The sequence below is a fragment of the Pseudomonas sp. C11 genome, from assembly GCF_034683865.1.
Classification (GTDB): Bacteria; Pseudomonadota; Gammaproteobacteria; order Pseudomonadales; family Pseudomonadaceae; genus Aquipseudomonas.
Genome location: NZ_JAWIIP010000001.1, coordinates 346,029 through 707,115, shown reverse-complemented (window position 1 = coordinate 707,115; position 361,087 = coordinate 346,029). Strand labels below are relative to the sequence as shown.

The following is a 361,087-nucleotide window of genomic DNA, read 5'->3' as shown; positions in this document are numbered from 1 at the left end:
CCCTTCGTCTAGTGGCCTAGGACACCGCCCTTTCACGGCGGTAACAGGGGTTCGAGTCCCCTAGGGGACGCCATTTTTCTTGCCGCGTTTGCGGAACCAGGGCTGCTTCTTCGGAAGTGGCCCTTTTTGTTCGTGCTGAAGAAAACTGGACGGGTTGCGTATCAGTCGTGCGCAGTTTCGTAGCTGGCGACCCGGTTGCGACCAGCCGCTTTGGCGCGATAAAGCGCCCGGTCGGCCATGTCGAGCCATTGCTCGGCGCTGGTGGCGTTGGTCGGGATGCCGGCCTGTACGCCAATGCTCAGGCTGAGTTCGATCCTGTGCTCGTGATAAGCGCAGGGATGGCGGGCTAGGTCATCGCGCAATTGCTCAGCCAGATCCAGAGCGCCGTAAAGGTCGGTGTGGTCGAGCAGGGCGACGAATTCCTCGCCACCGAAGCGCGCCAGCATGTCGCTGTTGCGCAGGCGTTGCTGGGCGCGCTGGGCGACATGGCGCAGGCAGGCGTCGCCAGCCAGGTGGCCGTAGCGGTCATTCACGCGCTTGAAGTGATCCAGGTCGAGCATCAGGATCGCCAGCGAATGACTGTTGCGCTCGGCTCTGCTGTAGGCCCGTTCGAGTTCTTCGTTGAGTGCCTGGCGATTGAACAGATTGGTCAGCCTGTCGCGTCGATTGAGTTCGGCGAGTTGCAGGTTGGCAGTCGACAGTTGCTGGAGGGTTTGCTGCAGCTCGGCGGTTCGCTCGCTGACACGTTGCTCGAGCTCTTCGCTGATCTGTGTCTGCAGTTGCAGATGGCGGCTCTGCTCGTGACGCAATTGCCGCTCGCGGCTGATCAGGCGTTCCTGAAGCGTGCGCTGATCCTGCTGGATATGGCGAATACGTGCGGCCAGGGCGGTGGAAAAGACCGTCATCTCGATCAGGCCACCGATCTGCTGGGCATGCAGAGTCAGCAGTGAATAAGGCAGCAGGCCGGTGCCGGTGATAACGCTGGCGAGGCTGGCGCTGATCAGGACGAACCAGCCCAGGGCGAACATCCGTGCCGCGCGGTCGCCGGCTCGCCAGCGCAATACGGTGAACGCCAGGGCGACAACCGCGCAGGCAATCAGCAAGACAAAGCTGCCGATCAGGGCGTGCCGGTAGGGGCCGAACAGCGCCACGCCGATGATCAGCGCGCAGCCGGCGAGCAGCACCCGTGTCAGGTGTGTATACAGCGGCGCGCAATGCTTGAGGTCGAGCACGCCGTAGGTGAAGAGGATGCCGAACAGCGTGGCCACCGCCGAGCTGAGCGGGAAGCTCAACTGATGCCAGGCCAGCGCATTGGGCCACAGCCATTGCAGGGCGAAGCCCAGCTGGATGCATTCGTACAGGGTGAAGCTGGCCAGGAACAGGCTGTACCAGAGGTAGTTGCGATCACGGGTGATGGCATAGATCGACAGGTTGTAGAGCAACATGGCCAGCAATGCGCCGAAGAACAGGCCTTGCAGCAACAGGCTCTGTTGCTCCTGGTCGGCGAATGTCTCGCGTGTCATCAGGCTGGCGCTGAGGTTGGCCGAGCCGTCGGTCTTCATGCGCAGCCAGATACGGCGCTGTTCTCCCGCCTGCATGTCGAGCGGCAGGGCCAGTTGCCGGTGGTCGATCCAGCGTTGGCTGAACGGGCGCTGATCCCCGGCGCGGTACACGCGCTGGCCATCCAGTCCGTAGGCATCCAGTTGATCGAGGAGCGGGTTGCCAATCAATAGGATCCAGCTGCCAGCAGAAGGCTGCGGGTTGCTCAGGTCGAGGCGCAGCCAGAAGGCACTCTTGCTGTAGCCGAAGCTGGCGTCTCGTCTGGCTACTGGCGTCCAGGCCGAGTCGGGTAGCGTGGCGATCTGTGCAAAATCGGCATCGCCTTGGACATCTTCCCAGTACTGCATGGCGGGGCTGGGCAATACCACGTCGTGGCCCGTAGGCAGTGCCAGTACCTTCGCCCAGGCGGCGACAGGCATCAGAAGCAGCAACAACAGGCGCATAACGGTGATCAAGGGCGCATCTCTCGGGCAATTCGTCGGGCGGCATTATCGCGCGAGCCCGTGACGGATCGAAAGAGCGGCGCTGCGGCTGGCGTGCGGGCGGCGTATCATGCGCCGCATCGGTGCGCGGATGCGGAGCCTTCGCTTCGCGTTCGCTTGGCAGCGATCACAACCAGCCGTGAACGGGGAGGGCAAGATGAAGCTGACGATGGATGAAGTGCTGCGCCAGGCGCGCCCAGTGTTGCCGGTGTTGGTGATCGAAGACGTGGCGTTGGCGCTGGATCTCGCCTGCGCCCTGCAGGAGGGCGGTGTCCGTGTGCTGGAAGTGACCTTGCGCACGCCGCGCGCGCTCGATGCCGTTGCCGCCATCCGTCGTGAACTGCCCGACCTGCTGGTCGGTGCCGGCACGCTGATCCATACCGAGCAATTCCAGGAAGCGCGTGACGCCGGTGCGCAGTTCGCCGTGAGCCCTGGTTTTACCGAGCGTTTGGCGGCGGCTGCGGAAGATGCCTGCTTGCCTTATCTGCCGGGGGTGATGACGCCGTCCGAAGTGCTGCTTGCGCTGGAGTACGGCTATCGTTCGCTCAAGCTGTTCCCGGCCGATGGCGCGTCCAGCGTGAAGATGCTCAAGAGCTTCAAGGGGCCGTTCACCGGTATCCGTTTCTGCCCCACCGGCGGTGTGACGCCAGACAACCTGTTGAGCTTCCTGCGTCTGCCCAACGTGGCCTGTGTGGGCGGCACCTGGGTGGCGCCGAGCAATCTGGTGCGCGCCCGCGCCTGGGATCAGATCACCCAGCTCGCCGCCGAAGCGCGTGCCCTGGCCGCCAGCCTGGAGGCGCAACCATGATCTGGGATCGTCCCGACCCTTTCGTCATCGACCTGCAGGTTGGCGCCGAGGACATCGACGGCCTGGGCCATGCCAACAACGCGGTCTACGTCAGTTGGCTGGAGCGCTGCGCCTGGCGGCATTCGCAATTTCTCGGGCTGGATCTGGCCGAGTATCGCCGCCTGGATCGGGCCATGGCCGTGGTGCGGCACGAGATCGACTACCTGGCCAGTGCCTACGAGGGGCAGGAGCTGCAAATGGCCACCTGGATCGTCGAATCCGATCAGCGCCTGAAGATGGATCGCTGCTTCCAACTGCTGCGTCCGGAAGACGGTGTCACGCTGCTACGGGCCCGCACCACCTTCGTCTGTATCGAGCTGTCCAGCGGGCGGCCCAAGCGCATGCCGGCCGAATTCGTCGAGGGCTACGGGCGCGCCCTGCTGGCGTGAGTCAATCGTCCAGGCGTGGCGAGAGAAAGACCTGATCCGGCTCGACCACGATATCGAAATGGCGCGTTTCCCCTGGCGTCACGAGGATCGACTGAGCGGCAGTCGGGCCCGTGCCGCCACAGTAGCCCGAAGGTGATAGGGCGACGGCCAGGCTCAGTTGGCCGCTGGGGACGTCCAGGCTGGTGTGCTGATCCGGCCCCAGGGTCGCCACCACCTGCTCATTGAGATACAGCTCCACGTCGCAGGCGTTCGGCGCTTTGCTGTCGCGGCTGATGATCAGCCGCGCAGGGGCGTCCGCGACCGGATCCGATGGCTGCAGATCGATGGCCATGGCCTGGCTGGCGAGCAGGGGGAGTACGGTGATCGAAGGAAGACGCATGCGGATGACGCTCCGTTTAGCCGTTCGGGATCAATCATCTTGCACGGCTGGCGCCAGCTCTTAAACTGTGCGCCCCATTTTTCTGGACAACTCCATGCAAATCGCTCTGGCACCCATGGAGGGACTGGTCGACGACATCCTGCGCGACGTGCTGACGCGCGTCGGTGGTATCGACTGGTGCGTGACCGAATTCATCCGCGTCAGCGACCGCCTGCTGCCTGCTGCCACCTATCACAAGCTCGCTCCCGAATTGTTCAAGGGCGCGCGCACGCGCGCCGGTACGCCGATGCGCGTGCAGTTGCTTGGCTCCGATCCGCAGTGCCTGGGCGACAACGCGGCGTTTGCCTGCACCCTGGGGGCGCCGGTTATCGACCTCAACTTCGGTTGCCCGGCCAAGACGGTGAACAAGTCACGCGGTGGCGCCGTGCTGCTCAAGGAGCCGGAATTGCTGCATGCCATCGTCCGCGAGGTCAGGCGCAGCGTGCCGGCCGACATTCCGGTAACGGCGAAGATGCGCCTGGGGTTCGAGGGCAAGGAGGGCGCGCTGGACTGCGCGCGGGCGCTGGCCGAGGGCGGCGCGAGCCAGATCGTCGTGCATGCACGTACCAAGGTCGAGGGCTACAAACCGCCGGCACATTGGGAATGGGTGGCGCGGGTGCAGGAGGCGGTCGGTGTGCCGGTGTTCGCCAATGGTGAGGTATGGACATTGGACGATTGGCGGCGCTGCCGCGAGATCAGTGGCGTGGATGACATCATGCTGGGCCGCGGCCTGGTCTCTCGTCCTGGCCTGGCGCGGCAGATCGCGGCGGTCAGGGCCGGCGAGGCGCCCGAGGATATGAGTTGGGCCGAACTGCAGCCGCTGCTGCTCGACTTCTGGCAGCAAGCGCGGCGCAAGCTGGCGCCGCGCTACGCGCCCGGGCGCCTGAAACAGTGGTTGGCGATGCTGACGCGCACCTATCCGGAAGCGGTAGCGCTGTTTGCCGAGATTCGCCGCGAGCAGGATTGCGAACGTATCGATCACCTGCTCGCGCCATCTCCTACATGACCGCTGCCGTCTACGCCGGTAGCGTTGCGCAATGGATGTGCAATGCCGTGTTGTGTAAACGCGCTTTTCAGATGCTTGAAAATTCTCCACCTGACCTCAGATAAGGGACTGCGGGATGCCGAAGTCGGGTTCCGCGATATGAACCTTGCTGAAATTTTCAGGAGAATACTCATGAGCAACGTACTGTCCCTGGCCCCTCTGTTCCGCCAGTCCGTCGGTTTCGACCGTTTCAACGATCTTTTCGAATCTGCCCTGCGCAGCAATGACGCTGGCAGTTCCTACCCGCCCTACAACGTCGAGAAGCATGGCGAAGACAGTTACCGCATCGTGGTCGCTGCGGCCGGCTTTCAGGAAGACGATCTGGAGCTGCAGGTCGAGCGCGGCGTACTGACCGTGGTCGGCAGCAAGCGTGATCGCAGTGCCGAAGCCGTCAGCTATCTGCACCAGGGCATCGCCCAGCGCGCGTTCAAGCTGTCCTTCCGTCTGGCCGACCATATCGAGGTCAAGGGGGCCAACCTGGCCAATGGTCTGCTCAGCATCGAGCTGGAGCGCATCGTGCCGGAAGAGGCCAAGGCCAAGCGCATCCCCATCGGCACTCAGCGCCCGGCGCTGGAAAGCTGAGGCGGAGTCATCGCCACAAGAAGAAGGCGCCTGCGGGCGCCTTCTTTCGTTTCAGTGGCGTGATCGAACCAGCAGCGCACGAAATTCATCTTCCGGCAGCGGCCGACTGAACAGATAGCCCTGATAGCTGTGGCAGCCTTGCTGCAGGAGAAAGTCCAGTTGCTCCTGTTGCTCGACACCTTCGGCGATCATCTCCAGGTTGAGGCTGCGCGCCATGGCGACAATGGCGCGGATGATCTCGGCATCGTTGGGGTCGCTGGTGGCGTCGCGCACGAAGGACTGGTCGATCTTCAGCACATCCACCGGCAGGCGCTTGAGGTAGGTGAGCGAGCTGTAGCCGGTGCCGAAGTCGTCCATGGCGAAGCTGACGCCGCTCTTTTTCAGGCGCAACATCTTGCCGATGGTGTCGTCGACGTTCTGGATGACGATGCCTTCGGTGATCTCCAGCTTGAGGGTGGAGCGGGGCAGTTGGCTCTCACGCAGGTTGCCGGCGACCCGTTCGACGAAGTCGTGCTGGCGGAACTGGCGCGGGCTGATGTTGACGCACAGGCTGAAACGCAGTGGATCGACCAGGCCATCGGCCAGCAGTCGCGCGCACACGTGGCAGGCCTCGGCCAGTACCCAGCCACCGACCTCGACGATCAGGCCGCTTTCCTCCAGCACCTGAATGAACTGCGCGGGCGACTGGATGCCCTGTTGCGGATGTTGCCAGCGCAGCAGTGCCTCGGCGCCGACGATGCGGTTGTCGCGGGCATCGACCTGGGGCTGGAAGTACAGCTCGAATTCGCCATGCACCAATGCCCTGCGCAGCTCGTTCTCCAGGCGCAAGCGGGCGCTGGCCGCATCCTGCATGGTGCTGCGAAACAGCTGGATGGTATTGCGCCCCGAATCCTTGGCGCGGTAGAGGGCGATGTCGGCACGTTTGAGCAGATCGGCGGGGGTTTCGCCATGATCGGGGATCAGTGCCACGCCAATGCTGGGGGTGACCTGCAGGTGGTGACCGTCGAGCAGCATCGGTTCGGCCAGCAGGTGGCGCAGCTTGTCGGCGACCTGGCGAACCTGGCGGGTGACCTCCGAGCGCTTGCCTTCGAGACCGGACAGCAGCACGACGAATTCGTCGCCACCCAGGCGCGCGACGGTGTCCTCGAGGCGCACGCTGGCCTCCAAGCGTGCCGTGACCAGGCGCAGCACGGCATCGCCCACCGGATGGCCCAGTGAGTCGTTGATGTGCTTGAAGTGGTCGAGATCGAGGAACAGCAGCGCGCCGCGCAGGTCATGGCGCTTGAGCAGGGCGATCTGCTGAGTCAGGCGATCCATAAGCAGGGCACGATTGGGCAGGTTGGTCAGGGCGTCGTGATAGGCCAGGTGCTGCACCTGCGCCTGGGCCTGTTTCAGCTCGCTGACGTCACGCGCGGTAAGCAGCAGGCAAGGGGTGTCGTTGAGTTCGATCGGCTGTACCGAGACGTCCATCAGGCGCACCTCGCCGTCTCGATGGCGCCCGTGCATCTCCCTGTGCAGCACCTTGCCGTGCTGTATCAGGTGCTCGATCATCTGGGTGCGTTCCTCGGGGTAGGCCCAGATGTTCAGCTCGTACACGGTGCGGCCGATGACTTCGGCGCTCTGGTAGCCGGTGATGCGGGTGAAGCCTTCGTTGACTTCGATGTAACGGCCGCTGTCACGCTCGGTGATGGTGATGGCGTCTGGGCTGGAGTGGAAGGCCTTGGCGAATTTTTCCTCGCTGCTGCGCAGGGCCGCCTCGGCGCGTCTGCGCTCGCTGGTGTCGAGGAAGGTGCAGAGGAGCATTTTTTCGCCCTGCAGTTCGATGTACTGGCTGGAGAGCACGCCGTCGAGGATTTGTCCGCTGCGTGTGCGCAGCTGGATTTCCTGAACCAGTGGTTCGCGGCTTTGTGGCGCCAGCCTGAGCAGATCGTCACGCTGATGCGTGTGTACCCAGATATTCAGCTCGCGCGGGGAGCGACCGAGAATTTCGGCCGCCGACCAGCCAAATGCCTGGCTGAAGTGCTGGTTGACCTCGAGAATTTCGCCACCGCCGTAGCGCACCAGCATCATGATGTCCGGGCTGAGGCGGAACAGGCTGGCGAAGCGTTCTTCCGATGCCCGCAGGGCGTCGGCGCGCTCCTGCTGGGCGCTGATGTCGCGAATCACGCCGAACATGCGTGGGCTGCCGTCGGCTTCACGTTGCAGACTTCCGGTGATTTCCAGCCAGTGCAGGCTGCCATCGGGCCAGCGGATGCGGTGACGTAGCGGGCTGTTGATCGGTTGGCCCTGCAGAATCGAGTGGAACATCGCCAGCACTTCCGCGCGCTCCTCCTGCGGAATCAGTTCGATGTAGTCCAGGCCTCGGGTCAGCGGGCGGCTGGGGTCGAGGCCGAAGAGCTTCTGCGCGCCGCGCGACCAACTGACCTGGCCGCTCGTGATGTCCCAATACCAGGCGCCCAGTTGCGCGCCATTGAGCGCAGCCAGCAGGCGTGGCGCATCTTGCCAGGTCTGTTCGAATTCGGCGGGATCCAGTGCCGGGATGTGGGGCAGGGGAGGAGTCTGGTCAGTCGGTCTGGCCATGGCCGGGCCTACCTCTGGCGTGGAGAGTGTGGTGCAAGGAACCTGCTTCTTTCTCGTTATGTCCTCACGTTAGTCGCTGGCTTGCCAGGCGCGCAAGGTCGTCGGTGTCCTGCTGGGCATCGAGCAGGGCCATGAAGGCACGTGCGGCATTGGAAAGCGTGCGTTCGGTATGGGTGATGTAACCGAGTTGGCGCGACAGCTGGATGCCGGGTAGTGGCACGCGAGTGACCTGATCGTCGAGCATGGTGCGTGGCAGCACGCTCCAGGCCAGGCCGATGGACACCATCATCTTGATGGTTTCCAGGTAGTTGGTGCTCATGGCGATATTCGGCGTCAGGCCCTGGGCTTCGAACAGGCGTTGCACGATATGGTGGGTAAAGGTGTTGCCGCCGGGGAAAACCGCCGGATGGCGTGCGACGTCGGCGAGGGTGACGGCATTGCCTCTTGCCAGTGGGTGTTCCGGTGCGGCGACGAAATCCAGGGGGTCGTCCCACACAGCAACGGCGCGCACCGGTTCGCGCGTTTCCGGCGCTAGGGTGATCACCGCCAGCTCGGCACGGCCATGCAGTACTTCTTCATAAGCCACTTCCGAATCGAGGAACTGGATATCCAGCGCCACCTGCGGGTGGGCGCGGGTGAATGCGCGCAACAGGGCTGGCAGGCGGTGCAGGCCAATGTGGTGGCTGGTGGCGAGGGTCAGGCGGCCGCTGACTTCGCCGGACAGGTTGGTCAGCGCGCGGCGCGTGTCGTCCAGCACGTTGAGGATCTGATAAGCCCGGGGCAGCAGGGCGCGCCCGGCCTGGGTCAAGCCAATTTCGCGGCCGAGGCGGTCGAACAGGCGCACGCCCAGCTGTTGTTCCAGGCCGGCGATGCGCTTGCTCACGGCGGGCTGGGTCAGGTGCAGGCGCTCGCCCGCTTCGGAAAAACTGCCCGTCTCGGCGATGGCGATGAAGGCGTTGAGGTTGGCCAGATCCATGGAGCGCTCCGGGTGTGGAAGATGAAGGGAGCATACATTCCAATGCGGAATCCTTTGAATAAAAAATATGAATTTGAGTTATTTCGTGCTCGGCAATAGCATTCTCCCCATAAGCCAAAGGGCCATTTTTGCCCAGGCATAGAAAGGTGCACTTCTGACGCCGGGCGGTGATAACGCAGGCAGTTGATGGATGTGCTCAAAAAGCGCTGATGAGGTAAGGCTGATGACTGGCAAGACGCTCTACGACAAGCTCTGGGAAATGCACGAAGTGAAACGTCGTGACGACGGTTCCTCGTTGATCTACATTGATCGTCACATCCTCCACGAAGTGACATCGCCGCAGGCATTCGAAGGGCTGCGTCTGGCCGGGCGCAAGCCGTGGCGCATCGACGCCAACATCGCCACGCCGGATCACAACGTGCCGACCACCAAGGCCGAGCGTCAGGGTGGCCTCGAAGCCATCGCCGACGAAGTCTCGCGCATCCAGGTACAGACCCTGGACGAGAACTGCGATGACTTCGGCATCCTCGAATTCAAGATGAACGACGTGCGCCAGGGTATCGTCCACGTGGTCGGCCCGGAGCAGGGCGCTACCCTGCCGGGCATGACCGTGGTCTGCGGCGACTCGCACACCTCCACCCATGGCGCCTTCGGTGCGCTGGCCCACGGCATCGGCACCTCTGAGGTCGAGCACGTGCTCGCCACTCAGTGCCTGGTGGCCAAGAAGATGAAGAACATGCAGGTGCGCGTCGAAGGCAAATTGCCGTTCGGCGTCACCGCCAAGGACATCGTCCTGGCCGTGATCGGCAAGATCGGCACCGCCGGCGGTAACGGCCATGCGCTGGAATTTGCCGGCAGCGCGATCCGCGATCTGTCGCTGGAAGGGCGCATGACCATCTGCAACATGTCCATCGAAGCCGGTGCCCGTGTCGGCCTGGTCGCGGTGGACGAGAAGACCATCGCCTACGTCAAGGATCGTCCGTTCGCGCCCAAGGGCAGCGACTGGGACAAGGCCGTGGCGCAGTGGCAGAACCTGGTCTCCGACGCCAATGCGATGTTCGACACTGTGGTCGAGCTGAAAGCCGAAGACATCAAGCCGCAGGTCAGTTGGGGTACCTCGCCGGAAATGGTGCTGGCTGTCGACCAGAACGTGCCGGATCCGGCCGTCGAAGCCGACCCGGTGAAGAAGGATTCGATTACCCGTGCGCTGAAATACATGGGCCTCTCCGCGAATCAGCCGATCACCGATATCCAGCTGGATCGCGTGTTCATCGGTTCCTGCACCAACTCGCGTATCGAGGATCTGCGCGCCGCCGCAGAAGTGGCCAAGGGCCGCAAGGTCGCCGCGACCGTCAAGCAGGCGCTGGTGGTGCCGGGCTCCGGTCTGGTCAAGGCGCAAGCCGAGGCCGAAGGGCTGGACAAGATTTTCATCGAAGCTGGTTTCGAATGGCGTGAGCCGGGCTGCTCCATGTGCCTGGCGATGAACCCGGACAAGCTGGGCAGCGGCGAGCATTGCGCTTCCACCTCCAACCGCAACTTCGAAGGCCGTCAGGGCGCCGGTGGTCGTACTCACCTGGTCAGTCCGGCCATGGCTGCCGCCGCTGCGGTAACCGGCCGCTTCATCGACGTTCGTGAATTGATCCAGGCCTGAGGAGACCGTACATGAAAGCCTTCGCCCAACACACCGGCCTGGTCTGCCCGCTCGATCGTGCCAACGTCGACACCGACCAGATCATTCCCAAGCAGTTCCTGAAGTCGATCAAGCGTACCGGCTTTGGCCCGAACCTGTTCGACGAGTGGCGCTACCTGGATATCGGCCAGCCGAACCAGGACAACTCCAAGCGCCCGATCAACCAGGATTTCGTGCTGAACTTCCCGCGTTACCAGGGCGCCAGCGTGCTGCTGGCGCGCGAGAACTTCGGCTGCGGCTCTTCGCGTGAGCACGCGCCGTGGGCGCTGGACGAGTACGGTTTCCGCACTGTGATCGCGCCGAGCTTCGCCGACATCTTCTTCAACAACAGCTTCAAGAACGGCTTGCTGCCGATCATCCTCAAGGATGAAGAGGTCGATGCGCTGTTCGAGCAGGCCGAGGCTACCGAGGGTTATCAACTGACCGTCGACCTCGAAGCGCAGACCGTGACCCGCCCCGATGGCGTGCAGTACAGCTTCGAGGTCGATGCCTTCCGCAAGCACTGCCTGCTCAATGGCCTGGACGACATCGGCCTGACCCTGCAGGATCAGGATGCGATCAAGGCGTTCGAAGCCAAGTACCAGCAGAGCAGCCCCTGGCTGTTCGGCGCGATCAAGTAATACATGAAGGTAGGGTGGATGGCGCTTTATCCATCCACCGTGCTGGGTTTCGGTGGATGAAAACAGCGTCATCCACCCTACGGATAGATTGAGGAATGCAATGAGCAAGCAGATTCTGGTTCTCCCTGGCGATGGTATCGGCCCGGAAATCATGGCCGAGGCGGTCAAGGTGCTGAACCTGGCCAACGACAAGTACGCCCTGGGTTTCGAGCTGAGCTTCGATGATCTGGGTGGCGCCGCCATCGACCGTTACGGCGTGCCGCTGGCCGACGAAACCCTGGCACGCGCCAAGGCCGCCGATGCCGTGCTGCTCGGCGCCGTTGGCGGGCCGAAGTGGGACACCATTGACCCGGCTATCCGTCCCGAACGCGGTCTGCTGAAGATCCGTTCGCAACTGGGCCTGTTCGGCAACCTGCGTCCGGCGATCCTCTATCCGCAACTGGCCGAGGCTTCCAGTCTCAAGCCGGAAGTGGTTGCCGGCCTGGATATCCTCATCGTCCGCGAGCTGACCGGTGGCATCTATTTCGGTCAGCCGCGCGAGAGCAAGGTGCTGGAGAACGGCGAGCGCATGGCGTACGACACCCTGCCGTACAGCGAGAGCGAAATCCGCCGTATCGCCAAGGTCGGTTTCGACATGGCCCGCGTGCGCGGCAAGAAGCTGTGTTCGGTGGACAAGGCCAACGTCCTGGCCTCCAGTCAGCTGTGGCGTGCCGTGGTCGAGGAAGTGGCCAAGGACTACCCGGACGTCGAACTGAGCCACATGTACGTCGACAACGCCGCCATGCAACTGGTGCGTGCGCCCAAGCAATTCGACGTGATGGTCACCGACAACATGTTTGGTGACATTTTGTCCGACGAGGCTTCGATGCTGACCGGTTCCATTGGCATGCTGCCGTCGGCATCCTTGGACGCCAACAACAAGGGCATGTACGAGCCGTGCCATGGCTCCGCGCCGGACATCGCCGGCAAGGGCATCGCCAACCCGCTGGCCACCATTCTTTCGGTGTCCATGATGCTGCGTTACAGCTTCGGCCAGGTGGCTGCCGCCGATGCCATCGAGAAAGCGGTGAGCCTGGTGCTGGATCAGGGCCTGCGTACCGGTGACATCTGGTCCGAGGGCAAGACCAAGGTCGGTACCGCTGCGATGGGTGATGCAGTAGTCGAAGCGCTGCGTAGTCTGTAATCTTCCCAGCCCCGCCGGGGTGGTTCCGGCGGGCTGTTTATATAGGTGTAGTCGTTATGAAACGTGTAGGTCTGATCGGTTGGCGTGGCATGGTCGGTTCCGTGCTCATGCAGCGCATGCTGGAAGAGCGGGACTTCGACCTGATCGAGCCGGTGTTCTTCACCACCTCCAATGTCGGCGGCCAGGGCCCTGCCATTGGCAAGGACATTGCTCCGCTGAAGGACGCCTACAGCATCGACGACCTGAAAGGCCTGGACGTGATCCTGACCTGCCAGGGTGGCGACTACACCAATGAAGTCTTCCCCAAGCTGCGTGAAGCCGGCTGGCAAGGCTACTGGATCGACGCCGCCTCCAGCCTGCGCATGGCTGACGACTCGGTGATCGTGCTCGACCCGGTCAACCGCAAGGTCATCGATCAGGCGCTGGACGCTGGCGGCAAGAACTATATCGGCGGCAACTGCACCGTCAGCCTGATGCTGATGGCGCTGGGTGGTCTTTACGAAGCCGGTCTGGTTGAGTGGATGAGCGCCATGACCTACCAGGCTGCTTCCGGTGCTGGCGCGCAGAACATGCGCGAGCTGATCAAGCAGATGGGTGCGATCAATGCCAGTGTCGCCGATGACCTGGCCGATCCGGCCAGTGCCATTCTCGACATCGACCGCAAGGTCGCCGAAGCCATGCGTGGCGAAGGCTTCCCGGTCGACAACTTCGGCGTGCCGCTGGCCGGCAGTCTGATCCCCTACATCGACAAGGAACTGCCGAACGGGCAGAGCCGTGAAGAGTGGAAGGCCCAGGCCGAGACCAACAAGATTCTCGGTCGTTTCAAGAACCCGATCCCGGTCGACGGTATCTGCGTGCGCATCGGCGCCATGCGTTGCCACAGCCAGGCGCTGACCATCAAGCTGAACAAGGATGTGCCGATGGCCGACATCGAAGGCCTGATCAGTCAGCACAACCCTTGGGTCAAACTGGTGCCAAACCATCGCGAAGACGCCATTCGCGAGCTCGGCCCGACCGCTGTGACCGGTACTCTGAGTGTTCCGGTCGGCCGTCTGCGCAAGCTCAACATGGGCTCGCAGTACCTGGGCGCCTTCACCGTGGGTGATCAGCTGCTGTGGGGCGCCGCCGAGCCGCTGCGCCGCATGCTGCGCATTCTGCTGGAGCGCTAAGCGCTACCTCCGAGTTGAACGAAGCCCCTCCGCCTTGACCGAGGGGCTTCGTCTTTTCTGGGGGACGATTGCCTGCGTGTGGGGCTGCGGTTACAGTGCCGCTCCCTTCGCGTCACAGGTTGTCGTCATGAGTCAGTCACTTTCCATTGCCATTGTCGGCGCCACCGGAAGCATCGGTGAGGCCTTGGTCGGTTTGCTCGAGGAGCGTGATTTTCCGGTCGGCGACTTGCACCTGTTGGCCAGTGTCGAATCGGCCGGGCAGAGTCTGTCGTTCCGCGGTCGTCAGGTGCGTGTGCGCTCACTCGATGATTTCGATTTTGGCCGTGTGCAACTGGCGTTCTTCGCTGCCGGTGCGGAGGTGACGCGTGCGCATGTGGCGACGGCCACGGCCGCCGGCTGTTCGGTCATCGATCTGTCGTCCGGGCTGGCACTGGAGCAGGCGCCCTGCCTGCTACCCGAGGATGGCGAGCGGGTGTTGGCTGGGCAAAAGGCGCCTTTCCTGCTGAGCAGTCCAACGCCTTCGGCGGTGGCGGTGGCGCTTGTATTGCATGCGTTGCGCCCGTTGCTGGTGCCCCGGCAGGTCGGTGTAACCGCGATGCTGGCAGTCTCCGCGCTGGGGCGCAGTGGTGTGCAGGAGTTGGCACGGCAGACGGCTGAACTGCTCAATGGTCGGCCGTTGGAGCCGCAGGCAATGGATCGTCAGGTCGCCTTCAATGTGCTGGCGCAAGCAGGTGCTGTGAACGAGGAAGGGCATAGCCATCTCGAGCAGCGTTTGGCGCAGGAGTTAAAGATGCTCGCCAATGATCCGCAGCTCGAAGTGGCAGCAACCTGTGCAGTCGTGCCGGTATTCTTTGGTGACAGCCTGGCCGTCAGTCTTCATGCACAAGCGCTGGTGGATGTGGCGGCGGTGGCGCGTTATCTCGATCAGGCCGATGGCATCGAGTTGGTAGAGGCCGGCGACTACCCGACCGCAGTAGGTGATGCCGTGGGCCAGGACTGCATTTACGTTGGGCGTCTGCGCAGCGGGGTGGCGGATCCGACCCAGCTCAATTTGTGGATTGCGTCTGATAATGTAAGAAAAGGTGCCGCCCTGAATGCTGTGCAAATAGCGGAGTTATTGATAAAACACTATCTGTAAAAGATACTTACCTAGAAATTTGAAGAATCTTTCTAGCTTGGCAATACTGGCTAAGTTGATCGTTGAATGGGGAGCCGCTAAAGAGGCGGATCAGGCAGCGGTCAACCAGACCCTCTCGCATGCCGAGAAAAAAGCTAAAACAAGGGATAACGCTATGGTTCGGGTTCGCAAACTGGTGCTGGCAATCGCAGCGGCGTCCGCCCTGTCTTCCGGTATGGCACATGCGTTGGGGTTGGGCGAAGTTACCCTGAAGTCCTCGCTGAATCAGCCCTTGGTCGCTGAAATCGAATTGCTGGAGGTGCGCGATCTCGCTTCCAACGAAGTCGTTCCCAAGCTGGCATCCGCTGAAGAATTTGCCAAGGCCGGCGTCGATCGCCAATTCTTTCTTAACGATCTGAAGTTCACGCCGGTATTGAAGCCCAATGGCAAAAGTGTCATTCGGGTCACTTCCAGCAAGGCCGTCCGCGAGCCTTACCTGAATTTCCTGGTTGAAGTGCTGTGGCCCAATGGCCGCTCGCTGCGTGAATACACCCTGTTGCTCGATCCGCCCCTTTATTCCCCGCAGACCGCCGCCGCTGCCGCTCCGCAGGCGCCCGTGGCTGCTCCGGCTCCCGCTCCTCGTCCTGCCATACCGACTTCGGCTGCCCCGGCTCCGCGCCCAGTGGCACCCGCCGCCGCGCCGGCACCGAGTAGCGTCGCCGCCGGTGGTGAGTACCGCACCACCAAGAACGATACCCTGTGGGAAATCGCCCAGCGAGTAGGGGGCGGCTCCGTTCATCAAACCATGCTGGCCATCCAGGATCTGAATCCGGACGCCTTCATCGGCGGCAACATCAACCGGATGAAGAGTGGTCAGGTGCTGCGCTTGCCTGACGAGCAACAGATTCGCAGCCGCAGCAATGCCGAGGCGCTGGCGCAAGTCGCCGCGCAGAACACGGCCTGGCGTGAAGGTCGTGGTGTCGCCTCGCGTCAGCTCGACGCCACCCGTCGCGCCAGTGCTGGTGCTGCGCCGGCTACCGCCGAGAGCGGCGACAGCCTGAAACTGGTCTCCGCGGAGAGCGGCAAGACCACGCGCGGTAGCGATACCGGCTCCGCTGACAGCAAGGCACTGGCGGACAAGCTGGCCGTGACTCAGGAAAGCCTGGACTCCACTCGCCGCGAGAACGCGGAACTGCAGAGCCGTATGGGTGATCTGCAGAGCCAGTTGGACAAACTGCAGCGCCTGATCGAACTCAAGGACAACCAGCTTGCCAAGCTGCAGGCCGATGCTGGTCAAGCCGGGCAGGCGCCCGCTACGCCGGCACCTGCCGAGCCGGCCAGCGCTCCTGCAGTCGAGGCCGCTGCCCCAGTTCAGGCGCCTGCTGCCGAAACTCCTGCGGCCGCAGCTATGCCGCCGAAAGAAGAAGCGCCCGACTACAACTACAGCGAAGAGCCAGCTGCTCCCGAACAGGACGCAGATGCGCAAGCCAAGCAGCCGGCTGCCGAGCCTGCCAAACCCGCTGCGCCGGCCAAGCCAGCAGCGCCTGCGCCCGAACCGGTCGCTCAGCCCAGCTTCCTCGATGATCTGCTGGCCAACCCCATGATGCTGGGGCTGGCGGGTGGTGGTGCGCTGTTGCTTTTGCTCGTCGGTCTGATGGCGCTGTCGCGTCGCAATGCGATGAAGGAAGCCGAGCTGCACGAAGAGCTGCATGATGACCTGGAGCAGGACAACGCCTTTGCGGGCGACCTGGATATGCCGGAAGACAGCTTCGCCGGTCTCGATGACGAAGAGCCTGCCAAAGCTGCCTCTGCTGGCGGCGACGAGCGTGTCACGGCGCAGACGGGAGATGCGCTGGGGGAGGCCGACATCTACATTGCCTACGGTCGTTTCAACCAGGCTGCCGAGCTGCTGCAGAATGCCATCAATGACGAGCCGCACCGCGCGGATCTGCGTCTCAAGTTGATGGAAGTCTATGCCGAACTGGGCGATCGTGAAGGTTTTGCACGGCAGGACAACGAGCTGCGTGAGATCGGCGGCGCCAATGCCGAGGTCGAGCAGCTCAAGGGCAAGTACCCGGCCATGGCAGCTGTCGCGGGTGCCGGCGTCGCTGCGGCGGCTGCGTCTTCCGACGACCTCGGTGATTTCAGCCTGGATGACCTGGCGCTTGGTGAATCGAACGAGGCGGCTGCGGCTCCTGCCGATAGCCTCGACGATGCCTTCGATCTGAGTCTCGATGACCTGGATAGCGATCTGGGCGGGGATGATCTGGTAGCTGCGCCCACTTCGGAGCAGGGCCTGGCGCTGGACGAGGATCTGGACTTCGGCCTGGTCGATGATGAGCCAGCCGCATCCGCCGATGAGCTCGATTTTGATCTTTCTCTGGACGATGAGCCGATGCAGGGCAAGCCGCTCGCCGATGAGCTGGCTGATTTCAGTCTTGAGCTGGATCAGCCGTCCACGGCCGCTGCCGCCAGTGATGAGGCTGACGATTTCCTTCTGAGCCTGGACGACGAAGTGGCGGAGCCTGCTGCTGATACAGAGTTGGCTGATCTCGGTCTGGATCTGCCGGCAGAAACTGCTGCCGATGCCGATCTGGATCTGCCAGCGGACTTCGACCTGTCGCTGGGAGACGAGGAGCCGGCCAAGCCTGTTGCTGATGTCGGCAGTTTCGCCGCGCAGCTCGACGAGGTGAATGCGGAGCTCGAGCAACTGTCTGCCGATGCCGGTCAACCTGAGGATGAAGCAGCTCCGCTGCTGTCGTCGGCCGATGGTTTTGGCGACGATCTCGATGGCGACGATGACTTCGACTTCCTTTCCGGCACCGATGAGACCGCGACCAAGCTGGATCTGGCGCGGGCCTACATCGACATGGGTGACACCGAAGGCGCACGTGACATCCTCGATGAAGTGGTTGCCGAGGGCAGCGATGCTCAGCAGCAAGAAGCCCGTGAGATGATTGCCAAGTTGGTTTGATCGAATTCATGTCTGACGCAGTACCTTTAGCGGCCGCCGAAATGGCGGCCGTTGGCTTTTCCCGAATCGCCCTGGGTCTCGAATACAAGGGCGCCCGTTATCGTGGTTTTCAACGCCAGAGCGGCAAGGTCGCATCGATCCAGGGTTGCCTGGAGGATGCGCTGTCGAAAGTCGCGGGCGGGGCGCCGGTCAGCATCCACTGTGCCGGGCGTACCGATGCCTCGGTGCATGCCAGTGGCCAGGTGGTGCACTTCGATACCGCAGTCGAGCGCCCTCTGCATGCCTGGATCATGGGCGCGAACATGAACCTGCCCAAGGACATCAGCGTCACCTGGGCCAAGGTCATGCCGGCGCATTTTCATGCGCGTTTCAGTGCGATGGCGCGGCGCTACCGCTACGTGATCTACAACGATCCGATTCGCCCGGCGCACATGGCTGAAGAGGTCACCTGGAATCATCGTCCGCTGGAGATCGCGCGCATGCGCGAGGCGGCCAGGGTTCTGGTCGGCACCCATGACTTCAGTGCTTTCCGCGCCAGCCAGTGCCAGGCCAAGTCTCCGGTCAAGACGGTGCATCATCTGGAGATCATCGAGCACGGCCGCTTCATCGTCCTGGACATCCGCGCCAATGCCTTCCTTCATCACATGGTGCGCAACATCGCCGGTGTGCTGATGAGCGTTGCGGCGGGCGAGCGACCCGTCGAGTGGGTGCGCGAGGTGCTGGAGCGCGGTGAGCGGCGCAGTGGTGGCGTTACCGCCCATCCTTATGGCCTTTATCTGATCGAGGTCGAGTATCCGGCTGAGTTCGAGTTGCCACAGCGCTACCTGGGGCCGCACTTTCTTTCCGGCCTCGCGGATGTGCGCCAGTTGTGAGCCTTTGCTACCATCCGGCGCTCAATACGAGGGCAGTGAACGTGATCAGGGTGCGTAGCAAGATTTGCGGCATTACGCGTGTCGAGGATGCGCTGGCGGCGGTGGAGGTCGGTGCCGACGCCATTGGCCTGGTGTTCTATGCCAAGAGCCCCAGAGCCGTGGATATCGAGCAGGCCAAAGCCATCGTCGCGGCGTTGCCGCCTTTCGTGACCAGCGTTGGGCTTTTCGTCGACATGCCGCGCGAGACCCTGCAGGCGTTGCTGCGCGAGGTGCCGCTAGATCTGCTGCAGTTTCATGGCGACGAGTCGCCGGCTGACTGCGAAGGTTTCGCCCGACCCTACATCAAGGCGCTGCGCGTACGCGCCGATCAGGACGTTGCACGGATGATGGCGCCTTATAGCGGTGCGTGCGGAATATTGCTCGACACCTTCGTCGAAGGCGTGCCGGGTGGCACGGGCGCTGCCTTCGACTGGTCGCTGGTGCCGCGCGAAGCCGGCAAGCCGATCATTCTTGCGGGAGGGCTGACGCCTGACAACGTCGCCCAGGCCATTGCTCAGGTTCGCCCCTATGCCGTCGATGTCAGTGGTGGGGTCGAGGCGGCAAAAGGCATAAAGGATGCAGGCAAGGTCAAGGCCTTCTTGCAGGCCGTGCAGTGCGCTTGATGTGACGGCGGCGCGCCTGCTGCCGTCCACTAGGCTGTCATGCCGCTGAATGCGGTGGAAACGAATTGCTGGAGGCGGGTAGCCCTGTGGTTGCCCGCTCCGACCATCGGTTATGGAGAGATAACAGCATGAGCAACTGGTTGGTAGACAAACTCATTCCCTCGATCATGCGTTCCGAGGCGAAGAAGAGCTCGGTGCCCGAGGGGCTCTGGCACAAGTGTCCGTCCTGCGATGCCGTGCTCTATCGTCCCGAGCTGGAAAAGACCCTCGACGTCTGCCCCAAGTGCAACCACCACATGCGCATCGACGCGCGTCGTCGTCTCGATCTGTTCCTCGATGTCGAGGGGCGCGAGGAGCTGGGCGCCGATCTGGAGCCGGTGGATCGCCTCAAGTTCCGTGACACCAAGAAGTACAAGGATCGCATTGTCGCTGCGCAGAAGCAGACCGGTGAGAAAGATGCGCTGATCGCCATGAGCGGTACCCTCGAAGGCATGCCGATTGCGGTCTGCGCATTCGAGTTCTCCTTCATGGGCGGCTCCATGGGCGCCATCGTGGGTGAGCGCTTCGTGCGTGCCGCCAATGCCGCGCTGGAGCAGCGTTGCCCGCTGGTGTGTTTCTCCGCCTCGGGTGGCGCGCGCATGCAGGAAGCGCTGATCTCCCTGATGCAGATGGCCAAGACTTCGGCCGCTCTGGCGCGTCTGCGTGAAGAGGGCCTGCCGTTCATTTCCGTGCTGACCGACCCGGTCTACGGTGGTGTATCCGCCAGTCTGGCGATGCTGGGTGACGTGATCGTGGCCGAGCCCAAGGCGCTGATCGGCTTCGCTGGCCCGCGTGTGATCGAGCAGACCGTGCGCGAGAAGTTGCCGGAAGGCTTCCAGCGCAGCGAGTTCCTGCTGGAGCACGGCGCTATCGACATGATCATCTCGCGTGACGAGCTGCGCCCGCGTCTGGCGCGCCTGCTGGCACAACTGATGAACCGTCCGTCCCCGGTTGCGCTGCCGGCCACTGCATGACCACGCGCAGCCTGGGCGAGTGGCTCGCCTACCTCGAGCAGTTGCATCCCTCGGCCATCGACATGGGCCTGGATCGTTCGCGCGAGGTGGCGCGCCGGCTCGGCCTGGGCAAGCCGGCACCGCAGGTGATCACGGTTACCGGCACCAATGGCAAGGGTTCCACCTGTGCCTTCATCGCCAGCCTGCTGCGTGAGCAGGGGCTGAGCGTCGGCGTCTACAGCTCGCCGCATTTGCTGCGCTACAACGAGCGCGTCGTCGTGAATGGCCTCGAGGCCAGCGATGACGAGTTATGCCAGGCCTTCGCGGCCATCGAGGCGGCGCGTGGGGAAATCTCCCTCACCTATTTCGAGATGGGCACTCTGGCGGCTTTCTGGCTGTTCGAGCGTGCGGCACTGGATGCCGTGGTGCTGGAGGTCGGTCTGGGCGGGCGTCTGGATGCGGTGAATCTGGTGGACGCCGATCTGGCGCTGATCACCAGTATCGGTTTGGATCACGCCGACTGGTTGGGCGACACCCGTGAATCGGTAGCGTTCGAGAAGGCCGGGATCATGCGCGCCGGCAAGCCGGCCCTGTGTGGTGATGTCGATCCGCCGCAACCGCTGATCGATGCGGTGGTGTGCCTGGATACGCCGTTCTTCCTGCGTGGACGTGACTACGGTTTGCTCGTTGCTGAAAGCACCTGGCAATGGTTCGGGCTCGATGCGCAAGGGCGCGTGCTGCGTCTGCACGATCTGCCGCTGCTCGACCTGCCGATGGAAAATGCAGCGCTTGCGCTACAGGCGTACGCACAGCTCGATCTTCCCTGGGATGCGGCAAGTATTTCTCGCGCGCTGTTGTCTACCCGAGTGACTGGGCGTCTGGATCGGCGTACGGTGACCTGGCAGGGCAAGGCGCTGACGCTGCTGCTGGATGTCGGGCACAACCCGCATGCGGCGGATTATCTGGCTCAGCGCCTCGAGGCGCGGGCCGTCGCGGGTAAACGTCTGGCTGTTTTCGGTTTGTTGGCCGACAAGGATCTGGCTGGTGTGCTGGCGCCGCTGCAGGGCATCGTGGCCGCTTGGGCGGTGACGCCTCTGGGCAGCCCGCGTACGCGTCCGGCAGCCGAGCTGGCAACGCAATTGCGTGCGCTTGGCGCTCAGGTCAGTCAGTACAGCAGTGTGCGTGAGGCATTGATTGCGCAATGCCGGCAGGCGCTGGACGGTGACGAGATACTGGTGTTCGGCTCATTCTTCTGTGTGGCCGAAGCGCTCGAGTGGTTGGCTGAGCAGCATTGACCATCGCTGTTCCTGGTCTGGCGCCACGGGTCGTTCGGATGGCAGTATCGCAGCCTCAGAGTTTTTCAGCGGTGGAGTAGGGGATGGCTTTGTTGGAAAAGGGGCTCAAGCAACGCATGGTTGGCGCTCTGGTGCTGGTGGCGCTGGCAGTGATCTTCCTGCCGATGCTGCTGTCACGCCAGGACGAGATGCGTCGGGTCGTGGTCGACGCGCCGGAGATGCCGCAGGCACCCGCCGTTCCGGAAATGATCGTCGAGCCCGCCGATGTTGCAGAGCCGCAAGCTTTGCCTGAAGAGCCCGTCGCCCCCGAATCCGAAGCGCCGCAAGTGGTGGAGGTTCCGGTTCAGCCGACGACCACGCAGAAGCCGGCTGCGCCTGTAGAGCCTGCCAAGCCCACTGCGGTGCTGGCGCCCGCGAGCGCTCCGGTGGCTGCTGCCAGCAAGCCCGAGAGTCGTCTGGATGCCAATACCTTGCCGATCAGTTGGTCGGTGCAACTGGCCAGCCTGTCCAGTCGTCCAGGTGCGGAAAATCTGCAGAAAACGCTGCGCAGCCAAGGCTACAACGCCTACATCCGCTCCTTCGATGGCATGAATCGGGTGTTCGTCGGGCCGCTGATCGAGCGGGCCGAGGCCGAACGCCTGCGTGATCAGCTCAATCGTCAGCACAAGCTCAACGGCTTCGTCGTACGTTTTCAGCCTGAGGCGGGGTGACGCAGTTCTTAGTTTCGGTTTCCGCCTGTGGATGGAGAGAAGGCAGGCGTGTTCAGTGAGCTTGATCCGCTGGTTCAGATAGCTGCCAGGCGACTCTTAGGCAACTTACGGCGAAAAGAGGTAGCCACGGCGGGTTGCCGCCTACTAGTGCGCCTGGGGTTGTGCGGATGAGTTGTCGGACTTCACTGGGTTTTGGTAATTGCTCCAACCCTTCCTTGATGGCCTCTAGGTCGAAAATTCTTTGTTGCAGTTCGGAGGGGGCGCGCCGAATTTTCTCTAGCTGCTCCAGAAGTGTGTCCCGCTGCTCGGCATAGAGAATGAAACGTTCATCGAAGATTCCGACCTTGTGCTGGGCGAGGCGTACGCGTTCAGGCAGAACGCCACGCATGGCGCGTCGGAAAGGCTGTCTGCTTTGCCCGTCGGCGAGGAACATATGCAGGGGTAGAGAGAGAATAAAGTCGACGACTCGTCTGTCCAGCATTGGGAAGCTGATTGCGAGACCGTGGCGTGCTGCCATGATGCTGTAGTAAGTGCAGCGTGAAGGGATATGGTGATCTGCAAACGCTTTGACTCGCTCGTTTGGGGTGTTTTCTTGCAGGATGCTATCGAACGATCTTTGGGTAACGGACTCCACGATGTCCGTGTTCAGATAGCGCAAGGTGCCACGTATGTTGTTCAAAGCCCGAGGCTTGCCTCGTAAGCGATTCCGTAGAGAGTGGGGGAGCAGCGGCGCAAGGAGTCTGTGTCTCACTGCCCGGTGGATAGGTATGCCATCGCTCTTGGCGCGCGCCACTAGCTCTCGGGTCAGCTTGAGAATATGCCCCTTCTTGAATATCGCGGCGTAGAGGTTAGCGCCGTTATAGGTAGCTCCTTCGTCACCGCCTACGCCACTGAGCAGGCGGTCGGCGCCATAATTGGCGGCAGCGGCCAGCATTTTGTCGTCCGCACCACCTATTTCGCTGTCTGGCCAATCTGGATCGCTTAGAGCCCCTGGCATGGGCAATACATCGTGCACGTATAGATGATCGATGTTTGTTTCCTGTTGGAGGACGGCAGCGATCATCGGACGTTCGTCCAGTGCTTCAGGCCCTATGGCGTTCTCGGTCACTAGGCTGAGTGCCAATACTCGCTTATCGTTTTCTCGAGCATTTCGTGCCGCCAGCACGGTGATGGTCGAGCTGTCGAGGCCGCCGGTCAGATGGCATGCGACTGGTCGGGCAGAAGGTAGCCGCGTGGTGACGGCCTCTTCTATCAGTTGCCGCAAGGTGCTGGCGGCCTGCTCTTGTGTGCCTCGCCAGGTGCCGACCCGCCCTGGATCCGGGCGATAGGCGCGGTGGGGTACTGGGGGCGAGTCGCTCTGCTGGCGTACGCATAAGCTGTGTCCCGCTTGCAGGTAGGCAATTTGCGTGAAGCCGCTGTCCGATCCACTGAAGTAGGTTTGCGATGTTTTGCAACCGATGGCGATGGGATCGATCGTGGTTGTGGTCAGGCCTGCTCCATGAAGGCCCTTCGGCAGGCTGGCGAATGCGAACCAGTGGCCCGGCTGCCAGGTCCACGTCAAGGGGCGTGCGCCGATGAAGTCCCGGCCTAGCCAGAGTTCGGAGCGCTCATGGCGCCACAAGGCTACTGCAAAATCACCATCGATGTGGTCAGGGAAATCCATGCCGTGCTTATTGAAGGCGCTCAGTAGTACCTGTTCGGGATCCTCCTTGGAGTGGTTAAGTCGTATGTCGGAGGCAAGCGTCCAGCCTCCCTCGTTGGCAAGGCCGCCAGCTTTGCCGTTGAAGTCCACCACCCCCATTCCCAGTGAACCATGCAGTTGCCGCGTCACCATTGGTGTTAGCCCGGGGGCGACCATTGCTGCTGCCATCTGGTTCAGGGTTTCATCCGTAGCGACGTTCCCGTCCAGATGTAAAATGCCGCAGATGAGGCGCATGGTTTAGGCGTCGACCAGCAGCTTGCGTTCGCGAAGCTCGTTCAGGAATACGGTGACTTCGCGAAGGCAGTCTTCCGGTGTTATTTCGAATTCATTGCTCAACTGGCGAACCAACAGCTCTTCATCGGTGGGTTCGGCTAGCAGTTCCCATATGCGGGTGGCCACCGGGTTTAGCCCATGGTAGGTGCCCGTGTCGGTATTCAGCAGTAGGGTCGTATCTTCGAGTGGTGCTGCGAATACATCATAGTTGCGACGAAACAGTCGTCCCATGTTCATTCGTCCTCGGTGCTTCGACTTGTATAAGTGTGTGTGGCGGCTGTTGCTGTCTTGCTTCAGCTAGCGAGTTCGTAACCCCAGCGGAGCATGACATCAGCGCAGTGCTGTTCGATGAGTTGAACCTGCTGAGGGGTGAGAACTTCCTTCCATTCTCCAACACGGCCTGAGCGGAAAAAGCGTTCTTGGCCTGGCCGGCTTTCTCGGAAGCCTTTCTGCGCTTCTTGACGTTGCAGTTCATCCAATCTCGAGTGGGTGACGGCTCTCGAAATGTCTGACTCCGTTGCTGTTGCGCCGAGAAAGTCGACAACGTCCCTCAGTATCTGCTCTGTGTTTTCGCGCATGTCTTCATAGCGGATGATCAGGGTGTCGATTGCGTCTTGTTCGGTCCATGTCGATACATGGCTGGCCCAGTCGCCCAGCCGATAATAGATCTGTGCGCCGCCCCCTGTGTAGAAGTCCGAATCGCGCATGCGATCTATCGTGGTATCCAGTGACAGGCTGGCGTGGTGGCAAAGCGAGACTGCGACATCACGGGGATCTCGCACTAGGTAAAGTGCTGCGCGTGCATGCGTGCCCAGAGTGGGCGTGCCTGTAGGCGTCAGGAAGCGATCATGCGTTTTACAGAAGAAGGGGGCTTGTAGGTTGTTCGCTACAAAGTCGCATTGTGTTGGGCGCATGAGTTCCAACTCCTGCAGGCTCAATAGGTCTGGGTCTATTAGCGTATCGTCAGCAAAGCGCCAGCGGCTGGCCAGCATGTCCAGTTTTGACAGGTTGTTGATGTCTGCCGGCTCGTCACGGCCTGCCAGGAGATTGGAGAGCAGTACGCGCATCCAGGTGTTGCCTGACTTGGGGTAGGAGGCGAGCCAGACAAGTCCTGGTGGAAAGGTGATCGCCTGTTTAGTCATGGGCATATTTGCCCCAGTGTGTTTGGAGGCTCTCCACGGTTTCTGCTAGGCAGTCGAAGTCGCGAGGGCGGTGTAAGCGGAACACCGGGACGCTGGACAGTAGTGCTGCCGTCTGGGTCGCCAGCTGACCTTGACTCGAATAGGCAAGCGCCAAGCGGCGGCGATAGGTGTTACGTAACAGTGCTTGTGCGGCAGTAAGAGAGGGCAGGCGGCTTATCCCTGGAGGTGAGGCAGCGTTTGAGTCGCTCAGCATATAAATAGCGGCGAGTGGAATGCCGTCTTCTCGGTATAGGCTTGTCGACGGCTGTACGTGGAATTTTTCTATGTGCATACGAACTTTGGGGCCGACTGCGTCTTTTAGGCCGACTTGTCCGATGCTGTCGGCATACAGGCGTAATGCGCGTCCGTCGGCATGGACTCGAGGGGCGCCTGCTACCAGCTCGATTGAGCACACGTCATCGGCGAGAAAGCTGCAACCTGCTTGGTTGAGAGCTGCAGCCAAGGTCGACTTGCCTGCACCGCTGGGGCCGCAAAAGACAAAGGCGCGCCCTTCGTGGACGATCGACGAGCCATGCAGTAGCAGTGCTCCGCGCTGATAGAGAATGCCTGCCAGCGCTGTTCCGGTCGCGAATACCAGAATGTCATCGAGCGGAATACCATCGGCGGGCTGTAGTGTCAGGCGTTGCCCATTGCTTGCTATGAAGCGACCAATACCTGGTAAGTCCAGCAGAAAGCTCGTTTCATCAGCGCTCCAGTTGGGGCCGCTACGTGTGGGGTGGCTGAGTTGCGTTGGTACTTCATTGACATGCAGTGTGACATCGACATGTTGGGCGTCTTCAGTGTTCAGCCTGCTACGCATAGGTAATTCGATGTCCGAGGCAACATTCAAACCTGATATGCGGTAGTGAAAAGGTGGCGGAACAGTGTTTTTCTTCATGGTCAGCTACGGCTTGGGTTGGGGATGCTTCAGATGTGCGTGGACTGTAAAGGAGCTGAGCTTATGGCGCTATCACTATTCAACTCACATCCATAATGACACTTTGCTCGCTCGAGATTATGTCTCTAGACTTGGTCGCGCTTACTCCGAGGTTTTCAATGATTAAGTCTTTCGTCGATCTGTTGCATCCCCATGATCCTAACTTATTGCTGGCCGCTGCAGCAGCAGGGACGCGCTTGATGTTGAGAACGGATCGTGCGGAAGCTTTCTCTCAGTTGTTGAGTTGGGAGCGGTTAAATGAGCTCATCACTGCTGAGAAGGTTCTTTCGGGAGATATCGAGTTTGCTCGTAGAGACATGATTCTGCCTGCGGAGATGACGATTCTGAGGCCCAAGCGTCAAAAGCCGCCAACGCGCATGAATGGCCAGGCGCTGGCGCAATATGTTCGTCAAGGCATCAGCACGGTCATAAACGGTCTGGATCGTATGGATGCGGAAGTCGAGCGTGTGAGCGCGATCATACAGCGAGAGTTTCGTGCCGCGACTCATGTAAATCTTTATGCCAGTTTTGGTCGGGAGAGCGCTTTTTCGCCGCATTGGGATAGTCACAATGTGCTCATCTTGCATTTGCATGGGCGTAAACGATGGCGAAGCTGGGGGCAGCCATGGCAAGCGCCGCTTTGTCGGGACACGTGTAGGGTTCCTGGTGAATTGGGTGAACCGCAATGGGAGGCCGTTCTTGAGCCTGGTGATCTCCTGTATTTACCGCGTGGCGAAATTCACGCTGCAACCTTGTGCGAAGGAGAGGACTCCCTTCACTTGACGGTTGGTATTACGCCGCCAAGAATTGAGGCTCTGGCCAAGATGCTTGCGGAAAAATGCCAGGAAGACGCTGTCGGTCGACAAGACATTCCTATCCTTGCGAGCTCTGAAGAGCGGGCAAGCTGGATGAGTGCTGCCAGGATCCTTTTGCATAGAGCTGTGGAGGAGTTGGATCTTGATCGCGTGCTGATGTTGCTGGATCAGCGTGAGGAGGCGCTGCCTGCTGGGGGGCTGGGGGTGGGGCGGCACTTGCAGGGGAATACGTTGATACTATGCGCGCTAAGGCGCAGAGTGCCGCTGGTACCGATGGCGGATGGTTCGGTGGAGATCACTGCTGGCAGTCAGCGTTGGACGGTAGACGGAGTGCAGCGGCGGATATTTTCACAGGTTCAGCAGCATCATGCCTGCACAGTCACTGAGCTGAATGTCTTGCTGCCTGAGGAGCGCGAAGCTGATATCTATAGAGCGATACAGCTATTGGCTGGCAAGGGACTGGTCAGGATTAAAGAAAGTGCGCCAGAGGCCCAGTCAACCTTGCTCATCCGGTAATGGCTTAGGATCCCGGCTTGAGGAACGGGCTGCCTTCAACTCCGCTATCGCCACCGCCATTGGTCAGTGTGCTGATGTCGGCATCCTCGATAGCGGGCGTTTGCCACTGCTTGCGTGGTGTTTCATGGGTGAGTTCGGTGTTGTTGGGGAGGTTGGTGTCCATGTTCATTCGCTCCAGAAGAGTAGATTCGCGATCTTCTATCACTAAGACGCGACATATTCAAATGCTAACGCGTGGCGATGTGTGAAGTGTTTGAGGCGCTGTGGGGCTGCGCTGCAAGGTTAGCATGATGCTCAAGCGGTTCTGGCATAGGTCACCTTTGGATGGGCTTGGCTGGCGAGGGTGTGCCGATGTAGCCACGCAGCGGATGCGTACATCTGCGGCTGCGCGCTGGGGGGCTCGCTATCCTTTTGCAGGTGGCGTGCTGCTGCGGATTTTGGGGCGACTGTTGTGGTTGCTGGTTGCCTTGGAGCAAGTGCTGATTCTTGCGCGTGCCTTGAGTCTGAGAGGTACTGCAACGGCTCGACTCTATAGTGAGTGCCTGATGACGGGGGCGGCGCCGCTGGAGGCCTACGTTTGGAGGGCGTTGTATGGTTGTTCGCACCCACTGCCCGTGCGCTCTGCCAATCTGGTGTTTGCGTGCTTGGGGGGGCCTGAGGGGCATGCGCTACTGGCTGACAAATTGGCATCCACCGAGCATCTGCGTTCGCATGGCTGTGCTGTCGCGCCCGTGCATGGGACTCTGTCCAGTCCCATGGATGACCTGGCTTGGCTGGAGGATGCTGCGCTAGCCAGTGATCTTTTTCTCAAGCCTCGGCGAGGCAGTGGCGGGCGAGACGCATTCTCCCTGCGAAAGCGCGGTGCAGGGTGGCGCCTCAATGGGCGGGAGGTGAGTGCAACTGCGCTATTGGCTCGCTTGAGTCAGATCACGCAGCAGGGCGATATTCTGGTGCAGTCGGAGTTGTTGGCTGCGCGAGAGCTGGCTGACTTGGCAGCCAGTGGTCGTGCCCCCGTTCTACGCATTAGTACGGCCAGTTTGCCCAATTCGTCAGCCTTCGTGCACTCGGCCATGCTGACAATTGCAGTGCCTGGGGGCAACCCGCATAACTTTCTCAATGGCAGCCTTTACGCTGTCGTCAATTTGGCCACAGGGTGCTTGTCGCAGGCTGTCTCTCTGGCTGCACCGGGAGTGCGGCACGGCCAGTTAGGCTGCAATGGCGCGCAGATCGAGGGAAGGTCATTGCCGGGCTTCGCCGCAGCACTAGACATGACGCTCAAAGCTGCAGCTTTGGTGCCGCCTTTGCCGCTCATCCATTGGGATCTGATCCTCACTGACACCGGCCCGGTGATTCTTGAGGGCAACAGTATGGGTAACTGGATACTGGCGAGCCTTCCAGGGTATATGAGGCTGGAGGCGTGTGAGCTGGTGCCTTTGTTGGCATGCTGGGAGCCGACTGAGTGACGGTGCCCCAGAGTCTGCCGGGTTAGGTCGATAGCGGCCTTCATGACATGTCTTTCTCAGCGTTCATGGCCCGGTTACTCAGCGTGCTGCGCTCTGCTAGAATACGCGGCCTTTCCCGCTGGCAGAGCGCACCGTGGCATTTACCTGGGTCGATTGGGCGATCATCGCCGTCATCGCCATCTCGAGCTTGATCAGTCTGAAGCGTGGCTTCGTCAAGGAGGCTCTGTCGCTGCTGACCTGGATCATCGCAGGCGTGGTTGCCTGGATGTTCGGTGGCGCCCTGTCGCAGCACCTCGTCGAATTCATCGAAACCCCATCTGCCCGTGTGATAGCGGCGTGCGCGATCCTGTTCATCGCTACGCTGCTGGTCGGCGCGTTGGTGAATTTTCTGATTGGCGAGCTGATCCGGGTAACCGGCCTTTCCGGGACGGATCGCTTCCTCGGCATGGTTTTCGGCGCGGCGCGTGGCGGCTTGTTGGTCGTGTTGCTGGTGGGGCTGATCAGCCTGGCGCCGGTGCAGCAGGATAGCTGGTGGCAGCAGTCGAAGCTGGTGCCGCATTTTCTGATGGTTGCCGACTGGTCGAAGAATCTGATTCTGGGCTGGTCGAGCCAATGGTTGAACAGCGAAGTGGCTCACCCAGCCGCTTTGCTTTGAATAGAGTGGCCGGTGCGGACAACCGCTGCGCTGGTCGCTGAATTAGCCTGAACTACATAGCAGGGGTCGTGGCACATGTGTGGCATCGTCGGTATCGTCGGCAAGTCGAACGTCAATCAGGCGCTGTATGACGCGCTAACCGTCCTTCAGCATCGCGGCCAGGACGCTGCCGGCATCGTCACCAGCCATGAGGGCCGGTTGTTCCTGCGCAAGGACAATGGCCTGGTGCGTGACGTGTTCCAGCAGCGCCACATGCAGCGCCTGGTTGGCCACATGGGTATCGGTCACGTGCGTTACCCGACGGCTGGCAGCTCCAGCTCGGCCGAGGCGCAGCCGTTCTACGTCAACTCGCCCTACGGCATTACCCTGGCGCACAACGGCAACCTGACCAACGTCGAACAGTTGGCCAAGGAGATCTACGAGTCCGATCTGCGCCACGTCAACACCAGCTCCGATTCCGAAGTCCTGCTCAACGTCTTCGCCCATGAGCTGGCGGTGCGCGGCAAGTTGCAGCCGACCGAGGAAGATGTATTCGCCGCCGTGTCCCACGTGCACAGCCGCTGTGTGGGTGGCTATGCGGTGGTGGCGATGATCACCGGTTACGGCATCGTCGGTTTCCGCGATCCCAACGGCATTCGTCCGATCGTCTTCGGCCAGCGTCATACCGACGAGGGCGTCGAGTACATGATCGCCTCGGAAAGCGTGGCGCTGGACGTGCTCGGCTTCACCCTGATTCGCGATCTGGCGCCGGGCGAGGCGGTGTACATCACCGAAGACGGTCAGCTGTTCACCCGTCAGTGCGCACCGAATCCGCAATACGCGCCGTGCATCTTCGAGCACGTCTACCTGGCGCGCCCGGACTCGATCATGGATGGCATCTCGGTGTACAAGGCGCGTCTGCGCATGGGCGAGCGTCTGGCCGACAAGATTCTCCGCGAGCGCCCGGATCACGACATCGACGTGGTCATCCCGATTCCCGACACCAGCCGCACCGCCGCGCTGGAACTGGCCAATCACCTGGGCGTGAAATTCCGCGAGGGCTTCGTCAAGAACCGCTACATCGGCCGTACCTTCATCATGCCGGGCCAGGCTGCGCGCAAGAAATCCGTGCGGCAGAAGCTCAACGCCATCGAGCTGGAATTCCGCGGCAAGAACGTGATGCTGGTGGACGACTCCATCGTGCGTGGCACCACCTGCAAGCAGATCATCCAGATGGCTCGTGAGGCTGGGGCGAAGAACGTCTACTTCTGCTCGGCGGCGCCGGCGGTGCGCTACCCGAACGTCTACGGCATCGACATGCCCAGCGCTCATGAGCTGATCGCCCATGGCCGTACCACCGAGGAAGTCTGCGAGCTGATCGGTGCCGATTGGCTGGTGTATCAGGATCTGTCGGATCTGATCGAGGCGGTCAGCGGCAGCAAGAAGATCAAGATCGACAACTTCGACTGCGCGGTATTCGACGGCAAGTACGTCACTGGCGACGTCGACGCGGCGTATCTGGATCGTATCGAACAGGCGCGCAACGATCTCACCAAGGCCAAGTCGCAGGTCGTCAGCGCGATCATCGATCTGTACAACAACTGACGCAGGTGGGCAGGATCACTGCCTGTCGCGCGTAGCCCGGAGGCAATCCGGGGGAAGGTCATACTGAATTTCCCGGATTGCACCGGGCTATTGTTCGTGAGGTAGTGAAATGACACTGGAATGGGATGCGGGTCGACTCGATAGCGACCTCGATGGCGTAGGTTTCGACACCCTGGCGGTGCGCGCCGGCCAGCGCCGCTCGCCGGAAGGCGAGCACGGCGAGGCGCTGTTCCTCACCTCCAGCTACGTATTCTGCACTGCTGCCGATGCTGCCGCGCGTTTCGGTGGTGAGGTGCCGGGCAACGTCTACTCGCGTTACACCAACCCGACGGTGCGTACCTTCGAGGAGCGTATCGCTGCGCTGGAAGGTGCCGAGCAGGCGGTCGCGACCGCTTCCGGCATGTCGGCCATCCTCGCCATCGTCATGAGCCTGTGCAGCGGCGGCGACCATGTGCTGGTCTCTCGTAGCGTGTTTGGTTCGACCATCAGCCTGTTCGAGAAGTACCTCAAGCGTTTCGGTATCGAGGTGGACTACGTACCGCTGGCCGACCTGGACGCCTGGAAGGGCGCGTTCAAGGCCAATACCAGACTGCTGTTCGTCGAGTCGCCGTCCAACCCATTGGCCGAGTTGGTGGATATCGCCGCACTGGCCGATATCGCTCATGCTCGTGGTGCGCTGCTGGCGGTCGACAACTGCTTCTGCACGCCGGCGCTGCAGCAACCGTTGAAGCTTGGCGCCGATATCGTCATGCATTCGGCGACCAAGTACATCGATGGCCAGGGCCGTGGCCTGGGTGGTGTGGTTGCCGGTCGCAGCGAGCAGATGAAGGAAGTGGTCGGCTTCCTGCGTACGGCTGGTCCGACGCTCAGCCCGTTCAATGCCTGGCTGTTCCTCAAGGGCCTGGAAACTCTGCGCATCCGCATGCAGGCGCAGAGCGAGAGTGCCCTACAGCTGGCGCTGTGGCTGGAGCGGCAGCCGCAGGTCGAGCGGGTGTACTACGCCGGCCTGCCGAGCCATCCGCAGCACGAGTTGGCGAAGCGGCAGCAGGGCGCCTTTGGTGCGGTGGTCAGCTTCGAGGTCAAGGGCGGACGTGAGGCTGCCTGGAAGGTGATCGACGCCACACGCGTTATTTCCATCACCACCAACCTGGGCGATACCAAGACCACCATTGCCCATCCGGCGACCACTTCCCATGGCCGTCTGACTCCGCAGGAGCGCGCCAATGCCGGTATCCGTGACAGCCTGATTCGCGTCGCGGTCGGTCTGGAAGACCTGGCTGACCTCAAGGCGGATCTGGCACGCGGTCTGGCTGCACTCTGATGCTGGAGTGGGGCGATGGCGGGGCGTCCAATAATGGGCGTGTCGCCCTGGTGACCGGCGCCGCTCGCGGTATCGGCCTGGGCATCGCGGCCTGGCTGATCACTGAAGGCTGGCAGGTGGTGTTGGCTGATATCAACCGCGAGCGTGGTTCCAGAGTGGCGCGGGTACTGGGCGATAACGCCTGGTTCGTCGTCATGGATGTGTCCAGCGAGGAGCAGGTCAGCGTTGGTGTTGCCGAGGTGCTGGGCCAGTTCGGTCGTCTCGATGCGCTGGTGTGCAATGCGGCGGTTGCCGACCCGCATACGCCGCCGTTGGAATCGCTCGATCTGAAGCGCTGGAACCGCATGCTGGCGGTCAATCTGACCGGCGCCATGTTGTTGGCCAAGCATTGCGCGCCCTACCTGCGTGGGCATCATGGCGCCATCGTCAATATCGCGTCGACGCGCGCCAGTCAGTCTGAAATCAATTCCGAGGCATACGCCGCGAGCAAAGGTGGTCTGGTGGCGCTGACTCATGCCCTGGCGATCAGTCTGGGGCCGGAAGTGCGGGTCAACTGCGTCAGCCCCGGCTGGATTGATGCGCGTGACCCCTCACAGCAACGGCAAGAGCCGCTTTCGGTATTCGATCATGCGCAGCACCCGGTCGGCCGCGTAGGTACGGTGGAAGATGTCGCAGCGCAGGTCGCCTGGCTGTTGTCCGATGCAGCTGGCTTCGTTACCGGGCAGGAGTTCGTTGTCGACGGCGGCATGAGCCGCAAGATGATCTATCAGGATTGATGCGGCACGTCGGGCTGTAGGAGCGAGCTCTGCTCGCGAATCCGGCAAAACACAAAAGCTTCGCGAGCAGAGCTCGCTCCTACGCATAACGAACAAAGGCTCCCGAAGGAGCCTTTTTCATATCTGGACGAATCACATGTTGGGGTAATTCGGCCCGCCAGTGCCTTCCGGGGCGACCCAGGTGATGTTCTGCGCCGGATCCTTGATGTCGCAGGTCTTGCAGTGCACGCAGTTCTGCGCGTTGATCTGGAACTTCTTCTCGCCGTCTTCCTGCGTCACCACCTCGTATACGCCGGCCGGGCAGTAGCGCTGCGCCGGTTCGTCGTACAGCGGCAGGTTCTTCGCCAGCGGAATGCTCGGGTCGGTGAGCTTGAGGTGGCAGGGCTGTTCTTCTTCATGGTTGGTGTTGGAGAGGAACACCGAACTCAGTTTGTCGAAGCTCAGTTTGCCGTCCGGCTTGGGATAGTCGATCTTGGCGCACTCGGCCGCCGGCTTGAGGCAGGCGTAGTCCGGCTTGTTGTCGTGCAGGGTGAAGGGAGCCTTGCCGCCGAAGATGTTCTGATCCAGCCAGTTGATGCCGCCGCCGATGAGGGCGCCGTACTTGTGGATGGCCGCGCCGAAGTTGCGGCTGCGGAACAGTTCGTCATACAGCCAGCTGGCCTTGAAGCCATCGACGTAGTTGGTCAGCTCGTCACCGCCTTCGCGGCCGGCGGCCAGGGCTTCGGCGATGGCGTCAGCCGCCAGCATGCCGGACTTCATGGCGGTGTGGCTGCCCTTGATCTTGGCGAAGTTCAGGGTGCCGAGGTCGCAGCCGATCAGCGCGCCGCCCGGGAAGACCATTTTCGGCAGCGAGTTCAGGCCGCCCTTGCAGATGGCGCGGGCACCGTAGGCGACACGCTTGCCGCCTTCGAGGTACTGCTTGACCACCGGGTGGTGCTTGTAGCGCTGGAATTCGTCGAACGGCGACAGGTGCGGGTTGGCGTAGGACAGATCGATGATCAGGCCGACCACCACCTGGTTGTTCTCCAGGTGATAAAGGAAGGAGCCACCGGTGTTCTCGGTGCCCATGATGTCCATCGGCCAGCCAGCGGTGTGTACCACCAGGCCCTGCTGATGCTTGGCCGGGTCGATGTCCCAGATTTCCTTGATGCCAATGCCGTAGTGCTGGGCATCGGCTTCGCTGTCGAGGTCGTATTTCTTGATCAGTTGCTTGCCGATATGGCCACGGCAACCTTCGGCGAACAGGGTGTACTTGGCCCGCAGTTCCATGCCCGGGGTGTAATAGCCTTCCTTCGGGTTGCCTTCGCGATCGACACCCAGGTCGCCGGTAACGATGCCGCGTACCACGCCGTTGTCGTCGATCAGGGCTTCCTGCGCGGCGAAGCCTGGGTAGATTTCCACGCCAAGGTTTTCGGCCTGCTGCGCCAGCCAGCGGCACAGATTACCGAGGGAAATGATATAGTTGCCCTCGTTGTGCATGGTCTTGGGCACGAAGAAGCCCGGAACCTTGATGGCGTTCTCGGCGTCCTTGAGCAGGTAGATGTCGTCGCCCTTGACCGGCGTATTGAGCGGGGCGCCCAGTTCTTTCCAGTCGGGGAACAGTTCGTTCAGGGCGCGAGGCTCGAAGACAGCGCCAGAGAGGATGTGAGCACCGACTTCGGAGCCTTTTTCGACCACGCAGACGCTGATCTCCTGGCCCGCCTCAGCGGCTTTCTGTTTCAGTCGGCAGGCGGCGGACAGTCCGGACGGGCCGGCGCCGACGATGACGACGTCGAACTCCATAAATTCGCGTTCCACAGGCTATCTCCTACTCAAGGCTCTTCGATGTTTTATGTTGGAGGGCGCGGCTCGGCTCCCTGAGCGCTGCGGCGCATTATATCTACACCCTCCCGACGGGCCAATACAAACGTTTGTTTGAATTTTCTGTAGGCCTGCTAGAATCCTACTACATCGCGGATGACCGGCCAGTTCGCTGTATTGACCGAGTCAGGTCGCGGGGTCAAGATACGGGCGGTTTTGCGCTCGCCGTCTGAGCTGGCGATCGGTTCCGGCCGATCTGCATCACTGGCCAGGTTCACCTTGGCGACATTCTTATTCACCGGAGAGTAACGAGGAATCCATGAAGGTTCTTGTAGCTGTCAAACGAGTGGTTGACTACAACGTCAAGGTTCGCGTCAAGGCGGACAACAGCGGCGTCGACCTCGCCAACGTCAAGATGTCCATGAACCCCTTCTGCGAAATCGCCGTGGAAGAAGCCGTACGCCTGAAGGAGAAGGGCGTGGCGAGCGAGATCGTTGTCGTCACCGTCGGCCCGGCGACCGCTCAGGAGCAACTGCGCACCGCGCTGGCTCTCGGCGCTGACCGTGCCGTGCTGGTCGAGTCTGCTGACGAGCTGAACTCCCTGGCCGTGGCCAAGCTGCTCAAGGCCGTGGTCGACAAGGAGCAACCGCAACTGGTTATCCTCGGCAAGCAGGCCATCGACAGCGACAACAATCAGACCGGCCAGATGCTGGCCGCGCTGACCGGCTACGCCCAGGGTACTTTCGCCTCCAAGGTGGAAGTCGCTGGCGACAAGCTCAACGTGACCCGCGAGATCGATGGTGGCTTGCAGACCGTCGCTCTCAGCCTGCCGGCCATCGTCACCACCGACCTGCGTCTGAACGAGCCGCGCTACGCGTCGCTGCCGAACATCATGAAGGCCAAGAAAAAGCCGCTGGAGACCGTCACCCCTGACGCTCTGGGCGTTTCCACCGCGTCTACCGTGAAGACTATCAAGGTCGAGGCGCCGGCTGCCCGCAGCGCTGGCATCAAGGTCAAGTCCGTGGCTGAACTGGTCGAGAAACTGAAGAACGAGGCGAAGGTAATCTAAATGGCTATCCTGGTTATCGCTGAACACAGCAACGCCGCTCTGGCGCCCGCCACCCTCAACGTTGTGACCGCTGCGCAGAAAATCGGTGGTGATATCCACGTGCTGGTTGCCGGTAGCAATGCTGCCGCTGCAGCCGACGCCGCTGCCAAGGTCGCTGGCGTATCCAAGGTGCTGCTGGCCGACAACGCTGCCTACGCGCATCAGTTGCCGGAAAACGTTGCACCGCTGATCGCCGAACTGGGCAAGAACTACAGCCACGTGCTGGCTCCGGCCACCACCAACGGCAAGAACTTCCTGCCGCGCGTCGCCGCACTGCTGGATGTCGATCAGATCTCCGAGATCATCGCCGTCGAGAGCGCCGACACCTTCAAGCGTCCGATCTATGCCGGTAACGCCATCGCCACCGTACAGTCTTCGGCTGCGGTGAAGGTGATCACCGTGCGTACCACCGGTTTCGATGCCGCTGCTGCCGAAGGTGGCTCCGCTGCCGTTGAAGCAGTCTCCGGGCCGGCCGATGCTGGCAAGTCCGCCTTCGTGGGTGAAGAACTGGCCAAGTCCGACCGTCCGGAACTGACCGCTGCCAAGATCGTCGTTTCCGGCGGCCGTGGCATGGGCAATGGCGACAACTTCAAGCACCTGTACGCCCTGGCCGACAAGCTTGGCGCTGCCGTTGGTGCCTCCCGTGCCGCCGTCGACGCCGGTTTCGTACCGAACGACATGCAGGTCGGCCAGACCGGCAAGATCGTCGCGCCGCAGCTGTACATCGCCGTCGGTATCTCGGGTGCCATCCAGCACCTGGCCGGTATGAAGGACTCCAAGGTGATCGTCGCGATCAACAAGGACGAAGAAGCACCGATCTTCCAGGTGGCCGATTACGGCCTGGTGGCCGATCTGTTCGAAGCCGTTCCGGAGCTGGAAAAGCTGGTTTAACCCGCTTTTGCTGCCACAAGAAACCCGCTCTCGTGAGCGGGTTTCTTTTTATGTGCAGCATGCCTTGGAGTGCAGCTGAGCAGCGTCACTGTGCGGTCTGGAGAAATTGCCGGTAGAGCAGGGCGCTTTGCTCCGGGCGCTCCAGCATGGGCGCGTGACCCACTTCATCCATGATGGCCACGCTCGGTTTCTGCAGCAGCGGTTTCATCACCTCGATGCTGGAAACGTCCAGCACACGATCTTGCTTGCCCCATAGCAGCAGCGTGGGCGCCGTGATCTTCGGCAGCTCCGGCTCCAGCGGAATGTAGCGCTCGACCAGTTGGCGAAAGACTTCGTCGTAATACGCCGCATTGTCCATCGCGCGCTTGGCCAGGTACTGCTTGAGCGGTTGTGGCAGGTAGGGCGGTTCGACGAAGACGAAGTCGAGCAACTGCTGAAAATCCTCGGGTTGCCGCACCACCAGTGGGTTGGCCTTGCCTTCGCGCAAACGCCGATAGAGTTCGCTTTCATGCGCTGCCTTGATGCCGGCGTTATCGAACAGCGCCAGGGTTTTCACTCGCAGCGGGTAGCGTGCGGCATACAGCGCGGCGATATGGCCGCCCATGGAGTTGCCCAGCAGGTGGGTTGAGCCGAGCTTCAGCGCATCGAGAAAATCGGCCAGTCGCTCCGCCTGGGTGCCGACGTCATAGCTGCCGGTCGGGTGGTCGCTTTGGCCAAAGCCGGGAAGGTCGAGGGCGATGACGTGATACCGGTCGGTGAGGTGGCGGGCGAAACGCAGCCAGTTGTCCTTGTCGGCGGCGAAGCCGTGGATCAGGACGATCGCTTCGCCGTTTACCGGCCCGCCTTGGTAATAATGAATGTTAAGATCGTGGACTAGCACCTGCTCGTGAGTGAGCCCGGCACGATGCTGTTCGACCAGCCGCAGGCTGGCCAATTGTGTGGCGGGGACGAACCAGAGAATGGCTGCGGCAGCGATGAGCAGCAGAATCAGACCGAGCAGCAGTTTTTTCATGGTGCGTCCTTATCGCTAATTATTATTGCGGCTTCGTTAAGCTAGCATGAAGTTGAATGTTGTCGTTTGCAGGCTCGTTGGCCTGTTTCGATTTCTGCACTAACCGAGAGTAGCCAATGCCCAAGCGCTTTCCGTTGAAGTCCCTGCTGGTCTGGCTCGGCCTGTCCCTGATGCCGGCCAGTGCCTTCGCCGTTGGTAAATGTGAGCGCCTGGTCGCCACGGGCAACCCCGAGTATCCCCCTTACCTGTGGCGAGACCCGCAGAATCCGCAACAGCTGATTGGCGCCAATGCCGATCTGCTCAAGCAGGTCGGCAAGGATCTCGGTGTGGCCATCGATGTCATTTACAGCGGCCCCTGGTCACGCGCGCAGGATGAGGTGCGCACCGGGCGGGTCGATCTTCTGGCAGGGGCATTTCTGACCTTGCCTCGCCTGGAAAGCATGGATTACGTGCATCCGGCCTTCTTCATCACGCCCAGCGTAGCCTGGGTGCGCAAGGGCGAGGCCTTTGCTTACGGCAGTTGGGCCGATCTGCAGGGGCGCACCGGCGATACGCTGGTGGGCAATAGCTTCGGTCAGCAGTTCGATGCCTTCGCCAAGCAGAATCTTACCCTCGAGGGGGTGTCCAGCCTGACCCAGGCGTTCCAGAAGTTGCTGCTGGGACGCACCGATTACGTACTTTATGAGCGGTATCCGGGCCTGGCCGTGGCCGAGACGCTTGGCGTGGATGATGACCTGGAAGTGCTGGATCCGCCGATTTCCAGCGAGGGCCTTTACCTGACGCTGTCGCACAACTCGGCCTGCAACGAACCCTGGCTGCGCGGACAGCTGGCGCGGAAAATGACAGAATTGGTCGCTGCCGGTGTCCCCGAACAGATGCTGCAGCACAATCTGGCGCTGTGGAAGGCGCAACAGATGCAACCCGACCCCGTTGGCGATGCCAACCAGTAGGACGCTTTCGTGATCATTCGATTTTTATCCACTCTCATAATGATGCTGGCGCTGAGTGCTTGTGCCAGCGATCCCGCTCCCACCGAACAACTGCGCCTCACCGAGCAGGCCATGACCCAGGTGCGCGCGCTCGGCGTAGGCGAAGACCAGGCGCAATTGCTGAGCCAGGCCGAAGACAAGTACAGCCGGGCACAGGCCGCGGCTGCCGACGAAGACAACAAGGAGGCGCGGCTGCTGGCCGAGCAAGCCGAGTTGGATGCCCGTCTGGCCGAGGCCCAGCACCTGAACGTGAAAAGCCGCGATCAGCTCACCGAGCTGAACCGACGCATCGCGCGTCTGCGCCAACAACTGGGGGCCATGTGATGAGCAATGCCCCGAAGCTGATCGTTGCGCTGCTGGCCTCGGGCTTGCTGGCCGGTTGTGCGCTGTCGCCTGCCAGTGAGGACGCGCTGGATGCAGCGCGCGCCAGTTTCCAGTCGGTCAAGGAAGATCCAAACGTACTGCGTGCCGCGCCCAAGGATGTGATTCGTTCCGGTGAGTCGCTGGCGCGTGCCGAACGACTGTCCAGTTACTGGGGGAGCGCCGAGGATGTGCGTCACTTCGCCTATCTCAGCGAGCGTTATGCGGCCATCGCACGGCAACACAGCGAAACCAGCCTCAACCAGGAACGCGCAGCCCGTCTCGAACTGGAGCTGCAACGTCTGCAGTTGAGCCTGCGTGAGGCCAAGTTACTCAGCGTGCAGCAGCACAACGGCTGGCTCGAAGAGCAGATGGTCAGCTTGGCTGCCAGTGAAACGGATCGTGGGCTGGTGATGACGCTGGGTGACATGTTGTTCGACGCCGGACGCGCCGAGTTGCAACCCGCGGCCAATCGCACCTTGCTCAAACTCGTGCAGTTCCTGCAGATCAATCCGCAGCGGCGCGTGCGGATCGAGGGCTATACCGACAATACCGGCAGCGCCGACGAGAATCGGGAGCTTTCTCGGGCGCGTGCGCAGACCGTAGCCGACCTGCTGATCGATCTGGGCATCGATGCCAAGCGTATTCAGGTGATGGGCTATGGCGCTGATTTCCCGGTCGCCGAGAATGCATCGGCGCGCGGGCGTGCACAAAATCGCCGGGTGGAGATCGTCTTTTCCGACGAGCGTGGGCAACTCGGCAACGAACGCTGACGCGCCAGAAGTGACACGAGCGCCGCGCCCTGCAAGGGGTGCGGCGTTTTTCGTTGGTGCGGGAAAAAGCGTGCGCTGCCTTGGGTGTACGGACGAGACAGTGCATAACTGTGCCAGTACAATTGCGCAGTGATCGGCTACTGTTATGGTTCAGTGCCACGGAGGATTCCGCCATGACCAATCTGTTGCTCTATCAACGCATCGCCCAGCAGTTGGCCGAGGATATTCGCCGCGGTGTCTACCAGCCGGGTGAGCGTGTGCCGTCGGTGCGCAAGATGAGCGCCCAGCTCAACGTCAGCCATGCCACGGTATTGCAGGCCTACGCCAATCTTGAGGATCAGGGGCTGATCCGGGCGCGCCCGCAGTCCGGCTTCTACGTGCACCAGACCCCCGCACTGACCGCCTCGACCCCGGATATCGCGCGCGTCGAGCGGCCTGGCCTGGTCACCCGCGCCAGCATCATCAACCAGGTGCTGACCGAGTCGCGTCGCGAAGGCGTATTCCCCTTGGGCGCGGCGGTGCCGCATGTCGACTATCTGCCGGTGCGCGCACTGCATCAGCAACTGGCCAAGGTCACCCGTTTTCACAGTCCGCGCGCCTTCAGCTACATGTTCAGCCCGGGGTTCGAGCCGCTGCGGCGCCAGGTGGCGATCCGCATGCGCGATGCCGGCGTGGTGGTCGATCCGTCCGAAGTGGTGATCACCCATGGCTGCGTCGATGCGCTGCAGATGAGCCTGCGCGTGTTGACCCAGCCCGGCGACCTGATCGCGGTGGAGTCGCCGAGCTATTACGGTCTGCTGCAACTGGCCGACCTGCTTGGGCTCAAGGTCATCGAGATCCCCTGCGACCCAACCACCGGTATCAGCCTGGAGGCGTTGCAACTGGCCGCCAACCAGTGGCCGATCAAGGCCCTGGTGTTGACCGCCCGGCTGTCCAATCCGCTGGGCGGTACCATCCCCGAGGAGCGTCAGCGGCAACTGCTGCGCCTGGCTGACGACTACGACATCCAGATCGTCGAAGACGATATCTATGGCGAACTGATGTTCGAGCAGGGGCCGACCAAGGCGCTCAAGTCGCATGACCGTGACAGCCGGGTGATCTATTGCTCGAGCTTCTCCAAGACCCTGTCGCCGGGGGTGCGTATCGGCTGGATCGTCGCGGGCAAATATCAGGACGAAATCCAGCGCCTGCAGACGTTCACCACGCACTCAGCCTGCAGCGTCACGCAGATGGCGGTGGCGGCCTACCTGGAGAACGGTGGCTATGATCGTCATCTGCGCTATATCCGTCAGGAGTACCGCAAGAACCTCAGTGCCTTTCAACTGGCGGTGCAGCAGTATTTCCCCGTGGGTACGCAGATGACCCGGCCCAAGGGCGGCTTCATCCTCTGGGTCAGCCTGCCGGCACGGGTCAACACCAAGGATCTGCACGTGCGCGCGCTGCAGCAGGGCATTTCCATCGCGCCAGGGCTGATTTTCAGCAACACCGAGCAGTTCAATCATTGTGTGCGCCTCAACTGCGGCATCCCCTGGAATCGCGAGGCGGAGAGGGCGCTGATGACCCTCGGTATGCTGGCCACGCAGCTGTGCCAGGAAATGGCCACCTGAGGCCGAGCGAAAAAGCGTCAGGCATTAACCCGGATAACGGAGGTGCTGCGTCTACCTGAGCGAAGGTCTCGTGCCATTGTTCAGGAGATGCACCATGTCCGCTTGTTCCCTGTTGCTCGTTCGTCCACTGGTTGTCGGTTTTTCGGCGAGTAGCGTGCTGCTGCTCGCTGCCTGCAGTGCCTCTGGCCCAGAGCCGGAAACCCCAAGTGCATCGCCCTTGCTTGAACGCATGGCGGTGCCTGCGGCTGCCGAGGCCAGTCACAAGCGTATGGCGCAGATGGCCTACGCGCCGGCCCCCATCGCCGATGTTCTGCCGCCGGGTTACCGCGACGAGCCGCGTGAGCAGTACCAGGCCTATGTCGACAACCCGGTGTTCGCTGTCGCCGAGACGCCGGTGTCCACCTTCAGCATCGATGTCGATACCGGCAGCTATGCCAACGTGCGGCGTTTCCTCAACGATGGGCAACTGCCACCGAAGGAGGCCGTGCGCCTGGAGGAGCTGGTCAACTACTTTCCCTATGCCTACCCACTGCCGCAAGGCGATGTGCCTTTCGGCGTCAGCACCGAGCTGGCGGTGACGCCATGGAACCCGCAGACGCGCCTGCTGCGCATCGCTATCAAGGCGTCGGATCGCAGCGTGGAGGAGCTGCCGCCGGCCAACCTGGTGTTCCTGGTCGACGTGTCCGGGTCGATGCAGCGCCGAGAGGGGCTGCCGATGGTGCAGGGCACGCTGAAGTTGTTGGTCGATCAGTTGCGCCCGCAGGATCGTGTGTCGTTGGTCACTTACGCCGGTGACAGCCAGGTGGTGCTGGACTCCACACGCGGCAGTGACAAGGCGAAAATCCGTGCGGCCATCGATCAACTGACGGCAGGTGGCTCCACCGCTGGCGAGTCGGGCATCCAGCTGGCCTATCAGCAGGCGAGCAAGCACCTGATCGACGGCGGTATCAACCGCATCCTGCTAGCCACTGACGGCGACTTCAACGTCGGCATCAGCGACTTCGACAGCCTCAAGCAACTGGCCGCCGACAAGCGCAAGAGCGGCGTCTCGCTGACCACCCTGGGTTTCGGCGTGGACAACTACAACGAGCGCCTGATGGAGCAACTGGCCGACGCCGGTAACGGCAACTACGCCTATATCGACAACCTGCGCGAGGCGCGCAAAGTGCTGGTGGATCAGCTCGGCTCGACCCTGGCCGCGGTGGCCAGCGACGTGAAGCTGCAACTGGAATTCAACCCGAGTGAAGTCAGCGAATACCGCTTGCTGGGCTACGAGAACCGCGCGCTCAAGCGTGAAGATTTCAGCAACGACAAGGTCGATGCCGGTGATATCGGTGCTGGGCACACGGTCACCGCTCTGTACGAGATCGTCCCGGCCGGGGGCAAGGGCTGGCTGGAGCCGCTGCGTTATCAGGCCGCGACCTCGCCAGCGGGCAAGGCGGGCGAACTGGCCTGGCTGCGGATTCGCTACAAGGCGCCGGGGGAGGTGAGCAGTCGACTGCTGGAGCGCCCCATTGCAGGTGCCGAGGCCAAGCCGATAAACGCCGCCAGTGAAGATCTGCGTTTCGCCGCTGCAGTCGCGGCCTTTGCCCAGCAGCTCAAGGACGGTCGCTACACGGGTGACTTCGGTCTGGCGCAGAGTATCGAGTTGGCGCGCTCGGCCAGGGGCGAAGATCGCTTCGGCCTGCGCGGCGAGTTCATCCAACTGGCCGAAATCGCCCAGAGCCTGCACACTTCCGGCTCCACACCAGTAAGAGTTCAGCAGTGAACGCACCTCTCACGGATGACGACGCCGCGTTATTGCGGCGTTACCGCCGCGGCGATGCCGCAGCCTTCAACGCGCTGTACCAGCGCCATCGGCTGGGTCTGTTCCGCTTTCTGCTCGGCCTGTGTGGCGATCATGCCCTGGCCGAGGAAGTGTTTCAGGAAACCTGGATGAGCCTGATCCGCAGCCAGAGCGAGCAGCGCGAGGCGGTGCTGTTCAAGACCTGGTTGTACCAGATCGCCCGCAACCGCCTGATCGATCACTGGCGCAAGACGGGCCGTCATCAGGCCGGGCATGACGAATATGACGAAGGCCAGCACGCCCAGGCCGACCCGCGCCCTGGCCCCGAGCAGCAGTGGGGCTTGAGTCGCGATAGCGAGCGGCTGCAGGCGGCACTGGCCGACCTGCCGGAGGATCAGCGCGAGGTGTTCCTGCTGCGCGCCCATGGCGACCTGGAACTGAACGAGATTGCCGAGTTGACCCGCACACCGGCCGAGACGGTCAAGAGCCGTCTGCGCTATGCCCTGCAGAAATTGCGCCGGCTGCTGGCCACCGAGGAGTTGTCCGCATGACCCATGAACGAGAACCGCTGGATCACGAACAGGCGCTGTTGGCGCATTTCCGTGCCCATGGCAGCGGCGAACCTTCGGCCGAGCTGGATGCGCGTATTCTGGCAGCGGCCAGTGCGGCGGCTCGCGAAACGCAGCAGACCGCCAAGGCTGAATCGGGCTGGGCGCAGCGTCTGCACCACTGGCTGTTCGGCACTGGTCGCCAGCGCTGGTCGGTGGCCGTGGCGGGCCTGGCTTGTGTCGGGATTGGCGTCAGCCTGACCTGGCGTACGCTGGAGCAGACGCCGGAGGCCTTCGATGCCGTGCCGCCTAGCGTGGCGATGAGCCCGGTGGCACCAGCCCCCGCGCCGGCAGCGGCCAAGCGTGCGGCCGAGAACGAGTCGATGGCGCGTATGGCTGCACCGCAGGAGCGGATGAAAACCGAGGCCATGGCTCGCCCTGCACCACCGACCGCAACGGCGGATGAAGCCATGACCAGCGCTGCCGCAATTGCGCCGATGGCCGAATTGGTAATCCAGAGCGAACCGCGCGAGGCGCTGTTACGTCTGCTGGAGCTGCGCAAGACCAATCAGCAGGAGGAGGCGCAGCGGCTGCTGGAGCAGCTCAAGGCCGATTATCCACAACTGGACATTGAGGCCGAGCTCGCGCATCTGGCGGATAAACCGGTAGGTGAATGAGGGGCGGGTAAAAGTCCTGTAAGCCAACTTGTCAGGCGCGCTCAGGCGGAGGAGCATGGGCGCGTTACTGAACGAGTTACCCGAACTTCATGATGCGCAAATCGATATCTCTGTTGCTGTGCCTGGGCTGGCTGAGCGCTTGCGAGCGTGCCCCTCAGCCTGTGGCGCAGCAATCCGCACCTGCTCCAGCAGTCGTTTCTGCTCCGGAGTCAGTACCCGTTGCCGAGCCAAGCCAGCCCGTGCCCGTCAAACCCGTGACACCGGCCAAGGTGGTGGACCCGAAACCCGCAGTGGCGCCTGCCAAACCTGCCGTCGCTGTCCAAAGCAAACCTGCTGCTAAGCCACCCTCCAAACCGGTAGCGCCCGAACCCAAAGTGGTTCTGGATCTCAGCGTCCCGCAGGAGTTGTTCGAACAGGCCCTGGAAAGCGAAACCCAGGACGACCTCTCACCACTGCTACCGCCGTTATTCGGTGAGAAGCCCGAGGGTGTCAGCCCATTCCAGATCAGCGGCAAGCTGATCAATAACGCACGAGTGGACGACTACTGGGACTCCATCGAAGGCGCCGAGGTGCAGTTCGAGTTCAAGCAGTAGTTCAAAAGCGGTAATGCTGCTGCTCGATGGCCGCATGGGTTTCACGACTCAGCGGCTGGAAGCTGTCCGCTCCGGGCAGTCGCACGTAGAGCGGGCCATCGACCTGGTTTGGGTCATAGCCGGCCTGCTTCAGGTCGGTCTTTTTGTACTTGAAAGTGCCGGTGGTCTCGACCTCGCCGAGCAGGCGCACGAATAGCGGCGCGGCGTAGGCCGGTAGCTCTGCATCCAGGTGAGCGGCCAGTGCCGCGCCATCCAACTCGCAACCTGGAGCGATGCGTAGCGCGGCCATACCGCAACGGCCATTGGTGCCGGGAATCTCCACGCCGTAGACCACCGCATCCTCTACGCCGGGGAACGCGCCAAGCACGTTTTCCACTTCGGTGGTGGAGACGTTCTCGCCCTTCCAGCGGAAGGTATCGCCAAGGCGGTCGACGAACTGTGCGTGCTTGCAGCCGATGTCGCGCATCAGGTCGCCAGTGTTGAACCAGGCGTCGCCCTTCTTGAACACGTTACGCAGGATCGCCGCCTCGCTCTTGGCCGGGTCGGTGTAGCCGTCGAATGGCCACTTGGCGCTGATCTCGCTGATCAGCAGGCCGACTTCGCCCTTGTCGGCCTTCTGCAGGAAGCCGTTGCTGCCACGCACGGGGCGGTCGTTCTCCAGGTCGTAGCGGACGATGGCGTAGGTGGCCGGGGTATAACCGACGGTATTGTCGAAGTTGAAAACGTTGGTGAAGCCAATGTTGCCTTCGCTGGAGGCATAGAACTCGGTGATCTGCTCGACGCCGAAACGCTGCTTGAACTCGGCCCAGATCGAGGGGCGCAGACCGTTGCCGATCATGCAGCGCAGGCTGTTGCCTCGTTCTGCTGGATGCACGGGCTGGTTGAGCAGATAGCGGCACAGTTCGCCGATGTAGCCGAAGCAGGTGGCCTGGTAGCGCGCCACGTCGCTCCAGAAGGCGCTGGCGGAGAACTTGCGGCGCAGGGCGATGGCAGCGCCGCCTGCCAGCACCGCGCTCCAGCACACGGTGACGGCGTTGTTGTGGTAGCAGGGCAGAGTGAGGTAGAGCACGTCACGCTCGTTCAGGGTCAGGCCGGAGTGGCCGAAGCCGCCGTAGGCCTTGATCCACTTGCCATGGCTCATGATCGAGGCCTTGGGCAGGCCGGTGGTGCCCGAGGTGTAGATCAGGAAGCAGGCGTCCTTCATGCGCACGTGCTGGCTGTCCGGCGGGTTGTCCTCGGCCTGGCCGCTGGCGATCTGCATAAGGTTGAGCCAGCTGTCCGGCGCCTGGCCGGGATCACGCAGGCAATCCTGGTCGGCGATCCAGTAGCGGCGCGCCTGCTGGTTGTGCAGTTGCGCTGCGATCTCGTCGAAGGCGCCGCGCAGTTCGTCACCGATAACCAGAAAGCCGGGTTTGACCAGATTGAAGCTATGCGCCAGCACCTTGCCGCGCTGGGTGGTATTGATCAGGGCGCCGACCGCGCCGAGCTTGCTCAGCGCGGCGAGGATCGCCAGCAGTTCCAGGCGGTTCTCCAGCATCACCGCGACCACGTCGCCATGGTTGACGCCCTCGGCCTTGAACGCCCAGGCCAGGCGGTTGGCCCAGGCATTGAAGGCGTGATAGCTGAGCTGGCGGTTTTCATCCATCAGCGCCGGACGCTCGGGGTGGCGCTCGGCGGCGCGCTGCAGCGCCCAGGCCAGCGACAGGTTTTTCTCGCGGTTGCGGATGCCGGCGTAGTACAGGCCGCGCAGCATGCGCGGCACACGCGGCAGGTGTTGCGGCAGGTGGGCCAGGAAGCGGAAGGGCGAAATCAGATCGGCTTGGCTCATGGGGCTCGCACTTGGCTGTTATGAATTGGAGGCGAGCTCTGACTCTAGTCAGCCAGGCGCGCAGCAGCCATGGCTCTGGTGCGCCGAGCGGCGGGCAGATCGGCAAATGCGCGGGTCTGCCCAAGTGAAAGGTTACCGATTGAAAATTGGCGGGTTGCACCCGCCCTACGGGTCGACGAACAGATCCGGTACCAGGCTGCCGCCTGCAGGGTCGAAGCGGTACTGCTCGAAGTCGCTGGTGCCCTGTTCGCGCAGGATGTCCTCGTCGATCAGCAGGCGCCCGGTGATGCTGCGGCCTTCGCTGGCGAGAATGGCATAGGCGGCGTCGGCCATGATGGCCGGGGTGCGCGCACGCTTGAACGCATCGCGGCTACCCAGCTCGAACTCGATGGCGGCGGTGGCGATCATGGTTTTCGGCCACAGCGAATTGACGCTGATGCCGTACTTCTTGAACTCCTCGCTCATACCCAGGGTGAGCATGCTCATGCCGTACTTGGTGACGGTGTAGGGGCCGTGCTGGGCGAACCATTTGGCGTCGAGGTTGAGCGGCGGCGAGAGGTTGAGGATATGCCCGCCCGCGCTTTTCTTGAGATAAGGCAGCGCCGCCTGGCTGCAGACCATCACCGCGCGGGTGTTGATCTGGTACATCAGGTCGAAGCGCTTGGGTTCGAGCTTCTCCACGCCCACCAGCTTGATCGCACCGGCGTTGTTGACCAGCGCATCGATGCCGCCGAAATGCTCGGCGGCCTGGGCCATGGTCGCCGCCACGGCCTGTTCGTCACGCACGTCCAGTTGCAGGGCCAGCGCCTTGCCGCCAGCGGCCTCGACCTCGGCGGCGACGCTGAAGATGGTGCCTTCCAGTTTCGGGTGTGGCTCGGCGCTCTTGGCCGCGATGACGATGTTGGCGCCATCGGCGGCGGCCTTGAGGGCGATCTCGCGGCCGATGCCACGGCTGGCGCCGGTGATAAACAGGGTCTTGCCGGACAGTGACATGGGCGTGCTCCTTCTTGTTGTTATGGGGCTGTGGTCAAACTTCGGCGGCTTCGATTTCCACCAGCAACTGGCGATTCTTCACCTGGTCGCCCTGGCTTACGCCGACGCGGCGAACGATGCCGTCGACGCCAGCCTTGAGCGGGTGCTCCATCTTCATCGCTTCCAGCACCACCAGCAGTTGCCCCTTGCTCACGCTGGCGCCCTCGGCGATCAGTACGTCGACGATGGCGCCATCCATCGGTGCCTTGACCGCGCCGCTGCTGGCGGCGTTCTGCCCACCGGCCGGTTCGTGGGTGACATCAACTAGTTCCAGGTTGCCGTGCTCACCATACAACCACAGGTGCTCGCCTTCGATGTGGTAAGCCTGGCGGCGGCGCACGCCGTCTAGTTCCAGGGTCAGCCAACGACCGTCGCTGGCCAGCAGGCGCAGGGACAGCTGTTCTTCGCCGCGACGCACGCGCAGGTGCGCTTGCGTGCCGCTGGCGAGCACGTCCAGCTCCACGGCGTGCTTGTGTTCGCCCTGCTTGAGGACGAAACGCCAGGGCGCGCTGCCGGCGCTGCGCCAGCCGGACAGGCCGGGTTGGTGTGCACGGGCGTCGGCCGAAACCTGGTAGAGCAGGGCGGCGGCCATGGCCAACTCGGGCAGGCTGGCGGTGTGTGGGTGCAGGCTGGGGTCATCGGCGAAATGTTCGGAGATGAACGCCGTGGTGGCGTTGCCAGCGGCGAACTCGGGATGCTTGAGCAGGTTGGCGAGGAAGCGCTGGTTGCCGTTCACGCCGAGCAGCACGCACTGTTCGACCGCGCGTACCAGCTTGCGCCGGGCTTCGTCGCGGGTTTCGCCGTAGGCGATGACCTTGGCCAGCATCGGGTCGTAGAAGGGGGTGACCGCCTGGCCTTCGACCAGGCCGTGGTCGATGCGTACGCCGGCCAGCAGTTCGGGCTCCCAGCGCAGCACCTGGCCGGTTTGCGGCAGGAAGCCGGCGGCCGAGTCTTCGGCGTACAGGCGCACCTCCATGGCGTGGCCGGTGAGGCGAATGTCGTCCTGCTGCAGCGGCAGGGGCTGGCCCTCGGCTACGCGAATCTGCCAGGCCACAAGATCCTGACCGGTGATCAGCTCTGTGACCGGGTGCTCGACCTGCAGGCGGGTGTTCATTTCCAGGAAGAAGAACTCGCCGCTGGTGTCGAGCAGAAATTCCACGGTGCCTGCGCCGACGTAGTTGACCGAGGCTGCAGCCTTGATCGCCGCTTCACCCATGGCCTTGCGCAGCTCCGGCGTCATCACCGGGCAGGGCGCCTCCTCGACCACCTTCTGGTGGCGGCGCTGCACCGAGCAGTCGCGCTCGCCGAGATAGACGATAGTGCCGTGCTGGTCGCCGAAGACCTGAATCTCCACATGGCGTGGGCGGATCACCGCGCGTTCGAGGATCAGCTCGCCGGAGCCGAAAGCATTCTGCGCCTCCGAGCGGGCGGTGCGGATTTGCCCCAGCAGCTCGGCGGATTCGTGCACCAGACGCATGCCGCGACCACCACCACCGGCGCTGGCCTTGATCATCAGCGGGTAGCCGATGCGTTCTGCTTCGCTGGCCAGGGTGTCGTCATCCTGAGCGGCGCCCTCGTAGCCGGGGATGCAGGGCACGCCGGCTTCGAGCATGGCGATCTTGGACAGGCGCTTGCTACCCATCAGGTGGATGGCTTCCACGGTCGGGCCGATAAAGACGATGCCTGCTGCTTCGCAGGCGCGGGCGAAATCGGCGTTCTCGGAGAGGAAGCCATAGCCAGGGTGGATGGCGTCGGCGCCGGTCTTGCGCGCGGCCTCGATGATGGCGTCGATGCGCAGGTAGGACTGGTTGACCTGGGCCGGGCCGATGCACACGGCTTCGTCGGCGATCTGCACATGGCGGGCGTCGGCATCGGCCTCGGAGTACACCGCCACGGTGCGGTAACCGAGTTCGATGGCAGTGCGCATCACCCGGCAGGCGATCTCGCCACGGTTGGCGATCAGGATCTTGTTGAATGCGGGCATCTTTGTGCTCCTGCTGTGCGTAGCCCGGATGTAATCCGGGGAATCATTTTGGCGAGCGCTCCCGGATTGCATCCGGGCTACGGTCGATCATGTCAGTCCGTCCAATCCATCATTGCGCCCACTTCGGCTTGCGCTTCTGCACGAAGGCCATGGTGCCTTCGACACCCTCTGCGCCGGTCACGGCGGCGGCGAACTGTTCGGCCGCGCGGTCGAGCAGCGGGCCAAGGGCTTCGCGTTCGCTGGCCAGCAGCAGGGCCTTGGTCTGGGCATTGGCCTGTGGCGCACACTGACGAATTTGCTCCAGGGTCTCGTCCAGGCGCTGTTGCAGGGCAGCTTCATCCTGCTCGCAGTAGTGCACCAGGCCCAGGCGCAGGGCTTCGGCTCCGTCGAAGCGGGCTGCAGTCAGGGCCAGACGGCGCGCCTGGGTCAGGCCGATGCGCCGCACCACGAAGGGGGCGATCTGCGCCGGGAGGATGCCCAGCGTGGTTTCCGGCAGGCCGAACTTGGCGCCGCTGGCGGCGATGGCCACGTCGGATACGCATGCCAGGCCGAAGCCGCCGCCGAGCACGGCGCCTTCCAGCACGGCAACCAGTACCTGCGGTGCGGCCTGGGCCTCTTCCAGCAGCGCACCGAAGGCGCGGTTCAGCTCGCGGTAGGCGTCGCCACCTTTGGCGCGGGCGCCGGCCATGTCCTTGATATCGCCGCCGGCGCAGAAATGGCCGCCAGCGCCGCGCAGAACGAGGGCGCGCACGTTCGAATCATGACGCACGGCCTCCAGCGTGGCGCGCAGTTCGCCGACCATCGCCAGGCTCATGGCGTTGCGACTGTCCGGCCGGTTTAGGGTGACGTGCAGCACGCCACCGACGGAGTTCAGCAGCAGGGTTTCGCAGTGGGGCAGATCGTTCATCGCATAGCCTCGGTGTAGGGCGGGTGAAACCCGCCGCAACGGTTTGAGTGGCGGGTTTCACCCGCCCTACGGATTAGCCCTTCTTCTTGCCAGGAAGGATGCCCATCAGCTTGCAGATGATGCCGAGCATGATTTCGTCGGCGCCGCCGCCGATGCTGACCAGGCGCACGTCGCGGTAGGCGCGCGACACCGGGTTGTCCCACATGAAACCCATGCCGCCCCAGTACTGCAGGCAGGCATCTGACACTTCGCGGCCCAGGCGGCCGGCCTTGAGCTTGGCCATCGAGGCCAGCTTGGTTACATCACGACCTTTTACGTACTGCTCGGTGGCCTGGTAGACCAGCGCGCGCAGGCATTCGATGTCGGTTTGCAGTTCGGCCAGGCGGAAGTGGATGACCTGGTTGTCGATCAATGGCTGGCCAAAGGTCTGGCGCTGCTTGCAGTAGTCGATGGTGGTGTCGATGCAGTATTCCAGCCCCTTGATGATGTTAGCCGCGCCGAACAGGCGCTCTTCCTGGAACTGCAGCATCTGCATCATGAAACCGGCGCCTTCGTGGCCGATGCGATAGCGCTGCGGCACGCGCACGTTGTCGAAGAACACCTGGGCGGTCTCGGAGCTGCGCATGCCGAGTTTGTCCAGATGCGGGCTGACGGTGATGCCCGGCGTCTTCATCGGCACCACGATCAGCGACTTGTTGACGTGTGGCTTGTCGTCGCTGGTGTTGGCCAGCAGGCAGATGAAGTCGGCCGACGGCGAGTTGGTGATCCACATCTTGCTGCCGTTGATCACGTAGTCGTCGCCGTCCTTGCGCGCAGTGGTCTTCAGACCCGCTACGTCAGAGCCGGCGCCGACCTCGGAGACGCCGATGCAGCCGACCATCTCGCCGGTGATGGCCGGACGGAGGAACTCTTCGCGCAGCTCGTCGGAGCCGAAGCGCGCCAGGGCAGGGGTGCACATGTCGGTTTGCACGCCGATGGACATCGGGATGCCGCCGCAATGGATGGTGCCGAACTCTTCGGCGGCGACGATGGAGTAGCTGTAGTCCAGGCCCATGCCACCGAATTTCTCCGGCTTGGAGATGCCCAGCAGGCCCAGCTCGCCGGCCTTTTTGAAAATGTCGTGGATGGGGAAGCGGCCTTCCTTTTCCCACTCATCGACGTGCGGGTTGATTTCCTTGTCGATGAAGTTGCGGACGGTACGGCGGAGTTCTTCGTGCTCTTGAGTGAAGATCATTGTTGTTGTGCTCCGTATCGAATGGGTCTGTAGGGCGGGTGAAACCCGCCGCATGCTTGGCGGGTTTCACCCGCCCTACGTTTAAAATCTCGCGACGCCGAAACGGTTGGATTTCAACGGTCGCAGGTTGGCTTCGGCGCAGATATCCAGCAAAAAGCCCAGCAGTTTGCGGGTGTCGCGCGGGTCGATCAGGCCGTCGTCCCACAGGCTGGCGGTGCCGTACAGCGCGGTGGACTGGCTGTCGAGTTTCTGCGCAGTGACTTGCTCGAGCATGTCGAGCATTTTCGGATCGGCTTCCTTGCCTTCCTTGGCGTGCTTGTCCTCGGTGACGATGCGCAGCACCTTGCCGGCCTGGGCGCCGCCCATCACGGCGGTGCGGCTGTTGGGCCAGGCGAAGATGAAGCGTGGGTCGAGGCCACGGCCGCACATGGCGTAGTTGCCGGCGCCGTAGGAGCCGCCGACGACGAGGGTGAGCTTGGGTACGGTGGCGTTGGCCACGGCCTGGATCATCTTCGAGCCGTGCTTGATCACGCCGTTCTGCTCGGACTCGGTGCCGACCATGAAGCCGGTGGTGTTGTGGAAGAACAGGATCGGCGTGTTGCTCTGCTCGCACAGCTGGATGAACTGCGCAGCCTTGGCCGCACCCTGTGGGGTGATCGGGCCGTTGTTGCCGATGAAGCCGCAGGCCTGGCCTTCAATCTGCAGGTGGCCGCAGACGGTCTGGCTGTCGAACTCGTTCTTGAAGTCGAGAAACTCCGAGCCATCGGCGATGCGCGCGATTATCTCGCGCACGTCGTAGGGTTTCTTGGCGTCGGCCGGCACCAGGCCGAGCAGCTCCTCGGCTGGGTACAGCGGCTCGCGCCAGCTTTTTGCCGGGCGCGCCGGTAACTGCTGGTTCCACGGCAGCATGCCAAGGATCTCGCGCGCCAGGCGCACGCCGTCGGCGTCGTTCTCGGCCAGGTACTCGGCGGTGCCGGCGACCTGGGCGTGCATCTCGGCGCCGCCGAGTTGCTCGTCGGTGGCGATCTCGCCGGTAGCGGCCTTGAGCAGAGGAGGGCCGGCGAGGAACATCTTGGCCTTGCCGCGTACCACCACCACGTAATCCGACAGGCCCGGCTGATAAGCCCCGCCTGCGGTGCTGGAACCATGCACCACGGTGACCTGCGGTAGGCCCATGGCCGACATCCGAGCCTGGTTGGCGAAGCCGCGCGCGCCTTCGACGAAGATGTCGGCGGCGTAGTTGAGGTTGGCGCCGCCGCTCTCGGCGAGGGTGACCACCGGCAGCTTGTTCTCGAAGGCTATCTGCTGCAGGCGCAGCGACTTCTTCAGGCCAGTGGGGGAGATGGTGCCGCCCTTGATCGCGCTGTTGTTGGCGATCACCAGGCAGCGCACGCCGGCGATGTAGCCGATACCGGCGATCAGGCCGCCGCCGGCCTGACTGCCATCCTTGTCGTCGTGCAGCTTGTAGCCGGCCAGTGAGGACAGTTCGAGGAACGGCGCGCCGGCATCGAGCAGCAGGTTGATGCGTTCACGCGGCAGCAATTGGCCGCGCTTCTCGAACTTGGCCTTGGCTTCCTGCGCCTTGTCGAGCACCTTTTGTTCGACGTCGCGGAAGGTCGCGATGGCCGCCAGCATGGCTTCGCGGTTCTGCGCGAAGGCTTCGCCATGGACATCGATTTCCGATTGGATCACGGGCATCGTCTTACTCCTGATCTTTCAGTACATCGGGCATGTAGGCCCGGTGGAAACCGTTGTAGGATTCGCTGTTTCTCGCCTTGCCCAGCGTCCAGGCACGGGTGCCCTGGCTGGCGGCGCCATCGATGCGAATGGTGTTGCCGCTGATGAAGTTGGCGCCTGGGCTGAGCAGGAAGACGATGGCTGCGGCCACCTCGGATTCGCTGCCGATGCGCTGCAGCGGCACGTGATCCTTGAGGTTGCGGATCATGTTCTTCATCGACTCGGGGTAGGTGTCCATGCCGCTGGAAGCGATCCAGCCCGGCGCCACGGCGTTGACCCGCACGCCAGCGTGGCCCCACTCGTAGGCGGCGGTCTTGGTGAAGTTCTCCATGCCGGCGCGTGCGGCGCCAGAGTGGCCCATGCCGGGCATGCCGCCCCACATGTCGGCGAGCATGTTGACGATGCTGCCGCCGTGCTTGCTCATGCTCTGCAGGAAGACTTCCTTGGCCACCAGAAAACCGCCCACCAGGTTGGTGCGTACCACGGTCTCGAAGCCTTTCTGGTTGATGCCGATCAGCGGCGCGGGGAACTGGCCGCCGGCATTGTTCACAAGCTGGTGGATGCGCCCGCGTTCCTTGATCACCGCGCCGACCATGGTCTTCACGGCGTCTTCGTCACGGATGTCGCAGACCTGGAAGCTGGCGCTGCCGCCGTCTTCGATGATCTCGGCGCAGGTCTTCTCCAGCTTTTCCTGCTTGCGTCCGACCAGCACCACATGGGCGCCGAGATAGGCCAGCTCGTGGGCCACGCAGCGGCCGATGCCGCTGCCACCACCGGTGATTAGGATGGTCTGCTCATTGAACAGGCCAGGTTTGAATACGGAGTCGTAGCTCATTGTTCTTGTTGTCCTTCTCGGTTCCGTAGGAGCGGCTGGGCGGCGTACCGCTCCTTCATGTAGGGTGGAAAACCGCGAAGCGTTTTCCACCAGAAGCCAGTGGATAGATGAAGCGTCATCCACCCTACGATTAGCACCTACAGCGCTTCAGCCAGCGCTCTTGGCACCGGCACCGGGAACTCCAGCAGTTGTTGTGCGAAAGCCTTGCCCTGCGGGTCGATGCGCAGGCTGGCGACGCCGCCACCGCCCAGCGCGTTTTCCAATAGGAAGTTGAGGCTGTGGCTGCCCGGCAGATACCAGCGGCTGACGCGGCCCTGCTCGGCGTCCAGGGTATGCGCCATCCAGTTGGCCACGGCTTCGGGCGTGAGCGCAGCAGCGATCCACGCCAGGTATTCGGGCTTTCTGGCCATCACGCCGATGTTGCTGTGGTTGCCCTTGTCGCCGGAGCGGGCTACGGCTAAGCGGATCAGCGGCACGGCAGCGTCGGCTTCACCCATGGGTACGGGCAGCGCGGCTGGAGCACGGAGCTGGGCGGGGTCGAAGGCCTCTATCTGGGGCCGGGCGACCGGCTGGCGCTCGCCGTCGATCTCGACGCTCAGGGCGCAGGCACTTTTGTCCACCAGGAAGCTGAACAGGCGGATCACCGGGTAGACGGTGGGGCGGCCGCCGACGATGCCGGTCAGGCCCGGTGCCATGCCGGTGGCAGCCTGGGCGATCTCGCGGGAGAAGAGGATCAGCGCCTCTTTCTTGGCATGTCGTACGGCGATCTTCACCACCACTTCGCGGCTGTATTTGCGGTGAGCATGGGCGCCATAGGTGGCTTCGCTGCCGAGCAGCTCGACGCTGACTTCCTGATAAGGGCCCCAGCCGCGCTCGGTGAACATCTCCTCGGTCTTCTTGATGATCGCCTCGCTGACCCGTTCGGCCTTGGCCACCGCATCGATACCAGCGAGCAGGAAGCTGGCGGTGCAGCGGAAACCGTCCGGGTGGGTGGCGCTGACCTTGTACTGGTCGGTGGGCGGCAGGCCGCGTGCGCCCTGCAGCTGCACGCGGTTGTCGCCGACTTGGCTCAGCTCGACCTGGGTGAAGTCGCAGATCACGTCCGGCAGCAGATAGGCGCGCGGGTCGCCAATCTCGTAGAGCATCTGCTCGCCAACGGTAAAAGGCGTGACCAAGCCGCCGGAACCATCCGGCTTGGTCACGACGAAACTGCCATCGTCCTCGACTTCGACGATGGGGAAGCCGATGTGCTCGTAATCCGGCACGTCGCGCCAGTCGGTGAAGTTGCCACCGGTGCACTGCGCGCCGCACTCGATGATGTGCCCGGCCAGGGCTGCCTGGGCCAGCTTGTCGTAGTCGCTCCAGGCCCAACCGAACTCGTGTACCAGAGCGGCGCTGACCACGGCGCTGTCGACCACGCGGCCAGTGATGACGATGTCGGCGCCCTGTTCCAGCGCGGCGACGATGCCCGGCGCGCCCAGGTAAGCGTTAACCGAGACGCAGAAGGGCGGCAATGCGGCGCCAGTGAACATCTCGCGGGTGCCGGCCTTGACCAACTCACCGAGCTTGGGTTGCAGGTTGTCGCCGTGTAGTACGGCGATCTTCAGATGCACCCCGGCTTGCTCGCAGGCGGCGCTCAGGGCGGCGGCGCAGGCCATCGGGTTGACCCCGCCGGCGTTGCTGATGACGCGGGTTTTCTTCGCAGCCAGTTCGCCCAGAAGCGGCGTGAGCACTTCGACGAAATCGCGGGCGTAGCCGTCATCCGGCTTCTTCATACGGGCGCCGGCCATGATCGACATGGTGATCTCGGCCAGGTAGTCGAACACCAGGTAATCCAGGTCGGCGCCGCGAACCAGTTGAGCGGCAGCGGTGGAGGTGTCGCCCCAGAAAGCGGAGGCGCAGCCGATGCGTACGGTTTTGGTCATTGGAATTGGCCCGTCACACATTGAGAAGGTGAGTCGACATTACCAAGCAAGCGCTTGGTTGAAAAGTGGGAAAGAAGGGCAAACTGGCCAAAAGTACGGCCAAGCGCTTGCTTGGTTCACTGGGCGAGCATAAATTTCACCAACAACGACAAGCACTTGCTGGCAGATGCTCGAATCTCGGGTCAATGCGAGTGAGGCAAAAATATGGGGAGTAGCCGGCGTGGATGAACAAAATGCCCAGGCGGTGATGCAGGCGCTGGTGGAGAGTGGCCAGATAACCGATCCGGAGAGTGCCCGCGGCAAGCTGTTGCAGATGGCGGCCCATCTGTTTCGCAGCAAGGGCTACGAGCGCACCACGGTGCGTGACCTGGCCAGTGCCATCGGCATTCAGTCCGGCAGTATCTTTCATCACTTCAAGAGCAAGGAAGAAATCCTCCGCGCAGTGATGGAGGAGACCATCGTCTACAACACGGCACTGATGCGCTCTGCCCTGGCGCAAGCCAAGGACACCCGTGAGCGCTTGCTGGCGCTGATTCGTTGCGAACTGCAATCGATCATGGGCGGTACCGGAGAGGCCATGGCGGTGCTGGTGTACGAATGGCGCTCACTGTCGGAGCAAGGGCAGGCGCAGATCCTGGCCTTGCGCGATACCTATGAACAACTCTGGTTGCAGGTGCTGGGGGAAGCGCGCGAGGCGGGCTATTTCAAGGGCGACCCGTTCATCCAGCGGCGCTTCCTTACCGGCGCGTTGAGCTGGACCAATACCTGGTTCCGCCCACAAGGGCCGATGACTCTCGATCAATTGGCCGAAGAAGCCCTCTCGCTGGTCTGCAAGGCATGAAATACGGCCTCTGGAATTACTGATCTAGCTGCGATCCGGTACTCAGCGCGCAAGAAAATTCAAGATCTGCCATCTCGGCCGATAAAGCCTTGGCCTGGCCCGAACGGTCAGGTTTTGTGGACAGGGATGATCGCGGGCACGGCATGTGCTCCGAGTCGACGCTCCAGTTCATTAGGTGATGACGAGGTCGAGTGTGCGCGCGTTCTTCTTATCCATCATGGCCTGTATAGGGCTGGCGTTGCCTTCCTGGCTGCAGGCTGCGCAGGAAGTGCGTGTGGGCGGCTACGACTTTCCGCCCTATCTGTTTCGCCCGGAATCGGTGCAGCCGCGTGGGCTGGTGGTCGATCTGCTGCCATTACTCAACCGCCTGCAGAGCGACTACCACTTCGTTCTGGTGCCGACCTCGGCGAGCCGGCGCTATCGTGACCTCAGCACCGGGCGTTTCGACCTCATGCTGTTCGAGTCCAGCCAGTGGGGCTGGCAGGACACGCCGCACCTGAGTGTTCCCCTGCCCATCGAAGATGCCGAACTCTACGTGGCCCTGGCCGAGCCCGGGCGCGAGCAGACTTACTTCGATGATCTGACGAACAAGCGCATGGCGCTTTATCGCGGTTATCACTACGGCTTTGCCGGTTACAACGCCGATCCGGATTTTCTCGGCAAGCGTTTCGCCGCGCAGATGACCTATTCGCACGACAGCAACCTGCGCATGGTGCTGATGGGGCGTGCGGACGTGGCGGTCATCACGCGCTCCTATCTGCAGATGTACGCGGCGCGCAATCCGCTCAATGCCGAGCGCCTGTTGATCTCGCAACGCGCCGATCAGGTTTACCAGCATCAGGTGCTGTTGCAGCGTGATGGCGTGCTCGGTGTGGCGCAGGCGAACGCCTTGGTGAAGCAGTTGCTGAACGATTCAGACATCAGAAAATTGTTGAAGCACTACTATTTATCAATACAGAACAACGGCATTCATACACCATGATCTCAGCTACTCGGTCAGCTTTTTGCGAGCTAGGCTGTTGGCCAGCATGGAAAGGATTTTAAGGAGCGGGCATGCGGTATTCGTGGCAGTGGGTTCATAGGTGCTTGGCGTTACTGAGTCTATTGCTGGTTCGTGAGGTGCTGGCTGCCGAGGTCGTTCACGTAGGTGGGGCACATTTCCCGCCTTACGTGATCAAGGCTGACCTGCGGGAGTCCAGCGGCTTGCTGCCGGAATTGCTCGAGGCACTGAACCGGGAACAGGATGCCTACCGCTTCGTCATGTTGCCGACGGCAATCGTCCGGCGTTTCAGCGATCTGCAGCGTGGCCGTATCGACATGGCCATTTTCGAGAACCCGGCCTGGGGCTGGCAGGGCATCGAGCTGGATGTCGTCGACATGGGGCTCGAAGATGCCGAACTGTTCGTCGCCCATCGCGAGGCGCAGCGTGATCAGCACTATTTCGATCAGTTGCTGGGCAAGCGTCTGGCGCTGTACCGCGGTTATCACTACGGCTTCGCCGGGTTCAACAGCGATCCGGAATACCTGAGCCAGACCTTCAACGCCAACCTCGGCCATTCCCACGACAGCAACCTGCTGATGGTCTTGCGTGGCCGGGCCGATATTGCCCTGGTGACGCGTTCCAACCTCTACGATTTCATGGTGCGCAACCCCGCTTATGAAGATCAATTGCTGATCTCCGAGCGCGTCGATCAGGTCTATCGTCACCACGCACTCATTCGCAAAGGGGCGCCGATCAGTGCCGAGACCTTTGCCGAACTGCTCGAACGCCTGCGCCAGAAGGGCGAGTTGGCACGGATATTCGACCCTTACCAGATCGCCGTCATGCCAGTCGCAGCGGATAGCTCAGCAGCAGAAAGTGAAGCAGATTGACTCCCGCATGCAGCGCGATGGCCCAGCGTAGCTGGCCACTGCGCTGGAAGGCGAGGCCGTAACCGAGCCCGGCCAGTGTGGCCACCAACGCGAATGCCGGGCTGAACGGCAGATGCGCGGCGCCGAATAGCGCGGCGGTCAGCAGTAGACCTGGCCAGGTGCCCAGACGCGCGATCAAGGCGGGCTGCAACAGCCCACGAAACAGCAATTCCTCGGCGAGTATCGCCACGCCCAGATTGATCGCCAGCCACAGCAGCAGGCCATCCGGCCACTTCGGCTGCCAGGCCACGACGCCGATGAGCCACGCCAGCAGCGGCGTCAGCAGCAGGGTGGTGAGGCCGATCGGTACGGCGCCTCGCCAGTCGCCCCGGGCCGGGGAGGGACGGCTTACCCACCACGCCAGCAACGTCAGCCCGACCAGTGCCTTGTCCCAGGACAGACGCAGGGCATAGGCCGGTGCGTCCGGGCTGATCAATCGGGGCGGCCACAGCTCGCTCGCAGTGAAACCGGGCAGAAGATGGGCGGCCAGTGCAATGCTGGCAAGCAGCACCAGCGTTCGCCACAACCCGTCGGGTAGCCAGCGCTCGCCCAGCAGCACCAGCGCGATAAATGCAGCGCCGATTGCCAGGCCTGGGTATGCGATGCTGCCGATGGCCAGGCCGAAGCCGAGCCAGAGTACGGGGATCAGCGGGGCTAAATGTGAGGACAGACGCGCACGTGGCGCGCTGTAGAGATCAGGCGGGTTCAACGCTCGCGGGCATCCTTGGCGTCCTGCTCGGCGTTGCGCTCGTGGATGCGCTTGAGCTGCTCCTCGCTCAGCGGTAGCTCCTTCGCCGTGTCGCGCAGGAGCAGCAGGCCGCCGACGATGGAACCCAAGGCCAGGATCAGAATGAGCCAGGCATACCAGGGCATGTTCGATTCCTCCGTTGCTGTAAGGCCCCACCATACCTCGTCGCCTGCGGCTTGTCAGGCGCCTGCCGTGGCCTTTGCAGGCTCAGCCGTGGCGTTAAGACCGTTAGCCTGTCACATGATGGCAACCTGGCACTGTTTGAATGGCGACTTTCCGATCACAGGGAGAGACCGCCCCATGAGCCGTGCCAGCGCTCTGAAGTCCCTGCTCCGACCGGTGACGCCATTGGCGCCGCAGATGAGCATCAGTGAAGTGGCCGATCAATTGCTGACGCCCGAGCACAAGGCGTTCCTGTCGCTGCCGGTGGTGGCGGACGACGGCCAGCCGGTTGGTCTGGTCAGCCGCACGCGCCTGCAGGACATCTTCATGCAGCGTTTCGGCCGCGACCTGCGTGGGCGTCATCCGGTCAGCGAGGTGATGAACGATGCACCGCTGATCGTCAGCCTGGAGGCGGATCTGGAGGTAGCAGCCAAGCAGGTCACCGGGCAATTGCAGTACCCGATCACCGAGGACTTCATCCTCGTTGACGAGCAGGGCCGTTACTGCGGCCTGGGCACCGTGCTCGACCTGCTCAAGGCCATGGAGGCGCGCATCGCCCAGCGTAATCGGGTGCTACGCCAGGCGCTGGTGGATCTCAAGGAATCGCAGGCGCAACTGCTGCAGTCGGAAAAGATGGCCTCGCTGGGGCAGATGGTCGCCGGCGTCGCCCATGAACTGAACACGCCGCTGGGCTACGTGAAGAACAACGTGCAACTGCTGCGCGAGTTGAGCGAGCCGCTATTCGACCTGGCGGCTGCGCAAGCCCGCCTGGGCCAGTGCCTGAACGACCCCGCGTGCGATGAAACCCGCCTGGGCGAAGCCCTGCAAGCCGCCGAGCAAGCCCGCCAGCAGGCTGCGCCGGAGCTGCTCGCCGAGGATCTGCAGCAGCTTTACGGCGATACCCTGTACGGCCTGGAGCAGATCGCCGAGCTGGTGGTCGGGCTCAAGGACTTTGCCCGCGTCGATCGCGCCATGAGCGAAGAGGTCGACCTCAACGACTGCATCCGCAGCGCCTTGTTGATCGCCCGCAACCACATCAAGGACAAGGCCGAGGTGGTGCAGCAACTCGGCGACTTGCCGCGCATTGCCTGCGCGCCTTCGCAGATCAACCAGGTGCTGCTCAACCTGCTGACCAACGCCGCGCAGGCCATCGATGGCTTGGGGCGCGTCCAGATTCGCAGTTGGGCGGACGAGCAGGGCATCCACATCTCGTTGCAGGACAACGGACGCGGCATGCCGCCCGAGGTCATGGCGAAGATCTTCGATCCCTTCTTCACCACCAAGCCGGTCGGCCAGGGCACCGGCCTGGGTTTGTCGATCAGCTACAAGATCGTGCGCGACCACGGCGGGCAGATCCGCGTGGCGTCCGAACCCGGTCGTGGCACGCGCTTTCTCATCAGCCTGCCGCTACCCACCGCCGTCGCCATGAAAAGGAGCGCCTGAGATGACCGCACCCGTTCGAATCCTCTTCGTCGATGACGAGGAACGCATCCTGCGCAGCCTCGCCATGCAGTTCCGCCGGCACTACGAGGTGCTCACCGAGAGTGATCCGCAACGTGCCCTGCAGCGCCTGCGCGAGGAGTCCGTGCATGTGCTGGTGAGCGACCAGCGCATGCCGCAGATGACGGGCGCGCAACTGTTGGCCGAGGCCCGCGAGATCGCACCGAACACCCTGCGTATCCTGCTGACGGGCTACTCCGATCTGGATGCCGCCGTCGATGCGCTGAACAACGGTGGCATCTTCCGCTACCTGACCAAGCCTTGGGATCAGCAGGAAATGGCCTTCACCCTGCGCCAGGCCGCCGAGCTGGCGATGCGTCAGGCGCAGCCCGCGCAGATCCCGGACAGCCGCACCTTGTCCGCTCCGCTGACCGTGCTGTCGCTCGATGACGAGGCCGATACCCTGGCGGTGCTCGATGAGTTTTGTGTGGCCGGTGGGCATCGTCTGCTGCGCGCACGCAACCTGGCCGAGGCCATGCTGCAGCTCAATAGCGAGGCGGTGGACATCCTGGTCAGCGACCTGAAACTGGCCGGCGAGGACACCGCGCCATTGCTCAAGACCCTGGCCCAGGCGCATCCGCGCCTGCTCAGCCTGGTGGTCACGCCGTTCCAGGACACCCAGGCGTTGCTGCGCCTGGTAAACGAAGCGCAGATCTTTCGTTATCTGCCCAAGCCGGTGCGCCGAGGCCTGTTCGAGAAGGGGCTCAAGGCCGCTGCCGAGCAGACGCTGATCTGGCGCGCACAGCCGCAACAGGTGGTCACCCGCCTGGCCGAAGTGCCGCGCGATGAGCGTGAGCAGGAAAAGGTCGGCAGCCTGATGGGCATGCTCGGACGTTTGCGCGAACGTCTGATTGCCTGATAGGCCTGGGCCTAGGGTTCTGTTGTGACCAACCCGGTAGGAGCGAGCAGAGCTCGCTCCTACAGAATCCCCCAGCATATTTCCCCTACGGCCTTGCCTGTACAGGGGCTTCAGTCGCGACCAGTGCCGGCGAGCTTTGCGCTACAATGCGCGGCGTTTTTGTCCTGTCCGAGACCTGCCCATGCCTGCCTGCCAGACCCCGATCATCGTTGCCCTCGACTTTCCCAGCTCCGACGCTGCCCTGGCCCTGGCCGACCGGCTCGATCCGGCGCTGTGCCGGGTCAAGGTGGGCAAGGAGCTGTTCACCCGCAGCGGCCCGCAGGTGGTCGAAGCGCTGCAGGCCAAGGGCTTCGAGCTGTTTCTCGATCTGAAATTCCACGACATCCCCAACACCACCGCCATGGCCGTCAAGGCCGCGGCCGAGCTGGGTGTGTGGATGGTCAACGTGCATTGCTCCGGCGGCCTGCGCATGATGACGGCCTGCCGCAACGAGCTGGACAAGCTGAGCGGCGCCAAGCCGCTGCTGATCGGTGTGACGGTGCTGACCAGCATGGAACAGCAGGATCTGGCCGGTATCGGCCTGGACGTGCCGCCGCAGGAGCAGGTGCTGCGCCTGGCCGGTCTGGCGGCCGATGCCGGGCTCGATGGTCTGGTCTGCTCCGCACAGGAAGCTCCGGCGCTCAAGGTCGCGCAGCCGCGCCTGCAACTGGTCACGCCGGGGATTCGTCCGGCTGGTAGCAGCGCTGACGACCAGAAGCGCATCCTCACCCCGCGCCAGGCGCTGGACGCCGGCTCCGACTACCTGGTGATCGGCCGCCCGATCAGCCAGGCCGCCGATCCGGCGCAGGCGCTGGCGGCTGTGGTCGCTGAACTACAGGGCTGAGTGGCTACGCCATCAGCCTGCTGCATGATCGATCACTCCAACGCCTGATAGTGCTGCTCGCCGTCTGGCTTGCTGGCTAGACTCGTCGCGATCTCCAATCGCTGCGAGGAAGCAGACATGAGCATGACGTTCTCCGGCCAGGTCGCCCTGGTCACGGGTGGTGCCGCCGGCATCGGCCGCGCCACCGCCCAGGCCTTCGCGGCTGAAGGCCTCAAGGTGGTGGTCTCCGATGTCGACGCCACAGGCGGCGAGGGCACCGTCGAGCTGATTCGCGCCGCCGGTGGCGAGGCGTTGTTCGTACGCTGCGACGTGACCCGCGACGCCGAGGTGCAGGCGCTGATGGCCGCGACCGTCGAGGCTTATGGCCGCTTGGATTACGCCTTCAACAACGCCGGTATCGAGATCGAGCAGGGCAAGCTGGCTGACGGTAGCGAGGCCGAGTTCGACGCCATCATGGGTGTCAACGTCAAGGGCGTGTGGCTGTGCATGAAGCACCAGATTCCGCTGCTGCTGGCGCAGGGCGGTGGCGCCATCGTTAACACGTCTTCGGTTGCAGGTCTTGGCGCGGCGCCGAAGATGAGCATTTACGCAGCTTCCAAGCATGCGGTAATCGGCCTGACCAAGTCGGCGGCGGTCGAATACGCGAAGAAGAAAATTCGCGTCAACGCCGTGTGCCCGGCGGTGATTGATACCGATATGTTCCGCCGCGCCCATGAGGCCGACCCGCGCAAGGCCGAGTTCGCCGCCGCGATGCACCCGGTCGGGCGTATCGGCAAGGTGGAGGAAATCGCCGCTGCGGTGCTTTACCTGTGCAGCGACCACGCCGCCTTCACCACCGGCCATGCCCTGGCAGTGGATGGTGGAGCAACGGCGATCTGATCGGCTGACGGTAGAAACGACAAAGGCGCCCGAGGGCGCCTTTGTCGTCTGTGCAAGGCTTAGGCCGCGCGCTTGCCTGCCGTGAGCACCGTCAGGGTCAGCAGGCCGGCGACGATGCCCCAGAACGCCGAGCCGACGCCGAGCAGGGTCATGCCCGAGGCGGTGACGAGGAAGGTCACCAGCGCTGCTTCGCGCTCGTTCGGCTCGCTCATGGCCTGGGTCAGGCCGCCGATGATCGAGGCGAACAGCGCCAGCGCGGCGATGGACAGGATCAACGCCGCCGGCAATGCGGCGAACAGCGCCGCCAGGGTGGCGCCGAAGATGCCGGCGATGCCGTAGAACACCCCGCACCAAACCGCTGCGGTGTAGCGCTTGCGCGGGTCTTCATGCGCCTCGGGGCCTGCGCAGATCGCCGCGCTGATTGCCGCCATGTGAATGCCGTGGCTGCCGAACGGCGCCATCAGCACCGACACCAGGCCGGTGCTGGTCAGCAGCGGCGAGGCCGGTACGTCGTAACCATTGGCGCGCAGCACGGCCATGCCCGGCAGGTTCTGCGAGGCCATGGCGACGATGAACAGCGGGATGCCGATGCTGATGGCGGCCGCCAGCGAGAAGCTCGGCGTAGTCCACTGCGGCGTGGCCAGTTCCAGATGGAAGTCGCTGAAATTCAGCAGGCCAAACACGCCGGCGAGCACGCTGCCGACGATCAGCGCGGCGAGCACCGCATAGCGCGGCCACAGGCGCTTGCCGAACAGGTAGGCGAGCAGCATGGCCAGTACCAGCCAGGGCTGCTGCTCGGCGGCGTTGCAGATTTCCAGGCCGATCTTGAACAGCACGCCAGCCAGCAGGGCCGCGGCGATGGAGGCGGGGATGCGGCGCATCAGGCGGTCGAAGGTGCCGGTCAGGCCGATCAGCACGATCAACCCGGAGGCCAGGATATAGGCGCCAATGGCCTCGCCGTAGGACACCTGTGGCAGGCTGGTGATCAGCAGCGCCGCGCCGGGCGTCGACCAGGCGATCATTACCGGCGCGCGGTAGCGCAACGACAGCACGATGCAGCACAGCGCCATGCCGATCGACAGCGCCCAGATCCAGGAGGAAATCTGCCCGCTGCTCAGCCCTGCGGCCTGGCCGGCCTGGAACATCAGCACCAGCGAGCTGGTGTAGCCGGTGAGCATGGCGATGAAACCGGCCACGACCGACGAAGTAGAACTATCGCTCAGTGGGCGCAGGCGGGGGAGGGTTGCGTCTTGCATCAGAACAGTCCTGTATCGATGACGATGGGGTACAGCGAGGCGACCAAGAGCAGCGCCATACCGATGTTGAAGGCGCGCAGTGCGCGCGGGTTGTCCAGCCACTTGCGCAGCAGACTGCCGGCCACCGTCCACAGGCCAACGCTGGGGCAGTTGACCAGGGCGAACAGGGCGGCGATCAGCAGCACGTTGGTGAAGAAGCCTTCATGCGGCGTGTAGGTGGTGATGGCGCCGATGGCCATGATCCAGGCCTTGGGATTGACCCACTGGAATGCTGCGGCCTGCAGGAAGGTGAAGGGCCTGGCGCTTGGCGTGTCACGCCCCTGCGGTGCGCCGGACTGGGCGATCTTCCAGGCCAGGTACAGCAGATAGGCGGCGCCGACGTAGCGCAGCACCTCATGCAGCACGGGCAGGCGCTCGAACAACTGACCCAGGCCCATGCCCACAGCGATCACCAGCACCATGAAGCCCAGGCTGATGCCGAGCATGTGCGGCAGGCTGCGGCGAATGCCGAAGTTCACCCCGGAGGCTAGCAACATCATGTTGTTCGGGCCGGGGGTGATGGAGGTGACGAGGGCGAAGGCGACGAAAGCCAGCAACAGTTCGGCGGTCATGGGGGTTCTCCGTTGAGCGAGCATCAGCCTATTGCGCCGGCCGCCCGCCGTCGCGGTACAGCCATCGGCGTGATGAGCCGTACAGTCTGGCCAATTGCCCTCAGGCTGGTTAGCCTCGGGTTTTCTGCCGTGGAGCCGAGCATGCAGCCGGACAATCCCTTCAGCGCGCCGCAGGTCGAATTGCTCGATGCGCCCATGCAGCCTGTCTTGGCTGGTTGGAGTCGGCGCCAGTTGCAGGTGCTGGCCATGCTGGCGCTGGTGGCGACGCTGGGCAACGCGGTGCTGGTGCTGCTGATGTTCGCCAGTGCCTGGCTCAGCGATAGCGAAGTGGCCGCGCTGACCCGCTACAGCGACTGGATGAGCGCCGTGCTGGTATTGGTCGGCTGTTACCTGCTGATGCGGTTCAAGGCGCTGATCGAGCAGCGCTTCGCCGCCAGCGGCCTGGGTAAACCGGTTTGGCTGCTGGTGGGGCTGAGCCTGATCCTGGGCATGATGGATTTCTGGCTGGGCGCGCGGCTGTTCGAGGGGCTCAACCCCATCACCCTGGTGTACATCGCGCTGCTGGTGCTGATGGGCGGCAGCATGGTCTGGCTGGGGGTACGGCTGTTGCGCGTGAGCGTGCCGTATCCGTCATTGCGGGTGATGGCCTGGATGAACATCGTCGGCGGCGTTCTGCTGGCCAGCGTGGTGTTCATCGTGTTGTCGATGCTGCCCCTGCTGGCCAGCGGCGTGGCGATGGCACTGGTGTTTCTGCGCGCCGCCCGTGAGCTGGACTGATGCGCGCGATTACTGGCGGCCGCGTGCCAATGCCCGGTTGACCGCCAGCCAGCCGTTCACCGCGTCTTCACCCATCTCATCGAAGACCCGCTGCAGCAGGCGCGCCTGCTCGCGGCGCAGGGCCTGTTCCAGCTTGGCGCCTTCGGGCGTAAAACCCAGCAGGCGCTTGCGTTTGTCGTCCGCCGCCGCTTCGCTGCGCACCAGATTCATCTCGATCAGTTGTCGCAGCGGCGTGTTCAGCGCCTGCTTGCTCACGCCCAGGTAGCCGAGCAGCTCGGTCATGTTCAGCCCCGGATATTTGGCGATGAAGAACAGAATGCGATGGTGCACGCGCGACAGGCCGCGCTTGGCCAGCATCTCGTCAGGCTTGGCGGTGAAGGCCTGGTAGCCGAAGAAAAAGGCTTCCATGGCCGCTTGCTGAGCTGCCGCATGCTTGAGCGCTGGCGATCCCTGGCGGCTACCTTGCGGGCAGTCACTGGGCGCCGATAAAAATTTCTCGGGGAAATTTTTTAGGTCAGTCATATTGACGTATCTCTGGGCGGCGGCGTAATTTCGGTCAAGCAGTTTGACTTAATTTTCCGACTTTGGCACCCCAGGACACCCCATGGCCTTCTCCGAACGCATCGCCCGCCTGAAAAGCTCCCTGATCCGTGAAATCCTTGCCGCGGCGCAGCGCCCCGAGGTGATGTCCTTCGCCGGTGGCCTGCCGGCCGAGCCGATGCTGCCGAAGGTGGACTGGGCCGAGATGCCGGCGAGCATGGGCCAATACGGCATGAGCGAGGGTGAGCCGGCGCTGCGCGAGGCCATCGCCGCCGAGGCACGGGCGTTGGGCGTGCCCTGTGAAGCCAGTCAGGTGTTGATCGTTAGCGGTTCGCAGCAGACGCTGGATCTGGCCTCCAAGCTGTTCATCGACCCGGGCACCGAAGTCTTGCTCGAGGCGCCGACCTACCTGGCTGCATTGCAAGCCTTCCAACTGTTCGGCGCCGATTGCATCAGCGTGCCGCAGGAGGCCGACGGCCCCGAGCTGGCCGCGCTGCGTCAGCGTCTGGAAAACCACAAGCCGGCCTTCGCCTACCTGATTCCGACCTTCCAGAATCCGTCCGCCACCCGTTATAGCGAAGCCAAGCGCGATGCCGTGGCGGCGCTGCTCGACGAGTTCGGCGTGACCCTGATCGAAGACGAACCGTACCGCGAGCTGGTGTTCGATGCCGGCAGCGCCACGCCCATCGTCAACCGCCTGAAGAAGGCCAGCTGGATCTACACCGGCACCGTCTCCAAGACTCTGCTGCCGGGGCTGCGCGTGGGCTACCTGATCGCCACGCCGGATCTGTTCCCGCACCTGCTGCGCCTGAAACAGTCGGCGGATCTGCACACCAACCGTATCGGTCAGTGGCAGGCGCTGCAGTGGCTGGGCAGCGAGCAGTATCGCGGTCACCTGGCCGAGCTGCGCGACTTCTACCGCGTGCGCCGTGACGCCATGCAGAGCGCGCTGGTGGAGCACTTCGGCGAGCTGGCCACCTGGGAAATCCCGCAGGGCGGGCTGTTCTTCTGGCTGACTCTCAAGCAGCCGCTGGATACCCGCACGCTGCTCGATGCGGCGCTGGCGCAGAACGTCGCCTTCATGCCGGGCGAGCCGTTCTTCATCGATCCGGACGCCAACCCCGGCCATCTGCGCCTGAACTTCAGTCACGTGGCGCCGGAGCGCCTGGGCGAGGGGCTGCGCCGCCTGGCGGCGGTGATCCGCGAAGCGCAGGGTGTGTGATTGATTGGTTTATGTAGGAGCGGCTGGGCGGCATTGCCTTTCAGTCGCGATTTTCGCGGATAAATCCGCTCCTACCAGAACAGGGGATTGGCGGCCAATTGGCCGCGAGGATTGATAGGGAGGGCAACGCGATGTTCAAGGTCTACGGTGATTACCGTTCGGGCAACTGCTACAAGGTCAAGCTGATGCTGCATCTGCTGGGCAAGGAGTACCAGTGGATTGCCATCGATATTCTCAAGGGCGAGACGCAGAGCGAAGCCTTCCTGGCGAAGAATCCCAACGGCAAGATTCCGGTGTTGGAGCTGGAAGACGGCACCTGCCTGTGGGAGTCCAACGCCATCCTCAATTTCCTCGCCGATGGCAGCGAGTTCCTGCCCAGCGAGCCGCGCCTGCGCACCCAGGTGCTGCAGTGGCAATTCTTCGAGCAATACAGCCACGAGCCCTATGTGGCGGTGGCGCGCTTCATCCAGCTCTATCTGGGTATGCCGGAGGCACGCCGCGAAGAGCACGCGCGCTGCCTGGTGCTCGGCTACAAGGCGCTGAGGGTGATGGAAAAGCAACTGGAGCGCACGCCGTATCTGGTTGGTGAGCAGTACTCCATCGCCGATATCGCCCTGTACGCCTATACCCATGTGGCGGACGAGGGCGGTTTCAGCCTCGAGGCCTTCCCGGCCATTCGCGCCTGGCTCGAGCGGGTCGCCAGCCATCCACGGCATGTGACCATGCTCGGTTGATGACACGTCCGGCACGGTTCTCAATAAGTTGCTGAACGGGCTTGGAGAGAACCGTGGCTGGCGTGATAATCCTCGCCACCTTCGTAGGTTGTCGATATCGCCCATGCGCAACCGGCTGCATACCGCGCTGCTTCTCTTGCTGATCCTGGTTCTGCCGATGCAGGTCCAGGTGGCGCTTGGCATGCGGCAAGCTCCGGCAACTCACGCTGAGTGTTCCATGCGTATGGATCACGGGGGCATGGCCAAGCAAGTGCAGGGCGCCAGTCATCTCCATTTCAAGCCAGGTACCTGCAGCCTCTGTGTGCTCTGCGTGAGCGCTATGGCCCTGGCTCAGCCATTAGTCCCGCCGCGCGATGGCGTTGGCCTGGCACCGGCATCGATGGCCAGCCCGCGCTTGTCCGGGGTGATCCTCGATACGCCCGAGCGTCCTCCACGGCACTTGTCGTTCTGATCGATTCCTGACTTTCAGCGTGCCGCAGCTAACTTGCGGCTGCTGCGCACCGGCGTGCCGGCGGCACCCGGATCACACGATTGGAGACAACATCCTGATGCGACACATCATCGTTTTTCCTGCTTTGTTCATGAGCGGACTGCTTATCAGCGGCCAGGTTTTCGCCCAGGCCGGAGGCCACGAAGACCATGGCTCGATGCACATGCAGCACGAGCCGGCTGCGGAGCAAAAGCCCTGGGGCATCGCCGGGCGTGCCGACCAGGTGGATCGCACCATCGAGATTCGCATGGACGATCGCATGCGCTTCACCCCCGAGACAGTGCAGATCAAGCAGGGCGAAACCATTCGTTTCGTCCACCACAACGACGGCAAGCTGATGCATGAGTTCGTGCTCGGTACCCGGCAGACCCTGGATGAACATGCCGAGGCCATGCTCAAGCAATCCGGGATGATGCACGGTGAGGCCTACATGGCTCACGTCGAGCCGGCGCAGCAGGGCGAGATGATCTGGACGTTCAACCGGGCGGGGCGCTTCGAGTTCGCCTGCCTGATCGCAGGTCACTACCAGGCCGGGATGCGCGGTAGCGTCGAAGTCTTGGCTCAGTGAGGCGCTGAGCGCGGAGGGATGGCCGCGATCCTGAAATGATCGCGGCCAGACTGGGGTTTGTACGAGAAGTCGTCGAGCGAAGGTCAGGCGATACCGATGGCGGCCCCGCAAAAACGTGTGAGGAACGGACTGGGCTCGCATTCGAGTTTACGAGCTGTAAATGAGCATTCCGAACCCGTTTTTAACGAAGCATCACCGAGCGCAGGCACTTTTCGTACAAAGCCTAGCAATCAGTTCAGGCTGTCGCTCAGAGCCTTGGCCGGCACCAGCTTGATCACCTTCTTGGCGGCGATCTCGATGCTCTTGCCGGTCTGCGGGTTGCGGCCGGTACGGGCCGGGCGCTCGCTCACCTTCAGCTTGCCGATGCCCGGCAGGGTGATCTCACCGTCGTTTTCCAGTGCGTCGCCGACGATCTCGCCCAACTGATCGATCAGGCTGCGCACGCTGGCTTTGGGCAGGGAAACGGCTTCGGCCAGGTCGCTGATCAGTTGGTCTTTGGTGATTGCCATGATGTAACTCCGTATGCAGGTGAGGGGTTCGGCGCGCTCGAAGCGAAGGTGCGACCGAAAACGCCGGGAAAGCTAGCACAAAGGCCGTGGTTCGGGAGAGCGAGCAGCGCTCTTTCCGATAGGGCTTAGTGTCGCACCGAGGCGCGTGGTTCCAGCCGCGGGATAAAAATGCCCGACATCCAGGGGAAGGCTTAACAAAGGGCTAAGCATTCACGCCTAGGATCGCAGCCAGGCACAACGAAAGTTTGCCAACCTCGACTATGCTTTTTGTTACCTGATTGATATCGGAGTGCAATCATGCTGCGCACCTTCGCCGACCTAGGCTTCCGCTGGAAAATAGCTCTACCTATTCTGCTTCTGGCGGCCCTGCTGGTGGCCATGGGTGTGCTTGGCATACGGGGTATCACCCAGGTAGCCGAGTCCACCACGACCCTGACCAATCGCCATCTGCCAAGCATCAGCCTGCTGCTCAATGCCGACCGGGATCTGTACCAGGCATTCGTTGCCGAGCGCAGCCTGCTCGATGAAGGCGCTAGCGATCACATCAACGATCTGCTGGCGGCCCATACCGAGAACCTGCAGCAGGCCTATGACCGTGTACACAAGTTCGCTGCCATGCAGCCGGGCAGCGAAGCCATGGGGCTGGTGGCCGATTTCGACCGGGGCTTCGTCTTGTGGAAGGCCACCTCGCTGAAGGTTCTGCAGCTCAGCTCATCTGATCCTGAAGCGGCCAGTCGCCTCAGCTTCGGCGACAGCGAGACGCAGTTCGACTCCATGCGCGATGTCATCAATAAACTGGGCGAGCTGGAAGACAGTGCGGCCAACGCCGTCGGTACCGCAGCGATCGCCCATGGTGAGGATCTGACCTGGCAACAAAGCCTGGTCATCGCCTTTGGCCTGGCCGTGTGCCTGTTGCTGGTGGTTGGCTTCCCGCTGCTGGTGACCCGGCCGCTGCACAACCTGCTGCATCGCATCGAGCAGATCGCCGATGGTGACGGTGATCTGCGTGTGCGTCTCGATGTGCTGTCCAAGGACGAGTTGGGCCAGCTCAGCCAGGCCTTCAACCGCTTCCTCGACAAGCTGCAACCGCTGATCAAGGAAGTGGGACGTGTGACCGACGAAGTCGCCGATTCGGCGAAGAACCTCGCCGGTCTGGCAGCTGCCAATGATCGACTGATCAGCAGCGAGCACGCTGCGGTCGACCAGGTCAGCACGGCCGCGACGGAAATGAGTGCGGCGGTTCACGAGGTCGCGCGCAATGCCCAGAACGCGGCCGACGCTGCGCGCAATGCCGAGCAACAGTCCCGCGAAGGCGCCCAGGTGGTCGGTGCGACCATCAGTTCCATTCGGCAGTTGGCCCAGGAGGTGGAAAGCGCGTCTTCGACCATCCAGACCCTGGAGCAGGAAGCTGCGAGCATCGGCGCCGTACTGGCCGTGATCAAGGGCATTGCCGAGCAGACCAACCTGCTGGCGCTCAACGCGGCCATCGAAGCGGCGCGTGCTGGCGAGCAGGGGCGCGGTTTCGCCGTGGTGGCCGATGAGGTAAGGGCGCTGGCCGCTCGCACCCAGGAGTCCACCAAGGACATCCAGGGCATGATCGAGCGTCTGCAGATCGGCGTGCAGAACGCGGTCAAGGCGACCCACACCGGCAGCGAGCGGGCACGGCAGAGTGTCGAACAGGCCGCCGGGGTCGATCAGGCCCTGAGCATGACCGGGGACTCGGTGCAGCGCATCAATGACATGGCAGCGCAGATCGCCACCGCCTGTGAAGAACAGAGCAGCGTCACCGAAGAAATCGCGCGCAACATCAGCGATATCCGCGATCTCTCCAACGAGGCCGCGCAAACCTCCGAGCACAGCACCGTGGCCAGCCGTCACCTGTCGGAGCTGTCCCATGGGCTGGCTCAACTGGTGGGGCGTTTCCGCGTCTGAGTAAGCCACCTCTCGCATCTAAGTGCTTGAGGCGGTTGTAAGTTTGCATTTAGTCGTTACAATGGCGCGGCCCGTCGCAATGACGGGCTTCGTTATGGTGGGCCCTGCCGGTCCCCTCGCAACGATTACCCGTGAACCTGGTCAGGCCCGGAAGGGAGCAGCCACAGCGGGAACATCGTGTGCCGGGGTGTGGCTGGTAGGGTTCGCCTCCATCTCGCTACTCCCCCAGACTCTTGTATCGCCGCTGAATGCCATGGCGCGTCAGTCGCTGTCTGCCTGCAATATTCTGCCTCTGTCAAACGAAAACGCCCGCCAGGCGTGAGCCATGGCGGGCGTCGATATTGCGTGTGACGGTGATCAGCGGAACGCCGGCACCACGTGCTCGATGAACAGTTCCAGCGACTTCTTCTTCTCGGCGTAGGGCAGGCTGTTGTCGGCCCAGAAGCTGAATTCGTCGACGCCCAGTTCCTGGTAGTGGCGGATACGCGCGATGATTTCTTCAGGCGTGCCGATCATGGTGTTCTTGCGGATGCTCTCCAGCTCGAACTCCGGGCGCTCCTTGAATTTCTCTTCCGGGCTCGGCGCCAACAGGCCGTTGACGGGCGTCTGCTTGTTGCCGAACCAGGCGTCGAAGGTGCGGTAGAAGCGCGAGATCGCTTCGGCGCCGATTTTCCAGCCATCCGGGTCGTCCGCCGTGTGCACGTGGGTGTGGCGCAGCACCATCAGTTGCGGGCGCGGCACGTGCGGATTGTTGGCCAGGGCATTTTCGAACTTGTTTTTAAGATCCACGACTTCTTCGTCGCCTTTCATCAGCGGCGTGACCATGACGTTGCAACCATTGGCCACGGCGAAGTTGTGCGAGTCCGGGTCGCGTGCGGCGATCCACATCGGTGGAGTCGGTTGCTGCAGCGGGCGAGGTGAGGAGGTGGAGGTGGGGAACTTCCAGATCTCGCCTTCGTGGGCGACATCGCCCTGCCACAGGGCCTTGACCACCGGCACCATCTCGCGCAGGTACTTGCCGCCGTCGGTGGCGGGCATGCCGTTCATCATGCGGTCGAATTCGTACTGGTAGGCGCCGCGGGCCAGGCCGACTTCCATGCGCCCGTTGCTGATCACGTCGAGCAGGGCGCATTCACCGGCTACGCGGATGGGGTGCCAGAACGGCGCGATGATGGTGCCGGCGCCGAGGCGAATGGTGGTGGTGCGGGCGGCCAGGTAGGCCAGCAGCGGCATGGGGCTGGGGGAGATGGTGTACTCCATGGCGTGGTGTTCGCCGATCCACACGGTGGAGAAGCCGCCGGCCTCGGCCATGAGCGTCAGTTCGGTGAGCTCATCGAAGAGCTGGCGATGGCCAACCTGCTCGTCGTAGCGCTCCATGTGAACGAACAAAGAGAATTTCATGCTGCTGTCCTCAAGTCTGTTGGGTCGTGTTCGACCGGCTGGTGGGAAGCGTGCGCTGCGCTTCTCGATGGGTGACTCCGCTGTCGGGTTCAGGCGCTATGCAAGGCGGCGCGGATCGCTATATATTGGTATACCATAATACGGAATATCTGCAAGGGTTCCGATTGCTCCTAAACACAAAGGACAGCTCATGAGCATCAAGCACAAACTGGTGATGACGTTTGCGGCCATCGCCAGCCTTCCAGTGATTCTGGTCGCGATTCTGGTGGTGGTGAATCTGCGCCAGGCAGCCAGCGAGGATTTCATCGATAGCAGCGGACGCGAGATTCGGCAGGTGGAAAATGCCATGCGCCTGTTCTTCGAAAGCATCGAGCAGAACGTCGATTATCTGGCCAAGCACCCGCAACTGGCGGGTATCGACGCAGGCGTCAAACGCTACATCTCCGCCGATGCCGCCAGCCAGCCGGAAGGCGAGCAGGATCGTGCCCTGTTCGACTTGTTCGCCGGGTTCGCAGCAAGCCATCCGGCCTATGCCTATGTATCGCTGGGTACCAGTGAGGGCGGCTACGTGTTCTGGCCGGGTGATCCGAACCTGAGCAACTATGATCCGCGCACGCGTCCCTGGTACCAGCGGGCGATGGCTCAGCCGGACAAGACTTTGCGTACCGAGGCCTACTACTGGGCGGCCGACGACGTGGTGCTGGTCAGCACCGTGCGCAGCTTTGCCAATCGTCTGGGGCAGCAGGGCGGGGTGGTGAACATCGACGTCTCCTTGCGTCAGCTCACCGACATCGTCAAGCAGATCAAGCTCGGCGACAGTGGCTATCTGATGCTGATGGAGCGCAACGGCACCGTGCTGGTCGATCCAAGCCAGCCCGAGCACAACTTCAAGGCGCTGAAGGATCTCGGCCCCGGTTATGCCGAGCTGGCGGCTACGCGCAGCGGTTCGGTCGAGCTGAACCTCGATGGTGAGGCGTACATGGCCAACGTCTATTCCTCGGACAAACTGGGCTGGCAGTTCGTCGGCCTGATCAAGAAGAGCGAGGTGATGGCTGGCGCGACGCGCATGACCTGGATCATCGTCTCCCTGGCTGCCATCGTGGCACTGGCCTTCGCCGCTCTGGGCGCGCTGTTCGCCGGCATGATCGTGCGGCCGATCCAGGCGGTGACCAGTGGCCTGGAAGGTATCGCCCAGGGCGAGGGTGATCTGACCAAGGAGCTGGCCGTACGCGGCCGTGATGAAACTGCGCAGCTGGCGGGCTGGTTCAATCAGTTTCTCTCCGCCATTCGCGACATGATCCTCAGCATCGGCCATGCGGCAGGGAGCATCCACAGCAGTTCGAGCAGCTCTGCCGGCGTCGCCCAGGAACTGGAAGATGTGGCCGCCCGCCAGCGCGAGGCGGTAGACATGGTCTCGACCGCCTTCCACGAGATGGTCATGACTGCCAACGAGGTGGCGCGCGCCTGTTCCGAGGCCGCCGGCTCGGCTGATGCCGGCCAGCGCCAGGCGCATGCCGGCCAGCAGCAGATCCAGACCTCGGCCGACAGCGTCACCCGCCTGAGCGACGAGATCGCCCGTTCGGTGGAGTCTATGCAGCAACTGCAGCAGGACAGCGATTCGATCCAGTCGATCCTCGGCACCATTCGCTCGATTGCCGAGCAGACCAACCTGCTGGCGCTCAACGCTGCCATCGAGGCGGCGCGTGCCGGCGAGCAGGGGCGTGGCTTCGCCGTGGTGGCCGACGAGGTGCGGGCGCTGGCCAAGCGTTCTTCCGATGCCACCGAGGAGATCGATGGCCTGCTCGGCAACCTGGCCCGACGCACCCAGGACACTGCGCGGCAGATGCACGCCAGCCTCGACGTGTCGCGCCAGACCGTCAACGCCATCGGTGAGGCGCGCTCGAGCTTCGAGATGATCCGCGATGCGGTGGACAACATCCGTGACATGAGCACGCAGATCGCCACTGCCGCCGAGGAGCAGCACCAGGTGGCCGAGGACATCAACCGCCACATCAGCCAGATCCACAGCGATTCGCAGCAGGTGGCCGAACTGGCCAGCGCGACCAGCAGTGATGCGAAGACCCTGACGGCGCTGTCGGATGAGTTGAATGGCCTCGTGCGTCGCTTCAAGACCTGACCGGGGCCATCGGCAGCGCCGCTTGGAGATGCGGCGTTAGAGCTTGAGCAGTCGTGGTGCCGGCTGGCCGGTCTGCATTGCGGCGAAGAGCTCCGCACGTGCCGTGTCGAAGCGCTCCCACAGGGCGTTATCCGCCAGGGATGGCAGGGTGACCGATTCGCCCATGTCGAAACCGGCCATTGCCGCATCGACGAGGTGTTCGGTTGCCATTACCGCTTCTTTCGGCAGCGTGGCCAAGGGCACCCCTGCAGCGTCCCAAAGATCGGTGGCCGTGGCGGCAGGCAAGACCACCTGCACCCGAACCCCCGTGTTGGCCAGTTCCTGCTGCAGACCACGACTGAAATTGAGCACGAAACCCTTGGTGCCGCTGTATACGGCGCTTATCGGCAGCGCATGCAGCGACAAGGCCGAGGCAATGTTGATGATCACCCCCTCGTTACGCGCTTTGAACGCTGGCAGCACCGCATGCGTCAGGCGCGTCAGTGCGGTGATATTCAAGGCGATCTGCGCCAGTGAATCTTGCGGCGACACCTCGGCGACTGGGTTGAGCCTGGCGATCCCGGCGTTGTTCACCAGTACGGCGATCGCTGGGTCTTCGGCGAGCGTGGTGGCCAGTGCGGTCAGGTCGGCTTCGTTCTCGAGATCGGCGACTCGTGTCGCAGCCTTGATGGCGAAGTTCTGCTCCAGCTGGGTGGCAAGGCTGTGCAAGCGTTCACCACGCCGGGCAACGAGCAACAGGTCATAGCCGCGCTGGGCGAGACGAGCCGCATAAATGGCACCGATGCCGGATGAAGCACCGGTTACCACGGCGATTTTTCCAGAAATGCTCATGGGTCTTTCCTCTATGTACGGATGGGGGCTCAACGCATGCTGACGATTACCTTGCCTTTGGCATGCCCCTGGGCGAGGTAGTCGAGCGCCTCTTTTGCCTGTTCGAAGTTGAATACCTTGTCGATCACTGGCCGAATACGCTGTGCTTCGAGAAGTTGGCCAAGCTGAGCGAGCTGGTGGCCATCGGGGCGCACGAAGAGGAACGAGTAGGAGGCGCCCTGTCGGTTCGCAAGACGCCTGATCTTGCGGCTCATCAGCCCAAATACGCCTCTCAGGACAAGGTTCAGCCCTCTTGCGCGCGCGAATGCTGCGTCCAGCGGGCCAATCAGCGAAACGATCTTGGCGCCCGGTTTGAGGATGGCCATGGCTTTTTCCAGCGCATCGCCCCTGAGGGTGCCAAGTACGGCGTCATAGCCGTGTAGCACCTCTTCGAATGCCTGTTTCTTGTAGTCGACTACTTCGTCTGCCCCCAGGCTACGCACCAGCTCGATATTGCTCGTGCTGACGGTGGTGCCCACCCGGGCTCCCAGGTGCTTGGCCAACTGGATGGCAAATGTGCCGATTCCACCGGAGCCGGCGGGGATGAAGACTTTTTGCCCGGCCTGCAGGCGAGCGCGCTCATTCAGCGCCTGCCATGAGGTAAGCCCGACCATCGGGATAGATGCAGCTTGCACGAAGTCCAGGTTGGCTGGTTTCAGGGCGGCTGCATGCTCCGGGACGACGGCAAGTTCGGCCAGCGAGCCCCGGCCTAGATCGAACAGGCTGGCAAACACGGCATCGCCCGGCTTGAAGCGCGTAACCTGACTGCCGACCGCGACCACCACACCGGCGAGGTCACTACCCAGCGTGGCTGGAAATTGGAAGGACAGGATCGGCTTGAACATACCCGTCATGACCATATTGTCGATCGGGTTCAGGCCGGCGGCATGCACCTCGACCAAGAGTTCGTCGGCCTTGAGGGTAGGGCGAGGAAGATCACTGAAACCAATCTCGGGCGATTTGCCGTAGCGTTTGAAGGTAAGGGCTTTCATGGTGTGAGGCTTCGTCTCTGACTGGGCATGTTTACCGGCTCGGATCAGTCGGCCAGGAATTTCAGTACCGCAGGCACAAAGGCGCGGTGGTACTGAAAGATCCCGCCATGCCCCGAGTTGGGGAAAAGCGTGACGTAGGCATTCGGCAGCCGCCGAGCCATCTCGACCGAGAGCTGGCTGTCGACCATCAGGTCGTTGTCGCCGTTTGCCAGGAGCACCGGCTGCTCGATGGCAGAAAGATCGTCAGGGTCGCTCAAACCCCAATGGCGGATCGCCTTGAGCTGGGCGAGACGCGCCTGCAGCGAGATCGTCTTGTCTCGGTCCTTGCTACGTTCTGCGAGCCGGGCGAAGTAATCCTGTGCGGCGCGCTTGCCATCGCTCGTGCGTGGGAAGAACAGGAAGTTCCTCGCGTCGCTCCAGGTCAGGGCCGCCTTGAGATAGGCCAGCACCGCGACCTTGGTAACCTTGTCGATGCCGCCACCGCCGCGCGGCCCCGTTCCTGTCAGTACCAGGCGACGAATCAGGCCAGGCGCCTGCAGGGCCATGCTCTGTGCCACGCCACCGCCCATCGAGAAGCCGAGCAGATCGACCTGCTCGAGCTTCATGGCGCGGATGAAGGCGATGGCATCGCGCGCCATCTCGTCGATGTTGGCTGGCACCAAACCTTGCGATGCCCCCACTCCGCGATTGTCGAAGGCGATCACCTGGCGTTGCGCAGCGATACCGTCGATCAGCCTTGGATCCCAGTCATCGAGCGTAGCCATCAGGTGATGCAGAAAGACCACTGGCACAGTGGAGTCAGGCCCGAGTTGTCGATAAGCAAAAGCTGTCCCGTCGACATCGAGCATGCGGGTTGGGACATCCTTCCATTGCCAGGTAGCGCTCGGGCTGGGCGTCTTGGTTGTAGTGTGGAGTGAAGAGACAGCGGCTGAGGGTGCGATATCTGAGGTGTTGGGAGGCATCAATGAAATCTCCACGCGGATGGATTGCTCGTCGGCGAGCTGTTAGTATCAATTTGATACGGACAATACAGTCAACCTGAAAAGAAGTCACTATCAAAATAGTATGGACAGTGAAAAAGAATGCGATGACCCGTGCCCGATCGCACGAACCCTGGCTGTAGCGGGGGATGCCTGGAGCATATTGATCCTGCGGGACGCCCATGCTGGCCTCTCGCGCTTCGATCAATTGCGCAAGAGTCTGGGCATTGCCCCGACGATGCTGACGCGCCGGCTCGCGTCGCTGACTGAAGAGGGATTGCTGGAGAAGCGGCGCTACTCTGAGCATCCGCCGCGGGAGGAATATCTATTGACCGCGGCGGGGCGCGACTTCCTGCCGGTGTTGTTCATGATTGGCGCGTGGGGTCGGCAGCATCGCGGAGGCGGCAAGCTGACGCGTTTCCTCGATGCCGAAACCGGCACGGAAATTCAGGCGATCGCTGTGGACGAGGTCACGGGGGCCAAGATAGGCACTCGGCCCATGCGTATGGTCGCGCCTGGAGAAGGCTGATCAGTCAAGCCCGCAGATCGTCTGTGCCTTGGCGCTTGTTCAGGCCAGCGCCAGCGAGTTCTGCGGGTGTGATGGCGCGTGATCAGGCCAAGGCCGCCAGCGCACCCATCTTGCCGCGGCAATAGACCATTGGAGCCGGACTCTGCTCGGGGACGATCAGATTCTTCACCGCGCCGACCAGGATGGCGTGGTCACCGCCTTCATACTCGCGCCACAGCTCGCATTCGATGATCGCCGTGGCGCCTGGCAGCAACGGGTTGCCCAGTTCGCTCAAGCGCCACTCGATACCCTGCGCCTTGTCCTTGCCTTTCTTGGCGAAGGCGTAGGCCTCGTGCTGTTGTCCGGCAGAGAGCAGGTGAATGGCGAAACGCTTGTTGCGGATCAGCAGCGGGTAGGAATCGGAGCTGTAATTGGGGCAGAACAGCACCAGGGCCGGATCCAGCGACAGCGAACTGAAGGCGCTGGCAGTCAGGCCGGCAACCTGGCCGTCGTCGTCGAGGGTGGTGATGACGGTGACGCCAGAGGGAAAGGCGCCCATGACTTTCTTGTAGGTATCGGGGTGGATCATCGCAGTAGCCTCTGAATGAACTGCTGAGGTATTACGATAATATGGTATACCAAAGGTCTGGGCGCGCAAGCCCTTGCGACTATTGCCCTTGCCAGGCGTACCAGCGCTTGCTGATGGCCGCGCCGTTACGGCTCCAGTACTTGAAGTCGAGGGTGATCTGGCCCGCTGCATGAGCGCTCGGCAGCTCCGCCGCGAGCTGCGCCGGTATCAATGCCGCACTGCCCAGGTTAACCGGCGCATAGCCGCTGCGCATGGCGAAGTCGGCCTGGGCGGCCGCGCTGGTGGCATGACCCAGAAAGCGCTTGGCCGCTTCCTTGTTGCGCGTACCCCGGGGGATGACCAGGAAATCGCCCGTGACCAGGTTCTGCTGCCAATCGATGCCTACGCTCGCGCCCTCACGCTGCAGGGCGCTGATCCGGCCGTTCCAGAACATGCCCAGGCTGGCCTGCCCGGAGGTCAGCAACTGTTGCGATTGCTCGCCGCTGCCCCACCAGACGATCTGCGACTTGATGCTGTCGAGCTTCTTGAAGGCGCGGTCGAGATCCAGTGGGTAGAGTTTGTCGGCCGGCACGCCATCGGCCAGCAGGGCCATTTCCAGCACGCCCGGGCTTGGCCACTTGTACAGGGCACGCTTGCCAGGATGACGTTCGAGGTCGAACAGCGCCGCCCAGCCGGAGGGCGTTTCGCTGAGGGCCTGGGTGTTGTAGCCGAGGATGAAGGAGAAATAGAACGAGCCGACGCCATAGATGGTGACGAAGCGTGGATCGATCTGGCGCTGGGCGACCTGCTTCAGATCCAGGGGCTCGAGCAGCCCTTCACGGCCGGCGCGCAGGGCGAAGTCGGCCTCGACGTCGACCACGTCCCAGGTCACGTCACCGCTCTCGACCATCTTGCGAAAACTGTCGTAGTCGGTGGGGCCGGCCTGGATGACGCGAATGCCGGTCTCACGCTCGAAGGGGATGGCCCAGGCCTGTTCCTGCGCGGCCTGGGTGGAGCCGCCCCAACTGACGAAGGTCAGCGTCTGTTGCTCGGCCTGCGCCGACGTGAACTGGCAAGCGGCGATCAGCGCCCCCACTGCCAACAGCCTTTTGTGCATAGGACCCTCCTTGTTGGGTGCTGCGCTAGAACTACTGAGGCATGACTTATTGCATCGCTTGACCTGTTGCATTCATCGGATCGGTGCGGTGTTGCCGCGAGTCTCGGACAGGCTGAGCTAAGCCTTGCCAGATGCCCGTTTCAGCGGGGTGAAGTCAAGCGCGCATGTGCGCTTTGTGACGCCCCGCGTGTTTCCACAATATTGCCGTTGCAGTGGCCAACTCGGCGTCGACTCGAGGCTCGCCGCCGAGGGTCGTCGAGGTCTGGCTTCAGTGGCTGCCGGCGCCCTTGAGCAGATCGCTGTCGTTCCACTCGTGATAGACGCAGGTGTGTGCCGTCTGCCAGCGCACGCGCACGTCGCTGCCCGGTTGGTGAGTCGTGGCCGCAATGGACAAGGCTTTGAGGCTGAGGCGGCTGCCGCCAGCGGTGATCACGCTGCAGGTCAGGCTGTCGCCGAGAAAGACCATCTCTTCGACCTTTGCGGAGATCTCGTTGTAGCCGGCCGGTAGCGGCGTGGCGCTGGCCTGTTCGGCGGTCAGCAGTTGCGCCTGCTCGGGGCGGATCATCAGCAGCACTTCCTTGCCCGCGTGCTGCGCCGATTGCGCGGGCACCTGCAGCGGCCGCTGCTCGAACATCACCTGCTGGGCGTTGACGGCCGTGGCGCGGAGGAAGTTGGAGTTGCCCAGGAACGAGGCGACGAAAGCGTTCGGCGGTGCCTGGTAGAGGTCGGTGCCGGTGCCCAGGCCGACGATCTTGCCGTGGCTGAAGATGGCGATGCGCTGCGACAGGCGCATGGCTTCTTCCTGGTCATGAGTGACGTAGACGATGGTGATGCCCAGGCGCCGGTGCAGGTGGCGCAGTTCGTCCTGCAGATCCTCGCGCAGCTTCTTGTCGAGGGCGCCGAGTGGTTCGTCCATCAGCAGGATGCGCGGTTCGTAGACCAGTGCGCGGGCGATGGCCACGCGTTGCTGCTGACCACCGGAGAGTTGCGCAGGGCGACGGTGGGCGAAAGGTTCGAGCTGCACCAGCTTGAGCATGGCATCGACACGCTTTTCGATCTCGGCGGGTTTCTGCTTGCGGATGGTCAGCGGGAAGGCGATGTTGTCGCGCACGTTGAGGTGCGGGAACAACGAATAGCGCTGGAACACCATGCCGATATCGCGCTTGTGTGGCGGTACCTGCACCAGCGACTGGCCGTTGACCAGAATTTCCCCGGAGCTGGGCGTCTCGAAGCCGGCGAGCATGGCCAGGGTGGTGCTCTTGCCCGAGCCGCTGGAGCCGAGGAAGGTGAGGAACTCGCCGTCGCGGATGTCCAGGTTGATGTTGTCGACAGCGGCGAAGTTGCCGTAATGCTTGTTCAGGTTGCGCAGGCTGACCAGGGGCGCCTGTTCATCGGATGTTTTGAGTACCGCGCTCATCTCATGTACCTCGAATAATCAGGCGTTCGTTTCGCTGCGCCGACGCAGCAGCGCGGCGATCAGCATGATGGCGATGGACAGGCCGATGAGCAGGGTCGAGGCCACTGCAATGACCGGCGTCAGATCCTGGCGCAGGGTGGTCCACATCTTCACCGGCAGGGTCTGCAATTCCGGGCTGGCCATCATCACGCTCAGCACCACCTCGTCCCACGACACCAGGAAGGCGAACAGCGCGCCGGCGACGATGCCGGGGCGGATGGCCGGGAAGGTCACCTTGACGATGGCTTGCAGGCGCGAGGCGCCGCAGATCACCGCAGCATCCTCGATGGACTGGTCGAACAGCTTCAGCGAGTTGATGATCGAGATGATGGTGAACGGCAGCGCGACGATCACGTGGCTGACCACGAAAGCGAACAGCGTGCCGGTGTAGCCGAGCTTGAGAAACAGCGCGTACACGGCCACGGCGATGATCACCAGCGGCACGATCATCGGCAGGGTGAACAGCGCGTACAAGGCTTCGCGGCCGGGAAACTTGCCGCGTATCAGGGCGAAGGCGCAAGGCAGACCGAGGGCGACAGCGCAGACGGTGGTCAGCACGGCGACCTTGAGGCTGGTCAGGGCCGAGGCTATCCACTCCGGATTGGAGAAGAACTGGCCGTACCACTTCAGCGTCCAGCCCGGTGGCGGGAAGACCAGCCACTGCGAGGAGCCGAACGACAGCAGCACGATGAACACGATCGGCAGCAGCAGGAAGGCGGCGATCGCCCCGGTGGTCAGGTACAGGCCGGCACGCAGCCGACCGCCAATGGCATTGGGGGAGAGCAGCATGTTTACCTCGCGTTACTGGAGGCGACCGGCGATTCCGCCTGCAGCTTCATATAGACGTAGAACAGCAGCAGGGTAATGGCGATCAGCAGGGCTGCCGCCGCGCTGGCCAGGCCCCAGTTGAGGAAGGACTGCACCTGCTGGACGATGAACTCGGGCAGCATCATGTTCTGCGCGCCACCGAGCAGCGCCGGGGTGACGTAGTAGCCCAGGGACATGACGAACACCATCAGGCCGCCAGAGAACAGCCCCGGTCGGCACAGCGGCAGGAACACACGGAAGAAGGTGCTCCAGGGGCTGGCGCCGCAGATCGAGCCGGCCTGCAACACCATCGGGTCGATGGCGCTCATGGTCGCCTGCAGCGGCAGAACGATGAACGGGATCATGATGTAGCTCATGCCGATCACCACACCGGTCAGGTTATGCACCAGCTCCAGCGGTTCATCGATCAGGCCCAGCCACATCAGCGCCGAGTTGATTGCTCCCGAGCCCTGCAGCAGCACCAGCCAGGCGTAACTGCGGGCCAGCAGGCTGGTCCACATCGACAGCAGGACGATGCTCAGCAGCCAGCGGCCCCAGCCACGCGGGGCAAGGGTGATGGCCCAGGCCAGGGGAAAGCCCAGCAGCAGGCTGATCAACGTGACCAGACCCGCCACCGAGAAGGTGTTGAACAGCACCTTGGCGTAGGACGAATTGGCGAACAGGGTTTCGTAGTTGCCCAACCCGGGCGTCGGCTCCAGCACGCCACGCAGCAACAGCCCGATCAGTGGCGCCAGAAAGCACAGCGCCAGGAACAGCAAGGCAGGCAGCAGCGGGAGCGAACCCTTCCAGCGAGCCAGACGCGCCGGGCGGGGAGAGCCGCCGGCGGGTGACTGGGTCAACGGCACGGCGGCGATCTTCATTTCAGCAGCCACTCATTCCAGCGGGCGGCGATGTCATTGCCATGCTCGGCCCAGTAAGCGAAGTCCAGGGTGATCTGATCGGCTTCATGCGCGGTAGGCAGGCTGGGTGCCAACTCTTTGTCGAGCTGCGCGACCGAATCCAGGTTGACCGGTGCGTAGGCAGTGAGGTTGGCGAACTCGGCCTGACCTTCTGCACCACTGGCCATGGCCAGGAACTTCATGGCGGCATCCTTGTTCTTCGCGCCTTTGGGCACGACCAGGAAATCGGCCATGACCAGGTTCTGCTTCCAGCTCACGCCCACCGAGGCGCCTTCCTGTTCCAGGGCATGGATGCGCCCGTTCCAGAACTGGCCGAGGCTGACTTCGCCGGAGGCGAGCAGTTGTTGCGACTGCGCGCCGCCGCCCCACCAGACGATGTCTTTCTTGATGGTGTCGAGTTTCTTGAAGGCGCGATCGAGATCCAGCGGATAGAGCTTGTCGGCCGGTACGCCGTCAGCCAGCAGGGCCAGCTCCAGCACGCCGGGGCTCGGCCATTTGTACAGCGCACGCTTGCCCGGATAGGTCGCGGTGTCGAACAGCGCTGTCCAGTCCTGCGGTTTGCCCTTGCCGAGTTTTCGTTCGTTGTAGCCGAGTACGAAGGAGAAGAAGAAGGAGCCGACACCGTGGTCGGAGACGAAACGCGGGTCGATGCGATCGCGCTTGATGACGTTGAAGTCTAGGGGTTCGAGCAGGCCTTCGCGGGCGGCTCGCAGGGCGAAGTCCGCCTCCACGTCGACCACGTCCCACTGCACGTTGCCGCTTTCGACCATGGCTTTGAGTTTGCCGTAGTCGGTTGGGCCGTCCTGCAGCACCTTGATGCCGGTCTTTTCGCCGAATGGCACCGCCCAGGCGTCTTTCTGCGCATCCTGAGTGGTACCGCCCCAGCTGACGAAGCTCAGGCTATCGGCGGCGCTTGCGGTGGCGGCTGCCGCGCCCATGAGCGTGGCGATCAGCGTTGCCGCTATGGTTTTCTTGAACACCATCTTGCTTGCCCTCGTTGTTGTGTTTTTACGCAAGCGGGCGATTGTTCACGCCCGCCTTCAGGGAGCAGTGACCCCATTCGGGGTGTGTTAAGTCTGGCCGTGATCGAGGGCTTGTTGGGATTGTCCTGATGCGCTCGTTCGATTGCTCGGCCTACGGAATATCATATTATGGTATTCCAAGATTTATGCAAGCCGCCTTGGCCGTGTCCAGGCCTCATCTCTCACGGAATTTCCTCCGCATCCGCTTAAGTTATTAATCGATAAGCCGATTCAGACCATTGGTGAATATCGGTTTACCGTTCCTCTTCCTGCTTTCTCTGCCTAGGAGCTCATCATGAGCTGGCTCGACAACACTAAACTGGCGACCAAACTGCTTTCTGCCTTCATTCTTTCGGCCCTTATCACGCTGATCATCGGTGCCTTGGGTGGCAATGGCATCGGCCAGCTATCGAACGCGTTACAGTCGGTATTCGCCAATAACCTCGTGTCGGTGGCAAAGGTCAACAACGTCAACTCTGCGCTGCTGGCGCAGCAGCGCGATCTCTATCGCTTGCTCAGCTTGACGGTAGCGCAGGAGCCGCAAGCCGCTCGCCAGGAGGTCATCGACAGCCTGCAGGAAAACGCTCGGACAGCGGCGAAGAACTTCGCCGAATATCGGCAAACGCTGCTGGCGGATGACGAGCGTATCGCGGGTGACCAGATGGAGCGTGACTGGCCCGCCTACAACGCAACGGTAGCCCGCATGCTGCAACTGCTGTCGCAGGGGCAGACCAACGAGGCCAGCGCACTCATCAATGGTGAACAGCGCCAGCAATTCGCGGCACTGCGTGAGAAGTTGACCACCATCATCGACTCCAACAATCGCCAGGCGTCAGAAGGGGCTGAGAACGCCAAGGAACTGGAGAGCTCGGCCAAGCTGATGCTCTATGGCGGCGTCGCGCTTGCCTTCTTGCTGGCCATCGCGCTGGGGCTGCTGATCACGCGCAGCATCAGTGCGCCCATTGCTGCTGCGGTGGTCAGCGCCCAGCGCGTGGCGGAAGGCGATCTTACGGTGCAGATCGACAGCACTCGCCAGGATGAGGCCGGTCAACTGTTGCGTGCCCTGGGCAGCATGCAGGCTAGCCTGCGCCGCACTCTGCAGGAGATCGCCGGGGCATCCGACCAACTGGCCTCGGCGGCCGAAGAGTTGAGCGCGGTGACCGACGAAAGCACGCGTGGCCTGGTGCGTCAGAATGACGAGATTCAGCAGGCGGCCACCGCCGTCAACGAGATGACCGCTGCGGTGGAGGAGGTCGCGCGCAACGCCGTCTCCACCTCTGAAGCCTCGCGCAGTGCCAACCAGGAGGCTGAGGGTGGGCGTGAAGGCGCACGTGAAGCGGTGCAGGCCATCAACGGCATGGTGGTCGAGTTGGGTGCGTCCACTTCGACCGTGCAGACCCTGGCCGAGCAGGTGCGCAATATCGGCAACGTGGTCGACGTGATCCGAGGCATCGCCGAGCAGACCAACCTGCTGGCGCTCAATGCGGCCATCGAAGCGGCGCGTGCCGGCGAGCAGGGCCGTGGTTTCGCCGTGGTGGCCGATGAGGTTCGCGCGCTGGCTGCGCGCACGCAGACCTCCACCGGTGAAATCGAATCGATCATCGGTACCGTGCAGAACACCGCCGAGCAGGCCGTGCGTTCCATGGGCAAGAGCCAGGATGTGGCACAGAGCACCCAGAGCCTGGCGCAGCAGGCCGGTGAGGCGCTGGAGCGCATTGCTCAGGCCGTCGCCGGGATCAACGAGCGCAATCTGGTGATCGCCAGCGCCGCCGAAGAGCAGGCCCAGGTGGCCCGCGAAGTGGATCGCAATCTGGTGAACATCCAGGAGCTGTCGACCCAGACTGCAGCAGGTGCCAACCAGACCAGCGCGTCCAGCCAGGATCTGTCGCGCCTGGCTGTGTCGTTCAATCAGATGGTGGCACGCTTCAAGCTGTAACCGCTGGCTCGAAAGGTAAGCTTTCGACGACCTCCAGGTCATAGCCGGTTAGGCCCGCATACTTCAGCGGTGGGCCCATGTGACGCAACTTGCCGACGCCCAGATCCTGCAGGATCTGGGCGCCGGTACCCACTTCCGAATAGATGCGCGACTGTGTGCGGCTGAACGGGCGCTGCGGTTGAGTCAGTTGCGGTACGCGTTCGAGCAGGGCTTGCGACGATTCGTTGTTGGCCAGCACCACCACCACGCCATGCCCGGTTTCCGCCACTTTCTGCAGGGCCGCCCAGAGCGTCCAGTTCTGCGGGCCGGTGTATTCGGCGCCGACCAGATCACGCAGCGGATCGATCACGTGCACGCGTACCAGCGTCGCCTCATCGTGACGGATGTCGCCCATCACCATGGCCATGTGCACGCCGCCGGCGATGCGATCTTCATAGGTCACCAGGCGGAAGGTGCCGTGAACGGTGGGCAGCTCGCGTTCACCGATACGCACCACGGTGTGTTCATTGCTCAGGCGGTAATGGATGAGGTCGGCGATGGTGCCGATCTTGATGCCGTGTTGACGGGCGAACACTTCCAGATCCGGGCGGCGCGCCATGCTGCCGTCTTCGTTCATCACCTCGACGATCACCGAGGCCGGCGTCAGCCCAGCCAGGCGGGCCAGGTCGCAGCCGGCTTCGGTGTGTCCGGCGCGGGTCAACACGCCGCCGTCGCGGGCGCGCAACGGGAAGATGTGCCCAGGCTGCACCAGATCCTCGGCCACGGCGTTCGGCGCCACGGCGGTCAGCACCGTATGGCAGCGGTCGGCGGCGGAAATGCCGGTGGTCACGCCCTGGGCGGCCTCGATGGAAATGGTGAACGCGGTGCTGAAGGCGCTGCCATTGGCCGGCACCATCTGCTCCAGGCCCAGACGCTGGCAATGTTCTTCGGTCAGGGTCAGGCAGATCAGGCCGCGCGCCTCGCGGGCCATGAAGTTGATCGCGGCCGGGGTGCACTTCTCTGCAGCCAGCAGCAGGTCGCCCTCGTTCTCGCGATCCTCGTCATCGACCAGCAGCACCATCTTGCCCTGGCGGTAGTCTTCGATGATTTCTTCGATGGAGTTGAATGACATGAGGCGGCACCTGGGTTGTCTCGGGAGGATGGATTCATGGTATACCATAATACCTATAAAACCACCCTCTACCGGAGTCAGCATGAAGGCCTACTGGATCGCCCACGTCGATGTCACCGACCCGCAGCAATACAGCGAATACACCCGCCGCGCGCCCGCCGCGTTCAGCCTGCATGGTGGGCGTTTCCTGGCTCGCGGTGGCCGCTCGCAGGCCATGGAGGGGCGGTCGACACCGCAGCGCAGCGTGGTGATCGAGTTCGACTCCTACGAGCAGGCGCTGGCCTGCTACAACTCGGCCGAATACCAGGACGCTTGTGTGCATCGCCAGGGGGTGGCGAAGGCGGAAGTTATCATCGTCGAGGGCGTCGAGGCGTGATGCCGAGCGCTTGGGCGACGTAGCCCGGATGTAATCCGGGATGCTCCACAGAGGGCGCGTCCCCCGGATTGCATCCGGGGCGGGGGCGGCACTCAGCGCATAAAATGCACTTTGCCGGTGTCGTCGTTGCCCATATAGATGCCGTACACGCCGGCCTGGCGTTCCTCGATATAGCGCTCGAGGATCTGCCGGATGGCCGGGTAGTAGATCGCGTCCCAGGGGATTTCCTCGGGGGCGAAGAAGCGGTAGTCGAGGGTTTCCGGGCCATGCTGGCCGGTGATCTCCAGCGCGCAGGCGCGGAAGATGATGTACACCTCGCTGATGCGCGGCACGCTGAAGATGGAGTAGGGCGAGAGGATTTCGGCGCGTACCCCGGTTTCTTCCCAGACTTCGCGCAGCGCGGCCTGTTCGGTGGTCTCGCCGTTTTCCATGAAGCCGGCCGGCAGCGTCCAGGTGCCAACACGTGGCGGGATGCCGCGTTGGCACAGCAGGTAGCGGCCCTCGCGCTCGATGATGCAGCCGGCGATGACCTTGGGGTTCTCGTAGTGGATATAGCCGCAGGCGCCGCACATCAGGCGTTCATGGGTGTCGCCGTCGGGCAGTCGGCGGCTGAGATCGCCCGAGCCGCACTGCGGGCAGAAGCGCGGAGCGGGCATGGCATCAGCGTCCGATACGGGGCTCTTGCTGGGCGATAGGGATGACGAAGTCGCGCATCTCCCCGGTTTCGTCCTGCTTGGACTTAAGGTAGTCCAGCGCCACCTTGGCGGCTGCCCGGACGTGATCCACCGAGGCCTGGTGCGCGGCCAGCGGATCGCCGCTCTTGATCGCCTCGACGATGCGCTCCATTTCCTGGTTGCTGGTGCCACGGCGGTTGGTCTGCGACACCGAGGTGGCGCGCAGGTAGCTGATACGAGCCTGCAGTTGGCGCAGCTGGGTGGCGGCGATCTGGTTGCCGGAGCCTTCGAGCAGCACGTCGTAGAAGCCTTGAACCGACTCCAACACGGCCTGCAGGTCGCCGCTCTCCAGCGTCTTGCGGTTCTCCTCCAGAGCCTTTTCCAGGGCGCGAATGTCCTTGGGCTTGGCGTTGAGGGTGAACAGCTGGACGATCAGGCCTTCCAGTACGCAGCGCAGCTCGTAGATATCGCGGGCGTCTTCCAGGGTGATGATGGCCACGCGTGGGCCCTTGGCACCGGCGAACTCCACCAGGCCTTCGGATTCCAGATGGCGCAGCGCCTCGCGTACCGAGGTGCGGCTGACCCCGAGGCGATCGCAGAGGTCACGCTCGACCAGGCGATCGCCCGGCAGGAGCTGGAAATTCATGATGGCGCTGCGCAACTTGTCCAGCACGATTTCGCGCAGGGTGACCGGGTTGCGATTGACCTTGAAGCTGTCGTCGAGTGGCAGGCGTTTCATGGGGTCCGCTCTTGTGAGGCTATCCGTAGAAAAACAACGAAGGAGCACCCTTGGGGCATCTCTAAAAACTATCTGCGTTGCCATCGCTGCGTTAAAAACAGGCTCAAAATGCTCATTTACAACACGTAAAGTCGAACGCGACTCCGAGCGTTTTTCGCCTGTTTTTGCGGGGCCGCCATCGGTATTGCGCTGGCTGCCTCGATTACGTTTTTAGAGGTGCCCCGTGGGCGCTCCTTCATCAGTCTTGCTGGCCCTGCTCCGCGTCTGCTTCGGCGAAGGCTTCCCGAGCGAGGCGGAAGCTGTCTACCGCTGCCGGTACGCCGCAATAGATGCCGACCTGCAGCAGGATCTCGCGGATCTGCTCACGGCTCAGGCCGTTACGCAGGGCGCCGCGAACGTGCAGCTTCAGTTCATGCGGGCGGTTGAGGGCCGAAATCATGGCCAAGTTTATCATGCTGCGCTCTTTCAGCGACAAACCCTCGCGGCCCCAGACGTGGCCCCAGCAGTACTCGGTGACCAGTTCCTGCAGTGGGCGGTTGAAGTCGTCGGCGTTCTCGATGGATTTGTTGACGTAGGCCTCGCCCAGCACCTGAGTGCGAATGGCCAGGCCCTTTTCGTACTTTTCGTTGCTCATCTGCTCATCCTTCTGTGGTTACAGGCCGCCCATCAGGGTGTATTTGATCTCCAGATAATCGTCGATGCCGTACTTCGAGCCTTCGCGACCCAGGCCGGACGACTTGACGCCACCGAAGGGGGCGACCTCGGTGGAGATCAGCCCTTCGTTGATGCCGACCATGCCATATTCCAGCGCCTCGCTCATGCGCCAGGCACGGCCCAGGTCACGGGTGTAGCAGTAGGCGGCGAGGCCGTACTCGGTGTCATTGGCCATGCGCACCGCTTGCGCTTCATCGCCGAAGCGGAAGATTGCCGCCAGTGGGCCAAAGGTTTCGTCGCGGGCGACCTTCATCTGCTCGGTCACCTCGGCCAGCACCGTGGGCTGGAAGAAGCCGTGGCCCAGCGGGTGGCGTTCGCCGCCCAGCACCAGGCGTGCGCCTTTGCTCAGCGCGTCGTGCACGTGATCCTCGACCTTCTGCACGGCGCGTTCGTTGATCAGAGGGCCGAGCTTGACGCCCTCGCTGAAGCCATCACCAACGCCGAGTTCGGCGACCCGTTCGGCCAGACGCGCGACGAAGGCATCGTGGATGCCGGCCTGCACCAGGAAGCGATTGACGCACACGCAGGTCTGGCCGTTGTTGCGGTACTTGGCGACCAGCGCGCCGTCCACGGCCTTTTCCAGGTCGGCATCGTCGAAGACGATGAAAGGCGCATTGCCGCCCAGTTCCAGCGACACCTTCTTCAGCGTGTTGGCCGACTGCGCCATCAACAACTTGCCGATGGGCGTCGAGCCGGTGAAGGAGAGCTTGCGCACCTGTGGGCTGCTGGTCAGCTCGCCGCCGATGGCTACGGCATCGCCGGTGATCACGTTGAGTACGCCAGCGGGAATCCCCGCCTGTTCCGCCAGGGCGGCCAGGGCCAGGGCGCTGAAGGGGGTTTCCGGTGCCGGTTTGACGATGCAGGTGCAGCCGGCGGCCAAGGCCGGGCCGACCTTGCGGGTGATCATCGCTGCCGGGAAGTTCCACGGCGTGATGGCCGCGACCACGCCGATTGGCTCCTTGTTCACGACGATGCGCGCATCGCTCTTGTGGCTGGGGATGGTGTCGCCGTAGATGCGCTTGGCTTCCTCGGCGAACCATTCGATGAAGCTGGCGGCATAGAGAATCTCGCCCTTGGCTTCCGCCAGTGGCTTGCCCTGTTCCAAAGTGAGGATTTCTGCGAGCGCATCGCTGTGCTCGATGATCAGCGCGTACCAGCGCTTGAGCAGGTTGCTGCGCTCCTTTGCGGTCAGTGCGCGCCAGGCCGGCCAGGCGCGGTTGGCGGCAGCGATGGCCTGCTGCGTCTCGGCCGCGCCCATGTGCGGCACGCTGCCGATCTGGCGGCCGTTGGCCGGGTTGAAGATGGCGCTGGTCGAGCCGTCCTGGGCGTCGAGCCAGTGTCCGTCGATGAAAGCCTGCTGGCGAAACAGAGAGGTCATGGGGGGCTCCGTTGCAAACTGGCTCCCTGGGAGCCAGAGCGGATGGGAACAGGTGGCCTGCCACGTTCGCCTGCTGACGAGGCGAGCGGGCTGGCCACTGCCGCGACGCCTTGAGGGCACCGCGTGCGGAATAAAAAAGGCCGCTACCGAGGGGGTAATGGCGCGGCCAAAAGAGAATCAGGCGAGCTGGGGCAGGGCGCCGAGCTTGCCGCGGTGGTAGAGCATGGGCGTGACTTCCTGCTCGGGTAGGATCAGGTTCTTCACCGCGCCGACGATGATGGCGTGGTCGCCGCCGTCGTATTCACGCCACAGTTCGCATTCGATGATGGCGGTGGCCTTGCTCAGCAGCGGGTTACCCAGCTCGCTCAGGTGCCATTCGATGCCTTTGGCCTTGTCCTTGCCCTTACCGGCGAAAGCGTAGGCTTCGGCCTGCTGGTCGGCACCGAGCAGGTGAATGGCGAAGCGCTTGCTGTCACGCAGGATCGGGTAGGTGTCGGAGGCGTAGTTGGGGCAGAACAGCACCAGCGCCGGGTCGATGGACAGCGCGCTGAAGGCGCTGGCGGTGATGCCGACGATGCCGCCTTCGCTGTCCAGGGTGGTCACCACGGTGACGCCGGACGGGAAGGAGCCCATCACTTCTTTATAGATGCCGGGTTCGATCATCTTTGCAGTCTCCTAGCGCATCACGAAGGGATCAGGCATGGGCGCCTGCGAGAGGTTGATCCACACCGTTTTCAGTTCGGTGTAGGCCAGCACCGAGTCGATGCCGCTCTCGCGGCCGTAGCCGCTGTTGTTGAAACCGCCGATCGGCGCCATGGCCGATACCGCGCGGTAGGTGTTGACCCAGATGATGCCGGAGCGAATGCCTTTGGCCAGGCGATGGGCGCGGCCCAGGTCGCGTGTCCAGATGCCGGCGGCCAGGCCGAATTGCGAGTCGTTAGCCATGGCCAGCGCTTCGGCTTCGTCCTTGAAGCGGATCACCGAGGCCACCGGGCCAAAGACCTCTTCCTGCATGATCTTCATCGAGTGGCGGTCGCACTCGAACAGGGTCGGCTCGTAGTACCAGCCCTTGGCGTCGATGGCGGGGCGCTTGCCACCCAGGCGCAGGCGGGCGCCTTCGGCGATGGCATCGGCCACCAGGCCTTCGACCACGGCCAGTTGTTGCGCAGTGGCCATGGGGCCCATTTCGCTGGCGTCGTCCTGCGGGTTGCCGATGCGGATGCGCTGGGCGCGTTCGATCAGGCGCTCGACGAATTCGTCGTAGATATCGTCCTGCACCAGCAGGCGCGAACCGGCTACGCAGCTCTGTCCGGAGGCGGCATAAATGCCAGCCACGGCGCCGTTGATGGCGCTGTCCAGATCCGCGTCGGCGAAGATGATGTTGGGCGACTTGCCGCCCAGTTCCAGCGACAGCTTGGCGAAGTTCTCCGCACTGCTGCGCACCACATGACGTGCGGTGGCGGCGCCGCCGGTGAAGGCAATCTTGCGCACCAGCGGATGGCGGGTCAGCGCCGCGCCGGTGCTTGGGCCATAGCCGGTGACCACGTTGACCACGCCTGCCGGGAAGCCGGCTTCGAGAGCGAGACGGGCCAGTTCGAGAATGGTCGCCGAGGCGTGTTCGGACGGCTTGAGCACGATGGTGTTGCCGGCCGCCAGCGCCGGAGCCAGCTTGATGGCGGTCAGGTACAGCGGGCTGTTCCAGGGAATGATGCCGGCCACCACGCCGAGCGGCTCGTGGGTGGTGTAGGCGAACATGTCCGGCTTGTCGAGGGGCAGGGTGCCGCCCTCGAGTTTGTCGGCCAGGCCGGCGGTGTAGTGGAAGAACTCCGGCAGGTAGCCGACCTGGCCGCGGGTTTCGCGGATCAGCTTGCCGTTGTCGCGGCTTTCCAGTTGCGCCAGCTGTTCCTTGTTCTCGGCGATCAGGTCGCCCAGGCGGCGCAGCAGCTTGCCGCGCGCGGTGGCACTGAGCGCGCGCCAGGCCGGATTGTCGAAGGCCGTCTGGGCGGCCTGCACGGCGCGGTCGACGTCGCGTTCATCGGCGTCGGGCAGTTCGGCCCAGGGCTCGGCCAGAGCCGGGTTGAGGCTCTGGAAGGTCTTGCCGGAGAGCGCATCGAGCCATTGGCCGTCGATGCACATCTGGAAGCGTGCGAGTGTCATGCAACGATCCCCTTGTTCTGATTCTGGAAGCTCTGCACCTGCTGCAGGAAGCCCAGCAGCGTCTGGTTGACCAGGCGCGGCGACTCCACCGGCATCATGTGCCGTTGCTCATCGAGTATGGCGACCTGGGCGCCCGGAATGCGTGCGGCCAGTTGGCGAGCCATGTCCGGCGTGGAGCCGGGATCCAGCTCGCCGGTGGCGACCAGCGTCGGCGCCTGGATGCTGCTCAGGTCGTCGACACGATACATGTCCTGGGTGGCGAACAGCTCATAGGTGGTTAGGTAACCCTGCGGGTCATTGCTCGCCAGGGTCTGCCGGATCGCCGCCATCTGCGCCGGGTTGGCGGCCTGGTACTCACGGCTGAACCAGCGCGACAGCGCCGCTTCGGCATTGGCATCCGGGCCATGCTCGGCGGCCTGGCGCGTACGCTCGATCACGCCGGCGCGCTGTTCGGTGCTGCGGTTGAACACGCTGTTGAGGATCACCAGGCTGTCGAGCCGCTCCGGATGGTGCAGGGCGAAAGCCCGCGCCACCAGGCCGCCCATGGAGAAGCCGATGACGCTGGCGCGTGCCAGGCCGAGATGGTCGAGCAGGTCGCGTAGTTGCGCGGCATAGCCCTCCAGGGTGGTGCCGGGCGCCGGCCTTGGGCTGGCGCCATGGCCGAGCATGTCGTAGGCAATGACCTGGAAGTGCGGGGCCAGGCCGACGATCTGACCGCCCCACATTTCCTTGTTCAGGCCGACACCATGGATCAGCACCACGGGCTGACCCTGACCCGTAGCCAGGTAGCTGGTGCCGTTCGGTGTGTGTTCAGCGGTGAGCCGAATCATGGAGTGCTCCTGCACGTTCGCGAGTTACTGGGCGTTGGCTTTTTCAGCAGCCAGTTCTTCCAGGTCGATGTAGCGGTTGCCGATGCGCGGGTGCAGGCGACCGCCGTCGGCAGCGCCGAGGACGACGATGATTTCGTCGGCGCGCGGGGCGTCTTCGATCTGCATTTCCAGGGTGATGTAGTGCGAACGCAGACCTTCGTCGTCCTTGTGCATCATCGGGATCTGGATCGAGGTACCGGGGCCGCCACGCTTGTTGGTGAAGCTCAGGTAGCTCTTGGCGTTGACGGCCTGGCGGTAGTGGTTGCCGAAGCGCAGGGTGTGGATCACCGCCGAGGCGTGCTCGATTTCGCCCTCGGCACCGACCACGGCGGCCTTGCCATAGGCTTCGATCTTCTCGGCGCCGCCGATCGCGGCAGTCAGACGCTCGACCATCAGCGAGCCGAGGTCGGAGCAGTTGGCCTTGATTTCCGGCTTGAGGTCTTCGACGAAGCCGCGGCCCAGCCAGGGGTTCTTGATCACGACAGCCAGGCCCACCATGGTCACCGGCCTGTCGGTGGCCTTGCCGCCTTCGATGCGGGTTTCTTCGGTGTAGGTGACGATCTTGCGAATTTCGAAACTCATGGGGCAATCACTCCGGGCAGGGGGTAAAGGCGGTTTGTCGTCTCATGGTATACCATAATACGGAATGCGCAAGTCTCGCTTTGCAGGCGCCGGATCATGCGCACCAGAGCGGTGCAAAAGGGCATTGAAAATAGCTCTTGGTTGATGGTATACCATAATACGTGCAATGGCGGATCACCTGAGTTCGGCTCAGAACGTTGGATGCAAGGCGTTTCCCGTGCAGGATCGAAGGATGTCTCCGTGATGCTGCGGACGTCCTGATGCCGGGCGGCTCGTCATTGCCACGCTGCTTTGGTTCACAACAAAAATAAGGAGACGCCTGTGCGCGAACATCCCACCCTCAACCGCGAACGCTGGTTCGCGGGAGTCAATCCGACGATGGCGATTGCCTCGATCGCGATGGTTCTGCTCTTCCTGCTATTCACCCTGAGCAATGCCGAGCTGGCGAACGGCATCTACACCGGCATCAAGGCCTGGATCGAGCATTCGCTCGGCTGGTACTACGTGGCGGTGGTGAGCCTGGTGCTGTTCTTCACCTTCTGGGTGGGGCTCAGCCGCTTCGGTGATCTGCGCCTCGGCGCCGATCACGAACGTCCCGAGTTCAGCAATTTCTCCTGGTTCGCCATGCTGTTCAGTGCGGCGGTCGGTACCGGCCTACTGTTCTGGAGCATCGCCGAGCCGCTGATGCACATGCAGGGCAACCCCTTCATGGAAATGGCCGGGGTCAAGGCCGGTACGCCCGAGGCCGGGCAGATCGCCCTGCGCATCACCCTGTTCCACTGGGGGCTGCATGGCTGGTGCATCTATATCCTGGTGGGGCTGGTGCTGGCCTATTTCACCTACCGGCGCAACCTGCCGCTGACCATTCGCTCGGCGCTCTATCCGTTGCTGGGCGAGCGCATCCATGGCCCGATCGGCCATGCAGTCGACCTGCTGGCCATCTTCAGCACGCTGTTCGGTACCGCGACCACCATGGGCCTTGGCGTGTCACAGATGAATGCGGGGCTGAACTACATGTTCGGCTGGGAGATTTCCACCACCAACCAGTTGCTGCTGATCGCCGGTACTTCGGTGGTCGCCACGCTGTCGGCGGTTTCCGGCGTGCGTCGTGGCATTCTCTGGCTCAGCGAATGGAATATCCGCCTGAGCAGCATTCTCTTCCTGTTCCTGCTGCTGGCGGGCCCGACCGTGTTCCTGCTGGGGCTGTACGCCTCGAGTATCGGTGACTACCTGGCGCACTTCGTACCGATGGGGCTGTGGACCGATCCGGATCCCGAGCGTCAGTGGCAAGGCTGGTGGACCATCTTCTATTGGGGCTGGTGGCTGTCCTGGGGCCCGTTCGTCGGTATGTTCATCGCGCGCATCTCGCGCGGTCGCACGGTGCGTCAGGTGGTGCTGGGCGGCATGCTGTCCTCGACCCTCGGAGCCTTCCTGTGGATCGTGATCATGGGCGGTACTGGCGTGCACCTGCAGCTCAGCGGTGTGGATCTGTCCAGCGTCGCCAACAGCGACCTGACCATGGTGCTGTACAAGACCATCGAAGGCCTCGGCGTGGAGTGGGCGACCCTGCCCATGGCTGGCCTGGCGACGCTGATGATCGTCAGCTGGTTCGTCACTTCGGCCGACTCCGCCACGCTGGTGATCTGCACCATCCTGTCGATGGGCGATCAGAATCCGCCGCAGCGTTACCGCGTGATCTGGGGCCTGGGCCTGGGTGCGCTGGCTGGCACGTTGTTGCTGGCCGGTGGTCTGCAGGGGCTGCAGGCCGCCACCATCGCCGCGGCGCTGCCGTTCTCGGTGATCCTGCTGCTGATCTGCTATTGCCTGGTCAAGGCGCTGTATCAGGAAGAAGCCGAGAGGCTGGGTGGGCGGGCGCCTGCCATGCCGCTGCGCAATTCCTGATTGCCTGAGCCCTAAACGAAAACGCCCGATGCCAATGGCATCGGGCGTTTTTCATTGCATGGGCGTCAGGCTGTGCGGTAACTCAGCACGCTGTCCTGTTCCTTGAGTGTCTTGCGCAGGTCTGCGGGGATATTGCCAGCCCGCACGGCCAGTTCCAGGCGGATCTCTTCCAGGCTCTGGGCAAAGGCATCCTGATTGTCGAGCTGCGGTTTGGCCAATACGCGGCTGTAGACGGTGCTGTCGCTCTCGTCGAGCAGGGCGAGGATGATGCTGCCATCCGGCCGTGGCGAGCTGAAGTTGGCGCGCAGCGGGTTGAACAGATGGTCGACGAGTTGCTGGTTGCTGAGTTCCATATCTGACTCCATCCTGAGGTTGGCTTCCTTCGACCTCAAAATGACGGCTTGGTTCAAGCCGTGAGCGATTGACGCGTACGCTCGATCACCTGTTGCAGCGAATCGTCGTTGTACTGGCCTGGGTAAAGACGCTGGCTGTACTGAGCGATACCGGTCTTGTCGACCAGCGTGAAGCTGAAGCTGCCCTTGCGCGAAGCCAGGATACGGCAGTCGAACGGGGCGAAGGCGTGGGTCAGGGTGCTGATGGCTTTCTGGATCTGATGTTGAGTAGTCATTTTTCTAGGTATTTCCTTTAACGCAATTGCGCATCGGTGCGCGTGGTGTTGCTCCGTGAGGTCGGCCGAAAAGCGGCCTTAGCAAGTAGACCAGTAGGAGCTTTATTAGCACGATAAAGTTCCATTGTTACGGTTCTTCGACGTGGTCGGTACGGCGGAGGCAGGCAGAAAGACAGCGCCATGAATGAATTGAGGCGAGTCGGCCTGAACAGTCAGCAGATGGGATCGGGGAGGGCGGCAGCGCAGGGAGGCGCTAGACGTTGAACCGTGAAACCAGCGGGGAGGCGCGAAGGCCTTGATGACTTGCAGCTTTGTACGAACGGCGCAGATCATAGGCGCTTGTTCAAGAAATAACCAGCGTTATTTTCGCCTCTGCAACACATCCATGCCTGGCGTGCCGCTGGCGGATGCAATTTGCCGGTTGCTCCGCTAGCATTAGCCCACTTTTGCTTTCCCTATATGACGGTTTTCCATGAGTTATCAGGTTCTTGCACGTAAATGGCGTCCGCGCTCGTTCCGCGAAATGGTCGGCCAGACCCATGTGCTCAAAGCCCTGATCAATGCCCTGGACAGCCAGCGTCTGCACCACGCCTATCTGTTCACAGGCACGCGTGGGGTGGGCAAGACCACCATCGCGCGGATCATCGCCAAGTGCCTGAACTGCGAAACCGGCATCAGTTCTACGCCTTGCGGCACCTGCTCGGTATGCCGGGAGATCGATGAAGGGCGCTTCGTCGACCTGATCGAAGTCGATGCCGCCAGCCGCACCAAGGTCGAAGACACCCGCGAACTGCTCGACAACGTGCAGTACTCGCCGAGCCGTGGGCGCTTCAAGGTCTACTTGATCGACGAAGTGCACATGCTCTCCACCAGCTCCTTCAACGCGCTGTTGAAGACGCTGGAAGAGCCGCCACCCCACGTCAAATTCCTCCTGGCCACCACCGATCCGCAGAAGTTGCCGGTCACCGTGCTGTCGCGCTGCCTGCAGTTCTCCCTGAAGAACATGCCGCCGGAGCGCGTTGTCGAGCACCTGACCCATGTGCTGACTGCCGAGAATGTGCCGTTCGAGGACGATGCCCTGTGGCTGCTCGGCCGCGCTGCCGATGGTTCGATGCGCGACGCCATGAGCCTGACCGACCAGGCCATTGCCTTCGGTGAAGGCAAGGTGCTGGCGGCTGACGTGCGCGCCATGCTCGGCACCCTCGATCACGGCCAGGTTTACGGCGTACTGCATGCGTTGATCGAAGGCGATGCGCGCGCCCTGATCGAGGCGGTTCGGCACCTGGCCGAGCAGGGGCCGGACTGGAATGGCGTGCTGGCGGAAATGCTCAACGTCCTGCACCGCGTGGCCATCGCCCAGGCGCTGCCGGATGCCGTGGACAACGGCCAGGGTGACCGCGAGCGGGTTCTGCAACTGGCCCAGGCACTGCCGGCCGAAGACGTGCAGTTCTATTACCAGATGGGCCTGATCGGCCGCCGCGACCTGCCGTTGGCGCCGGATCCACGCAGTGGCTTCGAGATGGTGTTGCTGCGTATGCTGGCCTTCCGTCCGGCGGGAGCCGATGATGCGCCGAGGGTCACGCTAAAGCCCTTGGGGATCAGCCAGGCCACTGCTGATTCCCAGTCCAACCCAGTGGCCGGTGCCGCCGTAGTGGCACCGGCTGTCGTTGCGCCGGCTGCGCCTGTCGTCACCGCACCTGCGCCCGAACCGGTCGTGCCGGCAGAAGCGCCCGTTGCAGCGCCGCAAGCCGTTGCATCGGCCGAATCGGTTGCCCCGACAATCGCTGCTGAGCCTGAGCCTGAGCCTGAGCCTGAGCCTGAGCCTGAGCCTGAGCCTGAGCCTGAGCCTGAGCCTGAGCCTGAGCCGGTTGCCGTGGCGGAAGTGGCTGCACCTGTCGATCTGCCTTGGGAGCCAGTGCCTGCAGCCGTGCCCCAGGTCGAGGCGCCCGTCGTGGCTGAATCAGAACCGGCCCCGCGCGTGGCGCCGGCGCCTGTGGTGGAGGCTGCGCCCGTTGCCGAGGCAGTCGCTCCCCAGGAGGGCCTGGCCCTCGTCGACGACGAAGAGCCGCCACCCGGTGACTACGATTACGTCGAGGTGGACAACGGCGCACTGGACTACGACTTCGATCTGCCGAGCGAAGCCGAGGCTGAGATCGAGCCCGAGCCGCTGCCTGCCGTCGCGCCGGCGACCGGCCTGGCTGCAGAATGGCTGGCGCTGTTCCCGCTGCTCGGTCTGGGTGGCATGACCGGCAGCATCGCCGCCAACTGCACACTGATCGAAGCCAATGGCGACGACTGGCTGCTGCACCTGGATCCGGCGCATAGCGCGTTGTTCAACCCGACCCAGCAACGCCGTCTCAACGACGCCCTGAACCAGCAGCAGGGGCGCAGCATCAAACTGCGCATCGAGCTGCGCAAACCCGAACAGGAAACCCCGGCGCAAGCGGCCGCGCGCAAGCGTGCAGAGCGACAGCGCAGCGCCGAGGCCTCGATCCATGCCGATCCGCTGGTGCAGCAGATGATCCAGCAATTCGCCGCCAAGGTGCGCGACGGCAGCATCGAACCGATCGACACCCCCAGTTAAACCCCGAACACCGAGGATACCGACATGATGAAAGGTGGCATGGCAGGCCTGATGAAGCAGGCCCAGCAGATGCAGGAAAAGATGCAGAAGATGCAGGAAGAACTGGCCAATGCCGAAGTCACCGGCCAGTCCGGCGCCGGCCTGGTCAGTGTGGTGATGACCGGTCGTCACGACGTCAAGCGCATCACTCTTGATGACAGCCTGATGCAGGAGGACAAGGAAGTGCTCGAAGACCTGATTGCCGCCGCCGTCAACGACGCCGTGCGCAAGGTCGAGCAGAACAGCCAGGAGAAAATGTCCGGCATGACCGCGGGCATGCAACTGCCCCCCGGCTTCAAAATGCCTTTCTGACAGGCCACGTGGCGTCCAGTCGACGCACATGGCGGCGTTGCCGGCGAACTCGGAATCCTCATGTGCTCCAGCACACTGCGGTTCCTCGTCCGTCGGCGCCTTGCCCCGTACGCCGCCTGATCGCCACTCTTACTTGTGTTGCTCGCATGTTCAGTTCGTAGGGTGGGCTTTAGCCCACCCGATCATTGCCCGCCAACCTTTGCAGGACTTCCATGAGCTTCAGCCCCCTGATTCGCCAGTTGATCGATTCCCTGCGCATCCTGCCCGGCGTTGGTCAGAAGACCGCGCAGCGCATGGCGCTGCAGTTGCTCGAACGCGATCGCAGTGGCGGTCAGCGTCTGGCTCAGGCGCTGAATGCTGCGATGGAAGGCGTGGGCCACTGCAAGCGCTGCCGCAGCCTGAGCGAGGATGATCTTTGCCAGTTGTGCCTGGACGAGCGTCGCGATGACAGCCTGTTGTGCGTCGTCGAGGGGCCGATGGATGTGCATGCGGTGGAGCAGACCGGCTACCGCGGCCGATATTTCGTGCTCAAGGGGCATCTGTCCCCGCTCGATGGCCTCGGCCCGGAAGCCATCGGCATTCCCGAACTGCTGGCGCGCATCGAGGCGGGTGCCTTCAGCGAAGTGATTCTGGCCACCAATCCTACGGTGGAGGGTGAGGCCACGGCGCATTACATCGCGCAGATTCTTGCTGGCAAGGGCCTGATTGCCTCGCGCATCGCCCACGGCATGCCGCTGGGTGGCGAGCTGGAACTGGTCGACGGCGGTACCCTGGCACATGCCCTGGCCGGCCGACGTCCGATCAGCCTGTAATCGCGCCCCCAAATTCGGAGTGCCCGTGCCCGCCGACACTCTGCGCCGCATCAGTCTGTTGTTCCTGTTGAGTCTGCCTGTGGCTGTGCACGCCAGTGTATGCCCGACTGGGCAGGTTCAGGTGTGTCTGGGCGCCTCCTGCCTGTGCGTGCCGGATCCGGTGCGGGTGCGCGAGGATGGCTTGAACATGGCGGCGACGCGGCTGGAAGCCTGGTTGCTGCAGTCCCGCCAGGCTGCGCTGCGAGCCGGCACCGAACCCATTCCCCTGATGATTCGCGCGCAGCTCGCAGCGTTCTACGACGAGGCGCTGCTCGATTCGGTGCGTTTTCGTGTCGGTATCACCGATGAGATGGACGCCGCCACCTTCATGCTGCAGAACCCCGACGTGCAGGCCGTGACCCTGGTCGATGTGGTGGTGTTTCGTGATGCCGGTGCGGCTGCTGACGATGCCACGCTATGGGCGCACGAACTCTGGCATGTGCAGCAATATCGCGAATGGGGCACCGATGGCTTCGCCCAGCGTTACACCCGCGATTTCCAGTCAGTGGAAGGGCCTGCCTACGCGATGCAGGCGCGGGTGAGAAGAGCGCTACGCGAGCAGAAATGAAACGCTCGCTTGAAAACCAAGCAAGCGCTAGGTTAGGGTGGCCAAAACAATAACGGGAGTACCCGCATGGCCGCCGCTCAGCCCTATTTCGATGAGTCCCACCAACTGGTTCGTGATTCTGTTCGGCGTTTCGTCGAGCGCGAGATCCTGCCGCATATCGATGAGTGGGAGGAGGCCGAGGAATTCCCCCGCGAGCTGTACCTCAAGGCTGGCGCTGCAGGCATTCTCGGCATCGGTTACCCGGAGCAGTTCGGCGGCAGTCACGAGGGCGACGTATTCGCCAAGGTTGCCGCCAGCGAAGAGCTGATGCGCAGTGGCTCGGGCGGCCTGGTGGCCGGGCTCGGTTCGCTGGATATCGGCCTGCCGCCCATCGTCAAATGGGCCAAACCCGCCGTGCGCGAGCGCGTGGTGCCGCAGGTGCTGGCCGGCGAAAAGATCATGGCGCTGGCGGTGACCGAGCCCTCCGGTGGCTCCGATGTGGCCAGCCTCAAGACCCGCGCCGTGCGTGACGGCGATCATTACCGTATCAACGGCAGCAAGACCTTCATCACCAGTGGCGTGCGCGCCGATTACTACACGGTTGCGGTGCGTACCGGTGGCGAGGGTTTCGGTGGCGTCAGCCTGTTGCTGGTGGAGAAGGGCACGCCGGGTTTCACCGTCGGGCGCAAGCTGAAGAAGATGGGCTGGTGGGCGTCCGATACTGCCGAGCTGTTCTTCGACGACTGCAAGGTGCCGGTGGAGAACCTGATCGGTGTGGAGAACGCCGGCTTTGCCTGCATCATGGCCAACTTCCAGAGCGAGCGCCTGAGCCTGGCGATCATGGCCAACATGACCGCGCAACTGGCACTGGAGGAGTCCATGAAGTGGGCGCGCGAGCGCCAGGCGTTTGGCAAACCGGTGGGCAAGTTCCAGGTGCTCAAGCACCGCCTTGCCGAAATGGCCACGCAGCTCGAAGTCTCCCGTGAGTTCACCTACCGCCAGGCTGCGCAGATGGCGGTTGGCAGGAGTGTGATCAAGGAAATCTCCATGGCCAAGAACTTCGCCACCGATATCGCCGACCGCCTGACCTACGATGCAGTGCAGATCATGGGCGGCATGGGTTACATGCGCGAAAGCCTGGTCGAGCGGCTGTACCGCGACAACCGCATCCTCTCCATCGGCGGCGGCACGCGCGAGATCATGAACGAAATCATCGCCAAGCAGATGGGGCTTTAGCCGCTACCCGCCTGAACGAGGCGAAAAAGCCCGCCGCTGAGGCGCCTCCCAGGATCAGGACGCTTGCTGATTCTGCGCCGTCTGGCGCAGGCGGGCGATATCGCGCTGCGGCGGCTCGCCGAACAAACGACTGTACTCGCGGCTGAACTGCGAGGGGCTTTCGTAGCCGACGCGGTAGCTCGCCGCCGCTGCCTCGAGGTTGTCGCAGAGCATCAACCGGCGAGCCTCCTGCAGGCGCAGTTGTTTCTGGTACTGCAACGGGCTGAAGGCGGTGACGGCCTTGAAGCGATGATGCAGGGTCGATGGGCTCAGGTTGACCTCGCGAGCCAGTTCCTCGATACGCAGCGGTTTGTCGAAGTTCTTGCGTAGCCATTCGATGGCTCGGGAAATGCGTTGGCTCTGGCTATCGGCTATCACTACCTCATGCAGGCGATGGCCCTGCGGGCTGTGCAGCATGCGGTAGAAAATCTCGCGCAGTGCCAGTGGCGCCAGCATGGCGATATCGCGTGGGGTTTCCAGCAGGCGCAGCAGCCGGATCACTGCATCCAGCAGGCGCGGATCGAGGCGGTCGAGGAACAGGGCGCGCCTGGCTGCCGCGTCCGGCACGGTCAGCGGCGGCATCTCGGCCAGCAGGCTGGTGATCAGGGCCGGATCGATCTCCAGGGCCAGGCTCAGGTACGGGTGCTCAGGGCTTGCCTCGATCACCCGACCGGTGACCGGCAGCACCACGGAGGCGACCAGGTAATTCAACGGGTCGTAGACGTAGAGTTCGTCGCCGAGGCGTATCTCCTTGCTGCCCTGGGCAATGATGCACAGACAAGGGTCGTAGACCGTCTGCATCGGCAGGCTGGGCGTCGTCGCGCGCGCCAGCTTGAGGCCGGGAATGGCGGTCAGGTGCACGCCATCTTCGGGGATGAAACGTTCGACCAGGCGCGCCAGCTCATGGCTGAGTTCGGCCAGCGGGGTTTCGAGGGTCGCGGTGGGAGATTGGGGGGACTGCATGCTGAGCCTCCAGAAAGGTGGGCGAAGCCTAGCCAGGTTTTTCAGGCAAGTCATGCGTGGCGACAGGAATAGGCAAGCATTTGCCAGGAATGTGCAAAGCGCCGCTGATACAGGGTATTTCGGCCGATTTCGTCGGTCTGGCTCGGAGAGGTGGTGCGGACGTATGCAGGTAGTTTTAGGCAAGAACACGCCAGTAATCGACTAACGCCAGGCTGACGGCTCACTTAATCTCTGCAGTCATCGCGCCCTGCCTTTGTCGCTTGTTCGAAGCCCTGAGAACCAGGCGCGGATCGAGGTGCGGCGCGACTTACCGCATTCAATCGAACCCATGCCTGGAGGTTGCCATGTGCATCATTCACCGTATGACGCTACGTGCCCGCCATGATCGTACGATCCGCCTGGGCCAGTGTCTGGCGCGCCTGGAGAACATTCCGAAAAGTGACCAGGGCTGCCTGCAATTGAAGGTCATGCAGCACTCCGACGATGTCGCTGTGTGGCATGTGGAGGGGCATTGGCGCTCGGTTGCGGCGCGTAATGCGTTTCTGGCCGGCGATGTGCTGAGCGCTGTGCTGGCCGAAGCCATCGGCGCCGATCTGATCGCCCATCTGCAATGTACGCCCGAGGCGTTGCAGCAGGTCGCCTGAGGCGGGGGATTGCAGTCTCAGCTTGCCTTGGTGAATTTATCTCTATAGATTTTCATGAAATTAAATTTAGATAATTTCATGAGTCACTCATGTTCCGTCAGGCCGATCAGCACGTCGACAGCTACTACGCCGCCACCTGTGCCGCGCAGTTGAAAGCCTATCCGTCGTTGCGGGGCGAGCAGCGCTGCGATGTCGTGGTGATTGGCGGTGGTTTCAGCGGCCTGCACACGGCGCTGCGCCTGGCCGAAGCCGGCAAGCGGGTGATCCTGCTGGAAGCCAGCCGGGTGGCCTGGGCGGCGTCCGGTCGCAATGGCGGGCAGGCGATTCTCGGCTGGTCGTGCGATATGCCACCGCTGGAGAAGGCTCTCGGTCTCGAACGTGCCCGCCGTCTGTGGGATGGCATGAGCTGGGCGGCCCGCGAGTTGCGCGAACTGCCCCAGCGGCATGGTTTCGACTGCGATTATCGCCGTGGTCATCTGTGGACGGCCGTGCTGCCGCGTCGCGTGGCGCTGCTGCATGAGTGGCAGGAAGAGGCCGCCTACAAATGGGGGCATCGTGCGCTGCAGTTCGTCTCCCGTGAGCAGATGCCACAGTGGGTCGCCAGTGAGCGTTATCAGGCTGGTCTTTATGACCCCGAGGCCGGCCACCTCAACCCGCTCAAGCTGGCACTCGGCCTGGCCGAGGCCTTCGTTCGCGCCGGTGGGCAGATCTTCGAGCAGAGCCGCGCACTGAGTCAGAACAAGCAGGGCGAAGGCTACCGCGTGCGTACCGAGCAGGGCAGCGTGCAAGCCGATCAACTGGTGTTGGCCTGTAACAACTATATCGACGCTCTGGAGCCACGTTTGGCCCGGCGCATCCTGCCGGTTGGCACTTACCAGATCGCCACCGCGCCGCTGGGTGCCGAGCGCGCCGAGGCGTTGCTGCCGCGCAATGCCTGCGTCACCGACAATCAGTTCGTCCTCGATTACTTCCGCCGCACGCCGGATCACCGCCTGCTGTTCGGCGGTGGCTGCACCTACCTGGGCGGCCTGCCAAAGGACATGGCGGCTGCCACGCGACCGTTCCTCGAGCGCGTATTCCCACAGTTGTCAGGCGTAGCCATCGACTTCGCCTGGGGCGGGCATATCGACATTACCCGTGCGCGCACGCCGGATATCGGTGGCGAGAACGGCCGCTATTGGCTGCAGGGCTTTTCCGGCCATGGCGTGCTGCCCACGCTCGCGGCGGCGCGGGCTGTCAGCGACGCGATCCTCGGCAATGACGATGAGCTGGCCCTGTACCAGCAACTGCGCAACCCCGCATTTCCATTTGGCGAGCGCCTGGCGGCGCCGCTCGAGGCCATTGGCAAGGCCTGGTACCGATTAAGAGACAGCTTCTGAAATGGACAGCCCTGAGATGGACAAGAATCTGGAAATGGCGGCCCTGGCCGTGCTTATCCACGACCTGCGCAAGCACAAGAAGGTCACCCTCAACGATCTGGCCGAGCGCATTGGCCGCTCGGTGGGCTTCCTCTCGCAGGTCGAGCGTGGCCTATCGCGCCCAACGGTGGAGGATCTGACTGCCATCGCCGAGGCGCTCGATGTGCCCACTACCTATTTCTACAGCCTGCCCAAGCCCAAGGCGCTGGACTGGGTCACCCGGCCGGACGAACGCCGCACCCTGTACCTGGCCGGGGGCATCACCGACATCATGGCCTCGCCGACGCTGCAGGGCGCCTTCATGGTGGTCGACAGCCTGCTCGAGCCGGGCGCCAGTAGTGGTGAGCGGCAGATGAGCGACCGTTCCGAGCAGGCCGGCTACGTGCTCGAAGGCCAACTGACGCTGTGGCTGGGCGAGGACGAACAGAGCGCCACACTTTACCCCGGCGACGTTTTCCAGGTGCCGAGTTATGCGCGCCTGCGTTATGCCAACCAAGGCGACACCCCCGCGCGGGTGTTGTGGATCTACACCTGACCTCCCGTGAATCGGAAATAACCACAATGAACGCCACCCGAGTCGAGCTGCTCGACGAAGTCCGCCAATTCCGCCAGGCCCACCCCGAGGTACGCTTCGTCGACCTGATCTGTCTGGACATTCCCGGACACTTCTACGGCAAGCGCTACCCCATCGAGATGCTGGAGAAGGTCGCCGCCGGCAGCGCCCTGAAGTTGCCGCAGAACTGCGTGCTGCTTGGCGCCCAGGGCGGCCTCTACGAGATTGGCGACTACTGCTTCCATGACGGCGACCCGGACGCGCCACGGCGCTTGATTCCCGGCACGCTCAAGCTGGTGAACTGGGAGCGCCAGCCACTGGGGCAGATGCTGATCAGCTCCGATGGCACCGAGGCGCCCATCGAGTTCGAGCCGCGCGAGGTGCTGGCGCGCGTGGTGCAACGCCTGGCCGCCCGTGGCATCCGCCCGGTGGTGGCCTTCGAGCTGGAGTTCTACCTGTTCGACAAGGCGCTCAAGGACGGTTTGCCACAGTACCCGCGCGACGACCTGAGCGGCGATGCCGACGATCAGCCGAACATGCATATCGAGCGGCTCTCGCGCTTTGCCGAGGTGCTCGACGACATCAGCGAGACCGCGCGCCTGCAGGGCATCGACACCACGGTGATCACCGCCGAGATTGGCCCGGGGCAGTTCGAGATCAACTTCAGCCATAACGCCGACCCGCTGCAGGCGGCCGACTGGTCGGCGCTGTTCTGCCGGGTGACCCGTGGCGTGGCGCTCAAGCATGGTCATCGCGCCAGCTTCATGGCCAAGCCCTACCTGCAGTATCCGGGCAGCGGCATGCACATCCACGTCAGCCTGTACGACGAGGCGGGCGACAACCTGCTGGCGCGTGACGAGCAGCGCCCATTGCGGCATGCCGTGGCCGGCTGTCTGAGCCTGTTGCCGGAACTGATGCCGATCTACGCGCCGAACCACAACAGCTACCGCCGCTTTGGCGCCCAGGTGAACTCGGCGAGCAAGGCCAGTTGGGGCTTCGAGGATCGCGACGCCTGCGTGCGCATTCCCGAGTCGGACGTGCGTAACCTGCGCCTGGAGTTTCGCCTGCCTGGTGCCGATGCCAACCCTTATCTGGTGCTGGCCGCTCTCTTGACCAGCATCGAGCAGGGCTTGGACGCCAAGGTCGAGCCCATTGCACCGCTCAATGATGACCGCGCAAGCGGCGTCTATTTCCCCAAGGACATGCTCGACGCTGTGCGTCGCATGCAAGCCAGCGAACGCGTCGCTGCCGGCCTCGGCAGTGAGTTCGTCATGGTTTATTGCGAGAACAAGCGCCAGGATCACCTGGCTTTCATGCACGACATCAGCCCGCGTGAATACCGCTGGTACCTGTGATGTCTCGGATCGAAGGAGGCGACATGAACAATTCGAAAACCGCATACTGGCAAGCCCTGAGCCAGGCTCACCATCTGGCCCCATTCAGTGATTACAAACAACTGGCCGAGCAAGGCCCACGCATCATCACCGAAGCCAAGGGCGTGCATCTGTGGGACAGCGAGGGCAACAAGATCCTCGATGGCATGGCCGGTCTGTGGTGCGTGGCCGTTGGCTATGGCCGCGAGGAACTGGTCGCGGCGGCTGCCGCGCAGATGCGCCAACTGCCGTTCTACAACACCTTCTTCCAGACCGCGCATCCGCCGGTGCTGGAACTGGCCCACGCCATCTCCAAGTTGGCACCGGCTGGCATGAACCATGTGTTCTTCGCCGGCTCAGGCTCGGAAGGCAACGACACCATGCTGCGTCTGGTGCGTCACTACTGGGCCTGCCAGGGCAAGGCGAGCAAGAAGATCATCATCGGTCGCGACAACGGCTATCACGGCTCCACCGTAGCCGGTGCCAGCCTCGGCGGCATGAAATTCATGCATGAGCAGGGCGACCTGCCGATTCCTGGCATCGCGCATATCCCGCAACCGTATTGGTTCGGCGAGGGCGGCGACATGACCCCGGAAGCCTTCGGCATCTGGGCCGCCGACCAGTTGGAGAAGAAGATTCTCGAACTGGGCGAGGAGAACGTCGCGGCCTTCATCGCCGAGCCGATCCAGGGGGCAGGGGGCGTGATCGTTCCACCGGAAACCTACTGGCCGCGCATCAAGGAAATCCTCGCCAAGTACGACATTCTTTTCGTCGCCGACGAAGTGATCTGCGGTTTCGGCCGTACCGGCGAGTGGTTCGGCAGCCAGTACTACGGCCTCAAGCCTGATCTGATGACCATCGCCAAGGGCCTGACCTCGGGTTACGTGCCGATGGGCGGGCTGATCGTCAGCGACAAGGTGTTCGAGGTGATCGAGGCGCACGGCGACTTCAACCACGGCTTCACCTACTCCGGGCACCCGGTGGCGGCAGCGGTGGGTTTGGAGAACCTGCGCATTCTCAAGGAAGAAGGCATCGTCGAGCGGGTGAAGGCAGAAACCTCGCCCTACCTGCAAAAGCGCCTGCGTGAGCTGGCCGACCACCCGCTGGTGGGCGAAGTGCGCGGCGTCGGCATGCTCGGCGCCATCGAACTGGTGCAGGACAAGGCCACGCGCAAGCGCTTCTCGGGGGATGTGGGCGTGGGCATGGTCTGTCGTGGCCACTGTTTCAACAACGGTCTGATCATGCGCGCCGTGGGCGACACCATGATCATTGCGCCGCCACTGGTGATAAGCCAGGTGGAAGTGGATGAGCTGGTCGAGAAAGCGCGCAAGTGCCTGGATCTGACCTGGGAGCAGGTGCGTAGCTTGGCGTAATCTCGCGGTATTGTGGGAGGGGCTTTAGCCGCGACCGGAACAACCCAGAGCTAAAAGCCACCCCACAAAAAAAGGAAACCCCGCAACCGTCAACGGTGGCGGGGTTTTGTTTTTTCAGCCGCTTACTTGAGGCTGTTTTTCAACGTCTGCGCAGCCTGATCCAGGGCAGTGCGTACCGCCGGGACTTCAGCCACGACATTGAGCAGGCCGTAGTCGTGGATCATGCCGTTGTAGCGCACGGCGGTCACCGGCACGCCAGCGGCATTCAGACGGCGGGCGTAGGCTTCGCCCTCGTCGCGCAGCACGTCCATCTCGGCGGTCTGCACCAGGGCCGGTGGCAGGCCTTTGAGTTGTTCCAGGCTGGCGCGCAATGGCGAGGCATAGATCTCGTTACGCTGTTTCGGGTCGGTGGTGTAGTTGTCCCAGAACCATTCCATCATGCCGCGCGTCAGGAAATGGCCTTCGGCGAACTGGTTGTACGACGCATTGTTGAAGTTGGCATCGGTCACTGGCCACAGCAGCACCTGGGCGCGCAGTTTCGGCGTACCGGCTTCCTTGGCCTTGATTGCCACCACGGCTGCCATATTGCCGCCAACACTGTTGCCGGCCACTGCCAGGCGCGAACCGTCGACACCGATCTGGCTGCCGTTGTCGGCCACCCATTGGGTCGCGGCATAGGCCTGGTTGATCGCGGTCGGGTACTTGGCCTCAGGCGACGGCGTGTAGTCGACGTAGATCGCCGCCGCGCCAGAGCCCACCACCAAGTCGCGGATCAGGCGTGCGTGGGTCGGATAGTCGCCCAGCACCCAGCCACCGCCGTGGAAGAACATGAAGCCCGGCAGAAGGCCGCGCGCACCTTCGGGTCGTACCACCTTGAGGGTGAGCGACTGGCCATTCACCTGGATCACCTTGGTGTCGACCACGATACCTGACACATCCACCTTGACCCCGGCCTGAGCGCCGACCAGTACGGCGCGGGCGTCTTTCGGCGAAAGGCTTTCCAGCGGCTGCCCGCCGCCAGCGGCCAGGGCATCGAGGAAGCCCTGAGTGGTTCGTTCCACGCCGGGGCTGCCGGCGGCAAAACTGCTGTTGATGGCCAGGGCGAGCAAGCCAGCGGTGAGGGTGCGCGAGATGTTCATGTTCCTGCTCCTTTTAGTGGGAGGGCGCCGGGAAGCCAGGCGCCGGATCGGTCAGACGATGGTCAGGGTGACGTCGATGTTGCCGCGGGTGGCGTTGGAGTACGGGCAGACGATGTGCGCGCGATCCACCAGGGTTTGCGCGGCGTCGCGATCCAGGCCCGGCAGGCTGATGCGCAGTTCCACTTCGATGCCGAAGCCGGTGGGGATGGCGCCGATGCCCACGGTGCCTTCGATGAAGGTGTCCGCCGGGATGCTCAGTTTGTCGCGAGCGGCGACGAACTTCAGGGCACCCAGGAAGCAGGCAGAGTAGCCGGCAGCGAACAGTTGTTCCGGGTTGGTGCCGTTGCCGCCAGCGCCGCCGAGTTCTTTCGGCGTGGTGAGGGCGATGTCCAGAATGCCGTCGGAAGAAACGGCGCGGCCTTCACGGCCACCAAAGGCTTCAGCGGTGGCGCGGTAGAGAACGTTTTCGATAGTCATGGCGATATTCCTCGTTAGGTCAGTGAATGATGGATTGGCTCGCTAATCATTTGTGCGCTAACCGTTTCCATGGGGTGAACTTTAGTGCGCATATGTTTTGCGCGCAATATAAATGTATAAAGTATTTGGTTATATGGGCAGTGTTCGATGGAATAAGCAGCTACGGCGAGGGCTAGAGCCGTATTGGGGTGGCCATCTTGCGCTCACGCGCAAGCCGTCTGGTAGGGTATGGAAGACGCAGGAGGGGCAGGTTGGTAGGGCAGGTCAGGCGGGGAGAATGAGAGGCGGACGGGGCGATGGCTCGCATCGCCCGCGATCAGAGCGCGTCCTGCAGGTGCTGGCGCAGGTCGACCAGGTCGTCACGCAACTTGCCCAGGGTCGGCAAGTCGAGGCCCGAGGCCTTGAGAATGCAGGCCGGCAATGCCTTGGCCTGTTCGTGCAGGGCACGGCCCTTGTCGGTGAGGTGGAGCTGCACCACGCGCTCATCCTGGCTGCTGCGTTGGCGCTGCAGCAGGCCCTCGCTCTCCAGACGCTTGAGCAGCGGGGTGAGCGAGCCCGGGTCGGTCAGCATGCGGGCGCTGATTTCGCTGACGGTGATGCCTTCGTTTTCCCACAGCACCAGCATGGCCAGGTACTGCGGGTAGGTGAGACCCAGTGCCTGCAGCAGCGGCTTGTAGGTCTTGGTCATCATCAGCGAGGTGGAATAGAGGGCGAAGCACAGCTGGTTGTCCAGCAGCAGCTCGGCGCAGGGTTCCACGGGAGTGGTCATGGCAGCGGCCTGTTAGGTGGCGGGAGGTTCAAGTTAGCGCGCTAATGATAACTGCGCCAGAGGTTGGTGCGGGCAAGCCCGCACCAGGGCGAGGCTTAGCCGCAGGTCACGCGCGTGATGATGCGCTGCTCATCCACATTGAGGTTCAGGCGCTGGCGGTTGTATTCCAGGGTCACCACGCTGGTCGGGGTGAGGATGCGTGCGCTACTGGCACCAGCCTGCTGGCGGGCTTGCTCCAGCAACTCCGGCGTGGCGGTCTGGCCCTTGAGGTGTTCGACCACGGAGGAGGTGCAGCTATCGGGCGTCGGGCCGCTCGGGGCCGCGGCGGCGGCCGGTTTGTCCGCCGTGCTGCTGCAGCCGGCAGCGATCAGGGTGGCGCCGAGGATGAGGCAGAAACGAGTCTTGAAATTCAATGCATGAGCTCCTTTGGGTTACTGCGCGCCTTCCAGGCGCGCCAGACGTTCTTCGAGTGCGGCGATGCGCGCTTCCAGTTCGACCAGACGATCATCGTTAGGTGCCGAAGCCTCGCTGCGGCTCTGAGGGCGGTTGGCGAGCAGGCTTTCCAGATCGGCAGGCTCGCCCAGCAGATGCATGTAGCGATCCTCGCGCTGGCCACTCTGGCGCGGCAGCAGCACTGCCAGGCCACGGCCAATCAGACGCTCCAGTTGGTGCTGGACGTCGTCTACGTCATCGAAATCGTGCATGCGGTTGCTGCGGGTGAGCAGTTCGTTCAGCGTCTGCGGCCCGCGCAACAGCAGCAGGCCTAGCAGCACGGTTTGCGGTTTGACCAGTTCCAGTTGCTTGTCGCAACGCTGTTCCCAGCGGTCGGCGCGGCTGCCCATCACCAGGTGCACCAGCTTGCGGCCTTCCAGGCTGCGCAGGTAGCGGCCGACTTCGCCGGTTTCCAGGCTCATCAGCGGCTCGCGGCTGGTCTTCTGGTTACAGGCCAGTTGCAGCGCGTTGAGGGTCAGCGGGTAGCTTTCCGGGGTGGTGAGCTGCTTTTCGATCAGGCAGCCGAGGATGCGGACTTCGATGGCATGCAGCGGGGTTTCACCAACCAGCGGGGAGGGGGTGTGGGGCATGACTCGATCCTGGGCAGAAAAGACCTGCCTAGCCTAACGGCATCCGCGCTCAGCCGACAGACTGCAATGTGTGTTCGAGCATGTCACGGCTGGCATCCAGCACCTGCTGGCGAGACTCCGTGCTGGCCATCATGCGCGCCAGCATCAGGCTGCCCAGGCACTGGGCGAGGAGGCTCCAGGCCAGTTGGCCATCGCCGAGAATTTCGGCCCAGGCCTGCTGCAGGCGCAGGATGTGCTGCTCGGTCAGCTGTCGCACGGGCTCGTCCGCGCGGGCGATTTCTGCGCCCAGCGTTGGCAGCACGCAGCCTTTGTCCGGTTGCTCGACGTGCGCCAGGCTGAGGTAGGCATGCAGGCAGCGTTGCAGCGTGTCGCGCCCGTCGCCTGGCGAGCCAGCGAGGCGTTCCAGGCTGTTGCCCAGTTCACGTTCGATCAGCTCGGCGAACAGCGCGTCCTTGCTGGGGAAGTGACTGTAGAAGGCGGCGCCGCTCAGGCCGATGGTCTTCATCAGGGCATCCACGCCGGTCACGGCGAAGCCCTGCTGCTTGGCCAGTGCGCTGCTGCCGGTGAGCAGGCGCTCGCGGGTTGCTGCTTTGTGTTCGGCGCAATAGCGCATGATCGACTCCTTGCCGTGCTGGCTTGACCGATGGTCAAGCGAGGCATAACGTTCGTTCAGCTAACGGTCGTTAGTCAATAGGAGAGGCCATGAACGAGAACAAGAAAATCGCCCTGATCATCGGTGCCGGCGATGCCACGGGCGGCGCCATTGCTCGCCGTTTCGCCCGCGAGGGCTATGTCGCCTGCGTGACCCGGCGCAGCCTGGACAAGCTGCAGCCGCTGCTGGAGACGATCCGCAGCGAAGGCGGCGAGGCCCATGGCTTCGCCTCGGATGCGCGGCGCGAGGAGCAGGTTGCCGACCTGGTCGAAGGCATCGAGCGCGACATCGGGCCGATCGAGGTCATGGTGTTCAACATCGGCGCCAACGTGCCGTGCAGCATCCTCGAGGAAACCGCGCGCAAATACTTCAAGGTCTGGGAGATGGCCTGCTTCGCGGGTTTTCTCACCAGCCAGGCCGTGGCCAGGCGCATGGTCGCCCGTGGGCGCGGCACCATCCTCTTCACCGGCGCGACTGCAGGCCTGCGCGGAGCAGCGGGTTTCGCCGCGTTCGCGGGCGCCAAGCATGGCATCCGCGCGTTGGCGCAGAGCATGGCCCGTGAGCTGGGACCGTTGAACGTGCATGTCGCCCATGTCGTCGTCGACGGCGCCATCGACACGGCCTTCATCCGTGATAATTTCCCCGAGCGTTATGCACTGAAGGATCAGGATGGCATCCTTGATCCGCAGCACATCGCCGACAGCTACTGGTACCTGCACAGTCAGCCACGCGATGCCTGGACTTTCGAGCTGGATTTGCGCCCCTGGATGGAGCGCTGGTGAGCATGGATCGGATCGATCAGCACCGCGACAACCGGGAGACAGTGATGAGCAAGATCGTGGAATTCTTCTTCGACCTGGGCAGCCCTGCGTCCTACCTGGCGCATACCCAGCTCCCCATCCTCTGCCACGCCACGGGCGCCGAGCTGGTGTACCGGCCGATGCTGCTGGGCGGCGTGTTCCAGGCCACCGGCAACGCGTCGCCGGCGATGATCCCCGCCAAGGGGCGCTACATGATGCGCGACCTGGCCCGCTTCGCCGAACGCTATGGCGTGCCGATGCGCTTCAATCCGCATTTCCCCATCAATACCCTGACGCTGATGCGCCTGCTGGTCGCCGTGCAACTGCATCAGCCCGCGCGCTTCGAAGCCGCATTGCAGGCGCTGTTTCAGGCCTTGTGGGTGGAGGGAGCCAATCTCGCCGATCCTCTCAAGGTGGCCGAGGTACTGGCCGGCGCGGGCTTCGACGTCGCCGCGTTGCAGGCACAGATCGCCGAGCCGGCAGTCAAGGACGCACTCAAGGCCACCACCGAAGAAGCGGTGAAGCGTGGCGTGTTCGGCGCGCCGACCTGCTTCGTCGGTGGCGAGATGTTCTTCGGCCAGGATCGGCTCGACTTCGTTCGCGAAGCCCTTTGCCGCTGAGGCCTGGCACAATGGCAGGCGTTTTCCTGCCAGCCGAGCCCATGATGAACCCCGAAGCGCTGAAACTCCTGGTGACCCGCCGTATGCCCTACGGCAAGTACAAGGATCGGTTGATCGCCGACCTGCCAGGCCACTACCTCAACTGGTTCGCCCGCGAAGGCTTTCCCAAGGGCGAGCTGGGGCAGTTGCTGGCTTTGATGCAGGAGATCGATCACAACGGCCTCAAGCCGCTGCTCGACCCCCTGCGCAAGCGTTCGTAGCCCGGCTTGCATCCGGGCCACGAGCGGTGCGACCCCGCACCGTCAATGCCAGTGACGGCCGTGATCCAGCTTCTGATCCACCAGCCATTTGCCGTGGGCAATGGACGCCCGCTGGGCCTTGTCCAGGTCGGTCATGAAGGCGTAGTCCATCGGCAAGGTGAGGCGTTTGCTGGTCTTGCCGTCAGGATCGGTGATCTGGCAGCCGCCCGCCCAGGGAGTGGGCAGGCCGGGGTGTTCCATCACCGTGGCGCGGATGGTGTGGTCGCGGTGGGTGCAGGTGAGCGCGCTCATGAGCGTGGCCTCCTCGGTCGAGGCGCCGCCCTCGGTGTCGACGCCACACCTAGGTTCCAGCCGGGAGCCGGGAGCGGCGCCGCGTGGATGAGTGGTGCGTCTGCCTTTCACCTTAGCGCAGACACCGAGCTGCCGAGCGTGAGCCGACAAACGCGCAGGGCCGGCATGAGCCGGCCCTGCGTCGCCCCCTCGGCGCTTACTCGGTCGCTTCGCGAACCTTGTCCACGCGTCGTGGCTTGGGCGCGAAGCGTGCCGCCATGGCCATGCTGAAGGTGACCAGGCGCTGGTACGCCGCTGGCAGGCTGCGTTGCATCCAGTCCAGGGCATGGGCGTCGCCGCCGATCAGGATGCGCCGCTTGTTGGCCAGCACGCCATTGACGATGACCTTGGCGGCCTGCTCCGGCGTGGTGCGCAGTAACTGGTCGTTGAACTGCTGACGCGCCTGTTCCACGTCCTGCCCGGTAACCTTGGCCAGGCTGTCGTTCATCCGCGCGGTCTTGGCGATGTTGGTGCGGATGCCGCCCGGGTGCACGCAACTGGCGGAGACGCCGCAACGCGCCATGTCCAGCTCCTGGCGCAGCGACTCGGTGAAGCCGCGCACGGCGAACTTGCTGGCGTTGTAGCCGCTCATGCCGGGTTGGGCGAACAGGCCGAAGACGCTGGAGACGTTGATCACATGGCCCTCGCCGCTGGCCTTGAGGTGCGGCAGGAAGGCCTTGGTGCCGTTGACCACGCCCCAGAAATTGATGCCCATGATCCACTCGTAGTCGGCGTAGTCGTTGCCTTCTACCGTACCGCCCTGAGCCACGCCGGCATTGTTGAAGATGGCGTTGACCCGCCCGAACTCGTTCACCACTTGTTCCGCCCAGGCTTGCACCGCAGCGCGGTCGGCGACATCGACCGGCGTTGCGCTGACGGTGACGCCGAGCCGGCGTGCCTGTTCGGCGGTTTCTCCGAGCCCTTCGACGTTCACGTCCGAGAGCGCCAGGTGGCAACCCTGGCGGGCCAGGTGATAGGCGAGAGCGCGGCCGATACCGGACCCGGCGCCAGTGATGGCAGCTACTTTGCCTTCGAAGGATTTCATGCGGTGGCCTCCTGGGCGTCGTGAATCAGGGCATCGCTTTGCGCCGGATGCACGGCATTGCGGCGGCTGAAGTGATAGGCCTCGGGATCGAAGTGGCGGGTGAGCATGCGAAAGCGCCAGGTAAAGCCCGGCCATACCGTGCAGTTGCGGCCGCTGACCGGGTGCAGGTACCAACTCATGCAGCCGCCGGCATTCCACACGGTATTGCGGGCTGCTCCCTGAATCTTGCGGTTGAACGCTTCCTGCACCTCGCGCTTGGGCTCAAGACTCTGCAGCCGACCTTCTTCGAGCTGGCTCAGGGCACCGAGCACGTAGGTGATCTGCGATTCGATCATGTACACCATCGAGTTGTGGCCCAGACCCGTGTTCGGTCCCATGAGGAAGAACAGGTTGGGGAAACCGGCAGTCATGGTGCCCTTGTAGGCTTCCGGGCCCTCGGGCCAGGTGTCGAGCAGGTCGACACCGCCGCGGCCGAATACCGTGCCGCGTGGCAGCGGATCGCTGGGGGTGAAGCCGGTGCCGAAGATGATGGCGTCCACCTCGCGCATCTGGCCATCGGCCGTGCGTACGCCGTTCGGCAGGATCTCGGCGACGCCATCGGTGATCACCTCGACATTGGTCTGGGTCAGCGCCGGGTAATAGTCGTTGGAGATCAGCACGCGCTTGCAACCCATGGTGTAGTCCGGGGTCACCTTGGCGCGCAGCGTCGGATCCTTGATCTGCTTCTTGATGTACAGCCTGGCGATGCCCTGGGCCATGCGCAGCAGGCGCGGGGCGAAGGCGAAGGCGATCACCCGGCTTTCGAGGATGCCGTAAAGGGCGCCACGCCAGAGCTTCTGCGCCAGCGGGAAGCGCTTGAAGCGGCTGCGCTCGCCATCGCGAATGGCGCGATCCGGCTTGGGCATGATCCACGGCGCGGTGCGCTGGTAGAGGTCGAGGCGGGCGACCTGCTTCTGAATCTGCGGCACGAACTGGATGGCCGAGGCGCCGGTGCCGATAACCGCCACGCGCTTGCCGGTCAGGTCGTAGTCATGGTTCCACTGCTGCGAATGGAAGACCTCGCCGGTGAAGCTCTCCAGCCCTTTGAGCTTGGGAATCGACGGCGTCGACAGCGCGCCCATGCCCGATACCACGAACTGCGCGCTGTAGCGGTTACCGGCGCGATCCTGCAGCTGCCACAGCTCGGTTTGCTCGTCCCAGCGGATCTGCACCACCTCGGTACCCAGCAGGGTCTTGTCCTGCAGGCGATACTTCTCCCAGCAGCCTTCCAGGTAACCCTTGATTTCCGGCTGCTTGGCGAACATGCACGTCCAGTTCGGGTTCGGCTCGAAGGAGAAGGAATACAGGTGCGATTGCACGTCGCAGCCGCAGCCCGGGTAATTGTTCACGCGCCAGGTACCGCCGACACCTGCTTCCTTCTCGAACAGCAGGAAGTCCTGTTCGCCCTGCTGCTTGAGGCGGATGGCCATGCCGAGGCCGGAAAAACCACTGCCGAGAATGGCGATCTTGCAATGGCGCGGTGCCGGTGGAGGGGACACGGACGCGTTCATGGGGTGACTCCTGCTTGTCGTTCTTATGGGTGTCTACATCTGTCTACCAAGGTAGACATGTGTATACTCCCTGGCAATCCAGCCAACCGACAAGCCAACCTAAGGTAGGGGCCGCGATGCACGACGAGGGCAAAACGATCCGCGAGCGAGCCAGCGAGGCGCCAGGCAAGCGGCTGCTGCTGGAGGCCGCGTTACGTCTCACCTCAACCCAGCGCAGCCTGAGCAGTCTGGGCCTGCGTGAGCTGGCGCGCGAGGCCGGGCTGAACCCCAACACCTTCTACCGGCACTTTCGTGATGTCGATGACCTGGGGCTGACGCTGATCGGCGAAATTTCCACGCTGCTGCGCCAGCCGTTGCGTGATCTGCGCCGCGAGGCTGCACAGCGCGCGGTCAAGGACGAAGGGCCGATGCTGCAGCGATTGCTGGGGATCGATCTGGGCCGAGGGCGGCGGGTCTGCCATGAGACGGTGACGTTGTTCTTCGACTTCGTGGCCGAGCACCCCGAAGCCTTCATCATCGGCGTGCGTGAGCTGCATGGCGCCTCGCCGTTGCTGCGCGAGGCGCTGCGCCAGGTGATGGACGATTTCGCCAGCGACATGGCCGAAGACATCATCGAATTCAAGCTGCTGCCAGCGATGGTGGGCGAGGGCACGGTGCGCCAGGTGTCGGGCCTGATCAGCCGCAACCTGTTCGAGCTGTCGCTGGACTACATCGGCCAGCCGCAGCAGCGTGAAGCCATTCGTATGCTGGCAGAGGAGCAGGTGCTGATGCTGTTCACCGGCGCCAGCGTGCTGCAGAGCCTGGGCCAGTTGCGCATCTGAAGCGGCGCATCACTCGTCACTGATCAGGCGCTTGCCCAGGCTGACCGAGGCATCGATCTGATAGCCGAGGCGTTCGTAGAAAGCCAGGGCCTCGTGGTTGGTGTTGCGCACCAGCAGGCTCAGCTTGGGGCAGCCGAGGGCGAGCATCTTCTCCTCGATATGCTGCATCAGTTGCCGCGCCAGGCCCTGCCTGCGCCGTTCGGGGCACACCGCCAGGTAGTTGATCCAGCCGCGATGCCCCTCGTAGCCCGCCATGGCCGAGGCGACCAGGGTGCCGTCGATTTCCCCGAGCAGGAACAACTCGGGCTGCACCGCGAGCTTGCGCTGGATGTCCTTGAACGGATCGTTCCACGGGCGGATCAGGTCGCAGCGCCGCCAGAGATCGATAACGGCGGCTTCGTCGGCCGGTTGGAAGGGGCGGATCAGCATTGGAGCGACTCCAGAGAATGAAATCGCCGTTTTAGCACGCCGCTCAGCGCCGCAGGTAGGCGGCGAAGTCGATGTCGCCGGCCGAGAGGATCGCCTGCACCCGGTTGTGCACGCCGAGCTTGCGCAAAATGGCTGAAACGTGGGCTTTGACCGTGGTTTCGGCGATATCCAGGCTGTAGGCGATCTGCTTGTTCGACTCGCCCTTGGTCATGCGTTCGAGCACCAGCAGTTGCTTGCGCGTCAGCGCCTGCAGCAGCTCCGGGGCGATGCTCGGGTTGTCGTGGTGCTGGCGCGAGCTGCCGCTCTTCTGCGTACGGATGATATCCGGCGGCAGGTAGACGTTGCCATCGAGGATCTGGCCTATGGCATCGGTCATCTGCGCCCGTGGCGAGGATTTGGTGATGAAACCCACCGCGCCGTAGGTGATGGCCTGCAGCACCACCTGCTTGTCCTGCTCGGCAGATACGATCACCACCGGGATGGTCGGCGCCTCGTTGCGCAGGTTGATCAGGCCACCCAGCCCATGCATGCCGGGCATGTTCAGGTCGAGCAGGATCAGATCCAGGTCGTCATGGCTCTGGGTCAGCTCCAGGGCGCTGTCCAGGTCGGCGGTTTCCATGATCTCGCTGCCGGGGAAACCGTCGGCGATGACGTTATGAATGGCTTCACGAAACAGCGGATGGTCGTCGGCAATCAGAATCTTGTACATGGCCTTGCACCTCGTTGTTGTGATTATGGGGTGGCGGTGGGCGTGAGGAAAGCAGCAGGCAGTTCCGCAGGTTGGGCGGGCACCAGCGGCAGGCCGGCCTGTTCCCAGGCATCGACGCCGTCACGGTACCAGTAGAGCTGGCGGTAGCCCATGGCATGAGCGCGGCGCGCGGCGTTCCAGCTCAGCCAGCAGTCGGAGCGGCAATAGAAGACGAAGGGCTGGCGCACGTCGCCATGGCTCTGCTGGTGCAGATAGTAGGTGAAATAGCGTTGCCACTGTCGGGCCAGATTGCCGTCGCCGACATTGGCCAGCCACAGGCTGCCTGGCAGGTTGGCATGAGGCGCGTCCTCGACGAAGCGATCCTGCACGAACGGGCGCCGGTAGACGTCGATCAGCCGTGTGTCGGGGCGTTCGCTGAGCAGCTTCTGCAGCGCGGGGGTATCGAGGATCTGCACGCCGTCCAGGCTGGTCGGCGTGGGACTGCGGTATTGGCTGTTGCGATAGCCGTCGGCATCGAACAGGGCTTCGGCACGCACGACGCAGACCAACAGCAAGGAGGCGAGCATCAGGCCTGCTTGCACGGGCAGACGGTACTTCATGGCAAGGTCTCTACTTATTGTTGTGCCGGTATTACAGGCCATGGTCGCAGGCTTGGGAATTCTACGATGGAGAGGAAAACCAGTACCAAAGTAGTAGAGCGGTCAGTGGGTAGGGCGGGTGTGAGCGTCACAGAGCGGTAGGGCGTACTCGCAAAGCAGTGCGCCATTCAAATCCCAAAAGACAGCACGGGATCTCCCGGTGCGCAGGCCGCTCGGAAGTAGTACGCCGATTGAGTTTCGTTGTGCAGCCAGGCTTGGCATGGCCTGGCGGACTGTTCGCTGGCGCTCCTGAGTCCGCCCTACGGGACGTGTTTGGTCTGCGTGTCGCGTAGGGCGTACTCGCGAAGCAGTACGCCGCCGCACCTGTTGCCTAGCCCACCTTGCGCAGCGCCGCGTGCTGCGGGTTGAAGGTGGCCACGGCGAGCAGGGTGAGCAGCAGCGTCAGGCCGCTGCACACCGCCAACGCCTCGACCTGCAGGCGCAGGTACAGCGCGTTACGCACCAGCTCCACGGCATGGGTGAAGGGGTTGAACGCGCACAGCCAGTACAGCCACTCGCTGGACTCGCGCATCTTCCATAGCGGATACAGCGCAGACGACAGGAAGAACATCGGGAAGATGACGAAGTTCATCACCCCGGCGAAGTTCTCCAGTTGCCGGATGCCGTTGGACAGCAGCAGCCCCAGCGCACTGAGCAGTAGTGCCACCAGCAGCAGCGCCGGCAGTGCGGCGAGCAGGCCCCAGGCCGGCGGTTGCACGCCGTACATCCAGGCGATGACGAGAAAGGCATAGACCTGCAGCAGCGAGATCAGCGCTGTGGCCAGCAGCTTGGCCACCAGCAAAAAGGCGCGCGGCAGCGGGCTGGTGAGTAGCACACGCATGCTGCCCATCTCGCGGTCGTAGACCATCGACAGCGAGCCCTGCATGCCGTTGAACAGCAGGATCATGCAGGCCAGGCCCGGCACGATATAGGTGTCGTAGGTGATGTAGGTGTCGTACGGCTCGATGATGGCGATGCCCAGCGCGGCGCGGAAGCCGGCGGCGAACACCAGTAGCCACAGCAGCGGGCGCACCAGCGAGCTGAGAAAGCGCGAGCGCTGTAGCACGAAGCGCAGCCATTCGCGCAGGACGATGCCGCGCAGGCATTCCCAGTAGGCGGTCATGGGTGTGGCTCCTTTGAGGAGTTTGCGGGGGGCGTGGGAGGGGCTTTAGCCGCGAGCTCTTCGATATTATGGATCTCGCGGCTGAAGCCCCTCCCACCACTGGGCCGCAGCGCCTCGCGCACATGGCCACGGCCCAGCGCCTCGTCACCGGTGAGGCGGGCGAAGCTGATGGCCAGGTCGTCGCCGAACTGGCTGGCCTTGCCCCAGACCACGCGCTCGCCACGGTGCAGGATCAGCAGGTCATCGCTGGATTCGATCTCGTCCAGCAGGTGGGTCGTCCACAGCACGCACAAACCCTGCTCGCGGCACAGGTTGCGTACGTGGCGACCGAGCGCCAGGCGGCTGGCCGGGTCGAGCCCAGCGCTGGCTTCGTCGAGCAGCAGCAGGCGCGGTTGATGGAGCAGGGCGCGGGCAATCTCCACGCGGCGGCGGTGGCCGCCGTTGAGCGTGCGCACCTTGTCGTGACGACGCTCGGCGAGATCTTGGCGCAGCAATTCCTCGTCGATACGCGCCTGCGCCTCGCGGCGCGGCATGCCGTGCAGTGCGGCGTGGTAGGCGAGGTTCTGCTGCACCGAGAGGTCGAGATCCAGCGTGCTCTGCTGGAACACCACGCCGAGCTGGCGCAGCGCCTGGCGCGGCTCATTGCGCAGGCTGTGGCCGAAGATGCGGATATCGCCCTGCTGCAGGTCGTACAGGCGGGTGAGCAGGGCGATCAGGGTCGACTTGCCGGCGCCGTTGGGGCCGAGCAGGGCGCCGAAACGCCCCGGCGCCAGTTCGAAAGCCAGATCATTCAAGGCCTGGCGGGCACCATAGGCGAAACCGACACCGCTCACCTCCAAGGCATTCATGGCGTCACCGCCACGCCCCAGGGGTAGCGACCGACCTTGATCGACTTGGTCACCTTGAGGCTGTCGACGTCGATCACCGACACGTCGCCGCTGACGCCATTGGTGGTCAGCAGGCGTTTTTGATCCGGGGTGAAGGCCAGGTGCCAGACGCGCCGGCCCACCAGCAGGTAGTCGAGAATCTCGTAGGTCTTGGCATCCACCACGGCCACATGGTTGGCCGGGCCAAGCGCGACGAAGGCGTACTTGCCGTCGTCGGTCAGCTTGACCCCCACCGGCTGCACCTTGTCCGGGTGCACGCCCTTGATGGCGAACTTGAGCACCTTGAGCACCTGGCGCGAGTCCACGTCGACCACCGTCACCGTGCCGCCGATCTCGGCCGAGGCCCACAGGCGCTTGCCGTCCTTGTCGAACTCGACATGGCGCGGACGCTGGTCGACCAGGGTGTTGTCCACCAGTTGCTGAGTGCTGGTGTCGATCCAGTGCAGCATGTTGGTGGTTTCGCTGGTGTTGACCGCCCATTTGCCGTCCGGGCTCACCGCCATGCCTTCGGGCTCCACGCCCACGTCGATCTGCGCCAGCACCTCGTCGCTCTGCGTGTCGACCACCGTGACCAGCGCATCGTCCTCGTTGGAGATGTACAGCCAGCGGTCGTTGGGGTGCAGGGCGAACTGCTCGGGATCGGCGCCGGATGGCAGCTCCTTGATGATCTTGCGCGTGGCCAGATCCATCACCTGCACGCGATCCGAGTCGCTGGCGCAGATGTACAAAAGCTTGTTGTCGGAGGACAGCAGCAGCCCACGCGGGCGCATGCCAACGTCGAGGGTGGCGGTAACTTCGAGGCTGTCGAGGTCGATGACGCTGATGCTGTCATCCTTCTCGTTGGACACGTAGGCCGTGGCGGCAAGGGCCGAGTGGCAGGCCAGGCCGAAGGCGACGGCGCAGGCGAGTCGGGTCAGGCGCATGGGGTTGATCCTCTTGTTGTAGTTGTTGGCAGAGCCTTGCTTCTGTGGGAGGGGCTTCAGCCGCGACTGTCGCCGCTGAAGCACCTCCCACAGATGCTATCCATGAGGCGTCCCCGCCAGATCGCAACTCACCTCAGGCCGGTCGTAACCAAGGCTGTCCATTTCGTTGCTGGGGTGGAGGAAGCCATCCTGCGGTGAAGTACTGACCAGTGCGCGCGGGTGCACCAGCTCGATGGGCTGGCGCAGCTCGCCGTTCCATGGGCGAAAGCTCAGCTTGCGGCCCTTGAAGCCATCCAGCGGCAGGTCGGCGGACAGCGCCAGCGTGCGAATGGCTTGCGGCTCGGCGTTGCGCAGCTTGGTCACGGCGGCGGCGATGCTGCGCACGGCCATCCAGGCGGCGAAGTCGCGGTCGTTCATCCAGCGTCCGGCCAACTCCTCGAAGCGTTTCTGCAGCTGCGCGGCGCCGAAGGTTTCCACCGTCTTGTGCCAGGCGGTCGGGGTCAGGCCCTGGGTGCCGGCCACCGGGCGCGGCAGCCAGGTGTTGTAGGGCAGGTATTCGCCGAAGTCGCCGCGCTCGTCGGCCACCAGCACCACGTCGTACTCGCTGGCCTGGGTGAACAGCGGCATCTCCGCCTGGGCGCTGCGCCGTTGGTCGTTGTCGAAGCTCCAGGGCTTCTCGGCGACGATCTTGTGGCCGAAGCGTTTCGCCGCGCGCTTGAGCGCGTCGGCGTAGGCGTTGTCATCTTCTGTGGTGCCGGTCACCAGCAGCCAGCGCGTCCATTTGCGCACGGCGAGAAACTGCGCCAGGGCGTCGGCCAGCATGGCGCGGCTGGGCAGGGTGTGCAGCACGTTGCCCAGGCACTGCTCGCGGCGCAGGCCGTCGTCGGCGCTGCCGGCATTGAACAGCAGGCTGTCCGGCAGGCGCTCGCTGAGCTGGCGCAGGGTGGCGGCCGGGGCGTTGACCACGAACAGGCGAATGCCCGCCTGGTGCTGGCGTTCGGCAGCGGCGAGCAGCTCGTCAGCCTGGTCACTCTCGGCGCTCTGCAGCTCGAACTGCTGCTTGAGGAAGCGCCCGGTGCTGTTGCTGTCGATGATCGCCAGTTCGGCGCCACGGCGGCCGGCATCGGTGGGTTCGGGGATGACGTTGGACAGCAGCGGCCCGCGCGGCGGCTGATGTGCCAGGTAGCCGATGCGCACCTGCAACTCGTCCGCGCTGGCGCTCAGGGTCAGGCCGAGGCTGGCGACGAGGCAGAGCAGAACTTGGCTGAGCGGGCGCATGGGGCGGCTCCATCGGAGGATGCCGCCAGCATAGGAAGCGCAACAGGCACGGGAAATATGCCCAAGGTAGCGCCCGCCACGTACGAAGGTCGTAGTCCGTCACGCCAATTGGCGCCGCCAACCTGCCCAAAGTACCAGCCCGGCAGTACCAAGGTAGTAACCCGATGCGCACCGTTACTTCCTAGCATGGCAGGCACTGCCCAATAACAAGAACAGGTGACCGCCATGCGTATCTTCAAGGCTCTGCTGCTGCCGCTATTGCTGATCATCAGCCTGCTCGGCGTCGACCAGTTGCATGCCGCCGGCGACATGACCCGCCGCCCAATCGCGTTGCCCGATCTGGTGCTGGGCAGCGACGACAGTGACTACTTCATGTCGCAGAGCGAATACCAGTTGGAAACCGGCCAGGCCTACCAGCTCAAGGTCATCTCCAACGGCCAGAAGGAATACGCCTTCCAGGCGCCGGAGTTCGCCACTTCGATCTACCTGCGCAAGGTCGAGGCCGGCGGTGTGGAGGTCAAGGCCATGACCCTCACTGAACTGGAATTCGAGGAGGCCGGCCAGGCGGAAATCTTCTTCCTGCCGGTCAAGCCGGGCAAATACCGCTTCTACGCCAAGGGCCTGGAAGGCAAGGGCATGCTCGGCTACTTCGTTGTCAAGTAGCCGGGTCAAGCAGATGAGCGCTCTCGGCCGTATCAACCTGGTGGTCAGCCTGCTGTTCGTGCTGGTGACCCTGGCCGGGTTGGCGTTGTTGCTGCGCCAGGCCAGCCATGACGTGCAGCGTGAGCTGCAGGCTGCCGAGGCGGTGGTGGAATACCTCGGCGAAGTAGCGCGCACCAACCCAGGCAGCCTGCGCCCGGAACTGACCGAGAACCTGCGACATATCCGCGTGAGCTGGCTGCGCCCCGGCGAGCAGCCCGTGGCACAGAGCAAGAGCCTGGTCGAGCGCTGGATCGCCGAACGCCTGCTGGGTTCGACGACGCTGGTGAGCGATGCCTGGCCGCTGGCCGATGGCCGCGAGCTGCATATCGCCCTCGACCCCTTCGACGAGATCGAGGAAATCCAGGACTCGTTGCTGCAACTGCTGCTGCTCAGCGCCTTCGCCCTGATCCTCAGCCTGCTCACCATCCGCTTCGCCGTGCGCCGCGCCCGCCGTGTGCTGGACGAACTGCTCGCCGGTCTGCGCGAAGTCGGCGCTGGCCACTTCGATACCCGCTTGCGCGATCACGGCCTTGCCGAGGCCAAGCATCTTGCGACGCACTTCAATGGCATGGCCACCACCCTGCAGCAGGTGCAGGCGGACAACGCCGAGCTGACCCAATCCCTGCTGGCGCTGCAGGAGCGCGAGCGCACGCGCCTTGGCCAGACCCTGCACGACGACCTCGGCCAATACCTCAGCGGTATTCGCGCCCAGGCCTGTTTGCTCAAGGTGATCGCCGACCGCCCGCAGCAGGTACAGGACACCGCGCGCCTGCTCGACGACAACTGCGAACGCCTGCAGCAGGGCTTTCGCAGCCTGATCCGCGACCTCTACCCGGTGGTGCTGGAGCGCCTGGAGCTAGGGCCGGCGCTGCAGCAACTGGCCGCCGACTGGCAGCAGGCGCAAGGCATTCGCTGCCGTCTGCAACTGGGCGAGCGCCTGCCGAGCCTGCCGCTGACGAGCAAGGCCCATCTCTATCGCCTGGTGCAGGAGGCGCTGACTAACGTCGCCCGCCATGCCGACGCCAGCGAAGTACGCATTCGCCTGCAACGCCGTGGCCAGGGCCTACGCCTATTGGTGCGCGACAACGGCCAGGGCACTGCGCTACCGCTGCGCCCCGGCATCGGCCTGCGCTCGATGCGCGAACGTAGCCGCAGCCTGGGCGGCGAGCTACGCCTGCATAGCCGCCCGCAAGCGGGCTGGGCGCTGTGCCTGAACATTCCCCTGGAGGCAACGTCATGAAGATTCTGCTGGTAGACGACCACGCCGTGGTGCGCCAGGGCTACGCCAGCCTGCTGCGCGCCCTGTTGCCGGACGTACAACTGCGCGAAGCCTGCGACGGCGAACAGGCCCTGCAGCGGGTGCAGGAAGAGATTCCCAACCTGGTGATCATGGACATCGGCCTGCCTGGCATCAGCGGCCTGGAAACCACCCGCCGCCTGCGCCAGCGCCTGCCGCAACTGCGCATCCTGTTCTTCAGCATGCACGACGAACTGCCCCTGGTACGCCAGGCGCTGGACGCCGGCGCCATCGGCTACCTGACCAAGAACTCATCGCCAGAAGTGCTGGTGGAAGCAGTCAAACGCACCGCCGCCGGCCACGCCTATATCGAACAACCCCTGGCCACCCAACTGGCCTGCAACCCCACCAGCGCAGATGGCCTCGACCCACGCCTGCGCGAGCTGACCCAGCGCGAATTCGAGATCTTCGTCATGCTCGCCCGCGGCCTGCCACCCCGGCAGATCGCCGAGAAGCTGTGCATCAGCGCCAAGACCCTGTCCAACTACCAGACCCTGGTGAAGAACAAACTGCAGATCAGCTCGCAGGCGGAGTTGGTGCATCTGGCGATTGATAGTGGGGTGGTAAGGGTGGGATTTGGAGAGTGCTTGAGGGACTGATGAGCAATGGCTTGTTAGGAAGCTGGATTACGGGGCCAGCCGCTACACATTTGTAAACCGTTTAGCAAGAACAGCGTCCTTCTTGGCCAGTGTGTGTAATACGGGCTAGCTGCTGGCCATTAGGTCAGTGTAGATTGATGGCACATGGCCGGTTTTGGATTAGGCCCATCTTTAAAATTAGTTGATCAACTTGAGTTTTGCTGTTGATCAGCAGCCTTAATGCAGGGGGAGTAAGTATGGCTGATGCAACTAAAGATAAAGACTGCTTTATTATCATGCCGATTGCAGATACAGATGGTTATCCCTAGGGGCATTTTAAACATGTCTATGATGATATTGTTGCTCCTGCGTGCGAAATGTCCGGATATAATGCGGTTAGGGCGGATGACGTAAAAGCGACAAATCTCATTCATCTCGATATTCTTAAGAAGCTTATCGAAGCTCCTGTTGCTGTGTGTGATCTTAGTAGTCGAAATCCGAATGTGCTTTTTGAGTTGGGTATAAGGCAAGCTTTTGATCGACCGGTTGTGCTGATTCAGGAAATCGGCACTCCTAAGATATTTGATATAACGCCTCTTCGTTATCTTGAATATTCAAAGGAAATGAAGTATCACGAGGTTCTCAAGAGTCAGCGAGAGTTAAAGGATGCTATTGAAGCAACTGTTACTGCTGATGGAGAGGTTGGAAACGTTAACTCTATTGTTAAGCTGCTTGCTCTCAGTAAATCAGCAAAAATTCCTGAGTTAAAAGGTGACAAAGAAGGGCTGGCGCTAGGAGTGCTTCGTGCCGAAATGCAAGAAATGAGAAAGCTTATGGAGATTTCAATTTACGAAAAAAATCGTGGCTCGCGCAGAGGCTCCATATCGGCGATAGAGTATGAGCGCATATTAAATACTTTAGAAAAAATTCAAGCCTCAAAGCGAGTTCCTATTCCTGAAAGGGCTGAACAGTTGCATATGTTAATGCGTGATACCGAAGAATTAATGATGCGCTGCGAGGATAAGGCGGATCACATGCACTTCAGAAATTTGTTTGAACGTATTCATCGCGTGTATGCGGATATCTCGTGACGATTTGATCGTTCCCACGCTCTGCTTGGGGAAGCAGGCATCGACGCTCTGTCTGCGTTTGCAGGCCGTTGCCCCAATGCATAGCAAGTAGCCTGGACACTGGCTTGGCTGGCAGATGATGAAAAAGCGTCATCCTCCCTACGTTGTGACGGGGTTTGTAGGGGGGACAACGCGAAGCTTGTCCACCGTTTCGCAATTCTCGACACTCTGCGTCTACTTGCATGTCATTGCTAATTTGAAATTGCTGGCGATTTGGAGTGTCGTAGGCGTGGCTCCCATGCGTAGAGTGGGAAAGTAAGAGCTTTCAGATAGGAGTGTTCATGTTTCGTCAGTTATTTCTCGTAATATTCTTGTGGCCGTTTTTTGCAAATGCTGGGCTGGACGTAACGGCGTACGAAAAACTAACTATCGTTTCGTCACCGAAAATAGATGGTTATGGGGAGCCATCGGAACCTGATCAAATTCAGTTGGCTCCCGTGGACTTCGTAGAACGTTTCGACGGTCTGACGGCAGGGCAGGTATATCGTTACGAGTCGACCTTCGACTTCAGGGCAGGCTCCTATACAGGATACAACTACTGGCGGAATGAGTTGGCAAAGCTCGCTGGCTACGGACAGACGCCATACAAGTCATTCAATGGCGAAACTGAGCTTCGGTACGATGCTGCCGTTTGGAATGGCAAGAAAGGAGCATTCTGGGAGCTTATTGATTTCTCTGATGCAGAGGGTGTCATCGGCCCTGTCGTATGCAAAAGACTTTATAAGGACTTCCTTCAGTATCAGGCTGACGCTTCAAAACATCCTGACGAGTATTTTCGTACCTCTTATCAGGATTGGGTGAGGGCATTTTCCATGTGTGCAAATGATGGAGCCATTGTCTTTCATTGAGCAGGTAGCCCGGACGTTGCTCCCGCCAATGGTGGATGAAAAAGCGCCAGTTGCCCCGATCTACCCTACGCAACACGATGGTTGGGCCGTCGTAGGGCGGGTGCAACCCGCCAGGACGCGGGTTGCTGTTGGCTGCATTCTCTATTGGTGGTGGGCGGTCGGTGGTGGGCTGAAGCCCACCCTACGGGTTAGCCCCAGCGCTGAGTATGGAATCAGTCCCAGCCTTTGGGGCACTCGATGCAGCCTGGCATGTTGGCGTCCTGGAAGTTGCCGAAGCGGGTGCGCGCGCCGCTGAGGTTGGCGTTTTCCAGGTTGGCGCCGCCCAGTTTCACTTCCTGCAGGTTGGCATCCTCCAGATGCGCGCCTTTGAGGTCGGCCTTGCTCAGCCAGGTCATCTCCAGGTTGGCTGCCTGCAGTTGCACGTCATGCAGTTTGGCGCCGGAGAGGCGGGCGAATTCCAGGTTGGCGGCGCGCAGGTCGGCGCCTTCGAATTGCGCGGCCTGGGCGAACAGGCCCCAGCCGCCAATGGCCACCAGGCTGGCACCAGATAGGTCGGCCAGGCGCAGGTTGCTCTGTTGCAGGCTGGCGCGGGTGAGGTTGGTGCCGCGCAGCTTGGCCTTTTCCAGATTGCTCAGGTCGAGGTTGGCGTGGCGCAGGTCGGCACCGGAGAGATCGGCGCCGGACAAGTTCATGCGGCGCATGTCGAGGTTGCGCAGGTCAGCGCCGCGCAGGTTGGCGTTGGGGCATTGGCTGTCGGGTTCGATGCGGCAGCCGTTGATCAGCGGCACGTCGTCGTTGTCGGTCTCGGCGCCGATGGCGTGGCTGCCGAGCACCAGCAACACGACTGGAATGAGTAGAGGCAGGTAGTTCATGGCGAGTCCTCGGATGAATGGATGGGGAGGCGGTCGCGGCTAAAGCCCCTCCCACGGTTGGCGCGCATGGCGCACCCCAGGTGCGCCATGCGTTGGGCCGTCAGCGTTGGGCGCTGGCCTTGTCCCAGCTCGGCAGCTTGAACACCCAGAAGGAGCCGCCCTGGGCGACCGGTTTGGTCAACTCGGCCATGTCGCCACCCCACAGCGGCACGGCGCCGCCGTAGCCGGCGGTCACGCCTATGTACTGCTCACCGTCCTGCTCCCAGGTGATGGGCGGGGAGATGATCCCGGTGCCGACCTGGAACTTCCACAGCTCCTTGCCGTTCTTGGCGTCGAAGGCCTTGAAGTAGCCGTCGCCAGTGCCGGTGAACACCAGGTTGCCCTTGGTGGCCAGCACGCCGGCCCACAACGGCAGGCGTTCCTTGTGTTCCCACTCGACCTTGCCGGTGGTTGGGTTCATCGCGCGCAGGATGCCAACGTGGTCATCGAACAGGCGCTTGATACGAAAGCCCATGCCCAGGTAGGCGGAGCCTTTCTTGTAGTGCGCTTCCTCGGCCCAGTAGTCCTCCTTCCAGTGGTTGGCCGGCACGTAGAACAGGCCGGTGTCCTGGCTGTAGGCCATGGGGTTCCAGTTCTTGCCGCCGAGGAAGGGTGGCGAGACCTCGACCGCTTCACCCTTGCTCTCGCCCGGCTTCGGCTTGGGCGGGCGCTGGCCCGGGTTCTCCACCGGCCGGCCGGTCTTCAGGTCGATGTGGCTGGCCCAGGTGATCTTGTCGACGAAGGGGAAGGCGTTCTTCAGCTTGCCGTTGGCGCGGTCGACTACGTAGAAGAAACCGTTGCGGTCGGCGTGGGCGGTGGCCTTGGTGACCTTGCCGTCCTTGTCCTTGTAGTCGAACAGCACCAGCTCGTTGTTGCCGGAGAAGTCCCAGGCATCGTTCGGGGTGTGCTGGTAGAACCACTTCACTTCGCCGGTGCTCGGGTCGACGCCGACCTGGCCGGAGGTGTAGAGGCTGTCATAGTCGTGCGGGTTGCCGCCGTCGCTGGTGCGTGCCCAGCCGTTCCACGGGGCCGGGTTGCCGGCGCCGACGATGATGGTGTTGGTTTCGGCATCGAAGCTGGCGCTCTGCCACGGTGCGCCGCCGCCCTGGCTCCAGGCTTGTTTCTTGCCGGTCGGCGAGTTGGGATCGTCCGGCCAGCTCGGTGCCTTGACGTCGCCGGTCGGGGTGCTGTCCTTGCCGTTGAGGCGGCCCATGTGGCCTTCGACGAAGGGGCGCATCCAGACTTCCTCGCCGGTGTCCGGGTCGCGGGCGAACAGGCGGCCGACCACGCCAAACTCATCGCCGGAGCTGCCGTGGATCAGCAGCACCTTGCCGGTCTTGCCGTCCTTCACCAGGGTCGGTGCGCCGGTCATGGTGTAGCCGGCGGAGTGGTCGGCGAACTTCTTGTTCCAGACCACCTTGCCGGTGTCCTTGTTCAGCGCCACGACGCGTGCGTCGAGGGTGCCGAAATAGATCTTGTCGCCGTAGATGGCGGCGCCACGGTTGACCACGTCGCAGCAGGGGCGAATGTCGTCGGGCAGGCGGTGGTTGTAGGTCCACAGGCGCTTGCCGGTTTTCGCATCGAGGGCGAAGACGCGCGAGTAGGAGCCGGTCACGTAGACCACGCCGTCATGGATGATGGCCTGCGATTCCTGGCCGCGCTGCTTTTCGTCACCGAAGGAGTAGCTCCAGGCCGGGGTCAGCTTGAACACGTTGTCGGCGTTGACCTGGGTAAGCGGGCTCCAGCGTTGGGCATTGGTGCCCATGCCGTACTGCAGCACGTTGCTGGTGGTAGTGTGGTCGTTGGCGATGTCGTCCCAGGTGACGGGCTTGGCAATCGCGCCCAGGCTCAGCGCCAGGCCGCCGGCCAGCATCAGGGCAAGCGTCAGGGGGCGAGGGCTGCTGGGTAGATTTCTTGTTGTCATGGTTGTGCTTCCCATTGGAGTTGAAAGTGCCGCAGTGGCAAACCGATGGTGGAACCCGGCCCCTTCGACGCCTACGGAAAAACTCCCGACTTCACCGGGAGGATTTCCCAGTCGCCCCATGACTTGGCCTTGCTGCCAAGGGATCAGCAAACCTGCGACCCAAGCCCTACTACCAAGGGACTAGAGCGCGGCCACCAAAGCAGGATTCGGTGTGCGCAGGCGCCTTTCTAAGATGGACGCCACAAGCTCGTAACGGGCTGTTCGGCGTGCATTCGATGAGGTCCTAGCCATGAACAAGAAGAAGATCCAATCCACCCTGGCCCTGATGCTGCTGGCCGCCTCCACCCAGTTGTGGGCGCACGGTGACGTGGTGCCGCAAGCGGTCAAGACCGATGGTCTGGAGCCGTTGGGTGAGGAGTGGCTGGAGGAAAACCCTTATCGCGGCAACCCGCGCGCCATCGAGATTGGCGCCTCGGCCTACAACCAGAACTGCGCCGCCTGCCACGGCCTGGAAGCCAAGTCCGGCGGTATCGCCCCTGACCTGCGTCTGCTCGAAACGGGCGCCAGTGGTGATGAGTGGTTCAAGGAGCGAGTCATTCACGGTGCGGTGCGCGATGGCCGCGTGTACATGCCGAAGATGGCCGATTACCTGAGCCAGGAAGCCCTGTGGGCGGTGCGCAGCTACCTGGAGAGCGTGCACGTCGAGGAGTAGCGCTTGATGATCAATCTGCTGCGCTCGTGCTTCACGATCTTCGCGGCCATGCGCCGGCTGATCCTGTTTGGCAGCCTGTTGCTGTGCCTGGGCGTCGCCCAGGCACAGGTGCGTGACTACGACCGCATCATGGAAGAGGGCGTGTTGCGCGTGGCGCTGTACCAGAACTTCCCGCCCTACAGCTTCGAGCAGGAGGGCCAGCCGCGTGGCGTCGACTACGAGCTGGCCAAGGCGTTGGCCGAAGGCTTGGGCCTGAGGCTGCAGGTGATCTGGGCGCCGCCCGGTGAGAAGCTTGACGACGACCTGCGCGACTACATCTGGCGTGGCCGGGTCACCGCCCAGGGCGAGCTGGCCGACCTGATGCTGCGCGTGCCCTACGACCGTGACTACGCGCAGATGCGCAACGAACTGGGCGAGCTGGTCAACGAGCGCGTGGTGATGTTCGGCCCCTATCAGCGCGAGCGCTGGCAACTGGCGTTCGATCGCCGTCGCCTGGCCGAGGTGCCAAGCATCAATGCCTTGCAGACGCATCCGATTGGCGTCGAGGTGGACAGCGTGCCATCGTTCTACCTCAGCTCCGCGCGTGAGGGCTTGCTGCGCTCGCAGGCACGGCATTACCCGTCGCCGACCCTGGCCTTCGCGGCCATGCGTGCCGGTGAGGTGGACGCCGTGATGGCCCTGCGCGGCGAGGTGGACTGGCTGCTGCACGAGGCCAATGATCCGCAACTGGCGCTGGCCGAGAACGCCTACCCGGACATGGGCCGGCAAATCTGGGACATCGGCATGGCGGTGCATGAAAGCAACCGGCAACTCGCCTATGCCCTGGAAGAACAGCTTGAAAAACTGATTCTCGACGGTTCGCTGGAGCGCCTCTACGGGCAGTACGGCCTGCGTTTCGAGAAGCCCGAACAATACCAATAGCGGTTGCAACCGCAGCGGAGGTGAACGATGGATTGGCGTAGCCTGATGTTGCTTGCGCTGTTCGTCTGGGCCTGGGAGGCGCGAGCCGCTGCCCCCGATCCGGTCGCTTCGGTGATGTGGGACTACTACCACCAGCGCCTGTTGAACGGCGAGCCCTTCGTCTTCGACGAACAGGTGCGCCTCGAAGTGCCGCCTTTCGCCGAAGACGCGCGCCAGGTGCCGATCCAGATCGACGCCAGCGCTTATGGCGGCAAGGTCAAACGCATCCTGGCCTGGGCCGAGCTCAACCCCATCCCGCGTATCGTCGATTTCACCCCCAGCGCCGCGCTGGAGCCGACCCTGGCCATTCGCATCCGGGTCGAGCAGGCCACGCCGATTCGTGCGGCGGTGCTGACCGACGATGGCGTATGGCATATCGGCTCGGCACGGGTGGAGGCCGCAGGCGGTGGCTGCACGGCGCCCAGCGTGGTGCGCGCCGAAGCCGGCTGGCAGGAGCGCCTCGGACAGGTGCTGGGCAAGCGCTACCTGCGCGGCGAGGACAGCCGCCTGCGCCTGCAGGTGTCGCACCCGATGGATAACGGTCTGGTCGGTGGCATTCCCGAGTTCTATATCGAACGGGCCGAACTGCGTGATGCGGACGGCCAAGTGCTGGGGCGCCTGGAGCTGTTCCCGGCGGTCAGCGAGAACCCGACGCTGACCTTCGACCTGCGCGGTGACCGTCACGCCGAACTGTGGTTGCGCGATAACAACGGCAACGAATTCCAGGCCGAGTTCTGACGGCATGCGCATTCGCCGCGGGGCGCGGCTCCCACAGGAGTAGCAGCGCTCGCCGCCTTGTCTGTAGGAGCCCCGCCCCGGGGCGAATCTCGATTTCGAGGAGAAGAGCATGCGCTGGATACTGTTTCTGCTGGCTCTCGGTAGCGGCTTGGCCCAGGCGCTCGACTACCACCTGCAACCCCGGCAGATCGCCGAGGGGGTCTGGCTGGTGGAAGGCAGCACCGACAATTTCGCCCCGGACAACGGCGGCAATATCGTCAATGTCGGCTTTATCGAAACCGCTGAGGGTGTGGTGGTGATCGACACCGGGCCGTCGCGCCGCTACGGCGAGGCGCTGCGCCAGAGCATCGAGCACGCCACCGGCAAACCTGTGCTGCGTGTGCTGCTGACTCACCATCACCCGGATCACGTGCTGGGCAACCAGGCGTTTGCCGGCGTGCCCATCGCCGCGCTGCCAGGTACCGCGAAGCTTTTGGCCGAGCAGGGCGACGCCATGGCGGAAAATATGTATCGCCTGGTGGGCGACTGGATGCGCGGCACCGAAGTGGTATTGCCCACCGAAGAGGTGCAGGAAGGCACGCTGGAGATCGGCGGCCGGCGCCTGCAACTGCTGGCGCTGCGCGGCCATACCGGAGCCGACCTGGCGATCCTCGACGAGCGTACGGGCGTGTTGTTTGCCGGTGACATCCTTTTCTACCAGCGCGCGCTGACCACGCCGAACACGCCTGGGCTGGATGTCTGGCTGGCCGATCTGGATCGCCTGCAAGCGCTGCCCTGGAAGCAGATCGTGCCCGGCCACGGCCCGCTGGCCACAGATGCAGCGCCTTTTGCGCAGATGCGCGACTACCTGGGCTGGCTCGATGGCCTGATGCGCGAGGGCGCGGAGCAGGGCGCCGAGATGAACGAGCTGATCCGCGCGCCGATCCCCGAGCGCTTCGCTCAGGTGAATCTGAGCCGCTATGAGCTGGTCCGCAGCGTCAGCCACCTTTATCCGCGCTACGAGCGCCAGGCCATGAGTCGGGTGGATCACGCCGAGTGACGACGTGTGTTGTCGCCTGGCTTCTGTGGGAGGCGCTTTAGCGGCGAATCGCGGCTAAAGCCCCTCCCACGTTAGCGCCTAGGGCGCCCCGTTCCGTTCTACGCGGCTGGCGCTCCGGTTCGTCTTACACACTGAACTGAAATCTGACCCGGCCACTCTCAAGGAGGCGGCTCTACCTGGCTTGCGACAAGCGGGCAGGCCATTTGACGAAAAATTGACCTGCACCCGAGTAGGGTGGGCTTTTCACAACCGAGGTAGCTGTCGATGGCCATGCCCCCTGTAACTGCTTCCGCTGTAGCGCTGATGCTGGCGATGATGTCCTCGCCAGCGGTGCATTCGAAGACGGATTCACCTTCTCCCCGTGTCTATGGATGGGTGGAGGAAGGGCTGCTGCTGCCTGAAAAGGCCGCACTGAAGATCAAGCTGGACACCGGTGCCCTGACCTCGTCGATGGATGCGAAAGATCTCGAACGCTTCGAGAAAGACGGCGAGCACTGGGTACGTTTCAATGTGGAAGTGAAAGACAGCAAGAGCGCAAAGACGGTGAGTATCCCCTTCGAGCGGCGCGTCGAAAGAAACGTCAAGGTCAGAGGGGCGGGCGGCGAAGAGAGACGCCCGGTGGTCAAGCTGAAGATGTGCATCGGCGACCGTATCTACAACGAAGAATTCTCGCTGAAGAACCGCGGCAAGATGATCTATCCGGTGCTGATCGGTCGGCGCACCCTGGAACACCTGGGGGCCGTGGATGTGTCCCGGACGTTCACCGTCGAGCCCAAATGCAATGGCGATTCGAGCGGCAAGCAGGCGAACAAGTCCTGAGTGCCGCCGAGGTCATGCGCAAAACGTCGACAGGTTAGAGCCTGAACCCCTCGACGATATGCTCAGCCAGGCATTCCGTTACCGGCGATTGGCTGCCCTCCCGACGCAGCAGCACGATGCTGGTCAATGGCAGTAGCGGCAGGCCCTCGGCTTCGCCAAGGATGTGCAGATCCGGGGTGATCAGGCTCTGTAGTTGCGCGGTCACTGCCAATCCTGCGCGCACTATGGCGAAGATTGCCGACAGGCTGGGGCTGGTGTAGGCGATGCGGTAGGGGCGGCTCATCGCATCCAGCGCGTTGCACGCCCACTCGCGACAGAAACAGTCGGCGTTGAACATCGCCAGCGGCATGGGCGTCTGCTCGTGCGGGGCGAAGCCTTGCGCCACGGCCCAGACGAAGCGCTCCTGGCGCAGCAGTTGACCGATCTCCTTGCCCGGCTGGCGGGTGACGATGGTCAGGTCGAGATCCTGTCGTTGCAGCAATTGCCCGGAGGGTTCGCAGTGCACCTCGACCTGCACCAGCGGGTAGGCCTGGGCGAAGCGCGAGAGAATTTCCGGCAGAAAACGCATCACGTAATCATCCGGCGTGCCGATGCGCACGGCGCCGACCATGTGCGGTTCACGCAGGGTATTGAGCACCTCGCCATGCAACTTGAGGATGCGCCGCGCGTAACCCAGCAGCACCTGACCTTCCGGCGTCAGTCGAACCTGGCGGCCGTCGCGCTCGAACAAGGGACGCTGCACCACGTCATCTTCCAGCCGTTTCATCTGCATGCTGATCGCCGATTGGGTGCGGTTCACCGCGTCGGCCGCGCGGGTGAAGCCACCCGTATCGGCGATGGCGACGAAGCTGCGCAGCAACTCGGTATCGATGCTGGGGTGATAGGCCATTCATCAACTCTCAAGATGGGTTGCATAAGAAACATTCGTTGGATTGATCATAAGCCTGGCCTGAGACTGGTGCCAACCCCACAGGGAGGACACCGAGATGAAAAGTCAGAAAGGGTATGCGATGGCTCAGGCCATCCCGTCTGGGCGCTTGCCGAGTGTGGCCGGTATTTGGCGCGTACTGCGCCGCTGGCAGCAACTGGCGCGTGAACGCCGCCAGTTGGCCGCGCTGGATATGGCGGCGCTGAAGGATCTGGGGCTGACCCGTGCCGACGTGATGCAGGAAAGTGAGCGGCCATTCTGGGATGATCCGCTGCGCAAATGAATGACGGAGTAATGTGATGACTGCTGTACGCAAGGGTGCCGATCTGTTCCTGTTCCAGCTGATGCTGCTGCTCTGTGCCATCTGGGGCAGCCAGCAGGTGGCAATCAAGCTGGCGGCGCCCGATGTTGCGCCCATGCTGCAGGTGGCCCTGCGTTCGGGGATCGCCGCCGTGTTGGTCGGCCTGCTGTTGCTCTGGCAGCGCGGCTGGCAGGGCTGGATCGGCTGCACCTGGCGCGCGGGCGTGCTGGCTGGCGTGCTGTTCGCCTTGGAGTTTTTCTTCATCGCCCTCGGCCTGCGCCATACCTCGGCCTCGCACATGGCGGTGTTTCTCTATACCGCGCCGATCTTCTCGGCGCTGGGCCTGCATCTGCTGCTGCCCAGCGAGCGTCTGCGCCGCCTGCAGTGGCTGGGTATCGCGCTGTGCTTCGCTGGCGTGGTGATGGCCTTCGGTGTCGGTGGCAGTTGGGCCGATATCGACGGCGGTATCCTGCTCGGCGATGCGCTGGGACTCTGTGCGGGCATGGCCTGGGGCGCCACTACCGTGGTGGTGCGTGGTTCGCGCTTGTCCGAAGCACCCGCCGGGTTGACCCTCTTCTACCAACTGGCCGTGGCTTTCGTCCTGTTGCTCGGCTATGCCCTGGCGGTGGTTGACCTCGGCCAGGTGCGCTGGAGCCCGCTCGCCATTGGCAGCATCGTGCTGCAGGGCGTGGTGGTGTCGTTCTTCACCTACCTGGCCTGGTTCTGGCTGCTGCGCCGCTACCTGGCCTCGAACATGGCGGTGTTTTCCTTCATGACCCCGTTGTTCGGAGTGACCTTCGGCGTGCTGGTGCTGGACGAGCCGCTGACGCTGAACTTCATCATCGGCGCCGCGCTGGTGCTCAGTGGCATCACCCTGGTCAGCAGCGAGGCCTGGCTGCGTCGACGCCTGGCAGACTGGCGTGGCTTGCCGCAGCAACCCTGAACGCTTACTTGCAAGGAGGCTGAAAATTGTCCGCTTACCACTTGGCCCAACTCAATATCGCCTTGATGAAGGCGCCGCTGGAGTCGCCGGAGATGGCCGACTTCGTGGCCAATCTGGAACGCATCAACGCCTTGGCCGAAGCCGCGCCCGGCTATGTCTGGCGCTTGCAGGACGAAGCGGGCGACGCCACGCCTATCCGCCCCTTTGGCGACGATGTTTTGGTCAACATGTCGGTCTGGCAGGACGTGCAGTCCCTCAGCGATTACGTCTACAAGTCGGCGCATGCCGAAATGCTCAAGCGCCGCCGCGAATGGTTCGCGCGCGTCGAGCAGATGCATCAGGTGTTGTGGTGGGTGCCGGCCGGGCATCGGCCTAGCGTGGTCGAGGCTGCCGAGCGCTTGGCTTATCTGCGCGAACATGGCGCGACGGCGCAGGCTTTCACCTTCCGACAACCTTTCTCGAAGCCAGAGGTAGAGACTGCTTAGCAGCACGACCCGTTTTAGGTATTGTGTGCGCCTGCGTGATTGCTCGGATAAGAAGATGCCCAAGAGCCCCCTGAAACTGATGCTGTGCATTCCCCATCAACTGGTGCACTTCGATGGCGTCAATGCCCGGCCGCAAGTGAGCCTGCCGCTGGGCATTCTTTCCATGGCTGCCTACCTGCGCGAGCAGCAGTGGAATGGCAGCATCGACATCTACGATGCCCGCATGAGCGCGCGCTTCAGCGAGATGGACACGCCGCAGGGGCGTCGGACGATCTTCGGCGACGACGAGCAGGAGATGGCGGCACGTATCGTGGCCTCCGCGCCAGACGTGGTGGGGATCTCCAACATGTTCTCGGCCCAGTTCGAGCGCGCCTTGCGCACGGCCGAGATCGTCAAGGAACAACTACCCAATGCCATCGTGGTGATCGGTGGGCCTCATGCCTCGGTGTTCCCCATGGACGTGCTGGCTCATCCCGCCATCGACTATGTGGTGGTGGGCGAGGGCGAGGAGCGCCTGCATGCGCTCTTGCAGTGCATCGAGATTGGCGAGCATCCGCAGATCCAGGGCGTGCTCGGCCGGCCGGAGGATGCCGGGCTGCTGCGCAAGAATCCGCGGGTCAAGATCAGTTTCATCAAGTCCGTCGACGACCTGCCGTTGCCGGCTTATGACATGGTCGACGTCGAGCGCTACTTCGAGCTGCAGGCCAATGGTTTCTCACCGCGTACGCGCGAATGGGGCAAGCGCGCCGTTACCGTCATCACCAGCCGGGGTTGCCCGCACCAGTGCACCTTCTGCTCGATTCAGGCGACCATGGGCTATCGCTGGCGGCCGCATTCGGCCGACTACGTACGGCGCCACCTGAACCTGCTGCGTGAGCGCTACGCGGTGGACTACCTGCATTTCGAAGACGACAACCTCACCCACGATACGGCTCGTTTCGACCAGTTGCTGGATGTGCTCGCGGAATTCTCGCCGTCCATTCCCTGGGATACGCCTAATGGCGTACGTGGCGATAGCTGGACTTTGGAGCGTGTGCGCCGCTCGAAGGAAACCGGGTGTCAGCATCTGGTGGTGGCCATCGAGTCAGCCGTGCAGCGAGTGCTGGATCATGTGGTGCGCAAGCGCCTGGATTTGTCTCAAGTCGACGACCTCATGAGTTATACCGACCAGGTCGGCTTGCGCCTGATGGCGTTCTACGTGGTCGGCCTGCCGGGCGAGCGGCTCGAGGAGATCGATGCAACCTTCCGCTACGCCTTGACCCGCTACTTCCGCTATGGCGTATGGCCTGGCATGAACCTGGCCGTGGCGTTGCCGGGTACCGAGCTGCATGAGATCGCCGAGCGTGACAACCTGCGCGATCCCTCGCTGCCCTACGCGGCGAATCAGATCACCACGACGGCGTTCTGCCCTGCGGATATCGAAGTTCGCTACCGTCGTTTCCAGCGCCTGAAAGTGATGATCTTCATCTGGCGCACCTTCACCAGTTGGCGCGACATGAGCTACAACCTGAAGCTGGTATGGGGCTACAAGGCCGTGGCCTTGCGCGAGCTGGGCAAATTGCTGCGTTGAGCGCCTTTGGTGTGCTCTAGGGCAGACGGCCTCTCATGACTTTCTCTCTTTCCCTCGCCGAAGCCCGCCGCCTGGCCCTGGCAGCCCAGGGCTTCGGTCGTGTGCCGCGTGGTGCCATCGCCCATAAGCATTTGCAGACGCAGATCGAGCGTCTTGGCGTGCTGCAGATCGATTCGGTCAATGCCCTGGTGCGTTCGCACTACCTGCCGGCGTTCTCCCGCCTGGGTCATTACCAGGCCGAGCATCTCGACGAACTGGCCTGGGGCCGCGCGCGGCGCAGGCGACTGTTCGAATACTGGGGGCACGAGGCTTCCTTGCTGCCGCTGGAGCTCTATCCGCTGTTGCGCTGGCGCATGCGTCGGGCGGCGGGTGGCCAGGGTATCTACGCTGGCCTGGCGCGCTTTGGTGTGGAGCGACGCGACGTGATCGAGGCCGTGCTGCAGGCCGTGCGCGAGCGCGGCGCGTTGGGTGCTGGCAGCCTCAGCAGCCGCACCGAGAAGGCCGGGCCCTGGTGGGACTGGAGCGCGGAGAAAACGGCGCTGGAATGGCTGTTCGCCGCAGGCGAGGTCACCGTTGCCGGCCGTCGCGGTTTTGAGCGGCTTTACGATCTGCCAGAGCGGATCATTCCGGGCGAGCTGCTCAATCATGCCGAACTGGATGAAGACGAAGCGCAGCGGTGCCTGCTACTGCGTTCGGCCGATGCCCTTGGCGTGGCAACCGAAAAGGATCTGCGCGACTACTACCGACTCGATGCCGGCGACAGCAAGCAGCGTATCGCCGAGCTGGTGGAGGCGGGTGAGTTGCTACCGGTCGCGGTGCAGGGCTGGCGACAGACGGCCTACTGCCGCGGCGAGCCGCACATCCCCAGGCGCGTGCGTCACAGCGCGTTGCTGTCCCCCTTCGATTCACTGATCTGGGCGCGCGAACGCACCGAGCGGCTGTTCGGCTTCCGCTATCGGCTGGAGATCTACACCCCGCAGGCCAAGCGCGTGTATGGCTACTACGTGTTGCCGTTTCTGCACCACGAACGCTTGCTGGCGCGGGTGGATCTGCGCAGCGAGCGTGCGGCCAGGCGCCTGGCGGTGCATGCCGTGCATCTGGAGGAAGCTGTGCTGAGTGAGGAGGCGCGTCAGGCGCTGAGCGATTCGTTGCAGGCGCTGGCGCATTGGCTGGGGTTGGATGAGGTGTGGCTGGCGCCTGGCGTCAGTCTGCGCAAGCTGCTGGGCTAGCCACCGTTCTCCAAGAGAAATTTCAGTTCCTCCAAGCGCTGGATATTCAGCTCCATGGGACAGGTGTAGTACATCGGTGAGCCGACATGCTTGCCCTGTAGATCGCACTGGCCGTTTCGGTAAATCAGCCAGGCCTTTTGTGTCGCTTCCAGTTGCTCGGCATCTCCTGGGGCGCTTTCCTGCAGTTTCAGAAAAAGCTGCTGGTAGACACGGTTCATTTCCTTTTTTACCGCTTCGGACACGCCTTCGGCGCAACTGGCGACGCTGGAGTTGTTGATCACCCCGTTGGCGTCCATGCAGGCCTGGTACTGTTCATCGTAATCACCCCAGACGCCGAGCGGCAGTAGCGTGAGCGATAGCAGGCCGTTACGCAGTATCGACATGGCAGTTTCTCAAAGATATAGGGGCTGCGACGCAGCCCCTGAGCGCCTTCCTTACTTACCCGCCAGACGATTGCGCATATTGTTGGCGCGCTCGGTGGATCCCGGGTGCGAGTCGAACATGCTGCTCTCGCCGCCACTGAGCTTGGCCAGCTTCTCGAATGCGGTTACCAGGCCTTCGCGGGGGATGTTGCGTTGGGTCAGCAGGTCGAAGGAGAAGTTGTCGGCCGCGCTTTCCTGGCTTTGCGAGAATTGTGCGTTGACCAGTTGCTCGCCCAGTGCGCCGAACTGCGAGGCAGAGAGCGCGGCGACGGTGCCGTTGCCCGAGGCAGCTGCGGCGTTGCGCGCGGCGGAGGTGGCGTAGGCAGTCTGCATGGCTTTCTTGGTGTGGCCGAGGGCAACGTGCCCCATCTCGTGACCCAACACGCCTTCGACTTCGTTGTCGTTCATTGCGTCCATCAAGCCGCTGTAGACGCGTACGCAACCGTTGGCCATGGCCCAGGCATTGACCTCGTCATTGAGGTAGACCTTGTAGTTGACCGGCGTACCGTTGACCTGATTGCCAAGGTTGGCGGCGATCTTGTTCAGGCGCTTGCCGTAAGAGGTGTCCGGGCCGGCGATGGAGTTGGAGGCGTCCATTTCCGCGCAGGCCTTGTCGGACATGCTTTTGACTTCGGCATCGCTGAGGGTTGCGGCCTGCACGGCCATCAGGCCGGATTGCATCATGGCGTCGGGGGACATGTTCTGGCAGCCGCTCAGCAGTACGGCGCTGGAGAGGGCGAAGGCGGAGAGGGTGGTGCGCAGTTGCATGATTCATCATCCTTGTTGGAGGTGTCGGCCGCGAGTCCTTTCCGGCTGGGTAGCGTCGTTTGCACCGGTCGGTGCTCGCGTTGGGGCGGCATTATGCCGGATACCGCACACGAGAAGTGCGAGCTGGTTCGCGCCCTGGCCAGTGGCCAGGGCGCAAGGGGTCAGCGCCGTACCTGCTTCAGCGTCTCGGCGATCATGAAGGCCAGTTCCAGGGATTGGTCGGCGTTCATGCGCGGGTCGCAGTGGGTGTGGTAGCGGTCGGATAGGCCGTCCTCGGTGATCGGCCGTGAGCCACCGATGCACTCGGTAACGTTCTGCCCGGTCATCTCGATGTGAATGCCGCCGGCATAAGTGCCTTCGGCCTGATGCACGGCGAAGAATTGCCGAACTTCGGCGAGGATTTGCGCGAAATCGCGGGTCTTGTAGCCGCTGCTGGCCTTGATGGTGTTGCCGTGCATGGGGTCGGAGCTCCACAGCACCTGGCGGCCTTCTTCCTTGACCTTGCGCAGCAGGCGCGGGAAGTGCGCTTCGACCTTGTCCGCGCCCATGCGCACGATCAGGTTCAGGCGGCCCGGGTCGTTGTCCGGGTTGAGCGCGTCGATCAGGCGGATCAGCTCGTCCGGATCCATGCTCGGGCCGACCTTGACGCCGATGGGGTTCTCGATGCCACGCATGAACTCGACATGGGCACCGTCCAACTGACGGGTGCGGTCGCCGATCCACAGCATGTGCGCGGAGCAGTCGTACCAGCGGCCGGTGAGGCTATCACGACGGACGAAGGCTTCCTCGTAATTGAGCAGCAGCGCTTCGTGTGCGGTGAAGAAGCTGGTTTCCCGCAGTTGCGGTGCGCTGTCCATGCCCACGGCACGCATGAAGGCCAGGGTTTCGTCGATACGGCCGGCGAGCTGGTGGTATTTCTCGGCCAACGCCGAATTGGCGATGAAGTCGAGGTTCCACTGGTGCACCTGATGCAGGTCGGCGAAGCCGCCCTGGGCGAAGGCGCGCAGCAGGTTGAGGCTGGCGGTGGCCTGGTGATAGGCCTGCATCAGGCGCTCGGGATCGGGGACGCGACTGGCGACGTCGAAACCGATGCCGTTGACGATGTCGCCACGGTAGGCGGGCAGGGTGACGCCATCGATAGTTTCGCTGCCGGACGAGCGCGGTTTGGCGAACTGGCCGGCCATGCGCCCGACCTTGACCACCGGGCAGCCGGCGGCGAATGTCATGACGATGGCCATCTGCAGCAGCACCTTGAAAGTGTCGCGGATCTTCGCGGCGGAAAACTCGGCGAAGCTCTCGGCGCAGTCGCCGCCCTGCAGCAGGAAGGCGCGGCCCTGGGTGACCTCGGCGAACTGGCGACGCAGCTCGCGCGCCTCGCCGGCGAACACCAGCGGCGGGTAGCCGGCGAGGGTCTGTTCGACGCGCGCCAGGTGCGCTGCATCAGGGTATTCGGGCTGCTGCTGAATGGGCTTGGCCCTCCAGCTTTCGGGACTCCAGGCGTGCGACATGGTGCATCTCTAGCGGCGATTGAGGCGGTGCGCATGGTAACCGATAAGCCCGCAGGCTCGCCGCGCAATTATCGCGTGACCGCGTGGGGCGCATCGCCGACAATCGGCGCGGTTGCCGGGCCGCAGGGCTGAGGCGTGAGGAGCAGGAGCAAGGACATGCCGGGGTTACCGCCGAGCGAAGAAATGCAGAAGCTGGACGAAGTCCTGCTTGCCGAAGTGCGCGATGCCTTCGGTGTGATCCGCGTGGTGCAGATTGGCGCCTATCGTTTTCTCGAATTCGGCGAGTGCATCGAGCAGAGCTGCGTATTTCCCGCCGATCCCAGCTGGCTGGAGTACGACTACACGCGCGCCATGCTGCTTGGTGCCCTGGCGCATGAAAAACCGGAAACCGCCCTGTTTCTCGGCTTGGGCGCCGGCAACCTGACCCAGGCCTGCCTGAAGTTCCTGCCACTGGAAGATGTCGAGGCTATCGAGCTGCGCCCGGATGTACCGCGCCTGGCCATGGAGTTTCTCGGTCTCGACGATGATCCTCGGCTGACCATTCGTATCGGCGATGCCATCGAATTGCTGCCCAGCGCGGAAACCGCCGATCTGATCTTCCTCGACCTCTACACCGACCAGGGGCCGGGTGTCGGCCACCTGGCCTGGAATTTTCTCGAGCAGTGCCAGGCCAAGCTGAACCCCGGTGGCTGGCTGATCATCAACCAGTGGGCGGCCAATGATGGCAAGCCGCTGGGCGCGGCGCTGCTGCGTGGCCTGTTTCACCGCCATTACTGGGAATGCCCGGTGAAGGAGGGCAACGTGGTCATGCTGATTCCTGCGAATCTTGAGCAGGAACTGGACTTCGCCTTGCTGCAGGCGCGTGCGGGCGAGTTGGCTGCGCAACTGGGCTATTCGCTGCAACCATTGATCGAGTCGTTGCGGCCAGCCAGCTAGGGGCTGCAGCGAGCGAAAAACCTGTCCCCCAGGGCGAAAAATCCTGTATGATCCGCGCCCGGCCAAAACGGCCTCGTCACTATCACGAAGCCTGGCTTCGTTGTCGGTTCGCTGCGGCGAACTACTCTTGACGTTTCATCCATCGTTTTCGCAAATGCCCGTCTATCGGCTGCCAGGGTGACCCACAAGGTCCTACATGGCACGTGCAGCCTTTGTTCCTGGGTCTTTGCGGATGCACTGAGGCAGACCCATGACCCAGGAAATCGGCGGCTTTGCCGCACTCGGACTTCACCCCAATATTCTCGCCGCTCTGACCGCCGTCGGTTACGAAGAGCCGTCGCCCATTCAGTCGCAGGCCATCCCGGTGATCCTCGCCGGCCACGACATGATCGGCCAGGCCCAGACCGGTACCGGCAAGACCGCTGCATTCGCGTTGCCGATCCTGTCGAAGATCGACCCGGCCAAGCGTGAACCACAGGCACTGATTCTCGCCCCGACTCGCGAGCTCGCTCTGCAGGTTGCCACCGCTTTTGAAACCTACTCCAAGCAGATGCCTGGCCTGAGCGTGGTCGCCGTGTACGGTGGCGCGCCGATGGGCCCGCAGCTGAAAGCCATTCGCCAGGGCGCACAGGTTATCGTCGCCACCCCGGGCCGTCTGGTCGACCACCTGCGTCGCGACGAGAAAGTGCTGTCGACCATCCAGTATCTGGTACTCGACGAAGCCGACGAAATGCTCAAGCTGGGCTTCATGGACGATCTGGAGATCATCTTCGAAGCCATGCCGGAAAGCCGCCAGAGCGTGCTGTTCTCCGCCACCCTGCCGCATTCGATCCGTGCCATCGCCGAGAAACACCTGCGTGAGCCGCAGCACATCAAGATCGCTGCCAAGACCCAGACCGTCTCGCGCATCGAGCAGGCGCATCTGATGATCCACGCCGATCAGAAGATCAATGCCGTGACTCGTCTGCTGGAAGTGGAAGAGTTCGACGCTCTGATCGCTTTCGTGCGCACCAAGCAAGCCACCCTGGATCTGGCCGCTGCGCTGGAAGCCAAGGGCTACAAGGCTGCTGCGCTGAACGGTGACATCGCGCAGAACCAGCGTGAGCGTGTGATCGACTCGCTCAAGGACGGCCGTCTGGATATCGTCGTTGCCACCGACGTGGCCGCTCGTGGTATCGACGTGCCGCGCATCACTCACGTATTCAACGTCGACATGCCGTACGACCCGGAGTCCTACGTTCACCGTATCGGCCGTACCGGTCGTGCCGGCCGTGAAGGTCGTGCGCTGCTGCTGGTGACGCCGCGTGAGCGCCGCATGCTGCAGGTGATCGAGCGTGTGACCGGGCAGAAGGTCGGTGAGGTCAAACTGCCGAACGCCCAGCAAGTGCTCGATGCGCGCATCAAGAAACTGACCAGCAGCCTGGCGCCGCTGGTGGCCGATGCGGAAGCCAGTCATGGCGATCTGCTCGACCGCCTGACCGCCGACATCGGTTGCAGCCCGCGTGCTCTGGCCGCTGCGCTGCTGAAGAAGGCCACCAATGGCCAGGCGCTCGATCTGGCTGCCGTGGAGCGTGAGCAGCCCCTGGTGCCGGGTGTTGGCGGTGCGCCGCGTGAGCGCCGTGAGCGTGATGGTGATCGTGGCGGCGAGCGTGGTGGTGAGCGCGGCGAATACCGCGAACGTCGTGCGCCGCTGCCGCTGACCGAGGGTCGCGTGCGTTGCCGTACTGCGCTGGGTACTCGTGACGGTATCGCCGCGAAGAACCTGCTTGGCGCCATCCTCAACGAGGGCGGCCTGGCGCGCGAAGCCATCGGTCGCATCCAGATCCGCGAGACCTTCAGCCTGGTCGAGTTGCCGGAAGATGGTCTGGATCGTCTGCTCGGCAAGCTCAAGGACACCCGCGTCGCCGGCAAGGCACTGAAGCTGCGTCGCTATCGCGAGGATTGATCCGTAGCCCGGTCGAGCCGGGCCAGGTGATCTGAAACGCCGCGTCCGGTTAGCCGGGCGCGGCGTTTTTCATGGTGCAGACGCTCACTGCGTTTCGCCGAGCGTCGCCCTGAGGGCAAGTCGGTCGAACACCTCGGGCGTCAGCGCCGCTTCGCCGGCATCGTCGAGCACCTGGCGCGGATGTTCGCTGCCGGGAATGCTGCTGTCGAGCATGGCAAGCAGTTGCGCGCCGCGTGGCGTCAGGACGAAGTTCTCGCCATTGCCGCCTTCGTTTTCCGGGCGTGGGGCGATGAAGTCAGCGCTCAACAGGCTGGCTTCATAACGCGTGGCCTCGGCACGAAAGTGATCCAGGTCGTCGACAGGGTCACCCGCGCGCTGCAGTTCGTCAGCCAACTCCTCGGCATAGTGGCGGGGAGCGAATGGCTTGCCGGCAGAATGTTGCGCCTCGCGCAGCAGGCGCTCGATCAGATCCCAGTGATAGTGCATGTCGGTTTCTCCGCAAGGAAGGGCTTACCGATTCCGACTACCTGGAGGTGACCTGGGTTCGACCTGAATTGATGCGCCTTCAGCCGAAGCTGTAGATGTCCATGCCCAGCGAGCCGTAGGTGAAGCCGCTGTGCTCGATGTTGAAGGCGCCACCGGCGCCTCGGGCGAAGAACAGGGGCAGCAGGTGCTCGTCGCTCGGGTGGTTACGCACCGCATAGGGCGCGAGCTGACGGTAGTGGTGCAGGGCCTGACCATCGTCGGCGGCCAGATGCTCGACCATCCATTGGCGGAATTCGCCGGCCCAGGCGGTGGCCATGTCCGGGCGTGCGTGCCAATCCAGTTCGCGCAGGTTATGGGTGATGCTGCCAGAGCCGATCAGCAACACGCCACGCGCACGCAACTCGGTCAGGGCGCGGCCGACGCGCGTCTGCATTTCCGGGCCCTGGCGGGTGGGCAGCGACAGTTGCACGAGCGGAATCGTGGCATCAGGGTACATCAGCGACATGGGCACCCAGGCGCCATGGTCTAAGGGCCGCTGTGGATCGACGTCAGCCGCGAGCCCGGCGCGGGCGAGCAGGGCGACGACCTCCTCGGTCAGTTGCGGCTCACCCGGCGCAGGGTATTGCACGGCATAGAGTTCGGGTGGGAAGCCATAGAAGTCGTGCCAGGTGGCAGGGGTTGCCGAGCCGGTGAGCTGCAGTCGATCACTTTCCCAGTGGGCGGAAACCACCACGACCGCCCGAGGGCGGGGCAGGCGAGCCGCCAGTTGTGCCAGCGCAGGGCCGCTGGCCCCGGGATCGAGGGCCAGCATGGGAGAACCGTGGGAAATGAACAGCGATGGCAGCATGAGCACCTCCATGAACGAGCCACCATTTTCGTCGGGTAACCTATCGATGAATAACGCATATTCTGCGCCATAACTATCGAAGATTTGGATGTCTAGCGAGAGCTGTCGCCGAAGGCCGTTTCGATATTGATCCCCAGGCTGAGTACGCCGAGGAAGTGACCGTCGAGCGGGTCGTGAATCGGCGCTGACACCTTACTCTGGAAGCTTTGCGTGGAGCCGTCGTATTCGATGTCGCCAATATGGATCTCGCCTGGCCGCAGGCGTTTGGCCTGTTGGTAGTCGTCCTCATCGGCCTGCCAGTAGTCGCTGGTGATCTCGCTAATGGCGACCAGTTGACCCGAGCGGTCACTGAGGAACAGTTCGTTGAATAACGGATGGTATTGCTCGGCAACATTCATCAGCAGGCGCGACGGCGGTGCCTGAAGCAGGCTGCGGATCAGTGGTTTTTCCTCCAGCAGGCGCTCGCGCAGCCATTGCCGATCCAGCTCCTGAATCCGGGCATCACTGGTGTTACGTGCGTCAGCTTTGCGCAATGCGTTCAGTAGATCGTCATGGTAGGCCCAGCGACGCAGATGCTGAGCCGTCAGTTGGCGCAGATAATCGGCTTCTTCTTCGGTCAGCTTGCTGCCGCGTGGGGCGCAGGGTTCCACCTGGCGGTTGAAGGCGTTGAGAAAGTCCGGGTGGAGTTCGAGAAAATCATGGGAGAAGTACACACCTAGCGGTGAATAGCGTACGAAGCGCTGCTGCAGCGGTTGTGCCAAGGGCTGCTGGGGCAGGGCGCTGCGCATGGCATTTTCGTCGGCCAGGAACAGGTCGATGCGCTCGCGCTGGAGCAGCTCGATCAGTTGTTCCAGGCGTGCCACCTTTTGCACGACATTGATCCCGCGCGCTTCCAGCCAGGTCAGGCTGTTGCTGCCCAGTACAGCGCCAATGCGCAGATTGCGATCCCAGATCGGTCGATTGAGCACCCGTGCATCCAGCGCGTACCAGTACCATTTCTCCGCCAGCAGTGGCGCCGAAAGCCGGGCGTAGCCGTCCACGCGGTTGTCAGGGGCGGAACTGAAGAAGCCGTCGGCGATATGACGGCTGACGTTCTGCCGGGCGCGGCTCAGTGAGGTGAGTTGAATGCGATAAGGTTGCTGCAGATGGTCGAAGATGCATTCCAGTACTCGGATCGACTGGCCACCCAGCTCACCATCGACTGAGACCTGATAAGGCTCATCGAGGCTGGTATCGAGACGAACGGGCGATTTTTCCTCGGCATGCACGGCTGGGAGCGTGAGCAATAATAGCAACGTCAGACAGCGAGCATGGCGTGCAGGCATGATGGCACTTCGCGGCGTTGGGCAGTGAATTTCAGTTTAGGTGAGGGGCAAAGACATGCACGAAGCTTTCTGGCAGGAGCGCTGGACGCGGGATCAGATCGGTTTTCATCAGGATCAGGTCAACGCCTATCTGCTGCGGCACTGGTCGAGGTTGCAGGTGTCTCGAAGCAGTCAGGTATTGGTGCCGTTGTGCGGCAAGAGCCTGGATCTGGCCTGGCTCGCCGGGCAGGGGCATGCGGTGCTGGGCGTCGAGCTGGCGGAGAAGGCGGTACAGGCTTTCTTCGAAGAACATGGCCTGCAGCCACAGGTGAACGAACACGGTGCGTTTCGCATCTACAGCGCGGGGGCGCTGGCGCTCTGGTGCGGGGATTTCTTCGCGCTCACGGCCGAGGATGTCGCGGGCTGCCAGGCGTTCTATGACCGTGCGGCGCTGATTGCGCTGCCAGCGGCAATGCGCGAGCGTTACGCCGCTCACCTGCATGGCATTCTGCCTGCCAACTGCCAGGGCCTGCTGGTGACGCTGGATTACGATCAGGCTCGCATGGATGGGCCGCCTTTCTCGGTCAGTGATGCCGAAGTGCGCGAGCGTTTCGGGCGGGTCTGGCAGGTGGACGAGCTGCAGCGCGAGGATGTGTTGGCGGGTAACTGGAAATTTATCCGTCATGATCTTAAGGCACTGGATGAGGCCACCTATCATCTGCGGCGGGTTGGCTTGGCGTAATGGCCAACTGATCGAGTTGCAGTCGATGGGCACGCTTCAGTGTTGCGCCTGTCGCTGCCATCGACTCGGTGGGCAGCCTGTCCAGCGGCTGAAGGCACGCGAGAAGCTGGCCGCCTCGGCGTATCCCAGGCGCTGCGCGATGCTGCCAAGATCCAGTTGCGTGCTACCGAGCAGTTCCTCAGCCAGGCGTTGCTTGACTCGCTCATTGAGGCTCTGGAAGCGTTGTCCTTCATCGGCCAGGCGTCTGTGCAGCGTGCGCTCCGAAAGGCCGAGATAGCCTGCCACTTCCCGGCATGACAGGAGTTCGCCCGCCCGCCGGAGCAGAACCTGTTGCACCATTCGCGCCGTGATGCCATCGGGCTGGATGTGAGTGATCTCCAGGCACTGGCGCTCGCACCACTGTTCGCCCTGCAATTGAGCATCCGGATGTGCTTGTGGTAACGGGCTCTGCAGCTCTTCGAGCGAAAATAGAATGCCGTTGCGTGCGGCGCCCAGATTCAGCGGATAGGGAAAGCGTTCCAGCAGGTGGCTATGTTCATCGGCGCTACGAACGGCAATGTCGACGGCCAGCGGCGAGGCTGGGCGCTGCAGTAACTCCGAAGTAACGCGCAGGCAGGCGGCCAGGCCACGCTCGATGACGAAGGCCCGTGTATCGTGCGGCAGCACACTGGCATCGAACAGCAGCCATGTGCCGCGGCGGTCGTTTTCCAAACGGGTCGGGCATAGTGTCAGCGCCATACTCTGGAAGCGGCTGAAGGTGGCAAAGGCTTCGTTCAGCGTGCGGCTGGCCAGCATCGTGAAGCCAAGCAGGCCCAGCGAGGTGAGGTGATAGCGCTCTCCCGTGCTGAACCCAAGCCCCGGGCGATCGCCTTGCGCCAGGAGATTACGGATCACTGCCAGTTCCTGCCAGGCCTCGATCCGTGCATTGCGGTCGTCGAGCTGAGCGAGATCGATGGCACTGCCCATCAGGCATTGATCGAGGCGCATACCCTGGGCGCGAGCCGTTTGCAGCAGGTAGCGAACTCCGGTTGTTGAGCGTTTCTGGCGCCAGTCCATGCTGATCGGACTCCGTGGCTGAAAATACGGGTATAGCCTGTTTCTCTGGCAGTGATGATCATGATTTGGCATCGATGATCATGGTCGGTGCCTGGCGGCGGGGCCATGCTCGCAGCAGGTCAAGCACAGCGAGAAATACAACAATGAATGAGTTCGTCCATGTCCTGCCTGGTAACAATCGTGCGTCCGTTTATCGACACTTCAGGGTTCGGCCCGTATCGGGCGCGCTGGGTGCTGAGGTCGATGAGGTGGATTTGCGCAACCTTGACGACGATGGCTTTACCGAATTGCGTCAGGCGTTGCTGGCACACAAGGTCGTTTTCGTGCGCGACCAGTGTCTCGGCATCGAGGATCTGGAGCGCGTCACCCAACATCTTGGCGACTTTGGTCATGAACCCTATGTCACCTGCATGCCTGAGCATCCCCATGTCGTTCATGTGGTGAAGGAGGCGGATGAGAAGGCGCCATTCGTATTCGGAGGTGCCTGGCATACTGACTGGACTTTCCAGGCCAGACCGCCAGCGTTCACCCTTTTATATGGGCATGACATTCCGGTCTACGGCGGTGATACCTGCTACATCGACATGACATTGGTGTACGACTGGCTTTCGCCGACCTTGCAGGCGTTGCTGGCAGACCTTGACGGCATTCATAGCCCCGAGCGGGCCTATGGCGTCAACGCCAGGCACAACGCCCTGTTGGAAAACATGGCGATTCGATATGGCGAGGACACCTCGGCGGAGGTGCGTTGCCATCCCTTGGTTACGCGCCACCCGGAAACCGGAAGGAAGGTGCTGTTCGTCAATCCCGCCTACACCTCGGGCATCCGTGGCTTGCGTCCCGAGGAGGCGCAGCCGCTGCTGGACTATCTGTTCGGTCTGGCGCAGTCGCCGGCATTTGGCTGCCGTATGCGCTGGTATCAGGGCACCCTGGCGATCTGGGACAACCGTTGTACCTGGCACATGCCGATCGCCGACTACCATGGCATGCGCCGAGAAATGTTTCGCACCACCGTGGTCGGGGAGGTGCCTGCACGATGAAGCATGTATCTGAAAAACAAGGTCGCCTGGTGCTCATGTGCGCCGGGGCGACCAACCTGCTCGGTGTGCCGTTGTTTTCGCAGGTGTTCAGCAACGACACGCTGATCACCCTGAGCCCTGAGGTATTTTCGCGTTTCGGCCTGTTGCTGATCATGTTCTGGGGGCTGGCCTACCTGGCCTCTGCCGGTATCCATCGGCAGGCATCGGGGCTGCTGGCAGTCTTCGCTTTGGTAAAGCTGGCGTATGTCGTGAGCTGGGGGCTGTGGCTGAATGATCACTTCCTGCAGTTGCCGGAATTACTGCGAACTCATCCATTGACCGGTGCGTTCTATGCCATCTACGGGGTGATCGATTTGCTCTTTGCTGTCCTGTTCATTCGTCTGAGCTTGCAGGCTAGACAAGTTTCGATGACCCAGGTTACGAGCTGAAAGACGGAGCGAGATGGGATCGCTTTCGTGACCAGCTGCCACGTCGTGGGCAGACAAAAAAGGCGACTCCAGAGTCGCCTTTTTCATATCGATTGCTGTCAGCCGCGGCGGCGTAGCGCCTCGATCCGCTCTTCCAGCGGCGGGTGGCTCATCAGCAGGCCGGCCAGGCCGTTCTTCAGGCCGCCATTGATACCGAAGGCGGTCAGGCTGTCCGGCATCTGTACCGGCACGCCCTGTTCGGCGCGCAGGCGCTGCAGAGCGGCGATCATCGCACCAGTACCGGCCAGTTGGGCGCCGGCTTCGTCGGCCTTGAACTCGCGTTTGCGCGAGAACCACATGACGATGATGCTGGCCAGGATGCCCAGTACCAGCTCGGCGAAGATGGTCGCGACGAAGTAGCCGATGCCGTGGCCTTCCTCGTTCTTCAGGATCGCCTTGTCGACGAAGTTGCCGAAGATGCGCGCGAAGAACATGACGAAGGTGTTCACCACGCCCTGGATCAGCGCCAGAGTGACCATGTCGCCATTGGCTACGTGGCCGATCTCGTGGGCCAGCACCGCGCGCACTTCATCGGGAGAGAAGCGCTCGAGCAGGCCCTGGCTGACGGCGACCAGCGCGTCGTTCTTGTTCCAGCCGGTGGCGAAGGCGTTGGACTCGTAGGCCGGGAAGATACCGACTTCCGGCATCTTGATACCGGCTTCGCGGGACAGCTCCTCGACGGTTTGCAGCAGCCACTGTTCGTGGCGGGTGCGCGGCTGGGTGATGATCTGTGTGCCGGTGCTCATCTTCGCCATCCACTTGGACAGGAACAGCGACACCAGCGAGCCGGCGAAACCGAACACGGCGCAGAAGATCAGCAGGCTGCCATGGTTCTGGCCGGTAAACCGATCGACCCCCAGCAGTTTGAGGGTGATGCTGGCGATGATCAGCACCGCCAGGTTGGTGGCCAGGAACAACATAATGCGCATCATGGTGTGAACGGACTCCTCACGGGAAAGACGTACGAGTAATGCCGGCTATATAAGGGCGCCCCCATGGGGCTTTCAACCAGCGACTATTTCAAACTATGTCGCTTGGCTGCGCCGCTTGGCTTTCGAACAGTAGACGGGTCAGGCGGGCAATGCGTTCCCCATGTTGGCGGGCCAGTGCTTCACGCAGTTGGAAGGCCAGGGTGGCGTGCACGCGACGTACGCTGGGCGGCAGGGGTTCCCCTTCGGGAAGTGCGTGGGGCACGCTGCGCGACAGGCGCAGAAAACCCTTCTCGCTGAGCACTGCCTGATCCAGCGCGTCGTAAGCGATGGTCGACTCGAAACGCAGATAACCTTCCTCGGCCAGCCATAACAGCGCGCCCAGGCAGGCCTGGTGGCGCTTGCTGGGTAGGCCGAACTCATCCGGCTCCTCGCGCCCGATCAGGTCTTCCACGTACAGCGCCATCTTGCGCGGGAAGGCCTGGTAGAGCATGAGCAGGCCGCTGGCCGCGTCCTTGTAGAAGTCGTCTATCTGCAGATCCATGTCGGCTTACTGGCTGTAACCTTTGAGGAAGTTGCCGATGCGGCCGATGGCTTGCTCCAGGTCGTCGACGCGGGGCAGGGTGACGACGCGGAAGTGATCCGGCCATGGCCAGTTGAAGGCGGTGCCCTGGACGATCAGCAGCTTCTCGGAAAGCAGCAGGTCGAGCACGAACTTTTCATCGTTGTGGATCGGGCAGACCTTCGGGTCGATCTTCGGGAAGGCGTACAGCGCGCCCATGGGTTTGACGCAACTGACGCCAGGAATATCGTTGAGCAGTTCCCAGGTGCGGTTGCGCTGCTCCAGCAGGCGACCGTTGGGCAGCACCAGGTCGTTGATGCTCTGGTAGCCGCCGAGTGCGGTCTGGATCGCATGCTGGCTCGGCACGTTGGCGCACAGGCGCATGTTGGCCAGGATGTCCAGGCCTTCGATATAGCTCTGCGCCTTGTGCTTGGGCCCGGAGATGGCCACCCAGCCGGAGCGGAAACCGGCCACTCGGTAGCTCTTGGACAGGCCGTTGAAGGTCAGGCACAGCACGTCCGGGGCCAGCGAAGCGGTGCTGATGTGCACGGCTTCGTCGTAGAGGATCTTGTCGTAGATCTCGTCGGAGAAGATCACCAGGTTGTGCTGGCGCGCCAGTTCGACGATGTCCTGCAGCACTTCCTTGGAGTACACCGCGCCGGTGGGGTTGTTCGGGTTGATCAGCACCAGGGCTTTTGTGTTCGGCGTGATCTTGGCGCGCATGTCGGCGATGTCGGGGAACCAGCCGGCCTGCTCGTCGCACAGGTAGTGCACCGGCTTGCCGCCGGACAGCGCCACGGCAGCCGTCCACAGCGGGTAGTCGGGCGCCGGGATCAATACTTCGTCACCGTTGTTGAGCAGTGCCTGCATGGCCATGACGATCAGCTCGGAGACGCCGTTACCGAGGTAGATGTCCTCGATGCCAACGCCTTCGACCTGCTTCTGCTGGTAGTACTGCATCACCGCCTTGCGCGCGCTGAACAGCCCTTTGGAGTCGCTGTAGCCTTGCGCAGTGGGCAGGTTGCGGATGACGTCCTGAAGGATTTCTTCCGGTGCCTCGAAACCGAACGGCGCCGGGTTGCCGATGTTCAGCTTGAGGATGCGATGGCCTTCCTCTTCCAGACGCTTGGCGTGCTTGAGCACCGGCCCACGAATGTCGTAGCAGACGTTGGCGAGCTTGTTCGATTTGCTGACCTGCATGTGAGAAATCCCGATCGATGGAGAACCCGCTGACGCACGCCGCAAAAGTATCGCCTGAGCGAACCTTGGCAGCCTGTAATACGGGTGACAGACTGGGCTCGAATCATACGTGTCAGCCTGGGTGCGGCAAAGGTGCCGGCCCGGCTTTTTTCAGTGGTTGTGCGGTCGGTTGTGGGCGGAGCGGTCATCTCTGCAGCGCGCCGCGCCTAACTGCCGTCTGGTTTTCGATGAGGAGGCATGCAGTCCGTGGACAAGCTCGATAAACCCCTGGATTCCTGGCGCGAGGAACTCTCGCAGGAGCAGTTCCATGTCTGCCGCCTGGGCGGTACGGAACGCCCGTTCAGTGGCGAATATCACGACAGCAAGGTGCCTGGTGTCTATCACTGCGCCTGCTGCGGCGAGGCGCTGTTCGATTCCGATAGCAAGTACGACTCCGGCAGCGGCTGGCCGAGCTATTTCCAGCCAATCAGTGAGGGCGTGATTCGTGAGCTGGATGACTTCAGCCATGGCATGCATCGCATCGAGGTCAAGTGCGCCAAGTGCGACGCGCACCTGGGGCATGTCTTTCCCGATGGGCCGAGGCCGACGGGGATGCGCTACTGCATCAACTCCGTGTCGCTGAAGCTGGTGCCGCGCGAGTGAGGGCATGCGGGCCGCCAGATACGGCGGCCCGGCAGGTGGATTAGCGGCGCTCGGGCTGGCTCTGGTGGTTTTGTTCGAGTGCCTGGCAGGCGTGTTGGATCATCTCTTCGGTGATCGGCACTTCGCGCCCCTGCGCATCGATGATAAAACCGCCCACCGGTACCGGCTGTTGGCGGGGCGTGTTCGGTTTGGCAGTGTCGTGCAAGCTCATGGCCTGTCTCCTCATCGGTCTACTCTGCGCCCAGTCTAGAGGCGCTGGATGAACGCGCGGTGACAACGCCGGTACGGAAAACCGTCACGTTGGTCATCGCACTGGGATACAAGCAGGCGGCGTGCCAGCCGTCTTCGTCGAGGAATGCATGTCGCGTTTTCGTATAGGTCTGATCATCAACCCACTCGCTGGCCTGGGCGGCCCCGCTGCGCTCAAGGGTAGCGATGGCATGGCCGAGCAGGCACTGGCGCTGGGTGTCGAGCCGAAAGCGGCCGAGCGCACGCGTACAGCGCTGCAGCCCTTGCTGGCGCTGCAGGAGCGTATCGAGTTCATCAGTTATCCCGGCGCCATGGGCGGTGATCTGTTGGCGCAGATGGGGTTTTCCCATCGATTGCTGTGGGATGTGGCGCAAGGCGCTACCACGGCCGAGGATACGCGGCGTGCCGTCGTTCAACTGCAGGAAGCGGGTGTCGCGCTGATTCTGTTCGCCGGCGGCGACGGCACGGCGCGCGATGTCTGCGCGGCCATCCGTGAAGGGCAGCCGGTACTGGGGATTCCGGCCGGCGTGAAGATCCAGTCCGGGGTCTACGCCATCAGCCCGCGCGCGGCGGGTGAGCTGACCGTACGACTGGTCGAAGGCGGTCTGGTGCGTCTGGCCAGTGGCGAGGTGCGTGATATCGATGAGGCCGCCCTGCGCGACGGTCGCGTCACGGCGCGCTGGTATGGCGAGCTGTGCGTGCCGCAGGAGGGCGGTTACGTGCAGGCGGTCAAGCAGGGCGGTATGGAGTCCGAGGAGCTGGTGCTGGCCGATCTGGCGGCCTGGCTGGAAAGCGAGTGGGAACCGGGAGTGCGCTATGTGTTCGGCCCAGGCTCGACCCTGCACGGCCTGGCGCAGAACCTGGGGCTGGACACCACGCTGCTGGGCGTCGATGTGATTGAAGAGGGGCAGGTAATCGCCCGCGATGTCACCGAAGCCGAGCTGTTCGCGCTGGTCGACGGGCATCCGAGTTACCTGCTGGTCACTGCCATCGGCGGCCAGGGGCATATCATCGGCCGTGGCAATCAGCAGATCAGCCCGCGTGTGCTGCGCGCCGTCGGCCTGGAGCGCCTGCGGGTGGTCGCCACCAAGCGCAAGCTGGGGACGCTGGAAGGGCGGCCGCTGCTGGTCGACAGCGGTGACGTGAGCCTGGATGATGCCTTCCCGGATGCGGTAAAGGTCTGGGCGGGCTACAAGGAAGAATTGCTTTATCCCCTGAGTCGATAGGAGGTCGCGATGCGGATCATCGTCGCTACGCTGCTGGGCCTGCTGGCATTTGCCGCGCAGGCCATCGAGGTGGATAAGCTGGTGCTGGATGCGCGCAAGCAGGTCGGGGTGACCCTGAGCTATGACCCCGTCTATCGCCGTCTGAGCTACCCCGGTGGCGACGTGTCGCAGACCACCGGTGTATGCACCGATGTTGTGATCCGCGCGCTGCGCCAGCAGGGCCTGGATCTGCAGGAGGCGGTGCATCGCGACATGCGCGCTCATTTCGCCCTGTACCCGAAGCACTGGGGGCTGAGCCGCCCGGATAGCAATATCGACCACCGTCGTGTGCCTAACCTGATGACCTGGTTCAAGCGCCAGGGCTGGTCGCAGCCTGCCAGCCGGGAGGTTTCGGCCTATCGCGCGGGTGATATCGTCACCTGGGATCTGGGGCGCGGTCTGACCCATATCGGTATCGTCAGTGATCGCCAGTCGTCCGCTGGCGTTCCGCTGATATTGCACAACATCGGGCGCGGTACGCAGGAGGAGGACCTCCTATTCGCTTACACCATCACCGGGCATTACCGCCCGCTTGCTCAGCAGATGGAGGCCGCGCATGACTGATCCATTACCACCTGGGCTCGCGGCTGGCGAGCGCGTCGTGTTGTTCGATGGCGTCTGCAAGCTCTGCAATGGCTGGGCTAAGTTCCTGATTCGCCACGATGGGCAGCGTCAATTCCGCCTGGCCTCGGTGCAGTCGCCGCAAGGGCAGGCATTGCTAGCCTGGTATGGCTTGCCGACCGATCATTTTGACACCATGGCGCTGGTCGACGAGGCGGGCCTGCATGTGCGCTCCACCGCCTTGCTGCGTATCCTGGCCCGTTTGCCCCAGCCTTGGTGGGTGTTGGCCTGGCTGCGCCTGATACCGCGCCCGCTGCGTGATTGGTGTTATGACCGCATCGCGCTGAATCGCTATCGCTTGTTCGGTCGCCACGCGGTCTGCCTGTTGCCCACTGCCGATCACGCCGAGCGTTTTCTGCATGACTGATGCGCGCCTGCTGCGCATCGCCTGGCTCGCCCGCCTGGCGCTGGCGGCGGTGTTCATCTGGCATGGCCTGGTGCCGAAGATTCTCTGGCTGAGCCCGGATGAGGTGGCGATGATCGCGGCCCACGGCTTGCCGGATCATCCTCTGTTCGCGCCGCCATTGATCGCGGCCGTCGGTGGCGCCGCCGAAGTTCTCCTGGGTGTCGCGCTGCTGGCGATGTGGCGACAGCGTTGGCCGTTGCTGCTGGCCGGCGCAGTATTGCTGGCGCTGCTGCTTGATGTCGTGCTGCTGAGTCCCCATCTGTTGATCCAGGCGTTCAACCCGCTTTCGACCAACCTGGCTGCGCTGGCGCTCTGCGCGGTGGCCTGGTTGGCCGGGGCGCCCTCCGCAGCAGACTCCTGAGGCCTGTCATGGCATCGATGCTTTCTTCCCGCCAGCGCGGCGCCTTGCGCCTGTCCTGGCGTTTCATCGCCCCTTATCGCGGTCGCGTGCTGGGCGCGCTGCTGGCCTTGCTGTTCACGGCGGCGATCACCCTGTCCATGGGCCAGGGCATCAAGCTGCTGGTGGATCAGGGGCTGGCCACACAATCGCCGCAGGCGCTGCAGCATTCGCTGGTGCTGTTTTTCGTGCTGGTGCTGGCCTTGGCGTTCGGCACCTATTCGCGCTTCTACCTGGTGTCCTGGATTGGGGAGCGGGTGGTGGCCGATATCCGCCGCCACGTCTTCGATCATCTGATCGAGTTGCACCCTGGCTTTTACGAGAACAACCGCAGCTCGGAAATCCAGTCGCGGCTCACGGCCGATACCACGCTGCTGCAATCGGTGATCGGCTCGTCGCTGTCGATGGCCCTGCGCAACCTGATCATGCTGATCGGCGGCAGCGTGTTGCTGGTGGTCACCAATGCCAAGCTCAGCGGCATCGTGCTGGTGGCGCTGCCGCTGGTGGTGGCGCCGATTCTGCTGTTCGGACGCCGCGTGCGGTCTCTGTCGCGGCAGAGCCAGGATCGTGTCGCAGACGTTGGCAGCTACGTGGGCGAGGCCCTGGCGCAGATCAAGACCGTGCAGGCCTACAACCATCAGGACGAGGATAAACGCCGCTTCGCCGATTCCGCCGAGGCGGCATTCGAGGTGGCGCGCAAGCGCATCGCCCAGCGTGCCTGGCTGGTTACCGTGGTCATCGTGCTGGTGCTGGGCGCCGTTGGCGTGATGCTCTGGGTGGGCGGCATGGATGTGATCGCCGGGCGCATTTCCGGCGGCGAACTGGCGGCCTTCGTGTTCTATGCACTGATCGTTGGTTCGTCCTTCGGAACCCTCAGCGAAGTAATCGGCGAACTGCAACGCGCGGCGGGGGCAGCCGAGCGTATCGGCGAATTACTGCGCGCGCGCAGTGACATCGTCGCGCCAGAACAGCCGCAGCACTTGTCGAAGCCGCTGAAGGGCAGCCTGGCGTTGCAGCAGGTGCGCTTCGCCTATCCATCACGTCCTGACAGCAATGCCATCGATGGCATCGACTTGCAGGTGGCGGCTGGCGAGACGCTGGCGCTGGTCGGCCCTTCCGGGGCGGGCAAGTCGACCCTGTTCGATCTGCTGCTGCGCTTCTTCGATCCGCAGGCCGGGCGCATCCTCGTCGACGGTGTGCCCATCGACCAGCTCGATCCACGTGAGCTGCGCAGCTGCTTTGCGCTGGTCTCGCAGAACCCGGCGCTGTTCTTTGGCAGCGTCGAGGACAACATCCGCTATGGGCGTCTGGATGCCACCCAGGCAGAGGTCGAGGCAGCTGCGCGGGCGGCGCATGCGCATGAATTCATCCAGCGCCTGCCGCAGGGCTACCAGACTCATCTGGGCGACGCCGGGCTGGGGTTGTCGGGCGGGCAGCGTCAGCGCCTGGCGATTGCCCGGGCCTTGCTCGCCGATGCGCCAATCCTGCTGCTCGACGAAGCCACCAGCGCACTGGATGCCGAGAGTGAGCACTTGATCCAGCAGGCGCTGCCGGGGCTAATGGCCGGGCGCACGACGCTGGTGATTGCCCATCGTCTGGCCACGGTGAAGCAGGCTGATCGCATTGCCGTGATCGAGCAGGGGCGTCTGGCTGCCATTGGCAAGCATGCCGAACTGCTGACGCTGAGCCCCCTGTATGCGCGCCTGGCCGAGCTGCAATTCGGCCAGAATGGCTGATCAGTGTTGAGGGCGGATGGTCGCGGCGGCGCCCGCTGAAGCGACGATGATCGCGCCCACGGCCAGCCACTGCCCCCAGAGCAGCTTTTCCCCGAGAAACGCCAGGCCGCAAAGTGCGGCAATGGCCGGTTCCAGGCTCATCAGCACGCTGAAGGTGCGTGCTGGCAGGCGGGTGAGGGCGACCATCTCCAGGCTGTAGGGCAGCGCCGAGGACAAGACCGCCACGCCGAGGGCGATGGGCAGCAGGTCGACGTTGAGCAGGCCGCTGCCCGCATGCCAGGCGCCAATCGGTAGCACCAGCAGGGCCGCGACCCAGGTACCGAGTGCTACCGTATGGCGGCCATGCGCGGCGCCGGCCTTCTGCCCAAAGATGATGTACAGCGACCAGCAGACGCCGGCCCCGAGTGCCAATGCCGCGCCCAGCGGATCGATGGCGCTCTGCGTGGCACCGGTTGGCAGCAGCAGCCACAGGCCTGCGATGGCCAGAATGACCCAGACGAAATCCAGCAGCCGACGCGAAGAAAACAGCGCCAGCGCCAGCGGGCCGGTGAATTCCAGTGCCACCGCGATGCCCAGCGGGATGCTCTGCAACGACATGTAGAACAGCAGGTTCATCCCGCCCAGGGACAGGCCATAGGCAACCAGCGCGTGACACTTGCGCAGATCCAGGCGCGCACGCCAGGGCTGCATCACCAGTGACAGGATGATCGCGCCCAGCACCAGGCGTAGGGCTGTCGTGCCCTCGGCGCCCACCAGCGGGAAGAGGTGCTTTGCCAGCGACGCGCCACTCTGGATCGACATCATGGCCACCACCAGCAGGGCGATGGGGGCGAACAGGGTGGTGCGGGGCATGAGGCTGTCCTGATGCTGGTGGTTGAAAGAAAAAACCGGCCGCTGGGGGCCGGTTCTTCACAGCGCGCTAAGGCTTAGCGGTATTCGCAGAGGTAGGCGGTATCGACGGCAACTTTCAGCTGGAACTTGCTGTTCGCCGGTACGGTGAACTGGCTGCCGGCTTCGAAGGTGTCCCACGCGTCGCTACCCGGCAGCTTCACGGTCAGGGCGCCGGCTACGACATGCATCACTTCCAGCTGGCTGGTGCCGAATTCGTATTCGCCCGGCGCCATCACGCCGATGGTGGCAGGGCCTTCGGCCATGGCGAAGCCGATGGATTTGACGGTGCCGTCGAAGTATTCGTTGACCTTGAACATCTGCGATTCCTCGGAAAAGGGACGAAAGGGGCCGCGAAGTCGACGGCAGCGCTCACGCACCGCTCGTCGCTGGGCTGGAAAAGGCCCGACAGTATGCCCAAGCGCTCTGGCGCCGTCATCACCCTTTGATGGGCAGCACCAGGGGCAGTAGACGCGCCGTGTTGCGGGCGTCCATCAGGGCGCGATGCTGCTGGCCCTGGAACTGCAGGCCGGCCAGTTGCAGTGCGCCATGCAGGCCGACGGGGCGGGCCAGTTGGCGCGCCCTGGCGAAGGCCTGCTTGAGGTTCAGGTGTGGCGTGTCACTGAGCAGGCTGCGCAGATCATGCTGTTGCCACTCGCGCAGCAACTGGCGGCGGTCGTAATCGCCCCAGCTACTCCAGCCGACCAGGCGAGGGGCATGCTGGCCCAGCCAGCGCTCGAACTGCGCCCAGACCTGCGGCAGCGGCGCGGCGGAGTCGATGTCGTTCTGGGTGATATGGGTCAGCTCACGGCAAAAATCGGTCAGGCAGGGGCGGCGTTGTGGGCGAATGAAGCGCTGAAAGTGATCGCACTCATGGCCATCGGTTGTTACCAGTGTGGCGCCGATCTCGATGATCTCCATCTCTTCCAGCGGCCAGCCACCCTCGTCGGTGGTGGCTTCCAGATCGATGACCAGCCAATGTCCCATGGGCGCTCCTTTGCGGTTCGGGCCGTGCGTCGCGGTACGGCAGTATGGAAAAGCTTTTCGCTGTCGGCAAACGGCGTGTAGGCTCTGGCGCCTGTGTATCAGAGGAGGTGTGTATGGCGAAGGTTGCATTTCTCGGGCTGGGGGTAATGGGCTACCCGATGGCCGGCCACCTGGCGCGCAACGGTCATCAGGTAACGGTCTACAACCGCTCGCCGGCCAAGGCCGAGCAATGGTTGGGCGAGTACCAGGGCAGCAGCGCGCCGACACCGCGCGAGGCTGTGCAGGGCGCCGAGCTGGTGATGTGCTGCGTGGGCAATGATGACGACTTGCGTAGCGTGGTGCTGGGGGGCGACGGCGCGTATGCCGGTATGGCTGCGGGAGCGATCTTCGTCGACCACACTACGGCTTCCGCCGACGTGGCACGTGAGCTGGCGGATATCGCCAGCGAGCGCGGGCTGGGCTTTCTCGATGCGCCGGTATCCGGTGGGCAGGCCGGGGCGGTCAATGGCGTGCTGACCATCATGGTCGGTGGCGAGGCGCAGGTTTACGCCAGGGCCGAGCCGGTGATCCAGGCCTATGCGCGGATGATGCGCCTGATGGGGCCAGCCGGTAGCGGGCAACTGACCAAGATGGTCAATCAGATCTGCATTGCCGGTCTGGTGCAGGGGTTGGCCGAGGCGCTCAACTTCGCCCAGTGTGCCGGGCTTGACGGTCAGGCCGTGGTCGAGGTGATCAGCAAGGGCGCGGCGCAGTCCTGGCAGATGGAAAATCGCTACAAGACCATGCTCGAGGGCGAGTTCGACTTTGGCTTTGCGGTCGACTGGATGCGCAAGGATTTGTCGATTCTGCTCGAAGAGTCGCGGCGCAACGGTGCGCAGTTGCCCGTGACGGCGCTGGTCGATCAGTTCTATGCCGACGTACAGGGCATGGGTGGCGGGCGCTGGGATACGTCTAGCCTGATCGCGCGCCTGCAGCGCGATCGCTGACCCTACTGCCGGGCCTCGACAGGCGCTAATATCGCCGCCGTTCGTTTCGTCTGTCGAGGTGCTTTTCATGGATTGCCGTGCAGGTTGCGGTGCCTGCTGCATCGCTCCTTCCATCAGTTCGCCGATCCCCGGTATGCCAGCGGGCAAGCCGGCGGGGGTGCGCTGCATTCATTTGTCTGCCGAGCATCTCTGCGCCCTGTTCGGGCTGCCGGAGCGGCCTGCAGTGTGTTCGGGGTTTCGTGCTGACGAGGCCGTGTGTGGCGACAGTCGCGAGAGCGCCTTGCGCATGATTGGCTGGCTTGAGCAGGCGACGGCCTGAGCCCTCTGAACCTGATTCATTCGTGGGTGGTCTGAAGCGAAAAGCACTCTGGGAGTTGGCATGAAAAAGGTTCGTATCGCAGCCCTGGCTGTGTTGCTGGGCGTCACGAGTGTCCAGGCGGCCGAGCGGCCCTGGAAGCTCGAACGGGAAGAAGAGGGCGTGCAGGTCTACCTGGCGGAGGTGCCGGGTTCCAAATACAAGGCCTATCGCGGCGTAGTGAAGATCAAGAGCGATATTTCTCGCCTGCTGGCCCTGCAGGAGGATGTCGCGCAGTCCTGCACCTGGATCTACAGCTGCCAGTCGCAACGCTTGCTGGAGAGTGATGGCGGGCACGGTTGGGTCTATACGCGTTTCGATATGCCTTGGCCGGTCAAGGCGCGTGATTCGATACTCGAGGTCACCACGCAGAAGGCGGCAGATGGCAGCGTGACGCGATTGCTAAAAGCGGCGCCGGAGCGTCTGCCAGAGGACAAGGACTTCGTCCGTGTGCGTCGCGTGGACGGGCAATGGAATTTGCGCCCGCTGGGTAACGGCGAGGTCGAGGTGATTTACGAAGTGCACACCGAGCCGGGCGGCAGCGTGCCTTCCTGGCTGGCCAACAGCTTCGTGGTGGATGCGCCCCTGCAGACGTTGAAGGCGCTGCGTAGCCAGGCGCAGGCGAACTGAGTTAAAAAGAAAAAGGCTGCCATTGGCAGCCTTTTTCGATCCAGCGTGGCGATCAGCCGCGATCGTCCGGCAGGTCGCGTTGCTCGTAACCAGTGTACAGCTGGCGCGGACGGCCAATCTTGTACGGGCCGGAGAGCATTTCCTTCCAGTGCGAGATCCAGCCGACGGTGCGCGCCAGGGCGAAGATCACGGTGAACATCGAGGTCGGGATGCCGATGGCCTTGAGGATGATGCCCGAGTAGAAGTCCACGTTCGGGTAGAGGTTGCGCTCCTTGAAGTAAGGATCGTTGCGCGCGATCTCTTCCAGCTTCATCGCCAGTTCCAGTTGTGGGTCGTTGATGCCCAGTTCGGCCAGTACTTCGTCGCAGGTCTGCTTCATGACCTTGGCGCGCGGGTCGAAGTTCTTGTAGACGCGGTGGCCGAAGCCCATCAGCTTGAACGGATCGTCCTTGTCCTTGGCCTTGGCCACGAACTTGTCGATGTTCTCCACGCTGCCGATCTCGTCGAGCATGGTCAGCACCGCTTCGTTGGCGCCGCCGTGTGCCGGGCCCCAGAGGGCAGCGATACCGGCTGCGATACAGGCGAACGGGTTGGCGCCCGAGGAGCCTGCCAGGCGCACGGTGGAGGTGGAGGCGTTCTGCTCGTGGTCGGCGTGGAGGATGAAGATCTTGTCCATCGCCTTGGCCAGTACCGGGCTGATCGCCTTGGTCTCGGCCGGGGTGTTGAACATCATGTGGAGGAAGTTTTCCGCGTAGTTCAGGTCGTTACGCGGGTACATCATGGGTTGGCCCATGGAGTACTTGTAAGCCATGGCAGCAATGGTCGGCATCTTGGCGATCAGGCGCATGGCCGATACTTCGCGATGCTTCGGATTCTTGATGTCCAGCGAGTCGTGATAGAAGGCGGACAGGGCGCCGACCACACCACACATGATGGCCATCGGGTGGGCATCGCGACGGAAGCCGTTGAAGAAGGTCTTCAGCTGCTCGTGAACCATGGTGTGGTTCTTGATGGTGCTGACGAACTGGGCCTTTTCTTCCTTGCTCGGCAGTTCGCCGTTGAGCAGCAGGTAGCAGGTTTCCAGGTAGTCGGATTTTTCTGCAAGCTGTTCGATGGGGTAGCCGCGATGCAGCAGGATGCCCTTGTCACCGTCGATATAGGTGATCTTCGACTCGCAAGAGGCGGTCGACATGAAGCCGGGATCGAAGGTGAACCGACCCGTGGCGGTCAGGCCCCGCACATCGATTACATCGGGACCAACGGTGCCGGTCAGAACAGGCAGGTCTACGGGGGCAGCGCCCTCGATGATCAACTGCGCTTTTTTGTCAGCCATGTGTGGCCTCCTAGTTATGCTTGAAATCATCAGACAGCCCCCCACGCAGGGCCCGCACCACTATAGTGGGATAAATCCGAAAGTCAATTTGCGAAAACCCCTGTGGCAGAAGGGTTTGGGCGCTATTTTTAGCGAAAAAAGGGCGCTATTTACGCCATTTGTAACGGGGCTGCAATGCGCTTTTTGGGGGAGGCCTTTGCATTGTCATTAGTCTGCTAACTGTCTATACTCTGCGCCCGACCGCTGGGGCTTAATAGCCGTATAAAAGCGGTCGTCACTCCTTGGGTGATGGGTACCTGACCAGTGCACTTCCCAACAACTTTGCCCTGAAGTTTAGGGGCTCTCAGTGTGATAAAAAGCCGTGAATAGCCAACGACCTGTAAACCTAGACCTTAGGACTATCAAGCTCCCAATCACCGCTTACACGTCCATTCTTCACCGTATCTCCGGTGTCATCCTTTTTGTCGGTATCGCCATTCTGCTGTTCGGCCTCGACAAATCGCTGACCTCCGAAGAGGGCTTCGCCCAGGTGAAAGAGTGCCTGACCAGCCCGCTGGCCAAGTTCGTGATCTGGGGTCTGTTGTCCGCTCTGCTGTACCACCTGGTGGCCGGTGTGCGCCATCTGATCATGGATGCCGGAGTAGGCGAGACGCTGGAAGGCGGCAAGCTGGGCTCTAAAATCGTCATCGCCGTTGCGGCGGTCGTGATCGTGCTGCTGGGGGTGTGGATATGGTAACTAATGTCACGAACTTCTCGCGTTCGGGCCTCTATGACTGGATGGCTCAACGCGTTTCCGCGGTCGTTCTCGCGGCTTACACGCTGTTTCTGCTGGGCTATGTAATCTGTAATCCGGGCATGGGCTACGCCGAATGGCACGGCCTGTTCTCGCACACTGCTATGCGTATCTTCAGTCTGCTGGCTCTGGTGGCGCTGAGCGCTCACGCCTGGGTCGGTATGTGGACCATCTCCACTGACTACCTGACGCCGATGGCGCTGGGCAAGTCGGCTACCGTTGTACGTTTCCTGTTCCAGGCCGCGTGTGGCATCGCCATGTTCGCGTATTTCGTCTGGGGCGTGCAGATTCTGTGGGGTTTCTGATTCATGGCTAGCATCCGTACTCTTTCTTATGACGCCATCATCGTTGGTGGTGGTGGTGCCGGCATGCGCGCTGCGCTGCAGCTGGCTCAAGGCGGTCACAAGACTGCCGTGGTCACCAAGGTGTTCCCGACTCGTTCGCACACCGTTTCCGCTCAGGGTGGCATCACCTGCGCCATCGCGTCGGCCGACCCGAACGATGATTGGCGCTGGCACATGTACGATACCGTCAAGGGTTCCGATTACATCGGTGACCAGGACGCTATCGAGTACATGTGTTCCGTCGGCCCGGAAGCCGTGTTCGAGCTCGAGCACATGGGCTTGCCGTTCTCCCGTACCGAGCAGGGTCGCATCTATCAGCGTCCGTTCGGTGGTCAGTCCAAGGGGCCGGACAATCCGACCCAGGCCGCCCGTACCTGCGCTGCTGCCGACCGTACCGGTCACGCGCTGCTGCACACCCTGTACCAGGCCAACCTGAAAGCTGGTACCTCGTTCCTCAACGAGTGGTACGCGGTCGATCTGGTCAAGAACCAGGATGGCGCCATCGTCGGCATCATCGCCATCTGCATCGAGACTGGCGAAACCGTCTACATCCGTTCCAAGGCCGTGGTTCTGGCCACTGGCGGTGCCGGCCGTATCTACGCCTCCACCACCAACGCCCTGATCAACACCGGTGACGGCGTGGGCATGGCCCTGCGTGCCGGCGTGCCGGTGCAGGACATCGAGATGTGGCAGTTCCACCCGACCGGCATCGCCGGCGCTGGTGTGCTGGTTACCGAAGGCTGCCGTGGTGAGGGTGGTTACCTGATCAACGCTCATGGTGAGCGTTTCATGGAGCGCTACGCGCCGAACGCCAAAGACCTGGCCGGCCGTGATGTGGTTGCACGTTCCATGGTCAAGGAAGTCATCGCCGGCAACGGTGTTGGTCCGAACAAGGATCACGTGCTGCTCAAGCTCGATCACCTCGGTGAAGAAGTGCTGCACAGCCGCCTGCCGGGTATCTGCGAACTGTCGAAGACCTTCGCTCACGTCGATCCGGTCGTCGCGCCGATTCCGGTCATCCCGACCTGCCACTACATGATGGGCGGCGTTGCCACCAACATTCATGGCCAGGCCATCACTCAGGATGCCAACGGCAAGGACACCATCATCGAAGGTCTGTTCGCCGTAGGTGAAGTGGCTTGCGTATCGGTGCACGGTGCCAACCGCCTGGGTGGCAACTCGCTGCTCGACCTGGTGGTATTCGGTCGCGCCGCTGGCCTGCACCTGGAAAAGGCGCTGAAAGAGGGCGTGGAAGTCCGTGGCGCCAGCGAAACTGACATCGAGCAGTCGCTCGCCCGTCTGGCTGGTGTCAACGAGCGCAGCACCGGTGAAGAAGTGGCTCCGCTCAAGCGTGAGCTGCAGCAATGCATGCAAAACTACTTCGGCGTGTTCCGCACTGGCGAGTACATGCAGAAGGGCATCCAACAACTGGCCGACCTGCGCGAGCGTATCGCCAAGGTGAAAATCTCCGACAAGAGCCAGGCGTTCAACACTGCGCGTATCGAGGCGCTGGAACTGCAAAACCTGCTCGAAGTCGCCGAAGCGACCGCTGTGGCTGCCGAGGCTCGCAAAGAGTCCCGCGGTGCGCACGCTCGCGAAGACTTCGAGGAGCGCGACGATCAGAACTGGCTGTGCCATTCGCTCTACTTCCCGGGCGAGAAGCGCGTAGCCAAGCGTGACGTGAACTTCGCGCCGAAGACCGTTCCGGCATTTGAACCCAAGGTTCGGACTTATTAAGGGTGACCGATATGTTGCAAGTCAGTGTTTATCGCTATAACCCGGAGAAGGACGCTGCGCCCTTCATGCAGGACTTCCAGGTTGATACCGGCGGCAAGGACGTCATGGTTCTCGACGTGCTGGCGCTGATCAAGGAGCAGGACGAGGGTTTCTCCTATCGTCGCTCCTGCCGTGAAGGCGTTTGCGGCTCCGACGGCATGAACATCAACGGCAAGAACGGCCTGGCCTGCATCACTCCGCTGTCCGCAGCGGGGCTGAAAGGCGGCAAGCTGGTGATTCGCCCGCTGCCGGGTCTGCCGGTGATTCGTGACCTCGTCGTCGATATGAGCATCTTCTACAAGCAGTACGAGAAGGTGCAGCCGTTCCTGCAGAACGATACCCCGGCTCCGGCCATCGAACGTCTGCAGAGCCCGGAAGATCGCGAGAAGCTCGATGGTCTGTACGAGTGCATCCTGTGCGCCTGCTGCTCGACCAGCTGCCCGTCGTTCTGGTGGAACCCGGACAAGTTCCTCGGTCCCGCTGCATTGCTGCAGGCCTACCGCTTCCTGGCCGACAGCCGTGACACCAAGACTGCCGACCGTCTGGCGTCGCTGGATGATCCGTTCAGCGTATTCCGCTGCCGCGGCATCATGAACTGCGTGAACGTGTGCCCCAAGGGTCTGAACCCGACCAAGGCCATCGGTCACGTACGCAACATGCTGCTGCAGAGCGGTACCTGATTCGCAAGTTGCTTTACCTGTAACATCTGCATTACCGGCTTCGGCCGGTAATGCAGCACAAGCCAGAGCCACAGCTCACAAAGCCGTGGCTCATATTTGAAAAATATGACGACCAGCAGGGGCATCCGGGCTGGTACCCGGGCTATCTGCGGGACCCGAAGTGGCTTTATCCGAGTCGCGACAATCAGGACTCTGGTAAGACCATGCGACGTCCACGCCGGTGGTGTCCCCTTACCGAGGGTGACCAAGCATGCAAGAAAGCGTGATGCAGCGCATGTGGGAAAGCGCCCACCTATCCGGTGGTAACGCTGCCTACGTGGAAGAGCTCTATGAGCTCTACCTGCACGATCCCAACGCTGTGCCAGAAGAGTGGCGCACATACTTCCAGAAGCTGCCGACCGATGGCAGCGGCACCACGGACGTATCGCACTCGACCATTCGCGATCATTTCGTCCTGCTCGCCAAGAACTCGCGCCGTGCTCAACCGGTTTCCGCCGGGGCGGTCAGCAGTGAGCACGAGAAGAAGCAGGTGGAAGTGCTGCGCCTGATCCAGGCCTATCGCATGCGTGGTCATCAGGCTGCCCAGCTCGATCCGCTGGGGCTGTGGGTTCGCACTGCACCTTCCGATCTGTCGATCAATCACTATGGTCTGACCGACGCCGATCTGGATACCACCTTCCGTACTGGCGAGCTGTATATCGGCAAAGAAGAAGCAACGCTACGCGAAATTCGCGATGCGCTGCAGCAGACATATTGTCGCACCATCGGCGCCGAGTTCACCCACATCGTCGATTCCGGTCAGCGCAACTGGTTCGCCCAGCGCCTGGAAAGCGTGCGCGGTCGTCCGCAGTTTTCTGCCGAAGTGCAGGCGCACGTGCTCGAGCGCGTGACCGCTGCCGAAGGCCTGGAAAAGTACCTGGGCACCAAGTACCCGGGCACCAAGCGTTTCGGTCTGGAAGGCGGCGAGAGCCTGATTCCGATGCTGGACGAAATCATCCAGCGTTCCGGCTCCTACGGCACCAAGGAAATCGTCATCGGCATGGCCCACCGTGGCCGTCTGAACGTACTGGTCAACACTTTCGGCAAGAACCCGCGCGACCTGTTCGACGAGTTCGAAGGCAAGAAGACCGAAGGTCTGTCCTCCGGTGACGTGAAGTACCACCAGGGCTTCTCGTCCAACGTCATGACCGCCGGCGGCGAAGTGCATCTGGCGCTGGCGTTCAACCCTTCGCACCTGGAAATCGTTTCCCCGGTGGTCGAGGGTTCCGTGCGTGCCCGTCAGGATCGCCGCAGTGACGCCACTGGCGACAAGGTACTGCCGATTTCCATCCACGGTGACGCGGCGTTCGCTGGTCAGGGTGTGGTCATGGAAACCTTCCAGATGTCGCAGACCCGTGGTTACAAGACGGGTGGCACCATCCACATCGTGATCAACAACCAGGTTGGTTTCACCATCAGCAACCCGCTGGATGCGCGCTCCACCGAGTACGCCACCGACGTGGCCAAGATGATCCAGGCGCCGATCTTCCATGTGAATGGTGACGATCCGGAAGCCGTGCTGTTCGTGACCCAGCTGGCTGTCGATTACCGCATGCAGTACAAGCGTGACGTGGTCATTGACCTGGTTTGCTACCGTCGTCGTGGTCACAACGAGGCCGACGAGCCGAACGGCACCCAGCCGCTGATGTACCAGCAGATCGCCAAGCAGCGCACCACTCGTGAACTCTACGCTGACGCGCTGATCGCCGCCGGCGCGCTGAGCAGCGATGCTGTGCAAGCCAAGATCGACGACTACCGTACTGCCCTGGATAACGGTCAGCACGTGGTCAAGAGTCTGGTCAAGGAGCCGAACAAGGAGCTGTTCGTCGATTGGCGTCCTTACCTGGGCCATGCCTGGACCGCGCGTCACGACACTCGCTTCGATCTGAAGACCCTGCAGGAACTGTCCGCCAAGCTGCTTGAAATTCCGGAAGGTTTCCTGGTGCAGCGTCAGGTGTCGAAGATCCTCGAAGATCGCCAGAAGATGGGCGCCGGTGGCTTGCCGATCAACTGGGGCTTCGCCGAGACCATGGCCTATGCCACGCTGCTGGTCGAAGGACACCCGATCCGTATGACCGGTCAGGACATTGGCCGCGGTACCTTCTCGCACCGTCACGCGGTGCTGCACAACCAGAAGGATGCCTCGACCTACGTTCCGCTGAAGAACCTGTACGACGGTCAGCCGAAGTTCGAACTGTACGACTCCTACCTCTCCGAGGAAGCGGTGCTGGCGTTCGAATACGGCTACGCCACTACCACGCCTAACGCGTTGGTGATCTGGGAAGCCCAGTTCGGCGACTTCGCCAACGGTGCCCAGGTGGTATTCGACCAGTTCATTTCCAGTGGCGAGACCAAGTGGGGCCGTCTGTGCGGTCTGACCGTTCTGCTGCCGCATGGCTATGAAGGGCAGGGCCCTGAGCACAGCTCGGCGCGTCTGGAGCGTTATCTGCAACTGTGCGCCGAGCACAACATGCAGGTGTGCGTACCGACCACTCCGGCTCAGGTCTACCACATGCTGCGTCGTCAGGTGATTCGCCCGCTGCGCAAGCCGCTGGTGGTGCTCACGCCGAAGTCGCTGCTGCGTCACAAGCTGGCTATCTCGACCCTGGAAGAACTGGCCGAAGGCTCCTTCCAGACCGTGATCGGCGAGATCGATTCGCTGGATCCGAAGAAGGTCGAGCGCATGATCCTGTGCAGCGGCAAGGTCTACTACGACCTGCTGGAGAAGCGTCGTGCCGAAGGCCGCGAAGATACCGCCATCGTGCGTATCGAGCAGCTCTATCCGTTCCCGGAAGAGGATCTGACCGAAGCGCTGGCGCCGTACAAGAACCTCAAGCACGTGGTCTGGTGCCAGGAAGAGCCGATGAACCAGGGCGCCTGGTACTGCAGCCAGCACCACATGCGTCGTGTCACCTCCGCGCACAAGAAGACGCTGTTCCTCGAGTACGCCGGTCGCGACGCGTCTGCAGCCCCCGCTTGCGGTTACGCATCGATGCACGCCGAGCAGCAGGAAAAACTGCTGCAGGACGCCTTTACTGTTTAACGCCTTCATCCGGGAGGTGGCAGATGTCACCTCCCGGTTAAACCGAATTTAAGGAAACGCACACAATGGCTATCGAGATCAAAGCCCCAACCTTCCCGGAATCGGTTGCCGATGGCACCGTTGCCACCTGGCACAAGAAGCCGGGCGAAGCCGTCAAGCGTGACGAGCTGATCGTCGACATCGAAACCGACAAGGTCGTGATCGAAGTGCTGGCCGAGGCCGACGGCGTTCTGGCTGAAATCATCAAGAACGAAGGCGACACCGTTCTCTCCAACGAACTGCTCGGCAAGCTGACCGAAGGTGGCGCTGCCGCTGCTGCTCCGGCCGCCGCCCCGGCTGCTGCTGCCGCTCCGGCCCAAGCTGCTGCCCCGGCCGCCGCCGCTGCTGGTGACGACGCCATTCTTTCGCCGGCCGCGCGCAAGCTCGCCGAAGAGAACGGCATCGACCCGAACAGCATCGCCGGCACCGGCAAAGGTGGCCGTGTGACCAAGGAAGACGTGGTCGCTGCCGTCGAAGCCAAGAAGAACGCGCCAGCTGCCGCTGCCAAGCCGGCCGCTGCTGCCGCCGCCGCTCCGGTCGTTGCCACTGGCGACCGCACTGAGAAGCGTGTGCCGATGACCCGCCTGCGCGCCAAGATCGCCGAGCGTCTGGTCGAGGCTCAGTCCTCCATGGCCATGCTGACCACCTTCAACGAAGTCGACATGACCGAAGTCATGGCCCTGCGTTCGAAGTACAAGGATCTGTTCGAGAAGTCCCACAACGGCGTGCGCCTGGGCTTCATGTCCTTCTTCGTCAAGGCCGCCACCGAAGCGCTGAAGCGTTTCCCGGCAGTCAACGCCTCGATCGACGGCAACGACATCGTTTACCACGGCTATGCCGACATCGGTGTTGCCGTGTCCAGCGACCGTGGTCTGGTGGTTCCGGTACTGCGCAACGCCGAGCTGATGAGCCTGGCCGAGATCGAAAACGGCATCGCCACCTTCGGCAAGAAAGCGCGTGACGGCAAGCTGTCCATCGAGGAAATGACCGGCGGTACCTTCACCATCACCAATGGTGGTACCTTCGGTTCGATGATGTCGACCCCGATCGTCAACCCGCCGCAAGCGGCCATTCTGGGCATGCACAACATCATCCAACGCCCGATGGCGATCAACGGCCAAGTCGTGATCCGCCCGATGATGTACCTGGCGCTGTCTTACGATCACCGCCTGATCGATGGTAAGGAAGCCGTGACGTTCCTGGTGACCATCAAGAACCTGCTCGAAGATCCGGCTCGCCTGCTGCTGGACATCTAAAAATCAGCGGTGAGCTGCGAGTTCGGGGCGCTCAGCTCCGACTTGCAGCTTGCCGTTTGACGCTTAAGGATTAGGAGAAAGTTATGACCCAGAAATTCGACGTGGTAGTCATCGGTGCCGGCCCTGGCGGCTATGTTGCCGCCATCAAGGCCGCCCAACTCGGCCTCAAAACCGCCTGCATCGAGAAGTACCAGGGCAAGGACGGCAAGGTCGCACTCGGCGGTACCTGCCTGAACGTCGGTTGCATTCCGTCCAAGGCGCTGCTGGACAGCTCCTGGAAGTACCACGAAGCGAAAGAAGGCTTTGCCGTACACGGTATCGAAGCCAAGGGCGTGACCATCGACGTACCGGCGATGATCGGTCGCAAGGCCACCATCGTTAAGAACCTGACTGGCGGCATCGGCTCGCTGTTCAAGGCCAACGGTGTAACCCTGCTGGAAGGCCACGGCAAGCTGCTGGCTGGCAAGCAGGTCGAAGTCACCGGCACCGACGGCAAGACCGAAGTGGTTGAAGCCGCCCACGTGATCATCGCTTCCGGTTCCAAGCCGGTCGAAATCCCGCCGGCCCCGGTCGATCAGGACGTGATCGTCGACTCCACCGGCGCCCTGGAATTCCAGAGCGTGCCGAAGAAGCTGGGCGTCATCGGCGCTGGCGTGATTGGTCTGGAGCTGGGTTCGGTCTGGGCTCGCCTGGGTTCCGAAGTCACCGTACTGGAAGCCATGGACAAGTTCCTTGCCGCTGCCGACGAGCAGATCGCCAAGGAAGCCCAGAAGACCCTGACCAAGCAGGGTCTGGACATTCGTCTGGGTGCTCGCGTTACCGGTACCGAAGTCAAGAAGAAGCAGGTTACCGTTACCTTCACTGACGCCAACGGCGAGCAGAAGATGGTGTTCGACAAGCTGATCGTGGCTGTCGGCCGTCGCCCGGTGACCACCGATCTGCTGGCTGCTGACAGTGGCGTCACCCTGGACGAGCGTGGCTATATCTACGTCAACGACCAGTGCGAAACCAGCGTTCCGGGCGTTTATGCCGTGGGTGACGTGGTGCGTGGCGCCATGCTCGCGCACAAGGCCTCGGAAGAGGGCGTGATGGTTGCCGAGCGCATCGCTGGCCACAAGGCCCAGATGAACTACGACCTGGTTCCGTCGGTGATCTACACCCATCCGGAAATCGCATGGGTCGGCAAAACCGAGCAGCAACTGAAGGCCGAAGGCGTTGCCGTCAACGTCGGTACCTTCCCGTTCGCTGCCAGCGGTCGCGCCATGGCTGCCAACGACACCGGTGGTCTGGTCAAGGTCATCGCTGACGCCAATACCGACCGCGTTCTGGGCGTTCACGTGATCGGCCCGAGCGCTGCCGAACTGGTTCAGCAAGGTGCGATCGGCATGGAATTCGGTACCAGCGCCGAAGACCTGGGCATGATGGTCTTCTCCCACCCGACGCTGTCCGAGGCGCTGCACGAAGCTGCCCTGGCCGTGAACGGTGGCGCGATCCACATCGCCAACCGCAAGAAGCGCTAAGCGTGGCAGTGGCCGACCTGTTCGGCCACTCGAGTTGTTGTAAGCCACTGGAGTAGACGGGGCGTCGCGTAATCGCCCCCTCACAGCGGTGGTGTTTGCAAGCAGAACCACGTCGGGATGCCCGCGTCGAGCTCGACTCGCGGCGGAACGCCCGGCGGACTGCTCAGGCAGTCACAGGTGGCGCGGTATCACAAGTACAGCGCCGAATGCGCAATACCTAAACGAAGACGGTAGACAAGCATGAATCTTCACGAGTATCAGGGTAAGCAGCTGTTCGCTGAATACGGCCTGCCCGTATCCAAGGGCTTCGCGGTAGACACCCCGGAAGAAGCCGCAGAAGCCTGCGAAAAAATCGGTGGCAGCGAGTGGGTTGTCAAGGCTCAGGTCCACGCTGGTGGCCGCGGCAAAGCCGGTGGCGTAAAGCTGGTCAAGAGCAAAGAAGACGCCAAGGCCTTCGCCGCCAACTGGCTGGGCAAGCGTCTGGTGACCTACCAGACTGACGCCAACGGTCAGCCGGTCAGCAAAATCCTGGTCGAATCCTGCACCGACATCGCCAAGGAACTGTACCTGGGCGCCGTCGTTGACCGCTCCAGCCGTCGCATCGTGTTCATGGCGTCCACCGAAGGTGGCGTGGACATCGAGAAAGTGGCTCACGAAACCCCTGAGAAGATCCTCAAGGCCACCGTTGATCCGCTGGTTGGCGCTCAGCCGTACCAGGGTCGCGAACTGGCTTTCCAACTGGGTCTGGAAGGCGATCAGATCAAGCAGTTCACCCACATCTTCGTGGGCCTGGCCAAGCTGTTCCAGGACTACGACCTGGCGCTGCTGGAAGTGAACCCGCTGGTGATCAAGGCCGACGGCAACCTGCACTGCCTGGACGCCAAGATCAACATCGACTCCAACGCCATGTACCGTCAGCCCAAGCTGCGCGCCATGCACGACCCGTCCCAGGACGACGCTCGTGAAGCCCATGCGCAGAAGTGGGAGCTGAACTACGTTGCGCTGGAAGGCAATATCGGCTGCATGGTCAACGGCGCTGGCCTGGCCATGGGCACCATGGACATCGTCAACCTGCACGGCGGCAAGCCGGCCAACTTCCTCGACGTTGGCGGCGGTGCGACCAAAGAGCGTGTGACCGAAGCGTTCAAGATCATCCTGTCCGACAGCAACGTCGCTGCCGTTCTGGTGAACATCTTCGGCGGCATCGTTCGTTGCGACATGATTGCCGAAGGCATCATCGGCGCCGTGAAAGAAGTCGGCGTGAAAATCCCGGTCGTCGTCCGTCTGGAAGGCAACAACGCTGAGCTGGGCGCCAAGGTCCTGGCCGAAAGCGGTCTGAACATCATCGCGGCAACCAGCCTGACCGACGCTGCTCAGCAAGTCGTCAAAGCTGCGGAGGGCAAGTAATGAGCGTCCTGATCAATAAAGACACCAAGGTCATCTGCCAGGGTTTCACTGGCTCGCAAGGTACCTTCCACTCCGAACAAGCCATCGCCTACGGCACCAAGATGGTTGGCGGCGTGACCCCGGGCAAGGGCGGCACCACTCACCTGGGCCTGCCGGTGTTCAACACCGTGAAAGAAGCCGTTGAAGCCACTGGCGCCGACGCTTCGGTCATCTACGTTCCGGCTCCGTTCTGCAAGGACTCGATCCTGGAAGCAGCCAACGGCGGTATCAAGCTGATCGTCTGCATCACCGAAGGCATTCCGACCATCGACATGCTGGAAGCCAAGGTCAAGTGCGACGAGCTGGGCGTACGCCTGATCGGCCCGAACTGCCCGGGCGTGATCACTCCCGGCGAGTGCAAGATCGGTATCATGCCGGGTCACATCCACCTGCCAGGCAAAGTCGGCATCGTGTCCCGTTCGGGCACCCTGACCTATGAAGCCGTGAAGCAGACCACCGACGCCGGCTTCGGCCAGTCCACCTGCGTGGGCATCGGCGGTGACCCCATCCCGGGCTCCAACTTCATCGACATCCTGAAGCTGTTCCAGGAAGACCCGAAAACCGAAGCCATCGTCATGATCGGTGAAATCGGTGGTTCGGCCGAGGAAGAAGCGGCTGCCTTCATCAAGGCCAACGTCACCAAGCCTGTAGTGTCCTACATCGCTGGTGTGACCGCTCCGCCCGGCAAGCGCATGGGCCACGCTGGCGCCATCATCTCCGGCGGTAAAGGCACTGCAGACGAGAAGTTCGCTGCCCTGCAAGACGCCGGTGTGAAGACCGTGCGTTCCCTGGCTGACATCGGCAAGGCCCTGGCCGAGCTGACCGGTTGGGAAGCCAAGAACGCCTAAGCGTTCTTAGCTGATCGAGAAAGGCCACCTTCGGGTGGCCTTTTTCTTTGGAGCATTTTTAGCTGCCGACATGGCCATTGGTCACTCTGCCTGCGACATCCACGCCAGGGTCGAACGTGCCGAGGGTAGGGCAGGCATCGTTGTCGCAGCGGTAAAACGATCAGGCATGCGACAGTCATTTGTGCTGGTTCGACAGCTTTACCCTCTGCCAAGCGGAGGCTGGGCGGTTTTGGTTAACATTGTCGGCCTATCGCGTCCGTGGCGTCACAAGCGCTGGCGATGCGTGCAGTGGCTCGGGCCAAACGCTCGAGCGACGTTTCCCCGATCCCTGAAGGAAACCCTCGCGATTTCTTGATTTTCTGCCTGTGGTACTCCCCTCTATGACTCGTTTGCAAGGCTCGGATCTCCTGGCCCTAGGCTTCATGACATTTGCGCTGTTTCTTGGCGCTGGCAATATCATCTTCCCGCCCAGCGCCGGTTTGGCCGCAGGATCGAATCTTCTGCCGGCGGCGCTCGGTTTCCTCCTTACGGGCGTGGGCTTACCCTTGCTGACCGTGGTGGCGCTGGCTCGCGTTGGCGGCGGCATGGACAGCCTGACCGCTCCGCTCGGCAAGGTGGCCGGCACGGCGCTGGCGGTGGCTGTCTACCTCGCCATTGGCCCGTTGTTCGCCACGCCGCGAACGGCGGTGGTCTCGTTCGAAATGGGCATCGCGCCCTTCAGTGGCAACGAACCACTGCCGCTGATGCTCTACACCATCGCCTATTTCTCCGTGGTGCTGTTCCTGTCGCTGAATCCTGGGCGCCTGGTCGACCGCATCGGCAAATTCATTACGCCGGTTCTGCTGGCCGCACTGCTGGTGTTGGGTGGCGCGGCGCTGTTCGCCCCGGCGGGTGGCCTCGGTGAAGTGCAGGAGAGCTATCGCGAAGCGCCGCTGGTGCAAGGGTTCCTGCAGGGTTACCTGACCATGGACACGCTCGGTGCGCTGGTGTTCGGTATCGTCATTGCTAGTGCCATTCGTGATCGAGGCGTCAGCGAAGCCGGGCTGGTAACGCGCTATTCGGTGATCGCAGGCGTCATCGCCGCCACGGGGCTGTCGCTGGTGTATCTGACGCTGTTCTACCTGGGCGCGACCAGTCAGGGCATCGCCGGAGATGCGCAAAATGGCGTGCAAGTGTTGACCACCTACGTGCAGCACACCTTCGGCACGCTCGGCAGTCTGCTGCTGGCGGTGGTCATCACCCTCGCATGCCTGACCACTGCCGTTGGCCTGCTGACGGCGTGTGGCGAGTTCTTCAGCAAGCTGCTGCCGGTTTCCTATCGCGTGGTGGTGATCACGTTCGGCGTATTCAGCCTGGTCGTTGCCAACCAGGGGCTGACTCAACTGATCAGCTTTTCCGTTCCCGTATTGGTCGGCCTGTACCCGCTGGCCATCGTGCTGGTCGCTCTGAGCCTGGCCAGTGGTCTGTGGCGCTTGCAGTCACTGGTCTTCGTGCCGGTGATGGCGGTGACCCTGATTTTCGGCGTGGCCGATGGTCTGGCAGCATCGGCTTTCGGTGACTGGGTGCCGGCATGGTTCGGGCAACTGCCCATGGCCGACAAGAGCCTTGGCTGGCTGGTGCCGGTGTTGATCACGCTGGCGGTGGTCTTCCTGCTCGACCGTATCGTCGGTACCCGACAAGCCAAGACTGCCTGAGCCGGTGGAGCTCACGAGGCTCCTGCTAGGTTTTGCAAACGCCGCGATTTCGCGGCGTTTTACTTTGCCTTTTATCGAACCGGGACGTTGATGCTCTGGCTATAATTCGCGGCAGTCTTACAAGGAGTTGGCATGCCCATCAGCGACACTCACCTGCTTCACGTTCTCGCCGCGCTCTGGTTCGTCCTGTGCTGGGGCGGCTACACCCGTTATGCCTCGTGGAAGGGCCGCACCACGCCGTGTCTGGCCAGTGTTCTGCATCTGTATCGTGAAGACTGGATGCGGCGCATGCTGCTGCGCGAGAACCGCATCGCCGATGCCAACGTGATCGGCAACCTCGAGCGCAACGCCTCGTTCTTCGCCTCCAGCACGCTGATCATCCTGGCCGGTATTCTCACCGTACTTGGCGCTTCCGACCGCGCGCTGTCACTGCTGGCTGACATTCCGTTCGTGCAGCCGGCCAGCCGGGGTCTGTCCGAGATCAAGCTGCTGTGCCTGGGCGTGATCTTCGTCTACGCCTTCTTCACCTTCAGCTGGTGCATGCGCCAATACAATTTCGCCGCGGTGCTGGTGGGCTCCGCGCCCATGGTCGGTGAGCGTCACGTCACCGAGCAGGAGCGCCGCGCTTTCGCCGAGCGGGCCGCGCGGGTGATTTCGATGGCGGCCAACCAGTTCAACTTCGGCCTGCGCGCCTACTATTTCGGTATGGCGACCCTGGCATGGTTCATCAACCCCTGGTTCTTCATGCTGGTCACTGCCGGTGTGGTGCTGGTGCTGTATCGCCGCGAATTCCACTCGGATGTTCTGGAAGTGATGGTCTACACCCCCACGCCGGCTGCCGAGGCGGCCAAGGAGAAAAGTGAATGAGCTTACCGTTCTGGTGCATCTTCATCAGCGCCCTGTTGATCTTCATCGCCAAGGCACCGGTGGCCAAGGCGATGGCCGAGGAGGGTGGCGGTCGCTACGACAATCATCATCCGCGTGCCCAGCAGGCGCGTCTGACTGGTTTCGGTGCGCGTGCGCTGGCCGCGCATCTGAACAGCTTCGAGGCTTTCCCGCTATTCGCGGTCGGTGTGCTGATGGCCCATGTCACCCAGACCTATGGCGTTCTGGTCGATGTGCTGGCGGTCACTTTCGTCGTCAGTCGGGTGCTGTATCTGCTGTTCTACTGGTGGGATCTGCACTGGCAGCGCAGCCTGGTGTGGGTCGTCGGTCTGGCCTGCAGCCTGTTGCTGATGCTGACCCCGGCACTGAAATGAAAAAGGCCCGCATGATGCGGGCCTTGTTCATTCGGGCAGGTTTATTTGCCGTCAACCGCATCCTTGGCTTCATCACCGGCGTCCTTGATGGCGTCGGCGGCGTCGCTGGCTGCGTCCTCAATCTTCTCGCCCGTGGTGGGCTCGTTGCCCAGGGCCTGGTTGGTTTTCTGCTCGATGGCTTCGCCGGTGTCTTTGGCGGCGTCACCCAGGTTCTCCATCGCTTCGGAGACTGACTCTTTGGCCGACTCCATCTTGTCTTCCGGAGTTTTCTCGCAGGCGGCGAGACCCAGGGCAGTGGCAAGCAGCAGGGCATAAGTCAGAGGTTTATTCACGGTAGCACTCCATGTCTGAGAGTTATGGGCGCAGGGCTGAGCCCGTACGCAGTGCTTGGAGCCGCACGAGAGTGATGAAGTTCCCGATTCGCTTACACGAATGCCGACAACGGGCGCAGGCGCTATCATGCTTGGCCCTTGCGCAGCACTGACGACAACAAGGAACTCGTGGATGGATGCACTGCTGATAATCGGTGGCTTGCTGTTGATGCTTACCGGCCTCGTCTGGCTGGTGATGCGGGCTTTTTCCACCAGCCTCCTGTGGGGGTGGGGCAGCCTGATCCCGCCGATCACACTGTTCTATGTACTGCGCCATTGGGCCAAGGCGCGCAGTGCCCTGATGCTGGTCGGGCTGGGGATCATTCCGTTGGTCGTTGGCCTGACGCTGCTGGCCAACAAGGACGCCGAACGCCTGGCTGCGATCCTGCGTCTGGACTGGCTCAAGGCCGAGGAAAAAGCGCCAGCCGAACTGGCCATCGAATTACGCGGTGAGCTCAATGGTGAGCCCTTCCAGCCCCAGCAGGGCGAGTTGATCGACGGTGTGCTCAGCTTGCGCGAGGGCAGTGATTTCTTCGCCCTGCGCGAGATCAACATTCGTCTGGCCAAGCTGTCGGGTGACGAGGTTCGGGTCGATGTGCTGCCACAAGATAATGGCGATCTGCCCGAAATCGAGCTGAGCTGGTTGCTACCCGAGCAGGATCTCCCCGAGGCCAGGCGCCTGAATCATGGCTATACCCTGCATCTGGACTTGCGCCCCGAGGCCCCCAATCGGCTGATCGGCGATTTTCACCTGGTGTTGCCGCCACGCTTCAAGACCAGCCTGAGTGGGCGTGTGGAGCTGTACCGCGATGGTCTGCGCTACCGTGATGGCCGTGTCGATCGCAGTTACGACTCCACCGACACCATTGCTCATGTGCTTCACGACTACCTGCAACGGCGCTTCGCGACAACGCAGGTCGATTCCTTGAAGCTGCCGGTGTTTCGCTTTACCGGTGAGCCCCTGGATTTGCAGGTCGAGGCGCGAATCGATCAGCGTCTCGAGCAACTGCCCGTGCGGCTGATCAAGCATGCGGGGCAGGGCTGGGGCGTGGAGGGTGATCACTATGCACCGTTGGCCGTGGCCAGCCCGGCGCCCAAGGTGAGCAGCGCGAGCACCGAGGAGGTACCCGTCAATCGCCCTCTGGATCGGCGCCAGCGCTTCAGTCTGACGCGCCTGCAGCGCAATCCCGAGCAGTACCGCAACCTGCTCATGCGCCTGAGTCGAACCACTGGCGGCACGGTGGAAGGGCGTTTCGCCGGTCTCGATGCCGACGGCAGCGTGCGCCTCAATCAGCAGCTCGGCAGTGGCGGTGGCCAGGCCAGCTTCAGCTTCAAACCCGAAGAGATCGCCAGCCTGCAATTGCTGGAGCCTTGAAATCCATCGGGCTGGCCCCATCTGTAGGTCATCCGCCGCCGTAGCGGTTCCTGTCCTACAGATGGAGTTAGAACGACGATGAGTGTGGAAACTCAAAAAGAGACCCTGGGCTTCCAGACCGAGGTGAAGCAACTGCTTCACCTGATGATCCATTCCCTGTACTCGAACAAGGAAATCTTCCTGCGCGAGTTGATCTCCAACGCTTCCGACGCCGCCGACAAGCTGCGTTTCGAAGCGCTGGCCAAGCCCGAGCTGCTTGAAGGCGGCGCCGAGCTGAAGATTCGCCTGTCCTTCGACAAGGACGCCAAGACCGTCACCCTCGAAGACAACGGCATTGGCATGAGCCGTGATGAAGTCATCGCGCACCTGGGCACCATCGCCAAGTCCGGCACCGCCGATTTCCTGAAGAACCTGTCCGGCGATCAGAAGAAGGATTCGCACCTCATCGGCCAGTTCGGTGTGGGCTTCTATTCGGCCTTCATCGTCGCTGATACGGTCGAGGTATTCACCCGTCGCGCCGGTCTGTCCGCAGCCGAGGGTGTGCACTGGTCGTCCAGGGGCGAGGGTGAGTTCGACATCGCCACCATCGACAAGGCCGAACGCGGCACTCGTATCGTTCTGCACCTGAAAGCCGGCGAAGAAGAGTTCGCCGATGGCTGGCGTCTGCGCAACATCGTCAAGAAGTACTCCGACCATATCGCCCTGCCTATCGAGCTGCCGAAAGAGCACCACGGCGAGGAGAAGGACAAGCCGGCCGAGCCCGAGTGGGAAACCGTCAACCGCGCCAGCGCCCTGTGGACGCGCGCGCGCAGCGACGTGAAGGACGAGGAATATCAGGAGTTCTACAAGCACATCGGCCACGACTTCGAGAACCCGCTGACCTGGAGCCATAACAAGGTCGAAGGCAAGCTGGAGTACACCTCGCTGCTCTACGTGCCGGGCCGTGCGCCGTTCGATCTGTACCACCGCGAAGCACCCAAGGGCCTCAAGCTCTATGTGCAGCGCGTGTTCATCATGGATCAGGCCGACGAGTTCCTGCCGCTGTACCTGCGCTTCATCAAGGGCGTGGTCGATTCCAACGACCTGTCGCTGAACGTATCCCGTGAAATCCTGCAGAAAGATCCGGTGATCGACTCGATGAAGTCGGCGCTGACCAAGCGCGTACTGGACATGCTGGAGAAGCTCGCCAAGGACAAGCCGGACGAATACAAAACCTTCTGGAAAGCCTTCGGCCAGGTGCTCAAGGAAGGCCCGGCAGAGGACTTCGCCAACAAGGAGAAGATCGCGGGGCTCCTGCGCTTCGCCTCCACTGCTGGCGAGGGCGACGAGCAGAGCGTATCGCTGGCCGACTACCTGGGCCGCGTCAAGGAAGGCCAGGACAAGATCTACTACCTCACTGGCGAAAGCTACGCGCAGGTCAAGAACAGCCCGCACCTGGAAGTCTTCCGCAAGAAGGGCATCGAGGTGCTGCTGCTCACCGATCGTATCGACGAGTGGCTGATGAGCTACCTGACCGAGTTCGATGGCAAGCAGTTCGTCGATGTCGCCCGTGGCGACCTTGATCTGGGCAAGCTGGACTCGGAAGAGGACAAGAAGGCCCAGGAAGAAGTCGCCAAGGCCAAGGAAGGGCTGGTCGAGCGTCTCAAGGGGGCGTTGGGTGAGCAGGTCGCCGAGGTGCGCGTCTCGCATCGTCTGACCGATTCGCCGGCGATCCTGGCCATTGGCGAGCAGGATCTCGGTCTGCAGATGCGCCAGATCCTCGAAGCCAGCGGACAGAAGGTGCCCGACTCGAAGCCCATCTTCGAGTTCAACCCGAGCCACCCGCTGATCGAGCGCCTGGATGCCGAAGCCGATGAAGATCGCTTCGCCGACCTGTCGCACATCCTCTTCGATCAGGCCGCTCTGGCCGCAGGTGACAGCTTGAAGGATCCGGCGGCCTACGTGCAGCGCCTGAACAAGCTGCTGGTGGAATTGTCCGCCTGACCGGCTAAGCTCATGAAAAGCCCGCTTCGGCGGGCTTTTCTATGGGCGCCATCGCATAGGTTCAATTGACAAGCGCCCCTGCGTCGTTTGTGATGCTGGCATTTGGCTAGGTACTAGCCTGTCTACCGGGGTTGTATGTCGATTTTCGAACTGATGTTCATCATGGGGGGCGATCCCAGCGTCCTCGTACTCAGCAGCTATGACCCCGTTCTGGTGCTGCTGTCGCTCGTCATCGCCGTCTTCACCGCCGGGATGGCCTTGCAACTGGCCGGTGAAGCCCGTGACAGCAGTCACCCTCTGGCACGCCAGGTCACCATCCTGACCGGTTCGCTGGCGCTGGGCGGTGGTATCTGGGCCATGCATTTCCTCGGCATGCTGGCGTTCGAACTCTGTGCCACGGTGCGCTTCGATCTGGGCATTACGCTGCTTTCGATGCTGCCAAGCCTGGCTGCGTCCTGGGTGGCGCTGAGTCTTCTGGCCCGGCGCGACCTGAGCCTGCTGCAGTTGTGCACGGGCGGCGTGCTGGTCGGTGCCGGCATCGGCGCGATGCACTATTGCGGCATGGAGGCCATGCAGATGGCGCCCTTGCTGCGTTATGACCCCTGGATGTTCGCCCTGTCCATCGTCGTGGCGGTGGCTTTGGCGATCCTTGCGCTGTGGGTGCGATTCGGCCTGGAAGGCCGCTTGCCTGCGCTCTGGGCGCTGCTGATCAGTGCTCTGGTGATGGGGCTGGCGATCAGTGGTATGCATTACACCGGCATGGCGGCTGCACGTTTCGTCGGCACACCGGAAAGCAATGCGCCGATTGCCATCGTCGACAGCGGCTATGTCGCCGGTGCCATCAGCCTGTTGACCGTCGCGCTCACGGTTTTCGTCGTGGCGGTCAACACCCTGCTGCGCTACCGCCGTCTCAGTCGACAGCTCAAGATCAGCGAGCAACACCTGCGTTCGATCTTCGATACTGCGCTGGATGCCATCGTTACCGTGGATTATCAGGGCGTCGTACGTTCGGCCAACCGTGCGGTCACGCGTCTGTTCGGCTGGGAGCCGGATTCGCTGGTGGGTATGCACATGAGCGCGCTGATATCTCAGCGTATTATCGCTGAGGTCGAGGGACTGCTCAGCGACTATCTGCGCACCGGGCAACTGTCCATGGCCAATGGTGAGCGGGAACTGATCTGTCTCACTCGCGATGGAGAAGAGAAACCGGTGCGGATCAGCGTCGGTATCACCCATGCCGGTATTCGCCCGCTGTTCGTCGTCTTCGTTGCCGATATCAGCGAGCGGCAGAGCATGGAGAAGGCACTGCGCGAGAGCGAGCAGCAATACCGCTCGCTGATCTCGAATATTCCTGGCGTTTCTTTCCGCTGCTTGCTCGACCGCGACTGGACGATGCTGTTCATCAGCGACGCGGTGCAGACGCTGACCGGCTGGAGCGCCGATGACTTCATCAGCAGGCGTCGCTCGATCGCCGAGTTGTATCACCCTGACGACTATCAACCGGTGGCCGAGCAGGTGGTCGCGGCGATCGAGCAGGGGCGCAACTACACGGTCGAGTACCGGCTGTTTGATCGTGACGGTCGTGAGCACTGGATCTGGGAGAGTGGCAGTGCCGTATGCGGTGAGGACGGCATCCCCAAGTGGATCGATGGCGTTCTGCTCGATCAGACCGAGACCAAGCGCCGCCATGCCGAGTATGAAGGCAAGGTCACCGCGATCAGCAAGGCCATGGCGCTGATCGAGTTCGATCTGGACGGCAATATCCTGGATATCAACGAAAATGCGCTGGAACTGCTTGGCTACCAGTACGAAGAGGTGATCGGGCAGCATCATGCAATGTTCTGTGACCCGCAGTTGGTGGCCAGCGAGCACTACCGGCAAAGCTGGGACGAGTTGCGTGCCGGGCACTTTCGCACGGGTGAATACCGGCGCATTGGCAAGGGTGGGCGCGAGGTGTGGATTCAGGCGAGCTACAACCCGATCCTCGACACCGACGGCAAGCCGTTCAAGGTAGTCAAGCTGGCCACCGATCTTACGCCTCGCCGCGTGATGGAGCAGGATTTACGTGCGGCCCGTGATCGCGCCGAGGCCGCAGCTGCGGCGCGTAGCAGCTTCCTGGCCAACATGAGCCACGAAATTCGCACGCCGATGAATGCCATCATCGGCTTCACCGAGCTGCTGCTGGATACGCCGCTGTCCAGCGAGCAGCGCCGCCATCTCGGTACCGTGCAGCACTCGTCTCGCTCGCTGCTGGGCTTGCTCAACGACATCCTCGATACGGCCAAGCTCGATCGCGGCGCGATCGAGCTGGAACAGATCGACTTTTCCCTGCGCGAGTTGTGCGAGCAGGTCTGTGCCAGCCAGCGTTTGATCGCAGAGAACAAGGGGTTGAGCCTGCATCTGGAGTACCCGGCGGAGGTCGACGAGTACTTCTGCGGTGATCCGTTGCGCCTGCAGCAGGTGTTGACCAACCTGCTCGGCAATGCCGTCAAGTTCACCCAGCAAGGTGAAGTTCGTGTACGGGTTTCCGGCAAGGCCGGCGCCATACGTCTGTCCGTGCTCGACACGGGCATCGGGATTGCGAGCGACCGCCTGGAGAAGATTTTCGAGCCCTTCGCTCAGGCCGACGCATCCATGAGCCGCCGTTTTGGCGGTACAGGGCTGGGAACTACCATCTCACGCCAGTTAGTGGAGCTGATGGGCGGGCATTTGCGTGTGGAAAGCACCCTCGGTGTGGGCAGTTGTTTCAGTGTCGAGGTGCCGCTGCGACTCGGCAAGCGCCTCGCTCCCCAGCAAACGCATACGTTGCCGAGCCTTGGCCAACTGAACATTCTCGCTGCTGACGATGTGCCGCAGAATCTGGAGCTGTTGCAGATCAATCTGCAGCGTCTGGGGCATCGTGTTCGCGGGGTTGCGGATGGTGAACTGGCGCTTGCCGCGTTTGCCGAAGAACCCTTCGACCTGATCCTGATGGACGTGCAGATGCCCGGTATCGATGGCCTGGAGGCGTCACGCCGGATTCGTGCGCGGGAGGCGGCGGAAGGCCGTGAGCCGACCCCGATCATCGCCCTGACTGCTAGCGTGCTCGATCATGATCGCCAGGCGGCGCTGGATGCCGGCATGAATGCCTTTGCCTCCAAACCTCTGGATCTCAATGCGCTGCTCTGGGAAATCGCGCGTCTACTCGGCCTGACGGACATGCCGGGTGCACTGGCCAGCGTGGTGCGTAGCGAAGGATTATTCGACTGGATACGTGGCAGCCGCCTCTGGGGCGGGCCGCTGCGCATGGCCGAAGCGATCGCTGCGTTCATCGACGAGCAGTCCGGTCTGGTTGCACGCTTGAGCATGCTGGTCAGCGCCCGTGACTGGGAGGCCGGGCGCGCCCAGGCGCACCGTCTGCATGGCGCCGCAGGCAACCTGGCGCTGACTGGCTTGACTGATCTGGGCCGGGCGCTTGAGCAGGCCTTCGAGGCTCAGGATGAAGCGTGGCTGCGGGAACTGCTGGGCAGTCTCGAACACGCGCTGCAGGCGGTCGCCGAGGTCGTGCCTCAGGTGCCGGAGAAGGACGCCAGCAACCGCACCCAGGACGTACAGGCGCTGCGCGAGGCTTGCCTGAAGTTGCGCGCGGCGCTGCAACGCGGCGGCCTCGATGACGAGGCCATGGCCGTGCTCGATGACGGGCTGGCCGATACCGGGACATTGGCGCTGATCCGCCAAGCACTGGACGACTTCGATTTCGATCGGGCGCTCGTTGCGCTGGATCAGCTATTGCTGCGATTGCAGGAAGAGGAAACCGCCCCATCATGACTCAAACCCACGACACGCGACCCTTGCTGTTGCTGGTCGATGACGAACCGACCAACCTCCAGGTGTTGCGTCATATCCTGCAAGACGACTATCGCCTGCTATTTGCCAAGGAGGGTGTGCGCGCCCTGGAAATGGTCGAGCGAGAAACGCCGGACCTGATCCTGCTCGATGTGATGATGCCGGGCATGACCGGCTATGAAGTGTGCCAGGCGCTCAAGGCCAATGCGGTGCTGGCCGCGATTCCGGTGATCTTCGTCACCGCGCTGGGAGACGTGGACGACGAGGCGCGGGGTTTCGAGGTCGGGGCGGTGGATTACATCACCAAACCCGTCAGCCCCCCCATCGTGCGTGCGCGGGTGCGCACGCACCTGTCGCTGGTGCGCCTCGACGAGCTGAAACAGACGCGCCTGGAGATCGTCCAGCGCCTCGGCATGGCGGCCGAGTACAAGGATAACGAGACCGGCCTGCACGTGATCCGCATGAGCCATTTTTCCAAGGTGCTGGCGCTGGCTGCCGGCTTCAGCGAGAGCGCGGCCGAGGAGTTGCTCAACGCCGCGCCGATGCACGACGTAGGCAAGATCGGCATTCCCGATGCGGTGCTGCGCAAACCCGGCAAGCTCGACGATGAGGAATGGCAGGTGATGCGCCAGCATGTCGAGATCGGCGCGCGCATCATCGGTGAGCACAGCAGCGGGCTGCTGCATACCGCCCAGCGCATTGCCCTGTCGCACCATGAGAAATGGGACGGCAGTGGTTATCCCAATGGCCTCGCCGGCGAAGAGATCCCACTGGAGGGGCGCATCGTCGCCATTGCCGATGTGTTCGATGCATTAACCAGCGTGCGCCCCTACAAACAGGCCTGGCCGGTGGACGAGGCCGTCACCTTCCTGCGTGAGCAGAGTGGTCGGCACTTCGACCCGCGCCTGGTCGAGCTGTTCATCGAATGCCTGCCGCAAATCCTGCAGATCAAGGAACGTTGGGCCGAAAAGGGTGCCTGATCATTCTGTCCAGAGCCACTCATCCATGGCGCGTGCGCTATGCCAGAGCAGCTCACTCATTCACCCCTGAGGAAGCTAACCCATGCAGAAGAAAACCCTGGCGCCGCTCCTGTGCGCAACACTCGGTGGCCTGGCCGAGGCGGCGGTGGTGGCCAAACCCGTGCCTTACGAAATCGACGGTGAAGCCTTCGAGGGCGTGCTGGTCTATGACGATTCGGTCAGCACCCCACGGCCTGGGCTATTGGCCGTACCCAACTGGATGGGCGTGAACGAGGACACGGTGAAGAAGGCGGCACGCGCTGCCGGTGACAAGTACGTGGTGTTTCTTGCCGATATGTACGGCAAGTCCATTCGCCCGAGCAACGCCGACGAGGCCAGGGCGGCCGCGACGACGGTGCGTAGCGACCGGGCACTGATGCGCAAGCGCGCCCAGGCGGCGGTCGAAGTGCTCAAGGCACAGAGCAGCGAAGTGGCGCTGGATGTCAGCAAACTGGGCGCCATCGGTTTCTGTTTCGGTGGTGGCACCGTGCTGGAGCTGGCCCGTTCGGGGGCGCCACTGAAGGGTTTCGTCTCCTTCCATGGCAATCTGGACACCCCCAATCCGGCCGATGCCCAAAACATCAAGGCGCCGGTGTTGGTGCTGCACGGCGCGGATGACCCGGCTGTGCCGCAGGCGCAGGTCGACGGTTTCATCGCCGAGATGAAGGCAGCCAAGACCGACTGGCAACTGGTCAGCTATGGCGGTGCGGTGCACTCGTTCACCAACCCCAAGGCCAACGTGCCTGGCTCTAATCAGTACCATCCGGTGGTCGCGGCGCGCGCTTTCAAGGCGATGAACGACCTGTTCGACGAGGTATTCGCCGAGCAGTGACGGCCGCTTCGATGCTGCGTTGAAGGCAAGGTTGCGCTCCCTAGGGCAACTTTTTCAGGCTCTTCATACCGGACTGGCAAGTTTGTGTGAGTGCTTGTTCCGGATTGTCGCGTTTTTGTTGATGTCTTTGGTTTCGCCCTCCCGGGCGAGTGACTTTGCGGGCAAAGTAACCAAACCCTTCCGCCCGTTCATCCGGCCCTCGCTGCGCGAGGGTTCGCTCACTCCATCGCCGTTCCAGAGGCCCGCCGCGAAGGGCCATCCCTGGCCCATCGCGGCTCTCGCGACATCCATGTCGCTCAACCTCTTCCACGACGATTCCGTTCGCCCTCCTGGGCGGGCTCTGCACGCGCCTGAACGTGCGGTAACCCAGACTAGCGTGGAGTGCTTGAACATGAGGTCAGCCCTAGGGCTGACCGGAATGCCGGCTGAAAGCCGGCAAGCTATCCAGGCTAATGAAACTATTGGTTTAACTCGATAGCCACATCGCAACTTCACAGCTACCAAAACACGCCGGGCGTACCTTGGAATGCCAGTTTGTTCAGACGCGCGAAAGTCCCCCTTCAGGAGGCCGAACGTAGGCGCTGCGCAGGGGGCGAGTGGCATGGATGCCACGAGAGGCGTAATGGGCCAAGGATGGCCCATGTACGCCGACCCCGGAGCGGTGCCGGAGTGAGGGAAGTCGAGCGAAGCGAGACCCGGATGGCGGGGGTGCGCTTTCTTTTGCTTACTTTTCTTTGCGCACTTCAAAGAAAAGTGAGTCGCCCGAGGGGGCGAAACCCGGAATTTCTGAACACACCGAAGCGGCGTCCAGAACACCAAGCAACACACAAACTTGCCAGTCCGGTGTCAACCAAGCATTCCCCCAAAAAGTGCGAAGCCCGTTTTTTATCTCACTTCGCCGGCAGTACGGCGATGTCGATGATGCCGTCGGGCAGGCCGGCGATGTCACCCAGGGTGGTGGGCTTGCCGCTGGCCAGATCCAGTTGATGCAGGGTCTTGCCGGTCAGGACGTAGGTGGTATTGCCTCCCTTGCCGTCGCTGACGATGTCCATGGCGACGGCCTTGAGGCCATCGGCGACTTTGCCGACCGCCTGCTGCACACCGTCGTTTGGCGGATTCTGCAGCATCAGGCTGCTGCTGGCCTGATCGAAGGTGTACAGCGCCGTAGCCTTGGTACCTGCATAGGCGTTGGTATAGGCGCCGGCGATCACCTGCGGTTGCTGACCCGCGTGCGGGCCGTCTGCGGCATAGGCGAGCTTGCCATCCACGGCGGCTTCACCGGTGTCGACATTCACCCGCAGGTTGCTGCCATCCGGGCTCATCAGACGCAGGCGGTCAGCGACCGGGTTGAAGTCGACCACAGCCTGACCGCTACCGGGCAGTGCGGTCTTCAGCGTGCTCACTGCGCTTGCCTTGCCGCTGGCCGCATCCAGCGTGTAGAGCTGATCGGTGCCGCCGAGTGCGTAGAGCTGGCCGTTGGCCGGACGCACGTCCAGGCCGCGCAAATCGCTGGCACCGCTGACGGCCATGCTGCCGGTGACCTTGAGGCTGGCGACATCCACCTTGAACAGCTTGCCATCGGCGCCCAGTGCCAGCAGTTCGGTGGCGCTGGCAACGCCTGCGCTCAGGGTCAGCAGGCCGGCGGTGCAGAGAGTAGTGATGCGTTTCATGGTTGTTCCTCATGGAAGGTTTCAGCATCGAGACGAAACCGGTGGCCGGCTTCGCAGGTGCCTCGACGAAACACCTGTGAGCAATACCCGTGAGGAAGGTGGCTGGATGTCGGCGGATGAAAATATTTTTTCGGAGCGCTTGGAGCGGGAGGGAAGGCTGCCGACCACCGGGTCGGCAGCCGGCTCAGTTGGCGCTGGCCAGTACGGCGCGACCAATGTATTGAACCGGCCCGCTGGGGCGGTTGTAGGGCGAGCCTCCGGCCGGTTCGAGGGTCAGTTCGAACAGTTGACCGGCCTGCACGGCGCCGATCTGTTCAGCCGACAGATGCAACGGCTGCCCGGCCTCGACCAGGCCCAACGAGCGCGGCCCTTCGGCTGGGTTGATCAGCGTCCAGAATTGCAAGGTACGGCCTTCAGGAATCTGGTCGGCGATCAGCGGATCGAGCTGCAAGGCGCCATCGCTGCTGATCTGGATGACCCAGCCCGGTTTGGCCGCTTCGCCCGGTTGCTGCAGCACCACGGTGTAGCGCTCAGCGCCGATATCCGGGGTACGCAGCAGGGGCAGCACTATGGCGACCAGCAACGCCATGGCCAGTGCGGCACTGGTCAGGCGCCAGGTCAGCAGGCTGTTCCACCAGTTGTTCGGCGTGTGGCTGTCTGCTGCCTCGTTCAGCCCCAGGCTCTGGCGGATGCGGGGCCAGAGCGCCGGGGAGGGGGCTTGTGCGGGTAAGCGGTCACTGAGTTCGAGGAAATGGAGCTCCCAGTCCAGCGCCATGCGCGCGGCGTCCGGATCCTCTTCGATCAAGCGGCGGACTTCGGCCGCTTCAGGCTCTTCGAGCAGGCCGAGCAGGTATTCGCCGATCAGGGCGCGGCGTTCTTCGGAATCATGCGGAATCATGCTTGCAGACACTCCTGCAGCGCGCGCAGGCCGGCGCGGATACGGCCTTTGATGGTGCCCAGCGGTGTGCTCAGGCGGCTGGCGATCTGCTCGTGGGTCAGGCCACGGTAGAACGCCAGCAGAATCGGATGGCGGCGTGGTCGCTCCAGACGCTGCAGGCAGGTACGCAGCAGGCGTCGTTCGGAGCGCTCCAGGGCCTGAGTTTCGGCCTGTGGCGCTTCATCGATGACTCGCTCGATGAAGTCATCGTCCACATCAGCGTGGCGAGCGCCGCTGCGCAAGGCGTTGAGCACGCGGTAGCGCAGGATGCTGTGCACCCAGGCGCGGCCACTGCCCAGCTCGCGCTGGTAGCGCGCAGCATGCTGCCAGATGCGTACGAAGGCATCATGCAGACAGTCTTCGGCAAGGTCGCGGCGGCCCAGCATGCTGATGGCCAGGCCGAGCAGTTGCCCGGCCTCCTGCCGGTAAAGCGCCTGGAAGGCGCGCTCGTCACCGCGGGCGCAGGCTTCCAGGGTGCTTTCATAATCGAAGTCGCGATTCGCCATGGGTCATCCGTTGGCCTTAAAGATCGGCATGCAGCTTATACCCGCGAGCAGGTGTGCTGGATCATGCAACTGCAACAAGAAATCAGCGCGGCAGTTCGATGCGTGTCGTTTCACCCGGCACCGTCGGCCAGTCGCCGGCGGCCCAGCGCTGGCGCGCCTGGTCGATCAGCTGCGGGGTGCTGGCGACAAAGTTCCAGTTCATCCGCCGCGGGCCGATGGGCTCGCCACCGATCAGGGCCAGGTGACACTCGCCACAGGCGCTGAGCAGAGGCGTCTCACCCGGCGCAATCACCGCCATGGCCTGAGCGGGCAGGGCTTCACCGTCCAGCTCGGCCTCGCCTTCGATCAGATAGAGCGCGCGCTCGCTGTATTCGGCCGGGATCAGCAGGTTGGCGCCGGCGGCCAGGCGCAGGTCGGCATAGAGTGTCGGCGAGCGCACCGGTACCGGCGACTCCAGGCACAGGCCACTGCCGGCAATCAGGGTGATATGCACGCCCATGGCTTCGCTGCTGGGCAGAGACGCCGCCGGGTGATGGCTATAGCTCGGTTCGCACTGTTCTTCGTTTTCCGGTAACGCCAGCCAGACCTGCAGGCCATGCAGGCGTTTGCCCTGGTTCAGTTGCGCGGGCGGTGTGCGTTCGACGTGGGCGACGCCATGCCCGGCGGTCATCCAGCTGACGTCGCCGGGCTCGACCAACTGATCCGAGCCGAGGCTGTCCTTGTGCTGCAACTGGCCTTCGAACAGGTAGGTCAGGGTGGACAGGCCGATATGCGGATGCTGCGCGATGTCCATGCCGCTGCCAGCCGGGTAGGCCTGCTCCAGCATGTGATCGAAGAACACGAAGGGGCCGATGCTGCGAAAACGGGCCGAGGGCAGCGGGCGCAGGATCGGCTGGCCGGCGATGTCTTCGGCGCGTGGGCGGATCAGTTGCAGCTCGCTCATGCCGTCGCCTCGGCCAGGCGGGTTTGCACCTGAATGTCGGTGGTGGTCATCAGCTTGTGGATCGGGCATTTGTCGGCGATGCGCAGCAGTTGCTGGCGCTGCGCGTCATCCAGCGGGCCGTGCAGGTCGAGGGTGACGATCAGGTGGTAGTTGCCCTCGCGCTCCTCGCTGTCGTCACGCTCGACGCTGACGTCGATACCCTCGAGTGGCAGGCCGCGCTGGCGAGCGTAGAGCAGCAGGGTCATGGCCTTGCAGGTACCGAGCGAGGCATCGAACAGATCGTGTGGATCGGGGCCGGCACCGTCGCCGCCGAGCGCCGGGGAAACGTCCCCGACCAGTTGATGGGCACCGATTTCGATCTGCTGCTGCAGGCCTTTGCTGTTGTGGATGCGGATCATGGGCTTTCCGAAGGTGACTGAGGGATGCGTTGCAGCCTAGCCCAGACGCCGCGCTTCATACCAGCGCCGAGAGCCGGACATCGGCGCCCAGTACGCGCAGCAACTGGCCTCGGTCGTCGAGGATCGGCACTGACACGGTGAAACAGAAGTCATCGGTCGCGGAGGAGCGATAGACCTGGGTGATATGTGCCTGCCGGTGTTCGGACGCGGCGCGGAACCAGGGCCGCTGGCTCCAGTCGCTGCCGCGCACGCTGGTGTCCTCGCGATGTGCCACATCGCTGGCGAAGATGTTCTCGGAAATCTGCACGCCATGCTTGTCCACCAGATAGAACAGCTCGAAGCGCGCATCGCGCTCCAGTGTGTCGCGCAGCAAGCGCTCGGCTGTGGCGACGTCCCCCATCAGGGCCGGCTGCGTCGCCAGCTGTTCGACGCTGGCGCACACGGCACGGTGCAATTCCAGGCGGAACTCGCCAAGGCCGGCAAGCAGGCGATCGCCGTCGTCACGCACCGCCTGGCTGTGGTGCAGAACCTGGCCAGCCTTGCCCAGCAGTTCCCCGGCGACCTGGGCGACGTTCTGCACGTCGTGGTTGATCGAGCGTACGGCCTGGCCGATCTGCTCCGTGCCGGCGGCTATCTGCCCGACCTGTCTGTCGAGGCGATCCATCGCCACGCGTGTAGTGTCCAGCCCGCCACTGACGGCAATGATGCCCTCACGACCATCGGCAACGGCCTGATGCATATGCTGGCCGGCATGTCCGAGCTGCTGCATGCCTTCGCGAAAGCGCTCGATGATCTGGCTGACCTGACCCGTGGATTGCGTCGTATGGCCGGCCAGGCGGCGAACCTCCTCGGCCACCACGGCAAAACCGCGGCCATGCTCGCCGGCACGGGCGGCTTCTATCGCGGCATTGAGTGCCAGCAGGTTGGTCTGCTGGGAAATGCTGGCGATCACGCCGATGACCTGGCTCACTTCATCCAGTTGTCCGGCCAGCCGCTCGATGACCTGAGCCAACTGAGCTTCGCTGGCATCTATCACGTCCACCTGGCGCAGCACGGCCTGGCCGCTGGCCTGGCATTGGTGCAGGGTTGCGGCCACCTCGGCAGACAGGCGCGCGACCTCGCCGGCACCCGGCACCAGTTCGGTATCCAGGGTGGTGGTGACCTGCTCGCTGGCGCTGGCGATCAGCTCCGATGACTGCGCCAGCGTTTGGCCGCTCTGCTGGTTGGCCGCGGCGATGCGGGCCAGCTCCGGTGCGTGCGAGGCGATCCCCACGGCGGCACCGAGGCTGGTGCGGATGCGTTGCTGCAGGGTGTCGCTGAACTGGTTCAGGCGCGTCATCCACCGGTAGTGTTCCGGTAGGCGAACGGTCAGGTCGTGATGCTCGAACAGCGCCTCCAGCGCAGTGTCTTCCTGGCTCGTGCGAGCGGGTTTGCGCAACAGCTGCAGCATGATGAATCCCCCGGTTGTCATGCCGTGTGCATTGCAAGCCAGGTGCCATCACCGCAGCCACGCCTCCCGCGTGCCCGTGGGCGTGCGCCTGTGCGGGCGCGGTCGTTCCTGGTGCCGTGGTGACGGACATGAGCCATGACGGTGCGCCTGCGTGGGCAGCGTTCAGAACTTGCCAGCCCGGGTCGAGGTCTATGCTGCTCGTACCGTCAGGAGGACTCACATCGTGCTCAATCGTCGAAGGATGCCATTGGCACTGGCCTTTACCACGCTGTTGGCCGGCGCTGCCGAAGCCCGTGAATACCGCTACAGCGATGCCCATCTGCACTTCGTGGACTTTTTCCAGGAGAGTGCCGGTATGGACGAACTGCTGGAGAAGATGGCGCAGAATAACGTCGATCACGTGATGTTTTCCGGCATTCCCGTGGTCAAGAAGTGGGACGAGGACGAACCCAAGCGCCCACGGTATTACGCCGGGGACGATGCCAGCGCCTACTGGTACAGCGCCACCGACATATTCGTTGCCGATGCCTACAAGCGTCTGCCGGCCGAGCAACGGCAGCGTTTCCATCCCTTCCTGTCCGGCTTCAACCCCAACGACAAGAACGCCGACGCACACATCCGGCGCATGCTCGAGCTCGATCCGGGGCTGTGGCAGGGCATCGGCGAGATCTTCACTCGCCATGACGACCTCACCGCGTTGATCCATGGCAGCGCGCCCAGGGCGGATAACGAAGCGCTGGCGCGGGTGTTTCACCTGGCTGCCGAGTACGACTTGCCGGTGATGCTGCACTCCAACATCACCTCCAAGCGCGAGCGTAATCCGCTTTATCTGCAGGAGATCGAGACGCCGCTGCGCAACCACCCGCATGTGCGCTTCATCTGGGCCCATGCCGGCACCAGCGCGGAGATCCACCGCCACCAGGAGAAGCTGGACTTCCTCCTGCCGACCATCGAACGGATGCTGGGTGACTACCCGAATCTTTACATTGACCTGTCCTGGACCATGCTGCGTCCCTATCTGCTGGATGAGAAGGGCAAGCCGGATGCGGATTGGGTTCACCTGGTCAGCAGCTACCCGGATCGTTTCATGATCGGCTCGGACGTGGTCGGCCGTTTTGGCAGCCTGGGCGAGTACATGCATGGTTTCGATCCGTTCCTCGATGCCTTGCCCGAGGAGGTCGCGCACAAGGTGGCGCGGGACAACTTCCTCGCCGTGCTGCCGCGCAAGGTGCAGGCCGAGCTGCCACGCTGAGGCTTGTCATCAACCTGTCATTCGCACGTCATAGGCTCGCGCTCATCTCAACGAGGAGCGCGTCATGCATCACATTCGAATGACCCTGATCGCCGGCCTGTTTGCCTGCAGCGGCCTCGCCCAGGCCGAGGTACGTGTCGATGGGCCGGTGGAATACGGCGTCTTCAGCAGCCAGTACCAGGATTTCCAGCCCGGTGAGCGCGTGCTCACCCGCGGCAATCAGGACATCCAGACCACCACGCAGATTCCCGCCAAGCTCGGCACCAAGTTCGGCATGCGCTACAGCCTGGTCGGGAAGCAGGCCGGCGACGTGCCGTTGACCTTGCTCTACCTCACCCCAGGCGTGATCACCCCGGATGGTCAGCGCCATGACAAGTTCGAAGTGGTGCAGCAACTGGTGCCCGGTGCGCCGCAGGATGTGATGGCATTCGAGTTCACCGAACACCACGAAGTGGTGCCCGGCGAATGGCATTTCATCGTCTATCAGGGCGACCGCAAGCTGGCCGAACAGCGCTTCGAGGTGCGCTGATCAAAGCAGAATCAGCGCCCAGGTCAGGGCGATGATCAGCAGCGCCAGCAGTTGCGCGGCGCTGCCCATGTCCTTGGCCTGCTTCGACAGTGGATGCAGGTTCAGCGAAATGCGATCCACCACGGCCTCGATGGCCGAGTTGAGCAGCTCCACGACCAGTGCCAGCAGCGGTGTCAGTATCAACAGCACCCGCTCGACGCGGCTGACGTCGATCAGGCAGGCCACTGGCAGCAGCACCAGGTTCAGCCACACCAGTTGGCGAAACGCGGCTTCGCCCTGATAGGCGGCGCGCAGCCCGGCCAGCGAGTAGCCGGTTGCGTTGAGGATGCGCGTCATGCCACGGCGTCCCTTGAACGACAGCGCATCCATATCCGGTATCTCGCTCACGGTTGCAGCACTCCCCGGGGGGTGTTCAGGGCGTGCTGGTAGGCCTGAAGCAGGACGTGCATGTCGCTGTCCGGCATCTGGCCACGGTGGCGCTGCAACTGGCCGAGATCACGGCGTGAAGCACTGGCGGAGCGCCAGCGGGTGCGGCTCTTCTCCAGATCCAGCAGGGCGATGTCGACATCGCCAGGCGCTCGTAGCCTGATGAAAATGTGCTTGGCATAGCAACAGCCATGCTGCCAGCGGCCCAGGTGCATGCGTGCCAGGGTGAGGGCCAGTTGGCGCAGCATTGCCTGGGTCTCGGCGGCCGGCATCGGCTGCGCATACCACTGTTCCAGGCTGATGAAGCCCTGCAGGGCCTCGGTCACCAACAAGGCCTGCCATTGCCCGGTTTCGCGGCGGGCAGCGCAGTAGACGATGTTCGGCGTGCGGACGCCGAGACGGGCCAGGGCGCGGTAGGCTTCCAGCTCGCGGAGGATGGTGGGACGCCCCAGCGGATGGCGCCACGAGCGATGCGTGTGACCCGTCTGGCGCTTGCAGTACAGCGCCGGCCGGCTGTTGTCCCAGCTTTGCAGCAGGCGTACGCCACTTTCTCCACCACGGCGCTGATTGGCTTCTTCGACCCACTCGCCGGGGCTGTTCCACCAGCGGTCGAACTCGGTCGAGGGCAGGGCGCTGAGTGCCTTTTCACTGAGGATGCCCACGCTCAGGCCTCCTTGCGTAGCACGTAGGTGCGCCACATGGCATAGCCGGGCAGGAAATCCTGATGGCCAATGATGGCGAAGCCGGCCTCGCGGAACTCACGCTCGATCACTGCACGAGGCACCACGAAGCGATTCTGGTTTTGCGTGCTACGGCCTTCGGCAGCACGACGGGCCTCCAGACGGCTGCGCTTCCAGGCCTTGTAGTTGCCGTCGACCCACAGCGACAGGATTACCGTGTCACGGCTGACGCGGTGAAATTCGCGCAGCACGGCCAGGCGATGCTCGCTCGACTCGATGTGGTGCAGCAGGCGGATGCAGAAGATGCAGTCCACCGCGTTATCGCCCAGCTCAATATCGAAAGCCGAGGTGCGGAAACTGTTGACCCGTGCGACCACCTCCGGCGCCTGCGCGGCACGCGCGGTGGCGATCATGTCGGCGGAGTTGTCGGCGGCGAGGATGACGCGGTTCGGCTGCTCGCAGAGCATGGGCCAGAAGCGTCCGGCACCGCAGGGCAGGTCGAGTACCAGGTTGGGCTGATCGGCCAGCTTCAGCGCGTTACGCGCTACCTGCACGTCACGCCAGTGTGACAGGCGCCTGGCCAGGCCGTCCTGATGCTTGTGCAGGTACTGCTGGGCGTGGTCGAAGTCGTACTTGCGGGAAAACTCCAGCTCGATGGGGCTTTGCTTGGTCATGGCGAACGTCCGGCAAATGGGTCACGTTCGCCACCCTAGAGGTCAGGGCATCAAGGTCGCGTCAAAGGGTTGTGAAAATTTCGTCAAGACGCGCTGGCCAACTCCACTCGAAAGCGGGTGCCGCCACCCGGTTCGCTCTGCAGACTCACTGTCCAGCCCTGCTTGGCGCAGATCCGCTTGACCAGCGACAGGCCCAGGCCAAGCCCTTCGCCACGCGCCTGCGGGCCGCGGACGAAGGGCTGGAAGATCTGCTCGTGCTGTTCGAGGGGAATCCCCGCGCCGCTGTCTTCGATGCGGAAGGCGCCTTGTTCGAGGATCAGGCGTACGCCGCCACGCTCGGTGTAATGCAGGGCATTGCGCAGCAGGTTGGCCATTACCGTGGCGAGAAAGGTGGCGTTGTATTGCCCATGATCCTCGCCCTCGACCTGCATCTGGAACGCCAGGCCCTTTTCCTGCATCAGTGCGCCCCAGCGACTGGCCTGCTCTTCGGCGACACTGGCCAGGGAGCGGTCGCCGATGAACACCGCTTCGTTGCTCTTGTCGCGGGCCAGTTGCAGAAAGGTCTGCACCAGCTCGCGCATTTCCTCGCAGGCGCGGGCGATGCGTGCGACCTGCTCCTTCTCGCGCGGGGCCAGTGGCGCCTCGCTGAGCAATTCGCAGGAGGAGGCGATGATCATCAGCGGCGTGCGCAGTTCGTGGCTGACATCGCTGGTGAACAGGCGTTCGCGCTCCAGCGACTGACGCACCTGGCCGAGGGTGCTGTCGAAGGCTGCCGCCAGTTGGCCGATCTCGTCGTTCGGATAGTCTGGCGCCAGTGGTGGTGCCAGTGGGTGCAGTTGATCGCGATGGCGCACTTGCTGGGCCAGGCGCGTCACCGGTGCCATGACCTTGCGTGCCGTCACCAGGCCCAGGCCCCAGGCCGCGATCACGGTGAGCAGGAAACCGGCGAGGACGACGTTGAACAGGGCGCTTTCGCGGGCTTCGAACTCCTCCTGTTCCTGCACCAGCATGTAGGTCTGGCCATTGATCTCCTGCACGTAGACGTAATAGGCCTGATCACCGCTGACCACCTCGTTGAAGCCGTCCTGCAGGCCCTTGTACTCCGTCGGAATGGCATATTTGGCCTGGTCGGAGGAGAAGAAGCGGGTGCTGCTGTCCAGGCGCGGTGGGAGGCCCTGGCTGATGTCCTCCTTGAGGGTTTCGTCCAGTTGGCGACTCATGTCCTGTGACACCAGATGCTCTTCGATGAAGTGCACCACGGCGACGATGCTCAGGGAAAACAGGCCGCTGACCATCACGGTCATCAGCACGAAGGCGATCAGGATACGCCGTTCGAAGGGTTGCTTAGACAGCATGGGCGGTCTCCGCCAGGCGATAACCGACGCCGTGGATGGTATGCAGCAGCGGGGTGGGGAAGGGTTTGTCGAGCACCTGGCGCAACTGATGGACATGGCTGCGCAGGCTGTCGCTGTCCGGGCAGTCGTCGCCCCACAGCGCTTCTTCCAGCGCCTCGCGGCGCACCACCGCCGGGCTGCGTTGCATGAGGATGGCCAGTAACTTCAGGCCCAACGGGTTGAGCTTGAGCGCTTGGCCGGCGCGGCTGACATGCAGGGTGTCGAGGTCGTAGACCAGGTCGGCGATCTGCAGCTGGCGTTTGCGACTGCCACGGCTGCGACGCAGGATTGCCTCGATACGCGCGACCAGTTCGGACAGGGCGAAGGGTTTGATCAGGTAGTCGTCGGCGCCGGCATTGAGGCCTTGCAGGCGGTCATCGAGGGCATCGCGAGCAGTGAGCATGAGGATCGGCACTTCGTTGCGGCCGTCCTCGCGCAGGCGTTTGCACACCTGATAGCCGTCCATGCCCGGCAGCATGATGTCCAGCACGATCAGGTCGTAATGGCCGGTGCTGGCCAGGTGCAGACCGCTGAGGCCGTCCTGCGCGCAGTCCACGGTAAAGCCCTTGAGCTGCAGGTAGTCGAGCACGTTGGCGAGAATGTCTCGATTGTCTTCGATGACCAGAATACGCATTGGCGGTAAGTCCCGGGTTTGACGATTTTTTCACACGGCTTTGACGAACGGCTCACGATACGCGGAGCAGACTCCGGCTCGTTCATCCTGAAAGGATCATACGATGCCTCGGCTCCATTACGCGCAACTTCGTTATCTGTCGATCATTCTGCTGGTATGGCTGGCAGTGTTCTTCCTCACCCGCAGTGTGCTGCTGGTCAGTCACCTGGGCGACGCCGGGATCAACCCCGCCAATCTGCTCGGCCTGTATGGCGTCGGCCTGATCTATGACCTGAGCTTCCTGCTCTACGCCGCCGCACCCATGGCGCTTTACCTGCTGCTGTGCCCGGCCTGGCTGTGGCAGCGGCGCTGGCATCAGCGGCTGCTGATCGGCGTGGCCGCCGTCAGCATCTTCGTGATGTTCTTCACTGCGGTGGCCGAGTGGCTGTTCTGGGACGAATTCGGTGTGCGCTTCAACTTCATCGCCGTGGATTACCTGGTGTACTCCAAGGAGGTGGTGGACAACATCCTCGAGTCCTACCCGATCTATCCGCTGCTGGCGTTGTTGGCGGCTCTGGCGATTGGCCTCACGTTCGCCCTGCGGCGCGCCCTACGCACTGCACTGCAGGCGCCGCGTCTGCCATTCAAGCGCGCAGTCGTTGGTGTCGGGATGTTGGCCGGGCTGGTCGGCCTGTGCCTGGTCGTGATCGGTCAGGACACGCCGCGTGGCCTCGGCGGCAATACCTATCAGCGCGAGCTGGCGAGCAATGGGCCGTACCAGTTCTTCGCCGCCTTCCGTAACAACGAGCTGGATTACCAGCAGTTCTACGCCACCCTGCCGGATCAGGACGTTGCCAGCCTGCTGCGCGAAGAAGTTGCCGAGCCCAATGCACGTTTCATCGGCAGTGATCCGGAGGATATCCGCCGGGTGATCGACAACCCGGGCAAGGCCAAGCCGCTCAACGTGGTGCTGGTGACCATCGAAAGCCTCAGTGCCAAGTACCTGGGCAGCTTCGGCGATAGCCGTGGTCTGACGCCGAATCTCGACGAGCTGCGCAAGCACAGCCTGGTATTCACCCACTTCTATGCCACCGGTACCCGCACAGACCGTGGCCTGGAGGCGGTCACCCTGTCCATGCCGCCGACGCCGGGGCGCTCCATCGTCAAGCGCATCGGTCGTGAGGCCGGTTACGCCAGCCTGGGCCAGCAACTGGGCGCCAAGGGCTATGACAGCGTGTTCATCTACGGTGGGCGCGGTTACTTCGACAACATGAACGCCTTCTTCGGCGGCAATGGCTACCGCATCGTTGACCAGAGCAGCGTCGCCGACGCCGATATGAGCTTCCAGAACGCCTGGGGCATGGCCGACGAGGATCTCTATCGCCAGGCGCTCAAGGTGGCCGATGCCGACCATGCCAGTGGCAAGCGTTTCTTCCTGCAACTGATGACCACCTCCAACCATCGTCCCTATACCTATCCGGATGGTCGTATCGACATCAAGTCGGGCGAGGGGCGCGAGGGTGCGGTCAAGTACACCGACTATGCCATCGGCCAGTTCCTCGCCGAGGCGCGCAGCAAGCCCTGGTTCGACGACACCCTGTTCGTCTTCGTCGCCGACCACACCGCCGGCAGCGCCGGGCGTGAAGACTTGCCGGTGGCCAACTATCACATCCCGTTGTTCGTTTACTCGCCGAAGCACGTCAAACCAGCCGAGTACGCCGATGTGGCCAGCCAGATCGATGTGGCGCCCACGCTGATGGGGCTGCTGAATCTGGACTACGTCTCGACCTTCTTCGGCCGCAACGTGCTGCGTGAGGATCATGCACCAGGCCGTGCGCTGCTGGGCAACTACCAGTATCTGGGGCTGTTCGACGGCCAGGATCTGGCGATTCTCAGCCCACGCCAGGGCATGCGCCGCCACGAGGATGCCCTGGGGCGCAGCCGTGAGACCCGCGTAGGCCATGACGATCCGCTGATGCGCCGCGACATCGCCTACTACCAGGGCGCCAGTCATGCCTTCAAGAAGCGCCTGATTGCCTGGCACCCAGACGATCAGCCAGATCAACGCATGAGCCAGCGCTGAGGAGCCGAGCATGACGTCGCGTTACTTCAACTTCACCCTGGCGCTGAGCATTCCGCTGGCGCTGATGGCCCTGTTGCTGCTGATCGACCCCAGCCCCCTGGACTTCGCCCTGGAGCGCCTTTTCTACCAGCCGGGCGACGGGTTCATCGGTCGCCACAGCTTCTGGCTGGAGGACATCCTGCATGATCGCGCCAAGCAGGCGGTCATCGTCGTGGGTGTACTGGCCATCGCCGGTTTCCTCCTCAGCCTGTTGCCGACACGGCTGCGCCAATGGCGTCGACCTCTGGGTTATCTGGTGCTGGCGCTGGGGCTCTCCACCTCGGTGGTCACCCCGCTGAAGACACTGACTGGCATGCATTGCCCCTGGAGCCTGACCGAGTTCGGTGGCCACGAGCAGTTCACGCCATTGCTGGCCGAACGCGCACCCACGGCCAATCCGGGGCGTTGCTGGCCGGGTGGCCATGCCTCCGCCGGGTTCTCGCTGATCGCACTGTTTTTCGTCCTGCGTGACCGCAAGCCACGCGCGGCCCGAGCCGCACTGATGTTCGCGCTCGGCCTGGGCGCAGTGTTTTCGCTGGGGCGCATGGCGCAGGGCGCGCACTTTCTTTCACACAACCTGTGGACGCTGCTGATCGACTGGGTCATCTGCCTGGTGACCTACCGCCTGGTCCTGTATCGAGCACCGGCCGTACAGGTTCAGCACACGCAACTGGCCTGGGGAGGGCAGGGACAATGAAAGGTTTGCTGCAGATGTTACGCCTGGCTATCGCCGCTGCTGTATTCCTGGGTGCCCTGTTGGCGCTGCCCCTGAGCATGGCCTGGGGCGCCAGCAATTCCAGCGCACCTGCAGTGGCGGTACGCGCTGCCGGCTGGGCGCAGCCCCTGGACAAGCGCATCAACCTCTACCGCATGGCGCCCGGTCTGTATCGCAGCGCCTTGCCCAAGGCACAGGACTGGCCGCAGCTGGAGCAACTCGGCGTTACCACGGTGATCAACTTCTACCAGAAGAGTGACGAGCAGTGGCTGCGTGATCCACGTGTCCGCCAGATTCAGTTGCCGCTGCGAACCGATCGTATCGACGATGCCGATGTGATCGAGGTGATGCGCAGCATTCGCCAAGCGCAGGCTCAGGGCCCGGTGCTGATCCATTGCAAGCATGGGCAGAACCGTACCGGCCTGATCGCTGCGATGTATCGCATCATCTATCAGGACTGGAGCAAGGAGCAGGCGCTGGCAGAGATGGCCGGCGGTGGCTTCGGTGGTGAAGATCGTATGGGCGATGCCGAACGCTACATTCGCGATGCCGATGTCGGCGCCTTGCGTACGGCGCTGGAAAGTGGCGCCTGCAGCACCAGCCCCTGGGCGCTGTGCCAGCTCAAGACCGCGCTCGCCGACTGGATTGGGGGCGCCTGATATGACAGCGTGCCAGCGGATGCTGCTGGGCGGATTGCTGGTTATGCTCGCCGCCTGCCAGAGCCTGCGCGAAAGCATGCTGGCTGCCGACTATCCGCCAGCCTTCGTCGATGGTTTCGAGGCGGGCTGCCAGAGTGGGCGGGCAGCCGCCGGCCCGCTGGGAGGGTACACCAAGGCAGTCGGCCGCTATCAGGCCGAGCCGCTGTACACCCAAGGGTGGGACGATGGCTTTCGGCAGTGCGAGCAGAGCCAGCAGCGTGACGACTGGCATGTCAGCAGCGAGCAGGACTGGCGTGATCGTGAGTGGCGTCATCACGTCGATCAGGCGATGGCCAAGGCTCTTAGCCGCTGAGCCCAGCGCTACGCAGAGTCCTGCAGGCTGCAAACCGGCTGGCGATTGGCTAGCCAGTTTTCGTACCCACGTCCAAATTCCCTATATCTGAACTACGCTGCTGGTTGAGGTCAGCTGTCGTGCCGAATCGCTGCGCACGTGACCATTCGTGAACTCAAGCTTAGGCGCGCCGAGAGCCCCGCTTCGTTCGGGGCGGCGCACAACTGGAACAGGTGAATCGAATGTCGCTGCGCAATATGTCCATTGCTCCCCGTGCAGGCCTGGGGTTCGGTCTGGTGGCGTTGTTGGTTTTGCTGATGGGCATATGGATGCTCGTCACCTTGAAGCACATCAACGAGCAGTCACAGCAGGTGGAGGACAACTGGGTGCCCAGCATTGTGGCGCTGAATGATCTGTCGCAGACGGTGCTGCGGGTTCGTGCGCTGACCTTGCGGGTGTTGGTTGACCGCGACGTGACCAAGTCTGTACCAACCCTCAAGCGGTCTGATGAGCTGTTGGCGCATGCCAAGGCTATGCAGGGCACTTACGAGGCGTTGATTTCTTCTGCCGAGGAGCGACAGATATTCGAGCAGTTTCAGGTGGCCGAGAACGACTATCTGACCGAGCGTGCCGAAGTGCTGCGTCTGGCCCAGAGCGGTGATTTCGCCGCTGCTGTCGCCCGCTTCGAGGAGGGGACGCTCAATCGCCATGCCGATGCACTGGCCGTATCCCTGGGCGCGCTGGCAAAGTTGAATGATGAGGGCGTCAATGCGGCGACCGAGTCCATCTCGAGTGCCAATAGCGAGGCCCGCTATGGTGTGTTCGTTGCCATTGCCTTGGCGCTCGGTATTACCGTGGTATTGGCCATTGTACTGACCCGCAGCATCGTCGCCCCGCTCGGTGAGGCCGTCCAGGCCGCCGAGTCCGTCGCGGCGGGCGATCTGACACAGGCGATCCAGGCGGCCGGCAAGGACGAGCCGGCGCGCCTGCTGGCGGCACTAAAGGCAATGCAAGGCAGCCTGCGTGGGACGATCCAGAGCATCGCCGACTCGTCCAACCAGTTGGCTTCGGCGTCCGAAGAGCTGCATGCCGTCACCGAGGATGCCACCCGTGGGCTGCACCAGCAAAACACCGAAATCGAACAGGCTGCCACGGCGGTCAATCAGATGACGGCGGCGGTGGAGGAGGTGGCGCGCAACGCCGTCAGCACCTCGGAGGCCTCGCGAGAATCCAATACCACCGCGCAGCGCGGGCGTCAGCAGGTTCGGCAGACGGTCGACTCCATCGGTCAACTGGCGGCTGATGTGACCGAAACCTCGGCCGAGGTGGAGCAGTTGGCGCAGCGCGTACACGAGATCAGCAAGGTACTGGATGTGATTCGTGCCATCGCCGAACAGACCAACCTGCTGGCGCTCAACGCCGCCATCGAGGCCGCCCGTGCCGGCGAGGCCGGGCGTGGCTTTGCCGTGGTGGCCGACGAAGTGCGTGCGTTGGCGCACCGTACCCAACAGTCCACGCGGGAGATCGAGCAGATGATCGGTGGCATCCAGAACGGCACGGAGCGCGCTGTCAGTGCCATGCAGAGCAGCAACGGTCGTGCCCGTTCGACACTGGAGGTGGCCCAGGCCGCGGGTGTGGCGCTGGAGCAGATCACTCAGGCTATCTCTTCGATCAACGAGCGCAACCTGGTGATCGCCAGCGCTTCCGAGGAACAGGCACAGGTGGCGCGCGAGGTGGATCGCAATCTGGTGAATATTCGCGATCTGTCGTTGCAGACTTCGGCGGGTGCAAACCAGACCAGTGCCGCGAGTCAGGAACTGTCGCGCCTGGCAGTGGATCTCAACGGCCTGGTGGCGCGCTTCAAGGTCTGAAGCGCAGTACAGCAAATGAAAACGGCGCCCGTGGGCGCCGTTTTTCTTGCTGCAGTACCGCTAGATCACTTGCCAGCCCAGCGCTTGAGCACCAGGGTGGCGTTGGTGCCGCCGAAACCGAAGCTGTTGCTCATCACGGTATCGACCTTGGCGTTCTCTTCGGTCTTGCGCACGATCGGCATATCGGCCACTTCCGGGTCGAGTTCGTCGATGTTGGCCGAACCGGCGATGAAGTTGTTTTCCATCATCAGCAGGCAGTAGATCGCTTCCTGCACGCCAGCAGCGCCCAGGCTGTGACCGGAGAGGCTCTTGGTGGCGCTGATCTTCGGTGCCTTGCCTGCGAACACTTCACGCACGCCACGAATTTCCGCAACGTCACCGACCGGCGTGGAGGTGCCGTGGGTGTTGAGGTAGTCGATCGGGGTGTCGACGGTGGACAGCGCCTGCTGCATGCAGCGCACTGCGCCTTCGCCACTGGGGGCGACCATGTCATAGCCGTCGCTGGTGGCACCGTAGCCGACGATTTCGGCGTAGATCTTCGCGCCACGAGCCAGAGCGTGCTCCAGCTCTTCGACCACGACCATGCCACCGCCACCGGCGATGACGAAACCGTCACGCTTGGCGTCGTAGGCGCGCGAGGCTTTTTCCGGAGTCTCGTTGTACTGGGTGGAGAGGGCGCCCATGGCGTCGAACAGGCAGCTCTGGCTCCAATGTTCTTCCTCACCACCGCCAGCGAAGACGATATCCTGCTTGCCCAGCTGGATCTGCTCCATGGCCTGGCCGATGCAGTGTGCGCTGGTGGCGCAGGCCGAGGAGATGGAGAAGTTCACGCCCTTGATCTGGAACGGCGTGGCCAGGCAGGCGGAAACGGTGCTGCCCATGGTGCGGGTGACGCGGTATGGGCCGATGCGCTTGACGCCTTTCTCGCGCAGGGTGTCCAGGGCTTCCATCTGGTTGAAGGTGGAGGCGCCGCCGGAGCCTGCGATCAGGCCGGTACGCGGGTTGGACACCTGCTCCGGGGTCAGACCGGAGTCCTTGATCGCCTGTTCCATGGACAGGTAGGCGAAGGCAGCGGCATCACCCATGAAGCGCATGATCTTGCGGTCGATCAGCTCTTCCAGGTTCAGATTCACGGAACCGGAAACATGGCTGCGCAGGCCCATTTCGGCGTAGGACGGGTTGAAGCGAATACCCGATTTACCTTCGCGCAGGCTGCTGGTCACGGTTGCTTTGTCACTGCCCAGGCAGGAAACGATGCCCAGACCGGTAATCACGACACGACGCATGTGCAAGTCCTTCAGAAACTGTCGGTGGAAGTGAAGAGGCCGACACGCAGGCCTTCAGCGCTGTAGATTTCACGGCCGTCTACGCTGACGTTACCGTCGGCGATGCCGAGGATCAGCGAGCGGCTGATGGTGCGCTTGATATGAATGTTGTAGGTGACCTTCTTGGCGGTCGGCAGAACCTGACCGAAGAATTTGACCTCGCCCGAACCCAGGGCACGGCCACGGCCGGGGTTGCCCTGCCAGCCGAGGTAGAAGCCAACCAGCTGCCACATGGCATCGAGGCCCAGGCAGCCCGGCATCACCGGGTCGCCCTCGAAGTGGCAGCCGAAGAACCACAGATCCGGATTGATGTCGAGCTCAGCGACGATTTCGCCCTTGCCGTACTTGCCGCCGGTCTCACTGATATGAACGATGCGATCGATCATCAGCATGTTCGGGGCGGGCAGTTGCGCGTTCCCCGGACCGAAGAGTTCGCCGCGGCTGCAGGCGAGCAGATCTTCCCGGGAATAGGCGTTTGGTTTTGTCATGCGAGCTCCTCAATTGTCCCCATGCTTCAAGGCTGGGCGAATCGTCCTGGCCGGCGGTAACGCAGGGTGTATGCCGGCAGCCTAGTCATAGACTGTTGCGTTGTGGTGAAAGTCACAGTGCTGTGAGTACAGTTGTACTCCGCTGTTTCTCGCTTGTCACAAATGTGCCGCCACAGGTTGTAACCGTACAGCCTTGCACAGGTGTCGGCGAGTGCCAATTGGCCTATGGTCGGGGGGCCAGCCAGCGCTGTAGCAGACGCTGCAGATCCGTGCGTTTGAAGGGTTTGGCCAGGTAATCGTTCATCCCGGCTTCCAGACAGCTCTCCCGATCTCCCTGCAGCGCGTTGGCGGTCAGGGCAATGATGGGCAGTTGCGTGCCTTGTGGCAGTTGGCGAATCCGCCGCGTGGCCTCGTAGCCGTCCATCAGCGGCAAGCGGCAGTCCATCAGGATCGCCGCATAGTCGAACTGCCCGACCTGCTGCACGGCCTGCTGGCCATCGCCCACCAGCGTGACCTGATACCCCAGGCTGCGCAGCATGGCTTCGATCACCGTCTGGTTGACCGGATTGTCTTCCACCAGCAGCACGTGCTGGCCGTCGCCACTTGTCAGGTTCTGACCTTCGGCGTTCGGCTGGCGTTCCATCTCCGTGCGAAATGGCAGGGGGATTTCCAGGGTGAACACCGAGCCACTGCCGACTTCGCTCTGCGCACTGAGGGTGCCGCCCATGCGCTCGGCGAGGGTGCGGGCGATCGGCAGGCCCAGGCCGGTACCGCCGTAGCGGCGGGAGATCGAGTTGTCGGCCTGGGCAAAGGCGTCGAACATGCGCGCCAGGTGCTCAGCACCGATGCCGATGCCGCTGTCGCGCACGGTGCAGGTGAACCAGAGCACCTGATCGTCCAGCGGCTGCCAGTGGCTTTCCACCGAGATTCCGCCTTCCTCGGTAAACTTCAGTGCGTTGCCGATCAGGTTGACCAGGATTTGCCGAATACGCGTCGGATCGCCGCTGACCTCCAGGCGTTCCAGGCCCGGCTGATGCTCCTGCGAAAGCGTCAGGCCGCGTTGCTGGGCGCTGTGCTGGAAGACCTGAACCGACCCCTGCATGAGCTCCAGCAGGTTGAACGGGATGCTCTCCAGCTCCAGCGCGCCGCGCTCGATGCGAGAAAAATCGAGGATGTCGTTGATCACCTTGAGCAGGTGCTCGGTGGATTCGGCTGCAAGCGCGGCGTACTCGGCCTGTTCGTCGTTGAGCGGAGTGGTTTCCAGCAGTTGCAGCATGCCCAGCACGCCGTTCATCGGCGTGCGCAGCTCATGGCTCATCATCGCCAGAAAATCGGACTTGGCGCGGTTGGCATGCTCGGACTCTTCACGGGCCTGAATCAGCGCGGTGATGGCCTGCTGCTGTTCGCGGCCGCCGCGATCCAGAGCGCTGGCCAGGTTATTGATATGGCGGGCGAGGTCGGTCAGTTCGTCATTGCCTGACTCACGCAGCGGTTGGCTGTAATCGCCGTTCTGGATGCGCTCCAGCGCCTGGCCCATGGCGCTGAGGGGCTGGGCCAGGCGCCGGGCCAGACGCCGGGCAAGCAGGAAGGTGAGCAGCAGGGCGAACAGCGAAAGCACGCCCGCCTTGAGCAATATCTCCTGCTGGCGGGCGTTGAAGGTGTCGTTGGACATCGCCACCACCACACGCCCCAGATAACCGTCGCCAAGCATCTTGTCGCGCGGTGCGTCGGGTTGCAGGCGCTGCAGGCGGATCGGCGCCTGGAAGACCTCGACGTGTGGCGTGGCCTGGCCCTGCACCTTGGGGCGCTCCACGTAAACCAGGATCTCGTCGTCCCGGTCACGCACTTCGGCGAAGCGCACATCCGGCGTATCCAGCGTCGCCAGCAGCAGCCGGTCGAGTGCTTCGCGGTTGTCGTTGAGCACCGCCTGTTCGGTCGCGGGGGCCAGTTGGTTGGCGATCAACTGCCCGGTGTGGTTGAGCTCCTGGCGCAGATCCTGAAGGCGGGTGAAGGTCAGAAAACCGGTCAGCAGCAGTGTCAGCAGCAAGGCTGGGCCGACGCTGATCAGTTGAGTGCGGGTGTGAATGTTCCAGCCACGACGCTGAGTCATGAGCGGGTATTCCTGGCGCGAGGAGCGGGGCGCGAAGAGGCGAGCGCGAGGAGAGGGGGCTGGGCACTACCGGTGGGCACGGTTCCGTCCTTGGCGAAAAACGTCGAGCCGGCATGGTAACCGACCCGTATGGCTTTGCCAGCGTCCTCTGCGTATGAGCGGCGCTATTTCGCGTTTCTGGCCGTTTGCCCGGACCATGCACTGAACTTTTGCCCTGGCTGGTGACTCTCGGCTCCGTATAATGCCTGCAGAACGCCAGCCAGACTGGCCCCATTCGGAAGTTTTATGACTGAATCACTCCCTATCGCCGTATTGGGTGGCGGCAGCTTCGGTACCGCCCTGGCCAACCTGCTGGCAGAGAATGGCCAACGTGTTCTGCAATGGATGCGCGACCCCGAGCAGGCCGAGCAGATGCGCATCAATGGCGAGAATCCGCGTTACCTCAAGGGCGTGAAGTTGCACCCAGGCATCGAGCCGACCAGCGACCTGCCAATGGCGCTGGAGCAGGCCGAACTGGTGCTGGTCGCGTTGCCTTCCAGCGCGTTGCGCGCTGCACTGCAGCCGGTGGCTGAACGTCTGGCCGGCAAGATGCTGATCAGTACGACCAAGGGCATTGAGGCCAAGACCTTCAAGCTGATGAGTCAGATTCTCGAGGAAATCGCGCCGGGCGCCCGCATCGGTGTGCTCTCCGGGCCGAACCTGGCCAAGGAAGTGGCCGATCACGCGCTCACCGCCACGGTCATCGCCAGTGAAGACGAAGCGCTTTGCCTGCGCGTGCAGGAAGCCCTGCATGGCCGTACCTTCCGTGTTTATGCCAGTGCTGATCGCTTCGGTGTGGAGCTGGGCGGCGCGCTGAAGAACGTCTACGCCATCATGTCGGGGATGGCGGCCGCATTGGGCATGGGCGAAAACACCAAGAGCATGCTGATCACCCGGGCACTGGCAGAGATGACGCGCTTCGCGGTCAAACTCGGCGCCAACCCCATGACTTTCCTGGGCCTGGCCGGGGTCGGCGATCTGATCGTCACCTGTTCGTCACCCAAGAGCCGCAACTATCAGGTGGGCTTCGCCCTGGGCGAGGGGCTCAGCCTCGAAGAGGCGGTCGAGCGTCTGGGCGAGGTCGCCGAGGGGGTCAATACCCTGCGTGTGCTCAAGGCGCGCGCGGAAGAACTCGAGGTCTACATGCCGCTGGTCGCCGGCCTGCACGCCATTCTTTTCGAAGGGCGCACCCTGGCTCAGGTGATCGAGTTGCTGATGACGGGCGAGCCGAAAACCGATGTCGATTTCATCCCTACCGCGGGTTTCTAAGGAGAGCACGATATGAACGACGAAAAACGGGATCTGGAGCGCGAGTCGATCCTGCTGCGCATGCTGTGGATGGTGATTTTCGTCATCGTCTGGCAACTGGCCGAACTGGTGCTCGGCGCCGTGGTGCTGCTGCAACTGGGGTATCGTCTGTTCTACGGCGCGCCGAACGCCGGGCTGATGGGGTTTGGCGATAGCCTGAGCCAGTACCTGGCGCAGATCGGTCGTTTCGGCACCTTCAATACCGATGAGAAACCCTGGCCGTTCGCCGATTGGCCGGCGCCGCGTGCGCCCGAAGGCGAAGTTGCGCACAGCATACCGCCCGCACCCCATCCGGTTCGCGACGAGGAGCCGAAGCTGTGACGCTCTGGCTGCTGCGCCACGGCCAAGCCGAGGCGCATGCTGCCAGCGATGCTCAGCGCGAGCTGACCGATTTCGGGCGTCAGGAAGTGCTGCAAAGCGCCGCCCATCTGGCCGGGCAAGCGCTCGCGGCGATCATCGCCAGCCCCTATGTGCGTGCCCAGCAGACGGCCCAGCTGGTGCGCCAGCAGCTTGGTTTCCAGCGGGCGATCATCACTGCGCCCTGGTTGACGCCCAGTGGCGATGTGCGTGAGGTGGTTCGTCAGCTCGATGCCTATGAAGGGCAGGATGTGTTGCTGGTCAGCCATCAGCCGCTGATCGGTGAGCTGGGTGGTTGGCTGGTACACGGGCATCGCCAGCAACCTTTGCCCATGCATACGGCCAGCCTGGCGCAACTGCAGGGCGAGCTGGTCGCGGCGGGCTCCCTGCAGCTGTTGGCGTTGCTGCATCCCCACTGAGCTTCGACACGTTTATTGGCATCGATACATTTCTTAACTTGCGCCTCCTTTGTCTGCGTGGAATAGTCAACCAAGCAAGTGCTTGGTTGATCCTTACAAAAACAACAAAGGAGGAAGGCCTGTGGCAGAAGCGATCCGTTTGCCGCTTGAGCTGTTCTACGAGCGTGAAGCAAGACACCCGAACAACCGTTACATGGTTCAGCCCTTGTCGGGTGGCCAACTGCTGGAACTGAGCTGGGCGGAGGTCGGCGAGCAGGCACGCCGCGCCGCACACTGGTTGCGCAGTCGTGAACTGCCGCCGAGCAGCCGAATCGCCATCGTTTCCAAGAACTGCGCCCACTGGATCATCGCCGATCTGGCGATCTGGATGGCCGGGCATGTCTCCGTTCCGCTTTATCCCAATCTCACCGCCGATTCCGTGCGCCAGGTGCTCGAACATTCGGAAGCGGCGCTGGCGTTCATCGGCAAGCTCGATGACTGGCCAGCGATGGCGCCCGGGGTGCCGGAAGGTCTGGCGACCATCAGCCTGCCATTGCATCCCGTGGGGAATTTCGACTACAGCTGGGACGACCTGCAGCGCAGCTCGCCGATTCAGGACGACCCGAAACCGGCGCCCAGCCAACTGGCCACCATCATCTACACCTCGGGTACCACCGGTACGCCCAAGGGTGTGATGCACAGCTTTGCCAACTTCGGCTTCGCCGCCAGCAATGCAACCAAATTGTTTGGGGTGAACGAAAGCGACCGGGTGATTTCCTACCTGCCGCTGTGCCACGTGGCCGAACGCATGTTCGTCGAGCTGGCGTCGCTCTATGCGGGGCAGACGGTGTTCTTCGCCGAAAGCCTGGACACCTTCCTCCAGGATCTCAAGCGTGCACGCCCGACGGTGATGTTCGGCGTGCCACGGATCTGGACGAAGTTTCAGATGGGCGTGTACAGCAAGATGCCGGCGCAGAAGCTCGACCGCCTGCTCAGGCTGCCGATCATCGGCCGCATCATCGGGCGCAAGGTGCTTGCCGGGCTGGGCCTCGATGCCATCCGCTACGCGCTGTCTGGCGCGGCGCCGGTGCCCGAGGCACTGCTCAACTGGTATCGCCGCCTGGGCATGGATATCCAGGAGGTCTACGGCATGACTGAAAACTGTGGCTATTCCCATGTCTGCCGCCCGGGGCGCTTCAAACTGGGCTGGATCGGCCAGAACAATCCGGGCGTGGAGGTGCGCATCGCCGAGGATGGCGAGGTGCAGGTGCGCAGTGGCGCGACCATGCAGGGCTACTACAAGGATCCGATGAAAACCGCAGAAACGCTCACCGAGGATGGTTTTCTGCGTACCGGCGACAAGGGCGAGCAGGATGCCGACGGCAATCTGCGCCTGACCGGCCGGCTCAAGGAGATCTTCAAGACCAGCAAGGGCAAGTACGTGGCGCCTGCGCCCATCGAGATTCGTCTCGGCGAGCATCCGCGCATCGAGCAGGTGTGCGTGGTCGGTGATGGCTTGCCACAGCCCATCGCGCTTTGCGTGCTGTCGGATGTCGGACGGCAGGAGGCTGCCAATGACGGCCGTGGCGATCTGGAGAGCAGCCTGCGTAGCCTGGTCGAAGAGGTCAACGGGCGTCTCGACCAGCACGAGCGCTTGCAGGGGCTGGTACTGGTCAGCGAGGTCTGGGGGGTGGAAAACGGATTCCTCACGCCGACCCTGAAGATCAAGCGTGCGGTCATCGAGAACACCTACGGCGAGCGTTTCGGCGAATGGCAGCAGCGTAGCGAAGTGGTGCTCTGGCACGATTGACCATCAGCCACGGGCCGGCACATGCCGGCTCGCATCCCATACGAGGACGACTGGATGACACTCTGGAAACGCCTGCCCGATATCGAGGCGCTCAACGCGACGCTGAAGAGCACCATTGGCGAGGTACTCGATATTCGCTTCGAGTCCTTCGACGATGATTCGATCAGTGCCAGCATGGCGGTCGATGCGCGCACTCATCAGCCCTATGGTTTGCTGCATGGGGGCGCCTCGGTGGTGCTCGCCGAAACCCTGGGTTCCACCGCCAGCTACCTGTGCATCGATACCAGCCGTTTCTACTGCGTGGGACTGGAAGTCAATGCCAACCACCTGCGCGGACTGCGCAGCGGGCGCGTACATGCGGTCGCGCGCCCAGTCCACCTGGGGCGCAGCACGCATGTCTGGGACATTCGCCTGACCGGAGACGACGGCAAGCCCAGCTGTATTTCCCGTCTGACCATGGCCATCGTGCCGCTCAGTGAGCAGCCGCCACGCGGTTGAGGCGTTACGTCCTGCAATTTCATCCAAGATTTGCCCGTGGCTTGCCGGTAGATTAGGCGCCATGGAACAGATCACTCACATCCAGAGCAGTTTGCCCGGCGTTCGCTTGATCGACGCCGCGTACCACCGCTTCGCCTTTCCCCGTCATTTCCACCTGGAATACCACGTGGGCATGCTGGTTCAGGGGCAGCATCGCTACGTCTATGGCGGCGAACGCCGTCACGTCGGGGCAGGGGACGTGTTGCTGATGGCGCCAGAGGGCATTCATGACGGCGCCTGTCTGGATGGCTCGGGCTATCGCATCCGGGTCATGGCATTCGATCCGCACTGGCTCGAGCAGGCCAGTCGCACCCTCAGCGAGGGGCGCCAGGGCGCTCCCCGGCTGACCACCACCAGCCTGCGCCATCCGATCCTGCAGCAGCGGTTGCAGCATTTCCATGCGGCCATGTTCGAAGGCTCGGCGCTGGCGCAGGAGAGTGCATTGTGGCAAGCCCTGGCGCAGTTGCTGGAGATGGGTTCGACGTTGCGCATCCAGGATCCGCAGCGTGCCTTCGACAACCCGACCTGGCAGCGTCTGCGTGAGTGGTTGGAGACGCGCCTGGACGATCCGCCCTCGCTGGAAGAACTCGCCGCATTCTGTGCGATGAGCCCCTGGCAGGCGCTGCGCCGCTTTCGCCAGCACACCGGTTTGCCACCGCACCAGTGGTTGACCCAATTGCGTCTGCAACGCGCCTTGCCCCTGGTGCTGGCGGGTAAGCCCCTGAGCGAGATCGCCTTGCGCCTGGGCTTCTACGATCAGGCTCACTTCTCGCGGCTGTTCCGCCGTACCTACGGGCTGCCGCCGGCGCGCCTGCGCCAGGGCTGATACCCGAAAAGTCTCACCCCCTTCCTTCACCTGGAGAACAACCATGCAGGAGACATCCGTCTTGCTGTCGCTCGCTGCCGTCTTCGCGGTCGCCCTAATCAGCCCTGGCCCGGATGTGGCCCTGGTTGTACGCACCGCCCTGCACCAGGGACGTCGCGCTGGGTTGCTCAGCGCCCTGGGCCTGGCCTGCGGGATTCTCCTGCACGGCACGCTTGTCTTGAGCGGCGTGGCCTTGTTGCTCAGTCGCACCGAATGGCTGTTCGATCTGCTGCAGGTTGCCGGTGCCCTGTATCTGGGCTGGCTGGGTATCGGCGCGGTACGCGCCTGGTGGCAGGGCGGGGCAGGGAGCCTGCGCCTGGATAGCGAACTGGCGTCTTCGGCATTCGGCCCCTGGCTGCGCGGTGTATTGACCAACCTGGGCAATCCCAAGGCGCTGGTGTTCTTCCTGGCACTGCTGACCAGCCTGGTGCCGGCTGACATGTCACTGCCGGGCAAGTTTGCCTGTGCCGCGCTACTGTTCAGTCTCAGCCTGTTCTGGTTCAGCCTGCTCGGCATGACCCTGAGCCGCCCGCTGATGCGTCAACGCTTGCTGCAGGTGGCGCCTGTCGTCGATGTCATCTGCGGATTGGTATTCCTCCTGGTGGCCGCGAGTATCTTCGGTCGGCTGCTGCTATAGACCTGGCCATTGCGCCATTATCGATGGCGGTTACGGTCATTGCCGCTGTGGCGAGGCTGCTGGAGAATCGGCGGGTGTCTTTCAGTAGGAATCGCGCATGTCGCAGCCGATCTTTTTCGCCCATGCCAACGGCTTCCCCTCGGCCACCTACGGCAAGCTGTTCGCCGCGCTGGCGCCGGATTATCGGGTCTTGCACCTCGATCAGCATGGGCACGACCCGGCGTTCCCGGTGGATGACAACTGGGGCAATCTGGTCGAGGAGTTGTTGCACCATCTGTGTCTTGGCGGTGAGCCGGTGTGGGGTGTTGGCCACTCGCTGGGTGGGGTGTTGCATTATCACGCCGCACTGCGCTGCCCCGAGCTGTATCGGGGCGTGGTGATGCTCGACTCGCCCGTGCTGACCCTGGCTGATCGTATGGTCATTCGCGCCGCCAAGCGCTTCGGCTTCATCGACCGTATCACGCCAGCAGGACGCACCCTTGGGCGGCGCGAGGCCTTCGCCGATCTGGCCGAGGCGCGAGATTATTTTGCCGGCAAAGCGCTGTTTCGCCGTTTCGATCCCGACTGCCTGGACGCCTATGTGCAGCATGGTCTCAAACCGGCGGAGCGGGGCCTGCGCCTGCGTTTCGATGCCGCAACCGAAATCAGCATTTACCGCAGTGTGCCCCATGTCGCCCCGGGCAAGCCGCGGCAGCTGGCCGTGCCGTTGGCCATGGTGCGTGGGCGCCATAGCCGGGTGGTGCTGCCGCATCATGCACGCTCGCTGCGCTACATGCCGCGGGCGGAATATCACCAGTTGCCAGGCGGGCACATGTTCCCGCTGGAGCGGCCGCAGGACACTGCAGCGCTGCTGCGACAGCTATTCGGGCGCTGGGACGCGGCGCGGGAGGTTTCGGCATGACCGCTCAAGTGGAAGAAGTACGGCTGAGTTTGCCGCATATCGAGTTGGCCGCTCATCTCTACGGCCCCGAGGATGGCAGGCCGGTGATCGCCCTGCATGGCTGGCTGGACAACGCCGCGAGCTTTGCGCGACTGGCGCCCCTGCTGCGCGGGGTGCGTATCGTTGCCCTAGATTTCGCCGGGCATGGCCATTCCGATCATCGCGCGCCGGGCTCGGACTATGCCCTATGGGCCTATGCCCATGACGTGCTGACCGTCGCCGAGCAGTTCGGCTGGCAGCGCTTCTCCCTGCTTGGTCACTCCATGGGCGCGATTACCGCTGTGCTGCTGGCCGGCGCGATGCCCGAGCGGGTCGAACGACTGGCGCTGATCGATGGGCTCATGCCCTACACCAGCGAAGCAGACCAGGCGCCGGCCAAGCTGGGTGAGGCGCTGCGGGCCAAGCTGGCGCTCGCGGCCAAGCGCAAGCCGGTCTACAGCGAAATGGAGCGCGCGGTGAAGGCGCGCATGAAGGGCGTCGGCGCGGTCAGCCATGAAGCGGCGCAGTTACTGGCCGCGCGCGGGTTGATGCCGGTGCCGGGCGGTTATACCTGGCGCACCGATGCGCGCCTGACCTTGCCGTCGCCGCTGCGCTTGAGCAAGGCCCAGGCACTGGCCTTTGTGCAGGCATTAGAGTGCCCAGTCAGTCTGGTGCTAGCTGAGCAGGGCATGTTGCAGGCGCAGCCGGGGCTCACGCCATTGCTGGAGAGCTTGCCGTTCGCGATTCATCGCCTGCCGGGCGGGCACCATCTGCACCTGGATGACGAGGCGGGCGCGCAGCGTGTAGCGGATTGTTTCAATCCATTCCTGGGCTCGCCTTGACTTGCCAGCGCCCCTGGGGAAAGGTGTGGCGGTCTGCCATGGAGGATTGCATGATCGCCCCGTTCCCCCGCGCTATCTCTTGCGCTCGTCGCGCCTCGAGCTCCTCGCTCCATTGCCTGCCGATGTCAGCCCGATGAGGGGGTGTCTGGGCGGGTGTGTGATTGCCGTTGCGCTGACGAGTGGTGCATTCGCCGCCGATCTGCCGGGGAGTCACGATCTGGAGATTCTGCCGCGCTTCCCGGCGAGCAATATCGTCGCTTTTCAGGAAGCTCCCGATGTCGAGCGCATTTACCCGCAGGGCGCCATTCGCCGCATCAGCGGGCGCTTGCGTTATGAGCGTGAGGTGCTGGCGGAAGGGCGCTTCCAGGCCGTGACCTACGAGCTGCCGGCTACCCACAGCGCCGACCAGGTGTTCACCCAGGCCCGCCAGACTTTGCATGCCGCGGGAGCCGAGCTGTTGTACTGGTGCCAGGGACGCGATTGTGGCGCGAGCAGCCTGTGGGCCAATTCGGTGTTCGGCAATGCCACGCTTTACGGCTCGGACAATCAGCAGGCTTACGCCTTGCTGCGTCTGGCCGAGCCACAACACGATACTCTGGTGGCGCTGTACAGCATCACTCGCGGCAATCGCCGGGCGTACCTGCATGCCGAGCAGCTCGATGCCAGCACGCCGCTCGGACAGGTTCTGCCGACGCCTTCCACCTTGCTGCGCCAATTGCGCGCGGACGGCCAGCTGCAGCTGTCGGCCGATGCCGAGCCGAACGCCGAGTGGAGTGAGTTGCTGGGGCGCACGCTCAATCTCGACAGCACACTGCGGGTCAGCCTGTCAGGGGCGCGCGCCGAGGCCTGGCGCGAGGCGTTGATCGCTCAGCGGGTGCGGGAAGCCCGTTTGGAGCTGGGTGACGCCGGTGAGGGTGTGTTGCTGATCCGGTTGTTGCGCTGAGGTCGACAACTTCGCTACAAGCATTGTCCAGAGCGCCCATCTCGGGCGCTCTGTCGTTAACGAGGAGTTGCGCAGCCATGGCCACCAATGATCGGCTGCTGGTACAGATTCTGTTGCTGGGGCTGCTGGCCGCCAGTTTGTGGGTGTTGGCACCGTTCTGGTCGGCACTGTTCTGGGCCGCGTTGCTGGCGTTTGCCAGTTGGCCGCTGATGCGCTGGCTGAGCCTGCGCCTCGGTGGGCGCCTGTCGCTGGCGGCCGGCATTCTGACTGCCTGCTGGGTGGTGCTGGTAGCTGTGCCCCTGGTCTGGCTCGGCTTCAATCTGGCCGATCACATCAAGGATGCCAATGCGCTGGTCAAGGATCTTCAGGTCGATGGCCTGCCGCCGCCCCCGACCTGGCTCGCCGGTTTGCCGTTGGTGGGGGATCGCCTGATTGAGCTGTGGCGCACCATCGATCAACAAGGTGCGGCCTTCCTCGATACGCTGCGGCCTTATCTGGGGCAGGTGGGCAACTGGCTGCTGGCGCGCAGTGCCAGGATCGGTGGCGGCATGGTCGAGCTGGCCCTGAGCCTGGTGCTGGTGTTCTTCTTCTACCGCGACGGCCCGCGCCTGGCGGTGTTCGTGCACAGCTTGCTGGAACGCTTGATCGGCGGTCGCGCCGATCACTATCTGGAACTGGTTGCCGGTACGGTGCAGCGCGTGGTCAATGGGGTGATCGGTACCGCGGCGGCTCAGGCGCTGCTGGCCTATGTCGGTTTCCTCATTGCCGGTGTGCCCGGGGCCCTGGTGCTGGGCCTGCTGACCTTTGGCTTCAGCCTGATCATGATTCCGCCGCTGATCTGGGGGCCTGCCGTGGCCTGGCTGGTGTGGCAGGGTGAGATCGGCATGGCGATCTTCCTCGGCATCTGGGGCTTCTTCGTCATCAGCGGGGTGGACAACATCCTCAAGCCCTACCTGATCAGCCGTGGCGGCAACCTGCCGCTGGTGGTGGTGTTGCTTGGAGTGTTTGGCGGCATCCTGGCGTTCGGCTTCATGGGCCTGTTCCTTGGGCCAACGCTGCTGGCCGTGGCCTACAGTCTGCTCACCGATTGGGTGGCGGACAGGGCGCCGCCTGCCGAAGCGGTGCTCGACAAGCCGCTGCCTGGCGAGGAGTCGCGCGGCTGATTCAGCCATTGTCCGGCGGGGTTTACCCCGCCCTACGGGAGCGATCTAGCGGCGTTCGTGCTCGTACTTGTCCAGGGTGTCACGGGCGATCTGTCGGCCCAGCATGATCAGCTCCGGCGCCTTGTAGAACTCGAAGAAGCGGCAGACGCGCTTGGGGACATTGATCAGAATGTCCGGCGGGTAGCCAGCGATCTTGTATTGGGCCAGCGACGTCTGCATGACTTCGAAGCTCTGGTTGACCAGTTCCAGCAGAGAGGCGGGCCCACTGAACTCGGCTACATGCGAGCCGCTGGCGGATTTGGGCACCGCCTCGCCCTTGCTGCTGGGAGAGGCTGCCGGGCTGATGGCGTCGGCGCGCTGCTGCTCGTCGGCCAGCAGCAGGGCGTCATCCTCGCTCTTGCGGCGAAAGCTCGGTAGGCGCGAGCCCAGGCTGCTCATCAACTGATCGATGCGGCCCTTCAGCGCTGCCGGTCGCTCGATGACCGGCAACTGGTAATGGTTCTGATTGGTGGCGTTGAGGTTCACCGCGACGATCAGGTCGCAGTGACTGGAGACCACCGGCACGATCGGCAGCGGATTGAGCAGGCCGCCATCGACCAGCATGCGCTTGCCCTGGATGACCGGCGTGAACAGGCTGGGGATCGCCGCTGAGGCACGCATGGCCTGGTGCAGGCATCCCTCCTGGAACCAGATTTCCTGCTGGTTGGTGAGGTCGGTGGCCACCGCCGTGAAGGGGATGGGCAACTGCTCGATGTCGATGTCGCCGACGATCTCGTGAATGCGCCCGAATACCCGCTCACCGCGGATGGCGCCAAGGCGGAAGCTGACGTCGAGCAGGCGCAGCACGTCCAGATAATCCAGGCTTTCCGTCCATTCGCGGTACTCGTCGAGCTTGCCGGCGGCGAAAATTCCGCCCACCACCGCGCCCATCGAGCAGCCGGCAATGCAGCCGATCTCGTAGCCGCGCGCCTGCAATTCCTCGATCACGCCGATATGGGCGTAGCCGCGGGCGCCACCGGAGCCCAGCACCAATGCCACTTTCTTGCTCATATCCATTATTCCCCCAGATTCTGCGCAGACCTTACCTGTCGTGATGCGATGCGCCAAGGCGGCTTTTGCTAGAATCCGCGGCCAATCGTCCCAGCCGGAGCAAGCCCATGAGCGAGCCGATTCGTTTGACCCAGTACAGCCACGGCGCCGGCTGTGGCTGCAAGATTTCGCCCAAGGTGCTGGAAGTGATCCTCGCGGGCAGCGGCGCGCAGAACCTCGACCCGCGTCTGTGGGTCGGCAACGCCTCGCGTGACGACGCCGCTGTCTATGCCATCGACGGCGAACGCGGCGTGGTTTCGACCACCGATTTCTTCATGCCGATCGTCGATGACCCTTTCGATTTTGGGCGTATCGCCGCGACCAACGCCATCAGCGATATCTACGCCATGGGCGGTGATCCGCTGATGGCCATTGCCATTCTCGGCTGGCCGGTCAACGTGCTGGCCCCGGAAGTGGCGCGCGACGTGATCCGTGGTGGCCGCTCGGTGTGCGACGAGGCCGGTATACCGCTGGCTGGTGGTCATTCCATCGACGCCCCCGAGCCTATCTTCGGCCTGGCCGTGACTGGTCTGGTGGAAAAACGCCACATGAAACGCAACGACACGGCCACGGTGGGCTGCAAGCTGTACCTGACCAAGCCGCTGGGCATCGGCATCCTCACCACCGCCGAGAAGAAGGCCAAGCTGCGCGCCGAGGATATCGGCCTGGCACGTGACTGGATGTGCACCCTGAACAAGCCCGGCAGCCGCTTCGGCAAGCTCGAAGGGGTGCGCGCAATGACCGATGTCACCGGCTTCGGCCTGCTTGGCCATCTGGTCGAGATGGCCGATGGCAGTGGCCTCAGCGCACGCATCGAGTTCGCCCGCGTGCCGCGCCTGGCCAGCGTTGAATACTATCTGGAGCAGGGTTGCGTGCCGGGCGGCACGCTGCGCAACTTCGACAGCTATGGCGAGCGCATCGCGCCGCTGCCCGAGCTGGCCAAGCTGCTGCTGTGCGATCCGCAGACCAGTGGCGGCTTGCTGATCGCGGTCACGCCCGACGGCGAGGCCGAGTTCCTGGCGGTGGCTCGTGAACTGGGGCTGGATTTGTCGCCCATCGGCGAGCTGGTCGAGCGACAGCGTTACGCGGTCGAGGTGCAGTGATGCGCGACAACTGCACCGACTACCGCGACCTGTTCCTGCACGACCGGCCGATGATGGATACCCGTGCGCCGATCGAATTCATCAAAGGCGCCTTTCCGGGCGTGCTCAACCTGCCACTGATGACCGATATCGAGCGGCAGAAGGTCGGTACCTGTTACAAACAGCAGGGCCAACAGGCGGCCATCGAGCTTGGCCATCAACTGGTCAGTGGCCGTAGCAAGGCCGAGCGCATCGAGGCCTGGGCCAGCTTCGCCAAGGCACACCCTGATGGCTATTTGTACTGCTTCCGTGGCGGCTTGCGCTCGCAGATCGTCCAGCAGTGGCTCAAGAGCGAGGCCGGCATCGACTATCCGCGTGTGGTGGGTGGCTACAAGGCCATGCGTAACTTCCTGCTCGCCACCACCGAGCAGGCGGTGCAGGAATGCGCCTTCGTGTTGGTGGGTGGCATGACCGGCACCGGCAAGACCGAGGTGATCAGCCAGCTCGACAATGCCCTGGATCTGGAAGGGCATGCCAACCATCGCGGCTCCAGCTTCGGCAAACGCGCCAGCGCCCAGCCGGCGCAGATCGACTTCGAGAATGCCCTGGCTATCGACCTGCTCAAGCGCCGCGCTTCAGGCCAGCAGCAGTTCGTGCTGGAAGACGAAGCCCGCTTGATTGGGCGTTGCTCGTTGCCCTTGCCGCTGTATCAGGGGATGCAGCACTACCCGCTGGTGTGGCTGGAAGACAGCGTGGAGAACCGCGTTACGCGCATCCTGCAGGCCTATGTGGTCGATTTGTGCGCCGAGTTCGTCGCGCTGGAGGGCGCCGAAGCGGGGTTCGCGACCTTCGCCGCGCGGTTGCGCGAAAGCCTGGCCAATATCACCCGGCGGCTGGGCGGTGAGCGTTATCAGCGCCTCGCCGCGATCATGGATCAGGCGCTGGCGGAGCAGGCGTGCGATGGTCAGGTCGATACTCATCGCGGTTGGATCGAAGCTTTGCTAGTTGAGTACTACGATCCTATGTACGTGTTCCAGCGTGAGAGCAAGGCGGGGCGCATCGAGTTCGCCGGCGAGCAGCAGGCTGTGGTGCAATACCTGCGTGAGCGAAACGGCAGGTGAGCCGGGCACTTTCGCCGGTGCGTAGCGTCATAGAGTGGTCCAAATCCGTAGTCATGTCCGTTCGAGGAGTGTGGTCGATGAAACACTGGATCTGTTTGTCGCTGTTGGCGGTCGTACTGACCGGCTGTGCCGGCAAGACCGTTTACCGTGATACCTGTGCCAACCAGCTCGATGCAGCCTGGAAGGAGCTGAGCATCGCCGAAGCCGAAGGCTTCGCCGGTACGGTGAGCTACTCCAAGGCCCTGTCGCTGCTGACCGCCGCCAAGACGCAGCAGCAGTTCGAAGCCTACGAAGGTTGCACCAGCAAGGCCGAGCGTGCGCGTTTCTATATCCGCGAATCGCGAGCGGGGCGTTGATGAGGCTCGATTTCAACACGCTGACCCCGCTGGAAGCCTATCGCTGGCTGGCTTCCAGCGTCACGCCGAGGCCAATCGCTTGGGTCTCGACGCGCTCGCCCGAGGGCGTGGCCAATCTGGCACCGTTCAGTTTCTTCCAGGTCATCAGCGATAACCCGCCGACCCTGCTGATCAACGTCAACACCCGTGACGATGGCAGCCTCAAGGACAGCCTGCGCAATGCCCAGGCCAGCGGCGAGCTGGTGGTGCAGCTGGTCAGTCATGCCCAGGCCGAGGCGATGAATGCCAGCGCTGCCGTACTGCCGCCCGAGGTCAGCGAGTTCGCTCATTGTGCGATCGCCAGCCTGCCGTGCGAGCGCGTGCAGGTGCCGAGGGTAGTGGGCGCGCCCGTTGCCTTCGAGTGCCGGGTGGCGCAGATCCAGCCATACCCGGCCGAGCGTCCCACCTGTCACCTGATCTTCGCCGAAGTGCTGCTGGCGCATATCGACGACGCCGTGCTCAACGAACAGGGCCGGCTCGATCCGCTCAAGCTCGATCTGGTCGGACGCCTCGGGGGTAGCGCTTACTGCCGTACCCGCGAACTGTTCCATCTGCAGCGGCCCTGACGGCTGATCCATCGAAAAACGACCTCTATTTAGCTAATCATGCCAATCATTGATCTGCTGGCTTGTCGCTAGTAGGTCTAGACTCCTATGGTCAGCGTTTGGCAGTCCGGGGGGAAGGCGATGGCAAGGTCGTTTAGCAGTCGCGTGGCCAGTCTGAGCACGGTCACCAAACTCATGTTGGGTTTCGCGCTGGTGCTGGTGCTCACTGCATTGGTGGCACTGACCGGGCTTCTGGCCTTGCGCGAGGTGAACGCTGGTGCACAGCGCCTGGAGCGCATGAGTGCCCTGAGCGATCAGGTGCTGCGTATGCGCGCCACCGAGCAGGGTTTTGCCGCCAGTGGAGACAAAAAGCATGCCGAGCACCTCGAACAGCAGGCCGAAGCTATCGTGCAAAGCAGTGAGGCGCTGCGTTCCGAGCTGGATGCCGCCAGTGCCGATGCCCTGGCTCAGCTCGAGCCCTTGCTGACGCAGTATCGCGAGGCCTTCAAGCACTACGTGGAGCAGACCGACGGCATGCAGCTATCGCTGGATGCAGCCGATTGGCTGGTGGTCAGCGCCTCGAACAGCCTGGATCTGCTGCAGGAAGGTTTGACCGAAGACGGCGTCGACCTGCTCAAGTCGAGCCAGGGCCAGCAGGGCGATGTCTCGGTGCAGCAGGCGGTGCAGGTCGGCAAGATCCATCAGTTGTTATTGCAGGCACTGGGGCAGGCGCGCCAGCGTCTGGAGGCCAGTCGCCGGGGGACTGAGGTCGCTGACGAGCCAATTGCCGAGGCTGTCGAGGCGCAGAAGCTCGCCGCCAGCTTGCGCGATGCGCTGGACGATCCAGGCTATGCAGCCGTGCTCGGCGAAGTGGTGGTCAACGTTGACTCGTTCAATGATCGCCTGAAGGAATATTCCGGCCTGCTGCAGCAGCAGAAGCAGGTCTATCGACAAATGGTGGAGCATGCCGAGGCCATGCTCAGCCAGCTCGAACGTGCGCAGAACGTGCAGCGCGAGGTCATGCATGGCGAGCAGAACACCAGCAGTGGCCTGATTCTGCTGGTGGCGGCACTGGCGCTGTTGCTCGGCCTTTGTGCGGCACTGCTGATCAGCAAGCTGATCGTGCGGCCATTGCGGCAGGTGATCACCCAGGCCGAACGTATCGCCGCCGGTGATCTGAGCGTTCAACTGGAGGTATCGCGCAGCGACGAGGTGGGTCAACTGCTCGCGGCGATGCAGGTCATGGCGAGCAACCTGCGTGACATGGTCGGTCGCCTGCAGGGCGGGGTCGAGCGCATTTCCGCTTCGGCCGAGGCGCTGTCCGGCATTACCGAGCAGACGCGGCAAGGGGTGAATGGGCAGAAGGCGGAAACCGATCAGGTGGCCACCGCCATGAGCCAGATGGCAGCCACCGTGCACGAGGTGGCGCGTAACGCCGAGGTGGCAGCGGTGGCTACGCGCAATGCCGAGGCGCGTGTCGGCACCGGCAGCCAGGTCGTAGGGCAGACGCTGCAGCGCGTCGACCAGTTGGCCAGTGCCATGGACGCCACGACCCAGAGCATCGCCCGCCTGAGTCAGGATGCACAGCGCATCGATGCGGTGCTCGATGTGATCAAGAGTGTTGCCGAGCAGACCAACCTGCTGGCGCTCAATGCGGCCATCGAGGCGGCGCGGGCAGGGGAGCAGGGGCGTGGCTTTGCGGTGGTCGCCGATGAAGTTCGGGCCCTGGCGCGACGCACCCAGCAATCCACCGCCGAGATCGAGACGCTGATCGCCACGCTACGCGAAGGCACGCAGCGCGCCGTGCAGGACATGCAGCAGAGCGCCAGCCTGGTGACTCATGCGGTGACCGACGCCAATCAGACCGAGAGTGCGCTGGCGGCAATTTCAGAGGCCGTGACGCAGATCTTCGAGATGAACCAGCAGATCGCCGCCGCAGCCGAACAGCAGACAGCCGTGGCCGAGGAGATCAACCGCAGCGTCACCTCGATTCGCGACATCGCCGACCAGTCGGCCTTGGCCATGGACGAGACGGCCGATGCCAGTACGCAATTGGCTGAACTGGGCCGTGAACTGCAGGGCATGGCTGGGCAATTCAGGCTCTGAGCCTGCTTGTGTGGCATCGCCTCACAGTTTCGTGAGCAAAGGTTACATGGCGCTTTGCCCAGCGTCGGCGGCCCAGTAGCATCGGCAGCCTGGATCCGAGGAGCCGATGATGCGAAGTAAACTGGACGCCTGTCTCGATGCGGTCAACCACGTGCTGTTGGGCAAGGAGGGGCAGGTGCGGCTGGCCCTGGCCTGTTTGCTGGCGCGTGGGCACCTGTTGATCGAGGATTTGCCCGGCATGGGCAAGACCACCCTCAGTCATGCGCTGGCCCGTGTTTTGGGCTTGAGTTTTCAACGCATCCAGTTCACCTCGGATCTGTTGCCCGGCGACATTCTCGGTACCTCGGTATTCGATAAGGAAAACGGGCAGTTCGTCTTTCATCCGGGGCCGATCTTCGCCGAGCTGGTGCTGGCCGACGAGATCAACCGCGCTACGCCGAAGAGCCAGAGCGCCTTGCTCGAAGCCATGGAGGAGGGCCAGGTGACCATCGAGGGGGCCACGCGTCCTCTGCCGGAGCCATTTTTCGTGATTGCCACGCAGAATCCGGTGAGCAGCGGTGGCACTTACGCCTTGCCGGAATCACAGCTGGATCGTTTTCTCATGCGCCTATCGCTGGGCTACCCGGCGCAGGCCGCCGAGCGTGCCTTGCTGCTGGGCGATGCGCGGCGTGATTTGCTGCCGCGCCTCGAGCCCATTCTCGATCATGCCGAACTGGCATGCCTGCAGGCCGAGGTGCCCAAGGTGCGGGCCAGCGACGCGCTGGTGGATTACGTGTTGCGCCTGGTCGAGGCGACGCGCAGCCAGCCACAGTTCGCTTGGGGCCTGTCACCGCGCGCCAGCCTGGCGTTGCTCGCTGCGGCGCGGGCCTGGGCACGGCTGGCCGAGCGTGATTATGTGATCCCCGAGGATGTCCAGGCCGTACTGCCCTCGGTCGTCAGTCATCGCTTGCGCGAGCGTGCCGACCCGACCGGCCATGGCGGTGGCAGCCTGGTGCAGTGGCTGCTGCGTGAGGTTCCGGCGCTCTGATGCTGGCCTCGCTCAAGCCCTACTGGCGACGCTGGTTGGCGCGCCGTATCCCGGCAGCGGCCAGCGTGCGCCTCGATCAGCGGCGCATCTTCATCCTGCCGAGCGGCGTGGGGGCGGCTTTCGGCCTGGTGCTGCTGCTGATGCTCGTGGCGGCGATCAACTACCAGAACAGCCTGGCTTATGGTCTGACCTTTCTCCTCGCTGCGATCTTCGTGGTGGCCATTCTGCACACCTATCGCAATCTGGCCGGGCTGGTGCTCAAAGCTGGCGGTGGCACTGCGGTATTCAGCGGTGAGCAGGCCATCTTTCGTGTACGCCTGGAGAGCCTGGGGCGCGAGCACCAGGCCGTGGCGCTGGGCTGGCCGCCGACACCGTTGCGCCAGGTCGACGTAGCCGCCAAAGGGCTGACCGAGGTCGAGCTGAGCCTGGCGAGTGAACGTCGAGGCTGGCTGCAGCCGCCGCGGCTGCGGGTCGAGAGTCGTTTCCCGCTGGGCTTGCTGGTGGCCTGGAGTTGGGTCGACCTGGATCAGGCGGTGTTGGTCTACCCGCAGCCGCTTGCCGGTGAGTTGCCACTGGCTGCCGGTGCAGGCGAGGACGAAGAGGACGGGGTGCAGGCGCGCGGCCAGGGCGCGGATGACTTCCAGGGGCTGCGCGGCTATCAGCCCGGTGACTCCAAGCGTCGCCTGGCGTGGAAGGCTTATTCCCGTGGCCACGGGCTGCAGGTGAAGGATTTCGCCATGCTTGCCGGGCGCGATCTGTGGCTGGATTTCGACAGCCTGGCCGGTGATGTCGAGACGCGTCTGTCACGGCTCTGCCACTGGGTGTTGCAGCTCGCCGAGCGTCAGCAGCCCTTCGGCTTGCGTCTGCCGGGGCTGACGCTGGAGCCCGACCAGGGCGATGGTCACCGTGAGGCGTGCCTGCGGGCGTTGGCGCTGTTCGGAGAGAGTGCATGACTCCGGCACTGATTCCGCGTATCGCCCTGATCTGGCTGCTGGTGGCCCAGGTGCTGGTGATCCTGCCGCATCTGCTGCACTTGCCGCTCTGGGTGATAGGCCTGTGGTTACTGGCTGTTGTTTGGCGTATCCAGATTTTCCGCATGCGCCTGCGCTACCCCGGCGGTCTGGCCAAGGGCGCGCTGCTGGTGGCGGTGCTGGCCGGCATCCTGCTCTCGCGCGGCACCCTGATCGGTCTGGATGCCGCTGTGGTGCTGCTGATCGGCACGTTCATCCTGAAACTGGTGGAAATGCGCACGCGGCGTGACGCCCTGGTGCTGATCTTTCTTGGCTTCTTCTGCGTCGTCACGGCCTATCTGTTCGATGACGGCATCATCGCCGCGTTGTACAGCCTGTTGCCGACCCTTGCCTTGTTGGCCGCGCTGATCGGCCTGCAGCAGAGCCGCTTCGCTGCGCGTCCGTGGGCAACGTTACGATTGGCTGCGAGCCTGATGCTGCAGGCCGTACCGCTGATGCTGGTGCTGTTTCTGTTCTTTCCCCGGCTGGGGCCGTTATGGACGCTGCCGATGCCCAGCGACAAGGGCGTGACCGGGCTCTCCGACAGCATGGAACCCGCGGACATCGCCCAGCTCAGCCGGTCGTCCGAGCTGGCGTTCCGCGCCAGTTTCACGGGCGCCATTCCGCCGCGTACGCAACTGTACTGGCGCGCCCTGACGCTGGAGCGCTTCGACGGTCGACGTTGGTCGCAGTCTGGCTATGCGGCCATTCCGCGCGCGCCGCAGTGGCAGCCGCGTGGCGAGCCGGTCGACTACAGCATCATCATGCAGGCCAGTGGCAAGCCCTGGCTGTTCACCCTCGATGTCGCCGAAGCTCAGGCCGAGGAAAGCCGCATGATGAGCGATTTTCGCTGGCAGCGGGTGCGCCCGGTTGACCGCACGCTGCTTTACCAGGCACGTTCCTGGCCTGAGGCATTGCGTGAGCCACAGGCGGACGCCGCCATGCTGCGCCGGGCGCTGCAGTTGCCGCCGCAGGGTGAACCGCGCAGCCGCGAGTGGGCGGCGACGCTGCGCCGTGAGCATGCCGACGATGAAGCGCTGGTGACCGCGTTGCTGCACCATTTCAATCGTGAGCCCTATGTCTACACCCTGCGTCCACAGCCGCTCGGACGTGACAGCATCGATGAGTTCCTGTTCGACACCCGCCGCGGATTCTGTGCCCATTACGCCGGCGCGATGACCTTCGTGCTGCGCGCTGCAGGGATTCCGGCGCGCGTGGTCACCGGCTATCAGGGCGGCGAGCTGAACCCGGGTGGCAACTACGTGCAGGTTCGCCAGTTCGACGCTCACGCCTGGGTCGAATACTGGGTGCAGGGGCAGGGCTGGCGCAGCGTCGATCCGACCTTCCAGGTCGCTCCGCAGCGCATTGAAAGCGGGCTGGAAGAGGCCTTGGGCGCGGATGAAGCCTTCCTCGATGATCAGCCGTTCTCGCCGTTGCGTTACCGCGAGGTGGCCTGGATCAATCAGCTACGCCTGCAGTGGGAGAACCTCAACTACGGCTGGCAACGCTGGGTATTGGGCTATCAGGGCGAGCAGCAGGTGCAACTGCTGCAACGCTGGCTCGGCGGTCTCGACTGGCAGCGCCTGGCGCTGGTCATGCTGCTCGTCGGAGGCGGCCTGCTGGGCGCTCTGGCGTTATGGCTGCTCAAGCCCTGGCAGCAGCGACGTGACCCGATGCAGACCGTGCTCGGGCGCTTCGAGCGTGCCTTGCAGCGCCAGGGGTTGCGCCGTGCGACCGGCGAGGGACTGCGTGCCTTCACCGAGCGTGCAGCCACCGAGTTGCCGCAGCAGGCTGCTGCCATACAGCGGTTTGCCAACTGTTTCGAGCGTCAACGCTATGCGGGGTCGGCGTACGATGCGCGTGAGTTGCGCGCGGCGTTACGTGAGGTACGCCGTGCCATGCCCTGGCGCCCCAGGCGCAACCCTGTCGGAGAATCACGATGAAGGATGCCATCGAGCGTGATATCGCGCGTGTAGTTGCCTTGCACGTGCGCCTGTATGCCTGCCGTGAACGCCTTCTGGCCGTAACGGACGATGAGGCGCTGCATGATCTGCGCATTGCCTTGCGGCGCCTGCGCAGCCTGCTCAGGCCATTGCGTGGCCTGCCGTTGGTGCAGGTGCTGGAGCAGGCCGCTGGCGCTTTGGGGCGCCTCAGTGGCCCGGTGCGCGATCAGGAGGTGCTGCAGGGCGAATTGCAGCGCCTGGGCCACGCGCAACCTGCACAGGCGCTGGCCGTGGCGCGAGAAGACCAGTACCGCATGATCGCCACGGCGCGTGAAATGCGTGAATTGCTGGCGTTGCTTGACGACTGGCCGGCGCGCTGGCGGCAGGCCGGGCGAGACGGCGAACTCGACGGCCTGGACAGGCGCATCCGCCGGCGTCTGCGTCAGCAGCAGAAACGCCTGGCGCGGGCGTTACGCGAGCCGCAGCAGGATCGGCACGCCTTGCGGCTGTTGATCAAGCGCGTGCGTTACGGCGCTGAAGCCTACGCGCGGCAAAGCGGCCTCGATCCCGCCGTGCAGGCGCGCCTGAAAGCCGCGCAGGCTGCGTTGGGAGACTGGCATGATCGCCTGCAATGGTTGGCCCTGACCGAGAAAGAGCCCGGCCTGCAGGACTGCCGAGCGATCTGGAATGAAGCATTGGCGATGCATGTCGAGCGAGCGGACGAAGTGCTGCTGAAACTGCTCGGCGACTTCCCTCTGCAACGATAAGGCGACATTCTCGCCGAAAATTTGCCCGATATGCCGTGCAGTCTAACCACCTTGTTCCTCTAAGATCGCTGCCATGTTCAATCGACTGAGGTCGTCATGACGTTCACTGAGTTGCTCCATGCCGTGCGTACACAACCGGATCGAGTGGTGATCCCGGCCACCTGGGCGCAGGGGCGCGCCAGTTTTGGCGGATTGGTCGCCGCGCTGGCCTATGAGGCGATGCGTGCTCAGGTGCCCGAAGGGCGCCCGGTGCGTTCGCTGGCCATTACCTTCGTGGGGCCTGTTGCCCCGGATGTGCCGGTGAGCTTCGAGGCTGAGGTGCTGCGTGAAGGCAAGGCCGTCAGCCAGATGGCTCTGCGTGCCGTGCAGGACGGCCAGGTCGTGACCCTGGTGCAGGGCAGTTTCGGTGCGCCGCGTGAGTCGGTCGTCGAGGTGTTGCCATTGCCGGCACCGCAGATCGAGCCGGCCGAGCGCTGCCAGGAGCTGCCCTACCTGCGCAATGTCACCCCCGAGTTCACCCGTTATCTGGCCATGCGCTGGGGCATTGGCGGTTTGCCGTTCAGCCACAACAAGTCGCGGCAGATGGGGGGCTGGGTGCGTCTGCGCGGCGAAGCGGTGGCGCAGCCTGAGTGGCTGACGGAGGCGCATCTGCTGGCATTGGTCGATGCCTGGCCACCGGCGGTGCTGTCGCACTTGCAAGAACCGGCGCCGGGTAGCTCGCTGACCTGGACCTGCGAATTCGTCCAGCCACTGCCGGCGGTGATGAGCGACGCCTGGTGCCTGTACCGTGCCGAGATCGAGCATGCGCGCGATGGTTACGGCCATGTCGCCGCTGCGTTGTGGAGCCCGGCAGGCGAGTTGATTGCGCTTAGCCGGCAAACGGTAACGGTATTCGCCTGAGTGCTGCGCCGCTCAGGGACTGGCGTGCTCGACGCGGTTGCGGCCGTTGCTCTTGGCCTGGTAGAGGGCGCTGTCTGCCCGGCTCATGACGCCTTCCAGTGGTTCTGCCGGGCGTCTGGCGGCCGCGCCAATGCTGACGGTCAGGTGTAGTGGGCGACCATCCACGGCCTTGAGTTGCAGGTTCTGTACGGCACTGCGCAGGCGTTCGGCGACTGCTGCGGCGCTCGTCGGATCGGTTTGCGTGAGCAGGGCGGCGAACTCTTCGCCGCCAAGACGGCCGACGATGTCTACCTCACGCATTTCCCTGAGTAGCAGCTGCCCCAGCTTTGCCAGCACTTCATCGCCGCTCTGGTGGCCGTAAAGGTCGTTGACCTGCTTGAAGTGATCGATGTCCAGCATCAGCAGGGTGCAGGGCTGATCGAAACGCTCGGCGCTCTTCACCAGGTCGGCAGCGCGCTGCATGAAAGCATGACGATTGCTGAGGCCGGTGAGCGCGTCAGTGGTCGCCAGCACCAACAGCTCCTGTTCCATGCGCTTGCGCAGACTGATGTCATAGCACCAGATCAACTGCGCGGGCGTGCCGCGATACTCGAGCAGGCGTCCGGATACGACGCCCCAGTAGGATTCGTCTCCGGCCAACTGACTTTCCCAGTCATCGACACGGTGCCTTGCCAGCAGCGCCTCGCGAAAATGCATGGCCTCTCGCGCATTGACGAACAGGCGATCGAGGCGGAACTCGCTGGTGTGTTTCAAGCCCAGGCGTTCCAGCAGGCGCTGATTGACGAAGTACACCTGATGACCCTGGCTGGCTATCAGGGCTACATCGCTGGGGCTGGCGTCGAGAATCTGCATCAGCAGTGCCTGGCCTTCGCTGAGCTCGGCGGTGCGTTGGCTGACACGTTGTTCGAGCGATTGATTGAGCTCGGCCAGGCTATTGGAGAGCGCGTGTGCCTTGCGGTAATCGATGATCAGACGAGCGACCAGCAGTGAGCCGCCCAGCAGCAGGCCCAGCAGGGCCCAACCGAGGCTAGTGAAGTACTGGTACAGATGCTCGCGTTCGGCATCGAGCTCGTTAGCCAGGGAGATATTGGTAGCGACCAGTACTTCGTGTATCGGCTGACGCAGGGTGGGCAGTTCCTGCAGCACCTCTTCGGCGACGCGCCGGCTACCTTGCGCATCGCCCCAATGGGCCATGGCGTCCCAGCGCCGGCTCAGCATCTCGGTGCGTCCCAGTGTGGCCTGCGCCGCCGGACGGGACTCGGGTAGAAAGTCGAACAGGTGCTGGCCGCTCAAGGGCTCGACCAGGCTGCGCAACACCTGAACCCGCACCACCATGTCATCGCTTGGCAGCGTGCCTTGCAGCAGCGATTGAGCGGCCGTTTGCATCCGATCGAGCTCGGCGTGAACCTGATAGGCCTGCCATAGCTCACTGTGCAGGGTCGGCAAGGCCAGGTGCCTGGACTGCTTGTGCACGAGCCACAAGGCGCCGGCCACGGTCAGTGTCATGAACACGACCAGTAGGGTCAGGGCGGTCAGCTTCAGGCGCTTGCGCAGATAGGCGAGGGCGGGTGCGGCAGTCATTCGAGGTGAATCTCACTGAGCTGCCAGATGGCACGGTTGTAAAACAGTTGCTGGCGCAACTCGGGATAGTCGTCGAATGGGTAGATCAGATGAAGCGGGCCGAAATCGCGGATGGCCATGAGCTGATCATCACGCCGATAAGCGATGAGAGGCTGGTAGCGCTCGATATCGAGACGAGGGATGAAGATCGAATATTGATTCAACGCCCTGGCATGCAGGGCGTTGCCCTTTTCGGCTCCGCTGACGCTGGCCAGCAGATCGGCGAGCGAAACGCCGAGCCACAGATGCGCAACACCTTGTGCGTCTTTCAGGCGAATGCGGCTCTGCGGCAGGCGCTGCAGCTCGGCAAGGGTGAAGGTATGACGCTGGCCGTCGAGCAGGTACAGATCCAGCGCAGGACGATCCAGCGGATAAGGAACGGACTCGGCCATTGCCAGGGGCAAATGAGTCAATGCGAGAATAATTACGACAAAAAAATGTCGCATGAGCGACATACCACTATCGTTGGTCAATATGTTGTCGAATGTATCTGCTCTGACTCCACTTCCTTCAGCTAACCCGACGAACGGTCATGCAAAGCCATGCTGGCGTCGCATCGAGGCGCTGCCAGCTTCGCTCTGGAACGTTCAGTGTGTGTCTCGCAGCACGAGGCCGGCGGAGCCGCCAATCAGCGCCAGGGCGAGTGGCACCAGCGCAGTTTGGGACAGACCGATGAACAACAGCACCAGCGAAAGCCCCATGAATACCCCGGACAGCGCACGCGAAGCACTGTGCAGGGGTGAACCGCGAGAACCGATCAGGCGCGAATGTAAGGTGGCCATGCTGCATTCCTCCCAGATATGTCGCGAGTCTAGGTCGTGCAGCAGGCTGGGGGCGAATGAGCAAAGGCTATGGCCTGCATAGCCTTTTCATGGGGCGGGGCGATCAATGGCGTAGCTGACGGATCGCCTGGTTTAGCTGGCCGGCGAGCTCGGCCAACTGCTGGCTGGTCGCGGCCGATTCCAGGGTCTGACCCACGGTTCGTTCGGTGACATCGCGGATGCCGACCACCGAACGGCTCATTTCCTCGGCGACCTGGCTCTGCTGATTCGCCGCCACGGCAATCTGAGTATTGCTGTCACGCATCAGCGCCACCGCCGCGGTGATGGCCGCCAGCGATTCACCTGCCTCCTGCGCCAGTTGCACGCACAGGTTGGCGCTTTCCGAACTCTCGCGCATGAACTCCACGGCATCGCGGGTGCCGCCCTGCAGGTTGCCGATCATCTGGGTGATTTCGTCGGTGGACTCTTGCACCCGCTTGGCCAGGTTGCGTACCTCGTCGGCGACCACCGCGAAACCTCGTCCCATCTCGCCAGCGCGTGCCGCCTCGATGGCGGCGTTGAGCGCCAACAGGTTGGTCTGTTCGGCAATGCCATGTATCACGCCGACCACGCGATTGATGTGCTGGCTGTCCTCAGCCAGGCGCTCGATGCTGCCGGCGCTCTGGCGTACGCCCTGAGACAGGGCGGCGATGGATTGCTCGACGCGTTCGACTACCTGCTGGCCGGCGCGGGCCAACTGATCGGCGTTGAGTGACTGATCACGCGTGGTACCCGCGTGATCGGCGATGTGCTGCACCGTCGCCGACATCTCGTTGATCGCCGTGGCGGCCTGATCCGTCTCGCTCTGCTGGGCGAGCATGCCCTGGCGTACGCTGCCCATGTGCAGAGCCAGGCTGCTGGTGCCATTGTCGAGGTCAGCGGCGACCTTACCCACGGTACCGACCACGCGCTGGTAACCGGCTTGCATGGCGTTGAAGGCGGCGGCCATCTGCCCCACCTCGTCACGGCTGTCCAGCGGCACCCGCAGAGACAGATCGCCGCTGCGTTCGGCCTGCAGCATCACGTCCTTGAGCGTATTGAGGTGGCTGAGCAGGAAGCGGATGAGCAGTTGCGAGGCGGCCAGCAGCAGGAGCATCAGCACCGCCACGGCCAAGGCGTAGCTGGTGGCATGCTCGAAGAACAGCTGCAGCAGGCTTGGCGCGTGAGCCTCGATGCTCACGATGCGGCCATCCGGCAGGCTGGTGCGTTGCGTCCCTATGAGCGGGTTTTGCGCGAACCAGTTGTCGTGCTCGAGGGCCGTCCAGCCACTGGCATCAGGCTTGTCTGATGCTGCGGCATCGATCCGTAGATTGGCGAGGCTCGGCAGTGGTGCCTGCTTGGGCCACTGCTGCAACAGCTGAGTCTGTTGCACGGCTGTCTGGCGCGCATCGAGGGCGCGTGCTGACTGCTCGGTGTGCAAGGCGAACAGCACCAGCAGCAGGGTAATGGCGAACGCGACAGCGTTGACCGCCCAGAACTTGTATTTGAGGGAGAGGTTGCTGATCCAGGCGCGCATATTCTTGTCGTCCGTTTCGATGCGGTCGTTATTGGCGATGTGCCAGCAGTATGGCGTGTTGGTATGTCGGAGTCTTGACGTCAATCAAGAATCTTGTACAGCGTCCATCAGTATGGTCGGTAAGCCGAAGAATGCGCGAGCACAGGCGCTGGTCTGAGCCGCCAATTGTTCCTCCGTCTGACTCCTGTGCAGGGCGACTTCCTGCAGGATGGCCGGCAGGAAGGCCGGTTCATTGCGGCCGTTCTTCGGTTTGGGTCGCAGGTTGCGTGGCAACAGGAAGGGCGAGTCGGTTTCCAGCATCAGGCGTTCGCCGGGGATGTCCTTGAGCAGTGGGTGCAGGTGAGTGCCGCGACGCTCATCGCAGACCCAGCCAGTGATGCCGATGTGCAGATCGAGATCGAGATAGGCATAGAGCGCCTTGCGCTCGCCAGTGAAGCAGTGCACGACGGCCGCCGGCAGGCGGTCGCGAAAATCCCGCAGGATTTCCAGCAGGCGCTGGCTGGCGGCGCGCTCATGCAGGAACACTGGCATGCGCAGCTCGGCGGCAAGCGCCAGCTGTTCCTCCAGGGCTTTTTCCTGGCTTGGTCGCGGTGAGAAGTCTCGGTCGAAGTCCAGCCCGCATTCGCCCACCGCCTTTACCTGAGCTTCGCCGAGCAGGGCTTCGAGCGCCGCGCGGGAGGCACCATTCCAACTACTGGCATCGTGCGGGTGAACGCCAGCGGTGCTGAACAGTCGCGTACCCTCGGCATCCAGTTGTCGGCAAAGCGCCAGGCTGGCTTCGCTTTCGGCGACACTGGTGCCCGTCAGCACCATCTGGCACACCCCGGCAGCCCAGGCGCGCTCCAACAGTGCCTCGGCCTGTGGGGCGAGGCTGGGATGGGTAAGATTGACGCCGATATCGATGAGTTGCATGGTGCCACCTGGTTTGAATCTGTCGCGAGCATATCAGATGTCTGCCTTTCATCGAAAAAGGCAGTAAATACAATGAATTGGTGCGTCTTTTTAAACATCGGATAAGGAGGTGAGGTGGCGCCGATTCGCCAGCTGTGCGACCCTCCGCAACCTTTTCGAGCCAGGGAACTTGCGTGTTTCCCCGTGCTCTGAGCTCGGCGGCTGATTGCCACCCTCCCAGGAGACTCCCTATTGCGTCTGTTGCTGACCCTGTGCCTGCTGGTGCTGCTGCCGCTTTCGGCGAGCGCACGCCTGGCCGGTCCGCAGGAGGTTGGCAGTCAGCCTGGCGTCACCCGTGATCTGCCCTCCATCCGCAGTAGTGGCGAGCTGCGTGTGCTGGTCAACCAGAGTCGCAACAGTTCCGGGTCGGTGAAAGGGCAGAGCATCGGCGTCGAATACCACCGCTTGCGCGCCTTCGAGCAATATCTGAACCGCAACGCCCGCGATGGCCGTAGCCTGACGCTGAAGATCATCCCCAAGGCCAAGGATCAACTGCTTGGCGCCCTGCAGCGTGGCGAAGGCGATCTGGTCGCGCCGGGCGAGTTGCTCGATGTGCGTACCGGGCATGACGTCAGCGCCAGCAAGGCGATCCGTCGCGACGTATCGCTGGTGCTGGTCTCTCGCCAGGGCAATCGTCAGTACCGCAACCTCGAACAACTGGCGGGGCGTAGCCTGTCTCTGCCGGCTGGCAGCGCGGTCGGCGAAGCCTTGCGGCGGATCAACCAGCAACTGGCAGACCGCAAGCTGCCGCCAATCGTGGTGGAGTGGGTCGACCCGACCCTGGCGGTCGAGGACGTGCTGGAAATGGTACAGGCGGGCATTTTCGAGCGCACGGCGGTGGAGTTGCCCATCGCCGAGCGCTGGGCCAAGGTGATGCCCAAGCTGCGTGTCGACCGCCACCTGGTGCTGGCGCGAGACGGTGAGATGAAGTGGTTCGTGCGCCCGGATGCGCCGATGCTGCGGGCCAGCATCGACAAGTTCTTCGATGGTTACCAGGCGCCCGCCGACCAGGACGCGACCTTCCAGCGTGTCTATCGGCGTTTGTACAAGGTGCATTCGCCGCTCGGTCGTGCCGAGCGCCAGCGCCTGGAGAGCGTTCGCGCCGTGCTGCAGCAGCATGCCGAGCTGAATGATTTCGACTGGCTGATGCTGGCTGCCGTGGCCTTCAAGGAGTCCACACTGAATCCGCGTGCGCGCGGTGCCAGCGGCGCCACCGGCCTGATGCAGATCACCCCGGCAGCGGCGCGCAGCGTCGGGGTGGGCAACATCCAGAGTGTCGATGGCAACGTCCAGGCCAGCAGCAAGTACCTGGCGAAGATACGCCGCAGCTTCTTCAACAGTGCCCAGCTCAATGAGCGCGAGCGCATGGCGTTCGTCCTGGCGGCTTACAACCTGGGCCCGCAACGGGTGCAGAGCATGCGCGCCGAGGCACGCCGCCGTGGCCTCAATCCCAATCAGTGGTTCTTCCAGGTCGAACGCGTGGCCATGGAGCAGATGGGCATGGGCGTCGTGAGTTACGTCAATGCGGTCAACAAGTACTACCTTGCTTATGACCGCGAGCGCTATTTGCTGGAGCCACAGGGCAGGCGAGTGACGCTCAAGTAAGTATCTAATTATTCGATTTAGATAAGCGGTATTTTTCGGTTTTTAAATCGAATAAGTTGGATATTATGAGCGCCATCAACCCCCACACATGAAGGACCTCCCGCAATGAACGCACTGATCAAACGCATCACCGCTACCCAGGCTGGCTTCGGTATCACCATCCTGCGCATCGTCGCCGGCATCACCTTTGCCGCCCATGGTTCGCAAAAGCTGTTTGGCTGGTTCGGCGGCTACGGCCTGGCTGGGGTCGGGCAGTGGATGGAAAGCATCGGTCTGACTCCGGGCTACCTGATGGCACTGATGGCCGGTAGCGCCGAGTTCTTCGGTGGCCTGGCGTTGATCGTCGGCCTGCTGGTGCGTCCGGCAGCTGCGGTGCTGGCTGTGACCATGCTGGTGGCGATCTTCACCGTGCACCTGGTCAATGGCTTCTTCATGGCCAACAACGGTTACGAGTTCGCCCTGGCCCTGCTGGCCGTGAGCGTGGCGCTGCTGATCGAAGGCGCCGGCAAGGCTTCGCTGGACGGCACTATCGCTCGCTGATCGCGCTTCGTTGCAAACGAGAAGGCCCGCATGATGCGGGCCTTCTTGCGTCTGGGTGTCGCCTGGTCAGGCCGTTGCGGCCTGTTCGGCTTTCTTCTCCTGCGCGACCACCTGTTGCGCCAGCTCGATCATCTGTTCGCGCATCCAGCGGTTGGCCGGATCCTGATCCGTGCTTTCATGCCAGTACAGGTGGGTTTCCAGCGTCGGTACGTCGCCGACCGGCAGGGTCACATGATGCAGGTTGTGGCGACGGGCGAAGCGCTCCGGCACGGTCATCACCATGTCGGTCTGCTGCATCACGCTGCTGGCCATCAGATAGTGCTGCGAGCGCAGGGCGATCTTGCGCTGAATACCCATCTTGCCCAGGGCCAGATCCACGTAGCCAAGGCCGCTGCGGCGGCTGGAAATGTGGATGTGGGTCAGCGACAGGTATTCGTCGAGGCTGATCTTTTCCTTGGCCAGCGGATGGCCGGGGCGCATGGCGCAGACATAGCGGTCATCCAGCAGCTTGACGTGGCGCACCTGCGGATCGGTATTCAGGGGAGCGTCGACGGCGAAGTCCAGGCGCCCGGCGGCCAGTTCCTTGGTGGTTTCACGACGCTTGGCCAGAAAACTCTCGATGCACACGCTCGGTGCCAGACGGCGCAGGCGCTGGAACAGCGGCGGCAGGAGGATCTGCTCGGAGAGGTCGGTCATGCTGATGCGGTAGGTCTTGCCGGCCTGCTGCGGGTTGAAGGTGCGGCTTTCCTGCACGGAGACGCGCAGCAACTGCAGGGCATTGCGCACTGGGCCGATGATGTTCTGCGCCATGGGTGTCGGCACCATGCCCTGCGCGGTACGGACGAACAGTGGGTCGTTGAAGGTTTCGCGCAGGCGGGCGAGTGCGTTGGAAACAGCAGGCTGAGTGATGCCGACGATCTGCCCTGCACGGGTCAGGTTGGCCTCGGTGTAGATGGCATCGAAGACGATGAAGAGGTTCAGATCGACCTTGGTCAGGTTCATGCCGGACGTGCTCCAGGACTGTTGTTATTGGCCGATCATATATCGGTTATGAATGTTCATACACGCTGAAAATAGGTTCGATAAATCTTAACTGCTGTTCTAGCATCCTTTCCATAACGACCTCACCCCCGATTCGCCAGAAGGTACAGCCCATGGATTTCGCCTATTCCCCCAAGGTTCAAGAGCTGCGTGAGCGCGTCAGCGCGTTCATGGAGACGCACGTCTACCCGGCCGAAGCGGTATTCGAGCAACAGGTGGCCGAAGGTGATCGCTGGCAACCGACCGCGATCATGGAAGAGCTGAAGAACAAGGCCAAAGCCGAAGGTCTGTGGAACCTGTTCCTGCCTGAATCCGACTACGGTGCGGGCCTGACCAATACCGAGTACGCGCCGCTGGCGGAAATCATGGGTCGCTCGCTGATCGGCCCGGAGCCGTTCAACTGCGCCGCACCGGACACCGGCAACATGGAAGTGCTGGTGCGCTATGGCAATGAAGCGCAGAAGCAGCAATGGCTGGAGCCGTTGCTGTCCGGCGAGATTCGCTCCGCCTTCGCCATGACCGAGCCGGGCGTGGCCTCCAGCGATGCCACCAACATGCAGGCCAATGCCCGTCGCGAAGGTGACGAGTGGGTGATCAATGGCCGCAAGTGGTGGACTTCCGGTGCCTGCGACCCGCGCTGCAAGGTGATGATCTTCATGGGCCTGACCAACCCGGATGCGCCGCGTCACCAGCAGCACTCGATGATTCTGGTGCCGATGGATGCGCCGGGTGTCACCGTGCTGCGGCCGCTGCCGGTGTTCGGCTACGACGACGCGCCGCATGGCCACGCCGAGGTGCTGTTCGAGAACGTGCGCGTGCCCTACGAGAACGTGCTGCTGGGTGAGGGGCGTGGCTTCGAAATCGCCCAGGGCCGCCTCGGCCCGGGCCGTATCCACCACTGCATGCGTTCGATCGGCATGGCCGAGCGTGCGCTGGAACTGATGTGCAAGCGTGCCGTGAGTCGTACCGCTTTTGGCAAGCCGCTGGCACGCCTGGGCGGCAACATCGACCACATCGCCGACTCGCGCATGGAGATCAACCAGGCACGTCTGCTGACCCTCAACGCGGCTTACATGATGGATACGGTCGGCAACAAGATCGCCGCCAGCGAAATCGCTCAGATCAAGGTGGTGGCGCCCAACGTCGCGCTCAAGGTGATCGACCGGGCGATCCAGATGCATGGCGGCGCCGGGGTTTCCAACGACTTCCCGCTGGCCTACTGGTACGCCATGCAGCGCACCCTGCGCCTGGCCGACGGCCCGGACGAGGTTCACCGCGCTGCCATCGGCAAATACGAGATCGGCAAGTACGTGCCGCGCGAGATGATGAAGGCCAGCCGCTGAATCATCGACGCTGAACGACGAGGCCCGCATTTGCGGGCCTCGTCGTTTTTGCCGTCATTGCGGCCTGTCTTCGCTTTGCGGTCGTTGGTCGGCCTGGGTCAGGCGCATATGCAATTGCGCGGCAAAGGCGCGTGCCGACAGTTCTTCGTGAAAGGTCAGGGTGCGGCGGCCGAACCTGACCTGCCAGACGGCTTGGCCCTGGCGCTCAAGGCGTTCTATGCAGACCTGCGACATTGCCACTCCTCGTCATTCGATGGCCTTCTGGTCGCGCGTTCTGAGCAGGGAGAACAGTACGCCGCCGGCCAGCAGAGCCAAGGTTACGCCAAGTGAGAGCAGGGCGGGAACCTCGAACAGATCGTGCAGGATAATCTTGCCGCCGATGTACATCAGCACCAGTGCCAGCGCGTACTTGAGGTAGATGAAGCGATGCAGCAGCGCAGCCAGCGCGAAATACAGCGCACGCAGGCCGAGGATGGCGAAGATGTTCGAGGTGTAGACGATGAACGGATCCTGGGAAATGGCCAGCACTGCGGGCACGCTGTCGACCGCGAAGACCAGGTCGGCCAGCTCGATCAATATCAGCGCCAGCAGCAGGGGCGTGGCATGCAGCAGCGTCTTGCCACTGGCATCCGGCAGGCGAACCAGGAAGCGGCCGTCATGCAGCTTGTCGGTGACGCGCAGGCGCCTGCGCACGAAGCGGATCAGCGGGTTCTGCGCCGGATTTGGATGGGGCGCATCGTCACCGCTGCGCAGCATCCTGATACCGCTCAGCAGCAGGAAGGCGCCGAAGACATAGAGAATCCAGTCGAATTGCCGAACCAGCGCCGTGCCCAGGCCGATCATGATCGCGCGCAGTACGATCACCCCGAGGATGCCCCAGAACAGCACGCGGTGCTGGTAGCGCCGGGGAATGCCGAAGTAGCCGAGGATCATCGCCATGACGAAGAGGTTGTCCATCGACAGCGACTGCTCGACGAGCAAGCCGGTGTAGAACTCCATGGCTTTGGTGGTGCCCAGCTCCCACCCGATCCAGCCGCCGAACGCCACGCCGACGCTGAAATAGCCTGCATAGAGCAACAGGCTCTCGCGCACCTCGATCTCGTGCTGGTCGCGGTGCAGCACACCGAGGTCGAGGACGAGCAGGACGATGATCAGCAGCAGGAAGGCCAGCCAGAACCAGGCGGGTGTGCCGAACAAGGGCGTTGTGAAAAAGGCCGGTAGAGCGTTCATGAGCCCTCTCGATGTCTGCCTGAGTTGAAGGAGATCGACTCAGTGACTCCGACATCACGGTGAGCAAGCTCACCGCCAGAGGGGCCCGGCGTCACGCTGGTGAAAGGTTAGTTGCTGGTAGGTGAGCTGCCAAGCGACGCAGGTTCAGTAGACCCACACCTCGACCCGGCGGTTGCGCAGGCGGCCGCTGTCTTCGCTGTTGGCAGCGACTGGCAGCTCATCACCGAGCCCGGTGATTTCGCGGAAGATGACGCCCTGGCGGGCCAGTTCGCGGCGCACGGCCATGGCGCGCAGCTTGGACAGTAGCTCGGCGCGCGCCGGATCACTCTTGGCATCGCCGAAGCCGACCAGTACCACCTTGTCGTGCAGCTTGTCATGGCTTCTGAGGTAATCGAGAACGCGTGTCAGGTCGCGCTGCGCCTTGTTGTCCAGGCTGGCGCTGCCTTCCTGGAAGCGGAAGTTCACCGACAGGCGCTGCGCCTGCTCGGCCAGTTGCCGGTAATCGGCGGGCATCTGTGCCTGAGGTGCGACCTTGACCGCCTGCACCGTCTGAGCGATGAAGCCGTTGTCGGCAACGATCTTCTGCCCGGCGGGGCTGTGGGTGAAGTCGATCAGCGCGCGCACCCAGGAATTGCTCGATTGCGCCGGGTTGTAGAAGAACAGCCGGCGTGCCAGGGGGTAGTCCTCGGTGGCGATCAGCGTGGCGCTGGGCAGCATGGGCTGCGAATCGCCCGAGGCGATGGCCACGGCCTTGGCCTGGCGGATGTAGGGCAGGCCGATGAAGCCGATACCGTTCGGGTCGCCGCTCACCTCATCGGAGAGCTGGCTGCTGGATTCGAAGCGTTTCGCGCCTGCCGCCAGAGTGCGTGCGCCTGGCGCCAGCACCAGCTCCTTGAAGGTGTCGTAGGTGCCGGAGTTGTCATCGCGGGCGTACAGGGTGACGGCGCCAGGGCGGCCGCCCAGCTCGCGCCAGTCACGAATCTCGCCGGCGAACAGGCGCGCCAGTTGCTCGACGCTGAGATTGCCGATGGGATTGCTCGGGTTGACGATGATGGCCAGGCCGTCGATGGCGATGACTTGTTCGGATCGCGCGTCATGCATGTCGCCCAGGGTCGCCAATTCGCCCGCTTCGGCTGCCTTGATCGGGCGTGAGGAGGCGGCCAGATCGGCGCTGCCGTTCTTCAGTGCGACGAACCCGGTGCCGGAACCGTGGGCGGCGACTTCAGCGACGACCAGGCGGCCGTCGGCCTGGCGGGCGAGGATACGTTGTTCGTTCTCGGCCTTGCCCGCTTCACTGCGTATGTCGCTCAAACCCTGCGCGGCGAAGAGCGCCTTGATCAGCTCCGGGCCGAGCTTGGCACCAATGGTGTTGGAACCCTGGATACGCAGGACGGTTGCGCCGTTCTGCGCAGCGGGCAGGGCGGCGAATACCGACAGGGGCAGGGCGTAGCAGATGAAACCCAGGAGCAGCAGCGACAGCGTGCGGCTCCACAGGTCGTGGTCATGGCTGGATTGGGCGCGCGGCATGCGGCGAACACCTTGTGCAGGGTGGAGATGCCGCGCAGATTAAGTCAGCCAGATTGCAGGGATGTGACGGCTCGCCGCTTGGCGATCAGCTCAGTTCCAGCCAGATCGGCGCATGGTCGGAGGGCTTTTCCATGCCACGGAGGTCGTAGTCGATGCCGGCCTCCTTGAGGCGCGCCTGTAGCGGCTGGCTGGCCAGGATCACGTCGATACGCAGGCCGCGCTTGGGCTCGTCCTCGAAGCCACGGCTACGGTAGTCGAACCAGCTGAAGCGGTCGTTTACCTCGGGGTGAAGGTGCCGGAAGCTGTCCACCAGGCCCCAGTTCTTCAGGGTCGCCAGCCATTCGCGTTCCTCCGGCAGGAAGCTGCACTTGCCGGTCTTCAGCCAGCGCAGGCGATTGGGTTCGCCGATGCCGATGTCGCAATCCTCCGGGCTGATGTTGATGTCGCCCATCACCACCAGCGCCTGCTGCGGGTCGAAGCGTTCCACCAGCAGTTGCTGCAGATCGGCATAGAAGCGCTGCTTGGCGGGAAACTTCACCGGGTGGTCGCGGCTCTCGCCTTGCGGGAAGTAGCCGTTCATCACGGTGACGGGATTGCCCTGAGCATCGGCGAAGGTGCCATAGATGAAACGCCGCTGGGCGTCGTCTGCATCGCCCGGGAAGCCCTTGTGCAGGCTCAGCGGTTCCTGACGCGAGAGCAGGGCGACGCCGTAGTGGCCTTTCTGCCCGTGGTAGTGCACGTGATAACCGAGCTGGCGAATCTCGCTTTCCGGGAACTGCTCGTCGGCTACCTTGGTTTCCTGCAGACCGATCACGTCCGGCTGATGCTTCTCGATCAGCGCTTGCAACTGGTGAGGTCGGGCGCGCAGGCCATTGATATTGAACGAAACGATTTTCATCGGCGGCGATCCCTGAAGGCAAAAGGCGATGCTAGCCGATCCGCTCAGGCGACGGCCAGCGCCTGGCGGGATGGCCGGGGCGCTGCTAGGTTGCCAGTAAGGCCCCCAAACCAACAGAGGTCGCCATGCCCCATCAAGGATCTGCCGAAGTTCGCATGCTCGATTCCGGCTACGCCCGGGAAGTGCGCTCCGTTCTCTATCATGCCTATCGCCACGAACCGACCTTCGCCTATTTGTTCGAGGCCGAGCGTCCCGGTTTCGACCAACGGGTGCGCGCCACCGTGCGCGAGTTGGTCAAGCAGCACTTCGCCGAGGATCTGCCAGCCATTGGCCTGTTGCTCGATGACCGTCTGATCGGCGCGGCACTGATCGCGCCGCCGCAGCGCCGCCTGGACATCACCGAGAGTTGGCGCTGGCGCCTGGGCATGTTGCTGACCACCGGGTTTCGCTGCACGCGCCGCTACCTCGACTATCACGATGCAGTGATCGCCTGCCTGCCGCCAGGCCCTTATCACGTATTGCCGCTGATCGGCATTCATCCGGAATTCCAGGGCCAGCAGCGCGGCGAGCAACTGCTCGAAGCGCTGCACGCCTGGTGCGCCGAGGATGCCGGCTCGCAAGGGGTGGTGCTGGATACCGGCAATGCCCGTTATCTGGACTTCTACCGTCGCCAGGGCTACGAGGAACTGGGCGAACTGGCCATCGGGCCGGTGGTGGAACATGTGTTCTTTCATCCCAACCCGCAGCCACTGACGCTCGCCGGAGCCTGAATCCGTGTAAAGAGGTTGGCGCTGCGGTGCTCTGGCGCGGGGCGCGTGACGTGGTAGCATCCCCCGCCATGAGCATCTATGGACAGGTTCGGCGTGCCCTGTTGCTCCTGCTTGTCAGTTCCACGGCCATGGCTGCCGGTGAACTCGAGGTGCGGGTCACGCCAGCCAATTCGGCCCTGAAGGCCAATATCGAAGGTTATGTCGGAACACTGGATGGGCGTGATCGCCAGGCCTTGCGCCGGATTCGCCGCATCGCCGAAGCCGAGGCGCGCAAGGCCGCCGAGGCGCTGGGCTACTACCAGGCGCGCATCCGCAGCCAGATCGAAGACGGCGAGACGCCGCGGCTGATCCTCGAGGTCGAGCCCGGCGAACGTGTGCGCCTGCGCAACGTCGATATCCGCATCGAAGGCCCGGCCAGCGAGATGAAGGCGTTTCGCGTGCCGGCCAGCAGTCGCCTGCAGCCTGGCGCCACGCTGCATCATGGGCGTTACGAGGATGCCAAGCGGCTGATTCAGAATCAGGCTGCGCGTTATGGTTTCTTCGATGGCAAGTTCACCCGCCAGCATCTCTCCATCGATCCAGCCGCCGGTGTCGCCGACATCGAACTGGTCTACCAGAGTGGCCCGCGCTATCGCCTGGGCGATATCGCCTTTACCGGCGACTTCCCATTCGACGACGAGTTGCTGCGGCGCATGGTGCCGTTCAAGGCCGACACGCCCTATGACTCCGAACTGATCGCCGAGCTGTATCAGGCGCTGCAGTCCAGCGGTTACTTCGAGTCGGTACGGGTCGACGCGATTCCCACGCAAGCCGAGCAGTTGCGCATTCCCGTCAGCGTCGCCTTGCAGACACGGGAACCGCGCACGCTTGGGCTTGGCCTGGGCTTTTCCACCGATGTCGGGCCGCGTCTGCGCGGTAGCTGGACACGCCACTGGCGCAATCCGCAGGGGCACAGCTACGGGGTGGAGATGGAGCTGTCGGCACCACGGCAGAACGTTGGCCTGTGGTACGACATACCCGGTGATCCACCCTTGACCGACAAGCTGCGTATCGCCGGCGGCTATCAGTACGAAGAGCTGGCCAGCAACGACAGCCTCAGTCGCCTGCTCACCTTCGGCCCGGAATGGCACAGCCAGCGCCCCGGCGGTTGGCAGCGGGTGCTGTCGGTGAAGGCGCAGCGCGAAGAATATCGTCTGGGTGACGATGCGGGCCTAAGCACCTTGCTGATGCCTGGCGTCAGCTACTCCCTGCTGCGCAGTGACAACAAGCTCGATCCGAATCGGGGCTATCGTCTGCAGTTCGATCTGGCTGGCGCGGTCGATGGCGTGCTGTCCGATGCCAACGTGGTGCACGGCAACGTCATGCTCAAGGGGCTGACCACGCTGTTTGACAATCACCGTTTCCTCGGGCGCGTGCAGTTCGGCGGCACCGAAACCAACGGTTTCTCGGCCGTGCCGCCGTCGCTGCGCTTCTTCGCCGGTGGCGATCAGAGCGTGCGCGGCTACGACTACCAGAGCCTGTCGCCGGAGAATGACCGTGGCGACAAGATCGGCGGTCGCTATCTGGTCGCTGCCAGCGCCGAATACCAGTACAGCCTGACTGACAAATGGCGCCTGGCAACCTTCGTCGACCAGGGCAACGCCTTCAACTCGCTGGAGTTCCCCACCCTGAAAACCGGCGTCGGCTTTGGCATCCGTTGGGTGTCACCAGTTGGCCCGCTGCGCCTGGATCTGGCTCATGCGCTGGACGACGATGGCGGTATCCGCCTGCACTTCTCCATGGGGCCGGAACTGTGAGATCGGTGCTGAAGTGGTCGTTCGGCGGTTCGTTGGTGCTGCTGGTGCTGCTCGTGGCCATTGGCGGGTTGCTGGGTAGCGCTGCCGGTAGTCGCTGGCTGCTGGCGCAGGTGCCGGGATTGCAGGTGCAGGGCTTCGATGGGCGCCTGGGCGGTGCCTGGCGTGCCGACAGCCTGCTCTGGCAACAGGGCGAGACGCGGGTGGTGCTGCAGCAGGTGGATATGGCCTGGTCGCCGTTGTGCCTGCTGCGCCTGACCTTGTGCCTCGACCGGCTGCACCTGGAGCAGGCGGCCGTGGATCTGCCGACATCCGAATCGAGCGACAATAGCCCGCTGCAGTTGCCGGATCTCGCTTTGCCGCTGCGCGTGCAACTGGGTGATATCCGTCTCGGCGAATTGCGTCTGGACGGGCAGGCGCAGCTCAGCGCCTTGAGCCTGGTCGCGCAGTGGGACGAGGGCGGCGTGCACCTGCAACGTCTGGCTGTGCAACGCGATGAACTGAGCCTGGAACTGAGCGGCGAACTGACCCCCAGCGCCGGCTGGCCGATGACCCTGAGCGGGCGCGCGCAGTTGCCCGCTGTCGACGGCCAGCCCTGGAACCTGGCGTTGCAGGTCGCTGGCGAGCTGCAGCGCAGTCTGAAGCTGCAGGTCGACAGCAGCGGCTATCTCACGGCGCGCCTGGTCGGCCAGGTGCAGGCGCTGGCAGAGAACCTGCCGGCCGAGTTGCAACTGAGCAGCGATGCCTTCAGCGCCAGTGCCGACTTGCCGTCCACGCTGCAATTGCAGCAACTGAAACTGCGTGCCCAGGGCGACCTAGCCACGGGTTATAGGGTCGAGGGTTCGGCCAGCCTGCCGGCCGAGCAGGCGCCGATGGCGTTGCAGTTACTGGGGCGAGTGGATGCGCGCGGCGCGCAGATCGAGACGCTGCGCATCCAGGCCGATGAGCAGCAGCACCTGCTGGTGCAGGGCACGCTTGATTGGCAGGAGGCGTTCGGCGTCGAGGCCAGACTGGCCTGGCAGGACTTCCCCTGGCAGCGCCTGTATCCACTGCAAGAGCCATTGCCTGTGAGCCTGCAACAGGCGCAGGCCGAACTGAGCTACAGCGCAGGCAACTACCTGGGCAATTTTTCCGCGCAATTGCAGGGGCCGGCCGGCGCCTTCAGCCTGAGCGCGCCGTTCAGCGGTGATCTGCAGCAGGTGGCCCTGCCGCAGTTGCAACTGGTGGCCGGTCAGGGGCGTGCCGAAGGTGTGCTCAAGCTGGGCTTCGCCAATGGCATCGACTGGCAGGCGATGCTGCAACTGAGCGCGCTCGATCCTGGTTACTGGCTGGCGCAGATGCCGGGCAATCTGGCGGGCCCGCTCAACACATCGGGGCATTTCGAGGCCGGCAAGCTGCGCGCGCAGGCCGATATCGACATCAGCGGTCGCCTGCGTGGTCAGCCCGCGCAGCTACAAATCAAGGGCGACGGTGCCGAGCAGCAGTGGCAACTGCAGCGCCTGTTGCTGCGCCTGGGCGATAACCGGGTGAGCGGTCAGGGCGCCGTGGATCAGCGCCTGCGTGGTCAGTTGGAGGTTGCTCTGCCGCGCCTCGGGCAACTGTGGCCGGGTCTGCAAGGGCAACTGCAGGGGCAACTGAGCCTGGCCGGTACGCTAGAGGCGCCGCAGGGGCAGGCGCAGTTGACCGGCGAACGCCTGGCGTTTGGCGATCCCAGCCTGCGTCGCCTGCAGGTGCAGGCCAGCCTGGATGCTCGTCAGCAGGCTCTGGTGGTGCTCAATTTGCGTGGCATTCGTATCGGCGATACCTATCTGGGGCGCCTGGAAGGCAAAGGGCAGGGCGATATACGCCGCCAATCCCTGCAGCTCGATCTGCAGGGGCCGTTGCTGAATCTGCAACTGGCTGCGGACGGCAATTTGAGCGAGCAGGGCGACTGGCGCGGGCGCATCGCCAGCGGGCAACTGCGCAGTGGCGGGCAGGATTGGCAACTGCAGCAGCCGGCTACCCTGGAACGGCTGGCCAGCGGGCGTCTGAACCTGGGCGCGCATTGCTGGCGTTCCGGGCCTGCCAGCCTGTGCGGCGGGCAGCAGCGCCTGGCGCCGCAGCCGAGTCTGGACTGGACACTGGAAAACTTCCCGCTGGCCAGCCTGCAACCCTGGCTGCCGGATGATTTCGCCTGGCAGGGCCAGCTCGATGGCCAACTCAAGGTGGAACTGCCCGACAGCGGGCCGAACGGCCGCATTCGTCTGGACGCTGGCGCGGGCACGTTGCGCATTCGCCAGGTCGAGCAGGATGAGTGGCTGGACTTCGCCTACGACACATTGAGCCTGGACAGCCAACTGCGGCCCCAGCGTGTCGACACCGAGCTGAGCCTGCAAGGCCGTCTGCTGGGCAGCGGCAGCCTGGGCGGGCATCTGCTGGCGCCGCAGATCAATGGCCAACTGCGCCTGGAAGACGGCGAGCTGTCCGGTAGCGAGTTGCCGCTCAGCCTGGAGGATCTGCAACTGCAGGCGTTGATTGCCGGCGAGCGCATGCAGCTCGCAGGCAATTGGCGCAGCGGCGAGGCCGGGCGGGGCAATCTGCGTGGTGAGCTGGATTGGCAGGACGGCCTGAGCGGCGACCTGGCCGTGCAGGGCCAGCGCTTGCCGCTGAACGTGGAGCCCTACGCCAAGCTGGAGGTGGAGCCGGATCTGCAGTTGCGCCTGCGCCAGCAGCATCTGGCCATCAGCGGCAAGGTCGGCATCCCCCGTGGCGACATCAGCGTGCGTGAGCTGCCCGCGTCGACGGTCAAGGTTTCCGGCGATGCCCAGGTGGTTGGCGAGGCGCCGAGCGCCGAAGAGCAGGCCATGGGCATCGCCATGGACGTGACGGTCGAGGTCGGCCAGGACAAGCTGGCGTTCAGCGGATTCGGCCTCAGCGCCGACCTGCGCGGGCGCGTGCATATTGGTGATGATCTGGATACGCGCGGCGAACTGGATCTGGTCAACGGTCGCTACCGGGCTTATGGCCAGCGCCTGACCATCCGCCGGGCGCGCCTGCTGTTCGCCGGCCCGATCGATCAGCCATTCCTCGACGTCGAGGCCATTCGCCGGGTCGACAACGTGGTCGCGGGCCTGCGTTTGTCCGGTAATGCCGAACAGCCCAGCACCACGATTTTCTCCGAGCCGGCGATGAGCCAGGAGCAGGCGTTGTCCTACCTGGTGCTCGGGCGGCCGATGGGGCAGAGCAGTGGCGACAACAACATGCTTGGCCAGGCGGCGCTGGCACTGGGGCTGGCCGGCAGTTCCTCGCTGACCACCAGCCTCGCTGGCAGCCTGGGCATCAAGGACTTCCAGCTCGACACCGAGGGCAGCGGCATCACCACCAGCGTGGTAGCCAGTGGTGCGATCACCGATCGCCTCAGCCTGCGCTATGGTGTGGGCGTGTTCGAGCCAGCCAATACCATCGCGCTGCGCTACGAGCTGACTCGCAAGCTGTACCTGGAGGCTGCCAGCGGTCTGGCCAGCTCGCTGGATCTGTTCTACAAGCGCGATTTCTAAATCCCTACTCGGCCTCCGGTGTATCGGCAGCGCTTCTGCGCTAGGCTGATGGGCTGGTCGGGTCGTGACCTGCCATCTGTTGCGGATGCAGCAGTGCGAATCGGCCCTTCAACACCCTCACTAAAAGGAAACTCCTCATGGCGCAAGTCACTCTCAAAGGCAACCCGGTTCAAGTGGACGGCCAACTGCCGCAAGTCGGTCAGCAAGCCCCGGCGTTCAGCCTGGTCGGCGGCGATCTGAGCGATGTCACCCTGGCCAGCCTGGCAGGCAAGCGCAAGGTGCTGAACATCTTCCCGAGCGTCGACACCCCGACCTGCGCGACCTCGGTGCGCAAGTTCAACGGCGAAGCCAGCCAACTGGCCAACACCGTGGTGCTGTGCATTTCCGCCGACCTGCCGTTCGCCCAGGCACGCTTCTGCGGCGCCGAAGGCCTGGAGAACGTGGTTAACCTGTCCACCCTGCGCGGTGCCGACTTCCTCAAGAACTACGGCGTGGCCATCTCCAGCGGCCCGCTGACCGGCCTGGCCGCACGTGCCGTAGTCGTGCTGGACGAGCAGGACAAGGTGCTGCACACCGAGCTGGTCGCTGAAATCGCCAACGAGCCGGACTACGCTGCTGCTCTGGCTGCGCTCAAGTAAGCGCGGTCTCGTTTCGCAAACGGCCTGCCATGCAGGCCGTTTTCGTTTCCGCTCAAATAGTTGGTTACGTAAGTCCTGCGTAAAAAGCGGGTAAATGGGCTTTGCTTGATGGGGGCCTGTGCTTATCGTTGCGACTCCCGATTGCGTCGACCTTGTGAACATGCCTGATATCAGCTCCTCTTCGCCCTCCCGCAAACCCTCTCGCCAGTGGCTGATCGGCCTCGTCCTGCTCGCCGTGCTGGGCGTGCTGCTCTGGTGGTTCTGGCCGAGCGCGCCAAAATCGCAGCACATGGGGCGCGGTCCCTTTGGTGACATGGGCCCGGTGCCCGTGCGCCTGGCCACGGTGGAGCAGGGCGACTTCGCCATCACGCTCAAGGCGCTGGGCACAGTGACGGCCTACAACACGGTCAACGTGCGCTCGCGGGTTGATGGCGAACTGGTCAAGGTGTTGTTCGAGGAAGGACAGAAGGTCAAGGCCGGCGATTTGCTCGCGGTAATTGATCCGCGCTCCTATCAGGTGGCCTTGCAGCAGGCCCAGGGCGCCCTGCAGGAAAACCAGGCGCAGTTGCAAAACGCCGAACTGGATCTGGCGCGCTACAAAGGGCTGTACGCTCAGGACAGCATCGCCAAGCAGACCCTCGACACCCAGCAGGCCCTGGTCAACCAGTACCGTGGCAGCCTGAAGAGCAACCAGGCGGATGTGGCCACGGCCAAGCTGAACCTCGATTTCACCCAGATCCGTGCGCCCATCTCCGGGCGCCTCGGCCTGCGTCAGCTGGACATCGGCAACCTGGTGCGCAGTGGCGATACCACGCCGCTGGTAGTGATTACCCAGACCGAGCCGATCTCGGTGATCTTCACCTTGCCCGAGGGCGATCTGCCTGCCGTGCTGCAGCGCCGCCGCGACGGCATCAGCCTGGCCGTCGAGGCCTGGGATCGCGGTGAGATACTCAAGCTGGCCACGGGCACCCTGGAAAGCCTGGACAACCAGATCGACACCGCTACCGGTACGGTGAAGCTCAAGGCGCGCTTCGACAACGCCGAGCAAATGCTCTTCCCCAACCAGTTCGTCAACGTGCGTCTGCGCGTGGACAATCGCCCGGGAGCGACCATCGTGCCGTCGGCGGCCGTGCAGTTCGGCAACCAGGGCACCTTCGTCTATGTGGTGGACGCCGAGAGCAAGGTCAGTATTCGTCCGGTGGTCATCGCCGCCAGCGATGCCGAGCGTAGCCTGGTCAGCAGCGGCGTCGAGCCCGGCGAACGGGTGGTACTGGAAGGCACCGACCGCCTGCGTGACGGTGGCAAGGTCGAAGTGATCGAGCGCAGCAACCTGCCGGCCGGCGACGCCAGCCAGGTCGAGCAGGGCGCCAAGCACAGTGCTCAAGGCCGCGCCGCACGGAAAGACGCATGAATATTTCCCGCCCGTTCATTCTGCGGCCGGTCGCGACCACGCTGCTGATGGTGGCGATCTTTCTCGGCGGCCTGATCGCCTACCGCCTGCTGCCGGTATCGGCGCTGCCGGAGGTGGACTACCCGACCATCCGCGTGCTGACCCTGTACCCCGGTGCCAGTCCGGATGTGATGACCAGCGCCGTGACCGCGCCGCTGGAGCGCCAGTTCGGCCAGATGGCCGGGCTCAAGCAGATGTCCTCGACCAGCTCCGGTGGCGCCTCGGTCATTACCCTGCGTTTCAATCTGGACGTCTCCCTGGCGGTGGCCGAGCAGGAAGTGCAGGCGGCGATCAATGCCGCGAGCAATCTGCTGCCCAATGATCTGCCGGCGCCGCCGGTATACAACAAGGTCAACCCGGCCGATACGCCGGTGCTGACCCTGGCGGTGACCTCCAAGGCGCTGCCGTTGCCGCAGGTCAACGATCTGGTCGATACCCGCCTGGCACAGAAACTCGCGCAGACCAGCGGCGTCGGCCTGGTCACCCTGGCCGGCGGCCAGCGCCCGGCGGTGCGCATCCGCGTCAATGTCGAGGCGCTGGCCGCTTATGGCCTGAGCCTGGCCGACGTGCGCAGCCTGATCACCAGCAGCAACGTCAACCAGCCCAAGGGCAACTTCGATGGCCCGACCCGCGTCTCGCAGCTCGATGCCAATGACCAGCTCAAGTCGGTGGACGAATACCGCGACCTGATCCTCACCTACAAGGACGGCGCCGCGCTGCGCCTGCAGGATGTCGCGCAGATCGACGACGGCGCCGAGAACGAGCGTCTGGCGGCCTGGGCCGACCGCAACCAGGCCGTGCTGATCAACGTGCAGCGCCAGCCGGGGGCCAACGTCATCGAGGTGGTCGACCGCATCCAGGCGCTGCTGCCGCAACTGACCAGCACCTTGCCGGCCAGCATCGAGGTGCAGGTGCTGACCGATCGCACCCAGACCATCCGCGCTGCCGTGCGCGACGTGCAGCACGAGTTGCTGCTGGCCATCGCCCTGGTGGTGATGGTGACCTTCCTGTTCCTGCGCAAACTCTCGGCCACGCTGATTCCGTCGATCGTGGTGCCGCTGTCGCTGATCGGCACCTTTGCCGTCATGTACATGGCTGGCTTCACCATCAACAACCTGACGCTGATGGCGCTGACCATCGCCACCGGCTTTGTGGTGGACGATGCCATCGTCATGCTGGAGAACATCGCCCGCCACCTGGAGGAGGGCGAGACGCCGCTCAATGCCGCGCTCAAGGGCGCCCGGCAGATTGGTTTCACCCTGGTCTCGCTGACCCTGTCGCTGATCGCCGTGCTGATTCCGCTGTTGTTCATGGCCGACGTGGTGGGCCGACTGTTCCGCGAGTTCGCCATCACCCTGGCGGTAGCCATCCTGATTTCCCTGGTGGTGTCGCTGACCCTGACACCGATGATGTGCGCGCGCCTGCTCAAGGTCGAACGTGCCGGCGAGGAGGGGCGTTTCCACCAGGCGGCCGGGCGTTTCATCGACGGCATGATCGAGCGCTACGGCGTTGGCCTGCAGTGGGTCCTCAGGCATCAACCGCTGACGCTGCTGGTGGCCGTGGCCACCATGGGGCTGACCGTGGTGCTGTACCTGGCCGTGCCCAAGGGCTTCTTTCCGGTGCAGGACACCGGGGTGATCCAGGGTATTTCCGAGGCACCGCAGTCGATTTCCTTCAGCGCCATGAGCGAGCGCCAGCAGCGTCTGACCGAGGTGATCCTGCGCGATCCGGCGGTGGCCAGCCTGTCCTCGTACATCGGCGTCGATGGTGACAACCCGACGCTCAACAGCGGGCGCCTGCTGATCAACCTCAAGCCTCACGCCGAGCGTGACGTCACCGCCAGTGAAGTGATCGAGCGTCTGAGGCCCGAGCTGGCCAAGGTGCCGGGCATCGAGCTGTTCATGCAGCCGGTGCAGGATCTGACCATCGAGGATCGCATCAGCCGCACCCAGTTCCAGTTCAGCCTGGAGTCGCCCGATGGCCAGTTGCTGGAAACCTGGACGCCACGCCTGGTCGAGGCGCTGCGCCAGCAGCCACAGCTTACCGACGTGGCCAGCGACCTGCAGAACCGTGGCCTGCAGGTGTATCTGGACATTGACCGTGATGCCGCCTCGCGCCTGGGCATCAACGTCGGCGATATCGATGACGCGCTCTATGACGCCTTTGGCCAACGCCAAATCAGCACCATTTACACCCAGTCCAGCCAGTACCGCGTGGTGCTGGAGAGCCGCGACGGTGGGCGCATCGGCACTGCAGCGCTGCGCCAGATCCATGTCGCCACCGGCGATGGCCAGCAGGTGCCGCTGTCCTCGTTGGCGCGCATCGACGAGCGTCCGGCCAGCCTGCTGATCAACCATATCGGCCAGTTCCCGGCGGTGACCCTGTCGTTCAACCTGGCGCCCGGTGTGTCGCTGGGCGAGGCGGTGGCGGTGATCGAGCAGGTGCAGCAGGACATCGGCCTGCCCGGCGCCATCGACAGTGAGTTCCAGGGCGCCGCCGAGGCCTTCCGGGCCTCGCTGTCGTCCACGCTGCTGCTGATCCTGGCGGCCATCGTCACCATGTACATCGTGCTCGGCGTGCTCTACGAGAGTTATATCCACCCGGTCACCATCCTCTCCACGCTGCCGTCGGCGGGCGTCGGCGCCTTGCTGGCGCTGCTGCTGACCGGCAATGACCTGGGCCTGATCGCCATCATCGGCATCATCCTGCTGATCGGTATCGTCAAGAAGAACGCCATCATGATGATCGACTTCGCCCTGGAGGCTGAGCGCAATCAGGGTATGACGCCCGAGGCGGCGATCTACCAGGCGGCGCTGCTGCGCTTTCGGCCGATCCTGATGACCACGTTGGCGGCATTGTTCGGTGCGGTGCCGCTGATGCTGGCCTCTGGCTCCGGTGCCGAGCTGCGTCAGCCGCTGGGCCTGGTGATGGTCGGTGGTCTGCTGGTTAGCCAGGTGCTGACGCTGTTCACCACGCCGGTGATCTACCTGTACTTCGATCGTCTGTCGCGCCGTTTCAGCGGGCGCAGCGCCGCCGGAGTCGCGGTATGACCCCCCGTCGTAGGAGCGGCTGGCGAAGCCATGGGGGCAAGCGCGCATGAACCTGTCCGCGCCCTTCATCCGCCGCCCGGTGGCAACGCTGCTGCTGAGCCTGGCGATCATGCTGCTCGGCGGGGTCAGCTTCGGCCTGCTGTCGGTGGCGCCGTTGCCGCAGATGGACTTTCCTACCATCACCGTGCAGGCCAGCCTGCCCGGCGCCAGTCCGCAGATCATGGCGGCCACCGTCGCCACGCCGCTGGAACGTTCGCTCGGCGCCATTTCCGGCGTCAGCCAGATGAACAGCCGCAGCAGCCAGGGCAGCACGCGGATCATGATCCAGTTCGATCTGGACAAGGACATCAATACCGCTGCGCGTGAGGTGCAGGCGGCGATCAATGCGGCGCGCGATCTGCTGCCCAGCGGTATGCGCACCATGCCCAGCTACCGCAAGATCAACCCGTCGCAGGCACCGATCATGGTGCTGTCGCTGACCAGTACGACGCTGAACAAAGGGCAGCTGTACGACGTGGCCTCGACCATCCTGGCGCAGAAGCTGGCCCAGGTCGGTGGCGTTGGCGAAGTGCAGGTCGGTGGCAGCTCCTTGCCGGCGGTGCGTGTGGCGCTGGAGCCCCGCCTGCTCGACCACTACGGCATTGCCCTGGACGATGTGCGCCAGGCCATCGCGCAGAGCAACGCGCTGCGGCCCAAGGGCGCGGTCGAGGATGATCAGCGGCGCTGGCAGGTACAGGCCAGTGACCAACTGGAGAAAGCGGCCGATTACGTGCCGATGATCATCCGCTACCAGGACGGCGCTGCCGTACGCCTGGGCGACGTGGCCACCGTCACCGATGGTGTGGAGGATCGCTACAACAGCGGTTTCTACAACGACAAGGAGTCCGTGCTGCTGGTGATCAACCGCCAGAGCGGGGCGAACATCCTGCAGACCATCGACGACATCCGCGCCCAACTGCCGGCCTTGCGCGAGGTGATCCCGGCCAGTGTCGAGCTGGAGGTGGCGATGGATCGCTCGCCGGTGATCCGTGCCACCCTGCATGAGGCCGAGCAGACGCTGCTGATCGCCGTGGCGCTGGTGATCCTGGTGGTGTTGGCGTTTCTCGGGCGCTGGCGCGCTGCGCTGATTCCGGCGCTGGCCGTGCCGGTTTCGCTGATCGGCAGCTTTGCCGCCATGTACCTGATGGGTTTTTCCCTCAACAACCTGTCGCTGATGGCGCTGATCATCGCCACCGGCCTGGTGGTGGACGACGCCATCGTGGTGCTGGAGAACATCACCCGCCACATTCATGCCGGCGAAACGCCGATGGCCGCTGCCTTCAAGGGCGCTCGCGAAGTGGGTTTCACCCTGCTGTCGATGAACCTGTCGCTGGTCGCGGTGTTCGTTTCCATCCTGTTCATGGGCGGCATCGTCGAGCGCCTGTTCCGCGAATTTTCGCTGACCCTGGCGGTGTCGATCGTCATCTCGCTGCTGGTGTCGCTGACCCTGACGCCCATGCTCTGCGCGCGCTGGCTGCGCGCCGAGGACGAGGCCAGCAGCAACGCCTGGCAGCGTTGGGGCGAGCGCGTGCAGGCGCGCGTGCTGGGCTTCTACGGCCGCACCCTGGACTGGGCGCTGCGCCATGCGCTGCTGATGCTGCTGAGCCTGCTGGCGACCATCGCGCTGAACGTCTACCTGTTCGTCAGCGTGCCCAAGACCTTCATGCCGCAGCAGGACACTGGCCAGTTGATCGGTTTCATCCGCGGCGATGATGGTTTGTCGTTCCAGGTCATGCAGCCGAAGATGGAGGCCTTTCGCAAGGCCGTGCTGGCGGATCCGGCGGTGCACAGCGTCGCCGGGTTCATCGGCGGCTCCGGGGGCATCAACAATGCCTTCATGATCGTGCGCCTCAAACCCATCGCCGAGCGCAAGCTGTCGGCGCAGGCGGTGATCAATCGTCTGCGTAAGGAAGTGCCCAAGGTGCCGGGTGGGCGCATGTTCCTCATGCCGGATCAGGATCTGCAGTTCGGCGGGCGCGAAGGGCGCAGCTCGGAGAACGAGTACATGCTGCTCTCCGACGACCTCGACGCCCTGCGCCAATGGTTGCCACGGGTACGTGAGGCCCTGCGCGCGCTGCCCGAACTGACTGACATCGATGCCAAGGAGAACGAAGGCGCCCAGCAGATTCGCCTGGTGGTAGACCGTGAAACCGCCAAGCGTCTCGGTGTGGACATGAGCATGGTCACTGCGGTGCTCAACAACGCCTTCAGCCAGCGCCAGGTGTCGACCATCTACGAGGCGCTCAACCAGTACAGCGTGGTCATGGAGATCAATCCGCAGTACGCGCAGTATCCTGAAGCGCTGAACCAGATCCAGGTGGTCACCGCCGACGGTGCACGCGTGCCCCTGTCGACCTTCGCCCACTGGGAGCGCAGCCTGGAAGAGGATCGCGTGCAGCACCAGGGCCAGTTCGCGGCTGAAACCGTCGGTTTCTCCCTGGCCGAGGGCGTCAGCCTGGAGCAGGCCAGCCAGGCCATCGAGCGTGCGGTGGCGAGGCTCAGCCTGCCCACCAGCGTGCAGGGCACGATGGGCGGCACGGGCGCCGCCTTCCAGCAGACCCAGGGCAACCAGCCACTGATGATCCTGCTGGCGCTGCTGGTGGTCTATATCGTCCTCGGTGTGCTCTACGAGAGCTATGTGCATCCACTGACCATCCTTTCCACCTTGCCGTCGGCCGGTGTCGGCGCATTGCTGGCGCTGGAGCTGGTGGGCATGGAGTTCAGCCTGATCTCGTTGCTGGGGCTGTTCCTGTTGATCGGTATCGTCAAGAAGAACGCCATCCTGATGGTCGACCTGGCGCTGCAACTGGAGCGTGGCGAGCGCCTGAGCCCGCAGGAATCGATTCGCCAGGCCTGCCTGCTGCGCTTCAGACCGATTCTGATGACCACCCTGGCGGCGATTCTCGGCGCTCTGCCCTTGATGCTGGGCACCGCCGAGGGCGCGGAAATGCGCCAGCCGCTGGGCGTGACTATCGTCGGTGGCCTGGTGCTGAGCCAACTGCTGACCCTTTACACCACCCCGGTGATCTACCTCTATTTCGACCGCTTGCGGCACCGCGTCAATCGTTGGCGTGGCGTGCGCAGTGATGCTTCGCTGGAAAACCCGCTATGAAACCCGCCGCATCCGCAGGAGCGAGCTCTGCTCGCGCAGTTTTTACCCTCACCCCGTTCGCGCGCAGAGCGCGCTCCTACGGTTTGTTCGTGCTGCTCGGCGTGCTGGCCGGCTGCGCCATTGGCCCTGACTACCAGCGCCCGGAGCTGGCTGTGCCGGCGCAGTTCAAGCAGGTCGAGGGCTGGACGCCGGCCAGTCCCGCCGACGCCCTGGCGCGCGGCGCCTGGTGGGAGTTGTACGGCGACGCCGAGCTCAATGCGCTGGTCGAGCGTCTGCAACTGTCCAACCAGAATCTGGCGGCATCCGAAGCCCAGTACCGGCAGGCGCGGGCGCTGGTACGGGGGGCGCGGGCCAGTTTCGCACCGACGCTGTCCGGCAGTGCCGGCGTGACGCGCAGCGGCCAGGGCGGCGGCAGTGCGTCCGGTTCCACTGTGAATGGTTCGGGCGTTTCCAAAAGCTATGACCTGAGCCTGAGCGCGGCCTGGGAACTGGATCTGTGGGGCAAACTGCGGCGCAACCTGGAGGCGAGCCAGGCCAGCTACGAGGCCAGCGCTGCCGATCTGGCCGCGTTGCGCCTCAGCCTGCAGAGTGAACTGGTGCAGAACTACCTGCAGTTGCGCGTGCTCGACGAGCAGAAGCGCCTGCTCGACGCTACCGTCGCTGCCTACTCGCGCTCGCTGCGTCTGACCGAAAACCAGTACAACGCCGGCATCGTGCCGCGCTCCGACGTCACTCAGGCGCTGACCCAGCTTAGAAGCACCGAGGCGCAGGCCATCGATCTGAACTGGCAGCGCGCTCAGCTCGAACATGCCATCGCCGTATTGGTCGGGGTGAGCCCGGCCGAGCTGAGCATCGCCGCGCGCGACAGTCTGCCGACGTTGCCGGCCGTTCCCGTGGCGTTGCCCTCGCAGTTGCTCGAACGTCGGCCCGATGTCGCCGCCGCTGAACGCCGGGTCATGGCTGCCAATGCGCAGATCGGCGTGGCGGAGGCGGCCTGGTTCCCGGATCTGAGCATCAGCGCCAGCGGTGGCTATCGCGGCAGCAGCTTCGCCGACTGGATCGATGTGCCCAACCGTTTCTGGTCACTCGGCCCGCAACTGGCCCTGACCCTGTTCGACGGTGGCGCGCGTAGCGCCGAGCTGCAGCGCACCCAGGCAGCTTATGACCAGACCGTGGCGCAATATCGCCAGGCGGTGCTGGACGGCTTCCGTGAAGTGGAGGATTACCTGGTGCAACTGCGCGTGCTGGAGCAGGAAAGTGGCGTGCAGCAGCAGGCGCTGGACGCCGCCCGCGAATCCTTGCGTCTGATCGAGAACCAGTACCAGGCGGGTACCGTCGACTACAACAGCGTGGTCAACGTGCAGGCTACGGCACTGAGCAACGAGCGCTCCAATCTGACTTTGCTGGGCAATCGGTTGCTGGCCAGCGTGCAATTGATCGCCGCGCTGGGCGGTGGTTGGCAGGTCGGGGAGTTACAGGAGCAGGCCGCGCAGTAACGGTCGGCATGGCGGGCATTCGCCATGCCGACTGGCCGTCATTCGCGGTGCTTGCGATTGACCGTTTGCGCCGCCTTGATCACGTCCTTGCCGATCTGATCCTCGAATTGCGCCCACACCGGGCGCATGGCATCGCGCCAGGCCTGGCGCTGTTCCGGCGTCAGGCTGATGACCTGGCTGCGCCCGGAATCGATGATGCGCTGGCGGTCGGCCTGGTTGTCGGCTTCGGCCTGCTTGTTCACTGCATAGGTCACTTCGTCGATGATCGCTTCCAGTTCGGTACGAACCTGGTGCGGAATGCTGTACCAGAAGCGCGAGTTGCTCACCAGCATGTAGTCCAGCACGCCATGGTTGGTTTCGCTGATGAAGGGCTGCACTTCATGCAGTTTCTTGCTGTAGATGTTCGACCAGGGGTTTTCCGCCCCTTGCACCTTGCCGCTCTTCAATGCGTCGAAGACTTCGGAAAAGGGCAGTTTCTGACTATTTGCGCCAATCACGCTGAACTGTGATTCCAGTACCGCCGAGGGTTGGATACGGAAATTCAGGCCCTTGGCGTCGGTGGGCACATGCAACGCTCGGGTAGCGGAAAGCTGCTTCATGCCGTTGTGCCAATAGGCCAGGCCGGCGATGTCGTGAGCTTCCATAGAGCGCAGCAGTTGGCGGCCCTTGGCGCGTTTCTGGAAGCGGTTGACGGCCTCCAGGTCATCGAACAGGAACGGCAGGTCGAACACCTGTAGCTGCTTGGTGTATTGATCGAACTTGGCCAGCGAGGGTGCCAGCAATTGCACTTCGTTGTTGCGCAGGGCGTCCAGCTCGTTGGCATCGCCATACAGCGTGGAGTTAGGGTAGACCTCGACCTTGACCTTGCCTTCGAGGCGTTCTTCGACCAGCTTCTTGAACAGCAGCGCACCCTGGCCTTTGGGCGTGCTGTCGGCTACCACGTGAGAGAACTTGATCAGGATAGGTTCTTCGGCCAGCGCCACCTGGCAACTGAGGGCGGCCAGCGCCAGGGCGCCGGTAGCCAGGGCTCGGATGGTGTTGAACATACTGCTTCCTTTTCTTCTTGTCGGTCGTGCGAGCACTCATGGAGGGTGCTCGGTGTTGGTCGCTGGGGCCCATCGCGATGAGTATGGCAGGGGATTGTCGGGCCGCAGGCGTGCCCTTCATTCGCAAGGGTTGTGCCATTGTGGCGAATTTCCGCCAGCCTGTTTGCTGATGTAAGAGGGCTGTGATCGACTTCACGTGGCACGGCGGCTTTCCGCCACTCGGCGACTGATCGAGAGCGGAAAACTGCCGGTGATCTGTGGCCAGGCGTAGCCTGTTATCCTGCGGCGTAGAATGTGTTTTAGGTGCCTGAAGATGACCTGGTCTGCCCAGCAGTATTCCCTGTTCGAACGTCAACGTACGCGCCCGGTACATGACCTGCTGGCGGCGGTACCGCGCGAGGGTATCGAGCTGGCCGTCGACCTGGGGTGTGGCCCCGGTAACTCCACGGCCGTGTTGCAGGCGCATGCACCCGAGGCGCAGGTGATCGGCATCGACAGCAGCGACGACATGCTGCGTGCGGCGCGTACGCGTCTGCCGCAGGTCAGCTTCCAGTTGGCGGATATTCAGCATTGGCAGGCCGAGCGCGCGCCACAGCTGATCCTGGCCAACGCCTCGTTGCAATGGCTGCCTGATCACACCGGGCTATACCCGCGATTGCTCGCGCAGTTGGCGCCCGGCGGCTGGCTGGCGATCCAGACGCCTGACAACCTGCAGGAGCCGGCACACCGTCTGGCCAGAGAGGTGGCGACTGACGGGCCATGGGCTGCGCGTATTGCGCATGTGCAGCATGCAGAGCGGCACGACGCGCCGACCTACTACGACATCCTCGGCGCCCACGCCAGCGAGCTGGATATCTGGCGCACCACCTATTTCCATGTGCTGGACGATGCAGCAGCGGTGGTGGAGTGGTTCAAGTCCACGGCGCTTTTGCCGTTCCTGCAGCCGCTGGACGCCGAGCAGCAGGCGGCTTTTCTTGAGCGCTATGAGGCAGCGATTGCCGAGGCGTATCCGGCGCAGGCTGATGGCAAGGTGCTGCTTCCGTTCCCGCGGTTGTTCATGGTTGCACGGCGTTAGGCACAGCCAGTGCGCATCACAATGCCGTGCGGCAGACCTCAAGTGGTCACGAGCAGCGAATGCACCTCGAGATCGGGCGCGGCATGCAGAACCCTGACGACAGGTATTTGGTTGACCGAATAAAAAGGTGATTCTGCCGGAATCTGTCGCTTTCTAGACGTCAGAGGCCGCTACGGCGACGAGGTAATTGCTCGCGGAGCCGGAGAGTATCCGAATGGCACTCTGGAGGTGGTACTCCCTGCTGTAGAGGTCATGGCAGCTTTCAGGAAAGCCCGGTTTGGTGATATCGATGCAGGCTCGCGTGACGACACCATCGTTCTGCATGGGCCATAACGTTCGACAGGAAATTGTCTGGCTGTGAAAACATCGTTCGAGAGTGTCCTCAAAGACAGGAACCGTATTTACCTAGAGCCAAAGCAAGGTCAGGCGCAGCCTGCCGCTGTCTTCTCCGTGGCCTTCGTGTTGCTGGAAAACTTCTCGATGATGGCCTTCACTGGCGCGGTGGATGCTTTGGTCACGACCAATCTGATGAGCACCACGCCTCTCTACAAGGTGCTCGTGGTCGGCAATCAGGACGTGGTGATCAGCGACCTGGGCATTGCCATCTCCGTCGACTGCCGACTTGCCGACCTGAATGAACGAGCGCAGCACATGATCGTGGTGTGCGGTGGTTTCCGCACTCATTTGCAGGCCATCCCACTGCTGCGCAGCAAGTTGCGCCAGGCCGAGGCGAGCGGCGTCACGCTCGGTGGATTGTGGAACGGCGCTTACTTTATCGCCGAGGCGGGACTGCTGGATGGTTACGAGTGTGCGTTCCACCCGGAAGGGCGGGTAATGGTCACCGAGCTGTTCCCCAAGGTGAAGGTGAGCAGCCGTTCCTATGTGGTCGATCGCAAGCGAGTCAGCTGTGCCGGAGCCAACAGTTCGCTGCATATGATGTTGGAGATCGTGCGGCAAACCGCTGACGCCGAGCTGGTCGGCTCAGTCGAGGAGGTGCTGAGCTGCGACAGGATGGGGCAGACCTACGATGTTTCCGTGGCTTCGATCGATCTTGACCCCACCTTGCCCAACTCGCTCAAGACCGCGCTCGAGTTGATGCACAACAACATAGAAGACCCTATCGGCATCGGCGAGATCGCTCGTTACTCCGGTATTTCCCGCCGTCACCTCGAGCGCTTGTTCTGTTTTCACATGAAAGCGACTCCGCCCCGCTATTACCTGGAGCTGCGCCTTTCCAGAGCCAGGCAATTGCTGCAGTACACCAACAAGCCATTGCTCGAGGTCGCGGTCGCGTGCGGCTTCGTGACACCTTCGCATTTCCAGCGCCGCTTTCGCGAAATGTTTGGCGTCGCGCCTGGTCGGTTCCGCAAGAAAAATAGCGCCTCGTGATTCCTTAGGCCTGTATCGGCCGAGCTTCGTACATCGCCTGCTGTTGCCAGCGTGCTTAACCTGAGCGCTGCACTGGGTGTTGCCGGCTGCTGGTGCGGATGAGTGGATTTTTCGCACTAACCTGGGGCTGGCCTGCGTCATGGCCCAGTGCCGTTACCGAAAGTAAGCGCTGTGCCCGCCAGGCAATCCCGGCAAGGCAGGTGGCACTGATAGGCCTGGAAACCCGTAGATCGGTGGTCTTTCGCGCATTCAGCCCGTGGATTCGCTTCTTTTCAGTTGGTTTTTTTTACTGGCATAAGCCTTGCTCCGTCACTGCTGCCAAAACCAACACTCAGGAGCACCACATGTCGCAGAAGATTTACAGAAAAGGTTTTCTGGCCTTGGCGGTTAGCGCCGCACTGGGCTCTTCTTCCCTGGCTCTGGCCGATGTCGTGATCGGTGTCGCCGGCCCGCATACCGGTGCCAATGCCTCGTATGGCGAGCAGTACTGGCGCGGGGCGACCCAGGCCGCCGAGGACATCAATGCCGCTGGTGGCGTCAATGGCGAGAAGATCACCCTGGTCAAGGCCGATGACGCCTGTGAGCCGAAGCAGGCCGTAGCCGTGGCCAACCGCCTGGTGGATTCGGACAAGGCGGTGGGTGTGGTCGGCCACTTCTGCTCGTCCTCGACCATGCCGGCGTCGGAGGTGTACGACGAGGCCGGTATCATCGCCATCACCCCGGGCTCGACCAACCCGCAGATTACCGAGCGCGGCCTGACCGGCATGTTCCGCATGTGCGGGCGTGATGATCAGCAGGGCATCGTCGCGGGTGATTACCTGGTCGACAAGCTCAAGGCGCAGAAGGTCGCGGTGATCCACGACAAGGACACCTACGGCCAGGGGCTGGCCGATGCGACCAAGGCGCAACTGGCCAAGCGTGGTATCGAACCCGTGCTGTACGAAGGTCTGACCCGTGGCGAGAAGGACTTCAACGCGCTGGTGACCAAGATTCGCGCGGCCGGTGCCGACGTCGTCTACTTCGGCGGCTGCCACCCGGAAGCCGGCCCACTGGTACGGCAGATGCGTGAGCAGGGCGTCAACGCCACCTTCGTTTCCGGTGACTGCGTGGTGACCGACGAACTGGTGACCACCGCCGGTGGCCCGCAATACACCAAGGGCGTGCTGATGACCTTCGGCGCCGATCCGCGGCAGATCCCTGAAGGCAAGGCCGTCATCGAGAAGTTCCGCGCCAGCGGCTTCGAGCCGGAAGGCTACACCCTGTATTCCTACGCATCGGTACAGACCCTGGCGGCGGCCTTCAACGCGGTGGGCAGCACCGACGGGGCCAAGGCCAGCGAATGGCTGAAGGGCCATAGCGTGGATACCGTGATGGGCAAGAAAGCCTTCACCGAGAAGGGCGACCTGCAAGTCTCCGACTACGTGATGTACGAGTGGGACGACCAGGGCAAGTACCACCAACTGCCCTGATTCCGAATGCGCACGGCGGCCGCTCGGGCCGTCGTGCGCGCGCGCTTTGGCATTGCCGCGTACGTCGCGTCGACGCCTGTCTTTTCTGCCTGTGAGAGTTTCTTCATGGACGGCATCTTTCTGCAGCAATTGATCAATGGCGTGACGCTGGGCTCGGTCTACGGCCTGATCGCCATTGGCTACACCATGGTTTACGGCATCATCGGCATGATCAACTTCGCCCACGGCGACGTGTACATGATCAGCGCCTACCTGGCTGCCATCGGCCTGGCCGTGCTGGCCTTCTTTGGCGTCGACTCATTCCCCTTTCTGATTCTCGGCACGCTGGTGTTCAGCATCGTGATCACTGGCGTCTATGGCTGGACCATCGAGCGCATTGCCTACAAGCCGCTGCGCAATTCGACGCGCCTCGCGCCGCTGATCAGCGCCATCGGCATGTCGCTGATCCTGCAGAACTTCGTCCAGCTCAGCCAGGGCGCGCGGCAGCAGGGCGTGCCGACCTTGCTCGACGGGGTGATCAAGTTCCACATCGGCGAAGGCTATGTGCAACTGACCTACACCAAGCTGTTCATCATCGTCGCTTCGCTGATCGGCATGGCGATCCTGCATTACATGATCCAGCACACCAAGCTCGGCCGCATGTGCCGCGCGACTCAGCAGGATCGCAAGATGGCCTCGATCCTCGGTATCGACACCGACCGGGTGATTTCCTACGTGTTCGTCATCGGCGCGTCGATGGCGGCGTTGGCCGGGGTGCTGATCACCATGAATTACGGCACCTTCGATTTCTATGCCGGCTTCATCATCGGCATCAAGGCCTTCACCGCGGCCGTGCTCGGCGGCATCGGTTCACTGCCTGGAGCGATGCTCGGCGGGCTGATTCTCGGTGTGTCCGAGGCGCAGTTCGCGGGCATGGTCAACTCCGACTACAAGGACGTGTTCAGCTTCTCGCTGCTGGTTCTGGTGCTGATCTTTCGCCCGCAGGGGCTGCTCGGCAAACCGCAAGTGACCAAGGTGTAACGGCATGACAGAGACATTCGACTTCAAGGCGGTGCTGCGTGACACCGCGCTGGCCGGTCTGCTCGCGCTGCTGGTGTTCGGCCCCATCGTCGGCATCGTGCTCGACGGCTATGACTTCAATCTGCAGCCGCAGCGCGTGGCGCTGCTGGTGGCCATCGTCATGGCCGGACGTTTTCTGCTCAGCGCCTTCGGCCAGACGGCCAGGGGGCGCAAGTGGTTCGCCGTGTTTCGCCGTAACGACGGCGGCGTGCATGTCTTACCTGCTGATCACAAATCCAGCCTGCGCTTCATCCTGCCGCTGATCATCGTGCTGGCGATCGCCTTCCCGTTCCTGGCCAGCAAATACTGGCTGACGGTGGTGATTCTCTGCCTGATCTATGTGCTGCTGGGACTGGGCCTGAACATCGTGGTCGGCCTGGCTGGGCTGCTCGATCTGGGCTATGTCGGCTTCTACGCCATCGGAGCCTATGGCCTGGCGCTGGGGTATCAGTACCTGGATCTGGGCTTCTGGAGCATGTTGCCGATTGCGGCGGTGATGGCGGCGGTTGCCGGGGCGATCCTGGGTTTTCCGGTGCTGCGCATGCATGGCGACTACCTGGCCATCGTCACCCTCGGGTTTGGCGAGATCATCCGCCTGGTGCTCAACAACTGGATGGAGTTCACCAACGGCCCCAACGGCGTTTCCGCTCCGGGGATCACCTTCTTCGGCATCGAATTCGGTCGCCGCGCCAAGGACGGTGGTACGCCGCTGCACGAGTTGCTGGGCATCAGTTACAACCCCAGCATGTCGATGATCGTGGTCTACGGCGTACTGTTTCTGGTGGTGCTGGCCGTGCTCTACATCAAGCATCGGCTGACGCGCATGCCAATTGGTCGGGCCTGGGAGGCGCTGCGCGAAGACGAAATCGCCTGCCGTGCGATGGGCCTGAACCATGTAATGGTAAAACTCTCTGCGTTCATGATCGGCGCCTCCACTGCCGGCATTGCCGGGGTGTTTTTCGCCACTTACCAGGGCTTCATCAACCCGGCGTCCTTCAACTTTCTCGAGTCGATTCTGGTGTTGGCCATCGTCGTGCTCGGCGGGCTGGGGTCTACCCTCGGCGTGGTCATTTCGGCCTTCACCATGACGCTGCTGTTCGAGCTGCTGCGTGAGTTCGGTGACGTTCGCATGCTGGTGTTCGGTGTGCTGATGGTGTTGATGATGATCTGGCGCCCACGCGGCCTCGTACGCGTTAGTCGAACCGGCTATGCGATTCGCAAGGGGGTGGCGCCATGAAACAGAGCGAACAGATCCTTGCGGTCGACAGCCTGATGATGCATTTCGGTGGCATCAAGGCGCTCAACGATGTGAATTTCAGCATCCAGCGCCACTCGATTTCGGCGCTGATCGGTCCCAATGGTGCCGGCAAGACCACTGTGTTCAACTGCCTGACCGGCTTCTACTCGGCCAGTGGTGGCAGCATCAAGCTCAATGCGCAGGCCACCACGACCAACGTCATCCAGGTGCTCGGTGAGCCGTTTCAGCCCCATGATTTCGTGCAGCCCGGCAGCTTCGCCAGGCGCCTCTGGTACAAGTTGTTTGGCGGTACCCATCTGGTCAACCGCGCCGGATTGGCGCGCACCTTCCAGAACATTCGCCTGTTCAAGGAAATGTCGGTGGTGGAGAACCTGCTGGTGGCCCAGCACATGTCCTCCAACCGCAACCTGCTGGCGGGCATTCTCAACACCCCTGGCTTTCGCCGCCGCGAATCGAAGCTGCTCGACCATGCCTTCTACTGGCTGGAGGTTGTCGATCTGGTCGATTGCGCCAATCGCCTGGCCGGTGAATTGTCCTATGGCCAGCAGCGCCGTCTGGAAATCGCCCGTGCGATGTGCACGCAGCCCGAACTGATCTGCCTGGACGAACCCGCCGCTGGCCTCAACCCGGCGGAGACCCAGGCGTTGAGCCGGATCATTCGTCGCCTGCGTGATGAGCACCAGATTACCGTGCTGTTGATCGAGCACGACATGGGCATGGTGATGGACATTTCCGACCATATCGTCGTGCTCGAATACGGCAACGTGATCGCTCAGGGCACGCCAGAGCAGATCAAGAACGACCCCAAAGTGATCGCCGCCTACCTCGGCGCGGATGAAGAGGATGTGGCATGAGTTCGCCGTTACTGGAGTTCAAGAATGTCGATGTGCACTACGGGCCGATTCAGGCACTGAAGTCGGTAAGCCTGCACATCGATCAAGGTGAGACGGTGAGCCTGATTGGCGCCAATGGTGCCGGTAAATCCACGTTGCTGATGTCGATTTTCGGTCAGCCGCGCGCCAGCGGCGGGCAGATTCTCTATCAGGGCACCGATATCACCGATAAGTCGGCGCACTATGTCGCCTCCAATGGCATCGCCCAGTCACCCGAGGGGCGTCGGGTGTTTCCGGACATGAGCGTGGAGGAGAATCTGCTGATGGGCACCATTCCCATCGGCATGGCCCATGCTGATGAGGATATCCAGCGCACGTTCGAGTTGTTTCCACGCTTGAAGGAGCGGCGCAACCAACGTGCGATGACCATGTCCGGCGGCGAGCAACAGATGCTCGCCATCGCCCGCGCGCTGATGAGTCGGCCCAAACTGCTGTTGCTCGATGAGCCCTCGCTGGGGCTGGCGCCCATCGTGGTCAAGCAGATCTTCGCCACCCTGCGCGAGCTGGCGCAGACCGGCATGACCATCTTTCTGGTGGAGCAGAACGCCAATCATGCGCTGAAGTTGTCGGATCGTGCTTATGTGATGGTCACTGGCGAAATTCGCCTGACCGGCAGCGGTGCTGAGCTGTTGGGCAACGAAGAGGTGCGCAACGCTTACCTGGGCGGGCATTGATCGGAAGCCTGGGGATCGCTGAGGCATATAGCTGTCGCGGCTAAAGCCCCTCCCACAAGTCACCTCGAAGACCTGTGGGAGGGGCTTTAGCCGCGACCCTTAAAAGAAAGCCCCCGCATCTGCGGGGGCTCTTCGTTTGCGGGGCTTCGTTTACTGCGCTAGGCCAACCAATCCGGCCTGCTGCACCAGCTCCAGTAGCGGCTGCGGATACACGCCAAGGAAGAAGGCGAGCAGGGCGACCACCAGCAGCATGATGCCGCCGGCGCGCTGGCCCCAGTCGAAGGGCGCATCGTGGCGATGCAGGTTGGGTTCGCGCATGAACAGGGTGACCATCACCCGCAGGTAATAGAACACGCCGATGGCGCTGCCCAGCACCATGGTGCCAAGCAGCCACCAGAGTTGCGCCTCGACACCGGCGGCGATCACGTAGAACTTGCCGATAAAGCCCGCCGTCAGCGGAATGCCGGCCAACGACAGCATCATCACCGTGAGTACGGCGGTCAGGTACGGACGGCGCCAGAACAGGCCACGGTACTCGTAAAGCGCATCGGCATCGCGACCGCTGTAGGGGGTGGACATCAGGGTGATCACTCCGAAGGCGCCCAGGCTGGTCAGCACGTAGGTGGCCAGGTACACGCCCACGGCTTCCACGGCCAGGCCCTTGCTCGCCACTAACGCCACCAGCAGGTAGCCGAAGTGGGCGATGGACGAGTAACCCAGCAGGCGCTTGAGGTTGTTCTGCAGCAGCGCCAGCAGGTTGCCGAACAGGATCGAGGCAATGGCGATCAGGGTCAGTAGTTCGTTCAGCCAGCCGCCGCTCATGGCCGGGGACATCTGGTACAGGCGCAGCAGCACGGCGAACACCGCCACCTTGCTGGCAGTGGCGAGGAAGGCTGCGACTGGCGCAGGGGCTCCTTCGTAGACGTCCGGCGTCCACAGGTGGAAGGGCACCAGCGACAGCTTGAAGGCCAGACCGATCAACATCATGCCAATGCCGATCTGCACCAGTTGGCTGCTCTCGCGCATCAGACTGATACCGATATCAGCGAAGGCCAGGTTGCCGGACTCGGCATACAGCAGCGCCATACCGAACAGCAGGAAGGCCGAACCGGCTGCCGACAGCACCATGTACTTGATGCCAGCCTCCAGCGAGCGCTTGTTGAAGAAGGCGTAGGCGATCATGCCGTAGGTGGGCACCGACAGCAGTTCCAGACCGATGAACAGGCTGGCCAGGTGCTGCGCGCTGACCAGTACCAGACCGCCAGCGGCGGACAGCAATACCAGTAGATACAGCTCCTCGCGGTTGCCCGGATAGCCCTTGCCCGAATCGCCGCCCAGGTAGGCATGGATCAGCGTGATGCAGGCCAGGCTGGCGGCCAGCACCAGGGCCATGTAGTAGCAGGCGAACTTGTCGATCAGCAGCAGCGGGGTGACTTCGAGCGGCGCCACCTCCAGTGCCGGAATCAGCGATAGCAGCGCCAGGTTCAGGCCCACCACCGAGAGGATGAAGGTCACCGTGTGATTGCGCTTGGCGGCGATGGCCAGCATTACCACGACAGCGGTGAGGCTGGTCACCAGCAGCGGCAGCAGGGCGATCAGGTGTTGCAGGGTGAAGTCGACAGCGTGATGTTCCATGAGTCTCTAATCCTTACCCTTACCGGCCCGAGGCGAGTTGATCGAGGGCGCCAGCCATCCACTGCTGCACGCCATGCATGCTGGCAGCGGAGGTATCGAGCACCGGTTGCGGGTAAACGCCAAGCAGAATCAGCAGTACGCCAAGGCCGAGCACCATGGCCAGCTCGCGCGGTTTGAGGCCGGGCAGCGGCGTATCCTGTTGCACCGGGCCGAAGTAGGCGCGGTGAATCATCGCCAGAGCGTAAACCGAGCCAAGCACCAGGCCAGTGGCGGCCAGCACCACGACCCAGGGCGCGCTGGGGAAGCTGCCGAGCAGAATGAGGAATTCGCCGACGAAGTTGCCGGTGCCCGGCAGGCCCAGCGCTGCAGCAGCGAAGAACAGGCTGATGGCCGGCAACCAGGGCATGCGCGCCCAGATGCCGCCCATCTGGCGCAGGTCACGGGTGTGCACGCGCTCGTAGAGCTGGCCGCAGAGGATGAACAGCGCAGCGGCCGACAGGCCGTGGGCAACCATCTGCACCACCGCGCCCTGCAGGGCGATCTGGCTGCCCGAATAGATGGCGATCAGCACGAAGCCCATGTGCGACACACTGGAGTAGGCCACCAGGCGCTTGATGTCGGTCTGGGCGAACGACAGCAGGGCGCCGTAGACGATGGCGAACACACCGAGCCACTGGGCGATGGGTGCGAACTCCGCCGAGGCATTGGGGAACAGCGGCAGGGCGAAGCGCAGCAGGCCGTAGGCGGCGGTTTTCAGCAGGATGCCGGCCAAGTCAACGGAGCCGGCGGTGGGAGCCTGAGCGTGGGCGTCCGGCAACCAGGAGTGCACCGGCACCACCGGGAATTTCACCGCGAAGGCGACGAAGAAACCGAGCATCAGCAGGTATTCGGTGCCGGGCGCCAGTTCGGTCTTCAGCAGGTCGGCGTAGTTGAACGTCAGTACGCCGGTCTGGTTGAAGTGCACGAACACCAGGGCCAGGATCGACACCAGCATGATCAGGCCACTGGCCTGGGTGAAGATGAAGAACTTGGTCGCGGCAGTGATGCGGGTGCGGCCGTCGCTGCCGCTATGACCCCAGAGCGCGATGAGGAAGTACATCGGCACCAGCATCATTTCCCAGAAGAAGAAGAACAGGAACAGGTCAACGGCGAGGAATACGCCGACCACACCACCGAGAATCCACATCAGGTTGAGGTGGAAGAAGCCGACGCGGTGCTGGATCTCGTTCCACGAACACAGTACCGAGAGCACACCGAGCAGACCGGTGAGCACCACCATCAGCACCGACAGGCCGTCCATCGCCAGGTGGATGGTGATGCCCAACCGCGGAATCCAGTCGATGACGAACTCGTGGGCCCAGCGTGGGCCGCCGTCCGGGGCGGGCGCCAGGGTGAAGTCGCCGCTGACCCACAGCCACAGGCTCAGGCCGAACAGCAGGCTCATGGTGATCAGGGCGATCCAGCGCGGCAGGACATGGCCGAAACGCTCGCCTTGCCAGCACAGCAGGCCGCCGATGAAGGGGATCAGGATTAGCCAGGGCAGAATCATCAGGCTGTTTTCCTTAACTCAAAAAGAGGATGACGGCGAGCACCAGTACGGCGCCCCCGGCGATCGAGGCGGCGTACCAGCGCACCTGGCCGGTTTCGCTGCGTACCAGTGCGGCGTTGCCACCACGCGCGAGCAGCGGAATCAGGCCGATGCTGCGGTCGATGGGGTCGCGGCGCAGCAGGTGGCAGAGCAGCAGATAAGGGCGCACGAACAGCTTGTCATAGAGCCAGTCGAAGCCCCAGGCCGCGAACCACAGGGCGCTCAGCAGGCGACCCGGCGCGCTCTGCGCCACGGCAGAGGCAACGCGGCGCTGGCCGAGGAAGAGCAGGGCGGCGATGACGATGCCGCTCACTGCGATCAGCCCCGACAGCAGTTCCAGGCTGTGCTTGGCCTCGCCTCCGGCATGGCCAGCGCTTTCCGGCAGCACGCCGGCCAGCGGCGGGGTGATCCAGGCGCCGATGAAGGTGGACAGCACGATCAGCACCAGCAGCGGCAGGTTATGGGCGACGCCATGACCGGCATGCGCCTCGGTCTTCTGCTCGCCGTGGAAGGCGATGAAGATCAGGCGGAAGGTGTAGATCGAGGTCAGGAAGGCACCGACCAGGCCGGCGTAGAGCAGCTCGCTATGGCCGCTGGCGAAAGCTTCCCAGAGGATTTCGTCCTTGGAGTAGAAGCCGGCGGTCAGCAGCGGCAGGGCCGCCAGCGCGGAACCACCGACGACGAAGCTGGCATAGGCCAGCGGCAGCTTCTTCCACAGGCCGCCCATCTTGAAGATGTTCTGCTCGTGGTGGCAGGCATGGATCACCGCACCGGAGGCGAGGAACAGCAGGGCCTTGAAGAAAGCGTGGGTCATCAGGTGGAAGATCGCTGCATCCCAGGCGCCGACGCCCAGGGCCAGGAACATGTAGCCGATCTGGCTCATGGTCGAGTAGGCGAGGATGCGCTTGATGTCGGTTTGTACCAGTGCGGCGAAACCGGCCAGCACCAGGGTCACGCCGCCAACGACGCCGACCAGCTCGAGAATCTCCGGGGTCAGCAGGAACAGACCGTGGGTACGGGCGATCAGGTAGACGCCGGCGGTGACCATGGTCGCCGCGTGGATCAGCGCCGACACCGGAGTCGGGCCTGCCATGGCATCGGCCAGCCAGGTCTGCAGCGGCAGCTGTGCAGACTTGCCCACCGCGCCGCCGAGCAGCATCAGCGTGGCAACCCACAGCCAGGCGTCGCCGGCTACGTACTTTTGCGGCGCCAGCACCATCAGCTCCTGGATGTTCAAGGTGCCGAGGTTGAGGAACAGGATGAACATGCCAATCATCAGGAACACGTCACCGACGCGGGTGACGATGAACGCCTTGAGCGCCGCGTTACCGTTGGGCACGTGCTTGTAGTAGAAGCCGATCAGCAGGTACGAGCACAGGCCCACGCCTTCCCAGCCGAAGAACAGCACCAGTAGGTTGTCGCCGAGTACCAGCAGCAACATGCTGAAGATGAACAGGTTGGTGTAGGCGAAGAAGCGCGAATAGCCTTCCTCGCCGCGCATGTACCAGCTGGCGAACAGGTGGATCAGAAAACCCACGCCGGTGACCACGCCGAGCATGGTGGCGGACAGGCCATCCAGATGCAGGGTGAAGCTCGGCGCCAGGCCTTCGACGCTCATCCACTGCCACAGGGTCAGGCTGTAGGCGCCGCTGGCCGGCGGATTGCCGAGAAAGGCGGCGATGACCCAGGCAGCGCTGGTGGCCGCCAGGCCGATGGAGCCGACACCGATCACTGCGCTGGTGTTTTCCGAGAAGCGTCCGCGCGAGAAGGCCAGCAGCAGCCAGCCGAGCAGCGGGAAGAATAGAGTCAGGGCTAGAAGGTTCATCCGCGCATCTCGCTGGCAGCGTCGATATCCAGGGTGTTGAAGCGGCGATACAACTGCAGCAGGATCGCCAGGCCGATGCTGGCCTCGGCGGCTGCCAGGGTGATCACCAGAATGAACATCACCTGGCCGTCAGCCGCGCCCCAACGGGCGCCGGCAACCACGAAGGCCAGTGCAGCAGCGTTCATCATCACTTCCAGGCTCATCAGGATGAATAGGATGTTGCGCCGCACCATCAGGCCGACCAGGCCGATGCAGAACAGCACGCCAGCCAGGGCCAGGCCGTGTTCGAGTGGGATGCCGGTCATACGGTGGGCTCCTTGGCGTCATGGCGGCCCAGGTGGTAGGCAGCGACCAGTGCGGCGAGCAGCAGCATGGAGGCCAGCTCTACGGCCAGCAGGTAGGGGCCGAACAGGCTAATGCCGACGGCCTTGGCTTCGACCGTGGTGTGGCCGATGTGGGCGTCGCTGACGTGATTCAGCAGTACATAGAGCAACTGGCCGAGCAGCAGGGCGCTGAGAATCGCCGGGCCGACCCAGATGCCAGGCGTCAGCCACTTGCGCTCCTGCTCGGCAGCAGCCGGGCCAAGGTTGAGCATCATCACCACGAAGACGAACAGCACCATGATGGCGCCGGCGTAGACGATGATTTCCAGCGCGCCGGCAAAGGGCGCACCGAGGGCGAAGAACACCATCGACACCGCCAGCAGCGAGACGATGAGATAGAGCAGGGCATGCACCGGGTTGGTGTTGGTGACCACCCCGACCGTTGCTGCCACCGCCACACCGGCGGCGAAGTAGAACGCGAATTCCATCAGAAGCTCCTCAAGGCAGCAGGCTCTTGACGTTGATCGGCTCGGCCTCGTTCTGCGCGGCGCCCTTGGGCTTGCCGGCGATGGCCATACCGGCAACGCGGTAGAAGTTGTAGTCCGGGTTCTTGCCGGGGCCGCTGATCAGCAGGTCTTCCTTCTCGTACACCAGATCCTGACGCTTGAACTCGCCCATCTCGAAATCGGGGGTGAGCTGGATCGCGGTGGTCGGGCAGGCTTCCTCGCACAGGCCGCAGAAGATGCAGCGCGAGAAGTTGATGCGGAAGAACTCCGGGTACCAGCGCCCGTCATCGGTCTCGGCTTTCTGCAGCGAGATGCAACCCACCGGGCAGGCCACGGCGCACAGGTTGCAGGCCACGCAGCGTTCTTCGCCGTCGGGGTCGCGGGTCAGGACGATGCGGCCACGGTAGCGCGGCGGCAGGTAGACCGGTTCTTCCGGGTATTGCAGGGTGTCGCGCTTGCGAAAGCCATGGCTGAACACCATGACCAGGCTGCGCAGTTGGGTGCCGGTACCGACCAGCACGTCCCAGATGTACTTGAACATTGCTTTTCTCCTTACTGGGCCGTGGCCAGCACGACGGCGCCGGTCACCAGCAGGTTGATCAGGGTCAGCGGCAGGCAGAACTTCCAGCTGAAGGCCATGACCTGGTCATAGCGCGGGCGTGGGATCGACGCGCGCAGCAGAATGAAGATCATGATGAAGAAGGCCGTTTTCAGCGCGAACCAGAAGAACGGAATCTGCGGCAGGATGCCGAACGGGCCGTGCCAGCCACCGAAGAACAGGGTGACAAGCAGCGCCGATACGGTGACGATGGCCACGTATTCGCCGACGAAGAACATGCCCCATTTCATCCCGGCGTATTCGATGTGGTAACCGTCGGCCAGCTCCTGCTCGGCTTCCGGCTGGTCGAACGGGTGACGGTGGGTCACGGCGACAGCAGCGATGAAGAAGGTACAGAAGCCGAAGAACTGCGGAATGATGAACCACAGGTTCTGCGCCTGGTAGTCGACGATGTCGCGCATGTTGAACGAGCCGACCTGCGCCACCACGCCCATCAGCGCCAGGGCCAGGAACACCTCGTAGGAGATAGTCTGGGCCGAGGCACGCAGGCTGCCGAGCAGGGCGAACTTGTTGTTGCTCGACCAGCCGGCGAACAGCACCGCGTAGACCGAAAGACCTGCCATGGCGAAGAAGAACAGGATGCCGATGTTCAGATCCGCCACGCCCCAGTTCGGGGTGATGGGGATGATGGCGAAGGCCATCAGCATCGCGGCGAAGGCGATCATCGGCGCCAGGGTGAAGATGAACTTGTCGGCGAACGGCGGCGTCCAGTCCTCCTTGAAGAACATCTTGATCATGTCGGCGGCGATCTGAAACATGCCGAACGGCCCCACACGGTTGGGGCCGTAGCGATCCTGCCACCAGCCGAGCAGACGGCGCTCGATGAAGCTCAGCAGCGCGCCGCAGACCACTACCACCAGCAGGATGACGATGGCCTTGAGTACCGCGATGACGATCTCGATCAGTTCGGGCGTAAACCAGTTCATTGCGCGGCCTCCTGCAGCAGGGTCACGCTGGCACCGGTGACGGCTGCCGGAATACCCGGCAAGCCAACCGGCAGGCCGACCAGACCGACGGCCAGATCGTCACGCACTTGCAGCGGCAGGCGCAGTGCCTGACCGTTGACGCGCAGGGTCAGCAGCGCGCCGTCGTTCACGCCCAGGCGGGCCGCTTCATCGCGGGCCAGGGCCACGTAGGGCTCGGGCATGCGTTCCTGGATCGGTTTGGCGCGCGCGGAGTTTTCCTCGCTGCCGAACAGGTGGTGCAGCGGCGCCACCTGCCAGGTGCCGGCTGCCGGGTTGAACGCGGCGTTCACGGCGAACCAGGGCAGGGCGTTACCGGCGGCTTCGAGCAGGCGCACGCCGGGGTCGCCGGCACGCAGATGACCACCGACCTCGTCCTGGAACTTGTTCCAGGCCTGCGGCGAGTTCCAGCCCGGCGACCAGGCGAACGGAATCTGCTGACGGTCTTCCTTGCTGCCGGCGTAGCCTTCCATGGAGAAGGCGAAGGCGCTGTCCTGATCTTGCGGCTGACGCGGCTCGTGCACGCTGATATTGGCGCGCATGGCGGTACGACCACTGTAGCGGTGCGGCTCGCGGGCAAGCTTGAGGCCTTTGATGCGGAACGAGGCGCTCGGCGCGGCATCCTTGATGCCAGCCAGCAGCGGGTTGCTGGCGGCGCAGGCCTCGGTGACCTGATCCAGTTGCGTCCAGTCCACGGCCTTGCCTTGCAGGGTGCTGTGCAGCGCGTGCAGCCAGCGCCAGCCTTCGCGGATCAGAATGCCCGCGTCGTAGTAGCTCGGCTCATAGACCTGGAAGAAGCGCTGGGCGCGGCCTTCCAGGCTGACCAGGGTGCCGTCGCCTTCGGCGAAGGAGGCCACCGGTAGCAGCAGGTGGGCGCGTTCGCTGGTGGCGGTGCGCTGGTGATCGGCGACGATCACCACCTGCGCGGCGCTGAGCCCTGCATCGACCTTGGCCGCATCGGCGCGGCGGTACAGGTCGTTTTCCAGCACGATCACGGCGTCGGCCTGGCCGCCACTCAAGGCATCCAGCGCAGCATCGACCGATTCACCGCCCAGTAGTGCCAGGCCCAGGCTGTTGGCTTCCGGTACCACCAGGCTCAGCGAGCCATTCTTCTCACGGTTCTTCAGCGCGCTGGCGATATTGGCGGCGGCTTCGATCAGGGCTTTGTCGCCCAGCGAGGCGCCGGAGACGATCAGCGGGCGCTGGGCTGCCAGCAGGGCGTCGGCGATGCGTTGTACCAACGCTTGTGCTTCGGCTTCCAGACCGTCGACGGCTGGGGCGCTGGAGTCGATGGCGTGGGCTACGGCGAAACCGATGCGAGCCAGGTCGGCCGGCGCGGCTTGCACGCTTTCGGCAGCCACGTCGTCCAGGCGGGTTTCCGCGACACTGGCGATAAACAGCGGGTGACGAGCATGCTGCGCAACGTTCTGCACGGCCGCCATGTGCCAATCCTGAATGCGCGCACCGGCAGCGATCTCGGTGGCCTTGCCCTTGACCGCCTGGCGCAGGGCCAGGGCCATGCGTGCGGCGGTCTGGGTCAGGTCTTCGCCGAGGACGAAGATGGCGTCGTGCAGCTCGACATCGCGCAGGGTCGGCGTCGGCAGCGGGCCATTCTGCAGGATGTCGCGGATCAGGCGGATATTGGCCAATTCGCTAGCGGCGATGCCGCTGTAGAAGTTGTCGGCACCGACCAGCTCGCGCAGGGCGAAGTTGGACTCCAGGCTGGCACGCGGCGAGCCAATGCCGATCAAGCGCTTGCCCTTGAGCCGCTCGGCGGCCTTGTCCAGCGCGGCATCGATGCCGACGGCCTGGCCGGCCAGCAGCGGCTGACGCGGGCGATCCGCATTGTTGACGTAGCCATAGCCGAAGCGGCCACGGTCGCAGAGGAAGTACTGGTTGACCGAGCCGTTGAAGCGGTTCTCGATGCGACGCAGCTCGCCGTAGCGCTCGCCGGGGCTGATGTTGCAGCCGCTGGAGCAGCCATGGCAGATGCTCGGGGCGAACTGCATGTCCCACTTGCGGTTGTAGCGCTCGGAGTGGGTCTTGTCGGTGAATACGCCAGTCGGGCAGACCTCGACCAGGTTGCCGGAAAACTCGCTTTCCAGCGTGCCGTCCTCGACGCGACCGAAGTACACGTTGTCGTGCGCGCCGTAGACGCCCAGGTCGGTGCCGCCGGCGTAGTCCTTGTAGTAGCGCACGCAGCGGTAGCAGGCGATGCAGCGGTTCATCTCGTGGGCGATGAAGGGGCCGAGTTCCTGGTTCTGGTGGGTACGCTTGGTGAAGCGATAACGACGGGCGTTGTGCCCGGTCATCACCGTCATGTCCTGCAGGTGGCAGTGACCGCCTTCCTCACAGACCGGGCAGTCGTGCGGGTGGTTGGTCATCAGCCATTCGACGACGCTGGCGCGGAACGCCTTGGATTCCTCGTCGTCGATGCTGATCCAGGTGTTGTCGGTGGCAGGCGTCATGCAGGACATGACGATGCGACCACGGGTGTCGTTCTCGTCGTTGTACTGTTTGACTGCGCACTGGCGGCACGCTCCGACGCTGCCAAGCGCCGGGTGCCAGCAGAAGTAGGGGATATCGAGTCCGAGGGACAGGCAGGCCTGCAGGAGGTTGTCTGCACCATCGACTTCGAAATCTTTGCCGTCTACGTGGATAGTGGCCATTTCTTTAAGTCTTCGTTTACCCGCTGGTTAAAGCGGCTGGCTAAGGGAATTCGTCTGTTCAGCTCGCGGTCGCCGGCGTGCGGGGCGTAGTCGCCACCTGGGCCACACCGGCCTCGAACTCTTCACGGAAATACTTGATGGCACTGCCCAACGGCTCCACGGCGCCTGGCGCGTGAGCACAGAAGGTCTTGCCCGGGCCGAGGAAATTGACCAGGCCGAGCAGGGTCTGGATGTCTTCGGCGGTGCCTTGCTTGCGCTCCAGAGCGCGGAGGATCTTCACGCTCCACGGCAGGCCGTCGCGGCACGGCGTACACCAGCCGCAGGACTCGCGGGCGAAGAACTCTTCCATGTTGCGCAGCAGGGAAACCATGTTGATCGAGTCGTCGACTGCCAGCGCCAGGCCGGTGCCCATGCGCGTGCCGACCTTGCCGATGCCGCCAGCGTACATCTGCGCCTCAAGGTGTTCGGGCAGCAGGAAACCGGTACCGGCGCCGCCAGGCTGCCAGCACTTGAGCTTGAAGCCATCACGCATGCCACCGGCATAGTCCTCGAACAGCTCGCGGGCGGTGATGCCGAACGGCAGTTCCCACAAGCCGGGGTTCTTCACTTTGCCGGAGAAGCCCATCAGCTTGGTGCCGTGGTCTTCGCTGCCGGGGAGGGCGAGGCTCTTGTACCAGTCCACGCCTTGGCCAATGATGGCCGGCACGTTGCACAGGGTCTCGACGTTGTTGACGCAGGTGGGCTTGCCCCAGACGCCGACGGCAGCGGGGAAGGGCGGCTTGGCGCGTGGGTTGGCGCGGCGCCCTTCCAGCGAGTTGATCAGCGCGGTTTCTTCGCCGCAGATGTAGCGGCCGGCACCGGTGTGCACGAACAGCTCGAAATCGAAGCCTGAGCCGAAGATGTTCTTGCCGAGCAGGCCTGCGGCCTTGGCTTCATCGATGGCGCGATTGAGGTTGGCCGCAGCATCGACGTACTCGCCGCGCAGGAAGATATAGCCGCGGTAGGCCTTGAGCGCACGCGCAGAGATCAGCATGCCTTCCACCAACAGGTGGGGCAGTTGTTCCATGAGCATGCGGTCTTTCCAGGTGTTGGGCTCCATTTCATCCGCATTGCACAGCAGGTAGCGGATGTTCATGGATTCGTCAGCCGGCATCAGGCCCCACTTCACGCCCGTGGGGAAGCCTGCACCGCCACGGCCCTTGAGGCCGGATTCCTTGACGGTCTGCACGATGTCGGCCTGGGCCATCTCGGTCAGTGCCTTGCGTGCAGCCGCGTAGCCGTTCTTCTGCTGGTATTCCTCCAGCCATACCGGCTGGGCGTCGTCACGCAGGCGCCAGGTCAGCGGATGGGTTTCTTCGCTGCGAGTGATGCGGTTGGCTGGGCCGATGGAGGTGAGGGTCTTCATTTGTAGGCCTCCAGCAGCTTGGCGACGCCGTCAGGTTGGACATCGCCGAAGGTGTCGTCGTCGATCATCAGCGCCGGGGCCTTGTCGCAGTTGCCCAGGCAGCACACCGGCAGCAGGGTGAAGCGCTCATCGCTGGTGGTCTGGCCAAGGCCGATACCGAGTTGCTTCTGCATCTCACTGACCACCGATTCATGGCCGCCGATGTAGCAGGTCATGCTGTCGCATACGCGAATCACGTGGCGGCCCACCGGCTGGCGGAAGATCTGGCTATAGAAGGTGGCCACGCCTTCGACGTCGCTGGCAGGAATGCCGAGGATTTCGCCAATGGCGTCAGCGGCGCCGTCCGGCACCCAGCCGCGGGCTTTCTGCACGATCTTCAGCGCCTCGATGCTGGCGGCGCGCGGGTCTTCGTAGTGGTGCATCTCGTGCTCGATGGCCGAGCGCTCGGTTTCGCTGAGGGTGAAACGGTCAGTCTGAATTAGTGTGCTCATGATCAGCGGTCCACGTCGGCCATGACGAAGTCGATACTGCCCAGATAGGCGATCAGATCCGCCACCATGCTGCCGCGGATCACCGAGGGGATCTGCTGCAGGTGGGCGAAGCTGGGGGTACGAATCCGGGTGCGGTAGCTCATGGTGCTGCCGTCGCTCGTCAGGTAGTAGCTGTTGATGCCCTTGGTCGCCTCGATCATCTGGAAGGCTTCGTTGGCCGGCATAACCGGGCCCCAGGAAACCTGCAGGAAGTGGGTGATCAGGGTTTCGATGTGCTGCAGCGTGCGTTCTTTCGGCGGCGGCGTGGTCAGCGGGTGATCGGCCTTGTAAGGGCCTTCCGGCATGTTCTTCAGACACTGATCGATGATGCGGATGCTCTGGCGCATCTCCTCCACCCGCACCATGCAGCGGTCATAGGCGTCACCATTGGCCGCCAGCGGTACCTCGAACTCGAAGTTCTCGTAGCCGGAGTAGGGGCGCGCCTTGCGCAGGTCGAAGTCGCAACCGGTGGCGCGCAGGCCGGCACCGGTGGTGCCCCATTCGAGCGCTTCCTTGGTGTTGTACTGCGCCACACCAATGGTGCGGGCCTTGAGGATGCTGTTCTTCAGCGCGGCCTTCTCGTATTCGTCGAGGCGCTTGGGCAGCCAGTCGACGAATTCCTTGACCAGCTTGTCCCAACCGCGCGGCAGGTCGTGGGCGACGCCACCGATGCGATACCAGGCCGGATGCAGGCGGAAGCCGGTGATGGCTTCGATCACCTTGTAGGCGCGCTGGCGGTCGGTGAAGGTGAAGAACACCGGGGTCATGGCGCCGACGTCCTGGATGTAAGTACCCAGGAACAGCAGGTGACTGGTGATGCGGAAGAACTCGGCCATCATCACGCGGATGAAATCGACGCGGGCTGGCACCTTGATGCCGGCGAGTTTCTCCACCGAGAGCACGTAGGGCAGGTTGTTCATCACCCCGCCGAGATAGTCGATGCGGTCGGTGTAGGGGATGAAACTGTGCCAGCTCTGCCGTTCGGCCATCTTCTCGGCACCACGGTGGTGGTAGCCGATCTCTGGCACACAATCGACGATCTCTTCACCGTCGAGCTGCAGGATGATGCGGAAGGCGCCGTGGGCGGACGGGTGGTTGGGGCCGAGGTTGAGGAACATGTAGTCCTCGTGCTCACCGCCGCGCTTCATGCCCCAGTCTTCGGGGCGGAAGCGTGCGGCTTCTTCTTCCAACTCTTGTTTGGCCAGGGTCAGGCTGAACGGATCGAATTCGGTGGCGCGCGCCGGGTAGTCCTTGCGCAGCGGATGACCTTCCCAGGTCGGCGGCATCATGATGCGGCTCAGATGCGGGTGGCCGGTGAAGGTGATGCCGTAAAGATCCCAGACTTCGCGCTCGTACCAGTTGGCGTTGGGCCAGATACCGGTGGCGGTGGGCAGGTTGAGGTCGCGCTCGGACAAGGCGACCTTGATCATTACGTCACTATTACGCTCCAGCGACATCAGGTGATAGAACACCGTGAAGTCGGCTTCCGGCAGGCCGCGACGCTGGGTGCGCAGGCGTTCGTCGACGCCGTGCAGATCGTAAAGCATCACGTAGGGGCGCGGCAGGTTACGCAGGCAGGTGAGCACTTCGATCAGGCGCTCACGGGCGACCCAGAGTACCGGCATGCCGGTGCGGGTCGCTTGCAGGGTGAAACTGTCGTCGCCAAAGCGGGCGCGCAGTTCGGCGACGACGTCCTGGTCGTCAGCCTTGTAAGGCGGTATGGACACAACGGTGTCTTGAGTCATGGTCTCGGTCGCTGTCGATCAACGTAGAAAGTGGGCGTGACGCTTGCGCAGGCAAGCATCGGCTCAGACTTCGTCGGGGCTACGCAGGTTGGTAACGGCGATTCGCTGCTCGCGACGCTGCTCCTTCTGCGAAGGCATTTCGGCACGGTAGATGCCTTGATCGCCTACGACCCAGGATAGCGGGCGGCGCTCCTGGCCGATGGATTCCTGCAGCAGCATCAAGCCTTGCAGGAACGCCTCGGGCCGGGGCGGGCAGCCGGGAATGTAGACGTCCACGGGGAGGAACTTGTCCACGCCCTGAACGACCGAGTAGATGTCGTACATGCCGCCGGAGTTGGCGCATGAACCCATGGAGATGACCCACTTGGGCTCCAGCATCTGCTCATAGAGACGCTGGATTACCGGGGCCATCTTGATGAAGCAGGTGCCGGCAATGACCATGAAGTCGGCCTGGCGGGGTGATGCGCGAATGACTTCCGCACCGAAACGCGCCACATCGTGCGGGGCGGTGAAGGCGGTGGTCATTTCCACGTAGCAGCAGGACAGGCCGAAGTTGTACGGCCACAAGGAATTCTTGCGCCCCCAGTTGACCGCGCCGTTAAGCACGTCCGAGAGCTTGCCCATGTAGATGTTCTTGTGAACCTGATCCTCTAGCAGCGGGTCGGAAACGACCTCCCGCTGGCCGATCGGATACGCCTCATTGGGCGCATTCGGGTCGACCCGAGTAAGTTTGTATTGCATCGCCAAAGCCTCATTGTTTTAGCTTCGCCTGCCGTTCACGACGTCCCTGCGGTGCCCAATCGAGCGCGCCGATACGCCAAAGATAGACAAGACCTGCCAACAGAATTGCTATGAAAACTGTAGCTTCGATCAGGCCTGCCCAGCCGCTTTCGCGCACCGAGACTGCCCAAGCGAAGAGATAGAGGGCTTCAACGTCGAAGATCACGAAGAGCATCGCGACCAGATAGAACTTGGCTGACAGGCGCAGACGCGCACTGCCGGTGGGAAGCATGCCCGACTCGAAGGGTTCGTTCTTGCTGCGTCCCCAGGCTTTGCTGCCGAGCAGGCTGGAAAGGCCGAGCATAAAGGCGATGAGCCCGCAGACACCCAGCAAGAAAACAGCGAAAGCCCAGTTCTGGGACATGGTCGTTACCGCATCAGGCATGCCGGTACCCCTTGGTAAAGAGACGGCTTCTATTATTCGTGATGGAGCCGTGCAGGTAGCACGTGCTCTGAAAAATCCTGAAAACAATTCTATGCGCTGTTAAAGGTAGAAGTAAATTTCCATTTGAAAAATAAATCACGCAACGCTTTGTTGTCTGAGTAGTTTTAGCAGAAATAGCGGTAATTGCACCTTGGTTTCACGGCAGCGCCCCTGGCTGGCCTCTGGCAAAGCCGTTGCAGGCCCCTGAAACGGCGCTTTCAGCCTTCGCCGGGCGACGAGCCAGGCGCTGATGGCTGCATTTGAAAAGGCTTTCGCGCGTCTTTCGCACTAATACCAAGGAATGAGGAAGTGCAACTTCCGCATCGATAGTTGCGATGAAGTGTTATTCACGAAGCGGGGCGGCGATGCGATTGGAAATTTCGCGGCCATATACGGATATGGCTCGTTTTGGCTGCGGAGACTCGCTGGAGTCGTTTGCCGCGACGGGTTTAAATTCCATTATGGAATTTAAAGCATTCTTTATATGCAGGAATGCCTTGTCGATTCGCGTGCCTTGTGCATAAAAAAGCCCCGGCAAGCCGGGGCGGATTAGGCAATTGGCCGCTGCGGGTGCGTGGCCCGCAGGGGAGAACCGTTCTTAGTGGAACTGGTTCATGGTGTTGTCTTTACCGCTCGCCTTCAGAGCAGCTTCGCCAGCGAAGTACTCCTTGTGGTTGTCGCCGATGTCGGAGCCAGCCATGTTCTGATGCTTGACGCAGGCGATACCCTGACGCAGCTCCTGGCGCTGAACACCTTTCACGTAGGCCAGCATGCCCTGGTCGGCGAAGTAGCCTTTGGCCAGGTTGTCGGTGGACAGGGCCGCGGTGTGGTAGGTCGGCAGGGTGATCAGGTGGTGGAAGATGCCGGCGTGAGCCGAGCCATCGCGCTGGAAGGTGCGGATCTTCTCGTCTGCAACCTTGGCCAGTTCGGTCTCGTCGTACTCGACGCTCATCAGCTTGGCGCGGTCGTATGCGGATACGTCCTTGCCCTCGGCGGCGAATGCATCGAACACCTGCTGACGGAAGTTCAGCGTCCAGTTGAAGGACGGACTGTTGTTGTACACCAGCTTGGCATTCGGGATGACTTCACGGATGCGGTCAACCATGGCCTTGATCTGGCCAACGTGCGGCTTCTCGGTTTCGATCCACAGCAGGTCGGCGCCGTTCTGCAGGCTGGTGATGCAGTCCAGTACGCAGCGGTCTTCGCCAGTGCCAGCGCGGAACTGGAACAGGTTGGACGGCAGACGCTTCGGACGCAGCAGCTTGCCGCCACGATTGATCACGACGTCGCCGTTGCCCAGGTCGCTGGCAGCAACTTCTTCGCAATCCAGGAAGCTGTTGTATAGGTCGCCCAGGTCGCCCGGCTCTTTGGTGACTGCGATCTGCTTGGTCAGGCCGGCACCCAGGGAGTCGGTACGGGCGACGATCACGCCATTGTCGATACCCAGCTCGAGGAAGGCGTAGCGAACGGCAGCGATCTTGGCGAGGAAGTCAGCATGCGGAACGGTCACTTTGCCGTCCTGGTGACCACATTGCTTCTCGTCGGAAACCTGGTTCTCGATCTGGATGCAGCAGGCGCCGGCTTCGATCATGCGCTTGGCCAGCAGGTAGGTGGCTTCCGGGTTACCGAAGCCAGCATCGATGTCGGCGATGATCGGGACGATATGAGTTTCGAAGTTGTCGATCTGGTTCTGGATCTCGGCAGCCTTGGCGTGGTCACCAGCGTCACGAGCGGCGTCCAGGGCGGTGAACAGCAGATCCAGTTCGCGGCTGTCAGCCTGACGCAGGAAGGTGTAGAGCTCTTCGATCAGGTCGGAGACGGCGGTTTTTTCGTGCATCGACTGATCCGGCAGCGGACCGAAGTCGGAGCGCAGTGCGGCGACCATCCAGCCGGACAGGTACAGGTACTTCTTGTTGGTGGTCTTCAGGTGCTTCTTGATCGAGATCAGCTTCTGCTGACCGATGAAGCCGTGCCAGCAGCCCAGGGACTGGGTGTAGAGGGAGGAGTCGGCGTCGTACTCTTCCATGTCCTGGCGCATGATGTCGGCGGTGTACTGGGCGATTTCCAGGCCGGTCTTGAAGCGATTCTGAGCGCGCATACGAGCGACGGACTCAGGGTTGATAGCGCTCCAGCTGCTGCCGAATTTCTCTTTCAGAGCGGCTACAGCCTTGATGTCGTTTTGATATGCGGACATGGTCAATCCTTCAGATGTGTGTGGGTTGAGCACCAACTACACACGCTAGACGCGCATGAGTGCGACGGCTGCGGGCGGCTACCACTTTGACGGCGGGGGAACGGCTGAAAAGCGAGGGTGTGCTGCGAAGAGGGGGATGTAGGCGAGCAGTCCGCTGGCTGTCGCAGAGCGTTGGGCTCGTGGAAACCCTTGGCACTGCGCCGTACATGGCGAGCTGTCTGTTACTTAACGCTTCCCCGTCCCTCAGGACAACTTCGTTCCAGTCGCAACCTCGTCGTACGGCCTTGTGGGCTGTTGGGACACGGATCGTCGCGAAGTGCTTCGATGACGATCTGGAGATCCTTTTCAGGACCCCTGGCTAGCGGGAGCGAGGCCATCATGCCTCTGGGAAAATGCTTCGTCAAACGTTTTGTAGTGGTTTTTTCAAGCTACTACATATTCAGTCCGCGACTGCCTGGTCACGTGCGGCAGCCCACCAGGCGGGCGTTTCAGGGATTTCGGGGGCTGCGCGATTTGTCCATGCCCCGGAGGGCGGAGTGGCATACGACTTTGGTCGATAGGGTCAGTCGAGCGCCTCGACCTTGACGCGTAGCGACATATCCTCACGCCCTTGCGTAGTGCTGCGGCGCAATACGTCACGACCGTCGGAGCTGGTTTGCTCGCTGACCCCGCCCAGGGGAATCCATTCGCCCAGTCGGCCGCTGACGCGAGTGTCGGTGCCTTGCACGTCGATAACGCCGGGTCGATTATTGCTCACGCGATCCTGTTGGCTGCTGATGGACAGATGCACCAACTCGCCAGAGAGGCTGGCCGTCACGTAAAAGCCGCGCGTCACGTCGCGATATTGGGTGTCCTGATAGATCTGGCCGTAGGGACCGGTGCTGGTGGTGGTCAGCGGGACGCTCTGGCCGACCTGGATCAGCGCCGGATAACCCTCGGTGGCTTGCACCTGCTGGGTGCCACCGCCGCGGCTATCGGTGCTGCGACGGATGATGCGCACCTGGTCGCGACCGTTGACTTCGCCGCGGCCGATCTGAGCTTCGGCATTGCCAGCGCTGAGCGTGCCGTCGACACGATAGCCTCGGTCATTCTGGTAACTGCTGTCGCTGCTCTCGACGGTGATCAGCAGGCGACGCGGGCGAGTATCCAGTTGCTGCAGAAGCAGACGAACTTCGCCGATCTTGGCTGGTGAGGCATTGACGACCAACTGGTTGCCGTAGGCGCTGACCTTACCCTCGTTGCCTAGCATCGATTGCACCACGCCCAGCACATCGTCGGCGGTGCGGTAGTTCAACGGGATCAGTTCGGTCGCCGCCTGCAGTGGCAGGCACAGGCCAAGGAGCAGGGCGGCGAACAGCGTGCGCAGGGTCATGGCAGAAAGCTCCGCAGATCAGGATCGGTGATGCTGGTGTCCCAGGCCTGGTCGAACTGGGTTTGCCGTTGGCGCACACGCGCCGGATCGTTGTACAGGGTGTAGCCGGACTGCTGGTTCAGCTCCGGGATCAGGAACAGCCCTCGGTCGTCGGCGATCAGAAAGGCCAGTTCATCGCTGGGGTAATCAGGGTTGAATTTGCGGATATGCAGATTGGAGGACAGGCGGCGCGACAGGGCGAGCAGTCGATGGCCTTCCTTCACTGCGCGGGTTGTATCGCGCAACAGGATGCGCAGACGCGCCCGCGGGCTGCTCAGCAGAAAGCGGGTGCAGGCTTGCTGCACGCTGCTGCTGTGATAGAGCCAGGGCTCGAGATCCTCGCTGTACAGGCATAAGCTGCGTTGGGCCTGCTGGATCAATGCCAGTGCATGAGCGCGTGCTTCCTGCGGCATGCTGAAACGCTCCAGAGGTTCGTGCTGGCCGAGGATGAATGGTGCAGGCTCCGATTGTGCCGTATCCGCAGTGGCGGGCTGTGGATTGTGCACGGCAAAACGCCCCGGCGACTCGAATTCGATAGCTGTCAGCTCAAGGGCTTCTGGCGTATCGATCGGTTCGACCGGGGCGTCTTTGTCGTTCATCGTGCTCTCTACTGGCTGGTGCGCACCATATCCACATGCGGTATGCCGGCGTCGAGGTACTCGTCGCTGACAATGCTGAAGCCTAGCCTTTCATAGAACGGTGTGGCATGCACCTGCGCGGTGAGCATTTGCTGATGCAGGCCGCGTTTTTCGGCTTCGGCGATTACCGCCAGCATCAGTTTCTCGCCGACCTTGAGGCCGCGCCAGTCCTTGAGTACCGAGACGCGACCAATGTGGCCGTCCGGCAGCAGGCGCGCGGTGCCAACCGGGTAATCACCTTCCTCAGCGAGAAAGTGCACGGCCTCGGTATCTTCGGCGTCCCACTCCAGTTCCGGCGGCACCGATTGCTCGGCAACGAACACGCTGTCGCGGATACGACGAAGTTCGGCATTGTCCCTATGCCAGTCCGCGACACGGACGGTGATCTCACTCATCGGCAAATCCCAGGCTGCCTTGTTTGACCAGTTCCCACAGCAGGGTACGCCCCTCGTCGTCAGCCAGCCAGGCGCCGAGGTTTTCTACATGTAACGCATCGGCACTGCAGATCAGCTTCAGCAGCTCGCGCAGGCGGGCGGAAACCAGGCGACTCTGGCCGCTGGCGAACAGCACCAGGTCTTCACCCACCTCCGACCAGGCCATGCGGGCGCTGGGGTTGCGGATGATGATCGCGCCGTCTTCGAGGGCGCCGAGGAAGTCTTCTTCCTCGATCTCGATGCCAGCGACCAGTTCCGGGTACTTGGGCTCGGTCATGAACTGGCCGAACCAGGTCATCAACAGGCGCTCGTCGCTCATGTGTTCGTTGAGAAGAGCCTTGAGGCGTTCCAGGGCATCGCGCTGGATCTGGTTGGGATCCTCGCTCGGCTGGATGTCGGCATCGCTGTAACGCTCTTCGTCGGGCAGGAACTGGCCGAGGAAATCGGTGAAATGGGTCAGTACTTCGGCGGCGCTGGGCGCGCGGAAGCCCACGGAATAGGTCATGCAATCATCCTCGGCAATGCCGTTGTGGGCCAGGCACGGCGGTAGATAGAGCATATCGCCGGGCTCCAGTACCCACTCATCAGTTGGTTCAAATTCAGCCAGGATCTTCAGATCGGCGTGGGGGAGCAGCGGGCTGTCGGCATCGCACATCTGGCCAATCTGCCAGCGGCGATGGCCGTGGGCCTGCAGCAGGAATACGTCGTAGTTGTCGAAATGCGGGCCGACGCCGCCACCGGGGGCGGCGAAGCTGATCATCAGGTCGTCGATGCGCCATTTGGGCAGGAACTTGAAGTCTTCCAGCAGTTCGGCCACTTCCGGAACGAACTGATCGACGGCCTGCACCAGCAGCGTCCAGTCGCGCTCGGGCAGATCCTGGAAGGTGTATTCGTTGAACGGGCCGCGCTGCAGCTCCCAGGGGCGCTCGCCGTGCTCGATCACCAGGCGCGATTCGACTTCTTCTTCCAGCGCCAGGCCGGCCAGCTCGTCCGGGCTGATCGGGCTTTCGAAGTCCGGGATCGCCTGGCGCACCAGCAGCGGCTTCTTCTGCCAGTAGTCGCGCAGGAATTCACGGGCTGTGAGGCCACCCAGCAATTGCAGCGGAGTATCAGGATTCATCAGTAAGCCCTTGAAATAGATAAAAACCTTAAAACAAAAACGCCCGGCTCAGCCGGGCGTCCTCGAGGCTGATCGCGCTTAGATACGCTTGGCCTGGGCCACGGCGTTACCGATATAGCGCGCCGGGGTCAGTTGCTTGAGCTCTTCCTTGGCGGCGGCTGGCATGTCCAGTCCATCAATGAAAGTTTGCAGGGCTTCGGCGCTGATGCCCTTGCCGCGGGTCAATTCCTTGAGCTTCTCGTACGGGTTCTCGATGGCGTAGCGGCGCATCACGGTCTGGATCGGCTCGGCGAGCACTTCCCAGCAGGCATCCAAGTCTTCAGCAATTTTCTGAGCATTGAGCTCCAACTTGCTGATTCCCTTGAGGCTGGCTTCATAAGCGATGACGCTGTGGGCGAAGCCGACACCCAGGTTGCGCAGCACGGTGGAATCGGTCAGGTCGCGCTGCCAGCGGGAGATCGGCAGCTTGCTGGCCAGGTGCTGGAAGATCGCGTTGGCGATGCCCAGGTTGCCTTCGGAGTTCTCGAAATCGATCGGGTTGACCTTGTGCGGCATGGTCGAGGAGCCGATCTCGCCGGCCACGGTCTTCTGCTTGAAGTAGCCGAGGGAGATGTAGCCCCATACGTCGCGGTCGAAGTCGATCAGGATGGTGTTGAAGCGGGCGATGGCGTCGAACAGCTCGGCGATGTAGTCGTGCGGCTCGATCTGGGTGGTGTAGGGGTTGAAGGTCAGGCCCAGGTCGCCTTCGATGAACTGACGGGCGTTGGCTTCCCAGTCGATGCTCGGGTAGGCCGACAGGTGGGCGTTGTAGTTGCCCACAGCACCGTTGATCTTGCCCAGCAGCGGCACGGCGGCGACCTGAGCGATCTGGCGCTCCAGGCGGTAGACAACGTTGGCCAGTTCCTTGCCCAGGGTGGTCGGCGAAGCCGGCTGGCCGTGGGTGCGCGAGAGCATCGGTACGTCAGCGAACTTCACTGCCAGCTCGCGAATGGCGCCTGCCAGTTGCTTCATCAGCGGCAGCAGCACGCTGTCACGGCCTTCACGCAGCATCAGGGCGTGGGACAGGTTGTTGATGTCCTCGCTGGTGCAGGCGAAGTGGATGAATTCACTGACCTTGTCGAGCTCCGGCAGCTTGGCAGCCTGTTCCTTGAGCAGGTACTCCACGGCCTTGACGTCGTGGTTGGTGGTGCGCTCGATTTCCTTGACGCGCTCGGCGTGCTCGACGGCGAAGTTCTCGGCCAGCTCGTTGAGCAGGGCATTGGCTTCGGCGGAGAAGGGTGCGACTTCCGGGATGCCCTCGTGGGCGGCCAGGCGCTGCAGCCAGCGCACTTCGACCAGTACGCGGCTACGGATCAGGCCGTATTCGCTGAAGATGGGGCGCAGGGCGCTGGTTTTGCCGGCGTAGCGGCCGTCGACGGGGGAAACCGCGGTGAGCGAGGAAAGCTGCATGTGGGCGTTCTCGAGCTGTCGGGCTGAAAAGTCATCCGGAGCCGCTGCGCGTCGTGCCTGCTTCGATGAAGCGGGCTCTAGCTCAGGTGCCTGGACGACCTCTGACGAAAAGGGCGCATATCATACATGAAAACCGGCGCTTGGCCGTCTATGCCTTGCGTCTTGCGACCGATAACAGACTGGCGGCAAAGATCAGCGCTGCACCCAGCAATGACAGTCTGTCCGGTGTCTCGCCCCAGAGCAGCCAGGCGATGAGGCCGGCGAAGACGATGGCCAGGTAGGCCACGGGGCCGATCAATCCCGGTGGTGCCAGGCCGTAGGCGCGCGACATGATCACCTGGCTGGCGGTGGCCAGCAGGCCGATACCCAGCAGCCAGCCAAGCTGGTTGGCGTCCAGCGGCTGCCAGCTCCAGGTCAGCGGAATGGCGGAAAACAACGCGGAAAACAGCGAGAAATAGAAGACGATGCGGGTTGCCGGCTCGCTGTCGCTCATCTCGCGGATGGAGACGAAAGCGAAGGCTGCCAACAGGCTCGCCGCCAGGCCAACCAATGCCGCGCCCTCGAACAGGGCGGCGCTGGGCTTGGCCACCAGCAGCACGCCGCACAGACCGACCAGGCTGCTGATCAGCATGCGTCGGGTCAGCGGCTCCTTGAGCCAGATATGCGCGATCAGCGGGGTGAACACCGGCGCTGAATAGGTGAACAGCATGGCGTCGGCAAGTGGCAGGTGGGCGATGGCGTAGAAGAAGCAGTACATCGCCGCCAGGCCGTAGGTGGTGCGCCATAGATGAGATTTCAGGCGTGTCGTGCGTAGCGGGCGCACGCCGCGCACTAGTAGCAGCGGCAGAAAGAACAGCACGCCGACCAGGTTGCGGAAGAACACCACCGACTCGTTGTTGACGCTGGCGGATATTTCGCGGATTCCGGCCCCGGTGAAAGCGAACAGCAGGGCCGAGAGTGCCAGCAGCAGGGCACCCTGAAGGGGTTTGACGCTGCGGCTGGCGGGCTCCATGGTCAGTTTCGCGTCATGTCGTAGAGCGCTTTGAGCAGCTTGCCGCGGCTGAACACCAACTGCCAGCGGTGGCCGCCGAGTTGGCGCCACAGGCGCGCCGAGCGAATGCCGGCGAGTAGCAGAGCGCGGATCTTTGCCGCGTTGTTCGGCTGTTGCAGAAAGCGCATGTCGCCATGCACCTGGATGCGCTGGCGGAAGGTGCTGATGGTGTCCTGGTACAGGCCGCCACAGGCCGCGATGACGTTGTCATGCACCAGGCCGAAATGCTCGACCTGTTGCTGGATCTGATCCAGCCGACTGCCCATGATTTCCAGCATGTCACTGCGTTTGTCCAGTTGACGCTCCAGGCCGATCAGAGCTAGCGAATAACGCAGCGGCTCGCGTTGCAAGGCGGCTGGGTTGCGCTCCAGGGCACTGATGAGCGCACGATAACCTTCGCGCAGGTTAAGGTCGTCACCACCGTAAACATCCAGGGTGCTTTTCGGATCGCGAACGAGCAGGCTGCCGAGCATGCAGCCCATCGATGCTTCGCTGATCTGGCCGGTGCGGGCGATCTTGTCCGCCAGTACGGCGGCTTCGAAGACGGCGCCGAGGGCAACCAGTTGTTCCTGAATCGGACTCATCGGGCGTCCTCGTACCAGGCTTCGGCGGTTTCGATCACGCCGCCGCCGAGGCAGACCTCGCCGTCATAGAACACCACGGACTGGCCTGGGGTGACTGCACGTTGCGGCTCGTCGAATACGGCGCGATAGCCGTTCTCGGTCTTCTCCAGGGTGCAGGACTGGTCGCTCTGGCGGTAGCGCACCTTGGCGGTCAGGCGGCGCGACGTGCTGAGATCGACTGGATTGACCCAGTAGATGTCCGAGGCGAGCAGGGCGCGGGAGAACAGCCAGGAGTGTTCGTTGCCCTGGCCGACGATCAGTACGTTGCGTGTCAGATCCTTGCGCAGTACGTACCAGGGTTCATCGCCCGCATCTTTCAGACCGCCAATGCCCAGGCCCTGGCGCTGGCCGATGGTGTGGTACATCAAACCATGATGGCGGCCGATGACCTGGCCTTCCGTGGTTTCGATATCCCCGGGCTGCGCCGGCAGATACTGCTTGAGGAAATCGCTGAAGCGGCGCTCACCGATGAAGCAGATGCCGGTCGAGTCCTTCTTCTTCGCCGTGGCCAACTCGTATTTCTCGGCAATGGCGCGTACCTGCGGCTTTTCCAGTTCGCCGACCGGGAACAGGGTCTTGGCGATCTGCTCACCGCCGACGGCATGCAGGAAATAGCTCTGATCCTTGTTCGGATCCAGGCCCTTGAGCAGTTCGGTGCGGCCATCGATGTCGCGGCGACGCACGTAGTGACCGGTGGCGATCAGATCCGCGCCGAGGCTCAGGGCGTAGTCGAGGAAGGCTTTGAACTTGATTTCGCGGTTACACAGGATGTCCGGATTCGGTGTGCGTCCGGCCTTGTATTCGGCCAGGAAGTGCTCGAACACGTTGTCCCAGTATTCCGCAGCGAAGTTGGCGGTGTGCAGCTTGATGCCGATGCGGTCGCATACGGCCTGGGCGTCGGCCAGGTCATCCATGGCGGTGCAGTATTCGGTGCCGTCGTCTTCGTCCCAGTTCTTCATGAACAGGCCTTCGACCTGGTAACCCTGTTCCATCAGCAGCAGGGCAGAAACGGACGAATCGACGCCGCCGGACATGCCGACGATCACGCGTTGGGTGCTGGGTGCTTGCATGGGAGTCTGCGAGTAAAGCCTGAAAAGCCGTCAAGTTTACCAGAAAGCCTGCCGCCCGTAGGACGTACTCGGCTTTGGCTTCCTGCGTCGCTCTACCTCCTGCATCCATGCAGTCGTCGCGAAGCAGTACGCCGTTGGGTTTGAAGAGCAGCGGACTGTTCACTTCGCTACGAGCGGCCGGCGCTCCGTTCCGCCTGTCATCATCTGGAGCCGGCGAGCACGGCATCCCCGAATTTCATCCGGGCTACGCTTAGTCGCGCAGCAGCTCCAACGACCCGCTGACCCCGGCCAGGTAGTCGTCGACGCAGCGCAACACCAGTTCGCTGCGCCAGCGCTCGGGTTGTGCGGCCAGCTCGTCGCGCGTCAGCCAGGTAATACCGCTGATGTCGCTGTCCAGTTCGCGCTGCGGGTCATGGTGCACCGGGCGGGCAATGAAGCAGACGCGCTGATAAGTCACGCCATTGCTCGGTGCGGTATAGAGGTAGAGGCCGAGCAGGGCGGTCAGCTCGACGTCCCAGCCGGTTTCTTCCAGGGTTTCGCGCAGTGCGGCTTCGCGCAGCGATTCATTGGCTTCCAGATGTCCGGCGGGTTGGTTGAGCACCAGGCGCCCGGCCTTGAATTCCTCGACGAAGAGGAAGCGACCCTGGTCTTCGATGACCGTGGCCACGGTGATATGCGGTTGCCAGTCCATTTTGTCTTTCTCCGAGATTATCTTGGGATGACGTCTGTAGTGGCGAGCCCTGCTCGCGAAAAAACGTCTTCGCGAGCAGGGCTCGCCACTACAAAGATTGTCCTGATCCATAAATAAAGAACCCCGGCGCAAGGCCGGGGTTCTTTCGACACTCAAGCCTGATCAGGCATTCAGTGCAGCCAGAGCGGCGTTGAAGGTGGCGCTTGGGCGCATCACCTTGCTGGTCAGCTCAGGGTTGGAGCGGTAGTAGCCACCGATATCGGCTGGCTTGCCTTGTACGGCGGCCAGTTCGGCAACGATAGCGGCTTCCTGCTCGGTCAGTTGCTTGGCCAGCGGGGCGAAGTGAGCTTTCAGCTCGGCGTCGTCGTTTTGCTCGGCCAGGGCTTGTGCCCAGTACAGCGCCAGGTAGAAGTGGCTGCCGCGGTTATCGATTTCGCCGACCTTGCGCGCCGGGGACTTGTTGTTGTCCAGCAGCTTGCCGGTGGCTTGATCCAGGGTCTTGCCCAGTACCTTGGCTTTGGCGTTGTTGGTCTTGATGCCGGTTTCTTCCAGCGAGACGGCCAGGGCCAGGAACTCGCCCAGGGAATCCCAGCGCAGGTAGTTCTCTTCGACCAGTTGCTGTACGTGCTTGGGTGCCGAACCGCCGGCGCCGGTTTCGTACATGCCGCCGCCCGCCATCAGCGGAACGATGGACAGCATCTTGGCCGAGGTGCCCAGCTCCATGATCGGGAACAGGTCAGTCAGGTAGTCACGCAGCACGTTACCGGTCACCGAGATGGTGTCCTGGCCACGAATCATGCGCTCCATGGAGACGCGGATGGCTTCGTTGTAGCCCATCATGCGGATATCCAGGCCGGTCAGGTCGTAATCCTTGAGGTACAGCTCGACCTTCTTCTGCAGCTCGCGGTCGTGGGCGCGCTCCGGATCCAGCCAGAAGATCGCCGGAGTGTCGGACTGACGGGCGCGGGTAACGGCCAGCTTGACCCAGTCGCGGATCGGCGCGTCCTTGGTCTGGCAGGCACGCCAGATGTCGCCAGCTTCGACTTCGTGCTGCATCAGCACGGTACCGTCGGCAGCTACCACGCGCATGGTGCCGTCGGCGGTCATTTCGAAGGTCTTGTCGTGGGAGCCGTATTCCTCGGCCTTCTGCGCCATCAGGCCGACGTTCGGCACGGTGCCCATGGTGGTCGGATCGAACGCACCGTTGGTTTTGCAGAAGTTGATCATTTCCTGATAGATGCGAGCGTAGGTGCTCTCAGGCATGACGGCCTTGGTGTCTTTCTGCTTGCCGTCCTTGCCCCACATCTGACCGGAGTTACGGATCATCGCCGGCATCGAGGCGTCGACGATGACGTCGCTCGGGATGTGCAGGTTGGTGATGCCCTTGACCGAGTCGACCATGGCCATTTCCGGGCGATGGGCGTAGACCTCGTGGATGTCATGCAGGATTTCTTCCTGCTGGGACGCCGGCAGCGCCTTGATCTTGTCGTAGACGCTGCTGATGCCGTTGTTCGGGTTGACGCCCAGTTCCTTGAACAGGTCGCCGTACTTGTCGAACACGTCCTTGTAGTAAACGCTGACGGCATGACCGAAGACGATCGGGTGGGAGACCTTCATCATGGTCGCCTTGACGTGCAGGGACCACATCACGCCGGTTTCCTTGCAGTCTTGCAGGGTCTTCTCGAAGAAGGCACGCAGCTTGCGGCAGCTCATGAACATGCTGTCGAAGACTTCGCCTTCCTGCAGGGCGAGTTGTTTCTTGACCTCGACCTTGCCGTCCTTGCCAACGAACTCGATGCGCACGTCACCGGCCTTGGCCATGGTGATCGATTGCTCGCTGGAGAAGAAGTCGCCGCCGCGCATGTAGTCGGCGTGGGACTGCGAAGCCATGCTCCACTTGCCCATGCTGTGCGGGTGCTTGCGAGCGTAGGCCTTGACCGCAGCCGGGGCGCGACGGTCGGAGTTGCCTTCACGCAGAACCGGGTTCACGGCGCTGCCCAGGATTTTCGCGTAGCGGGCGCGAACTTCCTTGTCTTCTTCGCTCTGCGGGTCTTCCGGGAAGTTCGGGATGTTGTAGCCCTGAGCCTGCAGTTCGGCGATTGCTGCCTTGAGCTGCGGAACGGAGGCGCTGATGTTGGGCAGCTTGATGATGTTGGCGTCTGGCTGCAGGGTCAGCTCAGCCAGCTTGGCCAGGTCGTCGTCGATGCGCTTGTCGGCATCCAGACGGTCGGCAAAGCTTGCCAGGATGCGTCCAGCAAGAGAGATGTCGCGGGTTTCAACGGAGATGTCGGCCGATGCAGCGAAGGCTTCCACGATGGGCAGAAGCGAATAGGTGGCAAGGGCTGGGGCTTCGTCGGTGAAGGTGTAGATGATCTTCGAAGGGGTGGACATTTAGCGTTAACTCTCTTCTTTGCTGAGCGCGCATAGAAACTCGACCTGCGCGTGTGGCGCGAACTCCAGGGTCATGGAGCCGGGTCGAGGACTCGCCGCGGTGATGTTGGATACACCCGTAGAGTGTCGAACGTTTCGATCCGACGGATGATGGTGTACTCCCGTCGGCTTCAAGAGGCTGCTATCCGGTTCCGGACAGGCCGCCCCTTATGACTCGTTAGTCACCTAAGGAGTATATCACCGCGACACCTCGTCACAGAATGCCCTGCTGAATAAGACCTTTGCAGATGTGTCTGAGGTCTGAGGTTTGCGCTACTCTCGGGAGTGCACACTGTCTAACCACAAGATGGAGTCGAGCAATGGGATACCAGAAGATCCAGGTGCCAGCCAGCGGTGACAAAATCACCGTCAATGCCGATATGTCGCTGAACGTGCCGAACAACCCGATCATTCCTTTCATCGAAGGTGATGGCATCGGTGTCGATATCTCTCCAGTCATGATCAAGGTCGTCGATGCTGCCGTCGAGAAAGCCTACGGCGGTGCTCGCAAGATTTCCTGGATGGAGGTCTATGCCGGTGAGAAGGCTACCCAGGTCTACGACCAGGACACCTGGCTGCCGAAAGAGACCCTCGAGGCGGTGCGCGATTACGTCGTGTCCATCAAGGGGCCGTTGACCACGCCGGTGGGTGGCGGCATTCGCTCGCTTAACGTCGCCCTGCGTCAGGAGCTGGATCTTTACGTCTGCCAGCGCCCGGTGCGTTGGTTCGAGGGCGTGCCCAGCCCGGTGAAAAAGCCGGGTGACGTAGACATGGTGATCTTCCGCGAGAACTCCGAAGACATCTATGCCGGTGTCGAATGGAAAGCCGGCAGCGCGGAGGCTGAAAAGGTCATCAAGTTCCTTACCGAAGAAATGGGCGTCAAGAAGATTCGCTTCACCGATATGTGCGGTATCGGCATCAAGCCTGTGTCCGAAGCCGGCACCAAGCGCCTGGTGCGCAAGGCGCTGCAGTACGCCGTCGACAACGATCGCGACTCGGTGACCCTGGTGCACAAGGGCAACATCATGAAGTTCACCGAGGGTGCCTTTAAAGAGTGGGGCTACGAGATCGCGCGTGACGAGTTCGGCGCCGAGTTGCTCGATGGCGGCCCGTGGATGCAGTTCAAGAATCCACGCACCGGCAAGAACGTCGTGGTCAAGGACGTGATTGCCGACGCCATGCTGCAGCAGATCCTGCTGCGACCGGCCGAGTACGACGTCATCGCCACGCTCAACCTCAACGGTGACTATCTGTCCGACGCCCTGGCTGCTGAGGTGGGCGGCATTGGTATCGCGCCCGGTGCCAACCTGTCCGATTCAGTGGCGATGTTCGAGGCGACTCACGGCACTGCGCCGAAATATGCTGGCCAGGATAAGGTCAATCCCGGCTCGATCATTCTCTCCGCCGAAATGATGTTGCGTCACATGGGCTGGACCGAGGCGGCTGATCTGATTATCAAGGGCACCAACGGGGCTATTGCAGCCAAGACCGTGACCTATGACTTCGAGCGCTTGATGGAGGGGGCGAAGTTGCTGTCCTGCTCCGAATTCGGCGACGCGATGATCGCGCATATGTAACTGCAGGTTGCCGTGGATAAAGAAAGGCCAGTCATACGACTGGCCTTTTTCATGGCGACTGCCAGAGGTGATCAGGCTCCTACCGTGCTCGCGGTGGTCTGCAGCTGTGGCGTGGTCGCTGGCGCTTCCTGTGTCGCAGAGACGGTGCTGATATTGACGGCATGCAATCCCTTGGGCCCCTGCACGATCTCGAAACGAACCGGCTGGCCTGCCTTGAGTGTCTTGTAACCTTCCATATTGATGGCCGAGTAGTGGGCGAACAGGTCCTCATCTCGGCCTTCGGCCAGGATGAATCCATAGCCTTTGGCGTTGTTGAACCACTTGACCTTACCGCTGAGCATGCTGATATCCCTCTGCAAAGGACTCCATCTCTGGAGTATCATCCACTTCAATTCCGCGCAATAACCGATCCGGCTGGGCGAAGGCGTGGAACCCCGATACCCTTGAATAGGGTATTTATTGGTTGTAACACCCTTTTGCCGATAGTCAAGGCTATGCGGCGGATGGCTGAGAACTCAGTCAAACTCCCTCTAGCATCCCCGTTCGTCCAGCCCTGAAACCCTGATTCCAGCATGCATGCAAGTAGCCAGATTCGACTAACATTCAATCAGGATCACCCGGCAGAGCATGAGGATGACTCCTCTGGTATCGCTGTCCAGGAATCCAAGCCAGCGCTCAAGGCACCACCGATGTACAAGGTGGTCTTATTCAATGACGACTACACCCCGATGGATTTCGTCGTCGAAGTACTTGAAACCTTTTTCGGCATGAATCGGGAATTGGCGACCAAGATCATGCTGGCCGTCCATACGGAGGGGCGTGCGGTGTGTGGTGTGTATACGCGCGATATTGCGGAGACCAAGGCAATGCAGGTCAACCAGTACGCACGAGAAAGCCAGCATCCGCTACTCTGTGAAATAGAGAAGGACGGTTAACGCCGGCCACTTGGGTATGAGGTGAAGCTATGTTGAACCGAGAGCTCGAAGTCACCCTCAATCTTGCCTTCAAGGAGGCGCGCGCCAAACGTCATGAATTCATGACGGTCGAGCACCTGCTGCTTGCCTTGCTGGACAATGAGGCGGCTGCCAGCGTATTGCGTGCCTGTGGAGCCAATCTCGACAAGCTGCGCCATGATTTGCAGGAGTTCATCGACTCCACCACGCCGCTGATTCCGCAGCATGATGAAGACCGCGAAACTCAGCCGACGCTGGGTTTCCAGCGCGTGCTGCAGCGTGCGGTATTCCATGTGCAGAGTTCCGGCAAGCGTGAAGTCACCGGCGCCAATGTGCTGGTTGCGATCTTCAGCGAGCAGGAAAGCCAGGCCGTGTTCCTGCTCAAGCAGCAGAGCGTGGCGCGTATTGATGTGGTCAATTTCATTGCTCATGGTATTTCCAAGGTGCCGGGGCATGGTGATCAGCACGAGCATGAGCAGGAAATGCAGGATGAGGAGGGCGGCGAGTCGTCCTCGTCTGCCAACCCGCTCGATGCCTATGCCAGCAATCTGAACGAGCTGGCGCGCCAAGGGCGTATCGATCCACTGGTTGGCCGCGAGCAAGAAGTCGAGCGTGTGGCGCAGATCCTTGCTCGTCGGCGCAAGAACAACCCGTTGCTGGTTGGCGAGGCTGGTGTCGGCAAGACCGCTATTGCCGAGGGGCTGGCCAAGCGCATCGTGGATGAGCAGGTGCCGGATCTGCTGGCTGATAGCGTGGTGTACTCACTTGATCTGGGTGCGCTACTGGCGGGCACCAAGTATCGCGGTGACTTCGAGAAGCGCTTCAAGGCGCTGCTCAATGAGCTGCGCAAGCGCCCCCATGCCATTCTGTTCATCGACGAAATCCACACCATCATCGGTGCCGGCGCGGCCTCGGGTGGGGTCATGGATGCCTCTAACCTGCTCAAGCCACTGCTCTCGTCCGGCGAGATTCGCTGCATTGGCTCCACGACCTTCCAGGAGTTCCGTGGCATCTTCGAGAAGGATCGTGCGCTGGCGCGGCGCTTCCAGAAGGTCGATGTAGTCGAGCCTTCGGTGGAGGACACCGTCGGCATCCTCAAGGGGCTCAAGGCGCGCTTCGAGCAGCACCACCACATCGAGTACAGCGATGAGGCCCTGCGCGCTGCTGCTGAATTGGCGGCACGCTACATCAATGATCGGCACATGCCGGACAAGGCCATCGATGTCATCGACGAAGCGGGCGCCTACCAGCGCCTGCAGCCGGAAGACAAGCGCGTGGCGCGCATCGAGGTTGCACAGGTCGAGGACATCGTCGCCAAGATCGCGCGGATTCCGCCGAAGCACGTTTCCAGCTCCGACAAGGAATTGCTGCGCAACCTCGAGCGCGATCTGAAGCTGACGGTGTTTGGTCAGGACGCCGCGATCGATTCGCTGTCCACGGCCATCAAGCTCTCCCGGGCCGGCCTCAAGGCACCGGACAAGCCGGTGGGTTCGTTCCTCTTCGCCGGGCCGACTGGCGTCGGCAAGACCGAAGCCGCTCGTCAGTTGGCCAAGGCGCTGGGTATCGAGCTGGTGCGCTTCGACATGTCCGAATACATGGAGCGCCACACCGTCTCGCGCCTGATCGGCGCGCCGCCCGGCTACGTCGGCTTCGATCAGGGTGGTTTGCTCACCGAGGCAATCACCAAGCAGCCGCACTGCGTGCTGTTGCTCGATGAAATCGAGAAGGCGCACCCGGAAGTCTTCAACCTGCTGCTGCAGGTCATGGATCATGGCACGCTGACTGATAACAACGGGCGCAAGGCGGACTTCCGCAACGTGATCCTGATCATGACCACCAACGCGGGCGCTGAGACTGCCTCGCGTGCGTCGATCGGCTTCACTCAGCAGGATCACTCCACCGATGCCATGGAAGTCATCAAGAAGAGCTTCACGCCGGAGTTCCGCAACCGCCTGGACACCATCATCCAGTTCGGCCGCCTGAGTCACGAAGTGATCAAGAGCATCGTCGACAAGTTCCTCACCGAGTTGCAGGCGCAACTGGAGGACAAGCGCGTCACGCTGGAAGTCAGCGGTGCAGCGCGCAGCTGGCTGGCCGAGCGCGGTTACGATGTGCAGATGGGGGCTCGACCGATGGCGCGCTTGATTCAGGACAAGATCAAGCGTCCGCTGGCGGAGGAGATTCTGTTCGGCGAGCTGGCCGAGCATGGCGGTGTGGTACACATCGACATCAAGGATGGCGAGCCGAGTTTCGAGTTCGAAACGGCGGCCGAGCTGGCCTGATGCTGGGGAGTTGTGGAGCGGCGTCCATGGGTCGCCGCTTACGCTCTTGTCGAACGGTAGGATTAATCCACGCGAACGAAAACGCCCGGCAAATGCCGGGCGTTTCGTATCTGGCGCTTGGCTTAGCGGGCGCGGTAGGTGATGCGGCCCTTGCTCAAGTCGTACGGCGTCAGTTCGACGCGTACTTTGTCACCAGTCAGAATGCGGATGTAATTCTTGCGCATCTTTCCGGAGATGTGCGCGGTAACGACATGCCCATTTTCCAACTCCACGCGGAACATGGTGTTGGGCAGGGTGTCGACGACAGTGCCTTCCATTTCGAAGCTGTCTTCTTTCGACATGCAGTAAAGCCCTCGGTGTCCAGGAAATGGCCCGGCGCGACTGGCCCCAGGCAAAAGCGGCGTGCATTGTGCCCGAAAACAGTGGTCTGCGCCAAGTGGCTTGGGTTTGCTTGCACGAGAGCGTGCAGGCAGCGCGCTAAGTCAGGAGCGTCCAGCGCTGATTGACGAACAGTTCTATCGGGCGGTACTGGGTCTTGTAGTTCATCTTGCGACAGTTCTTGATCCAGTAGCCCAGATAGACGGCATCAAGGCCAAGACGTTCAGTTTCTTCGATCTGCCAGAGAATGGCGAAGCGCCCAAGGCTGCGCTGTTCCTCGTCGGGATCGTAGAAGGTGTATACGGCTGACAGGCCATTGGGCAGGACATCGGTCACGGCGATCGCTACCAGTCGCTCCCCGAGGCGGAACTCATAAAAGCGCGAGAAAGACAGGTCGCGCACCAGGAAGGTCGAGAACTGATCACGGCTGGGCGGATACATGTCGCCGTCGGCATGGCGCTGTTCGATGTAGCGGGCATAGAGCTGGTAGTACTCCTCACTGAAGACTGGTCGCACGGGACGTACGCTGATGTCCTGGTTGCGCTTGAGGATGCGCCGCTGCTGGCGATTGGGGGTGAACAGGGCGGCGGGGATGCGCGCCGGGATGCAGGCGGTGCACTGCTGGCAGTGCGGGCGATACAGGTGGTCACCGCTGCGCCGAAAGCCCATGTCGGAAAGCTCGGCGTACACCTGCACATCCATGGGCTGGCTGGGGTCGAGAAACAGGGTGGTCGCCTGCTCCTCGGGCAGATAGCTGCACGGATGGGGCTGAGTCGCATAGAACTTCAGGCGGGCGAGCTCGGTCATGGCGGTGTCTCGAGAGGGCCTGATAAAGAGTGTATGTCAGGGTTGCCAGATCGACTAGGTAAGCCAGTTCGCCAGACTGGGCTGATCCAGGTAGCGTTGCAAATACTCGGCGAAACTGGCGCGTGCAATCGCTCGGGCGCCGAAGCTGTGCAGATGCTGTGTCGGCATTTGGCAGTCGATCAAGGTGAAGCCCCATTCCTGCAGCTTGCTGACGAGTGTCACGAAGCCCACCTTGGACGCGTTGTCGGCGCGGCTGAACATGGACTCACCAAAGAACAGTCGCCCCATTGCCAGGCCGTAGAGCCCGCCGACCAGTTCGTCGCCTTGCCAGACCTCGACGGAGTGAGCGATACCCTGTTCGTACAGTTCGATGTAGGCGCTCTGCATCGGCGTGGTAATCCAGGTGCCGTCGGTGTAGCTGCGAGGTGCAGCGCAAGCGCGGATGACGGCAGTGAAGTCCTGGTCGAAGGTGACGCGGTAACGCTGCTGGCGCAGCACTTTGCCAAGGCTGCGCGATACGTGCAGCTCGTCGGGAAAAAGAACGGTGCGGGGATCCGGCGACCACCAGAGAATCGGCTGGCCGTCCTGAAACCATGGGAAGCAGCCGTGGCGATAGGCTTGTACGAGGCGCGCCGCACTGAGATCGCCGCCGGCAGCGAGCAGGCCATTGGGCTCGCACATGGCTTTGGCCAGGGGCGGGAAATCCAGTGAGTCGCGTTGCAGCCAGGTCAGCATGCGTCAGGGCTCGGAAGAGGGGAGGGCGGACGGTGTCCGCCCTGGGGTGTCAAAGATCTTCGAGGAATTTCTCGACATCCAGTGCGGCCATGCAGCCAGCGCCGGCCGAGGTGATGGCCTGACGATAGACGTGGTCGGCCACGTCACCAGCTGCGAATACACCTTCGATGCTGGTGGCCGTGGCATTGCCTTCGCTGCCACCCTTGATCTTCAGGTAGCCGTCATGCATATCCAGTTGGCCGACGAATAGCTCGGTATTGGGTTTGTGGCCGATGGCGATGAAAACACCTGCCAGCGGTAGCTCCTGGGTGCTGCCGTCCATGGTGCTCTTCAGTCGTACGCCGGTGACACCGCTCTGATCACCCAGCACTTCGTCCAGGGTCTGATTCCAGTGCAGGCGCACGTTGCCGTTGGCGGCCTTGTCGAACAGCTTGTCCTGCAGGATCTTCTCCGAGCGCAGCTTGTCGCGGCGATGCACGAGGTGAACTTCCTTGGCGATGTTCGACAGGTACAGTGCTTCTTCCACGGCAGTGTTGCCGCCGCCGATAACGGCGACCACCTGGTTGCGATAGAAGAAGCCATCGCAAGTGGCGCAGGCCGATACGCCCTTGCCCGCGAAGGCTTCCTCGGACGGCAGGCCCAGGTACTGGGCACTGGCGCCGGTGGCTATGATCAGCGCATCGCAGCTGTAGGTGCCGCTATCGCCCTTGAGTACGAAGGGGCGCGCTTGCAACTCGGCGGTGTGAATGTGGTCGTAGATGATCTCGGTGTCGAAGCGTTCTGCGTGCTTCTGCATGCGCTCCATCAAGGCCGGGCCGGTCAGGCCTTCGACATCGCCAGGCCAGTTGTCCACTTCGGTGGTGGTGGTGAGCTGGCCGCCGGGCTGGATGCCGGTGATGATCACAGGCTTGAGATTGGCGCGGGCCGCATAAACGGCAGCGCTATAACCGGCAGGGCCGGAGCCCAGGATAATCAGGCGGGAATGCTTGACGTCGCTCATAAAAAACCCCCATAAGCCTTTGTCACAAAAGAGAATGCATGCTCCAATTGAGCCGCATGGAAGCTGCTGCCGGCTATGCTACACCGAAGGAACGCGGCTGCGGGAGCGCAGCAGCATGTCGATAACGGTGTCGGTTCTGGCAGCGCACGGGCAAACCCGTACAATACCCGCTCTGTGCGGTAACCATCGATGGACGCGCCAAGAGCGCAGGATACGGCTGTTTTGAAGAATTCCACCTCCCAGAATCCGGATTGGCGCCTGAAACTTCAGTACCGACTGAAGGAGGGCGCCCTGATCGCCCTGGCGGCGTTGTGTCTGTACGTACTGATGACGCTGGTGACCTACAGCGTGTCGGATCCCGCCTGGGATAACAGCGTGCAAGTCCAGCACATCCTCAATGCGGGCGGGAGCATCGGCGCCTGGCTGTCCAGCGCGCTCTTCGGCGCGCTGGGCTATTTCGCCTACATCTTCCCGTTGCTGCTGGGCACCAAGACCTGGCAGGTGTTTCGCACGCGCAACCAGCCTTGGCAGTGGAATGGCTGGCTATTTTCCTGGCACAGCATCGGCCTGGTGTTCCTGATCCTTTCCGGTGCCGTGCTGGCACATATTCATTTCGATCCGGCTGCCGGGATGCAAGGCTCTGGCGGCGGCATGCTGGGCGCCAGCCTGGGCGAGCTGGCGAAAGAGGCACTCAACGTCGAGGGCAGCACGCTGCTGTTCCTGGCCTTGTTTCTCTTCGGTTTGACCGTCTTTACCGATCTGTCCTGGTTCAAGGTCATGGATCTTACCGGCAAGATCACGCTGGATTTGATCGAGCTGGTGCACGGCATGATCAGCGGCTGGTGGAGTTCGCGCAGCGAGCGCAAGCAGATGGTGGCGCAGCTGCGCGAGCTGGATGAGCGTGTTATCGAGGTGGCAGCGCCCGTCGTTCCGGATCGTCGCGAGCAGGCCAAGGTCAAGGAGCGCCTGCTCGAGCGTGAAGAATCACTGAGCAAGCACATGAGCGAGCGCGACAAGCGTCCGGCTCCGGTGATCACCCCGCCAGCCCCGCCGAAACCGGCCGAGCCGAGCAAGCGCGTACTCAAGGAAAAGCAGGCGCCGCTGTTCGTCGATACGGCTATCGAAGGCAGCCTACCGCCGATTTCCATCCTCGATGTGGCCGAAAAGAAGCAGAAGCAGTTTTCCCCGGAATCCCTGGAGGCCATGTCGCGCCTGCTGGAGATCAAACTCAAGGAATTCGGTGTCGACGTGGTGGTCGAGTCGGTACATCCGGGCCCAGTGATCACCCGTTTCGAAATTCAGCCCGCCGCCGGTGTGAAGGTCAGTCGCATTTCCAACCTGGCCAAGGATCTGGCGCGCTCGATGGCCATGGTCAGCGTGCGCGTGGTCGAGGTGATTCCCGGCAAGACCACGGTGGGCATCGAGGTGCCCAACGAGGATCGACAGATCGTGCGCTTCTCCGAGGTGTTGTCCTCCAGCGAATACGACGACGCCAAGTCGCCGGTCACCCTGGCGCTGGGCCACGATATCGGTGGCCGCCCGGTAATCGCCGATCTGGCCAAGATGCCGCACCTGCTGGTCGCCGGTACCACCGGCTCCGGTAAGTCGGTGGGCGTCAACGCCATGATCCTGTCGGTACTGTTCAAGTCCACGCCGGAAGAGGCGCGGATGATCATGATCGACCCGAAGATGCTCGAACTGTCGATCTATGAAGGCATTCCGCACCTGCTCTGCCCCGTGGTCACCGACATGAAGGAAGCGGCCAACGCGCTGCGCTGGTCGGTCGCCGAAATGGAGCGTCGCTACAAGCTGATGGCGGCGATGGGGGTGCGTAACCTGGCGGGCTTCAACCGTAAGGTGAAGGACGCCATCGAGGCCGGCGCGCCGCTGCATGATCCGCTGTACAAGCGCGAGTCGATGGATGACGAGCCGCCGCATCTGAAAACGCTGCCGACCATCGTCGTTGTCGTCGACGAGTTCGCCGACATGATGATGATCGTCGGCAAGAAGGTCGAAGAGCTGATCGCGCGTATCGCACAGAAGGCGCGGGCGGCCGGCATTCACCTGATCCTCGCTACCCAGCGCCCGTCGGTGGATGTGATCACCGGTCTGATCAAGGCCAACATCCCGACACGTATGGCCTTCCAGGTATCGAGCAAGATCGATTCGCGCACCATCCTCGATCAGGGCGGCGCCGAACAACTGCTCGGCCACGGCGATATGCTCTACCTGCCACCGGGTACCGGTCTGCCGATTCGGGTGCATGGTGCTTTCGTCTCCGACGATGAGGTTCATCGCGTGGTCGAGGCCTGGAAGCAACGTGGTGCGCCGGACTACATCGAAGACATCCTCGCCGGTGCCGAAGAGAGTGGCAGCGGCTTCGAAGGGGGTGGCAGCGGTGAGGGGAGTGAGGGCAGTGAGGAAGATCCGCTCTACGACGAGGCCGTCAACTTCGTGCTGGAAAGCCGCCGCGCGTCCATTTCCGCCGTACAACGCAAACTCAAGATCGGTTACAACCGCGCAGCGCGAATGATCGAGGCCATGGAGATGGCTGGCGTGGTAACCCCGATGAACACCAATGGCTCGCGCGAAGTGATCGCGCCCGGGCCATCCCGCGATTGATCCTCTTACGGACTGACGAGGTTTTTTATATGCGATTTATCCGCCTGCTGATGCTGGCTGCCCTGAGCTTTACCCTGCTGCCGGCGCATGCCGACGAAGATGCAGCGACCCAGCGTCTGACCGAGTTGCTCAGTCAAGCCAAGACCATCAGTGCCCGTTTCTCTCAACTGACGCTCGATGCCAGCGGTACCCAGCTGCAGGAAACTGCCGGCCAGCTCGTGCTCAAACGCCCAGGGCTGTTCCGCTGGCATACCGACCAGCCGATGGAGCAGTTGCTGGTTTCCAATGGTCAGAAGGTCTGGCTGTATGACCCGGATCTGCAACAGGTCACCATTCAGACGCTCGACCAGCGCCTGACTCACACCCCGGCGCTGTTGTTGTCCGGCGATGTATCGCAGATTCGCGAGAACTTCGACATCGAGTACAAGGAAGGCGGCAACGTGGTCGACTTCATCCTCAAGCCCAAGGCCAAGGACAGCCTGTTCGATAGCCTGCGCCTGTCGTTCCGCAATCGTGTACTCAATGACATGCAACTGATCGACAGCATCGGTCAGCGCACCAACATCCTGTTCCTCAATGTGAAGATGAACGAGCCGGTCGAGGATCACCTGTTCACCTTCGACATTCCGGAAGGCGCGGACGTCATTCAGGAGTAAGCCGTGGATCTGTTCGGCCGCCAACCTGTCGCGCAGCCTCTGGCTGCGCGTTTGCGTGCGACCAGCCTGGACGAATACGTCGGTCAGGAGCACGTGCTGGGACCGGGCAAACCGCTGCGCGAGGCGCTGGAGCAGGGCGCCTTGCATTCGATGATCTTCTGGGGGCCGCCTGGCGTCGGCAAGACCACCCTGGCGCGCCTGCTGGCCAAGGTCACCGATGCGCATTTCGAGACCATTTCCGCCGTCCTGTCCGGGGTGAAGGAAATTCGCCAGGCTGTCGAAGTGGCTCAGCAGCACGCCGCTCAGTACGGCCGACGCACCATTCTTTTCGTCGACGAAGTTCACCGCTTCAACAAGAGCCAGCAGGACGCCTTTCTGCCCTATGTGGAAGACGGCACGTTGATCTTCATCGGCGCCACCACAGAAAACCCCTCGTTCGAGCTGAACAATGCGCTGCTGTCGCGCGCCCGCGTCTATGTGCTGAAGAGCCTCGACGAGGCGGCCATGCGCAAGCTGGTCAATCGTGCCCTGAGTGATCCGAAGGGCCTTGGCGAGCGTCATCTCAGCCTGCCAGATGAGGCCTTCCAGATTCTTCTGGCTGCCGCCGATGGCGATGGCCGGCGTCTGCTCAATTTCCTCGAGAATGCTGCCGACCTGGCCGAGGATGGCGGTGAGATCGGCGTGGCGTCGCTGCAAAACCTGCTGGGCGATAGTCGCCGCCGGTTCGACAAGGGCGGCGAAGCCTTCTACGACCAGATCAGTGCGCTGCACAAGTCTGTGCGCGGCTCCAACCCCGATGGTGCGCTGTACTGGCTGGCGCGCATGCTCGACGGCGGCTGCGATCCGGCCTATATCTGCCGACGTATCGTCGCCATGGCCAGCGAGGACATCGGTAATGCCGACCCGCGAGCGTTGCCGCTGTGCCTGGCTGCCTGGGATGCGGTCAAGCGCCTGGGCAGCCCAGAGGGCGATCTTGCGCTGGCTCAGGCGGTGACCTACCTCGCCTGCGCGGCCAAGAGCAATGCCGTTTACCTGGGTATCAAGGCTGCCAAGCGGGATGTCGCCGAGTTCGGCTCGCTGGAGGTGCCACTGCACCTGCGCAATGCACCGACCAAGCTGATGCAGCAGCTCGGCTATGGCGAGGAATACCGATACGCCCACGATGAGCCCAATGCCTATGCTGCCGGTGAAGTGTATTTCCCCGATGAAATGGAGCCGCGAGAGTATTACCAACCGGTACCACGAGGCTTGGAATCGAAGATTCGCGAGAAGCTCAAACATCTGCGCAGCCTAGATACCAGCAGCCCAAGACAAAGGAGAAAACCATGATTCGTGTCGCGCTTGCCGTTGCCGCTGGTGGCGCTTTCGGTTCCGTACTGCGTTTCCTGGCCGCCAGTTGGGTGGCGGGCAATTGGCCGCGCCATTTCTATCTGGGCACGCTGGCAGTGAATATCCTGGGCTGCCTGCTGATCGGCCTGCTGTCGGGGCTGTTCCTGACGCGCACCGACCTGCCCCTGGAGCTACGCACCGGGCTGATCACCGGCGTGCTGGGCGGCTTCACCACCTTTTCCTCGTTCAGCCTGGAAATCATGAAGCTGCTGGAAGGCGGCCGCGCCCCGGAGGCCATGGGTTATCTGGCATTCAGCATCCTGGGCGGTCTGCTCGCAGCCTGGGCCGGTTTGAGCCTGGCTCGATTGGCGTCCTGACCCGCTAAGGCTTTACACTCCACCACCCGCGCCAGCTGGCTGGCCGTACTCTTTTTCGCCGATGTATTGAGACCCGAACATGCTCGATTCCAAACTCGTCCGCACGCAACTCACTGAAATTGCCGAGCGCCTTGCCACGCGCGGCTTCGCCCTCGACGTCGCCCGCTTCGAGGCTCTGGAGAGTCAGCGCAAGTCGGTACAGGTGCGTACCGAGCAGTTGCAGGCCGAGCGCAACAGCCGCTCCAAATCCATTGGCCAGGCCAAGGCCCGCGGTGAGGACATTGCGCCGCTATTGGCCGATGTCGACCGCATGGGTAACGAGCTGGACGAGGCCAAGCGCGAGCTGGACGGCATCCAGGCCGAGCTCGATCACCTGATGCTGACCATCCCCAACCTGCCGCACGAGTCGGTGCCGGTGGGCGAGGATGAAGAAGGCAACGTCGAGGTGCGTCGCTGGGGCACCCCGCGTGCCTTCGATTTCGAGATCAAGGATCACGTCGCCCTGGGCGAGCAGCATGGCTGGCTGGACTTCGAGACTGCCGCCAAGCTGTCCGGCGCACGCTTCGCGCTGCTGCGCGGGCCGATCGCTCGCCTGCACCGCGCCCTGGCGCAGTTCATGATCAACCTGCACACCGCCGAGCACGGCTACGAAGAAGCCTACACCCCGTACCTGGTACAGGCCCCGGCGCTGATGGGCACTGGCCAGTTGCCGAAGTTCGAGGAAGACCTGTTCAAGATCACCCGCGAAGGTGAGGCCGACTTCTACCTGATCCCGACGGCTGAGGTTTCGCTGACCAACATCGTTGCCGGCGAGATCCTCGACGCCAAGCAACTGCCACTCAAGTTCGTCGCCCATACGCCCTGCTTCCGCAGCGAGGCGGGTGCGTCCGGGCGTGACACCCGCGGCATGATTCGTCAGCATCAGTTCGACAAGGTCGAGATGGTGCAGATCGTCGAGCCGAGCAAATCCTACGAGGCGCTGGAAGGTCTGACTGCCAACGCCGAGCGTGTGCTGCAGGCGCTGGAACTGCCGTATCGCGTTCTCTCCCTGTGCACCGGCGACATGGGCTTTGGCGCGACCAAGACCTACGACCTGGAAGTCTGGGTGCCAAGCCAGGACAAATACCGCGAGATTTCCTCCTGCTCCAACTGTGGCGACTTCCAGGCGCGCCGCATGCAGGCGCGCTACCGCAACCCGGAAACCGGCAAGACCGAGCTGGTGCATACCCTCAACGGTTCCGGCCTGGCGGTTGGCCGCACTCTGGTGGCGGTATTGGAGAACTACCAGCAAGCCGACGGCAGCATCCGCGTGCCGGAAGTGCTCAAGCCCTACATGGGCGGTATCGACGTCATCTAACTACGGCCGCGAGCTGCAAGCCCCAAGCTGCAACATGAGCTTGAAGCTTGTGGCTTGCAGCGCGAGGCTGCTTCATGGAATTTCTTCCGCTATTTCACAAGCTCAAAGAGCGCCCGGTGCTGGTCGTCGGCGGTGGCGAGGTTGCGCTGCGCAAAGCGCGCCTGCTGGCCGAGGCCGGCGCGCAACTGCGCGTCGTGGCGCCCGATATCCGCAGCGAACTGCAGGCCATGGCCGGCGAGCAGGGTATGTTCCTGCGCGGTTACCAGACCGATGATCTGCAGGGCATTGGGCTGGTCATCGCCGCCACCGACGATGAGCCACTCAATGCGCGGATCTCTGCTGAAGCACAGGCGCTGGGCATCCCGGTCAACGTGGTCGACGCGCCGGCGCTGTGCAGCGTGATCTTCCCGGCCATCGTCGACCGTTCCCCGCTGATCGTTGCCGTCAGCAGCGGTGGCGATGCCCCGGTACTGGCTCGCCTGATCCGCGCCAAGATCGAAACCTGGATTCCGGCCACCTATGGTCAATTGGCCAACCTAGGCAAGCGTTTCCGCGAGCGGGTCAAGCTGATGTTTCCGGATGTGCAGCAGCGCCGCGTGTTCTGGGAAGACGTATTCCAGGGGGCGATTGCCGAGAGCGTATTCGCCGGCAAGCCTGCCGAAGGCGAGCGGCTGCTCGAAGAACGTCTGGCCGGTGCTGCGCCACGTGCGCTGGGTGAGGTTTATCTGGTGGGCGCCGGCCCCGGCGATCCGGATCTGCTGACCTTTCGCGCCCTGCGTCTGATGCAACAGGCCGATGTAGTGCTCTACGACCGCCTCGTGGCGGCGCCGATCATCGACCTGTGCCGTCGTGATGCCGAACGCATCTATGTCGGCAAGCGTCGCGCTGACCATGCCGTGCCGCAGGAGCAGATCAACCAGTTGCTGATCGACCTGGCCCGTGAAGGCAAACGTGTATTGCGCCTCAAGGGCGGCGATCCGTTCATCTTCGGCCGCGGCGGGGAAGAGATCGAGCAATTGGCCGCCGAAGGCATCCCTTTCCAGGTTGTGCCTGGTATCACCGCGGCCTCGGGCTGTGCCGCCTACGCCGGTATTCCACTGACGCATCGCGATCATGCCCAGTCCGTGCGCTTCGTCACCGGCCACCTCAAGGATGGCAGCAGCAACCTGCCGTGGAAGGATCTGGTGGCGCCTGGGCAGACCCTGGTGTTCTACATGGGACTGGTCGGCCTGCCAGACATCTGCGCACAACTGATCGCCCATGGTCGCGATGCTGAAACACCTGCAGCGCTGGTGCAGCAGGGCACCACGCAAAATCAGCGCGTGTTCACTGGTAGTCTGGCAACCCTGTCGGCGCTGGTCGCCGAGCATGAAGTGCACGCACCAACTCTGGTGATCGTCGGTGAGGTCGTAACCTTGCGTGACAAGCTCGCCTGGTTCGAGGGTTTGCAGGCCGACGTCTGAGCGGGTTGCCGATGGATGAGGCCGTCATCCATCGGCGCGACGTTTATGCCTGATAAACGACTTTGCCCGGTAGCCGCTGGCGATGATGTGTGCGGTGAAAATCCAGCTTCGGCCCTTTGGGGATGATCCCCGTCGGGTTGATGGTGGCGTGGCTGGCGTAGTAGTGGCCTTTGATGTGGGTGAAGTCCACAGTCTCGGCGATACCCGGCCACTGATACAGCTCGCGCAGCCAGTTGGCGAGATTGCCGTAGTCCTCAAGGCGGCGCAGGTTGCACTTGAAGTGCCCATGGTAGACGGCATCGAAGCGAATCAGCGTGGTGAACAGGCGAATGTCGGCTTCGGTCAGGTATTCGCCAGCCAGGTAGCGTTGATCGCCGAGCAGGGCGTCGAGCTCGTCCAGGGCCACAAACAGCTCGTCGAAGGCTTCTTCGTAGGCCGCTTGAGTAGTGGCGAAGCCTGCGCGGTAGACGCCATTGTTCACCGCCGGATAGATGCGCTCATTGAGCTGCTCGATACGCTCGCGCAGCGGCTTCGGGTAGAAATCCAGGTTATTGCCGGTCAGGCCATCGAACGCCGAGTTGAACATGCGGATGATCTCCGCCGATTCGTTGCTGACGATGCGTTGCTGCTGTTTGTCCCACACGAGCGGTACGGTTACGCGGCCAGTGTACTGGGCGTCATCGGCGGTGTAGCGCTGGTGTAGATAGTCGAAGCCGTCCAGAGCGTCGCCGCTGGAGCCATGAGCGGGATCGAACGTCCAGCCTTGCTCGCGCATCAGCCAACTGACCACGGAGACATCGATCAAGCTTTCCAGGCCCTTGAGCTTGCGCAGGATCAGCGTGCGATGCGCCCAGGGGCAGGCGAGGGAAACGTACAGGTGGTAGCGACCGGCTTCGGCCTTGAAACCCGCCTCACCACTGGGCCCGGCTGCGCCGTCGGCGGTGATCCAGTTGCGGCGCTGGGCATTTTCCCGCTGGAAACGACCGCTCTTGCCGGTGTCATACCACTGGTCACGCCACTGTCCTTCGATCAGCAAGCCCATTTCGCGTACCTCTTTCTAGCAAATGAGCCTGCAGTCTATCGTGATCGTTTCGATGGATAGGTGGAAAAAGCCGTACTAAATAAATAGTTATTTCGATCTATCTCGTTCGATCCAGCGTTTTTCCGCTTCGGCGAAGGCCTGCGCTCTGGGCAGCCCGAGGGCGCGCAAGGCTAGGGCCATGGTTGCCAGAATGGCCAGGCGGCCATAGGCGTCCTCGCTCTCACCGCGCCACACGGCCAGCAGTTGGGCGGGCTGCAGGCTCTCCGGTTTGACGTGGCGTTGCGGCGACAGGGCTGGCCATTCCTCGTCCCAGGCGATGCCATCCTGCGTGCCGAAAAGTTGAGTCGTGGCATCCGGATTGACCTCGATCTCTCCACCTTCGCCCTTGATGACGATGGCGGGATCGCCCAGCAGGCGACTGGCCTCGCGGTGCACGGCCTGGTAGCCAGGGTGGAAAATGCTCTGCAAACCGCAGCGCGCGGAGAGCGGATTGATCACGCGGGCCAGTGAGTGGATGGGCGAGCGCAGGCCGAGGGTGTTGCGCAGGTCGATCATGCGTTGCAGCGGCGGCAGCCAGTCGCCGAGATAGGCAAACACCAGATTGTGCTGATCGAGCGCAGTCGATGCGGCTGGCCAGTCACGGGCTCTGGCGATGCCGAGCGTGTCGAGCAGTTGTTCGGTATAGAGCCGGCCAGCGGTGTGGGCGCCGCCGCCGTGCATGAAGATGCGCACGCCGCTGCCCGCCAGCGCTTTGGCTGCCAACAGATACCAGGGGAGATGGCGTTTCTTGCCGGCATAGCTTGGCCAGTCCAGATCAACGGCGATGGGCGGCGCAGCGAGCTGCTGGCGGATCGCGTCGGTGAAGCCGGCCAGCTCCTCGGCACTTTCCTCCTTGTGTCGCAGCAACATGAGGAAGGCGCCGAGCTGGGTGTCTTCGACCTTGCCCGCGAGTAGTTGGGTCATGGCCTCGCGGGCTTCTTCGCGGGTCAGGCCGCGCGCGCCGCGTTTGCCTTTGCCAAGAATCCGCACGTACTGAGCGAAAGGATGTTCTGCGGGCGTGATCAGGTTCATAGGCAATTGGTCGGTTTCGGCAGGCCGGCGAGCTTCGCCGCGAGTTTGGCTGGGGTGCCGTTGAACAGGCGATTGAGGTGCAGGCTGTTGCCTTTCTCCGGGCCGAGCTTGAGCGCCACGTATTTGATCAATGGACGGTTGGCCGGTGACAGCTGAAATTCGGCATAGAAGGCGCGCAGCAGATCGAGGATTTCCCAGTGCTCCGCGCTCAGTTGCAGGCCTTCCGCTGCGGCAAGTGCCTCGGCTACGGGGTGTGACCAGTCCTGCAGATCGATCAGGTAGCCGTCCTTGTCCAGGGCGATATCACGTCCGGCGACGTTGAGTGTGCTCATAGCCAACTGTTGACCTTGTCATAACGAGTGCAGAGCTCGACGAATTGCGCATAGTCCACCACCAGGGCGCGCTCGGGCGCCTGCAGGGCGCGTGCGGCGAGGTCTTCGTCCAGTGCGTAGAGCGCGACATTGCCGGGCATCCCTTGCAGCGCTTGCAGATGGGCGGTGCCGGACTGCAGCGCGTAGACCGCATCGCCCGTGAGCAGTAGGGCATCGCCTGCCCCCAGCAAACGCAGGCAACTGCTCAGGCGACTATCGGTGAACGGCGAATGAGAGAGAATGTGCAGGATGGCCATCAGATCGTGATCACCTGGTCATAGCGGTCGAGTAGGGCGGTCAGCGCGCTGTCGTCGAGCCGCTGTACCGCCAGATTCAGTTCGGCATCACCCAGGCCACGCTCGCTCAGGCTGTACTGGCTGGCGTAGAGCGACTCGACGCCGAACATCGGCAGCGCCTGCAGGTTGGCGCCGAGGTCTTTTTGCTGCAGTTGCCCAGGCTGTTGCCCGGCAATGAGCTGGAATATCCCATCATCGAGAAACAGCAGGCCGATGGGCAGGTCGAAGGCGCCGCCGGCCAGGGCGATGTCCAGTGCCTCACGTGCGCCCGGGCCGCTCCAGGGCGCCTGGCGACTGATGATCAATAGGGACTTGCTCATCAATGACCTCCGAAGCAGATCAGCCGATCGGCCTGTTGCGTGGCCTCATGCAATTGCCCGAGGCCGGAAAGCTCCCAGGGTGCATGCAGGTTGGCGGCGGGGCGGGCATAGCGCTGGGCCTCCGCGTCATCGAGCACGCCACGTCGCAGTGCAGCGGCGATGCACACCACGGCATCCAGATCATTGTGGGTGACGAATTCGCGCCACTCCCGGGTCAGATCCAGTTCGTCCTGAGGCGCGACCACATTACTGGCAGCACTGTGTACGCCGTCCTGGTAGAAGAACAGGCGGACGATCTCGTGGCCACCGGTGATGACCGTCTCGGCAAAGCGCAGAGCACGTCGCGAGGCGGGGGCGTGAGGAGGGGAGAACAAGGCGATGGCGAACTTCATGGCAAATCCGGTACGGAAAACAGCGCCATGATAAGCCCGATAGCGGCTCGGGAAAAATCACACGCATGAAAAAGCCCGCCGAGGCGGGCTTCAGGACATCGCGGGCCGATCAGTCGTCGCCGCTCATGATGCCGAAGATCTGCAACAGGCTGACGAACAGGTTGTAGATGGAGACGTACAGGCTGATGGTGGCCATGATGTAGTTGCGCTCACCACCATGGATGATGGCGCTGGTCTGGAACAGGATGCACACCGAGGAGAACAGTACGAAACCAGCGCTGATCGCCAGTTGCAGACCGCTGATCTGGAAGAAGAAGCTGGCCACCACGGCACCGAGCAGGACGAAGAAGCCCGCAGTGATGAAGCCGCTGAGGAAGCTCATGTCCTTGCGGGTGGTGAGCACGTAGGCAGACAAGCCGAAGAACACCAGTGCGGTCATGGAGAACGCCGAGCTGATGACTTCCGCGCCATTGGCCATGCCCAGGTAGCGGTTGAGGATCGGGCCCAGCGTGTAGCCCATGAAGCCGGTAAGGGCGAGGGTGGATACCAGGCCCCAGGCCGAGTCACGCAGCTTGTAGGTCAGGAAGAACAGGCCGTAGAAACCAGCCAGCAAGACGATGATGTTCGGGTAGGGGGCGTTCGCACGCTGGCTGAGGAAGGCAACCAGGCCGCTGAACGCAAGAGTGATGGCCAGCAGACCGTAGGTGTTGCGCAACACCTTGCTGACCTCCAGTTGCTGGGCCTGCGAATGGTTCAGTGCATAGTCTTGCTCTTGCATGGCGACGCTCCTGTGGCAAAAAAAGGGATGCCGATTGAACATTGACCCGGATCATAACAGAGGCAACCGAGCTGCCAATCACGAGAGTTTGACAGCGTGTTGCGTTCCGGTAAGATTGCCGCCCGCACTGCAGCGGAGGTGTGGCCGAGTGGTTTAAGGCAACGGTCTTGAAAACCGTCGATGGGCAACTATCCGTGAGTTCGAATCTCACCGCCTCCGCCAATTCTTCCCATGCTCAAAGAGCAGCCCGAATTCTGGCGTTTGCTTTTTGACTGTTATGCGCCAAGCTAGGTTCGGCCTCGAATTATTTGTTAAGGTGGCCGACAGGTTGATCGCCGCCGTTCCTGGTGGCTGACAAGGTGCACGAGGTGGCCGATTGATTAAGGTCCTGGTGGTCGATGACCACGATCTGGTTCGCACAGGTATTACCCGGATGCTTGCCGATATCGACGGCCTGCAAGTGGTTGGCGAAGCGTCCACCGGTGAAGAAGCGCTGCTCAAGGTGCGCGAGCTCAAGCCAGATGTCGTCCTGATGGACGTCAAGATGCCCGGCATCGGCGGCCTCGAAGCCACCCGCAAGATGATGCGCAGCTACCCCGACATCAAGATCGTTGCCGTTACCGTCTGCGAAGAAGATCCGTTCCCCACGCGCCTGCTACAGGCCGGTGCAGCCGGTTATCTGACCAAGGGTGCAGCGCTCGACGAAATGGTGCAGGCCATTCGCCTGGTGTTCGCCGGTCAGCGCTACATCGACCCGCAGATCGCTCAGCAGCTGGCGTTGAAATCCTTCCAGCCGCAAAGCGGCAGTTCGCCGTTCGATCTGCTCTCCGAGCGGGAAATTCAGATCGCCCTGATGATTGCCAACTGCCACAAGGTGCAGAACATCTCTGACAAGCTGTGCCTGTCGCCGAAGACGGTGAATACCTACCGTTATCGGATCTTCGAAAAGCTCTCCATTACCAGCGACGTTGAATTGGCTCTGCTCGCCGTACGTCACGGCATGGTCGACGCCGTCAGCTAAATGTTCGTTTTCGATTCGAGTGCCTTCCTGGCGACCTGCAGTGGCCGTCCCGGCGTCTATCGCATGTTCGATGCCGAGGCCAAGCTGCTTTACGTGGGCAAGGCCAAGAACCTCAAGAAGCGCCTTGCCAGCTATTTCCGCAAGACCGGCCAGGCGCCGAAGACGGCTGCGCTGGTCACGCGCATCGCGCAGATCGAAACCACCATCACCGCCAATGAAACCGAGGCGTTGCTGCTGGAACAGACGCTGATCAAGCAGTGGCGTCCGCCCTACAACATCCTGCTGCGCGACGATAAGTCCTATCCCTACGTATTCCTCTCCGATGGCGACTTTCCGCGTCTCGGCATCCATCGTGGCGCGAAAAAGGCCAAGGGGCGCTATTTCGGCCCTTATCCGAGCGCACTGGCGATTCGCGAAAGCCTCAGCCTGCTGCAAAAGACCTTCCTTGTGCGCCAATGCGAGGACAGCTATTACCGCAATCGCACCCGTCCCTGTCTGCAGTACCAGATCAAGCGCTGCAAGGGGCCTTGCGTGGGCCTCGTCTCGGCAGAGGAGTATGCGGAAGATGTGCGCCACTCGGTGATGTTCCTCGATGGGCGCAGCAATGCGCTGAGCGAAGAACTCTCTGCGAGCATGGAAAAGGCCGCGATGGCTTTGGAATTCGAGCGCGCCGCCGAACTGCGCGACCAGATTTCCCTGCTGCGCCGCGTCCAGGATCAACAGAGCATGGAGGGTGGCACGGGGGACGTCGATGTTGTCGCCGTGATGCTCACGCCAGGTGGTGCTTGCGTGCATCTGATCAGCGTGCGTGGCGGCCGCGTGCTCGGCAGCAAGAACTTCTTCCCGCAAGTGGCGATCGAGGAGGAGGGTGCAGACGTACTCATGGCCTTCCTGGCGCAGTACTACCTGGGTAATGCCGAGCGCGACCTGCCGGGCGAGCTGATCGTCAACGTCCTGCACGATGACTTCCCAACGTTGATCGAGGCCATCGAGTCGTTGCGCGGCCGCAGCTTGAGCATCAGGCATCGCGTGCGCGGTACTCGTGCACGCTGGCAGCAATTGGCGGTGACCAATGCCGAGCAGGCCCTGAATGCTCGTCTGGCCAATCGGCAACATCTCGCCGAGCGTTTCGAGGCCCTGGCTGTCGTTCTGCAGCTGGACGAGCCACCACAGCGCATGGAGTGCTTCGATATCAGTCATTCCAGTGGCGAAGCGACGGTGGCATCGTGCGTCGTGTTCGGCCCCGAAGGGCCGCTGAAATCAGACTACCGCCGCTTCAATATCGAAGGCGTTGCCCCAGGCGATGACTACGCCGCCATGCATCAGGCACTGACGCGGCGTTTCAGCAAAGTGCGCGATGGCGAAGGCAAGTTGCCGGACGTGCTGTTGGTCGACGGTGGCAAAGGACAACTGGCCATGGCCCGCGAGGTGCTGCAGGAGCTGGCCGTGCCCGATCTGATCCTGCTCGGCGTGGCCAAGGGCACCACCCGTAAACCGGGGCTGGAAGTCCTTTATCTCAATGATGCCGAGCACGAATTCACGCTGCCGGGCAACTCGCCGGCCTTGCACCTGATTCAGCAGATCCGCGATGAGTCCCACCGTTTCGCCATCACCGGGCACCGTGCTCGGCGTGGCAAGGCGCGGCGGACATCCAGCCTGGAAGAGGTCGCGGGCATCGGCCCGAAGCGCCGGCGCGAGCTGCTCAATCACTTCGGTGGTCTGCAGGAGTTGTCGCGGGCCAGCGCCGAGGAAATCGCCAAAGCGCCGGGAATCAGCAAAAAGCTTGCTGAGTCGATTTATGCCACCCTGCACAGCGAGTAGAATGCCCGATCACCTCACCGCCCAGTTGTGCCGATGAATATCCCCAATCTGCTTACCGTGCTTCGGGTTCTCCTGATCCCCGTCTTCATCCTGCTGTTCTACATGCCGTTCTCGTGGAGCTACTGGGCCGCCAGCATGGTCTTCGCCATCGCCGCTGCCACCGACTGGCTCGACGGCTACCTGGCCCGCCGCTGGGAGCAGAGCACGCCTTTTGGCGCGTTCCTCGATCCGGTGGCCGACAAGCTGATGGTGGCGGTCGCCCTGGTGCTACTGGTGGCCGAACACTCCAACCTGTGGCTGACCCTGGCTGCGGTCGTCATCATTGGCCGCGAGATCGTGGTATCGGCGCTGCGTGAATGGATGGCGGAGCTGGGCGCCCGTGCCCATGTAGCCGTCTCCAATCTTGGCAAGTGGAAAACGGCGGCGCAGATGCTGGCGTTGGTCATCCTGCTCGGTAATCCGCCGGTATTCACCTTCTGGGTGGTGCTCGGATACATCCTGCTGGTCGTCGCCGCTGTGCTCACATTGTGGTCGATGCTGCAGTACCTGCTGGCTGCCTGGCCTCATCTGAGCACCACCTCGGAAAAGAAATAAGTATTTTTGAATCAAAGGGTTGACGGCAGATTTCGAATCTATAGAATGGCGCCCGTCGACAAGACAAGCGGGAATAGCTCAGTTGGTAGAGCACGACCTTGCCAAGGTCGGGGTCGCGAGTTCGAGTCTCGTTTCCCGCTCCAGTTTTAAACGAATCGCCAAGGCGGTTCGTGCGATCAAAGGCTGAGTTGCAGAGTGGTTATGCACCGGATTGCAAATCCGTGAACGCCGGTTCGATTCCGACCTCAGCCTCCAATATGAAAGCCCCGCAGGCTCTGCCTTGCGGGGCTTTTTGTTTTGCGCTGTGAAAGCGCCAGTTTCCGCAACTTTCCTTTTCGTTTCCGCAACTGCGCTCACTTCGTAGGGTCGACGGCTTCGCCGATGCGGCGATAAACGCGGCGGGTGATTTCTTCTTTGGTGTGGCCGAGCAGCTTGCTGGCGTGGCTGATGTCTTCGATTTCAGTGGCGGCCTTGGGGCGGATGTCGCGGAACTGGAATTGGCGGATGCGGATGGCCATAGGGCACGGTGGCGTCCTGGGTGAGCGTCACGTAAGGCACGTGTCCGCGCGGGGTGACGCGCACCAGCTCGGCGTACAGCCGGCCCAGCTCGTCGCGGTGCGGGTTGGCGTGCTCGATGCGTTCGATGGCCTCGGCGGCAACCGCCTGCAGCTCGCGGGCGCTGACGACGCTCGGGTGGTCAAGGTGCAGGCGCACCAGCTTGAGCGCGCCAATGGCGTGGGTGAGGGCGCTGGGGATGGTCATGCGGCAGTCCCTCGCGGTTGGGTGCAGGTCACGGGGATGCCCAGTTCATTGGCCAGCCAGGCCACGCCGGCTTCGGTGACCATCACCACGCCATAGTGGCTGTAGCCGTTGATGCGGCTATCCCAGCGGCTGCGGGTGTCGGTGTAGAAGCGGCCTTCATGGCGTGGGCTGCTGATCAGCTCGCGCTGGTGGTCGATCACCTTCAGCTCGCGCAGCTTGGCGAACAGCTTGCGCTGGCCCAGACCGAGCACTGATGCGGTTTCTGCGACGGTGCGATTCATGGTTGCGGGCCTCAGGCTGCGTTCAGCGCGGCTTCGATGTGCTGCGCGAGCATCACGTAGAGCTCGTCGGGTGTGCCGGCATGGTGATGGGCAGTGCTATATGGCGTGGTAACCAACGCGTGACGACGCGGCTCAAGAATGGCGGCGTTGTGCACGGTGACGGACACGCCGCACTGCAGATGCCGGGTGCCGCCGATGCGCACCAGATGGCGCAGGCTGGCTTCGTCCTCGGCGTTCAGGGCGAAGGGTTCGGCTTCTGGCTGGCTTGGCTTGCAGATCGCGCCGGTTTCCGCCGTGCTGGCGGTGCCGTTGGCGATCGCTTCGATGAAGTCGGCCAGGTGCTGAGCGTTGGCACCGTCGCCGGCTTGCAGGGCTTGGCTGTGGCGATCGTGGCCAACGTAGACGACGGCGCTCAGCATGCTGGCGGCCGGTTCGATATGCAGCTCGGCGCGCAGCTCGTTGGCTGGGCGGCGCAGCAGCAGGGTTTCCGAGCCGCCGCCGGCGGTCAGCAGCATGCCGATGGCTTTTTCGGATGCGGTGGTGAGGCTGTAGACGCTCATGCAGCACCCCCGAAATCACCGAAGGATTCGCGGGCGGGCAGGGTGGCGGGGTGCAACTGCGGGCGGGTGCCGATGATCACCACCAGCGTGCCGGTGGCCTGCTGGATGGCGCGGACTTGCCCAGGGTTGGAAGCCGCTGCCGGGTGCAGGTACACCGGGCAGCGGGGTTGGGTGGGTGCTGTGTGGTTCATGTCGCGTTCCCTGGTAAGTGGGTACGCGACAAATAAAACGTATTGTTGTTATCGTGTCAACAACAAAATGTTGTATTTCGTGAGCGGTCTATCCGAACATCGATTTTTGCCAGTGTTCTTCGGTGATGATTGCTAGCGGGCTGCCGCCTTCACGAAGCTCAACTGCTTTTTTGATCTTCGCGCCGTAGCTGGTGTGCAGCCATTGCTCGTTGCCGATGGTGCCTACGACAAGGTAGTGAACTTTCTTGCTGACACTGGGTGCGATCAGGCCGCCGCGTTCGGTCACCAGTGCTTCGCACTCTCTGCGTGGCCCGTAGGCCATGATGCCGGTGAACATGAACATGCGGTTCTCCCAGGCGAGGCTTGGCGCTGGGTAATCGATCGGAAGTGTGGTTGGGGCCTGGAAAGGTGTGGTCTTGCTCAGATCAAGTCCAGTGAACTCTTTGAGCAGGCCGAGCAGTTCGGCGGCTTCGCTGCGATCAAGTAGATTGTCGCTGAGCATATCGGCCAGGCGCCGATAAAGGATGTTCACCACCGGATCGTCCAGGTGGTTCATGTTGCTTTCAATCCAGCGCTTGAGGAACTCAGCTTCCTGCTGGTTGATGGTGTTGTCGGCGGCGATGCCGGCGGCAAGTCCAATCAACGCGTCCGCTGAGCGTCGATCAATGCGAGCCTCATGAAAACAGCGTGTGTCCAGGAACTCCTGATGTAGATCCACCATCTTGATCTGCTTCCTCTGCGGTTTCCTCGGTGGGTGCGTCTATCAGTTTGCTGATATCCGCCGTGAAGGTGATCACCATATGTGTCTTGGAGCAGGTGATTGTCACTTCTACTGCTGGATCGATGCGCAGGTCTTCGCCGCGCAGGCCTTGCCATTGGGCCAGGTATTGCAGCGATCCGTATTTATCCAGTTTCTTGAGGGTGCGGCTTACACCGCCTTTCCAGTTCGTGACTGGCAGCTCCATGTTCTTGGCAGCATCGGCCAGCTCTGGTTTAGCGATGGCGAGCTCGCGGCCTGTTTCCCAGCATCGGATTAGGCCTTTATCGTCGGCCTCCCATGTTGCCTCTCGGCTGAGGCCGGTTCTGATGGGTGTGGCGATGCTTCGGGAAATGATCGGCATCAAAGGGCGCCTCCATGCCAAACCACTCGACCTACGATGGTCAAGTTTTCAAGGTCGGTTTCGGTGACAGGTTGATCGGGATAGGCGCGCTTGTCTTCGTTGTCGCTACGGATGATCCAGCCACCGGTGATGGACTGAATCAAGCGTTTGATGATGAGTTCGCCGTCAGGCTTCAGTAGTGCGTAAATTCGGCCGTCGCGTGGCTGGGTCTGGCTTTCATCAAGTAGCACAACATCACCGTCGCAGACGGTCGGCTCCATGCTATGGCCGTGCACGTAAATGACATGAAGGTGGCGTTCTTTCAGGCCCATGCGTGCCAGCCAGGCGCGCTTGAACACTAGGCCGCCCTTTACCTCTACATGGTCATTGAACTGGCCATTGCCGGCGGCGCCTTGGGCGGTGTGCTGAGGGACTAAGGCGTACTCGGTTGCATCAGGCTTATAGGCGTATTGGCCAGTATCCTCACAGGCGTTTGCGGGGCTGCCGTCGATCAGTTCGATCAGCGAGACATTGAGCGCATTAGCAAGTAGTCGAAGGTCGGCCAGGTTCGGCTCGCGGGAGTCTTTTTCGTAGTTGCTGACACGCGCTTGGGGGCGCTCCCAGCCGCAGGCAGTGCCTAGAGCAGCTTGAGATGAGTAGCCGGCCGCTTTGCGCAGGCGGGCGATGCGTTTGCCTAGAGATTCCATGCCAGAAAATTATCACGTTCCGTTTATTTTCTTTAACGACTAAACGTGTTGTAAAAACAACAAAGCGTTGTTAATGTTCTGTTCGTGTCTTTGGAGGTAGCTACATGAACCGCATATCTGAGCTTCGCCGAACGGCTCGCATATCGCAGCAGGCCTTGGCTAGCCAGCTTGGCTGGTCACAGGGACGCGTCAGTAACTATGAGGCGGGTCGTCGTGAGCCTGGCCTTGATGATTGCCGCTCAATCGTAAGCGCCCTGAATGTGCTCGGTGCTACTTGTTCCCTGGATGACGTTTTTCCGCCATCTACCGAAAAGCCAGAGGCCGCTTGACGAACCACTGCCATCGCTCTCGGGCGGTGGCGTAGAGGCCGGGGTCAGGGCGTTTCTTACCAGGGATCAGCCCTGACCCCGGAAACCGGTGGTGCGGTTACCAGCCGCATCACCTCAACATTCGAGGCGCCTGGCCGTCGATGCAGACAACAGGAAGAAAAACCATGAAGAGCTTCAACAGGCACAAGCTGATGCTGCTGCCGCTGATCGCATTGCTGGCGGCCTGCGCGCAGAACTCACCCGAATCCGTGGGATCGTGGCCAGTTATTCAAGTGCTCCATCAGGAAGCCAGGCAGGGCGAAGCACCTACGATATGCTGGCCGACCTGCTCGAAGAAGTGGAGCGAGAAGGCCGAGCGATGGCGGCAGAAGCTGACCGGCGTGGAGTAGCTGGAGCTATGTGTGAGCGGGCTTATGACGCACTAAAGCCCGCCTCAGGATGAGCCGATTTTCATTTCCGCATCATTTTGCGGGCGCCTTGATTCGCAAGGCTTACCGGCCTGCATTTTTTGCATTGTTGCGGAAGTGATTATGCCGTAAGATTATGAAAGGCTTAGGCTTTAGGTCGGATTGCAAATCCGTGAACGCCGGTTCGATTCCGACCTCAGCCTCCAATAGAAAGCCTCGTAGATCAGTGATTTACGAGGCTTTTTTCATTCTCCCTGGCATATCCCCAGATGCCTTGCGAGGACGCGGAGGGCTGTATATAGTCCGCCCTTCGCACAGCGCTACCGCCCGAATGGCGAAATCGGTAGACGCAGGAGACTTAAAATCTCTCGCTCGCAAGGGCGTGCCGGTTCGAGTCCGGCTTCGGGCACCAATGACATGTTTTCAGATGTTCCCACATGACTCTGAAACCCGAGTAAACCGGCCTCTGTAGCCGGTTTTTTTGTGCCTGTGACTTTAGCCAACAAAACTCGCCGCCCAGATGTGCGTCTTCCAGGTTCGCTATCGTGCTAGTCGGCTAAGACAGTGCCTACCTGTTCCTGGCGTGAAGGGCCGTCTCGCAGGCGCAGTCGAGGTTGAGCCAGATTCAGCCGTAAAGTGCGGTCACCAGTTTCAACCCCATCACCCCTTACTCACCAGACTCCACTTACCATCCTTGCGCTCGGCCAGCCCCTGCGCTTCCAGACTCTGCAGATAGCGCTGCAGGCCGCGTTCGCCGCGGGCCTGGAACAGCGGCAGCAGGCGTGGCAGCAGGTTGGGGAAGAGCATCGCCAGTTTGGTCAGCCAGAGCTCGCTGCGCCTGGGGGCGCTTTCCAGGGTCGGTTTGTCGAGCAGACGCAGGATGGTGCGTACGACGTCTTCCGGTGACTGCGGTGGATCCATGAATTGCAGGGCGTTGCCGCCATCTATCGCTTCCTGGCGCAGCATCGGCGTATCGGTGGCCGAGGGCAGCACGCAGGACACCTGGATGCCCCTTGGTACCAGTTCCAGCGCCAGTGCCAGCATGGCGCCGCGCAGGCCGAATTTGCTGGCGCTGTAGATGGGGCTTTCCATGGTCGGGAAGATGCCGGCAATCGATACGGTGGTGACCAGCCGAGCATTGTTGGAGGCTTCGAGCAAGCCGATGGCCTGGCGTGTCAGGAGCAGCGGTGCGAGCAGGTTGACGTCCAGCTCCTGGCGAATACTGGCGTTGCTCCGTGTGGCGAATGCCTCCACGCGCACGATGGCGGCGTTATTGATCAGCACGTCGAGACGACCGAAACGTTCGCGGATGAAGTCGACAAGCCCATCGATCTGCGGCTCATCGGTGAGGTCGATGGCGAAGGGGATGGCGCGCTCGCCGAGGCTGCTGCATAGGTTCTGGAGACGCGCCGCATCACGATCCGCGAGGATCAGTTGTACATCGCGCTTGATCAGGTGCTGGCACAGGCATTGGCCGATACCACCGGCTGCGCCGGTGATGAGGATGATTTCGCTCATGTGTGGCTCGCTCAGGAGGCTTTCGACAGAGGGACGGCGACGTAGCCGGGTTGCTGGCGAACCGGGCTGAAGTAGCCTTCGTCCAGGTCGCTCCAGCCCATGCGCCGACGCAGGCGCTGCATGTACTTCTTCAGGGCATGGACTTCCAGGTAAACCTCGTGGCGTTGCGACTGCACGAAGCGAATGCCGCCGGAGAGATCGGGCTCGTCATGCTCGATGAGTGCCTGGAACTCGAGCGCCATGCTCGGGCGCCTCAGCTGATCGGCCAGATGACAGGCGATCAGGTGGGCTTCGTTGTCGAACAGCTTGTAGGCACTGGAGTTGGTTTCCAGGTAACCGATGCCGAACAGATTGTGATGCTGGCGACTGAAGATGGAGAGGTACATCTGCGGACGTCCGCCTTTCCACTCGAAGTAGTCGGTGGCGTAGCGGCAGCTCCACTTGTAGCCGGTGGCGTAGAGCACCAGATCGAGGGTTTCGCGGCTGCCATCCTTGAACACCACCTGATCGCCGGCGAAATGCGAGACGTCCGGGCGTGCCTGGATGTCGCCGTGCTGCAGGTAGTGCAGCAACTGGCTGTTGAGCAGCGGGTGGCTTTCGAACAGTTTGTGATCCGGTTTGGGCAGGCCGAAGCGGGTCAGGTCACCATTGACCAGGCGCAGCAGGCCGCCGAATACCAGGCGGGTCAGCCACATGGGCAATTGCGGGCCCTTTTCGCCGACTTCGTCTGCGGGCAGGCCGAAGATGTGCTTGGGAATGAAGTGATAGCCACGGCGCAGGCTGATGAAGGCCTTGTCGGCATTGGCGGCTGCGTCACAGGCGATATCGGCGCCGGAATTGCCCGCGCCCACGATCATCACGCGCTTGCCCTTGAATTCCTCGGGGTGGCGGTAGGTGACCGAGTGGCGGATCTCACCGCTGAAATGCCCCTTGATCTCCGGCATGTTCGGATCCCAGTTGCAACCGGTGGCGCAGACCAGCGCCAGGTAGCGACGCCGCTCGCCACTGCTCAGGGTGACGATCCAGCGCCCGTCTTCATCCTTGTCGACGCGCTCGACAGGCGTATTGAAACGCACCTTGTCATAGAGGCCGAAGGCGAGGGCGAAGGAGCGCAGGTACTCGAGGATCTGCCGGTTGCTCGGGTAGTCCGGGAAGTGCTTGGGCATCGGGTAGTCGAGGAAACCGGAGAGGTCGCGCGAGGAGATGAAGTGTGCGGACTCGTACATCGGCGTGCCGGGGTTTTCCAGATCCCAGACGCCACCGAAGTCGCTGTGGCGCTCGAATTGTTCGTAGTCCAGGCCCTGGCGCTTGAGGGCGCGGGCCATACACAGGCCACCTGGGCCGCCGCCGATGATGCAGATACGGTCGCCACAGTCCTGGTAAGGGATATCGCTGGGCATGCAAGTCTCCGTGGAGGGGTTGGTCGATGACGCCACGGTATCGCCAGTTGCATGGCCTGATCAGGGCAATGGCGGACAGCAAAGGGGGCCGAAACGGACAGGTGATGAGTCCTTTGTATACAGGCGTGCGCAGACGCGTTAACGTCCGGAAAAATCCCGCGAACGACTGACCGCATGAAAACCACTGGTGATCCGCGTTTTTCCAACGCTTCGGCTCCAGCCCATATCTCGCGCATGCTGATGCGCATCGTCCACGAGCGCCAGGGTGACGCCGAGCGCCTCTGCCTGGGGCTTGGCTTCGCGGCGGCGGATCTGGCCCGGCCTGGTTTTCGCCTGTCGCACCGGCAGAATTACCTGCTGGTGCGGCGCATTCTGGCCCAGTTCGGCGACGACGGCCTGGGCCTGGAAGTCGGCGCCCGGCAGAGCAGCGTCTCGCTCGGCCTGGTGGGGCTGGGCATGCAGGCCAGCGCCAGCATCGGTGCGGCGCTGGAGCTGGGCCTGCATTACCAGCGGCATGCCGGCGCAATGCTCGATTACGCCTTGGAGGTCGAGGGTGAGATCGCCCGCGTGGTGCTGACCCCCCGCTTTTACGAGCCTGATGTCGCGGTCTTCTATGTCGAGGAAGGCTTCGCCAGCTCCTTGAGCGTCGTTCGCCATCTCAGTGGAGCCCGCCTGACGCCGCGGCGGCTATGTCTGGACTACCCACGCCCGGCCCATGGCGAGCGCTACGAAGCATTGTTCGGGTGCCCGGTACATTTCGGCGAGCCACTCAGCGCCATCGAGTTCGACTGCGCCTGGCTGTCGATACCCCTGGCCACCCAGGACGAGGCCGTGGCGGCTGAAGTGACCGAGCTGCTCAAGGAGGCGCGCTGGCTCGATCAGGAACGTTCGGAGCTGATCGAAGGTTTGCAGCGAGAGGTCCGCAAGCACCTCGACGCGCCGCCGCCTCTGGCGCAACTGGCCGCCCAGCTCAATATCAGCGAGCGCACACTGCGCCGGCGGATCGAATCAGCCGGCCTGAGTTACCAGTTGATCATCGACGAAGTGCGCCGGGCGAGGGCTCTTACGCTGCTGGGGCATGACGATCTTTCACTGGCCGAGGTGGCATTCCAGACGGGGTTCAGCGACGTGCGCAACTTCCGCCGGGCCTTCAAGCGCTGGACCGGTATCGGCCCGCGTGAGGCGCGCAAGGGCCTGTTGCAGCAGTTGGCGGAATGGGCCTAGGCGCTCTGGCGCCCAAGCCCAAGAGTGAAATGGCTCAGGCAGGGAAGATTTCACGCAGAGTGGCACGGTAGAAGTCGAAAGCGTCGAGCGCCCCCTGAATGGCCTCGTCGCGCTGCGTATCAGTCAGATCCAGACCGTCGAGCAGGGTGACGAACTGGCGCCAGTGCAGGGCGCGACCATCCGGGTGCGCTGCCAGGTGCCGGGCACCTTTCTCGCCATCCAGACCGATCTTCTGGGTTTGCTTGAACAGGAAGGCCGCGCCGAGGTTCGAGCCCTCCGCGCAGTAGAGCCAGCCGAGGGCGGCGCAGGGGCTGGAGGGACGAACCGGTTGTGGCTCGGTCGGTACCGGCAAGCCGAGGTCGACGAGATCGGCGCAGACGGCCTCGAAGCGCGGCAGCTCCTGCAGGCCTGGCAAGAGTTGGTTGAGTTCTGCGTCCTGGTACAGCCAGTTGATGACGCCATGGAAACGGTGCTGTAAGCGCAGGAAGTAGGCATAGCGTTCGTTGCTTTCGAACGGACGCGAGCCCATCACCAGGTTATCGACACTGTCGTGGTCACGCGTGGTGCCGGCTTTCAGGCGCTTGCTCAGGGGCAGCTCGGGGAGGTTCTGGACGATGGCGTTCATCTTGGCGATACCAGGGGAGAAATGACTGGCCGATGATGGAGGTCGTGGCAATTAGGAACAATTCTCAGATCATTAAGAATGCTTAAGGCTCCGAGTGGTTCGTGTATTTCCGAGACGCGGCCGCTTGATCGGTCAGAAGGCTGACTCGCGGATCAATACGGCCATCGTCCAGCGCCAGGCCTGCAGCAGCGGGCTGCGCGCTTCGGCGGTGATGCTGGCCGTACCGCGCAGGGTCTGCGGGACAGCCGTGCCGCCATCCTGGGGGCGCAGCAGCACGCGATACAACGCCTGCTCCGGTACCGGTACGCGCTGCTCATCGAACTGGCTGGCGATGCTGCCCTGATACACCGAGGCCAGTTCTGCTGCTGAGGTGAGCTTGCGTACCGCCGTCTGGCCGATGTCCTCGATGACAAGAGGGCGGCTCGGGCGGCCAGGATCCTCCGGCAGGAACCAGGCCCCGCCACCGAGCTGCAGGCGCTCACGATCACTCTCGCCAACAAAGGCCTCAATGAGTTCGCCATCGGTGCCGGCCAGGGTTCCCAACCACTCGCCGGCGGGCAGCCATTCACCCTCCTGCAGGGGCTGGGCCAGGTCGGCTAGCACACCTGCGAAGGGGGCACGAACCTGCAACTGTGCCAGGCGCTGGCGCAGGGCATCGCGGCGATCCAGAGCCACCTGCAATTCCCGCTGGGCAACGGCCTGACGGGCAGCATCCTCGGCGGCGCGCAGTTGCAGGCTGCTTTGCCGGCGCAGCAATTCGATTTCCCGCTCCAGGCTGGTCAATTCGTGTTCGAGGTCGGGCGCCTGCAGGCGCAGCACGATCTGCCCTGCTGCGACTGACTGACCGGGCTCGACCTCAATGGCCTGCAAGCGCGCACCAACCGGCGTAAGCAGTAAAGCCTGCTGCTCGGCGCGCAGCAGCGCAGGCGCCTCGACGTGACCCCGCCAGGGCAGGGCCGCCAGTAGCAGCAGGGCCAGCAGCACGCTGGCGCTGATCAGGGTGTTGCGGTTCATGCGGTAGTCCTTGCGGCGTTGGTGCCAGTGGCGCAGTTCGCCCCAGATCGGGCGCAGGATGAAGTGGACGATCTCCACGGCGAACAGCAGCAAACCCAGCAGCTTGAAGGCGAAGTGGTAGACCAATAAGGCGATGCCGAGAAACAGGAAGAAGCGGTACACCCACGTGGCGAAGGCATAGCCCAGCAGAACGCGTCGCAGCCAGGGCTCGAAGTGTTCCGGTGGCGTGTCGCCGAAGCCGAACAGGGTTTCGCGCAGGCGCCAGCGCGCCAGTTCGAAGGCACGCTCCTGCAGGTTGGGCACGTCGATCAGGTCGGAGAACAGGAAGTAGCCGTCGAAGCGCATCAGCGGGTTGAGGTTCACCGCCAGGGTGAGAATCCAGGTGGTGCTGGCCAGCATGAAGGCAGCGCTGCGCAGCATGCCGTCGGGCAGAAAGCTCCAGGCAAGGGTGGCCCAAGCTGCCAGACACAGTTCCACGCCCATGCCGGCGGCGCCGATGGCCAGGCGCTGGCGGCGTTGGGTCAGGCGCCAAGCGCCGCTGGCGTCGGTGTAGAGCACCGGCCACAGCACCAGGAAGGCCACACCCATGGTCGGTACGCGGCAGCCGTAGCGCTTGCAGGTATAGGCATGGCCGAACTCATGCAGAACCTTGGTCAGGCTCAGGGTGACGGCAGCCAGTGCTGCGCCTTCCAGGCTGAAGAAGTGCAGGAAGGTGTGCACGAACGTGTCCCACTGGCGCGCCGCCAGGTACAGGCCGAGCTGGGCGGCCAGCACCGTAGCGAGTGCGAAACCACGGCCAAAGAACCTCGCCACCAGCGGGTAGGTGCGCGTCAGGAAGGCGTCCGGGCGCAGCAGCGGTATGCGGATCGACAGGTAGTTGCTCAGGAGCCACGAAGCCCAACTGCCGCCCTTGCCGGCCTCGGCGCGACGACGCAGATCGGCAATGGCTTTTTCACCCTCGACCTCCACCAGTTGCACGTTGCGCAAAAACTGCACGAAGCCTTCCACGTCTTCCTTGGTCAGGGTCAGCGTCGTTTCTCGGTTGATGGCGGTGACCACGGCATCTGCGCTACCCAATTCCCAGCGCGCAAGAATCTCCGCCTCGGCCCAGCCGATCCTGTAGAAGCGGCTGCGGGCATGGTCTTCCAGCGTCCAGGTTGGCGAGCCATCGCGCGAACGCGGGCCGGGGTGCAGGCGTAGGGTACGGCGTAGCGCTGGCAGCGGTTGCGGGCGAGATTGGCCGGGCAGGGGGGCGGCGAGCGTCATGGGTGGGTGTTCGACGGGATTCGAGGTTGCAGGGGTTCGCGGCTTGGGATGCGCTGCGCTCGTAGGAGCGGCTTCAGCCGCGAAATGTTGGCGCGTTGCTTCAGCATGCTGCTACCAACCCAGGTAGACGCGCAGGGCGGCCAGCGGCCGGCGCATCACGTAGTTGAACAGCAGAGTGCGCTGGCCGTAGAGCTTGGCGGTGCCCTTGAGGCCCACGCGGATGCGCGAATCCTGCTCGGCAAAGGTGGCGTCCAGGCGGTAGGCCATGCTGCCGTCGGCTGCCGGCGCGGCGCGGTAGCCATGGCGATGCAGGTTGGCCTGCAACGGGCTGCCAGGCTGGCTGTTGAGGAACAGCAGGATCTCGGCGCCGGGTTCCAGGGCGATGGCATCAGCCACCGGCAGTTGGATTTCCAGGCGCGCGTCGTGCGGGTCGGCTACCTGCATGATGCGCTCGCCGAGCGATACCGGGCGGCCGATCCAGTCGCTGGGATCATCGAAAATCGCCACGCCATCGCGTGGCGCCAGAATCAGCGAGCGTTGCAGATTGTCTTGCAGGTAGTCGACATCGGCGCGGGCCTGGTCACGGCGGGTGATCAGCTCAGCCAGGGCCGCCTTGGCGCGTTCGTCGAACAGCGCCTGCTGGCGCGTCTGGCGCAGTTGTGCGTCGGCGGCGGCCAGGCTCTGGCGCGCCGATTCCAGACGGTTTTCCAGTTCGCGTTTGTCCAACTGCACCAGCGGGTCGCCGGCTTTCACAACCTGGTTCGGCTGTACCCGCATGCCTTCCACCACGGCCTGCAGCGGCGCGCGTAATACGGCCGGTTCACGCGCGACGATTTCTGCGGGTGCCAGCACGCTTTGCCGGACAGGCAGCAGGGCCAGGGCGACCAGCGCCACCACAGCGAACAGCGCCACGCGGCGCGGACGTTTGCGCAGCCAGCCGATACCCTTGCTGCGCTTGCTTCCAGCCACGCCGGCCCAGGCGTGGGCGTAAGCGTCCTGGAGGAGTTCCAGCAACGCGCGCTCGGAGCGTGCCAGTGGCTGTTCACGGCTGAGCAACAGGCAGCCGAGCAGCTCACCGTTGCGACGCCGTAGCGGCACCCACACCAGGTATTCGGCGAGGTATTCATGCCACTCGTTGTGGTTTTCTGGCGTGCTATCCGTTGCGCTGAGTTCGCGCAGCTCGGCAGCCCAGGGTTGTCGTTGCCAGCCCTGGCAGAGCCTGCGCAGAAACAACATGAAGGGCGCATTCGCCTCGACCTGAGCCAGGCCCGAGCAGGTCGTGATGCGATCCTCGGCGGCATGCCAGAGTAGCCCCTCGCGGTAGTCGAACAATTGGCGGCTGTCGTTGACCATGAGGAACGCCAGGCCAAGCAGGTCGGCTTCGGCGCGGGCACGGCGCTCCAGTTGCAGCAGCAAGGCCAGACGTTCGGCACGTTTGTCGCGCAGCGGCGTCACAGTGGCATTCACGAACCGTCTCCGGGTGGTTGCAGGCGGGCCACGCCGCTCATGCCCGGCAGCAGCCCAGCGGTTTCACCGGTGATACGGGCGAAAACCTTGAGCGACTGACTCAACGGGTCGATGGCTGCACCGAGGCGTTCGATCTGCGCGGGATAGTCCTGGCCGGTTTCATCCAGGCGTACCTGAAAGTCGACACCGGGCTTGAGCCAGGACAGCCAGCTCGACGGCACGATCAGTTCCAACTGGTAGGCGCTGTCGTCGTAGATGGCCAACAGCTCGGTGCCTTCGGCAACATGCTGGAAGCGCTGCACCATGCGCTGCGAGACGCGCCCAGAGAAGGGCGCCTCCAGGTTGCAACGTGCCAGCATGGCGCGGCCTACGCCGCTTTCCGCCTGGGCCACGGCCAGGTCGGCCTGGGCTTGAGCGACTTCGGCCTGGCTGATGGACTCTAGCGCGTCGAGGCGCTTGGCCACGTTGAGTTTCTTCTGCGCACCGCTCTGGGCGGCTTCGCTGCGGGTCAGTTGGGCGCGTTGCACCGAGCAGTCGAAACCAGCCAGGCGCTGACCCTGCTTGAACGCATCGCCTTCCTTGACCGCCAGCTCGGTGAGCTTGCCGGCCAGTTCGCTGGACAGCACGGTCTGGCGGATCGGGCTGAGTTGCACGCGCAGCTCGCCGCTTTCCTCGGCATGGGCCATGTCCGCTGCGGTGGCGATCAGGATCGCCAGTACCGCTTGCCAGTTGCGGGGCAAACGCATGGCCGTGGCTGTAGGAGCGGCTTCAGCCGCGAGCCGATGGGCATCGAGGCGGCCTTTTTCGCGGATGAATCCGCTCCTACAAAAACCTTTCAGGCGATTGCCCAGGGTTGGCTTAACGGTCACGGATGCTCTCCACGGGCACCAGCTCGGCGCCACGTAGCGAACCGAGGCTTTCCCACATATCCAGACGCAGAACCTTGGGCTGCGTTGCCTCAGCCTTGGCGATCAGGGGCGTGGCTGGCGTTGGGGAGGTAACCAGAGGCGTCGCAACGCCATGAGCGACCTGCTGGGCGACGGCGATACCGGCCGATACGGTTCCCTGGCCCTGATCCAGGCGCTGAGCATTGCCGACGATGGCGCGGGTCAGCTCATCGACGCTGCTGCCGGCGATCTTTTCTGGCAGCGGATCGAGGCCCGCTGCCTGGTAAACAGCGCCATGGGCGACCTGCAATTCGGCGAAGGCGCGGTCACGGGTACGGGTAGCGAGCACGGTTTCAGTCGCGGTGCGCACGCGCTCCAGGCGGCTTTGTGCCTGGCTGGAATAGGCGCTTTCGCTCTGCCGCAGAATGCCACGCTGCACCTGCTGCAGTTCGTTGGAGCGGGCAAACACCTGGCTGGAGCGCTGGAATTCGCGCCAGGCCACGTTGACCTGGGTCAGCACGGCCATGCGCATGGCCTGGCGACGCAGCTCGGCGACCTGCTGGCGGGCTTCGCCGGATTTCTTCACTGCCGGGTAGGCGAGTACGTTGAACAGGTTCCAACTGACCTGCAGGCCTGCATCGGCCCAGTTGTCGTTGACCAGGTAGCTGTTGCTGTCGTAGTTGCTGCCGACGAACAGGTTGGCGCCCGGCAGCAGCTTGAGCATGGCCGCGCGCGTTTCCAGTACGGCGTTGCGGGCCTGATAGCTCTCGCTGCGAATTTCCGGGCGTTGGGTCATGGAGGTGACTTCGAGGTCGGCCAGGTTGTAGGCCAGACTCGGCTCTACGTAGCTGGCCTCGCTGGGCAGCACCAGGCTGAACTGGGTGGCCGGCGGTAGGTTCATCAGGCTGGCCAGGCGGGTTTTGGCCACCGCCAGTTCGCCTTCAACCACTTCCAGTTGGCGGATCATCTCCAGCAGGCTCTTCTGGTAGCGCAGCGATTCCAGCGGCGCCACCAGGCGCTGACGCTCGGTTTGCCTGGCCTGCTCCAGGGCGCCGCGGGCGTCGGCCAGTGCGCGCAGCACTTCCGGTTGCAGGCGTTCGGCACTGGCGGCCTGCCAGTAGGCTTCACGCACCTGTTGGATGACGTCGGCAACCACCTTGCGCCGCGCTTCCTCGGCGGCCAGCACCTTGTTGGCCTGGGCCTTGGCGCTGAAGTAGCTGACGCCGAAATCGAGCACGTTCCACGACAGACGCAGGTTGGCATCGCGGCTGTAACGGTCGCTGCTGGTGGATGGCTCCAGGGACTCACGACCGCTGGTGACCGACTCGCTGGACGAACCTGCGACGTTGTCGCGGCCTTTCCAGCCAGCGCTGGCGGCCAGTTGCGGAAGCAGGTTGAGATTGCTGACGCTCAGGGTGTTGTCTTCCAGCGCGCGCTGCATCAGGCCCAGGCGCTGTTGCAGGTTGTACTTCACGGCGCGGGCCATGGCTTCTTCCAGGCTAATGGCGCGGGTTACCGGCTCTTGCGCATCGAACATGGCGCGGTGATCGCTCTGCGCCTCGGCCAGTTGCTGCTCGGGGGTGAGTGCCTCGGGCGTCACGGCACAGGCGGACAAGCCCAGCGCGGCACAGGCGATGGCCAGGCGCAGGGAAGAGCGGTTGAGGGCGGTGCGGTTCATCGATGAAAAATCCTTGGCAGTATTCAGGCAATGTGTCGGGTGGCGGCGGCTGGCTCTGCGGCCAGGTCGCTCAGTTGGTCGAGCAGGTCGAGCGCCTCGCTGAGCAGCGCGCTGGAGGTGTCCTGGCGCAGGCGTTCTGGCAGCGATTCGACTTGTGCTGTCGGTACCTGTGGTGCCGCGCGCTCGGCATTGGCCGGCGCCTGGGTGGCACGCACTTCCACGGGGGTGCGTTGCTCCTTGCCCTCGGCATCGCGGCTGATCAGGGTCAGGCGCAGCACGCCGTCACGCGGCAGACGTTCGCGGTCGATACGCAGCTCGCCGCTGCGCACATCGAAGCGGGCCCAGCTCGGCAGTGGTAGGCCATTGGCCAGGGTGACACGCTGGGCGCTGGCACCCTCGGCCGTTGCAACCGGCAGGTGGAGTTCGATGCTGCGACTAGCGGGGTTCTGGTTCAGGTCGACGTCCCTGCGCAGGGTCGTGCCATCGAAGCTGAAGCTGCTTGCCGTGCCCTGCAGGCCGCTGTCGGTGAGCACACCATCGGAGTTGGCCAGTTGCTCGCTGAGCGAGCCGCGTCCATCAGCCAGGCCACTGCCTTGGCTGCCCTGCAGCAAGGCTTGCGCAGGTGATGGCGGTGGCGTCAGGGCTGCGGTTTCGATCAGGTCGCTGGCCGGCGCATCGCCGTATTCAAACAGCGGCGCATTCAGTGCCGGGCCGCCGAAACTGGCGGGTGTCAGGGCGCTTGCCTGTTGCTGGAAGCCACTGCTGGGAATTGGGGCTACGGTATCACCAGCGGTTTGTGTCGGCGGCTGGGCCACCGTCAGGGTCAGGGTGAGAGTGGCCGTCGCGCCATGCGGGTCCGTAGCGATAAGGGTGATGACATGGCTGCCCACTACATCCGGCGCGGTACCGGACAGGGTGCGGGTGTCGGCATCGAAGCTGAGCCACTCGGGCAGGTTGCTGATCGTCCAGGTCAGCTCGCTGTCGTTGGCGTCGTTGAACAGGTTCTCCGCCAGGGTGACTTCATAGGCCTGGCCGGTGTTGACGCTGCCCAGGGCAAACGACCCGCTGGCCACTGGCACTGCATTGACCACTTCGAGGGTCAACGTCATCTCCGCTTCACCGCCCCTGCCATCACTGACCTTGAGCGTCAGCTCATGGCTACCCATTGCTTGCACAGTGCCAGACAGGGTTCGCGTCAGCGGGTCGAAGCTCAGGCCTGTGGGCAGACCGTCGATGACCCAGGTCAGGGTGTCATTGTCAGCATCGCTGAACAGATCAGCGGGCAATTGAACGCTGTAGCGCTGCCCGGCAGTGGCCTCTACCAGGCTGAAGTTGCCAGCGTTGGCAATCGGGGCAGCGTTACTTTCCAGGTTAACGGTGGCCTGCTCGGAGAAGCTACTGCGGGTGCTGTAATCATCCTCGATGACCCGCAGGCCGATGGTACGGGTGCCTTCGGGGGCAGTGCTTTCGCTGGCGTAGGATAGGCTGTCGATCAGTGCCTGAGTCTGTAGCGGCGTGCCGGAGCCCTCTGGCATGAAGAGATCGATAACCACCGTGTCGCCGTCTGCATACAGGTTATAGGACTGGCCCGATGGTAGGGTTTGCACGCCCTTGCCAATCTGGCTGCTCAGGTCGCTGATCTGCTCATCACCGATGCCCAGCACGTCGCCTGCAGCACTTCCGCTCAGGATCACCTGCACCTTCCAGATACCCTGACCGGTTTCTACCGTGTCGACATGGGTGTTCTCGAACAGCCTGACCGGCTCGCCACCTGCGCTGTAGGTCGGATTCAGGGGCGAGGTGCTGACCACGGCAGGATCATTGATACCTTCCAACGTCACGCTGGCATCGAGCTGCGCCTGGTTGTTCTCGCCGTCGTCGAAAACGATCTTGAAGGTGGCGTTGCTGCCGGCCCGCTCAGGGTCGTTGCTGCTGGAGCTATAGGCCACCTGGCGCAACACGAGCTGGGCATCGACCTGGCTGACCCCGGCAAGGAAGCTGATGGTCAGCGTGCCATTGGCTTCGACGAAGGTGGCAATCGCGCTGGAGCCTTTCCAGATCGTGCCGTCGTCTTTCAGCTCCAGGCCATTGCCAGCGAGGAAGCTGAAGGCATCGTCCGACTGGGCGCCACCTTCACGCGTGATCACCAGGCTGGCGCCCTGGTAGTCGCCGGTGGTGTCGAGCTGTGGGTCGCTCAGGGTGCCGCCGGGAAGGATGGCGACGGCTTCGCCATCTTCAGTGAAGGTGAGGGAGGCGGGTTTCAGGTCGATGACCAGCACGCCCTCATTCCAGCCGGACTGGACGAAAATGCCGGTCAGATAGAGCTGCGTGCCATCGGCGCTGAGCGCGGCATGGCGGATTTCATTGAAGGTGGTACCCGCGAAGTTGGCGTAATCACCAAAGCCCTCGACTTTCTGTACCAGGGTGAGGGCACCGTCTTCGCCGCGGCTATAGAGGAACACGCCGTAGCTGTTCCAGCTCTCGCTGCTGCCCAGGTTGCCAATTACCAGCAGGGTCTTGCCATCTGGCGAAACGATGACGTCTTTGACACTGATGTCGTCGCCAGAGCCCAGCTCAAGGGTAGCGGCGGCGGTCAGATTGCCGTCTGTTCCGACATCAAGCACGTGCAGCAACGCGTTGTTATCGATCACGTAGAGCGTTTTGCCGTCGGCCGACAGGTCGAGTGCTGAGGCGTAGTGGCCGAACTCAGAAACATCGGTGCCGGCTACCGCCTGCCGGAAACTCAGCGAACCGTCGGTGGCGATGCTGAACACACTGACCAGCGTGTTCCCGCCGGAGGTGGCGACGTACAGGGTACGGCCATCGGGCGACAGGCTGATGGCGTTGGCCCCATCGAGCTGCATGCCGCTGTCGCCGGCATCTTCGAGGGTCTGCTCCAGCGTCAGGCTGTTATCGCTGCGGGTGAACACCAACAGCTTGCTATCGGCCGTTACATAGACCTTGTCGCCCTGGGCCACGACATCGCTGACCAGGCCGATGTCGGCGCCGAAGGTGCCGAGTTGCTGCAGGTCGGCGGCGTTGAACAAGGCGATGCCATCGGCGCCGATCAGATAGAGAGTGCCGCCATCCGTCGAGACATGCAGGGTCGCTATGCCCGTCAGCCCGCTGACTGTCTGGGTTTCGAGCAGTTGCAATGTTCCATCCGCAGCGCGCTGGTAGACGGAGAGGGTATTGATGGCGACTTCCGAGCCGGTCTGGGTTGCTTCGTCGTACACCCAATCGCTGCTCGAGCGAACCACATAGACCTTGTCACCGATGGCCGTGATGCCCTGGACGCCCTGCAACAGGTTGTTGCCATTGTCATCGAGCTGGGTGAGCAGGTCTGCGTAGTCGAGTGCGCCGACATCTGCACCCAACGAAGGCAACTGGCGTTGGTCGCGCACGGTGACGCTGGCGCTGATTCCCGGTTCGATCTGGTCGCTGGTATCACTCAGGCTGGCCAGGGTGATGGTGACGGTGCCAGCGCTGACGGTATCGGCCAGCGCCTGATAGGCGATGCCGTCGATCAGCGTGGCGGCGTCTTGCGCGGAAGCCGAGCCAGCGAGGCTCAGACGAACACGAGTCCCACCAGTGTCGACCTCGACCACGTACGCGTAACCATTGGCGCTGGTCTGGCCGCTACCGGCCTGCAGGACAACGGTGCTGCCATCGATGATCAAGGCCTGGTCGGTACCGCTGCGATCCACGCTGATGATCAGTTCGGACAATACCTCACCATCCTCACCGAGGCTGACCGAGACCTGCTCGAACAGGTCGACCTGGCCTGGCAGGCTGCTACCGCCGATGGTGATGGACGTGGTGTTGCCATTGGCCGACAGCACGGGTTCAGGGGCGCTCAAGAGCAGAACCAGGGTGGTATCGCTGCTCTTGCCGCCATCGTCGACGCTCAGCTTCAGCTCGACGCGCGCTGGCGTTTCAGCGCTGTCGTTACGGTAGGTGACCTGTTGCAGCACCTGGTTGGCCGTCGCCTTGTCGACTGCGGCGATGAAGCGGATGGTCAGCTTGCCGTCGGCGCTGCTGAACTCGGCGATGGCAGTGCCGTTCTGCTGAATCTGGTTGTTGACCAGTGTCAGGCCTGAGCCGTCCTTGAATCCAAACAGGTCGTTCACCGAAGCGCTGCCGCTACGGCTGATGGTCAGTTCGGCGCCCTGATAGCTGCCTGCTGCATCGAAGTCCACATCGGCGAAGCTGACCCCTTCGGCGAACGGTGTGCTCGCGCGATTGGCGACATAAGAGGCGGTGGGCAATGCGGACAGAATCGCCACACCGGTGGTGAACTGGCTGCGGCCGGTGTAGATGTTCAGGCCATCGGGCGTGACGGCGATCTGGTTGCTGCGGGCGCCGACGTTCAGGCTACTGACGAAGGCCACGGCGCCCGTGACGCTATCGCGGCTGAGTACAGCCAGAACGCCACCGTTGAAGCCGACATACAGGGCGGAGCCATCGCTGGACATGGCAATCTCGCGGATCGCCAGGGTATTCACGGACGAGTAGAGCGACAGGGTGCCGGCATAGGTCAGGCTGCCGTCCGCTGCGTCACGGCTGAAGATCGTCAGGGTCGCTTGCTGGCCCGAGCCGACGTAGACGTACTTGCCATCCGGGGAGATGACGATGTCCTGCAGCTCCAGCAGGTAGCGGTTGTCGCTGGGTTGGGCAGCGCTATCGGCATCGGCGGTGATCGTGCTGGCGTTGATGAAACCTGCGTAAGTCAGCGCGCCGCTGTCGGTGTCACGGCTGAATACCGTGAGCATGCTGTTGCTGCGGTTGCTGACATAGACCGACGTGCCATCGGGCGAGACGACGATGCCGGTCGGCGCGTTCATGCCCAGATCTGCCGAGCCGCCCAGGTAAGCCCCCAGGTAGGTGAGGGCGCCACTTTGCGCATCGATGGCAAACTGAGCCAGCACGGATTTGCCGGTGGCGCCGTCGATGGTGGTGACACCGTTGATGGTGTACAGAGATTTGCCATCCGCCGAGATCACGATCTCGGAAACCTGCGCATCCAGCCCCGTGACACCGTCGACGCCCTGGGTGGCGACAATGCCGGCATAGGCGTATTCACCCGTATTGGCATCGTAGGTGAAACGCACCAGGGAGTAGGCTCCGGCATTGCCGGTGTGGCCGGCGAGATAGAGGTTGTCGCCATGCATCGCCAGAGTGGTGATGGCGCTGAGGCCGTTGGCCTCGATGGCCACGGTGTCCGGGTTATCGCTGGCGCCTTGGGTAAAGGTTTGCACCAGGGTCAGCGCGCCAGTGCTGGTGTCGCGCGAGTAGATGCGCAGGTAGCTGGTGCCGCTGGCGTTATCGCCGGTGCTGCCGCTGATGACCAGCGTCTTGCCATCGGCGGACAGCAGCATGTCGGTGACGCGATCTGCGTAGCCGCTGAGCGTACCGTCGGCGTAATAGAGAGTAGGGTTCGGCTCGCTGGTATCTGTCTGCCATTGCGGTGCATTGTTGATGGCCAGTTCGATGCTGGCGCTGATGCCAGGCTCGCCGGTGTCGTCGCCCCCACCGGCACTGCCGCCGCTGTCACGAACGCTGGCCAGGGTGAAGGTGCGGGTACCTGTGGTGGCAGCGCGGGTGTCGTTGACGTAGCCAATCCCGTTGACCAACGTCTGCGCCGTCGCCGAGTTGATGCCGCCGCTGTCGATGACCAGCGTGGCGCTGTCGCCCGTGCGCGTGTAGGTATAGCTGTAGGCGCCGGCGCTACCGCTGGACGACTGCGACAGGTCGATGCGCGTCCCGGCGATGATGATGAATTCGTTGGCGGCATCGTTCAGCCCGTCGATGCTCAGGGTCAGTTGGATGATCGACTGACCGACTTCACCGGTACGAATGGTGGTGTCCCTGAACAAGGTGACGAGAGTGCCGGTGGTGTCGTAGGGCGCTGTGATGGCTGAACTGGTGTTCAGCTCCGGTGCCGTGTTTTGCGTCAATAGCACATCCAGTCCGATGACCTGGCTGTCCACCTGGCCATCGTTGACGCGTAGCTGCAGCGTCACCACGCTGCCATTGGCATCCGAACCTTCGTTGGCATAGGTCACCTGGCGCAGGACGGCGTTGGCGTCATCGCGGCTGGTACCGGCTTGGAAGGTGACGGTCAACGTGCCGCCACTCTGGGTGAAGGTGGCGATGACCTCGCCGGACTTGAGTATTTCACCGTTGGCCAGTGTCAGACCGTTGCCATCGGCGAAGCCGAACACGTCATTGGCCGAGGCACCGCCCGCCCGCTCGATCAGCAAGCTGCCACCGCCGTAGTCACCGCTGCCACCAGCCAAACGGTCGAAGTTGGCGTCGCTCAGACTCAGGTCGCTGGCCAGGGTGATCGCTTCGCCCCGGATCAGCGTCTGGATCGAGGAGAAGCGGCTCAGGCCGTTACCGGAAATCACGATGGATTGGCCGTCAGGCGCGACAGCAATCTCCTGGCCATTGGTCGGGCTGCTGAGCGTGCCCTGGCTGGTCAGGCTGCCGTTGCTGGCGACGCTGTAGAGGTGCACGGTGCCATTGCTGGCGGCCACGAAAAGGCGGTCGCCATCGGCATCGAGCGAGAGGCTGCCGACAGCGATGCCGCTGATCGCATTGACCTGAGTGAGTTGATTGTCCGTACCCAACTGGTAGAGGGTGACACCGCTGGCGGTGCCCACGTACAGGTAGCGGCCATCGGCGGAGGCCACCAGATCGGTACCGGCCGCGCTGATATTGAGGCTGTCGACCAGGGTCAGGGTACCCGAGGCGCTGCGCTGGTACACCGACAGGCTCGGCGGTGTCACGATACCGGCCCCGGCATAGGTCACGTAGACGTAGTCACCGGAGGTGGTGACGATCCCGCTACGCCCATCGAGGCGCTGGAGCTGTGTCAGCGCGCCGCTATCGGTATCACGGCTGTAAACGTAGAGGCCGTTCCACTGGCTGCCGACGAACAGCTGCGTGCCGTCATCGGAGATGGCGAGACTACCGGTGACGGAGTCGCCGACAGCAATGGTGGCATTACGGCTCAACGTACCATCGGCATCGACGCTGAGCAGCACCAGGTTGCCGTTGCCGGAGGCGGTGTACACCGACTTGCCGTCCGGGCTCACCACCATGTGCGTGACCGTGCCGAGATCCTGAATGCCGGTCAGGGTCTGCTTCAGGATCAGGCTGCCGGTATCACTGACTTCGAACACGCTGATGCTGCTGTTCGAGCCGGCTGCATAGACGTACTTGCCGTCGGCGGAGTAAGCCACTTCGGTGGAGGCCGCCAGTACTCCGGCGTTCAGAGCCTCGGCCTCTTTCAGTACATCGCCGGAAATTACCGGTGGCACATTGACCTGGCTGTCGATCTCGACCGTGGCCTTGATGGCGCTCAGGTCGGTGGTCTGGCCGCCATCATCGCTCAGGCTGTGCAGGGTGATGGTAACGGTGCCGCTGGCGACGGACTTGTCGAGTGCCTGGTAGGAGAGGGTATCGATCAGGGTCGCGACACTGGCCGGATCAGGATCAAAGGCGTTGAGCGACAGGGTGATGGTCGTGGTCGTGCCGGAGACGCTCACCTCATAGAGGTAACCGCTGTCGTTGGCCCGCGTGGTGCCACTGCCTGCGACCAGCTCGATGGTCTTGCCATCGATGACCAGCGCCTGATCGCTGCCCGTGCGGTCGACAGTGATGACCAGGTTGGCCAGCTCGTCCAGTCCACCGCCGGTTTCCTGGGAGACATCGACGCTGCCGAACAGATCCACCGGTGGGAAGCTGGTCGTACTGTCGGTAATGGTGAGGGTGCTGTGAACCGGCGTGGCCTCGACGCCGGGGGCATCGGCGGTCGCTGGTGCCTCGGCTTGCGCCGCCACTTCCGCCGCAGTGGTAACCGCTGCGGCATCGAGCAGGATGCGCGGCTCCAGGGCCAGTGCGCGGAAAAAGCGTTGCGAAGGCTTGCGTGGGGTCATGGCAGTCTTCCGGGACAGTGAGCGTTGAAATGAGATGAGATGCAGCGCCCGTGCTATTCGACGAGACGGACGTAGGCACTCTGCTGGCGGATGTCGTCGAGGATCTGATCCAGGCGATCCTGAAGCTGTCCTTCGGCGGCGACGAAGTCGAAGCCGGGCATGTAGGTGATGTCGCCGGCCTGTTCCGCGCAGCGGGCCAGGCCTGGCCCGGCCAGACGCTTGAAGTCCGAGGCACCATCGACCGTGCCTTCGGCCAGGAGGTCGTTATCAGGGATCTCGTCCTGGCCGATTGCGATCAGGAAGAAGCGCAGTTTGCGTTCACGCAGGGAGTCGCATAACTGAGCGAAGCGTTGCGTCCTGAGGCTGGTGTTTTCACCATCGGTGCCGGTTTCCCCGTCGATGGCCTGGCCGACATAGGCGTTGTAGCTGTCGCTGTCGAACCAGCGCTGGTCTGTGGTGTTGACCAGCATGACGATGGCCTTGTAGCTGTCGCCGCCATCGTCCTTGAAGTCCTTGGGCAGATCGTCCGGCAGGTTCCAGCCGCTGTTACCACGGAACGCAGGAGCCAAGGCCATGGCACTCCAGCCCATGGCGATGGCGTAGTTGGTGTTGAAGCGGGTGGACATCTGGTCGAGGCGTTCCTCGATCTTGTCCAGGTCGTTGGTCAGGGGCAGCAGAGGGGCTGACGGGCAGCCGCGGTCGGCGACCATCCAGCGCGTGTCGTTGACACCAGTGGCCTGACCGAAGAGCGGGTTCGGGCCGATCCAGCGGATCGGGTTCGCACCTGGGCTGCCGTTCTCCGGCAGGTCGTGACGGTAGTAGATGCGGAACTGGCCACCCGGCGCCTCGTCCCAATGGTAGTTCTCGCCGCGATTCAGACCACGGTAGAGGCACAGCAGGTTGGCGCGGCGATCCGGGATACGACGGTCATGCAGACCGGCATAGCCGGAGCGGAACAACGAGGTCAACTCGATAGGGCGCAAGGCCGCTGCCATGGACCAACTGTTGAGGCGCTGCATGTGGCTGGCACTGGGGCCGGCCGGCGCACGCGTGTCGGGGTTGGTGTAGTCGGGCGAGACGTTCACTGCCTGGCTGTAGGGCACCAGGGCCAGCCAGGCATCCTCGCGATCCTTCACCAGCTTTTCAGCGAAGCGCTTGCCCAGGCGACGCAGCACCGCAAGGTTGGCTGCGTTCTCTGAACCGCTATTGGGCAGAGTCAGCGCTACTTCCAGGGCGCTGGGCTGCACCTCGACGGTCGAGTGGATGCTGATGTCACGCGGCTCGCCGCCAAGGAACTCGGGGCTGGCCTGAAACGTGACCTGCACCTGGTAACGGATTCGGCCTTGCTCATCCTTTGTCTGGCTGAGCGCCAGGCTGTCCTCATCGATCTGTTCGGCAAGCGTACTATCGAGACCTAGGTTGTTGATGACGTAGCCATAGGCGAGCTTGCGCAGTTCTTCCTCGCTCTTGTCGCCGCTGAGCACGCGCTCCTGGCCGATTGCGAGCGCGGCGGCATCGGTGGCCCGTTTCACCTGCGCGGCGCCGTTGGTCATGCGGCTGGTGTCGAGGGAATAGGCGGTAGCCAGCAGCGCGCCACCGATGGCCAGGGCCATGAATGGCGCGACGCTGCCGCGTTGCCGGTGAGCGCGGAGCATGGGCGCGGCGTGACGGTGGAAGAGGGTGGGCCATGCGCGCATCGGGATCTTGCCTTTCTCTGGAATGCCCGACAGGAAACAGTGGGCTCGGAGCGGCAAAGATAAGAATTATTCCTAATCGCGAGCAATGCTCGTTTCATTAAGAATGCTTAAGGGAGCGCATGCGCTCGAAGCGAGGCGTCAAGCCAGCGGGCGTTCTGTCGGCAACGACTCGGGCCGCGACCAGATCCAGCACGCGCCGCAGAACATGCCGCCACCTGCAGTGAGCAGCAGCCACAGCGGCGGCTCATGCCACAGCAGCAGGGCGAAGCAGGCGAGCATGCCGAGGCTGGCGTAGAGCTTGTGGCGGCGGGCTATCACGCCGCCCCGTGTCCAGTTGTTGAGCATAGGGCCGAACAGCCGGTGCTCGTGCAGCCAGCGATTCAGGCGCGGCGAACTCTTGCTGGAAGCCCAGGCCGCGAGCAGAACGAACTCGGTGGCCGGCAGGCCCGGCAGGATGAGGCCGAGCAGGGCGAGGCCCAGGCTCAGGTAGGCCAGTACCAGGTAACAGAGACGTTTGGCGGGGCTGAGGGCAGGTGTCTGCATGAGTCGTGATAGATCGGCTGGTGCGGAACGGTTCGCGCTGGGAGCGCAGCATAGGGGCGATACGGCACATGCCTCGTGCCGCGCTCAAGTAGAAGGCGCAGGGGTGCCTGAGGCAAGTTAAGAGGGCTTCATCTTTGCGGAACGCTACCGATACGAGCGGCATGCGGGCATCAGCTGTCTTCGTCCTCCAGGCCGACTTCCTCGCGTAACGGCGCATCCAGTTCGATGTCGCTGTAGCTCATGCGGGCGAAGGAAATGGTCTGGATATCCTTGCTCGCCAGCAGGGCGCTGCTCAGCGCCAGGGTGTCACTGTTGCGGCACAGTTGCACGACCACGATCGAGGTGCCGGACGTACTGTCCTCATCATCCTCGTCGTCACCGCTGTTGGCAGGCAGTTCCTCCGGCAGTTCGCCGGTATAGCGGTCACCGCTGAACAGCTCCGGGCAAAGGCTTTCGGCATTACCGCGATAGAGCGGTTTCCAGGGCATGCGGCGGTCGAGCATCACGCGGCTGATGACCATCTGGTAGTCACCCAGTACGCCCGGTGCCGCGCTTTGCTCGGTGAGTGCCTGCAGGCCGTCCTTGTCCAGGCGGTTCTGCATGGCCAGCGTGCTGGCCACCGTATGGGCGGACTGCTCCATGTAGGCACGCGCCAGGTTGATGTTGTACAGGTCGGCGATCACCAGCGCACTGCCAATCAGCAAGGGCAGCGTCAGGGCGCTCTCGATCAGGGCATTGCCGCGCTGCTTGCGGCGCAGGTCATTCATCGTCGTCCTCCTCGTCGGTGTCGCTGGTGAGGCTGCCCAGTAACTGGCGGTACTGGTACTGGAAGGCATCACCAAGGCCGAACAGGGCCGGCAGTGGTGTCATGAAGGTCTGGGTCAGGTCGACGGTGACACTGAGCACGGGTGGCGAGTGGTCGACGGCGTCCTTTTCCTCGTCCGCCGCACCACCGGCGAAGCGGCGCAGGTTGTCGAAGGCCAGCACATCGACCTCGAAGTTGTCCTCGGTGAGAAAACCGTAGGACGAGTCGATCAGCCGCTGTTCGATGGCCGCCTGCAGCACCTCGGGCGTCTGTGCGTAGAAGGCGCGCTCCTGGCGGAAGTCCTGCAGGGCGCGCTCCAGCGCGAGGTTACCGACGCCGATCATCAGGCTGATGCGTGCCAGTTCGAACAGCATCATCACGCCGAACAGCAACACCGGCAGGATCAGCGCGGTTTCCACGGCGGTCACGCCTTGCTGTTCGTGCAGCAGGCGGTGCAAGCGAGTGTGCTGCATTGCTCAGTTCTGCTCGCTCAGGGCCAGCGGTTGCTGGCTGGCCGCCAGCAGCTCGCTGGCCAGCGGCGCCCCGGCATTGACCCGAGCACGGGCGGTGCGGAACTGTTCGATGATCCGCCCGGCGTACTCCGGCTGCAGGCTTTCCAGCAGCACAGCCTGGGCGGTGTCGTCGTGACCGGCGAACACGTAGGCCAGCGCCAGGTTCAACTGCAGGGAGATATCGCCCTGGCCGCGTGACTGGTTGAGCAGGCCGATAGCCTTGCTACTGTCGCCGCTGGCCAGCCAGGACAGTGCCAGGTTGTTCAGCGCCGGCGCGAAGCCCGGGTTGATCTCCAGCGCCTTCTCGAATTGCCGGCGGGCGTCGTCATCGCGGTTTTGCAGGTTGTAGGCCACGCCCAGGCCATTGAGTGCCTGCAGATTGCCCGGCTCGGCATCGATGGCGCACTGGAAATCACGCTCGGCGAGGCCAGCCTGACCGAGAGCCAGGCGCGCACGCCCCAGGCCTGCGCACAGCGCCACGCGCTGCGCATCCGGCAGCGCCTGGATGTTACCGCTGAGTGCGGCACGGGCGCGTTGGTACAGCGGTAACACTTCCTGAGCTGGGCGTACGGCTGCGGCGACACTGGCGTATTCCAGCATGTAGCTGTTTTTTAGCTGGCCGCGCTCGTCCATGCGCGCATAGACCTCGTAGGCCGCCTGGAAACGCTGGTTGTCGCGCAGGGTGTGAGCCAGACGCAAGGCTTCAGCGGCTTCCTGATCCAGTTTCGGTTGGGTCAGCGGTGCAAGGCTGGCGCAGCCGCTTAACGTCAGGGTCAGCAGCAGGGGTAATAGGGCGGTGCGGTAGGCAGGCATTAAGAGGTCTCGCATCATTGGCTGAGCAGGCGGATGACGCGCACCATCGCGGGTGCGCCCATCATCGCCACGATAGGCGGCAGGATCAGGGTCATCAGGGGCACGCTCAGTTGGGCAGGCAGCTTGCCGGCGCGCTCTTCGAGATTGAGGATCAGCGTCTTGCGGCTTTCCTCGGAAATGGTGCGCAGTGCCTGCGACAGCGGCGTGCCGTAGCGCTCGGCCTGGATCAAGGTGGCGACCATGCTTTCGATGCCGCTCACGCCGGTGCGCTCGGCCAGGTTGAGCAGAGCGCGGGGGCGGTCACTGAGGATCTGCAGCTCGGCGTAGGTGTAGCGCAGCTCGTCGGCCAGCTCCGGCGCCGACAGCGCGAGTTCCTTGGACACCACTTGCAGCACGCGGCCTAGCGGCAAACCAGCCTCGGCGCAGATCACCATCAGGTCGAGGCCATCGGGCAGGCTGCGCGACAGGCGTTCGCCGCGTTTGGCGCTGCGCATCTTCAGCCACAGTTCCGGAGCAGTGGTGCCGGCGAACAGCGCCATCAGCCCACCGGCCAGGCCATTCATGCCCAGGCGCGAGCCGGGCTCCAGCACGCCGAACAGCACCCCCATCGCCAACAGCAGGCCGAGCGCGTACTTGCCAACCATCAGCAGGCCCAGAGCCTCCGGGTTGCGGAAACCAGCCATGCTCAGCAGGCGGCGTAGTTTTTGGCGGTCGTTGTCGGTGCCCGCCAGCCCTTCGCCGAAGCGCGCTGTCGGCAGCAGCAGGGCCTGCAGGCGCGGAGGCAGTTGCAGGCCCTGGCCGCGCAGGATGTCGTCCTGGCGAACGGGCGCACTGGCTTGCGGGGTATCCGGGCGCAGGCGCTGGCGCAGCGGGGCGAGCTTGCTGCGCTGGTGCAGGCCGATCAGCAGCAGGCCGACGCCGGCCAGCAGGATGGCCAGTGCGCTGGCAGCCAATGGGTTGTCGAGCAGGGCGCTCATGTCACCCTCCTTACCATCAGGTGGGTGAGGGTCAGACCCAGGGCGACACTGCCGAAGGCGTAGAACAAAACCATGTTGCCGGTCGGGTCGCCGAGCAGGAAGTGAAAGTCGCGTGGCGAGTTGAGGTACATGTAGCCGAGGGCAAAGGGCACCAGTGAGGCGACGATCTTCGCCGAGGCGCGGGCCTCGGAGGTCTTGGCCTGAATTTTCAGGTGCAGTTCGTGGCGGTCACGCAGGGTCGCCGACAGCCGATCCAGGGTTTCCCCCAGGCGGCCACCGGCCTCCTGGTTGATGATCAGGATCACCGCGAAGAAGCGGTACTCGTTGAGCGGGATACGCTTGGCCGAATCCTGCATGGCCTGGCGCAGCGGCACGCCCAGGCGCAGCCAGTTGTCGATCAAGGCGAATTCCACCGACAGCGGCCCTGCAAGGTTCGGCGCCACCAGGGCGAAAGCGTTGCTCACCGGCACGCCTGCGCGGGCCGTGCGGGTGATGGCGTCGATGGCTTCCGGCAGGCTCTGCTTGAGCTCGGCCAGGTGCTTGGCCAGGCCCTTGTTGTAGCCCAGGGTGGCGAGCACGGCGAAGAACACCAGCGTCAGCAGCAGGCTGGCCAACACCGGCAGCGGCGTTTCGCGCCCCAGCAGCACGCCGCCGATCAGGCTGGCCAGGCCGGTCAGGGCCAGGCGCATCGGCAGGCTCTGACGCCAGCCGAGCACGCTGATACCCAGCCAGATGCGGGAGATATGCGGGCCTATCACGGGCAGGTCGGCAAAGGGCGCTTGCTGCATCTCGCGCAGGATGCCGTCGACCGACACCTGCGGACTTTGCTTGATCGCCTCGCCGACGAGTTCGCCCTTGAGCTTCTCCAAGCGCTGCACCACGGCTTTGTCCGGCACGTTGCGGCGCTTCAGGCTGCGTACCGTCAGCACCGTGAGTACAACGACGGCGAACACCAGCAGGGTCAGCAGATCAAGCACGGCGTCCATCAGATCTGCCCCTCGAAGAGGTGGGCGTGGTCGTTGTAGAAGTGCGGGCGCTGGCCGCTGGACACGTATTGGCCCTGCAGGCGGCCCTGGGCGTCGATGCCGTGGGTCTTGAAGGCGAACAGTTCCTGGGTCTGGATCACGTCGTTCTCCATGCCGCAGACCTCGGTGATCGAGACGATGCGTCGCCCGCCATCGCGCTGCCGCTCGACCTGCACGATGAGGTTGACGGCGCTGGCGATCTGCCGGCGGATGGCTTCCAGTGGCAACTGCATGCTGGCCATCATCACCATGTTCTCCAGGCGCATGATGGCGTCGCGCGGAGTGTTGGCGTGCACCGTACAGAGCGAACCGTCGTGGCCGGTGTTCATCGCCTGCAGCATGTCGAAGCACTCGCCGCCCCGTACCTCACCGAGGATGATGCGGTCGGGGCGCATGCGCAGGGCGTTGCGCACCAGGTCGCGCTGGTCGACCTTGCCGGTGCCCTCGGCACTGACCGGACGGGTTTCCAGGCGCACCACATGGACCTGTTGCAGTTGCAGCTCGGCGGCATCCTCGATGGTGATGATGCGATCGTCGTTGCTGATGTTCTGTGACAGGGCGTTGAGCAGGGTGGTCTTGCCCGCGCCGGTACCGCCGGAAACGATGATGTTGAGCTTGGCCACCATGGCGCGCTTGAGCACCTCAGCCATGTCCATGGACAGCGCGCCGCGTTCGGCGAGAATTTCCAGCGACATGTTGCGGCGCATGAACTTACGGATCGAGATGCTGGTGCCGTCGATGGCCAGTGGGTAGGTGATGACGTTGACCCGGCTGCCGTCGGCCAGGCGCGCGTCGACCATCGGGTGGCTCTCGTCGATGCGCCGGCCCACGGCGGCGGCGATGCGCTGGGCGGTGTTGAGCACATGCTCTTCGTCGACGAAGGTGATCGGCGACAGCTCCAGCTTGCCGTAGCGTTCGACGAACACTTGCCCTGCGCCATTGACCAGAATGTCGTTGACCGAGTCGTCGTGCAGCAACGGCTGGATCGGGCCGATGCCCACCATCTCGTTGAGCATTTCCTCGGCGATGGCTTCCTCTTCCTGGCGCGACAGCTGCAGGCGGTTGTCATCGCAGATACGGCGGATCAGCGACTCGATCTGCACACGCAGCTTGTCGCGGCCCATGGCGGCGGCCTTGAGCGGGTCGATCTGGTCATACAGGTAGCCGCGAATCAGCTTGCGGTTCTGCGTGCTGGCGTTGTCCACCGGCTTGGCCTGGGCGTTGCGCTGCACGCTGGTGGCGCGCACGTCCTGCTGCGCGGGCTGCGGCTCGCTTTGCGCCTGTTGGCGCAGTTCGCGATTCTTGTGCGGGTGACGGATGAGCATGGGCGAACTCTCCTCAGGCCGCTTGGCGGTTCAGCACGCGCTTGAGGCGTGAGAGCAGGTTGCCGCTGGCAACGGTGGCGCGCTTGGGCGCATGCCCGGTGGCCATGTCGGCCAGATCCTGCAGGGCCACTTGCAGCGCCGGAGCGGCGGTCAGGTTCAATGAGCCGGTGAGCAGGCTGGCCGCCAACGCAGGCCCTGCATAGGGCAATTGCAGGTCGATGCGTCGCTCGATGAAATCCTCGAACTGGCTGCGCTCGACCACGCCAGCGTGGTTGCCTCGTGCGGCATTGGCCACCAGTAGCAGGTGCTGGCCGTCGCTCTCGTCGCCGATCTCGCGCAGCAGACGATGCAGATTGCGCGCGTCCTGCACGGTCAGGTCGGTGAGCAGAATGCGCGTCTGCGCGTGAGCCAGCACATCCAGGGTGCCGTGTGGACTCCCGGCCGGCAGATCCCAGATCACCTGGTTGAACATCTGACAGAGGTTGGCACCGAGAAACAGCAGGTGTTCGGCGCTGAAATTCTGCTCGGGGCGCAAGGTCGGGGCCTGGGCCAACAGATGCAGGCGCTCGTTGATCCGCCCCATGGCACGTTGCAGCAGGCGGCTGTCGATCTCACCGCTGCTCAGTGCACCGGCCAGGCCGGCGTCGCCCTCGTAGCCCAGCAGCAGGCTCTGGTCGCCATTATGGCGATCAAAGTCGACCACGGCGCTGGCCATGTGCCGATCCTGCGAAAGAATCTGCGCCAGGCCGGCGACCACGGTGCTCACGCCGCAGCCACCAGAGGCGCCGCTGATGGCGATGGTGCGACCGCTGCGCGCGCCATGGCTGGTGGCCTGGCCCGCGCGGGCGCGGCCCAGGGTGGCGGCCAGCAGATCCAGTGGCACCGGCTTGGCCAGGTAATCGAATACGCCGCTGTGCAGCAGGGTGCGGTACAGGTCGACATCCTGCTTGCTGCCGATGGCCACGATATGACAGGCCGGGTCGCAGATTTCGCCCAGTTCGGCCAGCGACTGCAGGGGCATGGCATCGCCATCGATGTCGATGACCAGCACCTGCGGCGGCGGGTTGTCGCGGCTCCAGGCGATGGCCGCAGCGATGCCGCCAGCGCGTGCCTGGCTGGCTTCCTGGCCGAGCCGTTGTAGCTGTGCGCCGAAGCGGGCGGCTTCTTCGCTGCTGGCGGCGAACAGCATCAGAGTGGGCGTATCGTTTTTGAGCGCTTGGGTCGTGTCGTTCATGGTGCGGATCTCTTTGCGTCGGGCCTGCTGGCTCAGTCCTGGAAGTCGATGTCGAGCAATTCGCGGACTTCGTCGTCGTGGTAGCGGCCCACGGCATTCACCGCGCCGATTCCGTCGCCGCCATCGAGTGCTTGTGGGCGCAGCAGATCGCGCGGGTCGGACACCATGGCGGCGATATTGGCGCGATTGGCGCAGCCCAGCGTACCGATGGCCTGATAGGGCTTGACCGTCCAAGCGTCGGGGTTGGCGATGTTGCAGTCCGGCACCTTGACCACCAAGGCCTCGGAGACCACCTGCAGATCCCATTCGCTGGCTTGCGGGGCTTCCAGGCGCGACGGCATGACAATCACCTGCTCGCTCACCGCACCCTGGGCGCGCAGCACATCAGCCAGGCGCTGCGCCAGGCGTTCGCCGGACGGCGTGTAGGGCTGCAGGGTGAGGGTTTGTTGGCGCAGACGACCTTGAGCGCGCAACAGCGTGTTGAGGTTGGCCAGCGACTCGGCGGTGAAGCTGCCGTTGCCATTGGCCTTGAGCGAGGCGACCAGCGCCGAGGGGGCGATCTTGGGTTGTTCGATTTCACCGAAAGGCGCGAAACGCTGTTCGCGCAACTGGTTCACATGGCGGTCGCAACCGGCCAGCAGCAGGGCGAGGGCCAGCAGGGAGAGCAGGGGACGTGCGGGCATGGCGAATATCCTCAGTACAGGTAGCCGGCAGTGGCCTGGGGCGGAATCATGGTGTCCAGCGCGCGAATGCCACGGCCGGGAGACTGCAAGGCGCCGGCCGCGGTCGGCTCGACCACGTAGGCGGTGGCGATGATCACCAACTCGCTGTCGCTCTGTTCGCTGGTCTCGGTCTCGAATAAACGGCCGAGCAGAGGCAGGCTCTTGAGGCCGGGCACACTGCTGACCTGCTGGTTGATACTGCTGCGCAGCATGCCGGCAAGGGCGAAGCTCTGGCCGCTGGCCAGCTCAACCGTGGTATCGGCACGGCGCACCTTGAATGCCGGGATGGTGAAGCCGTCCAGGGTCACGGCGCCTTCGTCGGACAGGTCGCTGACTTCCGGGGCGACGTGCAGGCTGATGCGATTCGGCGACAGCAGGGTCGGGGTCATGCGCATGATCACGCCGTACTGCTTGAAGTCGATGTTCACGCTGTTGTTGACGAAGGTGACGATGGGCACCTCGCCGCCAGCAGCGAAACCGGCGGTCTCACCGGACATCGCGGTGAGGTTCGGTTCGGCCAGAATGGTCGCCAGGCCGTCGTCGGATAGTGCGGTGAGCAGGCCGCCGACGGTGACTGAACCGTTGCGGTGGAAACCACCCGCGACCGCATTGGTTACCGTGCCACCGCTGAAGGCGCCTGTGCTGGCATCGAACAGCGAGGCGCCATTGCGCAGGAAGTAGTTGCCGTCCTTGAGCGCAACATCCCAGTTCATGCCCAACGAAGAAGTCAGGCTGCGCGACACCTCGACGATGCGCACGCTGATATTGACCTGGGCGGACAGCTCCACCTTGAGTTGGTTGATCACTCGCGGCGCGCCCTGGCCATTGCCACCCTGCGCTTGCGGCTGGGCGCCGCCGCCCTGGCTGGAGCGGGCGCCGAGATTGGCCTCGACGCTGTCCATGACCTGCTTGGCCTGCTGCGGGGTGCGTACGCTGCCACGCACGATCAGGCTGCTGCCGGAGGGGACGAACTCCACCTTAGCTCCGGGGATTTCATTGGCGATCTGCTCGCTCAGGCGGGTCAGCGCAGCGATGTTCGGCGTGGCCACCAGGCGCACGGCTGCGACCACTTCATCATTGGCGTCCAGCGCGTAGAGGGTGGTGGTGCCGGGGATCTTGGCAAACACGAAGACACTGCCTGGCGATGCGACCTGGAAGCTGGCGACCTCGGGATTGGCCACCATGACGTTGGTGGCTTCGCGCGGCAGTTGCAGCAGGCGCCCCTGGTTGACCACCAACGGCACGCTATCGGTCGCTTCGATGGCCTTGAGTGAATTGCGCAACTGACGCACCACTGGCTGGGTCACTTCGGCGGCCTGCCCGTTCTGCTCGTAGTACTCACGGGCAAAGGCCATGTCGAGGTCCGGGTTGTAGCCGTTGGTATCCTCGGCAGGCGTGTCGGCTGCGTCCAGTTTCTCGGCCTGGACGAGAGCCGGGGTGGCGAGCAGGCAGGCCAGCGGCAGGGCCAGGTGTTTGAGCGCGAACTTCATCTATCGAATTCTCTGTTGGCAGAAGTGGGCTGACCGTTCGGGCGCGTCACTGATTGAATTGCACGTTGCTGGCGGTATCGCCGTGAAAGGCTCTGACCAGCGGCTTCTGGTTGGCGAAGGGCGCCGAGGCGCTGTAGACGCCAGTGGTTTCGGCCAGGGTGGTGACCGCGCCGCTGCCGGTCCTGACCTGGCCATCGCCGACATCACGACTGCTGCGCAGGGCCAGCTGCAAAGTGCCGATCTGGCTGGCCAGGGCCAGGCGTTCGGCATAGGCGGGGGGCACTTCCAGGGTCACGGTCTGTGCCGAGCTAGAAGGGTAGGCATCCGGATTGCGCTTGCTCTTGCCTGCATCTGCCGGCCGTGGTTGCAGGGGGCTGCGTGCCTGGTTATCGACCGCCAGCACGCGCACGTTCTGCAGCAGGGTCTGCGCCGCAAGGCGCGGTACCTGATTCTGTGCCTGGATATCGAGAACCTGACGCACCATGTCCTGGCGTTGATCCTGGGTCAGGTCGCGCTGGTCGGCACCGAACATCCTGGCCAGGTCACTGCTCTGCACGCTGCTGATGTCCTGTTCCTGCTCGCGTTGCAGGTTGACCACCACGTCCACCCGGTCGCCGGAGGTGAGCATGCTGTGCTGACTGGCGGTCTGGCTGGTGGGGACGGTGATCGCGCGCATGCCCGGGGCGATCACCGTAGCGATGAAACCGGGCTCGTTGGGGCGCACCACGATGCCGCTGGTCAGGGGCGTTCCGGCGGCCACGGCGTGGCGCACACTGGCGCCGCTCAGTTGGTTCGCGGCCTCGCTGCCGTGGGTGTAGTAGAGGCGCTCCTCGACCGCACTGGCACTCGGTTTCCACTCGACCGCAGCCGCGTCGAGGAAGTCGCCCGGTTGCAGATCACGACTCGCGACCAGCACCGCCGGATAACTTGGCTTGGGTGCTTCGATGACGGGTTTCTCGACCACGGGCGGCGGTGGCGGCGGAGTCAGCATTACGCGAGCCAGCAAGGCTGCGCTGCCGGCAACCAGCAGCGTGCCGGCCACGAGGAGGACGGAAGGGGTTTTCATGGCGTGAACCGTGTCTAGGAATGGATGGGAACCAACAGCGTGTAGAGCGCACCGATGGCGATGGCCACGCCGTAGGGAATGCCCTGTGGTCGTTGCTCGGTGAGTGCCACGGGCAATGGAATGTTCAGGCGTGGGCAGGCAGTGCCCAGGCGTTGCCAGCGCAGGGCGAGGGCGTACTCGATCTGGTTGAGCAGTGGTAGGCCGAGGGCCAGCATGCCACCGGCCAGGGCCGTCACGATAAGGAAGGCCATCTGATCCGACTGGCACATCCACAGGCTCACCGCAGCCACCAGTTTGATGTCGCCGGCACCGACCCGGCCGAGGCAGAACAGGCCGAAGCCGATCACCAGTACCAGCATGGCGCCGAGCAGGCCATACGCGACCTGATCGAACAGCTCGGCGCTGCTCATCGTGCCCCAGGGGCCAAAGCCGAACACGGCACTGACTGGCAGCACCAGCCACAGGGCTAGCAGCAGCAGGATGAGCAGGTTATGGATGCGCCGGTAGAGCAGGTCGGAGCCGACCACGAACAGCAGCGCCGGCAGCAGGACGATGATGATGAACAGATTGTCCATGCCGTACTCCAGCGCCTGGGCCGCGCTTACTTGGTGGAGCCCGGGTTGTTGGTATTGGTGATCTGGTCAGCGATCGAGGAGAAGCGCTCCTTGAGCGCGGTCACGAATACACCGTCAGAACCGAAGATGATCCCGATAGC

At 63.1% G+C, this 361,087-nt stretch carries 341 protein-coding genes, 4 tRNA genes, 1 other RNA gene and 7 pseudogenes (1 of these 353 running past the window's edge); 178 read left to right on the top strand and 175 right to left on the bottom strand.

Going from position 1 to position 361,087, the window contains the following annotated elements; genetic code table 11:
* Positions 1-161: 161 nt before the first annotated feature.
* A complete protein-coding gene (locus tag VC352_RS03235) occupies positions 162-2,003 on the bottom strand; it encodes a diguanylate cyclase (protein WP_322978130.1) in 1,842 nt (613 codons plus the stop codon).
* 196 nt (positions 2,004-2,199) lie between these two features.
* On the opposite strand from VC352_RS03235, the gene VC352_RS03230 reads away from it, so the two are divergent.
* Both VC352_RS03230 and VC352_RS03225 read left to right on the top strand, forming a co-directional pair.
* Positions 2,200-2,850 (top strand): bifunctional 4-hydroxy-2-oxoglutarate aldolase/2-dehydro-3-deoxy-phosphogluconate aldolase, encoded by a 651-nt coding sequence (locus VC352_RS03230; RefSeq protein ID WP_322978129.1) that lies wholly within the window; start codon positions 2,200-2,202, stop codon positions 2,848-2,850.
* Complete coding sequence (locus VC352_RS03225; RefSeq protein WP_322978128.1) at positions 2,847-3,278, top strand: thioesterase family protein; 432 nt, start codon at positions 2,847-2,849, stop codon at positions 3,276-3,278. Before VC352_RS03230 ends, VC352_RS03225 begins: the two co-directional genes overlap by 4 nt.
* Position 3,279: 1 nt before the next feature.
* On the opposite strand, the gene VC352_RS03220 is transcribed toward VC352_RS03225, so the two are convergent.
* A complete protein-coding gene (locus VC352_RS03220; RefSeq protein ID WP_322978127.1) occupies positions 3,280-3,657 on the bottom strand; it encodes a hypothetical protein in 378 nt (125 codons plus the stop codon).
* A 94-nt stretch (positions 3,658-3,751) separates the two neighbouring features.
* On the opposite strand from VC352_RS03220, the gene VC352_RS03215 reads away from it, so the two are divergent.
* A complete protein-coding gene (locus tag VC352_RS03215) occupies positions 3,752-4,702 on the top strand; it encodes a tRNA-dihydrouridine synthase (RefSeq protein ID WP_322978126.1) in 951 nt (316 codons plus the stop codon).
* Between the two features lie 171 nt (positions 4,703-4,873).
* Entirely contained in the window at positions 4,874-5,323 is a 450-nt protein-coding gene (locus VC352_RS03210) for an Hsp20 family protein (RefSeq protein ID WP_322978125.1), read from the top strand.
* A gap of 51 nt (positions 5,324-5,374) precedes the next feature.
* On the opposite strand, the gene VC352_RS03205 is transcribed toward VC352_RS03210, so the two are convergent.
* Both VC352_RS03205 and VC352_RS03200 read right to left on the bottom strand, forming a co-directional pair.
* Complete coding sequence (locus tag VC352_RS03205; RefSeq protein ID WP_322978124.1) at positions 5,375-7,903, bottom strand: EAL and GGDEF domain-containing protein; 2,529 nt, start codon at positions 7,901-7,903, stop codon at positions 5,375-5,377.
* Positions 7,904-7,967: 64 nt separating this feature from the next.
* On the bottom strand, positions 7,968-8,879 hold the full coding sequence (locus VC352_RS03200) for a LysR family transcriptional regulator (protein WP_322978123.1): 912 nt from the start codon (positions 8,877-8,879) through the stop codon (positions 7,968-7,970).
* A gap of 223 nt (positions 8,880-9,102) precedes the next feature.
* Between VC352_RS03200 and leuC the strand changes: the two genes are divergently transcribed.
* From leuC to VC352_RS03145, 11 genes are all read left to right on the top strand, one after another.
* The gene (gene leuC / locus VC352_RS03195) at positions 9,103-10,530 is read left to right on the top strand and encodes a 3-isopropylmalate dehydratase large subunit (RefSeq protein WP_322978122.1); all 1,428 of its coding nucleotides are present in this window, start codon (positions 9,103-9,105) and stop codon (positions 10,528-10,530) included.
* A gap of 11 nt (positions 10,531-10,541) precedes the next feature.
* Positions 10,542-11,189, top strand: coding sequence for a 3-isopropylmalate dehydratase small subunit (leuD, locus tag VC352_RS03190; RefSeq protein WP_322978121.1), 648 nt, complete (start codon positions 10,542-10,544; stop codon positions 11,187-11,189).
* Positions 11,190-11,289: 100 nt separating this feature from the next.
* Entirely contained in the window at positions 11,290-12,372 is a 1,083-nt protein-coding gene (gene leuB / locus VC352_RS03185; protein ID WP_106735211.1) for a 3-isopropylmalate dehydrogenase, read from the top strand.
* A gap of 56 nt (positions 12,373-12,428) precedes the next feature.
* Positions 12,429-13,541 (top strand): aspartate-semialdehyde dehydrogenase, encoded by a 1,113-nt coding sequence (asd, locus tag VC352_RS03180; RefSeq protein ID WP_322978120.1) that lies wholly within the window; start codon positions 12,429-12,431, stop codon positions 13,539-13,541.
* Positions 13,542-13,668: 127 nt separating this feature from the next.
* Entirely contained in the window at positions 13,669-14,679 is a 1,011-nt protein-coding gene (locus tag VC352_RS03175) for an aspartate-semialdehyde dehydrogenase (protein ID WP_322978147.1), read from the top strand.
* Between the two features lie 154 nt (positions 14,680-14,833).
* The gene (locus tag VC352_RS03170) at positions 14,834-17,632 is read left to right on the top strand and encodes a FimV/HubP family polar landmark protein (RefSeq protein ID WP_322978119.1); all 2,799 of its coding nucleotides are present in this window, start codon (positions 14,834-14,836) and stop codon (positions 17,630-17,632) included.
* A gap of 8 nt (positions 17,633-17,640) precedes the next feature.
* Positions 17,641-18,504 (top strand): tRNA pseudouridine(38-40) synthase TruA, encoded by an 864-nt coding sequence (gene truA / locus VC352_RS03165; protein ID WP_322978118.1) that lies wholly within the window; start codon positions 17,641-17,643, stop codon positions 18,502-18,504.
* Between the two features lie 41 nt (positions 18,505-18,545).
* The gene (locus tag VC352_RS03160; RefSeq protein ID WP_322978117.1) at positions 18,546-19,166 is read left to right on the top strand and encodes a phosphoribosylanthranilate isomerase; all 621 of its coding nucleotides are present in this window, start codon (positions 18,546-18,548) and stop codon (positions 19,164-19,166) included.
* A 128-nt stretch (positions 19,167-19,294) separates the two neighbouring features.
* Entirely contained in the window at positions 19,295-20,179 is an 885-nt protein-coding gene (accD, locus tag VC352_RS03155; protein WP_322978116.1) for an acetyl-CoA carboxylase, carboxyltransferase subunit beta, read from the top strand.
* A complete protein-coding gene (folC, locus tag VC352_RS03150) occupies positions 20,176-21,453 on the top strand; it encodes a bifunctional tetrahydrofolate synthase/dihydrofolate synthase (RefSeq protein WP_322978115.1) in 1,278 nt (425 codons plus the stop codon). Before accD ends, folC begins: the two co-directional genes overlap by 4 nt.
* Positions 21,454-21,536: 83 nt before the next feature.
* Positions 21,537-22,163, top strand: a complete 627-nt coding sequence (locus VC352_RS03145; RefSeq protein WP_322978114.1) for an SPOR domain-containing protein — start codon at positions 21,537-21,539, stop codon at positions 22,161-22,163.
* 52 nt (positions 22,164-22,215) lie between these two features.
* Here VC352_RS03145 and VC352_RS03140 read toward each other — a convergent pair whose 3' ends face one another.
* The 4 genes from VC352_RS03140 to VC352_RS03125 all read right to left on the bottom strand — a co-directional run bounded on the left by VC352_RS03140 (position 22,216) and on the right by VC352_RS03125 (position 26,217).
* Positions 22,216-24,099 carry an asparagine synthase-related protein gene (locus VC352_RS03140; protein WP_322978113.1) on the bottom strand — a complete coding sequence of 628 codons (1,884 nt, stop codon included), beginning with the start codon at positions 24,097-24,099 and terminating at the stop codon, positions 22,216-22,218.
* A gap of 3 nt (positions 24,100-24,102) precedes the next feature.
* Positions 24,103-24,369: a PqqD family protein gene (locus tag VC352_RS03135; protein ID WP_322978112.1), complete on the bottom strand. Its 267-nt coding sequence runs from the start codon at positions 24,367-24,369 to the stop codon at positions 24,103-24,105.
* 62 nt (positions 24,370-24,431) lie between these two features.
* Positions 24,432-25,286 (bottom strand): sulfotransferase domain-containing protein, encoded by an 855-nt coding sequence (locus VC352_RS03130; RefSeq protein ID WP_322978111.1) that lies wholly within the window; start codon positions 25,284-25,286, stop codon positions 24,432-24,434.
* Positions 25,273-26,217, bottom strand: a complete 945-nt coding sequence (locus VC352_RS03125) for a hypothetical protein (RefSeq protein ID WP_322978110.1) — start codon at positions 26,215-26,217, stop codon at positions 25,273-25,275. Before VC352_RS03125 ends, VC352_RS03130 begins: the two co-directional genes overlap by 14 nt.
* 158 nt (positions 26,218-26,375) lie before the next feature.
* On the opposite strand from VC352_RS03125, the gene VC352_RS03120 reads away from it, so the two are divergent.
* Positions 26,376-27,587 carry a JmjC domain-containing protein gene (locus VC352_RS03120; RefSeq protein WP_322978109.1) on the top strand — a complete coding sequence of 404 codons (1,212 nt, stop codon included), beginning with the start codon at positions 26,376-26,378 and terminating at the stop codon, positions 27,585-27,587.
* 4 nt (positions 27,588-27,591) lie between these two features.
* Here VC352_RS03120 and VC352_RS03115 read toward each other — a convergent pair whose 3' ends face one another.
* Positions 27,592-27,750, bottom strand: coding sequence for a hypothetical protein (locus tag VC352_RS03115; protein ID WP_322978108.1), 159 nt, complete (start codon positions 27,748-27,750; stop codon positions 27,592-27,594).
* Positions 27,751-27,874: 124 nt separating this feature from the next.
* Here VC352_RS03115 and VC352_RS03110 point away from each other — a divergent pair, with 124 nt between their 5' ends.
* The 5 genes from VC352_RS03110 to VC352_RS03090 all read left to right on the top strand — a co-directional run bounded on the left by VC352_RS03110 (position 27,875) and on the right by VC352_RS03090 (position 33,386).
* Positions 27,875-29,050: a sugar-transfer associated ATP-grasp domain-containing protein gene (locus tag VC352_RS03110; RefSeq protein WP_322978107.1), complete on the top strand. Its 1,176-nt coding sequence runs from the start codon at positions 27,875-27,877 to the stop codon at positions 29,048-29,050.
* 133 nt (positions 29,051-29,183) lie between these two features.
* Complete coding sequence (locus tag VC352_RS03105; protein WP_322978106.1) at positions 29,184-29,705, top strand: CvpA family protein; 522 nt, start codon at positions 29,184-29,186, stop codon at positions 29,703-29,705.
* Between the two features lie 75 nt (positions 29,706-29,780).
* Entirely contained in the window at positions 29,781-31,289 is a 1,509-nt protein-coding gene (gene purF / locus VC352_RS03100; protein ID WP_322978105.1) for an amidophosphoribosyltransferase, read from the top strand.
* Positions 31,290-31,398: 109 nt separating this feature from the next.
* Positions 31,399-32,610, top strand: a complete 1,212-nt coding sequence (locus VC352_RS03095) for an O-succinylhomoserine sulfhydrylase (RefSeq protein ID WP_322978104.1) — start codon at positions 31,399-31,401, stop codon at positions 32,608-32,610.
* Positions 32,610-33,386, top strand: coding sequence for an SDR family oxidoreductase (locus VC352_RS03090; RefSeq protein ID WP_322978103.1), 777 nt, complete (start codon positions 32,610-32,612; stop codon positions 33,384-33,386). Before VC352_RS03095 ends, VC352_RS03090 begins: the two co-directional genes overlap by 1 nt.
* A gap of 132 nt (positions 33,387-33,518) precedes the next feature.
* On the opposite strand, the gene VC352_RS03085 is transcribed toward VC352_RS03090, so the two are convergent.
* Positions 33,519-35,183 (bottom strand): electron transfer flavoprotein-ubiquinone oxidoreductase, encoded by a 1,665-nt coding sequence (locus VC352_RS03085; RefSeq protein ID WP_322978102.1) that lies wholly within the window; start codon positions 35,181-35,183, stop codon positions 33,519-33,521.
* A gap of 322 nt (positions 35,184-35,505) precedes the next feature.
* Here VC352_RS03085 and VC352_RS03080 point away from each other — a divergent pair, with 322 nt between their 5' ends.
* Both VC352_RS03080 and VC352_RS03075 read left to right on the top strand, forming a co-directional pair.
* Positions 35,506-36,255, top strand: a complete 750-nt coding sequence (locus tag VC352_RS03080) for an electron transfer flavoprotein subunit beta/FixA family protein (RefSeq protein WP_322978101.1) — start codon at positions 35,506-35,508, stop codon at positions 36,253-36,255.
* Positions 36,256-37,185: an electron transfer flavoprotein subunit alpha/FixB family protein gene (locus VC352_RS03075; RefSeq protein ID WP_322978100.1), complete on the top strand. Its 930-nt coding sequence runs from the start codon at positions 36,256-36,258 to the stop codon at positions 37,183-37,185. It abuts the gene before it with no gap.
* Between the two features lie 85 nt (positions 37,186-37,270).
* On the opposite strand, the gene VC352_RS03070 is transcribed toward VC352_RS03075, so the two are convergent.
* Positions 37,271-38,197: an alpha/beta fold hydrolase gene (locus tag VC352_RS03070; protein WP_322978099.1), complete on the bottom strand. Its 927-nt coding sequence runs from the start codon at positions 38,195-38,197 to the stop codon at positions 37,271-37,273.
* Between the two features lie 116 nt (positions 38,198-38,313).
* Between VC352_RS03070 and VC352_RS03065 the strand changes: the two genes are divergently transcribed.
* From VC352_RS03065 to VC352_RS03030, 8 genes are all read left to right on the top strand, one after another.
* Complete coding sequence (locus VC352_RS03065; protein WP_322978098.1) at positions 38,314-39,147, top strand: substrate-binding periplasmic protein; 834 nt, start codon at positions 38,314-38,316, stop codon at positions 39,145-39,147.
* Between the two features lie 9 nt (positions 39,148-39,156).
* On the top strand, positions 39,157-39,510 hold the full coding sequence (locus VC352_RS03060; RefSeq protein WP_416340060.1) for a DUF4398 domain-containing protein: 354 nt from the start codon (positions 39,157-39,159) through the stop codon (positions 39,508-39,510).
* Positions 39,510-40,319: an OmpA family protein gene (locus VC352_RS03055; RefSeq protein WP_322978097.1), complete on the top strand. Its 810-nt coding sequence runs from the start codon at positions 39,510-39,512 to the stop codon at positions 40,317-40,319. Before VC352_RS03060 ends, VC352_RS03055 begins: the two co-directional genes overlap by 1 nt.
* 173 nt (positions 40,320-40,492) lie before the next feature.
* Positions 40,493-41,926 (top strand): PLP-dependent aminotransferase family protein, encoded by a 1,434-nt coding sequence (locus VC352_RS03050; protein ID WP_322978096.1) that lies wholly within the window; start codon positions 40,493-40,495, stop codon positions 41,924-41,926.
* 94 nt (positions 41,927-42,020) lie between these two features.
* The gene (locus VC352_RS03045) at positions 42,021-43,694 is read left to right on the top strand and encodes a VWA domain-containing protein (RefSeq protein WP_322978095.1); all 1,674 of its coding nucleotides are present in this window, start codon (positions 42,021-42,023) and stop codon (positions 43,692-43,694) included.
* Positions 43,691-44,263 carry an RNA polymerase sigma factor gene (locus tag VC352_RS03040; RefSeq protein ID WP_322978094.1) on the top strand — a complete coding sequence of 191 codons (573 nt, stop codon included), beginning with the start codon at positions 43,691-43,693 and terminating at the stop codon, positions 44,261-44,263. Before VC352_RS03045 ends, VC352_RS03040 begins: the two co-directional genes overlap by 4 nt.
* Entirely contained in the window at positions 44,260-44,937 is a 678-nt protein-coding gene (locus VC352_RS03035; protein WP_322978093.1) for a hypothetical protein, read from the top strand. Before VC352_RS03040 ends, VC352_RS03035 begins: the two co-directional genes overlap by 4 nt.
* A gap of 374 nt (positions 44,938-45,311) precedes the next feature.
* Positions 45,312-45,530 (top strand): hypothetical protein, encoded by a 219-nt coding sequence (locus tag VC352_RS03030; protein WP_322978092.1) that lies wholly within the window; start codon positions 45,312-45,314, stop codon positions 45,528-45,530.
* A gap of 1 nt (position 45,531) precedes the next feature.
* Here the strand turns inward: VC352_RS03030 and VC352_RS03025 are convergent, their stop codons facing one another.
* The 8 genes from VC352_RS03025 to VC352_RS02990 all read right to left on the bottom strand — a co-directional run bounded on the left by VC352_RS03025 (position 45,532) and on the right by VC352_RS02990 (position 57,012).
* Positions 45,532-47,358 carry a long-chain-acyl-CoA synthetase gene (locus VC352_RS03025; RefSeq protein ID WP_322978091.1) on the bottom strand — a complete coding sequence of 609 codons (1,827 nt, stop codon included), beginning with the start codon at positions 47,356-47,358 and terminating at the stop codon, positions 45,532-45,534.
* 165 nt (positions 47,359-47,523) lie between these two features.
* A complete protein-coding gene (locus VC352_RS03020) occupies positions 47,524-48,351 on the bottom strand; it encodes an NAD(P)-dependent oxidoreductase (RefSeq protein WP_322978090.1) in 828 nt (275 codons plus the stop codon).
* A gap of 34 nt (positions 48,352-48,385) precedes the next feature.
* A complete protein-coding gene (locus VC352_RS03015; protein ID WP_322978089.1) occupies positions 48,386-50,374 on the bottom strand; it encodes an acetyl/propionyl/methylcrotonyl-CoA carboxylase subunit alpha in 1,989 nt (662 codons plus the stop codon).
* 109 nt (positions 50,375-50,483) lie between these two features.
* Positions 50,484-51,281 (bottom strand): isohexenylglutaconyl-CoA hydratase, encoded by a 798-nt coding sequence (gene atuE / locus VC352_RS03010; protein WP_322978088.1) that lies wholly within the window; start codon positions 51,279-51,281, stop codon positions 50,484-50,486.
* A gap of 73 nt (positions 51,282-51,354) precedes the next feature.
* Positions 51,355-52,515, bottom strand: coding sequence for a citronellyl-CoA dehydrogenase (gene atuD / locus VC352_RS03005; RefSeq protein WP_183895387.1), 1,161 nt, complete (start codon positions 52,513-52,515; stop codon positions 51,355-51,357).
* 81 nt (positions 52,516-52,596) lie between these two features.
* Positions 52,597-54,213, bottom strand: coding sequence for a geranyl-CoA carboxylase subunit beta (gene atuC / locus VC352_RS03000; RefSeq protein ID WP_322978087.1), 1,617 nt, complete (start codon positions 54,211-54,213; stop codon positions 52,597-52,599).
* A gap of 4 nt (positions 54,214-54,217) precedes the next feature.
* A complete protein-coding gene (locus tag VC352_RS02995) occupies positions 54,218-55,087 on the bottom strand; it encodes an SDR family oxidoreductase (protein WP_322978086.1) in 870 nt (289 codons plus the stop codon).
* 137 nt (positions 55,088-55,224) lie between these two features.
* Entirely contained in the window at positions 55,225-57,012 is a 1,788-nt protein-coding gene (locus tag VC352_RS02990) for an acyclic terpene utilization AtuA family protein (protein ID WP_322978085.1), read from the bottom strand.
* A 220-nt stretch (positions 57,013-57,232) separates the two neighbouring features.
* Here VC352_RS02990 and VC352_RS02985 point away from each other — a divergent pair, with 220 nt between their 5' ends.
* The 3 genes from VC352_RS02985 (at position 57,233) to VC352_RS02975 (ending at position 59,725) form a co-directional block, all read left to right on the top strand.
* Positions 57,233-57,853, top strand: a complete 621-nt coding sequence (locus tag VC352_RS02985) for a TetR/AcrR family transcriptional regulator (RefSeq protein ID WP_322978084.1) — start codon at positions 57,233-57,235, stop codon at positions 57,851-57,853.
* Between the two features lie 193 nt (positions 57,854-58,046).
* Positions 58,047-58,835, top strand: a complete 789-nt coding sequence (locus VC352_RS02980) for an ABC transporter substrate-binding protein (protein WP_322978083.1) — start codon at positions 58,047-58,049, stop codon at positions 58,833-58,835.
* 71 nt (positions 58,836-58,906) lie between these two features.
* Positions 58,907-59,725, top strand: a complete 819-nt coding sequence (locus VC352_RS02975) for a transporter substrate-binding domain-containing protein (protein ID WP_322978082.1) — start codon at positions 58,907-58,909, stop codon at positions 59,723-59,725.
* Here the strand turns inward: VC352_RS02975 and VC352_RS02970 are convergent.
* Positions 59,676-60,434, bottom strand: coding sequence for a lysostaphin resistance A-like protein (locus tag VC352_RS02970; RefSeq protein ID WP_416340072.1), 759 nt, complete (start codon positions 60,432-60,434; stop codon positions 59,676-59,678). The genes VC352_RS02975 and VC352_RS02970 overlap by 50 nt on opposite strands.
* Positions 60,435-60,469: 35 nt before the next feature.
* A complete protein-coding gene (locus VC352_RS02965; protein WP_322978081.1) occupies positions 60,470-60,637 on the bottom strand; it encodes a DUF2897 family protein in 168 nt (55 codons plus the stop codon).
* 175 nt (positions 60,638-60,812) lie between these two features.
* On the opposite strand from VC352_RS02965, the gene VC352_RS02960 reads away from it, so the two are divergent.
* The 4 genes from VC352_RS02960 (at position 60,813) to VC352_RS02945 (ending at position 64,795) form a co-directional block, all read left to right on the top strand.
* Complete coding sequence (locus VC352_RS02960; protein WP_322978080.1) at positions 60,813-62,117, top strand: ATP-binding protein; 1,305 nt, start codon at positions 60,813-60,815, stop codon at positions 62,115-62,117.
* Position 62,118: 1 nt separating this feature from the next.
* A complete protein-coding gene (locus VC352_RS02955) occupies positions 62,119-63,033 on the top strand; it encodes a response regulator (RefSeq protein WP_322978079.1) in 915 nt (304 codons plus the stop codon).
* A gap of 181 nt (positions 63,034-63,214) precedes the next feature.
* A complete protein-coding gene (gene pyrF / locus VC352_RS02950) occupies positions 63,215-63,916 on the top strand; it encodes an orotidine-5'-phosphate decarboxylase (RefSeq protein ID WP_322978078.1) in 702 nt (233 codons plus the stop codon).
* Positions 63,917-64,033: 117 nt separating this feature from the next.
* Positions 64,034-64,795 carry an SDR family oxidoreductase gene (locus VC352_RS02945; protein ID WP_322978077.1) on the top strand — a complete coding sequence of 254 codons (762 nt, stop codon included), beginning with the start codon at positions 64,034-64,036 and terminating at the stop codon, positions 64,793-64,795.
* A gap of 59 nt (positions 64,796-64,854) precedes the next feature.
* Here the strand turns inward: VC352_RS02945 and VC352_RS02940 are convergent, their stop codons facing one another.
* Both VC352_RS02940 and VC352_RS02935 read right to left on the bottom strand, forming a co-directional pair.
* Positions 64,855-66,051: a benzoate/H(+) symporter BenE family transporter gene (locus VC352_RS02940; RefSeq protein ID WP_322978076.1), complete on the bottom strand. Its 1,197-nt coding sequence runs from the start codon at positions 66,049-66,051 to the stop codon at positions 64,855-64,857.
* Positions 66,051-66,662 carry a LysE family translocator gene (locus tag VC352_RS02935; RefSeq protein ID WP_322978075.1) on the bottom strand — a complete coding sequence of 204 codons (612 nt, stop codon included), beginning with the start codon at positions 66,660-66,662 and terminating at the stop codon, positions 66,051-66,053. Before VC352_RS02935 ends, VC352_RS02940 begins: the two co-directional genes overlap by 1 nt.
* Before the next feature lie 141 nt (positions 66,663-66,803).
* On the opposite strand from VC352_RS02935, the gene VC352_RS02930 reads away from it, so the two are divergent.
* Entirely contained in the window at positions 66,804-67,439 is a 636-nt protein-coding gene (locus VC352_RS02930; RefSeq protein WP_322978074.1) for a hypothetical protein, read from the top strand.
* Between the two features lie 9 nt (positions 67,440-67,448).
* Here the strand turns inward: VC352_RS02930 and VC352_RS02925 are convergent, their stop codons facing one another.
* Positions 67,449-67,961 carry a MarR family transcriptional regulator gene (locus VC352_RS02925; protein WP_322978073.1) on the bottom strand — a complete coding sequence of 171 codons (513 nt, stop codon included), beginning with the start codon at positions 67,959-67,961 and terminating at the stop codon, positions 67,449-67,451.
* A gap of 82 nt (positions 67,962-68,043) precedes the next feature.
* Between VC352_RS02925 and VC352_RS02920 the strand changes: the two genes are divergently transcribed.
* The 4 genes from VC352_RS02920 (at position 68,044) to VC352_RS02905 (ending at position 70,993) form a co-directional block, all read left to right on the top strand.
* Positions 68,044-69,201, top strand: coding sequence for a PLP-dependent aminotransferase family protein (locus VC352_RS02920; protein ID WP_322978072.1), 1,158 nt, complete (start codon positions 68,044-68,046; stop codon positions 69,199-69,201).
* A gap of 131 nt (positions 69,202-69,332) precedes the next feature.
* Positions 69,333-69,935: a glutathione S-transferase family protein gene (locus VC352_RS02915; protein WP_322978071.1), complete on the top strand. Its 603-nt coding sequence runs from the start codon at positions 69,333-69,335 to the stop codon at positions 69,933-69,935.
* A 238-nt stretch (positions 69,936-70,173) separates the two neighbouring features.
* Complete coding sequence (locus tag VC352_RS02910) at positions 70,174-70,386, top strand: hypothetical protein (RefSeq protein WP_322978070.1); 213 nt, start codon at positions 70,174-70,176, stop codon at positions 70,384-70,386.
* Positions 70,387-70,516: 130 nt separating this feature from the next.
* Positions 70,517-70,993 (top strand): cupredoxin family protein, encoded by a 477-nt coding sequence (locus VC352_RS02905; RefSeq protein WP_322978069.1) that lies wholly within the window; start codon positions 70,517-70,519, stop codon positions 70,991-70,993.
* Positions 70,994-71,223: 230 nt separating this feature from the next.
* On the opposite strand, the gene VC352_RS02900 is transcribed toward VC352_RS02905, so the two are convergent.
* Positions 71,224-71,502: an HU family DNA-binding protein gene (locus tag VC352_RS02900; RefSeq protein ID WP_322978068.1), complete on the bottom strand. Its 279-nt coding sequence runs from the start codon at positions 71,500-71,502 to the stop codon at positions 71,224-71,226.
* 297 nt (positions 71,503-71,799) lie between these two features.
* On the opposite strand from VC352_RS02900, the pseudogene VC352_RS25295 reads away from it, so the two are divergent.
* The 3 genes and pseudogenes from VC352_RS25295 to ffs form a co-directional block, all read left to right on the top strand.
* Positions 71,800-72,576, top strand: a pseudogene (locus tag VC352_RS25295) (MCP four helix bundle domain-containing protein); the annotation flags it as partial.
* Between the two features lie 153 nt (positions 72,577-72,729).
* Entirely contained in the window at positions 72,730-73,434 is a 705-nt protein-coding gene (locus VC352_RS25290) for a methyl-accepting chemotaxis protein (protein WP_416340071.1), read from the top strand.
* Between the two features lie 105 nt (positions 73,435-73,539).
* Positions 73,540-73,636: signal recognition particle sRNA small type (gene ffs / locus VC352_RS02890), an RNA gene on the top strand.
* Between the two features lie 155 nt (positions 73,637-73,791).
* Here the strand turns inward: ffs and VC352_RS02885 are convergent.
* Positions 73,792-74,835 carry an LLM class flavin-dependent oxidoreductase gene (locus VC352_RS02885; RefSeq protein WP_322978066.1) on the bottom strand — a complete coding sequence of 348 codons (1,044 nt, stop codon included), beginning with the start codon at positions 74,833-74,835 and terminating at the stop codon, positions 73,792-73,794.
* Positions 74,836-75,025: 190 nt separating this feature from the next.
* Between VC352_RS02885 and VC352_RS25285 the strand changes: the two are divergent.
* Both VC352_RS25285 and VC352_RS25280 read left to right on the top strand, forming a co-directional pair.
* Positions 75,026-76,117: pseudogene (locus VC352_RS25285) on the top strand (cache domain-containing protein); the annotation flags it as partial.
* Between the two features lie 318 nt (positions 76,118-76,435).
* Positions 76,436-76,972, top strand: a pseudogene (locus VC352_RS25280) (methyl-accepting chemotaxis protein); the annotation flags it as partial.
* Positions 76,973-77,008: 36 nt separating this feature from the next.
* Here VC352_RS25280 and VC352_RS02875 read toward each other — a convergent pair.
* From VC352_RS02875 to VC352_RS02865, 3 genes are read right to left on the bottom strand one after another with little or no spacing between them, the layout of a single operon-like run.
* Positions 77,009-77,803: an SDR family oxidoreductase gene (locus VC352_RS02875; protein ID WP_322978064.1), complete on the bottom strand. Its 795-nt coding sequence runs from the start codon at positions 77,801-77,803 to the stop codon at positions 77,009-77,011.
* Positions 77,804-77,832: 29 nt separating this feature from the next.
* Positions 77,833-78,834, bottom strand: coding sequence for an NADP-dependent oxidoreductase (locus tag VC352_RS02870; protein ID WP_322978063.1), 1,002 nt, complete (start codon positions 78,832-78,834; stop codon positions 77,833-77,835).
* Between the two features lie 44 nt (positions 78,835-78,878).
* Positions 78,879-79,682: an alpha/beta hydrolase gene (locus VC352_RS02865; protein WP_322978062.1), complete on the bottom strand. Its 804-nt coding sequence runs from the start codon at positions 79,680-79,682 to the stop codon at positions 78,879-78,881.
* Positions 79,683-79,899: 217 nt separating this feature from the next.
* Between VC352_RS02865 and VC352_RS02860 the strand changes: the two genes are divergently transcribed.
* On the top strand, positions 79,900-80,343 hold the full coding sequence (locus tag VC352_RS02860) for a helix-turn-helix domain-containing protein (RefSeq protein WP_322978061.1): 444 nt from the start codon (positions 79,900-79,902) through the stop codon (positions 80,341-80,343).
* Between the two features lie 82 nt (positions 80,344-80,425).
* On the opposite strand, the gene VC352_RS02855 is transcribed toward VC352_RS02860, so the two are convergent.
* The 6 genes from VC352_RS02855 to VC352_RS02830 form a co-directional block, all read right to left on the bottom strand.
* The gene (locus tag VC352_RS02855; RefSeq protein ID WP_322978060.1) at positions 80,426-80,911 is read right to left on the bottom strand and encodes a flavin reductase family protein; all 486 of its coding nucleotides are present in this window, start codon (positions 80,909-80,911) and stop codon (positions 80,426-80,428) included.
* A gap of 79 nt (positions 80,912-80,990) precedes the next feature.
* Positions 80,991-82,007 carry an ABC transporter substrate-binding protein gene (locus VC352_RS02850; RefSeq protein ID WP_322978059.1) on the bottom strand — a complete coding sequence of 339 codons (1,017 nt, stop codon included), beginning with the start codon at positions 82,005-82,007 and terminating at the stop codon, positions 80,991-80,993.
* Positions 82,008-82,275: 268 nt separating this feature from the next.
* Positions 82,276-83,424, bottom strand: coding sequence for an ABC transporter ATP-binding protein (locus VC352_RS02845; RefSeq protein ID WP_322978058.1), 1,149 nt, complete (start codon positions 83,422-83,424; stop codon positions 82,276-82,278).
* An 18-nt stretch (positions 83,425-83,442) separates the two neighbouring features.
* Complete coding sequence (locus VC352_RS02840) at positions 83,443-84,252, bottom strand: ABC transporter permease (RefSeq protein WP_322978057.1); 810 nt, start codon at positions 84,250-84,252, stop codon at positions 83,443-83,445.
* 2 nt (positions 84,253-84,254) lie between these two features.
* Positions 84,255-85,151, bottom strand: a complete 897-nt coding sequence (locus VC352_RS02835; RefSeq protein ID WP_416340058.1) for an ABC transporter permease — start codon at positions 85,149-85,151, stop codon at positions 84,255-84,257.
* A complete protein-coding gene (locus tag VC352_RS02830) occupies positions 85,148-86,173 on the bottom strand; it encodes a polyamine ABC transporter substrate-binding protein (protein WP_322978055.1) in 1,026 nt (341 codons plus the stop codon). The genes VC352_RS02835 and VC352_RS02830 overlap by 4 nt, the downstream gene beginning before the upstream one ends.
* Positions 86,174-86,507: 334 nt before the next feature.
* Between VC352_RS02830 and VC352_RS02825 the strand changes: the two genes are divergently transcribed.
* Positions 86,508-88,148, top strand: coding sequence for a methyl-accepting chemotaxis protein (locus tag VC352_RS02825; protein WP_322978054.1), 1,641 nt, complete (start codon positions 86,508-86,510; stop codon positions 88,146-88,148).
* Here the strand turns inward: VC352_RS02825 and ribBA are convergent.
* Entirely contained in the window at positions 88,138-89,259 is a 1,122-nt protein-coding gene (gene ribBA / locus VC352_RS02820) for a bifunctional 3,4-dihydroxy-2-butanone-4-phosphate synthase/GTP cyclohydrolase II (RefSeq protein ID WP_322978053.1), read from the bottom strand. The genes VC352_RS02825 and ribBA overlap by 11 nt on opposite strands.
* 82 nt (positions 89,260-89,341) lie before the next feature.
* On the opposite strand from ribBA, the gene VC352_RS02815 reads away from it, so the two are divergent.
* On the top strand, positions 89,342-89,635 hold the full coding sequence (locus VC352_RS02815) for a DUF1330 domain-containing protein (protein WP_322978052.1): 294 nt from the start codon (positions 89,342-89,344) through the stop codon (positions 89,633-89,635).
* A 92-nt stretch (positions 89,636-89,727) separates the two neighbouring features.
* Here the strand turns inward: VC352_RS02815 and VC352_RS02810 are convergent, their stop codons facing one another.
* From VC352_RS02810 to VC352_RS02775, 8 genes are all read right to left on the bottom strand, one after another.
* Positions 89,728-90,291, bottom strand: coding sequence for an NUDIX hydrolase (locus tag VC352_RS02810; protein ID WP_322978051.1), 564 nt, complete (start codon positions 90,289-90,291; stop codon positions 89,728-89,730).
* A gap of 4 nt (positions 90,292-90,295) precedes the next feature.
* A complete protein-coding gene (locus VC352_RS02805; protein WP_322978050.1) occupies positions 90,296-91,048 on the bottom strand; it encodes a GntR family transcriptional regulator in 753 nt (250 codons plus the stop codon).
* Between the two features lie 238 nt (positions 91,049-91,286).
* Positions 91,287-91,682, bottom strand: a complete 396-nt coding sequence (locus VC352_RS02800) for a carboxymuconolactone decarboxylase family protein (RefSeq protein WP_322978049.1) — start codon at positions 91,680-91,682, stop codon at positions 91,287-91,289.
* 18 nt (positions 91,683-91,700) lie between these two features.
* On the bottom strand, positions 91,701-93,140 hold the full coding sequence (locus tag VC352_RS02795) for an NAD-dependent succinate-semialdehyde dehydrogenase (RefSeq protein ID WP_322978048.1): 1,440 nt from the start codon (positions 93,138-93,140) through the stop codon (positions 91,701-91,703).
* Positions 93,141-93,317: 177 nt separating this feature from the next.
* Positions 93,318-93,803, bottom strand: coding sequence for a flavin reductase family protein (locus VC352_RS02790; protein ID WP_322978047.1), 486 nt, complete (start codon positions 93,801-93,803; stop codon positions 93,318-93,320).
* Between the two features lie 12 nt (positions 93,804-93,815).
* On the bottom strand, positions 93,816-95,297 hold the full coding sequence (locus VC352_RS02785) for an aldehyde dehydrogenase (protein ID WP_322978046.1): 1,482 nt from the start codon (positions 95,295-95,297) through the stop codon (positions 93,816-93,818).
* Complete coding sequence (locus VC352_RS02780; RefSeq protein WP_322978045.1) at positions 95,294-96,127, bottom strand: alpha/beta fold hydrolase; 834 nt, start codon at positions 96,125-96,127, stop codon at positions 95,294-95,296. Before VC352_RS02780 ends, VC352_RS02785 begins: the two co-directional genes overlap by 4 nt.
* A 24-nt stretch (positions 96,128-96,151) precedes the next feature.
* A complete protein-coding gene (locus VC352_RS02775; protein WP_322978044.1) occupies positions 96,152-96,748 on the bottom strand; it encodes an amino acid synthesis family protein in 597 nt (198 codons plus the stop codon).
* Positions 96,749-97,069: 321 nt separating this feature from the next.
* Between VC352_RS02775 and VC352_RS02770 the strand changes: the two genes are divergently transcribed.
* Positions 97,070-98,650 carry a BCCT family transporter gene (locus VC352_RS02770; RefSeq protein WP_322978043.1) on the top strand — a complete coding sequence of 527 codons (1,581 nt, stop codon included), beginning with the start codon at positions 97,070-97,072 and terminating at the stop codon, positions 98,648-98,650.
* 65 nt (positions 98,651-98,715) lie between these two features.
* On the opposite strand, the gene VC352_RS02765 is transcribed toward VC352_RS02770, so the two are convergent.
* Both VC352_RS02765 and VC352_RS02760 read right to left on the bottom strand, forming a co-directional pair.
* Positions 98,716-99,003, bottom strand: coding sequence for a DUF3509 domain-containing protein (locus VC352_RS02765; protein ID WP_322978042.1), 288 nt, complete (start codon positions 99,001-99,003; stop codon positions 98,716-98,718).
* Between the two features lie 53 nt (positions 99,004-99,056).
* Positions 99,057-99,278: a hypothetical protein gene (locus tag VC352_RS02760; RefSeq protein WP_322978041.1), complete on the bottom strand. Its 222-nt coding sequence runs from the start codon at positions 99,276-99,278 to the stop codon at positions 99,057-99,059.
* 472 nt (positions 99,279-99,750) lie between these two features.
* On the opposite strand from VC352_RS02760, the gene dnaX reads away from it, so the two are divergent.
* The 5 genes from dnaX (at position 99,751) to VC352_RS02735 (ending at position 104,847) form a co-directional block, all read left to right on the top strand.
* Positions 99,751-101,862 carry a DNA polymerase III subunit gamma/tau gene (dnaX, locus tag VC352_RS02755; RefSeq protein ID WP_322978040.1) on the top strand — a complete coding sequence of 704 codons (2,112 nt, stop codon included), beginning with the start codon at positions 99,751-99,753 and terminating at the stop codon, positions 101,860-101,862.
* Between the two features lie 24 nt (positions 101,863-101,886).
* Complete coding sequence (locus VC352_RS02750; protein ID WP_003460931.1) at positions 101,887-102,213, top strand: YbaB/EbfC family nucleoid-associated protein; 327 nt, start codon at positions 101,887-101,889, stop codon at positions 102,211-102,213.
* A gap of 212 nt (positions 102,214-102,425) precedes the next feature.
* Entirely contained in the window at positions 102,426-103,025 is a 600-nt protein-coding gene (gene recR / locus VC352_RS02745; protein WP_322978039.1) for a recombination mediator RecR, read from the top strand.
* Between the two features lie 25 nt (positions 103,026-103,050).
* Complete coding sequence (locus VC352_RS02740) at positions 103,051-103,632, top strand: DUF4157 domain-containing protein (RefSeq protein WP_322978038.1); 582 nt, start codon at positions 103,051-103,053, stop codon at positions 103,630-103,632.
* 66 nt (positions 103,633-103,698) lie between these two features.
* A complete protein-coding gene (locus VC352_RS02735; RefSeq protein WP_322978037.1) occupies positions 103,699-104,847 on the top strand; it encodes an acyl-CoA dehydrogenase family protein in 1,149 nt (382 codons plus the stop codon).
* A gap of 54 nt (positions 104,848-104,901) precedes the next feature.
* Here the strand turns inward: VC352_RS02735 and VC352_RS02730 are convergent, their stop codons facing one another.
* Positions 104,902-105,849, bottom strand: coding sequence for an AraC family transcriptional regulator (locus VC352_RS02730; RefSeq protein ID WP_322978036.1), 948 nt, complete (start codon positions 105,847-105,849; stop codon positions 104,902-104,904).
* Between the two features lie 344 nt (positions 105,850-106,193).
* On the opposite strand from VC352_RS02730, the gene VC352_RS02725 reads away from it, so the two are divergent.
* From VC352_RS02725 to VC352_RS02705, 5 genes are all read left to right on the top strand, one after another.
* On the top strand, positions 106,194-106,493 hold the full coding sequence (locus VC352_RS02725; protein WP_322978035.1) for an antibiotic biosynthesis monooxygenase: 300 nt from the start codon (positions 106,194-106,196) through the stop codon (positions 106,491-106,493).
* An 89-nt stretch (positions 106,494-106,582) separates the two neighbouring features.
* On the top strand, positions 106,583-107,872 hold the full coding sequence (locus VC352_RS02720) for an FAD-binding oxidoreductase (protein WP_322978034.1): 1,290 nt from the start codon (positions 106,583-106,585) through the stop codon (positions 107,870-107,872).
* A 16-nt stretch (positions 107,873-107,888) separates the two neighbouring features.
* Positions 107,889-108,446, top strand: coding sequence for an XRE family transcriptional regulator (locus VC352_RS02715; RefSeq protein ID WP_322978033.1), 558 nt, complete (start codon positions 107,889-107,891; stop codon positions 108,444-108,446).
* Between the two features lie 26 nt (positions 108,447-108,472).
* Entirely contained in the window at positions 108,473-109,819 is a 1,347-nt protein-coding gene (locus VC352_RS02710) for a glutamine synthetase family protein (protein ID WP_322978032.1), read from the top strand.
* A 23-nt stretch (positions 109,820-109,842) separates the two neighbouring features.
* Positions 109,843-111,210, top strand: a complete 1,368-nt coding sequence (locus VC352_RS02705) for an aspartate aminotransferase family protein (RefSeq protein WP_322978031.1) — start codon at positions 109,843-109,845, stop codon at positions 111,208-111,210.
* Between the two features lie 122 nt (positions 111,211-111,332).
* Here the strand turns inward: VC352_RS02705 and VC352_RS02700 are convergent, their stop codons facing one another.
* From VC352_RS02700 to VC352_RS02675, 6 genes are all read right to left on the bottom strand, one after another.
* Complete coding sequence (locus tag VC352_RS02700) at positions 111,333-112,349, bottom strand: alpha/beta hydrolase (protein WP_322978030.1); 1,017 nt, start codon at positions 112,347-112,349, stop codon at positions 111,333-111,335.
* Positions 112,350-112,400: 51 nt separating this feature from the next.
* Positions 112,401-112,826, bottom strand: coding sequence for an organic hydroperoxide resistance protein (locus VC352_RS02695; RefSeq protein ID WP_106735689.1), 426 nt, complete (start codon positions 112,824-112,826; stop codon positions 112,401-112,403).
* A 316-nt stretch (positions 112,827-113,142) separates the two neighbouring features.
* Positions 113,143-113,595, bottom strand: a complete 453-nt coding sequence (locus tag VC352_RS02690; protein WP_322978029.1) for a MarR family transcriptional regulator — start codon at positions 113,593-113,595, stop codon at positions 113,143-113,145.
* Between the two features lie 95 nt (positions 113,596-113,690).
* Positions 113,691-114,008, bottom strand: a complete 318-nt coding sequence (locus VC352_RS02685; RefSeq protein ID WP_322978028.1) for an I78 family peptidase inhibitor — start codon at positions 114,006-114,008, stop codon at positions 113,691-113,693.
* Between the two features lie 18 nt (positions 114,009-114,026).
* Positions 114,027-114,677: a YceH family protein gene (locus tag VC352_RS02680; protein WP_322978027.1), complete on the bottom strand. Its 651-nt coding sequence runs from the start codon at positions 114,675-114,677 to the stop codon at positions 114,027-114,029.
* Between the two features lie 49 nt (positions 114,678-114,726).
* Positions 114,727-115,290 carry a TetR/AcrR family transcriptional regulator gene (locus VC352_RS02675; RefSeq protein ID WP_322978026.1) on the bottom strand — a complete coding sequence of 188 codons (564 nt, stop codon included), beginning with the start codon at positions 115,288-115,290 and terminating at the stop codon, positions 114,727-114,729.
* Between the two features lie 89 nt (positions 115,291-115,379).
* Here VC352_RS02675 and VC352_RS02670 point away from each other — a divergent pair, with 89 nt between their 5' ends.
* Genes VC352_RS02670 through VC352_RS02660 form a run of 3 tightly spaced genes read left to right on the top strand, consistent with a single transcriptional unit; the run spans position 115,380 to position 117,009 of the window.
* On the top strand, positions 115,380-116,111 hold the full coding sequence (locus VC352_RS02670) for an SDR family oxidoreductase (RefSeq protein ID WP_322978025.1): 732 nt from the start codon (positions 115,380-115,382) through the stop codon (positions 116,109-116,111).
* A gap of 44 nt (positions 116,112-116,155) precedes the next feature.
* Complete coding sequence (locus VC352_RS02665; RefSeq protein ID WP_322978024.1) at positions 116,156-116,749, top strand: 2-hydroxychromene-2-carboxylate isomerase; 594 nt, start codon at positions 116,156-116,158, stop codon at positions 116,747-116,749.
* A gap of 44 nt (positions 116,750-116,793) precedes the next feature.
* Positions 116,794-117,009, top strand: coding sequence for a DUF3820 family protein (locus tag VC352_RS02660; RefSeq protein ID WP_322978144.1), 216 nt, complete (start codon positions 116,794-116,796; stop codon positions 117,007-117,009).
* Positions 117,010-117,051: 42 nt separating this feature from the next.
* Here VC352_RS02660 and VC352_RS02655 read toward each other — a convergent pair whose 3' ends face one another.
* The 3 genes from VC352_RS02655 to VC352_RS02645 all read right to left on the bottom strand — a co-directional run bounded on the left by VC352_RS02655 (position 117,052) and on the right by VC352_RS02645 (position 119,934).
* Positions 117,052-117,300, bottom strand: coding sequence for a hypothetical protein (locus VC352_RS02655; RefSeq protein ID WP_322978023.1), 249 nt, complete (start codon positions 117,298-117,300; stop codon positions 117,052-117,054).
* A gap of 196 nt (positions 117,301-117,496) precedes the next feature.
* Complete coding sequence (locus VC352_RS02650) at positions 117,497-118,384, bottom strand: SDR family NAD(P)-dependent oxidoreductase (RefSeq protein ID WP_322978022.1); 888 nt, start codon at positions 118,382-118,384, stop codon at positions 117,497-117,499.
* The gene (locus tag VC352_RS02645) at positions 118,381-119,934 is read right to left on the bottom strand and encodes an NAD(P)/FAD-dependent oxidoreductase (RefSeq protein ID WP_322978021.1); all 1,554 of its coding nucleotides are present in this window, start codon (positions 119,932-119,934) and stop codon (positions 118,381-118,383) included. Before VC352_RS02645 ends, VC352_RS02650 begins: the two co-directional genes overlap by 4 nt.
* 116 nt (positions 119,935-120,050) lie before the next feature.
* On the opposite strand from VC352_RS02645, the gene VC352_RS02640 reads away from it, so the two are divergent.
* Positions 120,051-120,755 (top strand): TetR family transcriptional regulator, encoded by a 705-nt coding sequence (locus tag VC352_RS02640; RefSeq protein ID WP_322978020.1) that lies wholly within the window; start codon positions 120,051-120,053, stop codon positions 120,753-120,755.
* Positions 120,756-120,764: 9 nt separating this feature from the next.
* On the opposite strand, the gene VC352_RS02635 is transcribed toward VC352_RS02640, so the two are convergent.
* The 7 genes from VC352_RS02635 to VC352_RS02605 form a co-directional block, all read right to left on the bottom strand.
* Positions 120,765-121,184 (bottom strand): GNAT family acetyltransferase, encoded by a 420-nt coding sequence (locus VC352_RS02635; protein ID WP_322978019.1) that lies wholly within the window; start codon positions 121,182-121,184, stop codon positions 120,765-120,767.
* A gap of 43 nt (positions 121,185-121,227) precedes the next feature.
* Positions 121,228-121,893 (bottom strand): response regulator transcription factor, encoded by a 666-nt coding sequence (locus VC352_RS02630; protein ID WP_322978018.1) that lies wholly within the window; start codon positions 121,891-121,893, stop codon positions 121,228-121,230.
* A gap of 23 nt (positions 121,894-121,916) precedes the next feature.
* Entirely contained in the window at positions 121,917-122,492 is a 576-nt protein-coding gene (locus VC352_RS02625) for a PQQ-dependent catabolism-associated CXXCW motif protein (RefSeq protein ID WP_322978017.1), read from the bottom strand.
* Positions 122,493-122,862: 370 nt separating this feature from the next.
* Entirely contained in the window at positions 122,863-123,654 is a 792-nt protein-coding gene (locus VC352_RS02620) for an ABC transporter permease (RefSeq protein WP_322978016.1), read from the bottom strand.
* Positions 123,651-124,502, bottom strand: a complete 852-nt coding sequence (locus tag VC352_RS02615) for an ABC transporter ATP-binding protein (RefSeq protein ID WP_322978015.1) — start codon at positions 124,500-124,502, stop codon at positions 123,651-123,653. The genes VC352_RS02620 and VC352_RS02615 overlap by 4 nt, the downstream gene beginning before the upstream one ends.
* Entirely contained in the window at positions 124,499-125,464 is a 966-nt protein-coding gene (locus VC352_RS02610) for a YVTN family beta-propeller repeat protein (protein WP_322978014.1), read from the bottom strand. Before VC352_RS02610 ends, VC352_RS02615 begins: the two co-directional genes overlap by 4 nt.
* A 96-nt stretch (positions 125,465-125,560) precedes the next feature.
* The gene (locus VC352_RS02605) at positions 125,561-126,742 is read right to left on the bottom strand and encodes an ABC transporter substrate-binding protein (RefSeq protein WP_322978013.1); all 1,182 of its coding nucleotides are present in this window, start codon (positions 126,740-126,742) and stop codon (positions 125,561-125,563) included.
* Positions 126,743-126,967: 225 nt separating this feature from the next.
* Here VC352_RS02605 and VC352_RS02600 point away from each other — a divergent pair, with 225 nt between their 5' ends.
* From VC352_RS02600 to VC352_RS02580, 5 genes are all read left to right on the top strand, one after another.
* Positions 126,968-127,405, top strand: a complete 438-nt coding sequence (locus VC352_RS02600) for a copper-binding protein (protein ID WP_322978012.1) — start codon at positions 126,968-126,970, stop codon at positions 127,403-127,405.
* A 13-nt stretch (positions 127,406-127,418) separates the two neighbouring features.
* On the top strand, positions 127,419-128,684 hold the full coding sequence (locus VC352_RS02595) for a histidine kinase (RefSeq protein WP_322978011.1): 1,266 nt from the start codon (positions 127,419-127,421) through the stop codon (positions 128,682-128,684).
* Positions 128,681-129,340, top strand: a complete 660-nt coding sequence (locus VC352_RS02590) for a response regulator transcription factor (protein WP_322978010.1) — start codon at positions 128,681-128,683, stop codon at positions 129,338-129,340. The genes VC352_RS02595 and VC352_RS02590 overlap by 4 nt, the downstream gene beginning before the upstream one ends.
* 356 nt (positions 129,341-129,696) lie before the next feature.
* Complete coding sequence (locus tag VC352_RS02585; protein WP_322978009.1) at positions 129,697-130,410, top strand: hypothetical protein; 714 nt, start codon at positions 129,697-129,699, stop codon at positions 130,408-130,410.
* Between the two features lie 320 nt (positions 130,411-130,730).
* Positions 130,731-131,297, top strand: coding sequence for a hypothetical protein (locus tag VC352_RS02580; RefSeq protein WP_322978008.1), 567 nt, complete (start codon positions 130,731-130,733; stop codon positions 131,295-131,297).
* Positions 131,298-131,509: 212 nt separating this feature from the next.
* Here VC352_RS02580 and VC352_RS02575 read toward each other — a convergent pair whose 3' ends face one another.
* Both VC352_RS02575 and exaA read right to left on the bottom strand, forming a co-directional pair.
* A complete protein-coding gene (locus VC352_RS02575) occupies positions 131,510-132,169 on the bottom strand; it encodes a pentapeptide repeat-containing protein (protein ID WP_322978007.1) in 660 nt (219 codons plus the stop codon).
* A 100-nt stretch (positions 132,170-132,269) separates the two neighbouring features.
* Positions 132,270-134,132, bottom strand: a complete 1,863-nt coding sequence (gene exaA / locus VC352_RS02570; RefSeq protein ID WP_416340057.1) for a quinoprotein ethanol dehydrogenase — start codon at positions 134,130-134,132, stop codon at positions 132,270-132,272.
* Between the two features lie 289 nt (positions 134,133-134,421).
* On the opposite strand from exaA, the gene pedF reads away from it, so the two are divergent.
* From pedF to VC352_RS02545, 5 genes are all read left to right on the top strand, one after another.
* The gene (pedF, locus tag VC352_RS02565) at positions 134,422-134,844 is read left to right on the top strand and encodes a cytochrome c-550 PedF (RefSeq protein WP_322978006.1); all 423 of its coding nucleotides are present in this window, start codon (positions 134,422-134,424) and stop codon (positions 134,842-134,844) included.
* 48 nt (positions 134,845-134,892) lie between these two features.
* Positions 134,893-135,765 carry a substrate-binding periplasmic protein gene (locus VC352_RS02560; RefSeq protein ID WP_322978142.1) on the top strand — a complete coding sequence of 291 codons (873 nt, stop codon included), beginning with the start codon at positions 134,893-134,895 and terminating at the stop codon, positions 135,763-135,765.
* Positions 135,766-135,792: 27 nt separating this feature from the next.
* Positions 135,793-136,542 (top strand): quinoprotein dehydrogenase-associated SoxYZ-like carrier, encoded by a 750-nt coding sequence (locus tag VC352_RS02555; protein ID WP_322978005.1) that lies wholly within the window; start codon positions 135,793-135,795, stop codon positions 136,540-136,542.
* Between the two features lie 109 nt (positions 136,543-136,651).
* Positions 136,652-137,581 carry a quinoprotein relay system zinc metallohydrolase 1 gene (locus tag VC352_RS02550; RefSeq protein WP_322978004.1) on the top strand — a complete coding sequence of 310 codons (930 nt, stop codon included), beginning with the start codon at positions 136,652-136,654 and terminating at the stop codon, positions 137,579-137,581.
* A gap of 264 nt (positions 137,582-137,845) precedes the next feature.
* Complete coding sequence (locus VC352_RS02545; RefSeq protein WP_322978003.1) at positions 137,846-138,400, top strand: ATP-dependent zinc protease; 555 nt, start codon at positions 137,846-137,848, stop codon at positions 138,398-138,400.
* A gap of 34 nt (positions 138,401-138,434) precedes the next feature.
* Here VC352_RS02545 and VC352_RS02540 read toward each other — a convergent pair whose 3' ends face one another.
* The gene (locus VC352_RS02540) at positions 138,435-139,289 is read right to left on the bottom strand and encodes a LysR substrate-binding domain-containing protein (RefSeq protein ID WP_322978002.1); all 855 of its coding nucleotides are present in this window, start codon (positions 139,287-139,289) and stop codon (positions 138,435-138,437) included.
* A gap of 97 nt (positions 139,290-139,386) precedes the next feature.
* Here VC352_RS02540 and VC352_RS02535 point away from each other — a divergent pair, with 97 nt between their 5' ends.
* Genes VC352_RS02535 through VC352_RS02515 form a run of 5 tightly spaced genes read left to right on the top strand, consistent with a single transcriptional unit; the run spans position 139,387 to position 143,856 of the window.
* Positions 139,387-139,611, top strand: a complete 225-nt coding sequence (locus VC352_RS02535; protein ID WP_322978001.1) for a DUF1127 domain-containing protein — start codon at positions 139,387-139,389, stop codon at positions 139,609-139,611.
* Positions 139,612-139,627: 16 nt separating this feature from the next.
* On the top strand, positions 139,628-140,572 hold the full coding sequence (locus VC352_RS02530) for a DMT family transporter (RefSeq protein ID WP_322978000.1): 945 nt from the start codon (positions 139,628-139,630) through the stop codon (positions 140,570-140,572).
* 26 nt (positions 140,573-140,598) lie between these two features.
* Positions 140,599-141,057 (top strand): DUF3291 domain-containing protein, encoded by a 459-nt coding sequence (locus tag VC352_RS02525; protein WP_322977999.1) that lies wholly within the window; start codon positions 140,599-140,601, stop codon positions 141,055-141,057.
* 55 nt (positions 141,058-141,112) lie between these two features.
* Positions 141,113-142,627: a B12-binding domain-containing radical SAM protein gene (locus VC352_RS02520; protein ID WP_322977998.1), complete on the top strand. Its 1,515-nt coding sequence runs from the start codon at positions 141,113-141,115 to the stop codon at positions 142,625-142,627.
* A gap of 35 nt (positions 142,628-142,662) precedes the next feature.
* Positions 142,663-143,856 carry a winged helix-turn-helix domain-containing protein gene (locus VC352_RS02515; protein ID WP_322977997.1) on the top strand — a complete coding sequence of 398 codons (1,194 nt, stop codon included), beginning with the start codon at positions 142,663-142,665 and terminating at the stop codon, positions 143,854-143,856.
* Here VC352_RS02515 and VC352_RS02510 read toward each other — a convergent pair.
* The 3 genes from VC352_RS02510 to VC352_RS02500 form a co-directional block, all read right to left on the bottom strand.
* Entirely contained in the window at positions 143,853-144,239 is a 387-nt protein-coding gene (locus tag VC352_RS02510; protein ID WP_322977996.1) for a lysozyme inhibitor LprI family protein, read from the bottom strand. The two genes, VC352_RS02515 and VC352_RS02510, sit on opposite strands and share 4 nt — an antisense overlap.
* Before the next feature lie 51 nt (positions 144,240-144,290).
* On the bottom strand, positions 144,291-145,046 hold the full coding sequence (locus VC352_RS02505) for a M48 family metallopeptidase (RefSeq protein ID WP_322977995.1): 756 nt from the start codon (positions 145,044-145,046) through the stop codon (positions 144,291-144,293).
* Positions 145,047-145,207: 161 nt separating this feature from the next.
* The gene (locus VC352_RS02500) at positions 145,208-146,554 is read right to left on the bottom strand and encodes a class II 3-deoxy-7-phosphoheptulonate synthase (protein ID WP_322977994.1); all 1,347 of its coding nucleotides are present in this window, start codon (positions 146,552-146,554) and stop codon (positions 145,208-145,210) included.
* Between the two features lie 156 nt (positions 146,555-146,710).
* Between VC352_RS02500 and VC352_RS02495 the strand changes: the two genes are divergently transcribed.
* Together VC352_RS02495 and VC352_RS02490 are read left to right on the top strand one after the other, a co-directional pair.
* Positions 146,711-147,490 (top strand): spermidine synthase, encoded by a 780-nt coding sequence (locus tag VC352_RS02495; protein WP_322977993.1) that lies wholly within the window; start codon positions 146,711-146,713, stop codon positions 147,488-147,490.
* Between the two features lie 218 nt (positions 147,491-147,708).
* Positions 147,709-149,435: pseudogene (locus VC352_RS02490) on the top strand (DEAD/DEAH box helicase).
* A gap of 84 nt (positions 149,436-149,519) precedes the next feature.
* On the opposite strand, the gene VC352_RS02485 reads toward VC352_RS02490, so the two are convergent.
* From VC352_RS02485 to VC352_RS02475, 3 genes are all read right to left on the bottom strand, one after another.
* Positions 149,520-149,921 (bottom strand): transcriptional regulator, encoded by a 402-nt coding sequence (locus VC352_RS02485; protein ID WP_322977992.1) that lies wholly within the window; start codon positions 149,919-149,921, stop codon positions 149,520-149,522.
* A gap of 79 nt (positions 149,922-150,000) precedes the next feature.
* Complete coding sequence (locus tag VC352_RS02480) at positions 150,001-150,768, bottom strand: class III extradiol ring-cleavage dioxygenase (protein ID WP_322977991.1); 768 nt, start codon at positions 150,766-150,768, stop codon at positions 150,001-150,003.
* 92 nt (positions 150,769-150,860) lie between these two features.
* Positions 150,861-152,054, bottom strand: coding sequence for a PDC sensor domain-containing protein (locus tag VC352_RS02475; RefSeq protein ID WP_322977990.1), 1,194 nt, complete (start codon positions 152,052-152,054; stop codon positions 150,861-150,863).
* Between the two features lie 94 nt (positions 152,055-152,148).
* Here VC352_RS02475 and VC352_RS02470 point away from each other — a divergent pair, with 94 nt between their 5' ends.
* The gene (locus VC352_RS02470; protein WP_322977989.1) at positions 152,149-152,814 is read left to right on the top strand and encodes a thiopurine S-methyltransferase; all 666 of its coding nucleotides are present in this window, start codon (positions 152,149-152,151) and stop codon (positions 152,812-152,814) included.
* 36 nt (positions 152,815-152,850) lie between these two features.
* Here the strand turns inward: VC352_RS02470 and VC352_RS02465 are convergent, their stop codons facing one another.
* The gene (locus tag VC352_RS02465) at positions 152,851-153,870 is read right to left on the bottom strand and encodes an AraC family transcriptional regulator (RefSeq protein ID WP_322977988.1); all 1,020 of its coding nucleotides are present in this window, start codon (positions 153,868-153,870) and stop codon (positions 152,851-152,853) included.
* A 143-nt stretch (positions 153,871-154,013) separates the two neighbouring features.
* Here VC352_RS02465 and VC352_RS02460 point away from each other — a divergent pair, with 143 nt between their 5' ends.
* Positions 154,014-154,910 (top strand): TauD/TfdA family dioxygenase, encoded by an 897-nt coding sequence (locus tag VC352_RS02460; RefSeq protein ID WP_322977987.1) that lies wholly within the window; start codon positions 154,014-154,016, stop codon positions 154,908-154,910.
* The gene (locus VC352_RS02455) at positions 154,907-155,338 is read left to right on the top strand and encodes a hypothetical protein (RefSeq protein ID WP_322977986.1); all 432 of its coding nucleotides are present in this window, start codon (positions 154,907-154,909) and stop codon (positions 155,336-155,338) included. The genes VC352_RS02460 and VC352_RS02455 overlap by 4 nt, the downstream gene beginning before the upstream one ends.
* A gap of 98 nt (positions 155,339-155,436) precedes the next feature.
* Here VC352_RS02455 and htpX read toward each other — a convergent pair whose 3' ends face one another.
* From htpX to VC352_RS02440, 3 genes are all read right to left on the bottom strand, one after another.
* The gene (gene htpX / locus VC352_RS02450) at positions 155,437-156,309 is read right to left on the bottom strand and encodes a protease HtpX (RefSeq protein ID WP_322977985.1); all 873 of its coding nucleotides are present in this window, start codon (positions 156,307-156,309) and stop codon (positions 155,437-155,439) included.
* An 88-nt stretch (positions 156,310-156,397) separates the two neighbouring features.
* Positions 156,398-156,850, bottom strand: a complete 453-nt coding sequence (locus VC352_RS02445; RefSeq protein ID WP_322977984.1) for a hypothetical protein — start codon at positions 156,848-156,850, stop codon at positions 156,398-156,400.
* Between the two features lie 6 nt (positions 156,851-156,856).
* Complete coding sequence (locus VC352_RS02440) at positions 156,857-158,068, bottom strand: pyridoxal phosphate-dependent aminotransferase (protein WP_322977983.1); 1,212 nt, start codon at positions 158,066-158,068, stop codon at positions 156,857-156,859.
* A 246-nt stretch (positions 158,069-158,314) separates the two neighbouring features.
* Between VC352_RS02440 and msrB the strand changes: the two genes are divergently transcribed.
* The gene (gene msrB, locus VC352_RS02435; protein ID WP_322977982.1) at positions 158,315-158,710 is read left to right on the top strand and encodes a peptide-methionine (R)-S-oxide reductase MsrB; all 396 of its coding nucleotides are present in this window, start codon (positions 158,315-158,317) and stop codon (positions 158,708-158,710) included.
* A gap of 40 nt (positions 158,711-158,750) precedes the next feature.
* On the opposite strand, the gene VC352_RS02430 is transcribed toward msrB, so the two are convergent.
* Complete coding sequence (locus tag VC352_RS02430) at positions 158,751-158,921, bottom strand: PA1571 family protein (protein ID WP_322977981.1); 171 nt, start codon at positions 158,919-158,921, stop codon at positions 158,751-158,753.
* A gap of 148 nt (positions 158,922-159,069) precedes the next feature.
* On the opposite strand from VC352_RS02430, the gene VC352_RS02425 reads away from it, so the two are divergent.
* Genes VC352_RS02425 through VC352_RS02405 form a run of 5 tightly spaced genes read left to right on the top strand, consistent with a single transcriptional unit; the run spans position 159,070 to position 163,384 of the window.
* Positions 159,070-160,185, top strand: coding sequence for an ATP-NAD kinase family protein (locus tag VC352_RS02425; protein WP_322977980.1), 1,116 nt, complete (start codon positions 159,070-159,072; stop codon positions 160,183-160,185).
* 9 nt (positions 160,186-160,194) lie between these two features.
* Positions 160,195-160,788 carry a DUF1287 domain-containing protein gene (locus VC352_RS02420; protein ID WP_322977979.1) on the top strand — a complete coding sequence of 198 codons (594 nt, stop codon included), beginning with the start codon at positions 160,195-160,197 and terminating at the stop codon, positions 160,786-160,788.
* Positions 160,781-161,212 carry a thiol-disulfide oxidoreductase DCC family protein gene (locus VC352_RS02415; RefSeq protein ID WP_322977978.1) on the top strand — a complete coding sequence of 144 codons (432 nt, stop codon included), beginning with the start codon at positions 160,781-160,783 and terminating at the stop codon, positions 161,210-161,212. Before VC352_RS02420 ends, VC352_RS02415 begins: the two co-directional genes overlap by 8 nt.
* Positions 161,205-161,612, top strand: coding sequence for a DoxX-like family protein (locus tag VC352_RS02410; protein WP_322977977.1), 408 nt, complete (start codon positions 161,205-161,207; stop codon positions 161,610-161,612). Before VC352_RS02415 ends, VC352_RS02410 begins: the two co-directional genes overlap by 8 nt.
* Positions 161,613-161,620: 8 nt before the next feature.
* A complete protein-coding gene (locus VC352_RS02405) occupies positions 161,621-163,384 on the top strand; it encodes an ABC transporter transmembrane domain-containing protein (protein WP_322977976.1) in 1,764 nt (587 codons plus the stop codon).
* On the opposite strand, the gene rhtA is transcribed toward VC352_RS02405, so the two are convergent.
* The 3 genes from rhtA to VC352_RS02390 form a co-directional block, all read right to left on the bottom strand.
* The gene (gene rhtA, locus VC352_RS02400) at positions 163,385-164,236 is read right to left on the bottom strand and encodes a threonine/homoserine exporter RhtA (RefSeq protein ID WP_322977975.1); all 852 of its coding nucleotides are present in this window, start codon (positions 164,234-164,236) and stop codon (positions 163,385-163,387) included.
* Between the two features lie 74 nt (positions 164,237-164,310).
* Positions 164,311-164,592, bottom strand: coding sequence for a pyrimidine/purine nucleoside phosphorylase (locus VC352_RS02395; protein WP_322977974.1), 282 nt, complete (start codon positions 164,590-164,592; stop codon positions 164,311-164,313).
* A gap of 118 nt (positions 164,593-164,710) precedes the next feature.
* The gene (locus VC352_RS02390) at positions 164,711-165,259 is read right to left on the bottom strand and encodes an exonuclease domain-containing protein (RefSeq protein WP_322977973.1); all 549 of its coding nucleotides are present in this window, start codon (positions 165,257-165,259) and stop codon (positions 164,711-164,713) included.
* 113 nt (positions 165,260-165,372) lie between these two features.
* Here VC352_RS02390 and VC352_RS02385 point away from each other — a divergent pair, with 113 nt between their 5' ends.
* The 3 genes from VC352_RS02385 (at position 165,373) to VC352_RS02375 (ending at position 167,230) form a co-directional block, all read left to right on the top strand.
* Positions 165,373-166,245 (top strand): NAD(P)-dependent oxidoreductase, encoded by an 873-nt coding sequence (locus VC352_RS02385; protein WP_322977972.1) that lies wholly within the window; start codon positions 165,373-165,375, stop codon positions 166,243-166,245.
* Positions 166,246-166,312: 67 nt separating this feature from the next.
* Positions 166,313-166,564, top strand: a complete 252-nt coding sequence (locus tag VC352_RS02380) for a YkgJ family cysteine cluster protein (protein WP_322977971.1) — start codon at positions 166,313-166,315, stop codon at positions 166,562-166,564.
* Between the two features lie 60 nt (positions 166,565-166,624).
* Positions 166,625-167,230, top strand: a complete 606-nt coding sequence (locus VC352_RS02375) for an START domain-containing protein (RefSeq protein ID WP_322977970.1) — start codon at positions 166,625-166,627, stop codon at positions 167,228-167,230.
* Between the two features lie 52 nt (positions 167,231-167,282).
* Here VC352_RS02375 and gltA read toward each other — a convergent pair whose 3' ends face one another.
* Positions 167,283-168,563, bottom strand: coding sequence for a citrate synthase (gene gltA / locus VC352_RS02370; protein ID WP_322977969.1), 1,281 nt, complete (start codon positions 168,561-168,563; stop codon positions 167,283-167,285).
* Between the two features lie 361 nt (positions 168,564-168,924).
* Here gltA and sdhC point away from each other — a divergent pair, with 361 nt between their 5' ends.
* The 12 genes from sdhC to VC352_RS02310 all read left to right on the top strand — a co-directional run bounded on the left by sdhC (position 168,925) and on the right by VC352_RS02310 (position 183,300).
* A complete protein-coding gene (gene sdhC / locus VC352_RS02365; RefSeq protein ID WP_322977968.1) occupies positions 168,925-169,299 on the top strand; it encodes a succinate dehydrogenase, cytochrome b556 subunit in 375 nt (124 codons plus the stop codon).
* Positions 169,293-169,661 carry a succinate dehydrogenase, hydrophobic membrane anchor protein gene (gene sdhD / locus VC352_RS02360; RefSeq protein ID WP_159971347.1) on the top strand — a complete coding sequence of 123 codons (369 nt, stop codon included), beginning with the start codon at positions 169,293-169,295 and terminating at the stop codon, positions 169,659-169,661. The genes sdhC and sdhD overlap by 7 nt, the downstream gene beginning before the upstream one ends.
* A 3-nt stretch (positions 169,662-169,664) precedes the next feature.
* Entirely contained in the window at positions 169,665-171,437 is a 1,773-nt protein-coding gene (gene sdhA / locus VC352_RS02355) for a succinate dehydrogenase flavoprotein subunit (protein WP_159971346.1), read from the top strand.
* A gap of 11 nt (positions 171,438-171,448) precedes the next feature.
* A complete protein-coding gene (locus VC352_RS02350; protein WP_322977967.1) occupies positions 171,449-172,156 on the top strand; it encodes a succinate dehydrogenase iron-sulfur subunit in 708 nt (235 codons plus the stop codon).
* Between the two features lie 250 nt (positions 172,157-172,406).
* On the top strand, positions 172,407-175,238 hold the full coding sequence (locus VC352_RS02345) for a 2-oxoglutarate dehydrogenase E1 component (RefSeq protein ID WP_322977966.1): 2,832 nt from the start codon (positions 172,407-172,409) through the stop codon (positions 175,236-175,238).
* Positions 175,239-175,303: 65 nt separating this feature from the next.
* Positions 175,304-176,533, top strand: coding sequence for a 2-oxoglutarate dehydrogenase complex dihydrolipoyllysine-residue succinyltransferase (odhB, locus tag VC352_RS02340; protein ID WP_322977965.1), 1,230 nt, complete (start codon positions 175,304-175,306; stop codon positions 176,531-176,533).
* 83 nt (positions 176,534-176,616) lie between these two features.
* A complete protein-coding gene (gene lpdA / locus VC352_RS02335; RefSeq protein WP_322977964.1) occupies positions 176,617-178,053 on the top strand; it encodes a dihydrolipoyl dehydrogenase in 1,437 nt (478 codons plus the stop codon).
* A 240-nt stretch (positions 178,054-178,293) separates the two neighbouring features.
* Entirely contained in the window at positions 178,294-179,460 is a 1,167-nt protein-coding gene (gene sucC, locus VC352_RS02330) for an ADP-forming succinate--CoA ligase subunit beta (RefSeq protein ID WP_322977963.1), read from the top strand.
* Positions 179,460-180,347, top strand: coding sequence for a succinate--CoA ligase subunit alpha (gene sucD, locus VC352_RS02325; protein ID WP_322977962.1), 888 nt, complete (start codon positions 179,460-179,462; stop codon positions 180,345-180,347). The genes sucC and sucD overlap by 1 nt, the downstream gene beginning before the upstream one ends.
* A 380-nt stretch (positions 180,348-180,727) precedes the next feature.
* Positions 180,728-182,041: a branched-chain amino acid transport system II carrier protein gene (brnQ, locus tag VC352_RS02320; RefSeq protein ID WP_322977961.1), complete on the top strand. Its 1,314-nt coding sequence runs from the start codon at positions 180,728-180,730 to the stop codon at positions 182,039-182,041.
* A gap of 132 nt (positions 182,042-182,173) precedes the next feature.
* Positions 182,174-182,908: a DUF599 domain-containing protein gene (locus VC352_RS02315; protein WP_322977960.1), complete on the top strand. Its 735-nt coding sequence runs from the start codon at positions 182,174-182,176 to the stop codon at positions 182,906-182,908.
* Positions 182,905-183,300, top strand: a complete 396-nt coding sequence (locus tag VC352_RS02310; RefSeq protein ID WP_322977959.1) for an MAPEG family protein — start codon at positions 182,905-182,907, stop codon at positions 183,298-183,300. Before VC352_RS02315 ends, VC352_RS02310 begins: the two co-directional genes overlap by 4 nt.
* Before the next feature lie 41 nt (positions 183,301-183,341).
* Here VC352_RS02310 and VC352_RS02305 read toward each other — a convergent pair whose 3' ends face one another.
* The gene (locus tag VC352_RS02305; RefSeq protein WP_322977958.1) at positions 183,342-183,632 is read right to left on the bottom strand and encodes a hypothetical protein; all 291 of its coding nucleotides are present in this window, start codon (positions 183,630-183,632) and stop codon (positions 183,342-183,344) included.
* A 172-nt stretch (positions 183,633-183,804) separates the two neighbouring features.
* On the opposite strand from VC352_RS02305, the gene VC352_RS02300 reads away from it, so the two are divergent.
* The 5 genes from VC352_RS02300 (at position 183,805) to VC352_RS02280 (ending at position 192,705) form a co-directional block, all read left to right on the top strand.
* Positions 183,805-185,046: an MFS transporter gene (locus VC352_RS02300; protein WP_322977957.1), complete on the top strand. Its 1,242-nt coding sequence runs from the start codon at positions 183,805-183,807 to the stop codon at positions 185,044-185,046.
* 78 nt (positions 185,047-185,124) lie between these two features.
* Complete coding sequence (htpG, locus tag VC352_RS02295) at positions 185,125-187,029, top strand: molecular chaperone HtpG (protein WP_322977956.1); 1,905 nt, start codon at positions 185,125-185,127, stop codon at positions 187,027-187,029.
* 135 nt (positions 187,030-187,164) lie between these two features.
* Positions 187,165-190,836, top strand: coding sequence for a PAS domain S-box protein (locus VC352_RS02290; protein ID WP_322977955.1), 3,672 nt, complete (start codon positions 187,165-187,167; stop codon positions 190,834-190,836).
* The gene (locus VC352_RS02285) at positions 190,833-191,834 is read left to right on the top strand and encodes a two-component system response regulator (protein ID WP_322977954.1); all 1,002 of its coding nucleotides are present in this window, start codon (positions 190,833-190,835) and stop codon (positions 191,832-191,834) included. The genes VC352_RS02290 and VC352_RS02285 overlap by 4 nt, the downstream gene beginning before the upstream one ends.
* Before the next feature lie 82 nt (positions 191,835-191,916).
* Complete coding sequence (locus VC352_RS02280) at positions 191,917-192,705, top strand: dienelactone hydrolase family protein (protein WP_322977953.1); 789 nt, start codon at positions 191,917-191,919, stop codon at positions 192,703-192,705.
* 890 nt (positions 192,706-193,595) lie between these two features.
* Here VC352_RS02280 and VC352_RS02275 read toward each other — a convergent pair.
* The 7 genes and pseudogenes from VC352_RS02275 to VC352_RS25270 all read right to left on the bottom strand — a co-directional run.
* Entirely contained in the window at positions 193,596-194,375 is a 780-nt protein-coding gene (locus VC352_RS02275; protein ID WP_322977952.1) for a DUF4394 domain-containing protein, read from the bottom strand.
* Between the two features lie 184 nt (positions 194,376-194,559).
* Complete coding sequence (locus VC352_RS02270) at positions 194,560-195,273, bottom strand: anti-sigma factor domain-containing protein (protein WP_322977951.1); 714 nt, start codon at positions 195,271-195,273, stop codon at positions 194,560-194,562.
* Positions 195,270-195,818: a sigma-70 family RNA polymerase sigma factor gene (locus VC352_RS02265; RefSeq protein WP_322977950.1), complete on the bottom strand. Its 549-nt coding sequence runs from the start codon at positions 195,816-195,818 to the stop codon at positions 195,270-195,272. Before VC352_RS02265 ends, VC352_RS02270 begins: the two co-directional genes overlap by 4 nt.
* Before the next feature lie 82 nt (positions 195,819-195,900).
* Entirely contained in the window at positions 195,901-196,761 is an 861-nt protein-coding gene (locus VC352_RS02260; RefSeq protein WP_322977949.1) for a pirin family protein, read from the bottom strand.
* Positions 196,758-197,159, bottom strand: a complete 402-nt coding sequence (locus VC352_RS02255) for an OsmC family protein (protein WP_322977948.1) — start codon at positions 197,157-197,159, stop codon at positions 196,758-196,760. Before VC352_RS02255 ends, VC352_RS02260 begins: the two co-directional genes overlap by 4 nt.
* A 55-nt stretch (positions 197,160-197,214) precedes the next feature.
* Entirely contained in the window at positions 197,215-197,559 is a 345-nt protein-coding gene (locus tag VC352_RS25275; RefSeq protein ID WP_416340070.1) for a PDC sensor domain-containing protein, read from the bottom strand.
* Positions 197,560-197,778: 219 nt separating this feature from the next.
* A pseudogene (locus tag VC352_RS25270) lies at positions 197,779-198,117 on the bottom strand (methyl-accepting chemotaxis protein); the annotation flags it as partial.
* A 733-nt stretch (positions 198,118-198,850) separates the two neighbouring features.
* Here VC352_RS25270 and VC352_RS02245 point away from each other — a divergent pair.
* Positions 198,851-199,861: an amidohydrolase family protein gene (locus VC352_RS02245; protein WP_322978141.1), complete on the top strand. Its 1,011-nt coding sequence runs from the start codon at positions 198,851-198,853 to the stop codon at positions 199,859-199,861.
* A 64-nt stretch (positions 199,862-199,925) separates the two neighbouring features.
* Positions 199,926-200,390: a DUF3859 domain-containing protein gene (locus VC352_RS02240; protein ID WP_322977946.1), complete on the top strand. Its 465-nt coding sequence runs from the start codon at positions 199,926-199,928 to the stop codon at positions 200,388-200,390.
* On the opposite strand, the gene VC352_RS02235 is transcribed toward VC352_RS02240, so the two are convergent.
* The 5 genes from VC352_RS02235 to VC352_RS02215 all read right to left on the bottom strand — a co-directional run bounded on the left by VC352_RS02235 (position 200,391) and on the right by VC352_RS02215 (position 204,198).
* Positions 200,391-200,759, bottom strand: a complete 369-nt coding sequence (locus VC352_RS02235; protein ID WP_416340069.1) for a diacylglycerol kinase — start codon at positions 200,757-200,759, stop codon at positions 200,391-200,393.
* Positions 200,760-200,773: 14 nt separating this feature from the next.
* On the bottom strand, positions 200,774-201,478 hold the full coding sequence (locus VC352_RS02230; protein ID WP_322977944.1) for a lipopolysaccharide kinase InaA family protein: 705 nt from the start codon (positions 201,476-201,478) through the stop codon (positions 200,774-200,776).
* Between the two features lie 2 nt (positions 201,479-201,480).
* The gene (locus tag VC352_RS02225; protein ID WP_322977943.1) at positions 201,481-202,170 is read right to left on the bottom strand and encodes a class I SAM-dependent methyltransferase; all 690 of its coding nucleotides are present in this window, start codon (positions 202,168-202,170) and stop codon (positions 201,481-201,483) included.
* Positions 202,171-202,253: 83 nt separating this feature from the next.
* On the bottom strand, positions 202,254-203,525 hold the full coding sequence (locus VC352_RS02220) for a HAMP domain-containing sensor histidine kinase (protein WP_322977942.1): 1,272 nt from the start codon (positions 203,523-203,525) through the stop codon (positions 202,254-202,256).
* Positions 203,515-204,198 carry a response regulator transcription factor gene (locus VC352_RS02215; RefSeq protein ID WP_322977941.1) on the bottom strand — a complete coding sequence of 228 codons (684 nt, stop codon included), beginning with the start codon at positions 204,196-204,198 and terminating at the stop codon, positions 203,515-203,517. The genes VC352_RS02220 and VC352_RS02215 overlap by 11 nt, the downstream gene beginning before the upstream one ends.
* 103 nt (positions 204,199-204,301) lie before the next feature.
* Here VC352_RS02215 and VC352_RS02210 point away from each other — a divergent pair, with 103 nt between their 5' ends.
* From VC352_RS02210 to VC352_RS25260, 6 genes and pseudogenes are all read left to right on the top strand, one after another.
* Complete coding sequence (locus VC352_RS02210) at positions 204,302-206,260, top strand: LTA synthase family protein (protein ID WP_322977940.1); 1,959 nt, start codon at positions 204,302-204,304, stop codon at positions 206,258-206,260.
* A gap of 10 nt (positions 206,261-206,270) precedes the next feature.
* The gene (locus VC352_RS02205; protein WP_322977939.1) at positions 206,271-206,996 is read left to right on the top strand and encodes a phosphatase PAP2 family protein; all 726 of its coding nucleotides are present in this window, start codon (positions 206,271-206,273) and stop codon (positions 206,994-206,996) included.
* Positions 206,993-207,673, top strand: coding sequence for a dual specificity protein phosphatase family protein (locus VC352_RS02200; RefSeq protein WP_322977938.1), 681 nt, complete (start codon positions 206,993-206,995; stop codon positions 207,671-207,673). The genes VC352_RS02205 and VC352_RS02200 overlap by 4 nt, the downstream gene beginning before the upstream one ends.
* 43 nt (positions 207,674-207,716) lie before the next feature.
* On the top strand, positions 207,717-208,025 hold the full coding sequence (locus tag VC352_RS02195; RefSeq protein WP_322977937.1) for a hypothetical protein: 309 nt from the start codon (positions 207,717-207,719) through the stop codon (positions 208,023-208,025).
* Positions 208,026-208,246: 221 nt separating this feature from the next.
* Positions 208,247-208,777, top strand: a pseudogene (locus tag VC352_RS25265) (MCP four helix bundle domain-containing protein); the annotation flags it as partial.
* 45 nt (positions 208,778-208,822) lie between these two features.
* Positions 208,823-209,875, top strand: a complete 1,053-nt coding sequence (locus VC352_RS25260; RefSeq protein WP_416340068.1) for a methyl-accepting chemotaxis protein — start codon at positions 208,823-208,825, stop codon at positions 209,873-209,875.
* Between the two features lie 65 nt (positions 209,876-209,940).
* On the opposite strand, the gene fabB is transcribed toward VC352_RS25260, so the two are convergent.
* From fabB to VC352_RS02175, 3 genes are all read right to left on the bottom strand, one after another.
* On the bottom strand, positions 209,941-211,161 hold the full coding sequence (gene fabB, locus VC352_RS02185) for a beta-ketoacyl-ACP synthase I (protein WP_322977935.1): 1,221 nt from the start codon (positions 211,159-211,161) through the stop codon (positions 209,941-209,943).
* Between the two features lie 11 nt (positions 211,162-211,172).
* Positions 211,173-211,688 (bottom strand): 3-hydroxyacyl-[acyl-carrier-protein] dehydratase FabA, encoded by a 516-nt coding sequence (fabA, locus tag VC352_RS02180; RefSeq protein WP_322977934.1) that lies wholly within the window; start codon positions 211,686-211,688, stop codon positions 211,173-211,175.
* 223 nt (positions 211,689-211,911) lie between these two features.
* Entirely contained in the window at positions 211,912-213,798 is a 1,887-nt protein-coding gene (locus tag VC352_RS02175) for a response regulator (protein WP_322977933.1), read from the bottom strand.
* Between the two features lie 285 nt (positions 213,799-214,083).
* Here VC352_RS02175 and VC352_RS02170 point away from each other — a divergent pair, with 285 nt between their 5' ends.
* The 11 genes from VC352_RS02170 to VC352_RS02120 all read left to right on the top strand — a co-directional run bounded on the left by VC352_RS02170 (position 214,084) and on the right by VC352_RS02120 (position 223,616).
* Complete coding sequence (locus tag VC352_RS02170; RefSeq protein ID WP_322977932.1) at positions 214,084-215,106, top strand: NAD(P)H-dependent glycerol-3-phosphate dehydrogenase; 1,023 nt, start codon at positions 214,084-214,086, stop codon at positions 215,104-215,106.
* 12 nt (positions 215,107-215,118) lie between these two features.
* Complete coding sequence (locus tag VC352_RS02165; RefSeq protein ID WP_322977931.1) at positions 215,119-215,466, top strand: DUF4389 domain-containing protein; 348 nt, start codon at positions 215,119-215,121, stop codon at positions 215,464-215,466.
* Positions 215,463-215,921 (top strand): phosphohistidine phosphatase SixA, encoded by a 459-nt coding sequence (gene sixA, locus VC352_RS02160; protein WP_322977930.1) that lies wholly within the window; start codon positions 215,463-215,465, stop codon positions 215,919-215,921. The genes VC352_RS02165 and sixA overlap by 4 nt, the downstream gene beginning before the upstream one ends.
* 121 nt (positions 215,922-216,042) lie before the next feature.
* Positions 216,043-217,710, top strand: a complete 1,668-nt coding sequence (locus VC352_RS02155) for an AMP-binding protein (protein WP_322977929.1) — start codon at positions 216,043-216,045, stop codon at positions 217,708-217,710.
* Positions 217,711-217,764: 54 nt separating this feature from the next.
* Positions 217,765-218,208: a hotdog fold thioesterase gene (locus VC352_RS02150; RefSeq protein WP_322977928.1), complete on the top strand. Its 444-nt coding sequence runs from the start codon at positions 217,765-217,767 to the stop codon at positions 218,206-218,208.
* Between the two features lie 61 nt (positions 218,209-218,269).
* The gene (locus VC352_RS02145; RefSeq protein ID WP_322977927.1) at positions 218,270-219,073 is read left to right on the top strand and encodes an AraC family transcriptional regulator; all 804 of its coding nucleotides are present in this window, start codon (positions 218,270-218,272) and stop codon (positions 219,071-219,073) included.
* A gap of 43 nt (positions 219,074-219,116) precedes the next feature.
* The gene (locus tag VC352_RS02140; protein WP_322977926.1) at positions 219,117-219,749 is read left to right on the top strand and encodes a LysE family translocator; all 633 of its coding nucleotides are present in this window, start codon (positions 219,117-219,119) and stop codon (positions 219,747-219,749) included.
* Positions 219,750-219,846: 97 nt separating this feature from the next.
* Positions 219,847-220,650, top strand: coding sequence for an alpha/beta hydrolase (locus tag VC352_RS02135; protein WP_322977925.1), 804 nt, complete (start codon positions 219,847-219,849; stop codon positions 220,648-220,650).
* Entirely contained in the window at positions 220,647-221,510 is an 864-nt protein-coding gene (locus tag VC352_RS02130) for an alpha/beta hydrolase (RefSeq protein WP_322977924.1), read from the top strand. The genes VC352_RS02135 and VC352_RS02130 overlap by 4 nt, the downstream gene beginning before the upstream one ends.
* 133 nt (positions 221,511-221,643) lie before the next feature.
* Positions 221,644-222,453: a DUF4892 domain-containing protein gene (locus tag VC352_RS02125; RefSeq protein WP_322977923.1), complete on the top strand. Its 810-nt coding sequence runs from the start codon at positions 221,644-221,646 to the stop codon at positions 222,451-222,453.
* A 77-nt stretch (positions 222,454-222,530) separates the two neighbouring features.
* Entirely contained in the window at positions 222,531-223,616 is a 1,086-nt protein-coding gene (locus VC352_RS02120) for an AI-2E family transporter (RefSeq protein WP_322977922.1), read from the top strand.
* A 45-nt stretch (positions 223,617-223,661) separates the two neighbouring features.
* Here VC352_RS02120 and VC352_RS02115 read toward each other — a convergent pair whose 3' ends face one another.
* Positions 223,662-224,666: a patatin-like phospholipase family protein gene (locus VC352_RS02115; RefSeq protein ID WP_322977921.1), complete on the bottom strand. Its 1,005-nt coding sequence runs from the start codon at positions 224,664-224,666 to the stop codon at positions 223,662-223,664.
* 107 nt (positions 224,667-224,773) lie between these two features.
* Here VC352_RS02115 and selD point away from each other — a divergent pair, with 107 nt between their 5' ends.
* From selD to VC352_RS02065, 10 genes are all read left to right on the top strand, one after another.
* Positions 224,774-225,808, top strand: coding sequence for a selenide, water dikinase SelD (gene selD / locus VC352_RS02110; RefSeq protein ID WP_322977920.1), 1,035 nt, complete (start codon positions 224,774-224,776; stop codon positions 225,806-225,808).
* The gene (gene mnmH, locus VC352_RS02105; protein ID WP_322977919.1) at positions 225,808-226,908 is read left to right on the top strand and encodes a tRNA 2-selenouridine(34) synthase MnmH; all 1,101 of its coding nucleotides are present in this window, start codon (positions 225,808-225,810) and stop codon (positions 226,906-226,908) included. The genes selD and mnmH overlap by 1 nt, the downstream gene beginning before the upstream one ends.
* Positions 226,909-226,985: 77 nt before the next feature.
* Positions 226,986-227,264, top strand: a complete 279-nt coding sequence (locus VC352_RS02100) for a hypothetical protein (RefSeq protein WP_322977918.1) — start codon at positions 226,986-226,988, stop codon at positions 227,262-227,264.
* The gene (locus VC352_RS02095; protein WP_322977917.1) at positions 227,264-227,869 is read left to right on the top strand and encodes a flavin reductase family protein; all 606 of its coding nucleotides are present in this window, start codon (positions 227,264-227,266) and stop codon (positions 227,867-227,869) included. The genes VC352_RS02100 and VC352_RS02095 overlap by 1 nt, the downstream gene beginning before the upstream one ends.
* Positions 227,870-227,989: 120 nt before the next feature.
* Entirely contained in the window at positions 227,990-229,954 is a 1,965-nt protein-coding gene (locus VC352_RS02090; RefSeq protein ID WP_322977916.1) for a methyl-accepting chemotaxis protein, read from the top strand.
* A gap of 109 nt (positions 229,955-230,063) precedes the next feature.
* Positions 230,064-230,981, top strand: a complete 918-nt coding sequence (locus VC352_RS02085; protein ID WP_322977915.1) for an AAA family ATPase — start codon at positions 230,064-230,066, stop codon at positions 230,979-230,981.
* On the top strand, positions 230,981-231,934 hold the full coding sequence (locus VC352_RS02080; RefSeq protein ID WP_322977914.1) for a DUF58 domain-containing protein: 954 nt from the start codon (positions 230,981-230,983) through the stop codon (positions 231,932-231,934). The genes VC352_RS02085 and VC352_RS02080 overlap by 1 nt, the downstream gene beginning before the upstream one ends.
* Positions 231,931-233,934 (top strand): DUF3488 and transglutaminase-like domain-containing protein, encoded by a 2,004-nt coding sequence (locus VC352_RS02075; RefSeq protein ID WP_322977913.1) that lies wholly within the window; start codon positions 231,931-231,933, stop codon positions 233,932-233,934. The genes VC352_RS02080 and VC352_RS02075 overlap by 4 nt, the downstream gene beginning before the upstream one ends.
* The gene (locus tag VC352_RS02070) at positions 233,931-234,701 is read left to right on the top strand and encodes a CHAD domain-containing protein (RefSeq protein WP_322977912.1); all 771 of its coding nucleotides are present in this window, start codon (positions 233,931-233,933) and stop codon (positions 234,699-234,701) included. The genes VC352_RS02075 and VC352_RS02070 overlap by 4 nt, the downstream gene beginning before the upstream one ends.
* Before the next feature lie 96 nt (positions 234,702-234,797).
* On the top strand, positions 234,798-235,601 hold the full coding sequence (locus tag VC352_RS02065; RefSeq protein ID WP_322977911.1) for an acyl-CoA thioesterase: 804 nt from the start codon (positions 234,798-234,800) through the stop codon (positions 235,599-235,601).
* Between the two features lie 12 nt (positions 235,602-235,613).
* Here the strand turns inward: VC352_RS02065 and VC352_RS02060 are convergent, their stop codons facing one another.
* From VC352_RS02060 to VC352_RS02040, 5 genes are all read right to left on the bottom strand, one after another.
* The gene (locus tag VC352_RS02060) at positions 235,614-237,182 is read right to left on the bottom strand and encodes a GGDEF domain-containing protein (protein WP_322977910.1); all 1,569 of its coding nucleotides are present in this window, start codon (positions 237,180-237,182) and stop codon (positions 235,614-235,616) included.
* Complete coding sequence (locus VC352_RS02055; RefSeq protein ID WP_322977909.1) at positions 237,179-237,694, bottom strand: oxidoreductase; 516 nt, start codon at positions 237,692-237,694, stop codon at positions 237,179-237,181. The genes VC352_RS02060 and VC352_RS02055 overlap by 4 nt, the downstream gene beginning before the upstream one ends.
* A gap of 114 nt (positions 237,695-237,808) precedes the next feature.
* Positions 237,809-238,003, bottom strand: coding sequence for a hypothetical protein (locus VC352_RS02050; protein WP_322977908.1), 195 nt, complete (start codon positions 238,001-238,003; stop codon positions 237,809-237,811).
* Positions 238,004-238,106: 103 nt separating this feature from the next.
* Entirely contained in the window at positions 238,107-239,558 is a 1,452-nt protein-coding gene (locus tag VC352_RS02045) for a methyl-accepting chemotaxis protein (protein WP_322977907.1), read from the bottom strand.
* Between the two features lie 84 nt (positions 239,559-239,642).
* Positions 239,643-240,470, bottom strand: coding sequence for a TatD family hydrolase (locus tag VC352_RS02040; RefSeq protein WP_322977906.1), 828 nt, complete (start codon positions 240,468-240,470; stop codon positions 239,643-239,645).
* A 231-nt stretch (positions 240,471-240,701) separates the two neighbouring features.
* On the opposite strand from VC352_RS02040, the gene VC352_RS02035 reads away from it, so the two are divergent.
* Complete coding sequence (locus tag VC352_RS02035) at positions 240,702-242,114, top strand: transglycosylase SLT domain-containing protein (RefSeq protein WP_322977905.1); 1,413 nt, start codon at positions 240,702-240,704, stop codon at positions 242,112-242,114.
* Positions 242,115-242,219: 105 nt separating this feature from the next.
* Positions 242,220-242,654: a DoxX family protein gene (locus VC352_RS02030; protein ID WP_322977904.1), complete on the top strand. Its 435-nt coding sequence runs from the start codon at positions 242,220-242,222 to the stop codon at positions 242,652-242,654.
* 66 nt (positions 242,655-242,720) lie between these two features.
* Here VC352_RS02030 and VC352_RS02025 read toward each other — a convergent pair whose 3' ends face one another.
* A complete protein-coding gene (locus tag VC352_RS02025; protein ID WP_322977903.1) occupies positions 242,721-243,656 on the bottom strand; it encodes a LysR family transcriptional regulator in 936 nt (311 codons plus the stop codon).
* A 152-nt stretch (positions 243,657-243,808) separates the two neighbouring features.
* On the opposite strand from VC352_RS02025, the gene VC352_RS02020 reads away from it, so the two are divergent.
* Complete coding sequence (locus VC352_RS02020) at positions 243,809-245,038, top strand: acyl-CoA dehydrogenase (RefSeq protein WP_322977902.1); 1,230 nt, start codon at positions 243,809-243,811, stop codon at positions 245,036-245,038.
* Between the two features lie 54 nt (positions 245,039-245,092).
* Here the strand turns inward: VC352_RS02020 and VC352_RS02015 are convergent, their stop codons facing one another.
* The 4 genes from VC352_RS02015 to xthA all read right to left on the bottom strand — a co-directional run bounded on the left by VC352_RS02015 (position 245,093) and on the right by xthA (position 248,693).
* A complete protein-coding gene (locus VC352_RS02015) occupies positions 245,093-245,272 on the bottom strand; it encodes a hypothetical protein (protein WP_322977901.1) in 180 nt (59 codons plus the stop codon).
* 12 nt (positions 245,273-245,284) lie between these two features.
* Entirely contained in the window at positions 245,285-246,268 is a 984-nt protein-coding gene (locus VC352_RS02010; protein ID WP_322977900.1) for a TerC/Alx family metal homeostasis membrane protein, read from the bottom strand.
* Between the two features lie 144 nt (positions 246,269-246,412).
* The gene (locus VC352_RS02005) at positions 246,413-247,795 is read right to left on the bottom strand and encodes a substrate-binding domain-containing protein (protein ID WP_322977899.1); all 1,383 of its coding nucleotides are present in this window, start codon (positions 247,793-247,795) and stop codon (positions 246,413-246,415) included.
* An 85-nt stretch (positions 247,796-247,880) separates the two neighbouring features.
* The gene (gene xthA, locus VC352_RS02000) at positions 247,881-248,693 is read right to left on the bottom strand and encodes an exodeoxyribonuclease III (RefSeq protein ID WP_322977898.1); all 813 of its coding nucleotides are present in this window, start codon (positions 248,691-248,693) and stop codon (positions 247,881-247,883) included.
* Between the two features lie 125 nt (positions 248,694-248,818).
* On the opposite strand from xthA, the gene VC352_RS01995 reads away from it, so the two are divergent.
* The 8 genes from VC352_RS01995 (at position 248,819) to VC352_RS01960 (ending at position 264,577) form a co-directional block, all read left to right on the top strand.
* A complete protein-coding gene (locus VC352_RS01995) occupies positions 248,819-249,463 on the top strand; it encodes a GNAT family N-acetyltransferase (protein ID WP_322977897.1) in 645 nt (214 codons plus the stop codon).
* 128 nt (positions 249,464-249,591) lie between these two features.
* A complete protein-coding gene (locus tag VC352_RS01990; protein ID WP_416340067.1) occupies positions 249,592-251,259 on the top strand; it encodes an autotransporter assembly complex protein TamA in 1,668 nt (555 codons plus the stop codon).
* A gap of 8 nt (positions 251,260-251,267) precedes the next feature.
* On the top strand, positions 251,268-254,792 hold the full coding sequence (locus VC352_RS01985) for a translocation/assembly module TamB domain-containing protein (protein WP_416340066.1): 3,525 nt from the start codon (positions 251,268-251,270) through the stop codon (positions 254,790-254,792).
* 137 nt (positions 254,793-254,929) lie between these two features.
* The gene (gene tpx, locus VC352_RS01980; protein WP_322977894.1) at positions 254,930-255,430 is read left to right on the top strand and encodes a thiol peroxidase; all 501 of its coding nucleotides are present in this window, start codon (positions 254,930-254,932) and stop codon (positions 255,428-255,430) included.
* Positions 255,431-255,590: 160 nt separating this feature from the next.
* Entirely contained in the window at positions 255,591-256,841 is a 1,251-nt protein-coding gene (locus tag VC352_RS01975; protein ID WP_322977893.1) for an MdtA/MuxA family multidrug efflux RND transporter periplasmic adaptor subunit, read from the top strand.
* Complete coding sequence (locus tag VC352_RS01970) at positions 256,838-259,930, top strand: MdtB/MuxB family multidrug efflux RND transporter permease subunit (RefSeq protein WP_322977892.1); 3,093 nt, start codon at positions 256,838-256,840, stop codon at positions 259,928-259,930. Before VC352_RS01975 ends, VC352_RS01970 begins: the two co-directional genes overlap by 4 nt.
* A gap of 46 nt (positions 259,931-259,976) precedes the next feature.
* Entirely contained in the window at positions 259,977-263,081 is a 3,105-nt protein-coding gene (locus VC352_RS01965) for a multidrug efflux RND transporter permease subunit (RefSeq protein WP_322977891.1), read from the top strand.
* On the top strand, positions 263,078-264,577 hold the full coding sequence (locus VC352_RS01960) for an efflux transporter outer membrane subunit (protein WP_322977890.1): 1,500 nt from the start codon (positions 263,078-263,080) through the stop codon (positions 264,575-264,577). The genes VC352_RS01965 and VC352_RS01960 overlap by 4 nt, the downstream gene beginning before the upstream one ends.
* Before the next feature lie 38 nt (positions 264,578-264,615).
* Here the strand turns inward: VC352_RS01960 and VC352_RS01955 are convergent, their stop codons facing one another.
* Entirely contained in the window at positions 264,616-265,623 is a 1,008-nt protein-coding gene (locus tag VC352_RS01955; RefSeq protein ID WP_322977889.1) for a TRAP transporter substrate-binding protein, read from the bottom strand.
* Positions 265,624-265,936: 313 nt separating this feature from the next.
* Between VC352_RS01955 and tam the strand changes: the two genes are divergently transcribed.
* From tam to VC352_RS01920, 7 genes are all read left to right on the top strand, one after another.
* Positions 265,937-266,698: a trans-aconitate 2-methyltransferase gene (gene tam, locus VC352_RS01950; RefSeq protein ID WP_322977888.1), complete on the top strand. Its 762-nt coding sequence runs from the start codon at positions 265,937-265,939 to the stop codon at positions 266,696-266,698.
* Positions 266,699-267,055: 357 nt separating this feature from the next.
* Positions 267,056-268,087 (top strand): GlxA family transcriptional regulator, encoded by a 1,032-nt coding sequence (locus VC352_RS01945; protein WP_322977887.1) that lies wholly within the window; start codon positions 267,056-267,058, stop codon positions 268,085-268,087.
* A 344-nt stretch (positions 268,088-268,431) separates the two neighbouring features.
* The gene (locus VC352_RS01940; protein WP_322977886.1) at positions 268,432-269,556 is read left to right on the top strand and encodes a branched-chain amino acid ABC transporter substrate-binding protein; all 1,125 of its coding nucleotides are present in this window, start codon (positions 268,432-268,434) and stop codon (positions 269,554-269,556) included.
* A 105-nt stretch (positions 269,557-269,661) separates the two neighbouring features.
* The gene (locus VC352_RS01935) at positions 269,662-270,576 is read left to right on the top strand and encodes an ABC transporter permease subunit (RefSeq protein WP_322977885.1); all 915 of its coding nucleotides are present in this window, start codon (positions 269,662-269,664) and stop codon (positions 270,574-270,576) included.
* Positions 270,577-270,580: 4 nt separating this feature from the next.
* Positions 270,581-271,852: a high-affinity branched-chain amino acid ABC transporter permease LivM gene (livM, locus tag VC352_RS01930; RefSeq protein ID WP_322977884.1), complete on the top strand. Its 1,272-nt coding sequence runs from the start codon at positions 270,581-270,583 to the stop codon at positions 271,850-271,852.
* Complete coding sequence (locus VC352_RS01925; RefSeq protein WP_322977883.1) at positions 271,849-272,727, top strand: ATP-binding cassette domain-containing protein; 879 nt, start codon at positions 271,849-271,851, stop codon at positions 272,725-272,727. The genes livM and VC352_RS01925 overlap by 4 nt, the downstream gene beginning before the upstream one ends.
* The gene (locus tag VC352_RS01920; protein WP_322977882.1) at positions 272,724-273,440 is read left to right on the top strand and encodes an ABC transporter ATP-binding protein; all 717 of its coding nucleotides are present in this window, start codon (positions 272,724-272,726) and stop codon (positions 273,438-273,440) included. Before VC352_RS01925 ends, VC352_RS01920 begins: the two co-directional genes overlap by 4 nt.
* Positions 273,441-273,590: 150 nt before the next feature.
* Here VC352_RS01920 and nuoN read toward each other — a convergent pair whose 3' ends face one another.
* The 24 genes from nuoN to VC352_RS01800 form a co-directional block, all read right to left on the bottom strand.
* Complete coding sequence (gene nuoN / locus VC352_RS01915; RefSeq protein ID WP_322977881.1) at positions 273,591-275,075, bottom strand: NADH-quinone oxidoreductase subunit NuoN; 1,485 nt, start codon at positions 275,073-275,075, stop codon at positions 273,591-273,593.
* A gap of 19 nt (positions 275,076-275,094) precedes the next feature.
* A complete protein-coding gene (gene nuoM / locus VC352_RS01910) occupies positions 275,095-276,624 on the bottom strand; it encodes an NADH-quinone oxidoreductase subunit M (RefSeq protein ID WP_322977880.1) in 1,530 nt (509 codons plus the stop codon).
* A 13-nt stretch (positions 276,625-276,637) separates the two neighbouring features.
* The gene (gene nuoL, locus VC352_RS01905; RefSeq protein ID WP_322977879.1) at positions 276,638-278,488 is read right to left on the bottom strand and encodes an NADH-quinone oxidoreductase subunit L; all 1,851 of its coding nucleotides are present in this window, start codon (positions 278,486-278,488) and stop codon (positions 276,638-276,640) included.
* Positions 278,485-278,793: an NADH-quinone oxidoreductase subunit NuoK gene (nuoK, locus tag VC352_RS01900; protein ID WP_003460477.1), complete on the bottom strand. Its 309-nt coding sequence runs from the start codon at positions 278,791-278,793 to the stop codon at positions 278,485-278,487. The genes nuoL and nuoK overlap by 4 nt, the downstream gene beginning before the upstream one ends.
* The gene (gene nuoJ, locus VC352_RS01895; protein WP_041979356.1) at positions 278,790-279,299 is read right to left on the bottom strand and encodes an NADH-quinone oxidoreductase subunit J; all 510 of its coding nucleotides are present in this window, start codon (positions 279,297-279,299) and stop codon (positions 278,790-278,792) included. The genes nuoK and nuoJ overlap by 4 nt, the downstream gene beginning before the upstream one ends.
* A gap of 10 nt (positions 279,300-279,309) precedes the next feature.
* On the bottom strand, positions 279,310-279,858 hold the full coding sequence (nuoI, locus tag VC352_RS01890) for an NADH-quinone oxidoreductase subunit NuoI (protein ID WP_041979355.1): 549 nt from the start codon (positions 279,856-279,858) through the stop codon (positions 279,310-279,312).
* 11 nt (positions 279,859-279,869) lie between these two features.
* Entirely contained in the window at positions 279,870-280,862 is a 993-nt protein-coding gene (nuoH, locus tag VC352_RS01885) for an NADH-quinone oxidoreductase subunit NuoH (protein ID WP_322977878.1), read from the bottom strand.
* Positions 280,859-283,567 carry an NADH-quinone oxidoreductase subunit NuoG gene (gene nuoG, locus VC352_RS01880; protein WP_322977877.1) on the bottom strand — a complete coding sequence of 903 codons (2,709 nt, stop codon included), beginning with the start codon at positions 283,565-283,567 and terminating at the stop codon, positions 280,859-280,861. The genes nuoH and nuoG overlap by 4 nt, the downstream gene beginning before the upstream one ends.
* Positions 283,568-283,625: 58 nt before the next feature.
* Positions 283,626-284,972 carry an NADH-quinone oxidoreductase subunit NuoF gene (nuoF, locus tag VC352_RS01875; RefSeq protein WP_322977876.1) on the bottom strand — a complete coding sequence of 449 codons (1,347 nt, stop codon included), beginning with the start codon at positions 284,970-284,972 and terminating at the stop codon, positions 283,626-283,628.
* The gene (gene nuoE, locus VC352_RS01870; RefSeq protein ID WP_322978140.1) at positions 284,969-285,469 is read right to left on the bottom strand and encodes an NADH-quinone oxidoreductase subunit NuoE; all 501 of its coding nucleotides are present in this window, start codon (positions 285,467-285,469) and stop codon (positions 284,969-284,971) included. The genes nuoF and nuoE overlap by 4 nt, the downstream gene beginning before the upstream one ends.
* The gene (gene nuoC / locus VC352_RS01865; RefSeq protein ID WP_322977875.1) at positions 285,466-287,247 is read right to left on the bottom strand and encodes an NADH-quinone oxidoreductase subunit C/D; all 1,782 of its coding nucleotides are present in this window, start codon (positions 287,245-287,247) and stop codon (positions 285,466-285,468) included. Before nuoC ends, nuoE begins: the two co-directional genes overlap by 4 nt.
* Before the next feature lie 63 nt (positions 287,248-287,310).
* Positions 287,311-287,988, bottom strand: coding sequence for a NuoB/complex I 20 kDa subunit family protein (locus tag VC352_RS01860; protein WP_013715478.1), 678 nt, complete (start codon positions 287,986-287,988; stop codon positions 287,311-287,313).
* 10 nt (positions 287,989-287,998) lie between these two features.
* Complete coding sequence (locus VC352_RS01855) at positions 287,999-288,412, bottom strand: NADH-quinone oxidoreductase subunit A (protein ID WP_024308132.1); 414 nt, start codon at positions 288,410-288,412, stop codon at positions 287,999-288,001.
* 637 nt (positions 288,413-289,049) lie between these two features.
* The gene (locus VC352_RS01850) at positions 289,050-290,645 is read right to left on the bottom strand and encodes an isocitrate lyase (protein ID WP_322977874.1); all 1,596 of its coding nucleotides are present in this window, start codon (positions 290,643-290,645) and stop codon (positions 289,050-289,052) included.
* Between the two features lie 562 nt (positions 290,646-291,207).
* Positions 291,208-292,017 carry a secretin N-terminal domain-containing protein gene (locus tag VC352_RS01845; protein WP_322977873.1) on the bottom strand — a complete coding sequence of 270 codons (810 nt, stop codon included), beginning with the start codon at positions 292,015-292,017 and terminating at the stop codon, positions 291,208-291,210.
* Positions 292,014-292,655 (bottom strand): histone acetyltransferase HPA2, encoded by a 642-nt coding sequence (locus VC352_RS01840; protein WP_322977872.1) that lies wholly within the window; start codon positions 292,653-292,655, stop codon positions 292,014-292,016. Before VC352_RS01840 ends, VC352_RS01845 begins: the two co-directional genes overlap by 4 nt.
* A gap of 8 nt (positions 292,656-292,663) precedes the next feature.
* Positions 292,664-293,089, bottom strand: a complete 426-nt coding sequence (locus tag VC352_RS01835) for a GNAT family N-acetyltransferase (protein WP_322977871.1) — start codon at positions 293,087-293,089, stop codon at positions 292,664-292,666.
* Positions 293,082-294,248, bottom strand: coding sequence for a cupin domain-containing protein (locus VC352_RS01830; RefSeq protein WP_322977870.1), 1,167 nt, complete (start codon positions 294,246-294,248; stop codon positions 293,082-293,084). Before VC352_RS01830 ends, VC352_RS01835 begins: the two co-directional genes overlap by 8 nt.
* Positions 294,249-294,326: 78 nt before the next feature.
* Positions 294,327-295,697: an adenylosuccinate lyase gene (gene purB, locus VC352_RS01825; RefSeq protein ID WP_322977869.1), complete on the bottom strand. Its 1,371-nt coding sequence runs from the start codon at positions 295,695-295,697 to the stop codon at positions 294,327-294,329.
* 148 nt (positions 295,698-295,845) lie between these two features.
* On the bottom strand, positions 295,846-296,709 hold the full coding sequence (locus VC352_RS01820; protein ID WP_322977868.1) for a DMT family transporter: 864 nt from the start codon (positions 296,707-296,709) through the stop codon (positions 295,846-295,848).
* Between the two features lie 2 nt (positions 296,710-296,711).
* Positions 296,712-297,332, bottom strand: coding sequence for a high frequency lysogenization protein HflD (gene hflD, locus VC352_RS01815; RefSeq protein ID WP_322977867.1), 621 nt, complete (start codon positions 297,330-297,332; stop codon positions 296,712-296,714).
* A complete protein-coding gene (gene mnmA, locus VC352_RS01810; protein ID WP_322977866.1) occupies positions 297,329-298,441 on the bottom strand; it encodes a tRNA 2-thiouridine(34) synthase MnmA in 1,113 nt (370 codons plus the stop codon). Before mnmA ends, hflD begins: the two co-directional genes overlap by 4 nt.
* Before the next feature lie 250 nt (positions 298,442-298,691).
* Positions 298,692-299,132, bottom strand: coding sequence for an NUDIX hydrolase (locus VC352_RS01805; RefSeq protein ID WP_322977865.1), 441 nt, complete (start codon positions 299,130-299,132; stop codon positions 298,692-298,694).
* A gap of 162 nt (positions 299,133-299,294) precedes the next feature.
* The gene (locus VC352_RS01800; protein WP_322977864.1) at positions 299,295-301,523 is read right to left on the bottom strand and encodes an NADP-dependent isocitrate dehydrogenase; all 2,229 of its coding nucleotides are present in this window, start codon (positions 301,521-301,523) and stop codon (positions 299,295-299,297) included.
* A 359-nt stretch (positions 301,524-301,882) separates the two neighbouring features.
* Between VC352_RS01800 and icd the strand changes: the two genes are divergently transcribed.
* The gene (icd, locus tag VC352_RS01795) at positions 301,883-303,139 is read left to right on the top strand and encodes an NADP-dependent isocitrate dehydrogenase (protein WP_322977863.1); all 1,257 of its coding nucleotides are present in this window, start codon (positions 301,883-301,885) and stop codon (positions 303,137-303,139) included.
* Between the two features lie 71 nt (positions 303,140-303,210).
* On the opposite strand, the gene cspD is transcribed toward icd, so the two are convergent.
* A complete protein-coding gene (gene cspD / locus VC352_RS01790) occupies positions 303,211-303,480 on the bottom strand; it encodes a cold shock domain-containing protein CspD (protein WP_322977862.1) in 270 nt (89 codons plus the stop codon).
* 231 nt (positions 303,481-303,711) lie between these two features.
* Between cspD and clpS the strand changes: the two genes are divergently transcribed.
* Together clpS and clpA are read left to right on the top strand one after the other, a co-directional pair.
* Positions 303,712-304,074, top strand: a complete 363-nt coding sequence (gene clpS, locus VC352_RS01785) for an ATP-dependent Clp protease adapter ClpS (RefSeq protein WP_322977861.1) — start codon at positions 303,712-303,714, stop codon at positions 304,072-304,074.
* A gap of 29 nt (positions 304,075-304,103) precedes the next feature.
* Positions 304,104-306,374 (top strand): ATP-dependent Clp protease ATP-binding subunit ClpA, encoded by a 2,271-nt coding sequence (gene clpA / locus VC352_RS01780; protein ID WP_322977860.1) that lies wholly within the window; start codon positions 304,104-304,106, stop codon positions 306,372-306,374.
* A gap of 122 nt (positions 306,375-306,496) precedes the next feature.
* On the opposite strand, the gene infA is transcribed toward clpA, so the two are convergent.
* The 4 genes from infA to trxB all read right to left on the bottom strand — a co-directional run bounded on the left by infA (position 306,497) and on the right by trxB (position 309,294).
* The gene (gene infA, locus VC352_RS01775; protein WP_002553999.1) at positions 306,497-306,715 is read right to left on the bottom strand and encodes a translation initiation factor IF-1; all 219 of its coding nucleotides are present in this window, start codon (positions 306,713-306,715) and stop codon (positions 306,497-306,499) included.
* A gap of 136 nt (positions 306,716-306,851) precedes the next feature.
* The gene (locus VC352_RS01770) at positions 306,852-307,559 is read right to left on the bottom strand and encodes an arginyltransferase (protein ID WP_322977859.1); all 708 of its coding nucleotides are present in this window, start codon (positions 307,557-307,559) and stop codon (positions 306,852-306,854) included.
* Positions 307,560-307,613: 54 nt separating this feature from the next.
* A complete protein-coding gene (gene aat, locus VC352_RS01765; protein WP_322977858.1) occupies positions 307,614-308,294 on the bottom strand; it encodes a leucyl/phenylalanyl-tRNA--protein transferase in 681 nt (226 codons plus the stop codon).
* A gap of 49 nt (positions 308,295-308,343) precedes the next feature.
* Entirely contained in the window at positions 308,344-309,294 is a 951-nt protein-coding gene (gene trxB / locus VC352_RS01760; protein ID WP_322977857.1) for a thioredoxin-disulfide reductase, read from the bottom strand.
* A gap of 189 nt (positions 309,295-309,483) precedes the next feature.
* Between trxB and ftsK the strand changes: the two genes are divergently transcribed.
* The 6 genes from ftsK to cysG all read left to right on the top strand — a co-directional run bounded on the left by ftsK (position 309,484) and on the right by cysG (position 317,098).
* Complete coding sequence (gene ftsK, locus VC352_RS01755) at positions 309,484-311,916, top strand: DNA translocase FtsK (protein ID WP_322977856.1); 2,433 nt, start codon at positions 309,484-309,486, stop codon at positions 311,914-311,916.
* A 29-nt stretch (positions 311,917-311,945) separates the two neighbouring features.
* Complete coding sequence (gene lolA, locus VC352_RS01750; RefSeq protein ID WP_322977855.1) at positions 311,946-312,572, top strand: outer membrane lipoprotein chaperone LolA; 627 nt, start codon at positions 311,946-311,948, stop codon at positions 312,570-312,572.
* Between the two features lie 3 nt (positions 312,573-312,575).
* The gene (locus VC352_RS01745) at positions 312,576-313,901 is read left to right on the top strand and encodes a replication-associated recombination protein A (protein WP_322977854.1); all 1,326 of its coding nucleotides are present in this window, start codon (positions 312,576-312,578) and stop codon (positions 313,899-313,901) included.
* A complete protein-coding gene (gene crcB / locus VC352_RS01740; protein WP_322977853.1) occupies positions 313,898-314,278 on the top strand; it encodes a fluoride efflux transporter CrcB in 381 nt (126 codons plus the stop codon). The genes VC352_RS01745 and crcB overlap by 4 nt, the downstream gene beginning before the upstream one ends.
* 79 nt (positions 314,279-314,357) lie before the next feature.
* Entirely contained in the window at positions 314,358-315,635 is a 1,278-nt protein-coding gene (gene serS, locus VC352_RS01735; RefSeq protein ID WP_322977852.1) for a serine--tRNA ligase, read from the top strand.
* A 74-nt stretch (positions 315,636-315,709) separates the two neighbouring features.
* Positions 315,710-317,098 (top strand): siroheme synthase CysG, encoded by a 1,389-nt coding sequence (gene cysG / locus VC352_RS01730; protein WP_322977851.1) that lies wholly within the window; start codon positions 315,710-315,712, stop codon positions 317,096-317,098.
* Between the two features lie 43 nt (positions 317,099-317,141).
* On the opposite strand, the gene VC352_RS01725 is transcribed toward cysG, so the two are convergent.
* The 7 genes from VC352_RS01725 to VC352_RS01695 all read right to left on the bottom strand — a co-directional run bounded on the left by VC352_RS01725 (position 317,142) and on the right by VC352_RS01695 (position 321,368).
* Complete coding sequence (locus VC352_RS01725) at positions 317,142-318,140, bottom strand: glutathione S-transferase family protein (RefSeq protein WP_322977850.1); 999 nt, start codon at positions 318,138-318,140, stop codon at positions 317,142-317,144.
* An 87-nt stretch (positions 318,141-318,227) separates the two neighbouring features.
* The gene (locus tag VC352_RS01720) at positions 318,228-319,211 is read right to left on the bottom strand and encodes a glycosyl transferase family protein (RefSeq protein WP_322977849.1); all 984 of its coding nucleotides are present in this window, start codon (positions 319,209-319,211) and stop codon (positions 318,228-318,230) included.
* Positions 319,208-319,543, bottom strand: coding sequence for a TusE/DsrC/DsvC family sulfur relay protein (locus tag VC352_RS01715; RefSeq protein WP_322977848.1), 336 nt, complete (start codon positions 319,541-319,543; stop codon positions 319,208-319,210). The genes VC352_RS01720 and VC352_RS01715 overlap by 4 nt, the downstream gene beginning before the upstream one ends.
* Positions 319,540-319,839: a sulfurtransferase complex subunit TusB gene (gene tusB / locus VC352_RS01710; RefSeq protein ID WP_322977847.1), complete on the bottom strand. Its 300-nt coding sequence runs from the start codon at positions 319,837-319,839 to the stop codon at positions 319,540-319,542. The genes VC352_RS01715 and tusB overlap by 4 nt, the downstream gene beginning before the upstream one ends.
* Complete coding sequence (gene tusC, locus VC352_RS01705; protein WP_322977846.1) at positions 319,839-320,198, bottom strand: sulfurtransferase complex subunit TusC; 360 nt, start codon at positions 320,196-320,198, stop codon at positions 319,839-319,841. Before tusC ends, tusB begins: the two co-directional genes overlap by 1 nt.
* Positions 320,198-320,590, bottom strand: coding sequence for a sulfurtransferase complex subunit TusD (tusD, locus tag VC352_RS01700; RefSeq protein WP_322977845.1), 393 nt, complete (start codon positions 320,588-320,590; stop codon positions 320,198-320,200). Before tusD ends, tusC begins: the two co-directional genes overlap by 1 nt.
* Positions 320,591-320,699: 109 nt before the next feature.
* Positions 320,700-321,368: a Bax inhibitor-1/YccA family protein gene (locus VC352_RS01695; protein ID WP_322977844.1), complete on the bottom strand. Its 669-nt coding sequence runs from the start codon at positions 321,366-321,368 to the stop codon at positions 320,700-320,702.
* 134 nt (positions 321,369-321,502) lie between these two features.
* Between VC352_RS01695 and VC352_RS01690 the strand changes: the two genes are divergently transcribed.
* From VC352_RS01690 to VC352_RS01665, 6 genes are all read left to right on the top strand, one after another.
* Positions 321,503-321,590 (top strand) — tRNA-Ser (locus VC352_RS01690).
* A 154-nt stretch (positions 321,591-321,744) separates the two neighbouring features.
* Positions 321,745-322,389, top strand: coding sequence for a UvrY/SirA/GacA family response regulator transcription factor (uvrY, locus tag VC352_RS01685; protein WP_322977843.1), 645 nt, complete (start codon positions 321,745-321,747; stop codon positions 322,387-322,389).
* Positions 322,390-324,210 carry an excinuclease ABC subunit UvrC gene (uvrC, locus tag VC352_RS01680; protein ID WP_322977842.1) on the top strand — a complete coding sequence of 607 codons (1,821 nt, stop codon included), beginning with the start codon at positions 322,390-322,392 and terminating at the stop codon, positions 324,208-324,210. It begins immediately after the preceding gene.
* Positions 324,211-324,243: 33 nt separating this feature from the next.
* A complete protein-coding gene (pgsA, locus tag VC352_RS01675) occupies positions 324,244-324,804 on the top strand; it encodes a CDP-diacylglycerol--glycerol-3-phosphate 3-phosphatidyltransferase (RefSeq protein WP_322977841.1) in 561 nt (186 codons plus the stop codon).
* 67 nt (positions 324,805-324,871) lie between these two features.
* A tRNA-Gly gene (locus VC352_RS01670) sits at positions 324,872-324,947 on the top strand.
* A 38-nt stretch (positions 324,948-324,985) separates the two neighbouring features.
* Positions 324,986-325,059 (top strand) — tRNA-Cys (locus tag VC352_RS01665).
* 98 nt (positions 325,060-325,157) lie between these two features.
* On the opposite strand, the pseudogene VC352_RS01660 reads toward VC352_RS01665, so the two are convergent.
* From VC352_RS01660 to VC352_RS01625, 8 genes and pseudogenes are all read right to left on the bottom strand, one after another.
* A pseudogene (locus VC352_RS01660) lies at positions 325,158-325,322 on the bottom strand (integrase); the annotation flags it as partial.
* A complete protein-coding gene (locus VC352_RS01655; RefSeq protein ID WP_322977840.1) occupies positions 325,264-325,566 on the bottom strand; it encodes a hypothetical protein in 303 nt (100 codons plus the stop codon). The pseudogene VC352_RS01660 and the gene VC352_RS01655, both read right to left, overlap by 59 nt.
* A complete protein-coding gene (locus VC352_RS01650) occupies positions 325,563-325,847 on the bottom strand; it encodes a phage antirepressor KilAC domain-containing protein (RefSeq protein ID WP_322977839.1) in 285 nt (94 codons plus the stop codon). The genes VC352_RS01655 and VC352_RS01650 overlap by 4 nt, the downstream gene beginning before the upstream one ends.
* 11 nt (positions 325,848-325,858) lie before the next feature.
* Positions 325,859-326,407, bottom strand: a complete 549-nt coding sequence (locus tag VC352_RS01645; protein ID WP_322977838.1) for a hypothetical protein — start codon at positions 326,405-326,407, stop codon at positions 325,859-325,861.
* The gene (locus tag VC352_RS01640) at positions 326,404-326,598 is read right to left on the bottom strand and encodes a hypothetical protein (protein WP_322977837.1); all 195 of its coding nucleotides are present in this window, start codon (positions 326,596-326,598) and stop codon (positions 326,404-326,406) included. Before VC352_RS01640 ends, VC352_RS01645 begins: the two co-directional genes overlap by 4 nt.
* Before the next feature lie 88 nt (positions 326,599-326,686).
* Complete coding sequence (locus tag VC352_RS01635; protein ID WP_322977836.1) at positions 326,687-327,319, bottom strand: BRCT domain-containing protein; 633 nt, start codon at positions 327,317-327,319, stop codon at positions 326,687-326,689.
* Positions 327,273-327,719, bottom strand: coding sequence for a hypothetical protein (locus tag VC352_RS01630; protein ID WP_416340051.1), 447 nt, complete (start codon positions 327,717-327,719; stop codon positions 327,273-327,275). Before VC352_RS01630 ends, VC352_RS01635 begins: the two co-directional genes overlap by 47 nt.
* Entirely contained in the window at positions 327,719-328,405 is a 687-nt protein-coding gene (locus tag VC352_RS01625) for an XRE family transcriptional regulator (RefSeq protein WP_322977834.1), read from the bottom strand. Before VC352_RS01625 ends, VC352_RS01630 begins: the two co-directional genes overlap by 1 nt.
* Before the next feature lie 104 nt (positions 328,406-328,509).
* On the opposite strand from VC352_RS01625, the gene VC352_RS01620 reads away from it, so the two are divergent.
* The 3 genes from VC352_RS01620 (at position 328,510) to VC352_RS01610 (ending at position 329,553) form a co-directional block, all read left to right on the top strand.
* Positions 328,510-328,734: a helix-turn-helix transcriptional regulator gene (locus VC352_RS01620; protein WP_322977833.1), complete on the top strand. Its 225-nt coding sequence runs from the start codon at positions 328,510-328,512 to the stop codon at positions 328,732-328,734.
* Positions 328,735-328,822: 88 nt separating this feature from the next.
* Complete coding sequence (locus VC352_RS25255; RefSeq protein WP_416340050.1) at positions 328,823-329,176, top strand: DUF2514 family protein; 354 nt, start codon at positions 328,823-328,825, stop codon at positions 329,174-329,176.
* Between the two features lie 290 nt (positions 329,177-329,466).
* Positions 329,467-329,553, top strand: a tRNA-Leu gene (locus VC352_RS01610).
* 248 nt (positions 329,554-329,801) lie between these two features.
* Here the strand turns inward: VC352_RS01610 and VC352_RS01605 are convergent.
* Positions 329,802-330,659, bottom strand: coding sequence for an SDR family oxidoreductase (locus tag VC352_RS01605; protein ID WP_322977831.1), 858 nt, complete (start codon positions 330,657-330,659; stop codon positions 329,802-329,804).
* Between the two features lie 11 nt (positions 330,660-330,670).
* Positions 330,671-332,059: a flavin-containing monooxygenase gene (locus VC352_RS01600; protein WP_322977830.1), complete on the bottom strand. Its 1,389-nt coding sequence runs from the start codon at positions 332,057-332,059 to the stop codon at positions 330,671-330,673.
* 174 nt (positions 332,060-332,233) lie between these two features.
* Between VC352_RS01600 and VC352_RS01595 the strand changes: the two genes are divergently transcribed.
* The gene (locus VC352_RS01595; RefSeq protein ID WP_322977829.1) at positions 332,234-333,283 is read left to right on the top strand and encodes an AraC family transcriptional regulator; all 1,050 of its coding nucleotides are present in this window, start codon (positions 332,234-332,236) and stop codon (positions 333,281-333,283) included.
* A 34-nt stretch (positions 333,284-333,317) separates the two neighbouring features.
* Here the strand turns inward: VC352_RS01595 and VC352_RS01590 are convergent, their stop codons facing one another.
* The 20 genes from VC352_RS01590 to VC352_RS01495 form a co-directional block, all read right to left on the bottom strand.
* Positions 333,318-333,908 (bottom strand): biliverdin-producing heme oxygenase, encoded by a 591-nt coding sequence (locus tag VC352_RS01590; protein WP_322977828.1) that lies wholly within the window; start codon positions 333,906-333,908, stop codon positions 333,318-333,320.
* Positions 333,909-334,040: 132 nt separating this feature from the next.
* Positions 334,041-336,188 carry an HlyD family efflux transporter periplasmic adaptor subunit gene (locus tag VC352_RS01585; RefSeq protein WP_322977827.1) on the bottom strand — a complete coding sequence of 716 codons (2,148 nt, stop codon included), beginning with the start codon at positions 336,186-336,188 and terminating at the stop codon, positions 334,041-334,043.
* 111 nt (positions 336,189-336,299) lie between these two features.
* Positions 336,300-337,655, bottom strand: a complete 1,356-nt coding sequence (locus VC352_RS01580) for an efflux RND transporter periplasmic adaptor subunit (RefSeq protein WP_322977826.1) — start codon at positions 337,653-337,655, stop codon at positions 336,300-336,302.
* Positions 337,652-338,524, bottom strand: a complete 873-nt coding sequence (locus VC352_RS01575) for an efflux RND transporter periplasmic adaptor subunit (RefSeq protein ID WP_322977825.1) — start codon at positions 338,522-338,524, stop codon at positions 337,652-337,654. Before VC352_RS01575 ends, VC352_RS01580 begins: the two co-directional genes overlap by 4 nt.
* Complete coding sequence (locus tag VC352_RS01570) at positions 338,514-340,220, bottom strand: TolC family protein (protein ID WP_322977824.1); 1,707 nt, start codon at positions 340,218-340,220, stop codon at positions 338,514-338,516. Before VC352_RS01570 ends, VC352_RS01575 begins: the two co-directional genes overlap by 11 nt.
* Before the next feature lie 23 nt (positions 340,221-340,243).
* Positions 340,244-348,163 carry a beta-propeller fold lactonase family protein gene (locus tag VC352_RS01565; protein WP_322977823.1) on the bottom strand — a complete coding sequence of 2,640 codons (7,920 nt, stop codon included), beginning with the start codon at positions 348,161-348,163 and terminating at the stop codon, positions 340,244-340,246.
* Positions 348,164-348,216: 53 nt separating this feature from the next.
* Entirely contained in the window at positions 348,217-349,860 is a 1,644-nt protein-coding gene (locus VC352_RS01560) for a hypothetical protein (RefSeq protein ID WP_322977822.1), read from the bottom strand.
* 138 nt (positions 349,861-349,998) lie between these two features.
* Entirely contained in the window at positions 349,999-350,403 is a 405-nt protein-coding gene (locus tag VC352_RS01555) for a YbaN family protein (protein ID WP_322977821.1), read from the bottom strand.
* 170 nt (positions 350,404-350,573) lie between these two features.
* Complete coding sequence (locus tag VC352_RS01550) at positions 350,574-351,170, bottom strand: hypothetical protein (RefSeq protein WP_322977820.1); 597 nt, start codon at positions 351,168-351,170, stop codon at positions 350,574-350,576.
* Entirely contained in the window at positions 351,163-351,681 is a 519-nt protein-coding gene (locus tag VC352_RS01545; protein ID WP_322977819.1) for a hypothetical protein, read from the bottom strand. Before VC352_RS01545 ends, VC352_RS01550 begins: the two co-directional genes overlap by 8 nt.
* A 3-nt stretch (positions 351,682-351,684) precedes the next feature.
* A complete protein-coding gene (locus VC352_RS01540) occupies positions 351,685-352,533 on the bottom strand; it encodes a tetratricopeptide repeat protein (protein WP_322977818.1) in 849 nt (282 codons plus the stop codon).
* A 14-nt stretch (positions 352,534-352,547) separates the two neighbouring features.
* Positions 352,548-353,510, bottom strand: coding sequence for a type II secretion system F family protein (locus VC352_RS01535; protein WP_322977817.1), 963 nt, complete (start codon positions 353,508-353,510; stop codon positions 352,548-352,550).
* Entirely contained in the window at positions 353,507-354,496 is a 990-nt protein-coding gene (locus VC352_RS01530) for a type II secretion system F family protein (RefSeq protein ID WP_322977816.1), read from the bottom strand. The genes VC352_RS01535 and VC352_RS01530 overlap by 4 nt, the downstream gene beginning before the upstream one ends.
* Positions 354,496-355,860, bottom strand: a complete 1,365-nt coding sequence (locus VC352_RS01525; RefSeq protein ID WP_322977815.1) for a CpaF family protein — start codon at positions 355,858-355,860, stop codon at positions 354,496-354,498. Before VC352_RS01525 ends, VC352_RS01530 begins: the two co-directional genes overlap by 1 nt.
* A gap of 13 nt (positions 355,861-355,873) precedes the next feature.
* A complete protein-coding gene (locus VC352_RS01520) occupies positions 355,874-357,094 on the bottom strand; it encodes a hypothetical protein (protein ID WP_322977814.1) in 1,221 nt (406 codons plus the stop codon).
* 32 nt (positions 357,095-357,126) lie between these two features.
* Positions 357,127-357,777, bottom strand: coding sequence for a CpaD family pilus assembly lipoprotein (locus tag VC352_RS01515; RefSeq protein ID WP_322977813.1), 651 nt, complete (start codon positions 357,775-357,777; stop codon positions 357,127-357,129).
* Between the two features lie 11 nt (positions 357,778-357,788).
* Positions 357,789-359,306: a type II and III secretion system protein family protein gene (locus VC352_RS01510; protein WP_322977812.1), complete on the bottom strand. Its 1,518-nt coding sequence runs from the start codon at positions 359,304-359,306 to the stop codon at positions 357,789-357,791.
* A gap of 46 nt (positions 359,307-359,352) precedes the next feature.
* Entirely contained in the window at positions 359,353-360,372 is a 1,020-nt protein-coding gene (gene cpaB, locus VC352_RS01505) for a Flp pilus assembly protein CpaB (protein WP_322977811.1), read from the bottom strand.
* A gap of 14 nt (positions 360,373-360,386) precedes the next feature.
* A complete protein-coding gene (locus VC352_RS01500) occupies positions 360,387-360,947 on the bottom strand; it encodes an A24 family peptidase (RefSeq protein WP_322977810.1) in 561 nt (186 codons plus the stop codon).
* Between the two features lie 26 nt (positions 360,948-360,973).
* Positions 360,974-361,087, bottom strand: the 3' portion of a protein-coding gene (locus VC352_RS01495; protein WP_322977809.1) for a Flp family type IVb pilin. 87 nt of this gene lie beyond the right edge of the window; the window shows 114 of its 201 coding nt (coding positions 88-201); its start codon lies off the right edge, out of view — the gene reads right to left on this strand; its stop codon occupies positions 360,974-360,976.

What these genes read in the sequence shown, in the direction of transcription:
- VC352_RS03235 (WP_322978130.1), bottom strand. Translation starts at nt 2,003, where the DNA reads ATGCGCCTGTTGTTGCTGCTTCTGATGCCTGTCGCCGCCTGGGCGAAG.
- VC352_RS03230 (WP_322978129.1), top strand. Translation starts at nt 2,200, where the DNA reads ATGAAGCTGACGATGGATGAAGTGCTGCGCCAGGCGCGCCCAGTGTTG.
- VC352_RS03225 (WP_322978128.1), top strand. Translation starts at nt 2,847, where the DNA reads ATGATCTGGGATCGTCCCGACCCTTTCGTCATCGACCTGCAGGTTGGC.
- VC352_RS03220 (WP_322978127.1), bottom strand. Translation starts at nt 3,657, where the DNA reads ATGCGTCTTCCTTCGATCACCGTACTCCCCCTGCTCGCCAGCCAGGCC.
- VC352_RS03215 (WP_322978126.1), top strand. Translation starts at nt 3,752, where the DNA reads ATGCAAATCGCTCTGGCACCCATGGAGGGACTGGTCGACGACATCCTG.
- VC352_RS03210 (WP_322978125.1), top strand. Translation starts at nt 4,874, where the DNA reads ATGAGCAACGTACTGTCCCTGGCCCCTCTGTTCCGCCAGTCCGTCGGT.
- VC352_RS03205 (WP_322978124.1), bottom strand. Translation starts at nt 7,903, where the DNA reads ATGGCCAGACCGACTGACCAGACTCCTCCCCTGCCCCACATCCCGGCA.
- VC352_RS03200 (WP_322978123.1), bottom strand. Translation starts at nt 8,879, where the DNA reads ATGGATCTGGCCAACCTCAACGCCTTCATCGCCATCGCCGAGACGGGC.
- leuC (WP_322978122.1), top strand. Translation starts at nt 9,103, where the DNA reads ATGACTGGCAAGACGCTCTACGACAAGCTCTGGGAAATGCACGAAGTG.
- leuD (WP_322978121.1), top strand. Translation starts at nt 10,542, where the DNA reads ATGAAAGCCTTCGCCCAACACACCGGCCTGGTCTGCCCGCTCGATCGT.
- leuB (WP_106735211.1), top strand. Translation starts at nt 11,290, where the DNA reads ATGAGCAAGCAGATTCTGGTTCTCCCTGGCGATGGTATCGGCCCGGAA.
- asd (WP_322978120.1), top strand. Translation starts at nt 12,429, where the DNA reads ATGAAACGTGTAGGTCTGATCGGTTGGCGTGGCATGGTCGGTTCCGTG.
- VC352_RS03175 (WP_322978147.1), top strand. Translation starts at nt 13,669, where the DNA reads ATGAGTCAGTCACTTTCCATTGCCATTGTCGGCGCCACCGGAAGCATC.
- VC352_RS03170 (WP_322978119.1), top strand. Translation starts at nt 14,834, where the DNA reads ATGGTTCGGGTTCGCAAACTGGTGCTGGCAATCGCAGCGGCGTCCGCC.
- truA (WP_322978118.1), top strand. Translation starts at nt 17,641, where the DNA reads ATGTCTGACGCAGTACCTTTAGCGGCCGCCGAAATGGCGGCCGTTGGC.
- accD (WP_322978116.1), top strand. Translation starts at nt 19,295, where the DNA reads ATGAGCAACTGGTTGGTAGACAAACTCATTCCCTCGATCATGCGTTCC.
- folC (WP_322978115.1), top strand. Translation starts at nt 20,176, where the DNA reads ATGACCACGCGCAGCCTGGGCGAGTGGCTCGCCTACCTCGAGCAGTTG.
- VC352_RS03145 (WP_322978114.1), top strand. Translation starts at nt 21,537, where the DNA reads ATGGCTTTGTTGGAAAAGGGGCTCAAGCAACGCATGGTTGGCGCTCTG.
- VC352_RS03140 (WP_322978113.1), bottom strand. Translation starts at nt 24,099, where the DNA reads ATGCGCCTCATCTGCGGCATTTTACATCTGGACGGGAACGTCGCTACG.
- VC352_RS03135 (WP_322978112.1), bottom strand. Translation starts at nt 24,369, where the DNA reads ATGGGACGACTGTTTCGTCGCAACTATGATGTATTCGCAGCACCACTC.
- VC352_RS03130 (WP_322978111.1), bottom strand. Translation starts at nt 25,286, where the DNA reads ATGCCCATGACTAAACAGGCGATCACCTTTCCACCAGGACTTGTCTGG.
- VC352_RS03125 (WP_322978110.1), bottom strand. Translation starts at nt 26,217, where the DNA reads ATGAAGAAAAACACTGTTCCGCCACCTTTTCACTACCGCATATCAGGT.
- VC352_RS03120 (WP_322978109.1), top strand. Translation starts at nt 26,376, where the DNA reads ATGATTAAGTCTTTCGTCGATCTGTTGCATCCCCATGATCCTAACTTA.
- VC352_RS03115 (WP_322978108.1), bottom strand. Translation starts at nt 27,750, where the DNA reads ATGGACACCAACCTCCCCAACAACACCGAACTCACCCATGAAACACCA.
- VC352_RS03110 (WP_322978107.1), top strand. Translation starts at nt 27,875, where the DNA reads ATGATGCTCAAGCGGTTCTGGCATAGGTCACCTTTGGATGGGCTTGGC.
- purF (WP_322978105.1), top strand. Translation starts at nt 29,781, where the DNA reads ATGTGTGGCATCGTCGGTATCGTCGGCAAGTCGAACGTCAATCAGGCG.
- VC352_RS03095 (WP_322978104.1), top strand. Translation starts at nt 31,399, where the DNA reads ATGACACTGGAATGGGATGCGGGTCGACTCGATAGCGACCTCGATGGC.
- VC352_RS03090 (WP_322978103.1), top strand. Translation starts at nt 32,610, where the DNA reads ATGCTGGAGTGGGGCGATGGCGGGGCGTCCAATAATGGGCGTGTCGCC.
- VC352_RS03080 (WP_322978101.1), top strand. Translation starts at nt 35,506, where the DNA reads ATGAAGGTTCTTGTAGCTGTCAAACGAGTGGTTGACTACAACGTCAAG.
- VC352_RS03075 (WP_322978100.1), top strand. Translation starts at nt 36,256, where the DNA reads ATGGCTATCCTGGTTATCGCTGAACACAGCAACGCCGCTCTGGCGCCC.
- VC352_RS03070 (WP_322978099.1), bottom strand. Translation starts at nt 38,197, where the DNA reads ATGAAAAAACTGCTGCTCGGTCTGATTCTGCTGCTCATCGCTGCCGCA.
- VC352_RS03065 (WP_322978098.1), top strand. Translation starts at nt 38,314, where the DNA reads ATGCCCAAGCGCTTTCCGTTGAAGTCCCTGCTGGTCTGGCTCGGCCTG.
- VC352_RS03055 (WP_322978097.1), top strand. Translation starts at nt 39,510, where the DNA reads ATGAGCAATGCCCCGAAGCTGATCGTTGCGCTGCTGGCCTCGGGCTTG.
- VC352_RS03050 (WP_322978096.1), top strand. Translation starts at nt 40,493, where the DNA reads ATGACCAATCTGTTGCTCTATCAACGCATCGCCCAGCAGTTGGCCGAG.
- VC352_RS03045 (WP_322978095.1), top strand. Translation starts at nt 42,021, where the DNA reads ATGTCCGCTTGTTCCCTGTTGCTCGTTCGTCCACTGGTTGTCGGTTTT.
- VC352_RS03035 (WP_322978093.1), top strand. Translation starts at nt 44,260, where the DNA reads ATGACCCATGAACGAGAACCGCTGGATCACGAACAGGCGCTGTTGGCG.
- VC352_RS03025 (WP_322978091.1), bottom strand. Translation starts at nt 47,358, where the DNA reads ATGAGCCAAGCCGATCTGATTTCGCCCTTCCGCTTCCTGGCCCACCTG.
- VC352_RS03020 (WP_322978090.1), bottom strand. Translation starts at nt 48,351, where the DNA reads ATGTCACTGTCCGGCAAGACCCTGTTTATCACCGGCGCCAGCCGTGGC.
- VC352_RS03015 (WP_322978089.1), bottom strand. Translation starts at nt 50,374, where the DNA reads ATGCCCGCATTCAACAAGATCCTGATCGCCAACCGTGGCGAGATCGCC.
- atuE (WP_322978088.1), bottom strand. Translation starts at nt 51,281, where the DNA reads ATGAACGATCTGCCCCACTGCGAAACCCTGCTGCTGAACTCCGTCGGT.
- atuD (WP_183895387.1), bottom strand. Translation starts at nt 52,515, where the DNA reads ATGATCTTCACTCAAGAGCACGAAGAACTCCGCCGTACCGTCCGCAAC.
- atuC (WP_322978087.1), bottom strand. Translation starts at nt 54,213, where the DNA reads ATGCCCGTGATCCAATCGGAAATCGATGTCCATGGCGAAGCCTTCGCG.
- VC352_RS02995 (WP_322978086.1), bottom strand. Translation starts at nt 55,087, where the DNA reads ATGAGCTACGACTCCGTATTCAAACCTGGCCTGTTCAATGAGCAGACC.
- VC352_RS02990 (WP_322978085.1), bottom strand. Translation starts at nt 57,012, where the DNA reads ATGACCAAAACCGTACGCATCGGCTGCGCCTCCGCTTTCTGGGGCGAC.
- VC352_RS02975 (WP_322978082.1), top strand. Translation starts at nt 58,907, where the DNA reads ATGCGGTATTCGTGGCAGTGGGTTCATAGGTGCTTGGCGTTACTGAGT.
- VC352_RS02965 (WP_322978081.1), bottom strand. Translation starts at nt 60,637, where the DNA reads ATGCCCTGGTATGCCTGGCTCATTCTGATCCTGGCCTTGGGTTCCATC.
- VC352_RS02960 (WP_322978080.1), top strand. Translation starts at nt 60,813, where the DNA reads ATGAGCCGTGCCAGCGCTCTGAAGTCCCTGCTCCGACCGGTGACGCCA.
- VC352_RS02955 (WP_322978079.1), top strand. Translation starts at nt 62,119, where the DNA reads ATGACCGCACCCGTTCGAATCCTCTTCGTCGATGACGAGGAACGCATC.
- pyrF (WP_322978078.1), top strand. Translation starts at nt 63,215, where the DNA reads ATGCCTGCCTGCCAGACCCCGATCATCGTTGCCCTCGACTTTCCCAGC.
- VC352_RS02945 (WP_322978077.1), top strand. Translation starts at nt 64,034, where the DNA reads ATGAGCATGACGTTCTCCGGCCAGGTCGCCCTGGTCACGGGTGGTGCC.
- VC352_RS02940 (WP_322978076.1), bottom strand. Translation starts at nt 66,051, where the DNA reads ATGCAAGACGCAACCCTCCCCCGCCTGCGCCCACTGAGCGATAGTTCT.
- VC352_RS02935 (WP_322978075.1), bottom strand. Translation starts at nt 66,662, where the DNA reads ATGACCGCCGAACTGTTGCTGGCTTTCGTCGCCTTCGCCCTCGTCACC.
- VC352_RS02930 (WP_322978074.1), top strand. Translation starts at nt 66,804, where the DNA reads ATGCAGCCGGACAATCCCTTCAGCGCGCCGCAGGTCGAATTGCTCGAT.
- VC352_RS02925 (WP_322978073.1), bottom strand. Translation starts at nt 67,961, where the DNA reads ATGACTGACCTAAAAAATTTCCCCGAGAAATTTTTATCGGCGCCCAGT.
- VC352_RS02920 (WP_322978072.1), top strand. Translation starts at nt 68,044, where the DNA reads ATGGCCTTCTCCGAACGCATCGCCCGCCTGAAAAGCTCCCTGATCCGT.
- VC352_RS02915 (WP_322978071.1), top strand. Translation starts at nt 69,333, where the DNA reads ATGTTCAAGGTCTACGGTGATTACCGTTCGGGCAACTGCTACAAGGTC.
- VC352_RS02910 (WP_322978070.1), top strand. Translation starts at nt 70,174, where the DNA reads ATGGCCAAGCAAGTGCAGGGCGCCAGTCATCTCCATTTCAAGCCAGGT.
- VC352_RS02905 (WP_322978069.1), top strand. Translation starts at nt 70,517, where the DNA reads ATGAGCGGACTGCTTATCAGCGGCCAGGTTTTCGCCCAGGCCGGAGGC.
- VC352_RS02900 (WP_322978068.1), bottom strand. Translation starts at nt 71,502, where the DNA reads ATGGCAATCACCAAAGACCAACTGATCAGCGACCTGGCCGAAGCCGTT.
- VC352_RS25290 (WP_416340071.1), top strand. Translation starts at nt 72,730, where the DNA reads ATGAGTGCGGCGGTTCACGAGGTCGCGCGCAATGCCCAGAACGCGGCC.
- VC352_RS02885 (WP_322978066.1), bottom strand. Translation starts at nt 74,835, where the DNA reads ATGAAATTCTCTTTGTTCGTTCACATGGAGCGCTACGACGAGCAGGTT.
- VC352_RS02875 (WP_322978064.1), bottom strand. Translation starts at nt 77,803, where the DNA reads ATGAGCATTTCTGGAAAAATCGCCGTGGTAACCGGTGCTTCATCCGGC.
- VC352_RS02870 (WP_322978063.1), bottom strand. Translation starts at nt 78,834, where the DNA reads ATGAAAGCCCTTACCTTCAAACGCTACGGCAAATCGCCCGAGATTGGT.
- VC352_RS02865 (WP_322978062.1), bottom strand. Translation starts at nt 79,682, where the DNA reads ATGCTCGATGTCGACGGGACAGCTTTTGCTTATCGACAACTCGGGCCT.
- VC352_RS02860 (WP_322978061.1), top strand. Translation starts at nt 79,900, where the DNA reads ATGGACAGTGAAAAAGAATGCGATGACCCGTGCCCGATCGCACGAACC.
- VC352_RS02855 (WP_322978060.1), bottom strand. Translation starts at nt 80,911, where the DNA reads ATGATCCACCCCGATACCTACAAGAAAGTCATGGGCGCCTTTCCCTCT.
- VC352_RS02850 (WP_322978059.1), bottom strand. Translation starts at nt 82,007, where the DNA reads ATGCACAAAAGGCTGTTGGCAGTGGGGGCGCTGATCGCCGCTTGCCAG.
- VC352_RS02845 (WP_322978058.1), bottom strand. Translation starts at nt 83,424, where the DNA reads ATGAGCGCGGTACTCAAAACATCCGATGAACAGGCGCCCCTGGTCAGC.
- VC352_RS02840 (WP_322978057.1), bottom strand. Translation starts at nt 84,252, where the DNA reads ATGCTGCTCTCCCCCAATGCCATTGGCGGTCGGCTGCGTGCCGGCCTG.
- VC352_RS02835 (WP_416340058.1), bottom strand. Translation starts at nt 85,151, where the DNA reads ATGAAGATCGCCGCCGTGCCGTTGACCCAGTCACCCGCCGGCGGCTCT.
- VC352_RS02830 (WP_322978055.1), bottom strand. Translation starts at nt 86,173, where the DNA reads ATGGTGTTCAAGAAAACCATAGCGGCAACGCTGATCGCCACGCTCATG.
- VC352_RS02825 (WP_322978054.1), top strand. Translation starts at nt 86,508, where the DNA reads ATGAGCTGGCTCGACAACACTAAACTGGCGACCAAACTGCTTTCTGCC.
- ribBA (WP_322978053.1), bottom strand. Translation starts at nt 89,259, where the DNA reads ATGTCATTCAACTCCATCGAAGAAATCATCGAAGACTACCGCCAGGGC.
- VC352_RS02815 (WP_322978052.1), top strand. Translation starts at nt 89,342, where the DNA reads ATGAAGGCCTACTGGATCGCCCACGTCGATGTCACCGACCCGCAGCAA.
- VC352_RS02810 (WP_322978051.1), bottom strand. Translation starts at nt 90,291, where the DNA reads ATGCCCGCTCCGCGCTTCTGCCCGCAGTGCGGCTCGGGCGATCTCAGC.
- VC352_RS02805 (WP_322978050.1), bottom strand. Translation starts at nt 91,048, where the DNA reads ATGAAACGCCTGCCACTCGACGACAGCTTCAAGGTCAATCGCAACCCG.
- VC352_RS02800 (WP_322978049.1), bottom strand. Translation starts at nt 91,682, where the DNA reads ATGAGCAACGAAAAGTACGAAAAGGGCCTGGCCATTCGCACTCAGGTG.
- VC352_RS02795 (WP_322978048.1), bottom strand. Translation starts at nt 93,140, where the DNA reads ATGACCTCTCTGTTTCGCCAGCAGGCTTTCATCGACGGACACTGGCTC.
- VC352_RS02790 (WP_322978047.1), bottom strand. Translation starts at nt 93,803, where the DNA reads ATGATCGAACCCGGCATCTATAAAGAAGTGATGGGCTCCTTCCCGTCC.
- VC352_RS02785 (WP_322978046.1), bottom strand. Translation starts at nt 95,297, where the DNA reads ATGACACTCGCACGCTTCCAGATGTGCATCGACGGCCAATGGCTCGAT.
- VC352_RS02780 (WP_322978045.1), bottom strand. Translation starts at nt 96,127, where the DNA reads ATGATTCGGCTCACCGCTGAACACACACCGAACGGCACCAGCTACCTG.
- VC352_RS02775 (WP_322978044.1), bottom strand. Translation starts at nt 96,748, where the DNA reads ATGAGTTTCGAAATTCGCAAGATCGTCACCTACACCGAAGAAACCCGC.
- VC352_RS02765 (WP_322978042.1), bottom strand. Translation starts at nt 99,003, where the DNA reads ATGGAACTCAGCAACCAGCAACTCGTCGACCATCTGTTCAACCCGCTG.
- VC352_RS02760 (WP_322978041.1), bottom strand. Translation starts at nt 99,278, where the DNA reads ATGACTACTCAACATCAGATCCAGAAAGCCATCAGCACCCTGACCCAC.
- dnaX (WP_322978040.1), top strand. Translation starts at nt 99,751, where the DNA reads ATGAGTTATCAGGTTCTTGCACGTAAATGGCGTCCGCGCTCGTTCCGC.
- VC352_RS02750 (WP_003460931.1), top strand. Translation starts at nt 101,887, where the DNA reads ATGATGAAAGGTGGCATGGCAGGCCTGATGAAGCAGGCCCAGCAGATG.
- recR (WP_322978039.1), top strand. Translation starts at nt 102,426, where the DNA reads ATGAGCTTCAGCCCCCTGATTCGCCAGTTGATCGATTCCCTGCGCATC.
- VC352_RS02735 (WP_322978037.1), top strand. Translation starts at nt 103,699, where the DNA reads ATGGCCGCCGCTCAGCCCTATTTCGATGAGTCCCACCAACTGGTTCGT.
- VC352_RS02730 (WP_322978036.1), bottom strand. Translation starts at nt 105,849, where the DNA reads ATGCAGTCCCCCCAATCTCCCACCGCGACCCTCGAAACCCCGCTGGCC.
- VC352_RS02725 (WP_322978035.1), top strand. Translation starts at nt 106,194, where the DNA reads ATGTGCATCATTCACCGTATGACGCTACGTGCCCGCCATGATCGTACG.
- VC352_RS02720 (WP_322978034.1), top strand. Translation starts at nt 106,583, where the DNA reads ATGTTCCGTCAGGCCGATCAGCACGTCGACAGCTACTACGCCGCCACC.
- VC352_RS02715 (WP_322978033.1), top strand. Translation starts at nt 107,889, where the DNA reads ATGGACAAGAATCTGGAAATGGCGGCCCTGGCCGTGCTTATCCACGAC.
- VC352_RS02710 (WP_322978032.1), top strand. Translation starts at nt 108,473, where the DNA reads ATGAACGCCACCCGAGTCGAGCTGCTCGACGAAGTCCGCCAATTCCGC.
- VC352_RS02705 (WP_322978031.1), top strand. Translation starts at nt 109,843, where the DNA reads ATGAACAATTCGAAAACCGCATACTGGCAAGCCCTGAGCCAGGCTCAC.
- VC352_RS02700 (WP_322978030.1), bottom strand. Translation starts at nt 112,349, where the DNA reads ATGAACATCTCGCGCACCCTCACCGCTGGCTTGCTCGCCCTGGCCATC.
- VC352_RS02695 (WP_106735689.1), bottom strand. Translation starts at nt 112,826, where the DNA reads ATGACTATCGAAAACGTTCTCTACCGCGCCACCGCTGAAGCCTTTGGT.
- VC352_RS02690 (WP_322978029.1), bottom strand. Translation starts at nt 113,595, where the DNA reads ATGACCACTCCCGTGGAACCCTGCGCCGAGCTGCTGCTGGACAACCAG.
- VC352_RS02680 (WP_322978027.1), bottom strand. Translation starts at nt 114,677, where the DNA reads ATGCCCCACACCCCCTCCCCGCTGGTTGGTGAAACCCCGCTGCATGCC.
- VC352_RS02675 (WP_322978026.1), bottom strand. Translation starts at nt 115,290, where the DNA reads ATGCGCTATTGCGCCGAACACAAAGCAGCAACCCGCGAGCGCCTGCTC.
- VC352_RS02670 (WP_322978025.1), top strand. Translation starts at nt 115,380, where the DNA reads ATGAACGAGAACAAGAAAATCGCCCTGATCATCGGTGCCGGCGATGCC.
- VC352_RS02665 (WP_322978024.1), top strand. Translation starts at nt 116,156, where the DNA reads ATGAGCAAGATCGTGGAATTCTTCTTCGACCTGGGCAGCCCTGCGTCC.
- VC352_RS02660 (WP_322978144.1), top strand. Translation starts at nt 116,794, where the DNA reads ATGAACCCCGAAGCGCTGAAACTCCTGGTGACCCGCCGTATGCCCTAC.
- VC352_RS02655 (WP_322978023.1), bottom strand. Translation starts at nt 117,300, where the DNA reads ATGAGCGCGCTCACCTGCACCCACCGCGACCACACCATCCGCGCCACG.
- VC352_RS02650 (WP_322978022.1), bottom strand. Translation starts at nt 118,384, where the DNA reads ATGAAATCCTTCGAAGGCAAAGTAGCTGCCATCACTGGCGCCGGGTCC.
- VC352_RS02645 (WP_322978021.1), bottom strand. Translation starts at nt 119,934, where the DNA reads ATGAACGCGTCCGTGTCCCCTCCACCGGCACCGCGCCATTGCAAGATC.
- VC352_RS02640 (WP_322978020.1), top strand. Translation starts at nt 120,051, where the DNA reads ATGCACGACGAGGGCAAAACGATCCGCGAGCGAGCCAGCGAGGCGCCA.
- VC352_RS02635 (WP_322978019.1), bottom strand. Translation starts at nt 121,184, where the DNA reads ATGCTGATCCGCCCCTTCCAACCGGCCGACGAAGCCGCCGTTATCGAT.
- VC352_RS02630 (WP_322978018.1), bottom strand. Translation starts at nt 121,893, where the DNA reads ATGTACAAGATTCTGATTGCCGACGACCATCCGCTGTTTCGTGAAGCC.
- VC352_RS02625 (WP_322978017.1), bottom strand. Translation starts at nt 122,492, where the DNA reads ATGAAGTACCGTCTGCCCGTGCAAGCAGGCCTGATGCTCGCCTCCTTG.
- VC352_RS02620 (WP_322978016.1), bottom strand. Translation starts at nt 123,654, where the DNA reads ATGACCGCCTACTGGGAATGCCTGCGCGGCATCGTCCTGCGCGAATGG.
- VC352_RS02615 (WP_322978015.1), bottom strand. Translation starts at nt 124,502, where the DNA reads ATGAATGCCTTGGAGGTGAGCGGTGTCGGTTTCGCCTATGGTGCCCGC.
- VC352_RS02610 (WP_322978014.1), bottom strand. Translation starts at nt 125,464, where the DNA reads ATGCGCCTGACCCGACTCGCCTGCGCCGTCGCCTTCGGCCTGGCCTGC.
- VC352_RS02605 (WP_322978013.1), bottom strand. Translation starts at nt 126,742, where the DNA reads ATGCGCCCGCTCAGCCAAGTTCTGCTCTGCCTCGTCGCCAGCCTCGGC.
- VC352_RS02600 (WP_322978012.1), top strand. Translation starts at nt 126,968, where the DNA reads ATGCGTATCTTCAAGGCTCTGCTGCTGCCGCTATTGCTGATCATCAGC.
- VC352_RS02595 (WP_322978011.1), top strand. Translation starts at nt 127,419, where the DNA reads ATGAGCGCTCTCGGCCGTATCAACCTGGTGGTCAGCCTGCTGTTCGTG.
- VC352_RS02590 (WP_322978010.1), top strand. Translation starts at nt 128,681, where the DNA reads ATGAAGATTCTGCTGGTAGACGACCACGCCGTGGTGCGCCAGGGCTAC.
- VC352_RS02585 (WP_322978009.1), top strand. Translation starts at nt 129,697, where the DNA reads ATGTCCGGATATAATGCGGTTAGGGCGGATGACGTAAAAGCGACAAAT.
- VC352_RS02580 (WP_322978008.1), top strand. Translation starts at nt 130,731, where the DNA reads ATGTTTCGTCAGTTATTTCTCGTAATATTCTTGTGGCCGTTTTTTGCA.
- VC352_RS02575 (WP_322978007.1), bottom strand. Translation starts at nt 132,169, where the DNA reads ATGAACTACCTGCCTCTACTCATTCCAGTCGTGTTGCTGGTGCTCGGC.
- exaA (WP_416340057.1), bottom strand. Translation starts at nt 134,132, where the DNA reads ATGACAACAAGAAATCTACCCAGCAGCCCTCGCCCCCTGACGCTTGCC.
- pedF (WP_322978006.1), top strand. Translation starts at nt 134,422, where the DNA reads ATGAACAAGAAGAAGATCCAATCCACCCTGGCCCTGATGCTGCTGGCC.
- VC352_RS02560 (WP_322978142.1), top strand. Translation starts at nt 134,893, where the DNA reads ATGCGCCGGCTGATCCTGTTTGGCAGCCTGTTGCTGTGCCTGGGCGTC.
- VC352_RS02555 (WP_322978005.1), top strand. Translation starts at nt 135,793, where the DNA reads ATGGATTGGCGTAGCCTGATGTTGCTTGCGCTGTTCGTCTGGGCCTGG.
- VC352_RS02550 (WP_322978004.1), top strand. Translation starts at nt 136,652, where the DNA reads ATGCGCTGGATACTGTTTCTGCTGGCTCTCGGTAGCGGCTTGGCCCAG.
- VC352_RS02545 (WP_322978003.1), top strand. Translation starts at nt 137,846, where the DNA reads ATGGCCATGCCCCCTGTAACTGCTTCCGCTGTAGCGCTGATGCTGGCG.
- VC352_RS02540 (WP_322978002.1), bottom strand. Translation starts at nt 139,289, where the DNA reads ATGGCCTATCACCCCAGCATCGATACCGAGTTGCTGCGCAGCTTCGTC.
- VC352_RS02535 (WP_322978001.1), top strand. Translation starts at nt 139,387, where the DNA reads ATGAAAAGTCAGAAAGGGTATGCGATGGCTCAGGCCATCCCGTCTGGG.
- VC352_RS02530 (WP_322978000.1), top strand. Translation starts at nt 139,628, where the DNA reads ATGACTGCTGTACGCAAGGGTGCCGATCTGTTCCTGTTCCAGCTGATG.
- VC352_RS02520 (WP_322977998.1), top strand. Translation starts at nt 141,113, where the DNA reads ATGCCCAAGAGCCCCCTGAAACTGATGCTGTGCATTCCCCATCAACTG.
- VC352_RS02515 (WP_322977997.1), top strand. Translation starts at nt 142,663, where the DNA reads ATGACTTTCTCTCTTTCCCTCGCCGAAGCCCGCCGCCTGGCCCTGGCA.
- VC352_RS02510 (WP_322977996.1), bottom strand. Translation starts at nt 144,239, where the DNA reads ATGTCGATACTGCGTAACGGCCTGCTATCGCTCACGCTACTGCCGCTC.
- VC352_RS02505 (WP_322977995.1), bottom strand. Translation starts at nt 145,046, where the DNA reads ATGCAACTGCGCACCACCCTCTCCGCCTTCGCCCTCTCCAGCGCCGTA.
- VC352_RS02500 (WP_322977994.1), bottom strand. Translation starts at nt 146,554, where the DNA reads ATGTCGCACGCCTGGAGTCCCGAAAGCTGGAGGGCCAAGCCCATTCAG.
- VC352_RS02495 (WP_322977993.1), top strand. Translation starts at nt 146,711, where the DNA reads ATGCCGGGGTTACCGCCGAGCGAAGAAATGCAGAAGCTGGACGAAGTC.
- VC352_RS02485 (WP_322977992.1), bottom strand. Translation starts at nt 149,921, where the DNA reads ATGCACTATCACTGGGATCTGATCGAGCGCCTGCTGCGCGAGGCGCAA.
- VC352_RS02480 (WP_322977991.1), bottom strand. Translation starts at nt 150,768, where the DNA reads ATGCTGCCATCGCTGTTCATTTCCCACGGTTCTCCCATGCTGGCCCTC.
- VC352_RS02470 (WP_322977989.1), top strand. Translation starts at nt 152,149, where the DNA reads ATGCACGAAGCTTTCTGGCAGGAGCGCTGGACGCGGGATCAGATCGGT.
- VC352_RS02465 (WP_322977988.1), bottom strand. Translation starts at nt 153,870, where the DNA reads ATGGACTGGCGCCAGAAACGCTCAACAACCGGAGTTCGCTACCTGCTG.
- VC352_RS02460 (WP_322977987.1), top strand. Translation starts at nt 154,014, where the DNA reads ATGAATGAGTTCGTCCATGTCCTGCCTGGTAACAATCGTGCGTCCGTT.
- VC352_RS02455 (WP_322977986.1), top strand. Translation starts at nt 154,907, where the DNA reads ATGAAGCATGTATCTGAAAAACAAGGTCGCCTGGTGCTCATGTGCGCC.
- htpX (WP_322977985.1), bottom strand. Translation starts at nt 156,309, where the DNA reads ATGATGCGCATTATGTTGTTCCTGGCCACCAACCTGGCGGTGCTGATC.
- VC352_RS02445 (WP_322977984.1), bottom strand. Translation starts at nt 156,850, where the DNA reads ATGGATCTGCAGATAGACGACTTCTACAAGGACGCGGCCAGCGGCCTG.
- VC352_RS02440 (WP_322977983.1), bottom strand. Translation starts at nt 158,068, where the DNA reads ATGCAGGTCAGCAAATCGAACAAGCTCGCCAACGTCTGCTACGACATT.
- VC352_RS02430 (WP_322977981.1), bottom strand. Translation starts at nt 158,921, where the DNA reads ATGAGCTTGCACGACACTGCCAAACCGAACACGCCCCGCCAACAGCCG.
- VC352_RS02425 (WP_322977980.1), top strand. Translation starts at nt 159,070, where the DNA reads ATGTCGCGTTTTCGTATAGGTCTGATCATCAACCCACTCGCTGGCCTG.
- VC352_RS02420 (WP_322977979.1), top strand. Translation starts at nt 160,195, where the DNA reads ATGCGGATCATCGTCGCTACGCTGCTGGGCCTGCTGGCATTTGCCGCG.
- VC352_RS02415 (WP_322977978.1), top strand. Translation starts at nt 160,781, where the DNA reads ATGACTGATCCATTACCACCTGGGCTCGCGGCTGGCGAGCGCGTCGTG.
- VC352_RS02410 (WP_322977977.1), top strand. Translation starts at nt 161,205, where the DNA reads ATGACTGATGCGCGCCTGCTGCGCATCGCCTGGCTCGCCCGCCTGGCG.
- VC352_RS02405 (WP_322977976.1), top strand. Translation starts at nt 161,621, where the DNA reads ATGGCATCGATGCTTTCTTCCCGCCAGCGCGGCGCCTTGCGCCTGTCC.
- rhtA (WP_322977975.1), bottom strand. Translation starts at nt 164,236, where the DNA reads ATGCCCCGCACCACCCTGTTCGCCCCCATCGCCCTGCTGGTGGTGGCC.
- VC352_RS02395 (WP_322977974.1), bottom strand. Translation starts at nt 164,592, where the DNA reads ATGTTCAAGGTCAACGAATACTTCGACGGCACCGTCAAATCCATCGGC.
- VC352_RS02390 (WP_322977973.1), bottom strand. Translation starts at nt 165,259, where the DNA reads ATGGGACATTGGCTGGTCATCGATCTGGAAGCCACCACCGACGAGGGT.
- VC352_RS02385 (WP_322977972.1), top strand. Translation starts at nt 165,373, where the DNA reads ATGGCGAAGGTTGCATTTCTCGGGCTGGGGGTAATGGGCTACCCGATG.
- VC352_RS02380 (WP_322977971.1), top strand. Translation starts at nt 166,313, where the DNA reads ATGGATTGCCGTGCAGGTTGCGGTGCCTGCTGCATCGCTCCTTCCATC.
- VC352_RS02375 (WP_322977970.1), top strand. Translation starts at nt 166,625, where the DNA reads ATGAAAAAGGTTCGTATCGCAGCCCTGGCTGTGTTGCTGGGCGTCACG.
- gltA (WP_322977969.1), bottom strand. Translation starts at nt 168,563, where the DNA reads ATGGCTGACAAAAAAGCGCAGTTGATCATCGAGGGCGCTGCCCCCGTA.
- sdhD (WP_159971347.1), top strand. Translation starts at nt 169,293, where the DNA reads ATGGTAACTAATGTCACGAACTTCTCGCGTTCGGGCCTCTATGACTGG.
- sdhA (WP_159971346.1), top strand. Translation starts at nt 169,665, where the DNA reads ATGGCTAGCATCCGTACTCTTTCTTATGACGCCATCATCGTTGGTGGT.
- VC352_RS02350 (WP_322977967.1), top strand. Translation starts at nt 171,449, where the DNA reads ATGTTGCAAGTCAGTGTTTATCGCTATAACCCGGAGAAGGACGCTGCG.
- VC352_RS02345 (WP_322977966.1), top strand. Translation starts at nt 172,407, where the DNA reads ATGCAAGAAAGCGTGATGCAGCGCATGTGGGAAAGCGCCCACCTATCC.
- odhB (WP_322977965.1), top strand. Translation starts at nt 175,304, where the DNA reads ATGGCTATCGAGATCAAAGCCCCAACCTTCCCGGAATCGGTTGCCGAT.
- lpdA (WP_322977964.1), top strand. Translation starts at nt 176,617, where the DNA reads ATGACCCAGAAATTCGACGTGGTAGTCATCGGTGCCGGCCCTGGCGGC.
- sucC (WP_322977963.1), top strand. Translation starts at nt 178,294, where the DNA reads ATGAATCTTCACGAGTATCAGGGTAAGCAGCTGTTCGCTGAATACGGC.
- sucD (WP_322977962.1), top strand. Translation starts at nt 179,460, where the DNA reads ATGAGCGTCCTGATCAATAAAGACACCAAGGTCATCTGCCAGGGTTTC.
- brnQ (WP_322977961.1), top strand. Translation starts at nt 180,728, where the DNA reads ATGACTCGTTTGCAAGGCTCGGATCTCCTGGCCCTAGGCTTCATGACA.
- VC352_RS02315 (WP_322977960.1), top strand. Translation starts at nt 182,174, where the DNA reads ATGCCCATCAGCGACACTCACCTGCTTCACGTTCTCGCCGCGCTCTGG.
- VC352_RS02310 (WP_322977959.1), top strand. Translation starts at nt 182,905, where the DNA reads ATGAGCTTACCGTTCTGGTGCATCTTCATCAGCGCCCTGTTGATCTTC.
- VC352_RS02300 (WP_322977957.1), top strand. Translation starts at nt 183,805, where the DNA reads ATGGATGCACTGCTGATAATCGGTGGCTTGCTGTTGATGCTTACCGGC.
- htpG (WP_322977956.1), top strand. Translation starts at nt 185,125, where the DNA reads ATGAGTGTGGAAACTCAAAAAGAGACCCTGGGCTTCCAGACCGAGGTG.
- VC352_RS02290 (WP_322977955.1), top strand. Translation starts at nt 187,165, where the DNA reads ATGTCGATTTTCGAACTGATGTTCATCATGGGGGGCGATCCCAGCGTC.
- VC352_RS02285 (WP_322977954.1), top strand. Translation starts at nt 190,833, where the DNA reads ATGACTCAAACCCACGACACGCGACCCTTGCTGTTGCTGGTCGATGAC.
- VC352_RS02280 (WP_322977953.1), top strand. Translation starts at nt 191,917, where the DNA reads ATGCAGAAGAAAACCCTGGCGCCGCTCCTGTGCGCAACACTCGGTGGC.
- VC352_RS02275 (WP_322977952.1), bottom strand. Translation starts at nt 194,375, where the DNA reads ATGAAACGCATCACTACTCTCTGCACCGCCGGCCTGCTGACCCTGAGC.
- VC352_RS02270 (WP_322977951.1), bottom strand. Translation starts at nt 195,273, where the DNA reads ATGATTCCGCATGATTCCGAAGAACGCCGCGCCCTGATCGGCGAATAC.
- VC352_RS02265 (WP_322977950.1), bottom strand. Translation starts at nt 195,818, where the DNA reads ATGGCGAATCGCGACTTCGATTATGAAAGCACCCTGGAAGCCTGCGCC.
- VC352_RS02260 (WP_322977949.1), bottom strand. Translation starts at nt 196,761, where the DNA reads ATGAGCGAGCTGCAACTGATCCGCCCACGCGCCGAAGACATCGCCGGC.
- VC352_RS02255 (WP_322977948.1), bottom strand. Translation starts at nt 197,159, where the DNA reads ATGATCCGCATCCACAACAGCAAAGGCCTGCAGCAGCAGATCGAAATC.
- VC352_RS25275 (WP_416340070.1), bottom strand. Translation starts at nt 197,559, where the DNA reads ATGGGGGACGTCGCCACAGCCGAGCGCTTGCTGCGCGACACACTGGAG.
- VC352_RS02245 (WP_322978141.1), top strand. Translation starts at nt 198,851, where the DNA reads ATGCCATTGGCACTGGCCTTTACCACGCTGTTGGCCGGCGCTGCCGAA.
- VC352_RS02240 (WP_322977946.1), top strand. Translation starts at nt 199,926, where the DNA reads ATGCATCACATTCGAATGACCCTGATCGCCGGCCTGTTTGCCTGCAGC.
- VC352_RS02235 (WP_416340069.1), bottom strand. Translation starts at nt 200,759, where the DNA reads ATGGATGCGCTGTCGTTCAAGGGACGCCGTGGCATGACGCGCATCCTC.
- VC352_RS02225 (WP_322977943.1), bottom strand. Translation starts at nt 202,170, where the DNA reads ATGACCAAGCAAAGCCCCATCGAGCTGGAGTTTTCCCGCAAGTACGAC.
- VC352_RS02220 (WP_322977942.1), bottom strand. Translation starts at nt 203,525, where the DNA reads ATGCTGTCTAAGCAACCCTTCGAACGGCGTATCCTGATCGCCTTCGTG.
- VC352_RS02215 (WP_322977941.1), bottom strand. Translation starts at nt 204,198, where the DNA reads ATGCGTATTCTGGTCATCGAAGACAATCGAGACATTCTCGCCAACGTG.
- VC352_RS02210 (WP_322977940.1), top strand. Translation starts at nt 204,302, where the DNA reads ATGCCTCGGCTCCATTACGCGCAACTTCGTTATCTGTCGATCATTCTG.
- VC352_RS02205 (WP_322977939.1), top strand. Translation starts at nt 206,271, where the DNA reads ATGACGTCGCGTTACTTCAACTTCACCCTGGCGCTGAGCATTCCGCTG.
- VC352_RS02200 (WP_322977938.1), top strand. Translation starts at nt 206,993, where the DNA reads ATGAAAGGTTTGCTGCAGATGTTACGCCTGGCTATCGCCGCTGCTGTA.
- VC352_RS02195 (WP_322977937.1), top strand. Translation starts at nt 207,717, where the DNA reads ATGCTCGCCGCCTGCCAGAGCCTGCGCGAAAGCATGCTGGCTGCCGAC.
- fabB (WP_322977935.1), bottom strand. Translation starts at nt 211,161, where the DNA reads ATGCGTCGTGTCGTGATTACCGGTCTGGGCATCGTTTCCTGCCTGGGC.
- fabA (WP_322977934.1), bottom strand. Translation starts at nt 211,688, where the DNA reads ATGACAAAACCAAACGCCTATTCCCGGGAAGATCTGCTCGCCTGCAGC.
- VC352_RS02175 (WP_322977933.1), bottom strand. Translation starts at nt 213,798, where the DNA reads ATGACTCAGCGTCGTGGCTGGAACATTCACACCCGCACTCAACTGATC.
- VC352_RS02170 (WP_322977932.1), top strand. Translation starts at nt 214,084, where the DNA reads ATGACTGAATCACTCCCTATCGCCGTATTGGGTGGCGGCAGCTTCGGT.
- VC352_RS02165 (WP_322977931.1), top strand. Translation starts at nt 215,119, where the DNA reads ATGAACGACGAAAAACGGGATCTGGAGCGCGAGTCGATCCTGCTGCGC.
- VC352_RS02150 (WP_322977928.1), top strand. Translation starts at nt 217,765, where the DNA reads ATGACACTCTGGAAACGCCTGCCCGATATCGAGGCGCTCAACGCGACG.
- VC352_RS02145 (WP_322977927.1), top strand. Translation starts at nt 218,270, where the DNA reads ATGGAACAGATCACTCACATCCAGAGCAGTTTGCCCGGCGTTCGCTTG.
- VC352_RS02140 (WP_322977926.1), top strand. Translation starts at nt 219,117, where the DNA reads ATGCAGGAGACATCCGTCTTGCTGTCGCTCGCTGCCGTCTTCGCGGTC.
- VC352_RS02135 (WP_322977925.1), top strand. Translation starts at nt 219,847, where the DNA reads ATGTCGCAGCCGATCTTTTTCGCCCATGCCAACGGCTTCCCCTCGGCC.
- VC352_RS02130 (WP_322977924.1), top strand. Translation starts at nt 220,647, where the DNA reads ATGACCGCTCAAGTGGAAGAAGTACGGCTGAGTTTGCCGCATATCGAG.
- VC352_RS02125 (WP_322977923.1), top strand. Translation starts at nt 221,644, where the DNA reads ATGAGGGGGTGTCTGGGCGGGTGTGTGATTGCCGTTGCGCTGACGAGT.
- VC352_RS02120 (WP_322977922.1), top strand. Translation starts at nt 222,531, where the DNA reads ATGGCCACCAATGATCGGCTGCTGGTACAGATTCTGTTGCTGGGGCTG.
- VC352_RS02115 (WP_322977921.1), bottom strand. Translation starts at nt 224,666, where the DNA reads ATGAGCAAGAAAGTGGCATTGGTGCTGGGCTCCGGTGGCGCCCGCGGC.
- selD (WP_322977920.1), top strand. Translation starts at nt 224,774, where the DNA reads ATGAGCGAGCCGATTCGTTTGACCCAGTACAGCCACGGCGCCGGCTGT.
- mnmH (WP_322977919.1), top strand. Translation starts at nt 225,808, where the DNA reads ATGCGCGACAACTGCACCGACTACCGCGACCTGTTCCTGCACGACCGG.
- VC352_RS02100 (WP_322977918.1), top strand. Translation starts at nt 226,986, where the DNA reads ATGAAACACTGGATCTGTTTGTCGCTGTTGGCGGTCGTACTGACCGGC.
- VC352_RS02095 (WP_322977917.1), top strand. Translation starts at nt 227,264, where the DNA reads ATGAGGCTCGATTTCAACACGCTGACCCCGCTGGAAGCCTATCGCTGG.
- VC352_RS02090 (WP_322977916.1), top strand. Translation starts at nt 227,990, where the DNA reads ATGGCAAGGTCGTTTAGCAGTCGCGTGGCCAGTCTGAGCACGGTCACC.
- VC352_RS02085 (WP_322977915.1), top strand. Translation starts at nt 230,064, where the DNA reads ATGCGAAGTAAACTGGACGCCTGTCTCGATGCGGTCAACCACGTGCTG.
- VC352_RS02080 (WP_322977914.1), top strand. Translation starts at nt 230,981, where the DNA reads ATGCTGGCCTCGCTCAAGCCCTACTGGCGACGCTGGTTGGCGCGCCGT.
- VC352_RS02075 (WP_322977913.1), top strand. Translation starts at nt 231,931, where the DNA reads ATGACTCCGGCACTGATTCCGCGTATCGCCCTGATCTGGCTGCTGGTG.
- VC352_RS02070 (WP_322977912.1), top strand. Translation starts at nt 233,931, where the DNA reads ATGAAGGATGCCATCGAGCGTGATATCGCGCGTGTAGTTGCCTTGCAC.
- VC352_RS02065 (WP_322977911.1), top strand. Translation starts at nt 234,798, where the DNA reads ATGACGTTCACTGAGTTGCTCCATGCCGTGCGTACACAACCGGATCGA.
- VC352_RS02060 (WP_322977910.1), bottom strand. Translation starts at nt 237,182, where the DNA reads ATGACTGCCGCACCCGCCCTCGCCTATCTGCGCAAGCGCCTGAAGCTG.
- VC352_RS02050 (WP_322977908.1), bottom strand. Translation starts at nt 238,003, where the DNA reads ATGGCCACCTTACATTCGCGCCTGATCGGTTCTCGCGGTTCACCCCTG.
- VC352_RS02045 (WP_322977907.1), bottom strand. Translation starts at nt 239,558, where the DNA reads ATGCGCGCCTGGATCAGCAACCTCTCCCTCAAATACAAGTTCTGGGCG.
- VC352_RS02040 (WP_322977906.1), bottom strand. Translation starts at nt 240,470, where the DNA reads ATGCAACTCATCGATATCGGCGTCAATCTTACCCATCCCAGCCTCGCC.
- VC352_RS02030 (WP_322977904.1), top strand. Translation starts at nt 242,220, where the DNA reads ATGAACGCACTGATCAAACGCATCACCGCTACCCAGGCTGGCTTCGGT.
- VC352_RS02025 (WP_322977903.1), bottom strand. Translation starts at nt 243,656, where the DNA reads ATGAACCTGACCAAGGTCGATCTGAACCTCTTCATCGTCTTCGATGCC.
- VC352_RS02020 (WP_322977902.1), top strand. Translation starts at nt 243,809, where the DNA reads ATGGATTTCGCCTATTCCCCCAAGGTTCAAGAGCTGCGTGAGCGCGTC.
- VC352_RS02015 (WP_322977901.1), bottom strand. Translation starts at nt 245,272, where the DNA reads ATGTCGCAGGTCTGCATAGAACGCCTTGAGCGCCAGGGCCAAGCCGTC.
- VC352_RS02010 (WP_322977900.1), bottom strand. Translation starts at nt 246,268, where the DNA reads ATGAACGCTCTACCGGCCTTTTTCACAACGCCCTTGTTCGGCACACCC.
- VC352_RS02005 (WP_322977899.1), bottom strand. Translation starts at nt 247,795, where the DNA reads ATGCCGCGCGCCCAATCCAGCCATGACCACGACCTGTGGAGCCGCACG.
- xthA (WP_322977898.1), bottom strand. Translation starts at nt 248,693, where the DNA reads ATGAAAATCGTTTCGTTCAATATCAATGGCCTGCGCGCCCGACCTCAC.
- VC352_RS01995 (WP_322977897.1), top strand. Translation starts at nt 248,819, where the DNA reads ATGCCCCATCAAGGATCTGCCGAAGTTCGCATGCTCGATTCCGGCTAC.
- VC352_RS01990 (WP_416340067.1), top strand. Translation starts at nt 249,592, where the DNA reads ATGGCTGCCGGTGAACTCGAGGTGCGGGTCACGCCAGCCAATTCGGCC.
- tpx (WP_322977894.1), top strand. Translation starts at nt 254,930, where the DNA reads ATGGCGCAAGTCACTCTCAAAGGCAACCCGGTTCAAGTGGACGGCCAA.
- VC352_RS01975 (WP_322977893.1), top strand. Translation starts at nt 255,591, where the DNA reads ATGCCTGATATCAGCTCCTCTTCGCCCTCCCGCAAACCCTCTCGCCAG.
- VC352_RS01970 (WP_322977892.1), top strand. Translation starts at nt 256,838, where the DNA reads ATGAATATTTCCCGCCCGTTCATTCTGCGGCCGGTCGCGACCACGCTG.
- VC352_RS01965 (WP_322977891.1), top strand. Translation starts at nt 259,977, where the DNA reads ATGAACCTGTCCGCGCCCTTCATCCGCCGCCCGGTGGCAACGCTGCTG.
- VC352_RS01960 (WP_322977890.1), top strand. Translation starts at nt 263,078, where the DNA reads ATGAAACCCGCCGCATCCGCAGGAGCGAGCTCTGCTCGCGCAGTTTTT.
- VC352_RS01955 (WP_322977889.1), bottom strand. Translation starts at nt 265,623, where the DNA reads ATGTTCAACACCATCCGAGCCCTGGCTACCGGCGCCCTGGCGCTGGCC.
- tam (WP_322977888.1), top strand. Translation starts at nt 265,937, where the DNA reads ATGACCTGGTCTGCCCAGCAGTATTCCCTGTTCGAACGTCAACGTACG.
- VC352_RS01940 (WP_322977886.1), top strand. Translation starts at nt 268,432, where the DNA reads ATGTCGCAGAAGATTTACAGAAAAGGTTTTCTGGCCTTGGCGGTTAGC.
- VC352_RS01935 (WP_322977885.1), top strand. Translation starts at nt 269,662, where the DNA reads ATGGACGGCATCTTTCTGCAGCAATTGATCAATGGCGTGACGCTGGGC.
- livM (WP_322977884.1), top strand. Translation starts at nt 270,581, where the DNA reads ATGACAGAGACATTCGACTTCAAGGCGGTGCTGCGTGACACCGCGCTG.
- VC352_RS01925 (WP_322977883.1), top strand. Translation starts at nt 271,849, where the DNA reads ATGAAACAGAGCGAACAGATCCTTGCGGTCGACAGCCTGATGATGCAT.
- VC352_RS01920 (WP_322977882.1), top strand. Translation starts at nt 272,724, where the DNA reads ATGAGTTCGCCGTTACTGGAGTTCAAGAATGTCGATGTGCACTACGGG.
- nuoN (WP_322977881.1), bottom strand. Translation starts at nt 275,075, where the DNA reads ATGGAACATCACGCTGTCGACTTCACCCTGCAACACCTGATCGCCCTG.
- nuoM (WP_322977880.1), bottom strand. Translation starts at nt 276,624, where the DNA reads ATGATTCTGCCCTGGCTAATCCTGATCCCCTTCATCGGCGGCCTGCTG.
- nuoL (WP_322977879.1), bottom strand. Translation starts at nt 278,488, where the DNA reads ATGAACCTTCTAGCCCTGACTCTATTCTTCCCGCTGCTCGGCTGGCTG.
- nuoK (WP_003460477.1), bottom strand. Translation starts at nt 278,793, where the DNA reads ATGACCGGCATCCCACTCGAACACGGCCTGGCCCTGGCTGGCGTGCTG.
- nuoJ (WP_041979356.1), bottom strand. Translation starts at nt 279,299, where the DNA reads ATGGAATTCGCGTTCTACTTCGCCGCCGGTGTGGCGGTGGCAGCAACG.
- nuoI (WP_041979355.1), bottom strand. Translation starts at nt 279,858, where the DNA reads ATGTTCAAGTACATCTGGGACGTGCTGGTCGGTACCGGCACCCAACTG.
- nuoH (WP_322977878.1), bottom strand. Translation starts at nt 280,862, where the DNA reads ATGAACTGGTTTACGCCCGAACTGATCGAGATCGTCATCGCGGTACTC.
- nuoG (WP_322977877.1), bottom strand. Translation starts at nt 283,567, where the DNA reads ATGGCCACTATCCACGTAGACGGCAAAGATTTCGAAGTCGATGGTGCA.
- nuoF (WP_322977876.1), bottom strand. Translation starts at nt 284,972, where the DNA reads ATGAAGACCCTCACCTCCATCGGCCCAGCCAACCGCATCACTCGCAGC.
- nuoC (WP_322977875.1), bottom strand. Translation starts at nt 287,247, where the DNA reads ATGACTCAAGACACCGTTGTGTCCATACCGCCTTACAAGGCTGACGAC.
- VC352_RS01860 (WP_013715478.1), bottom strand. Translation starts at nt 287,988, where the DNA reads ATGCAATACAAACTTACTCGGGTCGACCCGAATGCGCCCAATGAGGCG.
- VC352_RS01855 (WP_024308132.1), bottom strand. Translation starts at nt 288,412, where the DNA reads ATGCCTGATGCGGTAACGACCATGTCCCAGAACTGGGCTTTCGCTGTT.
- VC352_RS01850 (WP_322977874.1), bottom strand. Translation starts at nt 290,645, where the DNA reads ATGTCCGCATATCAAAACGACATCAAGGCTGTAGCCGCTCTGAAAGAG.
- VC352_RS01845 (WP_322977873.1), bottom strand. Translation starts at nt 292,017, where the DNA reads ATGACCCTGCGCACGCTGTTCGCCGCCCTGCTCCTTGGCCTGTGCCTG.
- VC352_RS01840 (WP_322977872.1), bottom strand. Translation starts at nt 292,655, where the DNA reads ATGAACGACAAAGACGCCCCGGTCGAACCGATCGATACGCCAGAAGCC.
- VC352_RS01835 (WP_322977871.1), bottom strand. Translation starts at nt 293,089, where the DNA reads ATGAGTGAGATCACCGTCCGTGTCGCGGACTGGCATAGGGACAATGCC.
- VC352_RS01830 (WP_322977870.1), bottom strand. Translation starts at nt 294,248, where the DNA reads ATGAATCCTGATACTCCGCTGCAATTGCTGGGTGGCCTCACAGCCCGT.
- purB (WP_322977869.1), bottom strand. Translation starts at nt 295,697, where the DNA reads ATGCAGCTTTCCTCGCTCACCGCGGTTTCCCCCGTCGACGGCCGCTAC.
- VC352_RS01820 (WP_322977868.1), bottom strand. Translation starts at nt 296,709, where the DNA reads ATGGAGCCCGCCAGCCGCAGCGTCAAACCCCTTCAGGGTGCCCTGCTG.
- hflD (WP_322977867.1), bottom strand. Translation starts at nt 297,332, where the DNA reads ATGAGTCCGATTCAGGAACAACTGGTTGCCCTCGGCGCCGTCTTCGAA.
- mnmA (WP_322977866.1), bottom strand. Translation starts at nt 298,441, where the DNA reads ATGCAAGCACCCAGCACCCAACGCGTGATCGTCGGCATGTCCGGCGGC.
- VC352_RS01805 (WP_322977865.1), bottom strand. Translation starts at nt 299,132, where the DNA reads ATGGACTGGCAACCGCATATCACCGTGGCCACGGTCATCGAAGACCAG.
- VC352_RS01800 (WP_322977864.1), bottom strand. Translation starts at nt 301,523, where the DNA reads ATGTCCACCCCTTCGAAGATCATCTACACCTTCACCGACGAAGCCCCA.
- icd (WP_322977863.1), top strand. Translation starts at nt 301,883, where the DNA reads ATGGGATACCAGAAGATCCAGGTGCCAGCCAGCGGTGACAAAATCACC.
- cspD (WP_322977862.1), bottom strand. Translation starts at nt 303,480, where the DNA reads ATGCTCAGCGGTAAGGTCAAGTGGTTCAACAACGCCAAAGGCTATGGA.
- clpS (WP_322977861.1), top strand. Translation starts at nt 303,712, where the DNA reads ATGCATGCAAGTAGCCAGATTCGACTAACATTCAATCAGGATCACCCG.
- clpA (WP_322977860.1), top strand. Translation starts at nt 304,104, where the DNA reads ATGTTGAACCGAGAGCTCGAAGTCACCCTCAATCTTGCCTTCAAGGAG.
- infA (WP_002553999.1), bottom strand. Translation starts at nt 306,715, where the DNA reads ATGTCGAAAGAAGACAGCTTCGAAATGGAAGGCACTGTCGTCGACACC.
- VC352_RS01770 (WP_322977859.1), bottom strand. Translation starts at nt 307,559, where the DNA reads ATGACCGAGCTCGCCCGCCTGAAGTTCTATGCGACTCAGCCCCATCCG.
- aat (WP_322977858.1), bottom strand. Translation starts at nt 308,294, where the DNA reads ATGCTGACCTGGCTGCAACGCGACTCACTGGATTTCCCGCCCCTGGCC.
- trxB (WP_322977857.1), bottom strand. Translation starts at nt 309,294, where the DNA reads ATGAGCGACGTCAAGCATTCCCGCCTGATTATCCTGGGCTCCGGCCCT.
- ftsK (WP_322977856.1), top strand. Translation starts at nt 309,484, where the DNA reads ATGGACGCGCCAAGAGCGCAGGATACGGCTGTTTTGAAGAATTCCACC.
- lolA (WP_322977855.1), top strand. Translation starts at nt 311,946, where the DNA reads ATGCGATTTATCCGCCTGCTGATGCTGGCTGCCCTGAGCTTTACCCTG.
- crcB (WP_322977853.1), top strand. Translation starts at nt 313,898, where the DNA reads ATGATTCGTGTCGCGCTTGCCGTTGCCGCTGGTGGCGCTTTCGGTTCC.
- serS (WP_322977852.1), top strand. Translation starts at nt 314,358, where the DNA reads ATGCTCGATTCCAAACTCGTCCGCACGCAACTCACTGAAATTGCCGAG.
- cysG (WP_322977851.1), top strand. Translation starts at nt 315,710, where the DNA reads ATGGAATTTCTTCCGCTATTTCACAAGCTCAAAGAGCGCCCGGTGCTG.
- VC352_RS01725 (WP_322977850.1), bottom strand. Translation starts at nt 318,140, where the DNA reads ATGGGCTTGCTGATCGAAGGACAGTGGCGTGACCAGTGGTATGACACC.
- VC352_RS01720 (WP_322977849.1), bottom strand. Translation starts at nt 319,211, where the DNA reads ATGAACCTGATCACGCCCGCAGAACATCCTTTCGCTCAGTACGTGCGG.
- VC352_RS01715 (WP_322977848.1), bottom strand. Translation starts at nt 319,543, where the DNA reads ATGAGCACACTCAACGTCGCCGGACGTGATATCGCCCTGGACAAGGAC.
- tusB (WP_322977847.1), bottom strand. Translation starts at nt 319,839, where the DNA reads ATGGCCATCCTGCACATTCTCTCTCATTCGCCGTTCACCGATAGTCGC.
- tusC (WP_322977846.1), bottom strand. Translation starts at nt 320,198, where the DNA reads ATGAGCAAGTCCCTATTGATCATCAGTCGCCAGGCGCCCTGGAGCGGC.
- tusD (WP_322977845.1), bottom strand. Translation starts at nt 320,590, where the DNA reads ATGAAGTTCGCCATCGCCTTGTTCTCCCCTCCTCACGCCCCCGCCTCG.
- VC352_RS01695 (WP_322977844.1), bottom strand. Translation starts at nt 321,368, where the DNA reads ATGCAAGAGCAAGACTATGCACTGAACCATTCGCAGGCCCAGCAACTG.
- uvrC (WP_322977842.1), top strand. Translation starts at nt 322,390, where the DNA reads ATGTTCGTTTTCGATTCGAGTGCCTTCCTGGCGACCTGCAGTGGCCGT.
- pgsA (WP_322977841.1), top strand. Translation starts at nt 324,244, where the DNA reads ATGAATATCCCCAATCTGCTTACCGTGCTTCGGGTTCTCCTGATCCCC.
- VC352_RS01655 (WP_322977840.1), bottom strand. Translation starts at nt 325,566, where the DNA reads ATGACCATCCCCAGCGCCCTCACCCACGCCATTGGCGCGCTCAAGCTG.
- VC352_RS01650 (WP_322977839.1), bottom strand. Translation starts at nt 325,847, where the DNA reads ATGAATCGCACCGTCGCAGAAACCGCATCAGTGCTCGGTCTGGGCCAG.
- VC352_RS01645 (WP_322977838.1), bottom strand. Translation starts at nt 326,407, where the DNA reads ATGAGCGTCTACAGCCTCACCACCGCATCCGAAAAAGCCATCGGCATG.
- VC352_RS01640 (WP_322977837.1), bottom strand. Translation starts at nt 326,598, where the DNA reads ATGAACCACACAGCACCCACCCAACCCCGCTGCCCGGTGTACCTGCAC.
- VC352_RS01635 (WP_322977836.1), bottom strand. Translation starts at nt 327,319, where the DNA reads ATGGTGGATCTACATCAGGAGTTCCTGGACACACGCTGTTTTCATGAG.
- VC352_RS01630 (WP_416340051.1), bottom strand. Translation starts at nt 327,719, where the DNA reads ATGCCGATCATTTCCCGAAGCATCGCCACACCCATCAGAACCGGCCTC.
- VC352_RS01625 (WP_322977834.1), bottom strand. Translation starts at nt 328,405, where the DNA reads ATGGAATCTCTAGGCAAACGCATCGCCCGCCTGCGCAAAGCGGCCGGC.
- VC352_RS01620 (WP_322977833.1), top strand. Translation starts at nt 328,510, where the DNA reads ATGAACCGCATATCTGAGCTTCGCCGAACGGCTCGCATATCGCAGCAG.
- VC352_RS01605 (WP_322977831.1), bottom strand. Translation starts at nt 330,659, where the DNA reads ATGAGCGAAATCATCCTCATCACCGGCGCAGCCGGTGGTATCGGCCAA.
- VC352_RS01600 (WP_322977830.1), bottom strand. Translation starts at nt 332,059, where the DNA reads ATGCCCAGCGATATCCCTTACCAGGACTGTGGCGACCGTATCTGCATC.
- VC352_RS01595 (WP_322977829.1), top strand. Translation starts at nt 332,234, where the DNA reads ATGAAAACCACTGGTGATCCGCGTTTTTCCAACGCTTCGGCTCCAGCC.
- VC352_RS01590 (WP_322977828.1), bottom strand. Translation starts at nt 333,908, where the DNA reads ATGAACGCCATCGTCCAGAACCTCCCCGAGCTGCCCCTGAGCAAGCGC.
- VC352_RS01585 (WP_322977827.1), bottom strand. Translation starts at nt 336,188, where the DNA reads ATGACGCTCGCCGCCCCCCTGCCCGGCCAATCTCGCCCGCAACCGCTG.
- VC352_RS01570 (WP_322977824.1), bottom strand. Translation starts at nt 340,220, where the DNA reads ATGAACCGCACCGCCCTCAACCGCTCTTCCCTGCGCCTGGCCATCGCC.
- VC352_RS01565 (WP_322977823.1), bottom strand. Translation starts at nt 348,163, where the DNA reads ATGACCCCACGCAAGCCTTCGCAACGCTTTTTCCGCGCACTGGCCCTG.
- VC352_RS01560 (WP_322977822.1), bottom strand. Translation starts at nt 349,860, where the DNA reads ATGCGCGCATGGCCCACCCTCTTCCACCGTCACGCCGCGCCCATGCTC.
- VC352_RS01555 (WP_322977821.1), bottom strand. Translation starts at nt 350,403, where the DNA reads ATGCAGACACCTGCCCTCAGCCCCGCCAAACGTCTCTGTTACCTGGTA.
- VC352_RS01550 (WP_322977820.1), bottom strand. Translation starts at nt 351,170, where the DNA reads ATGAATGACCTGCGCCGCAAGCAGCGCGGCAATGCCCTGATCGAGAGC.
- VC352_RS01545 (WP_322977819.1), bottom strand. Translation starts at nt 351,681, where the DNA reads ATGCAGCACACTCGCTTGCACCGCCTGCTGCACGAACAGCAAGGCGTG.
- VC352_RS01540 (WP_322977818.1), bottom strand. Translation starts at nt 352,533, where the DNA reads ATGCCTGCCTACCGCACCGCCCTATTACCCCTGCTGCTGACCCTGACG.
- VC352_RS01535 (WP_322977817.1), bottom strand. Translation starts at nt 353,510, where the DNA reads ATGAGCGCCCTGCTCGACAACCCATTGGCTGCCAGCGCACTGGCCATC.
- VC352_RS01530 (WP_322977816.1), bottom strand. Translation starts at nt 354,496, where the DNA reads ATGGACGCCGTGCTTGATCTGCTGACCCTGCTGGTGTTCGCCGTCGTT.
- VC352_RS01525 (WP_322977815.1), bottom strand. Translation starts at nt 355,860, where the DNA reads ATGCTCATCCGTCACCCGCACAAGAATCGCGAACTGCGCCAACAGGCG.
- VC352_RS01520 (WP_322977814.1), bottom strand. Translation starts at nt 357,094, where the DNA reads ATGAACGACACGACCCAAGCGCTCAAAAACGATACGCCCACTCTGATG.
- VC352_RS01515 (WP_322977813.1), bottom strand. Translation starts at nt 357,777, where the DNA reads ATGCCCGCACGTCCCCTGCTCTCCCTGCTGGCCCTCGCCCTGCTGCTG.
- VC352_RS01510 (WP_322977812.1), bottom strand. Translation starts at nt 359,306, where the DNA reads ATGAAGTTCGCGCTCAAACACCTGGCCCTGCCGCTGGCCTGCCTGCTC.
- cpaB (WP_322977811.1), bottom strand. Translation starts at nt 360,372, where the DNA reads ATGAAAACCCCTTCCGTCCTCCTCGTGGCCGGCACGCTGCTGGTTGCC.
- VC352_RS01500 (WP_322977810.1), bottom strand. Translation starts at nt 360,947, where the DNA reads ATGGACAATCTGTTCATCATCATCGTCCTGCTGCCGGCGCTGCTGTTC.